Source organism: Brevibacillus sp. AG (assembly GCF_028369215.1).
GTDB lineage: Bacteria > Bacillota > Bacilli > Brevibacillales > Brevibacillaceae > Brevibacillus > Brevibacillus porteri.
Genome location: NZ_JAQMYO010000008.1, coordinates 1 through 396374, shown reverse-complemented (window position 1 = coordinate 396374; position 396374 = coordinate 1). Strand labels below are relative to the sequence as shown.

Here is a 396374-nt window from a genome sequence, read left to right as displayed (position 1 = left end):
CGGGGATAGCCGACGGAAACTGTCTTTTTGTGCTTGGTTGCTTACCGAACTCCAGTAGGAAGCTGAGGTGGGATGTAATTCAACTCTTCATCCGCAGTGATGTAATCGGTGTTGACCATGAGGAGCAAATAGCGTTTGCCGGTTTGCGGATCGCTGATAATGATGTGGTCGCGGCCAGCTGTTTCGAGGACACCACGGAAAATTTTGGCGTTCCATTGGCTGTTGTTTTCAAACGTTTGGTACACCGTAATGACTTTGCCTCGATTCAGGCGAAGGATGTTTTCGATGTACGATTCTTCCATCACTTGCCCAGGAGTAATGGGCATTCCAGGAATCAAGGCTCCGCTTGGCTGCATCGGAACCAGTTGAGGTTGCTGCTGCTGAATCATCTGCTGCTGTTGCTGAGGCATACCGTATGGATACTGGGCGGATGGGTACATGTCGTAGCCGTATTGTTGTTGAGGGAAACCAGTGTAAGGCATTTGTTGACTCATGATGAACTCGCTCCTTTATCTATCTAATCCTTTTAATAGACGCGTGGACAATCTGCTGGCGTTGGAATGAAGAAGCAGTGTGCCTTATAGCGACCGGAGTTTTGTTGATCCCACCAGGTAGGAGGACAGTTTCCGGCAGGACGGTAGAACCACAATGCGTTGCTCGCGGGGCGGGTTTTCTCTCCATTGACTGCGCGCTGTGCCAGTCGTTTGTCTCTTTCCCTGGCACGTTGATAGAAATACGGCTTCTGGATCGCTTCGAATCCTCCCGGAGATTGATAGACCATGTCACGCATGCTGCGAATGTTTTTGAAGTCAAGGCAGTTACCTAAAATCCGATTTACCCCAACGTTGCCAACCATCAACATGCCCAACTCACCTTCACCCTCAGCCTCAGCCCGAATCAGTCTGGCAAGCATATCGACATCACTGGAGTTCGCTTTAATGACGGCCATTGCTTCACCTCCTTCCACAAAAATCACAATAACAATATATGGGCGAATAATAGATTGGTGATTGGCCCAATAAATTTTTCATCAAGTTGACGTTTACGTAAACGGCAGTTACAATCATTTTGTTCGGTAAATTTAGAATTTTATAAATGCAAGTGAGGGGCGCTGGACATGAGCAGAGAAGGAATACAGAAGGATGAATCGTGGACCATCTCTGATCTCGCTCAACAATTAGACGTAAGCACCCGAACGATTCGGTACTACGAAGAGCTCGGCTTGATTTTCCCCAGTCGGACAGAGAAGGGAAGCAGGTACTACAACCGAAAGGATCGTGCCAGGCTGCGACTCATTCTGCGAGGAAAGCGATTCGGATTTTCGTTGGATCAGATTCGCGAGATGATTGAGCTGTTCGACGAGGACCGTACAGGTCGTGCGCAGCTTTTGCGAACGATTGAGTACGGCAATCAAAAGCTGGCTGAGATCGACGAGAAAATCATGGAACTCCGACAACTGAGAGAAGACATTCTCGTCTACAAGCAAAACTTTGAACAAAAATTGCTTGAAGAAAACGAGGAGGAGAAACGATGAATGTATCAGCTCTGCTCGCAGCAAACGGAAGGAAATACCCTGACAAGTCCGCGCTGATTGCAGGAGATGTAGAGGTCAGCTTTTCCCAGTGGGACACACGTTCTACTCAGTGGGCTTGCCATTTGCAAGAGCTTGGCATCGAGCAAGGGGATCGGGTTGTCATGTTGATGCCCAATTGCCCGGAGTTTGCCATTTTTTACGTCGCCGTCATTCGCAGTGGTGCCCTCGTCGTACCGATCAATGCGCGCTCAACCCAAGAAGAAGTACGACATATATGTGAACATGCCGGAGCAAAGGCACTTCTTGTTCACGATGCCCTCGTGCCTATCGTGAATGAGTGGGTCCTGCAAACGTCACAGCTTGTGGCAATCAAAACAGGTGCGAGCCAAGGGAATTGGCATGGAATCGCTGACTGGGATGCCAGTGACGTGTCTTTCGAAAAAATGAATACGCTTTCTTCACAGTCGTATTTGGCGAACATGAACGAAGATAGCGAGGTTAGCATCCTGTATACATCTGGCACGACTGGACGCCCTAAAGGGGTGCTCTATACACATAGAAGCTTGTTGACTGTCGCGAAAATGATGTCGATTGAACTGACGATGACACATCGTTCGCGAATTTTGCATTTGATGCCGCTGAGTCATTCGGCTCCCCTCCATCTCTTTTTCATTGCAGGGCTCATGCTTGGCGCCCCCCAGGTAATGGCCCTGACCTTCTCGCCGCAGCTTCTCTTGGATTTGGTGCAGCAGCATCGAATTACGCATTTCTTCGGAGCGCCAGTGGCGTATTTGCTGACGATGAAGCACCCAGAGTTTACGGCGTACGATTTGTCTTCCATCGAATATTGGATGTATGGCGGTGCTCCGCTGTCCAAAGAGATGGCTTCGCTTATGGAAGAAGCATATGGACGCGATAAACTGGCGTGCGTCTACGGCTTGACGGAGGCAGGGCCGACCGGAATGTGCCTCTTGCACAGAGAGCATCCGGACAAAATCGGCAGTTTAGGCAATCGTGGTGTATTGTTCGTCGAAATGGAGGTTGTTGACGAGCGGGGAGAGCAATGCGCCAGTGGCGAAGCGGGCGAAATTCGCTTGCGCGGAGAAGGGACAATGAAAGGATACTACAACAATCCAGAGGCTACAGCAGAAACCATAAGGGATGGTTGGGTGTACACAGGCGATATTGCACGCGTGGATGAGGATGGATTTCTGTGGATGATTGATCGCAAAAAAGACGTGATGATTACGGGCGGGGTAAACGTCTACCCCAAGGAAATCGAGCAATTATTAGAGCGTCATCCGTCGATTGGTGAGGTAGCTGTTGTAGGTTTGCCGCATCCTGAGTGGGGTGAGACGGTTACGGCCTATGTGGTACTGAAACCAGGAGTCGATACCAATCGAGAGTGGCTAAAAGAAATCCAAGGCTCTTTGCGTGGTCATCTAGCCGATTACAAGCTCCCGCGACAGGTGAATATCGTTCCTTCATTGCCGCGGAACACGAGCGGAAAAGTCCTGAAGCATGTACTACGTGATGTCAGTTCCCAAAAGGAAGTGGAACTGCGATGAGTGATTTGCAAACGAGCATTGATCAGCGAACATACAGCGATAACATCCCGCACCCGCGTACGCCACAGGCACAAAACTTTTTCAAAGAAGATCCCAACCTCGATTACTTGCTGCAACGCTTTCTCCCTGCTTCCATGCATGAATGGGCCAGACAGCAGTTGAGCTGGCTAGGGGCGCAAGTGGCAGGCCCCATCGATGAGCGTGCCGCCTATACAGACAGAGAAGGCAAGCCGAGATTGCGCAAGTACAATCGGCTGGGTGAGGATATTTCTGAGATCATTACCAATGAAGGCTACAAGGAAACAGTAGCAGAAGTTTACGGAGCAGGCATCGTCAGCTACTTGTATCAAGACATTCCTGAGTTGGGGAGAAAAGCGCCGTACAGCTATTCCTTTTTCATGGGCTATCTCGTGAGTCAGTCTGAGCCGGGTTTCTATTGCCCTGTCACCTTGTCGATGTCAGCCGCTTATTTGATTGATCGTTACGGCAGCGAAGAACAGAAGGAGCAGTACCTGACAGGACTGACCTCTCGCGATCGTACTCGCTTGTATGAAGGAGCTACTTGGCTCACAGAGAGACAGGGCGGTTCGGATGTCGGTGCGAATTTGACTGTAGCAGAGCCAGTAGCAGATCGGCCGGGTGTGTACCGATTGACAGGAGAAAAGTTTTTTGCGAGCAATGCTGGCGCATTTGTTGCCACTGTTTTGGCGAGAATCGATGAGGAGAAGCCGGGGACAAAAGGGCTCGGACTGTTTTTGGTGCCTTGGATAAAGCCTGACAACGAACGCAATCACATTCAGGTCCGCCGCCTAAAAGATAAGCTGGGTGTTAACGCCGTACCATCTGCAGAGATACTGTTGAACGGGGCAGAGGGCTATTTGATCGGGGAGCCGGAGAACGGCTTCAAGTACATGGCAGAAGCCCTGAACCTCTCTCGCATTTGCAACGCGATTGCTTCGATTGGGATCATGCGTCGAGCTTTTTATGAAGCGAGGTATTATGCCGAGCAACGTCGTGCATTCGGGAAGCCAATCGATCAGTACCCGATGGTAAAAGAAATGCTGGTGAGCCTCTTATTGGATACGGAGGTGAGCACGGGTGCGGTGTTTGATATGATTGCTGTTTATGATCGCTTGCAGTCTAATTCCGCTAGCAAAGAGGATAACGCGCTTGCTCGCCTGCTGATTCCTTTGCTGAAATACCGCACAGGGGAAGAGGCTGTCGAATCCACCCATACCGCAATTGAAATTCATGGCGGTAACGGTTATATCGAGGAGTACGTGACGCCGCGTCTATTGCGTGATGCGCAAGTTTTGACCGTATGGGAAGGCACCTCGAATATACTCGCACTCGATATTTTGCGTGTGATGCAAAAAGAAAACAGCCACGAAGTGTTTTGCAGATTGCTTCGGGAGCGCATAGCTGGCTGGAAGCATGTCTTTTCGCAGCCGTACGCCGAGTTGATTCGGACAGAACTGGCCATCCTGGAGGAGAATATCGCCTATCTCATGCAACAGACCCACGATTATTTGACGTACAAATTAAAAACGCTCGCGGACCATATGGTAGATTTGTACACCTTCTCATGCATCGTCAGTGAAGCAGAGGATCAGGTGGCAGGGGAGGGAAATGCACGAAAATACATTTTGGCAAAGCTGTATGCCGAAAAGCATTTCCATTCACAAGAAAAACGGGGGATTCAAGCCGATTCTTTGCTGGATGTACAGTTCTTTACCCAACTGATGGAGTATCAGTCTGTCAGCGTAGAAGAGTGGACCCAACAGTCCGCCATTGTTCCGACCCGATAATCAAAAAGCGCCTTTAGACCACTTGTTGAGGTGGCGAAGGCGCTTTTGATTTTTACGCATACCGCTTGCGGCGCATACTCCAAATGAACCAGATCGCAGCAACCCCTGTTGCGACCGCCAGCAGAGTGATCTCAAAGTATTCATCGATCAGAACCTTGGCGTGTTTTCCATATAAATAAAACAAGGTGCCAATCAAATAAAACTTCAATCCCCGCCCGATGATCGCATAAAACATGAGCTTGGTCAGCGAGTAATTGAATACACCGGAGAGCACAGTGAAAACCTTGAAAGGAATGGGGGTAAAAGCTCCGATCAGTACGGCAGCATCCCCGTTTTTTGCGAATTTTTCCGTCGCTACGATCACCCATTTTTCAGGGAGAAGCTTGTGCAAAAGTGGTTTTCCTAGCCATCTCCCCAACAAAAATCCGATGGGAGCGCCGAGGACGGAAGCAGTAAAGGCTACTGTTGCAAACTGAATCGCTGAGCCTGGATCGAGCAGACTCATCGCAATTTGCATAAAAAACGGAGGAATCGGACTAATAAATGAGTCCAAAAATGCCATGGCAACAAGTCCCCACATCCCATATTGCATGAATAGCTGTGTGATATGTTCGAGCATGAGCATCTCCTTAGAAGGTTTTTTCTATTGTAGCTATCCTATGCCAGTTTGTCCAAAGAAAGACCACAACTGAAGGTGGATGTCGAGAGGGAAATTAAGGAAATGGGACAATTGGCCCATCAATGGGTTTCCAAAATATCCCGATGATAAGTTGGTATGGAGTGTCATTACGAAAGGGATATCTTTTACATGAAAATGCCATTATCTATCAAAGTTATTCAAGGGTTTATGCTGTTGCAAGTCATCGTATTGGGGGGACTTTATTTTGTGGTTTCACAGGTAGATCCGATGAACTTGAATCACTGGGCTAGTAAAATGGTTTTCAGCGTTGTGACTATGCCAGAAGATATGTTAGATCAAAGCTATGTGTTAGGAAGAATGCAAGGAAGATTAATGCTTCCGCTGATCATCACGACATTATTGTTCATCTTCATACAGATGAGGTTTCTCAAGTCGGCGATTGTCTGCATAAGTCTGGCGATTTTACTGGATATAAGCAACGGAGCTTTCTTGATTGCAATCGTGTATGTAACTCTTCTTTTGGTTGTGACCCACAACAAACAATCGAAGGCATATTTTAATCGGAATCATCATCAAGTTACCCAGACGGTTTCAAAATGAGTGGTCCAATGAGCTTATCCTAGGTCGAATATTGATATTGAAGTCCTTGTTTTTTCATTGACGCTAGGAAAGATTATCCACTAAAATGTAGGGAAACAGGACAAACATCATGGGAGGAACCAATGAAAACATTGGGTTCGGGAAAAGTCGTTTTCTATGCGCCAAACGGGACTAACTTGCAATTGTCAGGGGAAATTGACGTACGTGGTGATCGGGTATCCATAACAGAAATCATTTATTTTAATGGCCAACCAAACGGAGCGCGCGAAACGAATTTGCCACTCGCGCAAACGGTGATTTACTGGGAGCCAGAAGTATACGAACAGATCGGATATGAAGAACAATAAGAATAATGGCGATTCCAAGCCCTGTCTCTAGCAGGGTTTTTTCGCGTATGGCAGCGAATCTGCCAGTACCTCAGGCTATAGCCGATGTCCCGGTATTGTGATATGATGTGGGATGGAATTTACGTATGGTACAAGGAGTGATCCTTATGATCGATTCTATATTGGAACGTGCTCTCGCAGGTGAACGACTGGGTCTTGAAGATGGTCTGGCTTTGTTTGCGAGCAATGAAATCGAAAAGATCGGACATTACGCCAATCTGGTCATGCAAAAGCATCATCCAGAACCGATTGCGACTTTTGTTATTAGCCGCAACGTCAATTACACGAACGTATGTGACACCTATTGCCGTTTTTGTGCTTTTTATCGAGCGCCAGGCTCTTCGGAAGGATACGTTCTACCCAGAGAGACCATTTTCCAAAAAATTCAAGAGACCGTAGACGTAGGCGGTACGGAAATCTTGATGCAAGGCGGTACCAATCCGGATCTGAAGCTGGATTATTACACCGACCTGTTGCGCGCGATCAAGCTGCGCTTCCCGCAGATTACGATGCACTCTCTGTCTGTAGCGGAAGTGATGAAAATCGCGGAAGTTTCCAACATGTCTGTCGAGGAAGTGCTGAAAGAGCTGAAGGCAGCGGGTCTCGATTCCTTGCCGGGAGCGGGTGGCGAAATCCTCGACGATCGTACACGTCGAAAGATTTCCCGATTGAAAGGCTCTTGGACTGAATGGATTGACACCCAAAAAGCCGCACACCGTGCAGGGTTACCTGGTACTGCTACCATGGTAATCGGTTTTGGGGAAGAGATGGAGGAGCGCGTACTGTCCCTTTTGCGCATTCGTGATGCCCAAGATGAGACAGGCGGATTCAAAGCGTTCATCGTCTGGACATTCCAACCGGACAACACCAATATGAAGGCAGTCAACAACACGCCAGAGGAATACTTGAAAACACTGGCAATCAGCCGCCTCATGCTGGATAATATCGAAAACTTCCAATCTTCCTGGGTGACGATGGGCCCGCATTACGGCCAGCTTTCTCTCTCTTATGGAGCGAACGATTTCGGCCAAACGATGATGGAAGAAAACGTTGTTTCCGCAGCGGCATGTACGTACAAGGTCAACACGAACCAAATTTTGGAGCTCATTCGCGGCGCAGGCAAAATCCCTGCACAGCGCAACACACAGTATGACATTCTGCGCGTTTTCAAAGACGGCGAGATGTCAGAACGTGATTTTGTCATGCAAAACTAAATAACCTCCAAACGCTTCTCTGCCCCTCCCAACAAAGGGAAACCGGCAGGGGAGCGTTTTTTGGTTTTTTATTCAGGAATTTTTTACCTGCAACCTTCCCTGAGTTTCCAACCGTTTAAAAGTATATCGCTCCTGACGGGACATATACTGTAACTACAATGGCGGTTGGGGGGATGGTTATGCAGACGTTTCGCGTATTGCTGGAGAATGTCCCTGAGCATTGTGACACGTATCGGGCTATCGTAAATGAGATGACGGAGCGGGTCAACACTGCACCGGTGCGCATTACATACAGGGAGCAAGAAGAGAATGGATACCTCTTGTTCTACTTTCAAAGCTGGTGTGAGACTGAGTATGACGCGCAGACCATCGAGTGGGCGAGAGCCTTCGTTGCTCTTACATTAGCCGAATGGGTCATTCAGGTGAAGGAACCGAAAATTATGGAAGAAATGGCCGCTGACTTACTCGCTGCCGAACAGATGGAGACCGAGTGGGCAGAGATTTTTCCTTATATTCAACGCATGTGCCAAGAAGTCGAGCTTGATGGTAGGGAACTGTTAACAGCTACGACACGCAAGGCAAACGTATATCGCAAAGTTTTCACCTATCTGGAGTGGGAGAGAACGATCAACGTCTTGGGCTTCGTCCGGTTTCGACTGCAGGAGCATTGGAACGAGCTATTCGAGCTCGTGGAAACTGGCATTGATGAATATCTGGAAGACAAGCAATACCAAGAGTTTGTCGAGTTGTTGCGCTATTTCATCGCTGTACAGGAAACGAAGCAGGAAGTCGTTCATGTCGTTCCTAGTGTGGACAAACCTTTCCATCTTTATGACAAAAAAGGGGATCGTCTTTGGCTTGAACAGTTGGATACCGTTCTGAACATGGATGAACAAAAATGCAGGGACGAGGATTATTTGGTCAGTGCTTTGGTTACACTGGCTCCTGAGAGTGTCGTGCTCCATATGGCTTCGGAAAAGCCTGGGCTTGCACAGACGATCCGCAGTATTTTTGACAGTCGGCTCGTTACTTGCCACTCTTGTTCGCTTTGCCTATCCGAGCGACGTGTACTTGACGGGAATAATCCCTCTAAACTATAATAGCAACAACAACTTTACATCGCTTATAAATACGATGAGAAGGACACGGACAATAGTAAGGACGCTCTAGAGAGGCGGGCCACAGGCTGGAAGCTCGCTGCGAACTGTTATTGATCTACCACCTTCGAGTAGCTGCCGGGAACGAAGCGTAGGCTTTTACTATCGGTATGCCGGTTAAATACCGTTACATGGAATGAGGAGTCTGTTTTTGTGAACAGACTTGAAGTAGGGTGGTACCGCGAGAACACACTCGTCCCTTTTTGGGATGAGTGTTTTTTTATTTTCTCAACCAAACAAGATACAGGAAGGAAGAATCCGCAGTGGCACAAATTCATGTTACTTTCCCAGATGGAGCCGTACGTCAGTACGACGCTGGGATTACCATCGAAGACATCGCAGGCTCTATTAGCTCTAGCCTGAAGAAAAAAGCAGTAGCTGGTAAAAAAGACGGCAAAGTTGTCGATCTCTACACAGCTCTGGAAGATGACGCAGCGATTGAAATCGTTACCCTCGATTCTGCTGACGGGTTGGAAGTATACCGCCACAGTACAGCTCACTTGCTCGCTCAAGCGGTAAAACGCATTTACGGCGCTGAAGTGAAATTCGGAATCGGTCCTGTAATCGAAGATGGCTTTTACTACGACATGGATATTCCGGTTTCCCTTTCCCCAGAGGATTTGGGCAAAATCGAAGCGGAAATGGAAAAAATCGTGAAGGAAGACCTGCCGATTCGCCGCAAAGTCGTAAGCCGCGAAGAAGCAACTACGATTTTCCAAGAACTGAACGATCACCTGAAGCTGGAGCTGATTCGCGACCTGCCAGAGGATGCGACTATCACGCTGTATGAGCAAGGCGAATTTTTCGACCTCTGTCGTGGTCCGCACTTGCCGTCCACTGGCTTCATCAAAGCATTCAAGCTGATGAGCGTGGCAGGTGCATACTGGCGCGGTAAAGCAGAAAACCAAGTTCTGCAACGCGTATACGGTACAGCTTGGCCGAAAAAAGCAGACATGGATGAATATCTGCATTTCATCGAAGAAGCGAAAAAGCGCGATCACCGCAAATTGGGTAAAGAACTGGGACTGTTCATGTTCTCCGAGGAAGCGCCAGGCATGCCGTTCTACCTGCCAAAAGGCTTCACTGTTCGCAACGAGCTGGAGCAATTCTCCCGCCGTCTGCAACAATTGGCACAATACACAGAAGTTCGCTCTCCGTTCCTCATGAACGAGCGTCTCTGGAAAGAATCCGGTCACTGGGATCACTACAAAGAGAACATGTACTTCTCTGAAGTAGACAACGCGACTTACGCCTTGAAGCCAATGAACTGCCCAGGTCACATGCTGATCTATAAAAACGAGATGCATTCCTACCGCGACCTGCCGATCCGTTACTCCGAGTTCGGGCAAGTTCACCGCCATGAGTACTCCGGGGCATTGAACGGAATGCTGCGGGTGCGCACCTTCTGCCAGGATGACGCGCACGTATTTGTCCGTCCTGATCAGATCGCGAGCGAAATCAAAGGCATGATCACTTTGATTGACAGCATCTACAAGGTATTTGGCTTCGAATACAGTGTGGCTCTGTCCACTCGTCCGGAAGATTCCATGGGCTCTGATGAGCTGTGGGAAGCAGCAGAAAGCTCTCTGAAAACAGTGTTGGATGAGCTCGGTATGGCATATGAAATCAAAGACGGAGACGGTGCGTTCTACGGACCGAAGATCGATTTCCAAATTACTGACGCGCTGAAACGTCGTCACCAATGCGGAACGATCCAGTTGGACTTCCAAATGCCTGAGAAATTCGACCTGACTTATGTTGGTCAAGACAACGAGAAGCATCGTCCAGTTGTCTTGCACCGTGCGATGTACGGCTCCATGGAGCGCTTCATTGGTATCCTGATCGAGCACTACGCAGGTGCATTCCCGATTTGGCTGACTCCAATTCAAGCACGCATCATGAACATCAGCGAAGTGCACATGCCATACGCAGAACAAGTAAGAGAAAAGCTGCAACAAGCTGGCATTCGCGTAGAGCTGGATGGCCGCAATGAGAAAATCGGCTACAAAATCCGTGAAGCACAAGTTGAAAAAATCCCGTACATGCTGGTCATCGGTGAAAAAGAGGTGGCTGACGGTACATTGTCCGTCCGCAAACGCGGAGTGGGCGATGAAGGCGCGATGACAGTGGATGCATTTGTAGAGAAAATCCGCGCTGAAATCAATGAAATGAAGTAAAAGCGTATAGAAGTAGAGCCGCCCTGAATTTTGGGGCGGCTTTTTCCATTATACGTTTACTTGGAAAAAAGAACGGGAAAAGGATGTAGGGTAATTATAGATATGGACATCAAGAAGAACTGCGGGGGATACGTATGCGGATAAGCATCAAGCAAAGACTGATAGCAGCATTTCTTGCCATTATTTTAATCCCGATTGGAGTGATTAGCTCATTTGTCTATGTCAAAATGGAGGAGCGAATCCAGACTTATTTTATTGAATCCACGACAAAAGAAGTGGCACAAGTAGACAATGCGATTAACTTGCATTTCGACTCGATTCGTGAAAACGTAAACCTGATAGCAGGCAGTCCCTTATTAAAAAGTGCAGATAACACTATTACGACGTATATGGACAAACCAACCAAAACCAAGCATACGCCACTGCAAAATGGCGGAGTAGAGGCGGCCATTTTTCAAGATTTCCTGCGATTTGTCGATTCTCATCCGAATACTGCATTTATTTATTTAGCGACCAAATACGGAGGATACATACAGTGGCCGACAGATGATGTCATTCCGAATTACGATCCGCGTACAAGGGATTGGTACAAAAACCCAATGGGGAATCCCGGAAAAGTGATCACGACAGATCCGTATCTCTATTTGGGCGATAACAGTCTCGTGATCAGTAACGTGACGATGCTTGTGGATGACAAGGGTGAACCACTGGGCGTTGTTGGACTGGATGTGAATTTAAAAGGGCTAACCGACATTTTGAAAGACATTAAGATCGGCAAAACGGGTTATCTCATGCTGGTTGGCAAAGACGGAACGATTTTGGCTAATCCCAAGAACCCTGAGCTCAATTCGAAGAACCTGAAAGATACGCAAATTCCTGAATTGGCTGCTATCGCAGAGAATACCGCAAGCAGCTTTGCGGTCACGATGAACGATACCGAGTATTTGGCTAACGTCTTTACTTCAGACAAAACTGGCTGGAAATATATTTCGTTTATTGAAAAAGCTGAGCTCTCTGCTGAAGCCAATCAAATCGGTTTCATCATCGGGGCATTGAGCCTTTTGTTTGCCTTATTAGCGGTTATCGCTTCCGTTCTTTTCTCGCACAAATTCACCAAGCCATTGCTTGCTATCGTTGACCAGATTGCGCAGATCGGACGTGGTGACTTTACCGGTGAATTGCCCAAAAACCTTTTGGAAAGAAAAGACGAAATCGGCATGCTTGGTCAGAGCATTCAGGTGATGCAAGTATCCATCCAAGGACTCATTCGGGAAGTCCAAAAAGCGGTTAACACCCTCTCTACTTCGTCAGACAACATATCGGTTCGCTTGGCAGACAATGTAGACACTACGAACAAGATTTCTACCACGATACAGGAAGTAGCGAGCGGGGCGCAAAATCAGCTCAGAGGTGCGGAAGAATCCGCAAGAGCGATGGAAGAAATGTCGATCGGCATCCAACGTGTGGCGGAAACAACCTTCATCATCTCAGAATCATCTACATGTACGGCGGATGAAGCGCAGCTAGGAAACCAGTCCATCCAAAAAGCTATCCAGCAAATGGACTCCATCCGTGGCTCTGTGGAACATTCCGTATCCGTCGTCAAGCAATTGGGTGAGCGATCCAAAGAAATTGTGCAAATCATTGACGTGATTACAGGAATTGCTTCCCAAACGAATCTGCTTGCTCTCAATGCAGCCATCGAAGCTGCCCGTGCGGGAGAGCATGGACGAGGTTTTGCTGTCGTAGCAGATGAAGTGAGAAAACTCGCTGAACAATCTGATGAGTCTGCTCGGCAAATCGCCAACCTCATTCAGGAGATCCAAACAGATACGACCATGGCGGTCAACTCGATGGATTCTGTCAATCAAGATGTTCAGGATGGATTGTCTACTGTACTGGAGTCAGGGGAAGCCTTCCAACGCATCTTACAAGAAATTCGACAGATAACGGATCAAATTCAGGAGGTATCTGCTGTCTCTGAGCAAATGTCTGCCGGATCGGAACAAGTAGCAGCATCTGTGGACGAAACTGCCCAAATTGCAAGGATTTCAGCGCACAATGCTGAAAATCTGGCTGCTTCCTCCAATGGTCAATTGGCCACTATGGAAGAGTTTGCCGTTTCATTTGAATCCTTGAATCAGATGGCTCGTGAACTGGAAAGAATGATCAGTAAGTTTAAAATATAAGAATGCATAACGGAAAGAGTACGAATGTCGGGAGGTATTCGTACTCTTTTTTTGCAAAAGTAGCCCCATTTATGGCACAATGTGCTGTTTGCGTTTGAAAATTTGGCTATTTCGATTTATGATAATAGACTGGTACTAAGTCGAAATGCGATATGATAGTAATGATGAAGGGGAAAAGTCGTCCTATATAGATAAAAGGAGAGTGAACATCTATGCCAGAAAAAGTGCTTGATTTACGGAACCGTCCTCTCCGAGATTTACGAATATCTGTCACCGATAAATGTAATTTTCGTTGTCGCTATTGCATGCCTGCCGAAATTTTTGGACCGGATTTTGAGTTTTTGCCGCAAAGCAAGTTGCTGACCTTTGAGGAAATTACCCGTTTGACCCAGATCTTTACTTCACTTGGGGTTGGGAAAATCCGCATTACCGGCGGAGAGCCATTAATGCGCAGAAATCTGCCTGAGTTGATTCGAATGATACGTGAAGTAGAAGGCGTTCAAGATATTGCCATGACGACAAACGGTTCTCTCTTGTCCCGCCATGCGCAAGCACTAAAAGAAGCAGGTCTGGATCGGGTCACGGTCAGCCTGGACAGCTTGGATAATGAGCGCTTTGGGGTGTTGAACGGAAGAGGCTATCAGGTAGATGCCGTGCTGGAAGGGATTCGCGCAGCGGCAGATGCCGGGCTTTCGATCAAGATCAACATGGTGGTACAACGCGGAGTCAATGATCAAGATATTTTGCCGATGGCACGATACTTCCGTGAGCAAGGGCACACCCTTCGATTTATTGAATTCATGGATGTGGGAAACAGTAATGGCTGGCGGCTGGATCAAGTCGTTCCTTCCCGTGAAATTGTGCACATGATCCATACAGAGATGCCGTTGGTAGCGACTGAAGCGAACTACTATGGAGAGGTGGCTTCTCGCTATCGCTATGAGGGATCGGACCAGGAGATCGGGTTGATCTCATCGGTGACCCAAGCTTTTTGCTCCACTTGTACGCGAGCTCGCTTGTCGGCAGAAGGGAAATTGTACAACTGTCTCTTTGCTTCATCTGGAGATGATTTGCGCGAACCAGTCCGCGATGGACGCACGGATGAAGAGATTCGCGAGCTGATACGTGCAATCTGGGAGCGGCGTGACGTGCGCTACTCGGAGGAACGACTAAGTGAAACGCCTGGTCTCGCCCAGCGTGAAAAGGTCGAAATGTCCCATATCGGGGGATAATTAGGTATGAGCCTTGACAAAACCCAAGCTACCTTGTAATATAAAATGCGTGTATAAACACTTCATACTTCGAGAACAAGCAGAGGCGCACAGCTTCTCACCTGGGTCGACGTCGTATACGACTGTTGACAGGTAACTCTTACGCAAAGATCCTCGGATCTGATGAAATTGCTTAGGTGAGATATGTGCGGGCGCAGATTGCGTTCGCACATTTTTGTTCCTTCTCGAAATTGACGGGGGTGGCAAGTATTAGCAAGGATCAAATGTTAATTAACGAAGCGATCCGTGCCCGTGAAGTCCGATTAATCGGTGCTGACGGGAGCCAATTGGGAGTCGTACCCTTTAGGGAAGCGTTGCGCATTGCCCAAGAAGCCGAACTGGATCTGGTAAACGTTGCTCCTACAGCCAAGCCGCCTGTATGCCGTATCATGGACTATGGAAAGTTCAAGTACGAGCAGGCGAAAAAGGAAAAAGAAGCGCGTAAAAACCAGAAGATCATCGAGCTGAAAGAAGTGCGTTTTTCTTCTAACATCGAGGAACACGATTTTCAAACAAAGCTTCGCAACGTCCGCAAGTTCTTGGAGGATCAACACAAGGTGAAGTGTACGATCCGTTTCCGTGGACGTGAAATCACCCACTCCGAAATTGGACTAGGCGTTATGGAACGTGTTGCTGCACAGTGTGAAGATCTCGCTACGCCTGAGCGCAAGCCGAAGATCGAGGGCCGCAGCATGATCATGATTCTGGCTCCGAAAGCGGAAAAGTAAGATAGTAGTTTAGACAGGAGGATTTTTCAGATGCCTAAAATGAAAACCAACAAGGCTGCTGCGAAACGTTTCAAAAAGACTGGAAGCGGCCAATTGAAGCGCGACCGCGCATTTGGTAGCCACTTGTTCGCTAACAAAACGACAAAAGCAAAACGCCACCTGCGTAAAGCTGCACTCGTTTCCAAAGGCGATCAAAAACGCATTGAGCAAATGCTCACTTACATGTAAGTTATTTTTTATTACACACCATTACGCAGCATGAGCTCCCTAAGCGCCTAGCAGTAGGCCGCCATGCTGGAAAGACCAGGAGGAGTTTAGTATGCCAAGAGTAAAAGGTGGCATTGTTACACGCCGTCGTCATAAGAAAATCCTGAAGCTGGCGAAAGGATACTTCGGTTCCAAACATCGCCTGTTTAAATCCGCTAATGCGCAGGTAATGAAATCCCTGCTGTATGCATACCGTGACCGTCGTCAAAAGAAACGTGATTTCCGCAAACTGTGGATCACTCGTATCAACGCGCAAGCTCGCATGAACGGTCTGTCCTACAGCCGTTTGATGCACGGCCTGAAAGTTGCTGGCATCGAAGTTAACCGCAAAATGCTGGCTGACTTGGCTGTTAACGACAAAGCTGCGTTCAACGAACTGGCAACAGTTGCAAAAAGCAAACTGAACGCTTAATTTTTGAATAGAAGAGCCGATCTTTCCGATTGAGGGAAGGGCGGCTCTTTTGTTGTGGTCTAGATGGTAGAAATCAGAACGTAGATAGGGAAATTTGAGTCAAAGAAAAAACAACCGAAAACACATTCGGTTGTTTTTTTCTACTTTTATTCAACAAATGATTCGCTGTCGAATGGCGTCCGCCACACCTTGTGCGCGATTTTGCACACCGAGCTTTTTTAAGGCGGACTTGATGTAATCCTGCACGGTAAACTCACTAATTCCCATCCAGTCCGCCATCTCCTTAACGCTTTCGCCCCATGAAATCCGCTGCATGACTTCGACTTCTCGGCGTGAGAGCTTGACGGTTTTAGGGCGAAGGGAGTCGGTTGCCAATACTTTGCCCAGCATCAGGCAGTATGCGCTCAAAGATTGTACCAATTGTTGGTTGATGCCAGAACAGCCATCCTGATGCCAGGAAATACCGGCGTAGCCGAGTACGTTAGGCCCGTAGCTGATGGGGAGAATGAGCGCATAAGGGGCGCCGTACACTAAATTGGGCGGGAATTGACGGATCGCCTCAGAATCAAGCAGTACGGCTCTCTGTTCACGGATCGCATGCTGGATAAGAGGCATGTTGCGCATGTCCACCCGTATATCGCGGATGGAGCATAACTCTTGGTCAAGAATCGACCATAGTCCCTCACCCATTTGACTGAGCGTCGAGTAATTGCACAGAATGGCTCCCATGAAAGGAAAGAGATCCACGAAGCCACGTACAGCAAGCACCAGTTTCTCCTCGTAATATGCCGTTTCTTCGATTCGATCGATGTACATGTTCAGCTCTGGACTGACCATGGAGTGATTGCCACCTCCATTTGAGTGATGAACACCCCCTGATTTTTGGGGATATGAACGACCGTTCAGCCTGACCTATAATCAACCTATAGCGCCTTCATTTTATCAAACGGCTGATCTGAGCGTAAAGAATGGAATTGGTATAAATTAACAATTTTATGACTCCTTTCATTCATTCGAAATAGAAGGCGTATGAGAAAAAAGAAAGGTTGGATGGGGATGAGGAATGGTTTTGTTTCGACCAGCCAAAAAGGATTGAATCAGGAGCTGCTACCGTACCAATTGTATCAAAAAGCGAAGAGATACGGCATTTGGAACCCGCAGGACATTGATTTTACGCAAGACCGCGAAGATTACGCGAATATGAATCTGGAGCAGAAGGAAGAAACTTTGGGACGGATTGCTGGTTTTCTGGGTGGGGAAGAGGCAGTCACCCTTGATCTTTTGCCTTTGATCATGGTTATTGCCGAGGAAGGGCGATTGGAGGAAGAAATGTATTTGACGACCTTCCTCTTTGAAGAGGCCAAGCACACAGAGTTTTTCCGGTTGGTTCTCGACAACATCGGCGAGTCAGGAGACTTGCATCATTTTCACGATGATGTGTACAAGCGAATTTTCCATGAGATCTTGCCAAATGCCCTCAATCGTCTGTTGACAGATAAATCCCCGGAAGCCATCGCAGAGGCTTCTACTGTCTACAACATGTTTGTGGAAGGCGTGCTCGCAGAGACAGGCTACTATGCGTTTTACGAAGCACTCAGCAAAACGGGGCTCATGCCTGGTTTAATGCAAGGAATTGGGTATTTGAAGACAGACGAATCGCGGCACATTAGCTACGGAACATTTCTGCTGCAGCGATTGATCTGTGAGCATCCCCATATTTACGATGTCATTGCCAAAAAGATGGATGAGCTGGCTCCAATGGCAAGTCATCTGTACGACTGGATGGATGACCCACAAGGGGTGAGTGCATTCGGAGTGAAAGTCGCTGATTTGCAGCAGTTTGCGAAAAAGCAATTGAGTGTGCGCATGGAGGTACTTGCCCGAGCGAAAGGGCAGACGATGGAAGAACTGTATAAGCATACAAGAACAATGATCGATGTGTAAGAAAAAAGCGATCGAAAGTATTCGACCGTGAAAGCATCCACAACGGGTGCTTTTTTTCATGCCTATAGATCCACTTTGACTTGGATTGGGGCATCGATAAATGGTTGACCAACAACTTCGAAAGTGGTTGTCTGTATTGACGGCTGGTTCTGGGGCTGCTCGGACTCGGCTTATTCGTTTTGAGGCGAGTCGTTGCTTACAGAACTGGGCCCTGGTCCTAAAGCAGAATCCGCCCGAGGTCTGAGCAAAAAACAACCTCCCGTCCGTGTTATACAGCTTGGCTGATCCCTTAAAATAAGGCCATAAGAGGAAAACATTGGATAGGGAGAGAGATCAAAATGAGAAAACAAAAGTGGATGATGATGGGAATTACAGCAGTTGTTTGTTCAGCGATGTTCGTGCCAGGGGCGTTTGCCAAAGACAAAGATGACTCATATTCCGTGACGTCTTCTATCTTCGCGCCTGGTCCGTACTCGGCTCCAGTAGTCCAGAAAACAGATGCGGTGACAGGCACGCAAACAGCAGGAAGTGCGTTTACTTTCGCTCCAATTGTAAACGAAAAAGAAGAAAACTAATGGGCTTCAAGCATCCGTACAGGATGCTTTTTATTTGGAAAAAGTGGATGTAATCCTCAAGTCTGAGAAAAAAACAATCTTTCGTCCGTGTCGAGCAGACTCCCCAATGCCATACAATAAAAAGCGTTACAGGAAAACATTGGATAGGGAGAGAGACATAGATGAGAAAACAAAAATGGATGATGATGGGTGTAACAGCGGTAGTCTGTTCAGCGATGTTCGTGCCAGGAGCGTTTGCGAAAGACAAGGATGATTCTTACTCGGTGCAGCCTTCCTTCGTAAGCCCAGGTTCATATGCGATACCAACCGTTCAAACGGTTCAAGTAACCGATGCCAAAAAGACGCAACAAATCGGCCCTTCGTTTATTTTCGCCCCGGCTGTAAACGAAAAAGATGAAAAATAAAGCAGCAGAAAGCTGTCAGACCCTGTCTGGCGGCTTTTTTTCTGTGAAAAACGCCTCCACGTTTTTCATAAAAGTGGATGTGACCGTTTGGTTTGGGCGAGTTGGATATAGGTGGACGATGCGCCACTTCCAGTCACTAGGCATATGATGGTGGGTGAATCCTAGCAAGAGAGGAGCTTCGCTGATGAGCAATCGCCAGAAAATGGCGGATGAGGAAATACAGGAATGGGCAAGCCGACTGGAAGGTCAAGCGCCGCAGGACGTGCTTGTGAACGCCGTGGAAAACTATACAGCCAGTCTGATCCTAGCTGCCAGCTTTGGCGCTGAAGATGTCATATTAATCGACATGCTGCACAAATTAGCTCCCACTATTCCTGTATTTTACCTCGATACCAACATTCATTTTGCTGAAACGTATGATACGCGTGACAAGCTGCAAGCCAGATACGGCACGACATTCATTCAAGTGCAGCCACAGTTGACGTTAGCCGAGCAGGCAGAAAAACACGGAGACAAACTGTGGGAGAGGGAACCGAATCTTTGCTGCGAGATTCGGAAGGTAGAGCCGTTAAAGCGCGTCCTGTCCAACTATCAGGCGTGGATTACGGGCATTCGCCGCGAGCAATCACCTACCCGAGCAAATACCAAAAAAGTGGAGTGGGACGAAAAATTCAACCTGGTTAAATTCAATCCGCTAGCAGATTGGACGGAGGCCCAGGTGTGGGAATATATCCATGCGCATGATGTCCCTTACAATCCATTGCACGACCGGAACTATCCAAGCATTGGCTGCCGAGTATGCACGCGCGCTGTCATGCCTGGCCAAGACTCTCGGTCGGGACGGTGGGCTGGCTTCGAAAAGACCGAATGCGGTCTGCACAAATGAACAGTGCAGGAGGGAAAGATGTGAAGCAAACCATCTTGCTGCACGGGATCAAAAAAGCCATTATCGTGGACAAATGGACCCTGTCGGACATCGAATGTCTTGCTATCGGAGCATTTTCGCCGCTGGCTGGATTCATGGAAGAGGCGGATTACCACACGGTCGTGGAAACGATGCGTCTAGCCAATGGAACGGTTTGGCCGTTGCCAGTGACATTGGCTGTCGATGTAGATGAGCACGACGATCTTGTACCCGGCGACAGGATTCTGTTACGTGGGGAAGATGGAGTGGACTATGCGATTTTGCAGGTGAAAAGCTGCTTTGTGCCAGATAAAATGCGTGAGGCAGAGCTCGTTTTTCGCACGGTGGATCTCGCTCACCCTGGTGTGAAAAAGCTGTTCGAAAAGCCAAACCTATACGTGGGTGGGCCTGTAGAAATACTGCAAAAGCCTAAGCCTGAGCGCTTCTCTGATTTGTATTTGACGCCGGCAGAAACGAGAGAAAGATTTCGAGAAAATGGCTGGCAAACGGTGGTTGGTTTCCAAACGCGCAATCCCGTTCACCGGGCGCATGAATATATTCAAAAGGCGGCATTAGAGATTGTCGATGGCCTTTTTCTCAACCCATTGATGGGGGAAACGAAATCAGACGATGTTCCTGCACAAGTACGAATGAAAAGCTATCTCACCCTTCTCGAAAATTACTATCCGCACAACCGTGTACTGCTCGGCGCTTTTCCGGCTGCCATGCGATATGCAGGTCCGCGTGAGGCGGTCTTCCACGCATTGGTACGAAAAAATTACGGTTGTACACACTTTATCGTCGGCCGCGATCACGCAGGGGTAGGTGATTACTACGGCACGTATGATGCGCAACACATCTTTTCCGAGTTTGTCCCAGGTGAGCTCGGTATCCAGCTGCTCTTTTTTGAGCACAGCTTTTACTGCAAGGCATGCCAAGGGATGGCAACGACCAAAACCTGCCCGCATGACAAAGAATCTCATATGACCTTATCGGGAACAAAAGTGAGGGAAATGTTGAGAAACGGGATCACGCCACCTCTGGAATTTACACGTCCGGAAGTCGCAACGATTTTGATAGAGGGATTGAAATCCCCGCAATAAAACGGAACCGAAAAAACAGGAGAGGGACGGCAATGCCGTTCTTTTTCCGATGCAAAAACTGGACGAGTTTTCCTTTTCTTGTATCCGCTTTCACGCAAAAACCGCGCTGTAAAGCCATTTCCAACTGAGCATTCGTTCGGACGAAAGTCCAGTAAAATCTTTTTGTTTTCGTTGACACCCCCTAGGTGCCTAGCTATAATCAGACGTAACACTTTATTCTGACAACAACAATATTGAAAATATTGTTTTAATAGTAGGCCATGACGAGGATGGTGCGCGTTACCCCTTTTACAGAGAGCCCTGATGCTGAGAAACGGGTATAGGGTATGTCGCATTGCTCACCTCTGAGCCGTTTTGCTGAAACTTGCCTTGCAGGTAGTAGGCCAAACCGCTTAACACCCGTTAACGTGTTACAGTCCACATTTGCTGTGACTGGCTGAGATCGGCTGACCGTGAGGCGCCGATAAAGTTGGGTGGTACCGCGAACCCTTTCGCCCCAAAAGACATGGAAATAAAACCGTGTCGGGGCGAAAGGGTTTTTCTATGTGTCTATAGTTATTTTCAATACCTGTTGAGAATTGGGAGGAGGAGAGGTCAATGAGTGTTGAAATGGCCGAATTGCAGAAAAAGAACGGCATTCCACCGATTCAGTTCGGGGAAGAAGTGACAGGAGCAGAAACGCTGCTGCGCTGTTTGATCCTGGAGCAGGTCGAATACATTTTCGGCTATCCAGGCGGGGCGGTTCTCCCCATTTATGACTCCTTGTACGGGAGCTACTTCAAGCACATTTTGACTCGCCACGAGCAAGGTGCTATCCACGCTGCTGATGGATATGCCCGAGCGACAGGCAAACCGGGTGTATGTATCGCTACTTCCGGTCCGGGAGCAACGAACCTCGTAACGGGGATTGCAACCGCTCAGATGGACTCGGTTCCGCTGGTCTGCATCACAGGTAACGTGGCACAGTCGCTGATTGGTACCGACGCGTTCCAAGAAGCGAACATTACGGGAATTACCATCCCGATTACGAAGCACAGCTACTTTGTCCGCGACATTCGCGATCTTCCACGGATGGTGAAGGAAGCTTTCCACATCGCGACAACCGGTCGTCCGGGCCCAGTATTGATCGACATTCCCAAAGACGTCGCCAATGCGAAGGCACCATTTACCTACCCGGATCAAGTGGAGATTCGCGGCTACCGCGCTTCACTCGTACCAAGCGACGAAGAAGTACAAGAGTTTGTCAAAGCCGTTAGCGAAGCGAAGCGTCCAGTCATTTTGGCGGGCGGGGGAATCATTGCAGCTCAAGCAGAGAAAGAATTGCGCGACTTTGCAGAAAAAACACGCATCCCGGTGATCAACACCTTCATGGGATTGGGCGGTTTCCCTGGAACACACGAGTTGTCGCTGGCAATGCCAGGGATGCACGGAAATTACACAGCCAACCAAGCGCTCTTGAATGCGGATTGTGTGATTGGTCTGGGAGCACGCTTTGATGATCGGATCACGATGGGACGCACGAAGGAGTTCGCACCAAAAGCACGCATCGTACATGTCGACATCGATCCAGCAGAGCTGGGGAAAAACGTTGAGACAGCCGTCACAGTAGCGGGCGACGTGAAGAGCACGCTGGCAAAAGCAATTCCGCTCGCAAAAGCTTGTGATTCGGAAGCGTGGATCAGCCAGTTGAAAGAGTGGCGAGAACAATATCCGTACAAGTACAAAAAAGATGGCGACATATTGAAGCCACAAGCAGTCATTGAACTCTTGTACAACTCCACAGATGGGGAAGCGATCGTCACAACAGACGTTGGACAACACCAGATGTGGACAGCTCAATACTATAAGTTCAAGCACCCGCGCTCCTTTATTTCTTCCGGTGGTCTCGGCACGATGGGCTTTGGCTTTCCGGCAGCAATTGGCGCACAGATCGCTCACCCGGATCGCACGGTAATCTCCGTCGTTGGGGATGGCGGATTCCAGATGACCAACCAGGAGCTGGCAATCGTCTCCCAATACAACATTCCGGTCAAAGTAGCGATTGTAAACAACCAGTGCTTGGGAATGGTTCGTCAATGGCAGGAGCTCTTCTACGATAATCGCTACAGCCAAATCGATCTGACCTGCAGCCCAGATTTTGTCAAGCTGGCGGAAGCATATGGCGTAAAAGGCTTGCGAGCAAGCACGCCGGAAGAAGCCGAAGCAGTTTGGGCAGAAGCGCTTGCGCATGATGGACCAGTCGTGGTGGACTTCCGCGTTGCACAGGAAGAAAACGTATATCCGATGGTTGCATCAGGCAACACACTAGATCAGATGGAATTGGGGGACGATTAGGATGCAGCGACATACCATTTCCGTACTCGTCAACGACCAACCAGGCGTTTTGACCAGAGTGGCGACACTGTTCGGCCAGCGTGGCTTCAACATCGACAGCATTACGGTGGGAGGCACGGAAGAACAGGGGCTGTCCCGGATGATCATTACAACCGGGGGAGATGACCGCCAAATCAATCAGCTCATGAAGCAATTGCACAAGCTGATCGATGTCATCTCCGTCACGAATCTCAGTGAGAACCCTTTTGTATCACGGGAACTGGCGCTGATTAAAGTGACGGCATCGCCTAGCCAGCTGGCAGAGTTAAACGGAATTGTCGAGCCGTTCCGTGCCGCGATCGTTGATGTGGGTCCTAGCTCACTGATCGTGCAAGTAACGGGTGACACCGAAAAGATTGATGCGCTACTCGTACTATTACAAAGCTACGGCGTTATTGAACTGACAAGAACGGGTTCAGTAGCGATGGCGCGCAGTATTGTTCCAGCAACAGCCGCAGCAACGGTTTAAATTGCCAAATTTCAGAATAAAAATTCAAACTAAACATTTTTAGGGAGGCTATACAAATGGTAAAAATGTATTATGAAGCAGACGTAAAACAAGAGGTACTGCGTGGAAAAACAATTGCAATCATCGGCTACGGTAGCCAAGGTCATGCACAAGCACAAAACCTGCGCGACAGCGGTTATAAAGTAGTTGTTGGTCTTCGTCCAGGTAAATCTTGGGATGTAGCAGCAAAAGACGGTTTTGAAGTTTTGACTGTAGCAGAAGCAACCAAACGCGCTGACGTGGTTCAAATCCTGATGCCAGATGAGCGTCAAGCACAAGTATACCGCGACGAGATCGCGCCAAACCTGAAATCCGGCGCTGCCCTGTGCTTCTCTCACGGATTCAACATCCACTACGCGCAAATCGTGCCACCAGCTGATGTAGACGTAATCATGGCTGCTCCAAAAAGCCCGGGTCACCTCGTTCGCCGCGTATACCAAGAAGGCTTTGGTGTACCTGGTCTGATCGCGATCTACCAAGATGCGACTGGCAATGCGAAAGACCTTGCACTCGCCTATTCCAGCGGTATCGGTTGCACAAAAGCAGGCGTAATCGAAACATCTTTCCGTGAAGAGACAGAAACAGACCTGTTCGGTGAGCAAGCAGTATTGTGCGGTGGAGCAAGTGAGCTGGTAAAAGCAGGCTTCGATACATTGGTGGAAGCAGGTTATGCTCCTGAGATCGCCTACTTCGAGTGCTTGCATGAGCTGAAGCTGATCGTTGACCTGATGTACGAGGGTGGTTTGGCTCGTATGCGCTACTCCATCAGTGACACTGCTGAGTACGGTGACTACAGCACAGGTCGTCGCATCATCACAGATGAAACTCGCAAAGAAATGAAAAAAGTACTGGCTGAAATCCAAGACGGTACATTCGCTCGCAATTGGATCTTGGAAAACCAAGCAAACCGTCCTGGCTTCACTTCCCGTCGTCGTCTGGAATCCGAGCATGGCATCGAGGTAGTAGGAGAGCAGCTGCGTGGCATGATGTCTTGGATCAACAAAGATACGAAAAAAGAAGAAGCGAAAATCGGCCAATAATTGCCGTATACAAAATCTATATATAATGTAGGGAAAAATGTGGAGGTGAAAAGTTCATGCGGACCATTGAGATTTTTGATACGACACTGCGTGATGGGGAGCAGTCTCCGGGCGTCAATATTAGCACGAACGAAAAGGTGGAGATCGCCCTTCAACTCGAGAAGCTGGGCGTAAACAGAATTGAGGCGGGCTTCGCTGCTGCCTCCCCTGGTGACCAAAAGTCTGTGGCCGAAGTTGCAAAACGGGTGAAGAATGCAACCGTCGTCAGTCTGGCTCGCGCCGTAAAAGACGACATGGATAAGGCATACGAAGCGCTTCGCAACGCACAAAACGCTTCCCTCCACGTCTTTCTCGCAACATCTCCGATTCACCGTCAGTTCAAGCTGAACATGAGCAAGGAAGAAGTCCTTGCTCGGGCGGTGGAAGCAGTTACTTATGCGAAAAAGTACTTTACGGAAGTTCAGTTTTCCGCAGAGGATGCGGCGCGTACCGAGATCGACTTTTTGGCAGAGGTTGTAGAGGCGGTCATCAAGGCAGGGGCTACTACGGTAAATATTCCAGATACGGTTGGCTACATGACGCCGTATCAGTACGGAAACATTTTCCGTGAGCTGAAAAAACGCGTGCCTTCTACCGATCTGATTCGTCTGAGCTGCCATTGCCACGATGACCTCGGGATGGCAGTCGCCAACAGTCTCGCTGCAGTCGAGGGTGGAGCTACCCAAGTTGAGGGCACCATCAATGGAATAGGAGAGCGCGCTGGAAATGCTGCTCTGGAAGAAGTAGCGCTTGCATTGGAGACGCGCAAGGATTACTACCAGGCGACGACCAAGCTGAATTTGAAAGAAATCGCACGGACCAGCCAGCTAGTGAGCCGTTTGACAGGGATGATCGTGCCAGGGAATAAAGCAGTCGTGGGGGCAAATGCTTTTGCGCACGAGTCCGGTATTCACCAGGATGGTGTGTTAAAAGAAGTCACCACGTACGAAATTATCCGTCCGGAATCGGTCGGCTTCAAGTCAAACAAACTGGTTCTTGGCAAGCACTCTGGGCGCCATGCTTTCAAGGAAAAGCTGGTTGATCTGGGCTATCACTTGGAGCAAGAAGAGGTAAATGTAGCGTTTGCAGCGTTCAAAGTATTGTGCGACAAGAAGAAAGAAATCACGGATGACGACATTCTCGCTCTGGTAGACTCCAAGATGGTTCGCGGACCAGAAGCATTCCAGCTGGAATCCGTACAGCTCGCTTACGGCAACATTTCCGTTCCGACAGCGAGTGTGCGACTGGTTCGTGCCGACGGATCAGTATGCGAAGAAGCCGCATGTGGAAATGGATCGGTTGATTCCATCTACAAAGCGATTGACCGCGCTACTGGAGAAGAAGTCTCCCTCGTCGATTACAAAATCCTTTCCGTTACTCACGGACAAGATGCGCTGGGTGAAGTGTTCGTTCGTCTACAGCAGGGCGATCTGATCGTTACCGGCCGCGGCGTGAGCACAGATGTGCTAGAAGCGAGCGCGATCGCCTACGTAAGGGCAGTGAACAAGATCATGGAGCGTCGTGGCGAACCTACGCCTGTCAGTGCAACGATATAAAGATAGGTCAAATGTGGATAGGATCATAGGAACCAGCAGCGTTCGGAAACCATTACGTATAGAAAAGGGATAAACGATGAAGAAAAACTATCGCATCGCCGTTCTTTCTGGAGACGGTATTGGACCAGAAATCATGCAGGAAGCGGTCAAAGTCCTTACACTCGTAGGGGAACTTGAAGGAGTCACTTTTACATGTGAAGAAGGCCGGATCGGTGGTATCGCAATCGATACGGATGGAACACCGTTGCCAGAAGAAACGGTAACGCTGGCAAAGCAAGCGGATGCTGTGCTCTTAGGAGCTGTTGGCGGACCGAAGTGGGACCAGAATCCTGGGAATCTTCGCCCAGAAACAGGGCTGCTCGGCATTCGCAAAGCACTCGGGTTGTTTGCGAACATTCGCCCAGCTACCATGCACAGCTCCCTGGTCGATGCTTCCTCCCTCAAGCCAGAAGTCGTTTCTGGCGTTGACTTGATCGTTGTACGTGAACTGACCGGGGGGATCTATTTCGGTGAGAAAAAACGCTATGACGGTCCAAACGGTGAAGTCGCAGAAGATCAGTGCATCTATCATGAAGCAGAAGTCGAGCGAATCATTCGAGTCGGTTTCGATATTGCGCGCAAACGCCAAAAGCGTCTCGTATCTGTAGATAAGGCGAACGTCCTCGAAAGCTCCCGCCTCTGGCGCAAGGTAGCCGAGCGAGTAGCGGCGGACTATCCAGATGTAGAGCTGTCTCACCAGTTGGTAGACTCCTGCGCGATGCAACTCGTACGTGAACCAAAGCAGTTTGACGTCATCGTGACGGAAAACATGTTCGGAGACATCTTGAGCGATCAGGCAGCGATGCTGACGGGTTCGATTGGGATGCTGTCCTCGGCGAGTTTGGCAGCAGGCAGTTTTGGCCTGTATGAACCGGTTCATGGCTCTGCCCCTGACATTGCTGGAAAAGGCATTGCCAATCCGCTGGCAACCATTTTGTCCGTAGCGATGATGCTTCGTCTCTCGCTCGGTATGGATGAAGCGGCAGCAGCAGTGGAAAACGCAGTTTGGTCCGTACTGGAAGCAGGACATCGCACTGGCGATATCGCGGCAGATAGAAGCAAAGCGATTGGTACAATCGAGATGGGCCAACTGGTTCGCGACGAGCTGTCCAAACAGTGGCAAAAACAATAAATCATACAAAACGAAACCCTGCCAAAGTCCTTCGGGTGCTTTGGCAGGGTTTTCTCCATTTTTATACGGTTTATCCGATCGTGATCTTCCCTTTCGGATAGCGGAAGTATTCCTTTTGTTTGCGCTGTGCGAGGGCAAAGGCAATCGTGAGTGGTCCCACCCGACCAGCAAACATCGTCAATACGATCAGCGTTTTTCCGATCGGAGTCAGATGAGGGGTCAGCCCCATGGATAGTCCAGTCGTAGCAAACGCGGAAGTGACCTCGAACAGGATCATTTCGAATCGGGCGGTTGTCTCCGTAATCGAGAGCACCATCGTCATGACAAGTACAATGGACAGAGCGATCATGGTCAGCGTCAGTGATTTGTAGACCATGTGAGGCAGGATGCGTTGGCGGAAGAAAATGACATCTTCTTTTCCTTTAATTTGGGCGATAACAGCACCAATCAGTGTGGCAAAGGTCGTCGTCTTAATTCCGCCTCCCGTTGAGCCCGGAGATGCACCGATGAACATCAGGATAATAATGAGGAAAAGTGAAGACTGATACATATCCCCGATATTCAATGTGTTCGAACCTGCCGTACGAGGTGTAACCGACTGATAAAAGGAGCCAAGCACTTTGCCCATCATGGAAAGGGGCTGCAAGGTCTTCGGATTGTTGTACTCCAAAATGAAGATAAGCACGGTCCCAGCCGTAATCAAGAGACCGGTTGTTGCCAATACCACTTTCGTATGTAAAGACAGGCGACGGGTTTGACGATAATCGTATAACTCACTCACAACAATGAAACCAATACCACCAAGAATGATCATCAAACAGACGACTAGATTGACGAGCAGATCATCTACATAAGCTGTTAAGCTGGCGAAATCGCCCATCAGGTCAAATCCAGCGTTATTAAAATTAGAAATCGCATGGAAAAAGCCGAAGTAGATCGCCTTTGACAGAGGAAAGTCAAAGGCAAAACGAATAGAGAGAAGCACTCCACCTATAAACTCAGTGACGGCAGTAAAAATCAAAATCATTTTAGCTAAACGTACGACCCCTTCTATCGATATCTGATTCAGTGATTCTTGAAGGATGAGCCGTTCACGCAATGAGATTTTTTTACGCATAATCAGTGCGAAAAAGGTAGCGAATGTCATAAAGCCAAGTCCGCCAATTTGGATGAGCGACAAAATGACGAGCTGACCAAAGGTAGTAAAGGTCGTTCCAGTATCGACGACAACCAAGCCTGTTACACACGTAGCAGAGGTGGCCGTAAACAGAGCATCCAGCCAATGCAGGCCAAGTCCATCAACGGTAGAGACCGGGAGTGTCAAAAGCAGCGCACCCAGGAAAATAATCAAGGCAAACCCAAGTACAAGCGTTTTTGGTGGATCAAGGTGAAGCTTTTCTACGATTTTTTTAATCATAGCAGGTTATACCTCGGCTTTTTTCGAGTCTTGTGTATGAGAAGAAGGGAAATCCATCTCTTAGTATGGCATTTCCCTTGGAAAACTTACCGAAGAAGAGCAGCGCCCAATCGGTGAAGCCAATGTTTCAACTCTCGCTCTTCCAATGGAGCAAGCGGGAAACGGACAGCCGGGCAGCGCAGAATATCGTCAGGCTCATCCGCTACGCGAAAGGCATGGCCGCCTGTCAGCTCGAGACCTTCCTCCCGAAGAATAGCGACGACTCTCTCTTCCTGTTCGGTTGCTCTTGCGGTTGGCGTGCCCCATTTGATCCATGTATTTAAGCCGCCTGTGATGGGGAACATCCGCGCATGATCGGGGAGTGCTTGCCGTCTTTCTTGCCAGAGTCGCAGGAAGCGGGCTTGGAACAGGGCACGTCGATCTGCAAGGAACTCTTCATAAAACCAAGGATCATCAAGGAGTTGAACGGCTGCCTCTACGACGAGCAGAGAAGGTTCCGCTCCGGTCATGGAAACAAGCTGGCTGTAGCGCTCCAATTCATCATCCGATAAATCAGAGGGAAGCATCAACACGCCCAATTGCAGGTCGCGAGCCAGTGTTTTGGACAAAGAATGCAAATAGTAGACCTCAATAGAGTTTTTTGCCTGCGCAGCCATGTGGTACAGTGGAACGCTCGGCTCTTCAAACCAGAGGTCGCCATAATGGTCGTTTTCAATCAGACGTACGTTATGATTATGTGCCCATTCGAGCAGCTCTTCCTTTCGTTTCAATGAATAGCTGATGCCCGTTGGGAATTGGTAATGCGGGTTAATCAACAGCCAATTGGCGGGGTAATGCTCCTGCTCTTCATTGAGGGCTTGAATACAGACGCCTTCTTCATCCATGCGAATCGGGCGAACCGTAATACCACACTGGCTCAGTAAGCGCAGGAATACGGGATAGCTATACTCCTCCACATAGACGACATCGCGCGCATTCATGATGCGCTGTGCTAAAAAGGCGAAGCCGCTCGTGCTTCTGTTAAAAAGCAGAAGTCGTTCAGGTGAGGGTGGCAGTCCTCTGCGGCTGAGATGATCAGCGAAAACTTTGGCAGCCTGCGTTCGCATGATTTTCTTCTTCGCGGACGGTTCATCCAATACGGTCAGGCTCTCATAAAAAGCACCACGCAAACGCTTCACCAGCTCTTCGCTTGGACGAGGAGAGGAATCAGCCAGGGAAGCAATCGGAATATCTGTGAGCGGGAGGCGATTTTCCAAACGAGCTTCTTTGGCAAGCTGCGTCAAGTAATAGCCTTTACCGTGCACAGCTTCCAGCCAGCCTTCCAGCGCAAGATGATCGTACGCTTTTTTGACCGTCTCCAACGAGCAGCCGCTAATTGTCTTCATATCTCGCAGCGATATCAATTGTTGTCCATCTACAAGAAAGGCACCACGCAGAATTGCTGTTTTTAATTGTTCAGCGAGTTGTACATAGATTGGTGTGTGCGATTGTTTGTGGAAATGAAAAGAAAAATAAGGTCGCTCTGGCATTCGCGCACGCCTCCTTGTCTGTCGAAAAAATAGCAGTCATCAGCATTATATAGGAAAGCGAAGCATCTCGGGTATAGGGAGTGAAGAAATTGTTGCCGGAACGACGAGGGTATTGGAAACCCGAACATGGTATCATGAGAAAAAGATATATATTGAAGAAATGAGGAAATTACGGATGAGTACGCAGGAACACAAGGCGCTAGCGCCCAAGCAAGTCACATGCATGGTCATTACCGTTTCCGATACTCGGACAGAGGATACAGATAAAAGCGGTCAGTTAATGAAGCAGCTTCTGACTGAAGCCGGTCACAGCGTTGCTCTTTATCAAATTGTAAAGGACGAGCCTGAACAGGTCATTGCGGCGATTGAAGCGGGAATCGCACATGGCGACGTTCAAGTCATTCTTCTCAATGGCGGTACTGGCATTTCGCCAAGAGACAATACCTTTGAGGCTGTTTCTGGCTTGCTTGATAAGGAAATGCCGGGATTTGGCGAGCTGTTTCGGATGTTGAGCTTTACAGAAGACATCGGTTCCGCAGCGATGCTCAGTCGTGCGATTGCGGGGACACGGAAAGGGAAGATGATTTTTTCCACACCAGGCTCGACAGGTGCGGTGCGATTGGCGATGAATCGGTTGATCGTGCCAGAGCTGGGGCATGTGGTGCGCGAATTAAATCGGTAACCATTCGGGTTCAGCAACCTTGTAACCGGATGGATTTGCCGTTAGTAGTCTCGTATGGTACTGTTACGAAAGGATAAAGATCGGTCAGACCATGAACCATCGATTGCAGATGGTTTTTTGGTGCCGAATTTTGCAAGGAGAGTAGGCCCATCCATGAAGATTTTACTATCGACCTTAAACGCCAAGTTTATTCACTCCTCACTTGCTTTGCGCTATTTGCGAAGCTATGCCCAGGAAGCATTTCCTTCGATTGAGGTGGTGGAGTATACCATCAACGATGTAACGTTAAATATAGTAGCAGATATACACAAGCGCAAGCCGGATGTCGTTGCATTTTCCTGTTATATCTGGAACATTCGCGAGACCCTCAGTGTCATGCGCACGCTGAAAAAGATTTGCCCGGATGTTCCGATTATCCTCGGGGGACCAGAAGTGACCTACGATGCGGATGAATGGATGAAGAAGCATCCTGAAATCGATGTCATCTGCATTGGTGAAGGGGAGCAGACCTTCTTGGAGCTTTTGCAGGTGTATCAGGAATCCTTGCAAACCAAGCAGCCTCCACGCCTGCGTGATGTAGCCGGAATCGCTTATCGCGAAGAGGAGTACGTGCGTTTTTCCATGCCGCGTGCGCAAGTGGAAGAGATGGACAGCATTCCTTCCCCGTACGCGGACCATCTGGACGAGCTGAACAACCGCGTCGTCTATTTTGAGGCGTCCCGTGGGTGTCCGTTCAAATGCCAATACTGTCTGTCTTCGATTGAAGACGGCGTACGCTATTTCAGTCTGGAACGAGTGAAAGAAGATCTCATGCGTTTGATCAATCACGGGGTCAAAACGATCAAGTTTGTGGATCGCACGTTTAACATCAATAAAAAATATGCGTTGGAAATCTTTCAGTTTTTGATCGACAACCACAATGGCACCGTCTTTCAATTCGAGATCACGGCAGACATTTTGCGCGCGGACGTACTCGACTTCTTGACCGAGAATGCACCTCCAGGCATTTTCCGCTTCGAGATTGGGGTTCAGTCCACAAATGATGAAACGAACCGCCTTGTTCAGCGAATTCAGCGTTTCGATCGTCTTGCGCGGACAGTGACACAGATCAAGGATTCGAAAAAAATCGATCAGCATCTGGACTTGATCGCTGGTTTGCCTGAGGAAGATTATGCATCCTTCCGCAAAACCTTTAATGACGTGTTTGGTTTACGCCCGGAAGAGCTTCAGCTCGGCTTTTTGAAAATGCTGCGCGGGACAGGTGTTCGTGCGCGTGCGGCTAATCACGGCTATGTTTTTATGGATGAGGCTCCTTACGAAATTTTGGGGAACAATGTCCTTTCCTTTGATGACATGCAAAAAATCAAGCGTGTAGAAGACATTCTAGAAAAGTACTGGAATGCGCACCGGATGGACTATACAGTGGAGTGGCTGTTGGCGAATCAATTTGAAACAGCTTTTGACTTCTTCCAGACATTTGGCGACTATTGGGAAAATCAAGGCTGGAGCCGTATCGGTCATCAATTAGAGGATTTGTTCGTGCGTTTGCAGAAGTTTTTGCAAATCCAGCAAGTGGACGGTATGGGGCATGTGCTCAGCATGATGAAATTCGATTTCCTGCGAAATCAGAAGCATCGCCCGCGCAAGCTGTGGTGGGAGGATGTCATGGACAAGGAAGAGATGCAACAGACGTTCGCTGTCCTAACCGAGCAGCGTGAGCGACTCCGCGATGATTTTGCGGCACATGCTGCGTTGGAAAAAGATTACTTCAAGCACACGCTGACTGCCAAAGTGACCTTTGATATTGAAAGATGGATGGAGACCGGTGAGTTTGTCGAGGGAGATTTTACACTCGTCGTGTATTATCCGTACAAAGATGAAGAGCAAAATGCTTTTGCTGTCGTCAAGCAGGACGTCCAAGCAGCAGGCTAAACCACCGGATGATTAGAAGAGTGGAAGGGGGGAGACGCAGATGAACGCAAGCGAGTATACGGAGGCTGTCGAGGAACTGTTGTGTGCACATGGTGATTCGATTGTGGCTGGTCCAATGGAGCAGTACATGAAAAATCATTTTCCTTTTATGGGGATAAAATCACCACAGCGCAAAGAACTGACTAAACAAATCTTTCGAGATTATGGCGTACCCGAAAATTGGGAGCAGGTCGTTAGTTCCTTGTGGGCTTTGTCAGCGCGAGAGTACCAGTATGTAGCGCTTGACGTACTCGAGAAGTCCAAAAAGCGTCTCACCCCTGACCATCTCCCGTTCGTAGTCGAACTGATCACAACAAAATCGTGGTGGGATACCGTGGATTATTTGGCTTCCCATACAACGGGCAGATTGTTTGCCTTGCATCCCGAACTGATCGAACCGAATACGACAGCCTGGATGAATGGAACCAACATGTGGCTGCAACGAACGGCGATTTTATTTCAGTTGTCATACAAAGACAAGACAGATCAGCGGCTGCTCTTTTCCTTGGTGGAGAGATGCGCGGATTCCAAAGAGTTTTTTATTCAGAAGGCAATCGGCTGGGCATTGAGAGAGTATGCGAAAACAAATCCCGACGCCGTACGTGAATTTGTAGAAGCGACGCCACTCGCGAGTTTGTCGAGACGTGAAGCGCTCAAACATCTGTCATGATAGAGTCGTCTGGCGTATCTGTGCTTGATAAAATACGTAAATCTATTGCAAAATAAACAAGTACCTTTTTTGGGGTTCATACGTAATACATAGAGTCAGATATCGTGCGATGCCATAGCTGCTAGTATGTCAAGAAATGACCGCACTGTGGCAAGGATAGGGGATTTTGCCTCATGGAAGTCGACCTGCTGATGTCAATCATAGAGCAATACGGTTACGTAGCGATTTTTTTCCTGCTCTGGCTGGGGATTGTCGGTTTGCCGATTCCCGATGAGCTGGTTGTCGCTACAGGAGGATTTCTCGCCTCCATCGGCGTGCTAAACCCATGGTATTCTTTTTTGGCGGGATATTTAGGGGTTGCCTCCGGATTGACGATTGGCTTTTTACTTGGAAAGTATTTTGGGAAACCGATATTGCAATGGCTATGCAAAACCGAGAAAATGAGGAACGCCGTGAATCGATCAACGGGCTTGCTGGAGAAGTATGGTACTACTGCTCTTTGCATCAGCTACTTATTTCCGGTTGTCCGTCATGTTGTCCCTTATTTGGTCGGACTGGGCGGTATGACGTTCCGGCGTTATGCGATGCTGTCTTATCCGATTGGGTTGGTTTGGACCGTTGCTTTCTACTTTCTCGGCCATGTATTTGGTAATAATGTAGAAGCGATTATCGAAGTCATCCGTAAATACGGTTTTTATGCTTTGCTGGTGATCGTGGTTGTTTTGGGTGTGGTATTCTTCGTACGCAAGCAGTTTATGGGAAATCGGGCATATCGGGCAAAAGGAGAATAAGAAATGTACCATCAACAATTAGCTGCCCATCGCCGCAATTTCGTGCTGATGCTTGTCATAAGCTGGGTCCTCCTGTTGGCAGGATACTTCAATTCGAATGTCTGGGTGCTGGCTGCGGGAGCTTTACTGCTAAATGGTTATGCTTATTACCTGATGCAGACAGACAAGCGTCTGGCGAAAGAAAAAGGTTTTCGGGTTCCAGAACTGAGTCTTTTGTTAGTCGCATTTTTAGGAGGAGGGATCGGTGCGCTTGAGGGCATGCTTATTCAACGGCATAAGACCAAGCATATGTCTTTTCTCATCCTGCTCCCGCTCTTTTGCATCGCGCAAATCTTGCTAGTCATTTGGTTGACGCAGCTATACTTGGATAAAAGTCTCGTGTCGTAGGTGGCACGGGATTTTCTTTTTACGAACGGGATTCCACTGTTTGAAAATTCAGCCTATAATAGAGGGGAACGATAGAACAAGCTGAGGAGGTAGCTATGTCTCAATCAAGCCCCCTAACGAAAGCGGACGCACAGCAATTGGATGCACAGGACGAACTCGCGAGCTATCGCGAAGAGTTTTATCTGCTTCCGAGCCTGTATTTGGATGGCAACTCGCTTGGCCTCATGTCAAAAAGAGCGGAAAAGAGTGTCATGGATATGATGCAGTCTTGGAAGGAGCTGGGTGTGGAAGGCTGGACAACGGGTAACCATCCGTGGTTTTTCTTCTCGGAGAAATTGGGAGAGATGAGCGCAGCACTTGTAGGGGCAAGCCCCGAGGAAGTGATCGTAACGGGTTCTACGACGATTAACCTCCATCAGCTGGCAGCTACCTTCTATCATCCGGTTGGGAAAAGGACGAAGGTCGTTGCCACCGAGCTGGATTTCCCTACCGATATATACGCACTCCAGAGTCAAATGAAGCTTCATGGGCTGGACCCGGAAGAGCATTTGGTTCGGGTAGCGTCAAGAGATGGCCGCCTGATCGAGGAAGAGGACATTATCGATGCGATGACTGATGAAGTAGCACTGGTAGTCCTTCCGACGGTCCTGTATCGCAGCGGCCAGCTGCTCGATATCGAACGGTTGACAGCAGCTGCACATGAGAGAGGTATTCTGATTGGTTTTGACGGATGTCATTCTGTAGGCGCGATCCCGCATTCCTTCAGCAAATGGGGAGTGGACTTTGCATATTGGTGCAACTACAAATACGTAAATGCAGGGCCCGGAAGCGTGGGCAGCCTATATGTCAACCGCAAGCATTTTGGCAGGGCTCCGGGATTGGCCGGGTGGTTCAGTTCGAAAAAGGATAAGCAATTTGACATGGAACATACGCTAGATGCATGCGAAAATGCGGGTGCTTACCAGATTGGTACCCCCCATATGCTGAGCCTCGCCCCACTGTTTGGTTCCTTGGAAATGTTCCAGGAGGCGTCCGTGGAAAAGCTTCGTACCAAGTCGCTCGGCTTAACGCGGTTCATGATGGATTTGATCGAGGTGGAGCTGGCAGACATGGGTTTTACGATTGCGAACCCACAGCAGGATGATCGCCGAGGTGGGCATGTCAGCCTTGAACACGATGAGGCCATACGTATATGCAAGGCTTTGAAGGAAGCGGGCATTATTCCTGATTTCCGTGCACCGAACATCATTCGATTGGCCCCTGTTGCTTTCTATACGACTTATACAGAGGTTTGGGAAAGTGTCCAGATCTTAAAGACGATTATGCAAGAGAAGAGCTACGAGAAATTTGAGAACAAGCGCGAGGTAGTTGCTTAACAGGTCCGACTTAGGTTGGACCTGTTTTTCTTTTTGAATACGCCTTTTACGGGATTTCCTTTCCAGTATTGGGCACACTATCCTTACCTGTAGGCAGGATATATTCCATGGATAAGGGTGAGCAGCTTGAACCAGTTTTTTCAAGCATGGCAAAAAAGAAAAGAAGCCCTCCAGTCAAAAGGGTTGGATCAGCACTCCAACAAGAGCATGGAAAGCGTATTGGATGTTTCGCTCACGATAAATGTGGAAGAAAACATCCAATTGATTCAAGCGCAGTTTGGAAAGTGTGACGATCTCGTCGTTCGTCGTTTTCAAACAAAGTCGAAGGCTCAAGCCGCTATCGTTTTTATAGATGGCATGGTGGATCGCAATGTCATCAGTGATTTTATTATTCGCTATATGACGACTCCCGATATCACCTATCAAGATCCAGCGACAAATGAGCTGGATTTGACAGACAAACTGAGGCAGATCGTCCGAAATATTTTGTCTGGATGTGCGGTGCTGATCATTGATGGGTGTCAAAATGCTTACTTGAATAACACACGAGGTTGGGATAGGCGTTCAGTGGAAGAGCCCCAGACGGAGTCAGTCGTACGAGGGCCACGCGATGGTTTTTGTGAGACGTTGTGCGTGAATGCAGCGCTGATCCGCTTCCGCTTGAAGGACCCCAATCTCAGAGTACGTCATATGGTTGTCGGGGAACGAACACAGACTGACATTTACGTCATGTACATCGATGGGATTGCGTATCCTCCGATGGTGGAGGAAGTGATTGCGCGAATAGAGAGCGTTCATCTGGATTCTGTGCTGGAGAGTGGTTACATCGAACAAATGATTCAGGATCGGAGATGGTCCCCATTCCCGCAGATTCAAAATACGGAGCGCCCCGATAAAGTAGTGGCCAATCTATTAGAAGGGAAGATAGGCATTCTGGTGGACGGGACGCCATTCGGTTTGATTGCCCCGGCTGTATTTTCCCAGTTTTATCAGAGTCCCGAGGATTATTACGAGCGTTTTTACATCGCGACCTTGATCCGTTTTATTCGGATTATCAGTATCAGCATCGCCCTGTTGCTCCCATCTCTCTATATCGCTTTTAGCTCGTTCCATCCAGAGATGATCCCTTCACGACTGGTCATTGCGATGGCGGCAGGACGATCTACCGTTCCATTTCCTTCTTTAATCGAAGCCCTGTTTATGGAGTTGGCCATTGAGATATTGAGGGAAGCGAGCGTGAGGCTGCCGGGGCCAATAGGTCCTACGATTGGGATTGTTGGAGCACTCGTGGTCGGAGAAGCGGCGGTAACGGCCGGACTTGTCAGTCCTGTTATGGTGATCATTGTAGCTGTGACGACAATCGGCTCGTTCGCATCCCCGAGTTACAGTGCAGCGATTGCCATTCGCATGCTCCGTTTCCCGGTTATGATCTTGGCAGGGATGTTTGGTCTTTACGGTATTATGCTGTTTTTGATCGTTATCCTCATTCACTTGTCTTCACTGAAATCGTTTGGAGTACCCTATATGAGCCCGCTTAGTCCGCTCAACCTGAATGGAATGAAGGACTTGTTCTTACGGGCTCCCCATCATCTGATGAAAAGAAGACCGATGATGTTTCATGTTCAAGATAAAATCCGGATCAGAGAGGAGGATAACCCGAAATGAGCAGGAGGGAGGGGCACGGCTGGCACCAGACTCTATCGATGTGGCAGCAAATTTGTCTCATAACAAGTACCTTAATTGGTGTCGGTGTTTTGACCCTTCCTCGCACCACCAGTTCGAAATTATTTGAGGCAGGTTGGATCGCTCCTCTGATTGGCTCAGCAGGTGCGTATGTCTCCTTATGGTTAATTGTCAAATTGAGCAGGCGTTACCCGGGGGAAACCTTTATTGAATACAGTCACAAGGTATGGGGATCTGTCAGAAGGCCTTGGGTGGGCAAAGTATTCAGCCTCCCTTGGATTTGTATCTACTTGGTATACCTGTATTTTTCCACGGCAGTCGTATCGCGTGTATTTGGTGAAGTGGTTGTGACTTCCGTTCTTTTGCAGACTCCGTTGGAAGTTGTGCTTATCACGATGTTTTTGCTGGTACTATTTTTGTGCATGCATGAGGTGGAAGTAGTAGCGCGAGTGAACGAGCTGCTGTTTCCTTTTATTATCTTGCCCCTTCTTTTTATCGCGATTGCGTCGTTCCAAAAAGCGGAATTTGGGAATCTCTTTCCAATTAATCATGTGTCATTCCGTTCAATGCTAGAGGGGGTATACGAAGGAATTTATTCCTATTCCGGTTTTGAAATTATGTTTGTCTTTTTCGCCTATGCGCAACAAAACACAAACAGGGAATTGGCAGGGTTTTACAGTCTGTTAATTGCAGCATTGCTCTACCTGTTAATTGTGGTGGCTGGCATTTCGGTGTTTGGTTACGAAGAGCTGCAAAGGGTGACGTGGCCGACACTTGAATTGGTCAAGACGACGCAGGTGCCTGGATTGATCTTGGAACGATTGGAGTCCGCTTTTTTGGCCGTGTGGGTTTCGGCTGTTTTTACTACGGTAGCCAATGCGTATTACGTCGTTGTTTATTCACTGAGACAGTTGTTTCGCAAGGGAATCAGGTTTCAAAGAATCGTGGCTGCTGCCCTTCTCGTCCCATTATTCTTTTTTGCCCTTATTCCACAAAACATTACAGAAGTATTTAAGTGGGCATCGTTGCTAGGGTTGTCTAGCCTGGTTATTAATTTGCTGTTCCCCGTCGTTTACTGGGTAGCAATCCTCATCCGTGACATGGTAACCCGACGAGAGGGGCGGAATATCGATGGGTAAGTCATTTAGATACTTCGCTTTGTTGATCATCTGTACAATCTTGCTGACGGGGTGCTGGGATAGACGTGAATTAGAGGAACGCGCATCGATATTGGCCATTGCGATTGATCAGGATGAAAAGAATGAAAATCTGTACAAAATGACCGTCCAAATCCCGATTCCCATCAAAATTGCGGGGAGCAGTGGGAAAGGTGGAGGAAATAATGCGGATGCCGTGAAAATCATGAGTGTGACAGGAAGAACGGTGACAGATGCTTCCAACAACCTGCAAATGCGGCTGAACCAACGAGTGTTTCTTGGACACACGCGTATTCTTGCAGTAAGCGAGGAGGTCGCTAGAAAGGGAATCCAAGACATCATGGACAGCTTTCGTCGCGAGCCGCAAATACGGCGGCTCCTGTGGCCGATCGTCGTAAGGGGCAAAGCGTCTACCTTGCTGGAAATCAAGCCGAGGATCGAGCCAATTCCGGTCGTCTTTTTGATGGGGGTGATCGAAAATGGCATGAAATTAGGCAGAATTCCGGACCAAACGTTGGGCGATTATTTCAACCAGACCTCTAATCTAACCATGGAGCCGTTTTTGAATTATGTTGAGGCAAGTAAGAATGAGGTGAGCTGGAAAGGGGTTGCTGTTTTTCGTGGGCACAAGATGGTGGGGATACTTGATCACATGCAGACATGGGTATTGCTCCAACTGCGCAATGAAAAACCGGGTGGAGACATTCTGATTCCGTTGCCGAAGACCAAGAACGGATATGTTAGTTTTCGTCCTCATTTTGTAAAAAAAAAGGTGATCATTCACAAATCCTCTTCCGCTACCTATCATTGCGAGCTCCAAGGAGATATTGTCGAACTCACAGAAGACCTGAAAATTCCAGCAGAGCAATTCGTCACACAAATGCAGGCGCTGATAAAAAAAGAAATGGAAAAGCGCGCCAAGAAGCTATTGCAGCAAGTACAAAAGCAGTACAATAGTGACATTTTGAAGCTGGGCCTTACACTGCGTGCGAAGCATTACCAAGACTACTGGAAAACTCACAACTGGAAGGAAGATTTCAGGGATTTTCCGGTTCGCGTTACATACACAATCAAGCTGCGCCGTCTCGGTATGGAAATGCAATAGGAGAGCGATCACTGTGGAGAATCAGCAACGTAATTTTGGTACCTGGCAACTGACAAGCATTATGATCAGTTCGATGATCGGGGTGGGTATTCTCATCATCCCGAGAACGGCAACCGAACTCCTTCATCAAATGGGATGGTTGGGACCCATTGCAGGTGCTTTCGTAGCATCCGTGGCTGTGGCGGCAATCGTTTATTTAGGTAACCAGTTTCCTGGCCTTACCTTTGTTGAATTTATGCCGAGAATATTTGGGGTTGCCATCGGTACCCTGTGTGTGTTTCTTTTCATTCTCTATCAATTCCTCAATGCGGGAATCACAGCAAGATTGTTCGGGGAAGTCGTCGTGACCTCCGTATTACCGCAAACGCCACTGGAAGTAATTATCATCACGTTGCTATTGTTGGTCATGTTTCTGTGTTGTCATGAGATTGAAGTTGTGGCAAGGGTTAATGAGCTGTTGATTCCTTTCCTCCTGTTTCCGTCTCTTTTGATTCCGCTCGTCTCCTTCATGAACGCAGATTGGTACAATTTATTGCCATTCCAAGTAGAGTCATGGAAACAGGTCATGAAAACAGGTCTGAATACGTATACGCTCTACACCGGGTATGAGCTGTTAATGGTTTACTTTGCCTTCGCTATTCCCGGGGCAAGGCTAGGGGTGGCCAGCATGACAGGTATGAGCTTTGCTCTTGTCGTTTATTTGCTCACAGTTGTCGCAGGCATTACTGTATTTGGCTATGAAGAATTGCAGAGGCTGGTTTGGCCTACACTTGAACTGGTCAAGGTAACGCAGAGAACTGGTTGGTTTTTGGAGCGTTTTGAGTCCGCCTTTCTTGCCATTTGGGTTGCTTCTGTATTTACAACGATCGGGAATATGCTTTACGCGACGATTTTTTCATTGCGGCGCTGGTTTCGCAAAGGAATTCGTTTTCAGCGAATCACTGCGATTGTAATTATGGTGCCACTTTTTTTCCTCACATTAGTACCGCAAAATATAGTGGAGTTGTTTTCCTATACACAGCATTTGACTGCCGTGGGATTTTTGATCACCATCATCATTCCCGTTTTGCTGGCAATCACCCAATTCATGCGCAATCAGTTCAACAAAGGTCGGGAAGTGAACAATGAAAAGGGAGGGACATAAGAGCCCCTCCCTTTGTAGCATGCTTTTTTCAAAGAAGATGTGGTTAGATTGGTTTTTCGGCTTGCTCAGGCAAGTGTTCCGCGATCGTCGTAATCATGGATTGACGTGAGGAAGCATCGCTGTTTTGCCACAGCACTTCAAACAAAACGCCTAAACCCGGGAGCGTCTTCTCCTGACCGCTCGAGATAGCATCACTGATGGTTTCTTCGACTGCGCTTGGATCTGAGCCTTGCATTTTGTACATGATCGCTTGACGTAAGTTGAGTGAGGCAATATTCATGACCGTGCTTACACCTCTCTTGTGAGAATGAATTCAAGAAATAGTATTTGTAAACGCTGATTTGTGCATACCATGCTTTTCGAACAAAACGTTCATGACCGTTTTGTGGCGGATGTTTTGGATGTGCTATAATGCTTGATATTGGTAAGTTCCGTAAAGGAGAAGATTAACATGTCCAAGCAATTTGCCATTATCGGGATGGGACGTTTTGGTTCTAGCGTGGCGAGAACGCTGTACGAGATGGATTATGAAGTCATGGGAATAGATGAGAACGAGGAGCGTATTAACGAAAATATTCAGTACGTAACGCACGCGGTAGCGGCTGATTCTACGGATGAACGGGCCTTGAAGGAAATCGGCATCCGCAATTTTGACGTAGTCGTCGTGGCCATTGGGGTCGATATTCAGGCGAGCATCCTGACAGTATTGACACTGAAAGACTTGGGTGTCAAAAAGATCGTGGCAAAAGCACAGAATGAGCGTCATGGACAAGTATTGTACAAGGTAGGAGCTGACCGTGTCGTATTCCCTGAGCGCGACATGGGGGTGCGGGTTGCCCACAATCTGATCTCCTCTAACGTTCTTGACTTTATTGAGCTGGCAGAGGATTACAGCGTGGCGGAGGTAGTCGTGTCGTCCAAGCTGGTCGGTCAAAACTTGCGGCAACTGGATATTCGGAAAAAATACGAGGTCAACGTTATTGCCATCAAAAGCGGAGATAAATTCAACATCGCTCCTAGCCCGGATGAAGTCATCCAATACGGCGACGTGCTTGTGGTGATCGGGAACAACAAAGACTTACGCGAATTTGAGGAGCGGGCATAGGTTTATGACAAATGAAATCATTACTTCGGTACAAAACCCTCTGGTAAAGCGATTGCACCAGTTGCTGTCACGGAAAGGACGGGAAGAGCAGCAGCGTTTTCTCGTGGAAGGGGCGCATCTGGTAGAGGAGGCGTTAAAAAGCGGGGCGGAGGTAGTTACGGTTATTTATGATCAGCAGCGTGACATGGACCCTGCCTGCCAACGTGCTCTGGCTAATCATCCGGAAGCTGTTCAAGTCATTGCGGCATCAGAGACAGTGCTGGCGAAGCTGTCCGAAACCAAGTCACCACAAGGAATTGTGGCCGAAGTGAAAAAAACAGCAGCAGATTGGGCAAAATGGGTAGATCAGAAGAGAGAGGAACAAGACAGTTTGCTACTCCTCTTTTTGGACGAAATACAAGACCCGGGCAACCTCGGCACGATTTTGCGTACAGCAGAGGCGGCAGCAGTCGATGGTGTCGTACTTGGGAGTGGCAGTGTCGATATTTACAATGGAAAAGTGGTACGTGCCACAATGGGGGCACTGTTCCGCATCCCAGTCTTTACACAGTCGTTAGTCGAGACAGCAGATGAATGGAAGGCAAAGGGAGGGCGAGTTCTGATCTCTTCCTTGGAGCAAAACAGTGTTTCCTATGACGAGGCTGATTATGCTGGTTTGACGGCAATGGTCATCGGAAATGAAGGAAGAGGCGTCTCTAAAGAGATGTTTGCCAGGGCAGACCAATTCGTTCACATCCCGCTTTATGGCGGCGCAGAGTCATTGAATGCAGCTGTCGCGGCAGGAATTTTTGTATACGAGGCACAACGCAAAAGAAAAGATCGGCATGCTTAGCCGATCTTTTGCTCACTTTTTTTCTCTTTATACTCTTCGCGCGCGAGTTGCCATTGATCTTGCGCCATCCGGATAATGCCGCTCTCAATGGTGTGGTTGCGAAAAGCCAGTGCCTTGCCGAAATACTTGATGGCTAAGTCAAACTTTTCGAGTCTGCGGTAGAGCTCACCAATCAAGTACAGCAAGCGAACTTCGGTCATTTCTTTGTCGCCACGTGTATAGTCGGAATGAATATACGATTGTTCATATTCTTCCACGGCCATATCGATAAAGCGCATTTCTTCCGAGACATTTGTCTGGAATCGATAAAGCCATGCGAGACGCAAATACAGACCAGCTTTTACGGAATGGGGCTGATCCGTTAGTTCAGCTGCGTAAATGGCCAGCTTGTAGCTGACAATGGATTCTGGTATATGACGAACCTTGCCAAAATCTTTTGGCTTCCATTTCGAGGAGATTTGTTCATCCACAATCTGCTTTTGCCAGGGGGCGAGCTTGTCCCGGAATTGATCCGTAAAGGCGAAGCCGCATTCAGGGCAGACATTGACGGTATATATAATGGGATTTAAAGATTGCTCTTTAAAAGTGGTATAAAAATCGCTGTCGCGATTGACCATCGTCAACGTACCGCTTCTGATCCTTTTGGTCAAAAAGGTCGTTTGGCAATGGTGGCAGTTGATTGTCTTATCGTAAAGGGCGGAAACATTATCAATCATGTCAAAATCCCCTTTCGAATGATAACATACACATGAAAACACTCTCTTGATATGTAACATTTGTAGAATTGAAAGTTCTCTCTTGTTGCGCTATAATTTTCCTTACATCACAATTATAACGTAAAGCGATGACGGAGACTAGTACGCAGGACCTATCTGTTTTTTCAGGGAGAAGATGTCACAGACTGCGAGCATCTTTAACATGATAGCTGCCGAATTCACTCCAAAGCCGCACTCTGAACCGCTTTCCGCGCAGTAGGAGCAGCCGGGTCATACCCGTTACCAATGATCTGAAGTGAGACAAATGTCTCTTTCCACTAGTGATATTGTCATGGATTTGTCACAGGGTGGAAGCGAATTGTCTAACAAGGGTGGTACCGCGAGAAAAAAGTAACTCGTCCCTTTTCTGGGGCGGGTTTTTCTTTTTTTTTTACGTTAGCCTCGATAGAGGTTATTTTATCAAACGAAAAAGGAGCGATTCGAAGTGCAAACTCGGTTGCAAGAAATGAAAGAGTCCGCACTGGGCCAAATCAGCCAAGTGACAGAAGCCGCACAACTTCAGGATTTGCGCGTCAAATACCTGGGGAAAAAGGGCGAGTTGACAGAACTGCTGCGCGGAATGGGTGGCCTGTCCCCAGAAGAGCGTCCAGTTGTCGGTCAGCTGGTGAATGAGGTAAGGGAAGCGCTGGAAGCAGCGTTCTCCGGTAAACAAAAAGCTTTTGAAGAAGCGGCTCTGAATGCCAAGCTTTCTTCTCAAACGATCGATGTGACACTGCCGGGACGTCCAGTACCAGCAGGCACCATGCACCCGCTCTCTCGGATTATTGAAGAGATCGAAGACATTTTCATCGGCCTGGGCTTTGAGGTGGCAGAAGGTCCTGAGGTTGAAATGGACCACTTCAACTTCGAGATGCTGAACCTGCCGAAAGATCACCCGGCACGCGATATGCAAGATACGTTCTACGTCACAGAAGAGTTGTTGCTCCGTACGCAGACATCTCCTGTGCAAGCACGTACGATGCTGAAAAAAGAAGGCAAGACCCCACTCAAAATGATCTGCCCGGGTAAAGTGTACCGCCGCGATGATGACGATGCGACACACTCCCACCAATTCACGCAGATCGAGGGTCTCGTGATTGATAAAAAAATCGGGATGAGTGACTTGAAAGGTACCCTCTTGACGTTTGCCCGTCAAATGTTCGGGGAAAACCAACAAATTCGTCTGCGCCCGAGCTTCTTCCCGTTCACGGAGCCTTCCGTAGAAGTAGACCTGCAATGCTTCAACTGCGGCGGTCATGGCTGCCGTGTATGTAAGCAAACAGGTTGGATCGAGATTTTGGGTGCTGGTATGGTTCACCCGCGTGTACTGGAAATGGCCGGCTACAACCCTGAGGAAGTCAGCGGCTTTGCATTCGGTATGGGTGTAGAACGAATTGCGATGCTCAAATACGCGGTGGAGGACATCCGCCATTTTTATACCAACGACGTTCGCTTCCTGCGTCAATTCAATCGAGGTTAGAGAGGAGAGGCAAAGATGAAGGTATCGTACCAATGGTTATCTGAATATGTCGATCTGAGTGGAACGACGCCCCAGGAGCTGGCTGAAAAGCTGACTCGCAGCGGGATTGAAGTAGACGCAGTTGAATCGCGCAACGCAGGTGTATCCGGTGTTGTGATCGGTTATGTAAAAGAACGCAGCAAACACCCGGATGCAGACCGTCTCAACGTATGCGTCGTTGATGCAGGACAAGGGGAAGACCTGCAAATCGTTTGTGGAGCAGCAAACGTAGACAAGGGACAAAAAGTTCTTGTTGCCCTGATCGGTGCGAAGCTCCCAGATGGTTTGAATATCAAACGTTCCAAGCTGCGCGGTGTAGAATCCCAAGGGATGATTTGCTCGGCAAAAGAATTGGGCTTAAACGACAAGCTTCTGGCAAAAGATCAGCAAGAAGGCATTATGGTCTTGCCAGCGGATGCGGAAATCGGAATGGATGCTATTTCGTACCTCGGCTTGGATGACTATGTACTGGAATTGGGACTGACGCCGAACCGTTCGGATTGCTTGAGCATGCTGGGGGTTGCTTACGAGGTAGCCGCTATTTTGGGCAAAGAAGTGGTATTCCCACAAATCGAGCTGATCGAAAACGGTAGCGACAACCCGATCCAAGTCAAGATCGAAGCGACGAATGAAAGTTATCAATACCACGGTCGTCACTTCACCAACGCCAAAATCGCGACATCTCCGCAATGGATGAAAAATCGCCTGATGGCAGCGGGAATTCGTCCGATCAACAACGTGGTAGACGTGACCAACTACGTCCTGCTCGAGTACGGTCAGCCGCTACATGCTTTTGATGCGACACAGGTAGCTGATCGCTCTATTGTCGTTCGACTGGCAAACGAAGGCGAAAAGCTCGTGACATTGGACGATCAAGAGCGCACGCTGGATGAGCAAACCTTGCTGATTGCCGACCAGACCAAAGGCTTGGCGATCGCAGGTGTAATGGGCGGAGCTAACTCAGAAATCACAGGCGAGACGAGCGAAATCATTCTCGAAGCAGCTTGGTTCACGCCAAAAACAGTACGCCGTACAGCTCGAATGCTCGGCATGCGTACAGAAGGCTGCGTACGTTGGGAAAAAGGCGTTGACCAAGCACGTGTGCAGGAAGCGGGAGAGCGCGCTGCTGCTCTGATTCAGCAATTGTCAGGGGCAACGGTATCCAAAGGAATCAGCTCTGCTGTTGTAAGCGAAGCTACGCCTGCTGTTGTTTCTGTTACGCTTGCAAAAATCAATCAGCATCTCGGAACCGACATGGCGGCTTCTGAGGTATCGCCGATTTTCGAGCGTCTGCAATTCCCATATGAAGTAGCCGGCGAAAAATGGACAGTCACGGTTCCAACAAGACGTGGCGACATTACGCTGCCAGAGGATTTGGTGGAAGAGGTTGCACGTCTGTACGGCTACGACAACATTCCGACCAGCTTGCCTTCCGGTTCGACCACACAGGGACAATTGACAAAAGAACAACAATTGCGCCGTACCATCCGTCATCACCTGATCGGTACTGGCATGAATGAAGCGATTTCCTATGCATTGGTTCATCCAGATCGTGTCGAGGCAGTAGCGGGTCTGCATCAGGAGAAAGTAAACCCTGTTGCGCTCATGATGCCAATGAGTGAAGACCATAGCGTTCTGCGCACGAGCTTGATTCCTAGCCTCTTGGAAACAGTCGCTTACAATAAAAACCGCCAAAACCACGATGTCGCGATTTTTGAATTGGGCCGTGTGTTCTTGATGAAAGAAGAAACACTCACGCAGCTTCCAGAAGAGCGTCTGTATGTAGCGGGTGCATTGACTGGACAACTGCTCACACAAAACTGGATGGGCGCTAAGCAGCCTGTTGATTTCTTCCAAACCAAAGGGATTGTGGAATCACTCTTCGCTCGTTTGGGTATCCAAGCTGCTGAATACAAAGCTGTACAGGACATCGCGGGTATGCACCCAGGACGTACTGCTGAAGTATGGGTAGGAGAAAAACGACTGGGCTATTTGGGGCAAGTTCATCCGGGTACAGAAAAAGCGTATGATCTGTCCGAAACGTACGTATTCCAGCTGGATGTAGCTACTTTGATTGATGTAGCTGCAGAGGTAGGACATTACAATCAGTTGCCGAAGTCCCCAGCGGTAACGCGTGACTTGGCTCTCGTTGTGGATCGCAGTGTAGCTGCTGGTGCATTGGAAGCAACGATTCGTAAAGCGGCAGGCGAGCTGCTCGAGTCCGTAACCCTGTTCGATGTATACATGGGTGAGCGTATTGCCCAAGATAAGAAGAGCATGGCATTTGCCCTTGTATTCCGTCACGCAGAACGTACCTTGCAGGACGAAGAGATTCAACAAGTGACCACTGCTGTCGTCGAAGCCTTGAAAAACAACACAGGCGCTGAACTGCGCATGTAAGATTGCTTGACGAAATCTGACATTTTCAGTAACCTAAAAAAGGATAAAGTAGAGCAAAGGTCGCAGTAGGGAGGTACCTCTCGTGCAAGGTGATGGGAAAAATCGTTTGACGGTGGACATCTTTGGCCAACAATACCGGCTCAGTGGCAAGGCAAGTGTCAATCACATACGCATGGTGGCCGGTTTCGTTGATGACAAGATGAACGAAATCGCAAACGGCAACCATCGACTGGATACTGCCAAAATTGCCGTACTTTCTGCAGTCAATATCGCGGATGAATACTTCCGCTTACGTCAGGAGTACGAAGAACTGCTGAAAATCATTCAGGAAGAGGCAAAGGCTAAACCGATAGATTAAGGAAAAGAGGGGCGGAATGCCTCTCTTTTCACGTTGTGGGTAAAAGGAGAAGAGCCACCCCGTCTTTGATGGGATGGCTCTTTGTCGCATTTTTCCTATGTCTCCTGCTTGTTCCCGGCATCTCCATTGCGCATATCCATATGGGTTTTGATCGGGATAAACAAGTCGATGATCCCGATCACCAAGGAAGCGAGAAGCGCCCCAAGAATCGTGACGCGGAAGCCAGAGACGATGAACTGAGTGAGATAAATCACGACGGCACTGACCAAGAAGCCGATAATACCACGATTGTACGGCGAAATTCGATCTCCGAAAATGGCTTCTACGGCCCAGCCAATCAGTGCGATGACAACGGCCGCGAACAGAGCTGTCCAAAAACTGCTAACCGAAAAGCCGGGGACCAGAAAGCCGACAAACATCAGGACTACGGCAGCGACGATAAAGCGGACGATATGGCGCATGATCGTCAAGTGTACTCCTCCTTTAGGGTTGTTTCACCTTTCATTCTCTCACGCAAAGTGTAGAACTATGCCAAACGAAAACGTGTAAAATTATCCTTCGCCGCTGGTGCCTGTCCGAAGCTATCCGTAGCCCAAGTTTTCTAAGCTCCGCTGCCATGTTATAATGGGGAGATCGTAATGATTGCCGGTATAGACCGTCGCTCCCGCCCGCACGGTACAACGGTCGCCGCTGGATAAAGAAGGAGGAGCACAGTGGAACAACGGGTTTTAAGGACGTTAGAATACGATAAAATAGTCGCCCTGTTGATTGACAAGGCATCTTGCACATATGGAAAAGAAAAAGCATCAGAGCTGATTCCTTTTTTACGCTTGGATGAAGTCATAACCGCTCAGCAAGGGACAGAACAAGCAGCAACCGTGTTACGCCTAAAAGGCAGCGTGCCTCTCGGTGGCATTCGCGATATCCGCGGTCCCGTACAGCGTGCCAGATTGAACGCCATGCTCGCCCCGATGGAATTGCTGGATATCGCCAGCACCGTTATGGCCGGACGCAGGCTCAAAACGTTTTTACTCGATATGTGTGAGGATCACGAGCTGCCATTATTGCAACAGCAGGCAGAGCGGATTGAGGGCCTGCGCGAGTTGGAAACCGAAATTCGCCGCTGTGTTGATGAAAATGGCGATATTTTGGATAGCGCGAGTCTTGAATTGCGTCAGGTACGTCAAGAGATCAGACAACTCGAGTCGCGCATTCGCGAAAAGCTCGATCAAATGACACGCTCGTCTACTTACCAAAAAATGCTGATGGAAAACATCGTTACGATTCGTGGCGATCGTTTCGTCATTCCGGTGAAGCAGGAGTATCGTTCTGTATTTGGCGGAATTGTTCACGATCAGTCGGCATCTGGGGCGACGCTCTTTATCGAGCCGGAAGTGATCGTCGAGATGAACAACAAGCTTCGCGAGCTTCGCCTGCGCGAGGAACGTGAAGTGGAGCGCATTCTGTATGTGTTGACGGAGCAGGTGTCCTTTGCGGTAGAAGCTTTGATCGAGAACACAGAAGCGCTGACAGAGCTCGATTTCATGTTTGCCAAGGCTCAGCTTGCCTGGAGCATGAAGGCAATCTGTCCACGCATCAATGATCGCGGATACGTAAACATGCGAAAAGCGCGTCATCCACTCATTCCACGAGAAGTTGTCGTTCCTGTAGATGTGGAGCTAGGTGGAGAGTATCAGGCGATTGTTGTGACAGGCCCGAATACAGGCGGAAAAACCGTTTCCCTCAAAACAATCGGACTGCTGTCCTTGATGACCATGGCAGGCTTGCATATTCCGGCAGAGGAAGAGAGCGAGATGACCGTATTCTCCTCCGTTTTTGCCGATATCGGGGATGAGCAATCCATCGAGCAGAGCCTGTCTACATTCTCAAGCCATATGACCAATATTATTCAAATCTTGGCGAAAATGGATGACAAGAGCTTGGTACTGTTTGACGAGCTAGGGGCAGGAACAGACCCGACAGAGGGTGCTGCTCTGGCCATGTCCATTATCGACCATGTGATTGATTCCGGTGCGAGATTGGTCGCAACGACACACTACAGTGAATTGAAGGCGTATGCCTACGATAGACCCGAGGTCATCAACGCCAGCGTAGAATTTGACGTACAGACGCTACGTCCTACTTATCGCTTGCTCATCGGGGTGCCTGGTCGATCTAACGCGTTTGCCATCGCAAGACGTCTGGGATTGCCGGAACACATCATTGATGTAGCGCGCGGCTCGATCAGTGAGGAAGACAATCAGGTCGAGAGCATGATCGCTTCGTTGGAGCGTAATCGCAAGTCGGCGGAAGCAGACAGGTTGGCGGCAAAAGCGGCACGCGAGGAATCGGAAGAGCTGCGTAGACAGCTGGAAGAAGAGCGCGCCCAATTTGCTGAAGAGAAAAACAAACGAATGGAGCGAGCAGAAGACGAAGCGCGAATTGCGGTCCAACTCGCAAAAGAAGAAGCGGAAACAATCATTCGCGAGCTGCGCGAGATGATGGCAGAAGGCATGGAAATCAAGGAGCATCGTCTCATCGATGCGAAGAAGCGCTTGGGCAATGCCGTCCTTGAGCTGGAGAAGGAAAAGGTGAAGAAGCCTGCGAAAGCCGTTCGTGCCACACAGATCAAGGTGGGCGACGAGGTAATGGTGACGAGCTTCGGACAAAAAGGAACCGTGCTGGAAAAAGTAAACAATGAAGAATTCCTCGTGCAGATCGGGATCATGAAAATGAAGGTGAAGCGCGATGATATGCATGTACAAAACTCCATCCAGCAAAAACCGCAAGCGGCTCCGTACACCTCTGTGAAGCGTCGCAGTGACAATATCAAGATGGATCTTGACCTGCGTGGCTACAACGTTGAGGACAGCATTCGGGAAATCGATCAGTTCTTAGATGATGCGCTGTTGGCAGGCTTGCACTCGGTCTCCATTATTCACGGACACGGGACAGGGGTACTGCGCAAAGGCGTGCACGAGTATTTGAGAAGTCATCGTAATGTAAAATCCTTCCGCTTAGGTGGTCAAGGAGAAGGCGGCGTAGGTGCTACCATTGCCGAATTGAAATAAGAGGTCGGGAGGGACATATGGAAAGCCTTCTACACAATCCATATTTTGCAACTGCAGCTTATTTTACTGTGTCTGGACTGGCGATGGTGTTATTCTTAGCCATTTTTGAACTGGTAACGCGTTATCGTGTTTGGGAAGAATTGAAGCGCGGGAACATGGCAGTAGCAATGGCAACAGGCGGGAAAATTTTTGGGATCGCGAACATTTTCCGTTATTCCATTCAGGCGCATTTTTCTTTGGGAGAAGCGTTGATTTGGGCGACATTCGGATTTTTCCTGTTGTTGTCTGCGTACTTCATTTTTGAATTCATGACCCCTACCTTTAATGTCGATCAGGAAATTGCAAAAGATAACAGGGCTATTGGTTTTATGGCGATGGTCCTGTCCATCGGATTTTCGTATATCATAGGGGCATCCTTGCCTCGTTAGACGGGTTGAACGATATTTCAAACGAGAGTATAATTTGATTTGGCGAAAGAGTACCAAACTATTCTGCCCAATCAAAGTCCTTTTTACGAAAAAGAGGACAAGCCAAGATTGTATGGGGGAGGAACAGCCTTGGAAACGTTGTACAAGGTCCTCATCGGATTGTGTGTGCTTTTTATCGCTGCAGGTGTTTACTACCTGTCCTAAAAATATGCGCAAGTTGGCCGCCTGACTTCTTCTACAGTCATACGGACCTTACTTGGAGAATGTGAAAGAGGAGATACGCAATGACTCAACCTGTACGCGTAGCTGTTGTGGGATTGGGGTTTGTAGGCTTGCCGTTGGCGCTTACCTATGCCATGAAAGGAGCAAACGTCATCGGTATTGACGCCTTACCGCATGTCGTCGATGAGATCAATGCGGCACATTCCCATCACCTGGAGTCCTATCAGGGAAAAACGTTGCCAGAGATCCTCAAAGAGCAGATTGAAGCAAAACGTTTCCGTGCAACGACCTCCTACGAGGAAGCTGCTGCGGAAGTCCATAACTATATTGTAACAGTCGGATTGCCGGTTCATAACGGTGATCCTGATCTTGGACCGCTGAAAAGCTGTGCACAATCGCTCGGTCGCGTACTGAAAAAAGGCGATACCATCATGATCCGCAGCACCGTCGTACCAGGAACGACAGAAGACGTGATTCTGCCGATTTTGGAGGAAACAAGTGGTCTTGTTGCTGGTGTTGATTTCTTCCTGACATACTGCTCGGAGCGAATTGCAGAGGGTCGTGCTTTTGAAGAGTTCATCCATATGCCGCTCGTTCTGGGTGGCATCAATGAACAAAGCGCTGAAAAAGGAAAAGAGTTGCTGTCCTTCATCAGCGAGACGGACATCACGATCTCGGATATCCGCGTAGTCGAGACAGCAAAAGTCATCGAGAACATCCAGCGTGATGTGAACATTGCGATGGTACAGGAATTTGCTCGTTTCTCTGAGGCATTCGGCATCGATACATTCGAGCTGATCAAGGTTGCCAATACACACACGCGTGTAAACATGTTATCGCCAGGACCGGGTGTAGGCGGCTTCTGCTTGCCGAATGCGCTGTACTACTTGCAGCCTAAGGCACGTGAATTGGAAGTAAACCTCCCGATTCTGCAACTGGCCCGCAACACGAATGATGCAGTACCTGAAGTGTTGATTAGCATGCTCGAGCAAGCCCTGAAGAATAACGGCAAGACATTGGCAGGAAGTCGCGTAGCTGTATTGGGGATGGCGATGAAAGACTTTTCCAATGACGACCGCGTAAGCCCTGTCCACGACCTGATCAAGCAGCTCATAGTAAAAGGAGTAGACGTTCGTTCCTACGATCCAGCTGTTCCGACTGTGTATGATCACAAGGTTGACAGTTTTGAGAAAGCAGTGAATGGAGCAGATGCGTTGTTCCTGACTGCTGTGCAAAAGGAATTTGCTGAGGCGGATTGGGCCAGTGTGGCTGAAAAGATGGCTGACGCGCCGATCCTCTTCGATACGAAGAACCGCATCCCGCGTGACCTTGTCAGCAAGGCGACTGTGGTGCGCATTTAATTCTTGAACAAGTACCATTGATTCATATGAGAAAACCTCTCTAAACGCACGTAGAAGCGTTTGGAGAGGTTTTTTTTCATAAAGTAGTGAACCATATTGAACGAGAGAGCCAATACAAGGTGTATACAATTTCAGGGGGCCCTCCGATGAATGATCAAATGTTAGAACTGTGGCTGGACCGTTTGCTTGATGGAGATCAAGAAGCTTTTGAGGTGGTCTACAGCATGACACGGACAAAAGTTTACGGGACCGTATCAGCCATGGTCACGAATAAAGAAGATGTTCACGATATTGTGAGCGAAGTTTACTATCAGCTATGGAGATCACTGCCTGGCTATGATCGCAAGCGTCCGTTTCTTTTCTGGGTGAATGGGATTGTCGTTAGACAGGTGAAGAACTGGCGTAGACAGATTTGGAGAAGATTCCGTCTGTTAGAACGAAAACAGAACTTGGAAGAAAAGCAACATGTCGAAACGCCAGATGAGCCAATGCTTGCGATGGAGTCTGCCACAGAGATGCAGCAAGCAATCCAAAAGCTGCCTTTCAAGCTGCGGATCGTGGTTATTTATCGGTATTACTACGATTACACATACGATCAGATTGCCGAACTGATGCAAATACCAGTGGGGACAGCAAAATCGAGAAATCATCTGGCATTAAAGCGAATCCGAGAGTCGTTTGACGTCGAGTGGAATGAGGAGGAGCTCCAAACATGTCTATCGAGAAAATCATAAAACAGTCACTCACCAAACAAATTGACGAGACCATGATTCCTGGTGAAGTAGACCATCGAGTCAGGCAGTCCTTTCAACGCTATCACGAAAAAAAGGAGACTATAACGATGAAGAAAAGATTAGTTATGATGGGATTGGTTGCTGCTATTGTACTGCCGACTGGCGTATATGCGGCTTTAAATGGAACTTCATATTTTGCAGACAAACCAAAAAACTTGAACAGTTTGGTGGATGAAGGGGTTAAGCGAGCAGCGGCAGAAGGGCTGTCTATTCCGATCGATCAAAAAATAACCGATCAAGGAATTACCATTCATTTTACGGAAGTGTATGCGGAAGAATCCAAAGTTCTGCTGCACTATCGAATCGAACAACAAAACGGAGAATTGGTGCCTTGCGAGTTCGATACGACAGGATTAGATGTGGTAGGCGAACAAAATGGCAATCCCGTGTACCAGGATAAAGGCGTGGAAGGTACGAGTGTCCTAAACTTTATCGGGACCAGCAAAGAGGATCATTTGCCTTTCTACTTAACTGACGAGTCCGGTAAGGAAGTAGAGGTGGGAATAGCGGATCACGATAAGCCAGAGGGCGTTCTGGCCTTCCTCGCGAGTGGGTTCGAGCTACCACAGCCACTCACCTTGAATGTCGATGTGAACCGGATCGGCAAAACAAAGGGCAATTGGAAGGGACAAATTGTTGTTGACCAGAGCAAAGCAAAAGAAGCCACAAAGGCTGCGAAATAGGAGAAAAAAGCTAGATCACGTATAATAAGCCTCGTAAATGGCAATAGTAACCGAGGTAAGACAATATTTCAAATGTCATGTAAGGGTTACATGCTAGGAGGCAAAAAATGGAACGTGGAAGAGTAAAGTGGTTTAACAGTGAAAAAGGTTTCGGTTTTATCGAGCGTGATGGTGGAGATGACGTATTCGTTCATTTCTCTGCTATTCAGGGCGAAGGGTACAAATCCTTGGACGAAGGGCAAGAGGTTGAGTTTGACGTAGAAAACGGTCAACGCGGTCCTCAAGCGACGAACGTTCGGAGACTATAAAAGCTGAAACGACAAGCAGACTCAGGTGATGGGTCTGCTTTTTTATTTGGATTAGGAGTAGCTGCACTTCTTTCTCAGTGGCTTTGGCTTTGTAAAAACAAATAAAAAATGAAAAAAGATGCGAAAAAACAGAAATAGAGAACGGAAGAACTGATTTTTAGTCTTCCGTTCTCTCCTCACCTGTTTAGAAAAACTCTGCACCCGACGCCAGGTTCAGCATAGCCCGCATCGTTTTGTACATATCCTGCGGATTGGCTGCATTGTAATAAACCATGTTTGTAGCTGTTTCATAGCGTGTGCCCGGGACAATTGCGGCCATCTCGGCTTGTCCTGCATGGGAGAATTCCATCGCCAGCTCTACAGGTACAGCTGTACGGAATGGCTGGATGTTGTTCCGATTGCGCAAGGCATTGGCCGTCTTGCGCTTCAGTTCAGCGGTCGCTTCTTCACGCGAGAGACAGATAGCAGCTGTGCGGGATACAGCTTCCTTCACGATCGCTGTCTGAATACCTGGAATCAGTTCCTGGGCTTCGACGGCGATGAGATTATCACCAGACACCATGACAACAGGAACGTTGTGCATGCCTGCAATCGCGGCGTTAAAGCCGAACTCACCCACGACTTGTCCGTTGATATACATATTGTGAACCACACCGGACATCGTATGGCTGAGCACGCCAGGAATCCCTTGGCGGGTATGATAGCCGATAAACATCGCTGCATCAAAGCTCTCATCGAGTCCCTGCATCATGGATGAATCGCGTGGAGAACCTGCCAACAGTCTCGCTTTAGGATGGAGCTTTTCCCAGAGAATGTTGTTCATCGTGTTGTGACTGTCTGCTACAACAATTTCCGTTACGCCAGACTCAAGTGCAGCTTCAATAACCGCATTGGCATCGTCCGTCATAAACTGGCGGCCACGCTGATAGTTAACCCCCGAATCCGGGTTAATATAGCTCGTATCCACAATGCCTGAAATACCTTCCATGTCTACCGAAAGAAATAGTTTCATCTCATTTTCACCCTTTCTGTCTGGTACAGCTTGCTATACAAAATAGTTCCAATTCATATGTAACCAGATTGATCATGAGTAGGCAACCACAAAAACAGATTCTTCAAACAAATCATATGAAAAAAGCACGATGCCCGCTGTTCGCGTTTCACCGTGCTTTTCGTCATTTCAGTAACGTGCGATAAAGAGCAACAATTTGTTCGGTCATGAGTTGAATGGTAAAAGTGGATTCTACTTTATTCAGAGCGTGTTGCACCATGGTCTCACGCAACTGTGGTGAAGTCCATAACCGTTCCATTGCTTGCGCCAACAAAGCGGGATTTCCCGGTTCGACGATCAGCCCCGTCTCGCCATCGAAAACAAACTCTTTCACGCCGCCGACATTGCTTGCTACGACAGGAACCTCCGAAGCCATTGCCTCGATGATCGTATAGCCTAGCCCTTCGTACAGAGAAGAGTGGACAAAGCCATCTAAGGCATGCAAGCACGCAGGAATATCTTGCCGAAATCCTGCAAAGCGAACACGCGATTCTAGGCCCAATTCTTTCACCTTGGCTTCGAGCGCAGCACGTTCAGAGCCGTCTCCGATCAACACGAGATAAGGGACCTCATTCTTGTCCGCCACAAGCGTATGAAAAGCATCGAGCAGAATCGGGAGACCTTTTACGGGAACAAAGCGAGCTGCTGTCCCGAATAAAAAGGCGTCCTCTGGTATGTTCCATTCCGCACGCAGTCGATTGCGGTCATTCTCCCGTAAATGGTTTTGCCGATAAGGCTTCATGTCCATTCCGTTATAAATCACGCTAATGTCAGACGAGCGAACACCCTGCCCCCGCAAAATATCGGCAATCGCACCACTGATCGCGATATAATGACGGTTCCAATGTCTCGTGCTCATTTCCATCATGCTGACAATGGCATAGGCCAAGGAGCTTGTATAATCATAACGGAGTGAGCTGTGAACAGTGGTCAGTAAAGGCACCTTCATACCGCGAGCTGCCAGTCGGGAAAAGAAATTGGCTTTAATCCCATGCGTATGGATAATCGCTGGTTGGAATGTGGAAAAGGCATTCCGCAGAGCCTGCAGCAATCGTAAGTCAAAACGTCCGAATTGATTCAGTGTAATGACTTGGATGCCTGATTCCCGCAATTTACTCGCGAAGAGAGAATCATAGAAGCATACGACTGCGACATCTACTTCGTCGACTGGAAAAGTAGTGACCAAATTGAGAATATGTTGTTCAGCACCGCCAAATTCCCCCCCGCCAATCACGTGGAGGACTCGTAATTTGCTCATCTGAATTCACCCGAATCGTAATTAAAAAACAACCTCTACCGAGGTATGTACATGGAGGCACGACCCAATACAGGTGGTGTGCCGAAAATGAAGGATAATTTGTAAACAAAGCCATTCTCACTATAGCAGATGCCTGCTAGATTCGCAATAAGACAGCACTTATGGTATCGTTGATGATGGAAAATTGAAATGGAGAAGGACGGTTACGTAAATGAATACGCACAATGTGTTGATCATATGCTACATATTTCCTCCAATTGGTGGAGGCGGCGTGCCAAGACCGTTGAAAATGGCCAAATATTTAGGGGAGTTTGGCTGGAATGTCCATGTGCTGACAGTAGATCCTGCTTATCATGCGACGCTCGATCCATCCCTTTTGGCACAGCTGCCGAGTGATGTCACCATTCACCGTGCGAAGGAATGGCAGCTGCTGCCGAATCGAGGGGGACAAGCCGCATCAGCAAGTGCCAATACAACGTCCACACCATCACAGCCTTCGTTCAAAGCGAAGGTAAAAAAACAGATCGTCAATGTGCTGAAAAAAGTAAAGCCATACTTATTGATTCCAGATGACCAAATCCTGTGGATGCCGAATGCGCTCAAGCTGGGGCGGGAAATTATGCGCCGTGAAAAGATCGACGTGATTTTTTCTACATCGGGACCGGTTACGAACCATTTGATTGCGAAAAAGCTTTCCCGTGAGTTTGGCTGCAAATGGGTAGCGGATTTCCGTGATCCGTGGACGCAAAATATGCACACCTCTGGCATCGAATGGCGAGAGCGTATGGAAGAGCGAATGGAGGAGGCCGTGATGTCCCAAGCGGATGCGATCACGACCGTTACCGCGACCTTCGCCTATAATTTTCGCGAGAAGCACCAGGACCGCATCAAGCGGATGGAGCTGATCTACAATGGGTTTGATCAGGCTGATTTTCAAGGGTTGGCCCCTAGCCATGCTGCTCCGGACAAATTTCATGCGGTGTACGCAGGTATTTTGTATCAAAAGCGCAACCCACGCCTACTCCTGCAAGCCATCCGGGAACTCATCGATGAAAAAGCAGTAGACCGAAATGATCTCTTACTCAGCTTTGCAGGGGTGTTCGATTATCCAGGTTATTCCGAAAATCGCGACTGTGTAGAAGCATTGGGGCTGGGGGACATCGTTCGCGTGTTGGGGAACCTGCCGCATAAAGAAGCACTCGGACTGATGAAAGGTGCGAATGCCCTGTTGCTGATCGGGGATGTGTCTGCTGACGCTGGAGCGTATATTCCGGGTAAGCTCTACGAATATATGGGGATCGGCAACCCGATTCTTGCTCTGAATAAAAGAGGCGAAGCGACAGAGATTATTGAAGATTTCTGTCTCGGACAAGTAGCCGATCCAGAGCAAAAAGACGAGATCAAGCAAGCGTACCTGAAGCTGTATCAGGAGTGGCAAGCGCAAGGACAAACGGGTAGCGAGAAACGCGGAGCGGATTTTGCAGAACGTGTGAAACCGTACGAACGTCGTGAACAGGCGAAGCAACTGGCGAACGTGATGGATGAACTGGTAAAAAAATAGGACAGCATAGCCCCGGAGCCAATGAAGGCTGCGGGGTTTTCTTCATGACAGACATACTTCTTCTGCTTCAAAATAAAAGGACCTGACGATAATCGCCAGGCCCTGATTCGTACCGATTAGTCTGCTACCACGCAAATGTAGCAGGCTTTTTTAGTACAGCAAATATTTTTCTACTTCTTCCGGTTCTTTGATGTGAATGCCACCCGTATCGCCGTATTTAAACAGGTTGAACATCACTTGCTGGTCCATCGTTCCGGCTTCAGGCAGCGGCAGAATGATCCACGTCTCGTACTGGTGGATCAGACGGTCTTCCTTGCCGAACCAAATCGTTGTTTTGATCGTGGATTCCTTCAAGATGTGATCAAGATCAGGGCGTTCTCCCAATTGCTTTTTCAATGGTTCAAACAGTGGGCTTTGGCTATTTTTCAGCCATTCTGCTCCTGTCATTTTCAATTGGAACGGAACGCTGACGACGCCAATTACTTTTTCCTCAGGCAATTGGACGGCCTTGTCCATGAAAGGCAGCCAGTCCTCGAAGCCTTTCAATACATCAAACGCCAGCGGCTCATCCGGAGCGGTTACAAACTGCTCGTTTGCCTTGATGTAGCGTTTGTCGTGTATGCGATAGTACGAATAGGGTTGGGCTGCGATGCGTGCATCGACATTGTAGCCTTTCCCGTTAATGACGGCACCATTGAACATACTCGTCGTGGTACGTGACAAGATGGTGTTTTTCACATGGCCCTTGTACCAGTAGGTCTGTGCCTCTTTATCCGTCTTGCCTTTTTCCAGGGCTGTTTTCAGCCACTCCGCACCTGACTCGGTTTGGACCGTGGTTGTCTGATCCGGCTTTTGGTCAAAATTGGTAGTGGCAAAAGCTTTCGTTCCTGATTCATACGTGCAGCCACCGAGCAGGGAGGCTGTGCAGATGGCAGCGAGTAATGCCCATGCTTTCGTCGCTTTACGCATGGCGAAACCTCCTTACGACTCCGTATCCCAAGAGTCCCACGAATATCGCGATCGTGAGTCCGAATACCGGAATGTTGTGCTGCTTAAACACGAGAATGCGATGCGTATTGTACATGTTGGCTACGATTTCGTTTTGCTTGTCGCCATCGATGTCGCCGATTTGAACATTGATCAGTGGCAAGTAAATACGCCAGTTTTGTTTCAAACCTTCAGGTGTGTAGTCATAGCCAGACAAATAGCGGGAATCCGTTGTGCTTACCCAGCTCTTAGCCTTTGCTACGATCTCAGGCTTGTCGCTGTTACCGAGCGTAGCGAAGTTGGAGAAGCGGAAGCTCTTGTCGCGGTCACCGCTTGCCCACAATATTTCCCACGTACCATCTGGTTTTGGTTTCAAGATGTACGAAGGCTTGCCTGCTACGAGCAGCTCGTCGACCTTGTCGTTGTCGATATCGGCAGGAATGAACTCGCCAGTTGCCAATTCAGCTTCTTTGCGAGTCAAGGTATAGGCTTCCGTCAGTGTGCCATCAGAATCGACAGTCAGTACACTCAGATGTTCACCCATGACAATGAGTCCTTCTCGTCCATCTGGGAGCATCATGGTGGTCAACAGCTTGGTGGATTTGGTCATCCCGCCAAAAGGCTTGCCGTCGTAGTTTCCTGTCAGCATACCATCCTTGATGTGTAGATCCGTGTACTTGGAACCCAACGTTTGTCGCACGTCCATACTGCCTTCGTTTTCTGCCAGTTGATTTGCGATGTTTTCCATATCAAGCATCAACGCACGATATGGTGCCGTTCCGATTTGCATCATGCCTTCCGCATACGGTTGGCGTTGTACATTCGGTACCAATTGACCGTCTTTCATCGTGTAATACGGGAAGCCCGGGTAGTCGGTTGGCAATTTTTCCTTGATGATCTCCATGGTATCTGCCGGAATTTGATCATTCGGCATCCGCACCATTTGGCCGTCTTTCCAGGTCAGGACGTAAAGAGAAACAGGTTCAGCCTGCAAATGGCGCAGCTTCTCCGCCATTGCTTTTTTCTCTTCTTCCGTCTCTGGCTTTTCAATTTCTTCAGGCAGTGGAAGCTCCTCGGCATTGCCGTACGTGATGATCTCCATGCTGCCATCGCCATTGACGTCGTGCAGTGTGAGCGGGAAGTAATCCACCCAATCTCCGTTGTACAGACGGTCAGATTCGTATTTCACAGTAAAGTGACTGAGTGCAGTCAATGTATCTCGGTTGAACGTGACATTCGCCAAGAGGGCGATCAAAACTAATGAGCCGACTGCACGCCAATTGAGACGCCCGTACCATTTCACGAGAAGGGCAATCACGATGATGGCGATCGCTCCTCCGATCAACAGAGCAGCGGTCGTTTTCACATCGACACGTGTCAATGCCCGATCCAGGAGCAAGAAGCCGATGGTAAACACAAGCACTTGACGACGTTCCGACGGATGGACCACGAAGTAGCAAAATGCTAGCAGTGGCAGGAAAATGAGTACAGCAATCCACGTTAAATCAAGGAAAGCTGGTTTCACGAGCAAATGGTAAATCAGAAACAGGGCAATGGCGTACAGCGCCCAGCTTATCGTTTCGAGAATAGGATTCCGGCGCATGCCCTCACCACCTTTTATTTTGTGTCTGGTCGACGAATAATGCGCACAGGAAGCCGCCAAACAGCCAGAAATAGAGGGCCATGAACGGCACCTCGAAAATGTTTTCCACGAGGTTATGGGTAGCTACGGCTATTAATCCGCCCAATAGGCCGAGTATCGCAAAAAAGTGCGGCGAGCCTTGGAGGTTGCGGATAAGCCCAGCTCCGTATTTGAACATGGTGATCACGGTTCCGATTAACAGGATGATCCCGATCAAACCGTATTCCGCTAGACTTTTGAAGAAATAGCTGTCTGAATAAATCGTTCCGAAATGGCGAGTAGCAACCGCTCCGCCATGATGGCCGAGCCCAACACCGAACAATGGCTCGATACGCATTTTGTCATAGGCTTCGCCCCAGCGACCAATACGCCCGCCTTGGCTGCTAGATTCGAAGTATTCAGGTGTAAACAGCGTGAAAATGCGATCTTTTACTTTTCCGACAAGCGGAACAGAATCAGGAACGAAGAACAGGGCTACAATCCCGATAATCCCTGCGATCACCAAGTATCCTGCGACTCGTTTGTTCCATATGTAGAAGCAAACAAATGCAGCAAAGGCAAGGGCAAACCAAGAACCGCGGGAACTTGTTAACAGCATGGCGAGCAAAGTCGTCAGCGCAACGATGGCCCAAATCCATTTTTGCTTGCGATCCTTCGCTGTCATGAATAGACCAGCGGCAATCGGTGTAATCAACGCCATATAGCTGCCCAATACGTTCGGGCTCGTTACGAAGGAGAATGCACGCGTGGTAACTGCTTCCCCTTCCTGCACCCAAGATTCAGGTGTTTTGACGCCTACGATGACTTGCAAGACACCATACAGTGCCGCTATGAAACCAACCAACACAAGTCCCTTCATGAACTTGTCTAGGTCTTCCATCGACTTCAATAAATAGAAGCCCATGAAAAAGGCGAGGATGTACTGGTAGACGGAACGGAATCCTTCTACGCTCGCTTCCCAGTTCGCCATGTCTGTCACCATGATGGCAATTCCGAGGACGAAAAGGGCTCCAAGCCAATGTTTGATTCCAGGCATCGTTCTGTTTGATTGCAAAAAGGCTCCAAACGTAAACAGCATCAGAACGATGAGCAGTCCTTCATCCCACAGAGAAGATATGACTGGAATCGGTAAAATCTGTCGCAAGACGTAATCGATTACTGGATAGGCCAACAGCAAATACAACCACGTAGTTGATTGGCTTCCCCACTTCAACACGGTTTCTCTCATTTTTATTGTAGTCCTCCTACAGGTAGGGATTAACCTACCTATTATAATGAATCTGACAACCCAGTAGCAAGCCGGGGGAAAGAGGTTGGTAGGAAAGGTAGAAATAAGATATGATAACTAGGTAGTTTGAGCGTTAGAACCAAGCCTGGAACGTAGGGTTTCGAATAGGGATAGGAGAAAAGTGGACATGAGTTTGTTAAAAATCGCTTCCATGATTGTCGTGCTGACTCTCGTTGGAAGGCTTCTAGGCTTTTTTCGCAGTGTGTATGTATCGAGCTTGTACGGTACTGGGATGGAGGCAGATGCGTTTAATATCGCGGCAACGATCCCGCTGACGCTGTTCTTGGTCATACCGGGAGCGGTCAATGCTGTACTGATTCCGACGATGCGCGGCATGATGGAAAAAGGAGAGCGGACGACTGATTTGTATCAGAAGATGCTCACGATCATTTTGGGCGTATTCGTTGCTCTCTCTGTCTTAGGAGTTGTCTTTTCTTACGAGCTTGCTGGGATGTTTGGACTGACAGGTGAGAAGCTGGAACTCACGGCTACCATGCTGCAATGGATGTGGCCATCAGCTATTTTCATCGGGTTAACCGGATTGTGGTCGAGTATTTGCAATGCTCACCAGCATTTCTTTACACCGACGCTTGGCACGGTAGTCAATGGAGCTTTGGTGATTGTCAGCATGTATGTGCTCGTTCCGATGTATGGTCCCATTGGATTGGCGATGGCTACGACAATCGGTTATTTGGCGGCACTGTTGCCGATTCTCCCGACTTTGCGCGGATTCGGCTACCAGCACCGCTTCTCATTTTTTTGGCGTGAGGACGCTTCTCTCAAGGGCATGGGCGAGCGCGTCATTCCGATTTTGATTGGTGCGGTTGTAGCCCAGGCCACTACCTTTTTGGAGCGCGGCTTCGCAGAAGGACTCGGAACGGGTGTCGTTTCCGCTCTCGCCAATGCGAACCAGATCATGCAATTGCCTCTGGCTATTTTTGTCGGGGCGTTTACGTTGCCGTTATTCCCACTGTTGGCTAGTCATGTCAAGCGGGGGGAAATGACGGAGATGAAGCAAATCCTGCAAAAAGGACTTGCCTATCTCCTCATTTTGCTGCTGCCCGTGACGGTTGGACTTGCGCTATATGCAGAGCCTATCATCCGACTAGCTTTTGAGCGCGGAGCGTTCGATGAGCATTCTGTCGCTTTGACAGCGTGGGCACTGCCGTTTTATGGCGTAGGACTTTTCTTTTTAGCGTCGAGAGACTTGCTGACTCGCGCCTTTTATGCACTGGAAAACACGAAGACACCCGTTATGATCGGGGCGATCGGGATCGTTGTGTATGCCCTTGCCAACTGGTTGTTCATTCCACTGCTTGGTCATGGCGGAATTGCCCTAGCTAATGCAGTTTCGGCTATCAGTCAAGCACTCCTGCTGTTTGTTTTGCTATGGAGGGCGGTAGGCAGCCCTGTACGGGCGAATTTCCTTATGACTGCCGGGAAAACCATTTTGGGCTGCGCAGTCATGGCCGGTGCTATTTTACTCATCGATCCATGGTTATCCGTATGGCCTGTCTGGCTGTACTTGCCGTTAGGAATTATCGGTGCAGCGCTTTTATATCTCGTGGTGCTCATTTTGGTTCGCGAGCCACTCGTATCAGAGCTACTGCAAAAAGTACGCAAGCGGTCTACTCCAGCGGGAGGGCGCTCGTAAGCGGGAATTCCCGAATTGCATAACGAGACTTACCCGAGCTTGCGGGGGGAATGGTCTCCACGTAAGAAACTTGGATGCTTACTTGACCTAACGCCGAGCGAATTCCTGCCAAAAGCTTTGCTTCATCGGCAGGTAAAAAATGTTCAGGCTCCTTCACCAGTCTCAGGCTTAGTCGCTCTGGCTCATGCTGGACGATCTGGAAGGTGCGGAAGCTGTCCATATTGCGCACGATGTGATTAAAATAATGTCCGTGCACGTACCGTCCATTTAGCGCTAGGAACATGTCGTCTTCTCTGCCGTCGATCGAAGCAAGAAGTGGAAAAGGGAGATTGCATGAGCAGGCTGAATCAGAAAGCGCGACGACATCTCCTATTTGGTAGCGCAGGCGAGGCATGACGGTATTGTGCAGGTCTGTGACAAGCAGTGCTCCTGGGTGCCCTTTGTAGACGGGAATATGCGTAATTGGATCGACGACCTCCAAATAACAGTTCCCAGAAAAGGCATGCATGCTTCCAGACTTGCATTGGTAGGCGATGATTCCGCCGTCACGGGCGCCGTATTCATTCACAACAGGCGCATCAAAAGCCTGGGCAATCGTTTGTCGCTGGTGTTCGTGCAGGCTTTCTGCTGTAGAGACTACGGCTTTGAGCGGGATTCCTAGTGTCATGCCGCGTCGTAGCATCATCGTGGCGAGCGCATGAAGTGCGGAAGTGTACCCGTATAAATAGGCTGGTTGGAAATCCCGGATGAGGCGCAGGTTTGCTTCCAAATGTCTTTCGTCCAGTTCATAGGCAGAAATCATCATGCGGTTTTTCAACCAGCGCTCCTTCCAGCGGTAGCGGCGAGCTTGCTGGGCGTTTAATTCGAGAGGAGAGCCCCAGATCATTACACATGGGTCACCTATGCGAATGCCGTACCAGGATAACCCCAACCAGCGCGCAGCTTCATATCGCTCGACAGTTGGACGATCGAGATAAAAATGGGTAGGTTCACCTGTGGAGCCTCCCGTACGATTTGCAATGAGGCTTTTGGTTTGTAGTCCTTGGCTCATATATTGATCAGCGTTTTGCCGAAAGTGTGCTTTGGTCAGAACAGGAATACGCTGCAAAAAACGTTCAGGCATCTCGCGCATTTTGCTCCAGTCTGGGGCGAGGGCAGTGTAGGCTGGTACGTTTTGTATCGCATGATCGAGTAGCTTCACCAGCTTTTCTCGCTGCTGCACGTTAAGCGTTTCGGCAGATAGATGCTCGGCTGCTTGCAATTCTTTCATGTAAGGACGAATGCGATTTCCTTTCAAAGCCTCCATTAACGGCCACTGTACATGGCGGATCAAAAATCCGGTTGTGGGCATAATATCCCCTCCTACTCACAGATCACACAGGCAGACCGCAAGCGGTCACATTCTGTCTAATGAAAAACGTCGAGACGTTTTTCACAAAAATCAATGGAATCTGTTTTTTACCAGTATTGCTGCGAAATTCCATCGATATACCTGTTTGCTGGAAGAGGGAAATGATAGTAGGATAGAGAGTGGGTTCATGTCGATTGGTACTGCCCCACGGGTATCCAGTCAAAGAGACGAATAAAGGAGTTACCCATGTTGAAAAAAAGTCATTTTCTCGCGGGAGCATTGATCTTAGCCATAGCGGGGATTTTGTCAAAAGTTATCGGGATGTTTTATCGGATTCCGCTTCAGGAGATAGTGGGCGACAGAGGTCTCGGACTCTATCAGGAAGTATATCCTCTCTACCTGACCTTCCTCATATTGGCGACAGCAGGTGTGCCAGTAGCGTTGTCGAGGGTGATTGCAGAGGCATTGGCTGAAGGGAAACAAGGCTCTATTGGACAAATTTTGGCCCGTAGCATGGTCATGATGGGCGGGATCGGACTTGTCTTGTTTGCGCTCCTGTACGCCAGCTCTCCACTGATCGCAAAGCTCATGGGGAATCCGCATTTGATTGAGCCGATTCGGGCGATTTCCATGTCGCTGCTGTTCGTTCCCTTGATTGCGGTTATTCGCGGCTTTTTCTACGGCCATCAAAAAATGTTGTTTGTCGGGCTCTCGCAAATCGTAGAGCAGACGTTGCGTGTCGTATTTATTTTGGTAGCTTCCCTGTATCTCGTGTCACTCGGTGAAGATACGGACACCGTGATTACCGGAGTCAACTTCGGTACGATGATCAGTACATTTTTAAGTCTCGGGTTTCTAGCGTTGCTCATGTGGCTCCACAATCGGAAAAATTCCGTATTTAGCGGGGCAGAGTGGGGGCGTCTTACTTGGTGGTATGATCGTGCCTTCTTCGCCTCGATGTGGCGAATTGCCTGGCCGATTTGTATCAGCGCCTTGGTTATCCCGATTTTCAGCCTGACGGATTCCTTCCTGGCGATTAACATCTTCCGCTACATTTGGAACGTGGATGGATTGACGGCGGATACGTGGTTTGGCATTTACAGCAGGGGAGGACCACTTCTGCAAATGGCGAGCTTGTTCGGATCGTCGATTGCCCTCTCGATCGTGCCTGCCATTGCCGAAGCGATCAGACAAAAGGATCAGGAACGGATTACGACCTTGACCAAACTCTCGCTGCGCTTTGCTTGGTTAATCGGTCTACCTGCCGGTCTTGGACTGACAGCTGTAGCTGAAGGGGCGAATCTGGCGTTGTATGGTGATATGGAAGGCACGCGTGCAATGGCGATTTTAGGCATCACAGCGATTCCGCTTTCCTTGTTGCTTGCTACAAATGGTATTTTGCAAGGAATCGGTAAAGAAAAAATCCCTGCGCGTCATCTGCTGTATGGTGTCATTGTAAAAGTACTGGCGACACTCGTGTTTACCTCGATGTTCGGTATGGACGGCTTGTCCCTGTCATGGCTGGTTGCGACTGCATTTGTCTGCGTACTGAATATGCGCGTCATCAACCGTTATGTATCGATTCCGATTAACTGGCGCTTTGATACCGTTTATCCGTTACTGGTGGCTAACCTCATGCTGATTCTGGCTTGGGGAGCGACAGAGGCAGTTGATTTCCTGTTCAGGGGAAGAGAACCAGTGCGCATTTTGGGAGCGATAGAGACCGTCGCTGGAGTCGGTGTAGGACTCGTTGTTTACCTGGGACTGCTGATCCTCATTCCACTCATTGAGGATAAGGAGCTGGACTGGCTGCCCGGAGGAAACAAGCTGCGCGCCTTTATCCAATTTATTCGGAAGAAGCAGGCTTCCTCGTTAAAGTCCAATACAAATAACGACTAATAGAATCGAAAAACCCCTTTCTCCAAAAACGGAGGAAGGGGTTTTATGTGATCTTACTTATTTTGCTTTTTGATAAACACATACAACCATTTTTACGAAAAATTCACGGGTAGCAGATAATTTCGCCAAGGACTGCAACTGATTGCGCAACGGAATCTCTCGCTGGTAAACTGCAGGCTGCACCACGCCTTGTTGAATTTTTCGAAACCGTTTGATCGTCATGCGATTAATGTACGAGATCGTATCTCTGCCATCAGGAAGCTTGTCGAATCGAAAAGCAATCCGGTCAGAACCGTCTGGCAAGTCACGGACTAGCTTTTTATAGGCATCAATCAAGGCTTGCTCCGAGAAGAGAGCATGCACCCAAGGAATGCCGATCGCATCTGACAAATGGGCACCGAATGGATGATAATACGGCGGAAAATTGATGTAGAGATGCCCGCCAGGCTTCAATACCCGAAAGCATTCCTCCAGCGTCTTTTCCGGTTCGCCTACGTGCTCCATCGCGTCATTCATGATGATCGTATCGAACGTGTTGTCCGGGAAGTCCATTCTCGCGGCATCACCAGTCATGAAGGAGACAAGATGATCCAGCCCTTTTTTCTTCGCGAATTCATTTCCTTCCTCCGCATAGTGGGGGACGATATCGATGCCGATCATTTTTTTCGGGCCAAACGTGGCGTAATAGCAGGTTTTTCCCCCGCCGCCACAGCCGATGTCCAAAACGGTTTTGTCATGGAACATTTGCTCCTGTGAATGGAAGGGGAGGAAAAACTGAATGGTTTGATCCCCTTTTTGAAATTGCCATTCGGTATAGCTCATTTCCCCGTTGTTTGCCAGATTGAAAGGGTGAACGGGGAGAGGAAATAATCGATTTAAACCTAGTAACACTTGTGAAGAAAAGGACATGATGTCCTCCTTTCCAGGTCAGCCTTATTTTCGCAGCGCTTGCAGAACAAGTTCACTGCTTTTGGAAGCTTCGATTGCTAACAGATGGGAATGCTTCGTTACCACATCAATTTCGTGATCGAGGTTGTCCAGTTTTTCAGCGAGCAAGGTCAAAAGTGTAGTTTCATCGAGTTCAGTAATGTGACCAGCATTGGGCATTCCAGCGCGTTCGACGAATCGATCGATTTTCGGATCGTAGGAGATGCCGATAAAAGGGGTTCGCAGCATGCACGCAAGAATAAGGGAGTGAAGCCGCATTCCAACGACGTAGTTGCATTGCTTCAGTACCGACATAATGTCATGAAAAGTTACAGGCGCATCGAGAAGACGTGCTCCTGGTTGGCTCATCTGGTCCATGATTTCCTGGGACGGTGCCAAATCGCTAGGGACATGCATCGGCAGGAAGAGAACATTCCATCCGCGCATGATAAACCAATCGGCTGCTCGGGCTATCTTCTGTTTGAATGGTTGTTCCTGCTTCCAGTCCCGGACAGAGATGGCGACCAAAGGCTTGGAAGGATCATCAAACATACCATGGAGCAGCTCTTTTCCCCGTTGATCTGCAATATCGTCTGGGGATATCGTCAGAGCAGGGTCAGCTGTTATATAGATAGGGGCTTTTTTTACGCCGCAGGCTTTGAAGTCCTCTCCTGATTCGTAGTCGCGAACCGTGATAATGTTGACGTGATTGACCACGTGTTTAATCATCGTGCGACTGAGCGATTTGAGGATGGGGCCAAATCCTTGTGCGTAAAAGACCACGGGTTTACCTAAAAGCTTGGCAATGGTGACGATGCCCAAATAGTAGAGGACACTGCGCGGACTGGTTACATCCTGCATCAGTGTACCGCCGCCCATCACCAGCATGTCACTTCGCGAAAGCTCGCGGACGATGGTTCCAAAGCTCCAGCGGTTATAGGCTTCAATCCCGAACAGTTCCGCAGTCCGATCAGGCTGATTGGACAGAACGGCGAGAGAGATATTTGGTTGTTCCCGCTTAAGAGAGCTGATGATGCCGTACAGGACCACATCGTCTCCGGCATTATTAAAGCCGTAGTACCCGGAGATGAGAATTCGCGACATGGAGTGAACCTTCTTTCTATATCAAACGTACAGGAAAAATACATTCTCAAGTATAATCGAGTAAACAAGCGGAAGTAAAGCAACCACAGTAGAAAACTTCACGCCCCAATTGTTTCGACAGATACAGTGGGTGCAGCGCCGTTCGTAGGGTATAATGATGTTGTTCCGACTTACGAGAACATATAGAGGAAACCCATACCGAACATGCCGATGCCAAGAACGATGAGGGCAATCATGACGATGAACAGCCCCTTATTTTTGCGGCGACGGTAAAAAAATTCGTCAAACATGGTAAGCCTCCCTGCGGTTGTGATAGTCCATTCTACTATCATACCATGTTCTCTATCATCCTTGCCATCCACATATGAGTGAATAGATGTCCGCAAGAATAGGGGCGAATGACAGCAGAAGGGAAGGAGCATTTTTCATCATGGAAAGCATGTGGCTCAAATACACATTACTAGTGGAACCAGAGATTGAGGATTTGTTTGTGGCAGAGGTTTTGACCAGCTCCTACACGCTTGGCTGGATCGAACCGCAAATCGAAGTGCTGACAACGGAAAATGGATATGATTACGCAGAAAATACGGAAGGTCCACTTGTTGGCTATTTGTTTGAACCCCAGCATGATCGTGAAGAGGAGCATGTAGACCGCCTAAAGACCTACATTCAACGCTGGAATGGACAAGTCACGATAAAAGAAGTAGAACTCGTAGCAGAAGAAAATGAATCGTGGAAAGAGGAGTTCCGGGAAGTCAAGATAGGCGACTGGTGGGTGGCACCAACGTGGACGGACCCCGCAGCGTTGGAGTCGGCTCGGCATATCCTATGGATTGATCCAGGTGCAGCTTTCGGAACCGGCTATCATGGAACGACGCAGGACATTCTTTTGTTTTTGCAAGAAATGGATCTGGAGGGTAAGCAAGTCATTGATGTAGGAGCTGGCTCAGGAATTCTCTCTTTGTACTGTGCTTTGAATGGAGCGAAGCATCCTGTATGGGCTGTGGATATTAATCCGCAAAGCGAGTATCAGGTTCTCGTCAATGCGACGAATAACCACCTTCCTGACCACGCTGTACAAGTCGTGATTGGGGATGCGTGTGAGGACGCAGTTAAGTCCCAATTGCCTGACCAAGCTGATGTCATTCTGGTCAACATCGGAGGCGATGAAAATGTCGCGATGCTTCCGATGATTACGGAGCGAATGGCTCCTGAAGGAATTTTGATTCTCTCGGGAATTGTTGAATGGAATCGGGAAGCTGTCATTGCCACATTTGAACAGGCAGGCTTCCAAGTAGAGAAAGAAAGTCAACAAGACGAATGGGTCACCGTTGTATTGAAAAACATTGCTGGGAACCGCCCTGTAACTTCTGTGTGAGACAATAAAGAAAATAGGGTACTCAATGGAGGGGAAAATCAATGGAGCAGGTTGTCATTGCTGCTGCCGGACGTACGCCAATCGGTACGTTTGGTGGCGTCCTGAAAGATGTAAGCGCTCGCAAGCTGGGAGAAACCGTCATTCGTGGTGTCATGGCTAGATCTGGTCTGGAAGCTTCTCTGATCGATGAAGTCATTTTAGGGAATTGCATTCAGCGTACAGACGAACCAAACATAGCGCGGGTGGCAGCATTGGATGCGGGCTTGGGAAAAGAAGTGACGGGCTACACGATTCAACGTCAATGTGCATCCGGCATGCAAGCGATTGTGAGCGGCGCTTCCCAAATTCTTTTAGGCGACAGTGAAATCGTCTTGGCAGGGGGCGTAGAGAGCATGAGCAACGCCCCGTATGTCCTGAAAAATGCGCGCTGGGGCAAACGATTGACACATGGGGAAATGACCGACGCGATGTGGGATTTGTTAACAGACCCTCACCATCAAATCCTGATGGGCGAGACGGCAGAACGTCTGGTCGATCGTTATGGGATCACGCGCGAGGAGTCGGATGAGATTGCTTTGCGCAGTCAGCAAAATGCGATCCGAGCCATAGACAGCGGCTTGTTTGCCGAGGAAATCATCGGGGTCCCCATTAAAAAGCGCACCGAAGAAATCGTCGTAACGGAAGACGAATTCCCTCGCAGGGGAGTGACCTTGGAAAGTCTCGCGAAGCTAAGACCCAGTTTTCGTGACAATGGTACAGTGACGCCAGGCAATTCCTCCGGTCTCAACGATGGAGCGTCCGCAGCTGTTTTGATGAAAGAAGGCAAAGCGAGAGAGCTCGGGATCGAACCACTCGGCAGAATTGTCTCGTGGGCAGTAGCGGGGGTAGAGCCTGATTTGATGGGATATGGACCCGTTCCAGCAGTAAAGCGTGCATTGGCAAAAGCCGGTTTGACGCTCGCGGATATCGAACTGATCGAAGTAAATGAAGCCTTTGCCGCGCAATACCTCGCCGTGGAAAAACTTCTGGAGCTGCCACGGGAAATAACGAATGTGAACGGAAGCGGCATCGCGTTGGGTCACCCTGTCGGTTCTACTGGCTGCCGAATTGTCGTATCCTTGCTGCACGAAATGAAGCGACGACAGCTGAAACGAGGCATGGCTGCCCTTTGTGTTGGCGGAGGTATGGGTATGGCGATGGTTGTCGAACGCCCATAGGTTTAAACGAAGTCTCCCCTGTTAAAAATGGAAGCAAAGGGGGAAGCTTTGTCATGTTTATATGGTCTTTTTTCAAGCGACATGGAAAACAGATTGCGTTTCATACCTTATCCTGTTTGGCGATCGGGGCGTTGCTGCTGGTTGCCTACAGTGCCTATCAATATAAGCAAATGACAAATCAGTGGTATGCTCCGATTGATGGAGCCAAAGGGAGTGCAAAACAGGCAGCTGTTTCCCTTCCACCACGTGATCTTTTGACAGGAACAGAACCGTTGAAGCCTTTCGTCGCCCTGCTTCTTGGTGTGGATAGTCGAGACGGGGAAAGTGCACGTTCAGATACAATGATGCTTGCGGCGATTCATCCCGGGAAGCAATCCGTCTACCTTTTGGCGATTCCGCGTGACAGCTACATGGAGCTCCCGGGAAAAGGATACGACAAAGTGAACCATGCAATGGCTTTTGGTGGTCCAAAAATGGTGAAAGAGTCGCTGGAAAAATATTTACAAATAAAAATTGATCGGTATATCTCCGTAGATTTCGATGGCTTCCGTCAAATTGTAGACGAGCTGGGAGGCGTCACTGTCGATGTGAAGAAACGAATGAAGTACAGCGATCCGAGCGACGACACGTACATCGACATTCAACCAGGGCTACAGACTTTATCAGGTGAGCAGGCATTGGATTACGCCCGTTATCGAAAAAGTGATTTAGGCAAGGAAGACAGTGATTACATGCGGATTGACCGACAGCAGGAGATTCTCAAAGCATTAGCTTCAAAAGGCACCTCGCTTCAAGTGTATACGAAGGCATTTTCACTCATGGAAATACTGGGTCAGCATGTGAAAACGGACCTCACTGAGCAGGAAATCGCCTCTCTGTTATTGTCCTATGGCGATGGTACTCCGAACTCCATTCAAGCTGATACATTGGTCGGGCAGGATGAGCGCATTTGGCATAATGGAATCGTTGGCTGGTATCATCTCGTCCCTACATCTGAACGGGAAAGGGCACGACAGCAAATTGTCAAGGAAGTTACACCGTAAAACACGAAGAGCATAAGGGCAAAGGACACGGCTTTCGTCATGGGCTTTGTCCTTTTTTCGTCGAATAGTCTTGTCCCAAAAAAAGGAAAATATATGATTTTAGTTGGAAAATTGAATATGTTTCGAATACAATAGTCATTAGGAAGAGATTATGAATGTAGATCATAGGGAGAGGCAAGGCCATTTAAGGGATGGAGGGAATGACCATGTCAAATGCCAAGCCTTGGATTGCCAATTACCCGCCCGAAACTGCGCCGTCATTGGATTACCCCCGTGTTCCTTTGACGCATTTTCTGGAGCAGTCTGCAGCTATGTATCCAGACAGTAACGCGATCTATTTCATGGGAAAAAGCATTACGTATCGAGAGCTTTTGCAGTTGTCATACCAATTTGCCAATGCATTGATCAAGCGCGGTGTAAAGAAAGGTGACCGCGTGGCGATTATGCTGCCAAATACTCCTCAAGCCGTCATCAGCTACTACGGGGCGCTTTTTGCAGGCGCGATCGTGGTCATGACCAACCCGCTGTATACCGAGCGAGAATTGATTCACCAAATGAACGATTCAGGCGCCGAGACCATCATCACACTGGATTTGTTGTACAAACGTGTTACCCAAGTCCGTGCATCTACCTCACTTCAACGAATCATCATCACAAGCATTGGCGATTTCCTTCCCTTATTGAAAAAATGGCTATATCCGTTCGTGCAGAAGAAACAAGGACAAAATCCGCAGGTTACATACAGCGCAGATATTGAACCTTTTCTTTCCGTCTTAAAAGAAAGCGCTACCAAGCCTGTAGAAGTACCAGTCGATCCGACCCAGGATATCGCACTCCTCCAATATACAGGGGGGACAACAGGTGTTGCCAAAGGCGTCATGCTGACGCACGCCAATCTCATTGCGAATGCAGTCCAGTGCCAAGCGGTCCTTTACAAGCTGAAAATGGGAAAGGAACGGATTCTGTGTGTGCTCCCACTGTTCCACGTGTATGGGATGACTACCGTGATGAACAAAGGCATTTGTATCGCAGCAGAAATTATTCTCGTTCCCAAATTCGACGTGAAACAAATATTTGAAATGATCGACAAGCGAAAGCCTACTCTTTTCCCAGGGGCACCAACCATGTATATCGGTTTAATCAACCACCCGGACTTGAAGAAGCATGATCTTTCTTCCATCGACGCATGTGTCAGTGGATCAGCTCCGTTGCCGATCGAAGTCAAGCTCAAATTTGAAGAGTTGACGGGCGGCAAGCTGGTCGAGGGTTATGGGATGACGGAGGCTTCTCCCGTCACACATTCCAATCCCATTTGGGAAAAAGGCATTACCGGAAGCATCGGAATGCCGTGGCCAGATACGGATTGCCGAATTGTGGATACGGCAACGGGAGATGAGATGCCCCAAGGCGAGGTCGGGGAGTTGGCTGTTAAAGGGCCTCAAGTCATGCTCGGCTATTGGAATCGCCCAGAGGATACCGCTGCCGTATTGAAGGATGGCTGGTTTTTGACGGGAGATATGGGCTATATGGACGAAAACGGCTATTTTTATATCGTCGATCGTAAAAAAGACATGATTATAGCTGGTGGCTTCAATATTTATCCGCGCGAAGTAGAAGAAGTGCTGTTTGAGCATCCCGCCATCCAGGAAGCAGCAGTCATAGGTGTCCCAGATCCGTACCGGGGCGAAACAGTCAAAGCATTCGTCGTTTTCAAGGATGGACAGCTCGCGAATGAAGCGGATCTGGAAGCGCATTGCAGACAGAGACTCGCCGCCTATAAGATTCCGAGACAATACGAGATTCGTACAGATTTGCCCAAAACCATGGTCGGAAAAGTATTGCGTCGCCAATTACAAGAAGAAGACAAGAAGAAAAGAGAAGCCCAGGAAGAAATCAAAACGAGCTAGTAGCTGATGTTTTGAGGCTTGCGATCCCAGGCGGAAAGCGGCCTTTTTTGCTGACCTCTTGCGATTGACAGAGGAGTGGCCCTGTATTACACTAATTATGAATGAGTGATCATTCATTTCGTCATCAATGTTAGTAAACATGGAGGTAGTTATGGCAAAGAAAACGGGGGAAAAGTATCAAGCCATTATTGATGCTGCTGTTCGAGTAATCGCCAGACAGGGCTATTACAGTGCCCAGGTATCGAAAATTGCGAAAGAGGCGAAGGTAGCAGACGGCACCATATACCTCTATTTTGAAAACAAGGATGATATTTTGATTTCACTGTTTAACGAAAAGATGGGCCTGTTTGTGGAGACAAACCGCAAACGCATTTCGGAAGCGACGACCATTGAGCAAAAGCTGTATGTACTCATTCATGCACACTTGAGCCAGCTATCCAAGGACCATGATCTGGCAAAAGTGACTCAAATCGAGCTGCGCCAATCCAGTCCGATCATTAGTGAAGGAATCGGCAACGTGATGAAGCAGTATTTTAATCTCATTGACGAAGTGATCGTAGCGGGTATGGAACAGGGTGTATTCCGATCTGATCTCGAGGTGCGGATTACGCGCAAAATGATTTTTGGAACGCTGGACGAAGTGACGACATCTTGGGTGATGAAACAGTGCAAGTACGACCTTGTCTCTTATGTTGATTCCATTCATAACCTCTTCCTGCTTGGTATGAAGGGAAAAGAATGAAAAGAAAAGCTTTTTTTGCATGAAAACGTTTGTTACAATGGAAACAGTAAGACTGAGCGATCGCTCGGAATGAAATAGTAGCTGTTTTTATATATGGGGAGAGTTTGGGGGGAGAGGAATGGCGTCGCATTGGAATGTAGAAATCGTTGATCGCGTTGCTACGGTAACGATTAGCAACCCGCCTGCTAACGCACTCAGTCAAGCAGTGCTCGGTCAATTGAGTGAACTTTTGGACCAGTGGGAAAATAACGATGAGATCAAAGCAATCGTTTTGACTGGCGAAGGTCGGTTTTTCATTGCAGGAGCGGACATCAAAGAATTTACCCAACTGAATCGGGATAATGCGGAAGAACTGGCGAAGAAGGGTCAAGCATTGTTCAATCGCTTGGAAACGTTCCCGAAGCCAATCATTGCAGCAATTAACGGTGCTTGCCTTGGCGGAGGATTGGAGCTTGCTTTGGCATGCCATATCCGCTTCGCAGCACCTGAAGCCAAGCTTGGGCTGCCTGAGTTGAATCTCGGACTCATTCCTGGCTACGGTGGTACGCAACGTCTACCGCGTCTGGTTGGCCGTGGCAAAGCGACACAAATGATTCTTACATCAGAGATGATCGGTGGCGAGGAAGCTTTGCGCATCGGTCTTGTGGAAGCGGTTTATCCCGTAGAGCAGTTGCTTGCAGAAGCACAAAAGCTGGCAGCTGTTTTCGCAAGTAAGAGTGCGATTACCCTGAAGTTTGCGCTAGCGTCCATCCATAACACAACGGAGCTTTCGTTATCACAAGGCTTGGAGCAGGAAGCAAAGCTATTTGGCGATGCATTCGCGACGGAGGACGTAAAAGAAGGCGTGACTGCTTTTCTGGAAAAGCGCAAGCCGCAATTCGCAGATCGGTAGTTAAGCATATAGCTTCACAAGTATGAGGTACCACTAAGGAGGAGGCATCCTGATGAATATCGTGGTTGTGTTGAAACAGACGTTTGACACAGAAGAAAAAATCGTCATCCAAAACGGACAAATTTCCGAAGATGGCGTTGAATTCATCATTAATCCCTACGATGAGTACGCTGTAGAAGAGGCAATCAAGCTCAAGGAAGATCATGGCGGGGAAGTAACCGTAATCAGCGTCGGCCCAGACCGTGCTGAAAGTGCACTGCGCACGGCTTTGGCAATGGGCGCAGACAAGGCTGTTTTGGTGGATGACGAGTCTCTGTTCGGAGACGAATTCACGATCGCCAAAGTATTGGCTGCCGTAGCGAAAAAGGTTGGCTACGATATCATCATTGGTGGACAAATGGCTGTAGACTCCGGGGCTGGCCAAGGCGGTCCTCGTCTGGCAGAAGAACTGGGAATTAACCATGTATCGACTGCTGTGAAGCTAGAGGTAGACGGGACGAACGTACGCGTAGAGCGCGATGTAGAAGGTGACTTGGAAGTCGTGGAGACGAGCCTTCCTGTTTTGATTACGGCTCAGCAAGGACTCAACGAGCCGCGCTATCCTTCTCTCCCAGGTATCATGAAAGCGAAGAAAAAACCATTGGATAGACTCGGCGCAGACGATTTGGGCATTACTGCGGATGAGGTAAAAGCAAAGACAGAAATCGTCGATCAGACATTGCCTCCGAAAAAACAGGCGGGTCGCATTCTCTCTGGCGAATTGGCAGCTCAAACGTCGGAATTGGTGCAACTGTTGCGCAATGAAGCGAAAGTGATCTAAGCGAGAGGGAGAGGATATCCATGAAAAAAGTACTTGTATTGGCAGAAGTACGTGACGGACAACTTCGCAACGTGTCGCTGGAAGCATTGACTGCAGCACAAGCATTGGCTGAGGGCGGCGAAATTGTAGCAGGTGTATTCGGAGCAAATGCAGCAACGCATGCTGTGACATTGGGTCAGCATGGTGCGAGCACGGTGTATACGGCTGATCATACAGCGTTGGCACAGTACACGCCAGATGCGTATGTGCAGGCACTTACGCAGTTGATTGAGCTAGCTTCTCCAGATGCAGTTGTTTTGGGTCACACCGCGATCGGTCGTGACATCGCACCTCGCGTAGCAGCGCGACTCGGTTACGGTCTGGTTTCAGACGTAACAAGTGTAGAAGCGGGCCCTGTCTTCGTTCGCCCAATCTATGCAGGAAAAGCGACGCAAACACGCAAATTCGTTGATGGAACAACATTTATTACGATTCGTCCAAACAACATTGCCATCGGCGCTGCTGACCCTTCGAAAACGGCAGTGGTGGTACCAGTTGAATTGGATATCAAGGATTTGCGCACAATCGTAAAAGAAGTTGTAAGAAAAACAAGCGGCAAAGTAGACCTTTCCGAAGCAAAAGTAGTGATTTCCGGTGGACGCGGAGTAAAGAGTGCAGAAGGCTTCCAGCCGTTGAACGATCTGGCGGAAGTACTCGGTGCAGCTGTTGGTGCATCTCGTGGCGCTTGCGACGCAGACTATTGCGATTACTCCATGCAGATCGGACAGACAGGTAAGGTTGTTACACCAGATCTGTATATCGCATGCGGGATTTCGGGAGCGATTCAGCACTTGGCTGGTATGTCCAGCTCGAAAATCATTGTTGCCATCAACAAAGATCCGGAAGCGCCAATTTTCCAAGTGGCTGATTACGGTATCGTAGGTGACTTGTTTGAAGTGCTGCCATTGCTGACGGCTGAGTTTAAAAAAGTGTTGGTGTAACAGAAAGACAGTAACAAGGCGCTCCTTTTGGGGCGCTTTTTTTGTCCGCAAGGCTTACTTTATGCTTTCCTTGCTTGGTATAATAGGCAGTAAGGAGAGGTGATCGGGATGAGCGAACAGCTTTTGCAACAACTGATACACATGGTGGCGGAGAATAACCGATTGGTTAAAGAAACGCAGGAGGAGTTACGCGAGTTTAAGAAAGAAATGTATGATTTTCGGAATGAGATGTATGATTTTCGGAATGAGATGTATGCGTTTCGTGACGAGATGTATGCGTTTCGCGATGAAATGTACGAATTCCGTGATGATGCTACGCGCCGATTTGACAGACTGGAACGCCAAAACAAACACATCGATGCAGACCTCGATCTGTTGCATCGGAAAGTCAGTGACCACGAACGTGAGATTAACCGGATAAAACAAGTAGGGCAATAAGGTGCGGACAGACTGGACAGACTAATGCGAGAAGTGTAGGGCAAAGTGTGGAGCGGCGTAGTCAATTTGGTGTTTGAATGATATACTGATTACCGTTAGGAACCTTTATTTAGCAATTGAAATTCAAGGAGGTAACTTCTCATGGCAATTGTAAATGCTACTGACCAAAACTTTTCCCAGGAAGTAGAGCAAGGCGGTACAGTCCTGGTTGACTTCTGGGCTCCATGGTGCGGCCCTTGCAAAATGATCGCTCCTGTACTGGAGCAAATCGACGGTGAAGTGGGCTCCCAGCTCAAAATCGTCAAAGTAAACGTGGATGACAACCCAGATTCTGCTGGTCGTTTTGGTGTAATGTCCATCCCGACGTTGATCGTATTCAAAGACGGTCAACCAGTTGACAAAGTGATCGGCTTCCAACCAAAAGAAGCGCTCATGGCAACTGTAGGCAAACATCTGTAATCGCAAAGCAACGAGTGAAGCGGCATAGCAATATGCCGCTTTTTTATGTTTGGATACGGAATTCTGAACGATCGTTTGTCAAAAAATTAAGTTTACTTGAGCGAAAATAATTGCGTTTTTAGAATACTTTGATTAAACTTCATATATTCAATTTATTTCGATAATAGAGGGGGCTTTTCTAATGAAGGGATTTCATTTGATGCGCTCGCTGGCGGCGATCTCGCTAGGGGCGGTATTGATGGTCGGATGTTCGAGCGGAGGAAATACAAGTGCTCCTGCAGCAGGAGAAGGTGGCTCCGGGCAAGCCGCTAGCACTGACGGACAAGAGATTCAGGCAAAAATCGGTGTGGTAGGTTTCCTCTCTGGTTCTGGGGCAGCTTATGGAGAAGCGCAAAAAGCAGGATTGGAGCTGGCGTTGGGCGAGCTGAATGAAGCGAACAAAGGCAAGCTCAAGATCGAACTGAAGTTTGAAGACTCCGCCGGAGAAAAAGAAGGCGCGATTAATGCGGTAAATAAACTGATTAATCAGGATAATGTCGTAGCGATCATCGGACCGACACTTTCCGGTGAAATGTTTGCTGCAGGACCAGTTGCAAACGAGGCCGAAACTCCGATTTTTGGTATCTCCAACACATCAGAAGGAATCAATGATATCGGGGAGTATGTGTTCCGAAATTCTTTGCCTGAATCCATTGCGATCCCGACAGCTATGAAAGCAGCTGTGGAGAAAAATGGCTTGAAAAAAGTAGCACTTATCCACGCTTCTAACGATGACTTCTCGGTGAATGGTTACAAAGTCATGAAAGCAACCGCTGAAAAGCTGGGCTTAGAGATTACCAGTGAAGCGACTTTCGCAAATGGTGATGTGGACTTCTCGGCACAATTGACCAAGCTGAAACAAACAAACCCAGACGCTCTGCTTGTGTCCGCTTTGTACAAAGAAGGCTCTATGGTTGTGAAAAAAGCACGTGAGTTGGGCTTTACAGGGACAATTCTTGGTGGAAATGGTTTCAATAATCCGAAAGTTTTTGAAATTGCAGGTCCAGCTGCTGAGGGCTTGATCGTTGCGACTCCATTCAGCCCTGAAAAGAAAGATGATAAAGTACAAGCCTTCGTAAAAGCATTCGAAGCCAAATACAACAAAAAGCCTGACCAGTTCGCAGCCCAAGCATACGACTCGCTGTACATCATGTCGCAGTCACTGCTTGCCGCAGGAAAAGCAGATCGCGAAGAGTTGCGCGGACAATTGGCTCAGCTGAAAGACTTCACAGGTGTATCCGGCAAACTGTCTTTTGACGAGAAACGTAATCCGATTGGCGATGCAGTTGTCGTTGTCGCAAAAGAAGGCAAATTCGTCCCGTTTGAATAGGATTGTGCCCGGGGTCGCTCCGGGCTTCTTTTTCTATCCGTTATCTCGGTGGATCAGTAAGTACCAGATCATGTTCTTCGCTTGCTGATCCAGCGAGAATAACTCAATCATCGTTGGATAGTAACCACTTAACAGTGAGGTGAGGCATTTGTTTTGGCAGCAATTAGTCAACGGATTGACAGTTGGTAGCACTTATTCATTGATTGCATTGGGCTATACGCTCATTTTTGGTGTCTTAGGAATCATTAATATGGCACACGGCCAAATTTTTATTTTTGGATCACTGGTTGGCTTGGTATTGATGACCAGCCTGAATATGCCTTTAGGGGTCGCGCTGATTGTGGCCATCGTGATATCGGCCATTTTGGGTCTTGTGCTGGAGTATACAGCACTTCGCCCACTTCGTAAAAAAAATGTACCCCATCTGGCATCCTTGATCAGTACGATCGGATTTGCCATTTTGATGGAGGAAGCCATGCATAAGTTTTTCGGTGCTGACTCCCGTGCGTTCCCACAATCCTTTGGGGATACCACTTTTGACTTGGGGCTCATTCAAATTCGCAGCGTCGATCTCGTTATTTTGGGGATTTCTGTGTTGCTGATGTTCGTCCTGCATTTTTGGATTCAAAAAACGAAAATGGGAAAAGCCATTCGCGCGACGGCTGAAAATACGGATACAGCAAATATTTTGGGGATTAACACGAATATGGTCATTGTCGTGACCGTCATGCTTGCGTCGGCACTGGGAGGTGTCGCCGGCATATTGATCGGGATGGCGTACTCTGCTCTCATTCCGACGATGGGGATGACGCTTGGCTTCAAAGGTTTGGCTGTTTTGATTTTAGGCGGGGTAGGCAGCATTCCTGGAGCCATGGTGTGCGGCGTATTGCTCGGGATTATCGAGGTGTTTACCGTCGCGTACGGAGACTCGTCGTATCGAGATGCGGTTGCTTTTGGCTTGATCATTCTCATTTTGCTCTTGAAGCCGGAAGGACTATTTGGACGCAAAGCGTAAGGGAGGTGCAGACATTGGACATTCTCAATCCATATAACTTACAGGTACTGACTTTTATCTTGTTAAACAGTATTTTGGCGATCAGTATTTACATTACACTCTCGACGGGCCAGCTTTCTTTGGGACATGCGGGCTTTATGAGCATTGGTGCTTTTACGGCGAGTATTTTGACAAAGCAAGCGGACATGCCTCTGTTTATCGCCATCATAATCGGGGGACTGGCGGCAGGGCTAATTGCACTGTTGATCGGTGCTCCGACATTGAAGCTCCACGGCTTGTACCTGGCCATTGCTACGCTTGGCTTTGGTGAAGTGATCCGCGTTATTTTTCTCAATATGGAAATTACAAATGGCGCCCTCGGACTGACCGGACTTCAATCGATTGGCAATTACTTATACGATTTTGAAAAAGCAATGGGATTAAAAGCGCAAAGCTTTGGTATTTCGGTCATGCAAATGAAGTCATTATCGACCTTTGTGTTTATGCTGCTCCTGTTTGCCTTCGTTCTTTTCCTGACGCTGCGTCTGAACCGTTCTCGTCTCGGGCGAGCTTTTGAAGCGATCAAAGCAGACGAAACGGCGGCACGAGCGATGGGATTGCAAGTCAACTATTATAAGATGCTTGCTTTTGTGATCGGTTCCATTTTGGCTGGTGTATGTGGAGGATTGTTCGCCCACATTACGACGACCATTACGCCAGATGATTTTAACTATCATAAAGTCGTAGAGATTCTGTCTTATGCCGTGATCGGCGGCAGCGAAGTGGTATGGGGGCCGCTGTTTGGTGCCTTGGTTTTGACAGCACTGCCGGAGGTACTACGTGGTTTGGCCGAGTACAAAATGCTCATGTACGGTTTGATCATGGTCGGTGTAATGGCGTTCCGTCCGCATGGCTTGATTGGTGCCGATACGTTCCAAAAGCTGTTCAAGCGTCGTAGGGGCAAGTCATCGGACAAGGAAGCGAAGGGGGGAGTATAAGATGTTGCTGGAACTTGCGAACGTAGGAAAAAGCTTTGGCGGCATCACCGCTCTTCGTGACGTTTCTTTTACGGTCGGAGAGGGCGAAATTGTCGGCTTGATTGGTCCGAATGGTGCGGGCAAAACGACCATTTTCAATATGGCAACGGGCATATTCGAACCAACCACGGGCACCTTTTCTTTTGCTGGACAAAAGCTAAATGGGGTGGCGCCTAACAAAATTACCGAAATGGGAATTGCGAGGACGTTCCAAAATATTCGCCTCTTCGGTCACATGAGTGCGCTGGACAATGTGAAGGTAGGATGTCATTCGCGCATGAAGGCGGGCTTCTGGGCTTCCCTTTTGAAAACCCCCGGACAACGTGCGGAAGAAAAGGCTGTTACCAAAAAAGCAGAGGAGCTCCTCGAATTCGTAGGCTTGTCTGACATTGCTGATGTTCGCTCGGATACATTGGCTTACGGTCAACAACGGCGTCTGGAGATTGCGCGGGCACTGGCTACTGAGCCAAAGCTTTTGCTTTTGGACGAGCCTGCTGCGGGAATGATCGAGACCGAGACAAAAGCGCTCATGGAGCTGGTCAAAAAAATTCGCGATGACGGGACGACTGTCCTGTTGGTCGAACACGATATGGGATTGGTCATGAACCTGTGTGAAAAGGTCGTATGTATCAACTTTGGGGTCAAAATTGCTGACGGCACCCCGGCAGAGGTACAAAACAATCCAGATGTGATTGAAGCCTACCTCGGCAAGGAGGACGAATAAGATGCTGAATATACAAAACTTGACGACCTCCTACGGTCAAATCAAGGCAATTCGTGGGATAACGCTGGAAGTGCCTGAGGGAAAAATCGTCTCGCTGATCGGGGCGAACGGAGCGGGAAAAACCACAACCATGCGTACGATTGCAGGTCAACTGAAGCCTGAAGCAGGGACGATTACGTTTTGTGGTCAACGCATAGAGGGTTCGAGACCCCATCAGATCGTAAAAGCCGGATTGGCGTTGGTACCAGAAGGGCGTGCGATCCTTGGGAAGATGACCGTGCTGGAAAACCTGGAAATGGGCGCATTCCAGCGCAACGATGCACAAGGCATCAAGGACGACATGGAGAAGATGATGACCTGGTTCCCCATCCTGAAGGAGCGGCTTACCCAATTGGGAGGGACGATGTCTGGCGGTCAACAGCAAATGCTAGCCATTGCTCGCGCATTGATGTCTCGACCGAAGCTGCTGCTTTTGGACGAGCCGTCGATGGGCTTGGCTCCCATCGTGGTATCGGACATTTTCAAGGTGATCAAAGAAATCAATGCGGAAGGTACAACCGTCCTCATCGTGGAGCAAAATGTCAAACAAGCCCTCAAAATCGCTGATTACGGGTATGTACTGGAGGCAGGGCAAATCGTGTTGGACGGCACAGGAGAAGTGTTGTTAAACGACGAGCGTGTAAAAGAAGCATATTTGGGTGGTCGCAAGCACTAGTCTGCCTGTAAAAAACTGTCGCCATGGAATGAGGCGGCAGTTTTTTTCGTCATCATTCCATGGTACTATAAAGGATAGAACGTATATTCTCTTATGAAAAGGGAAGGAAGCCGGATACGATGCCAGCCAAATTGTCGAGAGAGCAAATGGAATATGTTGTTCATCAAGTACAACGCTATTTTAAAGAAGAACGGTCGGAGACACTCGGCAATTTGGAGACGGAAGAGTTGATTGCCTTTTTCTCAAAAGAGCTCGGCCCCTTCTATTACAATCAAGGGGTGCAAGACAGCCGCAAGCTGCTGATGGAACGGATGAGTTCCTTAGAAGATGAACTGTATGTATTGGAAAAACCAATTCACAAGAACAAATAGATGCATGGCAGATATAGAGCAAAGAGGAGGGAGCAGCCATGAACAGCTCCTTAAAAGATAAGCTGGCCGTCCTGCCAGATAAGCCAGGCTGCTACCTGATGAAAAATGCGAGCGGGGAAATCATTTACGTAGGAAAAGCCAAGGTACTGAAAAACCGCGTCCGCTCTTATTTTACAGGCAGTCATAACGGGAAGACGCAGCTGTTGGTCAGTGAAATCGTGGACTTTGAGTACATTGTGGTATCCTCCGCGATTGAGGCGCTCATCCTCGAGTGCAACCTGATCAAGGAGCACGACCCGCGTTACAATGTCATGCTCCGCGACGACAAGACGTATCCGTACATCAAAATTACGAATGAGGCGCAGCCACGTCTGGAGATTACCCGTAAGGTATTAAAAGATAAAGCCAAGTATTTCGGTCCGTATCCGAATGCCGGAGATGCCTCCGAGGTGAAGAAGCTGCTGGATCGCCTCTATCCGTTGCGCAAATGCCGCAATATGCCCAAGCAGGTTTGTCTTTACTACCATTTGGGACAATGTTTAGCGCCCTGTGTGTACGAGGTATCGGCAGAGGAAAATCAGCGTTTGGTGGATGAAATCAGCCGGTTCCTCGATGGTGGCCACGAGGAAATGAAGCAAACTCTCACGGAAAAAATGCTGCAAGCCGCAGAAAACATGGAGTTTGAACGAGCCAAGGAATATCGCGATCAGATCAAGAGCATCGAAGCGGTGATGGAGAAGCAGAAGATCACGTTCACGGATACGGTAGACCGCGACATTATCGGATTTGCTGTGGAAAAAGGCTGGATGTGCATTCAGGTGTTCTACATGCGAAAAGGGAAGATGATCGAGCGTCAGACGACTTCCTTTCCATACTATGGAAGCGAAACCGAGGACTTTATGTCTTATGTGAGCCAGTTCTATTACGATAAACAAAATGCGCTACCAAAAGAAATTTTGCTCCCGCAAGAGAGTGAACCGGAGCTTTTGGGTGAGTGGCTGGGCATCAAAGTCCATGCTCCGAAAAGAGGCAAAAAGCATGAACTAGTGAAGATGGCTTCCGAGAACGCCCGTATTGCTTTGCAGGAGAAGTTCGCGCTGATGTCCAAGGACGATGCTCGTACAGTCCAAGCGGTACACAATCTTGGTCACATTTTAGGGATTCCGGTTCCTCATCGAATTGAAGCGTTTGACAACTCCAACATTCAGGGAACAGAGCCTGTATCTGCGATGATTGTGTTTACAGATGGTCGCCCTGACAAAAAGGAATACCGTAAATTCAAGATCAAAACCGTCGAGGGGCCAGATGATTACGGCTCCATGCGCGAAGTAGTTCGCCGTCGCTACTCTCGCCTTCTGAAAGAAAACCAGCCGATGCCTGACCTGATTGTGATCGATGGTGGAAAAGGCCAAATCAGTGCGGCTATGGACGTGCTGGAAAACGAGCTGGGTCTCTATATTCCCGTCTGTGGACTTGCGAAGGACGAGAAGCACCGCACCGCTCAGCTCATGTACGGAGATCCGCCAGAGCCTGTGAATCTTAGACGTGATAGCTATGAGTTTTATTTGTTGCAGCGCATCCAAGATGAAGTCCACCGTTTTGTTATTACATTCCACAGACAATCCCGGACAAAAACGATGCTCTCCTCGCAGTTAGATGAGATCCCCGGTATCGGTGAGAAGCGACGCAAGCTGTTGTTCTCTCATTTTGGCTCGTTGAAAAAAATGCGAGAGGCGACCGTTGAAGACTTCCGCCAATTAGGGATCGGTGACAAGCTGGCAAAAGAAATCATCGGGCATCTACGCAAGCTGGACACATAGCACATGTAACTTTTTGAACAACCTCTAAAAAGGAATTGATCCATTTTTAGACTCATGATATAATCCGATTCAAACAGAATAGTTAGCCTCACTTCCATTATGGAGTGAGGTAGAGGCGCGAAAACCAAGAGTACCACCCTGAGATCGGGAATCTGTGAAGGGGACGGGAAAGGGGAATTCGCCGAAGTGTGGAGGGAAACCCGCTTTTCTCCATGCTGGGTCTGCGTTGAACAAATGCAGGACTGTCATCTGCACAATGACCAATTGTCAGATGGAGAGCTATCTCACGGTGTGTCAATGTGAGTTTTGATGGTGATGACTGTCAATCTTCGTTGTCCGCGTGTATTGGGAGGGAGGAACCGGTATGTCGAAACAGTAGGCAGCGGCAGGTCTTATTCCTTGTCGGTGCCTTTTTTGTAAAATAAAATGCAAGACTTTTCCTTATAGAGAGAATAGTGAAAAACCATACGATACGAGATAAATACAAACATTGGATATGAGAAAAAGGGAGAGAAGCCGCATGGGGTTGATCGTGCAGAAATACGGAGGCACCTCTGTAGGTACCATTGAGCGAATTTTACGAGTTGCGGATCGAATTGTCAGCTACAAAGAGGAAGGGCATGATGTGGTAGTCGTTGTTTCTGCAATGGGCAAATCTACTGACGTGTTGGTAGATATGGCCAAGCAGATTAGCGCATACCCATCCGAGCGTGAAATGGATATGCTGCTGACCACGGGGGAGCAGGTATCGATCGCGCTTTTGTCGATGGCCTTGCATACAAAAGGCTACGACGCCATTTCTCTTACGGGCTGGCAGGCTGGAATCACCACGGAGGCGATTCACGGAAGAGCACGGATCAAGCAGATTGATCCAGAGCGGATTCAATCCGAGCTCGGCCGTGGTCGTGTGGTGATCGTGGCAGGATTCCAAGGGATCAGTGACGAAGGTGAAATTACGACGCTCGGCCGCGGTGGATCGGATACATCTGCGGTTACACTCGCAGCGAGCTTGAACGCTGAGAAATGCGAAATCTTTACAGACGTGTCCGGGGTGTATACAGCTGATCCGCGAGTGGTTCCAGCTGCGAGCAAGCTGGATACGATCTCGTATGATGAGATGCTGGAGTTGGCGAACCTCGGTGCAGGGGTTCTTCATCCAAGGTCAGTAGAGGCTGCGAAAAAATACAAGGTAAGGCTGGTCGTCCGCTCCAGCTTTACTGCCGAAGATGGTACGTACGTTGAGGAGGTTGCCAACATGGAAACAGGAAGAGTAGTAAGTGGAGTTGCACACGATGAAGATGTAGCCAAAATCACGGTTGTCGGCATGCCTGCCAAGGTCGGGACGCTCTCCCGTCTGTTCAATACGCTGGCGGACAATCAGGTGAACGTTGATATCATTATCCAAAGCTCTTATGATGCGTCTGTTACGAATATTTCTTTTACAGTTGCAGCGGATGACCTGAAAAAAGCACTGGATACGCTGGACAGAAACAAAAACGAGCTTGGCTTTGAAAAAGTCGATTTCGAGGAAGGCTTGACCAAGGTATCGATTGTTGGCTCAGGCATGATCAATAATCCAGGGGTAGCTGCCGAAATGTTCCGTGTCCTGGCAGAAAAAGAAATTTCTATTAAAATGGTATCTACGTCTGATATCAAGGTTTCTTGCGTCATTCCAGCAGCCTTGACGGAGCTGGCTGTTCGCAGTCTTCATTCGGCATATGGTCTGGATGTCGAGGAAACCGCGGTCGTGCACGGAGTATAAAACATGGATGCTCCCTCTCCCTTTGTTATAGGTAGAGGGGGCATTTTCTTCATGACGCCACTTGTACAGATATACGTATGTCAGAGGAGCTTTCCATTTCGATTTTGCTGAACGCTTCTCTTTCTTTCCATTGCTCAATCATACCAGCAATGATCCCAGCCTCAAAAGAAAGACTGCATCCTAGTCTTTCGATAGACTGGTAGCTAAAAATGGAATGAGTAAGCGAATAGACGATAGTTTGCCCAGACTCCTCCACGACGTCGAGCTGGCCTAATCCGAGTCGAATAAAAGGCATAATCGGGCCTGTTGCAGATTGAATGGGGATTTGGCGGCCCATGTTTTTTCCAATCCAATAGAGAATATGGTTTTCACTATCGCCTAGCAGGGTGCTAGTCAGCGTTTCGCGTAGAAGATGATAGCCAAGATAGGGCATATTCATTCTTTCCGCATAGGGAATGGTCTCTGGCGGCAACAGTGCTGCAAGCTGATCCTTCTCTTTCATATGTGCTTCCCTCCTGTCTGTACTAGATTATGAGGAGGGACTCGCATTCATGACATCTTAATAGAAAAAATAGCTGGACTAAACAAAGTTATTCTATCAATGTATTTAGTACATTGATTGTCTTGACGCTATGTGTCGACAAGAGTACAATTGGATTTGGTCAAAGTTTTGCCCAACTTTTTCTCGAATTTTGACACATTCCGACAAATTCATGTGATCTAGCGAACGCAGTCTTTTTATGAACAGCGTCAAGACGCTCTTCATAAAATGATCGTGGCGGTTTTGCTATGTCTAATGGGTGAGGCAATGGGTTAGGATATTGGGGAAAGGTCTATCAAAACGGCCGAAAACCGTTTTGGACTGCTTGCGGTGACGCTTGACGTTTTTCACAGAATTGAGAGTTACATACATTGAAAGGGGGACCATTGTATGGCGAAAGGCCATAGCTTTCTCAGTCACAAGCTACACTCACTTCTTGGTTTGTTTCCGATCGGGCTCTTCCTCGTGTTCCACTTGACAGCCAACTATCAAGCGACTCGTGGGCCTGAAGCTTTCAACCAGGCCGTAGGCTTCATTGAAAGCCTTCCATTTCTGTTAGTACTTGAATTTGCCTTGATCTACCTCCCGATCCTGTTTCACGCTGTTTACGGTCTCTACATCGCGTTCCAAGCGAAGCATAACGTAGGGAACTTCGGTTACTTCCGAAACCAAATGTTCTTGTGGCAACGCGTTACAGGAGTCATTACCCTCATTTTTATTGTTTGGCACGTTTGGGAAACTCGTATCCAAAAAGCACTGGGTGCACACGTGGATTATGACATGATGGCAAACATTTTGAGCAGTCCTGCAATGATCGTATTCTACACAATCGGGATTATTAGCACGACTTTCCACTTCTCCAACGGACTGTGGTCGTTCCTGGTTCACTGGGGAATTACAGTTGGGCCGCGTTCCCAACGCATTGCAACATTCCTGACTTTGGGCGTATTCGTAATTGTAACCTTCATCGGCTTGCGTGCGATGTCGGCTTTCATTTTGTAGGGATAGGGGGACTAAACTCATGGCAAAAGGTAAACTGATCATTGTCGGTGGAGGTTTGGCCGGCTTGATGGCTACCATCAAAGCAGCAGAAAAAGGCGTTCCTGTTCAGCTGTTCTCCCTGGTTCCGGTAAAACGTTCCCACTCTGTCTGTGCGCAGGGCGGTATTAACGGTGCGGTAAATACCAAAGGGGAAGGCGACTCCACATGGGAGCACTTCGACGATACAGTATATGGCGGAGACTTCTTGGCAAACCAACCGCCAGTTAAAGCAATGTGCGATGCAGCACCTGGCATTATCTATATGTTGGACCGTATGGGCGTTATGTTTAACCGTACGCCAGAAGGTTTGTTGGACTTCCGTCGTTTCGGGGGAACCAAACATCACCGTACCGCTTTTGCGGGTGCGACAACTGGACAACAGCTCTTGTACGCATTGGACGAACAAGTACGCCGTTATGAAGCTGAAGGTCTGGTAACCAAGTACGAATATTGGGATTTCCTCGGAGCCGTTTTGGACGATACAGGAACCTGTCGCGGGATTACTGCGCAAAACATGCGTTCCGGTGAAATTCAATCCTTCCGTGCGGATGCCGTTATTTTGGCAACAGGCGGACCTGGTATCATCTTCGGTAAATCGACGAACTCGATTATCAATACAGGTACAGCAGCTTCTGCGGCGTATCAACAAGGGGTTATCTACTCCAATGGTGAGATGATCCAAATTCACCCAACTGCAATCCCTGGCGACGACAAGCTGCGTCTGATGTCCGAGTCTGCTCGTGGTGAGGGTGGCCGTGTATGGACGTACAGAGACGGTAAGCCTTGGTACTTCCTGGAAGATAAATACCCTGCATACGGAAACCTGGTTCCGCGTGACATCGCGACTCGCGAAATCTTCTCCGTTTGCGTAGATATGAAGCTGGGTATCAACGGCGAAAACATGGTATACCTCGACCTGTCCCACAAAGATCCAAAAGAACTGGATGTAAAATTGGGCGGTATTATCGAGATTTACGAAAAATTCGTTGGGGATGACCCACGTAAAGTTCCAATGAAGATTTTCCCTGCGGTTCACTACTCCATGGGCGGTATGTGGGTAGACTACAATCAAATGACCAATATCCCTGGTCTGTTTGCAGCAGGTGAGTGCGATTACTCTCAGCACGGTGCAAACCGTTTGGGTGCGAACTCCCTCCTGTCCGCTATCTATGGCGGTATGGTAGCAGGTCCAAAAGCAATCGAGTACATCAAAGGCTTGAACAAATCCTCTGATGATCTGTCTTCCACGCTCTTCGACGGTTTTGCTAGCCAAGAGCAAGCGAAATACGACAGCATCCTGAAAATGGACGGAACAGAAAATGCTTACCTAATCCACAAGGAACTGGGTGAGTGGATGACTGACAACGTAACGGTAGTACGTTACAACGACCGTCTGCAAAAAACGGATGATAAGATCGTTGAACTGATGGAACGCTACAAGAAAATCAACATCAACGATACGAATAAATGGAGCAACTCCGGTGCGGCGTTTACCCGTCATCTGTGGAACATGCTCGCACTGTCCCGTGCGATCACGATCGGTGCGCTCAAGCGCGACGAGAGCCGTGGTGCTCACTACAAGCCTGATTTCCCAGAGCGTGATGACGAGAACTTCATGAAGACGACAATGGCGAAGTACAATGCTGAAACGACTGCGCCTGAAATCTACTATGAAGACATCGACGTATCCCTGATCGCACCACGTAAGCGTGACTATACGTCTGACAAGAAATAAGAGAGGAGGAAACTGATCATGGCAGAAAAATTGATTCATTTGATTATCACTCGTCAAGATAGCCCTGACAGCACTCCGTACAAGGAAGAGTTCAAGATTCCTTACCGTCCTGGTATGAACGTGATCAGTGCTTTGATGGAGATTCAACGTAATCCACTCAACGCACAAGGTCAAAAAACGTCTCCAGTAAACTGGGAATCGAACTGCTTGGAAGAAGTATGCGGTGCGTGCTCGATGGTTATTAACGGAAGACCGCGCCAAGCTTGCTCGGCACTGGTAGATAAGCTGGAACAGCCGATTCGTCTTGAGCCAATGAGCACCTTCCCTGTACAACGTGACTTGTCGATTGACCGCAGCCGCATGTTCGATGCGCTGAAACGCGTAAAAGCGTGGGTTCCAATCGATGGTACGCATGATCTGGGACCAGGTCCTCGCATGCCAGAAGTTGAGCGTCAATGGGCGTACGAGCTTTCGAAGTGCATGACGTGCGGTGTTTGCTTGGAAGCTTGCCCGAACGTGAATGCGAAGGCTGAGTTCATCGGTCCGTTCGCGATTTCGCAGGTTCGTCTGTTCAACCAGCATCCAACGGGTATGATGAACAAGCATGAGCGTCTGGAAGCCCTGATGGAAGATGGCGGTATCGGTGATTGCGGTAACTCGCAAAACTGCGTACAAGCATGTCCAAAAGGTATTCCGCTCACAACTTCGATCGCTCACATGAACAAAGAAACAACCAAACATGCAGTGAAGAAGTTCTTCTTCTCCTAATTGTTTGCAATAAAAAAGGCGTGCACCGGTGATCCGGAATGCACGCCTTTTTTCAGTTTAGGAAAGTTTGTTTAAGTGCTTACTTTATATGTGGCTGTAGTGGAGAGAAGAATATTTCCAGGCTAGGCTCCAGGCTCCGTCCTGCTGGGGGGTGAGACTGTCCGCTCCGAAGGGATTCGCGGGGAAACGCAAAAGTGCTAGCCGCTTCGCAGAACGGGCACGTTGCGTTTCTTTTGCCCGCAAATCCCTTCTCCGCTCGGTAGGTCTCCACAAGTCGCTACGTCTGGAAATATTCTTCTCTGGCGTAACCGGTGACATTATTCATTCTTTTAAAGCTTTAAAAATTTGGGTAACACTGACAGTTCGTAGAGGAAACAGGAGAAAAAAGCGAAGATCTTTGGTACACCGACCGAGACTCCATACAAAAAGCGAAACACGTTCTTAAGCGTCCACCTCTGAGAAGCATCCTGAAAGGACTACTTTGGACGCGGTTTCGCTTTTTGCATGGAGTCGGGCAGTGAATCCCCCAGCGGGTGGGACAAGAAGCTGAGCGTTTTCTCCTGTTTTCTCCCCACCACAATAGCAACGTACAATGAGTTTATTCAATCCGTCTCGATAACCGCTGCCATCGCCAGCTTTTCAAAGATGCTGACGAACTGCTGGAGTTCATCTTCGCTGAGGTGAGAGAACATTTTATTTAGTTTTTCTCTTCGATTCTGCTTGGCTACTTGCAGAATTTTTTTGCCAGAGTCGCGCAAGCTGATGTAAACCACTCGGCGATCTTCCTCATCACGATCACGGGCGACGAAACCGTGTTTATCCAAACGGTCGACCATTGCTGTGATGGCGCTTGGTTTGACCCCCATTGATTCAGCCAATTCTCCAACGGTGCATTTTTCCTTCTGTTCCAACTGATGAAGAATGTAGAATTGCGGGCCAGTTAAACCAGAGACAGGTTCGGCTAATTGCGTTCCCATCGTGCGCATAATGGTACGAAACGCCTCCTGCAGGCGCTCAAGCGTATCTGTTAAGGGGGAGGGCATGCTCGTATCGTCTCCTTATTTGATCTATTTCTTCGTTATCGGGAATATTTGATATGTAATATTTAACGCACTTAAATATAGGCTGAAAATACTTCGTTTGTCAACCTTCGCGAAAAGAAGGGAATACCCAAGCGATTCCTAGTGAAAACTGAAAACATAATGGAATGACTTCCAGCAAGGGGGCAAACGATGAAGAAAAAGGTATGCAGCATTGGATTGATATTGGCTTTGCTTCCCGCAACGACTGTCAGCACAACAGCGTTTGAAGGAACAGCGACCATTCGTACGCAGATTTTGCAGGATCTCGCGGAAATGCACAAGCCATTACATACAGGCAACGAGGACAAGGAATATAAAACGAAGGCAGATGAATGGCAACGACAAGAACTGCTACTGCGAGGTGAGCAATTAAAATCTGCGCCTGTCGATTCGCTGGAAATGATTGAGGCAACGAAGGCTTGGGAGGAAGCGGGGGTAAAAGGGGAAGGGATGCTCGTTTCCGTGATCGATACGGGAGTCAATCCGCGCCATCCCGATTTCCCTGTCCCACATGATAAGCGTTCAGCCATGCAAAAGTCAGGCTCTTCCCAGAAGGTGATCCCTGGCTTTAACTGGGCTGACCGTACGCAAACAACGGAAGACGTATCGGAATCTCAGCATGGTATCCATGTCGCGGGAATTATTGGGGCGAACGGAAAAGTAAAAGGAGTTGCTCCTGAAGCCCAGCTCATTAGCCAAAAAGTATTTTCCAATTATCAAAGCGAGGTTCCCGGGCTAGGTGAATCGATTTTATTTGCGATTAATGATTCCATTACGAAAAAAGCAGATGTCATCAACCTGAGTCTCGGTTCCTCAGCGGGCTATGTGGATGAAACAAATGTGGAGCAAATGGCTGTGAAGCGAGCAGTCGATAATGGGATCGTAGTTGTGGCAGCCGCCGGCAATGATGCGTATTTCGGCAGTGATAAGGTACGAGCACAGAATCCAGATATCGCCATGATCGGTTCTCCAGGCTTGAGTCCTGATGCGTTTTCGGTTGCTTCTGTTAACGCTACAGCACTGGCTGGCTATAGCTTTACGGTGCAAGGGGTACCCGGTATGGAGAAAGTCGTGTATTTATCGGGCTATGTGGAAGGCGGGGGTGCGATAAACCCGGTCATGACACTGATGAAGCCGTATCCGCTTGTCTATATGGGGAAAGGGAAGAAGGAAGACTACAATGTTTCCGTAAAAGATAAGGTGGTATTGCTCGAGCGAGGCGACATTTCATTCGACGATAAGCTACGCCTCGCCAAAGAAGCAGGAGCAGTTGGTGCTGTTATCTACAACAATGAAATGGGACCACTCATTATCAGTGCGGAGCATGCCAAGCAAATCCCGGCTGTTTCTGTCTTGAAGCACATGGGCGAGCAAATGGCGCAAGCGATTAAAAAAGGCAAGAAAGTGACGATCTCATTTAACGGTGAATATGGCCAAAATCCAATGCCTTATCCAGATGGAGGAACGATCTCGGCTTTTTCATCATGGGGACCAACACCCGATTTGCAGTTCAAACCGGAGATTGCTGCTCCAGGTGGAGGCATCTTGTCACTCACGCGAGAGTCAGAATATGCCGTGAAAAGTGGTACGTCAATGGCAACGCCCCATGTGGCGGGCGGGATGGCTTTGCTGAAACAAGGTTATCTCAAGCAAGGGCGGAACCTGCAAGGCAAATCGCTTGTCGATACGTTGAAGGCCGCGGCGATGAATACAGCAGAACCGATTATCGATCCGCAAATCAGCATACCCGCAGCGGATAAAGAGAAAGCAAAAAAAGTTCCTTACAGCCCACGGGTTCAAGGGGCAGGCCTGATGCAAATCGCAAAAGCGATCAAGACGCCAGCCATTGTTGTGAATGCAAAAGGAAAAGCAGGTGTCTCGTTAGGAGAGATTGGGAACTCAACGACCTTTTCTCTATTTATTAATAACAAGTTTGGCAAAAAGCCAATTACGTATCAGCTACAAAATGAGTTTGGTGTCATGACTGACTTACGCAAAAACGGGATCAACATGCTGACAGATACCCTTTTGGAGGGGGCAGACCTGCAATTTTCCGCTCCTAAGATTACCGTTGCGCCGGGGAAGTTAGAGGAAGTGAAGGTAACGCTCACGATTCCGACAGGCTCCGCACGCAATCAATTTGCAGAAGGATTTATTTCCTTTCAACCAGATGATAAAGAGCTGCCTACTTTGCGCACACCGTTTTATGGCTTCTACGGGGACTGGGATGAACCAAAGATAATGGATCAGCCCGTATGGGAGGCAGAAAGTCAGGAAAAACGAACAGGTGTCAAGACGAGCTGGTATCACGATAAACGCAATGACAAATGGCGCTATCGGGATTATCTAGGTGTTACAGGTGTCAAAGCCGATGGCGGTGCGAAAATCGATCCCAATCATATTGCCTTTTCGCCAAACGGGGATGGGCATTACGATGTCGCTGCTCCTTCGATTACTTTTTTGCGCAATGCCCGTCATATTATCGTCGAAGTAACAGATCAGTCAGGCAAGCCGATTCGCACTCTTGTGCGTGATGAAAAGGTGAGCAAGTACGACCAATCCAAGCTGGGGACGCCATACTATTATACAGAAAAGGAAGCGTGGAGCTGGGACGGAAAGATCTTTTCACCACAAAAAGGCGCCTATATACAGGCACCTGATGGACAGTACCAATTCTCCATTAAGGCCAAAATAGACGACCGCAATGCCAATTGGCAAACGATGACACTCCCCATCCGCGTGGATACAAAAGCTCCTGTGATTACAGCTTCTGTGTCAGGAAACCGAGTTCAGTGGAGCAGCCGCGATAAAGATATCCAAGCCTATTTCCTTTATGTAAACGGTAAGAGGGTAGGAGGCCCCTATTCTCCAAAAGTGTCCAGCACGCTCATTAATCAGCCAGATAAAAAAATGAGTGTAGTCGCGTATGATTATGCAGGGAATATCAGCGTGGCGCATATTAACGGGAAAAGTGACAGTACTCCGCCATTTGTGGAGTTTCCGGATGATTTGTTTCCTTATCTGAAAATATCCAAGCAGCCGGATGTAGCCTTCAGGGGCAAAGTAACAGGCGAGGATATGATGGACAGAGTCCGCTTGTCGATTAACAAAACGCCTGTAAAGCTGGCGACGGATGGATCATTTGAAACCATCCTGCGATTAACGGAAGGTCTCAATTATGTGATGTACAGTGCAATGGATATGTATGGAAACAAGCGCCAATTCACGCAACGGGTCATCGTCGATACGAGTCCTCCGACACTGCAATTGATCAACGATGGCAGTGAAGACGTACAATTCGATGCAGCAACCAAGAACATGCTGGTTCCAGTCCGCTTCATGTACAGAGATCAAACCTATAAAGGTCAGGTAAGCATCAATGGGCAAATCGTGTCCTACTTTGAAGAAGAGCAATTGGAAATCCCTGCGCAAAAATACGTGACGCAAATTTTGAGTATGAAGCAGGGAGAGAATCGCATTTTGCTTGAAGGCAAAGACGGTGCAGGCAATCAAAGCATGTTGCTGGTGTATGCGTATGTCGATGCCAATGCAGGGTCGGTCGTCATAAGTAATGGGGAGCAGCGTATATCCTACAAGGCGCGAACAGTGCCAGCTCCGACGATCCAGCTGCCGAACAAACAGCTAGAAGGGCAGGAAGGTGAAGCGCTGCCCATCGAAGGGAAGGTGACAGGTGCTGGTGCTGTTAACCTCCAAATCAACTATGGATCAAAAAGCTTTCAGACCAACGCGAATGATCGTGGGCTATTTCGCCTGGTGCTTCATGAGGTAGAGGAAGGCAAGCAAAAACTGACGGTTGTTGCGACTGATGCACTGGGTAGGGAAGCCCGAGCGGAGATGAACGTCGTCGGAAAGAAAAAATAGGATAGCGGGCCCGTCAGTAGCAGATAGAAGGCTATTGCCGGGCCAAATTTTTGTGGGAGGATTCTATTCGATGTTTTACCACGGGATCATGTGGGAATATGTTACGAGAGAGTACCCTGTGCTATCACCGAGAAGGACCGCCAGAAGGAAGCGTGTGGCAGAGCAATTGTGGGATCGCATTCATCTGATCGAACAATTCGGTTTGGAGCCCGTTCATTTGCTTGAGGCCGACGAACATTACGATGCTGTCCGCTGTATACAAGAGTGCTTGGCATTTGGAGATACTGTTTTTGCCTTTGATCGCGTCCAGCTTCCGATGTGGCAATTGAGTAAGCATGAGATCGGTGTAGAAATATTAGACTTGCGAACGTGCACGGCCATCTATACCATTCGTCATGAGACAAAAGTAGAGGATTATTTTCCCAGCACACCCTGTTTTCGTGACCTTATGCCTATGAAGTTTTCGTAATCCTATTGCATCTGCCAAAAGTCGACATTATGATAGTCCTATACGAGTACGTCAAAAAGTCGTCTTTTCAGCACCTCTTTCGATGTCGAATAGGCTTCCAGTACTACTACGTGATCAAAAGACGACTTTTTGAACAACCTCTAAGAGTGAATTGCCCGGGAAAGGAAGAGAATGCAGATGATAGTCCAGTACCTTGATCCATTTCTTGAATCAGCTTCGTCCGTGATTCAACAAGTATGCAATGTCGACATTTCGCGTGGAGAGTTAGCTGAAAGAGAATGGAGCCATGTAGAAGGCCATACATGGATTCGAATCGGAATGACAGGTCAATTACAAGGTGAGGTCTTTTTCGGTCTGCAAGAGGAATTGGCTTTGCGCATTGTCTCGGCCATGATGGGCGGCTATCCCGTGCAAGAGATGGATGAGCTCGGAAAAAGCGCCATTTCCGAGTTGGGGAACATGATTTCCGGGAATGCGAGTACGCTTTTGTCCAATCGAGGTGTTCTTGTAGACATTACCCCGCCCTTATTTTTACACCAGCATGACTTGAAAGGCATGGCAGGGACAGCATTGACTGCACCGCTCGATCTCCATGACATGGGCAGACTGGATATTCAAATTATTGTGATAAGATAGAGGCGGCTAATGGTCGTCTTTTTTGTGAAGGATACGTAGCTACACATCATCATTCAAAGGAGGAATGGAAAGAGATGGATCATTACTTCTCGATTTGTTCAGCTGAGATGTATTATGAGAAATACATGGCCTTTTTATTGGAAAACTACGACCAGCTCCGCATGCCATATTCCTTTCCTGTGGCGCTCAGTTTTCTGGCGAGTCCCGTTTTAATGGAGGGGAAAGCATTTCTTTGCTTCAACGATGACGATGAAGTGATCGGTGCTTTTTCGTACATTTACGGGACAGGTGAAAATCAGTACGAAGACAAGCATATCGTTCAAATTCAAGTGGTCTATTTTTTAGAACAGTATCGCAGCAGTCGCCTTTTTTTGCACGCTCTTCAGTATGTAACCGAATATATCGCCTATATGGAGGAGGACGTGAAGGAGTTTCGATTCTGGACTTCCTCGGAAGACTCTTTACGCAAATTGTTTACCAAGATTGCAGAACGAGTAGCTTCTGTGGAAACGGCAAACGGTCCATTGGATGAATATCGCGCATCGTTTTTGGCTTGGCAATCCTATGCAGCCAGGTTTCAACATGAACCATTTTTCTAATCCAAGAAGGAGACGTTACGATGCTGTTCGTCATCAAAAAACTGTTTGGCTACATACGCCCCTATAAGCTCCTGAGTTTCCTATTTTTCCTCACGCTTGCACTTGATCTGCTTTTTTTATCCTTGGCACCTCTTAGTTTCCAGATGATCATTGACAAAGCGATTGTTCCCAAAAATATGCACATTTTCACAGTCATCATGATCGTATTGGCGATTAGCGGGTTTATCTGTGTCAGTGCTGGAATGATCAGTGATTATGTGCTGGCAAAGCTAAATGCACGTGTTCAAAATGATTTGCGGCAAAAACTGTTTGCGCATATGCAGCATTTGCCGGTCAGCTATTTCCACAAAACGCGTTCGGGTGAACTGGTCTCTTACTTTTCAGTGGATTTGCCTGTCATTGACAGATCATTGGCCATTCTCTTCACGACGGGTATTCAGTCATTGGTGGTCGTGACGATTAGTACGATGGTTTTGTTTTACTTAGAATGGGTGATGGCGCTGTGTATTTTGGTGGGAGCAATCTTGATCTTTACAGGTCCTTATTTGCTTGGCCGACGTGCCCATGCCGTCAATGGCGCATACAAAGAACGGCTCGCAGCTATGACGAATGATGTTCAGGAAAATACGAAAGCGCAAATGGTCATCAAGGGATTCAACCTGCAAGATGTCATGATCGATAAATTTAATGGAAGAATCAAATTGCTGTTGATCAGCAACTATCGCAAAAATCTGATGGCAGCGAAGCTGGAGCGAATTCCTGCGCTATGCTTACTACTCATCAACTTTACGATCATTGGCTTTGGTTCCTATCTGGCACTCACCGGGCGAATCTCTGTCGGTTCGCTTGTCGCCTTTTTCACCATGTATACGTCGATGGGGAATGCAGTGTTTAATCTGACCTTTATGCTCCCTCTGATTACAGATGCACAAGTCAGTATGGAACGAATCCACAAGGTACTGGATGAACCTAGTGAAAAAGTCGACCATTCTACAGCGGATCCGCTCGATTTGCGTATGACTGAAGTGTCCGTAAAAAATGTTACGTTTGGCTATCAGGAAAATCAGTTGTCTATCAATCAGGTCAGCATGCAGATTCCGGCTCGGACAAAAGTTGCCATTGTTGGCTCCAGCGGGTCTGGAAAAAGCACGATCGTTCAGCTGATAGTAGGCTTTTATGAACCTAGTTCTGGTCATATCGAGATAAACGGCACAAAACTCGATGAATATAATCGGGGAGCCTTCCGCAACCATGTAGGGGTCGTCTTTCAAGATAACTTTCTTTTTCACGGAACATTAGCCGAAAACATCCGGCTCGGCAAACTCGATGCGACCAACGATGAGCTGAGGATGGCTGCACAGCAAGCGGAGATCCATGACTATATCATGAGTCTACCAGACAAGTACGAAACACTTGTTTTGGATGGGGGAAGCAACCTGTCTGGGGGACAAAGGCAGCGACTTGCCATTGCTCGAGCGATTCTGCGTAATCCTTCTCTACTCATTCTAGATGAAGCAACTTCTGCTCTCGATCCCATTTCAGAGGCTTCTATTAACAAGACCTTTGCGAAGCTTTCCAGCGATCGGACTGTCATTACGGTGACACATCGTTTGTCAACGATAACGGACATGGATCAAATATTTGTGTTGGAGCACGGGGAACTAGTGGAGCAAGGGACACACTCTCAACTGTTGCAAAAGCGGGGTTATTACAAAAGGCTATGGGAGAAACAAAGTGTGGTGGCCAGCCCAGAAGGTGTTATGGATGTTCTAGGTGTCGACGTGTCTGATATTTTGCATCTTTTCCATACCGAGACGTTTACTGCTGGACAGACGATCATTCGGGAAGGAGAAGCAGCAGAAAAGTTTCATATCCTTGCACGCGGAAAGGTAGAAGTTTCCCAAACATCTGCTGAATTTGAGGAGCAGATTCGACTTGCGATTCTGGAGGACGGCGATCACTTTGGAGAAACAGACCTAGCGGGTGCTTTACAGACAACAACGGTGACGGCTCTCACTTCTTGTGTTGTTTTGACCTTACCTTTGAAGGTATACCAGTACATCACGTCCCAATACTCGACGATTGGCAAAAACGCCCAACAGCTAATACGCTAACGAACAGAAAAAGAAAGGCAGTGTGCAAAGGATGCATGTCCAATTTAGAAGTTGTACCAGTGACAATGATTTTGCCCAGTTCACACTATTCTTTATTCGCAATCGATTGGAATTTAGTCGTATGTTTTCCCTTAGTGACACGCTCATTCATATTTTGACGTTCCTCCCGGATTCTCATTTGATCCTGATAGAGGACGAGCGCGGTAAAGTGGTCGGATGGGGCCACTATCAATACATGACAGCAGAAAGGCAACCAGACCCAGAGGGCGAAATTTGCTATATCCATTCAGTCATCGTTGCAGAAAAATATCGAAGGAGCAGGGTATTTCTGAAAGGCTTTCGCCATCTGATCAGACAGGTCCAAGAAGAAAATGAACACGTGAAACAAGTGACCTTTCGTGCAGATGCTAGTCATGCCTATCTGAACCGGCTCTATTCGAAATTTGCACAGGTTGCAGGGGAGCAGGAGGGCTATTACGGACAAGAAAACATCTACATGGCCGAAATCAATCAACTCGCTTCCTATCTGGGAGCAGTAATTGACGCTAAATAAGGAAAAATGCTATTCTTAAGAAGATATTGTCAGAAAGGAGGTGTATCAGATGATTCCAATGGTGCCACGGTTGAAAGACGGAGTAAGAAAACCTTTCACTGCTTCGATTCAAAATCTTCTCACGAAAAATGAGCAGCTGCGTGTAGCTACTTCTTCTACGAAGTAGTCGATCAGCTATCATCTTTTTCGAATCAACTGTCCCAAGAATGGAGAAGTGGTTGACAGGCTATCCTGCTCAGCCACTTTTTTATTTCTTTTTGAATAGAATAAAAAAATAAAATATTTTCTATTGTCTGGATGATTTTTAATAGATAGTGTATTGTTGGAAATAGTAAGGGGGTATGAGAGCTTGACCTATGTAAAACAATTAATTGGGATGTTTTTCCTAGTTATCGTCGTTTGCGGTGGGCCGTTCATGCTATATACGCAAAAGGAAGAAATCGTGTTCGAACCGGGAAATATCGTAGTTCATACGGTATATCTGATTCAGCAGATTGCAGAGGGCTCCCTCGGAACCTATTATTCGGGGCAAACGGAAAGGAGCATCGCTGAGGATATCCTCCCATTTGCAATTAGCTCCTTTGAACTACTGTTCGCAAGTGTTGGTGTCGCAGTCCTTGCTAGTATTATTTTTGGATTGTTATTGCAGCGCTTTCGGATTGTACGTCAATTTCAAAAGGTTTTGAATCTGCTTGCCACGATTCCTGACTTTATCCTAATTGTTGTTTCGATTGTGGGTGCTGTCGGATTTTACAAGCTGACGAACATTCGAATTATCACCCTGTCACCTATAAGTGACTCTGAGAGTACATGGTTTCCGATCACGTTACTGTCAATTGGACCAACGATTTTCCTCATGAAGGTTGTCAGCCTGAAGTATGTACAAATCGGCGGCGAAGACTACATTAAAACAGCACTTGCCAAGGGGATGGGGATTTGGCATGTTCTCATTCACCACGTCTATAAAAATATCAAGCCGTTTCTCATTGCTGATTTAAAGAAGACGATTGCCATTACGGTAGCCAACTTGTTTATTGTCGAGTACTTATTAAACGTCGTAGGATTGACTCGCTTTATTTTTAGTAAAGATGGCGGTTACGAATTCAATGCTGCTGTCATGGGACTTTTAGGTATTATTTTGCTATCCATTTTGGTCTATGTATTGATTCGTCTCATTCTGTATGTGATTGAACGCGCGGTTGTGTATAAATAGCCCAGACTTCTTTTGGAATGAGTGAGGGTATGGTATGAGGAAACGGTTCAATTGGGCTTTATGGCTAGGTTGTATCTTGGTATTTTTTCTAATGATTATCGGTGTAGCCGGACCTTATTTGGCCCCCTATGACATCGATTACCAGGTGAAAGTTCGCAATGAGATGGTAAACGGGAAGCAAGTGATCATTTCGCCTCCTTTGGCACCTTCAGGCGAGCATTTGTTGGGTACGGATAAATGGGGCTATGATTTGCTTACAAAACTGCTCCACGGGGCACCTTACACCATTTTTATTACTCTCTTGATTGCGTTATTGCGATTATTGATTGGATCATGGATCGGTCTGTATATTGGGATATTGGACAAGCAGCAGCGTTGGTGGATTGCGATAGAGAACGCCTGGGGGTACATGCCCATATTTATACCTGTCTATTTTTTATTGAAAGGAATCAATATCAATCCCGAATTGCCAACGTTTACGCTCGTGTTGTTTTTCGTAGTGGTAGTGGCAGTGCTTGGGACGCCTTCGGTAGCTGCGTCCATCCGTCAAAAAACGGAGCAAATCAAGGAATCCCAGTACGTTTTGGCTGCGACTTCGCTGGGGGCTGGGCGGGATCAGATCATCTTTCGCCACATCCTGCCGCATTTGAAGGAGCATCTGGTCATTGTCCTGGTGACAGAGATGATCGCCACCATGACGTTGATGGGGCTTCTCGGGATTTTTGGTCTATTTGTAGGCGGCACGACTATGTACTATGACCCTGTTGAGTATCACTCGACCACACATGAATGGGCAGGACTGCTCGGGACTTACCGAAGCTTTGTCTACACGAATTACACGTGGATTTTCCTGATTCCACTTGCTGCTTATATGCTTGCAATCGGTTCCTTTAGTCTATTGGCCAAAGGATTGCGTGATAAATTCGAACAGACGTATAGTCGTACCCCATTTATTTAAGCAGCTGGTTACTTTTCAGCATGAGGGATAAGTGAGGTTTTTTGATGAAAAAACGATTCCATTTTTCTTTATGGCTAGGCAGTATTTTCGTGTTCCTTCTGATCGTGATCGCTGTGGCGGGGCCTTACTTGGCTCCCTATGATCTGGAATATCAAGCGAAGATGCGTCACGAGGTTGTGAACGGTAAACAAGTCATGGTCTCACCGCCCTTTCCGCCGTCAGAGGAACATTTACTCGGCACGGACAAATGGGGGTATGATTTACTGACCCTCTTGCTCCATGGAGCGCCATACACCGTTTTTATTACCCTTGCGATCGCATTTATTCGCGTGTTACTTGGTACATGGATTGGACTTTATATTGGCATCCAAGATAAAGAACAGCGTTGGTGGATGGCGATTGAAAATGCATGGAGCTATATGCCTGTGTTTATTCCCGTGTATTTTCTTTTGCGAGGAATCAATGTAAATTCCGAGCTGCCGACGTTCACGCTCGTGCTGATTTTCATTGGGCTTGTCTCTGTTCTTGGAACCCCTTCTGTAGCCTCTTCTGTGCGTCAAATGACCGAACAAATTAAAGAATCACAATACGTTTTGGCTGCCATTGCACTGGGAGCAGGCCGGAATCAAATCGTCTTTCGCCACATCTTGCCACATTTGAAGGAACAGCTCATTATCATCTTGGTGACAGAAATGATCGCCGTCATGACCTTGATGGGGCTTCTCGGTATATTTGACCTGTTTGTAGGTGGTACGAAAATGACCTTTGACCCGCTTCTGTATCATTCTATTACACACGAATGGGCAGGACTGCTTGGGTCTTATCGAGGCTTTATTTACAGTAACTATACGTGGATTTTTCTCGTACCATTGGGGGCATTCATGATCGCCATTGGATCGTTTAGCTTGTTGGCCAAAGGATTGCGTGATAAGTTCGAGCAAACGTATAATCGTACACCATTTATTTAAGTTGTGGTGCCCTTGATTTTTACGAATCAAGGGCATTTTTGGTTGATCCGATTAAAAATAATGGAATGGAAGTCGATTTGTAGGGAGCAGTATATGTGTCGGGTGAATAGACTGGACTGTCGGGGGCGGTGTTGGCCTTGGGTTCCGATGGCAATCTCATCAGGCGAGGCGAACTCGTCGCGATCTGAATGGGGGACAACTGGCGGCCATCGTCGTCTCGAACGGAAAAATTCACGGCGGATGTCGAAGAGGTTTCTCAGCGGTGTTCGGAACCCATTGCCCATTTTCTGAATAGGATGTAAGGCAAAAGCCTAAAATCCTTGAAATTCCGGCACCATCACCCACCCCCCATCATAGGATAAGGTGACTCTGTAATCCCTCAACCTTGTTCCTGTAGAGCCCACAAGGAGGGGTGGCACGATTGAAGGGTAGCGTATCAAGTGGATAAATCCTTATAAAATAAAGGGTTTATCCACTTTTTTATTGCCTTTATGTGAATTTGATGTTAATTTGATGTTATTGGAGATTTGATGTTAATAGGGGTGAATACATATGCCTGTCTATAAAAATGAGAATGCGAAAGGCGACAATAAATGGTGGTATCAGTTCTATACTGGCGAGATTAAGAATGGTTCCCGTGAAAGGATAACCAAGCGCGGGTTTCGGACGAAGAAGGAAGCAGAGAAAGCCATGGTCGAAGCCCAAGCAGCCTTACAAAAGGGCGAGTATATCGAACCAAGTAAGAAGATGTTTCAGGATTATCTAAATGAATGGATCAAGACCAAACGGAACTTGGGAGAACAAACGCTTGAGTTATATGAATCATATTTGCGGACTCATATCATCCCAATTCTTGGACAAATCCCTATTTTGAAGCTGACTGCCCATGATATTGAGATGTTCCTGAATTCCTTGCATGATAAAGGACTATCGGCTTCCACAGTGAAACGAATTTTTTCGGTTGTAAACGCCTCCCTAAACTCCGCCGAACTAAAGGGCATTGTTGCTAAAAACGTTGCAAATAGGGTTGAGAAGCCGCAGGCATCCAGCCGCAGGCAATTGGTTGTCTGGGAGCCGGAGTTTGTGAGCGACTTTCTCGAAAAGACAAGGTATGCAAGTCGGTACTGGATTGCAGTTTACTTGGCGGTAATGACTGGTATGAGGCAAGGTGAGATTTTAGGATTACGCTGGTCAGATATCGACTTCGAAAATCGAAACCTCACTATTCAACAAACCGTGAACAGACATAGAGAAATAAAGGACGGGGCAAAGACTAAAAAAAGCGTTAGGTCAGTTGCGTTATCTCCTGAAACAATTGAAGTTTTGAAGGAACATCGCAAATTGATTGTACAGGAGCGAGTAGAGCTTGGACCCGAGTATCAAAACAACGACCTTGTCGTCTGCACGCAATTCGGTGGTCCAACCACGCAAAGGGCAATACAGAAGGTATGGCCAAGCTTCTTGAAAAAGACGGGAGCTCCTAAGATTACGTTTCATGATCTTCGTCACACTCATGCTAGCCTATTGATCAAACAAGGTGTTCATATCAAAGTAATTTCAGAACGACTAGGACATTCATCCATTACCATAACAATGGACAAATACGGCCACTTAATGCCCAACATGCAGGCGGAAGCAGCGGACGGGCTTGATTCCCTATTAAAAACAAAGGCAGGTCAGAAATGATCAAAAATGCCTACGGATTAAATAAGAGATTTCAAAGGTAACACAAAGAACGAGACGTTTTTTCCGGAGTATAGTTATAGCATGGAAATCAAATCAAGAGCCGCCTTCGGGTGGCTTTTTTGTTGGGGGCGATGTGGTTGCTGGAGAAATGGCAATGCCATAAATGCGAGAAGGGATTTCTTCTGATTGATGAAGATGCCAAAGGCCGAAATGTACACTGTCCATTTTGTGGGCAAGCAGGCAACCACGTTGAGTCTGTAGCAGGACAAAACCCTGACTTCGATTATCGGGAGGAAATGGGCTGCCTCTGGCCAGGTTACAACGAATTGGACAAGGTTTGTTACCAAATGAGCAGAGGACAAATTTCGAAAGAGCAAGCAAATGAGTACATTCAGGCTATATTGCGTGGACAAAAAACAGATTTACCAGTATAGCCACTCAAAATGGGTGGCTTTTCTATTTGGAGGTCGATACGATGAGGCACTTTGCCAAGAAGAACGCCACAAACGTTGTACAGAAGCTACCGAAGGATCACAAGTGCTTTGGATGCCCGTGGTTGAACTACCATGACAACAGAATCGTATGCGTGCGGATTCCGTGTGTTAAGGAGAAGCCAGCGGAGTAGCTGCGCCTGGCGTGAAAGGGACAATATGGACGTAAGTCCAACAAACGAAATGTGGGATCGAGGCTCCGGCCACCCACCCCTTTCACGGCGGGCGTTGCCCGTCCATTCACAACCCTCCCTATACCGCCTCGGAAACTGGGCGGGATTTTCCTTGTGGACATTTTGGGTCACCTCCCTCAAAATGGAATATGAGGGGGGTGGTTAGGCGATGTCCACACAAAAAACAAAGGTAATAATGGACAGCGGGAAGGAATACACGATCGATAAGCATCCAGAAGATTTTTTGGAAAGAATAACTGACAAAGATGGTATTCTTCTTAACGGCTTTGTTCATTTTTTAGGAGTATCTATTAACCCAAGTCATATTTCCTCTATCGAAACGATAGAAGTAAAAGAAAAAAGAGTACAAGATAAGCCTCAATATCTATAAGCATCCATTGGGTGCTTTTTCTTTTGGTCAGTGCTGAGTAGCTGGGTAGTACTCAAGAGAAAAATGAATGAACCAGCATATCCTAAGCGAGCTTGCCGAGCCCCCATTCATTACCACGGTTTTGCTCAATGTCTGTTGTTACAATGGTAGTAGGTGATGATTATGTTCCTTGAACCTATGCTATTGGAGAAGGTAGACAAGCCGTTTGATGATAGTAGATTCATATATGAGCCAAAGATAGATGGGCATCGAATGGTGCTCAGTCAAATCGGAGGTAAGACGAAGTTATACACTCGGCATCACAACGAGTGTACGGCCCAGTATCCCGAACTGCTGGGACTGATGATCGATAAAGACATCATCTTGGATGGTGAGGTCTATTGTATTGATGAGCATGGTCAAGTCGATTTTGAGTTGGTAATGAGCCGGTTCCAAACCAAGGGTGCAAGTAAAATTGCAGCTGCAATGAAACGGTTGCCTGTCGGACTGATGGTGTTTGATATCCTCCATTATGACGGACAAGACCTGCGTGTATTACCGTTGATGGAGCGAAAGGAGATCCTCGACAGGGTGGTTCCTGACACGTCGACGATCCGAAAAATCCAGTTCATCGAGAAGGAAGGCACAGCGCTTTTCAACGCAATGGAGCAGAACGATATGGAAGGTATCGTCTGCAAAAGGAAAGATAGTACCTACGTCGGCAAGCGCTCGGCAGACTGGATAAAGGTGATCAACTACCAGTGCACTGACGTATTCATATCCGGCTACCGCAAGGGTGACTTTGGTTGGCTGACATCTGTTGTAGATACAAATGGCAAGATGCGACCAGCCGGCATCATTGAACTTGGTGTTCCTCCGGTCCATAAGCAGGCGTTTCGAGGGATATGCAAGCAGCTGGAGACAGGGGAAGACAAGTCGTTCGTTTATTTGGAGCCACGCTTACAGGCTACGGTTAAGTTCCGGAACTGGACCAAGAGTGGCATGTTGAGATCGCCAGTGTTTGTTGATTTCGTCTTGAATAAAGCAGTGTAGCTCACCAATCGGGTGGGCTATTTTTTATTTCGAATAGGGGAGGAAGGCAGTTTGGATGGATGAACGATATGTTGACCAGGCAACAGGGGAAGTGTTGCGGCAGGAAACAATCTTTCTAAGAAGCGACCAGACATTCAAGGTTTTTCGTAAAGGCGGTGGACGCCGAATCAAGTTTGTTAAATTCAGAACCAGCCATCGGGTAAAGCGGCTCATTGCCAGCATGCCCAACGATGAGCTGGTTTTCTTTTTCCGGATTGCATTGTATGCCACGGAAGGATACAACTTCTTGATGGGCGACAACGAGCGCGGGAGAAGAGGCGTACCATTGGCAGCCACAGACCTTGCCAAGATAGCCAAATGCTCGGTATCGACGGCTAGAAGACATCTCAAGAACCTCGCTGACAGGACCATGATCAAGCTGACAGAGACTCGAGACAATCAGAAGGTATGGGCAATCAATCCACTGTACGCGATCAATGGCAAGGAACCAGCACCAGAACTGCTGCAGTTATTCAGTCAGGAAATCAAAGAATCAGGCGAAAGGGTGGATGGAGAATGATCAGAAGTTTATTACTCAAGGTGACACAATGGATACCAGGAATCTATATGGTTTTAGCGGTTATTCAATTATTTCGTGGTGATTTAGAGGGCGTAAGGTGGATGCTCCTATTCGGGTTGCTCTTTATCATTGTTAACAAAGTAACAGATTAACTGTAATCCTTAGGAGGGGGTCGCCAGAACTCAAAGTGGCATGAGCCATTGAGCCTGTAAGATCGAAGCCCTCTTTTTAAGTGTTCATCCATGAGCACTTTTTAAGTAAAAAATGAGCACGCGTGAGTACATCAAAAACAGCACCTATCCCTAGAGCCACAACTAACACAGCAATCCGGCGTCTGGTGTTGTTCTTAATTCTATATACTAACGCCAGTGATGGGCAGAACCTTTCTATTGAAACAAAAAGAAGCCCCTCCTGCTGAAGGGGCTATAAGGAGAGCAGCTTGTCACTAGCCTAATAAGTCCTTAATAAAGCCCATGACAAACTCTACGATTGGGTTAGCGATTAGACCCACTACCCAGGGGTTACGTCGCAAGAATCGTTGAATTTTCTTTCTCATACTCTCACCTCCCTTTAGAGCTCTGGCACACGGCAGGATAGCAACGGGGCCTCTATCATACAGTGGCGGGACAGCTCTTTTCTTTCACCGTACTTGTCCGCTTTTTGGCTCTCTCGTAGTAACAATCGGTGCATCCCTAAATATTGTTGCGATTTGGTATACAACATTTTTAGGCTGAGATCACCCATCGCTTAGATGTCGACAGAAGCTGTACTTGTGATTACTTTCTCACCAGTAGTAATCGCGGGACGGTTTGGTTTTGTTGCGAAGGAAATTGAGATTTTGAAATAATCCTCCTGATGGATACAGTACTAGGGAGCACCCCAAATCTTTAGGGCTGCTCACTATTAATAGTCGTTGCATCCTTGAAGAAAGGTGTGGAGGAGGAGATAATCCGAACATCTTCTATAGGCGGTCAGCTCAGAAAGAAACAAAAGAGAGTCGCTAGAGGAAAGGATTAGAGGATGGAACGGAATGGTATGGAAACAAAACGAGGAATGGCGAATTGGATGATAGCGATGAATCCTGCATCTTGCCCCTGCGGACGGCACCTTTTGCACTCGATCGTTGCTTTGGGTTCCCTTCTACAGCTAAAGCTTCTAATAGTAACTAGAGAGGTATTGAGGGACAAAACGGCTGCATTATCGTGGCTGTATCGATGCATGGGGCTGCCAGAACCTGTTTCAAAAACGATATTTAATGAGACTAATACGTTGAGACAGAAAAAACAGCCATTTCCATACTGATTTCAGACTCAAAAATACGTTTCATTTCAAAGTTGCGTAATGGTAACGTTTATGATACTATTATGTCAAGAAATGGAATGTATGGAGGATGAATTAGATGAGGTTCGGTTATGCACGTGTTAGTACGGTCGACCAGAATTTGGATTCACAAATAGACGCACTTAAAGTGGCAGGGTGTGACGAAATCTATCAAGAGAAGATGAGCGGCAAACGTGATGACCGGCCAGAATTGAATCGTTTACTAGATAAATTACGTGAAGGTGATGTTCTGATTGTATACAAACTTGATCGCCTCGGTCGTTCGACATTCAAGTTGTTAGAATTAACTTCGGAGTTTGAAAAGAAGGGCATCGAATTTGTATCAATCACAGATGGCATTGATACTACTACCCCAGTCGGAAAGTTCTTCTTCCGTATGATGGCGAGCATAGCCGAACTCGAACGCGATATAATCGTTGAGAGGACGCAAGCAGGACTGAAAGCAGCAAGGGCGAGGGGCAGAGTAGGTGGTAGGCCAAAGACAGACAAAAGCAAGTTAGAAGCAGCTCTTTCGCTCTATAAAGCAGGGGATATGAGTGTTCCGGAAATTGTTGCGGCAACAGGTGTGAGTAAAGCGACATTGTATAGACATATCGAGCGCAAGCAAGGTGAAAAGGATGAATAAAGAAAAGTCATTGCGAGATGAGTTTGAAAGTATGAAAGCTGTGCTTCAAGATCAGTTGCCGAAAGAATGTCAAAATTGCGGATCTGTTGAATACTTGGATATTCATCACATAGTTCCTCTAGCAAATGGAGGAACTAACAGACTGACGAATCTGTGCACTCTATGTGCAGAATGTCACGGAAAAGTTCATCAATCAGATTTTGTCAGACGCAAGCACTTGCAAAAACTTGGAATACAGCGGGCTAAGGCGGAGGGTAAATTCCAGGGTAGACCAACTACTTTGACGAAGGATAGTGTAGCTGTGAAGTCCGCATTATACTTTGTTCAAAATAGGCATGCCAATGGGCTGAGTATGGAAACGATAGCTAAGTCGTGTGGCATGTCGAGGAAGACACTGTACAACAAACTCAAAGAGAATGGAATTAAACTATAAGACTCCAGCAGGGGTCTTTTTTTATTGCAAGGATGTCGTTTCAACCTACACCCTTTAAAAGGAGCGATAACGATGAGTCAACCCGAAGTAACTGTCAAACTCAAGAAAGTACATTCAGACGCCATCCTGCCTACATACGCTAACCCACTTGATGCTGGATTCGATTTACGTGCCATAGAGGATGTTGTCATCAGCCCAGGACAAACGGTAAAGGTTCCAACAGGCATTGCAATAGCCTTACCGCACGGGCGTGAGGTACAAGTCAGACCGCGATCAGGTGTTAGTGAAAAGACAAAGCTGCGTGTAAGTAATGCGCCTGGTACATGTGACGCTGGCTTCAGGGGAGAGATATGCGTCCTAGTCGACAATATCGCACAGCTCATGCCGAGCAGAGTCGTTGATGGTGAGATCAAGTTCGCAACAGGGCCACTCCTTGGGATCGACGGCAAGCCGACCGAGTATCGACCAGCAGGAAATGAAGATGAAACGTTTTACGAGCGCACATATGTGATTCGAAAAGGCGAACGTATCGCACAGGGTGTTCTGGCTATTGTGAAGCAAGCAGCGTTTGAAGAGGTGGATGAGTTGGATAAGACAGAGCGCGGCGAAGACGGATTCGGAAGTAGTGGTACACAATGATGCTATGGGCGATGGAATATCCATGGTTGACTGCGATCATAGTCTTGTATATCACAACAGCGGTTGGTGTAGTTGGAGGAGAATACGCTCATGCTTTATCCGTTAAGTACGGCGCTAAACAAAACGACAAATTATAACAGCGTTTTCAGCTTGTTTGCTTTCTCGTGAGTGTATTTGTACTAACCAACGCAGAAGTGAGCTAATTTCATGGTTTTAAACGCTCATATTCACATGCATGAGCCGGAGAAAGGAGCGAATGAGTATGTCAGCCAAAACAGAAGAAGGCAAAGCGAAACAGAAAGCTGCATTGATGGAGCATAGAATGGATGCCCCAAACCTCAAGCATGGCGTGCCTGCCTTCATGCAGTCGGGCTTACATCCGTGTGACAAGTGTTTTATGAAGAGTAAGAAATGTCCAAAGTACAAATCAGGCTCTGATTGTACCTATCTGGCTGATTATCAGCGTGATATTGAGGTTTTCATCATGGACCTTGACTACATCGAAGATCAGGATAGACCGATGGCACAGATGCTGGCGAAAGAGATGGCTACGGTCGCACTCTGTGAAATGTACTTTTCAGTCGAGGGTATGGTAATTCACGATCGTAGGAAGAAGACGCTAGGAGCTCAAGCGCTTGTTACCACATATAACGAAGCGAAGAAACAAGCGAAACAGAGCATGGCAGCCCTTGGCATCGGACCAGCAGCGCGGGCACGGTTGAAGATGGAGCAGGTAAACGTGGTCAAGCAGATCCAAGAAATGAACTTGGGCGATGACAAGACCGTCACGGAAGGAACGGAATTCCTCGATGATTAAGTTTGCCAAGGAGATCCGCACAAAGGTCGACGCACTCGCAAGAAAAGACCCAGACAAAGGGACAAAGGCATATCTTCTCCTGAGAGACTTCGAGCAGTTTTGCACAAAGTGTTTGAAGATCAAGACTAAAGAAGGGGCTATCCTTCCCTTTGTCCTCAACGACGCCCAAAAGAAGCTGGCCAAGATCGTATTCGATAGGATCGCAGAAGGCAAACCGGTTAGAATCATTATCCTAAAAGCTCGTCAGCTGGGCTTCTCAACAACAACAGAGGCGATCATTTACTATTTGTCCTCTTTGCAGGAAGCCAAGAATGCATTCATCGTTGCCCATGAGGGAACAGCCAGCGAAAACTTGTTCGAGATGTTCAAAACGTACTACGACAACATCCCAGAGTTGTACAAGCCGATGAAGAAGTACGATAACGGGAAGAAGTTCACATTTGAGAATCCAAGCGCATTAGAATCGGTAAAACGCAAGCATCCCGGGCTGAAATCGAAGATCACAGTAGCATCTGCTGAACAAAAGACACTTGCCCGTTCAGGTACGATCCATTACTTGCACATCTCTGAGCTGGCGTTCTGGCCCGATAATCGTAAGAGCAAGCACATGTTGGCGTTGTTACAATCCCTTTCTGATGCTGCTGGCACTGTATGTATCATCGAGTCAACCGCGAACGGTATCGGCGAGTACTATCAGCAAATGTGGGACAAGGCAGTCAAAGGGGAAAACGACTACATTCCTTTGTTCGTTGCGTGGCATGAATTTCCCGACTACAAAGAGAAATTCGAAACAGAATCTGAGCGCAATGCGTTTGCTGAAAGCCTGACAGAAGAAGAAAGCAAACTGCAAGAGCGGTACAACCTATCGTTGGAGCAATTGAAATGGCGTAGGTCAACCATCAAGAACAAATGTGATGGTGATGTTCAACAGTTCCAGCAGGAGTACCCTTCCTTTCCAGAAGAGGCGTTTCTAGTATCTGGACGTTCAAGTTTTGATCAGGAACAGCTAAAGGAAGACATACAGAACGCGAGGCAGCCGATTAGAACCGATTGCGATGGTGCTGTGTGGGTGTGGGAAGAGCCGCAGGAAGACGAGATATATGACATGGGCGCGGACGTGGCGGAAGGGTTGGATGAGAATGAAAACGACGCGTCTACCTTCTCCATTCGTAAGCGCAGCACAGGGGAGAAAGTAGCTGAGTGTCAATGTTGGGAGGAGCCCTACGCTTTTGCCAATATCCTGAACGAGTGGGGCCACTACTACAACACGGCTTTACTTGGGGTCGAGCGCAATAACCACGGGCACGCTGTACTGGCTGCGCTCATCCACGACCATGATTACCCGAATCTTTACTACCATGAGGACTATGACGCAAAGAAAAAAGAGAAGCAAAAGCGCCCAGGGTGGCCAACAACTCAGAAAACAAGGCCGATCTTGATTGAGAATTACCGACAGGACTACAGGAACGATGAAATTGATGTGCCATCGAAGCGTCAACTAGAAGAAATGCGTACGTTTGTGAAGAAAAACGGTAAGCATCAGCACCAAGTTGGTTGCCACGATGACATTATTATGAGTGATTTTATTTGCTGGGAGATGCGAAAGCATAAACATTCCACACAAAAGGCCAAGGTCGTGTTTGTCAGCGAAAGAATGGACATGAGCGACTTAGCCAACTGCATGTAGAAAGGAGATGAAACCATGGGTCTGCTTGAGAAAATCCAATCGATATGGCGGCGCGGATCACCTTCCCCAAATCTTCAATCTGAGGGGAAAGACCGACCAGACGCAACGCCCATGACGCATAGTACGTCAGCAACGAACGAAACAGATTATCTGTATAAAACGTTGCAGGTTGAGGGCAGTAGGCGGGCTGTTCTGCGGGATGTTGAGCAGATGCTGCATGATGACCCCCTGATCGACGAAACAAACGCCCGGATCGCTCGCAAAGCTGTTCGCGGCGGCATTCTTGTCACAGTGACTGGCAGCGGGAATCACAGTAAGAATAGGGCTGTAAAGACGGGAGACAAAGCGGGGCGGGGCGCGCATCTGGCAAACCGTGCTCAGGACGTCATTGATAGCTTCATAAAGCGAACCAAAATCGAAGCGACCGCCGTGGAATGGATTTCGCGGCTGATTGCCGATGGTGATTTGTTCCTCAACGTTGTGGTCAAACAAGGCCCGCAGCCGTTCGTTGAGGCGATACGGAGAGTACCGCCAGCCATCATGAAGCGTAACGAGGATCAGTTTGGCCAATTTGTTGATCTGAGCAGGGCATTTTCTGAGATTGACCCCAGTCATGGCCTATACTTCCTGACCACAGTTCCAGAAACGGCCGTACGTCACTTTCCATTGTGGGCAATTAACCATATTCGGTGGAAGTATCGCGGTGGTTTATACGGAACGAGTCAATACATGTCGATACGGAAGCTCTCCAATCAAAACCGGACGGCTGACGATGACATGGTGATTCGTAGGAAAACGCGTGCACCCTTGCGGAGGGTTCACAGCATCGGGACTAAGGACAATCCCGGGGATGAGACTACGATCAAACAGTATAAGGCAGAGCACCGCGACACTATCGAGAATGGCAGGTACAAGCCGACCACGGATTATTACCATAACGGCATCGGTGATGTGAAGAACCTGGAAGGTGACGGAAACCTAGACAAAATCGGTGACGTCGAGTACCTATTCAACAAAGAAAATGCTGGTACACTGATTCCCAAGGGCCTGATCGGTTTCTCAGAAAACATCAACCGGGACGTGTTGGACGACCAGAAAGATGAATATTACGACACGATCGAGGACATTCGGAGCCTGCTTGAGTACGGCGATGGAGGTCCTTTTTCTGGTTTGCGGTCCATCATTGATTTTGAGCTACTTCTGCACGGAATCGATGTAGAGGCAACTGGCCTGTCATATGACATCTCATTCAATCCGTTGCGGACTGAGAAGCCGCAAGAGGTCCTTAATCGTACAGTCAACGCCTACGAATCCAAACTGATTGATCTAAGAACAGCAGTAAACAATGTCGCCCACATTTTTCAAGTAGAGGACGCTGAGCAACTGCTTCTCTCAATCTTGGTTGAGAGGTCAGAACAGCAACAATCAGCGCCGCAGTCGAAGGGTACGAAAGAACCGGACGATCCAGATGGAGCAATTACTGACTCGGAAGAGGATGAGGACGACACCGCACACCTCTATGGGCTGGATGAGGTTGAAGAACAGGGCATTGATATATGGAGGGCTCGGTTCCAGCGGCTCGCTAAAAAGGCCAATGCCATCCAAATCGACTTTCAGGAGGTGATGACCGATGCTGAAGAAAAAAGTGAAATTATAACGGTAACACCTGATGGCATTACGAAGTTTCTCCGCGCTGTAGCGAGTATGCACCAAGTAGACGCGACCGAGAATCGTGTTGACCTTGGATATTTGCATACACGTTCTGGGGAAATTGGCGGCACGCTGGCCTCTGCCCGGATTGGCCTGAACTTTGAGCTCTTCAAAGAGGACATCCTAGATGATCTCCTGCACCAATCAGCAACGCGAGTCAAAAACATCGACAGCACAACTGAGAAAAGACTTCGCGAAGCTCTTGCAGAAGGATATCTAACGGGTGACAAGCGGGAAGTGAGGAAGAAGGTCGAGGAAGCGCTAGGGAAAGTCTACGGCGATGCATACGAGAACAGAGCTGAGATGATCGCCAGGACCGAAACCATGTGGGCCTACAATCAGTCCGCATTGAGAACATACGAAAGGCATGGCGTTGACACCAGTAAGGCGCCTGCTCTTCCAGCACACACTCGCTGTCGTTGTGCCTATGCCGTGGAAGATGGGAAAATCATCATCCTGGTAACCAGCGATGAGCGCACATGTCCGCGATGCCGCGGATTCATCGGTCAATCATATTAAGAGAGGTGAGAAAGTTTGTTTGAGGATATTGGAAATGGAAAAATGATGCTGTTCCTGGACAACCAAGGGTCGCCTGATATCGAATTCGTTGATGTCGCTGTCGGAGCTGCCGAAGTCATTGCGGACAATGCCGTTGGATTTGTTCCGGGAAAGAAGACATACCGAATGCTTGGAACAATCGTCGATGCCTTGAACGGAAACCTCCGCGTTTATCCGCGAAATGTGATGGTTAACGCTATCAACATGTGGAAACAATCCCGAAAAGGGGCCTTGGGAGAAGCTGGACACCCTGATTCCTACGTAGATAGCGAGGGCAAACTTTCCTGGCGTTCTAAAATCGAAAATCAGGTTATCAAAATACTGGACATTCACCTTCCGAATGAGAAAGGGAATGTCTTTTTTGATTTTCAAACGCTCGACACAGCGAAAGGAAAAGACCTGCAAGCCATTTTGGACGCTGGCGGGCAGATTGGATGCTCAATGCGAGCTGGTGGCAAAGGAAAGGCAGGAAATCTCAATGGGAAACAAGTCACAGTGGCAACTTTCATTGATCTTTTCGCGTTTGATACCCTTTTTGATCCCGCCGTGAAAAGTACGCTTGGGTCTGTAACCCCACTCACTGACAACCAGATTGAGAGTGTGATTTCGGGATCTACTGAAGCAGTAACTGATGCTGTTGATCCAATTTTATCAAGAGTGTCTGAAGCATTTTCGGTTGAAGACATGACAGCATTGAAAAAAGAAATTGATCAGATGTCTTTAACAGCTTTGGAGCGTAGAGCTATTGAGTCTGCCTATAACCAGAAATGGTGGGACCTCATGGATGAGTTGCGTGCCAAAGAGATGCAGACGGAAATACAACAAAACAAAATTGGATTTACAGACAATCAAAAAGGAGATGAAAATCTAATGTATACATTCGAACAACTTTCCAAAATGACTGACTCAGAACTCAAAAAAATCAAGCAAGAAACACCAGAAGTAGGTGCCATGTGTGATGCCATCCTTGGACATCGCCAAGCTGAACAGCAAGCTAAAGAGTTGCAAGCTTTCAAAGATGCGGAGGAAAAACGGCAGGCAACAGAAGCGGCTGAGGCGTTCATGGATAGTGATGAAGTAAAAGGAAAGTTGCAAAAACTGCCTGCACATATCCAGGAAACTGTTCGTGGTCGCGTTGATCTGACAAACCGTGATACTGCTCTGAAGACTTTTAATGATTCGTATGATTTCGCAATTTCAATGGTTGCTGAGGACAAACTGGCCGCGATGGGCTTCAAGCGGGATCAACAATTCACTGATAACCAAGCCTCCGTCAACGGCGTGCAGGTCGGCGAGACTCGCCAAGGATGGAGGGAGTTTACTGACAAACTGGCTGAAGCAACAGATGACCAGTATCGCATGTTCCAAGGCATTGAAGACGAGAATTTGAAAAAGTTGAACAAACCAATTCTTGATAGGCTGATGAGAGAGTTTGACAAGGCAAATGCTGCTGGACTGGCTACTTTTGCAGACGACTTCAGCACATCGACAAATACCTCAACCGTTCTTAATGGCGTAGCGTTTCAACGCCAAATCATTGAGCAAGCATTCCAACGTCTGGTAGCACTTCAATTCGTTCAGGTTCAGACTTTCTCTGGCGAGTTCATGGAGATCCCGCGTGAAACATACGAACGGGTAAACAATCTGCCATTGAACAACGGAGAGCAAAATAAAATGGCAAAAGCTACGCTGTCGCTCGATTACTTGCATGTAGCTGCAGTAGCTCGAAAATTAGCAGCCGAAATCACTCTAGAAGCCAAGAAACGTCTGCAATCCGGCCCACTCAACTACGAAATCCTGTCACGTCTTAACTACCATCTGAGTGAAGACTTGAAGCGCGACACATCGCTGCGCCTTCATAATGAAATGTTGAGTTCATCTGATGAGTACGGAGCGACTCGTATCACAGGTGAGGATTCCGAGATCAGCGGTGATCGCCGAACAGTAACATTCTTGCGAGGTGGGCAAAAAGGCTCTCTCACTGCAAAGGTGAAAGCTACGCCAATTGTTCGACCGCGCGTTACCCATTACTGGACTAGCGCTGGAAAGCAGAGTGTAACAGAGAACCAGATCGTTATCCGAGTCGGCGGAAATCCGGTTGACCTTTCTGGAGCAATCATCGATTACGAAAACGGCACAGTTACCTTTGCAACCCCTCTGGCAGCTGGCACGCTGTCCAACGATTACACAATGGCCACAAACGTAGCGCTCTTTGACCTGACCGTACCAAGCGGTATCGCCGCAGAGAAATATTTCAATAACCTGATCCATATTATTGGACAACAAAAAGCCATCATGGGTGGAGATCCGCGATTCTACTCTCCTAACTTCATGCTGATGAGCGAAGCGGTTTCCAACGAAGTTTCTCAGGCGGAATTGTTCTCTAATCTGTTCCAAAAGAACGGGAATGATTTGCAGCCTAACGGCTATGTTGGTCGCGTGAAGGCAATTGACGCTTTCGAACACAACGAGCCGTGGCAAGGTCTTGACTCGCGCATTCTCTTGGGTCAACGCCTAGCAACAAAATACGGAATTGGAACCAGCGTAAGCGTGCAAGGTCCGTTCCCAACCCGAGATGGAGATGGCGAGTTAACCGGCGGAGACGAATTGTACCTGTATATGGATGATGCCCTCAACACCCCAGTAAAACAGGTTTACCGCACGATCAAATTGTACAAATCTTAATGAAAGGTGATGAGCGGCATGGGTTTCAAGCTGAATGATTCAGACCAATCGATCTATGTTAAAGGTCGGCTGGTTCCCTCTGGTGTCTTTTACGAAACCAACGAGGAAACCGAATTCGTAACGACGGATGACGAGCAGGAGGCTCAGCATGTGGAGCTGCTAAGTGGTGACGATGACGAAAAGCAACCAATCACGATTCCTGATGAAAAGAATGTCACGATGGAAAAAATGAAGCAGCAGTTGTCGGAATGGGGCACTGATTACTCAGCACACGATACTAATAAATCCACGCTCTACGCCTTTTTCGTAGAGGAGGCTAAGAAGCGTGGAACTGAGTAAGTTCATAGTGGAAGTAAGGGGGCAGATCCGGGACACTGGTTCTGCTCCTGTGTTTCAATACGCCATTCCACCAACAGATACTGAACCAGGCAAGCCAGACGAGATTGAACAGTTTGTAAGGCAGGCTATTCAGGACTATTCGGGATGGAAACCTCTGCGCGGGAAGCGTGGGAGACTGAACCTGCTTCAGGGGCAGGATGAATACTCTCTGCCTGAGGACTTTATCCGGATGGAAGAGTTTTTACGACCACATCGGATATCAGGGAAGCTAGTTTATCTGCTTCAGATGCCACTTCTTTCTGATGAAGTCATCTTTTTCTATACCGCCATGCACCAGGCAGAGACAATCCCGGATTATGATGTACCTGCTGTTTGCTGGCTGGCTGCTTCTCTTGCATTGAAGGCAGTTATGAGCGACCCCAATCGCTTGGACAAATACGTATCCTACAACCTAGATGAGGTGTTCGAACTGAATACAGAAAACCTCACTGAGGCGACGATGTATCTCGCAAAAGCGGCTGATCAACTAGAAAAACAGTATTTGGCCAGAATGACCGCAACGAATAAGCCGATAATGACGTTCGGGTGATGCTCATGCTTAATAAAATCAAAGCTGATTTGCAGCAGATGTTTGATTTGCATGGAGTTAAAGTGGAAATGGTGTTGGAATCGAGTGTCGAAAAGAATCTCCTTGGTGAAACACTTCGCTCGACTCCTGAAAAGGTTCCGCAGACAATAATTATCCGTGACAATACCAAGCGTTTGAAGTCTGAATTGGTCGGTGATGTGGGGAGTGGAGAAGTCAACTTCAATGCACCGATAGATACTTTGCTGGCTGAAACGAAAATTTTCGTCCACTCAAACAAGAGATACCACATCAAAAAAATGAAACCTCGCTGGGTTTTTGGTGAGGTGGTTTGTTATATAGGACTTGGAGAAAGGGCTGATTGATTATGAATGATCTGGCAGACTTAGCAGCGCTCATGTATCGATCTGGCAACAGGTTTCACGATTCTCTTTGCGATGGAGTGGAGAAAACCGCCAAACGCGTAATGCTCAACGCAAAAAAACGTTTGGGACACTATCAAGATGGTTGGAAAACCCTGAAAGATGCCACGGTTCGGGCGAAGCTGAATAAGAATCAAGTGGCAAAGAAGAGGGCTATCAAAAAGGGCACCTTTAGAGCCACAGGGACTGATGCAGACGCGCCATTGGTGGATGAAGGTCATCTCCGAGCGGCAATCACCATCAATATGGATCGATACCACATAAAAGCTGAGATTGGCAGTCCTCTCGTTTACCATGCGACTCACGAAATGGGAGATGAAGATAGAAACATCCCTGAGCGACCACATCTCCGACCAGCACTTCAGGAGGAGGTAGCTCAACATTTGCTACAAGACTTGAAAGATGCTTTATCCAGGGGGTTCCGATGATCAGGAACGAATTGGAGATTGTTTATGCCACGCTGAAAGGCGTGGTTTCTTCTTTTCATCAATTAGAAAGTGAACCGCGTTTTGTTTTTGACTATGATCCAGAAGATGTGGAAGCTGGTCCCTTTCCCACTGTGGGAATGCGTCGGTTCTCTGATCTGAATCAAAAACTTATCGATAAAAGTGAAGAGTACGACCGGATAACGGTTGATGGAAAAACCTACGCATGGTATGAGGCGGGGCGATTTGATTTTGGAATAACAGTTGGGATGTTCATGTCTGGTAGTGAGGTACATCCAAATCCGATGCCGTTCTTGCGTCACTGGCAGAATCACATTACCAAACGCTTGCTTCAACAGGTCAGTTTCAAAACAGTTGGCGATGTTGTACCTAGTGAAAGTATTCGTCTAGCCTGCACATCTAGCCCATTCGAACAGCATGGCAAGCGTTTGTATTCAATAAAGCTCTCAATCAATGCTACAGGCAAATATTTGGATGCTGTCGAGCTAAAGGAGCTTTCTCATAACCACCAACCAAAGCCTTGGATTGTACATAGTGATCCGGGGATATTCGATCGATAAGGAGGCTTAATAGATGCCTATTTTGCGTGACGGCGTAACTGCTGACAGCTTTTACACACCTGATATCTACATCGAAGAACAGGTCCCAGACATTCCCGAGCAGCCTGCTGGTGTATCCAGCAAGGTCATGGGGATCATTGGTCAATTTCAGAAGGGATCTGTTAACGATGTAATCACTGTAGTTGGCGAAAAACAATTCAAAGAGAAAATGGGGGCCTTCTTGGATAACTTCCCAGGCTCCAAAGCTGCTTTTACCGCATTTAAACGCGGGGTACAGAAGCTGATCCTCGTCAATGTGAGGGGGGCGGGAGCTACTCAGGCGTCGCTTGTCTTAAAAGACCGCGCCAGCACGCCTGTTGACACAATGAAAATCAGCAAGAAGGACCATAATGCTTTTGGTAATGAATGCACAGTTGAAGTGGCAAACGGGACGAATGCGGGGAGTTTCAAAATTATTTTGGTCGCCCCGGGATTGCCAACAGAAGTTTATGATAACAACACGACTCCGCAGGAAGCGGTGGACGCCATCAATAAGCTCTCTAAAGAATTTATTGCCGAGAACTTGAACAGTGCAACTGCTGCGCCTGGTAACCTGCCAAAGATAATTGCAGCAACCAAACTTGTTGGGGGTTCAGACGGTTCTGCTCCTACGGCCACGCATTACAAAGGCAGTACGGATTCTTCCACTGGTAAAAAGACTGGTTTGGAGTTAATGAAAACATCGATTGAAGTAACGGATATCGTTACAGACACCTATGTTTCGGATGTTATGAATGATGCCCTACCAACTGCAGCCGAAACAATGAACTGGTTCACATACTTGCCGATGTCAAAAGGAACGAGTGTTTCAACAGCAATCACTACCCGAAGTAATTATGACACCGAATTTGCTCATCTTTCACTTGGATGGGCAAAGAGCAGAGACAAAGGCTGGTGGGTTCCGGTTGCTGTCTATGACTGCATTGCCCACGTTCTGAACCTTGTACAGGATGGAACAGCGGGCTTTACCTTCGCTGACATAGACGCATTGGATGTGGAACTTAATGCTGCGGATTACGAAACGTTGAGTGCAGCACAAGTTGTTTGCATGGGTCAAATGTTGGATGCCCAAAGGAATTTGGTGTATGGACTCAAGAGTGATTACACCTTGTCAAAAGATCCGAGGTACAAACAAACCTTCCGCAGACGAATAACTAGCCTGCTTGAAACTGACCTGTACATCCTCATGACACCATATCGATCAAAGCACATTTCTAAATCAATGCTAGATGAAGCTGAGATTGTAACACGAAAATACTTCGATGACCGCATTGCTGGTGAGATGATCCAAGGGTACACGATCGCGTTCACTCCGCCAGAAAAGGTCGGGAATGTGGATGAGTTGATTGAGGACCTGAAAGTCGATCTGTATAACATCGCAGATAAGATTCGCATTCGCTTGTTGAGTGCGACGAATGCATTGTAAGGAGGCGATAAACCATGGCAAAACAATCATTACTGGGCAAGGATCTAGTAATCACCTTCACCACAAACAGAGGTGGAGTTTTAAAGCTTGAGTTGGACAAGTTCGACCCAGAGCCGAAAACAACAACCATCGAGAAACAGCCCCTTGGAGAATCGAGCAAGACCAAACGAACAGTCTGGGAAGGCTGGGAAATCAGTCTTGGTGGGGAAGTAGTTGATCCCACTGTTGATCTAATTTTCCATGAACTCGAGAAAAGCTGGAACGGCGAAAGCTTTGACGATGGCCTTGTCATTTCTGATGTTCGTACAGCTGAAACCTATTCTGACGGAACTGTTCAGAAGTGGCGCTACCACTCTGAAAATAGTCCAGTTCAGATGTCGGACTTCAAGTTGTCTGGCGGAGACGGGAAAGACCCACGCAAATTTGAATTCAAAATCTTTGCCAAACGTAGAGCGGAGGTAAAATAACATGCAATATACGTTGAAAACCAGAAAAGTGGTAGAAACTCGCGAGCTGAACTCGTACATGCAATTTCTGATGACTGAATTCGTGACTGGAGCTATTGATGCAACAGAAGCGAATAACGGGAAGATTCCTGCTTCCATCGGCTTACAGATGAGCACTTTGACAACCCTGTTCTCCGTGAAATCGGTTGATGGCGAGGATGTAAAGGTCCCGACAAATCGCAAGGAATTGATCCAAGCGTTCAGTAATTTTAGCGGTGACGAACTGAACGATCTGGCCCAACAAATGGCAGAGGATCAGGAAAAAAACGCGGTAAAGGGACAAGTTTCTGGAGAAAGCAACAGTGGTTCTTAGAAAGTTTGGCCCTTGTAAAAGCAAGCGAGGGCGGGATTTCTTGGGAGACCGCCCTTCACATGCCTGACTCAATGCGTAAAGCGGCATTAGATCAATATCAGGAATGGAGCGAATCATCTTGATAGATTCGCTCCATTCCCCGAGCAAGTGACAGTTGGGGAGAAGGGAGGGTAATACAATGGGTGTAATTATGAACGCCAGCGTGATCGTTTCACTCATCGATCAAGCATCTTCACGACTACGACGCATTGGAAATTTGTCAGATGACCTGCAACGCCGAGTGTCCAGACTCCAAAACATGCGTCTCACTGGTTTAGTTGCAGCTGGAACAGGGGCTCTAGGTCTGGTCGCAGTTACTGCAGCAATTAAAGAAGCAACGGACGCGGCTATGGAATTCGAAGATGTCATGAATAATGTGAAGATCGCCGCATTCGGTAAGGATTTACTTGATAAATCGAAAGCGGCCGAAGTCCAAAAAACGGTCAATGATCTTACTACTGGTTTTGAAAAACTGGGTATGGCCACAAAGTTCAGTGACACATCCACAGCTCAAGCGGCGGTTGGGATGCTGCGCGGGGGACTTAACAAAGAATTTCTGTTGGGTTCCAAGGATAAGAATGGTCAGTACAACTATTCTGGTTTAACAGCTGCTATGTACAGTGCTCAGCTAGGAGAGACAGATCCATTTGCAGCAGGTGATTTCATCGCCAAACAAAAGGCAGCCTTTAATTTAAGTGCAGATAGAACCCTTCAAGCAGTTGATTATTACACGCGCGTTTCTGCTGCTTCCACAGTGGATTATCAGAATTTGATGAGCGGCATGATGACGGCATCGGGTGTAGGTGGGACGCTTGGTTTATCGCCAGAAGACACTTCACTACTTGTTGCAGCCACCGGAACATATACAAAGGACGGTGGATCGGCAGGTACGTTTACAAAGGACTTCCTGGATCGATTGATCCCTCACACAAAGAAGCAGAAAGAGGCAATGAAGCAGTTAGGGTGGCTTAATCCTGACGGCAAATCAAGCGTATTTTTCAACCAAGACGACGGAAAATCCAAAGGCGCTGACTTCATGTTCAAAACAATACAAGAGGCGTCAAAGAAATTTAAGCCAGACCAGTTCCAAAACTTGATGCATAAGATCTTCTTGGAACAAGGGAAAAATACAGCTCTTGCGTTGGCCAATCAATCCAAAGTGTATGAGGAAATAAAAAACAACGTTAACAATCAACTGGACATGTATCAACAGGTCGATATTCAAATGGGTGCCACCAAGAACGTAATGGATACGTTACGAGAGACAATGAACGTGGTCAAACGGGTTTTCGGTGATCCTTTCCTAGAACCACTAAAAAACGGCCTCACGTATATTCAAGACATCTTAGAAAAGCACGTGGTTACCTGGGCGAAGACCCATCCCGCGTTTATCAAGACCGCCGCGATGATTGCACTTGTTACATCTGCCATCTTGTTATTTGGCGGATTGGCATTAACAGCTGCAGCGAGCTTTGGAATTTTGAGGATAAGCTTATTAGCAGTTGGAACAACCTTGTCAGCGGTAGTCTTGAAATTCAGCTTGATTGCTGCTGGATTAGCTATGGCTGCATGGCTTATATACGCAAATTGGGATAGAATCGGCCCATTCTTAAAAGACGTATTCCAGGTTATTACACAAGCTGGGGAGCGTCTTTTTTCTACGTTCAAAAACGATGCGATCAAGAAATTCACTGATTTTCTAAAAAAGAACGAACCGACTTTCCAAAGGCTTGGAGTGCTCTTCGATGAAGCTATGAATCTTATCAAAAAGGGTATCGAGTTGGCTGCACCAATCATTGAAAAAACGCTCGTTGTGGTTTTAGGGGTGGCTGTGAGTACCATACTTGATGCTGCTCAATCCGCACTGGATTTTTACAATATCATCGCCGACAATTGGAGCTTGATTGGACCTATCGTGGCAGGTGTAGCAGGCGGATTTGCCACTTACAAACTAATTGTTATTGCCTGCACTTTCGCCACAAAAGCTTTTACAATCGCACAAGCTGCGCTCAACCTCGTCTTGCGTATGAATCCCTACGCTTTGGCTGCCAGCGGGATGATTGCGCTGATTGTTTATGCCCAGATGTTCGGTAGTAAGTACGGAAAGCTCACCAGTATCATTTTGGCGGTTGCCGCAGGATTCGCAACATATATGGTCATTGCTAGGGGTGTAGCGATCGCACAGGGAATCCTCAACATCGTTATGATGGCAAACCCAATTGGATTGATTGCACTGGCTATTGGCGCACTCGTTGCTATTGGCGTTATCTTATATCAAAACTGGGACTATCTCTGTTTGATGGCCAGAAGAGTCACTATTTTCTTTCAAGAACTCGGGCTGAAAGGACTTGTCTACTTAGGTAAGCTGTTTCGTGACTACCTGATGCCATTAATTGTGAATTTTCTAAAGGTGCTTGATCAAGTTTTCGGCACGAATCTGGCTGATAAGCTCACGAAAGAAGTAACGGACGCTATCAACGATGCTGAAAAGAAGCTGTCGGCTCTTACTCGCGAGAAATACCAGATACAAATTGAACAGACTGTAAGGGAAGTTCGGGAAGACAATAGCCTATCGTTACAAGAGAAAGCGCAGCTGGTTCGGGACATCCGTATCAACGGGTCACACTACAGCGGACTGTCCTATGTACCGTTTGATGGCTATCTGGCTCAGTTGCACAGAGGAGAGATGGTATTAAACAAGCCGCAAGCGGATGCTTTTCGTGGTAACACAAACGGCGGGGCCGTCACTTTGCCGGTGTCACAACCATCACAGCAACCAATACAAGTAGTTTATAATCCTGTATTCCAGGGAAGTGCACGAGATGATGAGGCACTACAGCAGATGGTTGCTGACTCGTTCGCGCAATTTAAACGAGAAATACCTGGGCTGGTTGAAAAAGCCCAGAAGCAGAAAGCACGAAACAATGCCCGGTATGTTCCTGGGATGGCAACCTAACCTCTCCAGAAATGGGGAGGTTTTCTTAGTCTGAAAGGGGTGGTTTACATTCTGAGAATCGGTGATGTTGAATTCAAAGATTTTGCTGCCCCTGAAAGCTGGGCGTTTGGCGGGGAGCAGGTCATTGCCAAAAGGAAACTACCAGGTGGAACTCAGGTCATACAGCCAAGAGGTGAGTTCACAGAGTTACTCAACTCATGGGAAGGGACCTTTTATGGTGAAGACGCATATCAAAAGGCTAGAAAAATGGATGAATATCGAACCAAGGCAGAAAGCCAAGTCGTTCAATTTTACACGTTCAAGGTTAAATACTTCATTGAGAAATTCGTTTGGCGCTGGGTGAAAAAAGACCAAATTGATTTCTCCATCAGTCTGGTCCGTGATCTGACGATAGATCAACAGTCTGGTGCAAAAAAAACTGATCCAGTATCAAACCAAATTGCCCAGAGCAAAAAAGCTACCACCACGAAGCCTCAACCAAAGCCAAAGACCTATACAGTTCAATCTGGTGACACCTTATCCAAGATTGCAACTGCAAACGGAACTACGATTGCAAAACTAGCATCAGATAATGGGATAAAGAACCCGAACCTGATTTATCCCGGCCAGAAGGTTGTGATCAAGACATGATTATAAAGAAACCCATTTTCATGGTAGAAAGGCCTAAGTTTGAAGTAATCCTCAACGGCATGCCTATAAAGCATGAAGAATGTTCAGTTGAGTTGAATGCATTCGATGAGACGGATAATTTTACGGTGAAAGCACTTTGGAATATTGGTGGTACTGACGTCCTTTCTTCAAACGCTACAACTGATACGGTTCTCATTAGCAAAAAGGATGTACCAGTTCAAATCAAGCTTAATGGTAAGCTTCTTATCGATGGAATCATGGACGTTCCAGAATGGTCGTTTGGTATGGATGGAGATTTGGTGACCATCACTGGACGCGGGAAGATCGGAAGGCTTATTGATAGAAAAATTCTCCGAAACATAAAGAATCGAACGGCATCTTCATTGATGTTGGAGATTTTCGCGTATCACAAATTGAAGCCTCTAGTCACGGCTACAACAAAAAAAGTGGGGACCTATTCAGAAGATAATCAAACAAGCTCAGTTGACATGGATGATTGGGAGTTGAGCAATTGGCTGGCTGAATGGGAAGGATTTGTTGTTCGTGTCAAAGGGACTGAGGGTTTCTTTGGTCCACTTGATCAAATCCCGGAGCTAAAGCTGCCGCCAATTCCCTTTACTCATGGGAGCAATTGCGAAGTGCAAAGCATTTCTCGCCACCAATTCGGCGCAAGAGAGGTCATCATTGAGGGGCGTAGCTATCATGGAAAAAGGACAATTGTTGAATATTACCCACGAAAGCCAAAGAAAAAAGACGAGACGGCTATCATCTTTCGCCGTACATTGACGAGCCTCTCACAAGAGCAACTGAGAACCCGTGTAAGGTCGATCTATCAAGAACTGACCAAATACAATATAAGTGGTAATCTAACGATTCCTTATTTTATTGAGATTGATACAGACCGGCGATTATCACTTTACGGCGTCGGGAAAGGTTTGTCGCAAGATTATTTTTGTACAAACGTGAAATACAGTGAGAACGCCGATTCGTTTAACACTGAGATAGGATTTTCCAGCAAGTTCAAGGAGGTGGAGGGCTAGATGAAGTACGAGACAAGTATGGCCACCATCACAGGTGTTGATGTAGAAAAGCAAAAAATCACTCCAACCCTCCAGCCATCTGAGTTTGAACTTGGGTGGTTGGAATCATTAGTAGAGGTTCACTCGAACCAGATGGGACGGGAATGTGTAGTGATACCATGTCAAAGTTCATATGGACAATCATTGGTTGTTCCTTTCCCGATCTTACTGCCGAGAATCGGCAAGTTGATAAGTGTTGCTCCCTTGAAGGTCAACAGTGACAACCGAGAGTACACAGATTTGATGGTCACTGTTCAATTGACAGAAGCTGATCAAGGGCAAAACGTCCTGATGATACCAGTCATTAATGATAAGAGGTATGTAATTGCGGGTGTTGAACGATGAGAGGGGTTTACTACAACGCCAAGATGAGAGATATTGCCTTCGTCAGAAGCGATCTAGCCACCGCGTCTGACTTAGAATGGATTGAGCAGCGTTTGTACCTGCGTATCCTGACTGAAAAGGGCGAACTGTTGGATTATCCTGACTTTGGAACGCTTTTGTGGCAAATGGTTTCCAAAGGGACACGCCCATCCAATTTACAAGCGATGGAGCGGGAACTTATCGAAACTCTGATGCAAGATCCGGATGTAACAGAAGTCCGCGATGTGACGGTTCGGATTGATAATGACACAGTAAGTATTTCTGCTGTGGCTGTCACGGTAATCGGAGATATTGATTTAAACGCAAGTGAGGTGTTGGTATGAGTGTACATTTCCCAACGGTGGAAGAGTTGCGCCAAAAGATGATCGACGAATTTTTGGGGCCAAATAGTAAAATCGATGACCTAGAAAATGACTATATTACAAAGCAACTCATCATAGGTAGTAGCAATGCTACGGCTGAACAAGTCTTGGCAAGCAAGCTTGCATATGAGGCATCTAGCCTTCTAACTGCTATCGATGATGATCTGGATGCCAAGTGCGTGGAACGATCAGCTACAGTTCGTCGCCATCGAGCAGTAAAAGCGATTATAAAGTTTGAATTGGGGAAAAATGTCCCAGCAACCGTAGATGTACCAATTGCCGCCAATAGCTTAATTACAACAGAATCTATTGGGGATGCGGCAGCGCTTGATTACTATGTTCAAAATGCTACCGTTTTGCCAGCTGGACAGAAATCCGTACTGATAGAAGCTGAAAGCTCCGTCTTTGGGCAGATCGGGAATATTAACGCCACTACAAAAGTGTATCCAGGAATGAACGGTATCGACTATGTAAAATTTGTTGAGGTTATAACTGCAGGAGTTGACCGAGAGAGTAACGATGGTCTTCGAGAAAGGCTATTAATTGAAGTTCAAAACATGGAGAAAGGCGGTACCGAGCTAGATTACGAAATCTGGTCGAAACGTGTTCCTGGTGTCGTAACTGCTAGGTCGTTATCACGAGCACGAGGAAATGGTACGATCGATGTCGTTATTACCGGAACAAACGGCTTGCCAACAGAGCAGTTGATTCAGGATGTACAAGCTTACTTGGAAACAAAAAAGCCGGCTGGTGGCGTAAGCGTCCTAGTCAAAGCACCAACACCGATTTATGTGAACGTGACTGCTCAAATCAAACTGGAACCCGATTATAAATTCGAGATTGTTCGCCCGTTGGTTGAATCAGCCCTGCGGGGAACAATTGTAGCTGAAAATAAGGTCCTTGTGGTCCGTGCTTCCAAACTACAGGATACTATTGGGGATACAAAGGGAGTGTTCAGTTACAAATTGACATCGCCAACAGGTGACATTCCTTTAAGCGGTACAGACTTGGCCATTCCTGGAACCATTACGATAACCGAGGTGACTTGAAATGGACATGCAGAGTAACCTTCGGGGATACTTCGCCAGACGATGGTTCCTTCATAATGGAGAGCAGTTCGATAGGCTGATTCGTTTAATATCTGTAGCATTGAGCGTTTCCGAGAGCGTTGCAGCTACACTGCTCCGTGAAGCCCACGTCTATACTGCAGTGGACACTTTGAGCGATGCTGAGAAGCAACTGGGTTTACCCTCTGGGGATCATTTACCAATCGATGAGCGTCGTAGGCGGATTATCGCAAGGAATTATGAGAGGGGCGGGCCCACAAGCACGAAAGATTTTGAAGCAGCTCTCAGCATGCTGGCAAACGCCAAAGCTACGGTCATACCATTGTACTCTGACTTTGCTGTTGTCTATAAACTTGAAGTAGGAACCGCCAAGCTTAATCTCCCAATCCTTGAGGAGTATATCAGGAAGAACAAACTCGCTCACCTAGAACATTCCTACAGCCTATCAGAGACACAAAGCAACCTTGAATTCAACAGTACACAATATCCGATTGTTCATATCAGCACCTATCAAGCATGCGGGACCTTTTCTTCAGGAGGTGAATACGAGCTATGATGACTCAATTCGCTTTAGAGGAACAGGCGAAGCATCTCCAAACGTTATACAACAACGCAGAGATCGAAATAAACGGAGCAATCAAAATAGTTAACCTCACCAGCAGCCGAGAAGGTAGCAAGGTGAGGTTTTTTATTGATGTGCCAGCCAATGTGGTCGGCAGGATCACCAAACGTTTAATCAAGAGCGCAAGCGGTCAGGTGGTCTGGTCTGATCCGCCCGGGAAAATCAACATCGATAAGCCGGATACGGACTTGCGGTTTGAGATACCGATTGAAGCCATTTGGAGGGAGGGAGCTGCCACATGATGGAGCGGTTTACTGACAGGCGGTACAACCTGGGAGACGAGCGGAAATATCAGATCACGAGACAAGACGGCACAACGGAGATCGTCGAGCTGGAGAAACAGGGTATCGTGGAGCCTGGCAGCCGAATCAATGCAGCGACGCTCAATCCGATTGTGGACCACGTTAACGACCCAAGCATCCACATCCCTTATTCAGAGTTCGCGGCTCTTAAAACCAGGGTGCAGACGTTAGAAGACGCCATCCTAAATGACTTTAACCACAACATCTTCAAGGTCTCGTTTTCTAATCCAGTCGGCGTAAAAATAACTCGCGGTTGGTTCGATCCGAGTAATGCGCGGCTGGTGATCAAGTGATGGCAGAAAAAGGAATGGGTCGCAATAACGGCCATTTTCGATAGGAAAGGGGGATAGATACGATGGCAAGAACTGTTCAATACAAGCAAGGTAACGGCACGCAAGGTGATTTGACGTCGTATTTTCCGGATTTAACAAATGCAATTGATATTGCTGTGTCGATAGATGCAAGTTTGAATAGTATCTCTAGTTTATATGTGATTAGAAATCTTGACGGAACAGTCAAATATAAACATGGAAGTGGATCGCAAGGTGATTTAACATCGTACTTTCCTGATCTATCGAACGCAAAAGATATTTCGGTAGATATCATGGATGGGTACACATTATCTTCATACAAAAACTATTACGCAGTATTAAATAACGATAGAACGGTTAAGTATAAATTAGGTGATGGGACACAAGGTGACATTACCTCTTATTTCCCTGATTTAACAAATGCTATTGGAATTAGTATCGCAATAGGTATCAATGGAATTGGAAATCAGCAAAATTATTATATTGCGAGGTATTCCGATGGAACGGTGAAGTATAAGCGAGGAGATGGGGTTCAGGGAGATTTGACTAATTATTATCCCACCCTAACGAATACGAAAGACTTTGCTACTTCGATAAATTTCCTAACAGACCTAGCTTCACCTAATAACTTTTATCTAGCAGCCTATCTTAATAGCCTCCCTGTTATAGCCTTATCCTCAACAGGTAATCAAGTGGTTTCAGGAACAGCCGGGAAAAGGACTATCACGATCTCTGGCACTATTTCGGATGCGGATAATAATACTGTTACCATCAGCGCGTCCATTAATGGAAAGACAAAAACGACATCCTTATCCAACACATCAACAGTAAAAGGATGGAGTCTTTCTTGGGATGTGGTATCTGATTCAATAGTTGAAGGGACGTACGGCAACATTGTAGTTACTGCTGACGATGGTAACGGTAGTACAAGCTCAGTCACGTATACCGGAACCATTACAGTTGATAAGACAAACCCTGTCATTACAATATCAGGTGTTGCAAATGGAGTGACCTATCAAAACTCTGTTGCTCCTACATTCTCAGCTACCGATGCAGGAGGATCGGCTTTATCTACAGTGTCTGCTACACTCAATGGAGCAACGTACACATCAGGAACAGCAATAACCACCAGTGGAGCTAAAACATTGATTGTGACTGCAACAGATAATGCAGGGAATCAATCTCAACAGACGGTCAATTTCAGCATTAACAAAACACCTACACTTACCCTAACCTCACCTACTGATAATCAAACATTATCGGAAGGCAATACGATGGCTGTGCAGGGGTCCGCATCAGACGTTGACAGTGGAAACGTAGTAACTACCAAATACAAAATAAATAACGGTCCTGTCAGGGCGTTGCAATCCGGTGTATCAAACGGTAGCACGCCTATTTCTTTTGCTAAGAGTTTGACCTATCGAGACAAACGTCTATGGGATGGAAATACAGACGTGATTGGTGCTGATCTGGCAGAGAATACTGACCACACTTTGACTGTCTGGGCAGAAGATGATCAACCGGGTGGCAAGAGTACGGAAGTCACACGCAAGTTTAGAGTGATCTGGAACCGTCCGCCAGTAATTGATGATGAAAACAGAGACCTCGGCACTATGGAAGTTCCGCCATCGGTGAACTACACGGTGACAGAGCCAGAGAGCAACCCTTTCACTGTCACAGAGAAGCTCAACGGGGTGGTGATTCGCACGTTTCCCGGTGCAGCTGGAAGGCAGGAGACAGTCACAATTCCGCAAGAAACGTGGTTACGACTTGAACCAGGTGTGCTGCATACGTTGACAATCGAAGCAACTGACAACCAGAATATGAGCTCAACGCGAGTATTCACGCTGACTCGCTTTGAAGATGAGATATCTTTTGAGATCGAGGTTCCATGGACAACAGATTCAGCAGCGAAGCGAGTTCTTCTGACGCTGGACATGAATATCCCAGCAGGAGCAATCCTGATCGCTGAAGCTTGCAACAATGCTTTTGATGTGGCCCCGACTTGGGAGGACATCTCATTTCATGCTCGGTATGGGCGCGGGTATGTATTCCTCAACACTCAGAAAACGGCAACAAAATGGGGAGTCTCCATTCGTGTGAAAATCGAAAAAGGGACAGCTTCGGAACCAATCGAGATCAAAGGATTTGGAGGTGCATTTGATTGATACCATTGCAGCAAGAAAAGCCAGTGAGCGAAGTGCAAGATGATAGAGAAGCCACTCAGCAAAAAGACGTGATCATTCAGATGCTAGGTCAAGAAGTAGCACTACTAAAACTCAAAATTATGAAATTGGAAGGAGGTGGTAACTGATGGCATTCTGGAGCATTGCTTATAAATGCAATTGGGTAACAATCGATCAACTACGTTTGGCAGTAAAAACTGAATCGAATCCTTATGGAGACATCACCCCTGAGGAATTCAAAAAAATCACCGGACAAGATTTCTAAGCTGGTGATTTTTTAATTGGGGAGCTGCTAACGCGGCTCCTTTTACTTTTGCCCCCGGGGGGTGATTGGAGCGGATAACAGATGGATTTTGTAGCCCGAAACGATGGATGGTTGACAATCGCATCAGGCGGGGTGATAGCGGTAATTACTTATCTCTTTGGCGGTCTCGATAAGCTTCTCGTAGCTTTTGGGATCTTCTTAATTCTTGACTATGGGACGGGATTAGGAGCTGCCATTTATCGGCGTGAGTTGAGCAGCCGAGTTGCATTGGCAGGGATAGGTCGTAAAGTAGCCATGCTTGTTTTCATCATTGTGGCCAATCAACTGGATTTGATCAGTGGGAATACGCAAGGGTTCATCCGGAATGCGATCCTATTGTTTCTGATCGGAACGGAAGGAATTTCGATCTTAGAAAACTGCAACAAGCTAGGTTTACCTGTACCGCCATTCTTGTCCAATACATTAGACCGATTGAAAAACCGTGAAAGTGAGAAAGGGGGAAAAATAGAATGATACCCATGATGAAAGAGTATCGAGTCACAAGTCCTTACGGTCCAAGAAAGAGTCCTATCACTGAGAGACAAGAATTCCACACAGGAATTGACCTTGTAAAGCCAGCATACGCGAATATCCAAGCTTTCATAGCCGGGACGGTTGTTTATGCCAATATGGGGAAAGCAGGTACTGGAGTTGGCGGTTTTGGAAACACAGTAATCATCAAAGACAAAGACAATTACCTACATATGTACGCGCACCTCACAGATTACTGTGTCTCAGTTGGACAGTTCGTAGATCGTGGTCAAGTGATCGGGCGGCAAGGTAACACCGGAAAATCCGCAGGCCAACACTTGCATTATGAGGTGCGGAAAAACGGTCCGAGTTTTGGCTTTGGAAACCATGTACACCCAGTGAAGTATGTCGACGATTTTTATGCGAAGGAATGTCCACAACCGGAGAAAAATCCTGTTGATAAACCTGTGGTTAAGGTTTCCGTCGAAATTAACGGTAAGGTACTGCCAGAGCATGGCTACCTCAACAATGGAGTCTCATCCCTGCCTGTACGTGCGGTATCAGAGGCTGTAGGAGTTACGCCAGGATGGTGCCCAGACAACAAGGCCGTGACAGTCAACGGCAAGCAGCTGACAGTTACTAACGAAGCAGGAACGTCTTATGCACCGGCTCGGGAGATCGCTTCCGCACTCGGACTACAGGTGGAGTGGGATGGAAGCACAAAAACAGTAAAGTTGAGAGGATGAGTGCTTTGGATAATGCAAACAAAAAGAAACAGGGAGTTTTGATGATTGTTGGTGGCGTTCTTGCAATTGCAGGAGCAGGTTACGGGTTACTCTCGAATGAACAAGTCCAGGCGATCCAACAGGCTCTTGAAATACTTCTAGCAGCGTTCTAAATGCGACAGCCCTCCTTCCGGTAAAACGGGGGAGGGCTTTTTTATGTTTTGCTATGTGGTATTATTATGAAAAAAAGGAAGAGGGATAACATTCGTGAAAAAACTTCTAATTGCATGTGTAGCGTCGTTGCTTCTGCTATCTGGTTGTGGTGGGGGTACACATGAAACCGAAAAGAAACTCGCAGTCGAGTACGTTAACGTCATACTTCAGGGAGATGACGAAGAAGCAAAGAAGACATTCATACAAAATAACGTACTTCCAGAGGCTCAACCGATTATGACTTTGGCAATGAACATGCAAAGTGATAAATCAAACGTCATCAGTAAACCGGAAGTGGTGGATGCTGTGGCGCAAGAGAAAGGTGTTATTGTTCTCTTAAGCGGTAAGAAGGCAGACGGAAGTGAGACAGAACAATTGGTCGTATTTACAGAGGGTAAGGTCATAATGGCTCCGAGCAGCGATCCGAATAATGAGATTTTCAAACAACTCAGAGAAAAATTCAATAAGTAAATATAGTGTTTATACAGCCTTCTTTTGGAGTGATCCGAGAAGGCTTTTCTATTTTCTGGAGGGATTGTATGATAGATTGAAAGAAAAGGAGAGTGAGAACATGGCATATCACATCCTGAGAGGCACAGAACCTAATTGGACAGAAATGAGATTTCATGACGGTGGCGGATGGGAATCAATACGGTTTGATGATGGCCCTGGTTGGGCAATGAAAACCTCAGATCCTGATTGGGAAAGCATGAAACTTGATAATGGACCACGACCACGTTGGGAAATGAAAACAACAGGTCCTGAATGGGAAGTCGTAAAGCTGGATAATGGTCCGAGCTGGGGAATGAAAGCGACTGGCCCTGATTGGGGACTAAGCTTGGACGGCGGTCCTGGTTGGCAACAGTATGGACCTCCAGAGTGGGGAGGTAGCCCTCTTGTAGTTGGACCACCAGACGGCTGGGGAAAAGCTGTTCAATTTGGACCAGGCGAAACTAGCACGGTGTTGCTCCACTAAAAAGTGGGGCTTTTCTTTTTTCGTCACCCGTCATAAAATAGGAACAAACGTTCTTATGTGATGGTGGGAGTGGTTTCAGTGGCCTCTAAATTAGAAAATCCTTTTTCCATGCGTTTTGTATTGCCAGAGCAACGTGAGTTATACCTGCAAATGAAAGAAGATGATAAACTCGTTCCCATGCCGATCCTTGAGCAAGATGAGATGGAATCGTTCCAGTACATCTTGAGAGATGCAGCTCGGGAAGATTATCCAGTCATAGTTTCTTGGTGGAAACCCGTAAAAGGAAACTTGGGAACCACATGTATGATGTGGGGAGTAGTCAAGTGGATTGACCAGAATGGCAGAAGAATTAAGCTTGTGACCGATGAAGATAGCCAGTGGATACCGATGGATAGTATTACAAAAATTCAAGTATAGAATCTTTTTTCTGTGTGGTATGATTATTGGCAACATCTTCATAAGGGCGGGGCAAGCCAGTGAATAAATTATTTGTTGCGATTATGGGTGTTAACGAAGCTTCCGAATTGTGGGAACTTAGTAATACAGTAATCAGAGAACTATGCAAAAGCGGCAAAATTGTAGCAACACCTATTGATGACACATGGGCTATACTACGAGAGCAACCACCAGAAACTCTAAAATTGATTGAAGATGCCTGCAAGAAAGAGAGCCTGTATCATATTGCTTTCTCTTCACCCGACGAACCAATTATCAATTTTATCAAGGATAACATGCTTTCTTTAGAACAGCCCATTGAGGCGATTTTTATGCATGTTCCTGGTCCACTTTCTACACGAGCTGCAAATTCACTTAGAAGAGTCGGTATTAGTACAGTGAAACGCCTGGTTGAATCCACGTTAAATCAACTTTGGCCTATTCGAAATTTAGGAAACCGTGCCCTGAGGCATACTTTCCATGCACTAAAACAAGTAACAGAAAACCCGTCCCTGTATTAATTAAGGAGACGGGTTTTTACTGTGAATGTGTATTGTATCCAGAATCAGTGGGTACACGAAACAGACACTTTATTTAACCACGATTTCAACCTTTGTTCCGTCTGGAAAATCCTCTAATTGATTAGAAATCCACGATCCGGCTCCTCGATTATCTGAAGGTGATATGTATTCGATATGTGCCCCCGTACCGCCCTCAGCGCACATGGCCATCGGCCATTCATCTCGATCATACCCCTTCTTTGTAGGAATACCTTTCAGGGACTCATCGCGGTTTTTATCTGCTCCATCCCTGTCAATTGTACAAACGGCTGACTTCCCAGAGGCAACCGCATCTTTGATATGTTTTGCTGTCTCTGGGTAACGCTCAGACGGAAAAACAATTGTATGGACTATGCTGTCGTTGACGACGGGTTTGGTCTCCATTGGCAGAAGGTTTAACAGAAAATAGCCAGTGACGATTAATAGTGCCGTTATCAACGACAGTATCTTTCTCTGATTCATTTTATTGTCCTCCCAAGCTGAAACCCCACTGCGTTACAACCTATATCAAATGTTGAAACCTATTCAATAGCATTGATAACCTTCTCAACCTTTTCTTTTATCTCTGGTTGCTGATCAGAATAGAGTTTGAAAGCTTCTTCCAACAATTCATTCTGATCCTTGCCGGTGACAAAAGCCCATGTTCGTAGTGTCGTTAGGAACTCTTCTGGAAATCGAAAAGACTGTGCCTTTTTTGCCATGATTATTTAAGACTCCTTCCGGTTGCGATTAGCTCGATATAGAGCAGCTATACTAATAATAAATGCTGCTGCAGCGATGATCAGGGTAAGGGTCTCCATGCGGCATCCTCCTTTGACAAGTATGAATGGCGAGGGTATGATTGGCGTATGATGATTGGGGAGGGGAGGAAGCCTGTCGGCTCCCAACCCTTTGGTTCAAGTGACCTCTTGCGTTGCCGCGCAAGGGGTTTTCACTTTTTTCTGGTATTTTGCCAGTTGATAATGGCTGTTACCAGATTCACGATTGCTGTTAGTAGCATGAGTATCGTCACCCAAATCACCTTGCCAACCTCCTTCCTTGTAGTTGGAAGGTATGGAAATCATACCCTCTGATATTATATTAACGTATTTTTGTATTACATGCAATACGTTTTTGGGGGTTGTATTATCTTTTTTTCAAACAAATAACCGCCCAGCATTATGCCGAATCGGTATGATTGTCTGTGCCCTTCTGTGAGCCTTTTTTAGAGCTTTGGAGCATAAGGGTTACCCGAGTTATCCCTTCACCCGAAACAGCGTTAATTTCCCCGTTATATTTCGCCACAAGTCGTTTTATATCGGTCTGTTCCGTGTTTTCTGTCATTGATCCGGAGTGTTCAACGAACAGATACTCCGTGTGGTCCCGACAGCCCCATTCAAACTTAATGTACCGCCCATCCCCATCAAAGCTTTGTGCCGATTCAAAAGCAGTGTCCAAGAGGTTAGAAATTAACAATCTGACGTCCTGAACATCCCAAGCCTCTAACTGTGGTCCATTTGGAGACACCTTCAATTGGAAGTCGATACCTTCTTTTAAGGATTGGGACATTTTTTCATACAAGAGAGCTGAGATTGTCTTGTTTTTGACGTGTTCAGTGATGTCAGTCAATCGCTTTGCTTCAGCCGCCAGGCTTTTTACATAGTCTTCAACTCTTTGGTAATCCTTCAACTTCAAATATCCCAATATCACTGTATAGTGACTCATTGCATTATGGCGGATCGATCGGACAGCAGAAGTCAGGTAGTTCAGTTGTTGGTTGTATTGAGTCTCCGGTTCCGGTTCCGGTTGTCTAACTGATTTCTGAACCAAAGCGACTGTTACATAAAACGAGTAACAAACCAAAAGCAGTAGTATTATCTCTGTGTTGTCCACATCATTTCTACCCCTTTCAATACCTTCGCATGATAGCCACTCCATATAAGTCTTTTGTTATCCATTACCCACTTTGTTGGAAACGAAAACACTAAGTAGTGTAGTTTTTTGAATACAAGCACAAAAAGGCCACCAGATATTTTCGGTGGCTTTTTACATCCAAAAATCTTCTTGTTTAACTCGTGGATCAACCTTTTTCAAAGTCTTTAATATCTTCTGGACGGTTCGCAAATTTGGTGTGTATTCATCGTCAGATGCAATCCTTGATATGGTCGCACGGTTCAACTCTGTTTCTCGACTTAACCATTGTTGAGTAATCCCTCGCTGATCCAACCACTTTCCCAATCGGGACCGATCTTTCCCCAATCCCCATCCTGCCATAATCAAATCACCTCATCCAAAAGCTTGGACAAGAATTTCAAAAAACAAACATACCTGCAACAAAAAAGTAGCATTTTGGACAGTCATTCACTCGTAGTCTTTACTACAACAGCGACCACACTAGCAACCGACATAATTACCTACATACCCCTACGGCATTATTAGATCCTTCAACTAGCAAGCAGATTGAAAACGACAACTTTGTTAAGAGCGGAGCGATGAGCAAAGTGAAGCGCAAAGCTCTTGCGAGGAAGGAGCGGAATTGTATGAACGTTTTGGAGAGTATAACGACTGTTTTGGATGACAGGCTACAAGACTTGTTCCGCGATGCGGTAATTGAATTGTTTGGCGGGGCTATGTTTGGAGGCTTACCCAGCGCAAGGCTGGCAGACGGTTTATACCTGTTGGCGAAAGGTATCACCACAGCGTGTATAATCACGTATTGCGCTTTGAAAGTGCCAGGGTGGGTGAATGATCGAGCCAAGGTGAAAGAGCGGCTGGTAAGGGCTTTTATCGAGGCTGATATCCATGTTGAAAAGCAGCGGCGAGACCTCGGGGATGGGAATATGAAGCCATTCCGGATCTTCCCGACTATTGAACGAGTGACGATCACAGATAGCTGTATAACAGTGAACTTGCAACTGCCGATCGGGATGGACCCGGCTGTTATCGAGCGGAATGCTTGGGTGTTCGCTAATACGTTTGGTCCGACAGCTCATCTACTGAACGACAAGGCTGGACGGTTCCGATTGGTAATACCCAAGGAGCTACCAACCAAGATTGAATATGACTTGGAGAATGCAAAGGAAGCTATGAAGAAAGCAGGTGGATTTGCACTCTACATTGGAGAGGCATACAACGGCAGCGTAGCTGTCGATCTAAAGCAGGCACCTCACGTTGGATTAGTCGGAGTAACGGGCTGGGGAAAGTCCACTGCATTACGTGTCATGCTCAACAGTTGGCTCGAGACATATTCCCCAGACCGTCTACGGCTGTTTCTTGGCGATTTAAAGATGACGGAGTTCGGGATGTATAGGAATGTTCCACACGTTGAAGGAAGCATAGCTGTACGGCGCGGTGAAGTGGTTGCATTGCTTGCAGAAGTCCACGAAATTCTTCTCTACAGACAGGAGTTGTTTCATGCAGCAGGCACTGTTGATCAAAGCGAGTACGAGGAACTGACTGGTGTGATATTGCCTTATGTTGTGGTCTGCATCGATGAAGTTGCCAGTTTAGAAGGAGAGTCAGCAGCTCATGACATCCTTGAAGAGATAGGACAGTTGGGGCGTAGCTTTGGAATCTTCCTGGTGATGTCCCAACAGAGAATAGATCGCGAAGTAATGGATGGGAAGCTCAAGAACAATCTGAATGTGCGGATCGCATACAGGATGAGCGACGACATGAATAGCCGAATGTTCTTGAACTCAACAGTTGCAGCTGAGCTCAAGATTAAAGGCCGGTGTTATGTGAAAGAGGCAACGGAGCTGAAAGAAGTACAGACACCTTGGCTTCCTCCGAAGGAAGCACGAGCGCAGTTGGCTGAGGTGAAGAAACGATATGTAGGCATCCAGAAGGAACCACTCATCCCACCAATCAACCCAAATATTCCGCAGTCTGTCGAAATGAACGAAAAGGAGAGTAACGAGCTGCGCGAACTCCTAAGCACTCTTATGGAACGGGAGGTGCCGCCTCATGCAAAAACGCGATAAGTCCATCCTGAAGGACTTGGAACGGTTTCGTTGTCTGTCGCGGGATGACATCATCAAACTACACTTTGGGGGTATTAAGGACGCTGTGAATGCGGCAAATCGTGTGCTACGCCGCCTACGTGATCGCGGGGAGGTTGACGTCATCACGAGCCATTCACCATACGTGTATGCCATCAAGCCATCGCCAATTAAACGAGACTCACAGAAGATTCCACACTACCTGGAGATAGCTGCTGTGTACCATCAAATGGCTGAGCTGCGCGCGCCAGATATCTTCGTGCCAGAGCCGAAGTTTGGAAAGGGTATGCCTGAACCAGATGCATTTGCTATGTGGGGGAAGCCAATGTTTATTGAGGTACAGAGGAGCCAATTCACTCCATCTGTATGGGCGGAAAAGTTCGCTCGTTACCGGACGCTTTATCATCGGGGTAGAATTGCAAAAGAACCTTGGCAAAATCCACAAGCTCCAGCTTTTCCATTGTTGATCATTCTCACTGAGCACAGGATTCCAATTCCGGAGGGCTTGCCGTTTAAGGCGTTTCAAATCAGGAGTATATCGCAGTTATTTAGGTGATTAGACAGCGGGGGAAGTAAGGGGATAAACACTTAAAAGACGCTACTTAGTGTATTTTTGAGCCGTGAGTAGACCTTTGTCTACTCTTTTTTTTGGCGCTTTCTCTGGCTTGGGGGTATGTATTCCCATTCATACAACTGTTCTATGGGGACTGACAATGCACTTGCAATAGTCATAGCTGTATTAAGAGACATTGTTGGCTTTTGACCATTGATATAGTCATTCAACTGAGATGGGGCCATGTTGATCTTCTTTGCAAAATCGATGTACTTGATACGACGTTCAGTGAGAATTACCCCCAGCCGGCAGCGCCCGGCTCGATATGGCATTATTTCCTCCAAGTAGATTGTTGAACGCTTTGATTCTACCATATTTTTTCGCAATAAATATTAAAAGTAGGTATAATATCCTAAAAAGCGATTTTATTTCGAATGTGAACAGGTTATGATGTAAATATCCGTTTCATTTCGGATAAAGGAGGAACCATCATGATACAAAGCTTGAAACTCTTAGTATTAGAAGATGCTGTTGAACACCAAGAACTGATCAGAAAATCATTAGAGATGATCGGTGTTAATCATATTAAGTTTGCACAAACGATCGGTGAGTTTTTCGATATTTTGGAACAGAGCGGGAAAGACTTCAATTCGTTTATCATCGATGTGCAATTAGGCGAAGGTCAAATGGATGGCGTTCAAGTACTTAAACTGGCCCGCTCGTTAGGGTTTGCATATCCAGCGGCGGTAGTGACAGTAGATACGTCGTTAGTTGATCCACTGAAGTGCTATGAACAGGGTGTGACTGCAATCTTTTCTAAAGAGAGACTGTACACGGAAAATGCCATGGAATTTTTAGCTAGAGGACTTGCAGAGCGAATAGTTTGTACGAGAATCAACGAAAACAAAGGTATGGTTGTGCCAGTTGTAAACGAAGAAATCACTTATTTGCCAGCATCAGACATCTTGTACATTCAGTTTGTTGACGGTACATACACGATACATACCTATTCGGAAAGTTATGTAACAACGTTACCCATCAAATTGTATGCACGGCTCTTAGAGCCATTTGACTTTTACACTGCCTCCAAAAGTGCATTGGTCAATCTAAATGCAGTAGAACAAATGGACATGCTAGAACATTTTGTGACGTTTTATCACGATACTAGTAATCGCACGATTCCAGTTCAAAAAACTTCTGTCAGTGCTATAAGTAAATACATCAAAAACAGAATAAAGTAATAAAATGATCGAAAATCAAGTTTCATTCAGAATGAGACTTGATTTTTGTTTTTTTATGGGTTTTAATTTGGATATAATCAAGAAAAAATATTCTGTCGAATAAATGATTATTGTTTGGGGGGATTAATGTGTTAGCAACAACCTATAGTTTACATACAGTTCTGTCCGAAGACATAAAAGAGGCAGGACGGACACAGGCATCAATTGCTGAGGAGCTTGGAGTATCAAAGCCGACTTTAAGCCAAGTATTAAAAGGTGATAAATCGATTTCATTGCAGCTATTGGATGGGATTACATCAGCATTACAGCGCCCCTGTGGTCATTATTACCATTTGTACATGGAAGAGTGTTTTTCCGGTGACGGAAAACGACCTAGAAAGCCTAAGAAACTTGAAAAATACATTCTGCATTGTCTGGAAAAGGGACTTGATCTTCAAGCCAGTGAAGCTATAAGTAAGATGCTTGAGGATGGGGGATATTTGGCAAATATCTTTGACATAGGGGAGGAGTTATACACTAAAGGATTGTTAGAAAAAGCTTTCGACTATTTCGGATTAGTTACAAAACATGAACGGGATCGTACAGCAATTCATTTGGCAATGGCCTACTATCGCCAGTTGAAAATTATCCGTAATCAAAATACAGAGCTTGCTTGTGAAATAGCAATTCGATTAAGTGATTATCTTGATTTTGTAAAAGAGGATGAGATGTTAGAGGCTTATTACAAAGTAATTTCAGTATTCCGTTTAAACTATAAGTGGGATCACATTCTAACTTACGGAAAAAAGATGCTGAGCCTATCATACAAAGAAAACCGATTAGAATATGCGGGTGACGCATTGATCAAATTAGCAATTGCAGCACGGGAAAAGGGAGATATCAACGGAGCGATTCAGTACCACGATGAATGTATGAAAATCCCAGTCGGAAACTACCGGATATGGGCAGAAGGTAATAAATACATTACGTTGATCAGAGCAGGCGATATTACCGGTGTCCGTAAACTCTTTGATTTTTGTTTGTTACATCGAGAAATAAGTTACGAAGGCTTAGAAGTGATACTTGATGCGGCAGTGTCCTATGATTTGCAAGAGATCATTCAGGAATTCTTTGTAGAATTTGCAGATCAGATAAAAGTTATTGAACAGGAACGGAATAAAGAGGCAGTACTTCAGCGTGGCTACATAAATTTGATTCTTGCGAAATCAATTTGGCAACTCAAAAACGGGCGTTTTCAAGGAGTAAAGGACGCAATGGAAGCAGTAGAACTTGCAATGAAGTTACGCTTAAAAAAACAAGCTATAAATGGATTGAAAATAGTACTTCAACACGCAAATAAATCATCAATGGAATTCCAAAAATGCTTGGAATTACTTGAGAAAATAGCATGATATAAAGTATCACTTGACACCTCATTCATTAAAAGATTATTATGTTTCAAACTTTTTGAAGGGGTGTTTTCCATGAAAAAGATCATAGCTTCTTTATTTGCGACAGTACTTGTTTTGTCCAGTGCAATTGGCGCTTCTGCTGACTTTGGCGAACGAAATGTCGTTTCCCCTAAGCAACCACCGGTTGTAACATACGATTTTGGTGAACGAAATTAAAAAATAGAAAAATTAGCCATTAGTGGATACATCTGCTAATGGCTAATTTTCTTTATACTAATGTTAAGGTAATCATCTTGTACAAATGACTAAGGTATGAGATACTTGTACCATAGTGGAAGAGAACGGGTGTTCCTAAAGTGGAGGGGGAAAATGTATGGAGCAAAAGAAGCTTGAGTTATTGTCTTACATTATCAACAATTGCACAGAAGAAGAGCTTGATAAGCTTTACGAGGAATTCAAATTGGCACAACAAAAAGAAGTGACCTCCACCCCAGCATAGGATTAAGGTCACTTCACCAACCAAGACCAAAGGTGCGCTAACACCTGCGGTCTTTTTTTATTTTACACTTATTTAGGCATTTTGTCTCGGAATGTCATTTCCAGGAAAGCAAAAAACTTCTCTTGTTCATCTTCATTCATGTTCCCTAGAATCTTAGATATTTTAATAGCGTTCTTGCTGGTATCAGGGGATACACCGAAAGGGTCGTTACTCCGCCCTAATAGATAATCTGTACTTACCCCAAAGAACTCCGCGAATCCAACTATCAACTCCAAGGTAGGTTGTCTTTTGCTCAGCTCGTAGCCTGAAATAGTAACCTTACCCAATCCGAACTTTGCGCCAAGCTCCTCTTGTGACAGATCCTTCCCTTCACGAAGTTCACGCAATCTCATACCGAAAGAAGTCATCTAAAATTCACCCGTTCCTTCTATAGCTAATATACCCTCATTGTAGTCAACAGTTTGCTAACTGTAAACAAAAAAGTGAGCGTAATGCTAATTTATTCATTGACTGTTAGCGAAATGCTTACTATTATTAAAAACAGATAGCAAAAACGTTACTGGATGTGATGACAGATGAGCAAACGAATCAAAGAGCGCAGAAAACACCTCGGTCTCAAATTGGATTTCGTAGCTGACCGTGCCGGCATATCCAAAGGGTACCTTTCTCAGATCGAAAACGGACACCGCGGCAATCGCCTTACATACGTTCTGGCACGGAAGCTAGCTAATGTTTTAGAAACAACACCAGATGAATTGTTAGAGGAGGAAGCGGAATGAAGGACTTGGTTTTTGTAGAACAAGGACGAGTCGTTACAGACAGTTTGATTGTTGCTAGCACGTTTGGTAAAAATCACGCTGATGTTCTTCGGGACATACGCAACCTGGGTTGCAGTAAAGAATTTCGACTCAGCAATTTTGCAGAGTCCTCATACACCAATCAACAAGGTAGGCAAATGCCAAAGATTGATATGACTCGGGACGGCTTCACATTTTTGGTTATGGGTTACACAGGGAAAGAGGCTGACCGTTTCAAGGAGGACTACATCAAAGCATTCAATCTGCTGGAACAGCAACTCAGGAGCAACTATCCTCAAATGTCACAACTCGAAATCGTCGCTCACCTGGCACTACAAGCGGTGCAAAAGGAGAAGGAGGACGCTAGACGGGATCAGGAAATCCAATCGCTCAAGAGTGGTATCATCACACTGACAGAAAATCTCACCGCTATCCCGGATGCCGCCAAAGTAGTTGACTTGGTGAATGAATACGCACGGTGGACACGTATAGGACACAACGAGATTTACAACAGAGTGTACGACATCATGAAAGATCAACATGGAATTGATGTTCCTCTGAAAGTGAAGAACGAAAGAGAAAAGGTCAACCAAGCCCAAATAGCTGCAAAAGGAAAACCATACGCTGAATCAACCTTGAAGAGCAAAGTGAATGGAATCGATGTCATGGTTCGGAATGGTTGGTTAGAAAAGTTCAGCGTGATTTTGGCAAGTCTCCTGGCACAAGAAAAAGCAAATGCACTGCCAGTGTTCGAGGGTTAAGGGTATGACAGCAGCCGAAGCAAACCGCCGACAAGCTGAGATTTGGGCCAGGGATGTCCAGAATGAGAACAACTTGATGAGGCCAGTATCTGGAGACGATGTATGCCAGGACTTCTATAAGCGTGTTTTAACCTTCTGCGAACAGCATGGAGTAGAAACTACTAATTCTACTCCAAATCAAGTAATTTCCCACCTATAAAAGGTGAGAGGGGGATGTGTGATGCAAGTAGTGTTGGACAAGTTGGAAGAGTTGGAAAAGCAACGCAGCTTGATCAAGATAAATCTCGATTCGGCTAAGAAGTGCTTGAAGAGCACACAGGAAGCTCGACGCCTGATCGATACAGCGGAAGAAGCAGCACAGCGCCAGGTTAACCACTGGCAGGACGAGCTTGACGAAACGGACAAGCAGATCAACAAACATATGGCGATCGCCAGAAACGAGGAGGCTGGGTACTGATGGATCGATTCTCAGGAGTAAGCATTTCAGACGTACAGGAAACAAAAGTGGTAGACCATTGCGACGAGTGCGGCGGTGAGATTTACGATGGTGTCTTAGCTTGGAAAGTGGGTAGCGACATCTTCTGCAGTAGTGATTGCATGCTATCAAATATCGGAGCTAAGCCCATCACGGCTGGGGAGGAGTAGTGATGATGATCCAAGTCTCTATCACATATTGGTCATGGTGGGTCGAGGATTTCTTGTTGCCACTATCCACAGTCAAAAGCAGCCAATTTGTTCGAACATATCAGCGAAGAAACAGGCTGCTAACCCCAGGAAGACGGGTGCGCGGGGACGTGGGATGAGGCTTCGGCCTCGTGTGAAGGCATCGAGAAAGAACCCGCACAGTTCTTCTATATCACTCGATGCTTTCACAAGTGGTCGAAACCACATGATCGAGGTACAGCAGGCGTGTTCACCGGAGACACATGGTTCCCGTAGAGGCAGGGACGGGAACACGTCGATCAAGAGAGGAGGAAATGCAATGTCAACTGTTGCGAAAGAAAAACGGGTCAATCCCGAAAGGCTCTCAACTTCCGATCTGGTTAAGATGATTCAAAAAAATCGTCAGGTTGAGGAGTGCAAACAGGAGTGGCTTTATAGATGGGGTCATGAGTACCCAATGCACAAAGTGGGCAACGAAGTGAAGTCATACATCTAATCAAAAGGAGTGATCCAAATGAATCCTATGCAAGCGCTGGAATTGGACGAGCTGCAAGAAATGGAGTTCCAGACTTCGCCTGAGGAAGTTCGGCAACGTTTCAAAATCACCGATCTTGATTCATTAAACTGGGCACTACGCAAAATCGCTGCTTTAGATGCTCAACTTGCGGAGAAAAACGAGCTTGCTGCAAAAGAAAAGGCGCGGATTGATAAGTGGTTGCACAAGGAAAGCAAGTCAATCCAGCAAAGCAAGGAGTTTCTGGAAGGGCTCATTACAATCTTTGCACATGAACAACGCAGTAAGGATCCAAAGTGGAAGTCGGAGTCAACGCCATACGGAAAAGTTTCCTTGCGTAAGATGCCAGCTAAATGGGATTACAACGAAGAATTGGCGCTCGAGACGGTTCAGTCTGCTGGAATGGACAAGTTCATCCGCATTAAGACAGAGCTGGATAAAGCGATCTTAAAGAAAAGCGTTGTCGTTCGAGACGATGGTCAAGTGGTTGATCCGGAAACAGGATTGGTTATCGCTGGAGTTACGGTATCTGACCAACCTGACATTTTGAAAGTAGAAATAACATCGACAGAGAGGTGAGTAACTTGAACAAAAGTGAATCGATTAAAGAATTGGCTTCAGCCCTTGCGAAATTCAACGGAGAGGTTTCTCGGATCGCAAAGGACGCAAATAATCCATTTTTTAAGAACAAGTACGCGACATTAGATCAAATCATCGATGAAGTTAGACCCAACCTAACCAGTCACGGTTTATCAATCATTCAAATCCCTTGTGGTGAAGGTGACCTCATTACTTTAAAAACAGTTCTTATGCATGAAAGTGGAGAGTGGATTGAGAGTGAGCCTCTTTCCATGAAGCCAGTAAAAAATGATCCACAGTCAATTGGTTCAGCAATCACATACGCACGACGCTACTCTTTATCTGCCTTTCTGTCACTGAATACTGGGGAAGACGACGACGGAAATGCTGCTACTCATGCGAAGCAACCTAATCGTTCTTCAAACCAAGGAGTTAACCACAGCAGCAATCAATCAAAATCACAAACAAGTAATGCCTCTGGAGGTTCTCAAAAAATATCAGATCAGCAACTCAAAGCATTACAGGCTTCAATATCAGAACTTGAAAAACTTGGGGCCCCAAGGGATCAGATTATTTCTCTACTCAAACAAAATCCTGATATCGGAGATTTTGAAAGCACAAAAGAGCTGACAATTGGAAAGGCATCAAAAGCAATTGAACAAGTTAAGGCGTGGATTAAAGCGAGAGGCGGGACATCCCAATGAACAAGATAATTCTAATCGGTAACCTCACCAAAGACCCAGAGTTACGCTTTACCCCTAACGGAGTAGCGGTTTGCACCTTCACTCTCGCGGTCAATCGCCCGAGACGAGGTGAACAGCAAGAAACGGACTACATTAACATCGTTGTTTGGCAGAAGCTTGGCGAACGAGCAGCTGAATACCTGGGAAAAGGACGGAAATGCGCGGTTGAGGGACGAATGCAAATCCGCAACTACGACAACAAGGAAGGCCAAAAGGTGTATGTCACCGAGGTAATCGCTGAGAGCATTGAATTCCTTGGTGGTCGTGGTGAGAAACGAGAGCAACAATCACAACAATCTGACCCGCCTGCCGATCCATTCGGAGACCCGTTCGCAACTGCTGGCAAGCCAATCAATATCTCAGATGACGACTTACCTTTCTAGCGAGGTGAAATAATGACTGACCAAGAACGAGAGCGTTTTATGGCTGGACGTGAACGATACGGAAAGGCACTTTCTCTAGCTTGGAAGCATCGGATTTATTTTTTTCGAGTCTATCGCGAATTACCGTGTGGTGGACGATCTAAAACGAGGTACTACCAAGCGCATAAGCTACTACCGGATGGAAGGTGGATCAAATTTATTACACCATCTGCATCTGAATCCATTGAGAGGGTAGCTGCTGAACTAGGTGTGGCGCTATGAATGGACAAGTCTACACCATCCAAGGGTTGCGCTGGGAGGTAATCAGCACTTTTCAGCGCAGGGGAGTTGAGTGGGCCAAGATGAAATGCCTGGACAAACGGCGGAAGCAACGGTCAGTAACTGTAGAGTTTTTGAAGCTGATCGCACCGTTTCGCCGGGTTTCATAAGGAGTTGAAATCATGAGCATCAAGTGGATTAAGATAACAACGGCCATGTTCGATGACGAGAAGATTAAACTGATTCGCAACCTTCCTGAAGCAGACAGTATTTTGCTGACGTGGATACAACTGTTGGTACAGGCAGGCAAGGCGAATGCAAGCGGCAGCATCATTCTGAATGAGCGAATCCCGTACACAGAAGAAATGCTAGCTACCATTTTCGATAGATCGATCAATGTCATTAGGCTGGCTCTAAGAACGTTTGAACAGTTTGGAATGATTCACATGGAAAACGGTGTAATCACAATATCCAATTGGGATAAACACCAGAATGTTGATGGCATGGATAAGATACGAGAACTGAACCGTCAAAGGGTAGCGCGGCATCGAGAAAAGCAAAAACAGCTACCGAACAATTGTAATGGTACAGGTAACGTTACAGTAACGCATGGTAACGCACTAGATATAGATATAGATAAAGAATTAGATATAGAGAAAGAAATAGATATAAATAATAACGTCACTAGCGTTCCTACATCCAAAATCCCTTACAAAGAAATTGTGGAATACCTGAATGTGAAAGCTGGAACCAGTTACAAATTCACTGGTAAGAAAACGCAGTCTCTAATCAGAGCGCGTTGGAATGAGGGCTTCACTTTGGAAGACTTCAAAAAAGTCATAGATAACAAAGTAGATGATGCCAACGACTCTACTAATCTATTTGACGCTCAGTACTTACGACCTGAAACATTGTTCTCAAATAAATTCGAAGGCTATCTCAATCAAAGGAGGAGACAAAATGCTGGCTCAACAGGACTTGATTCAAAGCGTGAGCAACAGTATCGCAAAGTTGGGCGTATCGAATAGAAATTGCTCTATATGTGGGCAGTTAGTCGAAGCCAAACTAGTTGACCTCCCTGGCATTGGTCAAAGAATGGTTGGAATTGCATGCATTTGCGAGACAAAGCAGTTAAAACAAGAAGAAAAAATGGCTGCCCGGAGAGAACGAAATGGCTACCTACATACTTTCAGTGATGATGATCAAATGGTTGCCAATGCAACGTTCGATAAATTTGAACTGGAACAAGGAACTACAAGTGGGTATCGGATAGCGAAGGATTTTGCTCAGAACTTAGTGGCATGGGGGCCAAGAGGATTTTACTTCTGTGGAGATAACGGCTGTGGAAAATCGCATCTTCTATCATCGATCACCGTTCATCTTCGCAAAAATGGATTTGCAGTCATCTATACGACCGGAAAGACGTTGATTCAACGGGCTAAACCAGCGATGTCTAAGGCGGAAGTGTTGGAGGCGTACAGAAATTGTGATGTTTTGATAATCGACGAGATTGGTGCGGATGTGCCAGCAGATTGGGAAATCGGCGACTTATTTACAGCTATGAACTCTAGACAGGGGAGAAAGCCAATTCTTTACGGTTCGAATCTGAGCATTGACGAGTTGGAAGCCAAAATGAACGCTAAACAAGCTGGATGGGGAACTAGATTGATGGAGCGAATCATTGCTGACACGGTTGGTCAAATCATGATGCAGGGCGAGAGTCGACGTTTTGATAAGCACGTCGAGAATCAGGCATGGCTACAGGGGAGGTTGAACCAAGGTGTTTGATAACCTCCCTTATAACCAACAAGCTGAACAGTCAGTTTTAGGTGCGGTGTTTTTAAAACGGGAAGTCATACAATCTTTGATTGAAACTCTATCACTTGGCGATTTCTACCTTTCGCAGCATAACAAAATCTTCGCAGCAATGGTCGACATGCAAGAGGCTGGTGAGCCGATCGACATTTTGACCCTAACTGAAACACTAATAAACCTCAAGCAGTTGGACGAAATTGGCGGAGCTCATTATTTGACACAGCTTGCGTCAGCAGTTCCAACAGCTGAAAACGCGGTTCATTATGCCAAGATCGTGAAAGAGAACTCACTACGCAGAAAACTCATTTTGCTTGGACATAAGTTGGCCACGCAGGGCGGTAATACAGAAGAAGATACATCAGTGTTAATGGCTGAAGTGATGAAACAGTTGATCGAGTTGGAGATGAGCAAAGTTGATCAAAGTGGATTTCAGAGCGCAAAAGCAGTTCTAGAAGAGACATATGATCGACTTGAGAGAGTTACGCAGAACAAGGGGGCCGTGACTGGTGTCCCATCTGGATACCCGGATCTGGATAAAATGACAGCTGGGTTTCAGCGTAGTGACCTAATTATCCTAGCGGCGCGACCATCAGTCGGAAAAACGGCTTTCGCCTTGAATGTAGCGCAGAACGTGGCTGTTCGAGCAAACGAAACGGTAGCCATCTTTTCTCTAGAAATGCCAGCAGCGCAGTTAATGACTCGGATGCTATGCGCTGAGGGAAATATCGATGCTTCGCGGATCAGAACGGGGCTTTTGGAAGAAGACGATTGGCAAAAAATCACCATGAGCATGGGGATTTTGGCAAAGGCACCAATATTTATCGACGATACACCTGGAATCACTGTGGCTGACATTCGAACAAAATGTCGGGTTTTAAAGAAGAAGCACGGCTTGGGCCTAATCCTAATCGATTACTTGCAGCTCATACAGGGCAAGGGGAAAAGCCGGGAGGAAGAAGTGTCGGCAATCTCTAGAACGCTCAAAAGTATAGCACGAGAATTGAATGTGCCTGTAATCGCTTTGTCGCAGCTGAGCCGAAAGGTTGAGGGGCGGCAAGACAAACGACCTGGGCTTTCGGATTTACGCGAATCAGGTTCGATTGAACAAGATGCTGACATTGTAGCTTTTCTGTACCGCGACGATTACTACAACCGGGAAACTGAGAACAAAAACATCGTCGAGTTGATCATCGGAAAGCAACGGAATGGCCCAACAGGTACAGTCGAGTTGGCTTTTATGAAGGAGTTCAATAAGTTCCTCTCACTTGATCATCGTTTCCGACAAACGACGATGGACGAGGTGGCAAATGAGCAAGCGGTTAGCTGATGAAATCGTCCGTGATGTAGCCACGAGAATACCAATTCCCGATAGGCTGTTGGAGATCAAGGACCCGAAACAGAGGCGTGATGCACTGGAAGCACACTGGCTCTCTTACGGATACAGCGACCGATTCGAGGTCGTGAGGATAGAAAACGGACATTTCATCATGATGAGAAAACCGCAGATGGATACATGATCATAGTTTAGGTGTTTGAACGTTTAAACTAATCAAATTAGCTCATCACAGGACAAGCCAGTGCAATTGTCTGTCGTGAAACCAAATGAGTTAAAAACACGCCGAAAATCGGTCGAGGAGGGGAGTTTGTGAGCTATCCAGTTTTGTGTAGAGAAAAAGAAATGAAGCCTGGTGTTGTTGGGGCAGAAAAAACTTTCAACATTGCGGACCTTTCGCCAGAAGAGCAAGCGGAATGGGCAAGGAAGCACAACCTTGATTTAGACAAGATCAACGGACGGATCGTTCAACCAACCAAGAGTGATGATACTTCTGGAAAAGTACAACCTACGCAGCCAAAAGAGTTAACGCGGGAATCTTACATCCAGTTGAAAGAGCAACGTTACAACGACTCACAGATTCGCAAGATGTTTGACATTAAGAGTCCAAACGATTTGACAACCTGGAAAGAAAAAAACGGACTCAAGGGGTACAAGGTTCGGTTTGATACTTCCACCAGTGCCGTGATTAACGAGAAAACGGACATCAGGTTTAAAAAACAATCACCTGGCGTGGAAGGACAGGCTTCCCAAAAGGGTGACCCAATCGTCGCTAGTTTAGAAGAAGAGCTAGCAAAGAAGGATGATGAGTTGCAGAGATACTCCTCTTTACTGGACGAAGCCAATAGAGCTCGCGTAAATGCGGAAGCAAAGGCAGAGTCGATGGAAATTGAGCTGCGGCAACACAAGAAGGATAAGACGCCGATCGATTTAAGAAATGCGGTGGCTTGCCTGATGGGTACTGGAGAAGCTGCAGTGGACACATTCGAAGAGTTTCAAGTGCTGGCTGAGGTCCTCGGCAAGATGAAAATGCCATGGATCGCTTCTCATGACACTGTTCGGTTCAACATTGAAACGGCACCATGAGAAAGCGCTATTGCCCACTGTTGCGGAAGATCGAAGAGCGCGGGGAGATTTTCTTCGGTGACCTAATCAAGGGAGTGTACTTCTCAGATTACAAGCAAGTATGGCAGCGACTGAAGTACTACCAGGAAAGCGGCATGATCGAGTACAAGGGCAAGCGGTTTAAAGAAGATACGGTCATCAGGGTGAGGAGGAAGAAACGTGGAAAACAAACAGCCTATAGTGTTCACGGTGTACGGTGAACCAGTCGCACAAGGACGACCAAAAGCGACAACAGTTGGAGGATTTGTAAGGATGTACGACCCGAAAAAATCGAAGGACTTCAAGGATTTCGTCAAGCTGGTAGCCAGTGAACATGCACCGGCAGCTTTACTGGAAGGGCAATTGAAGATGAAAGTTGATGTGTTTCGAACCATCCCCAAATCATTGAGTAAGAAGAAAGCAGCTCAAGCAGAAGCTGGGGAGATCAGGCCAACCTCTAAACCCGATGTAGATAACTACTTGAAGGGGATCAAGGACGCTTTAAAAAGTGTGATTTGGAAGGACGACTCCCAAGTAGTCGAGGTGCTGGTAAGTAAATGGTACAGCGAGCGCCCTCGTGTGGAAGTTCAGATTGCAGAAATTTAACCACATTACATTTCGAGGAGGAAGAAAATTATGAAATCAACGTTCCGTGCAGAAGTTAAAAAATTCAATACAAGCGGTAAAAAACGAGTAATTGAGCTTGAGGTGGTTGGGAAAATGAGTACTCAAGCGATTCTCAACACTGACGCGCTGACAGGTAGCATCGTGGAAGTAGTTCTGGACGACAATCAGATGACTATTGATGAGGTTGAAGATCAAACAGAGCAAATGACAATTGATGATACAAACGAAGAAGATCATGAAGGGGTGGAATACACAGTGGAGCCTGACGGAACAGTTGGGGTCGAACCATCAGATGCTGACAGGGTAGCTCAAGAGTTTGAGGCGGCGAAGCAAGCGGCAGAAAAATCTGAGGAGGAGACTGAGACGATTCCACAATCAGATGCAAATGAACAACTGGAGCCCTTTTAATGGGGCTCCACAATCAGAAAGGGTGACGACGTATGGAGATCAACATAAACGAGAATTTCCGCATCACAAATGACGGCGGTCACAACTTCATCATAGAAGAACGGAAGTTGATCAAGTCCACAAAAGCAGACATGGCAGATCGGTACGAATGGAAGGAAATCGGGTATTACGGACGTGCTGAAATAGCGTTGGATGCAATCGTTGATAAGGTGGAACTTCGCTCGGACCTTCAGGGAGAAGTGAAGGACTTGAAACTACAGCGCCAGCAACTCGCTGATGATGTAAGGAAAGCACTCAAAAAGATCGAGGAGAGCAAGAAAACATGGACGCCATTAGAGACGTCAACCCACACCTCGGACACAAAGATGATGTGATTCCTCAGTATCTTAGGATGGTACACCGCATCTGTAATCGACATAAGAAGCTTGCTGATACGTTAGGAGTCGAATATGAAGACATGTACAGTATCGGATGTATGGGGCTGGTCAAAGCGTTCGACAGGTACAATCCAACTGGCGAAAAGCCAGCCAAGTTTCTGAGCTATGCGATGGTTTATGTCGATGGATATATACGAAATCACATGCATGAAAGCGGGTTAATCAGGATTCCAAGAGACAAGTTCAAACTGGTCAATCGAATCAAAATGTATCACATGGAACATGAGAATCCGGAAACGATCGCTGAAATGTTAGGTTGCAGGGTAGCAACAGCTGTACGGGCCAAGCAAGCGTTGAGTAATGTCACCCTATCTCTAGAAACGCCATTGCGTACCAAGAGAGGAGAAAACCTCACCATAGCCGATGTGATTTCAGCCGAGGATGACCATTCATCAGTGGAAATGATCGAGTTCATGAACACACTAACGGCCCGAGAGAAAGAGATTGTTGGAAGGCTGCTCATGGGACAGAGCAAAGGGGCAATCTGCCAAGAAATAGGGAGAACGAGGCAAACACTGAGGATGTACACCCGACAGATCAGAGAAAAGTTTCTGGAACATATCGGGTGAAAAAACGAGGAGGGGTTCAGATGAAAACACACAAGAAGCCTCCAATCCGTAACAACGCAACTGTCATTCCGGTGAAGGTATCAGACTTTCAGAAAGCAGCTGAGGATGCAGTCGAACGTGCCATCTGGTTGATGGAAGAGGCGCTCAAGGAAGAATTTAAGTTTGGTAAAGCCCGTATAGAGCGATTACGAGCAAAAGTTGAGGAATTGGCAAGGCACAAGAACTTTGAAACATACGTGGATTACACAATCAAAGGAAAGCTACCTCCGTAAAGGTCACCGGGGATATGCACGGCCGTGGCTTCCAAACAACTCATGAACATGACGATACACCCTGACATGCATATCAGGAAAAACAAAAGCAACAGAGCCTTCATCAAGAGTCAATCTGTCAGATGGTTGCTCAATCACAAAAGGTATCTCGATAGCTTCTAGAGTTTCTTTCAAATAACTTACATCAGACCAAGGCACTGAATAGTAAAACGACTTTTCCATACGAAACACTCCTTTTTCTCATCATATCGCACTAGGGAGGGAATCGCATGAATTTCGTTGAGCCGATACGTGACCCAGGAAAGATTGAGGATATGAAACGACTACTTTTGCAGCAATCGGACCGGAACTACTTTTTGTTCGTGATGGGTATCAACACAGGACTGCGGATCTCGGATCTACTGCCTTTGAAAGTTCGAGACGTTAAAGGGAAAAGTCATCTACTTATCAACGAGAAGAAGACGAAAAAGCGTAAGAAGTTCAAGTTGAACGCGGATTTGCGGGAAGAAATAGCAAGGTACATCGTAGGGAAAGGACCAGATGAGTACCTATTCGCATCATCCAAACGCCCGCAGCCGATTACGCGAGTTAGGGCGTATCAAATTATCAATGGAACGGCTGCTAAGTTGGGACTAACTGAGATCGGTTGTCACAGTACGCGAAAAACTTTCGGATACTTCTTCTACAAACGTACAAGAGACATAGCAACCCTTCAGATGATCTTCAATCACAGCCATCCTCAGATCACTCTGCGCTATATCGGTATCAATCAAGATTTGATGGATGAAGCTGTAGACAACTTCAGCTTGTAGGAGACACAAGCTCAATTATGTTAAGCTTCGATGTTTATCTAGATTTTTGAAAAACGATAAGATTTCTTGACTTACTTCCTTATAGTGTTCAAACAACATAATATGCTTTGTCTCAGGTATGCTTACACATTTGCTTAGGGGGTGTGCATACTTCAATACTTCATGTATGAATTGGTTTTTTTCATCAAAGTTCCGGTGAATGGCTGCAGGGAGAAAAAGTATTGGACATGAGAGGTTTTTATATAAGCTCTCAAGTTTAAGATCGTACAAAGATCCCATGATTTGAATAAATGTTTGATTAGTGGTGTAGAGGGAAAAGTGCCCAGCTTTTTGTTCACGCATCGAGATTGCCCAACCATCGGTGACTGTCTTCTCAAGAACATGATTCCAGTGGGTTCTGCGTGCTTTCTCGTAATTAACGTAGTCTTCGATCGAAGAGAAAACTAAATCTGGTTCCCGGAGTTTCTCAAGAAAGGCTTCCTTTTTGTCAGCAAATTTACCGTTTGGCCCTGAATGATTTTGCATTGCTCCATCAGAATTAACGATGGATAAAACTCGGGAAGGAAATTTTGATGCTAAGTATGTACCAACGTAACAACCGAGGGAACTTCCTACAATATGGACGGCATCAAAATTAAGAGAATCTAGAACGCCTATTAAGTCAATCGCAAGGGTTGAAATTTCGTAATCAGTTTCAGGTTGATCAGATTCTCCGTGACCACGCAAATCGATGGCAATTGCAGTGTAATGATCCACAAAATAGGGTATTACCCCATTCCAAACAACAGCATTGCCACGAATAAAGTGGAGAAAGATTACTGGTGTACCTGAATCACTAAATTGGTGAACCATTATCTTAATGCCGTTGGTATGTACTCTAAATTTCTTCATGATTACCCCTCATGAAAAATTACGACATGATATTTATATTAACACAATGCTCAGAGAGATAAGAAAGGAGGCCGTCAGGTGCAACTGGATACGATCATTCAAGGGAATACGCTCGAAGTGATGCCAAAGCTGCCAGAGAAGTTCTTCCATTGCTGCGTGACCAGTCCACCCTATTGGGGGCTGCGGGATTACGGCTTGCCTCCGACAGAATGGCCAGAAGTTACTTACATGCCAATGCCCGGATTATCGCCAATAACAGTACCAGCTTGGACAGGGTGCCTGGGATTAGAGCCAACTCCTGATATGTTCGTCGCTCACATGGTTCTTGTCTTCAGGGAAGTGTGGCGGGTCTTGCGGGATGACGGAACACTCTGGATGAATTTCGGCGACTCGTATTTCGGTACTGGTGGAGATAGAAAGGACTCAACAAATGGGCCAAATAGTTGTGTTGGAGCTACAGCAGACGCTGCAATGCCTCGGGAAGGACGAGCTGCTCGACATAAATTGTTGGCCAAGAGCGGACTAAAACCAAAGGATCTCATTGGTATCCCTTGGAGAGTAGCATTTGCCCTTCAAGCAGATGGTTGGTATTTACGATCGGACATCATCTGGAGTAAGCCAAACCCGATGCCAGAGAGCGTAAGAGATCGCCCAACCAAGGCCCACGAATACATTTTTCTGCTCTCGAAGTCAGAGCGATACTACTACGACAAAGAGGCAATCAAGGAACCAGGCGTACAAGACGAGTGGGCAAACGGATTTCGAGGCGGTGCCTACACAGAAGGCAGCACGTTTGACAATCAGGCAGGAGGTAAGAGGAAAACTCGTGGAAACTTCAAGATTCCTGCAGGTTGGGATACAGAGCCGGGAGCTCACGGTACGATTCATAGACAGGGACGGGCGCGGGCAAACTCTTTTGCTCGAACTGTGAACGAATCACCGAAGCCAGGGGAAGTGCAGCAGCACCGTCCAGACCGAGAACCGATCGAATACAGCGGTATGCGGAACAAACGGAGTGTATGGACTGTGGCCACGCAGCCATTTCCAGAAGCGCATTTTGCTACTTTTCCTGAGAAAATTCCCTGGACGTCTATTATGGCAGGCAGCCCGCAGGGGGGAATCGTGTTTGATCCGTTCATGGGATCCGGAACATCGGGGCTGGTGGCACGCAAGCTTGGTCGGAAATATATCGGCATTGAACTAAATCCGGAATACATCAAGATCGCAGAGAGTCGTATCCAGAAAGAAACAGCTCAGATGAACATTTTCGAGTTTGGTACTTAACACGATGTGTAGGGAGGAAAGACGGTGGACAACCGAGTAGAAGAAGCGCTCTATGGCATGGTTGGAACTACGGATTGTCACAAAGTCGGAATCATGGGCGGGTGCGGCATTGACTGCTGGGTTTATCAAGACGGCAGATGCCCCGAACCAGATGAAATGGCACTGGAAACAGAAGAAGATAAGCAAAACCATGAACGGCTGTATTTATCAAAATAGTTATTCAGGAAAGGCGGTCCCGAATGGTAAAGTGCCACGCTTGCAATGGTAATGGTTCTTTTGATCAGCATGAAACGTGCTTATATTGCGAAGGCAGCGGAATACAAGAAATTGGGGAGGAAAGAACGATGGAAGATAAAGGTCTGATTGTGAAATACGATGTGCGTAAAGTGGACACTGGGGAGCTGGTAAACAACTGCTTTGTTCTCCGTCCAGATAAAGATGAGGCGGCATTCACTGCGTTGAAAGCTTACGCTGAAAAAACCACTAACGAAGAGCTGCGCAAAGACATAAATCAATGGCTCGATTCTATCCTGGCTGAGAAGACCAAAGAATTGAAAGCTTTTGCTATTGGACCAGATCGTTATGAGGTAGTGGTCGGATATGACCGGGAATCAGTGGTTGAGTGGTACAAGCAGCAAACCGGGATCAGCGAGGCTGATTTTGCCGAATATGATGTTGATGAGTATCCGATGGATAAGCCAGTTCAGATCGATGCCAGAAACGGTATGGGAAGGGAAATCATAACTTTGCGCGAGTACATTAGTGATGTGAAAGACTTTCCTTGCCTAGCCTGGTTTATGGACTGATTAACACAACGGTAATTGTAGAAAGTGGGGAACGGTTAATGGGGCGATTGCTCGAAAAGTGGGAATGCTTGAACGAAAAATGCGGACACTCGTTCTTGGTTGATAAGTCAGCGGCAAAACGCAAGAAACTATCTTGCCCGTACTGCAAGAACCCTGCCGAAGCTGTCGCCCACCAAAATCCGCACGCAGACTTAAAAACCCAACTGTATGGATGTCTAGGACCGAGTTAAATTGGGAGGGGATCGGATTGTTGGGCGGATTTGGTGGTAACTGGGACAAATGGACAACTTTCAAATTTGCGCTTGCGCTAATCTTTATAGCCCCATTTCAGGCGCTCTATGCGCTGGTAAAGAAACGGCTGTAGGACTTAACAAACCACACGATTTGTTAAACGGGGGTTGAGTATGAGAGATTATTTCAAATATCGATTCCAGTATGACTTGGAGTTAGTTGGAATGCTTTTGATTTTAGGAATGCCTTTATGGACGTTCCTGCTGGGGATTTGGGTTGGGGGCTTAATAAATGCTTAAACGGTTTTTATGCAAATGGTTTGGGCATAGGACATTCGACGGAAAAGGAACAATGCACGACTATTGTTTAAGGTGCAGAAAGTAACACAACAATCGATTTGATAAATAGGGGGTGCTGCAGGTGCGAAATACCATCATCCAGGGAGATTGTTTCGAGGTAATGCCAAGAATAGCAACTGGGTCCGTCGATCTAATCATCTGCGATCTCCCTTATGGAATCACCCAAAACGAATGGGATAAGCCTCTCGATCTTTCTAGGCTGTGGGCTGAATATGAACGGGTAATCAAGGAGAACGGGGCCGTTATCCTGACGGCAGCTCAGCCATTTACGAGCCAGCTGGTTATGAGCAATCCGAAAATGTTCCGGTACGAGATCATTTGGCAGAAGAATAAGTCAACGGGCTTCCTCAATGCCAAGAAGATGCCACTCCGAGCTCATGAAAGCATCCTAGTGTTTTACAAGAAGCTTCCGACATACAACCCACAGAAGACGACAGGGCATAAGCCAGTAAATAGCTTCAGAAAGCATTCCAGCGATGGAACAAACTACGGGCAAACAAAGACCGGAATAACTGGCGGTGGTCAGACTGATCGATATCCGACAACAGTGCTGCAGATACCCGTGGTGAACAACGACAGCCGGGAGAAGATTCACCCGACACAAAAGCCAGTAGAGCTGCTTGAGTATCTGATCAAAACGTTCTCTGATCCTGGAGACTTGGTTCTGGATAACTGCGCCGGCAGTGGTAGTACCGGAGAGGCTGCGAAGCGAACAGGCCGGGACTTTATCCTGATCGAGAAGGAAGCCGATTATGCGGAAGCCTGCAAGAGACGTATTGAAGCGGTTGACCTGCAGGGCGTGATTTAACAAAACATTACTTGTGAGAAGGGCAGGGAACGGAATGAATGCATATGGATTTGCGACAGCCACGAACATCGCGATATGTGCAGTAGTGATAGTATCGCTCTGGTTCACGGGGAGTTTATGGTCGTTCCTTCCCCTGATCCTTATTCAAATCAATAGGTCAAAGAATTCTTAGGGGAGGGGAACAGAATGAATCTTCAACCACTCTTTGAAAAGCAACAGCAGCTTGATCAATACATCATTAAGAAAAAAGGACTTGAAGGGCAAGACTTGTTGCCAAACAAGATTTTGGCATTGCAGGTGGAGCTCGGGGAGTTGGCAAACGAATGGCGCGGGTTTAAGCATTGGTCTGATAACCAGGAGCCAAAGCACGGATATGAGCCCCTTATTGACTGCGATAAGTGCGGAGGAAAAGGTTTCTGGTTCTCTGGTGAGCGCGTTCATTGTCAGAAGTGCAAACAGACCGGAAAGGTAACAAATCCTCTGCTTGAAGAGTACGTTGATTGCCTGCATTTCATCCTGTCGATTGGCAATGATTTAGGAATCGCTGAAGAGTGGGACACGAATATTGAATTTGATGGACCAGAGTTTACGGATATAACGAGTCAATTTGTCGTAGTGTTCAGTGGAATAGTTGCTGCTGGCTACGATATGCATGATTGGTTCGAGTTAACGGAAAGGTTCTTGGCATTAGGTGAATTACTTGGCTTCGCATGGGAACACATCGAACAAGCCTATAACGAAAAGTGGGATGAGAACAATCGGCGACAGGCTGCTGGATACTGAGGAGGGGAACGGGATGCAAGCAGGACGTGAGATAAAGTTTCGCGGTATGGACTTAGATGGGCAATGGCACTATGGCAATCTGGCTGTGTTGGTTGAAAACGTGAGGCATTTAAAGCAAGGGCACTATATTTCAAACAGCGTCGGTCTCCCATTCGCATACCAAGTTCGACCAGAAACAGTAGGGCAATTCATCGGACTCCCTGACAAGAACGTCAAGGAGATTTACGAGAGAGACATAGCAAAAAACAAACATGGTGCCATTGGTGTTATCAAATTCCACAAATCATGGGGAGGATTTTATTTTGACACTGTACTTGGTTTGAATGAGGAAAAAGAATTGGTAAGGATGAGCAGTGCGGTGGCAATGTGGAACGATTGGGGTACTTTGGAAGTCATCGGCAACATCTACGAGAATCCTGAACTGCTGGAGGTGGGCAAGTAATGGAGGCAGGACGTGAGTTGGACAAGCAAGTAGCAGTCGCGTATGTATAATCTTCGTGGTCTGGAAGAAGATCAAGATACATTTCTTGTTTCTTCGCTTCCTCTATCAACACACCCATGCCTTCCCATGTGGTGGAGAACTTGGGTATCTTCTCCCATACTTCGCCGTTAACATAGATGTCCATATGGTCGTCTACCTGCCACCCCAACATGTGAAGCTAAGTCGAGCTCGAATTATTTAGTCGATAGTGCAACAGAGAAAGAAGCTCCGTATACGGTTGCTCTGGCGTTTCTGAAAGCGAATGGGTTCATTTAACACAAGAGAAACTGTGGAAAGAAGGTGGAGGTATGTCCGAGTTGCAAGTAAAGATAGTTCAAGAGTTTCGCAAGTACTCTGCAATACAAGGAGTCAGCATTGATCACTTAACTGACGAACAGGTGCTGGGGATGGCAGAAAGATTCATCGGTAGGGTAAAGAACGCTTTTGAATCAATCAAAGCCCGCACATTCAAAATAGTTGAAGCCTTCAAGAAGTTCTCTACGATCGTACAGGCAGAGCGAAAACGAGAGCGACACCTATATTACCGCAAAAAGAAAAGTCAATCTAAGCGAAAAGTTTAACAAATTGTGATGAGGTGAGCGAAGTGGAAATATCGACTTATCCGGAAATGAACGATCGCATTAAAGACATCCTGACGCAATCTGGATTACCAGTAGACGCATATGCAGCTAAGAGAATTGAGGAACTTGAAACAGAAAGTAAACGGCTTCGTGAAGCTTTAGAGAAAGTCGACGTTCACATCCGTTCAACTAGCGATCCGGTTCCCCACATCATACAGACATTGAAAAATACGCTGCCTGAATACAAATGCTGGTGGAACATCGGGGAGTAATGAAATGGCTGAAGCGCTGGTTCCAGTGCCAGCATATGTGGTGGATAGATGCGGAAGAGAAGTTGTTTTGTGTGAAGTGCGGGAAATCGAGGAGGTAACCAGATGAAAACGTGCTACGTAAATGTAAAGGCTGATACAGTCAGAAACCTTGCACTACGGATCGAAGAAGACGAGAATGACTTGATCGTATTGCCGGTTGTTGCTCCAAAATCCGTTTCTGCACCAACTAAGAAAAAGCCAAATCATATGTTCGAGTTTGTAGCGATGGTACCGCCTGACATCCTCAAAGACGAGTATCAGAACCGAGCAATTACGGACTACGGTGCGTTCATTGTAATGCGGCTGCCAAAACACATGATCAAGCCAGAATATTTGCAAGGGCAGTGATTTAACACAATATTTCGGGAGTACAGAAAAGGAGGGCGGGTATGAACGGGACAAATCTATGTGAAGTGTGCAATGAACGGGAACATACTCGCCTCTGCGATTATGCGACGGGTACAGGGATTATCACGAGTGTAGATTTTAAAGAACTTACTGAAACGTGTGATAAGAAAATATGCAAAGCATGCGCTGTTCAGCTTTGGGCTGATTGCGACATATGCCCAGATCATGCTGAACAGGTAAAGAACAAACTGCTTCGGGAGTGAGGGTGGGAACAATGACACCTGCTGGAATCAAAGATGATGGACAACACAAAACATTTGAAACAGGAGCAAAACGAGATCGTGCGCCAGGAAAAGGCAGATATGATCTGCTCTCACCAATAGCGATCCGTCGAATCGCATTACGAAGTGAACTTGGTGAATTGAAATATGGCGATGGACGCAATTGGGAAAAAGGGATGCCGATCAGTGAGTTCATAGATAGCGCTTTGAGGCACATTTTTCAATACATGGCTGGCGATACTCAAGAAGATCATTTGGCGGCAGCAGCTTGGAACTTAAATTGTGCCATGCACCTTGAAGAAACAATGCCGCACATGCAGAACATCCCAGCCCGTATTACACAGCTTATTACTGAGCAACCGGAAGAAATTCCATCCGAGAAGATCCATTCATAAGAAAGAAGCCCTCTCGAATGGGAGCGAGCTCACATAAAGGAGGGAGAGCATGCAGCAAATGAGTTTCTTACCAGAGCTGGATAGAAAACTGACTCAGAAGGCCGTAGAGGATGCATTACGCAAATACAGGCTTTGCAAGTATCTGACCTTCAACGAACGGGAGGCATCGATTACAGCAAGTTACGAACTCCGAGAAGGCGGAAGAACAAATCAAACAAGTGACCAGACCGGATCAATCGCGGTCCATAACATAGATACTCAGAACGAGCGGCGGGCGTTTGTTGAACGGGTTGAACGAGTGGTCAGTAGACTGCCCCGTATGGAAAAACATCTTATAACCGAGCGGTACATGGGCAGCGATAGTGAGTACATCACTGATTATGCCATTTACAACAATCAATTCAATCCTCCAATCAGCGAGTTCACATACTACAAAATCAAGTGGAAAGCTTTTTATAAAATTGCTCTCGCGTTAGATATACAAGTGATCAAAATGACTGAAGGTGAATCAGGGAATAGGACAACTAAAGTGATGAATACAAATTTACCGAGGTGAAGAGAGGATGGGGAAAATGAGAAGAGAAGACTTGCCAGATGTTTTAGAAGCGGAGGACATTAAGAAATTCCTGAACATAGGTATTAACCAGACATATGATCTTTGCAACTCGGGTCAATTTCATGTGATTAGAATAGGACGACGAATCAGGGTATCGAAACAAGTATTTCTTAATTGGTTCGAAGGAAATCAAAGTGCAGAAGAAGCGATTTAAAAGGTGCTATTCTGCACCTTTTTTGTTTTGTTACGATTTGACAGCACAGCCCTAAGTTGGGCATATGAACTCAACATCTACAATGGACGCGACGTGCTGTGGATAGTGCTAATTTGATGTTAATTTTGATGTTAAAATGCCAGTTTACGTAGGTTTGGAACAGTTTGAAGCGGTGAATAAATAGACGAGACTACCTCGGAAAACCATTGATATCAACGGATGATAGTAGGATGTGGTTTGCGTAAGTGGTCAGCGGTTTTTTCGTATTTTTACTATTGAAGGGTAGCGACCAAACCAAGCCGTTGTTAACGAATCGCGAAAGAGAAGTGTTTGAACTCTTGGTCCAAGATAAGACAACCAAAGAGATTGCCGGACAACTCTTCATCAGCGAAAAGACTGTGCGCAATCACATTAGTAATGTCATGCAAAAATTAGGTGTCAAAGGTCGATCTCAGGCAGTAGTCGAACTCGTTCGACTTGGTGAACTAGAGATTTGAACCCAGTCCACCCAGCCTCCCTTTTCTTCCCTTGGTCGGAAGGGAGGGTTTTTTTATGTTCATTTGCGTTTAAATGCCCTTTTATTTACTTTTGTATAAATAGCAAACAAGTAAGAAGTAGAGAAGGCGATGGTCGAAGGGGATAGGATCTGAACGGAGCTTGAATCTCTTCGGCTGTTGGGATGTAATCGGTAATGACGGGCTGCCTCAAGTATATGGACTTTCTTAAAGAGCAATTTATCAAAAAGTGTATGAAGAGAATGGGGGAAAAGGTAGATGTAGCACTTAAAAGGGGCATTGTTAATCGCTATCGATTGTTATTAGAATGAGAGCGACATCTAGGCATTCTGCGAACGGACGATCATAAATTTCGTCATCGAAATATTCGATGAAAATGGTTTCTACATGTTTGGCCAACTCTTCAGGGGTGCTGTAGCTAGATTGAAGCAGTGTAATAATCTCATTTATTTCAAATCGGTAATGATCGTGTTCGGGATCTATACTAACTAACCCAATCGGGTCCCATCTATCAATAATGTTTTTTACTTTAGCATAAATCAATTGTTTCACCTCGAATTTGGTCAGTCCAAGTATATTACCATAAAAAAGCGGACGTTAACTGATTAGTTAGGGAGGGGAGGGTATGTTGGATTGCACAAAGATTAAGACGTTTACATCATATTCCTGCTGGTATGGGATCGACGGAACGAACACGATTTTCGAGGACTATCAGATCGTAGTAGAGACCATGCAGCAGTGGCAGCTCGATCAAATGCCTGAGTTCAATGGTTATTAACAAAACGGTAATTATGAAAATTAAAAAAACACTTCTCACCGAGAAGTGTAAGAAGAGACATTGATTCTTACTCTTTTACATCAATTTCCCAATCTTCTGAGCCTATAATATTTCCTTTTTCTACAGTAAATCGAAGGGTATATTTTCCTGATTCTTGGAAGAAAATTATCCCTTCATATCCATCCTCATAAGGTTGCATTACAATGCTCACATTTTGGTTATTGTCAAAGTAAGTTACTTTTACTAATGCATTCCGTAACGGCCTACCATTGTAAAACAAACCGCTCGCTACATCAATTGGAGTTTTGGATACAATTCCATTGGCAGAACCGGCTTGTAATTTCCAGTCAAATTCATTTCTTTGGGCTGGTAATGGGTCAAGAAAGAAACTTGCAGGAATTAAAAGTGCAAATAAGAGAGGCAGAACAACTAGTAAGTTTCCGGATTTAAAAAGTTTTTTGTTCAAAATGAATTACCTCCGATTCTAATACTGATCTTGCTTACATTTTAAGGACGAAGTTAATGGTAATTTGTTACAACTTATTTCAATTTTTTAAAAACCACACGATTTGTTAAATGGGGAGGTTCTGAATACTCTTGAACTTCCAAAGAGACCTTTCGCGAGTTTGTCCAGAAACAATGAAAACGGTGTGCCCTTTGAAAACTAAGACACACCGGATGCTGTTTGGCGAATAAAGATATACGGTTTCACTTATTACTGATTGGAATGATCTTATGTGTTTTGAAATCCCATTTGTATAAATCGGTATGAGGCAGAGGCGGCAGGGGGAGGGGAACAAAAAAGTCCTTCTATATTACTGAAGGACTCTGGTTTCATTTCTTATCGAACACTAAAATAGATTGTCTTTTCTACACCACCGTACTCAACAGTAAACCATCCAACATCCGATCCTGTAGAATGTGTCGCTTTAACCATGGCATATACAGTTCTAGGCTGTTTAATGTACTCGCATGCTGCTTCCTCAAGTATGTTAACTTCATTTGACACAACCTTAGATGTGCCGTCTGAAAAAAATGCAGTTACCCAAATCGGAGCATAGTCACCAGGATAGAAGTAACGAGGGATATCTTCTTCAATAACAAGCTTCGTGACAGTGACTGGAGCTGTAACATTTGATTGTACGGGATGAGGTGATACGGCACTCGCTGATGAAACAATGGCAAATAGCGAAAAAATTGATAAAGCTACAGATGCTAATCTTTTCATTTTCTATCATCTCCTAATATTTCGGTTTATTTAGAGGTTACCTTTATATGACAAAAAATACAATATTTTAAAACTCGAAATATTCTTTCCTTTCAAATGGAGAACAAGTATTAACCTATGAGAAATAGGAAAGTAGAAAGACGACCCTATTTTACAAAGGTCGTCTACTGAATTCCTTATATCTGGTGAATATGTATAAGCCCCGTTGGACTGGGGCCTTGAACCTAGCAATTGCAATTGCAAGGGAAAGGAAAGAGGTTTATAACGAAATTTAATGGAATGGTGATGATGGTGAAAGTCTCATTGCTACCAGTGTAGACCCGAACGCGGAAACCATTTGGTCCGACACTGAGCAGACAGCCTGTAAATGTATCAAATATTGTTCTTACTACAACAATTCTGTTGATTAATCGGACTGCTTTTCTACGATTCTTTCTTTGTACTTCTAAGGACACTTTTCTCGACGAAGTTGTAACACCTTTTTGTGGCGCCAATTCTGGCACCTCCTTTTAAACGATCGTTAATACTAAATTTGATGTTTTTGTGAGAGAGATTTGCGTATAATTCGCCTCCGTACGCCAGCCACTCTGATACGTTTGAATGGAATGACTACCACGCCAGTTCTCGACATATTAATCAGCTCGTTTCTCTCACATGGTATAGAGAATGCAAATGAGGGAAGCTTGGCAACTGATACGAACCTATGGTAAACGCAAATGTGCTAATTGATTCGCAAATTCATTTAATAAAGGCTTATCCAAATTAACGACAAAGTTTAAAGGGCAATTATGTAAAAAGGGCAGCTAATAAAGCCCCCCATAAACATTGAAAATTACTCGAAACTGCAAGCAACAATTACACTCATTAATGTCACTCCTTAATTGTGATTGCGGACAACCCCAAAATTAAGGTATGTCATATAACGAACTATATAATGGCTTAACTTAATTTCAAATTTTTGTAAAATATTGATCTATCAACCATTGGAATTCTTGCATATGGGAACTTAGCACACGATTTGATAAATGTAAGGGGGGATATGTCATGAAATACGGAATGAAAGTTGGCAAAATATGTGCTTATGAAGAAACAGAAGTATTTCATGAAGTGGAAAGACGCAAGAAACGTCAACACACCTCTTAACCAAATATAAGAGGTGTGTCTATTATCAAACTTTGTTAAAACGTAAATTTAGTTGTCTAGTAGGGAACCATCAGGAAATGCATTCTTTAGAGAGTCAGCAAGTACAATAATTTTACTCCAATCAAAATTGTACTTGTTAAAAACAGATGCGCTTGTGATGCCGCGCTTAACGACTCTTCCATTTTCTTCATCCAAAAGGTAGACAGTTGCACTATTTTGGAACTTTATCAGTTGAGCATTTTCACCAATGACTGGCCCATCTGGAATAATGCTTAGAGACGAATATTCCCGAATACCATCCCAATTATTAAATAATTTAAAATAAACCTCGGCACTAACAATGCCTCTTTTTTTACCATCCATGACCAAATATACAGTTGCACTGTTAGTTTCTTTCACCCGAAAACCATTCAATAGGTGTGGATCTATTGTCTTTGCTTGAATGGACTGATTTGATTTTGAAGAATGAGAGGTGGCAGTCGTCTTATTTGATTCAGCATACGATGGTGTAGCCAACATACTAGCTAAAAGTAATGTAGCAGATAGGCATGACAAAGTTCGCTTCATAAAAAACAACTCCTCAATTGTAATTTTTTTCCAATTCAATATGAATTTCTTGACTATCAATTGTTTTCCTTTTGATGTATGGAAGGATTTGTTACAAGAATGTGAATACTGAAATTTTGAGGAGTTTTTCAATACATGGCTGGCGGTAATCTCTAGTGACCCAGCCGCCATTTTCTTCCCTTGGCCGGAAGGGAGGGTTTTTTTATGTTCAATTGCGCTCAAAGACCCTTTTATTACCATTTATGTAAATGTATTAGCATATCGTGATATAAGTCGTAATAAGATGGATTTGTAACATAATCCATGAAGATCGAGAGGGATACTATGAAATTCAAGAAATGTGTTAGGAATGTACTAATGGTAGGTGCCCTGCTTGTCACTTCCGTATTGCCCATGGCGGCACAGGCGGCGCAAGCAGAGGAAAATCAAGCGGAGGCGACAGCGGTATCCAATTCCAAAATTATTGGCTACTATCCCTCATGGGGAGCTTATGGACGAAACTACAATGTAACGGATATCGATCCCAATAAAGTAACGCATATTAACTACGCATTTGCGGATATTTGCTGGAATGGCAGACACGGCAACCCAGATCCAACGGGGCCCAATCCACAAACATGGGCTTGCCAGGATGAAGTAGGCAATATTAACGCCCCGAATGGTACAGTTGTTCTCGGAGATCCATGGATTGATGTGCAAAAGTCCTTTCCAGGAGATACGTGGGATCAGCCGATCCGCGGAAATTTGAATCAATTGGCAAAATTAAAGCAAAAAAACCCTCAATTAAAGACATTAATATCGATCGGGGGCTGGACGTGGTCCAATCGCTTCTCTGATGTAGCAGCAGATCCGGCTGCACGCCAAGTATTTGCACAGTCCTCGGTAGATTTTATCCGGAAATATCAGATGGATGGGGTCGATCTCGATTGGGAGTACCCGGTTAGTGGAGGATTGCCTGGAAACAGCACACGTCCAGAAGATAAACAAAATTACACGCTATTGCTACAGGCTGTCAGAGACAAACTCGATGCGGCTGAGGTAACGGATGGCAAACAGTACTATTTGACGATTGCCTCTGGTGCCAGCCCTAGTTATGCCGCAAATACAGAGCTTGGAAACATTGCCCGGGTTGTGGATTGGATCAATATTATGACCTACGACTTCTATGGAGCCTTCCAAAAGCAGAGCGGACATAATGCGCCGTTGGCCTATGATCCGGCAGCAGGAGCAGCTGGTTTGCCAAATGCTCAAACCTATAATATCCAAACAGCTGTAGAGGGTCATCTCCGTGACGGTGTTCCTGCCAGCAAGCTCGTTCTCGGACTTCCGTTTTACGGAAGGGGCTGGTCGGGTTGCGCAACGGCTAACAATGGAGAATATCAAAATTGCACTGGGCCGTCAGTCGGAACATGGGAACCTGGCATGCTTGACTTCACGGATATCCAAAATAATTATGTGAACAAAAATGGCTTCACACGCCACTGGAATGACGCGGCAAAAGTGCCCTATCTCTTCAACCCAGCTTCGAAAACATATATTAGCTATGACGATGTGACTTCAATCGGACACAAAACTTCTTATATTACATCCAAAGGTTTGGCAGGCGCGATGTTCTGGGAATTTAGCGGAGACCGTAACAAAGCACTGCTAGATAAAGTGTATGGCGATCTTCTGGGCGGGCCAGCTCCAGTCGACACCGTACCGCCGACAGCACCAGCCACTCTCCAATCGACTGCAAAAACAGCTACAAGTGTTAGCCTGAGTTGGGGAGCTGCTACCGACAATGTAGGGGTTACTGGCTATGAGGTATACAATGGCATTCAGCTTGCAAAAACGGTAACCGGTACAACTACGACAATTAGCGGGCTTACTGCTGGAACCGCTTACCAATTCACTGTGAAGGCGAAAGATGCAGCAGGTAATTCCTCCGTAGCAAGCAATGAGGTAACGGTTACGACGGATACAATTCAGCCAGATAATCAACCTCCCAGCACACCAAGCAATCTGGTTATTACAGGGAAAACAGGAACGAGTATCAGTCTGAGCTGGGCTGCTTCTACGGACAATATCGCGGTGACGAATTACGAGGTTTACAACGGAACAGCATTAGCAGCGGATGTAACAAGTACGACTGCAACTGTCACAGGACTCACGCCTAACACTTCTTATACCTTCTCTGTGGTAGCGAAGGATGCAGCAGGTAATTCTTCACAGAAGAGCGTCGAGGTAGTAGGTGTAACAGATGCTGCAAATCCGGGAACCCCAGCTTGGGCACCAAATGTAAGCTACGTGCCTGGTGATCTGGTCAGCTATCAAGGCAAGGTATACAAATGTTTGCAACCACACACTTCACTCGTGGGATGGGAGCCACCAAATGTAGCAGCTCTCTGGCAAGTTCAACAACAAGCGGCAGTTGAAGGCGTCGAGGGTTATGTAGATGAGCCAATTGTGGAGGAAACAGACGGTACTGAAGGAACAGAAGGTACTGAACAAACAGAACAAACACCAGAAACAGAAGGAAATGTAGATACCCAATAAGTAGGGAAGGGGCTGTCCCTCCAGTCATGAAAATGACGGAAGAACAGCCCCTATTTGTTCGTTTGGAAATTAAGCAAAGGCTTTTAACAGTTGGAGGACTAATGGAATAAGATCTCCAATAAAAGTAAGAATCGCAATTGCAGTATTCATAGAAGCCCCTCCTTAAAATTCCAAATTCACTATTATTATATTAATGTTCATAATAGTAATCAAGAAATATTTTCCACTCATGTTGAATTAACTAAGTGGCTTATGTAAAAAAGCGATAGAATGCCTTGATAAAAATAGCGATTTGTAGTGCAACTAGACCAAAAATAATAACAGCCCAGTCTCTGTTCTTTTTCCATTCCAATACACCTTTCGAGGCACAGATAACGACAAGGCCTACCAATGATAATAGCTGAAAGAAAGCGACACTTGTCAGTAGTGCTAAAATTCCAATGACAATAACAACAGTTGCAGTCGCTTTAAACCAAAAGGGCTGCTCACTCATACTAACGCCCCATTTCCCTTTTTTGTAAATTTTAACATACATAAGAAATAAGCCAAGCCATAAGGCTCTCTTCTATTCAATGACTGGCGTGTCAGAAGCCAAAATAGACGCATTGACGGGTGATTTCTATAAGTACGGGTCCACAGAATAAGAACCTAAGCCAGAAGAACCTCCTTTGCCAGCAGGTTAAGGGAGGTTCTTTTTCAATCAGAAAAAGTTGATCGAAATATAAGAAAAAACGAAATTGACACAAAATACAAATTTCAGTATGATCACTTTATAAAGTCATTGGAAAAATAAAGGATGAACGAATACGATGCGCAGAACTGGAGATCTGAAACTAATCCAAGAGCTCAATCGCTTTATTATACTCGACACCATTCGCCAGTTTGGGCCCATCTCGCGAAGTGATATCGCCAAAAAGCAGGGCATCAGTCCAACTACAGTCACCTCGGCAGTCAATGAGCTGATCCGTGACGGAATGGTTGCAGAAGATGGAACAGGTGAGTCAAAGGGTGGCCGTAAGCCGATTATGGTTCGCTTCTGTCCAGACGGGAAGTTTTTGATTGGCGTCTCTATTACGAATACAGCGATTACGATTGCCGAAATGAATTTGGAAGCGGCTACAAAGCAAAAGAAAATCTATCCGGTAAAAGCTGGTCTAGTGAGTGACCTGATCATCCAGTATGTGCTGGATTCGATCGAGGACTTTCTCCAGTCGGTGGATGATGTCAGCCGTTGTCTTGGCATTTCCATCATCGCACCAGGGATTGTCGATGCAGCGAGTGGGGTCATCCGATTCAACTCCAAGCTGCGCTTGCATGATGTTACGTTAAAGGACATGGCAGAAGAGCGTTTTGGGCTAAAAACTTGGCTCGACAATGATGCCAATGCAATCGCCCTGGCAGAAAAAAACTTCGGTGGTGGACTGAATGCTAATAATCTCCTGTTTGTCACCGTAGGAGAAGGGGTTGGTTCGGGTCTCGTTGTAAACGGTTCCATCTTCCGTGGAAGTCGTGGTGGAGCAGGTGAATTCGGACATACGACAGTCGATCGAAGCGGGATGCGCTGTGACTGCGGCAACGTTGGCTGTTTGGAAAACTACGTGGCGTGGCCAGCCATTTACTCAGGTATACTGTCCGCCGTTACACGCGGAAAAGAAACGCTCGTCATGGATTTGGCAGACGGAGATATGACAAAAATCACATTTGATGTTTTTCGCCAAGCACTGCATCAGGGGGATCAAGTATGCCAAGACATCGTCGACGAAATCGCTTCGTACATGTCGATCGGTATTGTGAATCTGGTGAATTTGTTCAACCCGAGTCTGATCATACTGGGTGGAGAAATGATTCGGGACAATCAAGTGTTGTTTGAGCGCATCCAAAAACAAGTAATGGCTCAAGCAATGGGGACGATGGTCGAAGGGCTGGAATTCCGTCCAACGGTACTGGGGGCTGATTTCGAGGTCAAGGCTGCTGCTGCTGTTTTGTTACAAGATGTTTTTCACTTCAGCTTGTAACATCTTTTTTGCAAACTTTATTTGGTCATTGGAAAAAGAAAGTCAACCCATCAAAAATCGTTGAAAGGGGGCGAGTCGAAAAGGGAGCGTGTCGTGCTTGGCAATATTTTGGGGGTAAAAGAGGAGAACGTAAATCGAGGAGGGATTTCTGATGAAGAAGTTGGTTTCGATTGCAATGGCTGCTCTCTTGGTAGCAGTGGCAGGATGTTCGGGCGGCGGACAGAGCTCCGCACCAGCTGGAACGACTGGCAGTGCTGCTTCAGGTGAAAAGGTAACGCTCACATATGCGCTGTGGGACAAAAACCAATTGCCTGCGATGGAGGAAATGGCGAAAAAGTTTAACGAAAAGAACCCGAACGTGGACATCAAAATAGAGCTAACGCCTAACAAGCAATACTGGACAAAGATGGAGGCAGCCGCAACGGGTGGCACCTTGCCGGACATTTTTTGGATTAATGGTCCACGTATCATAAAATACGCAGCGAATGACATGCTCTTGCCGCTTACAGATCAAATGAAGGCAGATGGCATCGATCTGAACAATTATCCGAAAGCTCTCGTTGATCTTTACACCTACGATGGACAAAACTACGCGCTACCGAAAGATTTCGACACCATTGGCCTTTGGTACAACAAGAAGCTGTTTGACGACGCAAAAGTACCGTATCCAGACGAAACTTGGGATTGGAACAAGCTGAAGGAAGTAGCAAAGCAACTGACTGATGAGAAAAAAGGCGTTTGGGGAATTGCAGCACCTCCTTATGGACAGGACGGCTTCTATAACACGATCTATCAAAACGGTGGCTACATCATTTCGGAAGACAAGAAAACGTCCGGCTATGACAAACCGGAAACGATCGATGGCCTCAAGTTTTGGACAGACCTGATCAACGAAAAAGCATCGCCAACAGCAGCGCAATTGTCGGAAACAGAGGCAACACAGCTGTTTGAATCAGGCAAGATCGCGATGATGTACAACGGATCATGGATGGCATCCGCTTTTAATAAGAATGAGTATACAAAGGACAAAGTGGACGTGACGTATCTTCCAAAAGGGAAAGAGAACACAAGCGTCATTCACGGCCTGGGCAACGTGATTTCGGCTAATACCAAACATCCGAAGGAAGCATGGGAATTCGTGAAATTCTTGGGTTCGAAAGAAGGGGCAGAAATCCTGGCAAAATCGGGTGCTGCGATTCCGGCATTTAACGGAACACAGGATACATGGATACAATCCATGCCGAACTTTAATCTGAAAATTTTTATTGATCAGGCAGCTGTAGCGAAACCGTATCCGATCTCGAAGGACACGGCAAAATGGGCCAAGCTGGAAACAGAACTCATGACCAAGGCTTGGGCTGGACAAATGAGCGTAGAGGATGCATCCAAAGAGCTCGCGCAAAAAATGAACGAAATGCTTAGCCAAGAATAAAAGGTCCATGATGGATGGCTTCGTATCATGGACGAGGCCATCCTTTTTTGAAAAGCTTATGTAAGGAGGGAATGAATGCGATGAGCAGCCAGTTGCAGCCTGAAATGCACGCCGCCGTCCAGCAAAAAACGAAAAGATCGTTGAATCGCATGAAGAGAAGTGATTGGTTCTGGGCGTATCTCATGATTGCTCCGACATTGATCGGGTTGAGTGTCTTCTACTTATGGCCGATTGTACAAACCATTTATTTGAGCTTTACCAAATGGGGAGGATTCGGCAAGTACAAGTGGGCTGGCTTACATAATTACGAGTTGTTGTTCAAGGACCCTTACTTGTGGATCGCGCTGAAAAACACGCTGATTTATACAGTGATCGCAGTTCCTGTCGGTATCGCTATCTCCATTTTTATCGCTGTGCTGCTTAATCAGAAAATTAAGGGGATTACGATTTATCGCACCCTGTACTTCCTGCCCGTTGTGACGATGGCGGCAGCGGTGGCGATGGTGTGGAGATGGTTGTACAACGCTGATTACGGTCTCATCAATTATTTGCTGGGCTTGGTAGGCATTGAGGGGCCACGCTGGATATCTGATCCCGCTATTGCTTTGTATGCGGTGATTATCGTTGCCGTTTGGAGCTCCATCGGATACAACATGGTGATTTTTCTGGCCGGCCTGCAAGGCATCCCGAGAAGTTATTACGAAGCAGCAGAAATTGACGGCGCAGGACCGGTTCGCATGTTTTTCAAGATTACGTTGCCGCTGTTGACTCCTTCCATCTTTTTCGTCAGTATCACTTCCTTGATTGGGGCTTTTCAGGTATTTGACCTGATTTATCTGATGCTTGGAAGCAAAATGGGCAATCCAGCGACTGAGCAAACGCAAACGATGGCGTACTTGTTCTTTACCAATGGATTTGAATCAGGGAACGGTGGCTATGCGGCCGCGGTTGCCGTCGTGCTTCTGGTGATGATCCTGATAGTCACGGCTATTCAAATGAAATTGCAGAAAAAATGGGTTCACTATGATTAATCAAAGCTGAACAGACGGGAGGGATATGGAATGAGTGTTTATACGAGTCGGAACAAAATGGGCAAGAAGTTGTTCATTCATCTGCTGTTGATTGCAGGTGCTCTCGTGATGGTTGCGCCATTCATCTGGATGGTTCTCACTTCGCTCAAGTCACTGGGCGAATCAACACAGGTGCCTCCGGTCATTTTGCCGACCAAGTATCAATGGGAGAACTACACCCATATTTTTGAGATGCTGCCGTTCTTGGATTTTTATTGGAATACCGTGATCACAACCTTGGCGAAGGTAGTCGGGCAAGTATTCCTTTGCTCACTTGCAGCGTACGCATTTGCGCGAATTGAATTTCCAGGGCGAAACGCCTTGTTCATCCTGTTCTTGACCGTTTTGATGGTGCCAGGTCAGGTGTTTCTGCTCCCTCAATTTATGATTATGAAAGAGCTCGGCTGGCTGAATACGTTGACAGCATTGATTGTACCGGGCTTGTTCAGTGCATTCGGCACGTTTCTACTGCGTCAGTTTTTCATGTCGCTGCCAAAAGAACTGGAAGAAGCGGCGAAGCTCGATGGCTGCAACCATTTTCAGATTTACTGGAGAATTATGCTACCGCTGGCGAAGCCTGGCTTGATCGCACTCGCCATTTTCGTAGCGCTGTGGTCTTGGAACGACCTGATGTGGCCGCTGATCGTCAACAGCACGCCTGATAAAATGCCGCTCTCTGCTGGCTTGGCGTACTTGACAGGCGAGCACACCAATTTGACGAACTACCCGATATTGATGGCGGGCTCCGTTCTTGCCATTTGGCCGATGATTATCGTCTTTATTTTCTTGCAGAAGCATTTTGTCGAGGGAATTACCCTAACTGGGTCCAAATAGTCATTTTCGAAAAAAGGAGTGAAACCATTATGCATCATGTTCTGGTAATCGGAGCAGGCACCATGGGGACTGTTCACGCAAAATCGTATGCTGCCATGGAAAACGTCAAGCTGGTCGGGATCGTCGATATCCGCAGCGAGAGAGGAAAAGAGCTAGCAGCCGAGACAAAAACGGAATGGTTTGAGAGCTATGAAGAAGCTATGGAAAAACTGGCGCAGGTCGACATCATAGATGTGTGTTTGCCTACGTACCTGCATAAAACTTATGTAAAAAAGGCAGCGGATGCAGGCAAGCATGTCATTTGCGAAAAGCCGTTGGCTCGTGATAAGGAAGAAGCTCGTTTTATCGTTGATTATTGCCGGGAGAAGAACGTCAAGTTGTTCGTCGGACACGTCCTGCGCTTTTTCCCAGAGTACGAGAAGTCCCGTCAGCTGGTTAATGACGGCGCGATTGGCAACGTTGGTGTGGCACGTACGTTCCGCGGTGGTATCTTCCCGACAGCGTGGAACGACTGGTACGCGGACTACAAAAACAGTGGCAGCCTTGTTTTAGATATGATCATTCACGATTTTGACTTTTTGCGTTGGTGCTTCGGGGATGTGGAGCGTGTGTACGCGAAAGGCTTGCTTGGCCGAGGTTTTGCCAGGATGGATTACGCACTGGTTACACTTCGCTTCAAGAACGGCATGATTGCACATGTGGAAGGCTCGTGGGCACATGAAGGCTTCGCGATGAAAATGGAGCTGGCAGGCAAGGAAGGCATCATTTCCTACGACAGCTCGAAGGAAAAACCGTTAGTGGCGGTTAATCGCTCAAAGCAAGCAGGCATGAACGGAGTCGCAGTTCCGGAGAGTCCGTTGCGTGAAAACCCGTATTTCAGAGAACTGAAGCATTTCATCGAATGTATCGACCGTGATCTGGAGCCACTCGTGACGGCAGAAGACGCCGTGAAAGCGGTAGAAATCGCTCGTGCTGCGCTAGTGTCAATCGAAACGGGTAAACCCGTAACTTTGGTGTAGGAGGGGACTGGACATGAAACTCGGAATCATCAGTGTTGCACATATGCATGCATACAGCTACGCAAATGCGGTTGCGAAATTAGATGGGGTTCAATTGGTCGGGGTAGCAGACGAGGATGAAGTGCGCGGAAAGGCAGCGGCTGAAACGTTTGGCGTTCCGTTCTTCTCCGATTATCATGAGCTGCTCGCAACGGGTATCGATGCGGTCATCGTCACCTCGGAAAATGCCAAGCACCAAGAGCATACGTTAGCGGCAGCGAAGGCTGGCAAGCACATCTTGTGCGAAAAACCGCTGGCGACAACAGCAGAGGCTGCTCAAGAGATGATCGACTTTTGCCGCGAACAGGGCGTCATTTTGCAGACGGCATTCCCAGTGCGATTCCATCCGGCTGTCGTGCGAGCAAAGCAATTGGTGGAGCAAGGCAAGGTCGGACGTATCATGGCGATCCGCGGTACGAACCGTGGACAAAATCCTGGTGGCTGGTTCGTCGATCCGGAAAAATCCGGCGGAGGTGCAGTGATCGATCACACGGTTCATGTTGTTGATTTGATGCGCTGGTTCATGGACTCTGAAGTGCGTGAGGTTTATGCGGAGGTAGACAGCAAGTTTTCTGATACACCGATTGATGATTGCGGCATTTTGACCATGGAATTTGAGAACGGAGTTTTTGCCACACTCGATTGCAGCTGGTCTCGCAACAAGGCCTTCCCGACATGGGGAGACGTGACGATGGAAATTATCGGGACAGAAGGCACGATCTCGCTCGATGCTTTTTCTCAAAAGCTGGATGTCTATTCCAATGAAAAAGGCTTGAAGTGGGTCAACTGGGGCGATGACATGGACAGTCAATTGGTCAAAGATTTCGTCACCAGCGTGCGTGAAAAGAAAGCGCCGTCGATTACGGGTGAAGACGGCTTACGAGCGGTGGAAGTAGCACTTGCAGCTTATCAATCTGCTGAACAGAAGCAACCAGTCGTATTACGCTAGGACGGTGAATAACGCATGAGTGTACGTGTAGGCATGATCGGCGTAGGTGGAATCGGGCAGCATCATTTGAAAGGCTTGTTGACGGACGAAAGGGTAAAGGTCGTTGCAGTGTGCGACGTGAACCATGAGGCGGCTGCAGAGACTGCTGAGCGCATTGGTGCGCATGGCTACACCTCTTGGCGTGAGCTATTGGAGGTAGAAAAGCTGGATGCCTTGTTTGTGTGCGTCCCTCCCTTTGCACATGAAGAGATTGAGGAAACGGCGGCGGCGAAAGGCATTCATCTGTTTGTGGAAAAGCCAATTGGGCTGGACATACAGAAAGTGAACGAAAAGCAAGCGGCGATTGAAAAGGCAGGGATTATGACTGCAACTGGCTATTGCCTGCGCTATCTCGATATCGTGCAGGAAGCGAAAGCGTACTTGGAGGGCAAGTCGATTGCACTCGTCCGCGGCCATTATTTGACCAAGTTCGTCACGACGCCTTGGTGGAGGGAAATGGGCAAGTCAGGTGGACAGCTTGTCGAGCAGGCGACACATACGCTGGACATGATGCGGTATTTGGCGGGAGATATCGAGAAGGTCTATGCGCAGATGGCCTTACTCGTCTCGCGTGACATTCCAAACATCGATATTCCGGACGTGACTTCCATCAGTATGGTGTTTCAGTCAGGGGCGCTAGGACATCTGGATACGTGTTTCATCCAGCAGGATCACCGTACGAATGTAGAAATCTTGGGCAAAGATTTCCGCGTCATGATCGACGGAAAGAAAGTAGTGATCATGGATGAACAGGGAACACGTACGAAAGAGGGCGCAGTGGATATGTACGTGGAGCAAGATCGGGCGTTTATCACAGCGATTTTGACAGGGGATCGCAGCTTGATTCTGTCGCCGTATGAATCAGCTAGAAAGACGCTAGAAGTAACGTTGGCAGCGAATCAATCGGCACAAGAAGGGAAGCCTGTCACTATTTTGAGAAAAGGGGAGTGAGCAACATGGCTTTTCAAAAGGGGATCAATGCGTGGTGCTTCCCAAAGGAAACGAGCGTGCAAGAAATGTTTCGCCAGGCGAAAGCACATGGCTATCAAGGGGTAGAACTGAATTTGGACGAGGGGGATGCTCCCTTTCATCTAGAAATGACAGAGCAGGAATTAAAGGGCTTGGCGGACGAGGCTCGCGAACTAGGATTGGAGCTGCCAAGCGTCTCTACGGCCCTTTTATGGAAATATCCGTTGACACACAATGAGGAAGCGATCCGCGAGCAAGGCATTCGTGTTGTCGAGAAAATGATAGAGGCGGCAAGCATTTTTGGCTCACGGACCGTTCTCGTCGTCCCAGGTCTCGTAACGGCTGAGGTGTCGTATGATACGGCCTACGAGCGAGCGCGTGAAGCATTGCAGCGCTTGGCGAAAAAGGCAGAGCAGCATCAGGTATACATCGGGGTAGAAAACGTGTGGAACAAGTTTTTGCTCAGTCCACTGGAGATGGCCCGCTTGATCGATGAAGTAGACAGTCCATGGGTAGGTGCTTATTTTGATGTAGGCAACGTGCTGCAATTCGGTTTTCCTGAGCAATGGATTCGCATTTTGGGCAAGAGAATCCAAGCTATTCACGTCAAAGATTTCAAGACGTCGACTGGCAACATCACAGGTTTCGTGCCGCTGCTTGCTGGCGATATTCCATGGAACCGTGTGGTGGAAGCGTTGCGTGAGATCGGGTACGACGGCTACATCATCCCGGAAATCTCGCCTTATAGCCAGTTGCCTGAGCAATTGATCGCGCATACGTCCCAAGCGTTGGACGCCATTTTTCAATCGTGAATGGACAGCAAGGATGTGAAGCGTAAGATGAATCAAGACAAACCATATGCCATCGGGATTGATCTGGGTGGTACCAAGATCATAGTAGCGATTGTCGACCAGCATGGCAACATCCTCAGTCAGGCGAACGCAGCGACCCAAACAGAAGAGGCAGCGCAGACAGTCATCGGTCGTATCGGTGATTTGGTGCAGACTGTCTTAGACGATAGCGGCATCCTTCTCTCTCGCATTCGCGGGATCGGGATTGCAACTGCGGGAATTATTGATACACAGCGCCAAATGGTCATTTTTGCGAGCAATCTAAACTGGAGCGATGTGCCGATCGGTGCGATGCTTCAGGAGCGGTTTGGCGTAGCTGTGCAATTGATCAATGATGCCAATGCAGCAGCGGTAGCAGAATGGGCGTTTGGAAGTGCACGAGGCACGAAAGACTTGATCTATGTAACGGTCAGTACGGGTGTTGGTGCTGGCATTATTAGTGGAGGACGGCTGATTACAGGTGTTGGCGATAGTGCCGGGGAGTTCGGGCATATTTCGCTTGATCCCGAAGGACCGTTGTGCGTGTGCGGGAATAGAGGATGTCTGGAAAATTACACGTCTGGGCTGGCTTTGGCAAGTAGAGCTAGGGAACAGCTTCTACAGGGTGTTACCAGCTCGTTGCTCGTTGAAAATGGGAATGACCTGAGCAGGATAACGGCTAGAGAGGTCGGAGAGGCAGCGGTTCGGGGAGATTTGCTCAGCATGACTTTGATGAAGGAAGCTGGTTATTATCTCGGAGTCGGGCTGACCAATCTGATCCATCTGTTCAATCCGCAGGTGATTGTCATTGGTGGTGGTGTGATGAAGAACGGACAGCTACTGCTTGCGGAAGCGAAGAACGTCATTCGCGAGCGCTCTATCTCCCGGATGGCAAACCAAGCGAGCATCCAGTTGACGACGATCGGAGCGGAAGCAGGTGTGCTCGGTGCAGCAGGCATGTATTATCCGTCCGAGCGTGAAATGGTTGAGGTTTAATAGAATGAGAGTTGTGGGGGGCCGATGTTTGAATACATCGGCTTTTTCCTATGAAAGCGGACATAGAAGCCTAGACCTAGATTCTTTTCTTTTGGTAAAATATAGATTGGAAAAATTTTCGTATGAATAGAGAGAAATAGGCGGAGGGGTACCATGGCAGAAGCCAAAACAGCAAAAGCAGCGAAGAAGCCAGGATTTTTCAAAGAACTCATTACTTTTTTGTTTGTAGTTGCCTTAATCCTCGGAATTGCCAGCGGTGCTATTTTCTATTTATCTGGGAAAAATCTTGATGATTTACTAGGTGCGCGACCTGTAGCGAAAAAGGAAGTGAATCAGCCTGCAACTACTCCTGCACCCAAAAGTCCGGCGTCGACAGATCAAGAAGCGGGCACAAATCAGCATTCAAACGCTGTAGCTGTTTCCTCTGAGGGAACTGGTGCAACGGACGTGGCAATGCCAGCGGCCTATCCCGTCGAAACGCCAGGCCAACAAAGTAATGAGCGAGGACAGGTAGCACGAACCGAACTTCCTACTGAAAAGGGAGCACTCAAGGGCACGATTACGTGGCAATATAACGATTTTGTTGGGACGAAGCCGGATGTGAATGCAAGGATTTACCTCATTCCTACTGACTTTGATAAAAATACGATTACAGATCTGGAAGAGGGTATGTTTGCGTATGATACCATTGCTCCAAAAGGCTCGGGATTGTATGCTGCAAAAGCAAATGGGTATGGAAATTACGAGATCGGCAACGTGCCTGCTGGGGAGTATCATATCTTAGTAGTGTCAAAACAAACCATTCGGAATGTGCAGGAACCTGTAGATGACCTTACTGCCTATACGTTAAATCCGTACGTTAGGGATTGGGAAAATTTCGAAGCCGCTACGTTTTTGTTGTATAAACATGTACTTTCAAAAATTACGATTGAAGAAAACCAAACGCTCGATTTTAGCCACGATTTTGGTAATACCTATATTTAAGCTTGTTTTGGCCTTTAGACTCATAGGGTTTTGCCCTGCGATTCATGTATCATAAAACTATGGCACGTTTTGGCAGGAAAAACAGGTCAAACGTAATAGAAATTGTGGGTAAAGGGGTCGCAGCATGAAGGGAAAAAACAAAAGCATCATGATCGTCATGGCTCTGGTCATCGTCGCATTGCTGGGATACGCAGGCTATCGATTCTTTGGTCCTGTGACACTGGCGGAAGGGTATTTGTACGAAGACGATACACGCATGCTATACACGAGTGTCACGGTGAATAACGAGAAAGTAAGCGTTGAAATGACGGATTCCATCGTCGAAACAGAAGACAGCATCCCTGTTCTGAAAACTGAGTCGATCTTGCTGGAGGGAACGTTGGAGGGTGAGAAGCTGACTCTCAAAAATCCGGCAACTGGTCAGGATATCATCGGCACAGTGAAGGGTGATGAGCTCCAATTTGACGGTCTGCTTATGGAAGAGAATAAGAGATCGACAAGTCTGGTTGCCACAAACAAAAGCGCGTATGAAAGTAAATTGGCGACATTAACCAAGCGGACCAACGAGGAAGCGGAAGTAAAAAAGAAAGAAGTAGCAGAACAAAGAGTCAAAGAAGCAGCACGTGTCGACTTCGCCAAAAAAGTAGAACAGACAGGAAAGCTAGAAGCTGATCTGATTGAAACGGCAAAGTATTTGGACGAACTGCAATTTACGGATGAAGCGCAGTTTTCAAACGATCAAATAGCGGAGCTGCAAAGACTGTTGGAAGAGATTCGTACCTATTCGACACAGCCAGGCTTGAGCAAGATGGAATTCGAGGTCATGCAAGGAACACTGGGTAGTATGAAAGTGTTGGTCGATGGGATGAACACGATGGATGGTTCCATCCAGGATAAAAACAAAAACATGCAGGAAATGATCGCCATCATGGAGACCGACTTGAAGGATATCCAAACGATATGGGCGGAAATCAAAGCGAGCGTGCCGGATGCCGAGAAAAGGGAAAAAGCAATCCATGCGGCAGTCAAGACGGCGACCGATTCAATCGCGCAGGCGAAGCAGCGCCAAGGCTCGGTAGACAAAAGCGGACAAGCAAAAGTGAAAGAAACCGCGCACGGCCTGTATCAACAAGCGGTGAATGTACTGAATCAGACAAAAGCAAAGTATGGTTTTTAGACAGGAACAAGGCTCTCATTCGAGAGCTTTTTCCCATTTGGGCACCCTTGTCGTTTTCAGGTCGAAAAAATTGTATTATTCTTATAGTATTACTAAGAGATAATCATAAGGCAAATTTTCCAGGAGGAGTACGATGAGCGTCTACCAGAACATTACCGAATTGATTGGAAATACGCCGATTGTTCGACTGAGGCGCATGGTTCCTGAAGGAGCAGCAGAAGTTTTTGTGAAGTTGGAGAAATTCAATCCGTCCGGAAGTGTGAAGGACCGCGCTGCCTACAATCTGATTTTGACGGCTGAGCAAGCGGGACTGATCCAACCGGGGGATACGATCATAGAGCCGACGAGCGGAAATACCGGAATCGGCTTGGCGATGAATGCCGCAGCAAAAGGCTATCGTGCGATTTTGGTCATGCCTGACAATATGTCGAAGGAACGGATCAATATATTGAAAGCGTATGGGGCAGAGGTGGTATTGACACCGAGCGAGCTGAGAATGCCGGGGGCGATTGCCAAAGCGCAAGAGCTGCAAAACGAGATTCCGCGCAGCTTTATTCCTCAGCAATTCGAGAATCAGGCGAACCCGGACATTCATCGAACGACGACAGCTGAGGAAATTTTCACGCAAACGAATGGTCGACTGGATGCTTTTGTCGCCACTGCTGGGACAGGTGGAACGATTACCGGGACAGGCGAAGCGTTGCGGGAAAAGCTCCCAGAGCTGTATATCGCTGTTGTCGAACCAAAAGGCTCCCCGGTTCTGTCTGGCGGAAAGCCTGGTCCACATAAACTGGTCGGCACGAGCCCTGGTTTTGTTCCGCAAATCCTGAATACAAGCGTTTATAATGAAATCATTCAAATCGCAGACGAAGACGCCCTACAAAGCATGAGGCAGCTTGCAGCGTTGGAAGGGATTCTCGTCGGCCCGTCATCGGGTGCCTCGGTCTTTGCTGCCATCACGATTGCCAAAAGGCTGGGAGTGGGTAAGCGGGTCGTTTGCATTGCGCCTGACACGGGGGAGCGGTATTTGAGTATGAATCTTTTCTAATTAGGAGAAAAGGCGATGAGCAACGAAAAACACGCGCTGATCATCGGGGCAGGCTTGAGCGGGCTTGCATCGGCGCTTGCCTTGAAGCAAAAGGGTTGGCAAGTGACCCTTTATGAGCAGGCAAAGGAGCATAAAGGCATCGGTGCTGGAATCGTTTTGGCTGCCAATGCGATGAAGGCATTGGATAAGCTGGGAGTTGGACAGGAAGTACGCGAGCTTGGGGCAGCTGTCCGTTCAGCAAGGATTCGCGACTGGAAGGGAAATTTGTTAGTCGAGCTACCTGTCACGGAACAAGCAGAACGGTACGGGGCTGACAGCTACTTGATTCATCGAGCTGATCTACAGCAGGCTCTTTTGGCGAAAATCTCGACACATGAATTGGTTTTAGGCAAGCAGTTCGTTTCTTTTTCTCAAAAAGAAGCAAGGGTTCAAGCCGTTTTTGCAGATGGGTCAAGTACACAGGGGGCGATTCTGATCGGAGCGGACGGGATTCATTCTCATGTACGGAAGAGACTGTTCGGTGAAGAGTCGATGAGATACTCCGGGTACACGGCGATTCGCGGGATTGCTACTTACCAAGACCCTCGTTATCCACTGGAGTCAGGAGGCGGCTTTGAAGCATGGGGCAGGGGGATTCGTTTCGGGTTTTCCCATATCGGCAACAATCGAATTCATTGGTTTGCCGCCATCAATGCACCTGAGGGAGAAAAGGATGGACCGCTGGGCCGAAAGCGAGAGACTTTGCGCCGACTGGATGGCTGGTATGAGCCAGTACGTGCAGTGATTGAGGCGACAGAGGATGCAGCCATCTTGCGGCATGATATTTACGATCGTGCACCACTCAGGAGATGGAGTGAGGGCCGAGTTACTTTAGTAGGCGATGCGGCCCATCCGATGCTGCCGAATCTGGGGCAAGGAGCGGGGCAGGGAATGGAAGACGCACTTGTGCTGGCCAGATGCTTGGCAGAAGCCGATGCGGACTCGGACTCGGCTTATGCTTTGCGTATGTATGAAGAGAAACGGAAGAAGCGGGCGAATGCGATTGTGAAAGGTTCGCGCTTAATGGGGGCAGTCACCCAGTGGGAAAATCCGCTGGCCATCGCGACCCGTCATTTCCTGTTAAAAACGATTCCTGCCCGTATCCAGAGCAGAAGACTGGACTGGATTGTTGGACACGAAGTGTGAATACGGCGGCAGAAAAAAGGCAAGGTGCATGAGGCCCTTGCCTTTCAACTTTGTCCGCTTATTGATGACGTGCCTGATAGGCCAGCAACGCTGCAATGAATAACTGACCGGTTTGAATCATGGAGCGCTCATCAACATCGAATTTGGGATGATGATGCGGATACGTCGCCTGAATCTCCGGGTTGCGCCCACCGACCATGAAGAAGGTAGCGGGGCGTTCTTGGGCAAAGTAAGCAAAGTCCTCTCCGCCCATGCCAGGTGGGATTTTCAATACGCGCTCCTCACCAAAAATCCGCTTGGCTTCTGCTACAAAAAGTGGAGTCTCGGTCTCATCGTTCCAAGTAGCTGGGTAGCCGCGTTGGTACATGATTTCGCAAGTAGCGCCGACTGCCTGGCAACTGGCTTCCACGATACGTTTCAGAGATTGCTCAACCGCGACTCTCACTTCCTCGTCATACGTGCGGACGGTCCCCTTTAGCTTTACTTGATCAGGAATGACGTTGAACGCTTCGCCCCCGCCCACGAAGGAGCAAACTGACAGAACGACTTGTTTCAGCGGATCTACCTGACGGCTGGCAATCTGCTGCAAATTCATGACAACCTGACTGCCCAATACGATTGGATCAACGGAGGTATGAGGATAAGCACCGTGTCCGCCTTTTCCGTACAAGACGATCTCGAAGCTGTCTGCTGCTGCCGTAATGTAGCCATGACCGATCCCGACAGTGCCTACGGGAAGCTCGGAGGCGACGTGCGCGCCATACACGACATCGACTCCCTCGAGGCAACCCGCCTCCACCATGGCTTTGGCGCCACCAGGTGGCAGCTCTTCCGCGAACTGATGCAGAAATACCACATTTCCTGGGAGCTCATCGCGAAACTCGCTCAACACTTGTGCGACTCCCAAAAGTCCTGAGGTATGTATATCGTGACCGCAAGCATGCATAACGCCTGGAATGCGGGACTTATACGGTACTTCTTTTTCATCTTGAATGGGCAAGGCGTCGAAGTCAGCCCGCAACGCAACTGTTTTTCCTGGCTTTCCACCCCGCAAGAGACCGACAACACCCATGCCGCCGACACCGGTTTGTACTTCTATACCAAAAGAAGCCAGCTTGTCCGCAACTTTCTTCGCTGTGTTTTCCTCCTGAAAGGAAAGCTCGGGATACATATGCAAATCACGTCTGAATGAAACAAGCTCTGGATAAATCTCCTGCAGTCGGGCAAACCATTTTTCTTCCATCGAACCCACTCCTTTTTCCTAGGGAAAGAGATTGGTATTTCGTATTCGTCTTATTATAAAAATATTCCGAATCATAATTCAATGTATGATTTTGAGAACTATAATGAAGCGAAATTCATATTATGTAGACATTTCCAGTAGAAATCTCTAGAATATTAGAGAGACATGTTCAAAAGGTCGTGTTTTTAGTACAACTGCGTCATCCACAGACGACTTTTTGAACAGATAGATTGAGGGGATTATGACGAGTTCACATCCAAAAAATCCTAGAGTACTACTCATTATGCTCGTTTCTGGTATCCTTGTTTTGATCTTGACTTGTGTAAGCATCGCGATTTCCTATTTCAATACGATTCAATCCGTCCGACTCTCCATTGCGAATCAAAGCATGAAAGCTGCTTCGGTGGTAGCAGACAGTCTAGATGTTGACGCGTACCAGGAGTTTTTACGAAATCCGGTAAAAGAGACCCCCGCCTATAAACGAATCGAACAGCAATTGAATCAAGCACGTGAGCAGTTCGGTCTGCTGTATTTATACACGATTCAAGTCAATGAAGACAGGCAGAGTGGTCGCGCGATGATCGTTGCAAGACCTCCAAGTGCGCAGCAAAATTTTGATATCGGTATGCCTATTGTTCTATCTTCTGAGCACATTCAAATGATTTACGAAGGATCATCAGCGTACTACTCAGATATTATCAGAGATCCAGATTACGGGGTTTACATGTCTGCGGGTGCGCCGCTTAGAGATAGAGAAGGGAGAATCATTGGAATCATCGGAGTAGATACGGACGTAGCCATCGTCGAGGACATTGGAAATGATGTCGTTCGTAACAGCATTCCTGTTTTTGCGATTCAAGGTTTGTTTGTCGTCGTACTGATCTTCCTGGTTCTTTGCATGGAACGCTGGTACCAACGCGCCATCAAGGCAGCAGTTGGCGAGACGGAAGAAACCTATCAGGATGAATTACGCTCAGTCATTTGTTCGATGCGCTCCATACGCCATGATTTCGTCAATCACATGCAAGTGCTGTACGGATTGATCGAATGCGGATATTATCCAAAAGCACGAGATTACGTGCAGTCGCTGCTGAAAGAAACCAAGCTTCTGGACCTCACCGTGAGGTTTGCGAATCCTGCCTTAATGGTATTGCTTCACACGAAATGGGAGCAGGCTAAATCCAAACAAATCGTAATGCAATTTGAAGAATGTTCTGATCCAATGGATAGTATTCCTTCCATTGATCTGATCAAAATTTTATCGAATCTGATTGATAATGCGATTGAAGCGGCTGAATTAGCGGATGGGGAAAAGCGAATCAGCATTTGTTTTTGCTGTGATGAAGAACATATTATTTTCCAAGTGGAAAATACAGGACCGGAAATAACGCCAGAACAACGTGCACGTATTTTCGAGAAGGGCTATACAACGAAAACAGAGAAAAAATGTGGCTCGCGTGGAACGGGTCTGACGATTGTAGATTCAGTTGTTCACAAGTACAAGGGGAAAATTGAGGTTGGGTCGGAGCGGGGAATCACGAGATTTACCGTTTGGTTGCCAGTGAAATAGGCAAGTAACGAAAACAATTCTAGGATGATAAAGAAAAAGCCGTCAATGATTTGACGGCTTTTTGCTTTTGTGAGTCGCTATGCATTTTGTCCTGGCGCAGGCTGCGCTACTTGGCTTTCCTGTGCTTGAAATGGACGTGAGATCGAGTAAAAGGCAAACCCGAACGAAAGCAGGACGAACACTGCTCCAACCCAAGGTGTGTAGATGACAGATGACCGCTCGACGACGAGACCGCCAGCCAGAGAGCCAAGGGCGATACCTAAATGTTGGGCAGAAGTATTCAAGCTTAATTGAATGTCTGCGGTAGCAGGTGAGCAGGAGATCAAATAGTTTTGCTGTGCTGGCGAAATAGCCCAGCTAAGCGCACTCCAGATTACCATGATCGGCAAGAACAAATAAAGCGAGCCTGTAAAAAACGGCAAGACACACATGATCAAGCCAAACACTGGAATGATGAACAGAATGCTCTTGGTTGCTCCCCATTTGTCTGAGATCCAACCCCCAATACCACCGCCTGCAACGGCAGCAATCCCGAACAAGAGATAAATCCAGCTCAATGTCGTTCCGTCCACATTCATCGTCGTTTGCAGATAAGGAGTAAAGTATGCATACAGCGTCAAGTGACCTGTCAGCATTAACAAGACGATAAACAAGGCGCTGAATAGCTTGCTGCTACGGAGGGTAGTCATTTGATCACGTAGCGGAATCGGCGGTGCAGTTTGGACTTTTGGCAAAAACAAGAGGATAAAAATCATCGCGACGATACTCAGTGCCGCAATTAGCCAAAACGGGGCACGCCATCCGAAGGCATTCCCCAGAGCCAATCCGACAGGGACGCCGAGTACGAGCGAACCGCTAATCCCCATGAAAATAACGCCAATGGCACGGCCGCGATAAGCAGGTTCCACAAGGCTCGTCGCAATCGTAATCGACAGCACAATCAGGATGGAACTGCTTGCTGCGCTCAAGATGCGCGCCGTCATTAATACAGCGTAGCTCGGACTAAGTGCCGCGAGCACATTACTCAGGAAAAAGGCCGCTAATGCATACAAGTATAGCTTTTTGCGCTCAACACGCCTCGTAACATGCAGGAGCAGAGGAGCGGCAACAGCAAATGCAAGCGAGAATATGGTGATTAATTGTCCGGCAGCGCTAATCGATACCTGAAGATCGCGAGCAATCAGATCGAGCGTACCACCGATAATCAATTCCACCGTACCTACAACAAAGGTAGCAATCGCTAAGATGAAGACACGTGGATTCAAAACAATAGCTCCTCTCAAGAAAAAAGGTTACTACCATAATAGTAACCTTTTTGATCCTGTGCAACTAGTAATTTCTCCTTACAAATAGAAAAGACTCTGGCCAAAAGCCAAAGTCCAGGTATTGTCAGTATCGGAGGCGAATGATCATCTTGCGGATTTCTTCATCGTCAAAGAGTTGATCCACATATTTTTGGGTGATTTTTGTCAACGCGACATCATGGTAAAAAGAATCAGCAAAAAATTTGACGAAAGGTTGACCGCGTGTCTTGATCGCATGCCAGCCCGTGTCCTCCTCGCCTGCAAAAATCATTTCATCTTGGTCCGCTACGATTAGTTGATAGCGCTCCAAGCCTTGATGCTCTTGCACAGGGATAAAGGAATGAACACAGGAGAGCTTGGTGTTAATCTGCCCGATGACCAAGGCTTCGATCTCCACCCCTTCTTTTTCTTTCATCTCCAGTAGGGGTACATACTCCAAAAAATCATTGGACCAGGCAGAGATGCGAATAGACCGTGTTGCCCGTTGGATCAATTGTTTGCATTCCGCGCGGATCGATTCATCAACCTTCAGGCTCCAGACTCGGTCATCACGTACGGCTTTATGAGAAAGGGAGCTGGTCAATTTTTTGACGTCTGTTTGAAATTGGCGGGTCAGCTTTTCTACCAGGCTGTCCAAAGGAAGGGCTGTATACCGCTTTTTCTTTTCCGATACGGTGTCAAGAACCATCCCCTTTTCTACCAGACGATTCAACACCTCGTAAATTTTTGCTTTTGGCACTCCCGAATGCTTCACGACCATTGCTGCATCGAGAGGCTCGCCGCTAGACGCCAACGCTTCATAAACTTTACTCTCATACAGAGAAAAACCAAATGTTTGCAGCATCAAAATCCTCCATGGAAAACACGAGCATTTTTATTCGATCGTACCGATAATCGAGTTGTTTTGCAAGAAAGAGAGGGGGGCGAAAGAAATATATGATAGAAAAATATCGAGTTTTTTCGACAAAATTCAACAAATTTCTATAGGTCTTTAGGATGTAGACACAACGGTAATATATCGAACAGATACCCTGTGAATAAATGATTAGCCGAAAATTCGGCACTTGTCGTAACTAGTTCGATAGCCTTATTGAGCAATTTCTTTTGAACGGGAAGTATTTTTTGTCGAAGAAAAGAATTTGGCAAAAATTACGTATCACGCAATAATTATGAATAGTCGGAATTGGGGGTTTGATTTTTCCGATGCATCACAAATAGATAGAAAAAGAGGGTGAACCGTAGTGAAGAAAAGCAAGAAGCTCTTATCCGTTTTATTCTCCTCCTCACTCGTGCTCAGTACTTTCGTGGCTGCACCTACAGCAGGTTTGGCCAAATCAAAAGAGGACAAGCATGATCTGCATGTAGACTTGTCCACTGTTAACCTGGAGCGATTGATTAAAGGGTTAATGGAGCAAGGAATCATTGATGAAGACGCCGATCAGGATGAGATTGACGAGGCGTTGCTCGAGTACTTGGAAGACAAAAAAGTACCACACGGCGTTGACGAATCGACCTCTTTCGGTAAAGAAGCAAGCAGAGGTCAGCAGGCAGCATTGGCGAAGGCAGCCCAGAAAGTGGCTGAGATGGAGGATGGCGATGAATTGCGCTCTTCCAAACGACTACATACTGATAACATCGTTGTCGCTCTTGTCGAGTTCCCTGACCGAGAGCATAATCAGCTACCAAAAGTGAATGACTCGCTTTGGACGAAAGACTTCAACGAAAAGCACTACAAAGAGATGCTGTTTGATCAGAAGGGGTACGAAACTCCTGAAGGTATCGGCATGACAACGATGGCGAAATATTTCTATCTGCAATCGGGAAAAACGTGGACGGTTGATGGTGTAGTAACGCCATGGCAAATGGCTGAGAATAGCTACAAGTATTATGGCGAAAATTCCAAGGCTGGTGACGATTCCAATCCGCGCGATCTAGTAATCGAGACGCTTGAGGCAGTTGGGGATTCCATTGCCGGGAAAGAGGAGTTGTACGATCAGCGCGATCCGTATGACTTCGATGGCGATGGTGATCTGATGGAGCCAGATGGCAATCTGGACAACCTCATGCTCGTTCATGCTGGGATCGGCGAAGAAACTGGGGAAGACGCAGATGCGATTTGGTCCCACCGTTGGACTTTGAAGAGACCTGTAGAAATTCCAGGTACAAGCCTCAAAGCGTTTGATTACATGATTCAACCAGAGGATGGCGCACCAGGCGTATTCACTCACGAATACGGACACAATCTCGGTTTGCCAGACTTGTATGACACGACAAGAGGCGGAAAAGATTCGCCAGTAGGTGCTTGGTCCCTCATGTCGTCCGGTAGCCATACAGGTAAGGTTTTCCAAACAGAACCTACTGGCCTTGATCCTTGGTCCAAAATGGTGCTACAACAAATGTTCGGTGGAAACTGGATTAATCCGTACGTGCTGGACTACAAGGATGTAGAGAAGCGCAAGAGATCTCTTCGACTCATTGATGCGAGCAGCCTTGAGAAGGACGGCAAGGTCATCAAGCTGAACATGCCAAAGGTCGAAAAGAAACCGCCGGTTGAGCCAAAAGATGGTGGATACGCCTACTTCTCGGATGAAGGCAACAAGCTGAATACAAAAATGACGTCTGATGTGATCGATTTAACAGGGGTCAGCTCCGCAACGATGAAATTCGATTCGTGGAGAAGCATTGAGGAAGGCTATGACTACGTGAGCGTCAATGTAATCGACGCGGATACAGGCGAGAAAAAAGAAGTTCAAAAATACGATGACGTAACAAAAGGCTGGGACAAAGAAGAAATCAGCCTGAACGAGTTCACCGGTAAAAAGGTACAAGTCGAGTTTAACTATGTAACGGATGTCGCTTTCGTGATGGATGGCTTCTATTTGGATAACTTTGAAGTAGAGGCGGATGGACAAGTCATCTTCGCAGATGATGCAGAAGGTGAGAAGAAGTTCAAATTGGATGGTTTCTCTCACTTCGATGGAAAAGGAAAAATGTTCGATGCGTACTACCTAATTGAGCTGCGTTCTCATGAAGGAATTGACGCTGGTCTGAAGCATTTCCGACGCAACGACTCTTTCTTCACGTATGATCCAGGTATGGTGATCTGGTACTTTGATGGTCGCTATGAAAGAACCCGTGACAACAATACGAGCCTGCATCCAGGCTACGGCATGCTCGGTGTAGTAGATGCCCATCAGGAAGTACGTTACTGGAACAATGATGAAGGTAACAAAAAGGCAATTGCAGACTCCCGTTACCAAGTGAATGACGCTGCGTTTAGCCCGAACGACACTTCTGGAATAAAGCTGGATTACATTATGGGAACCATGGAATACGAGCCGTTGGATGGAGTAACTGAGTTTGAAGACAGTGATGATTACTCGATGCCGGAAGTGCCCGAAGTCGGTAAAATCCTGCCGCAAATCGGTTTGGAAATCAAACTGAAAAGAGTTGCCAAGAAGTTCACGGATGCTACGATTGAACTCTCCATTGATAAAGATTAATCCATAAGTCAAAAGACGCCACGCATCGCTAAGCTGATGTTTGGCGTCTTTTTACGTTTCCATGAAGGCCCCTGATATCTAAATTCAGAGGCCTGTTTTTACTGGTCTAAGCTCGGCTTCATCGCAATAGGCTATAACAATGAACGACAAGCTGCCCGATCTGATTGCGCGTAAGAAAGGCAACCTTTTGTACAGGCATAGGTATCGCGCCCGGCAGCAAGGGGGGATCAATCATGCTGCATATTGTTGCTTGCATTAAGCAGGTGCCGGACACCAAAATCATCAAGATGAATCCGAAGACGAATACGATGGATCGCGCCAGTGCGCCAGCCATTCTCAACCCGTATGATGCACATGCGGTGGAGGAAGCCGTTCGTTTGAAAAATCGATATGGGGGTGTGGTCTCCGTCGTCACCATGGGACCGCCACCAGCGGTGAAGGCTATTCGGAAATGTATCGAGATCGGAGCAGACGCAGGCTATCTGGTAACGGATCGTGCATTTGCCGGAGCAGACACATTGGCGACCAGCTATGCAATTACCAAAGCCATTGAGAAGATTGCAGAAAGCCAGCCAGTCGACCTCGTCATTTGCGGGAAGATGACCATCGACGGTGATACGGGACAAGTCGGACCGGGTGTCGCCAGAAGGTTGGATATTCCGCCGCTCACGTGTGTGAAAAAAGTAGTGGAAATAAACAAAGAACAAGGTTACGCCATCGTGCATCGAAAGCTGGAGGATGGTTATGAAGTCATTCAGTCGACCTTGCCTTGTTTGTTTTCCGTGGAGAAGGAGATTAACGAGGTACCTTATTCTCCGCTGCCTAACATGCTTCGAGCTGCTAAATATAATCCCGTTGTCTGGTCCGTCGATGACTTGGGGGATATCGATCGGACGCAGTTAGGTCTGAAGGGCTCTCCTACCATCGTTGCAAAAGTTTGGCCCCCAGAGAAGCCAAAAGGTGGCGAGATACTCGAAGGAAGTGCCAGCGAGCAAATCGCACGCTTGATGGAAATTTTGCACGATAAACAGCGACTGTTTCGGGTGAAGGAGGAGCAGATATGAATCTGGATGATTTTCGTGGCATCTGGGTGTTTTTAGAGGTGAGTGACGGCCGTATCGCGCCTGTATCACTCGAGCTGCTGGGGGCGGGAAGACAAATGGCTGACAAGCGAGACGTGCCGCTTGCTGGCTTGTTAATCGGAGATGGAATCAAGGAGTTGGCCCACACGGCGTTTCCATACGGTGCGGACCAAGTGTATGTATACGATCACAAGATTTTTCATGATTACCGAACAGAGTCGTACATGCGAGCTGTTATCGAATGTGTTCAAAAGCACAAGCCGGAAATCATCTTGTACGGTGCGACTTCAACCGGAAAAGATTTGGCGAGCGCTGTCGCGACGGACTTGGAGACAGGGCTGACCGCTGACACGACCATGCTCGATGTGAACGCGGAGACAGGCTTATTGGAGGCAAGCCGTCCAGCGTTTGGCGGTAACATCATGGCGACCATTTTGTGCAAAAAACATCGACCGCAAATGGCGACCGTCCGCCCAAAAGTCATGAAAGCGCTTGAGCCAGACGAGTCACGTACAGGAAAGATTATCGAAGAAAGCATGGAGCTACGTGAAGAAGACATTCGTACAAAAGTACTAAAAATCGTCAGGGAGACGAAGGAAAAGGTGCGGCTGGATGAGGCCGATGTGATCGTCGCTGGTGGCAAGGGACTCGGAAGCAAGGAAGGCTTTGCACTTATTCATCGCTTTGCAGAACGAATCGGGGCAACCGTTGGGGCCAGCAGAGATGCGGTGGAAGCAGGCTGGATCGGTCATGAATATCAGGTAGGGCAGACGGGAGTGACTGTTACGCCAAAAATTTACTTTGCCATCGGCATATCGGGAGCTATCCAGCATTTGGTCGGCATGCGCAACTCGGGATTGATCATTGCCATCAATAAAGATCCGAATGCACTCATCTTCCAGTCTTGTCACTACGGTATTGTCGGTGATGCTTTTGAAATTGTGCCATTGCTCATTGAAGCATTCCAAAAGGAGCCGGACAAGGAGGTAACGTATGGCTGAGAAATTTGATGTAATCATTGTCGGAGCAGGTCCGGCTGGCACAGCTTGTGCTTATACGCTTGCCAAAGCGGGTGTAAATGTTCTGTTGATGGAGCGCGGGGAATATCCGGGTTCCAAAAACGTCATGGGAGGTGTTTTGTATCGTAAAACGATGGAAGACATCATTCCCGAATTTTACAAAGAGGCGCCTGTTGAACGTCCGATCGTCGAACAGCGGTTCATGATGCTCGATAAGGAATCAGCCATCAATTTCAGTTATAAAGGCATGGAGTGGGCCCAGGAACCCTATAACAATTTCACGGTGCTGCGGGCGAAATTTGACCAATGGTTTGCAGATAAAGCCGTGCAGCAGGGAGCACTGTTACTTAATGAGACTGTTGCCTTGCAGTGCATTGTTGAAAATGGCAAGGTAGTCGGTGTCAAAACAGATCGACCGGATGGGGATCTATACGCAGATGTTGTCGTGCTAGCAGACGGCGTCAACTCCTTGCTGGCGAAATCGTTAGGCTTCCACAAAGAGTTTCGCCCAGATGAAGTAGCGCTCGCTGTCATGGAAGTACTGAAGCTGGATCGCAAAATAATCGAGGATCGCTTTAACTTAGAGGGCGATCACGGTTGTACGATTGAAATTTTCGGGGATTCGACCAAAGGGATTTTGGGGACGGCGTGGTTGTATACGAATAAGGACAGCTTGAACATTGGGGTAGGGACGATGCTGTCAGGTCTGATCAAAAACAAGATCAAACCTTATGAGTTGTTAGACTATGTAAAGAATCACCCGATGATTCGGCCGTATATCCAAGGTTGTGAGCAGCAGGAATACTTGGCGCACCTGATTCCCGAGGGCGGATATCGTTCCATTCCCAAAATTGTCGGCAATGGTGTACTTGTCGTAGGAGATGCTGCCCAGCTCGTCAATGCAATCCATCGAGAGGGATCGAATATGGCAATGGCATCTGGTGTCATGGCGGCGGAAACGATCCTGGCGGCAAAAGAGGCAGGGGACTATTCTGAAAAAATGCTCGACGGGTACCGAATCAATCTGTTGAATAGCTTTGTCGGTCAAGATTTGAAAAAGTACAAGGACGCAACGCATCACTTTGAAAAATTCCCGCAGTATTTCGAACAGTATATTCCGATGATGAACAAAGCGGCGAGTCAAATGTTCACGGTTGATGGCAGCTCGAAATGGAGCAAGCAGAAGAAAATCTGGAGCGACCTCGGCTCTGCGAAGGACAAATGGAAAATGGCGCGTGACTTGATGAATGCGTGGAGGGTGATGAAGTGATGCAGGATCTACCGAAGGGCCAGTCAATCGAGGAGAAACAGTACCTTGTGCGCTTCAAAGCGGACACGGAGTCACATCTGCATGTGCTCTCCGCAGATGTTTGTGCGACGCAATGCCCTGATAAGCTCTGTACGATCTTCTGTCCTGCGGAAGTATACAAATGGGAAGAAGTGCGGATGCACGTCGGTTACGAAGGGTGTCACGAGTGTGGGAGCTGCCGCATTGGTTGTCCGTACGAAAATATCAAATGGGTGTATCCGAAGGGTGGACACGGAATCATCTTCAGACTCGGGTAATAGGCGGCGATGAGCGGTGATACAAGTAGGCGATCTGGTCGTATACGTAAAGGATGGCGCAAAGGGAGTCGTCATTCATATTGAGGAGGACCGCTTCCAGGTAAAGTGGGAAGATGATTTTGTCAGCTGGGAGAAAAGGGAATGGCTGCTACCCAGTTCAATGGAACATGGCGATCTTCAAAAACAGAAAGAACAGCGGGAGTAAATTCCCACTGTTCTTTTGTTTTGAGTGATTTTGACCACTAGTTACGGACTGTATAAGGATACACCCGAGCAAAAGACCCCTCAATTCGAAAACAGCCGAGAACTGGTTGTGGAGAAGCGAGCGAAACGATGAGATACGCGACCTCCGGGTAATGACAGTAAGCAATATCTTCAGGTGACGGAATGGGAGGTGCAGTAGGGTGGGAGTGATAGATCCCGACCAAATGCTCCCCACGTAACGCCATTTTGTGGAAAACGTGTTGAATCTGCTTAGGGTCCATGGCGAAGGCGACCGGGCTTTTCAATGTATTTTCCATACGCCAAACCGTCTGTGCACTCCCATTTCTACCGGAAAGCAATCCGCACGTTTCATTTGGCTTCTTCTCCAGGGAATCTCGGATGATTTCATCCCAGACTGCACGGGTCATGGAAAAGGGGATCTCTAAAAGATTAGCCCTGCCAACGCCTGCCGCAGCAACCTCCGCTTGTTCTATTCTGGACGGACGGTTGCGGTTGGACTCTGTGAACCGGACCGGATTTTGGCAATGGTGATGGCGGCATTCTCGATGGACGCTGAGCAGGATGGACTTGATGTTGTTGACGTTGCTGATACAGTGCACGCATTTGTTCAGGTGTCATGGTTTTTCCTCCCTTTCTGTACTGTATTATGTTGTATTCAGGATAGATTCACATGGTAACGGCTCTCGCACATTTTCAACTTTTCAACGAAACGGGTTGAATTCGTTGCCGTTTCTTGGATAGGGCATCTGCATTTTTACTGGTGTGGAAGATAGTTGTTGAGTGGAGGGATCGGAGCTTGGCATGAATTGCGTGTTTGGTTGGAATTGGGTGTTTGGCTGGAATTGAGTACTTGGTTGAAATTGGGCATTATGCTGGAGTTGACTGAAGGCTTTATTGGTTCGAGATTCTTTTTGCGTGAATTCTTTGATGATTTGTTTGTATTTTTCTTCGTTGTTCTGGAGTTCTTTCACCATGTTTTTGAGTCCGGTGATCGTCTTTTTCAACACTTGCTCTTGGGATGTAAACTGCTCAATGGTTTTTTCTTTTTCTGTTAACAGAGAATCGTATTTTTGGGTAGTTTTCTCCAGTACTTCGTTCCATTTAGTTTTTTGAAGAGAGATATTTGCGAGCTTTTCGTCAGTTTCTTTGGTTTGTTGCTGAAAAGCTTTGATACGATCCTGTGCCTCCGTTAATTTCTGTTGTGTATTTGTTAACTCCGACTGGAGACTCTTAACGTTGTTTTGTGTTTGTTGGATTTCTTCGTCGCGTTTTTGGATGCTTTGCTGCAATTCTTGCTCATGTAGGGAATGTGATTCGGCAAGCTTTTTATAGTCAGCGACGAGTTGATTTTTCGTTAACCGAGCTGCTTCCAGCTCAAGGAGAGCTTCTGTTAATTGCTGAGAAGTCTCTTCGTGCTTTGCCGTCCAACTTTGTTCGAGATCTATTGCTTTTTGCAACATATCGTGGCGGGTGGCTTCTAGCTCTTGCTCTTTCGTACGTAAATCCTGTTTTTGCGCTTCAAGTTCCTGCTCTCGGGTGTATCTATCTTGATTCTGTACTTGTAGCTCCTGCTCTCGGGTTTGCAAATCTTGCCTCTGAACATGGATTTCCTGCTCCTGAGAGAGGAGGGCCAATTCCAGTGTATTTAGTTCTTGCTCCCGAGTAAGCAATTCCTGTTCACGATTGTGTAGGGTATGCCCTTGAGCCTGCAGCTCCTGCTCTTGGTTGTGTAGCTCTTGATCTCGCTCGTTCAGCTCTTGTTTTAGCGTGAGTAACTCTTGCTCGTGGGAGTGGATTTCCTGCTCATGTGAGAGAAGCTCCTGCCCGCGAAGCTGCAGCGCTTGCTCTCGGGATTGAAGCCCTTGTTCTTGAACCTGTAGTTCTTGGCTCTGAGCCAAAAGAGCCTGCTCCTGGGAGAGGTTGGCTTGTTCCCAATCCCGAAGCCCCTGTTCATGGGTCTTGAGCTCTTGTTCTTGAACCTGCAACGCCTGCGCATGAGCTTGTAGCTCTTTTCCTTGTACCTGCAGATCTTGTTCAAAACCGTTTAGTTCTTCTTCCCGTGCTTGAAGGTCTCGCGTCTGTGCGAGAAGTTCTTGATCTCGTGCCTGAAGCCCTTGCTCGAAAGTGAGCAGATCTTGTTCTTTCGTCTGGAGGTTTTGATTTTGAGAGAGAAGTTCTTGCCCGCGCGTTTGCAGCTCTTGCTCGAGAGTGTAAAGGTCTTGCTCTCGTGCTTGAAGGTATTGCGCCTGGGTGAGAAGGTCTTGCCCCCGCGCTTTGATACCTTGTTCGAGGATTGTTAGTTCTTGTTCTTTTGTTTGCAGATTATCTGCTTGTGTCTGCAGTTTTTGCCCTTGTACTTGGAGCTCTTGCTCAAAATGGAGAAGGTCCTGTTCTCGTGAGTTGAGGTCTTGCGTCTGGGAATGCAGCTCTTGCTCTTTGGATTGGAGCTGTTGTTCTTGCGTCTGCAAGTTTTGAGTCAGGGATTGAAGTTCTTGGTCTTTCGTCTGAAGTTTTTGATCAAGATCGAGAAGTTCCTGTTCTCGTGAGTTGAGGTCTTGCGTCTGGGAATGCAGCTCTTGCTCTTTGGATTGGAGCTTTTGTTCTTGCGTCTGCAGGTTTTGAGCTAGGGATTGAAGGTCTCGCCCTTGAGTCTGAAGTTCTTGGTCGAGAACGAGAAGTTCTTGTTCACGTGAGTTAAGGTCTTGCGTCTGGGAATGCAGTTCTTGCTCTTTGGAAGTGAGATGCTGCTCTTTCGTCTGCAGGTTTTGAGCTAGGGATTGAAGGTCTTGGCCTTGAGTCTGAAGTTCTTGTTCGAGATCGAGAAGTTCCTGTTCTCGTGCGTTGAGATCTTGCGTCTGGGAATGCAGTTCTTGCTCTTTGGAAGTGAGATGCTGCTCTTTCGTCTGCAGGTTTTGAGCCAGGGATTGAAGGTCTTGCCCTTGAGTCTGAAGCTCTTGCTCGAGATCGAGAAGGTTCTGCTCCCGTGCGTTGAGATCTTGCGTCTGGGAATGCAGTTCTTGCTCTTTGGAAGTGAGATGCTGCTCTTTCGTCTGCAGGTTATGTTTTAGGGATTGAAGGTCTTGCCCTTGAGTCTGAAGCTCTTGTTCGAGATCGAGAAGTTCCTGCTCCCGTGCGTTGAGATCTTGCGTCTGGGAATGCAGTTCTTGCTCTTTGGAAGTGAGATGCTGCTCTTTCGTCTGCAGGTTTTGAGCTAGGGATTGAAGGTCTCGCCCTTGAGTCTGCAGCTCTTGTTCGAGATCGAGAAGTTCCTGCTCTCGTGCGTTGAGATCTTGCGTCTGGGAATGCAGTTCTTGCTCTTTGGAAGTGAGATGCTGCTCTTTCGTCTGCAGGTTTTGAGCTAGGGATTGAAGTTCTTGGCCTTGAGTCTGAAGTTCTTGTTCGAGATCGAGAAGTTCCTGCTCTCGCGCGTTGAGATCTTGCGTCTGGGAATGCAGTTCTTGCTCTTTGGAAGTGAGATGCTGCTCTTTCGTCTGCAGGTTATGTTTTAGGGATTGAAGGTCTTGCCCTTGAGTCTGCAGCTCTTGCTCGAGATCGAGAAGTTCCTGCTCTCGTGCGTTGAGATCTTGCGTCTGGGAATGCAGTTCTTGCTCTTTGGAAGTGAGATGCTGCTCTTTCGTCTGCAGGTTTTGAGCTAGGGATTGAAGGTCTCGCCCTTGAGTCTGCAGCTGTTGTTCGAGATCGAGAAGTTCCTTCTCCCGTGCGTTAAGGTCTTGCGTCTGGGAATGCAGCTCTTGCTCTTTGGACTGGAGCTGTTGTTCTTTCGTCTCGAGGTTATGAGCTAGGGATTGAAGGTCTCGCCCTTGAGTCTGCAGCTCTTGTTCGAGCCCCAGAAGTTCTTGTTCCCGTGAGTTGAGGTCTTGCGTTTGAGAATGCAACACGAGCTCTTTGGACTGGAGCTGTTGTTCTTTCGTCTCGAGGTTATGAGCTAGGGATTGAAGGTCTTGCCCTTGAGTTTGAAGCACTTGTTCGAGAAGGTGAAGATCCTGTTCTCGTGCATGGAGGTCTTGTGCCTGAGAGTGCATTTCTAGTCTTTGCGCTTGTAACGCTTGTTCAAGCCCGACAAGTTCCTGATGCCGTGCTTGAAGTGCCTGTGTCTGAGTTTGCAGTTCCAGCTCCTTAGCCTCGAGCTTTTGGTCGGTAACAAGCAGCTCTTGCTCAAGACCGACAAGTTCCTGCTGCCGTGCTTGAAGTTCTTGTATCTGAGAATGCAGCTCCAGCTCCTTAGCCTCGAGCTTTTGATCTGTAACAAGCAGATCTTGTTCTTTCGTCTGCAGTTTATCCGCTAGGGATTGAAGTTCTTGGCTTTGCCCCTGAAGCTCTTGCTTAAGACTGAGTAGTTCCTGCTCCCGTGCTTGAAGTTCTTGTGTCTGAGAATCTAGTTCCAGCCCCTTCGTCTGGAGCTCTTGATGGAGAGTGAGTTGCTCTTGTTCTTTCGTCTGCAGGTGATCCGCTTGAGAATGCAGTTCTAACCATTGCGTCTGAAGCTCTTGTTCATGATCGAGAAGTTTCTGCTCCCGTTTTTGTAGGTGTTGCGCCTGAGAATGCAGCTCTTGCCCCTTCGATTGGAGGTCTTGTTCGAGAGAGAGTAGATCCTGCTCTTTCGTCTGAAGGCTACTCGCTAGGGAGTGCAGTTCCTGCCCTTGCCCCAGCAACTCTTGCTCAAGATCGTGAAGTTCCTGCTCCTGTGCCGTGAGACTCTGTTCAAATGCGTGGAGGTTTTGTTCTCGCACCTGTAGTTCCAGCTCCCGCTGTTCCCAATTTGCGCTTGTTTCTGTAAGCAGCTGTAGGTCAGAGAGTGTCTGCTCTTCCCGTGCCCGTGCGTCCTCCAACTGCTGATTCAATGATTCCAGTTTGGATAGTTGCTCGTGCTGTCTCATCTGCGCACTCTCAAACTCTTCATTTACATGATCCAAAGCTTGTTTCCATGTGAGCTGTTGCTGTTCCAGATGTTCTATCATGTCTAAATGCTGTTGGCGTTCGTGCAGGATCTCCTCGATTTGACTCAGCTGCTGCTGATCTTGCTCGTGTAACGTTTTTTGCCATTGTACCTCTTTTTGTTCGTAGCTTTGTAATCGCCGTTGGAGCAATTCTATGTGCTCGCGTAAGTGTGATTCCTGCGCTTGATGTTTGGACATGATTTCTTCAAGCCGTGGACCTTTTCGTTGCTCTCTGATCTCGGTTTGCAAGCTGTCGATCGAACTCTTTAGTTTTGCCTCTGTTTCCTGGTGGTCGGTTATGGCATTTTCCCGTTGTTTCAGGAGATGCTCGTAGTAGTCGAGCTTGCTTTTCATTTCTTGAAGCATGTCTTGTGAATCATTCAAGCGCTGCTTCCATTCTGCCCCTTTGCTGTCCAAATCGTGGAGGTTCTGGTTCAATTGTTCAAGCTGCTCTCTGTATGCTTCATTTTTTTGGGATGTTTCCTCTATCTGCTTCTGTAGGTACCACACTTCTTGCATGAGTTGGTTTGCTTTTTCTTCGTAGTAGTGTGCTTGTTTTTTTAGCAGGAGGAGCTTCTCATTTTCTCTCGACTTGTTCGCATTGGAGATTCTCCTTTTGTACACAGTGTTGTCCTCCTTTTTCCGTCTGGCTTTCCCATATAGACATATGTACGGGGTGGGAATTGGTGCCTGTATTGTAGTGACGGGTTTATATAGAAAAAACGGGAGAAGTGTTAGTCTTCTCCCGCCTGATTGGAAACGAATATTTTTTCTTACGGAGTGGTAATGACAATATCCCCGAACGTGATGCAATCGGCAACCAATAATTGTTCATCTGGAACGATTGTAATTGTAGCACTGAAGACGAGGATGCCAGAAGAGTCGGTGAGTGTCAGAATGATAACGTCTGGCAGGCCGAGTCCTGTTTCGGCGAGTGTCAGAGAGTAGGTCAGTGTTTCTTGTGCGCCTGTTGCTGTGAATGTCCGGACACCAGTACCTGTTACGATCAGACCTGTCACAATTGGCAGGATAGGCAGTACGGTAATGCATGTCGGAGAGCTGATCGTCGTTGGCGAGAAGCTGAAGCTTTGATCGCCAAGGACATCAGGCAGGAGAGCATCAAAGAAGTTAAAGGTAAACGAGCTGCTGGATGGATCGCAGCTTGGGCAGATATCCGCGATGAGCTGGATCGTGCCGACGGCAATGGCGAGTGGGATACCAATAGAAATGGAGACGTTTGGTACCAACGCGTTGACGGACGCCTGGCAATCGCAGTTGCGTACTGGGAAGATTGGTGGGCATTGTGGTGGGAATGTGATCGGCGGGCAACGGAAAGATGGCGTTGGCGATGGAATTGGAATGTTGTTTGGACGTGGAGAGCAGAACTTCGCCAATACTTCCAGTTTGACTTCTGCTTCTACCTGGATCTCTACGCAGACAATGACGTCGAGTTGAACCATGCCACCGAGGAGAACAGTACCGGTTGGTGAGCACTCGAAAGCACTGATTCGGCACAAGATATTGTCCTCATCAAGCGGTTCAGGCAGGCAGAGAACGACTTCCTGATCGAATTGCACTGTCGTTGTGAATTCGCAGAGAGGTGTTCCGTCTGCGAAGACGCGAACGAGCACAGTGGCTCCGAACACGAAGCGAACGACACCGACCCGAACAGTGGTTCCATTGACTATAATGTTCTCGCGGCGAATACTGACGACTTTGCAAGTAGGACCAGGAGAAACTGGCTCAACGCAGGAGATCGTGATATCTTGCCCTGCACGAATAGCAGCGTCTACCAGAGCTTGACAATCGTCGGGAAGGGCAATCTTGTTTCGGTAGCTGTTCGCTAATACTACCCAGTCATACACCTTATTGACGCGAATGCACTCTTCCTGCAGGTTGTTCGATATAGGAGGAGTTGCTGTAGGCGTCGGTGTAGGGAGCTGGCGACCCATAATGGGCTTCACGTGATGTTTCACCGTAAGAATCCTTCCTTTCCTAGGGAGTTTGCTTTGCAGTTACATACTATGTGGGCAACGGGAGTTTGGCATGTTGAGCATGCGCCTATTTTTTAGGTCACTATCTTGTCAGAATGGAATTTGAAATTTTTGAAAGAACCAATTGTCGTCGAATTTTCTTTGGGCAGTGTATCGAACACGCTGAGCGGCAGCCCCGCAAGTCAGCACATCATCCGCAATTTCACTCGCATTTGCGTAGAGCACAAGTTTTTTCGCTGCCTCAATCCGCTGCTCGTTAAAATGGCTGTACGCCATGCGAAGCATATTGTAATAAATGTGCTCATGTGCAATTGTGTAAGGGTGAACTTGCCTAAACAAATGCAAAATTTTTACGGATGGCTGGACCAGACACGTATATCCAAAGAGCCACATTTTGATGGAAAACTCGATATCTTCAAATCCCCATATGCGAAAACCACGGTCAAAACCCCCGACTTTCATAAAAGCTTCTCTGGTGACCAAGAAGCATCCCCCTGGCAATATCGCAACCGGTGACGGGCCTGTTGGCTTTGGATACCAGTTGATCTCAAGCTTTTGATTCAGATTTTGCCCATAACCAATTTTATGTGGCTCCGTCATGGAGGCAATTCCCGGAGCAACGCCATCTGCTTTTTTTGTAAGGATGAGCTCCATCATGCGATCGATCCAAAAGTTTTCAAAAGACAGATGGGCATCGCAAAAAATGAAGTAGTTGCCGCGTGCGTGATTTACGCCCAAGTTTCGTGCTGCAGCAGCACCAATGCCTTCTGTTGTGATTAATTTTATTTTTTCATTTTGCCCGTGGCCTTGTAGAAAGTGACAACCGTTATCAGTTGAGGCATCATCGACTACGATCACTTCATATGGATACGTGGTTCTTGTATTCAAAAGGGAAGTGATGGTAGAACGCACATTGTCCCCCTCATTTTTTACAGGGATGATAATGGAGATCAGGGGCATTTGTGAGGTGGGCATATGACCACTCCTTTCTGTAGCATCGTATGCGCAAAGCGCTTCTTCGGAACAGTCATCGCCAAAAATGTTCACTTTGGACACTAGGCATTCATACAATATCGCGGACTGAAGGAAAGTGCGTGAGGAGAGATGGGAATGGATGTTGAGGTATATTACAGTGGTCAACGTGGCGGGACCATGCCGTACGCGGCTCTGCCAGCGTTTCGTTTATTTTGCAAGAAAAATGGCTTTCAATTGAAGTGGGATTCGACGAATAACAGAGTTGACCTGGATTCGGGGTTGAAAGGAAAAGTTTGCGTTCTTTTTACAGGCATATCTTCTTCAGGAGGGACCGCCTACGAGTGGGAGGTATTAGGGAACGTTCAAAAATTTCTTTCTGATAGCGGGATGGAGGTTGTCTTAAGCCAAAACAATCCGTCTCTGGCGAAAAATACGGATGTCGCCATACGTTTCAGCTTGAAGGAAATGCGAGTCCTGGAAAAACCGAGACTGATTTTCTTTCAGTCGGAGGATGATAAGCGGCAAGATCTAGTCAAGTGTTTACGTACAGAAATGCAGCAGTCAGGAATCCCGTGTCACTATAAAGTAACCAAAAATCAAAAGCAACCATCGATCGTTCACATCCAGTTGCAGCTGCCGCTTTATACGGAAGTGAGCATGCGTAAGATCTATGCGGAAAAAATTGCGCTACACTTAGCGTCAGGGGTTTTGGAGTATTTCCAAAATGGATTACACATTCAACCAATGGCGTTCTTACCTCCCAATATTTTGAAGCTGTTTTATTCCACGATGCTCTTTACTTCTGATAAGGAAAGTCAGCAGGGAGCAGATGAAAAGCCATTGGCAGAGGAACCAATCACGATTCAGGAAAGTGACCAGCAGAGTGCTGAGGCCAGTGACTCAAATAGTGACTCAAATAGTGAAGTAAACAGCGAATCAAACAGCGAATCAAACAGCGAGTCAGACAGTGAACGGGAAGAGCTGTTGATCTTGGCAGAAGAAGAACTCCTGGAACAGGTAGTGACCATTCATCCGGTCGAAGAAGTGCCTGAACTGGTTGAATTGCGTACAACGGCAGAAGTGTATTTTGATTACACGTTGATTCACTCTGAATCAGTTGAGAAGCCGTACCTGTTGATTGGGACGCTTCAGGTGAAAAATACGGGAAACGTTGAACTTCAAAATCCAATCGTTTGCCTGCGTGTCTCGCCTGTCGATTCGATCAAAATGGGAGGGCAGGTATTGCCACCGAAGCTCGTGGAGACGATGGCCGTGCAAGGTACATCGGGCTTAAAAGGATGGAGATACTTGGAAGACGATTGGTTTGCTCAAGCGATGGAGAGAGGGGAATACTGGATAGCGCCGATCCAACCTGTAACCATTGCGCCGGAATCGACGGAAGCCTTCCAAAACTTTCAGATTTCATTTATGAAACAAGAAGCGGGGAAGGGAATCGTCGTCGAGGGTGTCGTACTGTGCAACGATCAGACGGTGCACTTTTCGGCAAATAACCGGATCGCCGTGTCTTTCTAATATGGAAGAAAAGCCACCATTTCAGTAGAAATGATGGCTTTTCCGTTCCGCGCCTCTATTTTTTCAAGAACATTTGCACGAATGTTTTCCCGTGCGGACCGCCATTCACGACAGCAATGGCTACGTAGTCGTATGTCGGACTCATGATATTGGCTTTGTGCCCGGAGGAATTCATGAACATTTGATGAGCGCTGCTTACAGAGTAGTTTTGCGCAATATTTTCAGCAGCAGCTATATAGCGAATACCAAAAGTGTCCATCATTTGAAACGGTGAGCCGTAAGTGGGAGAGGTGTGGCTAAAGTAGCCTTTGTTCACCATCTCTTGGGCTTTTACACGTGCAACGTTCACCAACTGCATGTCCACTTGATATGGTGCGAGACCACGGCTGGTGCGCTCTTGATTCACGAGTTGAACCATTTCTTTTTCCTCAGCCGTCAAACCAGCGGGAAGAGGAACTTGTGTGCCGGCACCAGGTTTTTGTGGTTGCTCAGGCTTGCTCGGTGTTACGGGAGTCGTTGGATTTGTTGGGACGGTCGGCTTCGTATCGGGTTTAGGCTGTACTGGATTGTTCTTGTATTGTGTTTTTATGGCTGTAAAGGTTTTGGCGTCAGCTTCACCGGTCAAAGTTTGCTTATTACGTGACTGGAATAGCATGACGGCAAAGCGCGTAGATTCATCGTAATAACCCGAAGCAGTTACTTTGTATCCGAGTCCAGCGAGCATTGTTTGCAATTCCTTCACGCTTTCCCCACTAGCACCCAATTTCAGGGTAACGTAATTATTGGATTCTGTGGGCTCAGTAGGCTTGGACGGTGTGCTCGGCGTAATCGGCTTCTCTTGATTGCGTGCTTGGTACACGCTCTTCAGTTTATCGTAAGTGGTTTTGTTTACAATCCCAGTTTGCGTCAGCTTGTATTTTTTCTGAAATGCTTTGACGTTAGAAGCCGTGTAGCTGTTGTATGTCTTGTCCACTACCAGCTTGTAGTCGTAATGAAGTGCATCGAGCATCTTTTCCACTTCAAGCACGCGCGAGTTTTTCATCCCTTTTTTCAAAGAGGTAAAGCTTGTTTTCGCAAATGCAGGTTGTCCGATCATAGTAACGAGGACCGACAGGGAAAGGATCGTTGCCATTTTCTTTATGTTGCGATTCATCTCATCACGCCTTTCTCTGATTTGTCGCACCACAATGGTACTAAATGTGGAACAAATGAGAAAAGCACAAAATATTGGAAAGAGGTGGAGGTGGAATGTTTGACCTCTCTTGGATCGACCTAATCATCCTCGTGCTGGCAAGCTTTCGTCTCACGCATTTGATTGTTTTTGATGAGATCACGTCTTTTCTGCGAACCCCATTTTATCAGGTGTTATATGTACCCGATGAGTCGGGGCAAATGGTTCGGGACTTTCAATTTAAAGGCGGGAGGGTGCGCCAATGGATAGGCAGATTGTTGAGCTGCCATTGGTGCGTGGGAATTTGGGTGGGCGCTTTGATCGTTGGGTTGTATATGTATGTGCCAGCCGCCTATCCGTTGTTGCTCCTGCTTGCCATAGCCGGAGCGGCGGCTGTCATTGAGACAAAACTATATTCGAGTTGAAAGGTTAGCTCCTCGAAAAAATTTTGTACACGATCACTTCGTCATACGAAAGAGGAATGATCTCTTCGGCCATGTATCCTCCTACGATTCTTTGCTGGACTTGAGGAGTGCTCGGTACACCGATACTGGAAGACGCGATGTCCACACGAACCGTCGTGGCATTCGGATCGAGTGGAATTTCGAGGGCAAAGGTGGGTTTATCAACGGTATAACTTTTTACATTTACGCCATTCACCAGCGCAGTCAAAACAATGGGCTTCGGCAATTTTACGGGGGAGCCAGGGACTTTGCCCTTTACTAACAACATTTGAGCCGGTGCAGAAGGATCTGATTCAACAATTGCGCGCAGGACAGGAGGTGCCCACAAGTCCATCCCCCGATTCATGCTTGTGATTCTGGTTGTATTGGATGGAAAGGACTTGTAGAGCCTCAACAGGTCGAGTACACCCATGCCTTTGTATTGTGGAACGTACGATATCCAATGGCTGGGTATGGACGAATAATTTTTTGCAAGAGATCGTAAGACTTCAGGTACGCCGACGGAATGCCATTGGGTAGCTGATTTGCACGCTGTGTGGATTCGAGCGTTTCCTAAATAGTGAGGTAGATAACCGATGGGATAAAATTTGGCGATGCGCATCCACAGGTCATAATCCATGCAAAATTGCAATTTTTCATCTACGCCCCCCATGTGCCTGAAGACGTGGGCTCTGATGAAAGCGGATGGCTGGCAAATCACACAGCTCTGATACAACTTCTTGGAATCAGCCTGTTCTGACGGATAGGTGGTGGATACTTGACCGTACTCGTTCATCACATGGCAATTGCCGTGAAGCATTCCCCAGGCGGGGTTACTCGCAAAAGCGTGAACAGCCTTCATAATGGCGCCAGGTACATAGGTGTCGTCTGAATTCAGCCAGCCGATGATTTCCCCTCTTGCCAATGCCAAGCCTTTGTTAAGCGCATGAGACTGTCCGCGATCCGGTTCGGAAATAAAACGGAAGCGCGGATCTTTTTGTGCATATTCTTGCAAGATGGAGAGGGTATCGTCAGTCGAGCCTCCATCTACCACGATATGCTCAAGGTTTACATAGTCCTGGGTCAATATGCTATTTATGGTCTCACGAATAAACCGGCCTTGGTTGTAAGAGGGGGTAATGATACTCACTAATGGTTGCTGTGAGTGGGACACGAGATTCACTCCCATCTTTCCATCATAAAAAATGCATGCACTACCATCAGACTATGAAAGAATGGAAAATCGGGTACACAAGCATCGTTTATCTTGTGCACCCGATTTCAATTTACCCGGAGATTACAGGTAGTCCGGAACGATCCCGGGATTGCGGAATATACGGAGCAATTCCGCGTGGCAGTTAGGGTCGATCTCTTTGCCAGAAATGGCTCTTGCCACGAGGCTGATGCGACCCGCATCGTAATTGTTGATTCTGCCGGAAGGGATGGTCCGAATCGATTCAGGAATGATTTCAAACAGTGTGCCTCGGAGCATCTCCTCGATGCAAAGGACGGACGGCAGCCACCAAGTGGTATCGTCCTTATAAATCCGGTTCATTTGTCCAGGAGCTCCGTTGTAGACCATGATCGATTGGGTTGTATCCAAAATACAGGCAGTTTCCAACAAGAGGTGCCCACCTGGTTTAATCACGCTCCGGCATTGTGACAATGTCCACATCGGATCGCGCAGATGATAGAGCAGACCAAGATGCTGGACGACATCAAATTGATTGTGCCGAATTTGATGTGGGAACGGCAGGGGTTCAATAAAATCGTCCATCAGCAATACTTGCAGCCCTTCCCATAATTTATATGGGCTGGTATTGTACAGCGGCAAAACTTTGCTTTGCAGGATGTTCTTGCAAAACTCAAAATTCAAATAGAGCGGCTGCATACAGTCCGTAGCCACGACAAGACTTGCCCCTCTTTGCTCCGCTTCAAACGCCCACATTCCGTCAAAACTAGCGAGATCAAGTACGCGTTTCCCCGAATATTGGATGTATTCTCTGGATTGTCTCGTCATATTCCATATACCTTCCAGAAGCGTAATCCCGGGTGTGACAATACCGGGTCGCAGCGCGATCTTATGGTACCATCGCCGTTTGCTGATCTCATCGAGAATTTCCTGATCTGTCCAAAATCTTCCCATCGACATGTCCCCCTTCATTGCAGAGTGCTTGCCCTATACGATATGTTCGGACCGTGCTGGGGGAAATGATATAAATGCATTAATTTCGTCCTATTCACGTCTAAAGTTGCTTGCCAACATGCATGTTTTCGGAAAAAAGGCATATGCCCGTTTCTCGTTGTCTGTCACGTACATAAAGTATGGGGAGAAAAAGGAGGCGGAAAAAGTATGGCCTTGCCTATCGTGATCATCCATCGCGGGGACGATGATTATCTCACATACAGCTTGCAGCAAGCAAAAAGAAGCAATCCCCATTCGCCCGTCTATCTGATAGGGAATGGGGGAAACAGAAGGTATGCTATGAACGGCATCATTCACGAGATGGTAGACGATTACATGCCTGCCGCTATCGAAATGACGAGAGTCTATAAACATATTCATTTCATGCCCTATGACTACAATCTATTTTGTTTTCAAAGATGGTTTATTTTGTTGGCGTTTATGAAAAAGCATCAGATTCCAAAATGCTGTTATATCGATACGGATGTTATGCTGTTTACCGACGTAAACCATCCGCGCTTTGACAACTTTATGATGGAATTCGTATGGACCAATTTCTTAGATAGGCAGAAGCTAGAACAATTTTGCGAGTTCATGACGTCTCAGTTTGCCAATCCGATTACATTCGCGAAAGTCGTTCATTACACGATGCAGAGAAAGGAACATGTCAGATTCAATCAGCCTTTAATTACAGACATGGTGCTGGCCTTACTATTTCTTTCGCAATTCAAGGATTACCAAATGACGAACGGCTTGTTTCATGATGGCTTTTTTGACGGCAATATTCAGCAGTCTGCTTCGGTGGAGAACTTGTATGGCTTTAAGAAAATTTACTCGATAAATGGTGTCCTGTGCTGCAAGGATAAGGCAACGAGTCAATTTGTGCCGTTGTTTTCTCTTCATTTTCAAGGATACACGAAGCACCATATGAAGTTTTTTACGGCTCCCTATCTCCCCCAAGCAGGTTCTTACATTTTCGATTATATTTCCAATCGATGGATTCAGTTTTTATAGGCTTCTATCATCCCTCGTGTTATTTGACCATTTTCATTGGATCATAGAGCATCGACTGCGACAAACGCATAAGATGGTGCATACAACACGATAAACGGATAGAGGTGGCCTGGGTGAAACTGATATTACTATCGGGTGGTTCAGGGAAAAGGCTGTGGCCGCTCTCCAATGATGTCAGGTCCAAACAGTTCTTGAAGTTGATAGGCAATGCACATGCCCAACCAGAGGCGATGGTTCAACGAGTGTGGAGGCAGCTAGCCTCCCGCAATTGGTCGGAGCCTGTTTATATTTCAACAGGCCGTTCGCATGTTGACTTGCTTCAAAGCCAACTTGGAGAAGGCGTTCCTTTGATCGTGGAGCCGGAAAAAAGGGATACCTTCCCTGCCATTGCTTTAGCGGTGACCTATTTGTACTCTGCTTTGACAATGGACCCGGATGAAGTCATTGCCATCATGCCTGTCGATCCATTCGTTGAGGAGCGCTTCATGGACAGGATCAAGGAGCTGGAGAACGTCATACTCAGATCAGGTGCGAATCTCGCATTAATCGGAGTGAAGCCTACGTACCCATCTACGAAATACGGTTACATTGTTCCAAAGCTGGAATCAGAGTCGGGTCAGGGTGAAAGGCCTCATGCCTATCAAAAAGTAAAAAGCTTCAAAGAAAAGCCGACACTTGAGCAAGCGCAGGATTTAGTAGAAAAGAAGGCCCTATGGAATTGTGGAATTTTTGCTTTTCGATTGGGTTATCTGATTCGCGAATTGGAGCAAAAAGGATTGCCTACTGAATACAACCGCATGCTTGAGCAATATAGCCAAATGCCTGCCATCAGCTTTGACTATGAGATTGTAGAAAAGGCAGAGAAAGTAGTCGTTCTCCCGTATGACGGAGACTGGAAGGACTTAGGGACGTGGAATACGCTCACAGAAGAAATGAGCGGGAATGCAATCGGTAAGGTTTTAATCGATGAGAGTTGCACGAATACACACGTTATCAACGAATTGGACATACCTATCGTGTCCATCGGTTTATCGGATATGATCGTGGCGGCCAGTCCTGATGGCATCCTCGTTTCTTCTAAGGAACAAAGCCATATGGTCAAAAATTTGGCTTTGAATTGGACAAAGCGCCCAATGTATGAAGAGCGGCGCTGGGGATGGTATCAGGTTATGCATTTTCAGAAGAATGAAGACGACGTGGAAGTATTAACGAAAAGAATCCATGTATACGCCGGGAAAAATTTGAGCTATCAGTACCATCACCACCGTAGCGAAGTATGGATCATCGTAGAGGGCTACGGCGAGTTCATTTTGGATGATCAGCTGAGCCAGGTTGGACCAGGTAACGTATTGCAAATCCCGGTAGGAGCCAAACATGCAATCAAAGCTACGTCTGAGCTGGAATTCATCGAAGTACAGATGGGAAGTCAGCTGGTGGAAGAAGATATCGTTCGACTCGGAATGACGTGGTCAGCGATCCTGGAGCAGTTAGGGAAGCACGGTGATCACGATGATTGATCCAGCGTTTTGGCGAGACAAAAAAGTGTTGATCACAGGTCATACGGGGTTCAAAGGGTCATGGCTTTGCTTATGGCTGCATCATTTAGGGGCGAAGGTAACAGGGTATGCGCTGTCGCCGCCGACGAATCCGAGTATTTTTCAGTGTGCCCAAATCAGCTCATTGGTTGATTCGATCATTGATGATGTCAGATCGAAGGAAAGTGTTCAAAAAGCGATCAACCAAGCAAACCCGGATATCATCATTCACATGGCCGCTCAGCCGCTGGTGCGTCTATCGTATCAATATCCGGCGGAAACCTACGAAATCAATGTCATGGGTACGGTGAATGTACTCGAAGCGGCGAGAGTGGCTGTGCAGAACGGTATGAAAATCAAAGCAATCATCAATGTTACGACGGATAAGGTTTATGAAAACCGGGAGTGGGTGTGGGGATACCGTGAGCAAGATGTATTGGGCGGCTATGACCCGTATTCCAACAGTAAAGCATGTTCCGAGCAGGTGACTGCCTCCTATCGCAATGCTTTCTTTCACCCCGATCGGTATCACCAGCATGGCGTAGCTATTGCTTCAGCGCGAGCAGGCAATGTAATCGGCGGCGGCGATTGGGCTCTTGATCGCTTGATACCGGATTGCCTGAGTGCCTTGATAAAGGGAGAAAAAATCACCATCCGAAATCCAAAAGCGATTCGGCCGTGGCAGCACGTCCTTGAGCCATTGAAGGGGTATTTAATGCTCGCAGAAAAAATGTGGGGAAATGGCAAGGATTACGCCCAGAGCTGGAATTTTGGTCCGAATGAGGAAGATGCCAAATCGGTAGAGTGGATCGTCCAGCAGTTGTGTGAGCGATGGGGAGCTGGTGCCTGCTTTGAAGCAGAGCGAACAGATCCACAGTGGCACGAAGCCCAATATTTAAAGCTGGACTGTTCCAAAGCCAAAAGCGTAATAGGCTGGAAGCCCAACTGGTCACTCGAGCAGACCTTGGACAGTATCATTTTTTGGCATAAGGCTTATCAGCAAAAGCAAGACGTAAGGGAAATCTGTTTGGCCCAAATCGCAGCGTATACAGATAGGACCCAATGAACAACAGAGGAAGGAGGGCAACCAATGAAAGTCGTCATCCTAGCAGGAGGGTATGGCACGCGCATTGGAGAAGAAACGCATCTTCGTCCGAAGCCGCTCATTGAGATCGGTGATTGGCCCATCATTTGTCATATCATGTCCATTTATTCCAAGTACGGTTTCCATGATTTCATCATCTGTCTCGGTTACAAAGGCTACATGATCAAGGAGTACTTCGCGCACTACTTCCTTCACCATTCTGATGTGACGTTTGATTTTCGTAATGACAATCAGGTCACTTTTCACAACCATAATGCTGCGCCGTGGCGAGTCACATTGATTGATACGGGGAAAGACACAGGGACAGGTGGAAGGGTGAAGCGGATACAGAAGTATGTGGGAGAAGAAACATTCATGCTGACGTATGGAGATGGCTTATCCGACATTGATATTGAACAGTTGGTAAAATTTCATCGCACGCATAAAAAACTCGCAACGATCACTACGACTCAACCGCCAGGCCGATTCGGAGCATTGGATATTGCCAATGGGAACACCGTAAGAGGATTCCAAGAGAAGCCAAAGGGGGACGGCGGCTGGATCAATGCTGGTTTTTTTGTCATGGAGCCGGGCGTACTTGACTATATTGCGGGTGATGAGACGGTATTGGAAAAAGAGCCGCTGGAGAGCTTGGCCAAGGCGAATCAACTGATGGCCTTCAAGCATACCGGTTTTTGGCATCCGATGGATACGCTCAGAGATAAAAACTACTTGGAAGAACTGTGGAAATCCGGAAAAGCAGCATGGGCAACCAGCCGAATATGAAGGAGGAAGCAGGAGTGGGCGGATTAAACGAGAACAGTGAAGAGGTTTTTTCTCCGATCGGATACGGGGACATAACGATCGATTGTGGGGCAAATCACGGGCTCATTTCTCAAAAAATGGCGGATAAAGGCGCCCTCGTCTTTGCGTTTGAACCGAATCCATACGTATTTGAGGAATTGAAAAAAAGGGTGGGATCCTATCCCAATGTCATATGTATAAACAAAGCGGTTTGGCATAAAAACGATAAGCTACGCTTGCATTTGCATGATCTCTACCATACGGATCCGGCAGGGTCTGCTTATGCCTCTTCTCTTCTGACTAATCATCCAGTTACGAATCCCGAAAAGTATGTAGAGGTAGAGGTGATCGATTTGACACAGTTTATCCAAATGCTCAATCGTCCGATCAAATTGATCAAAATGGATATCGAGGGGGCAGAATTTGAACTGTTGGAAAAAATCGTGGAGCAAAATTTACACCTGCAAATAGAAAAAATCGTCGTAGAAAATCATGAATGGCTGATCGAAGACTTGAAAGCGAAAGCCGATCACTTTCGGAGGGTCATGCAAGAAAAACGAATTCACAACATCGACTTGAACTGGATATAAGAAGAGTGCTAAGCAGGTGAAGGGGAGCGATCCCAAATGAAGATACTTGTGACCGGCGCGACAGGCTTTCTCGGAAGCCAGCTCGTAAAAGCGCTGCGATTGGACGGACATACCGTCATCATTTTGAAAAGGAGCACCTCCGATTGCTCGCGTATCCAGGACATATTACCTGATTTGATTACCTATGATACGGATTGCGGTCAATGGGAAGCTCCTTTTCTCGAGCAGGGGAGAATCGATGCGATCATCCATACGGCAACCTGTTATGGACGCAACAACGAGAGCAATGCCACGATGGTAGACGCCAATGTGACCTTTCCGCTGAAACTGCTGGATGCGGCTATGCGCTTTGACACCCCTGTTTTTCTGAATACAGATACGTTTTCCAGTGCGCCCGTCCGATTATCCAAGCATCTACAACCATACAATTTGACGAAGCGTCAGTTTCGAGAATGGGGAAAATGCCTAGCAGATACATCTTCCCTGCCATTCATAAACGTCAGGCTGGAGCATCTGTATGGTCCTTATGACAATACGAATAAATTTGTCTCGACTGTCATCAAAAGCTGTCTCGAAAATCAGCCTGAACTAAGGCTTACAGAAGGAAAGCAAGCAAGGGACTTTATTTATGTGGATGATGTTGTTTCTGCCTTTCGCGTGCTGTTGGCGCATGCTGCCCGTCTACCCGCAGGCTTTACGGAATACCAGGTAGGGACAGGTACTGCTACTTCGATCCGCGAGTTTGTAGAACTGGTTCATCAGATAACCAAATCAAGCACGGTTCTGAAGTTCGGATCGATTGCTTATACAGATATGGAAATCTTGCATTCACAAGCGGATAATCGACCGCTTCAAGCACTAGGATGGAATCATCAAGTGAAGCTGGAGGAAGGTTTGAAAAAGGTAATGGCCACTTTCAAATAGAAGCGAAACAAAAAACATGGCGAGCCTGCAGCCATGTTTTTTCGTGTGCCCTTAATCGAGGAAAGTCTTGTTTGTACAGAACAGATCAGCGTGGAAAGGTTTCATTTCATCTAGTAAGTGGTTGTAGTTCTTCACTTTTACCACCGTATTGTCCCGCTTAAACATATAAAGATGGGTAAACAATTTCTCCAGCAGTGTGTATAACACGAGTGGATGTCTGCCGAAGTTTTCCTTGATGCTCTCTGGGTTGAATTCAATGATCACATCCGGGTCCCACTGCTTAAGCGTTCGCATTGCACTTTCCAAGACGATGACCTCCGAGCCTTCCACGTCAATTTTAATGAGGTCGATGCGCGATATCATATTCTGCTCTACCCAGTCATCCAGCCGGACACATGATATGAATTGGGTGGATTTCTCCACGTCTTCTGGCTCATGCGGGATATAAGACCATCCGCCTCCACGCGGGTCGTCTTTAAAATGGATGTTCCCGTTCCGGTCTGCTATTCCGAGCTGGAGTGGTTCGACATTGGTGATGTGATTCTCGGACAGGTTTCGCAGGAGATAAGGATAATTGACATCGGAGGGTTCGAATGCGTACACCTTGCCTTGGGGCGCAAGATAGCTCAGAGCGAGTGAGATCGGACCGATGTTCGCACCGATGTCTAGGCAAACATGGTCAGGTTGTACGATTTTTTTCAGAGGAAGGATAACGTAGTCTTCATAGTATCCTTTGTAATAATCCATAAAGTACAGGACGCTTTGATCAGAGCCGTCCCCATAGACGGTAAAGGTTTGATTGTCAAACGGCAGGTGAAAGTCAACTTTCTTCATCGAATTCGTTGCTCCTTCAAGTGGATTGTAGATCATGATGATGTCATTTCCTACGACGAATAAGAGGTCGGGACGAATAGAATGAACGAATTCTCGTAGTTCTTGGATAGTGGGATAATCGTTCAACAATGGATTGGGACCAATAAAGCAACGAGCATCATCAATCAAAATGACGTGATTTTGAACAAAATGCTGCAGAATGGCAGCCAGCTCATGCAAGATTGGGGTGTCTAGGTCTCCTTTGGCTGCCTCAGTTGAGCGGGGGATGTAATGACCGTCCAGCCAAAACAGGCAAGGTGATGTAACAGAGTGCATCAGGTTGGTCAATACTGTTCCACTGTCACCGTGGAGGATATGGATGTGGCTGTCGCCTGAAAATCTCTCTTTTGCCGCTATAAACAAGGCTTCATCCAGCTCGATGGAAACGAGCAAGTCAAAATGGTTTTTCATCGCTTGCAACATGTCGCCCTTAAACGTACCTGTCTCGATCAATGTGCGTATGCCCATCGTTTTTGCTATATGTTTGATCTTCGACTTTTTCAAATCGGTTGTCGGTGCTTCCAATATCCAAAAATCCCACGTTTCTTGTTCTGTTAATGGAAACGGGATTCGGCGCTCCTTCCTCCACGTCTCCCGAATTTGCTGCATGCGTGACATACAAAGATGACCTCCTTTCAATTGACATTAGCGTGCGACGGAAGAAAAGACAGCCAGCGTTTCGCGCGCGCATTTCTCCCACGAAAAGTGCTTGGCTTGATGGATGCCTTTGGCAACCAGCTCTGCTCTTGCGTCAGGTGACAAATAAAGATGGGCGAGTTTCACCGCGATATCGTCGGAAATATTCGGATCGAAGGTGAGAGCAGCGTCACCTACCACCTCAGGAATGCTCCCTGCATTGGAGCAAACGATTGGAATGTTGGACTTCATGGCCTCTACCAGCGGTATGCCAAAGCCTTCGAAAAGGGAAGGGAAGCAAAGGAACTGGGCATTCCGATACAAGTAAGGCATCTCTTCCTGTGGTACGTAGTGGAGCCACTTGACTTGGTTCCACAGCTGGTTATTCGTGATGTAATTCATGACGTTCTGATGAGCCTCTTGAGCAAAACCAGTGAAAACCATGGGAATCCGTATATTGTGTTTATCTCGCAAAGTGACGAGTGCTTTGAATACATTCAGGTGATTTTTATGATGCCATGTATTCGCAGGGAAAAAGCCGTAGCCACTGGGCAGCGTATACTTTTGTATGACCTGTTGATTGAGTGCCTCGTTATGCGGCAAGGAAAATTCCCGCGAAGCATCCAGGTGGATCGCATGTACTTTGTGCGGAGGAAGCTCGAATTTTTGGAGGATCGTTTGTTTGGAAAACTCCGAGAGAGTCAGCACGGCACTGCAACGCTGTGCAGACGATTGGTAGTTGTCTTTTCGCCAGCGCAAGGAATGAGGATCGAAAAACTCCGGGTAATACTCATGCTGGATATCAGGAATGTTGATAACAGAAGGGATTGTGACATCGGTTGGATTCAAGACAAGCAACGGACAAAACCACAAATTCAACTGCAAGGAGTTAATCCAGAAATGAAGCATCGCGTGTGCATTCCCGTGGTCGGGGATCATGAATTTGCGCACATTTTTTTGCGCCTCAAAGGTATGGAAATTGTGTGACGATAAAAAAAGAAACCACTGATGGCCGTCCCCAGCATTCATCGAGTAGGCCAGCAAGTTCCTGACATACTGTTCCATCCCGCCGATTTTGCCAGGAATCACTGACATCAGATTGATTCCGACTCTCATGTAGGAATCCTCCCTTGTACGTGAGGATGTGCCATGTACCAAGCGATCGTTTTTTCCAAGCCAGCGAGTAAGGAAGTTTGTGCCACGAAGCCGAACCGTTCTTTTGCTTTGGTCACATCCAGCAGGCGGCGCGGTTGTCCGTCAGGCTTGGTTTTATCCCACTCGATCTCTCCTTGGAAGCCACTTAGCTGCCTGATGATTTCGGCTAAATTTTTTATGGAAATTTCGTGGCCGGAGCCGATATTGACCGGTTCCGATTGATCATAGCGCTGTGTAGCAGCAATAATCGCCTGTGCCGCATCTTCGACATAGATGAACTCTCTCGTCACGCTCCCTGATCCCCAGAGCACGATCTTCTTTTCACCATTTCGTATAGCGTCCACGCATTTTCGAATGACGGCAGGGATGACGTGAGAGGTTTCCAAATCGAAGTTGTCGCCTGGACCGTACAAATTGACAGGGAGCAAATAAATGGAATTGAACCCGTATTGCTCGCGATAAGCTTGCGATTGTACCAGCATCATTTTCTTGGCTAAGCCATACGGAGCATTGGTTTCTTCAGGGTAACCATTCCATATATTTTCTTCCTGGAACGGTACGGGAGCATGCTTCGGATAGGAGCAAATGGTTCCGATGGCTACGAATTTTTCGACACCGAATAACCGGGATTGCTCTATAAGCTGGGTCCCCATGATCAAATTATCGTAAAAGTATTTTCCGGGATTTTTTTGATTCGCGCCGATACCGCCGACGACGGCAGCCAAGTGAAGAATGATATCGGGACGGAAATCTTGCAACATCTTGTTCACATCATGTTCTTTGCGAAGATCGTATTCATGGCTTCTAGGGATGAAGATGTCCGTACAGTCCAATTTGCGCAATTGATGAACGACGTGGCTTCCTAGAAATCCTGATCCACCAGTAACCACAATCCGTTTTTTCGCCAGATTCAATTCGTGTCAACCTGCCTTTCTCGTCCGCATTCATGTTCGAGGCGATGGGACTCTGCGATTTACCCATTGTTCGATTTGGGCCTTGCCTTTGGTGAATTCCTGATAAAATTGGTACTCCTCATAAGAAAGAGGGAGGACTTCTTCTAGGTGGTAGCTGATAGATCGTTTGACTTTAGGATTGTTGGGGTGGCTCTGAAGGATCTGCTGGCTGCAAAAAATACTCACTTCACATCGCTGTCCCTCTGAGGTAATGGGAATCAAGACTTGAAAACGCTCGTGGGTAACTTGGAATTTGTGTACGAGTTTCCCATTCCTCATGACATGGAAATGCAGGAGAGGGGCGGTATTATGGTTGCTTCCTTTGATAAGCAAAGCGTGCATCGGTCCATGGCTGGCTTCGATGGTCATTCGCAGGTTTTGGGGAGCCCATGCGTCTGAGTAGCGGTTGGATGCGATGATTTGAGGAGAGGGACCGAACGCATGATACGCTTTTAGCTTGTGGAGAAACCAAAATGCTCCTTGATTGTAATGCTTCTGCGTATAGTGATAGAGCCATTCATTCGAGATGGTGCCATGATGCTTCACGCTTGTTTTCAAAATTTCGGAAAAGCCTGGCTCCAATTCATAAACGTACGTTTTACACGCGTTGTACAAGCGGGAATTGGCCAAAAACTCTGGTATCGAACCAATCGGATAATGCAGGGAGATTCGGTTCCACAGATCGTAATCCATGCACCAGTCGTGTTCTTCATTTACACCACCAACTGCTTCAAAGGCATGTTTGCGCAGGAAAGCAGCGGGTTGGCAGATGAGGTTGAAATTAAACAATTTTTTTCGGTCAAACTCTACCCAAATGTACGGATACTTTACTTTGTCATTCTCATCAATATGGAGCCCTTTCCCGTATACCACGCCCCAATCAGGATGCTGCTGCAAGGCTGCCACAGCCTTTCGAATGGCACCGGGAAAATACGTATCATCCGAATTGAGCCAACCGATAATCTCACCACGTGCCATTTGCAATCCTTTATTGATGGCATGGGATTGGCCGCGATCAGGTTCGGAAACGAAGCGGAAGCGGTCTTGCAGATGGCTATACTGCTGCAAGATGCCCACTGTACCGTCCGTTGAGGCGCCATCAACCACGATAAGCTCAATATGGGGATAGTCTTGCGTCAGTACGCTATCAATTGTTCGTTTGATGAATTTTGCTTGGTTGTATGAAGGGGTGATAACACTCACGAGAGGAAGGGATTGCATGGACATAGAGGTTCCTCCTGATTTTTTCTAAACATCCACTCGACGTTTTCAAGAGCTGTTATGTTGGCGTAGCACAGAGCGCCAGTAATTCAATAAATCTTCCATCGTTTGCTGGAAGGAGATTTCGGGCTCCCACCCAGTCTTTTTTCGAAACAGCGAAGAGTCACCCAATACGATATCTACATCGGAGGGCCTTAGTCGATCAGTGTCGACATGTATTTCCACCTGCACATCGGTCAGTGCCAGCAACGTCTTCAACATGTCCTCGATGGTATAGCGAGTACCAGCGGATATGTTGTATACATCTCCTGGTTCGCCTCGAGTAAGCGCCAACCAATACGCCTTGACAATATCCCGTACATCCGTGAAGTCTCGAATTGCCCCGAGATTGCCGACGTGCACTTTTGGCTCTTGTAGACCGAGTTCAATTTGGGCTATTTGTTTGGCAAAATTGGAGGTGACATAGCTTTCGCCTCTTCTAGGCCCTGTATGATGGAACGTACGGGTACGGATGATCGCCAGACCGTAACTGTGATGATATTGATACCCGAGATAATCCTGGGCAATTTTACTGACTGCGTATGGATTGAGGGGACGGAGGGGATTGGTCTCCTTAATAGGGATTTCCTCCGGATAGACCAAACCATATTCCTCACTGGAGCAAGCGATTTGAATCTTGCACGGAACAGCATGGTTGCGTACCGCCTCGAACAAATTTAACTGTGGGACAATATTGTTCACCATCGTATCTGCAGGAGACGACACCGAGGTGGGGACGAAGCTTTGGGCAGCTAGGTGAAAAAGGAGATCAGGCTTTATTCTCTGGATGAGTTCATTTACAGATTGGGGATCTTTTAATTCACAGTTTTCCATATGCACGCGGTCCATCAGGTGCCCCAGCTGCTCTTTTTTGGTAAGGGACCGGAATGTGCCGTAAACATCCACATCCCCCCGCGACAGTAGATATTCAGCCAAGTGACTGCCGGCAAATCCCGTTACTCCGGTAATCAATGCCTTCATGAGTCGAATCCCCCCTGTCCATGATGCTCATAGCGAAGGATGAACAGCTTAACATATTATGAATATGGAAAAACGTGAAAAATGGCACGGCGCACAGCTCGTTTCCAAAGGGAATTTTATTGGGATTAGGGCTCGGCTCGCACCCATTTGCAGGTCGGATAGTCGAAATACATGTAATCATCTGTATTCGGGATGTCTTGTGAGCGAAAATAGGGGATGTATCCTTTTGCATGTCCTTGAAAATGCAAGGAATGAGCTGGGAGGTAGTTATTCGTCTCTGTTATTTTGCAAAAGAGCATGCCGTCCTTTTGATAGATCTGTTTCTTCGTTTCCAAGCTGTTTGCTTGCGGACAGGATGGGGCAAACGGACAATTGAGATTATGATCGAAAAAGCCGTTTGCAACCAAGCCGTACGTAGCGCCACGGCGAAGTGCGTAATTGTGAAAAAGAGTAAACAATACCATATCTGAAATAGGAACATCACCGATTTCTTTTGCAAATTGAAGCAAGTTCTCATAGTGTAGAGGATCGCGGAAAAATTTGGTGGTGTATTCGCAGAATTGATCGAGTTTATCCAAGTCGCACACTGTTGTCCAGGTAAACTCGAATGTGAAATCGTGGAAATCCTTGTCGTTTTGCTTGCTGATGTCGGTGTAGAGCATCACGTCAGAGTCCAGGTAGCAGCAACGATCGATACCCTGACTCCTCATAAAATCGCGTAGAATAAACCAGCGTTGGAAGCAGAACAGATTGTATTCGTAGGGGGTGGGGGAGGAGTGCTTGTAAACAAAAGAGTAAGCTTGGGCGCTTTTGAAATACTTACTCAACAGGTAGTGCTCCGTATTTTCGGTACTAAGTTGCTTGGTTTCTGGCTTTCCAATAAGAATGACACGCGAGGAAGGATTGCTGTATTTCGCCTGTTGCACGCATAATCCTACATGCTCTTCAGCCGTTCTGTGAATAAACACAATAGGCAAACTCAAGATACACATCTCCTCTGTCTTACAAAATGTCTGATAGGCTCCTATTGGTAAACTTTCTCCTAATATATGTCCCGAGGAGGGCCTTGAAACGGCAGGCGCCTCTTGCGTGGAATATTTTGTATGAGAGGCGTGCAAATAGCCTGTTTTGCAGCCTGTTCATTGAATGACCAATCCTATCCGCAAAAAGATAAATAAGATACGTAAAGAGGGACGTTGTGAATGGAGGTATGGCAAGAATGGATGTGTTAAACCAATATGAAAAACGAGTGTATTCCCAAAATGGAGAAGACGGTATCATTGAAGAAATATTTTCGCGAATCGGAACTACGAATCGCTATTGTGTAGAATTCGGAGTTGGAGATGGCTCGGAATGCATGATAAAAAAACTCGTCACGCAGCATGGGTGGAGCGGATTGGCGATGGAAGGCGATCTGAACAGTTGCAATAAAATGTCTGCTGATTATGCTGCCTATCCCCAGGTCATCATCAAGAATGAGTTGATCACGAAAGAAAATATTTCTCGGTTATTCGAAGAAAATGGTGTTCCAAAGGAATTTGATCTGCTCTCCATCGACATTGACGGCAATGACTACTGGGTATGGCAAGCTCTTTCTATTTACACACCGCGGCTTGTTGTTATTGAGTACAATGCTGCTTTTCCACCCCCACAAAAAATGGTGATTGCCTATCAGCCTGATTTTAAATGGGGTGGCACTACCTACTATGGTGCCAGCTTGAGTTCCTTGGCCATTTTGGGAACCAGGTTGGGATATGCCTTGGTAGGGACAGATTCAAAGGGCGTCAACGCTTTTTTTGTAAGACGCGATTTGCTTCTCCAATCCGGTTTTCCTGAACGAACAGCAGAACAAGCTTATCATCCTCCTCGGTACGGAACAGTCGCGGGCGGACATCCTCCTCAATCCGGTCCGTACTTGGAAATCTAGTCGTTACTAGAATTCGAGCATCTGCAAGACAGCTTGTTTCAAGGTGAAAAGCCTTTCTTGACTATCCTGCTTACTCGTTCCTTTCACCCCTAAATAAATTTTGATCTTGGGCTCCGTGCCTGAGGGTCTGACACAAAACCACGAATGATCGTGGAAAAAGTATTTGATCGTATCCGAAGCAGGCAAGGTGAGCAGTGTGGATGTACGTGTTTGACAGTCTGTGCGGAGTCCGCTGGCATAATCTTCGATGGCTATGATGGGGTGGGAGGCGATTTGGGAAGGTGGCTGACTGCGCAGGGAAGACATCGTTGCCGATATTTTTTGCATACCATCTCCTCCTTTGCACGTGAAAGAAATCAGCTCTTCCGCATAATAACCGTAACGAATGAATAAGTCATTCAGTGTGTCATCGAGGCTTTTGTGCTTAGATTTGTAATACGCGCACATGTCAGCCAGCAACAAAGCAGTTTGTACGGCATCCTTATCCCGGACAAAATCGCCGATTAAGTATCCGTAGCTTTCTTCGTAACCAAATTGAAAGACGTACGCTCCACTTTTTTCGTAGGCTTCGATTTTTTCGCCAATATATTTGAAGCCTGTCAAAGTGTCTTCTGTCGATACACCGAAGTCTGTCGCAATGGCTCTGCCCATTTCAGAGGTGACGATTGTTTTCAATACAATGCCATTAGAGGGGAGCTCCCCCTTTTTTTGTTTGGTTTCCAGCAGGTAATGAAGAAGCAAGGCTCCCAACTGATTCCCTGTCAGGACGCTGTAGTCTCCTGCCTGATTTTTGACGAGTACACCGAGGCGATCTCCATCAGGGTCCGTCCCCATGATCACGTCGGCATCCACCTGATTGGCGTATGAAATCGCTAATCGAAAGGCTTCAGGCTCTTCGGGATTAGGCGAGGCTACAGTCGAAAAGTTAGGATCGGGGACAGCTTGCTCTTCAACGACACTCACTTGTTTATACCCGAACAATTTCAATCCACGTGTGATCGAGTCATGCGTCGTGCCGTGCAGGGGAGTAAAGACGATCTTCACTTGCTCCCGGATCGCAGGAGATAAGTCTGGGTGGACGCGCAATTGCTTTACTTTTTCCAAATACGCATGCAAGAGAGAATCGTCAATGTAGCGGAGAAGTCCATTTTTGTACAGCTCTTGTTCATCGGCTGGGGTGATTTCGAGTTCATTTCCGGCTACAACGATATGTTCCATCAGTCGTTCGGCTGTCGCGAGCGTAATTTGCCCCCCGTCTGCGCCATAAATTTTGTAGCCGTTATATTCGGGAGGATTGTGGCTTGCTGTAATGACAATGCCAGCACACGCGCAATAGTGTCGTACAGCAAAGGAAAGCAGAGGGGTAGGAGTCAGTTGATTGAATATACATGTAGTAATCCCATACTGACCGAGAACTTTGGCGGTTTCTGTGGCAAACAATTGTGAGTGTTTCCGTGAGTCATAGGCAATGACGACTTTTTTGACGGACAGATCCGGGTATGTTTCGAGCAAATAAAGAGCTAGCCCTGCGCTCGCTTTGCGAATCGTGTATAAGTTGATGCGGTTTATTCCGGGCTCCATGACCCCGCGCATGCCTCCGGTTCCAAATGCAATCGGGGCAGAGAAGCAATCCGCAAGCTGCTTTTCATCAGTGTGCATGGCGGTTAACTGCTGACGAAGCTCTGGATCGAGGGATTCACACTCGTTCCAGCGTGTATAGTGTGCGTGCCAGTTTGCATTCATGTAGAGTTCACTCCCGTGTGTAGAGTACGACATCATTTACTAGGGTATTAACGAAATGGTGAGGGAGTGAGTAGATGTGATTAAGACTGGAGGATGTGAGTCTAACATGAAGGTGGATTGGCTGATAGTCGGAGCTGGATTTACGGGTGCTACACTCGCAGAGCGGATTGCCAACGGGCTTGATCAAAAAGTGTTGGTGGTAGAGGGACGCAATCATATCGGAGGAAATGCCTATGATTGCTATGATGAGCAGGGGATACTGATTCACAAATACGGTTCGCACACCTTTCATACGAATTCCAAGCTGGTCTGGGACTATTTGTCGCGTTTTACGCAGTGGAGGCCGTACTTCCATGAGGTGCGTGCCTATGTCGATGGCATAAAAATACCATTGCCTTTCAATCTGAATGCATTGTCTGCTTTGTTTTCCCCGCAATATGCGCAGAAACTGGAGAGCTTACTGATCCGTCAATATGGATTCGGGGCGAAGATTCCGATTCTGAAGCTACGGGATAGTGCTCATGAAGAGCTAGGTTTTTTGGCTGATTACATTTATCAAAAAGTATTTCATCGGTATACGATTAAGCAATGGGATTTGAAGCCGGAGGAGCTGGATCAGTCTGTTTCCGCAAGGGTTCCTGTGTATGTCAGCAGGGACAATCGGTATTTTCAGGACACGTATCAAGGAATTCCGTTGCATGGCTTTACGACAATGTTTCAACGCATGCTCGACCATCCGAAAATAAAGGTGCTTCTCAATACGGACTATCAAGAAATTGCGGATGAAATCAGGTATAAACGTATGATTTACACAGGCCCGATCGATTCCTTTTTTGGCTATAAGCATGGACAGTTGCCTTATCGAAGCCTGCGCTTTCATTTTGAGACGCATCAAAAGGAATGGTACCAAGAAGTGGGGACTGTCAATTACCCCAATGAGTATGATTTCACCAGAATCCTCGAACAAAAGCACCTCACAGGTCAAGTCGTTCCTCACACAACCATATCCTTCGTCTATCCACAGCCGTATTCACCTGGCGAAAACGAGCCTTATTATCCAATTCCTCGCAAGGAAAACAGCCAACGGTACAGCCTCTATAAACAAGAGGCGGAGCAAATACGAGATCAGGTGCTTTTTGCCGGGAGACTCGCGGACTATCAATACTACAACATGGATCAAGCAGTGGCACGGGCATTGACCTTGTTTAAGCAGATTGTCACAGAATAGTTAGGAAGGCTTTTCTTTCGGAATGAGCTCGTTCACATAGATCCATCCCTCGGGTGTGTAAACAAAGGCAGGCTCGTACTCGTCGCCCCACAGTTTCAAGATTTTTGTAAGGATGTACTTTCTTGCTTTTGTCCATTGCGGCCAGTTTTTTGTGTGGGAATTGTTGCTCTCGTGAATCAAATAATGATAGAGGTTCGCATCGACCCAGTGAATATCACCTGTTCCAATCAACTTTAATAACATGTACTTGTCATGAGAAAACCTTCCCTGCATCGGATCATCACATTCAAATCCACCGACATCACGAACCGCCTGTGTCCGATAAAAACGAGGCCAAACCATCGGAGCTTCCAAGTAATCATACTTATCTTCATAGATCGGAGGCCGCATGATTTCGGACAGTTCTCGCGTGTCACCCACTTCCTTCCAAAAAACGGTGTTGGAGAACACGACGTTCGTGGTTTCGGGCTGGCGTTCCATTTCATCCAACAAAATTTCCAAGGTCTTTTCGTCGAACCAGTCATCCGAATCAAGTGAGACAAAGTAGGGCGTGTTAATTCGTTCAAGAGCAGCCGCCATTGTTTTGCCGATCCCTGAATTTTCAGGGAGTAGCACGTAGTGAATGCGGGGATCATCGAGGTACTTTTCTACGATTGTCTGTGTGTGGTCAGTAGAGGCATCGTCTACAATGAGGAGCTTCCATTCCTTGTGCGTTTGGTTCAACACACTTTCGATGGCTGTCGGAAGATACTTTTCCCGATTATAGGTTGGAATCACGACAGTAATGAGCGACATGGCGGTTAAACCCCCTCTTTTGATCATTTTAAAATATCTGTCACCTGCCTACCTCCTTATTGATCATTGACAACGGTTTGCTTTCATTAGTTTATTACGGACTTTTATTCTTGACCCTCACCCTGACAACTGAACGTATGAACATGGTCCGGCATAAGCTTAAGAGATGCTCAAGGGTACTTACCGGAATGATATTACAGTACAGCCTGAAGAAGGGGAGTAGTAGCGGATGAAAACAGCTTTCCTTACAGGAATCACAGGTCAGGACGGCGCTTACCTGGCAAAATTTTTGCTTGAGAAGGGGTACCATGTGGTAGGACTGGTACCACGCCGTAGCACGGTGGACAGGTGGCGGCTGGAGTATTTGAACATCGCAGATCACGTAGAGTACAAGGATGGCGATCTATTGGATGTGTCGTCGTTGACGCGTGCACTGAAGGCATGTAAACCAGCGGAAGTGTATCATTTAGGAGCGCAGAGCTTTGTCGGTTCGTCGTGGGAGCAGCCTATTTTGACCGCGCAAGTAACTGGAATGGGTGTCCTGCATGTACTGGAGGCGATTCGGGAAACGGACCCCGCAATCAAAATGTATCAGGCTTCATCAAGTGAGCTGTACGGATTAATCCAGGAGCCACAGCAATCGGAGCAAACGCCTTTTTACCCAAGAAGCCCATATGCAGTCTCCAAGCTGTTTGGCTACTGGATGACCAAAAACTATCGGGAAAGCTTTCAGATGTTTAGCACAAACGGGATTTTATTCAATCATGAATCACCTTTGCGGGGGCTGGAATTTGTAACGAGGAAAGTGACACATGCTGTCGCAAGAATTGCCGCGAACAAGCAAAAGGAACTGCGGATGGGGAATATTCAGGCGAAGCGGGATTGGGGCTTTGCGGGCGATTTCGTAGAAGCGATGTGGCTGATGCTCCAGCAGGATAAGCCGGATGACTATGTCATTGCGACAGGCAAAACTTCGACGGTGGAAGAGATGTGCAAAATCGCCTTCGATTATGTTGGGTTGAACTACCTAGATTACGTCGTGATCGACCCGGAATTGTATCGGCCAGCAGAAGTGGACATTTTGTTGGGCAATCCGGAAAAAGCGAAAAGAGAGCTCGGCTGGACACCGAAAACGCAGCTGGAAAAGCTTATTCATATGATGGTCGAAGCGGATATGCAGCGGGTGGTAAAAGCATAGCGGCATCAAAAGGTCTATGACCGAGTGACGAGGCGTCCTGCCTACGGGACGTCTTTTTCTATTCTTTTGCCTATGCCGTATCTACAGTCAACACATATATATAGGAGTGGGCAATTATGTGTGTATAACCATGCTTGGAAAGGAATGGTGGGCAATGCCAACACAGAACTTTGCTTTTACGGGCGCCATTCAAACCTTTATCGTCCCTCCAACGGTTACCTCGTTGACGATCCGGGCGCTAGGTGCCCGAGGCGGTGACGGACTCACAACTGGAGGGAGGGGGGCGTATATTCAGGGCGACTTTCCTGTGACACCCGGCGAGGTATTATCTATCCTCGTAGGCGGAGCAGGTGGTGGCGATGACTTAACTGCAGGTGGTGGAGGCGGCGGATCATTTGTTTGGCGCACGACGAGTCCCGTTACTGCCGCCAACATTCTTATTGCAGCAGGAGGTGGAGGTGGCGGTACTCAAGGCTCCACAGGCGGCGATGCGAATGCGTCGAGTATATCGGGTCAAGCTGGAAATGAGGCATTAGGTGGCGCAGGGGGAGTGAATGGCCTCGGAGGTGGAGGGGGCAGCGGGTTTGTTGGGGGAGGAGGTGCTGGAGGAGCAGGTATCATTGGAAACGGTGCCAACGGCTCCACGGGTGCCATTGGAGGAACCGCTATTAATGCTGGGGGTGCCGGGGGAGGTACTGGAGGTTTTGGTGGCGGCGGGGCAGGGAGCGCAGGGGGCGGAGGCGGTGGAGGATACAGCGGCGGTGGAGGTGGAGGCGGTACAAACCTTGTGGAATCATTCGGAGGCGGTGGAGGCGGTGGTTCCTTTAATGCCGGACTCAATCAGAAAAACGTTTCCGGTGTGGGAACAGGCGATGGTATCGTGGTCATCACGTTTGCGGCTGCTACACTCAATTTTACAGGCGAGCTTCAGACCTTTGTTGTCCCTCCTTGCGTTACTTCATTAACGATTCAGGCAGTAGGGGCGAGAGGCGGAGGGTTGTTTGATTTTGGCAGAGGAGCGTTCATTCAGGGGGATTTTTCCGTCACGCCCGGTGAAGTATTGACCGTCTTGGTTGGAGGACAGGGAGGTAGTCATAGCGGCGGTGGCGGTACATTTGTATGGCGGACTGCAAATCCGGTGACAGCAGCCAATCTGCTCGTAGCAGCGGGTGGAGGAGGCGGCGAAGCCAATTTACTGCCTGGAAGGGATGCAGTGCTCACCACAAGCGGAACGGCCGGAGCGCCTGGCGCAGCTGGAGGGATCAATGGGTTAGGCGGTGGTGCGGGAGCGCCAGACGATGGAGGCGGCGGTGGAGCAGGCATTGTTGGAAATGGTTTTTCCTCCCCAGGTGGAGGCGGCGGCGGAACCGCGATCAATGCCGGTGGCGCGGGTGGAGCACCCGACGGCGGCGGCGGAACTGGCGGTTTTGGAGGAGGAGGCGGCGGCGGAGATAGTGGCGGTGGAGGCGGTGGAGGCTTTAGTGGAGGCGGAGGCGGAAACGGATTAGATCCCTTGTTTCCTCTAGTCGCTGGGCTCGGTGGAGGAGGTGGCTCATTCAACGGGGGGAGCAATCAGCTTAACTTGACAAGGATTGGGCTTGGCAATGGTCAGGTCATCATCAGTTTTCCTTTCGTCGAACCCCCGACCATCACATGTCCCCCTGATATGAGCACCGGTACGGAACCAGGTGTGGATTTCGGCACAGTAACGTACATGGTAACAGCGACAAGTCCTAGTTGCGGCATCGTTTCGATTTCCTGCAGTCCGTCCGGCGTCGTTCACAATTTCCCTTCCTTACCTGTAGCTGAAGTGGTTGAGACCATGGCGTTTCCGCGGGGAATGACAGTGGTGACGTGCACGGCAACGGATGCGGCTGGAAATACGAGATCCTGCTCGTTTACCGTTACAGTTACGGACGTATTTCCAACCGCCACGCCTCCGATCCCGAACAATCTGGAGGCTAGATGCATCATGGTCCAAGAGGTATATGACTGGGTAGTCTCTACGAATCGAGAACGGAGCAAGGTATCCGTCCCTGACGAGTTCATTCCGTTGGTTGATGAAGCCATACAATCTGGTCAGGACATCTCTATTCAATGCATAGAGCCTGTCGTCCCTCCGCCATTTCCGCTCTTTCAACGCTCACACACGAAGTCTGTCTCCGATTTTTCCTGCAGCATTGTCAACGTTCGCAGAGTACAGATGACGGTCAATCAAACGACTTTTCTGGCAGGTATGGTACAGTTTGTTTTCCAAGCAACTGTCCTACTCCGCGTCTTCGCGAACGGTGATTTTTTATTCGAATTCCCGGTCGTGGTCATGTTCGACGATGAAGTTATCCTATGCTTGCCTGAGCCTTTGGACGAAAACAATATCACCTGCCGGATCACAGGTATCGAGTGTACACCGAATGAGCACTTTTTGCTTGGTGGAAGGGTGGAATTGGAAGTGATCATCTGCAAGGAGATTCAGGTACATGCGGAAGTCAAAATGGAGGTGCTGGGGAAATTTTGCTCGCCGCGTCCAAATAACATCCCTGCTCCTACTCCTACCCCCTCTTTCCGTTGTCCGTCTTTCGGTTTTCCTCGACAATGCCCCTCGATCTTCCCGAGTCAGGATTAGGTGCTGTCAAAGTAGGATCACAACAAGAGTCAAGGAGGGACGTTTCATAGGGAACGTCTCTCTTTTTTGTTGCACATATAAAACTTTCTGCTAAAACGCGGTGGCTCATAGGCTGATGGCAGTAATCTGATCGTACTCCGTTTTGAAATGAAAATGGAAATGTCACCCTGTTACTATTTAAGGCGAACCTATTTCCGGTAATGAGTTAGCCTGTTCTTGTTCCATTCTAGGGAAAGGGCTGATCCTTTTCTCTGGAAAATAGCCAAACTCCGCCTGTTACGTACTTTTTTCAGTTATTGGCACAATCTTTGCTTAGTTAGAAAAGTACAAACATTCAAACTTTAGTACTCAAAGGAGACTTGCTATGAACGTCGTTGCCAACGTATACCGGGGAGAACAGGTAGAGAGCTCACATCTCGGACATATCGCAGTCGTTGATTCGCAGGGGACATTGCTCTATTCGTACGGTGATCCCCATCGCCTTACATATGCACGCTCCAGTATGAAGCCGTTGCAGACGATTCCAGTAATCGAGACGGGGACGGCAGATCGGTATGGTTTTGAGCCGGCTGATCTTTCGCTCTGTTGCGCTTCTCATAGTGGAGAGCCACGCCATCGCGCACGTGCGCTCTCTATGCTTACCCGAGCAGGTCAGCCAGAAGCGACATTGCAATGCGGGACACATGTGCCACGTCATGAGGAGAGCTACAAACAGCTGATTCGAGAGGGCAAGCCGCTTACACCTGTATTCTCGAATTGCTCCGGTAAGCACTCCGGCATGATTGCCACCGCGACACATATGGGGGAGGACGTGACTACCTATCATTTGCCTACGCATCCAGTGCAGCAGCGGATTCTTGATGTAGTCGAAGACATAACAGGCTACCCCAAAGACAAAATCAACCTCGGGACAGATGGATGTGGGGTTCCCGTCCATCAATTGCCGCTCGTCCATTACGCGTGGGCATTCGCCAAGCTGGCAAGACCAGAGGTGATCGAGAATACCGAGCGACGAAAAGCCGTTCAGCGAATTACGGATGCTATGACCGCTCATCCCGAAATGGTCGGAGGCGAGAATCGATATTGCACAGACCTCATGACAGCCTTTGGCGGTCGTATCGTAGGGAAGGCAGGCGCCGAGTCCGTGTACTGCCTGGGCGATAGAGAAACAGGATGGGGCATTGCCATCAAAATTGAGGATGGAGGACCACGGGCGATCAATCCGGTCGTCAATGAAGTGCTTCGTCAACTGGGAATCGGCATGGACGGTCCTTTGGAAACGCTCGCGGAATATACAAACCCGCCCATTACAAACATGAGTGGTAACGTTGTTGGACGGATCGAGACATCCTTTAGTCTCGCCAAGACAGATTTTTCTTTACGTGTATAAATGGCATTCCCAGCAGTGCCGTTTATTCATAAAGCAACAAAGGCTAATTGTTGTTTAAAAAAGAAAAGGGGGTCACATGCAATGAACATGCGAAAAGGATGGAAGCTGCTTAGTACCGCTGCACTTGTCACTGTTCTTGCCATTACCGGTTGTAGTCAGTCGGCAACGCCGCCAGCAGGGGGAGGTACAGCAGGTCAAGCGTCCACAGATACAGGTGGACAAGCCAATGTCGCTGCAAAACTCAAGCTCAATCTGAAGACGGAACCACCTTCGCTCGATCCACCAAAAGGCTTTGACAGTACTTCAAACGAAGTGTTGAATGCCACAATGGAAGGCTTGGTTCGACTGGACAAGGATCACAAGCCGCAAGCAGCCATGGCCGAGAAATGGGCAGTGAGTGAGGATGGGAAAACGTATACCTTTACACTGCGCGATAGCAAATGGTCGAATGGTGAATCAGTGACAGCGCAGGATTTCGAGTTTGCGTTTAAACGCATTGTCGATCCGAACAATGCATTCCCGTCTGCTTTCCTCGCCTATTACATCGATGGAGCAGAAGCGTTCAACAAAGGAACAGGAAATGCAGACGGCGTACAGGTAAAAGCCGTAGACGAGAAGACGTTTGAGGTAAAGCTGAAGGCGCCAACAGGTTACTTTCTCCACATTCTGACGCAGCCGACCTTCTTCCCGGTGAATAAAAAAGTCGTGGAGAGCAATCCAAAATGGGCGGAAGGCGCTGCAAGCATCGTGACGAATGGACCGTTTAAAATGGAAGATTGGGTTCATGACCAATCAGTGAAGCTGGTGAAAAACGACGGCTACTGGGACCGTGATTCGATCAAATATGCGGGAATCGAGTTTGTCATGGTCAACGATGAAAATACGCAATTCCAAATGTACAAAACAGGTCAGCTCGACATGATCCAGACCGTTCCCAATGATATGAAGAAACAGTTGATCGATTCTGGGGAAGCAAAGGTAGAAACGGAAGCGTCCATCTACTACTACCGGATGAACACGACAATGCCTCCATTCACTAACGCCAACATTCGGAAAGCATTTGCGCTGGCCATCGATCGCAAGACCTTGATCGACAATGTCGTGCAAGGGAAACAGACACCTGCCATGGCTCACGTGCCATTAGGCTTCCCAGAGCCAGACGGAGCGGATTTCCGCACAAAGGGTGGGGATTTCTTCAAGGATAAAGATGTAGAGCAAGCAAAAGCACTGCTGAAAAAAGGGATGGAGGAAGAAGGGTGGACGACCCTCCCGCCTGTCACCATGACGTATAACACCAGTGATGCGCACAAGGCCATCGCGCAAGTTTTGCAGGAAATGTACAAGAAAAATCTCGGGGTAGATGTGAAGCTGGAAAACAAAGAGTGGAAAGTATTCCTGGCTGAACAGCGTGCCCGCAGTCTTCAATTCTCCCGCTCGACGATCCCTGCTGACTACGGAGACCCGGTCAATTACCTGGAGCTGTTTGTGACTGACCATCCTGGAAACCGTGTCAACTACAGCAACAAAGAGTATGACGCACTGGTAGAGAAGATTCGCAACACTGCCGACGAAACAGAGCGCTTCAAGCTCATGCATGACGCGGAGAAAATTTTCATGGATGATATGCCACTCGTACCTATCTATTTCGGGACAAAAGTATTTATGGAGCAGCCAAACATAAAAGGCATCGTTCGCCATCCAGTTGGTACGATTGACTACAAATGGGTAGAAATCGGCAATAAGTAATAAGTAAAATAAGTTGAAGACAAGAGTGAATATTCGAAACGTTCTTGTCTTCACTTTACATCTTGGAGCGGCTGATATGGACAAAAAATCGATCATATTTATTGCAAGAATGGATGAGTTTCTACAGTCCGTCGTTAGTCAGTATCATGAATTGGGGATCGGCGATGATATCCATGTCGAGGCGATGCGAGTCGACCAGCTTCCGTTACGCCCGATCACGCCTGGTGCCCTCGTCATTGTATCCACCAAAAGCATTGTCCCACTTGTACAAACGTATGTGCCAAAAGAATCCAGCATCATCATTGCCAAGCGAATGCTGCCATACCATAATTTGCGCGGCATGCTGGAAATTCCGAAAGGCGTGAAAGTGCTTCTCGTCAGTGACACCAAAGAGACTGCTGAAGAAAATGTGGAATTGCTGCGTGCCTCTGGGATGGATTTTGAACTGTATCCCTACTATCCAGGTGCTGACTATCCACCTGACATCGAGATTGCTGTAACGCCAGGAGAGGCAGAGCATGTCCCCCCGCATATTCGCAAAGTTGTCGATATCGGGTATCGGATCATCGATTTATCTACGTGGCTTGCCATCTACTCTCATTTTAAAAACGGCAATTTTCAAAAGGTGACCGCACGCGCCATGCAATCGTTGGTCGATATCACCAAAGAGCTAAACAACGAAATTCAGCATGCGCATCTGTTGAGTAAATATTTGGAGGCCATCGTCAATCGGATCGAGGACGCGGTGATTGCCATGGATGAAAAAGAAAACATCCGTTTTGTCAATCAGAAAGCAATCGATACGTTGCAGTTGGAAGGGAATGAAGTCGTCGGTGAGCGGGCGTCCAATTGCTTGCCTGCGAATTTTTATCAGTTGATCCGGCAGTGTGAAGAGAACAAAGATGTTTTGGTAGATTGGGCGAACAAAACCTACTTTTTCCGCAAAATGCACATCGTCATGGAAGGAAGCTTTCTCGGGAGTCTGCTTTTGTTTCGTCAGGCTGCAGAAATTGAAAAGCTGGAGCACGATTATCGCATGCGCCTTTACAGCAAAGGATTGGTAGCCAAGTACCAATTTGATGATTTCTATGGGGAGAGCGTGCCTGTACAAAAAGTGATTCAGATTGCCCGCAAAATCGCAAGAAGCAACTCCACCGTGCTGTTGTTGGGAGAGACAGGGACAGGGAAGGAATTGCTCGCCCAGGCTATCCACAACGCTTCGCCACGCAGAAGAGAGCCGTTTGTCGGGGTCAACTTCGCTGCCATATCGGAATCTCTTTTGGAAAGCGAGCTGTTCGGCTATGAAGAAGGGGCTTTTACCGGAGCGCGCAAAGGTGGACATATCGGCTGGTTTGAATTGGCCCACAAAGGGACCATTTTTCTTGATGAGATCGGAGATGCCAGCGCGGCTATTCAAAACAGACTGCTGCGTGTATTGCAAGAACGCCAGATTATGCGCGTAGGCGGCAGCAAGATCATCCCGACAGATATTCGCGTCATCGCAGCAACGAATCAAGATTTGCAGCGGATGATTGCGGAAGGAGCCTTCCGTGCTGATTTGTATTATCGTCTGAATATCTTGCCGATTCATTTGCCACCGCTGCGAAACAGACGGGAGGATATCCCGTGGTTGGCCCATCAATTTATGAAGAAATATTCCTATGATTTGCGCCGCCCACCGTTTACGTTGACCAATGAAGCCATGCGGGCGCTCCATGAGTACGATTGGCCTGGAAATATTCGCGAGCTCGAAAATGTGATTGAGTATTTAGCACACGTCGTCGAGGATGAAGCGTATCCGTATCATTTGCCGTTTCTGCGGGAAATACCGGAAGCGCCGTTGCCTGTAGATGGTCTAAACAAGGAATGTGAAATCATCGTCACTGAATATAAAAAACGAGGATTTCTGGATGAAATCACGGCTATTTTGCAGGAGCTGGGGCAAGGAAGCGGTGGACGCTATACGCTACTTGCGCAGTTACAAGAAAGAGGCCACTCGGTTACCTTGCAACAGCTGCGCTATCGCCTGAAGCTTTTGCAGCAGGATGAGCTGATTCAAGTGGGAAAAGGAAGACAAGGGAGTCAGATTTCCTCGAAAGGCGAATCGTTTCTTGCCTATCTACATCGGATGAAAGCAGGGGAACGCATATGAGCGATTACTGGCGGCAGCAAGCGCTTCTGCAAAGAGAGCAGTACCTGGATGATTTGAAATCCTTTCTTTCCATTAACAGCATCGAAGATATGATGACTGCAAAAGATGGAAAGCCATTTGGCGAAGGTGTTGCCGCAGCGCTTGAAACAATGCTCGTACGCGGTGAGCTGGATGGCTTCCAGATCAAAAACCTGGATGGTTACGCAGGGACAATCGAGTTCGGCGACGGGGAAGAAGAGATCGGTGTGCTCGTTCATATCGATGTGGTCACTGTGGGAGAAGGTTGGACGACCCCGCCTTTTGAACCGAGCATTCGAGATGGTCGCATCTATGCGCGTGGAGCGATTGATGACAAAGGCCCAGCGATGGCTGCGTACTACGCGTTGAAGATGGTCAAGGATTCAGGTTTGCCACTGACAAAACGTGTGCGAATGATCATCGGAACAGATGAAGAGAGCGGCTGGCTGTGCATGAAGCATTTTGCCGAGTATGATCGCATCCCGCCGATTGGCTTTTCACCTGATTCCTCCTTCCCGATGACAAATGCCGAGAAGGGACAGATCAACCCGACATTGACGATTCCAGTGATCGAACCAATCGAACGAAATGGAGCATGGCAATTAGCGTCATTTGTCTCCGGTGATCAAGGCAACAGTGTTCCTGAAAAAGCAGTCGCTCTTGTACGACTGGACTCTCGGGCACGGCAGGAGGTCGTCCTTTCTCGATTGGCGGAAGAATGGGAAATGTTTCTGAATGAAAACCACACAACTGGTCGTATGGAACTGGTAGGGCTGGGACAATTGCAATTCACGCTCGCAGGAAAGCCGGCTCATGGGATGGCGCCATTCCAGGGCGTGAATGCGGGAACCTTGTTGGCTACTTTTTTGCGCTCGTACCCGTTTGGTGGCTCCTGCTTGTCCTTTCTTACGATGTTGTCTGACGTCCTGCATGAAGATTATTTTGCTCACCATCTACATATGGCTTGCGAGGATGAAGTGTCAGGCAAGCTGACGGTCAACGCGGGAATTTTGCGTTACGATTCCAGCGAAGGGGGGACAGTTCGGCTCAATATCCGTTATCCAGCGACTGTTTCCTGTGAGGAATACGTTGAGAAATTGAAGCAAAGGACGGCAGAGCTGGATTGGACGATTGCCGATTTGCGAACATCCAAGTCGCATTATGTGCCAAAAGATCATCCTGTGATCCAAACCTTGTCGCGGGTGTACGAGGAGCACACGGGAGAGCCAGCGACCCTTCTTTCCTCAGGAGGAGCAACTTATGCCAAAATCATGCCGTATGGTGTTGCATTCGGCCCGCTCTTTCCAGGCAAGGAATCCATGGCCCATCTGACTGATGAATATGCCGAGATTGACGACCTGCTGCGTGCCATGGCGATTTACGCGCATGCCATTTACGAGCTGGCTAAGTAAACGAGGAGGACTTCCATGTCAAACTATCTCGTAAAACGTATTTTGATGATGTTCGTCACTCTGTGGATTATCGTGACGCTGACGTTTGCCTTGATGCATGCCATTCCGGGGAACCCGTTTGCCTCCGAGTCGGATCAGCTGCCAGAGCAAATTCTCAATAATTTACGTGCCAAATACAACTTGGACGAGCCGTTGCCTGTTCAATATGTTTTATATCTGAAAAATCTGTTAATGCTCGACCTGGGCCCATCCATCAAATCAGACTCTCGTGGAGTCAATGACATGATTTCCGATGGCTTTGGTGCATCTGCGTGGTTGGGTGCGCAAGCGATCGGGATTGCACTCCTTTTCGGAATTTCGTTGGGAATCATCGCAGCACTCAATCGCAACAAATGGCTGGACTACGTTGCCATGGCGCTTGCTGTGTTGGGGGTAGCGATCCCGAGCTTCATTATGGCACCGCTTCTGATCAATTTTTTCGCGATCAAGCTGCCGCTCTTTCCCGTTGCGACATGGGGGACCTGGCTGCATACAATACTGCCTTCACTGGCGCTCGCCTTTGGTCCAGTTGCGGTCATTACCCGCTACATGCGTGCCAGCATGATTGAAGTCATGAACCAGAACTACATTCGAACAGCAGAAGCAAAGGGTATTCCCATGTTTATCATCGTCGTCAGACATGGAATTCGCAATGCGATTCTGCCTGTTGTCACCTTTCTCGGACCTTTGATTGCCAGTTTGATAACGGGGACCTTTGTCGTGGAGAAAATCTTTGCGATTCCCGGCATTGGCAAGTATTTCGTAGACGGTATTTTCAACCGTGACTATCCGGTCATTTTGGGTACGACTATTTTTTACAGTGCGATTCTGATTTTTACCATTTTCCTGATTGATATCGCATACACCCTGATTGATCCCCGGATCAAGCTGACCAACAAGGAGAGATAAACTGTGGCGATGGAGCACAAAGTGGACCCGTTATTTCGCCCGTTGGCGAAAAATACGCAGGCGAATGTCATTGCACGACCCAGTCTCAGCAATGGGCAGCAGGTCATTCGGAAGCTGTTGAAAAACAAGCTGGCTATGCTTGGGCTGTTCATTATTCTCGCTTTGGTTGGCATGGCGATTATTGGACCGAATCTCGTGCCGTATAGTTATTCCGACCAGAGCTTGCTGACCAAAAATCAGGAAATCTCCGCGGAGCATTGGTTCGGTACGGATGAGCTAGGACGTGACATGTTTGCCCGTACGTGGTACGGGGCGAGGATTTCTTTGACGATTGGCATTGTCGCAGCATTGATCGACCTGGTCATCGGAGTGACAGTCGGGGGAATTGCAGGTTATATGGCAGGGCGAGGCAAACGAGGGGATCGCATCGATACGATCATCATGCGTATTATCGAGATTTTGTATGGGTTGCCGTATTTACTGGTCGTCATTTTGCTCATGGTCGTGATGGAACCGGGAATGCTGACGATTATTATTGCTCTTTCTGCTACTGGTTGGGTCGGCATGGCGCGGTTGGTGCGCGGACAAATCCTGCAATTGAAACATCAAGAGTTCATTCTGGCTGCCCAAGTACTGGGAGCGAAGTTTTCACGGATTTTGCTCAAGCATCTGATTCCCAACACATTTGGCGTCATAATCGTCAATTTGACCTTTACGATTCCATCGGCGATTTTTGCGGAATCTTTTCTCAGTTTTCTTGGACTCGGTGTACAAGCTCCCGTCGCCAGTTGGGGGACGATGACAAACGATGGTTTGGGCGTTATTTTGACGGGTGATTGGTGGCGACTTTTTTTCCCGGCATTGATGATCTCGCTGACGATGTTCGCCTTCAACGTATTCGGTGACGGTTTGCAGGATGCACTTGATCCACGTCTACGCGATTAGAGACGACAGGGGGAATGAGGATGAATCAGCATTTGCTGACAATCGATAACTTGCGGGTGAATTTCAAGACGTATGGTGGTGAGGTTCAAGCCGTGCGGGGAGTGTCCTTTTACGTGGACAAAGGGGAGACGGTTGCCATCGTAGGCGAGAGTGGATGTGGCAAGAGCGTTACGGCTCAAGCGATCATGGGATTAATTCCGAATCCACCTGGAAAAATCGTCGAGGGAAAGGTTGTATTTGAAGGAGCCCAAATCAGTCACCTGCCCAAAAAAGAGCTGCTGGGTATTCGCGGAACGCAGATCGGCATGGTGTTTCAAGACCCGATGACAGCGCTCAATCCGACGATGAAGGTAGGGACACAAATCGTAGAGGGGTTCGTTCGCAGCCACCAAGTATCGCGAGAGGAAGCGCGAAAGCGAGCGATAGAGATGCTTTCACTCGTAGGAATTCCCGATCCGGAAAAGCGAATCGATCAGTACCCGCACCAATTCAGCGGAGGGATGCGTCAGCGTGTGGTCATTGCGATTGCTCTTGCTTGCCAACCCAAGCTGGTGATTGCTGATGAGCCGACGACAGCACTGGATGTGACGATTCAGGCGCAAATTTTGGATTTGCTCAAGCGACTGCAAGAGGAACAGGAGTTGTCGGTTGTGATTATTACCCATGATTTGGGAGTCGTAGCCGAGATCGCTCATCGCATGGTTGTCATGTATGCAGGAATGGTGGTAGAGACTGGGACGGTTGAGGACGTTTTTGCAAATCCTCGTCACCCGTATACATGGGGACTGATGCGCTCCCTCCCTCGTCTGGATGAAGGTGAAAAGCAACGGCTGGTTCCCATCGAAGGCAGCCCTCCAGATTTGTTCAATCCGCCCGTCGGCTGTCCGTTTGCTGCCCGCTGTGATTTTGCGATGGAGATATGCGAACAGCAGATGCCCGTGACGAGCGAATTCGGGCGTGGACATCAGGCAGTTTGCTGGCTCCACGATCCGCGGGCACCGCGAATAGAGGAGCTGGTGGCAGCAGGGAGGCAGGGAATATGACAGAAGCTTTGCTTGATGTTCGCGATTTGAAGAAGTATTTTTCGCTTGGAACGGGATTTGATTTGAAAGCAGTCGATGGTGTTTCGTTTACGATCAACAAAGGGGAGACGTTCGGTCTGGTCGGCGAAAGTGGCTGCGGGAAGTCTACGTTAGGTCGGACCATTATTCGCCTATATGATCATACAGATGGGGAAGTGCTGTTCAAAGGGAAGAATGTTCATCAGCTTCGGGGAAAAGAAGCGGGGCAGTTCAATCGGGATGCCCAGATGATTTTTCAGGACCCGCAAGCCAGTCTGAACCCGCGTATGACCGTGGAGGATATCATTGCAGAGGGTTTGGACATCCATCATTTGAATCGCGGGATGAGACGAGAGCGTGTGGCGGAACTGCTCCATCTAGTGGGCTTGCATAAGGATCATGCGCAGCGCTTTCCGCATGAATTCAGTGGGGGACAGCGCCAACGGATCGGAATCGCGCGGGCGTTGGCAGTGGAACCGGAATTTATCATTGCTGATGAGCCGATCTCCGCACTCGACGTCTCGATTCAAGCGCAAGTCGTCAATTTATTAGAGGATTTGCAGCATGATCGCGGATTGACCTATTTGTTCATCGCACATGATCTGTCCATGGTCAAACATATTTCCAACAGGATTGGCGTCATGTATTTGGGAAAAATGGTCGAGCTTGCATCGAGCTATGAGCTGTACACTCGTCCGTTGCACCCCTATACGCAGGCGTTGCTTTCTTCTGTGCCAGTGCCTGACCCGACGGTGAAGCGGGAGCGTATCGTTTTGCAGGGAGATTTGCCGAGTCCAGCCAACAAGCCGAGTGGTTGTGGTTTTCGTACACGCTGCCCACTCGTACAACCTCGCTGTGCGGAAGAAGTGCCGAAGTGGCAGGAGGCGCAGCCCGGGCATTGGCTGGCTTGTCATTTGATAGAGTCGTAAGAGAGGAAGAAGGGCTGTTCCCGATCGGTGGGACAGCCCTTTCTCGTGAGATTATAAATAGTAGAAACAGGTAAGAATGATCGAGAAGACAATCAGTCCAGTGCCCGACGTGAGAAAAAGCGAGGTTCCGACTCGCACGAATGACTCTTTCTTTTCCTCGAAAGCAAAGTCGTTTGCCTGAACGATGTCACTGTCCATCATGCGCGGCTTGCGAAAGAACATCCCTTTCAGCTGTTTGAATCCCCGTAGAAATATAGTGAAAAATCCAGAGCGTGTAACGACGGCAATACTCCCAACGATCAATAGGAAAAGACCGATTAAAAAGCTCTGGTTAATCAATGGAACCAACGTACCTGCTTGAATGGTAATTCCTAAAATCACACTGCTGATCACCGAGAGAGCGAGTAGTAGAATGAGCCATTTTTTCAACGAAGAAGCACGTCCTTTTTATAGTGTGGGTGCAATGCGCTCTGCTTCCCGCAAAAAAGCTCGAACGGCAGGTGGGGCTTCACGAAGCGAGCGTACAGCCAAGCCGATTTGGCGAGAGAGAGGCGGTGTGATTTCTATGACAGCGACATCGGGTAGTTGCGCTGGTAGAGTCAGTGACGGAACGACTGTCACCCCAACACCGCTTTCTACCATTGCGAGTATCGTTGTATTATCCGCGATTTCATAGGAAACATTTGGCGTAAGCCCAGTCTTGGCAAACTCCGCGCCTATCAACAAGTGACAACCAGCCATGGGCATGAGAAACGATTCGCTGGCTAATTGCTCCAAGGTAAGAGAGGGCTCTTTTGCCAGAGGATGATGGGCTGGCACGACAGCATGCAGGGCGTCTGTCATCAGTAGAATTCCCTCTAGCTCGTCATCGGGCCACACATGAAAACCGACATCGACAACCCCAGAGCGAACCCATTCTTTTATTTCTTGATAGCTTCCTTCATATAGCTTTGTTTGCATATGCGGATAGCGACTCTGTATGGACTTCAGCAATTTTGGCAGGAGCTGAGCGGTTACGCTGGGAAAAGAAGCAATACGGAGCGTTGCCTCCAAATGCTCGCTTGATTCGGCAGCTACCTGTTTAATCAACGAGACGTTTTCCAATATGGTCCGAGCAGAGGCGACGATTTTTTCGCCAGCTGCGGTCAGCTTAACACCGCCACGATTTCGGATGAACAAGGAAATACCAAGCTCTTTCTCCAGTGCGCCGATGGTATGACTCACTCCTGACTGGCTCAATCCGATTTGTTCTCCAGCTCGCGTGAAATTACCAGCGTTCGTGACAGCCACAAGGACTTCCATTTGAAACAAAGTCATGGAGCTCCTCCTTTCATGAAGTTTTTATCATGGTTGGTATGCGAAAGCTTCATTTTACAGCGCGGTTGCATCACTTTAAGATGAAAAGCAAGAGAAGCATTCGTTTAACAAAAGGAGAGAAATAACCATGAATCATGTGAGCGTATACCATGTGGACGCCTTTACGAGAGAGCCATTTGCAGGCAATCCCGCAGGCGTCATCCCGGAAGCAGGTACTTTGACTTTACAACAAATGCAGAAAATTGCCAATGAGTTGAATCTTCCTGAGTCTGCATTTTTGATGCCGTCTGACCATCCAGAAGCAGATTTTCGTATTCGCTACTTTTCTCCTTCGGTTGAGATCAATTTCTGCGGCCATGCGACAGTGGGTTCTGCTTGGCTATTGGCAACAGAGCGCGGATGGTTGGAAAAGGGTAGCCGTATTGTGTTTGAGACCAACGTCGGGTTGATACCTGTTCAATTGGTGATGGAAGATGGTCAGTTACAGCGAGTGGAAATGACCCAAATCAAGCCTTCTGTGAAGGAGATTGATTTAGACAGAGAAGAGGTAGCGAGGCTGGTAGGTATAACACCTGCTGATCTGGACGATCGCTATCCGATGAAGCTCGCTTCCACTGGCAATATGCATCTACTCGTTCCAGTCCGCACCCGACAGGCGATTGATGCAGCGCAGCCACTGCTCTCAACGCTCGCAGAAATGAACAGGGAACACAGCATCACAACCACCCATTTGTTTACGTGGGATGCTCAAGAAGGCTATGACTTGTATACGAGGGATTTTGCGCCTGCGATCGGAATTGCGGAAGATCCCGTAACAGGTGCTGCAAACGGGGCACTGGCTGGCTATCTGGCATTGGAAGAAAGACTGCCTGCTGGAAAAGTGACACAGCTTGTCGTAGGGCAAGGACATGCGATTGGTCGACCAGGAAAGCTGTATGTAACGGTTGATCGATCTGGAGAGGAGCCTGTTATTCGTGTAGCAGGTGAGGCGCATTTGACGATTGCGGGGCAGATATGTGGGTTAACACAATCGAGACAGAAATAGAGATTATGATGTATGCAAAAAAGAGTTAAACCTCAAGCGAGTAGTAAAATACTTGTTTGGGGTTTCTTTTTCTCACCAAAATCTTTTCTACCAACAAACATATTTGAAACATAAAACAATGACAAAACTAGAATATTATGGTATTTTCTCTGTAAAAATATGTTACGCCTCTCGTATTATCTCGAGTCGCATGGAAGGGGATCGATAGATTTGCTCATAGCCTTAAACATGATCTTTCTACTTTTCTTTGCCTTTATATTGGCAAAACTTCTCACCCTATTAAAACAAACCCAGAGTCAGGTCCATCACTTCCACCCTTTCATCCCGGAAACAGGACCAGCAATCGGCACCAAACTACAATCACTACCTTTCCGCACGCTAAACGGCCAAGAGCAACAACTAAACCATTTGCCCCGCCCACTGATCGTAAACTTCACACATACAGGCTGCGGGCACTGTGCCAATCATGTGCACGAACTATTGTCAGAGGGAGGGGTACTCACAGATGCATCCGTTATCATCTCAACAGAATCCGAGCACATATCGACTGCCCAATGGCTGCGAGAAAACAACATATCCGGCATCCCTGTATTGATTGGCAACGAACCGATGCTTGAAACCTACCAGATCAATCATTTCCCAAGCGTTTTTGTGATCGACGAACAGGACGTCATTCGTGCCAAACCAATAACCGCCGTGGAAACCAAAAATAAGCTCCTGGCGCTAGCAGGTGAGGCAGTATGACGCGTTCCTATTTTACAAAAACGGTTCGATTGATTTGGGCACATGGCAAGCTATGGCTCATTTGTTCCATTGCCCTCAGAATCATCCTGGCATTTTCCCCGTTGGCTACGATCTGGATCATGAAAGAAATGGTGAACGAGGTTACAGCCATTGCGTTAGATCAGACGGATAATTACCAGCCATTGCTATGGCTGCTTGCGGGATTGTTTTCCGTGACGCTGGTGACCAATGCGTTGGAAACGGTCTTGCGCATTCTCGATGCCCATACGGAGCAACGACTGGAATATCATTTGGAGCATATGGTAGCAAAGAAGGCAGCATCTGTTCCGCTCTCTTATTTCGATGATCCGGAATTTTACAATCACCATCACCGCATCCGGGCAGAGGCAATGGGGGAACGCTTTCTGGACCCAGTGGAAAGGGTGTTGGATCTCGGGAAAAATCTGATTACTCTGATTTCCTATGCGGTGTTTTTGCTTAGCATTCACTGGGGATTGGCAGTGATGAGCTTGCTAGCCGTGATTCCGCTGCTCATTGTCCAAATCAAATTTGGTATGTCGGAATACTTTCTCGCAAGGCTCCAGACGCCAGAGATACGCGAAGCTTCTTATATCAGTTCAATCCTGAATGAGCGCGACAGCTCCAAAGAGGTCCGACTGTTTCAGCTAAAGGACTTTTTGCTAGGCAGATGGTCTCGCCTGTATTTGAAAAATATGAAAGAGGTACTTCGTCTGCTCCACCGCAGGGAAAAAGCACTGATTCTCTCAGGGATTTTTACCTCCTCGATGTATATTGGCTGCTTGGGATTGGTCGTATCGCTACTTCGTGCGAGCGCCCTGAAGGTAGGGGATTTTGTAGCCATTGCACAAGCGGTACAGAATACGCAGCAGCTACTTTCGCTCATGACCTTTAACCTCGCACATATCGTCAACAGATGCTTGTACATCGCTGATCTGTTTGACTTTCTGGAATATGAGGATAAAACGATTCCGCAGCTCACTGGAAAAGCTGAGTTTCCCACGAAGCTGCAATCTGGTATTACGTTTGATCGGGTTTCGTTTTGCTATCCCAAAATGGAGCGCAATGTGATCAATGAAGTTTCCTTTACGATCAAGCCGGGGGAGCGTATTGCGATTGTTGGCGATAATGGCTCAGGAAAAACGACGCTCGTCAAATGCTTAATGGGGCTTTATCCGATCCATTCGGGTAATATTCTGTTCGACAAACAGTCGATTCATGAGCTCGATATTTCCGACCTGCAACGAAATATTACGGTCATTTTCCAAGACTTCATTCGGTACAATTTCACTGCTGGAGAGAACATCACCATTGGGAGAGTGACGCAGGAAATCAATCCCGCGCAGATGAGGCAAGTAGCGGTTGAAACCGGTGCAGATACCTTTATTCGCAAGCTTCCCAGTGGATACGATACGATTTTGGGTCGGACGCTACAGGACGGCGAAGACCTGTCAGGCGGACAGTGGCAGAAGATCGCGTTGGCGCGGGCTTTATACAGAAGAGGAGAAATTTTTATTCTGGACGAGCCTACGGCTGCACTTGATCCGCAGGCAGAGCTGGAAGTATTTCAGCAGTTTGATTCTCTCACACAGAACAAGACGGCGATTTTTATTTCCCATCGGATGGCTGCAGCACGAATGGCGGATCGGATTTTTGTCATGAAGCAAGGTCAGCTGATCGAAGTAGGGCATCATGATGAGCTAATGGATGCAAACGGAGAATATTCGCGTATGTACCGCATGCAGGCGAAATGGTTTGCGTAACGTAGGAGGGGTGTTATGGAAGAGCTTGGTCTGCTGTTTCGGCTGATTCTCGCCTTTTTATTTCTCAGCACGTTTGTATCAAAAATAAGCGATATGGGCATGCATTTGTCCATTGTGCGCGCCTATCAGATCATACCTTATTCGTGGTCAAAAAGCTTTACGTATATGGATCTGGTGCTGCAAGCCGCTGTAGCGATTTCCTTGTTGATCGGTCTTTTTACAACGCTGGGACTGTCCTTGGCGGTTTTGTTGCTGGGGGCGTACACACTTGCGATAAGTATCAATCTAGCAAGAGGCAGAAAGAAGATTTCATGCGGATGCGGCGGAATGGCGGGAAACCATTTTTTATCGTGGAAGCTCGTTTTACGTAACCTTGTATTCATCAGTATGGCCGTCTATGTAGGTCAATGGAGCGGGGGCTGGGCGAGTGTTGACCATTATTTATTATCTGGCAATTTCGGAATTGCTAACTGGGTAATCGCTATCTTCTTTTCGAGTGTGTGCATCTCACTGCTCATGGCTATTAGCGGAGAAATCAGTACGTTCCAACATATTTTGCGAAAAAGGCAGGGATGAACATGTCTACAGGCTGGGTGATTGGGTTTGCGGTATTATGGGTGACGGTCATTGCGATTTTGGTTGTCCTGTTTCAAGTATTAAAGGTACTCGGGACATTCATTAACAAAATGGAAGCAGCAGAAGAGAATAGTAGAAGAAGCGACAAAAATATTACTTCTTGAAATTTCAGAAAACGCTTTCAATTTTCATATAAGTATTGTATTATATTCCTGTGGATACAGATTATGTAAAAAAGAGGTGATAAGCATGTTCAAGAAATTACTTCAAAAGCTCGGAGCAAGTGCGTTTGCAGGATGCCAAAAAGGGTGCGTAAGAAATGGCCCTTTGTGTGAATGCCCTTGGTAGTTTTTCAGGCAAATAAGTAGAGCAAGACTGTCTCGCAAGTAGAGAATTCTACTACAGGAGACAGTCTTGTTTTTTGAACAAACGAAAATTAACGTTGTAAATCCAAATGAAGCAAAGGAAACGGCCTTCCCGAACCATCCAGTTCAGATCGTCCTGTTTGCACAAACCCATACCGTTTGTAGAAAGCGTGAGCCCCTTCGTTTTGCTCGTTGACATCTACTTTCAGATTAGGGCCATACTTGCGTTCCGCATGTTCGAGTAATCTGCTGCCAATCCCTTTTCCGTGGTATTCTGGATCAACGAACAGCATTTCAATTTTCGTTCCATCGAGGCCAATAAAGCCTACAGGCTCTTTCTTTTCGTTTACTTCCATCCATACCTCAACGGCAGATAGTGCTTCATTTTTTACCATGTTTTTATAAAACTCAATATCTTCTTGCGTCAAAAAATGGTGAGTATGGCAAACAGCACGATACCAAATATCCACTAATTGATCCCGATAGATGTCTTCATAAATGACAATTTTTTTATCCATGATGAACCTCCCGATTCAAATTAATAAACAAATGCAAGAGCGCTCTTGAGAGCTTATTATATAGAGTCGCTAGGAACTTTCCTATGGTGTTCACAGCTTTTCTATCCTCCCGGAATAATCTGATAATTAACAGGAAGGAAGGGGGCGGGGGAACCCTACCTCGCCACAATCCCCCCAGGCACCTCCAAATACTCTCTCTTCTCCACGAACAGCGGCTCTACAACCCCAAACTCATGCTTTAACTGCTTCATTTTCTCCTGAGCCTCCGCTTCCGTCCGATAGTACCCCGCCTCGACAAAGTATCCACCTTGCTTGTCCTTCAAAACCCGCATATTGTCCGCGACCAGCAGAGATTCCTCCATAGCCCCGAGCGTCTCTCCATACGGCACGGAAGCAGTGCGCACCGCGTACACAGGCTGCTGCTTTTCTGGCGATACTTCTACTGGCGAAATCGTAATCACAACCTGTGCGGGTTCCTTATACTCTTTCACTTCATAAGCAATCGCTTCTTTAAAAGTCACATTAAACCGCACCAGAGAATCGTCCAATGAAATGATCTCGTAGGCGTCTTCGATATACGGGCTTTGCTTCAATGTCTCGAAATCTTTGACAGCCGAAAATCTTCTCGCACCGCCAACAGCAAACGTCATCGTATTCGGATATTCTGTAAAACTTACGTGGAAGGAGCTGGCGTTCTGCTGTACCTCATTATCCTGGGTAAAGTTCAAGATGATGCTTTCCTGGTCTCCTTGCTTCTGTACGGTAATGAAGCTAACATCTACGGCATCCTGAGGAGTACCGCCGCCTGCACTGCCTTTATTGAATTGTAATATTTTCACCAGCTTACCCAGACCAGGTACGTTTTCCAAAGCACTTGCAAATGCGGGCATCGTGTTCACGCTGACCGTGAAAAGAACAAAAACAGCGGCTGCGCTTACGCCAGCGTGCTTTACCCAACGCGTTCTTGCTTTCACGCGTTTTCGATGCAGCTTGCCACGTTCGATGGCTTGCTCGGTGACTGCCGCCAACTCTTCGGGAATTTCAATATCGTGATAGGCTTGTTTATAATCGTCCAGCTTTTTATCCAAGAGATTCACGCTCCCCAATATTCACTTTCAATTTCTCCAGTCCGCGGTAAATGATCGACTTTACGGAACTGAGGGGTATGTCTAGCACATCGGCAATGTCCTTGATGGGCATGTCTTCGAAATATCTCAGCATAATGACCGTTCGGGATTTTTCATCGAGTTGGCCCAAGGCATCATGCAAGTCAATGACATCTTCCCGCGGTTTCTGCTCGTAGCTGCCTTCATGTTCTTTATCCATATAAACGACTTTTTTTGCTTTGCGTATGTGATCCAAGGCGCAGTTGACGGCGATTTTGGTCAGCCAGGTTTGAAAGTATTGCGGTTGCCTCAATTTGTGTACGGAGATAAAGGCGCGGTAGACTGTCTCCTGCACAATTTCCAGCGCGTCTTCCTTGTTTCGCACATAAGTAAAAGCCATGCGATATATTTTTTCTCTATTCTTTTGGATCAGAAGAGTAAAGCTGTCTTCATCACCGGAAATGGCTCTTTGTGCCAGTTCAGTTTGATTCACGATGCTGCACACCCTCCTTACTGAATACGTTAGGTTCTTCCTTACTTCTCGAAAATAATCCCGCAGCGCGAGACACACTGCGGGAGCGTAGATCCTTTTTATCCTTGCTGCAATGGAAGTACCATTTTATTTTTCATTTCGCCGCTTTCTTGATCGATTTCAAACAGTTCGAGGGTGCTTGGCTTATTTTTAGATAGATTGCTCAGCGGAATGACAATCTCCTGAGAGAATTCACCCCATTCCGGGCCGCCTTTCGATGCTGTTCCAAAGCCTTTGGCAATTACTTGTTCGCCTTGCTTCACGGCATATTGATAGGTGCCTTCGAAAACACTAGCTTCGCCGGATACTTTGTACACGACAGATGTTGCCGCAAGCTTCAGGTTACGAAATACGTTATTGTTTTTTACTTTATCGGAGCTATCTAATGGAATGGAAAGCTTGTTGATGATCGCGCCGTTCTCTTGGTTGATTTCAAACATCTCGAGCATCAATGGCTCGTTTCCGATCAGTTCGCTTGTTGGAATCTTAATCGTTTGCGCAAAAGTTCCCCATTCCGGGCCACCTTTTGAAGCTGTGCCGAATCCTTTTGCCAAGATGTGCTTCCCTTGCTTGACTGCGTATTGATATGTTCCTTCAAAAACACTTGCTTCCCCTTGTAAGGTGTACAGTAGAGCAGGCTCCGCTAGTTTGATATTCCGGAACATAGTTTGCTTGGCAGCTTCGTTTGCTTTTGTTTCTTGCTGGGTGGTTACTGGGATAGCAGCTTGGTTAGCCCAAGTAGTGCCGAGAGCTCCAGCAAAAACAGAGCAAGTCAAAATAGAAGCAGCAAATACAGTGATGGTTTTTTTATTCATGGTATGTCTCTCCCTTATATGGCATATGGCCGTCATGGTTGATTGTTTTTAGTTGTAGCTTCATGAAGTTTACATGGGTTAGACGGGGGAGGGATGCAAAAAGACGCAACAGATTTTATGGAAAAAAACAGAAAAAAGGTTGCGAGTGGGGAGGTGGATCATATCATGCTACACACCTGTCCGACGGCTACCGCATTTGGTAGGTTACCTACTGGAATGGAAGTGATAATGGTGTTGGTTATGGTATTGATGACGGATACGTTATTACTAAGGTTATTAGGTACATATACTTTTCTTGCATCAGGAGTAAGATCTGCATCACTAGGTGAATTCCCGACTCCCTTCGTAATGGTAGTAATGACAGTATTGAATGTAGGAGAGTCCGGGTCTGCATCTATGACGGAGATCGTATTATCACCAGAATTTAGCACATAGACACTAGTCCCAACAGGTGTGCGTCCAATTCCCACGCCAGCAGGTCCAACGCCAACTTGTATGGTGATGACTGTATTGGTTGCTGTATCGATGACGGAAACGGTATTACCGAGGTTGTCGAGAGTACCTGAATTCGTCACATAAGCGTACACACGACAAGCATCGATGGAACTGATCGCACAAATCGGGATCATACGTGTGCCAAAATCCCCAGTAAGAATCACACTGCCTTTATCGACTCGGAAGACACTTCCTTGTATGGAGTCACAACAACCCGAGAGAGTCAGGGAAATAAACTGTCCTTGTAGTCGCTTCAGTTTCTTCCGTAAATCTTGAAAGTTAGTTTGTGCTACCTGATTCAGATGGCACGGTGAATTTTTCAACCTTCATTTCCACTTTCTCTGCTTCGATCTTGATTTCATCTGCATATAGCTTGTCTTTGACTGCACCTTTTTCTGGATCGTTCCGTTCATTCGCCATAGCATAGCTCCTCTTTTTTTGCATGATAATTCCAATCTATGAAGGAATCTATGGATCTGAAAGGGATAGATGACAAGCTGCATACGCACAATGTTAATAACTGAATATTAAAAATGTTATCGTCAATTGAAATCAGATTAGGCTATACTATTCTTGTGTAAAAATCTTCTAATTTAGTGGGGGCGGAAAGAATGAAAAAACTCGTTTCTCTGGCAGTCGTTGCAAGTATTGCGATCCCGTTACTGAGTCCGACTTTTGTCCAACATGCTGCTGCAAACCCTATTCATGACTATCGTAACGAAGTTCAGGTCAACCAGTTCCGCCCACATGGGGGAGATAAGCAGGAAGTAAATGATTTCATCGCGTCCTTGGTGAAGCAACGATCCAAACCTGCTGAGGTAGCAAAGCTGGTAGCAGGTGACTCCATGACGAATTTTGCGATGAAAACCTATGTGGAAGGATTGGCGAAATACAAAAACATTCAGGTGATCGAAGCAAAAGTGGACAAGCTGTACACCGTCACGAAAGAGGATGCCTACAATAACTACCGCGCGATTGTGAAATTTAAATACGTCGGGTATACCGCAGATAACAAGGCCATTGAAAAAACGGATTATCTTGGCTTGGCCAGACTCGGGACAGACCCGGTGAACTGGAAGGCGTGGGGCGTCATTTGGCAGGACTCTGGCATCGATGTGTCAGATGTGAAGCTGATTCAGTTGGAGAAGCCGCGCAAAGGCGAAGAAATATGCGTGATCACGACTGATGCCGGTGTGATCAAGCTGAGACTGTTCCCGAACAAAGCTCCAAAAGCGGTGGAAAACTTTAAGACTCTGGCGAAAAAAGGGCAATACAACAATATGATATTTCACCGTGTGATCAACGATTTCATGATTCAGGCAGGAGATTTGAAAGGGCCGGATGGGAAGGAGCTGCCGAGTATTTACGGAGAGTCTTTTGAGGACGAGTTTAGCCGAGATCTGTTCAACTTCAGAGGAGCGCTCAGTATGGGGAACGCGGGACCAAATACGAACAGCACACATTTCTATATTGTACAGAGCCCCAAGGTAGATCAGGAGTATCTCGATTTGTCGGCGCTGCCGTTGAATGCAGAAGCGAAGTATAAAGAAATTGGCGGACGAGCTTACCTCGACAATCGCCACACTGTTTTTGGTCATGTATTTTCCGGGATGGAAGTCGTAGACAAGATCGCTGCCCAGAAAACAGATGAGAACGCCAAGCCCATCCAAAATCCGGTCAAGGTGCAAAAGATCGAATTTGTTCCGTATAACGAATAAGTTTAGCCAGCAAAAACCCCCTCTCATTCCTGTCATTTGGGATGACGAGGGGGTTTGTCAATGAAGGGGAGATACAAGTTAATACGGCTCCCAGCGCAGTTTTCGTGCTTTCTCGAATCGCTCTTCCACATAGGGCCAGTTGACGATATTCCACCAGTTTTCTACATACTTGTCTCGCTGGTTTTGATACGCCAGGAAATAGGCATGCTCCCATACGTCCAGAGCCAGTAGCGGAATCACATCCCATTGTGACAGGTTCTGGTGCTTTTCTGCTGTTAGAATCTCTAGATGATGTGCTCGCGGGGACCAAACGAGGATTGCCCACCCAGGACCTTCTACCTTTTCTGCCGCCTGACTAAATTGTCTCTTAAAGGCGTCATACGAACCGAAATACCGATCGATTGCCGCTGCGAGATCACCGGAGGGAGTGCCACCCCCATTTGGACTCATGGATGGCCAAAAGATCGTATGCAAGTAATGACCGGCCCCATTAAAGGCTAGCTCGCGTGCCCAATGGCGTACGAGATCGAAGTTGCCACTTTCTCGCGCCTCTGCCAGCTTCCGCTCTGCTGTATTGAGATCGTCTACATACTTTTGGTGTAGCTTGTTGTGATGGATTTGCATGGTAGCTTCATCGATGTATGGCTCCAAAGCGTTGTAGGCATAAGGGAGCGGCGGGAGGGTATGTCGGCCGACAGCCACGGGGCGTGCCGCACGGACTGGCTCACGTGCACCGGGATAGGAAACGGGTTCTGGCTCTACAGGCACTTGTACTTCTTCCGCCACCGCTGGCTGTGCATTCATTGATTCCTGAACAGGTTCCCTCACCTCCCCTTCCAGATGCTCATCTTCACTCAACTGAGCCAGTCGTAAAAAGTGATGGAATTGCTCCTGCACCTGTTCTGCGCGAGTGATGAGGGCAGGGAGTTCGTCGCTTTCTATTGTCGAATCAAGCTTCGATGCTTGCCTTCCGATCACTGTAAATGTTTCTTCGAATTTGTGCAGATGCCGTTCGAGTTCTCGGTTGAGGGTCTTATGTCTTCGCAAATGCTCGATCCATTGTCGGCCCCATTGGCTCCAGTCCAACAAATTCTTGGCTTCTTCTACCAAAAGATTCTCCTCCTCGTGGGCACATCATCTCTCCCCACAATATGAAAGGCGCCTAGAGAAGGTGCGACATTTGCGAGTACAAGAAATTTCATCTCCGCATATGGTAGTAGCACAAATGTTTGAGTGGTATGCTGTACTATATTCATTTCAACAGGGGAGACACATTAGCATGAGTAGAGAACGAGCGATTGCCGTTATTGATTCAGGAGTGGGAGGATTAACTGTTGCGAAGGAAGTCATGCGTCAGCTACCCGAAGAACGGATTGTTTATGTAGGCGATAATGCCCGTTGTCCGTATGGCTCCAAATCGCCGGAAGAGATTCGTGCCTACAGCTTTCAAATGATCGAATATGTGATGCGTACACCGTTAAAAGCATTGGTGATCGCCTGTAATACTGCTACTGCCGTCGTGCTGGAGGAAGCGATGGAGGATTTGCCACTGCCCGTCATTGGGGTGATTGAGCCAGGGGCACGTGCGGCTGTACAAGTGACGAAAAACGGAAGGGTCGGTGTCATCGGGACAGAAACGACTATTCGTACCAAGGCGTATGAGCGTGCGCTTTTACGGATTCAACCGGATCTGTACGTCTCAGGCATGGCTTGTCCCGCATTTGTGCCACTGGTGGAGAGCCACATGGCGAACTCGGAGGAAGCAAGAAGAGTCGTAAAAGAAACGCTCGCCCCGTTCTTGCACGAAGATTTGGACACGTTAATTTTGGGTTGTACACACTATCCATTGCTCGCACCGGTCATTTCGGAAGTGATGGGAGATCGAGTACGCTTGATCAACTCCGCAGAAGAGACAGCGCGAGAATTGTCCATGCAAATTGCGACGGACGCCGAAAGCAAGCAAATAGAGCGTCCGGAACATCTGTTTGTGACGAGTGGGGACGCCCACAAATTCCGGACCATTGCAGAAGAATGGCTGGATTGCAAAGTGAACGTCCAGCACAACTCATTGGAAAAAACCGTCCATCCCTGATGGAAGACCTTGTCTAGCGAGACAAACTTTCAACGCATAAACCCAAGCCTAGCTCGTATACATGGTAGTACAAAGTGTCTGGAGGAGGCTGGGGTAATGAAGATAAGGCACATCGGGAAAATGACGGCCGTGCTGGGGGTTAGCGCAGTGCTTTTGTCGGGCTGCGGTCTCTTTGGCCCGGAAAAGGAAACGATTCGTATTGATGCACCACCACAGTCAGAGGTATCAGTTGATTTGCCAAACGGCACGCCGACCCCGGATGCTGCAAAAGAAGGTGCACAACCGGTCGTTCAGGAGACTGGAGAGAGAATGGTGTATTTGCAGGATGCTAACGGATACATCGTTCCTGTCTCGATGACTCTTCCGAAATCAGAAGGTCCTGCCAAACAAGTATTGAGCTACATGGTAAAAGGTGGTCCGGTAGAGAGCATGCTCCAGGGTGGCTTCTCCGCTGTCTTGCCGAAAGGGACAGAAGTAAAAGGACTTGTCATCAAAAATGGCGTAGCGACTGTCGATTTTTCCAAAGACTTCAAAACGTACGAGGAAAAAGACGAGAAGAAAATTGTCGATGCAGTCACTCGGGCGTTGACGGAATTTAGCAACGTCAAGACTGTGCAAATTTGGGTGAACGGAACACCGTTGACGGAAATGCCAGCAGCCAAAACACCGATAACGCTATTAGACCGGAATCAAGGAGTCAATCTCGAATTGGGCGATGGGGCGGTACCAGGAGATACCTCCAGCATAACGGTTTATTTCCAAGGACAGCTAGATGATACACGTACGTATTATGTCCCAGTCACTCGTCTGGTTCCTGAAACGGCTGACATCGCCAAGGCAACCGTTGAAGAGTTGATCAAAGGACCGAAACAAGGGTCTCAGCTCTTTAGTTCCTTGCTGCGTACGACACGTGTTCTGGATGTGAAGCAGGAAAAAGAGTTGGTGACAGTCAATTTGAGCAGTGACATCCTCAAGTATGACGATGGTAAGGAAGCGAGCCCAGAAGCTCTGCAATCGCTGGTCTTGTCATTGACAGAAACGACAGGAGCCAAGCAAGTGCAGCTGCTGGTGGAAGGAAAACCGCTAGCCAGTGGTGAGTTTACCAAGCCAGTGAGCCGTCCAGTTCAACTCAATCCCATACAGCTGTAAGGAACGAGCCACGCCCGTATTAACGAGCGTGGTTTTTGTTCGCCACTTGCTTGCTGCCACCAGAGCTTACAGTTCTCCAGCCGCCAATGAGCAACCGATGTCTGCTTGAAATTTTTATTCAAGAATATTTGCAATTAACGTAAATAAGGAAGAGGCGTTTGTGCAGTGGCAGATCGTTTCCCGCCTCTGGTATAATGAGCGGAGTGTAACAAAGTGATTTAGGAGGAACTTGGAATGAGAGTGGATGGCCGTGCCCATGATCAATTGCGTCCTGTAACCATTACGCGCAATTACATTAAACACGCAGAAGGATCGTGCCTAATTGAAGTCGGAGACACAAAGGTGATTTGTACGGCGACTTTGGAGGACCGGGTGCCGCCTTTTATGCGTGGTGGCGGGAAGGGCTGGATCACAGCCGAGTATTCCATGCTTCCCCGAGCAACAGCGACCCGCAACGCGCGTGAGTCGTCCAAAGGAAAAGTCGGTGGACGAACAATGGAGATTCAGCGTCTGATTGGACGTGCTCTGCGCTCCGTTGTGAACCTTGAAGCAATGGGTGAACGCACTATTTGGCTGGATTGCGATGTCATTCAGGCAGACGGAGGTACGCGGACAGCTTCGATTACCGGAGCCTTCGTGGCAATGGTAGACGCGATGCAAAAGCTGGTGGATAGTGGCACCTGGAAGCAGCTGCCGCTCAATGACTTCCTGGCAGCGACCTCAGTAGGGGTTGTCGGCGAGGAAGCAGTGCTCGATCTCAACTACAAAGAAGATTCTACAGCGATTGTCGACATGAATGTCGTCATGACGGGAAAAGGAAAGTTTGTCGAGCTGCAAGGAACAGGGGAGGATGCTCCGTTTTCGCCTGAACAGCTACAAGAAATGATTGCCCTTGCAAAAGTCGGCATTGACAACTTGATTAACAGTCAAAAAGAGGCGCTCGCTGATGTTTCGCTCTCTTTTGCACAATCAGTAGCGGAGGAAAGTCATGCCTAATCGAAAAAAAGTCGTTCTTGCAACACGTAACCAAGGAAAAGTGAAAGAATTCAACAGGCTGTTCGCAGATGCTGGCTGGGAAGGAATTAGCCTCGCTGAATTTGACGGTGTGCCCGAGGTAGTAGAAGACAAGGACACCTTCGAAGGAAACGCGCTGAAAAAAGCAATCGAAATCTCTACATACTTGAAAATGCCAGCCCTCGGTGACGATTCTGGTCTGGAAGTAGATGCGCTGGAAGGACGCCCAGGGGTTTACTCCGCACGCTTTGCCGGGGAAGAGGCAACAGACGAGCAGAATTGGCGTAAATTGTTGAAAGAGCTGGAAGAGGTGTCGACAGAGGAACGCACAGCTCGCTTTCGTTGTACGTTGGCGTTGGTGATTCCTGGCGAGGAGCCAATCATTGCCACTGGTGCTTGTGAGGGTGTGATCGCGCGTGAGCCAAAAGGGACAAACGGCTTCGGATACGATCCGGTATTCTACATTCCATCGATGGACAAAATGATGGCTGAACTCATGCCAGAAGAAAAGAACCAGATCAGCCACCGCGCTCGTGCCATGCAGCAACTGCTTGAAAACATCAAGTAGACAAGAGAGAAAACAGGAGAGTGAGGCGTGATGGGAATTCTCATCATGAGCGATAGCCACGGCTTGGTTCAGGAAGTCAGCCAGGTCGTCAACCGACATCATGTCGAAAAAATTTTGCATTGTGGCGATTTTTGTGTCGACCATAAGCGCGAGCCGTTTTCCAACATGACGCTTGTCCGAGGCAATTGCGATTCGACACAAGAGGTGCCGACTGAGCAAGAGACCGAATGGCGCGACCTTCACATCCTGCAAACGCACGGGCATCTTTTCGGAGTGAAAGGCTCTCTTCTGCGCCTTCATTACCGTGCAGAAGAGGTAGGAGCAAATGTAGTTGTATTCGGTCACTCTCATGTACCTGTCTGTGGCGTCGAGAGAGACATCTTGTTTCTGAATCCGGGCAGCTTGCAAATGCCGCGAGGTTTTCACGTACCGACATATGCTCTTTTAGAAGAGACAGGAACGAGTCCGACAGAAGTTTACATATCCGTGGCGTTTTATGATCATTTAGGCAACCCGGTTCCACAATTGGGAGGGAACTATTCTGTTCGTCGACCAACGAGGTCTTCTTGAAAACTAAAAGATTTGTGCTATACTAGAATGGTTATAATGGCTAGAATATTATCATCCGAGCCTGCGAAGATACCATGGCGCGGCTGGCGATGTTCTGTTGATTCGATTTAGGAGGGGAAGTTTACGTGGCAGCAAATTGGGAAAAGGTAGAGAATAACCAGGGAGTCCTGACGATTGAAGTAGATGCTACGCAAGTAGACGCAGCATTGGATCAAGCGTTTAAAAAAGTGGTTCAAAAAGTTCAAGTTCCAGGATTCCGTAAAGGAAAAGTACCACGCAAAATGTTCGAATCCCGTTTTGGTGTAGAATCTCTGTACCAAGACGCTCTTGACATTCTGCTTCCAACTGCATACGGACAAGCTGTTCGTGAAGCTGGTATCGAACCAGTAGATCGTCCAGAAGTAGACGTTACGCAAATGGAACAAGGGAAAAACCTGATCTTCAAAGCGACTGTAACTGTGAAGCCTGAAGTGAAGCTGGGCGACTACAAAGGTCTGTCCATCGAAGATAAAGACTTCTCTGTAACTGAAGAGAGCGTTGACGCTGAACTGAAGCGTATGCAAGAGCGTCATGCTGAACTCGTAGCAGTAGAAGAAGGCGCAGCACAAACAGGCGATATCGCTGTAATCGATTTCGAAGGCTTCCAAGACGGAGTAGCTTTTGAAGGCGGTAAAGCGGAAGATTACTCTCTGGAACTGGGTTCCGGTACTTTCATCGCAGGGTTCGAAGAGCAACTGGCTGGCTTGAACATCGGCGAAGAAAAAGAAATTACCGTAACTTTCCCTGAAGAGTACCACTCTCCTAACCTCGCTGGTAAAGAAGCGGTATTCCAAGTGAAGCTGAACAGCCTGAAGCGCAAAAACCTGCCTGCTTTGGATGATGAGTTTGCCAAAGACGTGAGCGAGTTCGACACGCTGGAAGAGCTGAAAGCAGACACCAAGAAAAAACTCGAAGAAAAAACAGCGCAAGAAAAAGATCAATATGTTCGTGAGCAACTCGTTCTGAAAGCAGCTGAAAACGCTGAGATCGATTTGCCAGCAGTAATGGTTGAGCATGAATTGGATCAAATGGTAAATGAATTTGGTCAACGTCTGCAATACCAAGGCATGACGCTGGAACTGTACTACCAGTTCTCTGGCATGGATGAGAGCCAACTGCGTGATCAATTGCGTGCAGACGCAACATCCCGCGTTCGCACTTCCTTGACTTTGGAAGCAATCGGCAAAGCAGAAAACATCGAAGCAACAGAAGAAGATGTAACTGCAGAACTCGAGAAACTGGCTGGCGTATACGGCCGCCCAGCAGACGAGTTGCGCAAAATCTTCTCCGCACAAGATGGCATGGCTGCTCTGTACCGCGATGTGCAAACTCGCAAAACAGTAGATTTGCTGGTTGCAGAAAGCAAAGTAACAGCATAAGCTTAGAAGAACGCATGATTGGTCAGTGGGCAGGCTAACCCTGAGCGCTGGCTGTCAAGACCACAAGGCACGAGTGTATCGTGCCTTGTTTTTCCACCATTGACTTTTTTCGGCAAAGGAGGAAAATACATAATGTTAATCCCTATGGTCATCGAGCAAACAAGCAGGGGCGAGCGCTCCTATGATATTTACTCGCGCCTCCTGAAAGACCGGATTATTCTCTTGGGCACCGAGATTGATGATGAAATCGCCAATCTTGTTGTTGCTCAGTTGCTTTTCTTGCAGGCAGAAGATCCGGACAAAGACATATCGCTATACATAAACTCTCCAGGTGGTTCTGTTACAGCAGGAATGGCCATCTATGACACCATGCAGTACATCAAACCGGATGTGTCCACGATTTGTGTGGGCATGGCTGCCAGCATGGGTGCTTTCCTGTTGGCTGCTGGTGCAAAAGGCAAGCGCTTCGCTCTGCCAAATGCCGAAGTAATGATTCACCAACCGCTCGGTGGTGTGCGTGGGCAAGCAGAAGACATCCGCATTCATGCGGAATGGATTATGAAAACAAAGCGCCAGCTAAATGAGATTTTGTCTGAGCGGACAGGTCAGCCTTATGAACGCGTAGAGCAAGATACAGATCGCGATAATTTCATGAGCGCAGAAGAAGCAAAGGCCTACGGATTGATTGACTCTATTATCGAACGCAAAAACTGACCCGTTGTGAGGTGAAGCGCATGTTTAAGTTTAACGACGACAAAGGCCAACTGAAGTGTTCCTTCTGCGGCAAGTCCCAGGAACAGGTGCGCAAGCTGGTAGCTGGTCCTGGTGTTTACATTTGTGACGAATGTATCGAACTGTGCAATGAAATTGTACAGGAAGAACTGGGCACTGAAGAAGAAATCGATATGAAAGAAATTCCAAAGCCAGTGGAAATTCGCAAAATCTTGGACGACTATGTCATCGGTCAAGATATGGCGAAAAAGTCCTTGTCTGTAGCGGTGTACAACCACTACAAACGGATTAATTCCGGGGCGAAGATCGAGGATGTGGAGCTGCAAAAATCCAACATCATGCTGATCGGTCCGACTGGTAGCGGAAAAACGTTGCTCGCGCAAACATTGGCGCGCATTCTGAATGTACCTTTCGCGATTGCGGACGCAACTTCTCTGACAGAGGCAGGCTATGTGGGTGAAGATGTTGAAAACATCTTGCTCAAGCTCATCCAGGCTGCTGACTATGATGTTGAGAAGGCTGAAAAAGGAATCATTTACATCGACGAGATTGATAAGGTAGCCCGCAAATCGGAAAACCCATCCATCACGCGTGATGTATCTGGTGAAGGCGTTCAGCAAGCGCTTTTGAAAATTTTGGAGGGGACCGTTGCGAGTGTGCCACCACAAGGCGGACGCAAGCATCCTCACCAAGAGTTCATCCAAATCGACACGTCGAACATTTTGTTCATCTGCGGCGGTGCATTTGATGGCGTCGAGCAGATTATCAAGCGTCGTTTGGGTAAAAAAGTCATCGGTTTCGGTGCAGACTTCGGCGATGGCGTAAAAGGCGATCTGAAAGCCGGAGAATACCTGAAATACATTTTGCCGGAAGACCTGCTGAAATTTGGTCTGATTCCGGAGTTCGTCGGTCGTTTGCCAGTGCTGGCTACCTTGGAGCCGCTGGATGAGGAGACGCTCGTGCGTATCCTGACAGAGCCGAAAAACTCTTTGGTGAAACAGTACCAAAAACTGCTGAGTCTCGACGGTGTTGAGCTGGAGTTCGATAACGGTGCGCTCATGCAAATCGCGAAAGAAGCGATTAAGCGCAACACTGGTGCGCGCGGCCTGCGTGCGATTATCGAACAAATCATGCTCGATATGATGTATGAGCTTCCTTCCAGAGAAGACGTCAACAAGTGCGTGATTACCGAAGAAACGGTACGCGACAAAGTGAAGCCACAGTTGTTGACCAAAGAAGGCCAGGAATTGCACGAAGAAACAGCATAAGTATTGTCTACACAAACCATCTCGTTATAAGCGAGGTGGTTTTTTTGTTGTTGGTTTACGTCTACGCTTGCGGGGCAATACTACTTGATATCGTTCAAGAGAAGCTTTACATATGCACAAAACGGTCAGGAACGTGTCCCCTCTCTTTGGGGGACAAAAGTTGACCGCAAGCGAAGACGCATGGGAGGGACTGCATATGGACTATACGACATTGGTCATTGCTGTCATTGAAGTGGTTGTTGGTATCGTGATCGGCACCTACTTTTGGAACTTGCTGCGAGCGCAGAGAAACACGAAAACCTCAACCGAAAAGGAATCGCGCAAGGATCTTGATTCCATTCGTAAAATGAGAATGGTTGCATTGACTGAGCCTCTGTCAGAGAGAACAAGACCAGCGACTTTGGAAGAAATTGTAGGACAAGAAGATGGGCTTCGTGCGTTGCGTGCTGCTTTGTGTGGTCCCAACCCACAGCATGTCATTATTTATGGACCGCCTGGTGTAGGCAAGACCGCAGCGGCTAGGGTCGTGCTGGAAGAAGCGAAGAAAAATCAGCTATCGCCGTTTTCTTCTGATGCCAAGTTTATTGAAATCGATGCGACGATTGCTCGTTTTGATGAGCGCGGGATTGCTGACCCGTTAATTGGCTCTGTACATGATCCTATTTATCAAGGGGCAGGCTCGCTTGGGCAGGCGGGAATTCCGCAGCCAAAGCCAGGCGCTGTGACGAAAGCGCACGGTGGCATGCTTTTTCTTGATGAAATAGGGGAACTTCATCCTGTGCAGATGAATAAGTTACTAAAGGTTCTTGAAGACCGTAAAGTCATGCTAGAGAGTGCTTACTACAGCGAGGAAAATAACCAAATTCCTTCGCATATTCATGACGTTTTCAAATATGGTTTGCCGGCAGACTTCCGCCTGGTTGGAGCGACGACAAGGCTACCAGAAGAACTGCCTGCTGCGCTTCGTTCCCGTTGCCTGGAAATCTTTTTCCGCCCATTGAAGGCTGGAGAAATTGGGAGTATCGTGCGTACGGCCGTGCCTAAAATGAATATGAATATGGAAGATGGTGCTGTTTCCGTGATCGAGCGCTACGCGACCAATGGACGTGAAGCGATCAATACACTGCAAATCGCTGCGGGAATTGCCTTGACGGAAGACCGCAATGACATCCAGGCTGCCGATGTGGAATGGGTGATGCACAGCAGTCAAAAATCGCCTCGCCCAGAAAAGCAGGTACATGATACACCGCAGGTCGGATTGGTCAACGGTCTTGCTGTGTACGGTCCGAACATGGGCAGTGTGATGGAGCTGGAAGTGACTGCTTCTCCCACCGCTGTTCCTGGTCAAGGTCGAATGGCGATGACAGGAATGGCTGAGGAAGAGGAGATGGGCAGCCGTAGCCGGACGATCCGCCGGAAGTCGATGGCAAAAGGATCGATCGAAAACGTTTTGACTGTCCTGAACAGAATGGGCGTCCGCCCGTATGATTACGATCTGCATATCAATTTTCCGGGAGGCATCCCTGTTGATGGGCCTTCTGCGGGCATTACCATTGCTACTGCGATCTACTCGGCGATTTTTAATCAGCCTGTCGATAATTTACTGGCCATGACTGGCGAAATCAGTATTCATGGGAAGGTAAAGCCAGTTGGAGGTGTAGTTGCGAAGGTAGAGGCCGCCAAACAAGCGGGAGCGACCAGAGTCCTCATTCCACAGGAAAACTGGCAAAGCATTTTTGCAGACATGAAAGGGATCGAGATCATACCAGTGTCAACTGTCACAGAGGTAATTGAGCTAGCTGTACCGCAAGCTACTATGCAAGAAGAAGAGGCGACGGGATTTACTTTGCAAATTCCGGCAGAGGATCTCGCTTCCTCTCCGCTATCCCTGTAACAGTCGGGTATGCTCGCAGATTAGACATCGGATTGTGTTTGCGCTACAATGGAAAAAAGCTTCTGCTTGCAAAGAGCCTGAGGCCTTGCCCGGCCTGAAACGAGCTCCACAAAAAATGATTGCGAGATCTTTTTTGTCTCGTTTTTTGGGGCCGGGCGGGCGTTTGAAAAACGGCTTTGAGGGCCGTTTTTGTCTGTTATAAGGCTCTTTGTAAGAGGGTAGATCAACAAGGAGAGGTGCATCCGCTTGGGCGAACGTTCCGGTAAACGAGAATTACCGCTTCTCCCGTTGCGAGGATTGCTTGTTTATCCGACAATGGTACTCCATTTGGACGTTGGACGGGAAAAGTCCATCCGCGCATTGGAGCAAGCCATGGTAGACGATAACAAGATTTTGCTTGCGACACAGGAAGAGGTCCATATAGAAGAGCCAGATGCTGAGCAAATTTACAGTATTGGTACCGTTGCGCGTGTGAAACAAATGCTGAAGCTGCCGAATGGGACAATCCGTGTATTGGTAGAAGGCTTGCAACGCGCGAAGATCGAGGAGTATCTTCAACAGGAAGATTATTTCGTCGTGTCGATTACATATTTGCAAGATGAAAAAACAGAGCAAAACGAAGTGGAAGCATTAATGCGTTCCTTGCTGGGCCACTTTGAGCAGTACATCAAGCTGTCCAAAAAGGTTTCTCCAGAGACGCTAACCTCTGTGCAGGACATTGAGGAACCGGGACGTTTGGCAGATGTGATTGCTTCGCATTTGCCACTTAAGATGAAGGACAAACAGGAAATTTTGGAGACGACCAACATCAAGGAACGTCTCGAAATTCTTTTAACCATTTTGAACAACGAGCGCGAAGTACTAGAGCTGGAGCGCAAGATCGGCAACCGCGTGAAGAAACAGATGGAGCGCACGCAAAAGGAATATTACCTGCGTGAGCAAATGAAAGCTATCCAAAAAGAGCTGGGCGACAAGGACGGACGTCAAGGTGAAGTAGATGAGCTGCGTGCTCAGCTCGAAAAATCGGATGCTCCTGAGCGGATCAAAGCGAAGATCGAGAAGGAGCTCGAGCGTCTGGAAAAGATGCCGGCGACTTCTGCGGAAGGCTCAGTCATCCGTACGTATATCGATACATTGTTTGCACTGCCGTGGGCGAAGACGACCGAAGACAATCTGGATATTCATCATGCACAGCAAGTTCTCGATGAAGATCATTACGGCTTGGATAAACCGAAGGAGCGCGTCTTGGAGTATTTGGCAGTACAAAAGCTGGTAAACTCCATGCGTGGACCAATCCTTTGTCTGGTAGGCCCTCCGGGTGTCGGGAAAACATCTCTGGCCCGTTCCGTAGCGCGTGCAATCGGGCGCAATTTCGTTCGCATTTCCTTGGGTGGAGTACGCGATGAAGCAGAAATTCGCGGACACCGCCGCACGTATGTAGGTGCTCTCCCAGGACGAATCATACAAGGAATGAAGCAAGCAGGTACGATTAATCCTGTCTTTTTGCTGGATGAGATCGACAAGCTCGCGTCCGATTTCCGTGGAGACCCTGCTTCTGCGCTGCTCGAAGTACTCGATCCAAACCAAAATGATAAATTCAGTGACCACTATATCGAAGAGACCTATGATTTGACGAACGTCATGTTTATTACGACAGCAAACAGTCTCGATACGATTCCGCGTCCGCTCTTGGACCGGATGGAGGTCATCTCGATTTCCAGCTATACCGAATTGGAAAAGCTGAACATTTTGCGTGATTACCTCTTGCCGAAGCAACTGCAGGATCACGGTCTGGGCAAAGATAAGCTGAAAATGAACGACGATGCGATGCTGAAGCTCGTTCGTTTGTACACGCGAGAAGCGGGTGTTCGCAACCTCAATCGCGAAGCAGCTAATGTATGCCGCAAAGCTGCCAAGCTGATCGTGAGCGGGGAGAAGAAGCGTGTCGTGGTTACGGTAAAGACATTGGAGGCACTGCTCGGCAAACCGCGCTACCGCTATGGACTGGCGGAGAAAAAAGATCAAGTCGGCTCTGTTACGGGTCTGGCTTGGACACAAGCAGGTGGAGATACGCTGAATGTAGAAGTCAGCATTTTGCCTGGAAAAGGTAAGCTCACCCTGACGGGGAAACTGGGTGACGTCATGAAGGAATCTGCGCAGGCTGCGTTTAGCTATATTCGCTCCCATGCAGATCAGTGGGGAATTGATCCGTCCTTCCACGAGAAGAACGATATCCACATCCATTTTCCAGAAGGGGCGATTCCAAAAGACGGTCCTTCTGCTGGGATTACCATGGCAACCGCACTCGTATCCGCCCTGACGAAAATCCCTGTGAAAAAAGAAGTGGGGATGACCGGGGAGATTACATTGCGAGGTCGGGTACTGCCAATTGGCGGGCTGAAAGAAAAATGCATGTCTGCTCACCGTGCAGGTTTAACCACAATCATTTTGCCAAAAGACAACGAGAAGGATATCGAGGATATCCCGGAGAGCGTACGCGGTGAACTGTCATTCTATCCAGTTGACCATTTAGATGAAGTGCTGCGTCACGCGCTAACTAAACAGCCAGTAGGTGACAAAGCATGAAAGTAACATCATCAGAGTTTATTATCAGCGCGGTTGGACCGAAGCAGTATCCTACGGATGGTCTCCATGAGATCGCGCTGGTAGGACGCTCTAACGTAGGAAAATCATCATTGCTCAATAAAATGATGAACCGCAAAGGGCTTGCCCGGATCAGTTCTCGTCCGGGTAAAACCCAGACATTGAACTATTTCCGTGTCAATCAAATGCTCTACTTCGTTGACTTCCCGGGTTATGGGTATGCAAAGGTAGCGAAGACGATCAAGGAACAATGGGGAAAAATGATCGAGGGCTATTTGAAAAACCGGAAAGAGCTTCGCTTCATTATTCAACTGGTCGATATTCGCCATGCTCCGAGTAAAGACGATATTGCGATGTACGATTGGTGCAAGCAAATCGGGATCCCTACCGTAGTCGTAGCGACGAAAGGTGATAAAATCGCTCGCGGGCGTTGGCTACAGCATACGAAGATCATCCGTCAAAGCCTGAATTTGCGCGGGGATGATACGATCATTGTATTTTCCTCGGAGACAGGTCAAGGCAAGGATGAACTGTGGGCAGAAATCATGCGTCGTATCCGTGCTGGCGAGGAAATGGCCAGGGAGACGGCTGCCAAGGCTGAGGAGACTGCTCCAGCCAATGAGTAATTCTTAGACCCAATTCGTCGTGGGGAAGGGAGCATCTGAGTGAGCGGGAGTGCTTGCTTTGCTGTACGTGGTGTGATCGAAGGCTTCTATGGAACACCTTGGACACATGAAGAGCGGCTGGATATGATCGACTTTTTGCACCGACATGATTACAACGCGTATTTCTACGCTCCAAAAGATGACGAGTATCTGCGGGAACGCTGGATGGAGCCGCTCCCTACAAAAGCCAATCAACAGTTAGAAGAGTTGATCCAGCGGGCAAAGACTCGCAACATGCAGTTTATTTATTGTCTGGGTCCTGGGCTCAGCATGGAATATACGAATCGTCAGCACTTGGAGCTATTAGGCAGGAAGTATCGGGATTTGTATGATCGTGGTGTGCGTTACTTTGCGCTATTGTTTGATGATATCCCCATGCATCTGTTGCATGAGAAGGATGTAGCCGAGTTCGCCCATTTGGCGGAGGCGCATGCCCAGACGACGCTTTATGTGTGGGATTTGATACGGAGCTGGGGCGAACCAGTCAAGTTGGTTGTCTGTCCTACACAATACAACGGGATTGGAAAAGAAGCGTACATCATGTACCTCGGCCAGCATCTGCCGTCAGAAATCGATTTGTTCTGGACGGGACGATTCGTCTGCTCGCCTTACCTGACGGATGGTGATGCCATTCGCTTTCATGAGTCTACGGGTCATCAGCCATTTTATTGGGACAACTACCCGGTGAATGATTTGGCCATGGCGAATGAACTACATATCGGTCCATTGCGTCACCGCGATCCTGACCTGTGGCAATACGCAGCAGGCTATGTGGCGAATGCGATGTCTAGACCAGAATGCTCGAAGATTCCTTTGATTACGACGGCAGCTTATTTGCGAGATCCGATCGGCTACGATCCTGATACGGTATGGAAACAAGCCGTAGAGGAAGTAGCGGGACAAAAGGATGCAGATGCTTTCTTTACCTTTGCCGATAATGTGCAAAGCTCGTTTTTATGCGAGGTGGAATCGCCGCGATTGCTAGAAGCGATCCTGACCTTCCGCTTTCATTTTTTGCAGGGAGATCGGCAAAAGGCCATTGCTGACTTGACGGCCCTTTTTCAGAAGATGGAGGCGTCGGCAGACAAGCTGTTGGCAGGGATGACGAATCAGAAGCTTGCAGAAGAAACGAGGCCGTGGGTGGAGAAGTTCCATCTGTGGACAAAGGTCGGTCTGTCGGCAGTCGCTCTCATTGATCAGGGGACAAGAGGGCGACTTCCACAAGCAGCGTATCACTTGCTCCGGCTCAAACAGTGGCTCAAAAGAACGGAACGTTACCCGCAAGAAGTGTGCGGACCGGTCATGCAGCTTTTTGTGGATGCCGTAATGCTAGAGGTCAAGAAGAGCTCATAAAAAAAGTTCCTTTCCCGCAGGGGAGAAGGAACTTTTTTGCTTTTTCGCATCAGGCGGATTCACGACTCTCATTTGGTTTTCTCTGACGGAAATTCCGCAACCATTCTTGAATCGGCAGTTCAGCGAGAATCATGCCGGTGAAAATCAGGAGACATCCGGTCAGCTGTCTTCCATTCAATACTTCATGAATAAACACGTAGGAGGTGATTGCAGCAAAAACGGGCTCCAAAGCGAAAATGAGAGCGACCCGCGTCGAGCTGGTTTGTTTTTGCAAGGCCGTCTGCGCGAGAAAGGCCAGTGCCGTAGCGAAAATAGAAGTGACGATCAAACCAAAGGCCACCTCTGGGATGAACAAGATCGTCGGATCAAAAGCACGACTCCAATCCTCAAAGAAAAAGGCGTACAGCCAGCTCATAACAGCTACCGTGCCTAATTGCGTAATGGCAAGGGGCAATGCTGCAAAACGAGGTGCGTATTTGCCGGTAGAGACGATTTGCATAGCGAAGCAGATTGCACCGAAGAATACCAGGGCATCACCGAGATTAAAGGAGAACGACTGGCTCTGTGTCAGCAAATACAAGCCGAACGCTGCTAGAATCACGCCGACGATAGCGAGAGGTTTGACACGCTCACGCAAGAGCAAAAATGAGAAGAGCGGTACCAATACGACGGCTAAACCTGTGATAAAGCCAGCTTTGGACGGCGATGTATACAAAAGTCCTACGGTCTGAAAGGCATATCCCAGACAGAGCCAAAAACCGAGGATGATGCCTGCACGAAGCAGTGGCCCTCTCCATTCAGAGTTCTGCCCACGATAACGATTGCGGATGAAATAGATGATCAGTAAAAATAACGCAGCAATGGTAAAGCGTACGGCGTTAAACGTATTGGGAGGCAGCGATGCGATTGCCTGCTGTACGATCAAAAACGTAGTTCCCCAGATAACTGCGACGAGGAGCAGCGTTATGTCTGCCATCCAAGGTTTTCTCAAAGCTTCTTTTCTCTCCTTTCTGACATTTTCGCAATTTTTCTTCTGTTTTCATGTATAGCCGACATCATAAGGGATTCCCGGACGGAACGCAAGCGGATTATAAAGGATATACCCAAAGTGCACTCCGTTAAAAAACTTTTCACAATTACTCCTATCCGATTCGGGACATAATGATATAATAATAGTGCATTTTACATATGCCGCTAACAGGTTTGTTATTCTGGGAGGACATTATGGATATTCTTTTGCTGGGTCTAAACTATAAAACAGCTCCTGTCGAAATTCGCGAAAAGTTTACATTCAGCGACGATGGGACAGCACGCGCTCTTCATCTTCTCTCCCAGACGAAGAGTATCGCAGAATGTATCATCCTGGGGACGTGCAACCGGACGGAAATCTACGTTGTTTGCGACCAGGCGAATATTGGCCGAGACTATTCCCGCCGTTTTTTGGCTGAATGGTTCGGCGTGGAGAAAGAACAATTTAAGGATCATCTCTATATAAAAGAGAACGAACAAGCAATCGAGCACTTGTTCCGAGTCTCTTCTGGTCTTGATTCGATGGTAATGGGAGAAACACAAATCCTCGGACAAGTCCGGGATGCGTTCTTGTTGGCGCAGGAGAGTCAAACGACAGGGACCGTCTTCAACACCTTGTTCAAGCAAGCGATTACGTTCGCCAAGCGTGCTCATACAGAGACAGCGATTGGGCAAAATGCGGTTTCTGTCAGCTACGCTGCTGTCGAACTGGGGAAAAAGATTTTCGGTTCCTTCGCAGGGAAGTCTGTCCTGATCGTAGGAGCGGGAAAAATGAGCGAGCTGACTGCCAAGCACCTGCACGCAAATGGATCGGAACACGTCATGGTAGCGAATCGTACATTGGAGCGAGCGCAGCTTTTGGCAGAAAAGTTCAAGGGTGACTCCTGTACGATGGAGCAGTTGCCAGAGGCACTGCTCACAGCAGACATCGTCATCAGCTCGACCGGAGCGACAGGTTATGTCCTCGGCAAAAAAGAACTGGCTCCGATCATGAAACAAAGGAAGCATCGTCCGTTGTTCATGGTGGATATCGCAGTTCCTCGCGACCTGAATCCTGACTTGCATGATCTGGATAACGTATTTTTATATGATATTGACGATCTCGAAGGCATCGTTGCGAGTAACGTTGCGGAACGTTCTCGTGAAGCGGAACGTCTGGATGTCATGATTCAAGAAGAGATCGTGGCATTCACGACCTGGTACCAAACGCTTGGCGTGGCGCCAATCATCGCTGCACTGCGTGACAAGGCAAACACGATCCAAAGCGAAGCGATGCGAAAAATCGAAAACAAGCTGCCGAATTTATCTGAGCGGGAGATGCACATCATCCGCAAGACAACCAAGGGTATTGTCAATCAACTGTTGCACGATCCGGTCGTGCGTTTAAAAGAAATGGCAGCTACCAAAGATGGGGAAGAAGTACTGGATATTTTCGAGAAAATGTTTGCGTTGGAGGAGATCCTGGAGCGAAAAGAACAGGAAGCAATCTGGGCTAACGATAAAAATAAACAGACATCTTCTTCTCGGGAGCAGGTATTGGCTTCCCGGTTCCCTGAATAAGCTGACCTGACAATCTATCTGCTACTGTTAGAAACCGATTGGGAAAGTGGGGGAGAGAGTGCATGGCCGAGGTGAGATGGATCTACGACTTGACGATCTTTCTCTACGCTGCAAGTGTTCTCTTCTATTTTAACGACTTCTTGCAAAGCAACCGGAAAGTCAATCGTCTGGCTTTCGGGTTGCTTGTTGTCGTTTGGGCCTTGCAAACCGCATTTTTTGTCTCGCAAGCAGTCATGAAGGGGTATTTTCCAGTCATTACGTTGTTTGAGACGCTCTTTTTTTATTCATGGGTGCTGGTAGGCTTGTCGCTTGCCATTCACTATTTTTTTCGGATTGATTTACTGGTTTTTTTTACTAATATTATTGGGTTCGTCGTGCTCGTCATGTCGATGTTTTTGCCGGAAACGCCGATTGAGGCTGTATCGAGCATCTTGACCTCTGAGCTATTGTTGACGCATGTGACACTGGCTATGTTCAGCTACGGGGCGTTCTCGCTCTCCATGATCTTCTCGGCCATGTACTTGCTTCAGCACAAAATGCTCAAAGAAAGACGCTGGTCGCCGTTGCTCAGGCGATTGCCTAGCCTCGATCAACTGGAAGGCTACGCGTACCGAATGAACATGCTGGGTGTACCGATGCTCTTGCTCTCGATTGTATTAGGGATCATTTGGGGTAAAATGGTTTTGCCGGAGAAATTTTTGTTTGACTCCAAAGTAGTGCTCTCCGTGCTGGTTCTTGCGATTTATTCGCTGTGGCTGTACCAACGCTATCGGGATACGGTGCAGATGCGCAGACTCGCGCAGTGGAACGTCCTGGCGTTTTTGTTACTGCTTATCAATTTTTTAGGCTTCACTACTTCTACATTTCACGACTGGTGGTAGGGGCTGTTCATCAAGGAGGCTGTCATGGGAAAATGGAAAGTGGGAACGCGTCGCAGCAAATTGGCGCTCACCCAAACGAAATGGGTCGTAGAAAAACTGAAGGGGTTCGCACCTGAAGCTGATTTTGAATTGCATGAAATCGTGACAAAAGGCGATCGAATCCTCGATGTGACCTTGTCCAAAGTAGGCGGAAAAGGGTTGTTTGTCAAAGAAATCGAGCAATCCTTGTTCGATAAGGAAACCGATTTTGCGGTACACAGCTTGAAGGATATGCCGGCTGAATTGCCAGAGGGCTTGGTAATCGGTGCGATCCCGAAGCGTGTTGATCCTCGGGATGTTCTGCTTTCCAAGGACGGTAAGACGTTGGATGAATTGCCGCAAGGAGCTTTGGTAGGAACCAGTAGCTTGCGCCGCTCTTCACAAATTCTCGCACATCGCCCTGACATTCAGATCGAATCTCTGCGTGGAAATATTGATACGCGCATGGGTAAGCTAGCGGAAGGTAATTTTGATGCGATCATCCTCGCTGCGGCTGGACTTGAGCGCGTGAATTTTGAAGGAAACATCTCGCAGTTCCTGCCTGTTGAAATCAGCTTGCCAGCAGTCGGTCAAGGAGCCCTTGCCATCGAATGCCGTGCAGACGATGAGGAGACACTCGCTCTCTTGAAGCAGTTTGATGACGCACCGACGCGTTTAGCGGTAACAGCAGAGCGCAGCTTCCTGCATAAACTGCAAGGCGGCTGTCAGGTGCCGATTGGCGCATATGCGACAGTTGGAGAGAACAATGAAATTACTATGACGGGAATGGTTGGCTCCCCAGATGGGAAGCAAATGTTCAAAAACACGGCGACTGGCCAAGATCCGTTAGCGCTGGGCATTCAAGTGGCGGAAGCCCTCCTGGCGCAGGGAGCGGGAGAAGTACTTGCGCAAGTATTGCGGGAGAATGAGCAATGATTGTCCACGGATCGCACAAGCCGCTGACTGGCAAGTGCATCATGGTCACGCGGGCAAGAAGTCAAGTTCGCGAGCTCGTTGAACATATCGAGCGGTTAGGGGGAGAAGCGTACGCATTTCCCCTGTTAAAAATGATGCCGCCGACGGACACTGCCAAGCTCGACGAAGCCATCACCCAGTTGCCAACATACGACTGGGTGGTCTTCACGAGTGTGAATGGCGTACGCTTCTTCTTGGAGCGAATGCGTGAGGTCGGGGTAGGACTCGAAGCGTTCACTGGCAAAATTGCTGCGGTCGGTCCGAAGACGGCCAAGGCGCTTGAACATCACGGGCTCGAAGTAGCTGTCATCCCGTCTGATTACGTGGCGGAAGGCTTGTTGTCGAGCTTGTATGATCAGCTGCTTCCTGGTCAGCGTGTTCTGTTGCCTCGTGCAGATATTGCCCGCAAGGCACTGCCAAAGGAGCTGGCTCGTTTGGGGCTTGCTGTGACAGAGGTAGACGTGTATCACACTGTCATTGATGCAGAGCAGGCTCCAGATGCAGCGGAAAAGCTACAACAAGGTCTTATCGATATCATCTTGTTTACCAGCTCTTCAACGGTGACGCATTTCATGGCAGCGATGGAGTCCTATGCATCGTTTGACTGGCTCAAGCACGTTCAGATAGCCTGTATCGGACCAATCACGGCAGATACAGCAAGACAAAACGGGCTTTCTGTTCATGCGGTAGCGAGTGAGTACACCGTGGAAGGCTTACTAGCAGCTATCATAGAGAATCTGGGAGGGAATGGACATGGTACAAACATTTGACCGTCATCGCCGTCTTCGCAAAAGTGCGGCTATGCGCAATTTGGTGCGGGAGAACCACGTACGGGTGGAAGACTTGATTTATCCGTTGTTCGTAGTGGAAGGAACCGGTATTAAGAATGAGATTCCGTCCATGCCAGGCGTGTATCAGCTCTCCTTGGACACTTTGGCCGAAGAGATGAAGGAAATCGTAGCTCTGGGAATTCAAGCTGTTTTGATGTTTGGGGTACCAACACATAAAGACGCATGCGGAACAGAGGCGTACAATGATGATGCGATTACCCAACAGGCGATGCGTCTGATTAAGGAAGCCCATCCGGAAATGATCGTGATTGCAGATACATGCCTGTGTGAATACACCGATCATGGACACTGTGGTGTCATTCACGAAGACGAAGTCGTGAATGACGAAACATTGAAGCTTTTGGGTCAGACCGCCGTTTCCCAAGCAAAAGCCGGAGCAGACATTATCGCTCCTTCCAATATGATGGACGGTTTCGTGATTGCAATCCGTGAAGCTTTGGACGAGGCTGGTTTTGAGCACATTCCGATCATGTCCTATGCGGTGAAATACGCTTCTGCTTTCTACGGGCCATTCCGCGATGCGGCAGGCTCGACTCCACAATTCGGCGATCGCAAAAGCTATCAAATGGACGCGGCCAATGCACGTGAAGGTCTGCGCGAAGCAGCTTCCGATGTAAAAGAGGGAGCGGACTTCTTGATCGTGAAGCCAGGTCTTGCCTTCATGGACATGGTTCTTCGTCTGCGTGAGAACTTCAACCTGCCGATCGTGGCTTACAATGTGAGTGCAGAGTATTCCATGGTAAAAGCGGCAGCTCTGAATGGTTGGATCGATGAAGAGCGTATCGTTATGGAAACATTGGTTGGCTTCAAACGTGCAGGTGCAGATTTGATCATTACGTACCATGCAAAAGATGTTGCAAAATGGCTGGCGAGGTGAGCATGAGATGAATAGAGAAAAATCTACTCAGTTATTTGCAGAAGCACAGCATTACATACCAGGCGGAGTAAACAGTCCGGTTCGTGCCTTTAAGAGCGTCGGAGGCAATCCAGTTTACATTGCAAAAGGAGAAGGCTCCCGCATTTTTGATGTGGATGGAAACAGCTATATTGACTACATCGGCTCGTGGGGTCCATTGATCTTGGGCCATGCACATCCGCGTGTCCTTGCAGCGATTACGGAAGTAGCTGCGCTTGGAACTAGCTTCGGCGCACCTACTGAGCGGGAAACAGAAATGGCAAAGCTCGTTTGTGAGATCGTGCCATCTGTAGAAGTCGTGCGCATGGTGAACTCCGGTACAGAGGCAACGATGAGCGCTCTACGCCTCGCGCGTGGTTATACCAGACGCAATAAAATCATGAAGTTCGAAGGCTGCTACCATGGTCATGCCGACAGCCTGTTGATCAAAGCTGGCTCTGGTGTGGCTACACTAGGACTCCCAGACAGCCCAGGTGTACCTGAAGGAACAGCACACAACACGATTACGGTTCCTTACAATGATCTGGAAAGCGTCAAACTGGCATTTGAAGCGTTTGGCGATGATCTGGCAGCTGTTATTGTGGAGCCAATCGGCGGCAACATGGGGGTTGTTCCTCCACAGCCAGGCTTCCTCGAAGGACTGCGTGAAATTACAGAGAAACATGGGACACTGCTGATTTTCGATGAAGTCATGACTGGCTTCCGTGTAGCATTGGGCGGTGCACAAGAGCTGTACGGCATTACTCCGGATTTGACCACGATGGGGAAAGTCATCGGGGGTGGCTTGCCAGTAGGTGCATACGGCGGCAAACGTGAGATCATGCAGCAAGTAGCTCCTGCAGGCCCGATCTATCAGGCAGGGACGCTGTCGGGTAATCCTTTGGCGATGGCAGCAGGCTTGACTACCTTGCAAGAGCTCAGCAAACCAGGCGCATACGAACGCTTGGAGAAGATGTCCGCTCGTTTGGCTGAAGGCTTGGCTGACAATGCCAAGAAGCTGGGCATTCCGCACACGCTCAATCGCGTAGGTTCCATGGTTTGCCTGTTCTTTACAGAGACGCCAGTTATCAACTACGAAACAGCGAAATCATCCGATCTGGAGCGTTTCTCGGCGTACTTTAGCTATCTGCTGGAGGAAGGCATCATGATCCCGCCGTCCCAGTTTGAGGGTATGTTCGTTTCCTTGGCTCATACCGATGAAGATATCGAACGTACGATTGAAGCAAGCTTCAAAGCGATGAAAAGAGCGTTTGAATAAAGAATGAAAAGAAGAAAGCACTTCCTTGCTGATGCAGGAGGTGCTTTTTTTGATTTTTTGCAGGATTTTTCCACCCCTTGTCAAAATACGAAGGAAAATGCAGATGAATGAGGTGGAGACATGGAAGGGACGATCATTCACGTACCGCAAAAGCATCTGGTTGGCCTTAGCTTCTCTGGTTCGTTTCCTATGCTAGTGGAATACATGCCGAAGCTGTGGGAGACTTTTTTGAAGCGCCAGGATGAGATTTCTCTCGTGATTTCACCAGATGTTCGTTACGACATCAGCAACGAGAATCGGACGTACCAAATGTATACCGAGTACATTGTGGTGGAAGTGGAGCGTTTCGAGCGTATCCCTGAGGGCATGCTCGGGTTCACGATTCCAGAGAGGACATACGCCCGCTTTACCCATACAGGGCCTATGGAACAGGTGCAAAATTCATACCACGGCCTGTTTGGCTGGCTCAACGAGAATGGCCATCAGGTGGACGAGCAAGCTCTGCGCATGGAGCGCTACGATCAACGGTACGTTCCCTCTGTGCATGAGTCTGCTCGGGTCGACAATGCGTATGAAATTTTTATTCCGCTTCGGTAAAAAAAAAAGAAAACAACACCGCTCATTGCAAGCAAGAGGTGTTGTTTTTGATGTCAATCTATTTGCTTGTCCAGGAAACGTGCTAGTTCACCCATGACAGACTGTAGCACTTGAAGGGAATCATCGACGTAGAGATCAACATCGAGGGAGTGCTTGGCGTTTGGCGGGAGATGTAGCTGCATGTTTGGTTTGGATGTGGCAAGTTGATCAACCACGCCCTGATTGTAGTAATGATCGGCGGTGCCTGAGACGAGAAATACCTGTTGGGTAAGAGTTAGCAATTCCGTATGGAACACTTCCTCAGTCAGCAATGGCGTCAATAAGATTGCAGATGAACGGGCAAAACGAGATTCCTTGAGCAATCCGCAGGTAATCGGCACTGTACCGAGTGACTTCCCGAGGAAGAAAACTCGTTCGTATTCGTACACATCCAGCACATGTGAGACAACCGTTTGCATCTCCTCGCTGATCCAAGCACTTCGTTTGGCGAATGAGCTATTCCAAAAATCCGCATTGTCTCGTCCATACTCTGCGTGTACATAGACGAGATCGAACTGTTTGCTCAAAAAAAGCATGGTAGAATAATACAGATAAGGCCTGTCGAACGAATAGCTGGCTCCGGGAAAGAAAAAACAGACGGAGCGAGATGGCGTCTGACTTGCCTGAATGTGCGTATACGCCATTTCTCTCCCGTCCCTGACGATCACGGAACCTGTTTTTGGGTATACCATCTACATGTGCACCTCTTTCATGTTCTTTTGAACAGGGTTATTTTCCAATCGTAAGGGTAAGTAGCACTTGTTGACAAGAAGTAACCAAACAATAAAGGAGTATGATTCGATGAAAAAGGAAGTCCAACTGAGTAACGGCATCAAAATAGCCTATGTAGAAGAAGGAACAGCAGAATCGCTTGTTTTGATCCACGGTTTTTGCGGGAGCTCATCTTACTGGCATAAGCTAGTGCCGCTCCTGTCTAAAACGCATCGTGTCATTGCGATCGATTTGCGTGGTCATGGAAATAGCTCGGCCCCTGATGAACCGTATTCGATGGAGCGCTTTGCAGACGATCTGGCTTTGTTTGTAGATGAGCTGGGTTTAGCGAAGATTCATCTGTTTGGACATTCGCTCGGTGGCTATGTGACCTTGTCTTTTGCAAATCAATACGCGGACAAGCTGGCGAGCTTTGGCTTGATCCATTCGACGCCATATCCGGATGACGACGCTGCCAAGGCTAACCGGGATAAAGGAGCCCAGAGTATTCGGGAGAATGGTATGGAGCCTTTTATCAAAGCACTCATCCCGAAGCTGTTCGCACCTTTGCATATCGAATCGATGAGAGAAGAAGTCCAGCTGGCAAAAGAGATTGGCTTTGCGACGAGCCCGATTGGAGCCATCCAAACACTTGGCGCCATGCGTGATCGAGTAGATCGCAATCATGTGCTGCAAGAAACGACTTTACCTGTGCTATTAGTCGCAGGAACAGAGGACCAGATCATTCCTGCAGAAAAAACTTTTACAGTGGATAGAAATAGCGTCGAGCAAGTGCTGCTGCCTGATGTTGGGCATATGGGCATGGTCGAAGCGCCAGAGAAAATGGCTGAAGCATTGGGGAGCTTTCTCAACAAAAAGTAACAAAATCACACCATAGTCCTAGCAAATTTTGCTATAATGAAAACGTTATCCTATTTATTTATACATAGACGAGAGGGGAAATTATCATGAAAAAGGCACGTCGGATTACGATGACGGCGTTTGCATCTATCGTTTTTGCATCGCTGATGTCTTCCTCAGCATTTGCAGCACCATTGCATCCCGTACAGCACGCTGACTGGATGGTGAAAAAGGCAATTGTATCAGCGGGTCAAAATGGCGATCTTGCTCTGGATCGTGCTGTGACTCTCGCGGAAGCTACTGTTGTTTTCTCCAAATTGAAAGAAGTAAAAGTGGGAGCTGCCGCTAAAGGTGCTCATTGGTCTGCTCCTTACTTCGACTGGGCAAAGAGCCAAGGTGCTCTCACACAAGACGACTATAAAAACCCTGCGCAAGTGGTAACATCTGCTAAGCTGACACAAATGGCTGACAAACTGGGCTACAAAATGAAGCTCGACAACAAAGCGACGGTAACGCGCGGTGAATTTTTCCAAGCATTGGGTGATGCGGCTACCACGCATGTAACGATTGCACACACCAACGATACACATGGTCATATTCAAGAAGACAAGAACCAAAAAGAATTCGGCTTTGCCAAAATCGCAACTTTACTCAAGGAATGGCGTGCAGAGAACGAAAACTTCTTGCTCTTGGACGCTGGTGATACCTTCCAAGGTACCGTTTTCGTGAACCAATTCAAAGGCGAGTCTGTTATTCCAATCCTCAACAGCCTCGACTACAACGTAATGGCTGCCGGTAACCACGAGTTTGACTTCGGTTATGAGCAATTGCTCAAGCTGCGTGACATGCTCGAGCATCCAGTCATCTCTGCTAACGTGTTCAAGGCAGATGGAAAAGAATTGCTGCCACCTATTTTCAAAGCAGAGATTGGCGGGAAGAAATTCGCCTTTGTTGGTTTCGTAGCGGAAGACACACCTGTATTGACTCACCCTGACAACGTAAAAGGGCTGACATTTAAAAATCCGGTAGAAGTGGCGAAAGTACTTGTACCTGAGCTGAAAAAAGAAGTAGATCACGTGATTGTTGTTTCCCATATCGGAGTGAACGTAGACCGTGAAATCGCGAAAAACGTTCCTGGCATTGACCTGATTGTTGGTGGTCACTCCCATACTCCGCTGAAAGCACCTGAACTCGTAAACGGCACGTACATCGTACAAGACTGGGAGTACGGCAAGTCTCTCGGACGCGCTGACCTCTACTACCTCGGCAAAGAATTGGTAGCATTCAGCGGCGGTTTGAAAGAGTACGATGAAGCAGTTGTGGCTGATCCAGAAGTAGATAAGATGGTAAAAGAAATCGTGGGCAAGATCGATACGGTAATGAATGTTGTCATTGCGAAATCCGAAGTGCCACTCGATGGTGACCGTGCACTGGTACGTACGAAAGAAACAAACGTAGGTAACCTGATCACAGATATCATGTTGGAGCGCACGAAGTCGATCAAAGGCTATGAAGCAGATGTAGCACTTGCTAACGGCGGTGGAATTCGTACACAGCTGCCAGCAGGCGATATCACGAAAAAAGGTCTGTACACGCTCCTGCCATTCGAGAATAATACACTGGCAGTCGTAGAAGTAACAGGCGAAGAGCTGAAGAAAGCCCTCGAAAACGGCGTAAGCCAGGTAGAAGAGGGAGCAGGACGCTTCCCGCAAGTGAGCGGCATGAGCTTCACGTACAACCCATCCAAGCCAGCTGGCGAGCGCGTAGTAGAAGTAAAAGTTGGCGACAAGCCGCTTGACCTGACCAAAACGTATAAATTGGCAACGATCGACTTCCTGGCAGCAGGTGGAGATGGTTACGAATCGTTGAAAAAGCCATTCTTCAACACAGGATTGTCCATGTACAGCATTGTGGAAGAAGGCTTGGTCAAGCGTAAAACTGTCAATCCAAAAGTAGAAGGCCGCATTGTTGAAGCAAAATAAGGTTTGACCGGACAGGGATGGAGAAAAACCTCCCTGTCCATTTTTTACGCAGTCGCAGCTCCTTGGCATGCTGCGAAAAAGAGGTTTTGTTATTATGAAGTACCTTGCAATATATAGTAGCAATTTGGTAAGCTTTGACATGGGTGATGTTGATGAACGTACAGTTTAAAAAAGGGGTTCTGGAGCTGTGTGTTCTCGTCTTGACAGCTAAGCAGGACAGATACGGCTACGAACTGGTTGCGAGCATCTCGGAAAAATTCCATATCTCTGAAGGAACGGTTTACCCCTTACTTCGCCGTTTGACCCAGGAAGGATTTTTTACGACCTATTTGGCGGAATCACAAGAGGGACCCCCACGGAAATATTACCAGCTGACAAATCGCGGTCGTCAATACATGAATGACCTCGTCTTGGAGTGGCGAATATTTAACCGCGGGGTAAATGAGATCATAGAGGAGGGACTCGGATATGACAAGGCGTGAGTTTATGGATGAGTTAAATGCTTTGCTTAGCGCTTTGCCTGATAAAGAGCGCTTAGACATCCTTGCCGATTATACAGAGCATTTTCTCTTAGGAATGAAACAAGGGAAGACGGAGGTTGAAATTGCAGAAGGATTGGGGAGTCCGAAGCTAGTGGCACGTGAACTTTTGGCTGGCTACCGAATTGATCAAGCACAGTCCAACGTATCCGTAGGGAATATGACGCGAGCGATTGTCGCGACGATCAGCTTGGGATTTTTCAATCTCGTCTTCGTTTTGGGGCCATTTTTAGGCCTGATTGGTATACTGATGGGGTTGTATGCAATGACTGCGGCGCTTTTGGTCGCCCCAGTCGGAATATTCTTGGATTACGGGATTCCTGCCCCTTCTCAAGAGCGACTTTTCTTGTTGTTCTCCAGCATGGTTTCCGTAGGATTGGGCGGAATGTTTGCCATCGGCTTGCTGCGATTGACGAAATGGCTGTATCGCCAGTTCTTGCGTTATCTCCAGTTCAACGTGAAGATGATCAGGGGGAAATGAGATGAGAAATTTGGGGAAAAGACTCTTTGGAATCAGTCTTCTTTTGTTCATCATCGGTGTATGTGGAATCATCTGGCTCTTTACGAAGCAAGAAAATTTCTCATTTTCGTTAAAACAAGTCAATGAAGAGCACATGATCGAACAAGAGGTAAAAGCGATTGAGTTGCTGACGGAAACGGCTGATGTGGAAATCATGGCAAGCAAGCAACCAAAAGCGAGTGTACGGATGGTCGGGGAAGTATCCGAACAACAGCAGGAGCGACTGGAGTTTCGGAGTGTAGTCTCACAAGATGGTACGCTACTCGTAGAACTGCGTGAACGTCCTCACGTCAATATGTTTTATCCTCGCAACGGGAAGGTAAAGCTGGAGCTCTTCCTACCCGAAAAAGTATATGAGCGCGTCCAGCTTGAAACGATGACAGGGGATATCAAGAGCGGAATGCTGCATGCAAAGAACACGAAAATATCCAGCAGCAATGGAGATGTGGACGTGTTGGGCTATGAAGGAGAAGCGCTTAACGTCCAGACAGCTACAGGAGATATCAATCTGGCAAATGTTCGCTCGGCCGTTACAATTGAAAGCTCTACAGGCGAGATTGATAAACTGACAATGCCAGAGTTAACCCATGACGTATCTATTCGAACGGATACGGGGGATATTCGAGTGACAGTAGCCAAGGAGCCTGCTGCAGCACAGCTGGAAGTAACGACAGATACAGGAGGCATCGAAACCACCTGGTCTAACCTTACTTATGAAAAGAACGAGGAATACAAAGTGAAGGCATCGATTGGATCAGGTGGACCCAAAATGACGGTGCGAAGTTCTACCGGGGACGTTCGCATTCAATAGGAGAAGTTTGGAAACACTGATGGATAGGATTGGAAACGGAAGAAACGAAAAGATTTTGACACAAAAGAGACATTACTTGTCGAATGACGAATGGTATCATATTGAAGGAAACATAATTGTGCAAAGCGAGGTTTATTCATGACCGCAAAAACTTTTAACGATACGTTTTTGAAAGCATGTCGCGGTGAAGCGACAGAGCATGTTCCAGTCTGGTACATGCGTCAGGCAGGGCGTTATCAGCCAGAATACCGCGCCATCCGCGCGAAGCATAGCTTTTTTGAAATGAACTACATACCGGAAGTTTGCGCGGAAGTGACACGTCTGCCCGTTGAGCAATTGGGCGTTGACGCTGCAATCTTGTTTGCAGACATCATGACGCCACTAAAACCGATTGGCGTGGATGTGAATATCGAATCTGGCATTGGTCCTGTAATCGCAAACCCAATCGAATCCTTGAAGGATGTTGAGCGTCTGCTTGAGCTCGATCCGGAAACACATGTGCCGTACATTCTTGAGTCCATTAAGATTTTGCGTCAGCAATTATCTGTTCCATTAATCGGTTTCGCGGGTGCACCGTTTACACTGGCTAGCTATTTGATCGAAGGTGGCCCTTCCAAGCACTATCATAAGACAAAAGCATTCATGTATACCGAGCCAGTTGCTTGGCAGGCGCTGATGGAAAAACTGGGCGATATGACGATCACCTACCTCAAAGCGCAAATTAAAGCAGGCGCGCAAGCTGTGCAAGTATTTGATTCGTGGGTCGGTGCATTGAATGACGAAGATTACCGCGAGTACATTACACCAGTTATGACGCGTATCTTCAACGCACTAAAAGATACTGGCGTGCCAACGATCTATTTTGGTATCGGCGCTGGTCATCTTTTGATGGATTGGAACCGCTTGCCTGTTGATGTGGTTGGTCTGGACTGGCGTACTTCGATTACGACTGCTCGTGAGATGGGTGTGACGAAGACGCTGCAAGGCAATTTGGACCCAACGCTGCTATTGGCTCCTTGGGAGAAGCTTGAAGCGAAGGCGAAGGAAATTTTGGATGAAGGCACAAAACAACCAGGCTTCATTTTTAACCTGGGACACGGCGTATTCCCTGACGCCAAAGTAGAAACGCTGCAACAACTGACGAAGTTCATCCATAGTTACAAAAGGGACGTCTAATCAGGAGGGGCGCTATCATGTCAAAGCAGAAGATCGGACTCTTGTTAATGGCGTATGGAACGCCACGCAGTCCTGAACAGATTGAACCATACTATACGCACATTCGTCGTGGTCGTAAGCCACCACAAGAACTGCTCGATGATTTGATGGCGCGTTACGAGGCTGTAGATGGATTGAATCGATTTGCAGACATTACGGATGAGCAGGTGCGCGCTCTCGAGCAGGAAATGAACAACCGCTACTCAGACAGTGAATTTGTAGGGTACCTTGGTTTGAAGCATATCGCTCCGTTTGTCGAAGACGCAGTAGAGCAAATGAAGCGTGATGGGATTACAGAAGCGATCAGTCTAGTTCTGGCACCTCATTATTCCAGCTATAGCGTCAAAGAATACAATGGACGAGCACAGGAGCATTCCGCAGCAATTGGCGGACCTATCATCCATAGCATTGAGAGCTGGTATCTGGAACCAGGCTTCATCGGATATTGGGCTGATGCTATTCAAGCGACGTTTGCTACGATGACGGATGAAGAGCGTGGACAAGCAGTCGTGATCTTCTCCGCTCACAGCCTGCCGGAAAAAATCCTGAAGTCAGGTGATCCGTACCCAATGCAACTGGAAGAGACAGCAAAGCTCATTGCCGAGCAAGCAGGGATCACTTCCTATGCAATCGGATGGCAAAGCGCCGGAAATACACCTGATCCGTGGCTGGGACCAGATGTACAGGATTTGACTAGAGAGCTGTACGAAGCAAAAGGCTACCAAGCATTTGTTTACTGTCCTGTCGGATTTATTGCGGAGCATTTGGAAGTTCTGTTTGATAATGATGTGGAATGCAAAGCGGTTACAGATGAGCTAGGGGTACATTACTATCGTCCAGCGATGCCTAACGCCAGACCTGCGTTCATTTCCTGTCTGGCTGATGCAGTCGGAAAGAAGCTGGCGAATTAGGGGATCGATCATATGAGCGATAATACCTATCATATTACGATTATAGGCGGCGGCATCACAGGGTTGGCCGCTGCTTTTTACTTACAAAAGGAAATTGAAGCAAAAGGCTTGCCCATCCGTTTTCAACTGATTGAAGAGCAGGGACGACTTGGTGGGAAAATCAAGACATGGCGTCACGAAGGGTTTGTTATTGAGCAAGGTCCCGATTCGTTTCTCGAGCGGAAAACGAGTGCGGCTGAGCTGGCAGTGGACTTGGGGCTTGCGGATGATCTCGTTCGCAACAGTACAGGCCAAGCTTATATTTGGCATCAGGATCGCCTGAAGGCTATACCAGAAGGAGCGATCATGGGTGTACCGACGAAGCTCATGCCTTTTGTCACGACCGATCTCATTTCTTGGCCGGGCAAGCTTCGGGCAGCTTTGGATCTCGTTCTTCCTGCATCAAAAGGAGACGGCGATATCTCCGTGGGGGACTTTTTTCGGCGTAGGCTAGGTAATGAAGTTATTGATAATCTTATAGCGCCTTTATTGTCCGGTGTCTACTCCGGGGATCTCGACAAACTCAGCTTGCTTGCGAGTTTTCCTCAATTCGCGAAAATGGAGGAGCAGCATCGCAGCTTGATCGTAGCGATGAAGCATTCTCGCCCGCAAGTAAAAACGCAAGAAAAGCCAAAAGGCATCTTCCTGACGCTGAAGAACGGCTTGCAGTCCTTAGTAGAGGCAATCGAAAAGAGCCTGCCAGAAGAAGTGATCTCGAAGAATACCGGTGTCAAAGAACTGGTGAAACGGCCAGACGGGAAGTACACCTTGGTAATGAAAAATGGGGAAACGATCGAGACAGATACGGTGCTGTTTACCTTACCACATGCTGTCGCAGAGCCGTTGTTCCGTCCTTATGTACAAGTTCCTACCTTGCCACAAGCGAAGCCGCATATGGTCGCAACCATCGCTATGGCGTTTCCAGAGTCAGCGATTGATTTAGGAATGGAAGGGACAGGATTTATTGTACCGCGGCATTCTGGAGCAAAAATTACCGCGTGTACGTGGGCGCATCGCAAATGGCCGCATACGACGCCGAAAAACAAAGCCTTGCTGCGTAGCTTCATAGGAAGAGCAGGAGAGCAATCCTTCATGGAGCAGACAGACGAGGAAATTTTGGAGGTTGTCCTCCGTGATCTGCGCAAGATCATGACGATTCGAGCAGAGCCGGATTTTTATAACGTATCACGCTTGCAAAATGCCATACCATATGTGGTCGGGCATCAGGCTTGGGTGCAGGATGTGAACAATCAATTAAAAGAAAAACTCCCTGGTGTTATCCTGGCAGGTGCGTCATACAGTGGCGTAGGTGTACCAGATTGTATTGATCAGGGGAAAAAAGCAATAGCAGAATGGATCGCTTCTGTAAAACCGGGGAGATAGATAACCCCGGTTTTTCCTTTTTTTTCGGTGCTAAACGGCTCGTCCTGTCCATATAGTATAGGGAAATGTCCTGCACTTGAAAGGAGGAGCACGAATGGCATTACAGGATGGGCAACTCTCTTTTGCCATCAAGGAGACCATTTTCCTCTCATCCGATAGAGCTGGAATAGGTGAATTGCAAGAGCTGGAATTGGTTCCAGATGTGGAAGTGTTGGAAAACGATTCCTACATCTCAATCACGGGTTGCTTGCAGTTAGTAGGGAAGTACGAGCCAATCAGGGAAGCCGCAGAAGCGACAGGCGGCGAAAGAGAATCGCTGGTTGAGGCCATGACTTTTACTCCCTTTCGCCAGGAAGCATCGGATCAAGCCTTTTACGGCTGGGAGGAACAGATTGGTCATCGCATTCCGTTGAACATCACCATTCCATTGGATCGGATTACCGAGATCGGAGACATCTACGCAATTGTGGACAGCTTTGACTACAAGCTAGAATCACCACATCAAATGCTAATCGATGCCGATCTGAAGATTTTGGGGATAGTCCTGGGGGATAGAGCTGAACAAGCAGAGCAGATCGAAACGCAAGCTGCCGGACCAGGCGAAGGAGCATGGGAATACACCTTCGCTGCTGGTGATGATGGGCAAGAATATACGGAGCAGACGTCCCTCGATGACATTGATCAAAAGCTGAGTGCGCTGGAGGAGGAATTGGAGCGTCAGGCATTGCCAGCATCCTATGAATCAACCGAATCTCCTTCCATGTTCGACACTCCGGCTATTGCTCAATCCAATGAGGATGAATACTACGAGCAATACGGTGATGTGCTAGAAGTGGCACAGTCCAATCCTCCAGAGTCCTGGGAGACTGCTTCTATTTCGTATGACTTAGATTCCCAACAATCTGCTTCGTCCGATTCTTCTGTCGCCTATTCCGAGCAGTCAGTATTGGCTGATGAGCAAGAGCAGATGAGAGAAATAGCCGAAAAAGAACAAGGACATGAGGAGCCTGTACTGGCTATACACGATCAGCAGGCAATCGCATACCAGCAAGTTTCCAATGAATCTACTGGGTCGTCAGTCGAAGCAGAGTCGCAGGAAGCAGTGCATGAAGCGGTGGAAGCCACTGTTGTTTCCGAGCAAGAACCTGAGCAAGAAGCAGAACCAGTCGTTGCACAACCAGAGGCTGCTGCGGAAGATGTAGAAGTGCGAGTGGCGATTTCAGGGAAACCCTCCTATGAAGAAAGAAGTCGAGTGAACATTACCTCCATCTTCTCACAAGCGAATCGTGCCAAACAGGAAGCGATGGCGTTGGAGGCGGAATCTTCATCTAGCTCTTCGCGACATGGATCTTCGGGGAATGTCAACGCTTCTACGATGGAGGCCATGCAAAATCTCACGTCGTTTGTCCGCAGAAAAGAAGAGCGATCGAGTCAGCTGAAAATGTGCATTATTCAGCGAGATGAGACGTTAGAGCATATTTCACAGCGATACTCCTTGCCTGTTTCCAAAATCGTGGAAGTAAACCGATTAGCTTCCGAGCAGCTAGTAGCAGGGCAGATTCTGTACATCCCACAATAGAGGAGTGGGGGACCGTGGATAAAATTGATCTCTCCGAGGTTTGCCAGCAATATCGGGCGCGCGTAATCCGAATTACGCCCCTAGAGGATTGCTATTTACTGGAGACAAACCGGGGCCCCAAAGAACTCCACGTTTGGCCGCGTGTAGATGTGATGCGCTGGTCGTTTGCCTGGCGCGAACGACTGGCTCGTCAGGGGTTTCGAGAAGTGGAGCGGTTTATTCGGACGAGAGACACCAAGCCATTTTTGATTTTGGGTAAACGCGGCGTTACCATGACCGACCATCACCGACAATTCGAAGACTATCAGCCTGGCCAGGACATTGCGAGGCAATGCGGACGCGTGATCGCGATGATGCATCAGTCTCAGCAGGAAAGTCCTTTACTGTCCGGAAGTGATTTACTCAAGCAGGAAAAACAGCAAGTAGAAGAAAAAGGAAGACGTGCCAAAGAGCTGGTCGAATCATTTCGAGCCAAATCTGGACGGGATTCTAAGGAAAATCGTTGGGTATCGGAACTCATGACCCCTATGCTGCAAAGAATGGACCGTTCCGCTGCGATGCTTGCCCATGAGCGAATTACTCCGGAGGCAGTTGCTGTATCCCATCGGGACCTTTTGCGTGACAACTGGGGAATGGTAAACGGGAAGCTGTACTTGAGAGGCTTTTTCAGGCCGGTAATTTCAGTCCAGCAACGCGATGTTGCCAGCTTTTTGCGCGATCATTTTTTAACCCATAAGGATCTTAAGCAGATTGACGCTTTTTTTGACGGCTATGAAGAAATCAAGCCACTCACCTATGGAAACTATTCGTTGATACTCGCCTTTATGGCTCGTCCTCGTGAAGTGTACAGAAGTATCGAATCGTATGTGAAGCGCGTATCGCTGGATCAAGAAGCGTCGATCGCTGGTATTGAGCACGCTTTGCAGAGCCAACAATCTGTTGACTTGCTGCTTCGGCATATTGCAGAGCGGGCCGAGCGTTCGAGGAGGGAGGGAGTCTATGAGTCGGTATGATGACATTGCTCCTTTGTTCAAAGAGTATGACATGTATGCCCAGAGCATTGACGTTTTAAAGGAGCCAAATGTATTTAAGGCGACGACTCCCTACGGCTCCTTCGTATGCAAACGAGCGCAAATACCTGCTCAACGTCTTGTTTTCGTCAGCGATATGCTGCGTCAATTGCAGCACCGCGGATGGGATGGGGCCGTTCCTTTTACGTACACGAAATACGATGATCCATTTGTCCAACAGGGTAGCGCCGCCTTTTACGTAACCCCTTGGCAGCCAGGAAGTGAGGAATGGGCCGAGCAGCCTTTGTCTTGGGCGACTCCTGCTTTGGAGCGTATGGCGGAGCTTCATCATTTGACACAAAATTATCGCTACGATGATCCGAGACAGGTAGAGCCACTTGTCGACTCTTTGCTTAACCGTTGGCAATATTGGCAAGACCAAATGAATAAGGCGGCAACCCTTGCGCAGGAGCGCAAATATCCTTCCCCTTTTGACCTGGTGTTTTTGGCAAACAAGGAGTTTCTTGAGGAAATGGCTCAAACAGCGACAGACTTATTGACCGATTGGCGAGAGCGGCATGAGACGCACGCGCATTTTCGCCTATCGTTGATCCATGGCAACCCAAATCCTGAGCATGTTGTGCCAGATCGATCGGGAAAAGGACGGCTGCTTAATTTTGATCGTGCCAGCTTTGATACACCAGTGCGCGATTTGACACTATTTTATCGTACTTATTTTCAAATGGCGGGGGATGAGGTTGGGGCTTCTCAACTATTCCATCGCTACGCCGAGATTTTTCCGCTGCGACCGGAAGAAATTGAACTGATGGCTTCGTTTCTGTCGTACCCGGAGAGGATCATGAGGGACTTGGATATTTATTATCATCATCCCCGAGAGTGGAGCGAGTTTTACGCTGTCCAACGTTTTGAAAAAGATATGGACCGCCTGATGCGCCTGCATCGTTGGGTCCAGCAAGCCTTTTAATGAGCAACGTCTCACCGCGTGGGGCGTTGTTTTTCTTTTTTTATAACCATTCAAGGGAGATGGCAACATAGAGCATGGCTAGCAAACCGAGAAGGACGACATCAAAAGAAGTAGGAAATACAACGGTTCGGATAAACTGAAAAACCAACAGCGGAAAGAGCACCTGTTTGCATCCGTATTTGATCCGTAAATACGTGGGGTTATACTTCCAACGGAAATTCATCACAATCACCTCATTCCAGCATATGCGCGGCTACTTTGGACAGTGTCTACAACCTTGAGCAAATGCCTAAAACATTTTCATTGAAAGTAGATAGTGGTTTGAATGGTGTCTGAAAAGGGAAGGTGTAGGGCAGGAAGGCTAGGACGAAACGAATAAAGGTGATCACAATGTTTTTGAAAATTGCCATAACCCTTTTCGCAATTCCCGAAAGAAAGAATTATGCTAAAGTGTGTATGGGAGTGGCTCGGGGATGAATCATCAATTGGTCAAACTAATGGAATTGAAACAGAATTACGAGTATCTGGTGATGACCAGCAATGAGCAAAGCAAGCGCCAAGTCAATTACGAGAGCCTCATGCCATTTATAGAAGAGTTGGTTGATACGTGGTTCGTGAAAATGGACAAGCCTTGCTTCTTGTCGATCACGTTTGAATCGGCTCTAGGTGCTGTCTATTTTCGGATCGAGCGTGGCAACAAAGAGAGCGCAAAAGTGCAGCGCGAAGTAGAGGAGCGCATTGTTGTCTCGGAACAGTGTGACACCGCTCAAACACCGCGCTATGTCCGCTTGTTCGCCCAGAGTAACGTCAATGACCGTGATCTAAAGGAACTGGAGAAATCTTTTTATGGGCTGCTCCTCGTGAACATTCGGGCGTTGATCCTCAGATGTCAACAGGACCAGTCATCAGGGCAGCGAGAAATCGAGATGGAGATGAAGCTGGCTAGACGTATGCAGTCGATGCTCATTCCCACAGAAGAGTTGCAGTTAACCAGTTTGCGAACAAGAACGGTTTATGTACCCGTCGATTATGTAGGCGGAGATTACATCGATTATAGACAAATCAATGATCGCTACACCTGTTTTATCATTGCGGATGTGTCTGGGCACGGTTTTTTGGCTAGTATTTGGGCAACGGGGATTAGGATTGCTGTACGGCAGGTTTTGCAGTCCAGCTATTCGCCGGATGAGATTTTGGAAAGACTCAATCAGTTGCTTTATGCCGATTTAGTAAAAACTCGTTCTTACATTACGATGCTGGTTGCTGTCTATGATGAGATGGAACACAAAATTCGATTTGGCAGGGCAGGACATCCACAGCCTTTTTATTTGTCCAAGTCGAATCAAACCATTTTAGCTAGCAAGGGTGGGGTCGGCCTAGGGCTTTTGCCCGATAGCACGTATCAAATGGAGGAGGTACCCTTAGAAGAAGAGGGCATGCTATTGCTCTACACAGATGGTTTGCTGGATACAGGGAGAAAAGAAGTATCTCGAGGCAGCAGGCATTGGCTAGAAGAACTATCCTCCTTATTAAATATGCCTTGTGAAAGTAAGCAGGAATCGATGAATCGAGTTGAGGCTTACTTAATGGGGATAACACAGCAGCGAAACCAAACGGATGATATTTCTGTGTTGATTCTTCAATTTGAGCCTGAAGAGAGTATAGCCCTCGTGTAGTTGCGCGTGAATAGGAGGATGAACTGTGATTTTGTGTGAGCGTTGTCCGGACAATCCCACTTGTGATAATTGCCTTGTCGCGCTACGTTCTGGCGGTGCAGCGAACAAAGTAGTTCCGCCCCGCACTGTAAAGGTGACGAACCTAGCGACGATGGAATCGTTCCAGGCGAAGCTGGTAGCAGTGAGCCGGACGACCATTGGGTTAAGCAGTTCTGATCATGATTTGCACGGACGCATAGAAATAGAGCTCGCCTATGATTTCCGAATTATCGGTAGCGGATTGCGCGGTATAGCAGGTGATCCGTACTACATTATCGATATCGAAAAAGTTTTGCGACGGGAAGATGTTCTGGAGCGATTGCTCCTGGAAGAATTTCATACATGGCACATGAGTGGCGAATTGGACCCGGCAGACGTCTTGTTACATTGGAAGGATCGAGACGACGAGCGGGGGCGGTTAATAAAGCAAGAGATTCAGAAGTTATCCATACTGCGTCAGATCGAGACCGTTTTCCTCTATCTTTACGATGAAGGGAAAGTGCGTCCGTTGGGTGACGTTCGTGCGAGTTTGGAAGTAGAGCGAGAAATGCAACGACTGGTCGAAGATGCGGCTGGATCGGGTGGTCCTGTAAGGGAGCAAATTGTTACCTCTGATGGCACAAAGGTCTTTGAATTATACACATCTGTATTGCCAGATCGGACCTGTGGAATGGCTTTGATCGATGTCACTGCCGTTATTGCAGAAGAACGAAAACGCAAAAGACGGGAATGGGAGATCTACAGAGATATTCTGGGTGTGGTCACAGAAGGTAAGCTATTGTTGCTTAGTGATGAAGAATTATTTTTTTTGCTTCGGGAAGGGCATAAGCTCTTGGCAATCGACATCCGCTTACCGGAGCAGCTGGCAGAACTGCGTAAATTGTTCAAGCAAGCTTTGGAACCACAAGGCATTTCTGATAAGCGCTTGCTACAGTTTCTCGTTGCGGTCAACGAAGCTGCTTCCAATACGTTGAAGCACGGAAATGGCGGTGTGGTCACGCTATACCTATCGAATGACAGGCAGATGTGTCGGGCTGTGATCCATGATGAAGGACAAGGAATTTTGCTCGAGGATATCCCGCGAGCTACCCTACAGCAAGGATTTTCTACGCGCCACTCGCTTGGGGCCGGTTTTCACGTGATCCTGCAATACTGTGATCGTGTTTATTTAAGTAGCTCCCTGGCAGGTACAAAGCTGATTTTAGAATGTATCCTTTCGCGTTAAGCCACGATTTCCCAAAAGCCAAATGTTTGCAAGTGAATGAAAATGGGTAATATAGTAAAAGGACGAGCAGATTGGGTGTACCGATACCTATTGAGAGGAGTTTGAGCATGGACTACCGCGCAACAGAGGCGAACGGACAGGCTACATTGTTTTTCGTCGGAGAGTTGGACATGGCTGTAGGAGATCGAGTAGGTGAATTGCTCCAGCAGTATGGAGGGCGAAATCAATCCGTTATCGTCGATTTTCAAGGTGTCTCCTTTGTAGATTCTTCCGGTATTGGAAGCCTGTTTTTTACCACGAAAGAACTGTTGGCCATGGGCAAACAGGTAGAAATCGTCAATGTCCGAGAAGAAATTCTCGATATTTTGGGCGTGCTCGGTTTTACCGAAGCACTGGGCATTGCAGTTGGAAAAGTGGGCGAAACCCGGGTTTGACGCCAAACAGCGTGATTGTATATAATAGTGAAAAGCTAATCATACGACAACTACATACGATATGAACGATGAGTGGGAAGAGTAAGTCAGGACACCTTAGCAGAGAGGAGAATCAGTTGCTGCGAGATTCTCTAAGGTTATGAATGGCTGAAGGTCGCCCAGGAGTTTTTTCGGTGAAAGCATGTGCCTAGCCGAGACCGGTTCGCAACCGTTATCTTGTCAGAGTGAACACGCCATAAGCATGACGTTTATCGTGTGTTAACAAAGGTGGTACCGCGAAAATAATCCTTTCGTCCTTTGCGATGAAGGGTTTTTTTATTTTTTGCAAAGCAAGTTATGCTAATAGGAGGAGTCGTACATGTCTACACAGCCAACAACCGACATCGACCAATTGCTGCCGAAAAACTATGATCCAAAAGCAGCAGAGAACAAATGGTATCCGTATTGGATCGAAAAACAATTTTTCAAAGCAGAACGCGACCCGAATAAACGTCCGTTTACGATTGTCATTCCACCGCCGAACGTAACTGGTAAATTGCACTTGGGCCATGCACTGGATACGACTTTGCAAGATATCATTACGCGTACCAAGCGTATGCAAGGCTACAGCACCTTGTTCTTGCCAGGTATGGATCACGCTGGTATCGCAACCCAAGCGCGCGTGGAAGCTACCTTACGTGAAGAAGGCATCTCTCGCCATGATCTGGGCCGCGAAAAATTCGTGGAAAAGGTATGGGAGTGGAAGCACATTTACGCTTCGCATATTCGTGAGCAGTGGGAAAAGCTCGGTCTTGCCCTGGATTACTCCCGTGAGCGTTTTACGATGGATGAAGGCTTGTCCCAAGCTGTACGCGAAGTATTTGTTCGCCTCTACGAAAAAGGCTTGATCTATCGCGGTAACCGTATCATTAACTGGGACCCTGCTGCCCGCACGGCTCTATCCGATATTGAAGTAATCTACAAGGAAGTAAAAGGTGCGCTGCATCACATGCGTTACCCATTGGCAGATGGCACCGGTTATATCGAAGTAGCTACAACCCGTCCGGAAACGATGCTCGGTGATACGGCTGTAGCGGTACACCCGGAAGATGAGCGTTACAAGGACATGATCGGCAAAACCGTGATTTTGCCAATCGTGGGACGTGAGATTCCAATCGTCGCAGATGACTATGTTGATCCTGAGTTTGGTTCTGGCGCTGTAAAAATTACGCCAGCACACGATCCGAATGACTTTGAATTGGGTCTTCGCCATCAGTTGCCACAAATCGTTGTCATGGATGAGTCGGGCACGATGAACGAGCTGGCTGGTATCTACAAAGGCTTGGATCGCTTTGTATGCCGCAAGCAAATCATCAAAGATTTGACTGAGCAAGGTGTAATGTTCAAGGTTGAGGAGCATATTCATCAGGTTGGACATAGTGAGCGCAGCGATGCAGTCGTAGAACCATACCTTTCTACCCAATGGTTTGTAAAAATGCAGCCTTTGGCTGACGAAGCACTGGCGAATGCAAATAGCCCTGAAAGTGTGAAATTCGTCCCAGAGCGCTTCAAGACAAATTACCTGCGTTGGATTGAAAACATCCGCGACTGGTGCATCTCCCGCCAGCTTTGGTGGGGCCACCGAATTCCTGCATGGTATTGCGGAGATTGTAACGAAACGATTGTATCTCGCACGAATGTGACTGAGTGCCCAAGCTGCCACAGCCACAAGCTGGAGCAGGACAACGACGTTCTCGATACATGGTTCTCCTCTGGTCTATGGCCGTTCTCGACACTGGGCTGGCCGGAAGAATCCGAGGACATGAAGTACTTCTATCCAACGAATGTCCTGGTAACAGGCTACGATATTATCTTCTTCTGGGTTGCTCGGATGATGTTCTCAGGTCTTGAATTTACCGGGAAAAGTCCGTTTGAATCCGTCTTGATTCACGGCATTATTCGTGACTCTGAGGGCCGAAAAATGTCCAAATCACTCGGCAACGGTGTCGATCCAATGGAAGTGATTGAGAAGTACGGAGCGGATGCGCTGCGATACACACTGGCGACAGGGAATTCCCCAGGGAATGACCAACGCTTCTATTGGGAAAAGGTGGAGGCAAACCGCAACTTCGCGAACAAGATTTGGAACGCGTCTCGTTTTGCCTTGATGAACCTGGCTGACTTCAAATACGAGGAAATTGATTTGAGCGGTGAGCTGTCTACACCAGACAAATGGATTCTCTCCCGCCTGCAAGCGACAATCGCAGATGTAACCCGTCTGTCTGACGCATTTGAATTCGGTGAAGCAGGTCGTGTGCTTTACAACTTCATTTGGGATGACCTGTGTGACTGGTATATCGAGATGGCGAAGCTGCCGCTGTACGGTACAGATGAAGCGGCGAAGAAAACAACCCAATCCGTTCTGGTGACGGTTCTGGATCAAACGCTCAAGCTGTTGCATCCGTTCATGCCGTTCATCACGGAAGAAATCTGGCAGGCATTGCCACACCAAGGCGAGAGCATCACAGTAGCACCTTGGCCAACTGTTAACGAGCAATGGATTTTTGCTGAAGCAGAAAGCGAAATGAACCAATTGATGGATATCATCCGCAGCGTACGCAACATCCGTGCAGAAGTAAACGTACCGATGTCCAAGAAAATTGAGCTCTTGATCAAGCCAAGCGATGCATTGTCCGCTGAGCGCCTGACACGCGGTGAACACTACCTTGCCCGTTTCTGCAACCCTGAGCGTCTGGAAATCAGCCTGAATCTGGCTACGCCTGATAAAGCGATGTCTGCTGTGATCACGGGAGCAGAATTGTTCCTTCCACTGGCAGGCTTGATCGATATCGAGCAAGAGCTGAAGCGCCTGGAAAAAGAAGTGGCGACACTCAACGACGAAGTGGAGCGCATTGAGAAAAAGCTCAACAATGCTGGATTTATGGCCAAGGCACCTGAAAAAGTAGTCGCAGAGGAAAAAGCGAAGATGGCAGACTACATGGATAAGCGGGATAAAGTGATTGCACGACTTGCCGAATTGAAGGGCGAATGATCCGCCATACCATCGCATATTTTTGAGAATGGAGCATTGTGGTATGCATGCAGAAGAAGGGTTTGTAGAATACACGCAAGCGCTCGACTGGCTGCATGGACTGCTCAGGTTCGGTCAACGGCCGGGGCTTGAGAGAATGCAGTGGGTTTTGGAGCAAGTAGGAAATCCTGAGCGGAGAATCCCATTTATTCATGTGGCTGGCACCAATGGAAAAGGTTCAACCTGCGCATTCCTGACGAAAATGCTGATGGAAGCCGGATATAGTGTAGGTACATTTACCTCCCCCTATTTGGTTGATTTCCGTGAGCGCATCCGTTTCAACGGCAGCATGATCGCGGAAGAAGATCTATTGCAGCTGGTAAATGAGGTTAAGGTATGGGTGCAACGATGCGAACAAGAAACAGAGTTCGGTTCCCCTACCGAATTTGAAGTGATTACGCTGATCGCCATTCTTTATTTTTCAAGAGTGGCGAGACCAGCGGTAGTCGTATGGGAAACAGGACTAGGCGGGCGATTGGATTCGACGAACGTCGTCCTTCCGCTTGTTTCGGTCATCACGAATATCGGCATGGACCATACGCAAGTGTTGGGAGATAGCTTGGAAGATATTGCCCGGGAAAAAGCGGGGATTATCAAGCCGGGTGTTCCTGTAGTCACAGGTGAGGTTAGGCCAGAACTTCTCGAGGTTTTTGAGGAGCGCGCGAGACAAACAAAGAGTACGCTATACCATATAGGTGAACATTTCCAGGCAGAGCAGGTAGAGGAGCAGTTGAATGACCAACAGTTTCGTTACAAAAGCATTCACCGTCGTGCAGAAGCATCCTACCGTCTCACCATGAATGGTATTCACCAAACAACCAATGCAGCCGTTGCTTTGATGACCATTGATATCCTGCGGAATTACTTCTCTTTCTTGCTGGAGGAAGAAGAAATATCTCGTGGTTTGCAACAAACGCGTTGGCCTGGTCGTCTAGAAGTCATCTCTCCAAGACCAATGGTTATCTTGGATGGGGCACACAATCAGGAAGGAATGGAGGCGCTTGTAAGCAGTCTGGATCGGTTGTTACCGGACGGAGTACAGTTGCATTTGCTCTTTTCTGGATTGGCAGATAAGCCGCTTGCCAAAATGGCAGAGTCGCTCGCACCAGTAAAGTCAAAAATCAAAAAGCTGCATGTGACGACCTTTGACTTCCCGCGTGCAGCCGAAGCCAATAGCTTACAAGAGTCGTTTTTAGCCGGTGGCTGGGAGCAAGAGTTTCTCGATGCAGTCCCAGACTGGCGGGCGTTTCTCCTTTCTTGGATGCGGGAGAAGCAATCAGCGAAGGCGGATGACTGGTTGGTCGTCTGCGGTTCGCTCTACTTCATCGCCCAAGTACGCGCATTCTTTCCCACTATAGTAGAAGAGGCAGGTGAATAGGGTGGATCAGGCCCAACACGTCCACTTTGTGGGCATCGGCGGTTATGGCATGAGTGCCATTGCCCGCGTCTTGATCGACCTTGGATACAAGGTAACCGGCTCCGATGTCGCCATGAATGATTTGGCGAAAAAGCTGGAAGCAAGAGGGGCGGTCATTCATATTGGCCATAATGCTGCCCACGTGGAGGGAGCAGACAGCATCGTATACTCCACCAGTATTTCCAAAGACAATCCTGAGGTGATCGCAGGTCAAACATTAGGGATTCCGGTCATGCACCGTTCCCAAATGCTTGCTCGCATATTGAATGAACGCACAGGAGTAGCAGTAGCTGGAGCACACGGCAAGACGACTACGACATCAATGATCTCTCACGTGCTGGAAGAGTGCGGTGTAGACCCGACTTTCATCATCGGCGGTGAATTGATGAGTGCTGGTACCAATGCAAAGGCAGGTACCAGTGACTATGTGATTGCCGAGGCAGACGAGAGCGACGGTTCCTTTTTGGAATACAGACCGATGTATGAAATTGTGACGAGCATTGAACCAGATCATCTGGAGCATTTCGATGGCGACTTCAACAATTTGAAACAGGCATATGTCCAGTTCTTGAGCCATCTCAAACCGGATGGAAAAGCGATCCTGTGCATCGATGATCCAATCGTGCGCGAAGTCATGCCATCTGTTGAAAAAACGGTCGTGACATATGCAGTCGATCCGAATTTTACAGCGCAAGCGGGGTTTTCTGCCGTTTCAATTGAATGTGGTGATCGTTGCAGCAAGTGCCAAATTTATCGTCAGAATGAGCTCTTGGGTGAATTATGCCTCTCGGTTCCAGGCAAGCATAATATTGCGAATGCACTGGCTGCGATCATTGTTTGCCTGGATGCTGGCCTTTCTTTTGATAAAATTGCCAAGGCACTGTCTACCTTTAGCGGTGCCAAGCGCAGATTTCAAATTATCGGGGATGCACGAGGCGTCCTAGTCGTAGACGACTACGCGCATCATCCGACGGAAATTATCGCTACACTAAGCGGGGCAAGGGCATCGGGCAGACGTGTAATCGCTGTGTTTCAGCCACAACGCTACACACGCACGTATTTCCTCATGGATGAATTCAGCCGTGCCTTTGCAGAAGCAGACGAAGTGATTATTACGGATATCTACTCTCCAGCCGGAGAAGAAAAAATCGAAGGAGTCACCTCCGAGGTTCTGGTGCAAAAAATCCGCACCAACAGCCACCCGCGTGCGCAGTACATTCCGACAAAGGAACAAATGCAGGAGCATGTCTTCAAAGGATTGCAAGAGGGCGATCTCGTGTTGACTATGGGTGCAGGAGATATCTGGAAATCTGCTTATTGGCTGGCTGAAAAGCTAGAAAAATAACGGATAGAGGCATATGAAGACTTGGAACCTACGGGTTTCAAGTCTTTTTATTTACTATCGGAAAGCTTTGGTGTAATGCTGCTAAGGATGATCTACCTATGTTTTAAAAGACATCGATAAAGCCCATTGTAGGTGAGAAGAAAAAGCACAGGGCTCGTAGACCTTGACAACGCCTACCCAGTCGGAACTACAAAAAGGGGACCACGCTTGTCGAACACTTCTCCCTTGAGAAACTTCCGCCCGTAGGGTGGCTTTGGCTCGACGGTCCCCTTTTTGTAGTGGAGACGGACAGCCAATCCCCCTGTTGGCGTGTCAGAGTCGAAGAGAACTGTGCTTTTTCTTCTCCTCCACTATGTTGACTCAAACCAAAATGTCCTTCTTAGATTTTTATTTATCAAAAATTAGTACCAGATACTAATATCTAGTGTTATAATCAGATCATAAAAACGGAAGGTGATGATCGGATGATGACAATGGCAACCCCCTTCAAGTCGCGAATTACCGCTATCGGTACGTATGTGCCGAGTCGCGTTCTTACCAATACAGATATGGAAAAACTAGTGGAGACATCGAATGAGTGGATTTTACAACGAACGGGTATTCATGAGCGGCGTATGGCAAGGGAAGATGAATTTACCAGTGATCTGGCCATCGCTGCTATCCAAGATTTGATCGAAAACTATAAGAAGGATGTCCGTGATGTCGATATGATTTTGGTGGCAACCAGTACGCCAGACTATCCATTTCCAAGTGTCGCAAGCCAAATCCAGGCGCATTTTCAAGTCGAGCAGGCGGGAGCCATGGATCTCTCCGCTACCTGTGCAGGATTTACGTATGCACTCCATACGGCAAATGCGCTTATCAGCTCGGGCTTGCATCGCAAAGTGTTGGTGGTAGGTGCAGAAACGTTAACGAAAGTAACGGATTATACGGATCGTACGACGTGCATCCTGTTCGGGGACGGAGCGGGTGCGGTACTGGTTGAGCAGGACTCTACAGCTCCCGGTTTTTTGTCCGCCTATTTAGGCTCAAAGGGGGACGGTGGGATTCATGTATACCGATCGGGCTTGTCAACACATATGGACGGACGAGAATTGAGCGGGAATGGATGCATGGTTCAAAACGGGAGAGAAGTGTACAAGTGGGCTGTAACAACTGTTCCAAAGGGGATGCAGGAGGTAGTGAGCCAGGCGGGCAAAACGCTAGAAGATGTCGACTGGTTCATCCCGCACAGTGCCAATTTGCGCATGATCGAATCCATTTGCGAGAAGAGTCAGTTCCCTCTCGAAAAGACATTGTACAGTCTGACACATTACGGCAACACATCAGCGGCTACCATTCCATTGTCGCTCGCCTTGGGGATCAAGGAAGGCAAAGTAAAGGCAGGGGATACGATCCTGTTGTATGGGTTTGGCGGTGGTCTCGTCCACGCTGGCCTTTTGTTCACTTGGAATCCGTAAAACATGTTCATAAATCGAGAGACTGTCTAGAACATTCTGGGCAGTTTTTTTTGTCCCAGGAATGAAAGGTATTCTTAAGGACAGTTTTAGACTGGGGGAAGAAGAAATGGCCAACGCTGTGATATTATTCGGGCTCTGCCTTTACCTCTCGTGGATAGATTTTCGTTATAAACGAATACCCAATCGTGCATTAGGTGCAGGGTTTGTACTGATTTCTATTATGGAGTATGTTCTCTCTTCGCCGAGGGAATGGTTGATGGCTGGACTCTTTGCGATTCTCAGTTTACTGGTATTTGGATGGATTAGCTGGCACAGGCCGCTTGCGCTTGGGATGGGGGATGTGAAGCTGTTCGCGCTAGTCTGCTATGGACTTGGGGTCCGCGATTTTGTTCTCGTTCTTACGATTGCGAGCTTGGCAGCTTTTCTCGTCTCTCTCGTTTTGTTGCTGATACGAAAAGTAAGTATCAAATGCGAAGTGCCGTTTGCGCCTTTTGTGACGATTGGCTTAGCTGTGATTTTGTATATGAGCAAAACCTCTTGAAATGGCATGGGGAATGGTAGTAGAAACAAATTTAATAGAATCACTAGATAGAAGTCATAACCCGTCCGAGCAAAACGTATGCTAGTACAAAGAGCCTGTGGCTAGGAGGGCAAGCGTATGAGCGGACAAAATAAAAATCGTGTGACGGTCAAAATGAACGGAAGGTTCTGGGATGAAAAGCGGGACGACATCCCAAAGGAAGCAAGTAGAAAGCGCACTCCAAAGGATGATACGCCACGCGTACGTTTCCAAGCACCTCCCTTGCTGTTTACTGACCCGTTGAAGGAGAAGGGCAACGAAGCATGGGAACGGATGATGCAGCTACGTGGATCTGCCACGAAAGAAACGAAGCCGAATGTTGAATTCGATCAGACGACAAACGACTCCTATGAATCCGATTATTCCTTCGAGGATACCGAAGAGAAGGGATACAGGAGTAGTCCGGTGAGTCGGCTTGCTGCGTTATGGCCAAAGGGGCCCTTTTGGCGCACGACTTTAACAACAGGCGGGGCTGTAGCAATTGGCCTCTTGTTCGGATTTCTTGTTTTGACAGTCTTTTCCCAAAAGGAGTTTTCTGAGTCATACGGAAATGTTCTGAGTGAAACGGTTCAGACACTGACCGCGCCGGGTGCAGGCACTGAACAAACGGCTGGGAAAAATGGCGTGACAGGTCCCGCTTCACCTAATGAAAGCCAGCCAACACAAGAGACGCCGACGAATGGCAATGCAGTGGGTCAAAAAGCGATAGCTTTACAACTGCCAGCCGTAAACATGTACGTTGCACAGGCAGGAGTATTCCAGCCGGATGCATCGCCGCAAACAGCTGTAGAACCACTGGAGAAAGCGGGGATTCCTCATTTGCTTTATAAGGACGCAAGCAAGCAGTACATGTTCGCCGCCGCTGCTCCTACAAGAGATGCTGTGCTAGGCTTTGCCGCCAGCCTGAAAAACAAAGGCATGGATATATACGTCAAAGAATTTTCCTTTCCCGCTTTTGAAGGGTCTGTCCCTGTCGGAAAAGCCGCTAACGCATCTGGTGACCCTAACGTGAAGGCCTTTTTCACCCACGGAGTCAAACTCGTCCAAACTCTTTCGGCACAATCAGGGCTGATTATTACGACGGGTCAACTATCGCCAACGGCAAAAGAAACGGCAGAATTAAAAGAAATTCACCGCCAATTTCTGGAGGAAAGCCGTAAAATGGAAGCCAAGGAAGCCTGGAAGCCATTGCTAGATGGGATGGTAAATGGGGTGAATCAAGCGCTGGCAGCCAGGGACAAAATGGCAGAAGCAAGCGCAGGCAAAAAGGTGGAAAGCGCCGAATCCTATGCGTGGCAAGTACAGGCGGGTGTTCTTGCCTTTTTCGAGAGCTACGCAAGTTGGATTCAAAATGCGCGTCCATCCACATAAATGCATGTTTATATGGTCTTCCGCAAGGTTTTCTTGCAGGAGGCCTTTTCTTTCTATACAGTAACTACCAAGAGCAATCAGGGATTGTTTCGCTTCTCCCCATTTGCTAAACTTATGTTTGGCAAAAAGAGAATCCCTTATAAAAAGGGAGTTGGGAAAATGGGGAAAGAAACGCTTACTCTCGTGTTTCTGTTGGTGAGTGGACTTTTGTTTGGCAGTATTATCGGGGAGATTTTAAGTCCCTGGCTACCTTTTTTGACCAAGAGCAAAGTGATTACTTGGTCGCCTGCGGCAGATTTAGAAATTTTGAAGTACGAACTGAACTTTCAGGTAAAACTAAATCTAGCCAGTATCGGAGGCTTAGCCCTCGCATTTTGGATACATCGACGAATAAAGTAGGTTGAAAAATGACGAAAAAAAATGTTCCTCTCATTCTGGCTTCATCTTCGCCGCGTCGAAGGGAGCTTCTGCAAGCTTTAGGTTTATCATTTACCGTTATCACCAGTGATGTAGATGAGACGACAGCAGAGCATTTATCTGCGAGCGAAGTAGTAGAAGAATTGTCTTTACGCAAGGCCAAGGAAGTGGCTTCTCGCTTGACGGAAGGCGTCGTTTTAGGATCTGATACGGTAGTCGTTCTTGATGGCCAAATATTGGGCAAGCCTGTTGATGAAATGGACGCATATCGTATGTTGTCCATGCTCCAGGGGCAAGAGCATACCGTTTATAGTGGAGTCGCCTTGATAGATGTGGAGACAGGCCGTGCGGAAGTCTCACATAGTCTAACACACGTAAGAATTCGAGCTTTAACAGAGCAAGAAATCAAGTCGTACATTGCGACAGGTGAGCCGATGGATAAAGCGGGCTCATACGCCATTCAGGGTATTGGAGCCACGATCGTGGAAGGAATAACCGGAGACTACTTCACAGTTGTTGGTCTTCCGTTAGGCCTGACGTCTACTCTTTTGACACGTTTTGGGATGCCGATTTTGTAAAGTTGTCATGCTTGAAGCAAGCGGCGACGGCCATACGCCTCATGAACCTCTCCATGTCAGCCGTTTTCGATAATGTGAATATGGCTGGAGGCGGATATAAAATGGCAACAAATACCTGTAACAAAATGCTGATGAAAAACGTCCCTTACTATGACCGTCCACGTGAACGACTGCTTCGCGAAGGAGCGGTCCATCTGTCTGATGCTGAACTTCTTGCCATTTTACTGCGGACAGGCAGGGAACAAGAGACGGCCCATCAGTTGGCTCAGCGCTTGTTAGCCAGGTTTGGAGACCTGCGTGGTTTAGCCCAAGCCTCTCATGCTGAGTTAACAGAGCTAAAAGGAATTGGTCCAGTCAAAGCGATTGAATTGCATGCTGCGTTTGAGCTTGGGCGTAGATTGATGGGAGTGCCTCGAGAGTATAGGGCTTCTATCCGTTTACCACGGGACGTAGCTGATTTGATGTCGCCAGAGCTTGCTCATTTGACACAGGAACATTTTGTCTGTCTCTTTCTGAATACCAAGAACCACGTGATTGGCAAGCAGACGATTTTCGTAGGCAGTCTGGACGCTTCCATCGTACACCCGAGAGAAGTCTTTAAAGAAGCGATCCGTCGTAGCAGCGCATCGGTGATATGCCTACATAACCATCCGAGCGGTGATCCGACACCTAGCAGGGAAGACATCGCGATTACGCATACATTGCGTGACGCTGGTGAACTGGTGGGGATTTCATTGTTGGATCATGTTATTATCGGGGAAGGCAAGTACATTAGTCTCAAAGAGCAAGGGTACTTGTAACATGTTTATACGCACAAGATTTTTCATCGAAACGTCTATGAATTCTTGAGCGCATGAAAACCTTCCACAAAAACGCGGTCGCTCTATCTTTTAGAGGCCTCGATAGAGGTTCTCTTATGCTTGTCATTTGGATTAATATTTGGAAGGAGTTTTTTTATGTTTGGTGGATTTACACGTGACTTGGGGATTGACCTCGGCACTGCCAATACACTTGTTTTTGTGAAGGGGAAAGGAATTGTGGTGCGTGAGCCTTCTGTTGTAGCGATTCGTACCAATAATAATTCCATTGAAGCAGTAGGGAATGCAGCGAAAAGTATGATCGGTCGTACGCCGGGTAATATCGTAGCGGTTCGTCCAATGAAAGATGGGGTTATCGCTGACTTTGATACAACTGCGACAATGATGCGCTATTTCATTAATCAAGCACAAAAAAATCAAGGGCTGTTTAGCCGTCGTCCAAATGTAATGGTCTGTGTACCTTCGGGAATTACTGCGGTGGAAAAGCGCGCAGTCGAAGATGCTACGAAGCAGGCTGGGGCGAAGGAAGCCCATACGATTGAAGAGCCGTTTGCGGCAGCGATCGGTGCAGACCTGCCAGTATGGGAACCGACTGGAAGTATGGTCGTAGACATTGGTGGTGGTACGACAGAAGTCGCTATCATTTCTCTTGGGGGGATTGTTACATCCCGCTCCATTCGTGTGGCCGGAGATGAGATGGACGAGGCGATTATTCAGTACATCAAGCGCCGTTACAACTTGATGATCGGGGAACGGACAGCAGAAACACTGAAGCTGGAGATCGGCTCTGCGATTGCTCCTGATGAGGTCGAAAACGTTGACATTCGCGGTCGTGACCTTGTAACCGGATTGCCAAAAACACTCTCCGTAAGCAGCACAGAGATTGCCGAAGCATTGGCGGAAACCATTTCTGCTATTGTGGAAGCGGTGAAGGTAACACTCGAAAAAAGCCCGCCTGAGCTCGCGGCGGACATCATGGATCGTGGAATTGTACTCACAGGCGGCGGTGCGCTCTTGCGTAACATGGATCGCCTGATAAGTAAGGAAACGGGTATGCCCGTGCATGTTGCGGAAAACGCACTGGATTGCGTAGCGATTGGAACAGGTCGTGCATTGGAGAACATTCACCTGTTCAAATCCAAGCAAGGCATCACCTCTTCCCGACTAAAACGGGGTAAATAAACGGAGGGTAGGGCATGTCGTTTTTCGGGAATAAGCGGCTTATCATTGTACTTGTAGGCTTGGTCCTGCTTATCTCCGTCGTGGGCTTCACTTCTCGTGAACGGGTTAGCCTGACCTGGCCAGAAATGTTCTTTAAAGATACCTTCAGCGTGGTGCAGGGCTTTTTCTATCGCCCTGCCCAGGCTGTTTCTGGCTTTTTTCAGGAAATTGAAGAAGCGTACGGCGTATATGAAGAAAACAAGGCACTTAAGGCAAGCTTGGATCAATACGCCCGTCTAAGTGCCGAATTGCACACACTCAAAGCAGATAATCAGCGCCTTCGAGAAATGGTAGGGGCAAAAGATTCACTTAAATCTTACAACCTTCACTTTGCGGAAGTCGTGGCGAGAAACCCTGATACATGGAACAACGTCGTTACCATCGATCAAGGATTAAAAAGTGGCATTAAAAAAGATATGGCTGTCATTACAGCCAAAGGAATGATCGGGCGCGTACAGAGTGTTGCCAACTTTTCAGCTACGGTTGAATTGTTGACGAGCTATGAGCGACGTGACCATATCTCAGCGGATATTTTGACGGAGCAGATAGTCGACGGCAAGCCTGTGTACCGTCAAATTAGTGGTGTCATTGAAGAATACGATCCGCAAGAAAGATTGCTCGTCATGCGCAAAATCCCTTGGGGACAAGCGATTAAAAAAGATCAGCAAGTGATCTCGTCAGGTTTGGGAGGAGTTGTCCCTCGCAATTTGCCGATTGGCTATATTGTTCGCGTAGAGCCAGATGATTATGGCTTGACTCAAACCGCCTACATCCAGCCAAGCGCTGATTTTTCACAATTGAATGAAGTCATGGTTGTGGAACGTGATTTTACAATCGCTCCCAATGGTGAATTGATCCCGCAACAGCCAGCCGGCCAGACACAAACACAGACAACTGTGCCTCCGGCTCCACCTGCTAGCGGGGGTGGTCAGTAATGGCTCGGTTTTTATTGACGTTGGGCGTAGTGGTCATGTTTGTTTTGGAAGGAACTGTGATGCAAGTATCTGCACCTAGTACATGGGGTCTGTCCTGGATGACGGTACCCCGGTTTGCGCTTGTGTGCTGCATTTTTATTTCGATGTATCTCGGTAGGCGCGAGGGCTTGTATTACGGGATCGCCTTCGGATTTTTACAGGATGTCCTGTTTGGGCAACTAATTGGAATCTATACCATGTCCATGATGGTGGCCAGCTACTTTGCAGGGATGATCGTTCTTTTGTTCCAGAGAGGATTCGGGATGGTTTTCATTACCAGCTTCCTGATTTTATTCGGACATGAGTGGCTTTTGTATTCCTTGTTCCGCTTGTTTTCCGCTGCCCCCTTCGATGTTCAATGGATTTTGACACATCAAATTTTGCCTAGTGTGCTGTTGAATCTCGCTTTTGGCTTACTGGTATACTTTCCGATCAAGAATGTATGCAACAAGATTCTGGCGAAAAAGGAAATGCACATGCAGTAAGGGCAAAGGAGAGGAGAGTTCGTGGAAGAAGTCAAAGAACCGAAATCAGACATACCTATTCGGCTCAATATGTTGTTTGTGATTGTATTTTTGTTCTTCGCCGCCATTATTTTACGGCTAGCCTTTGTGCAGCTGGTGGAAGGCGAACAGTACAAGCATGAATTGGAAAAGTTCAGTATTCGTGAACTGCCGATTTCCGCTCCTCGTGGCCGTATCTTGGATAAAAATGGCGAGGTACTCGTTTCGAATAAGCCTGTGTACACCGTTCAATACGTTGAAGAACAAGGGCAGGACATTGATGAAGAGAAAGTCGCGGATCGTCTGGCAAAAATCCTCATCCCCGATGGCGGTAAAATTGGTACGGATAAGGAACTGTTAAAGAAGACGATTGAACTGAGGTCAACCTTGCCTGTTGCTTTCAATGCACAAGAAACAAACGATCTCAAGGCAAAGGTTGCGGCGAAGCTAAAAGCCGTTCCAAAAGTAGAGACTGTCGATCAGATGTCGGACTTTGAGCTGGTAAAGACTGCTGTGTATCTCGGGATGCGTGTTCGTTCTCCTTTTGATGACAAGGAGAGAGCAGACCTTCTTAAGAAACTGAATGCTGCCAAGCCGGGTACACCTGCTATTACGGAAGCGAATACTACGGATTTCGAACTGTTAAAAATGGCGATAAACGCTAATATGACCCTCACTCTTAAATTGGACAAGGAAGATCGTAATGACCTTGCAAAAAAAGTGAAGGATCAGATCGGAGTTTTGCCAACCCCCGGAGGCTTAGCAGAAAAGTCTGACATGGATTTGCTGCGCTATGCCTCGTTGTTCGACATGGATATCAAACTGCCGTTGACAGAGCAGCAACGCCAATTTCAGTGGCACAAGCTCTCGTTGCTGCAAGAGATGCGTTCACCGCAGATGGCTAGTTATATTCCGAGGCGTGTCAAGGTCAACATCACGGAGCAGGAAATGTTCCAGATCGAAGAACGACGCACCGAGCTGCCGGGAATTAGTGTGGAGTTGGAGCCTGTTCGCCAAATTTTCGAAGATCCGGATGGTACGGCATTTGGTACTCACTTTCTCGGGTACATCAATGCGATTCGTCCTGAGAGCTTGAAAGAATATCAGGCACAAGGCTACAACGCGATCGACCGTGTAGGTGTAACCGGTCTGGAGAGCTCCTATGAACGTTATTTGCGTGGCAAAAACGGGATTATGGAAGTGCACGTGAACAAAAATTCGGAGACGGTGGAGAAGAAGATGCGCCAAGCCCCTGAGCCAGGAAACGATCTCGTTTTGGCTATGGATTGGCGTTATCAAAGCAAGGTAGAGGCCATCTTGAAAGAAGAGTTTGAAGCATTCAAGAAGCGCCCAACTACGCCAAAAGAATTTAAGGATGCACACGTATTGGTGATGAATCCGAATACGGGCGAAATATTGGCGATGGCGAGTTATCCAGATTACAATTTGAATCTGTATTACGACCGCAAGAAATTCAACGAGAATTACGCCTCGCTTATTTTGCCGAACGAATCAAACCGATTCATTTATACGCCGTATCCACCTGCTTCTACCTACAAGCCATTGTCTGTCATGATTGCGCTTCAGGAGGGTTTGACTACACCGAACGAAGTCATCTATGACCGAGGCGGCTTGAATGTCGGTAACACGTATAAACGCAACTGGAAGGCAAGTGGTCATGGACCTGTTAACGCTCGTCGTGCCTTGCAGGTGTCGAACAATACGTATATGTATGAAATGGCGATTCGATTAGCAAGAAAAGGGAAAGAAGGCTGGGAGAAGCAGTTCTCTGTCTATGATTACTACAACGCCCAGTTTGGTCTTGGTGTGAAAACAGGTGTGGATCTGCCGAATGAACATACCGGTTGGGAAAACCAGAACCTTTACTACGGGAACTTGGCGGACGTGATGATTGGTCAATACGATCTGTTCACGCCGATGCAGTTGGGTCAATACGTATCGACCATTGCTAATGGAGGATATCGGGTACGCCCACATCTTGTAAAAGAAATTCGCAAAGGAACTACCGATCCGAAGAAACCAGGACAAACGCTCTCGGTTATTGAACCACAAGTGCTCAACCGGGTTGATATCGATCCGAAGCATATACAGGTGGTAAAAGAAGGGATGCGGCTGGTTACTCAGCCAGGTGGTACCGTTCAACGATTCAATGGGTTGCCTTTCACGGTTGCAGCCAAGTCTGGTACGGCACAAACGTCGCAGCCAGCGGAAAATGCACTGGTTGTCGGCTTTGCGCCTTATGAAAATCCTCAACTGGTTTTCGTCGTCATTGCGCCGAACAGTTTGAGAGACGGTACATCTAGTTCTGATGCGACTGGTCCGATCTCGCGTCGATTGCTCGAAGCTTACAATGAACTGAATCCAGGTGTCCTTACTGGTGGAGTTCCAAAGCCAAATCCAACGTCCGCGAAGTAAACACAATGGTTGTCCAGGGCAATCAAGCCCCAGAGAATAATGGAGTCAAGCTCTTGCAAAATGCCACCATCTGACCCAATTCGGCAATTTTTTCACGCAGAGCAGGAAAAATCTTTCTGCATGGCGAATGGTATCGGTCGAGGTGAAACCGGTGACGACTGTGAAAAGCAAGGTCACGATCAAAGGAACGAAAGAGGGTCTCGTCTTCTTTATGGATGATACCTGTTCCTTCGACGAACTGCTGGCCGATATGCGTGAAAAAATAGAGCATAGCCACCAACAGATTTTGTCTGGGCCACTCATTCGGGTATCTATAAAATTGGGAAAACGATACTGCTCACCCGAGCAACAAGAGCAGTTGACTCAAATTATTCGAACGAAGGGCAACCTGGTGATCCATACAATCGAATCTGATTTGATCACGCGGGAAGAAGCTATGGCTGAACGCCTGAAAACCCATTTTTCCATACAGGTAAATACGGTACGCTCTGGGCAAGTACTGGAGTTTGACGGTGATTTGCTCTTATTGGGAGATGTCAATCCCGGGGGGACGGTTCGCAGTACAGGAAGCATCTACGTGCTCGGTCATCTCAGAGGGTACGCGCACGCAGGTATTTCCGGTGACTCACAGGTAATTATTGCGGCTGCAGTCATGAGTCCTACCCAGTTGCGGATTGCAGATGTGATCAGCAAGCCGGGTGAGGAATGGACGAATAATTCCGGAGGCACAGAATTTGCCTATCTGGAAAATGAGATCATGCTGGTAGCGAAAATGAACTACTTGTCGCGAATCCGCCCTGATTTGGGTGAGAAAAAGCGTGAGGGTTGAGGGAAAGAGGAGGAACGGACGTGGGGATTGGAATTGTCGTAACTTCCGGTAAAGGCGGCGTGGGTAAGACGACCACTTCCGCCAATTTGGGAACGGCGCTCGCATTGTTGGGACAGAAAGTATGCATGGTAGATACCGATATTGGCTTGCGTAATTTGGATGTAGTCATGGGACTTGAGAACCGAATTATTTATGATCTGGTAGACGTTGCAGAAGGTGCATGCCGACTGCCGCAGGCTCTGATCAAAGACAAGCGGTTTGACAATCTGGCATTGCTCCCGGCTGCTCAGACCAAAGACAAATCAGCAGTAACTCCTGAGCAGATGGAGGAAATCATTACGCAACTGAAGCGGGAATATGATTATGTCATCATCGATTGTCCTGCGGGTATTGAGCAAGGCTTCCGCAATGCAGTGGCAGGGGCTGATCAAGCAATCGTCGTGACTACCCCTGAAAAAGCCGCTGTTCGTGATGCTGATAGGATTATTGGCCTATTAGAACGAGAAAAAATCGGAATGCCGAAGCTTGTCATTAATCGCGTTCGCTCCCATATGGTGAAAAATGGTGATATGCTGGATGTAGAAGACATTTTGGATTTGTTAGCCATTGACTTAATTGGTGTCGTGCCGGATGATGATCATATCATTAAATCCGCGAACCAAGGTGAGCCGGCTGTAATAAATCACGAATCGCGTGCTTCCATTGCGTATCGGAACGTGGCTCGTCGCCTTTTAGGTGAAGCTGTTCCATTGCAACCATTGGAAGAAAAAGCGGGCGTGTTTCATAAAATGCGTAAATTCTTTGGATTAAAATAGGTAATACTTGGCTCCCTTCTTTCTATAGAGGGGAGTCACGTTTTCTAGGAGGAAACGGATGGACCTGGAAAAACGTCATTTAAAAACAATTGACTGGACCATCATTTTGATTTTGGCAGGGCTGGGTATTTTCAGCTATTTGGGGATTTCCGGTTCTGCGGCAGGTGTAGATAAGGCGCATCAGCAGGTCCTTTGGTATGTCATCGGCTTTATTGTGCTAGGGGTGACATTGTTATTTGACTATCGTCTATTCCACAACATGGCCTATGTCTTATATGTACTCGGTCTGATTCTCTTGATCGGGGTATTTCAAACGAGGCCCATTAACAATACGACGAGCTGGTATGACCTTGGTCCTGTCTTGTTTCAGCCTTCTGAACCGATGAAGCTGTTCACAATCATAACGGTGGCGCGCTTCTTGTCTAAGAGGGCAAATGATCCAGATCGGTTTTACTATTTCTATAAGCTGATTCCGGTATTGGCCTTGGTTGGTGTACCATTGCTTTTGATTTTGATTCAGCCCGATTTGGGTACGGCCATGGTTTACACGGGGATGCTTGCCACGATGCTAATCGTTGGTGGTATACGGATGAAGCATGTATTGTACATGGGAGGATTGGTCGGCAGTTTCTTTGCCGCCATGACGTTGCTGCATGAATACAAGCAGGATATCTTTTTCAAGATTATCAAACCGTATCAGTGGGATCGAATCCTCTTTTGGATGAACCCGGATCTTGAACCGATGGGACGAGGATTCCAGCTCAAGCAAGCGTTGATTGCTATCGGCTCTGGGCAATTGTTCGGAAAAGGGATTGATACGCCGACCCAAGCGAGCTTTGGATGGGTGCCGGTAGGAGAGAGTGATTTTATCTTTACCGTCATTGCAGAAAAGCTGGGTTTTGTCGGAGCAGGCTTGCTGATGATTTTGTTTTTCGTCTTGATTTACCGAATGATCCGCATCGCGATGGAGGCAAAAGATCCGTTCGGCTCATACGTTGTCGCAGGTGTCGTAGGGATGCTTACCTTCCAGATCTTTGAGAACATCGGAATGACGATTCAGTTGATGCCGATTACGGGTATTCCGCTTCCGTTCATTAGCTACGGAGGGAGCTCGCTTGTAACCAACTTCCTGATCATTGGTGTGGTGCTCAATATTGGGATGCGTAAGGACAAGTTACGTTTTGATTAAGGAGTTGTTCAAAAAGTCTTCTGGTTCTCGCCACTTTCCGGTGATGAATAGAAGACTTTTTGTACACTCATGAAATGCGTGACAAATGCAAAAATTTATGCTAAAATCATCCTAAGTTAACCATTTTTACAAGTTATAGTGTTTGATTGATTGGTATGGAGTCGTACGTATTGTGAGTGACGTCACCAATTGTCAATCGCAATTCGTATGACTTTTTTTCCTTGACGCAAAAGGCTTATCTGTAAAAAAGAGGTTAACGCTACACTCTTTCGCCTCGTGAGGCGTAATGTTCAGGGAGGTTTTGTTTCATGCAACAAGGTATCGTAAAATGGTTTAACGCAGAAAAAGGATACGGCTTCATCCAAGTTGAGGGTGGCGACGACGTATTCGTACACTACAGCGCAATCCAGTCAGAAGGTTTCAAATCTCTTGACGAAGGTCAAAAGGTTGAGTTCGAAATCGTTCAAGGTAGCCGTGGACCACAAGCTGCTAGCGTAACTAAACTGTAAAATTGACAGATTCAAAGGCAGTCTCTCAATGGGGAGACTGTCTTTTTTGCGTGTTTCCACTCGATACACTAGGTCGTTGGAGAGGGGCGATGGTCGTCATAAAGCAGGTAGACAAGTCATAGGATGATACTAAAGGCTTGGCCTGCGGAGGGATGGACATGTTTGAAAGAGTAGATCGAGTAAAAGAAAGACGGAGAGAGCGTTTGGAAAGAATCCGAACGCAGTCACGAGACAGCTATACTCCCTACGTCGATGATTGGAAAGATCCCATCGAAGAATCGCCAGACCCATTCAGTTACTCGCCACGTGAGAAAGATATGATGGAACAGCCACCGTCCCATGAAAAGTGGGGCGTGCAAATTTTAGCATCTGTTTTATTGATTGGTGCTGCTTATATTTTGTTTCAAACAACGCTGATCCCTGCTTCTTGGAAAAGCTCCGCGAGGGAAGTCATGACACGGGACTTTAATTTTTCAGGAGTAGCGGACTGGTATGAAGCGAGACTTGGTCCGATTCCGACGATGCTTCCTTCGATACCTACCAATCCCCCTGCTGTGCCAGCCACGAGTACAACAAAGGATGCAAATGCTGTGTGGAAGCTCTCCAGTAGCTGGAAAGTCGTAAAATCCTATGATCCAGAGAGTGCAAATGTGATCCTGCATACGGGAATGAACGATCAAATCACGATTGGAGAAGCTGGCTGGATCGCGTTTGTCGGAGAAAAGCCTGATTATGGGACGACAGTGATTGTTCGTCTAACCAAAGGACGGGAGATATGGCTGGGCAATCTCGATAGCATAGGGGTGACGAAGGACGAGGTCCTTAAACCTGGTCAAGTCATCGGAACCGCACGGGTAATGGACCAGACATCTCGTCATCTGTATGTAGGGGCGAGAGTGAATGAGCAATTTGTTAATCCCCTGGAAGTGATACCATTTGAATAGGGGAGGCTGGCTTGACATTCGGTTTCGCATTCACCTGCTATTTTGGGCGGTGATCGGCTTGTCCGTGGTGACAGGCCATTTTTTGGAGGTCATTACCTTGTTTGTCATCGTGCTGATCCATGAATTGGGGCATGTAGCGATGGCGCGCGAGCTCGGATGGACCGTAAAAGAAGTGCAGCTTCTTCCTTTTGGCGGAGTAGCAACGATGGAAGACTCCTACGCCACGGACCCAATGGATGAGATTGTCGTGGCACTCGCCGGACCCTTCTTAAATATGGTGATGATGGCTGCTTCGTACTTGTTTTGGTTTATGGGAATATGGACGGAAGAGTGGGCCCGCTTTTTCTTGGTAAGCAATTTGACGATTGCGCTGTTTAACCTGTTGCCAATTTGGCCGTTGGATGGCGGGAGAATCTTGTTGGCCGTTCTATGCTGGTTTATGTCGTATAGGCAGGCGACGATGATATCGATGACGGGGAGTACGCTGTTTGCGGGGATCATGGTGGGGATGTCCAGCTTGGAGTTGAAGTACAACTTAGCAGTAATCGGGATTTATTTATTGGTATTGAACATTCAGGCATTTTTGCGGTTTCCTTATCAATTTTTTCGCTTTCTTGTAGAAAAATACGATCGGCAGCAAGAAGAAGCTGCCGTTCAAGCGATACGCGTGCATCCTGAGGAGACGGTACTGGCGGTCTCACACAAGCTGCGGCGGGGATACTCCCATCTTTTCTACGTGCAAGGTGCAGGTCTCTTGGCAGAGGAACAGCTATTGTATGCCCTTTTGTTTGAGCAAAAGCACGACGCCGCAGTTGGCAAGCTCCTTTAGTCTCTAGTCATATCAGCAGGAGAGGTCCATTCCATCAGCCAGCAATCACGCATGCTTCCTTCGTGCCATTCGTGCAGAGGAAGCTTTTTTACTTTTCGAAAGCCACATTTTTCATAGCAACGGAGGGCTCGTTCATTCCAGGCTTGCGGGTCAATCGCTACTTTTTGTACTCGTTTTTCCTTGTGGAGATAGTGGAGGATGGCTGTAACGAGCTGAGTGCCAATACCGCTATTCCAGTAAGCAGGCTCTCCGATGAACTGGTCCATGCCGTAGACAACGACGTCTTTTACGTACCCATACAGTTGTTTTTCCAGAGTATCAAGTGGATAAAATTGCGCATAGCCAATCGGTTTGTCCGTGTACAAGATGAGGCAGCGAGTTTCACTGTCGTCTTCCGGAAAAAAGCTTTGCTGCACGAGGGACTCGTCATGTGGCCGATCGCGACCTTCATAATAGGCCAAAACGCGCTCGTCAGAAAGCCATTTGACTAAGTGAACGGCATCATCGGGGGATAAGGCTCTTATTTTTAAATCACCTGCATGAATCATGGATGATCTCCTTTACCTTGACTTAGCAGCTATGTTAGATTACTTCCTATGAGCCCGGTTATCCTTCTTTTGGGCAACGTTTGCACGGGGAATAAGGAGTGAAAACAGTGAAGCAAGTAGCGATTAGTGCACAAGGTAGCAGCATCCGCATCGCATTCATGGAAAACGGGAAATTGCAGGAATGGCGTACAAAGGATGTGGGAGCACACGCAAGCGTTGGTGACATTTACCAGGGACGGATCGCGGATGTGAAGCCTGGCATCCAATCTGCCTTTGTTGATATTGGTACAGGCCAAAATGCTTATTTGTATGTAGATGACACAGTCGGTGTGCAGTCAGGTGGAGCAGCGAAACCAAGTATTGCGGAACGCGTTCATGTAGGGCAAAAGGTATTGGTTCAAGTGAGTAAAGAGGCGTTGGAAATGAAGGCGCCAAAAATCACGATGCAGATCAGCTTGCAGGGGCGTTATCTGGTATACCTTCCGACTGAAGAAAGCATTTCGCTTTCTCGTAAAATAACCGATGATACCAAACGAAAACGACTGCAACAGGTGATCTCTTCGACAGTAGCGCAAGGAGAAGGCTGTATTCTGCGCACGGAAGCGGCGGAAGCAGAAGAGCAGACACTCATAAGCGAGCTGGTCTATTTGCGCAATCGCTGGCAGGAAATGCTGCGAACAGCGGAGGGACTCCGTTCGACCGGACGGATTTTTCAGGATGCAGAGTTGATTGAGATGGCGCTCCGAGATGGCTTGGCAACTGGCATGGATGAGCTGTTGGTAGAAGGTGCGACGACTCATCAGCAGGTAAAAGCGGCGTTGGCAGCTTTTGCTCCAGAAGTACAAGAGAAGCTTCGCTGGTATCAGGGCAAACAGCCGCTCTTTGACTACTTGGGTATCGAGGCGGAGCTGATTCGTGCTCGTGATCGACATGTGCCGCTCAAGAGTGGAGGGTCCTTGGTCATCGACAGGACTGAAGCGATGACGGTCATTGATGTAAATACCGGTTCATTCACAGGTGGAGGAGGGCAACAGCGGGAGCAGGCAGTGACGGTGACCAATCTCGAGGCTGTAACTGAAATTGCCAGGCATCTGCGGTTGCGAGACATCGGTGGCATCGTGATCATTGATTTCATCGACATGAAAGAGCAGAGTAATAAGGAGCGAGTGATCTCGCGATTGAAACAAGAGCTGGCGAAGGACCCTGTGCCTTCGACTGTTCTCGGGATGACGTCGCTTGGATTAGTCGAGATGACGCGAAAAAGAGTGCGTGCGAGCCTGACGGAGCGGCTGACGGAGCCGTGTGAGGCATGCAAGGGCCGAGGGAGAGTTTGGCGAGTAGACGAGCTGTTCCGGCGCATGTACGCCGAAGTCACCGCATTGGCAAAGAGCCAAGATGCGGAGGCTGTTCTCGTGGACATGCCGCCAAGATTGTTGGACATGATAGAGGAGTGGGAAAAAGCAGAAGCAATCACATGGCCTGTCCATGTCTATAAGCAGCTTGTTCCTGCGATGAGCCCGGATGAGTTTCGAATTGGATACGTCGGAAATCGGGCAGAGGCGGAGCGTTTACAATCGAAATAACTTGACTGGGCTATTGTAGCTATGATAACCTAATGGTTGTCATGCAGATATGCCTCGTGCATACTGTAACCGCACGAATCAGGTAAATAAGCCGTCGCTCGTCGACGCACCTGTAAAGGCGAGTCTGAGTATAGGAGGTGCACACAGTGTACGCAATTATCGAAACCGGTGGAAAGCAATACAAAGTTGAAGAGGGAGCAGTTCTCTTCATCGAGAAATTGGCTGGCAACGAAGGAGACGTTGTTACTTTTGACAAAGTTCTCTTCGTAAGCAAAGACGGCAAAGTTACTGCAGGAGCTCCTACAGTAGCTGGTGCAACGGTAACTGGTAAAGTAGAAAAACACGGTAAATCTGCAAAGATTATCGTGTACAAATACAAAGCCAAGAAAAACTACCGTCGCAAGCAAGGTCACCGTCAACCATTCACTAAAGTTGTGATCGAAAAGATCAACGCTTAATTGGTGACTTGTTATGATTGAAGTGATCGTGAGCCGTGCGTCGCACGGTATCCATGAAATTAGTATTTCCGGACATGCCAATGCGGGTGCCTATGGGGCAGACATCGTTTGTTCTGCTGTATCAGGCATCAGCTTTGGTATATTAAACGCCATCCAACCTTTGACGGGCATCACTCCTGATGTCGCTGTCGCACAAGAAGGCGGTGGGTTCTTGAAGTGGAGCCTTTCTTCTTCGGATGATGAGACTGCACGAGAGAAACAACAGCTTTTGGCAGAGAGCATGGTTATTGCTCTTTTGTCGGTTGAGGCGAATTACGGCAAATACGTAAAAGTAAATGATCATAAATGGCAGGGAGGTGTCTGATATGAACATGCTGTTTAACTTGGACCTTCAGTTTTTCGCATCGAAAAAAGGGGTAGGTTCCACAAAGAACGGTCGCGATTCCATTTCCAAACGTCTGGGCGTGAAACGTGGCGACGGGCAATTCGTTACTGCTGGTAACATTCTCGTTCGTCAACGCGGAACAAAGATTTACCCAGGTGCGAACGTAATGAAAGGCGGAGACGACACTCTGTTTGCAACTGCAGATGGTGTGGTTCGTTTCAAGCGTCTGGGCCGTGATCGCAAACAAGTTGTGATCGAGCCAGTTGCTTCTGAAGCGTAAATATTTGTTAAGAAAAACCCAGCGATATAGCTGGGTTTTCTTTTTGTCCGGCTCTTTTTTATGGTACAATAGATGGGAAAGATATTCTTATCGACTTGGGTGAATGTGATGGGGGACGAGCGGAGGCTGTTTACGCATCAGACAGACCAACTGCTGACCGTTCTGAACAGGCAGCGGCATGACTGGTTGAACCACGTTCAGGTTCTGCTCGGCTATTTGCATTTGAACCGTACTGAACAAGGAGAGGCCCATTTGAAACGCATTGCACAGATGGCGATGCAGGAATCGATGGTTGCCCGATTGAATAGCTCCTTGTTGTCCGTCTTCTTCTTGACATTTAATGCACTGAACAATGAATTGCTTTTAGAAGTAGACGTGTGCAATCATGTGGATCTCACGCGAGTAGTTTTGAACGAGCAAGACTTGTTCCAGTTGGTGTCAGAGATATTATGCACAGTGAACGATCATGTAGATCAGAGCGGGTACGAAGCAGCCAGCATGCAGGTAAGCTTGCAAATGGATGAGCGTGGCGTTCATTTTCGTTTTGACCTGGCCGGTGTACTACGTGCATCCGGAATGGAAGAATTGGAAAAGCTGATACGTAAAAGCGAACAGAGTACGGTGGAGGTCACCGAGTGGATACATACGGAAGAAGAATGGGTCCTGAATTTGGTGATCCCATTCGCGGAATGAAAGAGGTGACACCATGTTTGTCGATCAGGTAAAAGTATATGTAAAAGGCGGGGACGGTGGTAACGGAGCCGTCTCCTTTCGCCGGGAGAAGTACGTACCGCTGGGTGGTCCAGCGGGTGGAGATGGCGGTCAAGGTGGAGATGTCGTGTTTGTCGTGGACGAAGGTCTGCGTACACTGGTAGATTTCCGCTATCAACGACATTTCAAAGCACCTCGCGGAGAGCATGGCCGCAACAAATCTCAGCACGGAGCTGGCGCGGAAGATATGGTCGTGCGCGTGCCACCGGGAACAACTGTCATTGATGATGATACTAAAGAAGTGATTGTCGATCTCGTGGAGCAGGGTCAGCGTGCTGTGATCGCAAAAGGCGGACGTGGTGGACGAGGCAATATTCGTTTTGCCAACTCTTCGAATCCAGCCCCACACATCTCGGAGAACGGAGAACCAGGTCAAGAGCGTTACATTGTCATGGAGCTCAAGCTGATTGCAGATGTGGGCTTGGTTGGCTATCCGAGTGTAGGAAAATCCACCTTGCTGTCTAGTGTAACAGCGGCGAAGCCAAAAATTGCGGCGTACCACTTTACGACGCTGACACCGAATCTGGGTGTTGTGGACTTGGGCGAGCAGAGCTTCGTAATGGCTGACTTGCCAGGATTGATTGAAGGCGCGCATGAAGGTGTGGGTCTTGGTCACCAATTCCTGCGTCACGTAGAGCGTACGCGCTTGATCGTTCATGTGATTGACATGGCAGCGGTAGATGGACGCGATCCATACGAGGATTATTTGCAGATCAACCGAGAGCTGACTATGTATAACCTGAAGCTCGAAGATCGTCCGCAAATTGTAGTCGCGAACAAAATGGAACTGCCAGAAGCAGTGGAAAACCTGCGTATTTTCAAGGAAAAGGTTCCAGATGTGAAGGTGTACGAGATCTCTGCTGCAACCCGTCAAGGCGTACAAGAATTGATGTATGCGATCGGGGATGCCTTGGCGACGATTCCGGACAAGCCTGCTGTTGAGGAAGTTGCGGAAGTGGAAGAGCGCGTGGTGTTCCGAGCAGAAAAAGAACCAGAGGAATTCGAGATTACGCGTGATAACGAAGTATTTGTTGTCAGCGGTGAAAAGATCGAGAAGCTCGTACGCATGACCAATCTGACCAGCTATGATGCAGCTCAGCGTTTTGCAAGACAAATGCGCTTTATGGGTGTAGATGATGCTCTGCGCAAGCTGGGAGCAAAAGACGGGGATACCGTTCGGATCGGCAAATTAGAGTTTGACTTTGTGGAGTGACAAAAACCATGATTGATGTCCCATCACTGAACCCATTTTTGGGGGATAAACGACTCCAACGCGGTGCGATGCTACCGCTAATCATCTCCAAGCAGGTGAAGACACCTGTCCAAGTTATGGTTGAACATGCAAAGGGCAGTTATCTCGTAGTTTCCTACGAGATGAAGCCTGAAACGAAAGCAGAGCTTCTCGGATCAACTGTACGCATTCGTTGGGAAACGGATGCGGCAGTGAATACCATTGATTTGGAAGTAGTTTCAGAGCAAACGCTTTGGCCGATCAAGCTTTTAGGGATGATTCCGATTAGTATAGGGGTAGAAATTACACAAAAGCGCAAGCAGGATCCCATCTCCCCAGATCTCGGTATTTCTGTCCCTTACAAGGTGATGGGAGCTAGACCGATCGAAGAAAAAGGCGAGGCAGTGTTGCTGAAATTTTCTCCTACCCGTCTTGTTTTGGGAACGGACGGTTATGTGTCGAAGGGCGATTTTCTCCACTTGTCTTTCAAGATACCGAAGCAAGCGCAGGAGATCGTCATGATGGCGAAAATCGTGGAAAAAACGTTCCAAGACAAACAATCGATCATTGAATTAATCTTTACGGATATCAATGAAAAGCACCATGAACTCATCAAAGATTACTATAAAAAGCTCTCAACTACCGCTTCTTCCTAAGGAAGCGGTTTTTTTCCTTTGATGTTCCTGTGAAGAAGGTATATAGTAGAGTACATAGAGTTCTACATCGAGCCTGTTCACTTCATGATTTGTTGTGTACGCTTTCCTGAATAAATACTTGTGAAATCATTCACTTTTTATTATTCGAATCCGTTTTCTGCTTAACTTTGTGAAAAATGTTACAAGCAATTTTTTACCGGATTTTCAGGGAGAATAGCGGCCGTTACTCGTATGAACAGGCATCGAGAATAAAAGGCCTCTATTCCAAAGCAAAGGAGGACGTTTTTTTTATGTCTCAAACAACTACGCAACAAGCTCAAGCTGCTGCTGAAGTAGCAAGCACTGCAACTCTGGCACCAGCGCAGCAACAAGATGTACTCGATCAGTTGATGAAACCAGAAATCCAAGAGTCACTTAACGTATTGGTGGCGAACCTGCCTAAATTGGCAGAACTGACAACTCTTTTGACCAAAACATATGATTTGGTACAAACAGTAGCAAATGATCATGTGTTGATCGACGACATCAAAGGCGGAATGGAAGAGTTCGTAAAACCGATCTCTGATAAAGCGAAAGGTATTGCGCAAGCAGCCATTGAAGCCAATGACCGTGTTCATGTTGAAGAGTCTACTATCGGTTTGTTCGGTATTCTCAAAATGCTCAAGGATCCGCAAGTACAAAAAACTTTGCGTTTCGCACAAGCATTTCTGGAAGTATCAGCAGAACGTCAACAACAAAAACGCTAGTATTTTTTATTATGGAATGTAAGACAAGGACGGAGGATTTGGCATGGCGAAGCATATTCTGATTCTAGGCGGCGGTTATGGCGGTTTGCTCAGCGCATTGACTGCACGTAAATACATGACGGCTGAAGAAGCGTCGATCACGGTGGTAAACCGTTTTCCTACTCACCAAATCATTACGGAACTGCACCGCTTGGCAGTAGGAAACCTGTCTGAACAAAACGTGGCGCTCCCTCTGGAAAGATTGCTGCGTGGCAAAGAGATTAACCTCGTAGTAGACACGGTAGAAAATATTGGTCTCGACTCCCAACGCGTTACACTGGGGAGCGGCGATTCCATCAAATACGATGCTTTGGTGATTGCGCTGGGTAGTGAAACCGCATTCTTCGGAATCCCAGGTCTGCAAGAGTACAGCTTTACACTGAAGTCTGTAGAAGAAGCAAATCGTCTGCGAGCACACCTCGAAGAGCGCGTGATTGAATACAAGACGAGCAAAAATAAAGCAGATGCTACCTTCGTTGTAGGTGGTGGCGGTCTGACCGGTATCGAGCTGGTTGGGGAATTCGCTGATATGCTGCCAAATCTGTGCCACAAACACGGCGTAGACTTTGCAGACGTATCCATCTACTGCGTAGAAGCAGGTCCATCCATTTTGGCTGGTTTTGCTCCTGACCTGGTTGAGCGTGCGAAAACGAGTTTGGAAAAACGCGGTGTTCAGTTCCTGACAGGCGTACCTGTAACGGAAATGAAAGAAACCACAGTTTGTCTGAAAGATGGCGGTACCATTGAAACCAAAACAATGGTATGGACAGGTGGCGTACAAGGAAATCGCGTAGTGGCTGAGTGCGGCGTGGAAGTAAACCGCGGACGTGCAACTGTTACAGAATTCCTGCAATCCACTTCTCACCCTGATGTATTCCTTGCAGGTGACAGTGCGGTCGTAATGGGGCCAGAAGGTCGTCCATTCCCTCCGACTGCGCAACTGGCATGGCAAATGGGCGAAGTAGTAGGTCACAATCTCTTCGCACACTTCAACGGCACCAAAATGGATACCTTCAAACCGGTATTCTCCGGTACATTGGGTAGCCTGGGCCGTAAAGACGCGATCGGAACAATCGGTGCAAGCCAACTGAAGCTGAAAGGTCTGCCTGCAACCTTGATGAAAGAAGCGAGTAACGTTCGCTACTTGACTCATATCAACGGTCTGTCCTCTTTAGCATACTAATCGAATCAGGAAAACCCGGGATCATGGTATCCCGGGTTTTTTGTGTTTGTTTATCCGTTTCCGCTTGGATCCTCAATCACGTTTGGGGATTGTGCCATCTTTTTGCCCCGCATGTCATTGCCAAACTGTTCGAGACTGCTTGGCTTACCAGCTGGGTGATTGTTACGGCGCTCCGATTTATCTGACTTTCCACGTCCGGCCATTTGTCTTTCACCTCCTCCATACGATACGCATTATTGTGCGCGAAGAAGCTCCCCCTCATGTAATCAAAGTAAACCAAATGTGATCCGATGAAAAAAAGTGACGGATAAGGATTGTCACATTCCATGCTTTCCGTTATAATGTCCTCTATGAAGAAACAACTGTTTTTCTCAGGAGGACACAACGCATGAAAAAGGAAGAAAAATTCTACTTGATTCGATCTGACATCCTGCCAGAATCGATTGCCAAAACGATTGAAGCCAAGAAGATGCTGGAATCCGGCGAAGTGGATACTGTGAACGAAGCGGTTGAACGGGTGGGATTGAGCCGCAGTGCTTTTTATAAGTACAAAGATGGCATTTTTCCGTTCAATTCGATGATGAGCGAAAAAATTATGACGTTTACGTTCTCTTTGGATCACATGTCAGGTTACTTGTCCAAAGTGCTCACATATGTAGCAGATCAAGGTGGAAACGTATTGACCATCAATCAGACGATACCACTTCAAGGGATTGCTACTATATCCATGTCAGTCGATATGGCTAATCTTCGCGTATCTAGCACGGAGTTTTTGGATAGCTTGCAGCTGATCCCGGGCGTTCGCAAAGCGATGATCGTCGGTAGAGGCTAAGCAAAAAAACAATCAAAGAAAAGGCAGGGGAGAGAGACATGGAGAAGCAGAGCATTAAATTGGGATTAATGGGTTTTGGAACAGTAGGGACTGGTGTAGTACGTATCATTCAAGCGCATCAGGAGGATTTGCAAAAGCAAACCGGCCTCAGTATTGAGGTTTCCCGTATTCTTGTTCAGGATGCAGAAAAATCTCGCAATATTTCATCCATGGAGGGCGCGCTGACCACAGATCCTGCTAGTCTTTTGGATGATCCAGAAATTGAAGTCATCGTAGAAGTAATTGGTGGCATTCACCCTGCAAAAGAGTACATTTTGGGTGCACTCGAACGAGGCAAGCACGTAGTAACAGCCAACAAGGATCTGATGGCGTTGCACGGAGCCGAAATTTTAGAGAAGGCGCAAGAAAAGGGCTGTGACGTTTTCTACGAGGCAAGCGTGGCTGGTGGAATACCAATTTTGCGTGCGCTTGTAGAAGGGTTTTCCTCAGACCGTATCGCGAAAATGATGGGGATTGTCAACGGGACGACCAATTACATCATGACCAAAATGAGTCAAGAGGGCGCAGAATATAGTGAGGTATTGAAAGAAGCGCAAGCACTGGGCTACGCGGAGCAGGACCCAACCTCCGATGTGGAGGGCTTTGATGCAGCCCGCAAAATGGCGATTCTGGCAACGCTGGGCTTCCGTGTACCGATGAAGCTCGAAGATGTAGACGTAAAAGGGATCAGCTCCGTGAGCAAGGAAGATATCGCTTATGGCAAACAACTGGGCTACGAAATCAAGCTGCTCGGCCTGGCTCGTCGTGACGAAGAGGCGATTGAGGTAAGTGTGCAGCCGACTCTGGTTCCAAAATCCCATCCACTCGCTTCCGTAAATGGTGTCTTTAATGCCGTGTACGTACATGGGGAAGCGGTAGGAGAAACCATGTTTTACGGGCCGGGCGCAGGTGAAATGCCGACTGCTACCGCCGTTGTGTCTGACCTGGTCACTGTCGTCAAAAACAGAAAGCTAGGAGTGAATGGACGCGGAATGGTTGCTCCCTACAAAGAAAAAGTATTGAAAGAAGACAGCGAAAAATTCTCTAAATACTTCCTGCGCATCGTAGTTGCAGATAAACGCGGTGTTCTTGCTCAAATTACGCAGCTATTGGCAGACAAAAATATTTCCCTTGAGCAGGTCATCCAGCAACCGTTCAACAACGGACGTGAAGCGGAGATTATCATGATTACACACCTGTCCTCAAAAAGTGACATGGATGCGGTACTGGCTTACATGGAGCAGATGGATATCGTATCAACTGTGCAGAGCTGCTACCGTGTAGAAGGGGGAGACAAATAATGGCTTTTGATCGACAGTCTGGCATCTTGGCACGTTACCGGGAATTTCTCCCGATCACAGAAAAAACTCCGCTGGTCAGCTTGCATGAAGGAAACACACCCCTAATCCATGCTCCGAATCTTTCCAAACAATTGGGGGTGGAGCTGTACGTCAAGTACGAGGGGCTCAATCCGACTGGCTCTTTCAAAGATAGAGGCATGGTCATGGCTGTAGCCAAAGCGGTAGAAGAGGGAAGCAACACAATCATGTGCGCTTCGACGGGAAATACATCAGCAGCAGCTGCGGCGTATGCGGCACGCTCAGGATTGCGTTGCATCGTTCTGATCCCGAACGGCAATATCGCGTTAGGCAAGTTGGCTCAGGCTATCGCCTATGGTGCAGAAGTCATCGCGATTGACGGTAATTTTGATGAAGCGCTGGATATCGTTCGCGAAATCACAGCGAAAGAGCCGATTACACTGGTGAATTCCGTGAACCCTTACCGGATCGAGGGACAAAAGACCGCGGCGTTTGAAGTGTGCGATGCGCTGACGGATGCACCTGACATTTTGGCCATCCCAGTTGGCAACGCAGGAAACATTACAGCATATTGGAAAGGCTTCGAGGAATATTTCGCAGCCAAAAAATCGAGCCGCTTGCCTAAGATGTACGGATTTCAGGCAGCGGGAGCAGCGCCGTTGGTTCATGGCAAACCAGTAGCCAACCCTGAAACGATTGCGACAGCCATTCGCATTGGTAACCCGGCGAGCAAGGATGGCGCTTTGAATGCCATTTCGAAATCAAGCGGTCTTATCGATAGTGTAACGGACGAAGAAATTTTGCATGCCTATCATTTGCTGGCGAAGAGTGAAGGTGTGTTTTGTGAGCCAGCCTCGGCAGCATCGCTGGCTGGCATTATCAAGCTGCATGAGGCGGGAAGGCTTCAACCTGGCAGCCAGATCGTGTGTGTACTGACTGGAAACGGACTAAAAGATCCAAATATCGCTTTGAAGCTGGTAGGTGAAGAGCCGCGTTCTGTTCCGGCGACACATGAAGCTGTGATGGAGCTGGTTCGTCAAAGTGGGAGAGAATTTGTATCATGAATGGACAACGTGTAAAAGTAACCATACCAGCAACAACAGCGAATCTGGGACCGGGATTCGATGCGCTGGGAATGGCTTTCCAGTTGTATTCTTTCGTAGAAATGGAAATCAGTGATCATACGACAGTAGAGATGATGGGCAAGGAGCTGCAAGGAACACCGACGGACAAAAACAATCTCCTGTACAAGGTTGCGGCGGGATTGTTTCAAGAAGCAGGTCTCGCCATTCCTGAGCTGGCGATTCGTGCTTCCAGTGATGCTCCCCTGACGAGGGGATTGGGGAGTAGTGCGGCTGCGATTGTAGGTGCACTTGTAGCGGCCAACCATCTCGCTGGCGAACCATTTACTCGTGAGCAATTGTTTGAAAAGGCAACACGCCTAGAAGGGCATCCGGATAATGCGGGAGCTTCGATGTTTGGCGGTATCATTGTTGCGACGATGCCTGAAGTACCAGGAGACCCCATTCCATATGTGCGGTTTTCTGCTCCGGCGGGATTGCAAACACTCGTCGTGATCCCAGACTTCATGCTCTCGACAGAAAAAGCGCGGAACGTTTTGCCACAGGTGTACAGCAGAGAGGATGTTGTATATAATGTGGGTCATAGTAGTTTGCTAGTTGCTGCACTGGCACAAGGCAGACTCGACCTGATGGGACGGGCAATGTCGGATCGGTTGCATCAGCCGTATCGAGCAAAGCTTGTACCTGGCTTGAACGAAATCCTGGACAAAGCGACTGAACACGGGGCACTGGGGGCTGCTTTAAGCGGCGCGGGACCGACGATCCTCTGTTTTTTCTCTTCGGATGAAGAATTAGAGAAGCTGCGTGCATTTGTGGACAGAGTGATGAAAGGGCACGACATCTCGTACCGCGTGATGATCTTGCAACCGGACGAAAATGGCGTACAGGTAGAAATCCATCAGAGATAGACCATAGTGGATAGGAGTAGCCATGGAGAAGAAACTTGCTTTTCTAGGACCGCGTGGAACGTTTACCGAAGAAGCAGCGAGGATATTGTCGCTCGGACAAAAGTTATCTTTCGTTCCGTACCCAAGTATTATTGAAGTACTAGACGCTGTTTCCAAAAAGGAAGTGGCATACGGTGTCGTACCGATGGAAAACTCCATTGAAGGAACAGTCAATTCTACACTGGATTGGCTCATTCACGAAGTAGATTTGCCCATTCTGGCGGAGCTCGCACTACCGATTACGCAAAACTTGCTGGTGGCAAAAAGAGAGCACCCATTGCCTTTGTCAGCGATTACGAGAGTGTTGTCACATCCTCAAGCGATTGCACAAAGCCACAACTTTTTGCGTGAGAATTTGCCGGAAGCAGCGATCGAAACGGTAAACAGTACGGCATTGGCAGCCAAAATGGTGAGTGAGCATCCAGAAGAGCCGTGGGCTGCTGTTGGTACTCGATTGAATGTAGAGATTTATCCATTGGAGTTTGCGCGTGAACAAATTCAAGATTATTCGAATAACTACACGCGTTTTGTTCTCGTTGGTCTGGAAAGTCTTGATCTGCCGGTTTCCCGCAAGGAAAAGACGACGATTCTGGTCACGCTGCCGGAAGATTTCCCAGGAGCATTGTATCAAGTGCTGGCTGCTTTTGCTTGGAGAAAGGTCAACTTGTCTCGCATCGAATCACGTCCGACGAAGAGGGCACTCGGAAGCTATTATTTTGTCATCGACATTGAGCAGAAGATGGACGACGTCTTGTTGCCAGGAGCGTTTGCGGAGATTGAAGCCATTGGTTGCCAAGTTCGTCAGCTCGGGACGTATCCATTTTATATGCATCAGACCAATTCCTAGAGGGATTGGTTTTTTCTTTTTCTGGCTCCCTCCCAACAAAGGAGTGGCGTCAAGGAGCAAAACGCCCATGACTGCATACGATGTTAGGGAGTTTGGTGCAAGGGAGGAGAAAAACATTGAGAATACACATCGTCCAAAAAGGCGATACGATGTGGAAGATCGCCAAAAGATATGGCGTCGATTACAAAGAACTGTTACGCCTTAATAGTCAATTAAAAACTCCCGATACAATTTATCCTGGAGCGAGAATCAAGATTCCGGCGAAACAAGTTCCTGTCCGACCACAGCAAAGAACGACGCCCCCCCATCCAATGAGTGAGGCGGCCCCTTATGTGAAAGAAAGACCGATTACGGAAGAGGAAGAGATGGAGGTACCGCAACAAATCGAAAGGCGGCCAATTGAGCCAGAAGAATCAGGAGAGGTACAAATCGAATCAAGGGAGGAGATCAGACCTACTCCACTGCCAGCTCCCATTCCTACGAGGCCACCCAAGGAGATGCCAAGGCCACCCAAAGAAATGCCAAGACCACCAGTCCCTTCTGTTTCACCAGAGGTTGTCAGGCCAACAGCACCACCTACATTACCACCTCCACCACCAACACAGCCTATTCCAAAACCAACGGAGCCGATTGAAAAGCCAATCGAAAAACCAATCGAGAAGCCAACACCGTATAAACCACCGAACATTTCAGGCAAGCCAAATGTGCTTCCTCCGGTTCCTCCTGTTCCTATACGTCCACTCATACCGACTCCACCTCCAACCGGAGTGAGTCCGTATATTTATCCACCAGCGATTCCACCGAATCAAAATGTGCCTAGCATTCCATATAGACCACCAACTCAGGTCTTGCCATTACAGCCTACAAGACCGCCAGCATATGCATGCCCACCTTGCCCACAGCCAAATTATCCACCGCCACGGGTAAGTCCATTGCAACCGATGCAGCCAAACTATCCACCACCACGGGTAAGTCCGTTGCAACCGATGCAGCCAAATTATCCACCACCACGGGTAAGTCCGTTGCAACCGATGCAGCCAAACTACCCACCACGGGTAAGTCCGTTGCAACCGATGCAGCCAAATTATCCACCACCGCGGGTAAGTCCATTGCAACCGATGCAGCCAAACTATCCACCATCACGGGTGAGTCCGTTGCGGCCGATGAAGCCGCCTTCAAAGGTGAGCCCACAACAGCAGCTCAAGCCACCTTCAAAAGTGAGCCCGCAACAGAAGCTGAAGCCATCGACGAGGGTAAGTCCAGAGCAAGAGCGCAGGCCAATGCCACAGGTGCGTCCGTTCCCGCCATTCCCACCGCAGTTCATGCCACCATGCCCGCCATTTCCGCCTTGCCCACCGTTCGGGAACCCGTGGATTGGCCCTTTTTATCCAAATCGACGACCGATTGTGAGTCCAGAACAAATGCGACCAATCAATCCATTTCCAATTGTCCCACCACCGATCAGACCGATGCCGCCGTTTCCTTATCCATGCCCACCACCATTTCCACCCATGCCATTAAAGCGGCCACGAGCGAAAAGGCCTGTGTGCCCGGAACCAGTGGAGTCATCATCATGTGAGTGTTCTTCTGAAGTCCGGGAGTACAAAGGCCGAAAAGGCAAGTACAATCGTTCTCCACAGGAGATTCACAATAACATGATGTTCCCGCCTTCCCCGTGTATGGCTACCATGCCTGAACAAGGGGTTTGGCCGAACTGGGGAGATGGGCATGAAGATTCCTCTTCTTACTGAGAGGGTATGGGATGAACAAAGGAATCTTATCCACCATTGAAAAGGCTTTTCGCTGTCAAATCTACGGTGTGAAGCCGAAGCGAAACGTCAACCTGTTAAAAACAGACAGGGGCCACTGGATACTCAAAGGATATAAGCAGGTCGAAAAAGCTGTGTGGGTGACAGAGTTAGCGGATGCACTACATGAGAAGGGCTTTCATCATACTGTGCAGTATGTGGAGAATCATGAAGGGTCCAAAATTTTTGCATTTGAAGACCGTCATTACACCATCATGAAAATGATTGATGGGCATGAAGCAGATAACGCTTCTCTTTTCGATGTCAAAAAAACAGCAGAAACATTGGCCCGTTTTCATGTTGCAGCTCAGGGTTTTCCTATTGCTCATACGTATGCGTATGAAGGAAAACCGGCTCTTTTAGATAAATGGGAGAGCCGCTTGGAATACTTTGAGCGGTTGATGTGGTCGATTGAACAGAAAGGACCCCAGAGCAAACTGGAGCAACTCATTTCGCACCAGGCAGATCACGTTCTTCGAGATGGCAAGGAGCTGCTGCAATCTGCCTACAAGCTGCCTTTGACGCCAGAAATGTTTTTAGCCATGGAGAGGGGGACACTCGCGCACAGAGACGTGGCGAGTCATAACTTTCTGCTTACGGAGCGAGGCAATTGTTATTTGATTGACCTTGATACAGTAGGTCATGATCTTCAGCTTGTTGACCTTGTACAATTAATGTCGCGAATGCTGTTGATGCAAGACTACCGCATGGATTCCTTTGTGGAAGCGATGGAAGCCTATAGTAACATCAACTATTTATCTGATACCCAGATATGGGCTGTTCATCAATTGCTTCGCTATCCGGATAATTTCTTGCGGGAGGTAACGGGCTTGTATAGTCAGCGCCCAGGCTACCACATGAAGGGCGTCATGCAGCTGATCCAAATGGAAGGCAAAGTGATGGCGAATCGCCAACGTTTTTTAAACGATGGAGAACGAATTTTCCAGCACTCTCCATGGGGGCATTACCATTTTGTCGGATAGTCGGATAAAACAAAACATCCCTCTCGAAAGAGGGATGTTTGTGTTGGTGACAAGCTTACTTGGAAGCAGGCTTGGACAGATCAATAGAGAATTTCGCAAACCCAGTTTCCAATACGTTGATGAACTTGATATTGGACAATTTTTCAGCGAATGGTTTCGCGTCAGGAGAAGAAGTGAATGTAACGTTCAGCTTCGCATTTACTGGAGCAAAAGACCAGTTGTTGTCTGCTGCTGGGTCGATATTTTTTTGGTTCAGGATGTAGTCGATTACGATTTGACGGTTTTCATCTGGAGAATCGATTACGATGTTTTTGCCATCCAGACCTGGGAACGCACCGCCGCCGCTTGCACGGTAGTTGTTGGTTACGACGATGAATTTGTCTTCAGGTTTTACTGGTTTGCCATTAAAAGACAGGTTTTTGATGCGGTTTGCATCTTTGCTTGCTACTTTTCCATCTACAGCGTATTTGGATGGCTGTGTAACATCGATTTGATAAGTAACACCGTCGATTACATCAAAGTTGTACGTTGGGAAAGACTCGTTGATGAGTGGTTGCTCATCCGTTTTCTTCAGATCGATTTGGTTGAACTGTCCAGCGGAACGCTCCAACCATTCTTTCACCGTAGCTCCATCGACCAGAACCGCTTTCAATGTGTTCGGGTAGATGTACAGGTCAGATACGTTTTTGATGGCGATTGTACCAGCTGGGATATTGGAGTAGTAGCTTACCCCGTTACGGCCGCCTGCTTTAAATGGTGCACCAGCAGACAGAACTGGAATGCCTTCGTATTCTGTACCCTTCACGTTTTTCTCAACGAACCATTTTTGTGCATTGGTTACGATTTGGATAGATGGATCGTCTTGCACAAGTGCAAAGTAGCTGAAGATCGGGGAAGATGTTTTCCCTACAGCAGAACGAACCCATTCAACTGTTTTATCGTGATCTTCTTTTACTGCATCTACGATAGTTTTGTCTGCATCAGCCAAGGATGCTTTGTTCGCTTTGTCATAGATTGGAACTACTTTGGTAGCGGACTCAGCCACTTTCCATTTTCCATTTTCTTGTTTCAGCGTCAGGTCGATCACGCCGAGGTGGTTACCCCAGAAGCCAGGCATAACGGCTGGTTTACCATTGATCGTTCCTTTTTCTGCATCAATGCCTGGAATTTTATCGAATCCAGGACCAGGGAATACGGAGTGGGAGTGTCCGAACAGGATCGCGTCGATACCATCTACTTTGCTCAGTTGGTAGCTAGCATTCTCCAATTGAGGACCACCCTCGGTAGGGCCAATTCCGGAGTGAGGAACCGCGATGATGATGTCTGCACCTTTTTTCTTCATTTCAGGTACGAATTTGTTGGCAGTTTCCACGATGTCTTTCGCGATTACTTTTCCTTCCAGGTTAGCCTTGTCCCATTGCATAATTTGTGGTGGAACAAAACCGATTACGCCTACTTTGAGTTTTACATCTTTGCCGTTCTCATCTTTAAATGTGCGCTCCAGGATTTCGTAAGGAGTGTACATGTTTTTGTCATTGTCAGGGTTTTTGTCCTTGTCGTCTACATACACGTTGGAGTTTATGTAAGGGAATTTTGCACCCTTCAAGCTGGTATCCAAGAACTCCAAACCAAAGTTGAACTCGTGGTTACCGATATTGGCAACATCATAGTCCATCAGGTTCATTGCTTTGTAAGCAGGGTGAGTGTCTCCAGCTTTCAACGGGTCGATTTTTGCCACGTAGTCGCCCAATGGGTTTCCTTGCAACAAGTCACCGTTGTCGATCAGGATGCTGTTTTTCGCTTCTTCTCTTGCTTTTTTGACCAAAGTCGCTGTTTTTGCGAGGCCAAACTCGTCTGTGTTTTTGTCTTGATAGTAGTCATAGTTAACGATGTTGGTGTGGATATCTGTCGTTTCCAACAGGCGGAGCTTCAGGACAGAATCTGTTTGTGCGCTTACAGGAGTAAGAGGAAAAGAGAGAGCGCCAACAACCAAAGAAGTGCTGAGGAGGAAAGCAGTCAGCATTTTTTTGTTCGTTTTTTTCATGTTTGAAATGACCTCCATAAGTTTACAATAATGCCAAGCAAAAATAGTTTATCATTAGAATAGGACGCTGGATAGATAGCTAGATGAAATAGTATATTAATTTTTTGTATTGACAAAAATAAAAAAATATAACGTCAATCCGCCATAGGTCGCGTATGCCCCTCTTTCTTTGTGGTAATGATAGGAAGAAAAGCCTATATAAAAGAAGGGGTTCTATGTGACAGAGAAAAAACAGTGGGTGGTTTACGCGACATGGGGTGCAGCATTAGCCACTGGCGTCGTAATCGGTATCCTGTTAGTAGGAAAGGAAGGAAACGATTCGGGTCTTGCTCGTTTACTGAACCATTCAGGCAAAGCAGATGTAGTCGCGGGGACGTCGTACGAACTGGTTTTAGCTCGCCATTATTTGTGTGGGGTGCGAGACGAAGAACATGTGGCAGTTCGTACCAATCAACTGGCAGACGTCATGGGCAACTATAATGGATGGGAAATTGTACAAGCAGAACCTGTCAAGATGATCTTAATGAAACGCGAGCAGGATATAGCGCCAGCGTGCAAGGAGAATGGACATATCGGAATAGCGTCAGACGGCATGCTTGCCCTGTTTCATGGTCTGCCTACTGAACAAGATGTCGTACAGACCTTTTATCGAATCGATACGGCAAAAATGGAAGCGAGTCTGCCAAAAGAGGAATGGGAGAATCTGAAACGGGGGATTCGCATTCGGAATCTGGCAGAGTATAACAGTGTATTGTCCACCTATGGCGAATACCAATGGAGTGGCCAATGAAAATGGGTGGACCTAAAAGAAATCCCTTTCGAGCCTTTCGTGTAACAAGCACGTATTGGACTGGAAAGGGATTTTTGTTTCAATTGCTATGGATTCAGTTCAACCGCAATGATTCGCCAGCGTTCCCCCGGGACTTCGCGGCGCAAAAGAAACTTCCATGTTCGTCGAAAATTACCGCCTTCCCGGGCGATGTACGTGAGCCGAACAGGAACCTCTATCAAGAGGGGGCCACGTTCGTCTGACGGGATGACGATTTCTGACGTTCGCACAGATTCGATCGCGGACAGCCCTTCAGGAAGTGAGAATCCGTCCGTTGTCATTCGCATTGCATGGGTGTCGTGCTCATGCAACGCGGTGAGGAAAAAACCGACCAGCTCTTCTGGAGACGCCCCTTTTATTGTAGTCGCAAGTGCTCCGGAGGCTTTTAGAATCATCATGCTGTGACTAGGATCGGGCTCTGTGCGTCGGTGGGTGGAGCTGCCGAAAAAGTGGATGCAAAAATGCCCCGGGAATTCATTTCCTTTAATCGCGCCAGCGCCGTGAGGCATTCCGTGCATGGATGCTGCAAAATAAGTACCGTCTACCTCTACCAGAATGGCTCTGCGCTTCCACGACCATTTTCCCTGATAAATGTTCTTCATGATCTGTGTATCCTTGCGTGTCAACGGTTGGACATCGGCATGGCGACTGCCTGCTCTGCGCTGGACATCAAAACGTTGTCCTGTCTCTAAATCAATCACGGTACCGAATTCCATCCGTTTCAACGTTTTTTTTACCTGTTCCCAGGGTATGGCATGTGCAAAATGGACTGCCTCAACGGATTTGGCCATTTCTTCGATCCGCTGGCGAACATCGTTTGCCAAAACATAACGGCGGGGCATTTCTTTTTCATAAAGCTGTCCATCGTGATCATATACATACGTTCGTTTTTTTACGGTCAGTGTAGCTCGTATCCAGTGTGGGTTGTAGGAGGCGACTTCGGTAGTAGAGCCTAATAGCCGCTTCGTAAATTGCTTTTGATCACGGAAGGACATGGTCGTTTGGAAAGAGGACTCAGGTGAGACTGAAACGGTGACCGTGATGTCATTCTTGACCTTGGCAAATGCAGAGTGTGGCATTGACAGTGCGATTACGAAAAGGCATATACAAAAAATAAGGACTTTGCTTCGCAACAATCAACACCTCCACTGCTTATCGTTTCAATTAAATGTCTGGCTCATGTTGCGTAAATCTTGGTATCATAACGCCCTTGCGCTTACGCCATACTGATTTCATACGGTGATCGAAGGAGGAGTCTTTAGACCATGTCTACCATGCCTAGAGGTAGCTACAAAGACCAGTTCCATCAGCGTTTGTACGTTCAGTTGAACCAGGGGCACAACAAGCTCAATTACCAACAGATCAACAAGATCAAAGAGCACATGCAAAGTGACGTGGACGAATATGCCCACTTGCAGCATGATGTGTCGGATTCACTCGGAATGAACAAACACTAACAGACACCGTATAACCCGTTCCTTTTATAGGGAGCGGGTTTTTTATATCCGAGTTCAAAAAGTCGACTTTTTGAACTCGGATATAAAATGGAAATACACGTTCGCTTTCTGGATGCTTTGTGTTACAGTAGAGAGTAGAATCTTTGCTCACGGAGAGTGGACTATGCGCATTTTAGGAATTGACCCTGGTATTGCGATTGTTGGCTTCGGGGTTGTGGATAAAGAGGGCAGCCAATTGCGTCCCGTCCAATATGGAAGCATTCAGACAGAAGCAGGATTGTCAGTACCGCTTAGATTGAAACAGATTTTTGAGGCAATGCAGAGCCTTCTGGAAACATATCGTCCCGATGAAATGTCCGTCGAAAAACTTTTCTTTAATAAAAATGTGACGACGGCTTTTACAGTTGGTCAAGCGCGAGGGGTTATTTTGCTTGCGGCAGAGCTGGCTGGTGTGCCGGTCTATGAATATACCCCGATGCAGGTCAAGCAAGCCGTGACTGGCTACGGGGGAGCAGAGAAGAAACAAATTCAGGAAATGACGAAGCTCCTATTGCGGTTAAAAGAAGTACCAAAGCCTGACGACGTGGCGGACGCATTGGGTATTGCGATTACGCACGCACAGTTTCGCGCGTTCATTTCCATTTCGGAAGGGGTTAAGAAATGATTGATTTTGTAGAAGGTACACTTAGTTATCTCGATTCGGAATACATAGTTATCGAAACGGGCGGAATTGGTTATCGACTGTTTTGCCCAAACCCGTACCAATTCGTTCGGTATGAAGGCAACAAAACCAAATTGTTTACTCACCACCATGTACGGGAGGATGCCATTCTGCTGTACGGCTTCGCTACCCGTGACGAACGCGATTTGTTCCGCAAACTGCTTGATGTTAGCGGAATCGGGCCAAAGGGCGGATTGGCCATTCTGGCTGCAGCGACGCCTGAGCAGTTGGTGATGGCGGTTCAACAGGAGAATGTTACCTATTTGACGAAATTTCCGGGGATTGGGAAAAAGACTGCCCAGCGCATTATCCTCGATTTGAAGGATAAATTGGTAGGATACACACCATCTGCGATTTTGACTGTTGCAGCGGGTGATTTGACAGCAGGCGAGCAAGCTGTGTCTGCACTGAACGAAGCGCTCGATGCATTGACCGCACTGGGTTACTCTGATGGTGAACTGCAAAAAATCAGAAACACGCTGTCTGAGAAATCAAAAGAGGGCGATGGTGTAGAAAAGCTCATCAAACAAGGGCTTGCGTTGCTCATGAGGGGGTAGGATTTTGGATTCTCGGATCATCACGACGCATATGAATTGGGAAGAAGATGCGGCGGAGCTGAGCCTCCGTCCTCGCTATCTAAACGAATACATCGGTCAACAGCACGTAAAGGAAAACCTGAAAATTTTTATTGAAGCAGCGAAAATGCGAAAAGAGTCATTGGATCACGTACTGCTGTACGGTCCGCCTGGTCTAGGGAAGACCACCTTGTCGCAAATTATCGCAAATGAGCTGGGTGTGAACATCCGCACGACGTCAGGTCCGGCTATTGAGCGTCCGGGTGATTTGGCGGCGATTTTGACGAATTTGCAAGAAGGCGACGTCCTGTTTATCGACGAGATTCACAGGCTCAACCGAAGCGTCGAGGAAGTTTTGTATCCGGCTATGGAGGATTTTGCGCTGGACATCATTATCGGTAAGGGGCCAAGTGCTCGCAGTGTTCGTTTGGATTTGCCGCCATTTACACTGGTTGGGGCCACGACGCGAGCTGGAATGCTGTCCGCGCCGCTTCGAGATCGCTTTGGGGTTGTAAATCGCCTGGAGTTTTATACAGTTCCGGAACTGACCTTTATCGTTTCGAGGGCAGCCGACATCTTGCAGGTCGTCATTCGAGAAGGCGGGGCAGAGGAGATTGCCAGACGTTCGCGTGGAACACCCCGGGTGGCAAACCGTTTGCTGAAGCGGGTTCGCGATTTTGCCCAAGTAAAAGGTGAAGGCGTCATTACGACAGAGATTGCCAAAGAAGCGCTGGAAAGATTGCAAGTGGATGCCTGTGGTCTCGATCATATTGACCATAAACTGTTGCTAGCGATTATTGATCGCTTTGACGGTGGACCGGTTGGGTTGGATACGATTGCAGCAACAATTGGAGAAGAGTCACAAACGGTGGAAGATGTTTGCGAGCCATATCTCATGCAGATCGGCTTTATGCAGCGGACGCCGCGGGGGCGTGTACTCACCCCGAGTGCGTACCAACACTTTGGTCGGGAGATGAAATCGTGAATCCTGTAGCCAAGCTACTTATTATTGGTGGTGCTGCTTTAATCGTAATCGGTCTTTTGTGGCAGGTAGGAGGCAGATTTTTGCCACTGGGGCGTTTGCCGGGAGATATCGTGGTAGAAAAGGAAAACGTCAAGTTCTACTTTCCGATTGTGACTTGTATTGTGATTAGCATCGTCCTGTCTCTTGGCATGTATTTATTCCGGCTGTTTAAATAGGCAAGTGTGAAGGCCATCGGAGCTCATTGTTCCGGTGGTCTTTTTGCATGCGGGTGTTTGGTCCCATTTTACGAAAAAGGCAGGAGATCAGCCTGCGATTGTCGAAAAACATGGGAAGACATGCCAATTTTTGACGAAATCAAGCTTAGACAAAATCAGGTGGAGAAAGGACAATGGACGACATGAGAAAGAAATGGATGGGGAAAGTCCTTTCGGTGGGCCTGCTATCAGTAGTTCTCGTAGGAGGACAAGTACCAGCGCAGGCTGCCGGCGACAATATCAGAGTTGCGCTATTTGTGGATACAGGACAAGGCTATCGGGGAGTAGTTCCTTCCGTTACGCTAACTGCTGAAAATGGAATGGGAGTCGTGCTCAATGGACCCGAGGGCAAGACAGATTTACCCGAATTAAAGGGAGATGCAGCTCGTTACCGGGTTGATGAATATCATTTGATCGTTGCCGAAACAGGTGACTGGAATCGCGCACAGCAGATTGCACAGCAAATGAGCCAACGAAAATACGAGGGCTCAATCCAGGTGACAAAACGTAACAGTCAGACCGTCTATCAGGTCGTAAGCGGAACGTATGACACGTATCAGGCTGCCGCCAATCAGGCAAAAACGGTTGCCCAAGCAATCGGGCAGAATCCGCTGGTAAAAGGTCCGCATCGACTCGAAGCGGGTAAATTCAAAAGCTTAAAGGAAGCGCAAGAATGGCAAGCGTCATTTGAAGCAGCCGGTATTCCTGCTTATCCCGTGATGGTATCAGATGGGGATAAAGTCAAATATGCGGTTTGGATCGGAGACGAGGTTAGTCCTGATGCTGTGAAAGAATTGAAACGAAGAGCAAACGCCGCATTTCCGTCTTTCTCCTATCAGGAGCCTGCCAGCCAATCTTATGTTATATTGAAGCAGGATGTATACGGATCACCAGATGAAATGATTTGGAAATATGTATTCTCCCCTCAAGTAAAGCTGACAGTTGAAGCGAATAAAGCAGGCGATGAATCGGTGATTGGCGTTGTAGAACGAGAGCAGCGCACATATCGCGGCGAGATGGAGCTGTCGGAATACAATGGTCACTTGACGCTAGTAAATGAGCTTCCAATGGAAGAGTATCTGTATGGAGTCGTTGGCTCTGAGATGGCTCCAGGCTGGCCGGTGGAAGCTTTGAAAACACAGGCGGTCCTGTCGAGAACTCGTGCTGTGTGGCAAGGCAATAAGTATGGAGTTGCCAATGTGTCCGATACGGTTTTCGAACAGGCGTATTATGGCTATACAAAAGAGTCTGATGATGTACGTGAGGCCGTCGACGAGACAGAAGGCGAAATCATTTACTACCAAGGCAAACCAGCTGAGTCGCTCTTCTATTCCAATGCGGGCGGTATGACGGCGGACGGCACAGAAGTATGGGGCAATCCAGTTCCTTATTTGCGATCTGTCGAGAGTAAAGACACATATCCAATGGACAATGCAAGCGTATGGTATCGCGTGGCTTTAGCAGATGGATCGCTCGGCTATGTAAGAAATGATCTAGTCACCGAAACAGGCCAAAGTAATTCAGAGGGACAAAGAATGGCGGTCATTTCGACCGAGAATACCAATTTGCGCTCAGGTCCAAGCACAACAACTCATCGTGTGTTGTCTGTACTCCCTACTGGCGCAGAAGTAACAATCCTCTCAGAAGTAAAAGAAGAAAATGCGTATTCGTGGACGCGTGGACCGTTTACCTCTACAGAGGTTGCAGCCATGATCAATGCCGCGCATGACAAGAACAAAGCTCCACGCATTTCAGGGAACGTAACGAGCCTGAAAGTGACAGAACGCGGTCCATCTGGACGTGTGATCGCGATGGAAGCAAATGGGACGCCGATCGTCGTTTCTTCACCGGATGCTTTCCGTTCTGTTTTTCAACAAGGTGGCTCCTCTCTGCGCAGCACGAAGTTTGAAGTAGAAATGATCAATGGTTCGCAATTCATCTTCCGTGGTACTGGCTTTGGGCACGGACTTGGTGTTTCGCAATACGGAGCTCGTGCGATGGCAGAGGAAGGGTATGACTACAAAGATATCTTGCAACACTACTACCAGGATGTGACAATCGAAAAGTAAGTCGTTTGCCACAAGATCTACCGCAAAAAGGAGTAACGATTTCGTGGACGTGCAACAATTTGATTTTGATTTGCCGGAGCATTTGATTGCCCAGCACCCGTTAGAAGACCGAACATCATCGAGATTGCTCGTATTAGAGAAACAAACAGGTAATATCGTTCATCAGCAATTTACCAATTTAATCGATCACCTCCAGGCAGGGGATGTACTCGTCATGAATGACAGCCGCGTTTTACCTGCCAGATTGATTGGAGAAAAGGCGGAGACTGGTGCAAAAATAGAAATCCTTTTGTTGAAATCACTGGGGGATGATCGCTGGGAGACGCTGGTGAAGCCCGGGAAGCGGATGAAGCCGGGGACAGAAGTGGTTTTTGGTAACGGTCTATTGCGTTGTGTATGTGAAGACGTGACAGAGACGGGTGGACGAATCGTGCGCTTTTTGTACGAGGGTATCTTTTATGAGATTCTCGACCAATTAGGCTCGATGCCTTTGCCTCCGTATATTCACGCACAACTGGAGGACAGTGAGCGTTACCAGACAGTCTATGCGAAGGAGCGCGGCTCGGCAGCAGCTCCGACAGCCGGCCTCCATTTCACGAAGCCGTACTTGGAGCAAATCGCTGCCAAAGGCGTACAGCTGGCTTACGTGACCCTGCATGTGGGACTTGGGACTTTTCGCCCTGTATCAGCCGATTCCGTGGAAGAGCATGTCATGCACGCGGAGTACTATGAGATTCCCGAGGAAACAGTAAAGCTGGTGAATCAGGCTAAAGCAGAAGGTAGAAGAGTAATCGCTGTCGGGACGACATCATGCCGCACATTGGAGACAGTAGGGCGCGCGAATGGAGGAAAGCTGGTAGCAACCTCTGGTTGGACGGATATTTTCATTTATCCGGGCTACACGTTTTCCATTCTGGACGGGCTCCTGACGAATTTCCACTTGCCGAAGTCTACGCTGGTTATGTTAGTGAGTGCTTTGGCTGGAAAAGAGAATGTGATGCGTGTCTACAAAACGGCTGTGGAAGAGGAGTATCGCTTCTTCAGTTTTGGCGATGCGATGTTCATTTTATAAAAATGTGAACAACCCACCTGTATAAGTGTATACTTATTAGTCAGGTGGGTTTACTTCACCCAGAAGTTTTTCTATAATAGGTAAGACTTACATACATAGCTTGAGGAGTGCAAAGATTTGGCTGTACGCTACGAGTTAATCAAAACATGCAAGCAAACTGGTGCACGTCTCGGTAAGCTACATACCCCTCATGGGACGATTGACACCCCTGTCTTTATGCCTGTCGGTACACAAGCGACAGTAAAGACGATGAGCCCCGAGGAGTTAAAAGCACTTGGCGCGGGCATCATCCTCAGTAATACGTACCATTTGTTTCTTCGTCCAGGGCATGAAATTGTTCGCGAGGCGGGTGGATTGCACGGCTTCATGAATTGGGACCGTGCCATTCTGACTGATTCCGGCGGTTTTCAAGTATTTAGCCTTAGTAACCTCCGTAAGATCACGGAGGAAGGAGTATCCTTCCGTTCTCACCTAAACGGAGAAAAGCTGTTTATTGGTCCTGAAGAGGCTACACAGATTCAAAATGCGTTGGGTGCCGATATTTTCATGGCATTCGATGAGTGTGCTCCTTATCCTGCGGAGTACGATTACGTAAAAAAATCAATGGAGCGAACAACCCGCTGGGCAGAGCGTTGTCTGAAGGCGCATACTCGTCCAAACGAACAAGCTTTGTTTGGAATCGTTCAGGGTGGCATGTTCAACGATTTGCGCGCACAAAGTGCACGTGATCTCGTTTCCATGGATTTCCCAGGATACGCGATCGGCGGTTTGAGTGTGGGAGAACCATTTCCTTTGATGTATGAAGTGCTGGAGCACACCGTTCCACTGCTTCCGACAAGCAAAGCCCGCTATTTGATGGGGGTTGGTTCACCAGATGCGCTTATCGACGGAGCGATCCGTGGCATCGACATGTTTGATTGTGTGTTGCCGACAAGAATTGCCCGCAATGGGACATGCATGACAAGCCAGGGAAGACTGGTCATCCGCAATGCAAAATACGCGCGCGACTTTACCCCGCTTGATCCAAATTGCGATTGCTACACCTGCAAAAATTACACACGTGCTTACATCCGACACCTGGTCAAGTCGGAGGAAACTTTTGGCATCCGATTAACTACCTACCACAACTTGCATTTCTTGGTGAAGTTAATGGAACAGGTGCGTCAGGCGATTGCCGAAGACCGCTTGCAAGATTTCCGCGACCAGTTTTTCGCTCAATATGGATTGGGTGAAGATAGATCTTTTTAATCGAGGGGGATTTTTTTCATGGATGGCTTGACTCAGTTTTTACCGATTATCATCATGTTTGCGATTTTTTACTTCTTGCTGATTCGTCCGCAACAAAAGAAGGCAAAACAACGCAACGCTATGCTTGGTGCTCTGAAAAAAGGCGACAAGATCGTAACAATCGGTGGAGTGCATGGAACGATCCAAGACCTGTCTGATGATACTATCACTTTGCGTATTGCTCATAACGTAAACGTTACGTTCGATCGTGGTGCGATCAACAGCGTAGTTTCTTCCAGCAACGAACCTGCAAAGAGTGAACCAGCGAAGAGCGAAGAAGCAAAAGAAGAATCCAAATAATACATGCGAAAAGCAGGTGGGTGCTCCACCTGCTTTTTTCTGTCTTGTTTTAGCGGCGAGGCTTGATAACTTTAGGTTTACCGCTTTTATGCTTGTTGTTGGAATTGGCCGAATTCACGCCGAGAATCCCACCTAACGCAGCCACTCCGAAAGCGCCGAACAAGAACAGGAAGGTCCCCCATTGCATCGGGGCGTCAAAGCCGAGGAAACCGATCAAGAGGATGAAAAGGAAGTAAGTGAGTCCGGTAAGTCCGCCGTAGTACCAGCCCCTGCCGCCGCAACGACGTCCAGTAACGAATCCCCCGATCAAGAGGGCGATGGCATTGATCACGTACGTAAAATAGGGCAGCGTGCCTTCCCGTATCGAGGTGAAGCTAAGGAGCAAGGTCGCGAGCAACGCTCCAACTAAAACAAGACATGTCGTATACAATAGACCTGTCAGTACAGAGGTAGATGCACTTCGCACGGTATGTACCCCCTTTATTGGAAGTGTTTGTACATCTATATGAGAGGCTTGGCTCACGTATTCATCTTCGCGTTGAACATTGATAGGAATTTTCGTATGATGGATGGGGAACGAGACGGGGGTGAGGAAGATTGATCAAAACGTACTTTTATAACCACTCTGAACAGAAGATGTTTCACGACGTTGATCTGGCAACGAAAGATCAATGGCTGAAATCACCAGAGGATCTACTCTGGATCGATCTGTATGATGTGGGAAACAATGAACTGCCCTATATTGCCAAGATTTTCGACTTTCACCCGCTGGCAATTGAGGACTGCCTGCACGTCAGTCCACGTGCCAAGGTAGACAAGTACGATGACTACTATTTCTTCGTTTTTCACGCCCTGCGTTACAATGAAGAAAGTGATGACGAGATCACAACGGTAGAACTGAACGTTTTTCTCGGCCCTAACTACATCGTGACGATCCACAAGTCCCCGATGAATACCATCGGTCGGATCGCTGCCATGTGTCACCGTAACATTTCTTACTTGAACAGAGGTCCTGACTATTTGCTGTATGCCATTGTAGACGGGATTACCGATGAATATTTTCCCATTATTGATCGGATTAGTGTGCGGATTGACGAGCTGGAGGACGAGATTTATGAGCATCAGATGGAGGAAATTACCGAAGAGTTCTTGGCGTTGAAGCGAACGATTATTTTAATCAGGCGTGTGATCATGCCGCAAAAAAGAATTTTCGCGAACGTCAATGGCCGTTACTCCTTCGATATTTCCGAGGAAAACGTTCCGTTCTACACCGACCTAACAGACCACTTGGAGCGGATTTCCGATTCAACGGAAACCTTCCGTGATCTAGTAAACGGTGCGTTGGATACGTACTATACCATCATTAGCGCCAAAACAACGGAGACGATGCGGGTTCTTACGATCATCTCTACGATCATCCTTCCGTTGACATTTATCACCGGACTATTCGGGATGAATACTTTCGCATGGCTGGGTGAAGAAGCAGAACCGTATATGCTGATCGTGGCACTCGTGATTATGCTAGCCATGACGTTTGCCATGCTTCACATTTTCCGCAAGCGAAAGTGGCTGTAATTGGTGCTAATACTTTCCCTGCCCCCTGTTGAACACTAGTATCAAATGTTCTTGGGGGGCAGCGTAAGTGGATAATCTTACAATGGTGTTACTTCGCACCCTTTTCTCGTATTTTTTCCTCCTGATCTTAGTGCGGTTGATGGGAAAACGGGAATTGGGAAAGCTGTCCGTTTTTGATGTGGTCATTTCGATCATGCTTGCAGAAATGGCTGCATTGGCGATTGAGGATGTCGATAAGCCTGCCCTTCGGTTTTATTTGCCGATGCTGTTGATTGCCTTATTGGAAGTCGCCTTCGCTTATCTGTCATTAAAGAGCAAGAAATTCCGTGATTCAGTGGACGGCTCTGCCGATTTGATTATAGAAAATGGGCAAATCAGGGAGCAGGCGATGCGTCGCAATCGCTTGAACATGGATGATTTGATGGTACATCTGCGGCAAAAAGACGTAAAAAACATTGCCGATGTTGAATTTGCGTTGTTGGAGCCAACTGGACAGATGAGTGTGTTTTTAAAGGAGCAAAAAGAAAAGATTACGAGGGAAGATTTATCGTTGATGAAGAAGCCACAGGTCGGTCCTGTCTCGTACAAAGGTCTACCCATCCCACTGATTCTCGATGGCAAGGTGAGGACGGAGGCATTGAATAAGATCGGACAAAACGAGCTGTGGCTGAAACGAGAAATCCGGAAATATGGAATCAAAGACATTCGAGAGGTCTCTTTTTGCAGCATTGACGAACGTGGCATCATGTATTTGGACAAAAAAGACAAGCCGCTGCAATAAGCGCTAGCGGCGAGGGAAGAACACGGCGAGTTGTTCGCCGATCCACGGAATGCGACGCACGTCTTGTTTGCCCAAGACACGCATGGCGACGAGCAGGACAAAGTACAGCAAGGTGCTAATGAAGGTGCTTGCAGTCAATAGCTGCCCAATGGATACGTCCATAAACCAGTGCTTGGCAATATAGGAACCAGAATAACCCATGAGAAGCATGGCGACCGCGATTTTGCCGAATTCACGAAGGTCGATCGTAAACCCGATTTTTTTGATCAGGCTGGCAAAATGCAGTAATGTCCCAAGCGTAATGCCGATATTAAGAGCAACGACAGCGCCGTGAATGCCGAATGCTGGATGTGCCGTGAAAAAAAACATGGCGACAGTTTTGACGATGGCACTGATCAGTGTATTTCGAAAGACGACCTGAGCGTAATCGAGGCCTTGCAAGGCGGCTGCAAGCGGTGCTTGGAAAAACAGGAAGACGGAGAACGGTGCCAGCTCTTTTAGCAGTACGCCAACCTCCCGATACTCATTGCCGTAGAGCAGGACACATAAAGGTTCTGCAAAAATGGTGAGCAAGACGGTACAAGGTGCTCCGATGACGAGTGTAATCCGCATGGCTTGATAAATGCGGCGATGCACGAGTGGAGCATTTTTTTGATAGGCCGCTTCCGCCACGGCAGGAACGAGGGAAACGGACAAGGAATACGTTAAAAAAGTGGGAAAAAGCAACAAAGGAACGGCCATTCCGGCAAACTGTCCGTACAAACCAGTTGCAGTCGAGGTGGTAAAGCCTGCGATGACGAGCGCGTACGGTACGAGCATCGGCTCTAGTACGTAAGCGATGGAGCCGATGATACGGCTTAGCGTGACAGGGAGTGCGACATGGATGAGTTGCGACAAGCTCTTTTTGCTTGCTGAAACCGTCATGAGAAGGGGCTTATCCAGAAGCTGAGCTGCTGCTTTTTTGCTGCCTTTACGATACTGCCAGAGAATGTACAAGAGTCCGGCGGCTTCTCCAAAAATAATGCTGGCGACAGCCCCTGCTGTGGCGTACTCAATCCCTGCCGATAGAAACGACATCGTCATGACAACGACCAGTGCCATTCGGACGACTTGCTCCACAAGTTGAGAGACGGCAGTAGGGATCATGTTTTGCTTGCCTTGGAAGTATCCTCGCAGGACAAGAGAAATGCCGGAAATCGGGATCACCGGAATGGCTGCAAGCAGAACAATGTGTGCACGAGGGTCCGCGAATAGCATTCCGGATATCCATTGAGCGAACAAGAGGAGCAGGACACAGATGAAGAGGCTAATCCCGCCTGTGACCGACAAGGCTAGTAACAGAAATCGGCGAGTCAGCTGCGGATTATTAGCTGCTTCCGTCTCTGCCACTTGCTTTGCAATGGCAACTGGAAGTCCGAATGTCGTCACAGTAATCAGAAAGTATAAAAGGGGCACAACCATTTGATAAAGCCCCATCCCTTCCGCTCCGATAATGCGCGACAACACGATCCTGTGAGCAAAACCAAACACTTTGGTGATGCCACCAGCAATAATGAGGATGACCGTTCCGTAAAAGAAGGATTGTTTCATGGAAGGCTCCTTTGCAAGGATAAATTCACTCAGTAAAGAATATGGACGTGCCGCTGTCGGCATGACTACTTTGAGGGGGAAATTGGGATGGACCAAGCGCAAAAACAGGAATGGTATGGACAAGTCGCAAGTCTTTGTGTAAGCAAGGCAGAGGAATTTGCTCTTTTGGGGTACGACAACGTGGCACCTGAAGACGTTTGGGAATGCGTCACGAACAGCTATAAAGAAATGCCACCGATACACCAGCTTGTCAACGACATTTTGTCCTTGAAGCCTAACAAGTATATGAATTACCTCATGATTCAAATGTATAAAAATTCGTAGCGATTTTATAGAAACTTCCGGGCGGCCTCTTCGTATACGTACATGTCGCGAAAAACGCAAGGGGTTGGTTACCATGGTTCACTTTTCCAGCAATAATTGACACGTTTTTTTGTACTTCGTTATAATGGGCATATTGGTTTCTCGTCTAGGACGGGACCCTGTTAGGAAAGAGGGGTATTACTACTATGATTAAATGGGGAAGATTCCTCCTGTTTCTGGTCGTTGTAGGGCTTTTGGCTACGCTTATAACAACTACGACCAAGCAGGTGGCAGGAAACATCACACTCGGTCTGGACCTGCAGGGCGGGTTTGAGATTCTGTATGAGGTAGAGCCTCTCGAGGCTGGGCACAAAGTTGATATTGAGCTTTTGAAATCAACAGCACACATGATTGAAAAGCGGATTAACATCGGTGGCGTGGCTGAGCCAGTCACCACTACTGAATTGCCAAACCGGATTCGTGTTCAAATCGCATCACAAACAGCGGATCAGGACAAGCTTCGCGACTTGATCGGAAAGCCTGCACATCTGACGTTCCGAGATGAAAATGGCAAGATTATGTTGCAAGGAAGTGACTTGGCTCCAAACGGGGCAGCAGTTGGTTATGACGAGCTGAAACGCCCGCTCGTTACCCTGAAATTCTCTGAGCCGAAGAAGCTAGAAGATGTCACACGTGCAAACCTGCACAAGCCAATGGCGATCTATTTGGATGAGACGATGCAAACCAATCCGACCATTCAATCGGTCATTACTGGTGGTAGCGCGCAAATTACTGGAAATTACACACAGGAAACGGCACAGGAATTGGCTGATCTGCTGAATTCCGGTGCGATGCCAGCCAAACTGGTTGAGAAGCAAGTAACCTCTGTGGGTGCTTCCTTGGGAACTCTGGCTCTGGAGAAAACCTTGTATGCAGGGTATATCGGAGCTGCGCTGATCTTTATTTTCATGGTAGTTGTTTACCGTATGCCAGGTATGATTGCGAACATTACCTTGGCTGGATTTACCTATTTTTGTATGGTCGTACTCGACTGGATGAATGCGACGCTGACGCTGCCAGGTATTGCTGGATTTATTTTGGCCGTGGGGATTGCCGTGGATGCTAACATCATTACATATGAGCGCATCCAGGAAGAAATTCGTTCTGGTAAGACAGTCCTCTCTGCCTTCCGTGCAGGTGAACGCCGTTCTTTGGTTACGATTATCGATGCTCACGTGACGACACTGATTGCAACGGGCGTACTGTTCTTTTTCGGGACGAGCTCCGTACAAGGCTTCGCTGTTGTATTGGCGATGACGATTATCGTAAGTATTATTACCAACGTGTTTGGGTCTCGCTTCCTCCTTTGGCTGGTTGTCCGTTCCAACATGTTTAAAAAGCCGTTCTGGTTCGGGGTAAAGGAGAGTGAGATCCGTGAGCTATGATAAAGACCATACTGTAGTCAGATTTGACATCGTGAAAAATCGCAAGAAGTTTTTCATTGCTTCCTCTGTGATTATTATCATCGGCCTTCTGTTTACGCTATTTCAAGGGCTTCACCTTGGCGTTGACTTCAAGGCAGGAACTCGCTTGGATATGTTCATAGGAAAAGAATTCAATCCGACTGATTTAGAAGCAGTGATCAAGAAAGAGGTTCCTAATGTGAATTTCAGCAAGGTCACTCCGTATGGTAAAAATCAAGCCTATACACGTTTTGACCAAACCATTTCATCCGACACACTTATGAAAGTGGAAATGGCTCTCAAAGCAAAATATGGCGAGCAGGTCTCGAAGCAGGTTTCGTCGGTTGATCCGAGTATTGCGCAAGAGATGGTGAAAAAAGCAGGGATTGCGGTTGCGATTGCTGCTGTGGGAATTGCCATCTACATCGCGATCCGCTTCCAATGGCTGTTCGGTATTGCATGTGTCGTGGGGCTTGCGCATGACGTGTTTATTCCGATTGCGTTGTTCTCTATCCTCGGGTTGGAGGTAGACATTACCTTTATCGCCGCGCTTCTGACGATCTTGGGTTACTCGATTAACGATAAAATCGTTATTTTTGACCGGATTCGGGAGAACTTGAGAACGATGAAATCCAAGACAATTCCTGAACTGGAGCATCTGGTGAACGTGTCACTGTGGCAAACCATGCGCCGTTCTGTATACACGGTAGCGACTGTATTCTTCACAGCTCTTGCACTTGCTGTTTTGGGAAGCGAGAGCATTCAAAACTTCTCCTTGGCCCTGCTGTTCGGTCTGGTGAGTGGTACGTATTCCTCTATCTTTATTGCAGCCCAAGTATGGGTGAATTTGAAAGAACGGAATATGAAAAAGAAAAAAGAAGTAGTGTAAAGGTGGACGAAGCCGCAGGTGAACCCTGCGGTTTTTCTATTCTCTGTTTTTGTATTTGCCGCAGTTTGAAGCCGCATGAGAGTTTTGCAAAAAACGGTATGTTTTATGCAGTTGTCAGCTTCCTGCTCCATCCTCTATAATGAATGAGGATTGGAGGAAAGCCCATGCTGAAAGCGAAAACACGCTGGAAACTGGCCACCTATGATGAGCAGCTAGCTGCTACTATTGCCGCAGATTGCCAGCTTACTCCGCTCGTATCCAAGCTACTGGTGATACGTGGCATTGACACATCACAAAAGGCTCGTGACTTTTTGCAAGCCGGTCCAGAATTGTTTCATGACCCTTACTTGCTGGATGGAATGGAACAAAGCGTGCATCGCATTCAACAAGCCATTCAAAGGCAAGAACCGATTTGCATATACGGCGATTACGACGCCGATGGGGTTAGCTCCACATCGCTAATGGTACATCTACTGCGCCAACTCGGCGCTGTTTTTGACTACTACATTCCCAACCGTTTTACAGAAGGGTATGGGTTACATAAAGACGCATTGGCGCATCTGCATCATAGCGGCTATAAGCTGATCATCACTGTCGATACAGGGATCAGTGCAGTGGAGCAGGTAGCGTACGCGAACCAGTTGGGTCTTGACGTCATTGTAACCGACCATCACGAACCTCCGGCAATCATCCCGGAGGCATTTGCTGTGATTAACCCTAAGAAGCCCGGCTGTTCGTACCCGTTTGATATGTTGGCGGGAGTGGGGGTCGCCTTTAAAGTGGGGCATGCCTTGCTGAAAGAACCGCCACTGCATTTGGCTGATTTGGCTGCCTTGGGGACGATAGCGGATCTGGTGCCGTTGGTAGATGAAAATCGCATTCTTGCTCGAGCAGGATTAAAGCGCTTAAATCATACAAGGAACCTTGGTCTGCAAGCCTTAATCCGAGTTTGTGGGTTAGCGGATACCGAGCTGTCTGCGGGACATGTAGGCTTTGCGCTAGGACCGCGTCTGAATGCGAGTGGAAGGCTGGAGACGGCTGAATCCGCTGTGAAATTGCTGACGACTTCGGATATGGACGAAGCAGAGAAATGTGCCCAGGCGCTGGACGACTTAAACCGCGAACGTCAGGAAATCGTCGCAGCGATGACTGAGGAAGCTGTACAAATGGTGAATGAGCTGTATCCACCAGACCAGAACAATGTTCTCGTTCTGGCTAAAGAAGGCTGGAACGTGGGCGTGGTAGGGATCGTAGCTTCCCGATTGGTCGAGCTTTTTTACCGTCCAACGATTGTTCTTGGCATTGATCCGGAAAAAGGAACGGCAAAAGGTTCGGCAAGAAGCATTGCAGGTTTTGATATGTATGAAGGTCTGACTGCCTGCAAGGAATGGCTACCGCACTATGGCGGTCATACAATGGCAGCGGGGATGACCTTGCCTGTAGAAAATCTCGACTTATTACGCCAAAAATTAAACGAGCTCGCTGGAGAGTGGTTGTCCGCTGAAGACTTCACGCCGATGACCAAAGTGGACGTTGCGATGAGCATGGAAGAGATCAGCTTGACGGCAGCGGAGCAACTTGAACAGCTCGCCCCATATGGAATGGGGAATCCAACACCGCTTGTTTTATTAGAAGAAGTAGAAACACAAGGGATGCGCACCATTGGGCGAGATGACAATCATTTGAAGTGTACATTGAACAAAGCGGGAACCTCTTTGGATGCAATTGGCTTCAACTGGGCACATGTAACAAAGAGAGTAACGCCCAAGGCACGTTTTCACGTATTGGGAGAATTGTCTGTAAACGAATGGAACGGAAATCGAAAGCCTCAGCTGACGATCCGTGACTTGTCTGTTGGACACCAGCAAGTGTTTGACTGGCGAGGCAGTCGTGACAAGATAGAGAAATGGCAGCAAGTGATGGTGGAGTCAAATTCGGTGACCATTCTGTTTCGCGAGGATAGCTATGAGCCATTGGCAGCGAAAGCGACAAGCGATCAGGTGAATTCCTTGTTTGTGGTTGGTCGAGAGGGGACGAACATCACAGCCTCTTCCAACGTGATTTTGTATGATTTGCCGAAGCATCGTTCCGAATTGGAAGTGGTTCGTGTCTTGCTCAAACAAGCGGAGCGTATATACTGTTTGTTTGGTGATCCGGATTTGGGAATGGAGCGGCTTTCCTGTCCGGGCCGGGATCATTTTAAACAGTTGTACCAGTTTTTCGTCCAGGTGCCAACTGTTAAAAAAATCCATATGGATGCATTGGCCAAAAAGCTGCAATGGAAAAGAAATCTATTAGACGGCATGATCGCCATCTTTATGGAGCTGGAGTTTTTAGTAGAGGAGGCCGAGCAGTACACGTTGCAGACCAACACTGCGAAAAGGCCGCTCGAGAGCTCTATGCTCTATGTGAATTGGAAGGAAGAGGCACAGCTTGCTACGGATTTATTGCTTTCTTCTTCTGATGCAATGATTCAAGCGCTTCATCAATTGGTGGAACCAACCACCGTTTAGGAGGAATTTTTCATGGATTTTAAACAATACATTCGTGTTATCCCAGATTTTCCACAGCCAGGTATTCGTTTCAAGGACATCACTACTCTGTTGAAAGATGGCCCTACTTACAAAGCTGCGATTCAAGACTTGGCTGTCTTCGCTCGTGAAGTACAAGCAGACGTGATTGCGGGTCCAGAAGCACGTGGATTCGTAGTAGGTGCTCCATTGTCGTACGAAATGGGAATTGGCTTTGTGCCGATCCGCAAATCTGGTAAGCTGCCATATGAATCCATCAAGGCGGATTACGACCTGGAGTATGGAAAAGATGCACTGGCTGTACACGTAGATGCTATCCAACCAGGTCAGCGTGTTCTGATTGCAGACGATTTGCTGGCGACTGGTGGAACCATTGAGACAACAATCAATTTGATTGAGCAACTTGGAGGCAAAGTAGTAGGAGCTGCCTTCTTCATCGAACTGTCCTACTTGGATGGACGTAGCAAAATTGGTGAAATTCCTATCAAATCGCTCGTTCAATATTAATTGATACAACAAGGAAAAACGGGTGAAATGCCCGTTTTTTTCTTTTTTCTGCGGCTGTACATACTTTACAGGGGAATTCAGCTTTACAAGACGAACGACATACAAGATAATAGTATGAAATAGACAGACATGATACGTGCAAGTAAGCCTTCGCCTGCGCCAAAAGGCTTGGCAGAGCCCAAGTTTTTCTAGACGTATAGGAAAGTTCAAGTGCTTCACAGTGCATAATGCGTCCAGGCTTAAACTTTCCGGAGCGCATCACGAAGTGCCTCAGCGTCTGCTTCCGGCAATACTTCGGTGAAACTTTCCGCTATAATGCGGTCGCTCCTCCGTGAGAAGGCCTCGATTGAGGTTATTTTACTGAGAGGATAAGGGAAGGAAACTATGATTACCGGCATTGATGAGATAGTAAAAAAAGCAAGCACCTATTTATCACAATCGGATATGGACCTGATTACGCGTGCCTATCAGCTTGCCGAAAAAGCGCATGAAGGGCAAATACGCAAATCAGGTGTTCCTTACATTATGCACCCAATCGCCGTGGCGGGTATTCTCGCAAACCTGCACATGGATGCCGTTACGATTGCGGCTGGATTTTTGCATGATGTCGTGGAAGATACTGAGATTACGCTTGATCATCTCCGTGAGCAGTTCGGACCGGATGTAGCTCTCCTGGTAGACGGAGTGACCAAGCTGGAAAAAATTAAATACAAGTCCAAAGAAGAGCAGCTCGCCGAAAACCACCGCAAGATGCTGGTTGCCATGGCACAGGACATCCGTGTCATCATGATCAAGCTGGCAGACCGTCTGCACAACATGAGGACACTTCGGCATATGTCGGAGGAGAAGCAACGCGAGATTTCCGATGAAACGCTGGAAATCTTTGCGCCACTTGCCCATCGCTTGGGGATTGCTTCCGTCAAATGGGAACTGGAAGATACGGCGCTTCGGTATTTGAATCCGCAACAGTATTATCGGATTGTAAATTTGATGCAAAAGAAACGGGTGGAGCGCGAAGCCTATCTGAATGAAGCATCAGATACGATCAGAGAAAAGCTGGGCGAGTTAAATATCGAGGCAGAAATTTCGGGACGTCCGAAGCATATCTACAGCATCTTTAAAAAGATGACAAGGCAAAACAAGCAGTTCAATGAGATTTATGACCTGCTAGCATTGCGTATCATCGTGAATGACATTCGCGACTGTTATGCGGTTCTCGGTATCGTGCACACCTTGTGGAAGCCGATGCCAGGCAGATTTAAAGATTACATTGCCATGCCAAAGACGAACATGTACCAATCTCTTCATACGACAGTGATTGGACCAAAAGGTGAGCCATTGGAAGTGCAAATCCGTACATGGGATATGCACCAGACAGCTGAGATCGGGATCGCGGCTCACTGGGCGTACAAGGAAGGCAAAAGCATCGTGCAAGGCTCGTTTGCAGAGAAGCTGGGCAGTCTGCGGGAGATTATCGAAGGTGGATCGGAAGAAGCTCCGAATGCGCAAGAGTTCATGGAAAGTCTCAAGCAGGATCTTTTCTCCGATACGGTTTTCGTCTTCACACCAAAAGGCGATGTAGTCGAGCTGCCAAAAGGCTCTGTTCCGTTGGACTTCTCCTACCGGATTCACTCTGCCGTAGGAAACAGAACAATTGGCGCCAAAGTGAACGGCAAGATCGTACCGCTCGACTATGCGATGAAAACAGGCGATATCGTCGAAATCCTGACCTCCAAGCATTCGTATGGTCCTAGTCAGGACTGGCTAAAAATGGCCAAATCCGCGCATGCTCGAAATAAAATTAAACAGTGGTTTAAAAAAGAGAAGCGGGAAGAGAACGTCGCCAAAGGTCAGCAGATGGTGGAAGCGGAGATCAAGTCGCGCAGCTTTGATGTAAAAGAAGCGATGACGGAAACAAACCTGAAGGAAGCGGCAGCCCGGTTTAATTTCCAAGGGGCAGAAGACATGTTTGCCGCAGTCGGCTATGGCGGCATCACGGCTTCGCAAATTGCGACTCGTCTTCTAGACAAACTCCGTCGGGAGCGCGAAGAACAAAACCCGACCATTCCTGAGGTCAAACCCAATCCAGCAAATCGTTCTGCCAAGAGTGAGTCTGGCGTCAAAGTTCGTGGCTTGGATAATTTGCTCGTCCGTATTTCTCGTTGTTGTACACCTGTCCCAGGCGACCAGATTATCGGTTTCATTACAAGAGGTCGTGGGGTATCGGTGCATCGATTGGACTGTCCGAACGTACTGACAGACGAATGTACAGAGCGTCTGATTGATGTCGAATGGGATACCGATTTCAAACATAATTTCCATGTAGAGATCGAGATCACGGGCAATGATCGGAGCGGCCTGTTAAACGATGTATTGCAGGTTGTGGCAGAAACAAAGACGAACATTGCGGCTGTCAGTGGCAAGTCCGATAAAAATCGAGTAGCAACGATTCATATGACCATCTCGATTAGCAATGTGGATCATCTGTTGAAAGTAGTAGAGCGCATCAAGCGCATCAAAGATATTTACTCGGTTCGCCGGATACTGAGCACCTAATCCCTCGTGGATTGGGTGTTCTTGTTTACATAACAGAAAGGATGAGTCAGTGTGAGGATTGTCGTACAAAGAACAAGAGAAGCGAGTGTTACCGTAGCAGGTGAAGTCGTCGGACAAATTGATCACGGCTTAATGCTGCTCGTAGGAATTACGCATGAAGACACAGAAAAAGAAGTAGAATTTGTCGCAGACAAAATTGCGAACTTGCGCATTTTTGAAGACGAGGAAGGCAAAATGAACTTCTCTGTATTAGATAAGGGTGGTCAAATTTTGTCCGTATCCCAATTTACGCTGTATGGCGATTGCAGAAAGGGCAGACGACCGAACTTCATGGCTGCCGCACGACCAGAGCAAGCTGAACCGCTGTACGAGCTGTTTAATGCCAAGCTGCGTGAAAAAGGGCTCCAGGTGGAAACAGGACGTTTTGGCGCAATGATGGACGTGCGTCTGTTAAACGATGGTCCTGTTACACTGATTGTGGAATCGTAATTACAACCATCAGGGGGGGAAACATGGCGCAAGAAGCATTGGTAATAGGTGCGAGTGGCATGCTTACAGAGGTCTCCCGATGGCTGGCTCACCAAGATTATCAAGTAACCGTGCTTGGTCGTGATCCAGTCAAATTAAGAAGTGTCAGAGACGGTTCAACTCATCCAGAGTCGATTCATTTGCTATCGCAAGACTACCACCAGACAGACAGCTTGCGTCAGGCTATCGCCGATCTAGTAGAGAAGAGAGGGCCGATGGATGTGGTTGTCGCGTGGATTCATTCGACTGCGCCGCATGCACTGCCTGTGATCGTAGAAGAACTGTCGCGTCCTGAGAAACGCTGGCAATTGCTGCATGTGTGTGGGAGCGCTGCTTGGAAAAATCCAATGACAGAGCCTAGATCGGAATTCTGTATGTACCGACGGGTTATCCTCGGTTTTACATGTGCAGGTGAGCATGCACGCTGGCTGACAAATGATGAAATTGCAGCTGGGGTGATTGACGCTCTGCAAGCAAAAGAGCGGCAAATCATCGTCGGTCAGGTCGAGCCGTGGGAAAAACGCCCGGCTTATTCATCCATATAGCGAAGTCAACAACAAAAAACGATTGCCGAATGCAATCGTTTTTGTCGTTTCAGTACTGATTCGGGTCAGTGAATGAAATTGGTTGAAGGAAGAATCAGATTTTTGCCGATCAGGTTTGCGGAAATCGGCTTTTTCCCGATTTCTCGTGCCCAAATCGATAGCTGTCCGACATGGTGGATTTCATGAGCGATCATGTGTCGCATAATTTCACCCCATGTGTATGTATCGATGCTGCCGTCTGGCTTCGTATCCTGAAAGGCTCTTGTTTCCATACTTTCATCCCAATTGCGCAAAAATTGAAGCACATCCGGGCGAAAAGTCGCCTCCAGCTCACGAACCTTTTCCAACCGGTTGTGAAGATCGAAGCTTTCTTGAAAATCCGGCCTTCCCAGCATGACTTGAATCCAGCTCCACTCTACATCAATAACATGGAACAATGTGTGCAAAATACCCCCGACACCCCCGATGCGCGGACGAAGCAATTCTTCCATCGGAACATCCTCACACCATTTCAGCCATTCTTCGCGAACCATCCAATTGTACTCAAACATGGTTTTAATAGAAATCACTCCATCCTCAAAGGTTAACTTGTGATCACCTGCGTCCATACCGTGCGTTTGTTGATATTGTGATTGTTTTTCATCCGTCATCACTCCTTTCGATGCCTTATGATATTCGCAAATCCTTTTGGAATTCCTGCTTACCTTGCCTTGATGCGATCGGATGCGCCATAAAAGAAACCCCCATAGGAGAGAGCTTGAGCAGCTTCTTTCGCATGGGGGTTTTTGTCAGAGAGGGATCAGCCTCCCTGATTGCTTTGTGTATTAAAGTACTGGACAATCCCTTTGAATAGACCTTCTGCGGCAAGATCCTGTTGTTTCTCGGAACGTGCGCGAATCTCATCGTTGTAGTTGGATAAGAAGGAGATCTCGGCCAAAATGGACGGCACCGGGTTTTCGCGTAGAACGAAATAGTTTCCGTAACGATAATTCATATCCTTGTAGCTCGTCGCTTTCACCAGTTCCGTTTGAACTAGGGAGGCGAGCTTGCTAGAGTTACCTTGGCTGTAGTAGAAAATAATCGAGCCATTCGTTGCTGAGTTTGGATGCGTATTGTGATGAACGCTGACAAAAATATGAGCCTGATTTTGAATCGCAATGTCGACGCGCTGTTGCAGAGTCAGCTTGCGATCATCAGCCCGTGTCATGATGACTTTGGCGCCTGCTGCTTCCAACTTGTTGCGCAGGAGCAGAGATACTTGCAGATTGACTGTTTTCTCTAAAGTAGAGAAGCTGGAGCCAGTCGAGCCACCATCTGTACCACCATGACCAGCGTCGACGACGATGACTTTGCCGGCAAGATCATTACTGCGTACCACTGCTGGCGCACCATTAGCTGAAACAAGCCAGCCTGCAATGTAGCCTGTGGAGCCGTCAAGGAAGTTTACTTGGAACCACTCGCCTGATTTATTGGCAATTCCGTATTTCTCACCAGGCTGCACCTGTTTGATAATATCGTGATCAGTACTCGGACCAGAACGAACATTGGTATCTGGATTTATGATCGTCACGTATGGGCCACTCGGAGTAGGCATGCTTGGTTGGTTCACCGAAATGTGCCAGCCTGCCACCCAGCCAGTTTTTCCGGCTGCCGTGTTGACGCGGTACCAGTCTCCTTGTTTTTCCAAAACAGTCAGCTTGTCTCCGACTGGAAGTGTAGCTTGAATAGCACTCGTTGTGTTCGGTTCACTGCGCAGATTCAATCCGTCCGTTTTTACTGTGGCGGTTTGACTCGAAGAAGATGGTTGCCCAGTCTGAGGTTTCGTGCTTCCATTTCCATTTTCGGGCAGAGTCGGTTGACCTGTGTCCGGGTTGGTTTGATCGGTGGAGAGCCAAGCGTTGACTCCATCGTATGGGAATTGAATCCAACCATTTTGTCTGTTCAAGACCGTGATTTTCTCGCCCGCATGTAGTTGACCGATAGCAGGTGTACTGGCATCTGGTGTGGCGTATACGTACGGAGCGAAGTCCAAGGTGAGGCTGGCTCCTTGTACGGCGGGAGGCTTCGGTTGTGAGCCTGTCCCCGCAGGATTGGTTGTTGGGGGTGTGCTACCAGTAGAGGGAGGAGTAACTGCTTGTCCCGTACCTACTTCTTTTACAAGCCAGTTTGCGACCCAGCCTTTTGTTCCTGCGTTGAGTTGAATTTGGATCCATTCGCCACTCTTTTGCACGATGGGGTAGCGCGTACCTGGATTAATTGTTTGTACGACTGCATATGTCTGACCGGGTCCAGAACGAACATTGACATTCGTCGTGGTGCTCTCTACTTGCTTGGCAGATGCAGTTGCTGGTTTCTGTTGCTGCTGCTGTGTGCTGACGAGCCAGTTCGCTACCCAACCGTTTTGGCCGTTCGGAAGCTTTACCTGAATCCAGTCATTTTTGGTGGAGATGACAGGCAGCACAGTTTTGTTCGGCAGTGTAGTGACAATAGCCTCTTGGAGGCTAGGACCTGAACGGACATTGAGCTTGTCCACGGTGACCTGAACAGAACCGGCGGCCCAAGCTGCAGAAACGGGGAGGGAAATGGCACAGACGACAGTCAGGAGACTCCTCAGGATCTTTTGACGAACAAACACGATAGACATCCTTTCCGAAATAAGTAGCTTCTTGAATTCCTTGTGATTTTGCATGTTTTTACCAAAATAATCACTTCGCTATTTCTCCTGCTTTTTCCTGCAAAAAACGACAAAGTTCTGCATGGCTTCCCTGATTGCTTTTTGGCAGGCAAGGCAATACTAGATTTTACTAGACGCTAGCACACGCAGCTTTTCAGGAGGAATTCATCGTGAGACAGTCAAAGAAGGAAACATTCGCGCAAGGATTGAATCGGCAGTTTTTGTCTGTTGATTTTCAAGACGATTTGGAGAAAGAAATGTCACTACAAAATGTAGAAATGGCCCAAGATTTTCATCCAGGCTTGCGGGATATCCAACATCCACGACAAAAACGGCGATGACTTGCACATGATGCCACAACTTGTCTAGTTGACCCGAGTAATTCTCGTCGGCTATGATGAGGAGTGGCATTTTTGAAAAAAGCAGGTGAACTCCATGATACAGATCGTATGTGAGGGACACGCATTCGAGCGGGAACTCTCCTTAATTCTCGCGTTATTTTACGAAGATCCAGCGCTCACTTTTGTGCCGGAGTGGACAGGTGAGGCTGATTTGAAAATCAAGCTGGTATTGACCGTGCATGAAAATGGAGTCGTAGCTTCGGGAGAGTTATGCGATGGCAAACGAAGCATCTCTCATCAGGTGGAGCGAGACTACGTAGCACGTGATGAAAAAGCGATGAAAAAGACGGCCAAGCAAGCTCTTTGCTATGCGCTGTTATTGATGTTGGAAGAATACACGGGCAAGGAGCAAGGCTGGGGTATTTTGACCGGGATACGCCCGACGAAACTGCTGCACCAGTTGAACGCCGCTGGTGTAGACAGACAGGAAGCACATAAGCGATTGCAGCAGGATGTGATTTTGCGTTCATACAAGCTAAAGCTTTTGCAAGAAATCGTAGACAAGCAGCTCTACGTCGTGCCTGACTTGTATCAAATTGATCGCGAACTGTCTGTGTATATCGGCATCCCATTTTGTCCGACGAAGTGTGCGTACTGTACGTTTCCTGCTTACGCGATTCGCAGTCATACGGCTTCGGTTAATCCGTTTCTCGAAGGTCTCCATTACGAGATGGAGCGAATGGGAGAGTGGCTTCGCGCGAATGACCAACGGATCACATCCATTTATTTCGGTGGCGGAACCCCTACGAGTATTACCGCAGATGACATGAACCAGCTGTTTGAGACGATGCATCACTCTTTTCCACACATGGGAGAGGTGCGTGAGTTGACGGTTGAGGCGGGAAGACCCGACACGATTACACGTGAAAAGCTTGATGTGATGAAGCAGTGGGAAGTGGATCGGATCAGCATTAATCCACAGTCGTTCACGCAGGAGACGCTCCAGGCAATCGGACGTCATCACACCGTCGAAGAGACGATTGAGAAATACCATCTGGCTATGGAGATGGGCTTGACTAATATTAATATGGACCTGATCATCGGGCTGCCAAATGAAGGCGTAGCCGAGCTGGCGCACAGCCTCCAAGAGGTAGAAAAGCTAATGCCTGCCTCGCTGACGGTGCATACGCTGTCTTTCAAGAGAGCATCTGAGATGACGCAGAACAAAGACCGCTACAAGGTCGCCAGTCGCGAAGAAATTAGTAAGATGATGGAGATGGCTTCCGAGTGGACAGCGGCGAACGGCTATGACCCGTACTATTTGTATCGGCAAAAAAACATTTTGGGAAATTTGGAGAATGTCGGATATGCCAAGCCAGGGCAGGAGAGCATCTACAACATCATGATCATGGAAGAGGTACAAACCATCCTTGGTTTCGGCTGTGGTGCCGTATCCAAGCTGATGGCTCCAGGAAGCGGCAAGCTGACTCGCTTTCCGAATCCAAAGGACCCAAAAACGTACAATGACACATACAAGGTTCTGGTTGAAAACAAGCTTCGTGATTTGGATCAAATCTATTCGGGTGCGAAAACGGCTGGACAGGTATCTGGCAAGTAAGTGATGGATATACTGTTGATTAATAAAAAAAGTTTTATTCGAGCGCCTGTTGACGGCAGTTGGCGGGTTTGCTATGATTCACATTAAGCTTTTTTATTGAATAAGAAATGATCTGATGACGGGAACAAGTATCCAGGAACCGGATGCCCAGAGAGAAAGCGCCGTGGCTGAGAGTGCTTTCGTATAACGGCTTGGTGAATGACATCCCTGAAGACCGCAGTGAACGGCTGAAAGAAATCTCTTTCCCCAGTAACTGGCAGGCGTGTGCCGGCGTTAACGGCTAATAAGTGGGATAGCCTTTTGTGATTGTAAGGCTATTCAAACAGGGTGGCACCACGGGAGTATAACCAGTCTCTCGTCCCTGACATGCGGCGATTTGCTAAATGTCAGGAGACGAGGGACTTTTTTATTTGGTCAAAAATAAAGGTTCCTTGATCCTGAAGGTTTGGCGTTAGCCCGAGTTTTTGAAAAGACATGGAGGTTCGAGAGGAATGACAAGAATCCAGATCCCACGCGGTACGCAGGATATCATGCCTGGTACTGTAGAGCTGTGGCACTACGTGGAGGCCAAGGCCCGCGATCTGTGTCGCCGCTCCAATTACGCGGAAATTCGTACGCCGCTGTTTGAGAGCACAGAGTTGTTCCAACGGGGTGTAGGCGAGACCACGGATATCGTGGAAAAAGAAATGTACAGTGTAGCCAATCCGCGCAGTACGGACGCTCTCACGCTGCGTCCAGAAGGGACAGCGGGTGTTGTTCGCTCCTACGTGGAAAACAAGCTGTACGGTGTGCCTAATCAGCCTACCAAGCTGTACTACCTGGGGCCGATGTTCCGTCACGAGCGTCCGCAAGCAGGCCGCTATCGCCAATTCGTCCAATTCGGTGCAGAAGCGATCGGTTCAAGCGATCCAGCGATCGATGCAGAAGTCATTGGCCTTGCAATTCGTCTGTATCAGGAGCTCGGATTGACAGGACTTTCTGTGGAATTGAACAGCGTAGGTACGGTAGAAGACCGGGCGCGTCACCGGGAGCATTTGCTCGCACACTTGAACGGTGTTCGCTCTGAGCTGTGCGAGGATTGCCAATCTCGTATCGATCGCAACCCGCTCCGCGTGCTCGATTGCAAAAATGAAAAATGCAAAACACTGACGATGGATGCTCCGTCCATTTTGGACTACTTGAGCGAAGAATCCGCGACACATTTCGAAGCCGTACAAAACTACTTGACCGCACTGGATATTCCGTTTCATGTAAATCCGCGTCTGGTTCGCGGCTTGGACTACTACACACTGACCGCATTTGAAATCAAAATGGCAGAGATCGGTGCGGTAGAAACGCTTTGTGGCGGTGGGCGCTACAACGGACTGGTTGCAGAGCTGGGCGGCGACGATATGCCGGGCATCGGCTTCGCACTCAGTATCGAGCGTCTGCTGTTGGCTCTGGAAAAGCAAGGTGTTCAACTGCCGATCTCGGGTGGCATCGATTGCTTCGTAGTGGTGCAGACACCAGAAGCGAAAACAACAGCTTTTGTTCTCGTCGACCAATTGCGCCAAGCTGGGATTGCGGCTGAGCTGGATTATCTGGATCGGAAAATGAAAGCACAGTTGAAGCAAGCAGATCGTCTACAGGCTCGTTTTACGGCGATCATCGGCGAGTCTGAATTAACGAATGGCACGGTTGTTCTAAAGGAAATGGCAACAGGCGAGCAACAAGAAGTGAAACGCGAGGAACTCGTTTCGGTACTCGCTGCAAAAGCAAATCAATAAAACAAATCGTTGGGGGAAATGATCATGTCTTGGCAATATCGCACCGTACATGGTGGAGAAGTAACAACAGCACACGTTGGGCAAGAAGTCGTACTGAACGGATGGGTACAAAAGCGTCGCGACCTCGGGGGCGTAATCTTCATCGACTTCCGTGACCGCACAGGCATCGTCCAAATCGTATTCAACCCGGAGTACAACAAAGAAGCTTGGGAAGCGGCTGACAAAGTGCGTAGCGAATACGTACTGGTTGTAAAAGGGAAAGTTGTAAACCGTGCACCAGAAGCAATCAATCCGAAGCTGAAAACCGGCGAAGTAGAAGTGCACATCTCTGAAATCGAAATCTTGAACGATGCAAAAACGCCTCCGTTCTTGATTGAAGACGAGATCGATGTAGATGAACAAGTTCGTCTGAAATACCGCTACCTGGACTTGCGCCGTCCAGAAATGCAGCGCTCCCTGATTTTGCGCAGCAAAGCAGCGAAAGCGTTCCGTGACTACCTGGATGAAAACAACTTCCTGGAAATCGAAACACCAATTCTCCAGAAGAGCACGCCTGAGGGCGCACGTGACTACCTCGTGCCTTCCCGTGTACATCCAGGCGAGTTCTACGCGCTGCCACAATCACCACAGCTGTTCAAACAGCTTTTGATGGTATCCGGTTTGGAGCGCTACTACCAAATCGCTCGTTGCTTCCGTGACGAAGACCTGCGTGCTGACCGTCAGCCTGAATTTACCCAAATCGACATTGAGACCTCTTTCCTGTCTATGGAAGAGATCCTGCCGATGATGGAAAAGATGGTTGCTCACGTATTTAAGCAAACGGTTGGTGTAGACGTACCGACTCCATTCCCTCGTCTCACGTATGCGGATGCAATGGCGCGTTACGGTTCTGACAAACCAGACGTACGCTTCGGCATGGAGCTGACAGACGTATCTGATCTGGTTGCGACAAGCGACTTCAAGGTGTTTGCAGCAGCTGTAGCTGGCGGCGGACAAGTAAAAGCGATCAACGCAAAAGGTTGCGGACACTACTCCCGTAAAGAAGCAGACGACCTGGGCAAATTCGCTTCCCGTTATGGCGCGAAAGGCTTGGCTTGGATTGGCTTCAAAGACGGCGAGATCAAAGGGCCAATTGCGAAGTTCTTTAAAGAAGAAGAAATCAACGAGATGAAAGCACGCTTGGCGGTAGAAGAAGGCGACTTGCTCCTGTTCGTTGCTGACAAACCAAAAGTAGTAGCAGATGCACTGGGTGCCCTTCGTTCCAAGCTGGGTGCTGAACTTGGCCTAATTGACCAAAGTAAGTTCGCATTCCTCTGGGTAGTAGACTTCCCGCTGGTTGAGTGGGATGAGGATGCAAAACGCTACGTTGCCCTGCACCATCCGTTTACTCGTCCAAAAGACGAAGATCTGCACCTGTTCGACACCGATCCAGGTCAAATGCGCGCACAAGCGTACGACATGGTTCTCAACGGATACGAGCTCGGCGGAGGTTCCATGCGGATCTTCAAGCGCGAAGTGCAAGAAAAAATGTTTACCGCACTTGGCTTCTCACCAGAAGAGGCACGTAAACAATTCGGCTTCCTCATGGATGCATTCGAATACGGTACACCTCCACACGGTGGAATCGCTCTTGGCTTGGACCGTCTGATCATGCTCTTGGCTGGTCGCACTAACCTGCGCGAAGTCATCGCATTCCCGAAAACAGCAAGTGCGAGCGACCTGATGGTAAACGCTCCAGATGTAGTAGACGGAAAACAATTGAAAGAGCTGTCCATTGCAACAATTGTCACAGAAGAAGAAAAGGTAGAAGCGTAATCGACTTGCGCAACTGCATTGCTCTTTGATACATTGGTAATACTATGATGAAAGCCCTGCTATGCTCGTGACATCCGATAGTTTTGAGCCACAAAGTTTGTTTAGGGAGTTTTTCGTCCGTGATTGTAAAGGCATGCCTCCTTAGAGTGGACGTCTGTAACAGTTCGGCAAGACACCCACCTGCGATGAGCAGGTTCAAAACTAAGGAGCAACACGGCATAATGGGGCTCCTTTTTTCTACTTCAATCCTACTTTTCCGATTGACTATAAGTGCGTGTTGAACAACCCTAATAATCTCGCTTGCGAATGAAAGGTGACACGAAATATGCTTCATCAATTTTCTCGTTGTGAATTGGCCTTCGGTCCCGAAGGTTTGGAAAAAATGAAAAATAGCCGCGTTGCTGTATTAGGAATTGGCGGAGTCGGTTCCTTTACAGTAGAAGCACTCGCTCGTACAGGTGTAGGCAAGCTCGTTTTGGTAGATAAGGATGTAGTAGATATCACGAACATCAACCGCCAAATCCATGCGACGCTGAACACAGTCGGTCAAAAAAAGGCTGAGCTCATGAAGGAGCGTATTGCGACGATCAATCCTGAGTGCGAGGTCGTAACTCTCAATATGTTCTACAATGAAGAAACAGCGGATGCGCTGTTTGAGCATGAACTGGATTACATCGTGGATGCCATGGACACCATGTCCGCGAAGCTCCATGTGATTAAAGAAGCGAAGCGTCGCAATATCCCTATTATTTCTAGCATGGGTGCGGCCAACAAAATGGATCCGACCCGTTTTGAGGTTGCCGATATTTCCCAAACAAGTTATGATCCGATTGCAAAGGTCATTCGTCGTGAGCTGCGGAAAAGCGGTATCTACAAAGGGGTAAAAGTGGTATATTCCCGTGAGATTCCCGTAACCGTACGTGTAGATGTACGCGAACAGATCGTTTCCAACCCGAATTCACCGATTAGCAAAGTGCGGATGCCTCCAGCAAGCAATGCTTTCGTGCCTTCTGTGGCTGGTTTAATTTTGGCCAGTGTAGTGGCAAGAGATATTTTGGAGTGGCAGCCTGTAAAAGGATAGTGGAACATGGATGATTTATTCACGTTTGCCTACGACCAGCAGGGTGGCGGCAAACAGAAGCCATTGGCTGCACGGATGCGGCCGCAAACGATTCAAGATGTAATCGGGCAATCGCATATTTTGGCTCCTGGAAAGCTGCTCCGACGCGCGATTGAAGCAGATCAAGTGTCCTCTGTTATTTTTTACGGACCTCCTGGTACAGGGAAAACAACGCTCGCAAAAGTCATTGCCCGGACCACACGTACGCATTTCTCCGAGTTAAATGCCGTTACGGCCGGTGTTGCTGACATCCGCAAAGTGGTAGATGCGGCAAAGGAGCGGCTCGTCATGGACAGTCAGCGGACAACGTTGTTCGTAGACGAGATTCACCGTTTTAATAAGTCGCAACAGGACGCCCTTCTTCCTTATGTGGAGGAAGGCACGATCATTTTGATCGGCGCTACGACGGAGAATCCTTTTTTCGAGGTGAATCCGGCGCTTTTGTCGCGTTCACAAGTGTTTTCCCTTCAATCGCTTTCTCATGAGGAATTGAAGCAGGTCATGGATCGGGCGCTTACTGATGAAGAAAACGGATTGGCGGAGCTATTTGTCACCGTAGAACCGGAAGCGGCAGAGCATTTGGTTCAATACGCGGAAGGGGATGCCAGACGTTTGCTGAACGCATTGGAACTGGCAGTGACAACGACGCAACCAGGAGCGGATGGACGAATTACGGTGACGCTGGACGTCGCAGTAGAATCCATTCAACGCAGGGCTGTACGCTACGATAAGAGTGGGGACAACCATTACGACACGATCTCCGCTTTTATTAAATCCATTCGTGGTTCTGATCCGGACGCAGCTCTTTACTGGTTGGCGAGAATGATCGATGCCGGAGAAGATCCGCGGTTCATTTCTCGCCGTTTGGTCATTTCGGCTTCAGAGGACATCGGCAATGCAGACCCGCAAGCGATCACAGTTGCGATGTCCTGCTTTCAGGCGGTAGAATTGGTGGGGATGCCTGAAGGGCGTATCCCTTTAGCACAAGCGACGACGTACCTGGCAACTGCCCCCAAAAGCAATGCCGCTTACAACGGAATTAATTCTGCGTTGGATCGTATCCGAACGGATGGTCACAAGCAAGTACCGATTCATCTGCGAGATTCTGCTTATAAGGGAGCTGCGAAGCTGGGACACGGTCAGGGATATCTGTATCCGCATAACTATCCATATGGGTATGTACCTCAACAGTATCTGCCTGACGGTGTAAACTACTCGTTCTACCAGCCAAAGGATCACGGCTATGAGCGTCACATTCGCCGTTTCCAGGAAGAAAGACAGAAGATGGATGGACGTGGATTGCCAAGGAAAAACTCCCCCGAATAATAGGGGGAGCTAACATTTACGTGCGGACGTTTCCGCCTGGTTTATTGGGCAAGTCACCGTTTTCATTCGGTTGTTTGCTCTGCTCACTCGCTCCGTAACGGGCTTTGTGAGCAATCGTGCCTGCGGGTTGGTCGTACAAGGTTTCGGACGGGTGGTTGGGACCTCGTTCCGAGCGTTTGTTCGTTGTCATCTGCATATCACCCCCTAAGATGTTAGTGTGTCCCACGATACAGAAGACATGTAGGGGGCGGGCGCGTATTACCGATACAAAGAGGAGAGTTGTTAACGTGAAGATTTCGACGAAAGGACGTTACGGGCTGACGATCATGATGGAATTGGCCAACCGTTGCGGAGAAGGGCCGACTTCACTGAGGAGCATCGCCCAGAAACACGATTTGTCTGAGCATTATTTGGAGCAATTGATTGCACCTCTGCGTAACGCGGGTTTGGTAAAGAGCATTCGTGGCGCATATGGCGGTTACGTTCTGGCAAAGCAGCCAGATGAGATTTCTGCTGGTGATGTGATTCGCGTGCTGGAAGGACCGATCAGCCCTGTGGAATTTGCAGAGGAAGAAGACCCGGCTAAGCGTTTTTTGTGGCTGCGTATTCGGGATAGTATTTCTGCTGTTCTGGATTCGACTTCCCTTCAGGACTTGATCAGCTTTGAAGACGATGGTCCTGCCGATAATTATATGTTTTATATCTAGAATATAAGTTGGTAGAAGGTGACAGCAGTGTCAGATCTAATGTATTTTGACCACGCAGCGACTACGCCGGTACATCCGCGTGTAGTTGCTGCAATGACTCCCTATTTGACTCAAGTATTCGGGAATCCATCCAGTGTCCATGGTGCAGGTCGCGAAGCGCGAAAAGCGTTGGAGCATGCGAGAGACACGATTGCCGACTTTATGGATGCTGATCCACAATCGCTCATCTTTACGAGTGGCGGGACAGAAGCGGACAATATGGCAATCATCGGCGCAGCAATGGCACAGCGCGAACGTGGTCGTCACGTCATTACTTCGCAAATCGAGCACCATGCAGTCTTGCATGCTTGTGAATTTTTGGAGCAGGCTGGATTTGAAGTGACGTACTTGCCTGTTGACCAGATAGGCATGGTCCGCTTGGAAGACCTAAAACAAGCGGTTCGTCCGGATACGGTACTGGTGTCCATTATGTACGGGAACAACGAAGTAGGAACGATCCAGCCAATCGAGGAAATCGGTACCTTCTTGCGTGAAAAAGGGATTGTTTTTCATACGGATGCCGTACAGGCTTTTGGTGTACTGCCTATCCATGCACGGAAGCTCCCGGTTGATATGCTCTCGGTATCCGCTCATAAAATTAATGGTCCAAAAGGAGTCGGCGCTTTGTATGTAGCGCGTAAGGTCCCGTTTTCCCCGATTTTGCACGGCGGTTCACAAGAGCGCAAACGCCGAGCGGGAACGGAAAACCTGGCCGGGATTGTTGGGTTTGCCGAAGCGACAAAGGTCGCTGGCGAGGAAATGGCGGAGCGGGTTGAAAAGTATGAGCAGATGAAAGCAGCGATGATCGCAGTCTGGCAGGAAGCAGGAATTACGTTCTGCCTGAATGGACATAGCGAGCAGGTTTTGCCACATATTTTTAATGTGTCATTCCCTGGTGCACATACAGAAACCATGCTGATGAATCTGGATATCGCCAAAATTGCAGCAGCGAGCGGCTCAGCTTGTACATCCGGATCATTAGAGCTGTCACACGTGCTGAAAGCGATGCACGTGGACGAGAAGATTCTGCATTCAGCTATTCGTTTCAGCTTTGGAATGACGAATACGGTGGAAGAGGCGAAACAAGCTGCTACAGTGGTTGCTGGGATTGTAAAGCGCTTGGTACGCGAATAACGTAGAATGAAAGCCGTTTGGATAAGCCAAGCGGTTTTTTCATTTGAGTAAAAGCGGGTTTCTTATTGGAGTTTGTGGTGAATTGTGGAAGGGGATGGTAAAATGATGCTGTGGTACTAATCCTGAAGAACTATACAATTCGGATCATCCGATAAGGAGAGGACTTTCATGTTGCCCAGACGCTACTCTATTCGCTACAAACTGGTGTTTACGATACTAATCCTAACCATGCTTCCATTAATGGTCGTCGGCTATATCCAATTTGAAAATGCACGCAGCGCGCTATACAAGCTGGCTGTTTCTGACTTGCAATACATAACGGAAATGAAGGCACGTGAGCTGGCTGTATACGCTCAAGATGCAACGATTAATGAGGGGAACAGACAGAAAATTAATGAAATAACACGCGAGGTGGCCGAAAAATATTACAAGCCAAATGGCATGGTTGGCTACGCCTATATCTTGGATGCGAGTGGAATTGCCATCTTTCATCCAGACCCGAAAGTCGAGAATACTTCTTTGGCGAATGAAGAATTCACGCAAATCATGCTCGCTCAAAAAAACGGATGGATCGAATATGACTTCGGCGGCTCTACCAAAGTGGCGGCGTATAAGCAGCTGCCAAACGGGTGGATTCTAGCCATTGGCAGCTACGAGAATGATTTGCTGACGACGATTGAGAGCAGTCGCCCGATGATGTTTCTCCTCAACCTGATAAGTGCCACCTTAGCGCTGGTCACAGGCATTTTTATTGTCAACAAGCTGGTACGACCGCTAAAAGAGCTGGTATTGGCAATGAAGCGTGCAGAGACAGGGGATTTGACCACGCAAGTGACTGTCCGTTCCCGAGACGAGCTTGGGGAATTATCGTCGATGTACAATGAGATGATGGGGGTATTTCGCAGCATGGTCAACGAGGTGCAGCGAGTAGCCCAGCAGGTAGCGGCATCTTCGGAAGAATTAACAGCGAGTGCGACAGAAAGTGCACGTGCTTCCGAACAGATTTCCATGGCTTCTTCGGAAATTGCTACAGGTTCCGAACAACAAAAACAAACGGTGACGGATACAGTACGCTTTTTGTCTCGCATCGGTGGAGATATCCAACTCATTGCAGCCTCGACTTCTCAAGTAAATGCTGATGCGACAGACGCGAATCGATTGGCACAGGTTGGTGAAGGCAAGCTGCAAGAGCTCGTACAAGAAATGGATCAAATCACGGATCATGCCCGTAGTACGGAGCAGGTTATCCGCGAGCTTGGCTCTCAATCCGAGCAAATCATGGGAATCATCACGATCATTCGTCAAATATCCAACCAGACGAATCTATTAGCTTTGAATGCCGCCATCGAGGCTGCACGGGCGGGGGAACAGGGACGAGGCTTTGCGATTGTTGCCCAGGAGGTACGTAAGCTGGCTGAGCAATCGGGTGAGGCTGCCGAAGAGATCGCAGGCTTGATTCATACCATCCATACAGATATTCTCGCCGCTGTATCGGCAATGGGAACGACTGCAGTCGCTATACAGGATGGACGCGAAGGAGTGGCCCAGGCAGGAGACAGCTTCCAGCAAATCTTGGTGGCCGTTCAAGACGTCAGCCAGCAAGTACATCGTATGAACGATGCAGCCCAAGGGATTCATCGCGATACAGTCCAATTAGTGAGTCACTCCGAAAAAATAGCTGGACTTGCGGAAATAGCGGCCAGAGATACACAGGAAGTGGCAGCAGCGTCCGAAGAACAGTCTGCAACATCCGAGGAAATGACGGCAGCATCAGAAACACTTGCGAAAATGGCCGAGCAGTTGTCAGAACAAGTAAAACGATTTACAATTTAAGACGAGCATATGAGAAATCCACTTTCAAGAGAAGTGGATTTTTCCTTTCTGGAACGGTTTTTATGTCAGGAGGCGTTTAGATGGACGAGCAGCAGTCAATCTCGCTGTTTGCGGAAACCTACATTCGAGGATTTGTTTCTCAAGAAATTTTTTACAATGATGAAACCTGGTACGGAGTTATCCGTCTAAAGATAGAAGAGACTACCGAATCGATTAAAGAATCGGAGGTCATTATTGTCGGTAATTTTCCTCGGCCACATCCAGATGAGCTGTACACCTTTTACGGGGAATGGAAGACACACGCTCGTTTTGGCCAGCAGTACGTAGCAAAGCGCTATGAACGTGAAACACCGAAAACATTGGCAGGGGTTGAGCGATACTTAGCCAGTGGCTTGTTTCAAGGGATCGGAAAAAAGATGGCCAAACGAATTGTCGAGCAGCTTGGGGTAGATGCGCTGTCGATTATCGCGGACTTCCCGGAGCGATTGGCTGAGGTACCAGGCATTTCTGAACAACGTGCCAAAACGATCTATGAATCAGTAGTCGAGCATCGTTCCTTGGAAAGTGCCATGGTTTTCTTGTACGACTTCGGCATTGGTGTGAACATGGCGCTGCGTATTTATCAGACCTATAAGCTGGAAACGATGACGGTACTGAAGGAAGAGCCTTACCGGTTGATTGAAGATGTCGTTGGAATCGGCTTTAAGCGGGCAGATGACATTGCACGAGCAACTGGAATCGATGCTTCCTCAGAAGAACGTGTGAAGGCGGCAGCTCTCTTTATGTTGCAGGAGGCTTCGTATTCAGAGGGACATGTTTATTTGCCTGTGGAGGAGCTGTGTGAAAAAACACTGCGCCTTCTCGAAGAGTGCGGCGGGCACGTCTTTTCTGGAGACGATATTCGACTGGCAGTGGAAGCCCTGTTTGTGTCGAGTAAAATTGCCTGGGAAGATGAGCGGGTGTATTTGCCTTCACTGTTTTTTGCCGAACTCGGTCTTGCCAAAAGACTGCGTCACTTCGCTGCGCGGGATGAATTCGGTACGTTCCCGACATCGGAATTTTACCGTGCGTTAGGGGCGGTCGAGGATGAGCTGGGGATTACATATGCCCAGACGCAGCGTGATGCCATTGAACAGGCGATCAAAGCAGGTCTGATGCTTCTCACAGGTGGGCCTGGGACGGGGAAAACGACAGTCATTCGAGGGATTTGTCGTGTCTTTTCTCAGCTTCATGGATTGTCTCTGGACTTGAAAAAATACAACGAAGAAAATCCGTTCCCGATCATACTTGTAGCTCCTACTGGGCGTGCAGCAAAACGTATGACAGAGACTACGGGTTTACCTGCAATGACTATCCATCGCTTACTCGGTTACAAAGGGGAGAGCTTCGAGCATGATGCGGAGCACCCAATCCGTGGCCGGCTATTAATTGTGGATGAAATGTCCATGGTTGATATCTGGCTCGCCAATCAATTGTTTCGAGCGGTTCCAGATGACATGCAGATCATCATGGTAGGTGACCCTGATCAGTTACCTTCCGTAGGACCAGGCAACGTCCTATTGGATATGATTCGATCTGGATTGCTACCTTTGGTACAGCTAACAGAAATTTATCGGCAAGCAGAAGAATCCACCATTATTCGGTTGGCCCATGATGTACGCAAGGGGAATGTACCGGCAGATTTGCTTCACACCACCCCGGATCGGCGATTCTTCACAAGTTTGCCACAAGAAGTTCCGGAAGCAGTGAAACAAATTTGCTTCGGAGCCGTAAAAAAAGGGTATACGGCAAAAGATGTTCAGGTATTAGCCCCTATCTATAAAGGTAATGCCGGTGTGAACCGGTTGAATGAAGAATTGCAGGAGCTGTTTAATCCGAAAACGCCGCAAAAGCGTGAAGTTACTTTCGGTGAGACGACTTTCCGTACAGGAGACAAGGTTCTGCAATTGGTGAACAATGCTGAAGAACAGGTGTTTAACGGTGACATGGGTGAGATCGTCGCCATCTTTTTCCCGAATGAAAATGCGGAGAACCAGGAGATGCTGGTCGCTGCCTTTGATAACAGGGAAGTGGTGTACAAGCGTTCGGATTATCATCAGCTGACGCTTGCCTACTGCTGCTCGGTTCATAAGTCTCAAGGCAGCGAATTTCCGATTGTGATCATGCCGTTTGTCAAAAGCTACTACCGTATGCTCAGACGTAAGCTGGTCTATACCGGGATTACCCGGAGCAAATCATTCCTCATCATGTGTGGAGAGCCGGATGCGTTCCGCGCTGCTGTAGAGTCTGATGAGGAGGGAGTACGGTACAGTTACCTGGAGGAACGGCTAAAGCAAGAGTGAAGTTGGAACCATTTGCGCCGAATGGACGTGTCCTTTTCGCCTGATACTAACAAGGCGGAAGGGGGATGTCCCACATGCGCAAGGCAATGGATGCAGTCGGATTGCCAGTTGTTTGCCTTCAAACAGGGGAGACGATTGGAACCGTGCGCGACATTCTTTGCGACTCCACTTGGCATGTACGAGGAGTCTTGCTGAGCGAACAGGGCTGGTTCCAATCAGGTACCTATATTCCTACCGAACATATTCATGCGGTCGGGGAGTCCTGCCTTACCGTATCGGGAAAAGACGCGATCACGCCCTTACCTCATCTCGCCGGACTAGAGCCTGTCGGCATTGTGACGGGAAAGACGAAGTTAAAAGGAAAAGCGGTGATTACCGCATCCGGAGAGTGTTTGGGGAGGCTGGAAGACGTTTACTTTTCAGCCAACTGGGAGAAACTTGTAGGGTACGAACTATCGAATGGCTGGCTTGCAGATATTACGGAAGGACGAAAGCGCCTCCCTGCACCAGCATCCGTTATCGTCGGGGAAGAAAACCTGATCGTGCCGGACTAGTTCGTGGCCAGGCGTGAAAGGGAGGAAAAGCGTGATGCGTGTCATATGCCCGAATTGCAGTTCCAAAGACGTAGGAAAGATTGGAACCAATCAATACTATTGCTGGAACTGCTTTATAGAAATGAGCGTTTCCAATGAGCAGATCGCTTCTGTCTACCAGGTTGAGGAAGATGGATCTTTGCATTCGCTCAACGATCTGTTTATTGAGGATCAGACAGTAACCGCTCACTTGAATATGTAGTGGATTTGAGCGGCAAAACCAATGGAGGTGGCACGCTTGTTCATTCGAGGCCTGTTGCGGGTTCTGGCCACAAGCGGAATTGTGGCGATCATTGGCTATTGGATGGCTCCGCGACGTCGCAGTCGGTTTTCATTGAATTGGAATCAGTTGCCCTTCTCCATGCGTGATGTAACGCGTATGTGGAAATCAGGTCGCAAGCTGATGCGTGCCGTGACTCGTTAACAAAATGTGAATTGGAACGTAAATAAACACCCGAACATACACTGTGTTCGGGTGCTTTTTTTACATCGCCATACATGAAAAAGCTCCGTCGCGTAAAACGACGGAGTCTTGCTTTGCATTAAGATTGTTCTGCCAAACGTTTTTGCTGTTGGCTTTTCATGCGTCCGATCAACAGGACACCAACCACAACAGCTACGATGAATAACCATTTTACCCAAGGGTAAGCGGCAAAGAATGGTGTGAGGAACTTCTCGCTCGTTACCATGTTCGCAGCGGTATACGCCAATACGGCAGAACCGATATAAATAACGATCGGATATTTCTCGATCAGCTTCAAGATCAATGTGCTACCCCAAACCATGATCGGAACACTGATGATCAAACCGATAACTACCAGAAGGAAATCACCATGTGCTGCACCAGCAACCGCGATAACGTTATCCAAGCCCATTACCGTGTCGGCTACGATAATCGTCCAAATCGCTGCTCCAAGTGTTCCGCTTGCCTTCATATTCTCATGACCATTATCTTGAACCAGCAACTTGAGGGCGATCCAAATGAGAATCAAACCACCTACAAGCAGCAGACCAGGAATTTTCAGTAACCAAACGACAGCGAGTGTCGCTAATGCACGAATGACAATTGCACCAACCGTTCCCCAGATGATAGCTTGCTTTTGCTGATGAGCAGGCAGGTTACGAGCCGCCATCCCGATGACGAGGGCATTGTCCCCGGCCAGCACCAGATCGATGATAACGATAGAGAGTAATGCAGTCCAAAACTCAGGGCTTAACAATAAATCCATTTCTACTCCTCCTCCTAATCCATTTTAGAAGCGAATAATCCGCTGGCCGTTTTCTTGATACCTCCTGTAGTGTGTGTAAAGGGGCGAAAAAGAAAACGACCTTTCCCGGGACAGGAAAAGGTCGTTTAAATAACAAAAATAGACCTTTTACCTGGTCGGCAAAGGTCTTGCTTACAACATTTACGAAAATGTTGCCAACATAGCCGGGGAAAAATCCCGTAATGACGACTATGTTGCGAAAAAGCTACTCCCCTTTGGAGATATCCTCTTGTAATTACATAGTACTGAACACGAAATTGTGTGTCAATAGGTTACATGAAATTAATGTGAATGAGACAAGCTAAAAAAGATGTATGCAAATAGAGAGGAGTTGGGGAACGTGGATGAACTTCGGCGAAGTCGTCTATTTGCTGCTGCTGTTTGGCTCATCGCACTTTTGGTCATCGGCAATCTGCTTTGGCTGCTCCGACCAGTCCTTTCACAGTTGTTTTCGCTCATGAAGGAAGTGCTCGTTCCCGTCATATTGGGACTCGTTATCGCTTATTTGCTCCATCCGGTCGTGCAATTGCTAGAAAAAAGAAGGGTTCCGCGCTTAATGGCAGTGCTGCTCATATATGGATCATTTGTATTGGTGATTACCATTGCGATCATTAACGCCATCCCTGTTTTTACGAAACAATTGGTGGAGCTGTCAGACGATATTCCCCGCCTGATGGATTGGTACTATACATGGATGAGTGAGTGGGAGGCACGAAAGTATTTCTTGCCGGATAGCATATCGAAGGGTGTGGACCGGGTGATCATCCAGTCGAATGAGGGAATGTCTCATTCCGTATCGAAAATCGTGGATAATGCTCGTCATTCGATGGGAAAGCTGTTTGCTTTTGCTATCGTACCGTTTATCGCTTTTTACTTTTTGAAGGATATGAAGCAATTGCATGAGACGGGGATGTCGATTGTTCCAAAGGCTTATCGGAAGCAAGTACTGATCGTCCTTCGGGATATTAATGAATCCTTGGGCAAATACATACATGGACAAATGATTGTCGCCCTGATCGTAGGTGCTTTCGCATATCTGGGCTACTGGTGGATCGGCATGCCGTATCCTTTTGTACTGGCTGCATTCGTATGTCTCACCAACATCATTCCGTACATCGGACCATTGATTGGGGCGGCCCCGGCAGTTGTGATCGCCATTACGATTTCAACCAAGACACTATTACTCGTTCTCGTTGTCAATCTCATCATTCAAATCGTGGAAGGGAACATTTTGTCCCCGAACATCGTTGGTCGTTCTTTGCATTTGCACCCGCTTCTCATTATCTTGGCCCTGCTGGTAGGGGAGACTGTAGGGGGCATCATCGGGCTAATCGTTGCTGTCCCGATTCTTGCCGTTTGCAAAGTGATCGTCAGCCGAATCGCTGTCATGATGCATGAAAGTTGACAGTGATCAGGTAAAATATTTATAATATGGACAAAGTGATTTATGTGAAATCAATGAGGGAACGAGTATGTTGCAGACCTTTTACAGAGAGGGCGCTCCATGGTTGAGAGGGCGACCAAAAGAAGAGCAGCAGAAGGCTACTCCTAAGACCGGGCAAAACCCGGCGGCTTGGCACCGTTAGACGCCACTTAAGCGACAGGCCTTGGCTCAGATACGTGTAGCGAGCCTGTAAGCAGGGTGGTACCGCGAGAAAATCAGTTCTCGTCCCTGAGGGGATGGGGGCTTTTTTTATTTTTAGATGAGGAGAATGTAGATGAAGAAACTGACAGGCAATCAAATCCGCCAGATGTTCCTCGACTTTTTTGTAGAAAAAGGACATCGCATTGAGCCTAGCGCTCCATTGGTTCCAATCGACGATCCTTCCCTTCTGTGGATCAACAGCGGTGTAGCGACTCTCAAGAAATATTTTGACGGCCGAATCATCCCGGACAACCCGCGCATCACGAACTCACAAAAGTCTATTCGTACCAACGATATTGAAAATGTGGGACGTACTGCTCGCCACCATACCTTTTTTGAAATGCTGGGTAACTTCTCTATTGGTGAGTACTTCAAGGAAGAAGCGATTGAATGGGCATGGGAGTTTTTGACGAGCCCAAAATGGATGAGCTTTGATCCAGAATTGCTTTCCGTTACCATTCACCCAGAGGACGAAGAAGCATTTGAGCTGTGGAGCAAGAAAATCGGTGTTCCAGAAGAGCGAATCATCCGACTGGAGGGCAACTTCTGGGATATCGGAGAAGGCCCGAGCGGACCGAACACGGAGATTTTCTATGACCGTGGAGAAGCATTTGGAAACGACCCAAGCGACCCTGAGCTGTACCCAGGTGGGGAGAATGAGCGTTACCTGGAAGTATGGAACCTGGTATTCTCCCAGTTCAACCACAATCCAGACGGTACTTACACGCCGCTGCCTAAGAAGAACATTGATACGGGGATGGGTCTTGAGCGCATGGCGTCTGTCATCCAAGGCGTAGACAACAACTTTGAGACAGACTTGCTGTTCCCGCTGATCGAAAAGACCACGGAAATCTCCGGTGTGAAGTATAAAACAAGCCCTGAGATGGATGTAGCTTTGAAGGTAATCGCTGACCATGCACGTACAGTTGTGTTTGCAATCGGTGACGGGGCGCTTCCATCCAATGAAGGACGTGGCTACGTCATTCGCCGTCTGCTTCGCCGTGCCGTACGTATGGGGAAAAAGCTGGGCGTAGAGAAGCCATTCCTGTACAGCTTGACTGAGACAGTAGGCACGATGATGGGCGAATTCTACCCAGAGGTTGTCCAAAAGCGTACGTTTATCGAAAAAGTTATTCGTGCCGAGGAAGAGCGTTTCCACGAGACATTGAACGACGGTCTGGCGATCCTGTCTGACATGGTGAAGGCAGCAAAAGAAAGCGGAAAGACACAACTGTCTGGTCAAGATGTGTTCAAAATGTACGATACGTATGGATTCCCTGTTGATTTGACAGAAGACTTTGCAGACGAGCAAGGGCTGACTGTCGATCGTGATGGCTTTGATCAAGCGATGGAAGAACAGCGTGAGCGTGCACGTGCAGCACGTCAAGATGTAGACAGCATGCAAATCCAAGGTGGTCCATTGTCTGATTTGACGGTTACGAGCCAATTTGTTGGTTATACTGAATTGGTAGCAACAGGTAAAGTTGAAGCGATTATTTTGGACAACCAGCTGGTAGAAGAAGCAGAAGAAGGTCAAACCGTACAACTCGTTCTGAGCCAAACTCCTTTCTATGCAGAAAGCGGCGGTCAGATCAATGACGAAGGTTTCCTGATTTCTGATATCGTGAAAGCACGTGTGACAGATGTACAAAAAGGACCAATGGGTCAAAATGTACATTCCGTCATCGTCGAAGCTGGTACCCTGCGCAAAGGCGATGAGGTTCGCGCGGAAGTGAACCGTGAAGCACGTCTGGCTATCACACAAAACCATACAGCGACTCACTTGCTGCATCAAGCACTCAAGGATGTCTTGGGAACGCATGTCAATCAGGCAGGTTCCTTGGTAGCACCAGAGCGTCTCCGTTTTGACTTCACGCACATTAGCTCCATTACTCCAGAAGAGCTGGAGCGTATCGAAGCGATCGTGAATGAAAAAGTGTGGGCAAACCTGAGTGTCGAGATCTCCAACAAATCATTGGCTGAGGCAAAAGCGATGGGCGCGATGGCGTTGTTCGGTGAAAAATACGGCGACGTTGTACGCGTTGTAAAAGTGGGCGAATACAGCTTGGAGCTGTGCGGTGGATGCCATGTGAACAATACCGCAGAAATCGGTCTGTTCAAGCTGGTTAGCGAGAGCGGTATCGGCGCAGGTACACGCCGGATCGAAGCAGTAACAGGACGCGGCGCTTATCAGTTCTTGAACCAGCAGTTCACTACACTCAAAGAAGTGGCGCAAGCACTCAAAGCACCAGTACTGGCAGAAGCACCTGCACGTGTAGAAGGTCTGCAACAACAATTAAAAGAAGTACAGCGCGAAAACGAGTCCCTGCGTGCAAAACTGGGGAACATCGAGGCAGCGTCGTTGACGGATAAACTCCAACAAGTAGACGGCATGAATGTACTCACTGCACGTGTTTCCGCTGTCGATATGGACAACCTGCGCGGCATGGTAGATGAGCTGAAAAACAAACTCGGCTCCGCTGTCATTGTGTTGGGTGCAGTCGATGGCGACAAGGTGAACCTCGTTGCAGGTGTAACCAAAGATCTCATGGATCAAGGCATTCACGCTGGTAAGATCATCAAGGAAGTCGCAACTCGTTGCGGTGGCGGCGGTGGTGGACGTCCTGATATGGCACAAGCCGGCGGTAAGGACCCATCCAAGCTGCAAGAAGCACTGGATGCAGTGGTTGACTTCGTGAAGAGTCAAGCAGTAGGGAAATAGTGCGATTGCACGAGAAATTTGTATAATCGACAGGAGTAAACGAAATCCGAGTCGAATACAAAAAAGAGTATGAAACTAAAAGAGTCTCAAAGGAAATCGAGGTGTTGATTGTGAGTTCGTTGGATAATACCATGAAATTCACGGTGCCCAAGGAAGCGAATGCGGCGGATGTGCAAGAAACATTGACAGAGGTGTACAAAGCCCTGCAGGAAAAAGGATACAACCCGATCACCCAGATCGTCGGTTACTTGCTTTCTGGCGACCCGGCGTTTATCCCACGCCACAACAACGCGCGGAGCCTGATCGGCAAATTGGAACGGGACAAAATCATAGAAGAGTTGGTGACCGTTTACTTGTCAGAGCGCAAGTAGACCTTAACGATGACACGATTGATGGGGTTGGATGTAGGCGACAAGACGATTGGAGTGGCTGTCAGCGATGAGCTGGGATGGACTGCGCAAGGAGTAGAGACCATCAAGCGACAATCCAAGGAAAAGGATTTTGCTCGCCTGAGCGAATTAGTTTCGCAGTATCAAATTGGGGCTTTCGTTGTTGGTTTGCCCAAAAACATGAACGGAACCATTGGCCCGCGTGCTGAAATGTGTCAAGCATTTGGCAAGCTTTTGGAGGAACGCACGTCTCTTCCTGTCCACATGTGGGACGAACGCTTGACGACAATGGCGGCAGAGCGTATGCTGATCTCTGCTGATGTCAGCCGTCAAAAGCGAAAGACAGTGATAGATAAAATGGCGGCCACTTTAATCCTCCAAGGATATTTGGACGCGAAATCGAGGTGACCACAATGAGTGAAGAGATGATGGAAGAGTTCGAAGTGGGCGATGTGATCGCGCTGACGGAAGAAGGTACCGAGGAACCGCGAGATTTTCGTATCATGTACATTTTTGACATTGAAGACCGCAGCTATTTGGTGCTCGTACCAGTAGATCAGGAAGAGGAAGAAGAGTACGAGGTTCACTTCCTGCGTTATGATGGTACAGACATGCTCATGCCAATCGAAGATGATGAAGAGTGGGAGCAAGTAGAAGCTACCTTCGAAACGTTGATTGCCGATTTGGAGAAAGACGGAATTTAATAGATTCGTGAGAAAAGGGTCCGCAACTGGCGGGCTCTTTTTTTATGACTTTTTTCGCCAAAATCATCCATGAAGTGACAGTTGGATAAGCCTCTTGTATAATGGATGGGATGGAGATAAAGAGACCCTAAAGGGAGGATTTCTAGCTTGAAACCAATGTCAGCGAAGCCTGATTTTAACCCCGGCCGCCCTCTGGCGCATCGACGCAGACGCGGCGGACGAATTGTGATGTGGCTGGTTGCCTTGTTGTTGTTGATCATTTTGGCTGCGGGGGGAGCAGCGTGGTACGTGTACCAGCAATTACAGCCGGTTGCAGGTGAACAGACGGTGAAAAACGTGGCGATTCCGTCCGGGTCATCCGTACAAAAAATTGGTCGACTTCTGGAAGAACAAGGTCTGATCCGAAATGCCGATGTATTTAATTACTATGTGAAGTATAAAGGCGTGGCCCCTGATCTTAAGGCGGGAGAATACCAATTTACGACTGGTCAAGCCATTGATGAGATACTAACCGCTATGGTGGAAGGAAACACGGTGATCAATGCGAACCGATTTACGATCCCAGAAGGCTGGAATGTTGAACAGATCGCAGATCATCTCGATAAAGAAGGCATTGTAGAGAAGGCGGCATTCTTAAAAGAAGTAAATGAAGGTGCATTCCCCGACTATCCTTTTGTCGCAGCCATACCGAAGCATGCAGACCGAAAACACCGTCTGGAAGGATATCTGTTCCCGGAAACGTATGAGGTGGACAAAGATGCTACAGCCCATGATGTCGTCTCGCGTATGCTGGCTCAATTCCAAAAGGAATGGAAGCCAGAGTGGACAGAGCAGTTGAAGCAGCACGATTTAACACTGGATAAGGCGGTTAATCTCGCATCGATCGTTGAGCGTGAAGTAACAGTAGATAAGGAGCGTCCGCTTGTAGCAGGCGTGTACTATAATCGGATTCGCGATAAGTGGCCGTTGCAGGCTGATGCTACCGTCCAGTTTGTTCTCGGCAAACAACGAGACCGTTTGACCTTCGAGGACCTAAAAGTAAAAAGTCCGTACAACACATACACAAATCCTGGATTGCCACCGGGACCGATTGCCAACCCAGGCAGAGCTTCGCTTGCAGCTGTCGTCAATCCAGCTAAACACGATTACTTTTTCTACGTGACGAAAAAAGACGGAACGGCCGAGCATTACTTTTCCAAAACACTGCAAGAGCATGAAGCAAATGATAAGAAAAGCAGGGGAAACTAACCAAGTTTCCTCTTTTTTTTTTGCATGCGATCAACAGCGCTTGACGTAGCCAAGCTTTCTCAAGGTGTGCTATAATAATTCGGTTGTAACGAAAGAGGAGTGAAATCATGATTACCAATCCGGCAATTGACGACTACGTGTCAAGCCTGGTACCCGAGCGTTCTCCGCTGCTCAAGCGAATGGAGCAGGAGGCGGCAGAGGAAAACATTCCGATTGTGCAGCTCCCGTCCGCTCAAGTCATGCGGATGTTGTTATTGCTGCATCGTCCCAAAGCGATTCTGGAAGTGGGTACGGCAATTGGCTATTCCACCATTTGGCTTGCAGAAGCTGCGCCGGAAGCGCGAATTGTCACGATGGACATAGATGAAGATCGATTGGCGAGAGCACGGGAAAATATAAAAGAAGCAGGATGTGCAGATCGTGTGGAAATACTCTCACGTGACGCCACTTTAGGGCTGCCGGAGTCATATCAATTTGACTGCCTGTTTATCGATGCGGCTAAAGGTCAGTATCGAGTATTCCTCGATTTGTATCTACCGCTTCTCCGCGAAGGCGGTTTGGTAATCAGCGACAATGTCCTGTTCCGAGGACTGGTGGCGACCCCAGAAGAAGCGGGCAAGCGCCAGCGTCCGATGGTGGACAAGCTGCTTTCTTATAATTCGCATCTGATGGAGCGTCCTGATTTAGAAACGACATTTATTCCAGTCGGAGACGGGCTGGCCATCAGTATGAAAAAGAGTAAAAACATAGGGTCGTAAACGTGTAAAGCATCATGAGGAAGGGGACATGAAGCATGGGTAACCCCGTATTGATTGGGGTAGCGGGAGGCAGTGGTTCTGGAAAAACGACTGTAGCAAAGGAGCTGTACCGCCAGTTCCAAAATGATAGTGTAACGATGATTGAGCAGGACTCCTACTACAAGGATCAAAGCCATTTGAGCCCAGAAGAGCGGGCGTTGACTAACTACGACCATCCCTTCGCTTTTGACAACGATTTGTTGCTTGCGCATTTGCAAGAGCTGCTGCAAGGAAAGGCGATCCAAAAACCGATCTACGACTTCAAGGAGCATAACCGTAAGCCAGAGCAGATCCAGGTCGACCCGAAGGATGTCATCATTCTGGAAGGAATGCTGATTCTGGAGGATGAGCGGATTCGTGATTTGATGGATATCAAGGTATTCGTTGATACCGATGCGGACGTGCGTATTGTACGCCGAATCGTACGTGACATCGAAGAGCGCGGTCGTTCCCTCGATTCTGTCGTGACACAGTACCTAACCGTCGTTCGACCGATGCATTTGCAGTTTATTGAGCCGACCAAGCGATATGCAGATGTCATCATGCCAGAGGGCGGCTACAACCGAGTAGCATTGGATCTGTTATCCACGAAGATCAGCAATATTTTATTGGAGAAGCAACAGTTCGCCAATCAATCTTAAATACCTAAAAGTGCACCGTGACATACGGTGTGCTTTTTTCTTTGTTCGTTGTTTCTGTCGCGTACATTCCGGCAATACTGGTGAAAAAAGCCAGGGAGGGAATTCGATGCAGCTGGATCGACGAATCAAAAGACGTCACTTTCTTGTATTGTTGTCCATGTCGTTGTTATGGCTCGGTTTGGTCATGCGATTGTGGTGGATTCAACTCGGATCGCCCCATCGGTTTTCTCGGCATGGCGTTGATTTGGTAAAGGCAGCAGTAAAGCAAAGACAGCAAAGCATCGTGCTGCATAGCGGGCGTGGCGATATCGTGGATCGAAGTGGGTACGCCTTTACCGGAGAAGAGCATCTCGCCTTGATTTTGTTCCCATTGGCGCGTGGGAGCCTGCAAGGAACAGATGGCTTGCAGCGATTGGCTCAAATAACAGGAGAATCCAAGGAACGGCTGTCGGAGACCATGGAAAAGGCAAAAGTACCACTGCTCATGCGAGAGGAGTCAGGCAAGCTGGTGATGCTCACCGAGCGGCAGGCTGAGGAAATCAATGCACTTGCCATCCCAGGAGTTGTGGCATTGGCGGTGACAGAGCGATACCGCGCTGATGAAGTAGCCAAGCATCTGATTGGTTTTATCCATAAAAATCCCGACATGGTGCAGAAGCTGTATCCAGATGAATGGACAAGCGGCAAAATGAATGCCGAGAGCACGCTGGGGGCATCGGGTCTGGAGCGAAGCTTTGACCGGTTTTTACAGGGAGTAGAGCCGTCTGTCTTGTCCTATTATGTAGATGGGCACGGACAACCGCTCCGAGGGCTGGATATTCGCTATACGAAGCAGTCGAATCAATACTATCCGCTTTCATTAACGACTACCTTGGATGCAGCAATCCAGAGAAGTATGGAGGCAGCAGCCGATCAAGTAGGATTAAAAGAGGGCAGTATCGTCGTTTTGGACGTACAAACAGCCGATGTTCTTGCAGCTGTGAGCCGCCCTACCTATGATCAAACGAATGTTGCAGGAAACATCAGCGACTGGAAGAATCGCGCATTCAAACAACTCCCGCCTGGTTCTGTCTATAAAACAGTGGTAGCAGCAGCCGCTTTGGCGGAAGGAATGGTTTCACCAATTGACCGTTTCACATGTACGGGGGAGTACGGGAAGTACCATTTCTCCTGCTGGAAAAAAGAAGGTCACGGCAGTGTGACGCTGGAAGAAGCGTATGCCCAATCCTGCAATATTGCGATTGCCCATATCGCCAAGCTGGTGGGCGGAGAAAAGTTGGAGGAATATGCAAAAAAGCTAGGCTTGACCACTCAAGTAGGGCATGTTACCCCTCATCTGTATAAACTCAAAAACTTTAAGCAGCTGGATGGCGAAGAGCCGGGGAGAGTCTTTGCAGAGGGTATATCCCGCGACGATGAAGGCGTCCTGATTCAAAGCGCCATTGGTCAGCGGGATGTACGTATTACCCCCTTGCAAGCAGCCAATATGATGGTAACGATTTTGCGTGGCGGTCAAAGCTCTCAGGTACGGCTGGTAAAAGAGATCGCATACCGAAATGGTCAGTCGTTCCACACATTCCCCGAGCAGGAGCTCTCTTTGGACGGGATTGACTACGTCACAGCCAATAAATTGCGAAAAATGATGCGTAAAGTCGTCACAGAGGGAACGGGACAGATGCTCATGAATGCCGCTTGGCAGGTGGCGGGCAAAAGCGGGACTGCGCAAATCGGGGATGCGAATGGAAACAACCATCTGTGGTTTCTCGGGTACGCTCCGCTAGAAGAGCCGCGTTTCGCCATTTGTGTCGTGGCAGAAAATCAGCCGAGCTGGGGAAAAAACCAGGCTATGGAGCTTTTTCACCGAGCTGTCGCTGGGCTTGCCGATCATACAGCTCAATCTTCCCAACCTCGCGAAGAGTATTTCCGAGGATGAATCCTCTTGCGTTAATTTGATTGTTTTTACCTAGCCCGACGATCAGCATGAGGGGAGAGGAGGACATGTACATGGATTGCGACGCTTTTGCCCAAATGGTTCGCTTATCACCTTTGCTGGGAGATAGGCGTTTTACCGTATGGCTATGCCAATCACCAATGTATTTCCATTGTCGATGTTTGCTTAATTTGCGGACGAGCTTATTGAGATGCGTGTCATCGAAAAAAATAGAATGTGGCTGGTGAATCGCATTTGGGCCTGGTTCACTTGCATACGTAACGACCCATCTATCCTCACCAAGTGGGTATCCCATCATCACCCCTCCTGTTTCCAGCGAGGGTTTTTTTCGTACGGCCTGCTCAATCTGTTTCCACGCTTTTGGTGTGATGTACAGCGTCGTCATGAGACGTTCGTCCCTCCTTGATAAAACCACTGACATTTGCTTGATATCATATGTATGCGAATAGTGAAATGTACCGTTGTCCAGCAAAGTTATGAATGGTCGAAAAAAAGATTGTAACTCACCCTCTTCCTTTCTATAATTTGAGTAAAAGTGTGAGTTCAAAAAGTCGCCTTTTTGAACAACCTCTAAAAAGACGGAGACTGGAAAGGTTGATTGTATGCCTTTGGCACCTGTTGATCTCTCACTGATTGGACAAGTTTTAGCGGCTGATTTGTACACCGAACAAGGAATTTTGCTGCTGGGACAAAACACGACGATCACGCCGGCCCATGTGATCCTATTGCAAAAGCAACGAGTCCGTGAGGTTGACATTATACAGAGTCTTACGGAGGGAACCGGTGAGGAAGTAACTTCTCAACTATTCCAACTAGAGGCAGATTCTGAGACCGTTGCTGCTTATGTACAAGCCCTCGACAAAACGAGACTACTCTTCGATGAACTGACAGTTGGCGGGACACCGAGTCTCGATCATTTTTCCAACATCTTTTTTGATGTATCAGAAAAATCGACGAAGCATTTGGGTTTGTTCCGGAACTTGTACGTACTGGAAGGGGCAGATAGCTATACATACCGACATTCATTAAATGTAGGCATTCTCTGTTCGCTCATTGCTCGCTTGATGAAATGGGATGAAGAGCGAATATCATTCATGGGGACAGCCGGATTTTTGCATGACATTGGAAAAATGAGGGTACCAAAAGAAATATTGCTTAAGCCAGGCAAGCTAAGTGAAGAAGAATTTGCGATCATGAAGAAGCATACCATTTACGGCTATGAAATGATCCGTGATATGAGTGGTGGGTCTGAGCTGTTGGCATTGTGTGCCTTGCTGCATCACGAGCGACTCGATGGGTCTGGCTATCCGGAGCAAAGAAAAGGCGATAGCATTCCGATCGAATGTCAGGTGCTCGCCGTTGCGGACATGTTTGATGCGATCTGTTCCGATCGGGTGTACAAAGGGAGGACGTCCCCATTCGAGGCGGCACAGCTCCTGTGGAAGGAAGCCTGTAACGGGACGTTGAACGTTGAGATTGTTGCACAGTTTGTCCGCTACATTGCCTTGCTGTACGTAGGCGCGAAGGCGAGGTTGAGTAGCGGGGAAGAAGTCGAAGTGATTCTTATCCATCAGGATGAGCCAATGCGTCCGTTGGTAAGAAGAATGGGTGAATTCCTCGATTTGCGGCATGATCGTAAACTGACGATTGAAAAAATGATAGGATAGGAAAGTCGATGCAAAGAAGGTGAAACCGCTCTTGGGAAATGAGAGCGGTTTCATTGTTGCTGATCTGTGAACGATCATCGGGAAAGCTCGATCAGATTGGCAGATTGTGACACAATGAAAGTGTGCATGATAGACCAAGAAAAGAAAAGAAAAGAAAAGAAAAGAAAAGAGCCGTGTCGTGCGAATGCTCGAAACGCAAGGAGGAAACACATGATACGCAAAGCGGAACCCACAGATGCAGCTTTTGCTGCGCCATTAATTTATGATGCCATTGGAGATATCGCCCATACGTTGACAGGTGCAACGGAGGAAGCGGATGCGATTCGCATGATGGAGGAGTTTTTTGCGAAGGAAAATAACCGACTCAGCTACGAAAACGCGGTGATTGCCATGGATGGAGATGTACCGGTAGGACTGGCGCTCTTTTATCATGGAAGCCAAACAGAGGCACTCGATCGCCCATTCGTTGAGCATGTCCAACGTTTGACTGGCGAGACGATTACGCTTGTAAAAGAAGCAAAGGATGACGAATTCTATTTAGATTCTGTCGCGGTTGATTCCTCATGCAGAGGGAAGGGGATCGGATCTCTTCTGCTGGATGCCTTTGAAAAAGAAGCGATTCAGCGCGGGCATGACCGAATCGCTTTGCTCGTAGACGAGGAAAAACCACGTGCGCGCAAGCTGTATGAATCGCTCGGCTATCGTGAGGATGGGACAGTGATCGTAAGCGGGCATAAATTGAGCCATATGGTGAAGGACATAGCGGAAAAGGCGTAAGAAGAATACAACAGCGGCCACCTAAGACCTGAAAATAAAGTCTTAGACTGGTCGCTGTTTTTTATTGAACGATCTATCTGCGATCAAAAGCAAGACTCGCAGCAAGACCTGTCAAGACGCTTGCCATTAGCCAGCGTTGCACCCGTAGCCATGTTGGGCGTGTACCAAACCACTGAGCAACTCTGCTCGCTACAAGAACAATAAGCAGGTTAATGGTAAAGCTGACAGCTATTTGTGTTAGACCTAACGTAGCACTTTGCAGGAGCACCGATCCCCGCGCAGGATCTACAAACTGCGGTAAGAGTGAAACATACAAGATAGCAATTTTGGGGTTCAGTAGATTTGTGATCAATCCCATCAAAAATAACTTTTTCGGCGGTTCAATAGGAAGAGTATCAGGCTTGAGAATGGAAGCAGCACCTGGTTTGACCGCATTCCAAGCGAGCCAGAGCAGGTAGACAGCCCCGGCCCACTTGACTGATTCGTAAACGAACGGAACCGTTATGAAAAGAGCCGAGAGACCGAACATGGTTGCAATCATGTAAATTACGAATCCAAGTATAACACCAAGAAGTGAGATGACTCCGGCTGTGCGACCTTGCGAAATCGTACGAGAAATGAGGTAAATCATGTTAGGACCAGGAGAACAGACCATACCAAGCGAAACAAATACAAAGGTAATAAGAGTACCAAAACTCACCAATTTTCATTACTCCTCTCCGTGGTTCATCAAAGTTAGAAACCATTAATACCAATGAACGGAATTACCAAGATCGCAACGAAGCCAGCTTACTGGGGCAGCAAAGCGGTGTCTAGCCCCAGTTTCTTTCTATTAACCTGCCTTTACAGAGAGATTAATTGGGTGAGGGCAGATAAGGTGTGAGATCAAACTTCCAGTCAAATTCACGGATCGGACTGTACTTACCCGTCAGGAGCTTCAAAATATGAGCTTCGGTTGCTTTACTCGTATTTTTGGACGCTCCTGCTTCGTCGTAAAGATTGCCACATGCATACGCAAATAAATACTCTTCCCAGCTCGAATAAGCGAGTTGGATTCGCTTGGCTACGTCCAGCATGCTTTCTACGGCATCCGCCTTGGGAAGATAGGACTGCTGGGCGCCTGCTTTGCAAATAATGAGATACCAGGCGTAATCAAAGGCGGCAATGCCGGCATGTGGGAGTCTGTTCATATACGAGTACACGATCAACTGTCGGGCTGACTCCGTGTCGCCTTTTTTTAAGGATGCGATGTAGTTGGAACGATTGGCAGCGCTGAGTGCAGATAATACGTGGCGATGCTGATCAAATTCAGCTCTTCGCCCATGTTCCAAAAACCAAGTCAAGCGCTCTTGCGTTTTGGCGGCATCTCCCGTGTCCCATCTGTTATCAATTCGAAGCCGCAAAAACGTATCGCGCAGGCGGTTGTATTCGTGGATGGCCAAATAATACGCGAGTTGCTTCTGATTTAAGCAAACAGAGGAGAGAGCATGCAAGTAGCGGCTTAATTTTGGGTCGATCTCTTTTTCGTTTTCTGCTTCTTTTGTCATGGAATTCCTCTCTGCCTCCTTTAGTGGAATGTCAATGCTTTGCGAGTTTTGGGAATCTCACGAATGATGCGGATGTAATACAGCATGGAGATTATCGCGAGAATGCCCAGAAGCCATGATCCCGTCCATCCTTTTTCTTCTAAGTCAGGCTTGGCATTGATATACATATCGGTCACGAGAACTGCATTGTGAGGATGCTTGCGTTTGTCCAAAGCATTCACAATGACAGGTAACATCTCACCATCCGGTATCGCCTTGAGCGTTCCTCGCATCGTAATGGAATGTTTGTCATGAATTTCTTTGGCATGATCGTAGTCCGTAATGACAATGATCGCTTGTTGATCCAGATAACCCACATTTACATAACCGGTGTCAGAGTTTAACAGATCTCGCTCTTCGGCTTTGGCAGCAGGAATGAACTCGGCTTTTGGCTCGGGATGCTTCTCTTTGTCATAGACGCGGAGCATATTGATATAAGAAGCTTTGGTCAATGTAAATTGCACCTGGTAGCCAAGAGGAGTTTGTTTCAACTCGTCCATCGTCTCAATTGGGACAGGCTTATATTTATTGACCAAGGAGTCAAATATCTGCTCCGAAGTCATCTCCAGCTTCATGGATACAACAGCAAACATAGCGTAATGGAGCAGAAGGAGAAAAATAATCGTCCAAATGTTACGTCTCGTGTAGATGGCAAAAAATTGCTTGAACCTTGCTAGCTTGCTAGGAAGCCCGAGTACGCGTAAGGTTTTTCTCCTAGCTGCTTTGGCTTGCTTGTTCGCAGTTGGTTCGGTCATCTTGTTAAACGGAGATTGTATTTGCGTCAGACATATCTTCGCATCAATATCGGAGGGATTATGCGAAAGCATCTCCTGGAAAACCTCTTGAGCCTTCTCCCATTCGCCCAGTTGAAGATAACTGTTCCCCAGCAAGCTGCGAGCGTCCCACAGTTCTGGCATGCGAGTGAGGATTTCCTCGCAATCTTTGATCGCATCAGCAGCATCTCCCTTTTCGAGAAAAAGTCGGGCACGATACAAATACGCATCGATGTTATCTGGATCAAGACGTATCAGTTGATCAAAGGTATGAAAGGCACGATTCTTATTTCCGGTTCGTAAAAAATATTCGCCCTGTAAACGGATCAAATCGGGATCAAGAGGGTACAGGGCATGGGCTTTTGCCAAATAGCTCTGAGCCGTTTCCCAATCATTTTCCATGAGGGCAAATAACGCATCGCTGCGCCATTCTAGAAACGCTTCAATATTCAAGTCCTCGCGATTCTCAAAAGAGTGGTAACGCAGTGTGAAGGTCTGATTGAGCTGGCCGTTCAGGTAAGCGACAAAACGCCCTGAGAGCTGGCTTGCGAGCTTTTCCGATTTCTCCCGCCATTGAAAATGGGAATCGAGCAGATTCCACACCTCATGAGGCAAGTGATCGTGTTCTTCTAAAAAGTGGAGAAATTGCGTATCGATGAGTTGATGGCAACCGACATTCCACATGGCCTCGTCATTCAGCAACTCACGCCAGTTTTCAAGCTTGATTCGTTCGTGATAGTTATCGTACAACTCTTGCGTACGGCGGAAAAAACGCTCCACCATATCATTGGGGCTCATGGAGCGTTCGAAATGATCGTAGCTCTCTGTGAAATCGTACCGCTGGGGAATGGGGATTTCTTCTTGAGAGACCACTTCTTGCGTTGTTTCCTCTAAAAACCTGTCAAACAGGGGGAGTCGCTGCGGTGGATCGTAGTTAGGCTGCTCTTCTTCTTCCGATTCATGATTCTCCCCCTCATCGAGCTGTCTCGGCTGTCTTCTTTCCGGTAGGGGCGTTTCTTCGAACATTCGATTGCGCTTGGTATTGCGTGTGTACTTCAGGGCGAGGTCATACGCCTCTCGCAATCGCTGAAAGCCTTCAGGATCAACCTCCGGATTGTGCACCTTCAACATTTTGGCATACGCCTTTTTTATCTGGGCAGGATTGTCCGTCGGTTCAATCCCGAGAATCTCCCAAATCCCCATTAATACTCATTCCACCCTTCAAACATGTCCAGCTGCTGCTTCAATTCTTCTGCTGCTTTGGCGATGTCTCTTTCATTTTGGGTGGAGAGGACACTTTCGAAGCGGCGTAAGTAATTCGCAATGATCATACGGTCTTCGCCCAACGCTTCCTCATACATACGCTCGCCTTTTGCCAGAAGCAATCGATTTTCGGTTCGCTCTCTAGGGTGGATCTTAATGTTTTGAAGAGCTTGGAAACGCTCCTCAATTTCTTGTTTTGATAGGCTACCCGGATTTTTTTCGATGACGGCCTTGGTTTTGACACCTGAAGATACCACAGTCACTTCGACTTCCAGAATCCCGTTGATGTCATATGTATAACGAACATCGATAGATTCCTCGCCCTTTTTGGCAGGAGGAACTTTTACATTCAATTCGCCCAGCTTGAGGTTATGTTCGACGCGTCGGCTTTCCCCTTGATACACGTCAACGAGAATAGAGCGTTGATAATCGAGAACGGTGTATAGCCGTTCTACCCGACTGACCGGGATTGGCGTATTGCGCTCGATGATCGGAAAGAAGTAGCCATCCTCGTGTTTGCCGTTTGCCATGGTTTGTACAATACCCGTACCGAGTGTGTATGGGCAAACATCGGTCAAAACAAGCTCGTTTAACGCCTCGTTGCGTTCCTTGAGTGCTGCTTGAATCGCTGTTCCCAATGCAACAGCCTCATCGGGATTAATATGGGAATGGGGCAGGCGCCCAAATATCTTGCTAACGATGGATTTGATAAGCGGCATCCGTGTCGCACCGCCAATAAGCACGATTGCGTCCAGTTCCCGGGGTGAGATGGAAGCGTCTCGCAAAGCACGTTCGATCGGCTGACGCAGTCGTTGCAGCAGAGGAAACGCGAGTTCTTCCAGCTGATTCCGGCTGAGAGTTGTTTCAACCAGCTCTCCCTGGATATTGACACTCATTTTCCCTTCTTGGTCGGAAAACAAGGCGCGCTTGCACAGCTCAGCTTGTTTGTGGATGGACGAACGCGTTTTGCTGTCCAGCGTGTTGATATCGAGTCGATGGGCTTCTATAAAATAAGAGGCAATCAGATCGGTAAAGTCTTCGCCGCCCAAAAAGTTGTCTCCAGCGATTGATTTTACTTCCATCACACCTTCGAACATTTCCAAAATAGAAACGTCAAACGTTCCGCCACCTAAATCGAATACGAGGAATTGTGTCTCGGATTCCTCCTGATGGAGCCCATATGAGATCGCGGCGGCAGTCGGTTCGCTGATCAAACGCTCTACTTTCAGTCCAGCCAGCTCTGCTGCTCGTTTCGTTGCTTTGCGTTGTGTGTCATTGAAATAAGCAGGTACACTGATAACCGCTTCGTGAACGGAGTGCCCGAAATGAGCCTCAGCATCGGCCTTCAAAGATTTAATCACAAAGGAGGAAAGGTCTTCGGCAGAAAGAGAATATCTCCCCAGTTGGTATCTTTTTTCTGTCCCCATAAACCGTTTGAAGGTAGAAGCAGTACGATCTGGGTGTGTTAAGAGGCGCTCTCTGGCGATTTTTCCAATCAAGATCTCGCCGTTCTCATCGACGCTGACCACAGAAGGAGTCAGTGTTTCTCCGAGCGCGTTTGGAATGAGCACGGGTCCATTCTCAGTCCAGTAGGCCACCAGACTGTTCGTCGTGCCCAAATCAATTCCAATGGTGGTCATCAGTTAGGTCCTCATTTCCGTGTTTTTCTACTAATATCGGTAAAAGTAGAGACTTTGTAGATAATTTTACCATGAAAAAAATGGATGTAATTGGTGCTTTAGTAGGATATGAAATCGAATTTTAGATAAAGAAAATAGAAATAGAATTCGGAAGATAGAAAACGACAAACGAGAGAGGTCGTTATGCCAATGCAGCAGCGAATGGAAAAGTGGTTTAAAGCGTGGAAGTTACTTATGCATGATATGGAGCGACAAGGTGCCCAGGTTTGGCCGCTCACGGTAGAACCACCGGCGGCGCTGGAAGAAATCGAAAGAAGAGAGGAAAGTCTCGGGGTTAGCTTTCCCCCGACGATCCGTACCATTTTGCTTGCGGGCAGCAGTCAAGTTCAAATAAATTGGTCGTTGCCATCTCGAGCGTTAGATCCTTTTTCACTCAGTGGAGATTTGGGATGGTCATTGGATGCATTTGAGTGGCCGTACTTTGGCGGAGACGAAGAGAGTGAGGACGAGAAAAGGTATCTCTGTTTTCACGTCGGCGGTAATGGCGACATGCTCCTCATCGATTTGTCGACAGGCGCGGATGACCCACCTGTCTATTCTTGGGGGCATGAGACAGACGAGTTCCAATTACTCGGAAAAAGCTTCACAGAGTTCGTAGAGCGAGTCACGGAGCTGGGCTGTATTGGGGCAGAGTGCTGGAATTATGAAGCACTCGCTGGTGCAGATGGGCTCGATGTCGAGGGGCAAGTCGCACAAGAGTGGAAAGAATGGCTGCAAATCTATCGAACGCTCACCTTTGAAGAGGCGGCGCAAGATTTCGAGAAGCTGGTCTTGTTTGCAAAAATGCATGGTGCAGGAGATACACGTATCCAAAAGGCATTTGCTCAGTACGATTGGGAGCCGGTTTTGCATAAATGGGTAGCGCAAATCGAGCAGGAAACCTCATCAAGCAATCTGCTACTCTGGTGCCAGCTCATTGTCGAGACAGTAGGTAAAAAGGCAGAGGGGTGGGTACGCTCGCTCTGGGAGTCTGGGCCACATTATGAACGGATAGGCTCGAGTCTACGTGCATACGTGACGGCAGCTTGTTTGCCAGAAGAAGAGGGCTTGCAGCGAGTTTTGGCTGAGATGGACGAAGTTGTTGCCAGAAAAGAATGTCTGGTAGGCTATGCTGCCAACAGTCATTTGCATCACTTTCGCTCCCGTGAAGTCATTTTGTGGATGGAACCGCATGTGGCGTACCCGATTGAAGGCTGGGATGAGCTTTTCGCGATGTCACGTCCACAATGGGATGATCTGATTCGCTGGCTGGACGGAAATGAAGCACAGCGGCAGATTGCGTTAAGTGCTTGGGGGAAAATGCTGACGAGTGGCGAGTCGCCTTCTGGTGAAGCGAATTGGCAAGAAATCAATCGGTTGTTGGATGTAGCGTACGAGAAAGCCATTTTGCGCAAGGAAAAAGAGCGTGTAGATCGCATTCTCTCTTCCTTGGAAACAGCAAAGCATTAGACGAAGGGGCATTGACCCGTGTTTGTGCAAGAGGAATGGACCAAGGGGGAAAGACAATGAGAAATGTGGTAACGGTATGGGGAACAACCTTGCAGTCTTCTGATGAACTAGCGGATTTTCTGACTCCGGTTTACGATGAGGACGGGGATGTGATACCGTCTGGCTTTTTAACAGCGTCAGGCCTTGAATGGGTAGACGAAGATTTTTTTGAAGTGCATGAGGTGCAGGATGCAGAAGCCAGAGCTGACTTTTTCACGTATTTGGAAAACGAATATGCGATGAATGCAACGCTCGATAGAAAAGAATGGCCCAAACAGCTAACAGAGGAGATTGGCAAGTACCCACATATCATTTTGCTGTACGGCAATGAATCACGCTATGGTCCGATTAACGAAAAATTGTTTCATCTCACTGAGAGCGGGCAAGAAAAAAATTCACCAGTAGTCCTGCTCGCTAAACTTGTATTTGAGACAGAGGAGCGGTAAGGAGCAGGGAGGAATGCGTAAGAAAGGAGATACAGATATGGCTTACAATTTCGCAGATTTATATGATGCAGCTGAAGTGGGAGACCTTGAGCTCGTAAAAAAGATCGTCACGAAACAGACGGAATTGCTACATGAAAAGGATGAGTATGAGTTTTCCGTCCTGCATGGCGCTGTGATGACAGACGATGTTGACCTTATTGCGTATTTGGTCGCACAGGGAGCAGATGTCCATGCGAAAAACGATGAGGGTATTACCCCGTTGCATATCGCGCTCTATCCAGAGGTCGCAGAGGCGCTAATCGCGCACGGTGCAGACATACATGCCAGCGCTCATGATGGAAGTACTCCGCTGCATACACAGGTAGCGGATGGAGAGGAGCGTGTGGATGTGGTAGAGCTGCTGCTGGCTAAAGGTGCGAATCCTAACAAAAAGGACATGGAGGGGCAAACACCATACGATATAGCACGTGAGAGAGAAGACGAAGAGATGATGGCTTTATTTGAATAGGGGAAAAAGGTAAGCGTCTGTTATGATTTCGGACGCTTTATTTCTTGCTCGAGTGCTGCGACGCGTTTTTCCAGCTCGTCGATGGCTTTTTGCTTGGTTGCTGTGCGTTTTACGATGAACAAGCAGCAAGCAATGACTAGTGCTAAAGGCAGTAATAACATGACGAGTTGAAAGAGCACAGTACGCCATTCGATCGATACGGCGCCAAATTCTACCATGGGTGATCACTTCAATCATTCGTTTTGTTCAATTTACCAAAATATCTCAATTTTTCGAAACAATCCTTTACCATACAAGCAACAGTGAATTAATCGATAACAACTCCCTGCGTACAGGCACGCATAGGCAACCGCCCACATAAGGATAGAAGTAAGCTATTCCAGACGTGGAGGTGGCAGCCATGTCCAGCATTATCGCGGCGCTTTCCCTTGTTTTTAAAGAACTTCTTGTTTTCGTGGCTTATGTCAAGAACAATGCCTTCCCGCAACCGCTTCAGGACACCGAAGAAGAAAAGTACCTCCGACTCATGGCCAAAGGCGACCCTTACGCCCGTAACAAGCTGATTGAGCACAATTTGCGTTTGGTGGCGCATATTGTGAAGAAATTCGAGAACACAGGTGAGGACAGTGAAGATCTAATTTCCATCGGTACCATTGGATTGATCAAAGCAATCGAGAGTTATCAGGTGGATAAGGGCACCAAGCTGGCTACGTATGCTGCGCGTTGTATTGAGAATGA

At 47.6% G+C, this 396374-nt stretch carries 402 protein-coding genes, 1 other RNA gene, 1 pseudogene, 1 riboswitch and 3 other annotated features; of the genes and pseudogenes, 324 read left to right on the top strand and 80 right to left on the bottom strand.

What is annotated here, in order from left to right:
* Positions 1-41: 41 nt before the first annotated feature.
* Together gerQ and POF51_RS23050 are read right to left on the bottom strand one after the other, a co-directional pair.
* The gene (gene gerQ, locus POF51_RS23055; protein ID WP_069845602.1) at positions 42-494 is read right to left on the bottom strand and encodes a spore coat protein GerQ; all 453 of its coding nucleotides are present in this window, start codon (positions 492-494) and stop codon (positions 42-44) included.
* Positions 495-526: 32 nt separating this feature from the next.
* Positions 527-949 (bottom strand): cell wall hydrolase, encoded by a 423-nt coding sequence (locus POF51_RS23050; protein WP_069845599.1) that lies wholly within the window; start codon positions 947-949, stop codon positions 527-529.
* 168 nt (positions 950-1117) lie between these two features.
* Here POF51_RS23050 and POF51_RS23045 point away from each other — a divergent pair, with 168 nt between their 5' ends.
* From POF51_RS23045 to POF51_RS23035, 3 genes are read left to right on the top strand one after another with little or no spacing between them, the layout of a single operon-like run.
* On the top strand, positions 1118-1534 hold the full coding sequence (locus POF51_RS23045; protein WP_069845597.1) for a MerR family transcriptional regulator: 417 nt from the start codon (positions 1118-1120) through the stop codon (positions 1532-1534).
* The gene (locus POF51_RS23040) at positions 1531-3102 is read left to right on the top strand and encodes a class I adenylate-forming enzyme family protein (RefSeq protein WP_069845594.1); all 1572 of its coding nucleotides are present in this window, start codon (positions 1531-1533) and stop codon (positions 3100-3102) included. Before POF51_RS23045 ends, POF51_RS23040 begins: the two co-directional genes overlap by 4 nt.
* Positions 3099-4910 carry an acyl-CoA dehydrogenase family protein gene (locus POF51_RS23035; RefSeq protein WP_069845592.1) on the top strand — a complete coding sequence of 604 codons (1812 nt, stop codon included), beginning with the start codon at positions 3099-3101 and terminating at the stop codon, positions 4908-4910. The genes POF51_RS23040 and POF51_RS23035 overlap by 4 nt, the downstream gene beginning before the upstream one ends.
* Before the next feature lie 52 nt (positions 4911-4962).
* On the opposite strand, the gene POF51_RS23030 is transcribed toward POF51_RS23035, so the two are convergent.
* Positions 4963-5529, bottom strand: coding sequence for a YqaA family protein (locus tag POF51_RS23030; protein ID WP_017251023.1), 567 nt, complete (start codon positions 5527-5529; stop codon positions 4963-4965).
* A 189-nt stretch (positions 5530-5718) separates the two neighbouring features.
* On the opposite strand from POF51_RS23030, the gene POF51_RS23025 reads away from it, so the two are divergent.
* The 10 genes from POF51_RS23025 (at position 5719) to rplT (ending at position 15951) form a co-directional block, all read left to right on the top strand.
* A complete protein-coding gene (locus POF51_RS23025) occupies positions 5719-6150 on the top strand; it encodes a hypothetical protein (protein WP_069845589.1) in 432 nt (143 codons plus the stop codon).
* Between the two features lie 122 nt (positions 6151-6272).
* The gene (locus tag POF51_RS23020; RefSeq protein WP_007728577.1) at positions 6273-6497 is read left to right on the top strand and encodes a hypothetical protein; all 225 of its coding nucleotides are present in this window, start codon (positions 6273-6275) and stop codon (positions 6495-6497) included.
* Between the two features lie 146 nt (positions 6498-6643).
* Positions 6644-7750: a cyclic dehypoxanthinyl futalosine synthase gene (gene mqnC, locus POF51_RS23015; protein ID WP_069845587.1), complete on the top strand. Its 1107-nt coding sequence runs from the start codon at positions 6644-6646 to the stop codon at positions 7748-7750.
* Between the two features lie 179 nt (positions 7751-7929).
* Positions 7930-8850 carry a putative sporulation protein YtxC gene (gene ytxC, locus POF51_RS23010; protein WP_069845586.1) on the top strand — a complete coding sequence of 307 codons (921 nt, stop codon included), beginning with the start codon at positions 7930-7932 and terminating at the stop codon, positions 8848-8850.
* Between the two features lie 25 nt (positions 8851-8875).
* Positions 8876-9111 (top strand) — a binding site (T-box leader).
* 59 nt (positions 9112-9170) lie between these two features.
* Positions 9171-11084 (top strand): threonine--tRNA ligase, encoded by a 1914-nt coding sequence (gene thrS, locus POF51_RS23005; protein ID WP_069845585.1) that lies wholly within the window; start codon positions 9171-9173, stop codon positions 11082-11084.
* 134 nt (positions 11085-11218) lie between these two features.
* Complete coding sequence (locus POF51_RS23000; protein WP_271756177.1) at positions 11219-13273, top strand: methyl-accepting chemotaxis protein; 2055 nt, start codon at positions 11219-11221, stop codon at positions 13271-13273.
* Positions 13274-13485: 212 nt separating this feature from the next.
* On the top strand, positions 13486-14505 hold the full coding sequence (moaA, locus tag POF51_RS22995; RefSeq protein WP_069845583.1) for a GTP 3',8-cyclase MoaA: 1020 nt from the start codon (positions 13486-13488) through the stop codon (positions 14503-14505).
* Positions 14506-14768: 263 nt separating this feature from the next.
* Positions 14769-15272 (top strand): translation initiation factor IF-3, encoded by a 504-nt coding sequence (gene infC, locus POF51_RS22990; RefSeq protein ID WP_035291699.1) that lies wholly within the window; start codon positions 14769-14771, stop codon positions 15270-15272.
* 30 nt (positions 15273-15302) lie between these two features.
* A complete protein-coding gene (rpmI, locus tag POF51_RS22985; protein WP_069845582.1) occupies positions 15303-15500 on the top strand; it encodes a 50S ribosomal protein L35 in 198 nt (65 codons plus the stop codon).
* Positions 15501-15591: 91 nt separating this feature from the next.
* Positions 15592-15951, top strand: coding sequence for a 50S ribosomal protein L20 (rplT, locus tag POF51_RS22980; protein WP_007728568.1), 360 nt, complete (start codon positions 15592-15594; stop codon positions 15949-15951).
* Between the two features lie 150 nt (positions 15952-16101).
* Here the strand turns inward: rplT and POF51_RS22975 are convergent, their stop codons facing one another.
* Positions 16102-16788 (bottom strand): helix-turn-helix transcriptional regulator, encoded by a 687-nt coding sequence (locus POF51_RS22975; protein WP_069845581.1) that lies wholly within the window; start codon positions 16786-16788, stop codon positions 16102-16104.
* A 192-nt stretch (positions 16789-16980) separates the two neighbouring features.
* Between POF51_RS22975 and POF51_RS22970 the strand changes: the two genes are divergently transcribed.
* The 10 genes from POF51_RS22970 to leuB all read left to right on the top strand — a co-directional run bounded on the left by POF51_RS22970 (position 16981) and on the right by leuB (position 27568).
* Positions 16981-17895 carry a R2-like ligand-binding oxidase gene (locus tag POF51_RS22970; protein WP_256437593.1) on the top strand — a complete coding sequence of 305 codons (915 nt, stop codon included), beginning with the start codon at positions 16981-16983 and terminating at the stop codon, positions 17893-17895.
* 338 nt (positions 17896-18233) lie between these two features.
* Positions 18234-18470, top strand: a complete 237-nt coding sequence (locus POF51_RS22965; protein WP_069845580.1) for a hypothetical protein — start codon at positions 18234-18236, stop codon at positions 18468-18470.
* A gap of 161 nt (positions 18471-18631) precedes the next feature.
* Positions 18632-18874, top strand: coding sequence for a hypothetical protein (locus POF51_RS22960; RefSeq protein WP_069845579.1), 243 nt, complete (start codon positions 18632-18634; stop codon positions 18872-18874).
* A gap of 184 nt (positions 18875-19058) precedes the next feature.
* Entirely contained in the window at positions 19059-19760 is a 702-nt protein-coding gene (locus POF51_RS22955) for a phosphoadenylyl-sulfate reductase (RefSeq protein WP_069845578.1), read from the top strand.
* Positions 19742-20881, top strand: coding sequence for a sulfate adenylyltransferase (sat, locus tag POF51_RS22950; RefSeq protein WP_069845577.1), 1140 nt, complete (start codon positions 19742-19744; stop codon positions 20879-20881). The genes POF51_RS22955 and sat overlap by 19 nt, the downstream gene beginning before the upstream one ends.
* Positions 20882-21478: 597 nt before the next feature.
* On the top strand, positions 21479-23215 hold the full coding sequence (gene ilvB, locus POF51_RS22945) for a biosynthetic-type acetolactate synthase large subunit (protein ID WP_069845576.1): 1737 nt from the start codon (positions 21479-21481) through the stop codon (positions 23213-23215).
* Position 23216: 1 nt separating this feature from the next.
* Positions 23217-23723: an acetolactate synthase small subunit gene (ilvN, locus tag POF51_RS22940; RefSeq protein ID WP_017251040.1), complete on the top strand. Its 507-nt coding sequence runs from the start codon at positions 23217-23219 to the stop codon at positions 23721-23723.
* A gap of 56 nt (positions 23724-23779) precedes the next feature.
* Positions 23780-24802, top strand: coding sequence for a ketol-acid reductoisomerase (ilvC, locus tag POF51_RS22935; protein ID WP_007728552.1), 1023 nt, complete (start codon positions 23780-23782; stop codon positions 24800-24802).
* 56 nt (positions 24803-24858) lie between these two features.
* Entirely contained in the window at positions 24859-26397 is a 1539-nt protein-coding gene (locus tag POF51_RS22930; RefSeq protein ID WP_017251041.1) for a 2-isopropylmalate synthase, read from the top strand.
* Positions 26398-26473: 76 nt separating this feature from the next.
* On the top strand, positions 26474-27568 hold the full coding sequence (gene leuB, locus POF51_RS22925) for a 3-isopropylmalate dehydrogenase (RefSeq protein WP_271756176.1): 1095 nt from the start codon (positions 26474-26476) through the stop codon (positions 27566-27568).
* 70 nt (positions 27569-27638) lie between these two features.
* On the opposite strand, the gene POF51_RS22920 is transcribed toward leuB, so the two are convergent.
* Positions 27639-28985, bottom strand: a complete 1347-nt coding sequence (locus tag POF51_RS22920; RefSeq protein WP_069845574.1) for a TrkH family potassium uptake protein — start codon at positions 28983-28985, stop codon at positions 27639-27641.
* Positions 28986-29071: 86 nt separating this feature from the next.
* Positions 29072-30514: an aminotransferase-like domain-containing protein gene (locus tag POF51_RS22915; RefSeq protein ID WP_069845573.1), complete on the bottom strand. Its 1443-nt coding sequence runs from the start codon at positions 30512-30514 to the stop codon at positions 29072-29074.
* A 175-nt stretch (positions 30515-30689) separates the two neighbouring features.
* Here POF51_RS22915 and POF51_RS22910 point away from each other — a divergent pair, with 175 nt between their 5' ends.
* From POF51_RS22910 to POF51_RS22865, 10 genes are all read left to right on the top strand, one after another.
* The gene (locus POF51_RS22910; RefSeq protein ID WP_069845572.1) at positions 30690-31196 is read left to right on the top strand and encodes a MogA/MoaB family molybdenum cofactor biosynthesis protein; all 507 of its coding nucleotides are present in this window, start codon (positions 30690-30692) and stop codon (positions 31194-31196) included.
* A 153-nt stretch (positions 31197-31349) separates the two neighbouring features.
* Entirely contained in the window at positions 31350-33128 is a 1779-nt protein-coding gene (locus POF51_RS22905) for a B12-binding domain-containing radical SAM protein (protein ID WP_017251046.1), read from the top strand.
* 40 nt (positions 33129-33168) lie between these two features.
* Entirely contained in the window at positions 33169-33837 is a 669-nt protein-coding gene (locus POF51_RS22900; RefSeq protein WP_271756175.1) for a DNA alkylation repair protein, read from the top strand.
* A gap of 173 nt (positions 33838-34010) precedes the next feature.
* Positions 34011-34628, top strand: coding sequence for a DedA family protein (locus POF51_RS22895; protein WP_069845570.1), 618 nt, complete (start codon positions 34011-34013; stop codon positions 34626-34628).
* A gap of 3 nt (positions 34629-34631) precedes the next feature.
* Positions 34632-35015: a DUF1294 domain-containing protein gene (locus POF51_RS22890; RefSeq protein ID WP_069845569.1), complete on the top strand. Its 384-nt coding sequence runs from the start codon at positions 34632-34634 to the stop codon at positions 35013-35015.
* Between the two features lie 95 nt (positions 35016-35110).
* The gene (kynU, locus tag POF51_RS22885) at positions 35111-36391 is read left to right on the top strand and encodes a kynureninase (RefSeq protein WP_069845568.1); all 1281 of its coding nucleotides are present in this window, start codon (positions 35111-35113) and stop codon (positions 36389-36391) included.
* Between the two features lie 126 nt (positions 36392-36517).
* Positions 36518-38056, top strand: a complete 1539-nt coding sequence (locus POF51_RS22880; RefSeq protein ID WP_271756174.1) for a spore germination protein — start codon at positions 36518-36520, stop codon at positions 38054-38056.
* Positions 38053-39213, top strand: coding sequence for a GerAB/ArcD/ProY family transporter (locus POF51_RS22875; protein WP_271756173.1), 1161 nt, complete (start codon positions 38053-38055; stop codon positions 39211-39213). Before POF51_RS22880 ends, POF51_RS22875 begins: the two co-directional genes overlap by 4 nt.
* Positions 39206-40336 carry a Ger(x)C family spore germination protein gene (locus POF51_RS22870; RefSeq protein ID WP_271756172.1) on the top strand — a complete coding sequence of 377 codons (1131 nt, stop codon included), beginning with the start codon at positions 39206-39208 and terminating at the stop codon, positions 40334-40336. The genes POF51_RS22875 and POF51_RS22870 overlap by 8 nt, the downstream gene beginning before the upstream one ends.
* Before the next feature lie 13 nt (positions 40337-40349).
* Positions 40350-41480, top strand: a complete 1131-nt coding sequence (locus POF51_RS22865; RefSeq protein WP_069845564.1) for a GerAB/ArcD/ProY family transporter — start codon at positions 40350-40352, stop codon at positions 41478-41480.
* Between the two features lie 43 nt (positions 41481-41523).
* Here POF51_RS22865 and sspI read toward each other — a convergent pair whose 3' ends face one another.
* Positions 41524-41760 carry a small acid-soluble spore protein SspI gene (sspI, locus tag POF51_RS22860; protein WP_069845563.1) on the bottom strand — a complete coding sequence of 79 codons (237 nt, stop codon included), beginning with the start codon at positions 41758-41760 and terminating at the stop codon, positions 41524-41526.
* A 171-nt stretch (positions 41761-41931) separates the two neighbouring features.
* Here sspI and POF51_RS22855 point away from each other — a divergent pair, with 171 nt between their 5' ends.
* Both POF51_RS22855 and POF51_RS22850 read left to right on the top strand, forming a co-directional pair.
* Complete coding sequence (locus POF51_RS22855; protein WP_007728524.1) at positions 41932-42585, top strand: potassium channel family protein; 654 nt, start codon at positions 41932-41934, stop codon at positions 42583-42585.
* Positions 42586-42589: 4 nt separating this feature from the next.
* Positions 42590-43417, top strand: coding sequence for a TrmH family RNA methyltransferase (locus tag POF51_RS22850; RefSeq protein ID WP_069845562.1), 828 nt, complete (start codon positions 42590-42592; stop codon positions 43415-43417).
* On the opposite strand, the gene POF51_RS22845 is transcribed toward POF51_RS22850, so the two are convergent.
* Positions 43414-44133, bottom strand: a complete 720-nt coding sequence (locus POF51_RS22845) for a DUF2225 domain-containing protein (protein ID WP_069845561.1) — start codon at positions 44131-44133, stop codon at positions 43414-43416. The genes POF51_RS22850 and POF51_RS22845 overlap by 4 nt on opposite strands.
* A 484-nt stretch (positions 44134-44617) precedes the next feature.
* Here POF51_RS22845 and pheS point away from each other — a divergent pair, with 484 nt between their 5' ends.
* The 3 genes from pheS (at position 44618) to zapA (ending at position 48449) form a co-directional block, all read left to right on the top strand.
* A complete protein-coding gene (gene pheS / locus POF51_RS22840; protein ID WP_017251057.1) occupies positions 44618-45652 on the top strand; it encodes a phenylalanine--tRNA ligase subunit alpha in 1035 nt (344 codons plus the stop codon).
* A gap of 15 nt (positions 45653-45667) precedes the next feature.
* On the top strand, positions 45668-48091 hold the full coding sequence (gene pheT, locus POF51_RS22835; RefSeq protein WP_271756171.1) for a phenylalanine--tRNA ligase subunit beta: 2424 nt from the start codon (positions 45668-45670) through the stop codon (positions 48089-48091).
* 82 nt (positions 48092-48173) lie between these two features.
* Entirely contained in the window at positions 48174-48449 is a 276-nt protein-coding gene (gene zapA, locus POF51_RS22830; protein ID WP_007728510.1) for a cell division protein ZapA, read from the top strand.
* Between the two features lie 95 nt (positions 48450-48544).
* On the opposite strand, the gene POF51_RS22825 is transcribed toward zapA, so the two are convergent.
* Entirely contained in the window at positions 48545-48919 is a 375-nt protein-coding gene (locus tag POF51_RS22825) for a phage holin family protein (RefSeq protein ID WP_017251059.1), read from the bottom strand.
* A gap of 243 nt (positions 48920-49162) precedes the next feature.
* Between POF51_RS22825 and POF51_RS22820 the strand changes: the two genes are divergently transcribed.
* The 6 genes from POF51_RS22820 to POF51_RS22795 all read left to right on the top strand — a co-directional run bounded on the left by POF51_RS22820 (position 49163) and on the right by POF51_RS22795 (position 55316).
* Positions 49163-51520 (top strand): endonuclease MutS2, encoded by a 2358-nt coding sequence (locus POF51_RS22820; protein ID WP_017251060.1) that lies wholly within the window; start codon positions 49163-49165, stop codon positions 51518-51520.
* A gap of 17 nt (positions 51521-51537) precedes the next feature.
* On the top strand, positions 51538-51948 hold the full coding sequence (locus POF51_RS22815) for a DUF350 domain-containing protein (RefSeq protein WP_271756170.1): 411 nt from the start codon (positions 51538-51540) through the stop codon (positions 51946-51948).
* A 284-nt stretch (positions 51949-52232) separates the two neighbouring features.
* A complete protein-coding gene (locus POF51_RS22810) occupies positions 52233-53531 on the top strand; it encodes a nucleotide sugar dehydrogenase (RefSeq protein ID WP_069845559.1) in 1299 nt (432 codons plus the stop codon).
* 146 nt (positions 53532-53677) lie between these two features.
* Positions 53678-54265, top strand: a complete 588-nt coding sequence (locus tag POF51_RS22805) for a sigma-70 family RNA polymerase sigma factor (RefSeq protein ID WP_271756169.1) — start codon at positions 53678-53680, stop codon at positions 54263-54265.
* Positions 54244-55008 carry a DUF4179 domain-containing protein gene (locus POF51_RS22800; RefSeq protein WP_271756168.1) on the top strand — a complete coding sequence of 255 codons (765 nt, stop codon included), beginning with the start codon at positions 54244-54246 and terminating at the stop codon, positions 55006-55008. Before POF51_RS22805 ends, POF51_RS22800 begins: the two co-directional genes overlap by 22 nt.
* A 107-nt stretch (positions 55009-55115) precedes the next feature.
* Complete coding sequence (locus tag POF51_RS22795; protein WP_007728493.1) at positions 55116-55316, top strand: cold-shock protein; 201 nt, start codon at positions 55116-55118, stop codon at positions 55314-55316.
* A gap of 184 nt (positions 55317-55500) precedes the next feature.
* Here POF51_RS22795 and POF51_RS22790 read toward each other — a convergent pair whose 3' ends face one another.
* The gene (locus POF51_RS22790; protein ID WP_069845556.1) at positions 55501-56328 is read right to left on the bottom strand and encodes a M55 family metallopeptidase; all 828 of its coding nucleotides are present in this window, start codon (positions 56326-56328) and stop codon (positions 55501-55503) included.
* Between the two features lie 163 nt (positions 56329-56491).
* Positions 56492-57625, bottom strand: a complete 1134-nt coding sequence (locus POF51_RS22785) for a glycosyltransferase (protein WP_069845555.1) — start codon at positions 57623-57625, stop codon at positions 56492-56494.
* Positions 57626-57836: 211 nt separating this feature from the next.
* Here POF51_RS22785 and POF51_RS22780 point away from each other — a divergent pair, with 211 nt between their 5' ends.
* On the top strand, positions 57837-59186 hold the full coding sequence (locus POF51_RS22780; protein WP_069845554.1) for a glycosyltransferase family 4 protein: 1350 nt from the start codon (positions 57837-57839) through the stop codon (positions 59184-59186).
* A 150-nt stretch (positions 59187-59336) separates the two neighbouring features.
* Here the strand turns inward: POF51_RS22780 and POF51_RS22775 are convergent, their stop codons facing one another.
* Genes POF51_RS22775 through POF51_RS22765 form a run of 3 tightly spaced genes read right to left on the bottom strand, consistent with a single transcriptional unit; the run spans position 59337 to position 63043 of the window.
* Complete coding sequence (locus tag POF51_RS22775) at positions 59337-60155, bottom strand: hypothetical protein (protein WP_069845553.1); 819 nt, start codon at positions 60153-60155, stop codon at positions 59337-59339.
* Complete coding sequence (locus POF51_RS22770; RefSeq protein ID WP_069845552.1) at positions 60148-61776, bottom strand: hypothetical protein; 1629 nt, start codon at positions 61774-61776, stop codon at positions 60148-60150. Before POF51_RS22770 ends, POF51_RS22775 begins: the two co-directional genes overlap by 8 nt.
* A gap of 4 nt (positions 61777-61780) precedes the next feature.
* Complete coding sequence (locus POF51_RS22765; RefSeq protein WP_069845551.1) at positions 61781-63043, bottom strand: O-antigen ligase family protein; 1263 nt, start codon at positions 63041-63043, stop codon at positions 61781-61783.
* Between the two features lie 187 nt (positions 63044-63230).
* Between POF51_RS22765 and murJ the strand changes: the two genes are divergently transcribed.
* Positions 63231-64757 carry a murein biosynthesis integral membrane protein MurJ gene (gene murJ, locus POF51_RS22760; protein ID WP_271756167.1) on the top strand — a complete coding sequence of 509 codons (1527 nt, stop codon included), beginning with the start codon at positions 63231-63233 and terminating at the stop codon, positions 64755-64757.
* Here murJ and POF51_RS22755 read toward each other — a convergent pair.
* Positions 64732-66108 (bottom strand): phenylacetate--CoA ligase family protein, encoded by a 1377-nt coding sequence (locus tag POF51_RS22755; RefSeq protein ID WP_271756166.1) that lies wholly within the window; start codon positions 66106-66108, stop codon positions 64732-64734. The genes murJ and POF51_RS22755 overlap by 26 nt on opposite strands.
* A 246-nt stretch (positions 66109-66354) precedes the next feature.
* Here POF51_RS22755 and POF51_RS22750 point away from each other — a divergent pair, with 246 nt between their 5' ends.
* A complete protein-coding gene (locus POF51_RS22750) occupies positions 66355-68007 on the top strand; it encodes a putative polysaccharide biosynthesis protein (RefSeq protein WP_017251074.1) in 1653 nt (550 codons plus the stop codon).
* 57 nt (positions 68008-68064) lie between these two features.
* Here POF51_RS22750 and POF51_RS22745 read toward each other — a convergent pair whose 3' ends face one another.
* The gene (locus POF51_RS22745) at positions 68065-68916 is read right to left on the bottom strand and encodes a class I SAM-dependent methyltransferase (protein ID WP_069845548.1); all 852 of its coding nucleotides are present in this window, start codon (positions 68914-68916) and stop codon (positions 68065-68067) included.
* 24 nt (positions 68917-68940) lie between these two features.
* Entirely contained in the window at positions 68941-70038 is a 1098-nt protein-coding gene (gene csaB / locus POF51_RS22740) for a polysaccharide pyruvyl transferase CsaB (protein WP_069845547.1), read from the bottom strand.
* Between the two features lie 430 nt (positions 70039-70468).
* Between csaB and POF51_RS22735 the strand changes: the two genes are divergently transcribed.
* The 18 genes from POF51_RS22735 to POF51_RS22650 all read left to right on the top strand — a co-directional run bounded on the left by POF51_RS22735 (position 70469) and on the right by POF51_RS22650 (position 88706).
* Positions 70469-71416: a 50S ribosomal protein L11 methyltransferase gene (locus POF51_RS22735; RefSeq protein ID WP_069845546.1), complete on the top strand. Its 948-nt coding sequence runs from the start codon at positions 70469-70471 to the stop codon at positions 71414-71416.
* A gap of 41 nt (positions 71417-71457) precedes the next feature.
* A complete protein-coding gene (locus POF51_RS22730; protein WP_069845545.1) occupies positions 71458-72633 on the top strand; it encodes an acetyl-CoA C-acetyltransferase in 1176 nt (391 codons plus the stop codon).
* Between the two features lie 53 nt (positions 72634-72686).
* Complete coding sequence (locus POF51_RS22725; RefSeq protein ID WP_069845544.1) at positions 72687-73676, top strand: LCP family protein; 990 nt, start codon at positions 72687-72689, stop codon at positions 73674-73676.
* Positions 73677-73882: 206 nt separating this feature from the next.
* Positions 73883-75583: an AMP-binding protein gene (locus POF51_RS22720; protein ID WP_069845543.1), complete on the top strand. Its 1701-nt coding sequence runs from the start codon at positions 73883-73885 to the stop codon at positions 75581-75583.
* A gap of 151 nt (positions 75584-75734) precedes the next feature.
* On the top strand, positions 75735-76325 hold the full coding sequence (locus POF51_RS22715) for a TetR/AcrR family transcriptional regulator (RefSeq protein ID WP_017251081.1): 591 nt from the start codon (positions 75735-75737) through the stop codon (positions 76323-76325).
* A 118-nt stretch (positions 76326-76443) separates the two neighbouring features.
* On the top strand, positions 76444-77217 hold the full coding sequence (locus POF51_RS22710) for an enoyl-CoA hydratase (RefSeq protein ID WP_017251082.1): 774 nt from the start codon (positions 76444-76446) through the stop codon (positions 77215-77217).
* 52 nt (positions 77218-77269) lie between these two features.
* A complete protein-coding gene (locus tag POF51_RS22705; protein WP_017251083.1) occupies positions 77270-78037 on the top strand; it encodes an electron transfer flavoprotein subunit beta/FixA family protein in 768 nt (255 codons plus the stop codon).
* 20 nt (positions 78038-78057) lie between these two features.
* On the top strand, positions 78058-79017 hold the full coding sequence (locus POF51_RS22700; RefSeq protein ID WP_069845542.1) for an electron transfer flavoprotein subunit alpha/FixB family protein: 960 nt from the start codon (positions 78058-78060) through the stop codon (positions 79015-79017).
* 108 nt (positions 79018-79125) lie between these two features.
* The gene (locus POF51_RS22695) at positions 79126-79455 is read left to right on the top strand and encodes a hypothetical protein (RefSeq protein WP_069845541.1); all 330 of its coding nucleotides are present in this window, start codon (positions 79126-79128) and stop codon (positions 79453-79455) included.
* Between the two features lie 141 nt (positions 79456-79596).
* The gene (gene trxA, locus POF51_RS22690; RefSeq protein WP_007722428.1) at positions 79597-79914 is read left to right on the top strand and encodes a thioredoxin; all 318 of its coding nucleotides are present in this window, start codon (positions 79597-79599) and stop codon (positions 79912-79914) included.
* Between the two features lie 181 nt (positions 79915-80095).
* Complete coding sequence (locus POF51_RS22685) at positions 80096-81283, top strand: ABC transporter substrate-binding protein (protein ID WP_069845540.1); 1188 nt, start codon at positions 80096-80098, stop codon at positions 81281-81283.
* A 148-nt stretch (positions 81284-81431) separates the two neighbouring features.
* Complete coding sequence (locus tag POF51_RS22680) at positions 81432-82298, top strand: branched-chain amino acid ABC transporter permease (protein WP_017251087.1); 867 nt, start codon at positions 81432-81434, stop codon at positions 82296-82298.
* Positions 82299-82303: 5 nt separating this feature from the next.
* Positions 82304-83275, top strand: coding sequence for a branched-chain amino acid ABC transporter permease (locus POF51_RS22675; protein ID WP_106833036.1), 972 nt, complete (start codon positions 82304-82306; stop codon positions 83273-83275).
* Position 83276: 1 nt separating this feature from the next.
* Positions 83277-84038, top strand: coding sequence for an ABC transporter ATP-binding protein (locus POF51_RS22670; RefSeq protein ID WP_017251089.1), 762 nt, complete (start codon positions 83277-83279; stop codon positions 84036-84038).
* A gap of 1 nt (position 84039) precedes the next feature.
* Positions 84040-84753, top strand: a complete 714-nt coding sequence (locus tag POF51_RS22665) for an ABC transporter ATP-binding protein (protein WP_271756165.1) — start codon at positions 84040-84042, stop codon at positions 84751-84753.
* A 119-nt stretch (positions 84754-84872) separates the two neighbouring features.
* Entirely contained in the window at positions 84873-85124 is a 252-nt protein-coding gene (locus tag POF51_RS22660; RefSeq protein WP_069845537.1) for a DUF2164 domain-containing protein, read from the top strand.
* 38 nt (positions 85125-85162) lie between these two features.
* Positions 85163-86944 (top strand): excinuclease ABC subunit UvrC, encoded by a 1782-nt coding sequence (gene uvrC / locus POF51_RS22655; protein WP_069845536.1) that lies wholly within the window; start codon positions 85163-85165, stop codon positions 86942-86944.
* Between the two features lie 102 nt (positions 86945-87046).
* Positions 87047-87234, top strand: a riboswitch (Lysine riboswitch).
* Between the two features lie 230 nt (positions 87235-87464).
* Positions 87465-88706, top strand: coding sequence for an aspartate kinase (locus POF51_RS22650; protein WP_069845535.1), 1242 nt, complete (start codon positions 87465-87467; stop codon positions 88704-88706).
* A gap of 49 nt (positions 88707-88755) precedes the next feature.
* On the opposite strand, the gene POF51_RS22645 is transcribed toward POF51_RS22650, so the two are convergent.
* Complete coding sequence (locus POF51_RS22645; RefSeq protein ID WP_017251094.1) at positions 88756-89208, bottom strand: YslB family protein; 453 nt, start codon at positions 89206-89208, stop codon at positions 88756-88758.
* A 429-nt stretch (positions 89209-89637) separates the two neighbouring features.
* On the opposite strand from POF51_RS22645, the gene POF51_RS22640 reads away from it, so the two are divergent.
* Genes POF51_RS22640 through sdhB form a run of 3 tightly spaced genes read left to right on the top strand, consistent with a single transcriptional unit; the run spans position 89638 to position 92791 of the window.
* The gene (locus POF51_RS22640) at positions 89638-90249 is read left to right on the top strand and encodes a succinate dehydrogenase cytochrome b558 subunit (RefSeq protein WP_007722458.1); all 612 of its coding nucleotides are present in this window, start codon (positions 89638-89640) and stop codon (positions 90247-90249) included.
* Between the two features lie 19 nt (positions 90250-90268).
* Positions 90269-92023: a succinate dehydrogenase flavoprotein subunit gene (gene sdhA / locus POF51_RS22635; protein ID WP_007722462.1), complete on the top strand. Its 1755-nt coding sequence runs from the start codon at positions 90269-90271 to the stop codon at positions 92021-92023.
* Between the two features lie 18 nt (positions 92024-92041).
* Positions 92042-92791, top strand: a complete 750-nt coding sequence (sdhB, locus tag POF51_RS22630; RefSeq protein ID WP_007722466.1) for a succinate dehydrogenase iron-sulfur subunit — start codon at positions 92042-92044, stop codon at positions 92789-92791.
* A gap of 602 nt (positions 92792-93393) precedes the next feature.
* Here the strand turns inward: sdhB and POF51_RS22625 are convergent.
* Positions 93394-93834 (bottom strand): MarR family winged helix-turn-helix transcriptional regulator, encoded by a 441-nt coding sequence (locus POF51_RS22625; protein ID WP_069845534.1) that lies wholly within the window; start codon positions 93832-93834, stop codon positions 93394-93396.
* Between the two features lie 189 nt (positions 93835-94023).
* On the opposite strand from POF51_RS22625, the gene POF51_RS22620 reads away from it, so the two are divergent.
* The 48 genes from POF51_RS22620 (at position 94024) to POF51_RS22385 (ending at position 138312) form a co-directional block, all read left to right on the top strand.
* A complete protein-coding gene (locus tag POF51_RS22620; protein ID WP_106833039.1) occupies positions 94024-97755 on the top strand; it encodes a S8 family serine peptidase in 3732 nt (1243 codons plus the stop codon).
* Between the two features lie 70 nt (positions 97756-97825).
* Positions 97826-98224, top strand: a complete 399-nt coding sequence (locus tag POF51_RS22615; RefSeq protein ID WP_069845532.1) for a hypothetical protein — start codon at positions 97826-97828, stop codon at positions 98222-98224.
* A gap of 177 nt (positions 98225-98401) precedes the next feature.
* Positions 98402-98860 (top strand): chemotaxis protein CheX, encoded by a 459-nt coding sequence (locus POF51_RS22610; RefSeq protein WP_017251098.1) that lies wholly within the window; start codon positions 98402-98404, stop codon positions 98858-98860.
* A 74-nt stretch (positions 98861-98934) separates the two neighbouring features.
* Positions 98935-99459 carry a hypothetical protein gene (locus POF51_RS22605; RefSeq protein WP_174226539.1) on the top strand — a complete coding sequence of 175 codons (525 nt, stop codon included), beginning with the start codon at positions 98935-98937 and terminating at the stop codon, positions 99457-99459.
* Positions 99460-99479: 20 nt separating this feature from the next.
* The gene (locus POF51_RS22600) at positions 99480-101573 is read left to right on the top strand and encodes an ABC transporter transmembrane domain-containing protein (RefSeq protein WP_271756164.1); all 2094 of its coding nucleotides are present in this window, start codon (positions 99480-99482) and stop codon (positions 101571-101573) included.
* 31 nt (positions 101574-101604) lie between these two features.
* Complete coding sequence (locus POF51_RS22595; RefSeq protein WP_069845529.1) at positions 101605-102126, top strand: GNAT family N-acetyltransferase; 522 nt, start codon at positions 101605-101607, stop codon at positions 102124-102126.
* Between the two features lie 349 nt (positions 102127-102475).
* Complete coding sequence (locus tag POF51_RS22590) at positions 102476-103339, top strand: ABC transporter permease subunit (RefSeq protein WP_017251103.1); 864 nt, start codon at positions 102476-102478, stop codon at positions 103337-103339.
* 34 nt (positions 103340-103373) lie between these two features.
* The gene (locus POF51_RS22585) at positions 103374-104297 is read left to right on the top strand and encodes an ABC transporter permease subunit (protein ID WP_069845528.1); all 924 of its coding nucleotides are present in this window, start codon (positions 103374-103376) and stop codon (positions 104295-104297) included.
* 44 nt (positions 104298-104341) lie between these two features.
* Positions 104342-105265 carry an ABC transporter permease gene (locus POF51_RS22580; protein WP_069845527.1) on the top strand — a complete coding sequence of 308 codons (924 nt, stop codon included), beginning with the start codon at positions 104342-104344 and terminating at the stop codon, positions 105263-105265.
* 552 nt (positions 105266-105817) lie between these two features.
* Positions 105818-106951 (top strand): site-specific integrase, encoded by a 1134-nt coding sequence (locus tag POF51_RS22575; RefSeq protein WP_271756163.1) that lies wholly within the window; start codon positions 105818-105820, stop codon positions 106949-106951.
* Positions 106952-107073: 122 nt separating this feature from the next.
* Positions 107074-107385: a hypothetical protein gene (locus POF51_RS22570; protein WP_271756162.1), complete on the top strand. Its 312-nt coding sequence runs from the start codon at positions 107074-107076 to the stop codon at positions 107383-107385.
* Between the two features lie 399 nt (positions 107386-107784).
* Positions 107785-108006: a hypothetical protein gene (locus POF51_RS22565; protein ID WP_271756161.1), complete on the top strand. Its 222-nt coding sequence runs from the start codon at positions 107785-107787 to the stop codon at positions 108004-108006.
* Between the two features lie 162 nt (positions 108007-108168).
* Positions 108169-109038, top strand: coding sequence for an ATP-dependent DNA ligase (locus POF51_RS22560; RefSeq protein ID WP_271756160.1), 870 nt, complete (start codon positions 108169-108171; stop codon positions 109036-109038).
* Between the two features lie 55 nt (positions 109039-109093).
* A complete protein-coding gene (locus tag POF51_RS22555) occupies positions 109094-109597 on the top strand; it encodes a hypothetical protein (protein WP_271756159.1) in 504 nt (167 codons plus the stop codon).
* A 1399-nt stretch (positions 109598-110996) separates the two neighbouring features.
* Positions 110997-111563: a recombinase family protein gene (locus POF51_RS22550; RefSeq protein ID WP_271756158.1), complete on the top strand. Its 567-nt coding sequence runs from the start codon at positions 110997-110999 to the stop codon at positions 111561-111563.
* Positions 111556-111996: an HNH endonuclease gene (locus POF51_RS22545; protein WP_334312675.1), complete on the top strand. Its 441-nt coding sequence runs from the start codon at positions 111556-111558 to the stop codon at positions 111994-111996. Before POF51_RS22550 ends, POF51_RS22545 begins: the two co-directional genes overlap by 8 nt.
* A 72-nt stretch (positions 111997-112068) precedes the next feature.
* The gene (locus POF51_RS22540) at positions 112069-112635 is read left to right on the top strand and encodes a dUTP diphosphatase (protein ID WP_271756157.1); all 567 of its coding nucleotides are present in this window, start codon (positions 112069-112071) and stop codon (positions 112633-112635) included.
* Positions 112636-112897: 262 nt separating this feature from the next.
* A complete protein-coding gene (locus POF51_RS22535; protein WP_271756156.1) occupies positions 112898-113452 on the top strand; it encodes a P27 family phage terminase small subunit in 555 nt (184 codons plus the stop codon).
* The gene (locus POF51_RS22530) at positions 113445-115139 is read left to right on the top strand and encodes a DNA packaging protein (protein ID WP_271756155.1); all 1695 of its coding nucleotides are present in this window, start codon (positions 113445-113447) and stop codon (positions 115137-115139) included. The genes POF51_RS22535 and POF51_RS22530 overlap by 8 nt, the downstream gene beginning before the upstream one ends.
* A 15-nt stretch (positions 115140-115154) precedes the next feature.
* The gene (locus POF51_RS22525; RefSeq protein WP_271756154.1) at positions 115155-117368 is read left to right on the top strand and encodes a portal protein; all 2214 of its coding nucleotides are present in this window, start codon (positions 115155-115157) and stop codon (positions 117366-117368) included.
* 15 nt (positions 117369-117383) lie between these two features.
* Entirely contained in the window at positions 117384-120092 is a 2709-nt protein-coding gene (locus POF51_RS22520) for a hypothetical protein (RefSeq protein ID WP_271756153.1), read from the top strand.
* An 18-nt stretch (positions 120093-120110) separates the two neighbouring features.
* Positions 120111-120431, top strand: a complete 321-nt coding sequence (locus tag POF51_RS22515) for a hypothetical protein (RefSeq protein WP_271756152.1) — start codon at positions 120111-120113, stop codon at positions 120429-120431.
* Entirely contained in the window at positions 120418-121020 is a 603-nt protein-coding gene (locus POF51_RS22510) for a hypothetical protein (protein ID WP_271756151.1), read from the top strand. Before POF51_RS22515 ends, POF51_RS22510 begins: the two co-directional genes overlap by 14 nt.
* A gap of 5 nt (positions 121021-121025) precedes the next feature.
* Complete coding sequence (locus tag POF51_RS22505; RefSeq protein WP_271756150.1) at positions 121026-121382, top strand: hypothetical protein; 357 nt, start codon at positions 121026-121028, stop codon at positions 121380-121382.
* Entirely contained in the window at positions 121379-121867 is a 489-nt protein-coding gene (locus POF51_RS22500) for a hypothetical protein (protein WP_271756149.1), read from the top strand. Before POF51_RS22505 ends, POF51_RS22500 begins: the two co-directional genes overlap by 4 nt.
* On the top strand, positions 121864-122445 hold the full coding sequence (locus POF51_RS22495; protein ID WP_271756148.1) for a hypothetical protein: 582 nt from the start codon (positions 121864-121866) through the stop codon (positions 122443-122445). The genes POF51_RS22500 and POF51_RS22495 overlap by 4 nt, the downstream gene beginning before the upstream one ends.
* 13 nt (positions 122446-122458) lie before the next feature.
* The gene (locus tag POF51_RS22490) at positions 122459-123910 is read left to right on the top strand and encodes a hypothetical protein (protein ID WP_271756147.1); all 1452 of its coding nucleotides are present in this window, start codon (positions 122459-122461) and stop codon (positions 123908-123910) included.
* Between the two features lie 14 nt (positions 123911-123924).
* The gene (locus POF51_RS22485) at positions 123925-124377 is read left to right on the top strand and encodes a hypothetical protein (protein WP_271756146.1); all 453 of its coding nucleotides are present in this window, start codon (positions 123925-123927) and stop codon (positions 124375-124377) included.
* A gap of 1 nt (position 124378) precedes the next feature.
* On the top strand, positions 124379-124729 hold the full coding sequence (locus POF51_RS22480) for a hypothetical protein (RefSeq protein WP_271756145.1): 351 nt from the start codon (positions 124379-124381) through the stop codon (positions 124727-124729).
* A gap of 178 nt (positions 124730-124907) precedes the next feature.
* Positions 124908-127724 (top strand): phage tail tape measure protein, encoded by a 2817-nt coding sequence (locus POF51_RS22475; protein ID WP_271756144.1) that lies wholly within the window; start codon positions 124908-124910, stop codon positions 127722-127724.
* 39 nt (positions 127725-127763) lie between these two features.
* A complete protein-coding gene (locus POF51_RS22470; protein WP_271756143.1) occupies positions 127764-128354 on the top strand; it encodes a LysM peptidoglycan-binding domain-containing protein in 591 nt (196 codons plus the stop codon).
* Positions 128351-129394: a hypothetical protein gene (locus POF51_RS22465; RefSeq protein WP_271756142.1), complete on the top strand. Its 1044-nt coding sequence runs from the start codon at positions 128351-128353 to the stop codon at positions 129392-129394. The genes POF51_RS22470 and POF51_RS22465 overlap by 4 nt, the downstream gene beginning before the upstream one ends.
* Positions 129395-129778 (top strand): hypothetical protein, encoded by a 384-nt coding sequence (locus POF51_RS22460; protein ID WP_271756141.1) that lies wholly within the window; start codon positions 129395-129397, stop codon positions 129776-129778.
* A complete protein-coding gene (locus POF51_RS22455; protein WP_271756140.1) occupies positions 129775-130140 on the top strand; it encodes a DUF2634 domain-containing protein in 366 nt (121 codons plus the stop codon). The genes POF51_RS22460 and POF51_RS22455 overlap by 4 nt, the downstream gene beginning before the upstream one ends.
* A complete protein-coding gene (locus POF51_RS22450; protein WP_271756139.1) occupies positions 130137-131228 on the top strand; it encodes a baseplate J/gp47 family protein in 1092 nt (363 codons plus the stop codon). The genes POF51_RS22455 and POF51_RS22450 overlap by 4 nt, the downstream gene beginning before the upstream one ends.
* A gap of 1 nt (position 131229) precedes the next feature.
* On the top strand, positions 131230-131802 hold the full coding sequence (locus tag POF51_RS22445; RefSeq protein WP_271756138.1) for a putative phage tail protein: 573 nt from the start codon (positions 131230-131232) through the stop codon (positions 131800-131802).
* Positions 131799-132110: a hypothetical protein gene (locus POF51_RS22440; protein WP_271756137.1), complete on the top strand. Its 312-nt coding sequence runs from the start codon at positions 131799-131801 to the stop codon at positions 132108-132110. Before POF51_RS22445 ends, POF51_RS22440 begins: the two co-directional genes overlap by 4 nt.
* Entirely contained in the window at positions 132107-132463 is a 357-nt protein-coding gene (locus POF51_RS22435) for a hypothetical protein (RefSeq protein ID WP_271756136.1), read from the top strand. Before POF51_RS22440 ends, POF51_RS22435 begins: the two co-directional genes overlap by 4 nt.
* Before the next feature lie 62 nt (positions 132464-132525).
* A complete protein-coding gene (locus POF51_RS22430; RefSeq protein ID WP_271756135.1) occupies positions 132526-134649 on the top strand; it encodes an Ig-like domain-containing protein in 2124 nt (707 codons plus the stop codon).
* On the top strand, positions 134646-134795 hold the full coding sequence (locus tag POF51_RS22425; RefSeq protein ID WP_271756134.1) for a hypothetical protein: 150 nt from the start codon (positions 134646-134648) through the stop codon (positions 134793-134795). Before POF51_RS22430 ends, POF51_RS22425 begins: the two co-directional genes overlap by 4 nt.
* A complete protein-coding gene (locus POF51_RS22420) occupies positions 134795-134932 on the top strand; it encodes an XkdX family protein (RefSeq protein WP_271756133.1) in 138 nt (45 codons plus the stop codon). Before POF51_RS22425 ends, POF51_RS22420 begins: the two co-directional genes overlap by 1 nt.
* 81 nt (positions 134933-135013) lie before the next feature.
* Positions 135014-135445, top strand: coding sequence for a phage holin family protein (locus tag POF51_RS22415; protein ID WP_271756132.1), 432 nt, complete (start codon positions 135014-135016; stop codon positions 135443-135445).
* Positions 135442-136188, top strand: a complete 747-nt coding sequence (locus POF51_RS22410) for a peptidoglycan DD-metalloendopeptidase family protein (protein ID WP_271756131.1) — start codon at positions 135442-135444, stop codon at positions 136186-136188. Before POF51_RS22415 ends, POF51_RS22410 begins: the two co-directional genes overlap by 4 nt.
* A 5-nt stretch (positions 136189-136193) precedes the next feature.
* Positions 136194-136340: a hypothetical protein gene (locus POF51_RS22405; RefSeq protein WP_271756130.1), complete on the top strand. Its 147-nt coding sequence runs from the start codon at positions 136194-136196 to the stop codon at positions 136338-136340.
* Between the two features lie 94 nt (positions 136341-136434).
* The gene (locus POF51_RS22400; protein WP_271756129.1) at positions 136435-136851 is read left to right on the top strand and encodes a hypothetical protein; all 417 of its coding nucleotides are present in this window, start codon (positions 136435-136437) and stop codon (positions 136849-136851) included.
* A 100-nt stretch (positions 136852-136951) separates the two neighbouring features.
* Positions 136952-137356 carry a hypothetical protein gene (locus tag POF51_RS22395; RefSeq protein WP_271756128.1) on the top strand — a complete coding sequence of 135 codons (405 nt, stop codon included), beginning with the start codon at positions 136952-136954 and terminating at the stop codon, positions 137354-137356.
* A 78-nt stretch (positions 137357-137434) separates the two neighbouring features.
* On the top strand, positions 137435-137773 hold the full coding sequence (locus tag POF51_RS22390; protein ID WP_271756127.1) for a YolD-like family protein: 339 nt from the start codon (positions 137435-137437) through the stop codon (positions 137771-137773).
* A gap of 59 nt (positions 137774-137832) precedes the next feature.
* A complete protein-coding gene (locus POF51_RS22385) occupies positions 137833-138312 on the top strand; it encodes a DNA-directed RNA polymerase subunit alpha C-terminal domain-containing protein (RefSeq protein ID WP_271756126.1) in 480 nt (159 codons plus the stop codon).
* A gap of 69 nt (positions 138313-138381) precedes the next feature.
* Here POF51_RS22385 and POF51_RS22380 read toward each other — a convergent pair whose 3' ends face one another.
* The 4 genes from POF51_RS22380 to POF51_RS22365 form a co-directional block, all read right to left on the bottom strand.
* Positions 138382-138813 carry a NucA/NucB deoxyribonuclease domain-containing protein gene (locus POF51_RS22380; protein ID WP_271756125.1) on the bottom strand — a complete coding sequence of 144 codons (432 nt, stop codon included), beginning with the start codon at positions 138811-138813 and terminating at the stop codon, positions 138382-138384.
* 59 nt (positions 138814-138872) lie between these two features.
* On the bottom strand, positions 138873-139052 hold the full coding sequence (locus POF51_RS22375) for a hypothetical protein (protein WP_271756124.1): 180 nt from the start codon (positions 139050-139052) through the stop codon (positions 138873-138875).
* 457 nt (positions 139053-139509) lie between these two features.
* Positions 139510-140223, bottom strand: a complete 714-nt coding sequence (locus POF51_RS22370; RefSeq protein WP_271756123.1) for a sensor histidine kinase — start codon at positions 140221-140223, stop codon at positions 139510-139512.
* Positions 140224-140376: 153 nt separating this feature from the next.
* A complete protein-coding gene (locus POF51_RS22365) occupies positions 140377-140604 on the bottom strand; it encodes a helix-turn-helix domain-containing protein (RefSeq protein WP_271756122.1) in 228 nt (75 codons plus the stop codon).
* Positions 140605-140870: 266 nt separating this feature from the next.
* Here POF51_RS22365 and POF51_RS22360 point away from each other — a divergent pair, with 266 nt between their 5' ends.
* Complete coding sequence (locus POF51_RS22360; protein WP_271756121.1) at positions 140871-142313, top strand: FtsK/SpoIIIE domain-containing protein; 1443 nt, start codon at positions 140871-140873, stop codon at positions 142311-142313.
* Positions 142297-142887 carry a replication-relaxation family protein gene (locus POF51_RS22355; protein WP_271756120.1) on the top strand — a complete coding sequence of 197 codons (591 nt, stop codon included), beginning with the start codon at positions 142297-142299 and terminating at the stop codon, positions 142885-142887. The genes POF51_RS22360 and POF51_RS22355 overlap by 17 nt, the downstream gene beginning before the upstream one ends.
* Positions 142888-142967: 80 nt before the next feature.
* On the opposite strand, the gene POF51_RS32205 is transcribed toward POF51_RS22355, so the two are convergent.
* Positions 142968-143216 carry a helix-turn-helix domain-containing protein gene (locus POF51_RS32205; protein ID WP_442869609.1) on the bottom strand — a complete coding sequence of 83 codons (249 nt, stop codon included), beginning with the start codon at positions 143214-143216 and terminating at the stop codon, positions 142968-142970.
* A 159-nt stretch (positions 143217-143375) separates the two neighbouring features.
* On the opposite strand from POF51_RS32205, the gene POF51_RS22350 reads away from it, so the two are divergent.
* From POF51_RS22350 to POF51_RS22335, 4 genes are all read left to right on the top strand, one after another.
* Positions 143376-144125 carry a LytTR family DNA-binding domain-containing protein gene (locus POF51_RS22350; RefSeq protein ID WP_271756119.1) on the top strand — a complete coding sequence of 250 codons (750 nt, stop codon included), beginning with the start codon at positions 143376-143378 and terminating at the stop codon, positions 144123-144125.
* Between the two features lie 128 nt (positions 144126-144253).
* Positions 144254-145516, top strand: coding sequence for a helix-turn-helix domain-containing protein (locus POF51_RS22345; RefSeq protein ID WP_271756118.1), 1263 nt, complete (start codon positions 144254-144256; stop codon positions 145514-145516).
* A 72-nt stretch (positions 145517-145588) separates the two neighbouring features.
* Positions 145589-145732 (top strand): hypothetical protein, encoded by a 144-nt coding sequence (locus tag POF51_RS22340; RefSeq protein WP_271756117.1) that lies wholly within the window; start codon positions 145589-145591, stop codon positions 145730-145732.
* A 157-nt stretch (positions 145733-145889) separates the two neighbouring features.
* Positions 145890-146015, top strand: coding sequence for a hypothetical protein (locus POF51_RS22335; protein ID WP_271756116.1), 126 nt, complete (start codon positions 145890-145892; stop codon positions 146013-146015).
* Positions 146016-146083: 68 nt separating this feature from the next.
* Here POF51_RS22335 and POF51_RS22330 read toward each other — a convergent pair whose 3' ends face one another.
* Entirely contained in the window at positions 146084-146422 is a 339-nt protein-coding gene (locus POF51_RS22330; protein ID WP_271756115.1) for a helix-turn-helix domain-containing protein, read from the bottom strand.
* 168 nt (positions 146423-146590) lie between these two features.
* Between POF51_RS22330 and POF51_RS22325 the strand changes: the two genes are divergently transcribed.
* From POF51_RS22325 to POF51_RS22225, 21 genes are all read left to right on the top strand, one after another.
* Entirely contained in the window at positions 146591-146794 is a 204-nt protein-coding gene (locus tag POF51_RS22325; protein ID WP_271756114.1) for a helix-turn-helix domain-containing protein, read from the top strand.
* Positions 146791-147573: a Rha family transcriptional regulator gene (locus POF51_RS22320; protein WP_271756113.1), complete on the top strand. Its 783-nt coding sequence runs from the start codon at positions 146791-146793 to the stop codon at positions 147571-147573. Before POF51_RS22325 ends, POF51_RS22320 begins: the two co-directional genes overlap by 4 nt.
* A 220-nt stretch (positions 147574-147793) precedes the next feature.
* Positions 147794-148030, top strand: coding sequence for a hypothetical protein (locus POF51_RS22315; RefSeq protein ID WP_271756112.1), 237 nt, complete (start codon positions 147794-147796; stop codon positions 148028-148030).
* On the top strand, positions 148030-148218 hold the full coding sequence (locus POF51_RS22310) for a hypothetical protein (protein ID WP_271756111.1): 189 nt from the start codon (positions 148030-148032) through the stop codon (positions 148216-148218). Before POF51_RS22315 ends, POF51_RS22310 begins: the two co-directional genes overlap by 1 nt.
* 337 nt (positions 148219-148555) lie before the next feature.
* Positions 148556-148732 (top strand): hypothetical protein, encoded by a 177-nt coding sequence (locus POF51_RS22305; protein ID WP_271756110.1) that lies wholly within the window; start codon positions 148556-148558, stop codon positions 148730-148732.
* Positions 148733-148750: 18 nt separating this feature from the next.
* The gene (locus POF51_RS22300; RefSeq protein ID WP_271756109.1) at positions 148751-149329 is read left to right on the top strand and encodes a host-nuclease inhibitor Gam family protein; all 579 of its coding nucleotides are present in this window, start codon (positions 148751-148753) and stop codon (positions 149327-149329) included.
* Between the two features lie 5 nt (positions 149330-149334).
* Positions 149335-150033 (top strand): ERF family protein, encoded by a 699-nt coding sequence (locus POF51_RS22295; protein ID WP_271756108.1) that lies wholly within the window; start codon positions 149335-149337, stop codon positions 150031-150033.
* Positions 150030-150455: a single-stranded DNA-binding protein gene (locus tag POF51_RS22290; protein WP_271756107.1), complete on the top strand. Its 426-nt coding sequence runs from the start codon at positions 150030-150032 to the stop codon at positions 150453-150455. Before POF51_RS22295 ends, POF51_RS22290 begins: the two co-directional genes overlap by 4 nt.
* 12 nt (positions 150456-150467) lie before the next feature.
* A complete protein-coding gene (locus tag POF51_RS22285) occupies positions 150468-150716 on the top strand; it encodes a hypothetical protein (RefSeq protein ID WP_271756106.1) in 249 nt (82 codons plus the stop codon).
* Positions 150713-150883: a hypothetical protein gene (locus POF51_RS22280; RefSeq protein WP_271756105.1), complete on the top strand. Its 171-nt coding sequence runs from the start codon at positions 150713-150715 to the stop codon at positions 150881-150883. The genes POF51_RS22285 and POF51_RS22280 overlap by 4 nt, the downstream gene beginning before the upstream one ends.
* A gap of 12 nt (positions 150884-150895) precedes the next feature.
* Complete coding sequence (locus POF51_RS22275) at positions 150896-151741, top strand: phage replisome organizer N-terminal domain-containing protein (RefSeq protein ID WP_271756104.1); 846 nt, start codon at positions 150896-150898, stop codon at positions 151739-151741.
* The gene (locus tag POF51_RS22270; protein ID WP_271756103.1) at positions 151674-152501 is read left to right on the top strand and encodes an ATP-binding protein; all 828 of its coding nucleotides are present in this window, start codon (positions 151674-151676) and stop codon (positions 152499-152501) included. Before POF51_RS22275 ends, POF51_RS22270 begins: the two co-directional genes overlap by 68 nt.
* Complete coding sequence (dnaB, locus tag POF51_RS22265) at positions 152494-153855, top strand: replicative DNA helicase (protein WP_271756102.1); 1362 nt, start codon at positions 152494-152496, stop codon at positions 153853-153855. Before POF51_RS22270 ends, dnaB begins: the two co-directional genes overlap by 8 nt.
* Positions 153836-154045, top strand: a complete 210-nt coding sequence (locus POF51_RS22260; protein WP_271756101.1) for a hypothetical protein — start codon at positions 153836-153838, stop codon at positions 154043-154045. The genes dnaB and POF51_RS22260 overlap by 20 nt, the downstream gene beginning before the upstream one ends.
* 128 nt (positions 154046-154173) lie before the next feature.
* Positions 154174-154947 carry a hypothetical protein gene (locus POF51_RS22255; protein ID WP_271756100.1) on the top strand — a complete coding sequence of 258 codons (774 nt, stop codon included), beginning with the start codon at positions 154174-154176 and terminating at the stop codon, positions 154945-154947.
* Positions 154944-155186, top strand: a complete 243-nt coding sequence (locus tag POF51_RS22250; protein WP_271756099.1) for a hypothetical protein — start codon at positions 154944-154946, stop codon at positions 155184-155186. The genes POF51_RS22255 and POF51_RS22250 overlap by 4 nt, the downstream gene beginning before the upstream one ends.
* Positions 155146-155571: a RusA family crossover junction endodeoxyribonuclease gene (locus POF51_RS22245; protein WP_271756098.1), complete on the top strand. Its 426-nt coding sequence runs from the start codon at positions 155146-155148 to the stop codon at positions 155569-155571. Before POF51_RS22250 ends, POF51_RS22245 begins: the two co-directional genes overlap by 41 nt.
* Positions 155572-155601: 30 nt before the next feature.
* Positions 155602-156000, top strand: coding sequence for a hypothetical protein (locus POF51_RS22240; RefSeq protein ID WP_271756097.1), 399 nt, complete (start codon positions 155602-155604; stop codon positions 155998-156000).
* A 32-nt stretch (positions 156001-156032) separates the two neighbouring features.
* Positions 156033-156374 carry a hypothetical protein gene (locus tag POF51_RS22235; protein ID WP_271756096.1) on the top strand — a complete coding sequence of 114 codons (342 nt, stop codon included), beginning with the start codon at positions 156033-156035 and terminating at the stop codon, positions 156372-156374.
* Positions 156323-157006, top strand: a complete 684-nt coding sequence (locus POF51_RS22230; protein ID WP_271756095.1) for a sigma-70 family RNA polymerase sigma factor — start codon at positions 156323-156325, stop codon at positions 157004-157006. Before POF51_RS22235 ends, POF51_RS22230 begins: the two co-directional genes overlap by 52 nt.
* Positions 157007-157026: 20 nt before the next feature.
* Positions 157027-157278, top strand: coding sequence for a hypothetical protein (locus POF51_RS22225; RefSeq protein ID WP_271756094.1), 252 nt, complete (start codon positions 157027-157029; stop codon positions 157276-157278).
* Between the two features lie 3 nt (positions 157279-157281).
* On the opposite strand, the gene POF51_RS22220 is transcribed toward POF51_RS22225, so the two are convergent.
* Positions 157282-157500, bottom strand: coding sequence for a hypothetical protein (locus POF51_RS22220; RefSeq protein WP_271756093.1), 219 nt, complete (start codon positions 157498-157500; stop codon positions 157282-157284).
* A gap of 47 nt (positions 157501-157547) precedes the next feature.
* On the opposite strand from POF51_RS22220, the gene POF51_RS22215 reads away from it, so the two are divergent.
* A complete protein-coding gene (locus POF51_RS22215) occupies positions 157548-158090 on the top strand; it encodes a tyrosine-type recombinase/integrase (protein ID WP_271756092.1) in 543 nt (180 codons plus the stop codon).
* A gap of 15 nt (positions 158091-158105) precedes the next feature.
* Here POF51_RS22215 and POF51_RS22210 read toward each other — a convergent pair whose 3' ends face one another.
* The gene (locus POF51_RS22210; protein ID WP_271756091.1) at positions 158106-158981 is read right to left on the bottom strand and encodes an alpha/beta fold hydrolase; all 876 of its coding nucleotides are present in this window, start codon (positions 158979-158981) and stop codon (positions 158106-158108) included.
* Positions 158982-159059: 78 nt separating this feature from the next.
* Here POF51_RS22210 and POF51_RS22205 point away from each other — a divergent pair, with 78 nt between their 5' ends.
* The 14 genes from POF51_RS22205 to POF51_RS22140 all read left to right on the top strand — a co-directional run bounded on the left by POF51_RS22205 (position 159060) and on the right by POF51_RS22140 (position 166916).
* Positions 159060-160265: a site-specific DNA-methyltransferase gene (locus POF51_RS22205; RefSeq protein ID WP_271756090.1), complete on the top strand. Its 1206-nt coding sequence runs from the start codon at positions 159060-159062 to the stop codon at positions 160263-160265.
* Positions 160266-160289: 24 nt separating this feature from the next.
* Positions 160290-160481 (top strand): hypothetical protein, encoded by a 192-nt coding sequence (locus POF51_RS22200; RefSeq protein WP_271756089.1) that lies wholly within the window; start codon positions 160290-160292, stop codon positions 160479-160481.
* Positions 160482-160609: 128 nt separating this feature from the next.
* Complete coding sequence (locus POF51_RS22195; protein WP_271756088.1) at positions 160610-161071, top strand: hypothetical protein; 462 nt, start codon at positions 160610-160612, stop codon at positions 161069-161071.
* 651 nt (positions 161072-161722) lie between these two features.
* Positions 161723-162469: a DNA-methyltransferase gene (locus POF51_RS22190; protein ID WP_271756087.1), complete on the top strand. Its 747-nt coding sequence runs from the start codon at positions 161723-161725 to the stop codon at positions 162467-162469.
* A 186-nt stretch (positions 162470-162655) separates the two neighbouring features.
* Positions 162656-163252, top strand: a complete 597-nt coding sequence (locus POF51_RS22185; protein ID WP_271756086.1) for a dUTP diphosphatase — start codon at positions 162656-162658, stop codon at positions 163250-163252.
* 13 nt (positions 163253-163265) lie between these two features.
* Positions 163266-163694, top strand: a complete 429-nt coding sequence (locus tag POF51_RS22180) for a YopX family protein (protein ID WP_271756085.1) — start codon at positions 163266-163268, stop codon at positions 163692-163694.
* Between the two features lie 347 nt (positions 163695-164041).
* Entirely contained in the window at positions 164042-164314 is a 273-nt protein-coding gene (locus tag POF51_RS22175; RefSeq protein ID WP_271756084.1) for a hypothetical protein, read from the top strand.
* A 23-nt stretch (positions 164315-164337) separates the two neighbouring features.
* Positions 164338-164586, top strand: a complete 249-nt coding sequence (locus POF51_RS22170) for a hypothetical protein (RefSeq protein ID WP_271756083.1) — start codon at positions 164338-164340, stop codon at positions 164584-164586.
* A 102-nt stretch (positions 164587-164688) separates the two neighbouring features.
* The gene (locus tag POF51_RS22165) at positions 164689-164973 is read left to right on the top strand and encodes a hypothetical protein (protein ID WP_271756082.1); all 285 of its coding nucleotides are present in this window, start codon (positions 164689-164691) and stop codon (positions 164971-164973) included.
* Between the two features lie 41 nt (positions 164974-165014).
* Positions 165015-165236 carry a hypothetical protein gene (locus tag POF51_RS22160; RefSeq protein WP_271756081.1) on the top strand — a complete coding sequence of 74 codons (222 nt, stop codon included), beginning with the start codon at positions 165015-165017 and terminating at the stop codon, positions 165234-165236.
* An 11-nt stretch (positions 165237-165247) separates the two neighbouring features.
* Positions 165248-165649, top strand: a complete 402-nt coding sequence (locus POF51_RS22155; RefSeq protein ID WP_271756080.1) for a dATP/dGTP diphosphohydrolase domain-containing protein — start codon at positions 165248-165250, stop codon at positions 165647-165649.
* A 49-nt stretch (positions 165650-165698) separates the two neighbouring features.
* The gene (locus POF51_RS22150; protein ID WP_271756079.1) at positions 165699-166205 is read left to right on the top strand and encodes an ArpU family phage packaging/lysis transcriptional regulator; all 507 of its coding nucleotides are present in this window, start codon (positions 165699-165701) and stop codon (positions 166203-166205) included.
* Between the two features lie 7 nt (positions 166206-166212).
* Positions 166213-166419 (top strand): helix-turn-helix domain-containing protein, encoded by a 207-nt coding sequence (locus tag POF51_RS22145; RefSeq protein WP_271756078.1) that lies wholly within the window; start codon positions 166213-166215, stop codon positions 166417-166419.
* A gap of 275 nt (positions 166420-166694) precedes the next feature.
* Complete coding sequence (locus tag POF51_RS22140; RefSeq protein WP_003387736.1) at positions 166695-166916, top strand: helix-turn-helix domain-containing protein; 222 nt, start codon at positions 166695-166697, stop codon at positions 166914-166916.
* A gap of 300 nt (positions 166917-167216) precedes the next feature.
* On the opposite strand, the gene POF51_RS32200 is transcribed toward POF51_RS22140, so the two are convergent.
* On the bottom strand, positions 167217-167486 hold the full coding sequence (locus POF51_RS32200; RefSeq protein WP_442869608.1) for a DUF1871 family protein: 270 nt from the start codon (positions 167484-167486) through the stop codon (positions 167217-167219).
* 73 nt (positions 167487-167559) lie between these two features.
* Between POF51_RS32200 and POF51_RS22135 the strand changes: the two genes are divergently transcribed.
* Positions 167560-167712, top strand: a complete 153-nt coding sequence (locus POF51_RS22135; protein WP_170831573.1) for a hypothetical protein — start codon at positions 167560-167562, stop codon at positions 167710-167712.
* Positions 167713-167779: 67 nt separating this feature from the next.
* On the opposite strand, the gene POF51_RS22130 is transcribed toward POF51_RS22135, so the two are convergent.
* From POF51_RS22130 to POF51_RS22120, 3 genes are all read right to left on the bottom strand, one after another.
* Positions 167780-168178, bottom strand: a complete 399-nt coding sequence (locus POF51_RS22130) for a hypothetical protein (protein WP_069845525.1) — start codon at positions 168176-168178, stop codon at positions 167780-167782.
* 375 nt (positions 168179-168553) lie between these two features.
* The gene (locus POF51_RS22125) at positions 168554-168940 is read right to left on the bottom strand and encodes a hypothetical protein (protein ID WP_106833048.1); all 387 of its coding nucleotides are present in this window, start codon (positions 168938-168940) and stop codon (positions 168554-168556) included.
* Between the two features lie 1191 nt (positions 168941-170131).
* Positions 170132-170872 (bottom strand): hypothetical protein, encoded by a 741-nt coding sequence (locus tag POF51_RS22120; RefSeq protein WP_271756077.1) that lies wholly within the window; start codon positions 170870-170872, stop codon positions 170132-170134.
* 81 nt (positions 170873-170953) lie between these two features.
* Here POF51_RS22120 and POF51_RS22115 point away from each other — a divergent pair, with 81 nt between their 5' ends.
* Entirely contained in the window at positions 170954-173188 is a 2235-nt protein-coding gene (locus POF51_RS22115; RefSeq protein WP_271756076.1) for a glycosyl hydrolase family 18 protein, read from the top strand.
* A 250-nt stretch (positions 173189-173438) separates the two neighbouring features.
* Here POF51_RS22115 and POF51_RS22110 read toward each other — a convergent pair whose 3' ends face one another.
* Positions 173439-173681: a hypothetical protein gene (locus POF51_RS22110; protein WP_069846559.1), complete on the bottom strand. Its 243-nt coding sequence runs from the start codon at positions 173679-173681 to the stop codon at positions 173439-173441.
* A gap of 316 nt (positions 173682-173997) precedes the next feature.
* Here POF51_RS22110 and POF51_RS22105 point away from each other — a divergent pair, with 316 nt between their 5' ends.
* From POF51_RS22105 to POF51_RS22045, 13 genes are all read left to right on the top strand, one after another.
* Positions 173998-175203, top strand: coding sequence for an ROK family transcriptional regulator (locus tag POF51_RS22105; protein ID WP_069845521.1), 1206 nt, complete (start codon positions 173998-174000; stop codon positions 175201-175203).
* Positions 175204-175354: 151 nt separating this feature from the next.
* Complete coding sequence (locus POF51_RS22100) at positions 175355-176635, top strand: ABC transporter substrate-binding protein (RefSeq protein ID WP_017251121.1); 1281 nt, start codon at positions 175355-175357, stop codon at positions 176633-176635.
* A 71-nt stretch (positions 176636-176706) separates the two neighbouring features.
* Positions 176707-177666: a carbohydrate ABC transporter permease gene (locus POF51_RS22095; RefSeq protein WP_083261585.1), complete on the top strand. Its 960-nt coding sequence runs from the start codon at positions 176707-176709 to the stop codon at positions 177664-177666.
* Between the two features lie 30 nt (positions 177667-177696).
* A complete protein-coding gene (locus tag POF51_RS22090; RefSeq protein WP_069845520.1) occupies positions 177697-178539 on the top strand; it encodes a carbohydrate ABC transporter permease in 843 nt (280 codons plus the stop codon).
* Positions 178540-178568: 29 nt separating this feature from the next.
* The gene (locus POF51_RS22085) at positions 178569-179558 is read left to right on the top strand and encodes a Gfo/Idh/MocA family protein (RefSeq protein WP_069845519.1); all 990 of its coding nucleotides are present in this window, start codon (positions 178569-178571) and stop codon (positions 179556-179558) included.
* A 13-nt stretch (positions 179559-179571) separates the two neighbouring features.
* Positions 179572-180546: a Gfo/Idh/MocA family protein gene (locus POF51_RS22080; RefSeq protein ID WP_017251125.1), complete on the top strand. Its 975-nt coding sequence runs from the start codon at positions 179572-179574 to the stop codon at positions 180544-180546.
* A gap of 15 nt (positions 180547-180561) precedes the next feature.
* Positions 180562-181536, top strand: a complete 975-nt coding sequence (locus tag POF51_RS22075; protein ID WP_069845518.1) for a Gfo/Idh/MocA family protein — start codon at positions 180562-180564, stop codon at positions 181534-181536.
* Positions 181537-181541: 5 nt separating this feature from the next.
* Positions 181542-182366, top strand: a complete 825-nt coding sequence (locus POF51_RS22070) for a sugar phosphate isomerase/epimerase family protein (protein WP_017251127.1) — start codon at positions 181542-181544, stop codon at positions 182364-182366.
* Positions 182367-182393: 27 nt separating this feature from the next.
* Positions 182394-183380, top strand: a complete 987-nt coding sequence (locus tag POF51_RS22065) for an ROK family protein (protein WP_069845517.1) — start codon at positions 182394-182396, stop codon at positions 183378-183380.
* Positions 183381-183533: 153 nt separating this feature from the next.
* Entirely contained in the window at positions 183534-184364 is an 831-nt protein-coding gene (locus POF51_RS22060) for a hypothetical protein (RefSeq protein WP_069845516.1), read from the top strand.
* Positions 184365-184488: 124 nt separating this feature from the next.
* Positions 184489-185541, top strand: coding sequence for a hypothetical protein (locus POF51_RS22055; protein WP_069845515.1), 1053 nt, complete (start codon positions 184489-184491; stop codon positions 185539-185541).
* 133 nt (positions 185542-185674) lie between these two features.
* Positions 185675-186589, top strand: coding sequence for a cysteine synthase A (gene cysK, locus POF51_RS22050; protein WP_069845514.1), 915 nt, complete (start codon positions 185675-185677; stop codon positions 186587-186589).
* A 15-nt stretch (positions 186590-186604) separates the two neighbouring features.
* Complete coding sequence (locus tag POF51_RS22045; RefSeq protein WP_069845513.1) at positions 186605-187774, top strand: FAD-dependent monooxygenase; 1170 nt, start codon at positions 186605-186607, stop codon at positions 187772-187774.
* Between the two features lie 58 nt (positions 187775-187832).
* Here POF51_RS22045 and POF51_RS22040 read toward each other — a convergent pair whose 3' ends face one another.
* Positions 187833-189017 carry an amidohydrolase gene (locus POF51_RS22040; protein ID WP_069845512.1) on the bottom strand — a complete coding sequence of 395 codons (1185 nt, stop codon included), beginning with the start codon at positions 189015-189017 and terminating at the stop codon, positions 187833-187835.
* A gap of 283 nt (positions 189018-189300) precedes the next feature.
* On the opposite strand from POF51_RS22040, the gene POF51_RS22035 reads away from it, so the two are divergent.
* Positions 189301-190587 (top strand): ATP-binding protein, encoded by a 1287-nt coding sequence (locus POF51_RS22035; protein ID WP_244521699.1) that lies wholly within the window; start codon positions 189301-189303, stop codon positions 190585-190587.
* 77 nt (positions 190588-190664) lie between these two features.
* Here POF51_RS22035 and POF51_RS22030 read toward each other — a convergent pair whose 3' ends face one another.
* Positions 190665-191852, bottom strand: a complete 1188-nt coding sequence (locus tag POF51_RS22030) for an MFS transporter (protein WP_106836862.1) — start codon at positions 191850-191852, stop codon at positions 190665-190667.
* A 124-nt stretch (positions 191853-191976) separates the two neighbouring features.
* Entirely contained in the window at positions 191977-192735 is a 759-nt protein-coding gene (locus POF51_RS22025; RefSeq protein ID WP_069845509.1) for a TrmB family transcriptional regulator, read from the bottom strand.
* 397 nt (positions 192736-193132) lie between these two features.
* On the opposite strand from POF51_RS22025, the gene POF51_RS22020 reads away from it, so the two are divergent.
* The 6 genes from POF51_RS22020 to POF51_RS21995 all read left to right on the top strand — a co-directional run bounded on the left by POF51_RS22020 (position 193133) and on the right by POF51_RS21995 (position 199266).
* Positions 193133-195394 carry an immune inhibitor A domain-containing protein gene (locus POF51_RS22020; protein WP_069845508.1) on the top strand — a complete coding sequence of 754 codons (2262 nt, stop codon included), beginning with the start codon at positions 193133-193135 and terminating at the stop codon, positions 195392-195394.
* A 233-nt stretch (positions 195395-195627) separates the two neighbouring features.
* Positions 195628-196458, top strand: a complete 831-nt coding sequence (locus POF51_RS22015; protein ID WP_069845507.1) for an electron transfer flavoprotein subunit beta/FixA family protein — start codon at positions 195628-195630, stop codon at positions 196456-196458.
* On the top strand, positions 196455-197477 hold the full coding sequence (locus tag POF51_RS22010; protein ID WP_017251138.1) for an electron transfer flavoprotein subunit alpha/FixB family protein: 1023 nt from the start codon (positions 196455-196457) through the stop codon (positions 197475-197477). The genes POF51_RS22015 and POF51_RS22010 overlap by 4 nt, the downstream gene beginning before the upstream one ends.
* A complete protein-coding gene (locus tag POF51_RS22005; protein WP_016739331.1) occupies positions 197470-198765 on the top strand; it encodes an FAD-dependent oxidoreductase in 1296 nt (431 codons plus the stop codon). Before POF51_RS22010 ends, POF51_RS22005 begins: the two co-directional genes overlap by 8 nt.
* A complete protein-coding gene (locus tag POF51_RS22000) occupies positions 198765-199061 on the top strand; it encodes a ferredoxin family protein (protein ID WP_007726971.1) in 297 nt (98 codons plus the stop codon). Before POF51_RS22005 ends, POF51_RS22000 begins: the two co-directional genes overlap by 1 nt.
* 16 nt (positions 199062-199077) lie before the next feature.
* Positions 199078-199266, top strand: coding sequence for a hypothetical protein (locus POF51_RS21995; RefSeq protein WP_017251140.1), 189 nt, complete (start codon positions 199078-199080; stop codon positions 199264-199266).
* A 37-nt stretch (positions 199267-199303) separates the two neighbouring features.
* Here the strand turns inward: POF51_RS21995 and POF51_RS21990 are convergent, their stop codons facing one another.
* The 5 genes from POF51_RS21990 to POF51_RS21970 all read right to left on the bottom strand — a co-directional run bounded on the left by POF51_RS21990 (position 199304) and on the right by POF51_RS21970 (position 207213).
* Positions 199304-199693: a M67 family metallopeptidase gene (locus POF51_RS21990; RefSeq protein ID WP_069846554.1), complete on the bottom strand. Its 390-nt coding sequence runs from the start codon at positions 199691-199693 to the stop codon at positions 199304-199306.
* A 22-nt stretch (positions 199694-199715) separates the two neighbouring features.
* Positions 199716-199904, bottom strand: a complete 189-nt coding sequence (locus tag POF51_RS21985) for a hypothetical protein (protein WP_145958313.1) — start codon at positions 199902-199904, stop codon at positions 199716-199718.
* Positions 199905-199987: 83 nt separating this feature from the next.
* Entirely contained in the window at positions 199988-204868 is a 4881-nt protein-coding gene (locus tag POF51_RS21980; RefSeq protein WP_271756071.1) for a hypothetical protein, read from the bottom strand.
* Between the two features lie 149 nt (positions 204869-205017).
* Positions 205018-206220 (bottom strand): hypothetical protein, encoded by a 1203-nt coding sequence (locus POF51_RS21975; protein ID WP_069850722.1) that lies wholly within the window; start codon positions 206218-206220, stop codon positions 205018-205020.
* A 108-nt stretch (positions 206221-206328) separates the two neighbouring features.
* Positions 206329-207213, bottom strand: coding sequence for a glycosyltransferase family 2 protein (locus POF51_RS21970; protein WP_069850720.1), 885 nt, complete (start codon positions 207211-207213; stop codon positions 206329-206331).
* A 135-nt stretch (positions 207214-207348) separates the two neighbouring features.
* Between POF51_RS21970 and POF51_RS21965 the strand changes: the two genes are divergently transcribed.
* Positions 207349-208746 carry a hypothetical protein gene (locus POF51_RS21965; RefSeq protein ID WP_271756069.1) on the top strand — a complete coding sequence of 466 codons (1398 nt, stop codon included), beginning with the start codon at positions 207349-207351 and terminating at the stop codon, positions 208744-208746.
* Positions 208747-208801: 55 nt separating this feature from the next.
* Here POF51_RS21965 and POF51_RS21960 read toward each other — a convergent pair whose 3' ends face one another.
* A complete protein-coding gene (locus tag POF51_RS21960; RefSeq protein WP_069850715.1) occupies positions 208802-209899 on the bottom strand; it encodes a peptidoglycan-binding protein in 1098 nt (365 codons plus the stop codon).
* A 95-nt stretch (positions 209900-209994) separates the two neighbouring features.
* Here POF51_RS21960 and POF51_RS21955 point away from each other — a divergent pair, with 95 nt between their 5' ends.
* Positions 209995-210342 carry a DUF1360 domain-containing protein gene (locus tag POF51_RS21955; protein ID WP_017247447.1) on the top strand — a complete coding sequence of 116 codons (348 nt, stop codon included), beginning with the start codon at positions 209995-209997 and terminating at the stop codon, positions 210340-210342.
* 4 nt (positions 210343-210346) lie between these two features.
* Here POF51_RS21955 and POF51_RS21950 read toward each other — a convergent pair whose 3' ends face one another.
* Both POF51_RS21950 and POF51_RS21945 read right to left on the bottom strand, forming a co-directional pair.
* Positions 210347-211534, bottom strand: a complete 1188-nt coding sequence (locus tag POF51_RS21950) for a glycosyltransferase family 2 protein (RefSeq protein WP_069850713.1) — start codon at positions 211532-211534, stop codon at positions 210347-210349.
* 123 nt (positions 211535-211657) lie between these two features.
* The gene (locus POF51_RS21945; protein ID WP_069850710.1) at positions 211658-212506 is read right to left on the bottom strand and encodes a DUF1698 domain-containing protein; all 849 of its coding nucleotides are present in this window, start codon (positions 212504-212506) and stop codon (positions 211658-211660) included.
* A gap of 207 nt (positions 212507-212713) precedes the next feature.
* Between POF51_RS21945 and POF51_RS21940 the strand changes: the two genes are divergently transcribed.
* The 6 genes from POF51_RS21940 (at position 212714) to POF51_RS21915 (ending at position 218496) form a co-directional block, all read left to right on the top strand.
* The gene (locus POF51_RS21940) at positions 212714-213559 is read left to right on the top strand and encodes a hypothetical protein (protein ID WP_069850708.1); all 846 of its coding nucleotides are present in this window, start codon (positions 212714-212716) and stop codon (positions 213557-213559) included.
* Positions 213560-213672: 113 nt separating this feature from the next.
* The gene (locus tag POF51_RS21935; RefSeq protein WP_271756066.1) at positions 213673-215076 is read left to right on the top strand and encodes a sugar phosphate nucleotidyltransferase; all 1404 of its coding nucleotides are present in this window, start codon (positions 213673-213675) and stop codon (positions 215074-215076) included.
* Positions 215069-216160 carry a CDP-glucose 4,6-dehydratase gene (gene rfbG / locus POF51_RS21930; RefSeq protein WP_017247452.1) on the top strand — a complete coding sequence of 364 codons (1092 nt, stop codon included), beginning with the start codon at positions 215069-215071 and terminating at the stop codon, positions 216158-216160. Before POF51_RS21935 ends, rfbG begins: the two co-directional genes overlap by 8 nt.
* Before the next feature lie 24 nt (positions 216161-216184).
* Complete coding sequence (rfbF, locus tag POF51_RS21925; protein ID WP_069850704.1) at positions 216185-216964, top strand: glucose-1-phosphate cytidylyltransferase; 780 nt, start codon at positions 216185-216187, stop codon at positions 216962-216964.
* 14 nt (positions 216965-216978) lie between these two features.
* Positions 216979-217572, top strand: a complete 594-nt coding sequence (locus tag POF51_RS21920; protein ID WP_069850702.1) for an FkbM family methyltransferase — start codon at positions 216979-216981, stop codon at positions 217570-217572.
* A 36-nt stretch (positions 217573-217608) separates the two neighbouring features.
* Entirely contained in the window at positions 217609-218496 is an 888-nt protein-coding gene (locus POF51_RS21915; RefSeq protein WP_069850699.1) for an NAD-dependent epimerase/dehydratase family protein, read from the top strand.
* A 51-nt stretch (positions 218497-218547) separates the two neighbouring features.
* On the opposite strand, the gene POF51_RS21910 is transcribed toward POF51_RS21915, so the two are convergent.
* The 6 genes from POF51_RS21910 to POF51_RS21885 form a co-directional block, all read right to left on the bottom strand.
* Complete coding sequence (locus POF51_RS21910) at positions 218548-219987, bottom strand: FkbM family methyltransferase (protein ID WP_069850697.1); 1440 nt, start codon at positions 219985-219987, stop codon at positions 218548-218550.
* 27 nt (positions 219988-220014) lie between these two features.
* On the bottom strand, positions 220015-221121 hold the full coding sequence (locus POF51_RS21905) for a glycosyltransferase family 4 protein (protein ID WP_069850695.1): 1107 nt from the start codon (positions 221119-221121) through the stop codon (positions 220015-220017).
* Positions 221118-222074 carry a GDP-L-fucose synthase family protein gene (locus POF51_RS21900; protein WP_106836743.1) on the bottom strand — a complete coding sequence of 319 codons (957 nt, stop codon included), beginning with the start codon at positions 222072-222074 and terminating at the stop codon, positions 221118-221120. The genes POF51_RS21905 and POF51_RS21900 overlap by 4 nt, the downstream gene beginning before the upstream one ends.
* Positions 222075-222104: 30 nt before the next feature.
* Positions 222105-223340 (bottom strand): glycosyltransferase family 2 protein, encoded by a 1236-nt coding sequence (locus tag POF51_RS21895; RefSeq protein ID WP_271756062.1) that lies wholly within the window; start codon positions 223338-223340, stop codon positions 222105-222107.
* Between the two features lie 42 nt (positions 223341-223382).
* Positions 223383-224354: a GDP-mannose 4,6-dehydratase gene (locus POF51_RS21890; protein WP_069850689.1), complete on the bottom strand. Its 972-nt coding sequence runs from the start codon at positions 224352-224354 to the stop codon at positions 223383-223385.
* Positions 224355-224479: 125 nt separating this feature from the next.
* A complete protein-coding gene (locus POF51_RS21885) occupies positions 224480-225346 on the bottom strand; it encodes a hypothetical protein (RefSeq protein ID WP_244521805.1) in 867 nt (288 codons plus the stop codon).
* A gap of 227 nt (positions 225347-225573) precedes the next feature.
* Between POF51_RS21885 and POF51_RS21880 the strand changes: the two genes are divergently transcribed.
* Entirely contained in the window at positions 225574-226281 is a 708-nt protein-coding gene (locus POF51_RS21880; RefSeq protein WP_069850683.1) for an FkbM family methyltransferase, read from the top strand.
* 6 nt (positions 226282-226287) lie between these two features.
* On the opposite strand, the gene POF51_RS21875 is transcribed toward POF51_RS21880, so the two are convergent.
* Positions 226288-228024, bottom strand: a complete 1737-nt coding sequence (locus tag POF51_RS21875) for a phospho-sugar mutase (RefSeq protein ID WP_271756059.1) — start codon at positions 228022-228024, stop codon at positions 226288-226290.
* Positions 228025-228100: 76 nt separating this feature from the next.
* Between POF51_RS21875 and glf the strand changes: the two genes are divergently transcribed.
* Positions 228101-229252 carry a UDP-galactopyranose mutase gene (glf, locus tag POF51_RS21870; RefSeq protein ID WP_318533233.1) on the top strand — a complete coding sequence of 384 codons (1152 nt, stop codon included), beginning with the start codon at positions 228101-228103 and terminating at the stop codon, positions 229250-229252.
* Here the strand turns inward: glf and POF51_RS21865 are convergent, their stop codons facing one another.
* Positions 229253-230047 (bottom strand): glycosyltransferase family 2 protein, encoded by a 795-nt coding sequence (locus POF51_RS21865; RefSeq protein WP_069850675.1) that lies wholly within the window; start codon positions 230045-230047, stop codon positions 229253-229255.
* A gap of 229 nt (positions 230048-230276) precedes the next feature.
* On the opposite strand from POF51_RS21865, the gene gmd reads away from it, so the two are divergent.
* The 10 genes from gmd (at position 230277) to POF51_RS21815 (ending at position 244469) form a co-directional block, all read left to right on the top strand.
* A complete protein-coding gene (gene gmd / locus POF51_RS21860; RefSeq protein ID WP_271756058.1) occupies positions 230277-231245 on the top strand; it encodes a GDP-mannose 4,6-dehydratase in 969 nt (322 codons plus the stop codon).
* A 154-nt stretch (positions 231246-231399) separates the two neighbouring features.
* Positions 231400-233868 carry an HYR domain-containing protein gene (locus POF51_RS21855; RefSeq protein WP_271756057.1) on the top strand — a complete coding sequence of 823 codons (2469 nt, stop codon included), beginning with the start codon at positions 231400-231402 and terminating at the stop codon, positions 233866-233868.
* Between the two features lie 364 nt (positions 233869-234232).
* A complete protein-coding gene (locus POF51_RS21850) occupies positions 234233-235258 on the top strand; it encodes an asparaginase (RefSeq protein WP_271756055.1) in 1026 nt (341 codons plus the stop codon).
* An 81-nt stretch (positions 235259-235339) separates the two neighbouring features.
* Positions 235340-237004 carry a peptide ABC transporter substrate-binding protein gene (locus POF51_RS21845; protein ID WP_069850665.1) on the top strand — a complete coding sequence of 555 codons (1665 nt, stop codon included), beginning with the start codon at positions 235340-235342 and terminating at the stop codon, positions 237002-237004.
* 76 nt (positions 237005-237080) lie between these two features.
* Complete coding sequence (locus POF51_RS21840; protein ID WP_069850663.1) at positions 237081-239156, top strand: sigma-54 interaction domain-containing protein; 2076 nt, start codon at positions 237081-237083, stop codon at positions 239154-239156.
* Positions 239153-240586, top strand: coding sequence for a dipeptidase PepV (pepV, locus tag POF51_RS21835; protein WP_069850661.1), 1434 nt, complete (start codon positions 239153-239155; stop codon positions 240584-240586). Before POF51_RS21840 ends, pepV begins: the two co-directional genes overlap by 4 nt.
* Positions 240587-240601: 15 nt before the next feature.
* Positions 240602-241534 carry an ABC transporter permease gene (locus tag POF51_RS21830; protein WP_069850659.1) on the top strand — a complete coding sequence of 311 codons (933 nt, stop codon included), beginning with the start codon at positions 240602-240604 and terminating at the stop codon, positions 241532-241534.
* A 9-nt stretch (positions 241535-241543) separates the two neighbouring features.
* Complete coding sequence (locus POF51_RS21825; protein WP_170831626.1) at positions 241544-242479, top strand: ABC transporter permease; 936 nt, start codon at positions 241544-241546, stop codon at positions 242477-242479.
* Between the two features lie 20 nt (positions 242480-242499).
* A complete protein-coding gene (locus POF51_RS21820) occupies positions 242500-243522 on the top strand; it encodes an ABC transporter ATP-binding protein (RefSeq protein ID WP_069850654.1) in 1023 nt (340 codons plus the stop codon).
* Positions 243519-244469, top strand: a complete 951-nt coding sequence (locus POF51_RS21815) for an ABC transporter ATP-binding protein (protein ID WP_069850652.1) — start codon at positions 243519-243521, stop codon at positions 244467-244469. The genes POF51_RS21820 and POF51_RS21815 overlap by 4 nt, the downstream gene beginning before the upstream one ends.
* A gap of 51 nt (positions 244470-244520) precedes the next feature.
* Here POF51_RS21815 and POF51_RS21810 read toward each other — a convergent pair whose 3' ends face one another.
* On the bottom strand, positions 244521-244898 hold the full coding sequence (locus POF51_RS21810; RefSeq protein WP_069850649.1) for a DUF3899 domain-containing protein: 378 nt from the start codon (positions 244896-244898) through the stop codon (positions 244521-244523).
* An 18-nt stretch (positions 244899-244916) separates the two neighbouring features.
* A complete protein-coding gene (locus POF51_RS21805; protein ID WP_069850647.1) occupies positions 244917-245786 on the bottom strand; it encodes a LysR family transcriptional regulator in 870 nt (289 codons plus the stop codon).
* 127 nt (positions 245787-245913) lie between these two features.
* On the opposite strand from POF51_RS21805, the gene POF51_RS21800 reads away from it, so the two are divergent.
* The 5 genes from POF51_RS21800 (at position 245914) to POF51_RS21780 (ending at position 250096) form a co-directional block, all read left to right on the top strand.
* The gene (locus POF51_RS21800; RefSeq protein ID WP_069850645.1) at positions 245914-246831 is read left to right on the top strand and encodes a PhzF family phenazine biosynthesis protein; all 918 of its coding nucleotides are present in this window, start codon (positions 245914-245916) and stop codon (positions 246829-246831) included.
* A gap of 210 nt (positions 246832-247041) precedes the next feature.
* Positions 247042-247575, top strand: coding sequence for a TlpA family protein disulfide reductase (locus tag POF51_RS21795; protein ID WP_271756050.1), 534 nt, complete (start codon positions 247042-247044; stop codon positions 247573-247575).
* A complete protein-coding gene (locus POF51_RS21790) occupies positions 247572-249356 on the top strand; it encodes an ABC transporter ATP-binding protein (RefSeq protein WP_069850640.1) in 1785 nt (594 codons plus the stop codon). Before POF51_RS21795 ends, POF51_RS21790 begins: the two co-directional genes overlap by 4 nt.
* Positions 249357-249371: 15 nt before the next feature.
* Entirely contained in the window at positions 249372-249932 is a 561-nt protein-coding gene (locus POF51_RS21785) for a MauE/DoxX family redox-associated membrane protein (protein ID WP_271756047.1), read from the top strand.
* A 2-nt stretch (positions 249933-249934) separates the two neighbouring features.
* On the top strand, positions 249935-250096 hold the full coding sequence (locus POF51_RS21780) for a hypothetical protein (RefSeq protein ID WP_167403182.1): 162 nt from the start codon (positions 249935-249937) through the stop codon (positions 250094-250096).
* Between the two features lie 272 nt (positions 250097-250368).
* On the opposite strand, the gene POF51_RS21775 is transcribed toward POF51_RS21780, so the two are convergent.
* From POF51_RS21775 to POF51_RS21750, 6 genes are all read right to left on the bottom strand, one after another.
* Positions 250369-250815: an acetyltransferase gene (locus POF51_RS21775; RefSeq protein ID WP_069850635.1), complete on the bottom strand. Its 447-nt coding sequence runs from the start codon at positions 250813-250815 to the stop codon at positions 250369-250371.
* Positions 250816-250970: 155 nt separating this feature from the next.
* Positions 250971-251912: a DUF4179 domain-containing protein gene (locus tag POF51_RS21770; protein WP_244521804.1), complete on the bottom strand. Its 942-nt coding sequence runs from the start codon at positions 251910-251912 to the stop codon at positions 250971-250973.
* Positions 251896-252414 (bottom strand): sigma-70 family RNA polymerase sigma factor, encoded by a 519-nt coding sequence (locus POF51_RS21765; protein ID WP_069850631.1) that lies wholly within the window; start codon positions 252412-252414, stop codon positions 251896-251898. Before POF51_RS21765 ends, POF51_RS21770 begins: the two co-directional genes overlap by 17 nt.
* 98 nt (positions 252415-252512) lie before the next feature.
* A complete protein-coding gene (locus POF51_RS21760; RefSeq protein WP_069850628.1) occupies positions 252513-253268 on the bottom strand; it encodes a Gmad2 immunoglobulin-like domain-containing protein in 756 nt (251 codons plus the stop codon).
* A 158-nt stretch (positions 253269-253426) separates the two neighbouring features.
* Positions 253427-254086, bottom strand: coding sequence for a YncE family protein (locus tag POF51_RS21755; RefSeq protein ID WP_271756045.1), 660 nt, complete (start codon positions 254084-254086; stop codon positions 253427-253429).
* Positions 254043-254183, bottom strand: a complete 141-nt coding sequence (locus POF51_RS21750; protein ID WP_271756044.1) for a hypothetical protein — start codon at positions 254181-254183, stop codon at positions 254043-254045. The genes POF51_RS21755 and POF51_RS21750 overlap by 44 nt, the downstream gene beginning before the upstream one ends.
* A gap of 191 nt (positions 254184-254374) precedes the next feature.
* On the opposite strand from POF51_RS21750, the gene POF51_RS21745 reads away from it, so the two are divergent.
* A complete protein-coding gene (locus POF51_RS21745; protein ID WP_083261702.1) occupies positions 254375-255481 on the top strand; it encodes a peptidylprolyl isomerase in 1107 nt (368 codons plus the stop codon).
* Positions 255482-255559: 78 nt separating this feature from the next.
* On the opposite strand, the gene POF51_RS21740 is transcribed toward POF51_RS21745, so the two are convergent.
* Positions 255560-256591, bottom strand: coding sequence for a superoxide dismutase (locus POF51_RS21740; RefSeq protein ID WP_069850622.1), 1032 nt, complete (start codon positions 256589-256591; stop codon positions 255560-255562).
* 169 nt (positions 256592-256760) lie between these two features.
* On the opposite strand from POF51_RS21740, the gene racE reads away from it, so the two are divergent.
* From racE to POF51_RS21680, 12 genes are all read left to right on the top strand, one after another.
* A complete protein-coding gene (gene racE / locus POF51_RS21735; RefSeq protein WP_069850620.1) occupies positions 256761-257573 on the top strand; it encodes a glutamate racemase in 813 nt (270 codons plus the stop codon).
* A 96-nt stretch (positions 257574-257669) separates the two neighbouring features.
* Positions 257670-258722 (top strand): GerMN domain-containing protein, encoded by a 1053-nt coding sequence (locus POF51_RS21730; protein ID WP_069850618.1) that lies wholly within the window; start codon positions 257670-257672, stop codon positions 258720-258722.
* Positions 258723-258956: 234 nt separating this feature from the next.
* Complete coding sequence (gene rph / locus POF51_RS21725) at positions 258957-259718, top strand: ribonuclease PH (protein WP_017247492.1); 762 nt, start codon at positions 258957-258959, stop codon at positions 259716-259718.
* Positions 259711-260304 (top strand): XTP/dITP diphosphatase, encoded by a 594-nt coding sequence (locus tag POF51_RS21720; RefSeq protein WP_069850616.1) that lies wholly within the window; start codon positions 259711-259713, stop codon positions 260302-260304. Before rph ends, POF51_RS21720 begins: the two co-directional genes overlap by 8 nt.
* 30 nt (positions 260305-260334) lie before the next feature.
* Positions 260335-260874, top strand: a complete 540-nt coding sequence (locus POF51_RS21715; protein ID WP_069850613.1) for a metallophosphoesterase family protein — start codon at positions 260335-260337, stop codon at positions 260872-260874.
* Between the two features lie 125 nt (positions 260875-260999).
* Complete coding sequence (gene tig / locus POF51_RS21710; protein WP_069850611.1) at positions 261000-262292, top strand: trigger factor; 1293 nt, start codon at positions 261000-261002, stop codon at positions 262290-262292.
* Between the two features lie 132 nt (positions 262293-262424).
* A complete protein-coding gene (clpP, locus tag POF51_RS21705; protein WP_007722241.1) occupies positions 262425-263006 on the top strand; it encodes an ATP-dependent Clp endopeptidase proteolytic subunit ClpP in 582 nt (193 codons plus the stop codon).
* 20 nt (positions 263007-263026) lie between these two features.
* On the top strand, positions 263027-264292 hold the full coding sequence (gene clpX / locus POF51_RS21700) for an ATP-dependent protease ATP-binding subunit ClpX (protein ID WP_007722243.1): 1266 nt from the start codon (positions 263027-263029) through the stop codon (positions 264290-264292).
* Positions 264293-264488: 196 nt separating this feature from the next.
* The gene (gene lonB, locus POF51_RS21695) at positions 264489-266186 is read left to right on the top strand and encodes an ATP-dependent protease LonB (protein WP_069850608.1); all 1698 of its coding nucleotides are present in this window, start codon (positions 264489-264491) and stop codon (positions 266184-266186) included.
* 246 nt (positions 266187-266432) lie between these two features.
* The gene (gene lon, locus POF51_RS21690; protein WP_271756039.1) at positions 266433-268772 is read left to right on the top strand and encodes an endopeptidase La; all 2340 of its coding nucleotides are present in this window, start codon (positions 266433-266435) and stop codon (positions 268770-268772) included.
* A complete protein-coding gene (gene yihA / locus POF51_RS21685; protein ID WP_017247498.1) occupies positions 268769-269416 on the top strand; it encodes a ribosome biogenesis GTP-binding protein YihA/YsxC in 648 nt (215 codons plus the stop codon). Before lon ends, yihA begins: the two co-directional genes overlap by 4 nt.
* A gap of 39 nt (positions 269417-269455) precedes the next feature.
* Complete coding sequence (locus tag POF51_RS21680; protein WP_069850603.1) at positions 269456-270808, top strand: protein O-GlcNAcase; 1353 nt, start codon at positions 269456-269458, stop codon at positions 270806-270808.
* Between the two features lie 49 nt (positions 270809-270857).
* Here POF51_RS21680 and POF51_RS21675 read toward each other — a convergent pair whose 3' ends face one another.
* Entirely contained in the window at positions 270858-271799 is a 942-nt protein-coding gene (locus POF51_RS21675; RefSeq protein ID WP_318533232.1) for a DMT family transporter, read from the bottom strand.
* Positions 271800-272032: 233 nt separating this feature from the next.
* On the opposite strand from POF51_RS21675, the gene hemA reads away from it, so the two are divergent.
* The 7 genes from hemA to POF51_RS21640 all read left to right on the top strand — a co-directional run bounded on the left by hemA (position 272033) and on the right by POF51_RS21640 (position 278893).
* On the top strand, positions 272033-273397 hold the full coding sequence (gene hemA / locus POF51_RS21670) for a glutamyl-tRNA reductase (protein WP_069850598.1): 1365 nt from the start codon (positions 272033-272035) through the stop codon (positions 273395-273397).
* A 62-nt stretch (positions 273398-273459) separates the two neighbouring features.
* Positions 273460-274278: a cytochrome C assembly family protein gene (locus tag POF51_RS21665; RefSeq protein ID WP_017247503.1), complete on the top strand. Its 819-nt coding sequence runs from the start codon at positions 273460-273462 to the stop codon at positions 274276-274278.
* Between the two features lie 24 nt (positions 274279-274302).
* Positions 274303-275232 carry a hydroxymethylbilane synthase gene (gene hemC, locus POF51_RS21660; protein ID WP_069850596.1) on the top strand — a complete coding sequence of 310 codons (930 nt, stop codon included), beginning with the start codon at positions 274303-274305 and terminating at the stop codon, positions 275230-275232.
* On the top strand, positions 275229-276041 hold the full coding sequence (locus POF51_RS21655) for a uroporphyrinogen-III synthase (RefSeq protein ID WP_069850594.1): 813 nt from the start codon (positions 275229-275231) through the stop codon (positions 276039-276041). The genes hemC and POF51_RS21655 overlap by 4 nt, the downstream gene beginning before the upstream one ends.
* The gene (gene hemB, locus POF51_RS21650) at positions 276025-276999 is read left to right on the top strand and encodes a porphobilinogen synthase (protein ID WP_069850592.1); all 975 of its coding nucleotides are present in this window, start codon (positions 276025-276027) and stop codon (positions 276997-276999) included. The genes POF51_RS21655 and hemB overlap by 17 nt, the downstream gene beginning before the upstream one ends.
* A 7-nt stretch (positions 277000-277006) precedes the next feature.
* The gene (gene hemL, locus POF51_RS21645) at positions 277007-278296 is read left to right on the top strand and encodes a glutamate-1-semialdehyde 2,1-aminomutase (protein ID WP_017247507.1); all 1290 of its coding nucleotides are present in this window, start codon (positions 277007-277009) and stop codon (positions 278294-278296) included.
* A gap of 120 nt (positions 278297-278416) precedes the next feature.
* Entirely contained in the window at positions 278417-278893 is a 477-nt protein-coding gene (locus POF51_RS21640) for a GyrI-like domain-containing protein (protein ID WP_069850590.1), read from the top strand.
* Positions 278894-278946: 53 nt separating this feature from the next.
* Here POF51_RS21640 and POF51_RS21635 read toward each other — a convergent pair whose 3' ends face one another.
* A complete protein-coding gene (locus POF51_RS21635) occupies positions 278947-279624 on the bottom strand; it encodes a hypothetical protein (protein WP_069850588.1) in 678 nt (225 codons plus the stop codon).
* 109 nt (positions 279625-279733) lie between these two features.
* Between POF51_RS21635 and POF51_RS21630 the strand changes: the two genes are divergently transcribed.
* From POF51_RS21630 to POF51_RS21580, 11 genes are all read left to right on the top strand, one after another.
* On the top strand, positions 279734-280525 hold the full coding sequence (locus tag POF51_RS21630; protein ID WP_069850586.1) for an alpha/beta fold hydrolase: 792 nt from the start codon (positions 279734-279736) through the stop codon (positions 280523-280525).
* Positions 280526-280611: 86 nt separating this feature from the next.
* Positions 280612-282486, top strand: coding sequence for a bifunctional metallophosphatase/5'-nucleotidase (locus POF51_RS21625; RefSeq protein ID WP_271756035.1), 1875 nt, complete (start codon positions 280612-280614; stop codon positions 282484-282486).
* A 152-nt stretch (positions 282487-282638) separates the two neighbouring features.
* On the top strand, positions 282639-282968 hold the full coding sequence (locus POF51_RS21620; protein WP_017247513.1) for a PadR family transcriptional regulator: 330 nt from the start codon (positions 282639-282641) through the stop codon (positions 282966-282968).
* Positions 282955-283506 (top strand): HAAS signaling domain-containing protein, encoded by a 552-nt coding sequence (locus POF51_RS21615; RefSeq protein WP_069850581.1) that lies wholly within the window; start codon positions 282955-282957, stop codon positions 283504-283506. The genes POF51_RS21620 and POF51_RS21615 overlap by 14 nt, the downstream gene beginning before the upstream one ends.
* A 1-nt stretch (position 283507) precedes the next feature.
* Positions 283508-284356: a DUF4097 family beta strand repeat-containing protein gene (locus tag POF51_RS21610; RefSeq protein ID WP_069850579.1), complete on the top strand. Its 849-nt coding sequence runs from the start codon at positions 283508-283510 to the stop codon at positions 284354-284356.
* 138 nt (positions 284357-284494) lie between these two features.
* Complete coding sequence (hemE, locus tag POF51_RS21605) at positions 284495-285532, top strand: uroporphyrinogen decarboxylase (protein ID WP_069850577.1); 1038 nt, start codon at positions 284495-284497, stop codon at positions 285530-285532.
* Between the two features lie 17 nt (positions 285533-285549).
* Positions 285550-286482: a ferrochelatase gene (gene hemH, locus POF51_RS21600; protein ID WP_069850575.1), complete on the top strand. Its 933-nt coding sequence runs from the start codon at positions 285550-285552 to the stop codon at positions 286480-286482.
* A 12-nt stretch (positions 286483-286494) separates the two neighbouring features.
* Complete coding sequence (gene hemY / locus POF51_RS21595) at positions 286495-287904, top strand: protoporphyrinogen oxidase (protein ID WP_271756032.1); 1410 nt, start codon at positions 286495-286497, stop codon at positions 287902-287904.
* A gap of 94 nt (positions 287905-287998) precedes the next feature.
* On the top strand, positions 287999-289483 hold the full coding sequence (locus POF51_RS21590) for a LysM peptidoglycan-binding domain-containing protein (RefSeq protein WP_069850569.1): 1485 nt from the start codon (positions 287999-288001) through the stop codon (positions 289481-289483).
* Positions 289484-289497: 14 nt separating this feature from the next.
* Positions 289498-290496: a phosphotransferase gene (locus tag POF51_RS21585; RefSeq protein ID WP_017247521.1), complete on the top strand. Its 999-nt coding sequence runs from the start codon at positions 289498-289500 to the stop codon at positions 290494-290496.
* A complete protein-coding gene (locus tag POF51_RS21580; protein ID WP_069850567.1) occupies positions 290483-291478 on the top strand; it encodes a hypothetical protein in 996 nt (331 codons plus the stop codon). The genes POF51_RS21585 and POF51_RS21580 overlap by 14 nt, the downstream gene beginning before the upstream one ends.
* Before the next feature lie 40 nt (positions 291479-291518).
* Here the strand turns inward: POF51_RS21580 and POF51_RS21575 are convergent, their stop codons facing one another.
* Positions 291519-291701, bottom strand: coding sequence for a hypothetical protein (locus POF51_RS21575; protein WP_007726679.1), 183 nt, complete (start codon positions 291699-291701; stop codon positions 291519-291521).
* 250 nt (positions 291702-291951) lie between these two features.
* On the opposite strand from POF51_RS21575, the gene POF51_RS21570 reads away from it, so the two are divergent.
* The 22 genes from POF51_RS21570 to POF51_RS21465 all read left to right on the top strand — a co-directional run bounded on the left by POF51_RS21570 (position 291952) and on the right by POF51_RS21465 (position 316157).
* On the top strand, positions 291952-293154 hold the full coding sequence (locus POF51_RS21570; RefSeq protein ID WP_069850565.1) for a PP2C family protein-serine/threonine phosphatase: 1203 nt from the start codon (positions 291952-291954) through the stop codon (positions 293152-293154).
* A 25-nt stretch (positions 293155-293179) separates the two neighbouring features.
* The gene (locus POF51_RS21565; RefSeq protein ID WP_069850563.1) at positions 293180-294418 is read left to right on the top strand and encodes an ATP-binding protein; all 1239 of its coding nucleotides are present in this window, start codon (positions 293180-293182) and stop codon (positions 294416-294418) included.
* 107 nt (positions 294419-294525) lie between these two features.
* On the top strand, positions 294526-294852 hold the full coding sequence (locus POF51_RS21560) for an STAS domain-containing protein (protein ID WP_271756028.1): 327 nt from the start codon (positions 294526-294528) through the stop codon (positions 294850-294852).
* Positions 294853-294911: 59 nt separating this feature from the next.
* Positions 294912-295153, top strand: a binding site (T-box leader).
* 57 nt (positions 295154-295210) lie between these two features.
* Complete coding sequence (locus tag POF51_RS21555; protein WP_069850560.1) at positions 295211-297883, top strand: valine--tRNA ligase; 2673 nt, start codon at positions 295211-295213, stop codon at positions 297881-297883.
* Between the two features lie 43 nt (positions 297884-297926).
* Positions 297927-299300: a bifunctional folylpolyglutamate synthase/dihydrofolate synthase gene (locus POF51_RS21550; RefSeq protein WP_069850557.1), complete on the top strand. Its 1374-nt coding sequence runs from the start codon at positions 297927-297929 to the stop codon at positions 299298-299300.
* A 1-nt stretch (position 299301) separates the two neighbouring features.
* Positions 299302-300684, top strand: coding sequence for a UDP-N-acetylmuramate--L-alanine ligase (murC, locus tag POF51_RS21545; RefSeq protein WP_017247528.1), 1383 nt, complete (start codon positions 299302-299304; stop codon positions 300682-300684).
* Positions 300685-301148: 464 nt separating this feature from the next.
* Positions 301149-302144, top strand: coding sequence for a ketoacyl-ACP synthase III (locus POF51_RS21540; RefSeq protein ID WP_069850554.1), 996 nt, complete (start codon positions 301149-301151; stop codon positions 302142-302144).
* Between the two features lie 106 nt (positions 302145-302250).
* Positions 302251-302685 carry a prepilin peptidase gene (locus POF51_RS21535; protein ID WP_069850552.1) on the top strand — a complete coding sequence of 145 codons (435 nt, stop codon included), beginning with the start codon at positions 302251-302253 and terminating at the stop codon, positions 302683-302685.
* Between the two features lie 117 nt (positions 302686-302802).
* Positions 302803-304095 (top strand): hypothetical protein, encoded by a 1293-nt coding sequence (locus POF51_RS21530; RefSeq protein ID WP_069850550.1) that lies wholly within the window; start codon positions 302803-302805, stop codon positions 304093-304095.
* A gap of 159 nt (positions 304096-304254) precedes the next feature.
* Positions 304255-304494, top strand: a complete 240-nt coding sequence (locus POF51_RS21525) for a DUF4321 domain-containing protein (RefSeq protein WP_069850743.1) — start codon at positions 304255-304257, stop codon at positions 304492-304494.
* Between the two features lie 8 nt (positions 304495-304502).
* The gene (locus tag POF51_RS21520) at positions 304503-305090 is read left to right on the top strand and encodes a Maf family protein (protein ID WP_017247533.1); all 588 of its coding nucleotides are present in this window, start codon (positions 304503-304505) and stop codon (positions 305088-305090) included.
* Positions 305091-305191: 101 nt separating this feature from the next.
* Positions 305192-305890 carry a RadC family protein gene (radC, locus tag POF51_RS21515; protein ID WP_069850548.1) on the top strand — a complete coding sequence of 233 codons (699 nt, stop codon included), beginning with the start codon at positions 305192-305194 and terminating at the stop codon, positions 305888-305890.
* A 156-nt stretch (positions 305891-306046) separates the two neighbouring features.
* Positions 306047-307090: a rod shape-determining protein gene (locus POF51_RS21510; RefSeq protein WP_017247535.1), complete on the top strand. Its 1044-nt coding sequence runs from the start codon at positions 306047-306049 to the stop codon at positions 307088-307090.
* A gap of 14 nt (positions 307091-307104) precedes the next feature.
* The gene (gene mreC, locus POF51_RS21505) at positions 307105-308064 is read left to right on the top strand and encodes a rod shape-determining protein MreC (RefSeq protein WP_017247536.1); all 960 of its coding nucleotides are present in this window, start codon (positions 307105-307107) and stop codon (positions 308062-308064) included.
* Positions 308064-308588, top strand: a complete 525-nt coding sequence (gene mreD / locus POF51_RS21500; protein WP_017247537.1) for a rod shape-determining protein MreD — start codon at positions 308064-308066, stop codon at positions 308586-308588. The genes mreC and mreD overlap by 1 nt, the downstream gene beginning before the upstream one ends.
* Before the next feature lie 21 nt (positions 308589-308609).
* Complete coding sequence (locus tag POF51_RS21495; protein ID WP_069850546.1) at positions 308610-311042, top strand: peptidoglycan D,D-transpeptidase FtsI family protein; 2433 nt, start codon at positions 308610-308612, stop codon at positions 311040-311042.
* Between the two features lie 151 nt (positions 311043-311193).
* Positions 311194-311871, top strand: a complete 678-nt coding sequence (minC, locus tag POF51_RS21490) for a septum site-determining protein MinC (protein WP_026042972.1) — start codon at positions 311194-311196, stop codon at positions 311869-311871.
* Between the two features lie 20 nt (positions 311872-311891).
* Positions 311892-312686 (top strand): septum site-determining protein MinD, encoded by a 795-nt coding sequence (minD, locus tag POF51_RS21485; protein ID WP_017247540.1) that lies wholly within the window; start codon positions 311892-311894, stop codon positions 312684-312686.
* A gap of 58 nt (positions 312687-312744) precedes the next feature.
* Positions 312745-313875 (top strand): rod shape-determining protein RodA, encoded by a 1131-nt coding sequence (gene rodA / locus POF51_RS21480; RefSeq protein WP_017247541.1) that lies wholly within the window; start codon positions 312745-312747, stop codon positions 313873-313875.
* Positions 313876-314183: 308 nt separating this feature from the next.
* Positions 314184-314384 carry a cold-shock protein gene (locus POF51_RS21475; RefSeq protein WP_005832370.1) on the top strand — a complete coding sequence of 67 codons (201 nt, stop codon included), beginning with the start codon at positions 314184-314186 and terminating at the stop codon, positions 314382-314384.
* Between the two features lie 158 nt (positions 314385-314542).
* Positions 314543-315328: a M23 family metallopeptidase gene (locus POF51_RS21470; protein ID WP_069850544.1), complete on the top strand. Its 786-nt coding sequence runs from the start codon at positions 314543-314545 to the stop codon at positions 315326-315328.
* Positions 315321-316157 carry a M50 family metallopeptidase gene (locus tag POF51_RS21465; protein WP_069850542.1) on the top strand — a complete coding sequence of 279 codons (837 nt, stop codon included), beginning with the start codon at positions 315321-315323 and terminating at the stop codon, positions 316155-316157. The genes POF51_RS21470 and POF51_RS21465 overlap by 8 nt, the downstream gene beginning before the upstream one ends.
* Here POF51_RS21465 and aac(6')-35 read toward each other — a convergent pair.
* A complete protein-coding gene (gene aac(6')-35 / locus POF51_RS21460) occupies positions 316154-316705 on the bottom strand; it encodes an aminoglycoside 6'-N-acetyltransferase AAC(6')-35 (RefSeq protein WP_069850539.1) in 552 nt (183 codons plus the stop codon). The genes POF51_RS21465 and aac(6')-35 overlap by 4 nt on opposite strands.
* Positions 316706-316812: 107 nt before the next feature.
* Here aac(6')-35 and POF51_RS21455 point away from each other — a divergent pair, with 107 nt between their 5' ends.
* The 9 genes from POF51_RS21455 (at position 316813) to POF51_RS21415 (ending at position 324037) form a co-directional block, all read left to right on the top strand.
* On the top strand, positions 316813-318288 hold the full coding sequence (locus POF51_RS21455; protein WP_271756027.1) for an Rne/Rng family ribonuclease: 1476 nt from the start codon (positions 316813-316815) through the stop codon (positions 318286-318288).
* A 57-nt stretch (positions 318289-318345) separates the two neighbouring features.
* Positions 318346-318424: a sequence feature (ribosomal protein L21 leader region), on the top strand.
* A 10-nt stretch (positions 318425-318434) separates the two neighbouring features.
* Entirely contained in the window at positions 318435-318746 is a 312-nt protein-coding gene (gene rplU, locus POF51_RS21450) for a 50S ribosomal protein L21 (RefSeq protein ID WP_016739197.1), read from the top strand.
* Between the two features lie 13 nt (positions 318747-318759).
* Entirely contained in the window at positions 318760-319110 is a 351-nt protein-coding gene (locus tag POF51_RS21445; RefSeq protein ID WP_069850533.1) for a ribosomal-processing cysteine protease Prp, read from the top strand.
* A 7-nt stretch (positions 319111-319117) separates the two neighbouring features.
* Positions 319118-319411 (top strand): 50S ribosomal protein L27, encoded by a 294-nt coding sequence (rpmA, locus tag POF51_RS21440; RefSeq protein ID WP_005832382.1) that lies wholly within the window; start codon positions 319118-319120, stop codon positions 319409-319411.
* Positions 319412-319519: 108 nt separating this feature from the next.
* Entirely contained in the window at positions 319520-320104 is a 585-nt protein-coding gene (locus tag POF51_RS21435) for a Spo0B C-terminal domain-containing protein (protein ID WP_017247547.1), read from the top strand.
* Positions 320105-320117: 13 nt separating this feature from the next.
* On the top strand, positions 320118-321395 hold the full coding sequence (gene obgE / locus POF51_RS21430; RefSeq protein WP_069850531.1) for a GTPase ObgE: 1278 nt from the start codon (positions 320118-320120) through the stop codon (positions 321393-321395).
* 8 nt (positions 321396-321403) lie between these two features.
* The gene (locus POF51_RS21425) at positions 321404-322069 is read left to right on the top strand and encodes a hypothetical protein (protein ID WP_069850529.1); all 666 of its coding nucleotides are present in this window, start codon (positions 321404-321406) and stop codon (positions 322067-322069) included.
* 290 nt (positions 322070-322359) lie between these two features.
* Entirely contained in the window at positions 322360-322815 is a 456-nt protein-coding gene (locus POF51_RS21420) for a DUF1641 domain-containing protein (RefSeq protein ID WP_007728644.1), read from the top strand.
* A gap of 43 nt (positions 322816-322858) precedes the next feature.
* Positions 322859-324037, top strand: coding sequence for an NAD(P)/FAD-dependent oxidoreductase (locus POF51_RS21415; RefSeq protein WP_069850527.1), 1179 nt, complete (start codon positions 322859-322861; stop codon positions 324035-324037).
* Between the two features lie 50 nt (positions 324038-324087).
* Here POF51_RS21415 and POF51_RS21410 read toward each other — a convergent pair whose 3' ends face one another.
* Complete coding sequence (locus tag POF51_RS21410; protein ID WP_007728640.1) at positions 324088-324240, bottom strand: hypothetical protein; 153 nt, start codon at positions 324238-324240, stop codon at positions 324088-324090.
* Between the two features lie 185 nt (positions 324241-324425).
* On the opposite strand from POF51_RS21410, the gene POF51_RS21405 reads away from it, so the two are divergent.
* The 6 genes and pseudogenes from POF51_RS21405 to POF51_RS32120 form a co-directional block, all read left to right on the top strand.
* Positions 324426-324869, top strand: coding sequence for an ACT domain-containing protein (locus POF51_RS21405; RefSeq protein WP_017247551.1), 444 nt, complete (start codon positions 324426-324428; stop codon positions 324867-324869).
* Between the two features lie 38 nt (positions 324870-324907).
* Positions 324908-326209: a homoserine dehydrogenase gene (locus POF51_RS21400; protein ID WP_017247552.1), complete on the top strand. Its 1302-nt coding sequence runs from the start codon at positions 324908-324910 to the stop codon at positions 326207-326209.
* Positions 326209-327291, top strand: coding sequence for a threonine synthase (gene thrC / locus POF51_RS21395; protein WP_106833367.1), 1083 nt, complete (start codon positions 326209-326211; stop codon positions 327289-327291). Before POF51_RS21400 ends, thrC begins: the two co-directional genes overlap by 1 nt.
* Positions 327288-328217, top strand: coding sequence for a homoserine kinase (gene thrB, locus POF51_RS21390; RefSeq protein ID WP_069850522.1), 930 nt, complete (start codon positions 327288-327290; stop codon positions 328215-328217). Before thrC ends, thrB begins: the two co-directional genes overlap by 4 nt.
* Positions 328218-328239: 22 nt before the next feature.
* On the top strand, positions 328240-329103 hold the full coding sequence (pheA, locus tag POF51_RS21385; protein ID WP_017247555.1) for a prephenate dehydratase: 864 nt from the start codon (positions 328240-328242) through the stop codon (positions 329101-329103).
* 80 nt (positions 329104-329183) lie between these two features.
* Positions 329184-329306: pseudogene (locus tag POF51_RS32120) on the top strand (LysM peptidoglycan-binding domain-containing protein); the annotation flags it as partial.
* 125 nt (positions 329307-329431) lie between these two features.
* Here the strand turns inward: POF51_RS32120 and POF51_RS21375 are convergent.
* Entirely contained in the window at positions 329432-329848 is a 417-nt protein-coding gene (locus tag POF51_RS21375) for a hypothetical protein (protein WP_271756026.1), read from the bottom strand.
* A gap of 147 nt (positions 329849-329995) precedes the next feature.
* Here POF51_RS21375 and POF51_RS21370 point away from each other — a divergent pair, with 147 nt between their 5' ends.
* Both POF51_RS21370 and POF51_RS21365 read left to right on the top strand, forming a co-directional pair.
* Positions 329996-330682, top strand: coding sequence for a hypothetical protein (locus POF51_RS21370; RefSeq protein WP_271756025.1), 687 nt, complete (start codon positions 329996-329998; stop codon positions 330680-330682).
* A gap of 183 nt (positions 330683-330865) precedes the next feature.
* Positions 330866-331894 (top strand): phosphotransferase, encoded by a 1029-nt coding sequence (locus POF51_RS21365; protein ID WP_069850516.1) that lies wholly within the window; start codon positions 330866-330868, stop codon positions 331892-331894.
* Between the two features lie 55 nt (positions 331895-331949).
* Here the strand turns inward: POF51_RS21365 and POF51_RS21360 are convergent, their stop codons facing one another.
* The gene (locus POF51_RS21360; protein ID WP_069850514.1) at positions 331950-333938 is read right to left on the bottom strand and encodes a bifunctional 2',3'-cyclic-nucleotide 2'-phosphodiesterase/3'-nucleotidase; all 1989 of its coding nucleotides are present in this window, start codon (positions 333936-333938) and stop codon (positions 331950-331952) included.
* A 217-nt stretch (positions 333939-334155) separates the two neighbouring features.
* On the opposite strand from POF51_RS21360, the gene POF51_RS21355 reads away from it, so the two are divergent.
* Positions 334156-334728, top strand: a complete 573-nt coding sequence (locus POF51_RS21355; protein ID WP_069850512.1) for a BofC C-terminal domain-containing protein — start codon at positions 334156-334158, stop codon at positions 334726-334728.
* An 86-nt stretch (positions 334729-334814) separates the two neighbouring features.
* Here the strand turns inward: POF51_RS21355 and POF51_RS21350 are convergent, their stop codons facing one another.
* On the bottom strand, positions 334815-335903 hold the full coding sequence (locus POF51_RS21350) for a hypothetical protein (protein WP_069850510.1): 1089 nt from the start codon (positions 335901-335903) through the stop codon (positions 334815-334817).
* Between the two features lie 129 nt (positions 335904-336032).
* On the opposite strand from POF51_RS21350, the gene POF51_RS21345 reads away from it, so the two are divergent.
* The 9 genes from POF51_RS21345 (at position 336033) to yajC (ending at position 343487) form a co-directional block, all read left to right on the top strand.
* A complete protein-coding gene (locus POF51_RS21345; RefSeq protein WP_069850508.1) occupies positions 336033-336224 on the top strand; it encodes a hypothetical protein in 192 nt (63 codons plus the stop codon).
* A gap of 163 nt (positions 336225-336387) precedes the next feature.
* Entirely contained in the window at positions 336388-336888 is a 501-nt protein-coding gene (gene ruvC / locus POF51_RS21340) for a crossover junction endodeoxyribonuclease RuvC (RefSeq protein ID WP_017247564.1), read from the top strand.
* Positions 336885-337502, top strand: coding sequence for a Holliday junction branch migration protein RuvA (gene ruvA / locus POF51_RS21335; protein WP_012685581.1), 618 nt, complete (start codon positions 336885-336887; stop codon positions 337500-337502). Before ruvC ends, ruvA begins: the two co-directional genes overlap by 4 nt.
* Positions 337503-337506: 4 nt before the next feature.
* Entirely contained in the window at positions 337507-338505 is a 999-nt protein-coding gene (gene ruvB / locus POF51_RS21330) for a Holliday junction branch migration DNA helicase RuvB (RefSeq protein ID WP_012685582.1), read from the top strand.
* Positions 338502-338720: a DUF2905 domain-containing protein gene (locus POF51_RS21325; protein ID WP_012685583.1), complete on the top strand. Its 219-nt coding sequence runs from the start codon at positions 338502-338504 to the stop codon at positions 338718-338720. Before ruvB ends, POF51_RS21325 begins: the two co-directional genes overlap by 4 nt.
* A gap of 173 nt (positions 338721-338893) precedes the next feature.
* Positions 338894-340828 carry a SpoIID/LytB domain-containing protein gene (locus tag POF51_RS21320; RefSeq protein ID WP_271756024.1) on the top strand — a complete coding sequence of 645 codons (1935 nt, stop codon included), beginning with the start codon at positions 338894-338896 and terminating at the stop codon, positions 340826-340828.
* A gap of 43 nt (positions 340829-340871) precedes the next feature.
* Positions 340872-341900, top strand: coding sequence for a tRNA preQ1(34) S-adenosylmethionine ribosyltransferase-isomerase QueA (gene queA / locus POF51_RS21315; protein ID WP_271756023.1), 1029 nt, complete (start codon positions 340872-340874; stop codon positions 341898-341900).
* 117 nt (positions 341901-342017) lie between these two features.
* On the top strand, positions 342018-343148 hold the full coding sequence (gene tgt / locus POF51_RS21310) for a tRNA guanosine(34) transglycosylase Tgt (RefSeq protein ID WP_007717557.1): 1131 nt from the start codon (positions 342018-342020) through the stop codon (positions 343146-343148).
* Positions 343149-343166: 18 nt separating this feature from the next.
* On the top strand, positions 343167-343487 hold the full coding sequence (yajC, locus tag POF51_RS21305; protein ID WP_017247568.1) for a preprotein translocase subunit YajC: 321 nt from the start codon (positions 343167-343169) through the stop codon (positions 343485-343487).
* A gap of 49 nt (positions 343488-343536) precedes the next feature.
* Here yajC and POF51_RS21300 read toward each other — a convergent pair whose 3' ends face one another.
* The gene (locus POF51_RS21300) at positions 343537-343953 is read right to left on the bottom strand and encodes a TIGR04086 family membrane protein (RefSeq protein ID WP_069850500.1); all 417 of its coding nucleotides are present in this window, start codon (positions 343951-343953) and stop codon (positions 343537-343539) included.
* A 131-nt stretch (positions 343954-344084) separates the two neighbouring features.
* On the opposite strand from POF51_RS21300, the gene corA reads away from it, so the two are divergent.
* Both corA and POF51_RS21290 read left to right on the top strand, forming a co-directional pair.
* Positions 344085-345062: a magnesium/cobalt transporter CorA gene (gene corA, locus POF51_RS21295; protein ID WP_007717563.1), complete on the top strand. Its 978-nt coding sequence runs from the start codon at positions 344085-344087 to the stop codon at positions 345060-345062.
* A 67-nt stretch (positions 345063-345129) separates the two neighbouring features.
* Complete coding sequence (locus POF51_RS21290) at positions 345130-345843, top strand: DUF421 domain-containing protein (protein WP_069850498.1); 714 nt, start codon at positions 345130-345132, stop codon at positions 345841-345843.
* A 3-nt stretch (positions 345844-345846) separates the two neighbouring features.
* Here POF51_RS21290 and spoVB read toward each other — a convergent pair whose 3' ends face one another.
* Entirely contained in the window at positions 345847-347433 is a 1587-nt protein-coding gene (gene spoVB / locus POF51_RS21285) for a stage V sporulation protein B (protein ID WP_271756022.1), read from the bottom strand.
* Between the two features lie 87 nt (positions 347434-347520).
* On the opposite strand from spoVB, the gene POF51_RS21280 reads away from it, so the two are divergent.
* The 8 genes from POF51_RS21280 (at position 347521) to POF51_RS21245 (ending at position 356755) form a co-directional block, all read left to right on the top strand.
* Positions 347521-347757 (top strand): post-transcriptional regulator, encoded by a 237-nt coding sequence (locus tag POF51_RS21280; protein ID WP_017247573.1) that lies wholly within the window; start codon positions 347521-347523, stop codon positions 347755-347757.
* A gap of 185 nt (positions 347758-347942) precedes the next feature.
* On the top strand, positions 347943-349181 hold the full coding sequence (gene secD, locus POF51_RS21275) for a protein translocase subunit SecD (RefSeq protein ID WP_083261700.1): 1239 nt from the start codon (positions 347943-347945) through the stop codon (positions 349179-349181).
* Complete coding sequence (secF, locus tag POF51_RS21270; protein WP_083261699.1) at positions 349171-350088, top strand: protein translocase subunit SecF; 918 nt, start codon at positions 349171-349173, stop codon at positions 350086-350088. Before secD ends, secF begins: the two co-directional genes overlap by 11 nt.
* A 164-nt stretch (positions 350089-350252) precedes the next feature.
* Positions 350253-352601 (top strand): single-stranded-DNA-specific exonuclease RecJ, encoded by a 2349-nt coding sequence (gene recJ / locus POF51_RS21265; RefSeq protein WP_069850496.1) that lies wholly within the window; start codon positions 350253-350255, stop codon positions 352599-352601.
* A 12-nt stretch (positions 352602-352613) separates the two neighbouring features.
* On the top strand, positions 352614-353126 hold the full coding sequence (locus tag POF51_RS21260; protein WP_069850494.1) for an adenine phosphoribosyltransferase: 513 nt from the start codon (positions 352614-352616) through the stop codon (positions 353124-353126).
* 384 nt (positions 353127-353510) lie between these two features.
* Positions 353511-355682: a RelA/SpoT family protein gene (locus POF51_RS21255; RefSeq protein ID WP_017247578.1), complete on the top strand. Its 2172-nt coding sequence runs from the start codon at positions 353511-353513 to the stop codon at positions 355680-355682.
* 51 nt (positions 355683-355733) lie between these two features.
* Positions 355734-356171 carry a D-aminoacyl-tRNA deacylase gene (dtd, locus tag POF51_RS21250; RefSeq protein ID WP_017247579.1) on the top strand — a complete coding sequence of 146 codons (438 nt, stop codon included), beginning with the start codon at positions 355734-355736 and terminating at the stop codon, positions 356169-356171.
* 23 nt (positions 356172-356194) lie between these two features.
* Complete coding sequence (locus tag POF51_RS21245; RefSeq protein WP_271756021.1) at positions 356195-356755, top strand: short-chain dehydrogenase; 561 nt, start codon at positions 356195-356197, stop codon at positions 356753-356755.
* A gap of 65 nt (positions 356756-356820) precedes the next feature.
* On the opposite strand, the gene POF51_RS21240 is transcribed toward POF51_RS21245, so the two are convergent.
* Together POF51_RS21240 and POF51_RS21235 are read right to left on the bottom strand one after the other, a co-directional pair.
* Positions 356821-357315 carry a DinB family protein gene (locus POF51_RS21240; protein ID WP_271756178.1) on the bottom strand — a complete coding sequence of 165 codons (495 nt, stop codon included), beginning with the start codon at positions 357313-357315 and terminating at the stop codon, positions 356821-356823.
* 239 nt (positions 357316-357554) lie between these two features.
* On the bottom strand, positions 357555-359444 hold the full coding sequence (locus POF51_RS21235; RefSeq protein WP_271756020.1) for an SH3 domain-containing protein: 1890 nt from the start codon (positions 359442-359444) through the stop codon (positions 357555-357557).
* A gap of 155 nt (positions 359445-359599) precedes the next feature.
* Between POF51_RS21235 and POF51_RS21230 the strand changes: the two genes are divergently transcribed.
* From POF51_RS21230 to POF51_RS21200, 7 genes are all read left to right on the top strand, one after another.
* Entirely contained in the window at positions 359600-359770 is a 171-nt protein-coding gene (locus tag POF51_RS21230) for a hypothetical protein (RefSeq protein ID WP_017247583.1), read from the top strand.
* A gap of 94 nt (positions 359771-359864) precedes the next feature.
* Entirely contained in the window at positions 359865-361388 is a 1524-nt protein-coding gene (locus POF51_RS21225) for a coproporphyrinogen III oxidase (RefSeq protein WP_271756019.1), read from the top strand.
* 491 nt (positions 361389-361879) lie between these two features.
* Positions 361880-363154 carry a histidine--tRNA ligase gene (gene hisS / locus POF51_RS21220; protein ID WP_017247585.1) on the top strand — a complete coding sequence of 425 codons (1275 nt, stop codon included), beginning with the start codon at positions 361880-361882 and terminating at the stop codon, positions 363152-363154.
* A 24-nt stretch (positions 363155-363178) separates the two neighbouring features.
* On the top strand, positions 363179-364969 hold the full coding sequence (gene aspS / locus POF51_RS21215; RefSeq protein ID WP_017247586.1) for an aspartate--tRNA ligase: 1791 nt from the start codon (positions 363179-363181) through the stop codon (positions 364967-364969).
* Between the two features lie 50 nt (positions 364970-365019).
* A non-coding RNA gene (ssrS, locus tag POF51_RS21210) (6S RNA) lies at positions 365020-365201 on the top strand.
* A 93-nt stretch (positions 365202-365294) separates the two neighbouring features.
* Complete coding sequence (locus tag POF51_RS21205; RefSeq protein ID WP_017247587.1) at positions 365295-366050, top strand: tRNA threonylcarbamoyladenosine dehydratase; 756 nt, start codon at positions 365295-365297, stop codon at positions 366048-366050.
* A 6-nt stretch (positions 366051-366056) separates the two neighbouring features.
* Positions 366057-367415, top strand: coding sequence for an AAA family ATPase (locus POF51_RS21200; protein WP_069850483.1), 1359 nt, complete (start codon positions 366057-366059; stop codon positions 367413-367415).
* Between the two features lie 16 nt (positions 367416-367431).
* Here the strand turns inward: POF51_RS21200 and POF51_RS21195 are convergent, their stop codons facing one another.
* A complete protein-coding gene (locus POF51_RS21195) occupies positions 367432-367605 on the bottom strand; it encodes a hypothetical protein (RefSeq protein ID WP_016739245.1) in 174 nt (57 codons plus the stop codon).
* 97 nt (positions 367606-367702) lie between these two features.
* Here POF51_RS21195 and cymR point away from each other — a divergent pair, with 97 nt between their 5' ends.
* The 7 genes from cymR to POF51_RS21160 all read left to right on the top strand — a co-directional run bounded on the left by cymR (position 367703) and on the right by POF51_RS21160 (position 374487).
* Entirely contained in the window at positions 367703-368122 is a 420-nt protein-coding gene (cymR, locus tag POF51_RS21190) for a cysteine metabolism transcriptional regulator CymR (protein WP_017247589.1), read from the top strand.
* A gap of 27 nt (positions 368123-368149) precedes the next feature.
* Positions 368150-369295, top strand: a complete 1146-nt coding sequence (locus tag POF51_RS21185; RefSeq protein WP_069850481.1) for a cysteine desulfurase family protein — start codon at positions 368150-368152, stop codon at positions 369293-369295.
* 168 nt (positions 369296-369463) lie between these two features.
* The gene (locus tag POF51_RS21180) at positions 369464-371128 is read left to right on the top strand and encodes a methyl-accepting chemotaxis protein (RefSeq protein WP_069850478.1); all 1665 of its coding nucleotides are present in this window, start codon (positions 369464-369466) and stop codon (positions 371126-371128) included.
* 80 nt (positions 371129-371208) lie between these two features.
* A complete protein-coding gene (gene recD2, locus POF51_RS21175) occupies positions 371209-373470 on the top strand; it encodes an SF1B family DNA helicase RecD2 (protein ID WP_069850476.1) in 2262 nt (753 codons plus the stop codon).
* Positions 373471-373544: 74 nt separating this feature from the next.
* A complete protein-coding gene (locus POF51_RS21170) occupies positions 373545-374024 on the top strand; it encodes a PRC-barrel domain-containing protein (RefSeq protein WP_017247593.1) in 480 nt (159 codons plus the stop codon).
* A gap of 34 nt (positions 374025-374058) precedes the next feature.
* Positions 374059-374265, top strand: a complete 207-nt coding sequence (locus tag POF51_RS21165; protein WP_007717618.1) for a hypothetical protein — start codon at positions 374059-374061, stop codon at positions 374263-374265.
* A 27-nt stretch (positions 374266-374292) separates the two neighbouring features.
* Positions 374293-374487 carry a hypothetical protein gene (locus tag POF51_RS21160; protein ID WP_228088569.1) on the top strand — a complete coding sequence of 65 codons (195 nt, stop codon included), beginning with the start codon at positions 374293-374295 and terminating at the stop codon, positions 374485-374487.
* A 118-nt stretch (positions 374488-374605) separates the two neighbouring features.
* Here POF51_RS21160 and POF51_RS21155 read toward each other — a convergent pair whose 3' ends face one another.
* Entirely contained in the window at positions 374606-375292 is a 687-nt protein-coding gene (locus tag POF51_RS21155) for a TerC family protein (RefSeq protein ID WP_017247595.1), read from the bottom strand.
* A gap of 379 nt (positions 375293-375671) precedes the next feature.
* Between POF51_RS21155 and POF51_RS21150 the strand changes: the two genes are divergently transcribed.
* The 9 genes from POF51_RS21150 to POF51_RS21110 all read left to right on the top strand — a co-directional run bounded on the left by POF51_RS21150 (position 375672) and on the right by POF51_RS21110 (position 385410).
* On the top strand, positions 375672-376736 hold the full coding sequence (locus tag POF51_RS21150) for an AI-2E family transporter (RefSeq protein ID WP_069850471.1): 1065 nt from the start codon (positions 375672-375674) through the stop codon (positions 376734-376736).
* A 313-nt stretch (positions 376737-377049) separates the two neighbouring features.
* A complete protein-coding gene (gene alaS, locus POF51_RS21145; RefSeq protein ID WP_069850468.1) occupies positions 377050-379698 on the top strand; it encodes an alanine--tRNA ligase in 2649 nt (882 codons plus the stop codon).
* Between the two features lie 110 nt (positions 379699-379808).
* The gene (locus POF51_RS21140; protein WP_007727936.1) at positions 379809-380069 is read left to right on the top strand and encodes an IreB family regulatory phosphoprotein; all 261 of its coding nucleotides are present in this window, start codon (positions 379809-379811) and stop codon (positions 380067-380069) included.
* A 9-nt stretch (positions 380070-380078) separates the two neighbouring features.
* Positions 380079-380495 carry a Holliday junction resolvase RuvX gene (ruvX, locus tag POF51_RS21135; protein WP_012685619.1) on the top strand — a complete coding sequence of 139 codons (417 nt, stop codon included), beginning with the start codon at positions 380079-380081 and terminating at the stop codon, positions 380493-380495.
* A gap of 5 nt (positions 380496-380500) precedes the next feature.
* Positions 380501-380791: a DUF1292 domain-containing protein gene (locus tag POF51_RS21130; protein ID WP_007727932.1), complete on the top strand. Its 291-nt coding sequence runs from the start codon at positions 380501-380503 to the stop codon at positions 380789-380791.
* Positions 380792-380938: 147 nt separating this feature from the next.
* Complete coding sequence (gene mltG, locus POF51_RS21125; RefSeq protein WP_017247600.1) at positions 380939-382039, top strand: endolytic transglycosylase MltG; 1101 nt, start codon at positions 380939-380941, stop codon at positions 382037-382039.
* Between the two features lie 107 nt (positions 382040-382146).
* On the top strand, positions 382147-382797 hold the full coding sequence (locus tag POF51_RS21120) for an O-methyltransferase (RefSeq protein ID WP_069850466.1): 651 nt from the start codon (positions 382147-382149) through the stop codon (positions 382795-382797).
* A gap of 35 nt (positions 382798-382832) precedes the next feature.
* Positions 382833-383477 (top strand): uridine kinase, encoded by a 645-nt coding sequence (gene udk, locus POF51_RS21115; RefSeq protein WP_069850464.1) that lies wholly within the window; start codon positions 382833-382835, stop codon positions 383475-383477.
* A gap of 106 nt (positions 383478-383583) precedes the next feature.
* On the top strand, positions 383584-385410 hold the full coding sequence (locus tag POF51_RS21110; protein ID WP_069850461.1) for a peptidoglycan D,D-transpeptidase FtsI family protein: 1827 nt from the start codon (positions 383584-383586) through the stop codon (positions 385408-385410).
* Here the strand turns inward: POF51_RS21110 and POF51_RS21105 are convergent.
* Positions 385322-385813, bottom strand: coding sequence for a Mov34/MPN/PAD-1 family protein (locus POF51_RS21105; protein WP_069850459.1), 492 nt, complete (start codon positions 385811-385813; stop codon positions 385322-385324). The genes POF51_RS21110 and POF51_RS21105 overlap by 89 nt on opposite strands.
* Positions 385814-386030: 217 nt before the next feature.
* Between POF51_RS21105 and POF51_RS21100 the strand changes: the two genes are divergently transcribed.
* Together POF51_RS21100 and POF51_RS21095 are read left to right on the top strand one after the other, a co-directional pair.
* The gene (locus POF51_RS21100) at positions 386031-387095 is read left to right on the top strand and encodes an HD-GYP domain-containing protein (protein ID WP_069850457.1); all 1065 of its coding nucleotides are present in this window, start codon (positions 386031-386033) and stop codon (positions 387093-387095) included.
* 210 nt (positions 387096-387305) lie between these two features.
* A complete protein-coding gene (locus POF51_RS21095; RefSeq protein ID WP_017247605.1) occupies positions 387306-387872 on the top strand; it encodes a GNAT family N-acetyltransferase in 567 nt (188 codons plus the stop codon).
* A 73-nt stretch (positions 387873-387945) separates the two neighbouring features.
* On the opposite strand, the gene POF51_RS21090 is transcribed toward POF51_RS21095, so the two are convergent.
* The 4 genes from POF51_RS21090 to POF51_RS21075 form a co-directional block, all read right to left on the bottom strand.
* Positions 387946-388575, bottom strand: coding sequence for a LysE family translocator (locus POF51_RS21090; RefSeq protein WP_069850454.1), 630 nt, complete (start codon positions 388573-388575; stop codon positions 387946-387948).
* Between the two features lie 151 nt (positions 388576-388726).
* A complete protein-coding gene (locus tag POF51_RS21085; RefSeq protein WP_069850453.1) occupies positions 388727-389419 on the bottom strand; it encodes a DUF1266 domain-containing protein in 693 nt (230 codons plus the stop codon).
* 20 nt (positions 389420-389439) lie between these two features.
* Positions 389440-391434, bottom strand: coding sequence for a J domain-containing protein (locus tag POF51_RS21080; protein ID WP_069850451.1), 1995 nt, complete (start codon positions 391432-391434; stop codon positions 389440-389442).
* Positions 391434-393134 (bottom strand): molecular chaperone HscC, encoded by a 1701-nt coding sequence (locus POF51_RS21075; RefSeq protein WP_069850449.1) that lies wholly within the window; start codon positions 393132-393134, stop codon positions 391434-391436. The genes POF51_RS21080 and POF51_RS21075 overlap by 1 nt, the downstream gene beginning before the upstream one ends.
* 183 nt (positions 393135-393317) lie before the next feature.
* Here POF51_RS21075 and POF51_RS21070 point away from each other — a divergent pair, with 183 nt between their 5' ends.
* The 3 genes from POF51_RS21070 to POF51_RS21060 are packed head-to-tail and all read left to right on the top strand — an operon-like array spanning position 393318 to position 395636.
* Positions 393318-394643: an SMI1/KNR4 family protein gene (locus POF51_RS21070; RefSeq protein ID WP_069850447.1), complete on the top strand. Its 1326-nt coding sequence runs from the start codon at positions 393318-393320 to the stop codon at positions 394641-394643.
* A 56-nt stretch (positions 394644-394699) separates the two neighbouring features.
* Entirely contained in the window at positions 394700-395128 is a 429-nt protein-coding gene (locus POF51_RS21065; RefSeq protein WP_069850445.1) for an immunity 22 family protein, read from the top strand.
* A 13-nt stretch (positions 395129-395141) separates the two neighbouring features.
* Positions 395142-395636: an ankyrin repeat domain-containing protein gene (locus POF51_RS21060; protein WP_244195646.1), complete on the top strand. Its 495-nt coding sequence runs from the start codon at positions 395142-395144 to the stop codon at positions 395634-395636.
* Between the two features lie 20 nt (positions 395637-395656).
* Here POF51_RS21060 and POF51_RS21055 read toward each other — a convergent pair whose 3' ends face one another.
* The gene (locus tag POF51_RS21055; RefSeq protein ID WP_069850443.1) at positions 395657-395854 is read right to left on the bottom strand and encodes a hypothetical protein; all 198 of its coding nucleotides are present in this window, start codon (positions 395852-395854) and stop codon (positions 395657-395659) included.
* Positions 395855-396036: 182 nt separating this feature from the next.
* On the opposite strand from POF51_RS21055, the gene POF51_RS21050 reads away from it, so the two are divergent.
* Positions 396037-396374 (top strand): sigma-70 family RNA polymerase sigma factor (locus tag POF51_RS21050; protein WP_232774089.1); only part of this gene is annotated, 338 nt, incomplete at its 3' end.

What these genes read in the sequence shown, in the direction of transcription:
- gerQ (WP_069845602.1), bottom strand. Translation starts at nt 494, where the DNA reads ATGAGTCAACAAATGCCTTACACTGGTTTCCCTCAACAACAATACGGC.
- POF51_RS23050 (WP_069845599.1), bottom strand. Translation starts at nt 949, where the DNA reads ATGGCCGTCATTAAAGCGAACTCCAGTGATGTCGATATGCTTGCCAGA.
- POF51_RS23045 (WP_069845597.1), top strand. Translation starts at nt 1,118, where the DNA reads ATGAGCAGAGAAGGAATACAGAAGGATGAATCGTGGACCATCTCTGAT.
- POF51_RS23040 (WP_069845594.1), top strand. Translation starts at nt 1,531, where the DNA reads ATGAATGTATCAGCTCTGCTCGCAGCAAACGGAAGGAAATACCCTGAC.
- POF51_RS23035 (WP_069845592.1), top strand. Translation starts at nt 3,099, where the DNA reads ATGAGTGATTTGCAAACGAGCATTGATCAGCGAACATACAGCGATAAC.
- POF51_RS23030 (WP_017251023.1), bottom strand. Translation starts at nt 5,529, where the DNA reads ATGCTCGAACATATCACACAGCTATTCATGCAATATGGGATGTGGGGA.
- POF51_RS23025 (WP_069845589.1), top strand. Translation starts at nt 5,719, where the DNA reads ATGAAAATGCCATTATCTATCAAAGTTATTCAAGGGTTTATGCTGTTG.
- POF51_RS23020 (WP_007728577.1), top strand. Translation starts at nt 6,273, where the DNA reads ATGAAAACATTGGGTTCGGGAAAAGTCGTTTTCTATGCGCCAAACGGG.
- mqnC (WP_069845587.1), top strand. Translation starts at nt 6,644, where the DNA reads ATGATCGATTCTATATTGGAACGTGCTCTCGCAGGTGAACGACTGGGT.
- ytxC (WP_069845586.1), top strand. Translation starts at nt 7,930, where the DNA reads ATGCAGACGTTTCGCGTATTGCTGGAGAATGTCCCTGAGCATTGTGAC.
- POF51_RS23000 (WP_271756177.1), top strand. Translation starts at nt 11,219, where the DNA reads ATGCGGATAAGCATCAAGCAAAGACTGATAGCAGCATTTCTTGCCATT.
- moaA (WP_069845583.1), top strand. Translation starts at nt 13,486, where the DNA reads ATGCCAGAAAAAGTGCTTGATTTACGGAACCGTCCTCTCCGAGATTTA.
- infC (WP_035291699.1), top strand. Translation starts at nt 14,769, where the DNA reads ATGTTAATTAACGAAGCGATCCGTGCCCGTGAAGTCCGATTAATCGGT.
- rpmI (WP_069845582.1), top strand. Translation starts at nt 15,303, where the DNA reads ATGCCTAAAATGAAAACCAACAAGGCTGCTGCGAAACGTTTCAAAAAG.
- rplT (WP_007728568.1), top strand. Translation starts at nt 15,592, where the DNA reads ATGCCAAGAGTAAAAGGTGGCATTGTTACACGCCGTCGTCATAAGAAA.
- POF51_RS22975 (WP_069845581.1), bottom strand. Translation starts at nt 16,788, where the DNA reads ATGGTCAGTCCAGAGCTGAACATGTACATCGATCGAATCGAAGAAACG.
- POF51_RS22970 (WP_256437593.1), top strand. Translation starts at nt 16,981, where the DNA reads ATGAGAAAAAAGAAAGGTTGGATGGGGATGAGGAATGGTTTTGTTTCG.
- POF51_RS22965 (WP_069845580.1), top strand. Translation starts at nt 18,234, where the DNA reads ATGAGAAAACAAAAGTGGATGATGATGGGAATTACAGCAGTTGTTTGT.
- POF51_RS22960 (WP_069845579.1), top strand. Translation starts at nt 18,632, where the DNA reads ATGAGAAAACAAAAATGGATGATGATGGGTGTAACAGCGGTAGTCTGT.
- POF51_RS22955 (WP_069845578.1), top strand. Translation starts at nt 19,059, where the DNA reads ATGAGCAATCGCCAGAAAATGGCGGATGAGGAAATACAGGAATGGGCA.
- sat (WP_069845577.1), top strand. Translation starts at nt 19,742, where the DNA reads ATGCGGTCTGCACAAATGAACAGTGCAGGAGGGAAAGATGTGAAGCAA.
- ilvB (WP_069845576.1), top strand. Translation starts at nt 21,479, where the DNA reads ATGAGTGTTGAAATGGCCGAATTGCAGAAAAAGAACGGCATTCCACCG.
- ilvN (WP_017251040.1), top strand. Translation starts at nt 23,217, where the DNA reads ATGCAGCGACATACCATTTCCGTACTCGTCAACGACCAACCAGGCGTT.
- ilvC (WP_007728552.1), top strand. Translation starts at nt 23,780, where the DNA reads ATGGTAAAAATGTATTATGAAGCAGACGTAAAACAAGAGGTACTGCGT.
- POF51_RS22930 (WP_017251041.1), top strand. Translation starts at nt 24,859, where the DNA reads ATGCGGACCATTGAGATTTTTGATACGACACTGCGTGATGGGGAGCAG.
- leuB (WP_271756176.1), top strand. Translation starts at nt 26,474, where the DNA reads ATGAAGAAAAACTATCGCATCGCCGTTCTTTCTGGAGACGGTATTGGA.
- POF51_RS22920 (WP_069845574.1), bottom strand. Translation starts at nt 28,985, where the DNA reads ATGATTAAAAAAATCGTAGAAAAGCTTCACCTTGATCCACCAAAAACG.
- POF51_RS22915 (WP_069845573.1), bottom strand. Translation starts at nt 30,514, where the DNA reads ATGCCAGAGCGACCTTATTTTTCTTTTCATTTCCACAAACAATCGCAC.
- POF51_RS22910 (WP_069845572.1), top strand. Translation starts at nt 30,690, where the DNA reads ATGAGTACGCAGGAACACAAGGCGCTAGCGCCCAAGCAAGTCACATGC.
- POF51_RS22905 (WP_017251046.1), top strand. Translation starts at nt 31,350, where the DNA reads ATGAAGATTTTACTATCGACCTTAAACGCCAAGTTTATTCACTCCTCA.
- POF51_RS22900 (WP_271756175.1), top strand. Translation starts at nt 33,169, where the DNA reads ATGAACGCAAGCGAGTATACGGAGGCTGTCGAGGAACTGTTGTGTGCA.
- POF51_RS22895 (WP_069845570.1), top strand. Translation starts at nt 34,011, where the DNA reads ATGGAAGTCGACCTGCTGATGTCAATCATAGAGCAATACGGTTACGTA.
- POF51_RS22890 (WP_069845569.1), top strand. Translation starts at nt 34,632, where the DNA reads ATGTACCATCAACAATTAGCTGCCCATCGCCGCAATTTCGTGCTGATG.
- kynU (WP_069845568.1), top strand. Translation starts at nt 35,111, where the DNA reads ATGTCTCAATCAAGCCCCCTAACGAAAGCGGACGCACAGCAATTGGAT.
- POF51_RS22875 (WP_271756173.1), top strand. Translation starts at nt 38,053, where the DNA reads ATGAGCAGGAGGGAGGGGCACGGCTGGCACCAGACTCTATCGATGTGG.
- POF51_RS22870 (WP_271756172.1), top strand. Translation starts at nt 39,206, where the DNA reads ATGGGTAAGTCATTTAGATACTTCGCTTTGTTGATCATCTGTACAATC.
- sspI (WP_069845563.1), bottom strand. Translation starts at nt 41,760, where the DNA reads ATGAATATTGCCTCACTCAACTTACGTCAAGCGATCATGTACAAAATG.
- POF51_RS22855 (WP_007728524.1), top strand. Translation starts at nt 41,932, where the DNA reads ATGTCCAAGCAATTTGCCATTATCGGGATGGGACGTTTTGGTTCTAGC.
- POF51_RS22850 (WP_069845562.1), top strand. Translation starts at nt 42,590, where the DNA reads ATGACAAATGAAATCATTACTTCGGTACAAAACCCTCTGGTAAAGCGA.
- POF51_RS22845 (WP_069845561.1), bottom strand. Translation starts at nt 44,133, where the DNA reads ATGATTGATAATGTTTCCGCCCTTTACGATAAGACAATCAACTGCCAC.
- pheT (WP_271756171.1), top strand. Translation starts at nt 45,668, where the DNA reads ATGAAGGTATCGTACCAATGGTTATCTGAATATGTCGATCTGAGTGGA.
- POF51_RS22815 (WP_271756170.1), top strand. Translation starts at nt 51,538, where the DNA reads ATGGAAAGCCTTCTACACAATCCATATTTTGCAACTGCAGCTTATTTT.
- POF51_RS22810 (WP_069845559.1), top strand. Translation starts at nt 52,233, where the DNA reads ATGACTCAACCTGTACGCGTAGCTGTTGTGGGATTGGGGTTTGTAGGC.
- POF51_RS22805 (WP_271756169.1), top strand. Translation starts at nt 53,678, where the DNA reads ATGAATGATCAAATGTTAGAACTGTGGCTGGACCGTTTGCTTGATGGA.
- POF51_RS22800 (WP_271756168.1), top strand. Translation starts at nt 54,244, where the DNA reads ATGTCTATCGAGAAAATCATAAAACAGTCACTCACCAAACAAATTGAC.
- POF51_RS22795 (WP_007728493.1), top strand. Translation starts at nt 55,116, where the DNA reads ATGGAACGTGGAAGAGTAAAGTGGTTTAACAGTGAAAAAGGTTTCGGT.
- POF51_RS22790 (WP_069845556.1), bottom strand. Translation starts at nt 56,328, where the DNA reads ATGAAACTATTTCTTTCGGTAGACATGGAAGGTATTTCAGGCATTGTG.
- POF51_RS22785 (WP_069845555.1), bottom strand. Translation starts at nt 57,625, where the DNA reads ATGAGCAAATTACGAGTCCTCCACGTGATTGGCGGGGGGGAATTTGGC.
- POF51_RS22780 (WP_069845554.1), top strand. Translation starts at nt 57,837, where the DNA reads ATGAATACGCACAATGTGTTGATCATATGCTACATATTTCCTCCAATT.
- POF51_RS22775 (WP_069845553.1), bottom strand. Translation starts at nt 60,155, where the DNA reads ATGCGTAAAGCGACGAAAGCATGGGCATTACTCGCTGCCATCTGCACA.
- POF51_RS22770 (WP_069845552.1), bottom strand. Translation starts at nt 61,776, where the DNA reads ATGCGCCGGAATCCTATTCTCGAAACGATAAGCTGGGCGCTGTACGCC.
- POF51_RS22765 (WP_069845551.1), bottom strand. Translation starts at nt 63,043, where the DNA reads ATGAGAGAAACCGTGTTGAAGTGGGGAAGCCAATCAACTACGTGGTTG.
- murJ (WP_271756167.1), top strand. Translation starts at nt 63,231, where the DNA reads ATGAGTTTGTTAAAAATCGCTTCCATGATTGTCGTGCTGACTCTCGTT.
- POF51_RS22755 (WP_271756166.1), bottom strand. Translation starts at nt 66,108, where the DNA reads ATGCCCACAACCGGATTTTTGATCCGCCATGTACAGTGGCCGTTAATG.
- POF51_RS22750 (WP_017251074.1), top strand. Translation starts at nt 66,355, where the DNA reads ATGTTGAAAAAAAGTCATTTTCTCGCGGGAGCATTGATCTTAGCCATA.
- POF51_RS22745 (WP_069845548.1), bottom strand. Translation starts at nt 68,916, where the DNA reads ATGTCCTTTTCTTCACAAGTGTTACTAGGTTTAAATCGATTATTTCCT.
- csaB (WP_069845547.1), bottom strand. Translation starts at nt 70,038, where the DNA reads ATGTCGCGAATTCTCATCTCCGGGTACTACGGCTTTAATAATGCCGGA.
- POF51_RS22735 (WP_069845546.1), top strand. Translation starts at nt 70,469, where the DNA reads ATGGAAAGCATGTGGCTCAAATACACATTACTAGTGGAACCAGAGATT.
- POF51_RS22730 (WP_069845545.1), top strand. Translation starts at nt 71,458, where the DNA reads ATGGAGCAGGTTGTCATTGCTGCTGCCGGACGTACGCCAATCGGTACG.
- POF51_RS22725 (WP_069845544.1), top strand. Translation starts at nt 72,687, where the DNA reads ATGTTTATATGGTCTTTTTTCAAGCGACATGGAAAACAGATTGCGTTT.
- POF51_RS22720 (WP_069845543.1), top strand. Translation starts at nt 73,883, where the DNA reads ATGTCAAATGCCAAGCCTTGGATTGCCAATTACCCGCCCGAAACTGCG.
- POF51_RS22715 (WP_017251081.1), top strand. Translation starts at nt 75,735, where the DNA reads ATGGCAAAGAAAACGGGGGAAAAGTATCAAGCCATTATTGATGCTGCT.
- POF51_RS22710 (WP_017251082.1), top strand. Translation starts at nt 76,444, where the DNA reads ATGGCGTCGCATTGGAATGTAGAAATCGTTGATCGCGTTGCTACGGTA.
- POF51_RS22705 (WP_017251083.1), top strand. Translation starts at nt 77,270, where the DNA reads ATGAATATCGTGGTTGTGTTGAAACAGACGTTTGACACAGAAGAAAAA.
- POF51_RS22700 (WP_069845542.1), top strand. Translation starts at nt 78,058, where the DNA reads ATGAAAAAAGTACTTGTATTGGCAGAAGTACGTGACGGACAACTTCGC.
- POF51_RS22695 (WP_069845541.1), top strand. Translation starts at nt 79,126, where the DNA reads ATGAGCGAACAGCTTTTGCAACAACTGATACACATGGTGGCGGAGAAT.
- trxA (WP_007722428.1), top strand. Translation starts at nt 79,597, where the DNA reads ATGGCAATTGTAAATGCTACTGACCAAAACTTTTCCCAGGAAGTAGAG.
- POF51_RS22685 (WP_069845540.1), top strand. Translation starts at nt 80,096, where the DNA reads ATGAAGGGATTTCATTTGATGCGCTCGCTGGCGGCGATCTCGCTAGGG.
- POF51_RS22670 (WP_017251089.1), top strand. Translation starts at nt 83,277, where the DNA reads ATGTTGCTGGAACTTGCGAACGTAGGAAAAAGCTTTGGCGGCATCACC.
- POF51_RS22665 (WP_271756165.1), top strand. Translation starts at nt 84,040, where the DNA reads ATGCTGAATATACAAAACTTGACGACCTCCTACGGTCAAATCAAGGCA.
- POF51_RS22660 (WP_069845537.1), top strand. Translation starts at nt 84,873, where the DNA reads ATGCCAGCCAAATTGTCGAGAGAGCAAATGGAATATGTTGTTCATCAA.
- uvrC (WP_069845536.1), top strand. Translation starts at nt 85,163, where the DNA reads ATGAACAGCTCCTTAAAAGATAAGCTGGCCGTCCTGCCAGATAAGCCA.
- POF51_RS22650 (WP_069845535.1), top strand. Translation starts at nt 87,465, where the DNA reads ATGGGGTTGATCGTGCAGAAATACGGAGGCACCTCTGTAGGTACCATT.
- POF51_RS22645 (WP_017251094.1), bottom strand. Translation starts at nt 89,208, where the DNA reads ATGAAAGAGAAGGATCAGCTTGCAGCACTGTTGCCGCCAGAGACCATT.
- POF51_RS22640 (WP_007722458.1), top strand. Translation starts at nt 89,638, where the DNA reads ATGGCGAAAGGCCATAGCTTTCTCAGTCACAAGCTACACTCACTTCTT.
- sdhA (WP_007722462.1), top strand. Translation starts at nt 90,269, where the DNA reads ATGGCAAAAGGTAAACTGATCATTGTCGGTGGAGGTTTGGCCGGCTTG.
- sdhB (WP_007722466.1), top strand. Translation starts at nt 92,042, where the DNA reads ATGGCAGAAAAATTGATTCATTTGATTATCACTCGTCAAGATAGCCCT.
- POF51_RS22625 (WP_069845534.1), bottom strand. Translation starts at nt 93,834, where the DNA reads ATGCCCTCCCCCTTAACAGATACGCTTGAGCGCCTGCAGGAGGCGTTT.
- POF51_RS22620 (WP_106833039.1), top strand. Translation starts at nt 94,024, where the DNA reads ATGAAGAAAAAGGTATGCAGCATTGGATTGATATTGGCTTTGCTTCCC.
- POF51_RS22615 (WP_069845532.1), top strand. Translation starts at nt 97,826, where the DNA reads ATGTTTTACCACGGGATCATGTGGGAATATGTTACGAGAGAGTACCCT.
- POF51_RS22610 (WP_017251098.1), top strand. Translation starts at nt 98,402, where the DNA reads ATGATAGTCCAGTACCTTGATCCATTTCTTGAATCAGCTTCGTCCGTG.
- POF51_RS22605 (WP_174226539.1), top strand. Translation starts at nt 98,935, where the DNA reads ATGGATCATTACTTCTCGATTTGTTCAGCTGAGATGTATTATGAGAAA.
- POF51_RS22600 (WP_271756164.1), top strand. Translation starts at nt 99,480, where the DNA reads ATGCTGTTCGTCATCAAAAAACTGTTTGGCTACATACGCCCCTATAAG.
- POF51_RS22595 (WP_069845529.1), top strand. Translation starts at nt 101,605, where the DNA reads ATGCATGTCCAATTTAGAAGTTGTACCAGTGACAATGATTTTGCCCAG.
- POF51_RS22585 (WP_069845528.1), top strand. Translation starts at nt 103,374, where the DNA reads ATGAGGAAACGGTTCAATTGGGCTTTATGGCTAGGTTGTATCTTGGTA.
- POF51_RS22580 (WP_069845527.1), top strand. Translation starts at nt 104,342, where the DNA reads ATGAAAAAACGATTCCATTTTTCTTTATGGCTAGGCAGTATTTTCGTG.
- POF51_RS22575 (WP_271756163.1), top strand. Translation starts at nt 105,818, where the DNA reads ATGCCTGTCTATAAAAATGAGAATGCGAAAGGCGACAATAAATGGTGG.
- POF51_RS22565 (WP_271756161.1), top strand. Translation starts at nt 107,785, where the DNA reads ATGTCCACACAAAAAACAAAGGTAATAATGGACAGCGGGAAGGAATAC.
- POF51_RS22560 (WP_271756160.1), top strand. Translation starts at nt 108,169, where the DNA reads ATGTTCCTTGAACCTATGCTATTGGAGAAGGTAGACAAGCCGTTTGAT.
- POF51_RS22555 (WP_271756159.1), top strand. Translation starts at nt 109,094, where the DNA reads ATGGATGAACGATATGTTGACCAGGCAACAGGGGAAGTGTTGCGGCAG.
- POF51_RS22550 (WP_271756158.1), top strand. Translation starts at nt 110,997, where the DNA reads ATGAGGTTCGGTTATGCACGTGTTAGTACGGTCGACCAGAATTTGGAT.
- POF51_RS22545 (WP_334312675.1), top strand. Translation starts at nt 111,556, where the DNA reads ATGAATAAAGAAAAGTCATTGCGAGATGAGTTTGAAAGTATGAAAGCT.
- POF51_RS22540 (WP_271756157.1), top strand. Translation starts at nt 112,069, where the DNA reads ATGAGTCAACCCGAAGTAACTGTCAAACTCAAGAAAGTACATTCAGAC.
- POF51_RS22535 (WP_271756156.1), top strand. Translation starts at nt 112,898, where the DNA reads ATGTCAGCCAAAACAGAAGAAGGCAAAGCGAAACAGAAAGCTGCATTG.
- POF51_RS22530 (WP_271756155.1), top strand. Translation starts at nt 113,445, where the DNA reads ATGATTAAGTTTGCCAAGGAGATCCGCACAAAGGTCGACGCACTCGCA.
- POF51_RS22525 (WP_271756154.1), top strand. Translation starts at nt 115,155, where the DNA reads ATGGGTCTGCTTGAGAAAATCCAATCGATATGGCGGCGCGGATCACCT.
- POF51_RS22515 (WP_271756152.1), top strand. Translation starts at nt 120,111, where the DNA reads ATGGGTTTCAAGCTGAATGATTCAGACCAATCGATCTATGTTAAAGGT.
- POF51_RS22505 (WP_271756150.1), top strand. Translation starts at nt 121,026, where the DNA reads ATGCTTAATAAAATCAAAGCTGATTTGCAGCAGATGTTTGATTTGCAT.
- POF51_RS22495 (WP_271756148.1), top strand. Translation starts at nt 121,864, where the DNA reads ATGATCAGGAACGAATTGGAGATTGTTTATGCCACGCTGAAAGGCGTG.
- POF51_RS22490 (WP_271756147.1), top strand. Translation starts at nt 122,459, where the DNA reads ATGCCTATTTTGCGTGACGGCGTAACTGCTGACAGCTTTTACACACCT.
- POF51_RS22485 (WP_271756146.1), top strand. Translation starts at nt 123,925, where the DNA reads ATGGCAAAACAATCATTACTGGGCAAGGATCTAGTAATCACCTTCACC.
- POF51_RS22480 (WP_271756145.1), top strand. Translation starts at nt 124,379, where the DNA reads ATGCAATATACGTTGAAAACCAGAAAAGTGGTAGAAACTCGCGAGCTG.
- POF51_RS22475 (WP_271756144.1), top strand. Translation starts at nt 124,908, where the DNA reads ATGGGTGTAATTATGAACGCCAGCGTGATCGTTTCACTCATCGATCAA.
- POF51_RS22465 (WP_271756142.1), top strand. Translation starts at nt 128,351, where the DNA reads ATGATTATAAAGAAACCCATTTTCATGGTAGAAAGGCCTAAGTTTGAA.
- POF51_RS22460 (WP_271756141.1), top strand. Translation starts at nt 129,395, where the DNA reads ATGAAGTACGAGACAAGTATGGCCACCATCACAGGTGTTGATGTAGAA.
- POF51_RS22455 (WP_271756140.1), top strand. Translation starts at nt 129,775, where the DNA reads ATGAGAGGGGTTTACTACAACGCCAAGATGAGAGATATTGCCTTCGTC.
- POF51_RS22450 (WP_271756139.1), top strand. Translation starts at nt 130,137, where the DNA reads ATGAGTGTACATTTCCCAACGGTGGAAGAGTTGCGCCAAAAGATGATC.
- POF51_RS22445 (WP_271756138.1), top strand. Translation starts at nt 131,230, where the DNA reads ATGGACATGCAGAGTAACCTTCGGGGATACTTCGCCAGACGATGGTTC.
- POF51_RS22440 (WP_271756137.1), top strand. Translation starts at nt 131,799, where the DNA reads ATGATGACTCAATTCGCTTTAGAGGAACAGGCGAAGCATCTCCAAACG.
- POF51_RS22435 (WP_271756136.1), top strand. Translation starts at nt 132,107, where the DNA reads ATGATGGAGCGGTTTACTGACAGGCGGTACAACCTGGGAGACGAGCGG.
- POF51_RS22430 (WP_271756135.1), top strand. Translation starts at nt 132,526, where the DNA reads ATGGCAAGAACTGTTCAATACAAGCAAGGTAACGGCACGCAAGGTGAT.
- POF51_RS22420 (WP_271756133.1), top strand. Translation starts at nt 134,795, where the DNA reads ATGGCATTCTGGAGCATTGCTTATAAATGCAATTGGGTAACAATCGAT.
- POF51_RS22415 (WP_271756132.1), top strand. Translation starts at nt 135,014, where the DNA reads ATGGATTTTGTAGCCCGAAACGATGGATGGTTGACAATCGCATCAGGC.
- POF51_RS22410 (WP_271756131.1), top strand. Translation starts at nt 135,442, where the DNA reads ATGATACCCATGATGAAAGAGTATCGAGTCACAAGTCCTTACGGTCCA.
- POF51_RS22395 (WP_271756128.1), top strand. Translation starts at nt 136,952, where the DNA reads ATGGCATATCACATCCTGAGAGGCACAGAACCTAATTGGACAGAAATG.
- POF51_RS22380 (WP_271756125.1), bottom strand. Translation starts at nt 138,813, where the DNA reads ATGAATCAGAGAAAGATACTGTCGTTGATAACGGCACTATTAATCGTC.
- POF51_RS22375 (WP_271756124.1), bottom strand. Translation starts at nt 139,052, where the DNA reads ATGGCAAAAAAGGCACAGTCTTTTCGATTTCCAGAAGAGTTCCTAACG.
- POF51_RS22365 (WP_271756122.1), bottom strand. Translation starts at nt 140,604, where the DNA reads ATGGCAGGATGGGGATTGGGGAAAGATCGGTCCCGATTGGGAAAGTGG.
- POF51_RS22360 (WP_271756121.1), top strand. Translation starts at nt 140,871, where the DNA reads ATGAACGTTTTGGAGAGTATAACGACTGTTTTGGATGACAGGCTACAA.
- POF51_RS22355 (WP_271756120.1), top strand. Translation starts at nt 142,297, where the DNA reads ATGCAAAAACGCGATAAGTCCATCCTGAAGGACTTGGAACGGTTTCGT.
- POF51_RS32205 (WP_442869609.1), bottom strand. Translation starts at nt 143,216, where the DNA reads ATGCCATATCGAGCCGGGCGCTGCCGGCTGGGGGTAATTCTCACTGAA.
- POF51_RS22350 (WP_271756119.1), top strand. Translation starts at nt 143,376, where the DNA reads ATGATACAAAGCTTGAAACTCTTAGTATTAGAAGATGCTGTTGAACAC.
- POF51_RS22340 (WP_271756117.1), top strand. Translation starts at nt 145,589, where the DNA reads ATGAAAAAGATCATAGCTTCTTTATTTGCGACAGTACTTGTTTTGTCC.
- POF51_RS22335 (WP_271756116.1), top strand. Translation starts at nt 145,890, where the DNA reads ATGGAGCAAAAGAAGCTTGAGTTATTGTCTTACATTATCAACAATTGC.
- POF51_RS22330 (WP_271756115.1), bottom strand. Translation starts at nt 146,422, where the DNA reads ATGACTTCTTTCGGTATGAGATTGCGTGAACTTCGTGAAGGGAAGGAT.
- POF51_RS22325 (WP_271756114.1), top strand. Translation starts at nt 146,591, where the DNA reads ATGAGCAAACGAATCAAAGAGCGCAGAAAACACCTCGGTCTCAAATTG.
- POF51_RS22320 (WP_271756113.1), top strand. Translation starts at nt 146,791, where the DNA reads ATGAAGGACTTGGTTTTTGTAGAACAAGGACGAGTCGTTACAGACAGT.
- POF51_RS22315 (WP_271756112.1), top strand. Translation starts at nt 147,794, where the DNA reads ATGCAAGTAGTGTTGGACAAGTTGGAAGAGTTGGAAAAGCAACGCAGC.
- POF51_RS22310 (WP_271756111.1), top strand. Translation starts at nt 148,030, where the DNA reads ATGGATCGATTCTCAGGAGTAAGCATTTCAGACGTACAGGAAACAAAA.
- POF51_RS22305 (WP_271756110.1), top strand. Translation starts at nt 148,556, where the DNA reads ATGTCAACTGTTGCGAAAGAAAAACGGGTCAATCCCGAAAGGCTCTCA.
- POF51_RS22300 (WP_271756109.1), top strand. Translation starts at nt 148,751, where the DNA reads ATGAATCCTATGCAAGCGCTGGAATTGGACGAGCTGCAAGAAATGGAG.
- POF51_RS22290 (WP_271756107.1), top strand. Translation starts at nt 150,030, where the DNA reads ATGAACAAGATAATTCTAATCGGTAACCTCACCAAAGACCCAGAGTTA.
- POF51_RS22285 (WP_271756106.1), top strand. Translation starts at nt 150,468, where the DNA reads ATGACTGACCAAGAACGAGAGCGTTTTATGGCTGGACGTGAACGATAC.
- POF51_RS22280 (WP_271756105.1), top strand. Translation starts at nt 150,713, where the DNA reads ATGAATGGACAAGTCTACACCATCCAAGGGTTGCGCTGGGAGGTAATC.
- POF51_RS22275 (WP_271756104.1), top strand. Translation starts at nt 150,896, where the DNA reads ATGAGCATCAAGTGGATTAAGATAACAACGGCCATGTTCGATGACGAG.
- POF51_RS22270 (WP_271756103.1), top strand. Translation starts at nt 151,674, where the DNA reads ATGCTGGCTCAACAGGACTTGATTCAAAGCGTGAGCAACAGTATCGCA.
- POF51_RS22260 (WP_271756101.1), top strand. Translation starts at nt 153,836, where the DNA reads ATGAGCAAGCGGTTAGCTGATGAAATCGTCCGTGATGTAGCCACGAGA.
- POF51_RS22250 (WP_271756099.1), top strand. Translation starts at nt 154,944, where the DNA reads ATGAGAAAGCGCTATTGCCCACTGTTGCGGAAGATCGAAGAGCGCGGG.
- POF51_RS22240 (WP_271756097.1), top strand. Translation starts at nt 155,602, where the DNA reads ATGAAATCAACGTTCCGTGCAGAAGTTAAAAAATTCAATACAAGCGGT.
- POF51_RS22235 (WP_271756096.1), top strand. Translation starts at nt 156,033, where the DNA reads ATGGAGATCAACATAAACGAGAATTTCCGCATCACAAATGACGGCGGT.
- POF51_RS22230 (WP_271756095.1), top strand. Translation starts at nt 156,323, where the DNA reads ATGGACGCCATTAGAGACGTCAACCCACACCTCGGACACAAAGATGAT.
- POF51_RS22225 (WP_271756094.1), top strand. Translation starts at nt 157,027, where the DNA reads ATGAAAACACACAAGAAGCCTCCAATCCGTAACAACGCAACTGTCATT.
- POF51_RS22220 (WP_271756093.1), bottom strand. Translation starts at nt 157,500, where the DNA reads ATGGAAAAGTCGTTTTACTATTCAGTGCCTTGGTCTGATGTAAGTTAT.
- POF51_RS22215 (WP_271756092.1), top strand. Translation starts at nt 157,548, where the DNA reads ATGAATTTCGTTGAGCCGATACGTGACCCAGGAAAGATTGAGGATATG.
- POF51_RS22210 (WP_271756091.1), bottom strand. Translation starts at nt 158,981, where the DNA reads ATGAAGAAATTTAGAGTACATACCAACGGCATTAAGATAATGGTTCAC.
- POF51_RS22195 (WP_271756088.1), top strand. Translation starts at nt 160,610, where the DNA reads ATGGAAGATAAAGGTCTGATTGTGAAATACGATGTGCGTAAAGTGGAC.
- POF51_RS22185 (WP_271756086.1), top strand. Translation starts at nt 162,656, where the DNA reads ATGAATCTTCAACCACTCTTTGAAAAGCAACAGCAGCTTGATCAATAC.
- POF51_RS22180 (WP_271756085.1), top strand. Translation starts at nt 163,266, where the DNA reads ATGCAAGCAGGACGTGAGATAAAGTTTCGCGGTATGGACTTAGATGGG.
- POF51_RS22175 (WP_271756084.1), top strand. Translation starts at nt 164,042, where the DNA reads ATGTCCGAGTTGCAAGTAAAGATAGTTCAAGAGTTTCGCAAGTACTCT.
- POF51_RS22165 (WP_271756082.1), top strand. Translation starts at nt 164,689, where the DNA reads ATGAAAACGTGCTACGTAAATGTAAAGGCTGATACAGTCAGAAACCTT.
- POF51_RS22160 (WP_271756081.1), top strand. Translation starts at nt 165,015, where the DNA reads ATGAACGGGACAAATCTATGTGAAGTGTGCAATGAACGGGAACATACT.
- POF51_RS22155 (WP_271756080.1), top strand. Translation starts at nt 165,248, where the DNA reads ATGACACCTGCTGGAATCAAAGATGATGGACAACACAAAACATTTGAA.
- POF51_RS22150 (WP_271756079.1), top strand. Translation starts at nt 165,699, where the DNA reads ATGCAGCAAATGAGTTTCTTACCAGAGCTGGATAGAAAACTGACTCAG.
- POF51_RS22145 (WP_271756078.1), top strand. Translation starts at nt 166,213, where the DNA reads ATGGGGAAAATGAGAAGAGAAGACTTGCCAGATGTTTTAGAAGCGGAG.
- POF51_RS22135 (WP_170831573.1), top strand. Translation starts at nt 167,560, where the DNA reads ATGTTGGATTGCACAAAGATTAAGACGTTTACATCATATTCCTGCTGG.
- POF51_RS22125 (WP_106833048.1), bottom strand. Translation starts at nt 168,940, where the DNA reads ATGAAAAGATTAGCATCTGTAGCTTTATCAATTTTTTCGCTATTTGCC.
- POF51_RS22115 (WP_271756076.1), top strand. Translation starts at nt 170,954, where the DNA reads ATGAAGATCGAGAGGGATACTATGAAATTCAAGAAATGTGTTAGGAAT.
- POF51_RS22110 (WP_069846559.1), bottom strand. Translation starts at nt 173,681, where the DNA reads ATGAGTGAGCAGCCCTTTTGGTTTAAAGCGACTGCAACTGTTGTTATT.
- POF51_RS22105 (WP_069845521.1), top strand. Translation starts at nt 173,998, where the DNA reads ATGCGCAGAACTGGAGATCTGAAACTAATCCAAGAGCTCAATCGCTTT.
- POF51_RS22100 (WP_017251121.1), top strand. Translation starts at nt 175,355, where the DNA reads ATGAAGAAGTTGGTTTCGATTGCAATGGCTGCTCTCTTGGTAGCAGTG.
- POF51_RS22095 (WP_083261585.1), top strand. Translation starts at nt 176,707, where the DNA reads ATGAATGCGATGAGCAGCCAGTTGCAGCCTGAAATGCACGCCGCCGTC.
- POF51_RS22090 (WP_069845520.1), top strand. Translation starts at nt 177,697, where the DNA reads ATGAGTGTTTATACGAGTCGGAACAAAATGGGCAAGAAGTTGTTCATT.
- POF51_RS22085 (WP_069845519.1), top strand. Translation starts at nt 178,569, where the DNA reads ATGCATCATGTTCTGGTAATCGGAGCAGGCACCATGGGGACTGTTCAC.
- POF51_RS22080 (WP_017251125.1), top strand. Translation starts at nt 179,572, where the DNA reads ATGAAACTCGGAATCATCAGTGTTGCACATATGCATGCATACAGCTAC.
- POF51_RS22075 (WP_069845518.1), top strand. Translation starts at nt 180,562, where the DNA reads ATGAGTGTACGTGTAGGCATGATCGGCGTAGGTGGAATCGGGCAGCAT.
- POF51_RS22070 (WP_017251127.1), top strand. Translation starts at nt 181,542, where the DNA reads ATGGCTTTTCAAAAGGGGATCAATGCGTGGTGCTTCCCAAAGGAAACG.
- POF51_RS22065 (WP_069845517.1), top strand. Translation starts at nt 182,394, where the DNA reads ATGAATCAAGACAAACCATATGCCATCGGGATTGATCTGGGTGGTACC.
- POF51_RS22060 (WP_069845516.1), top strand. Translation starts at nt 183,534, where the DNA reads ATGGCAGAAGCCAAAACAGCAAAAGCAGCGAAGAAGCCAGGATTTTTC.
- POF51_RS22055 (WP_069845515.1), top strand. Translation starts at nt 184,489, where the DNA reads ATGAAGGGAAAAAACAAAAGCATCATGATCGTCATGGCTCTGGTCATC.
- cysK (WP_069845514.1), top strand. Translation starts at nt 185,675, where the DNA reads ATGAGCGTCTACCAGAACATTACCGAATTGATTGGAAATACGCCGATT.
- POF51_RS22045 (WP_069845513.1), top strand. Translation starts at nt 186,605, where the DNA reads ATGAGCAACGAAAAACACGCGCTGATCATCGGGGCAGGCTTGAGCGGG.
- POF51_RS22040 (WP_069845512.1), bottom strand. Translation starts at nt 189,017, where the DNA reads ATGGAAGAAAAATGGTTTGCCCGACTGCAGGAGATTTATCCAGAGCTT.
- POF51_RS22035 (WP_244521699.1), top strand. Translation starts at nt 189,301, where the DNA reads ATGCTCGTTTCTGGTATCCTTGTTTTGATCTTGACTTGTGTAAGCATC.
- POF51_RS22025 (WP_069845509.1), bottom strand. Translation starts at nt 192,735, where the DNA reads ATGCTGCAAACATTTGGTTTTTCTCTGTATGAGAGTAAAGTTTATGAA.
- POF51_RS22015 (WP_069845507.1), top strand. Translation starts at nt 195,628, where the DNA reads ATGCTGCATATTGTTGCTTGCATTAAGCAGGTGCCGGACACCAAAATC.
- POF51_RS22010 (WP_017251138.1), top strand. Translation starts at nt 196,455, where the DNA reads ATGAATCTGGATGATTTTCGTGGCATCTGGGTGTTTTTAGAGGTGAGT.
- POF51_RS22005 (WP_016739331.1), top strand. Translation starts at nt 197,470, where the DNA reads ATGGCTGAGAAATTTGATGTAATCATTGTCGGAGCAGGTCCGGCTGGC.
- POF51_RS22000 (WP_007726971.1), top strand. Translation starts at nt 198,765, where the DNA reads ATGCAGGATCTACCGAAGGGCCAGTCAATCGAGGAGAAACAGTACCTT.
- POF51_RS21990 (WP_069846554.1), bottom strand. Translation starts at nt 199,693, where the DNA reads ATGACCCGTGCAGTCTGGGATGAAATCATCCGAGATTCCCTGGAGAAG.
- POF51_RS21985 (WP_145958313.1), bottom strand. Translation starts at nt 199,904, where the DNA reads ATGACACCTGAACAAATGCGTGCACTGTATCAGCAACGTCAACAACAT.
- POF51_RS21970 (WP_069850720.1), bottom strand. Translation starts at nt 207,213, where the DNA reads ATGCCCACCTCACAAATGCCCCTGATCTCCATTATCATCCCTGTAAAA.
- POF51_RS21965 (WP_271756069.1), top strand. Translation starts at nt 207,349, where the DNA reads ATGGATGTTGAGGTATATTACAGTGGTCAACGTGGCGGGACCATGCCG.
- POF51_RS21960 (WP_069850715.1), bottom strand. Translation starts at nt 209,899, where the DNA reads ATGAATCGCAACATAAAGAAAATGGCAACGATCCTTTCCCTGTCGGTC.
- POF51_RS21955 (WP_017247447.1), top strand. Translation starts at nt 209,995, where the DNA reads ATGTTTGACCTCTCTTGGATCGACCTAATCATCCTCGTGCTGGCAAGC.
- POF51_RS21945 (WP_069850710.1), bottom strand. Translation starts at nt 212,506, where the DNA reads ATGGGAAGATTTTGGACAGATCAGGAAATTCTCGATGAGATCAGCAAA.
- POF51_RS21940 (WP_069850708.1), top strand. Translation starts at nt 212,714, where the DNA reads ATGGCCTTGCCTATCGTGATCATCCATCGCGGGGACGATGATTATCTC.
- rfbG (WP_017247452.1), top strand. Translation starts at nt 215,069, where the DNA reads ATGATTGATCCAGCGTTTTGGCGAGACAAAAAAGTGTTGATCACAGGT.
- rfbF (WP_069850704.1), top strand. Translation starts at nt 216,185, where the DNA reads ATGAAAGTCGTCATCCTAGCAGGAGGGTATGGCACGCGCATTGGAGAA.
- POF51_RS21915 (WP_069850699.1), top strand. Translation starts at nt 217,609, where the DNA reads ATGAAGATACTTGTGACCGGCGCGACAGGCTTTCTCGGAAGCCAGCTC.
- POF51_RS21910 (WP_069850697.1), bottom strand. Translation starts at nt 219,987, where the DNA reads ATGTCACGCATGCAGCAAATTCGGGAGACGTGGAGGAAGGAGCGCCGA.
- POF51_RS21905 (WP_069850695.1), bottom strand. Translation starts at nt 221,121, where the DNA reads ATGAGAGTCGGAATCAATCTGATGTCAGTGATTCCTGGCAAAATCGGC.
- POF51_RS21895 (WP_271756062.1), bottom strand. Translation starts at nt 223,340, where the DNA reads ATGTCCATGCAATCCCTTCCTCTCGTGAGTGTTATCACCCCTTCATAC.
- POF51_RS21890 (WP_069850689.1), bottom strand. Translation starts at nt 224,354, where the DNA reads ATGAAGGCATTGATTACCGGAGTAACGGGATTTGCCGGCAGTCACTTG.
- POF51_RS21885 (WP_244521805.1), bottom strand. Translation starts at nt 225,346, where the DNA reads ATGTGTATCTTGAGTTTGCCTATTGTGTTTATTCACAGAACGGCTGAA.
- POF51_RS21880 (WP_069850683.1), top strand. Translation starts at nt 225,574, where the DNA reads ATGGATGTGTTAAACCAATATGAAAAACGAGTGTATTCCCAAAATGGA.
- POF51_RS21875 (WP_271756059.1), bottom strand. Translation starts at nt 228,024, where the DNA reads ATGAATGCAAACTGGCACGCACACTATACACGCTGGAACGAGTGTGAA.
- POF51_RS21865 (WP_069850675.1), bottom strand. Translation starts at nt 230,047, where the DNA reads ATGTCGCTCATTACTGTCGTGATTCCAACCTATAATCGGGAAAAGTAT.
- gmd (WP_271756058.1), top strand. Translation starts at nt 230,277, where the DNA reads ATGAAAACAGCTTTCCTTACAGGAATCACAGGTCAGGACGGCGCTTAC.
- POF51_RS21855 (WP_271756057.1), top strand. Translation starts at nt 231,400, where the DNA reads ATGCCAACACAGAACTTTGCTTTTACGGGCGCCATTCAAACCTTTATC.
- POF51_RS21850 (WP_271756055.1), top strand. Translation starts at nt 234,233, where the DNA reads ATGAACGTCGTTGCCAACGTATACCGGGGAGAACAGGTAGAGAGCTCA.
- POF51_RS21845 (WP_069850665.1), top strand. Translation starts at nt 235,340, where the DNA reads ATGAACATGCGAAAAGGATGGAAGCTGCTTAGTACCGCTGCACTTGTC.
- POF51_RS21840 (WP_069850663.1), top strand. Translation starts at nt 237,081, where the DNA reads ATGGACAAAAAATCGATCATATTTATTGCAAGAATGGATGAGTTTCTA.
- pepV (WP_069850661.1), top strand. Translation starts at nt 239,153, where the DNA reads ATGAGCGATTACTGGCGGCAGCAAGCGCTTCTGCAAAGAGAGCAGTAC.
- POF51_RS21830 (WP_069850659.1), top strand. Translation starts at nt 240,602, where the DNA reads ATGTCAAACTATCTCGTAAAACGTATTTTGATGATGTTCGTCACTCTG.
- POF51_RS21825 (WP_170831626.1), top strand. Translation starts at nt 241,544, where the DNA reads ATGGAGCACAAAGTGGACCCGTTATTTCGCCCGTTGGCGAAAAATACG.
- POF51_RS21820 (WP_069850654.1), top strand. Translation starts at nt 242,500, where the DNA reads ATGAATCAGCATTTGCTGACAATCGATAACTTGCGGGTGAATTTCAAG.
- POF51_RS21815 (WP_069850652.1), top strand. Translation starts at nt 243,519, where the DNA reads ATGACAGAAGCTTTGCTTGATGTTCGCGATTTGAAGAAGTATTTTTCG.
- POF51_RS21805 (WP_069850647.1), bottom strand. Translation starts at nt 245,786, where the DNA reads ATGACTTTGTTTCAAATGGAAGTCCTTGTGGCTGTCACGAACGCTGGT.
- POF51_RS21800 (WP_069850645.1), top strand. Translation starts at nt 245,914, where the DNA reads ATGAATCATGTGAGCGTATACCATGTGGACGCCTTTACGAGAGAGCCA.
- POF51_RS21790 (WP_069850640.1), top strand. Translation starts at nt 247,572, where the DNA reads ATGACGCGTTCCTATTTTACAAAAACGGTTCGATTGATTTGGGCACAT.
- POF51_RS21785 (WP_271756047.1), top strand. Translation starts at nt 249,372, where the DNA reads ATGGAAGAGCTTGGTCTGCTGTTTCGGCTGATTCTCGCCTTTTTATTT.
- POF51_RS21780 (WP_167403182.1), top strand. Translation starts at nt 249,935, where the DNA reads ATGTCTACAGGCTGGGTGATTGGGTTTGCGGTATTATGGGTGACGGTC.
- POF51_RS21775 (WP_069850635.1), bottom strand. Translation starts at nt 250,815, where the DNA reads ATGGATAAAAAAATTGTCATTTATGAAGACATCTATCGGGATCAATTA.
- POF51_RS21760 (WP_069850628.1), bottom strand. Translation starts at nt 253,268, where the DNA reads ATGAATAAAAAAACCATCACTGTATTTGCTGCTTCTATTTTGACTTGC.
- POF51_RS21750 (WP_271756044.1), bottom strand. Translation starts at nt 254,183, where the DNA reads ATGGCGAATGAACGGAACGATCCAGAAAAAGGTGCAGTCAAAGACAAG.
- POF51_RS21745 (WP_083261702.1), top strand. Translation starts at nt 254,375, where the DNA reads ATGAAAAAACTCGTTTCTCTGGCAGTCGTTGCAAGTATTGCGATCCCG.
- racE (WP_069850620.1), top strand. Translation starts at nt 256,761, where the DNA reads ATGAGTAGAGAACGAGCGATTGCCGTTATTGATTCAGGAGTGGGAGGA.
- POF51_RS21730 (WP_069850618.1), top strand. Translation starts at nt 257,670, where the DNA reads ATGAAGATAAGGCACATCGGGAAAATGACGGCCGTGCTGGGGGTTAGC.
- rph (WP_017247492.1), top strand. Translation starts at nt 258,957, where the DNA reads ATGAGAGTGGATGGCCGTGCCCATGATCAATTGCGTCCTGTAACCATT.
- POF51_RS21720 (WP_069850616.1), top strand. Translation starts at nt 259,711, where the DNA reads ATGCCTAATCGAAAAAAAGTCGTTCTTGCAACACGTAACCAAGGAAAA.
- POF51_RS21715 (WP_069850613.1), top strand. Translation starts at nt 260,335, where the DNA reads ATGGGAATTCTCATCATGAGCGATAGCCACGGCTTGGTTCAGGAAGTC.
- clpP (WP_007722241.1), top strand. Translation starts at nt 262,425, where the DNA reads ATGTTAATCCCTATGGTCATCGAGCAAACAAGCAGGGGCGAGCGCTCC.
- clpX (WP_007722243.1), top strand. Translation starts at nt 263,027, where the DNA reads ATGTTTAAGTTTAACGACGACAAAGGCCAACTGAAGTGTTCCTTCTGC.
- lonB (WP_069850608.1), top strand. Translation starts at nt 264,489, where the DNA reads ATGGACTATACGACATTGGTCATTGCTGTCATTGAAGTGGTTGTTGGT.
- yihA (WP_017247498.1), top strand. Translation starts at nt 268,769, where the DNA reads ATGAAAGTAACATCATCAGAGTTTATTATCAGCGCGGTTGGACCGAAG.
- hemA (WP_069850598.1), top strand. Translation starts at nt 272,033, where the DNA reads ATGGATATTCTTTTGCTGGGTCTAAACTATAAAACAGCTCCTGTCGAA.
- POF51_RS21665 (WP_017247503.1), top strand. Translation starts at nt 273,460, where the DNA reads ATGGCCGAGGTGAGATGGATCTACGACTTGACGATCTTTCTCTACGCT.
- hemC (WP_069850596.1), top strand. Translation starts at nt 274,303, where the DNA reads ATGGGAAAATGGAAAGTGGGAACGCGTCGCAGCAAATTGGCGCTCACC.
- POF51_RS21655 (WP_069850594.1), top strand. Translation starts at nt 275,229, where the DNA reads ATGATTGTCCACGGATCGCACAAGCCGCTGACTGGCAAGTGCATCATG.
- hemB (WP_069850592.1), top strand. Translation starts at nt 276,025, where the DNA reads ATGGTACAAACATTTGACCGTCATCGCCGTCTTCGCAAAAGTGCGGCT.
- hemL (WP_017247507.1), top strand. Translation starts at nt 277,007, where the DNA reads ATGAATAGAGAAAAATCTACTCAGTTATTTGCAGAAGCACAGCATTAC.
- POF51_RS21640 (WP_069850590.1), top strand. Translation starts at nt 278,417, where the DNA reads ATGGAAGGGACGATCATTCACGTACCGCAAAAGCATCTGGTTGGCCTT.
- POF51_RS21635 (WP_069850588.1), bottom strand. Translation starts at nt 279,624, where the DNA reads ATGGTATACCCAAAAACAGGTTCCGTGATCGTCAGGGACGGGAGAGAA.
- POF51_RS21630 (WP_069850586.1), top strand. Translation starts at nt 279,734, where the DNA reads ATGAAAAAGGAAGTCCAACTGAGTAACGGCATCAAAATAGCCTATGTA.
- POF51_RS21625 (WP_271756035.1), top strand. Translation starts at nt 280,612, where the DNA reads ATGAAAAAGGCACGTCGGATTACGATGACGGCGTTTGCATCTATCGTT.
- POF51_RS21620 (WP_017247513.1), top strand. Translation starts at nt 282,639, where the DNA reads ATGAACGTACAGTTTAAAAAAGGGGTTCTGGAGCTGTGTGTTCTCGTC.
- POF51_RS21615 (WP_069850581.1), top strand. Translation starts at nt 282,955, where the DNA reads ATGACAAGGCGTGAGTTTATGGATGAGTTAAATGCTTTGCTTAGCGCT.
- POF51_RS21610 (WP_069850579.1), top strand. Translation starts at nt 283,508, where the DNA reads ATGAGAAATTTGGGGAAAAGACTCTTTGGAATCAGTCTTCTTTTGTTC.
- hemE (WP_069850577.1), top strand. Translation starts at nt 284,495, where the DNA reads ATGACCGCAAAAACTTTTAACGATACGTTTTTGAAAGCATGTCGCGGT.
- hemH (WP_069850575.1), top strand. Translation starts at nt 285,550, where the DNA reads ATGTCAAAGCAGAAGATCGGACTCTTGTTAATGGCGTATGGAACGCCA.
- hemY (WP_271756032.1), top strand. Translation starts at nt 286,495, where the DNA reads ATGAGCGATAATACCTATCATATTACGATTATAGGCGGCGGCATCACA.
- POF51_RS21590 (WP_069850569.1), top strand. Translation starts at nt 287,999, where the DNA reads ATGGCATTACAGGATGGGCAACTCTCTTTTGCCATCAAGGAGACCATT.
- POF51_RS21580 (WP_069850567.1), top strand. Translation starts at nt 290,483, where the DNA reads ATGAGTCGGTATGATGACATTGCTCCTTTGTTCAAAGAGTATGACATG.
- POF51_RS21575 (WP_007726679.1), bottom strand. Translation starts at nt 291,701, where the DNA reads ATGAATTTCCGTTGGAAGTATAACCCCACGTATTTACGGATCAAATAC.
- POF51_RS21570 (WP_069850565.1), top strand. Translation starts at nt 291,952, where the DNA reads ATGAATCATCAATTGGTCAAACTAATGGAATTGAAACAGAATTACGAG.
- POF51_RS21560 (WP_271756028.1), top strand. Translation starts at nt 294,526, where the DNA reads ATGGACTACCGCGCAACAGAGGCGAACGGACAGGCTACATTGTTTTTC.
- POF51_RS21555 (WP_069850560.1), top strand. Translation starts at nt 295,211, where the DNA reads ATGTCTACACAGCCAACAACCGACATCGACCAATTGCTGCCGAAAAAC.
- POF51_RS21550 (WP_069850557.1), top strand. Translation starts at nt 297,927, where the DNA reads ATGCATGCAGAAGAAGGGTTTGTAGAATACACGCAAGCGCTCGACTGG.
- POF51_RS21540 (WP_069850554.1), top strand. Translation starts at nt 301,149, where the DNA reads ATGATGACAATGGCAACCCCCTTCAAGTCGCGAATTACCGCTATCGGT.
- POF51_RS21535 (WP_069850552.1), top strand. Translation starts at nt 302,251, where the DNA reads ATGGCCAACGCTGTGATATTATTCGGGCTCTGCCTTTACCTCTCGTGG.
- POF51_RS21530 (WP_069850550.1), top strand. Translation starts at nt 302,803, where the DNA reads ATGAGCGGACAAAATAAAAATCGTGTGACGGTCAAAATGAACGGAAGG.
- POF51_RS21525 (WP_069850743.1), top strand. Translation starts at nt 304,255, where the DNA reads ATGGGGAAAGAAACGCTTACTCTCGTGTTTCTGTTGGTGAGTGGACTT.
- POF51_RS21520 (WP_017247533.1), top strand. Translation starts at nt 304,503, where the DNA reads ATGACGAAAAAAAATGTTCCTCTCATTCTGGCTTCATCTTCGCCGCGT.
- radC (WP_069850548.1), top strand. Translation starts at nt 305,192, where the DNA reads ATGGCAACAAATACCTGTAACAAAATGCTGATGAAAAACGTCCCTTAC.
- POF51_RS21510 (WP_017247535.1), top strand. Translation starts at nt 306,047, where the DNA reads ATGTTTGGTGGATTTACACGTGACTTGGGGATTGACCTCGGCACTGCC.
- mreC (WP_017247536.1), top strand. Translation starts at nt 307,105, where the DNA reads ATGTCGTTTTTCGGGAATAAGCGGCTTATCATTGTACTTGTAGGCTTG.
- mreD (WP_017247537.1), top strand. Translation starts at nt 308,064, where the DNA reads ATGGCTCGGTTTTTATTGACGTTGGGCGTAGTGGTCATGTTTGTTTTG.
- rodA (WP_017247541.1), top strand. Translation starts at nt 312,745, where the DNA reads ATGGACCTGGAAAAACGTCATTTAAAAACAATTGACTGGACCATCATT.
- POF51_RS21475 (WP_005832370.1), top strand. Translation starts at nt 314,184, where the DNA reads ATGCAACAAGGTATCGTAAAATGGTTTAACGCAGAAAAAGGATACGGC.
- POF51_RS21470 (WP_069850544.1), top strand. Translation starts at nt 314,543, where the DNA reads ATGTTTGAAAGAGTAGATCGAGTAAAAGAAAGACGGAGAGAGCGTTTG.
- POF51_RS21445 (WP_069850533.1), top strand. Translation starts at nt 318,760, where the DNA reads ATGATTGAAGTGATCGTGAGCCGTGCGTCGCACGGTATCCATGAAATT.
- rpmA (WP_005832382.1), top strand. Translation starts at nt 319,118, where the DNA reads ATGCTGTTTAACTTGGACCTTCAGTTTTTCGCATCGAAAAAAGGGGTA.
- POF51_RS21435 (WP_017247547.1), top strand. Translation starts at nt 319,520, where the DNA reads ATGGGGGACGAGCGGAGGCTGTTTACGCATCAGACAGACCAACTGCTG.
- obgE (WP_069850531.1), top strand. Translation starts at nt 320,118, where the DNA reads ATGTTTGTCGATCAGGTAAAAGTATATGTAAAAGGCGGGGACGGTGGT.
- POF51_RS21425 (WP_069850529.1), top strand. Translation starts at nt 321,404, where the DNA reads ATGATTGATGTCCCATCACTGAACCCATTTTTGGGGGATAAACGACTC.
- POF51_RS21420 (WP_007728644.1), top strand. Translation starts at nt 322,360, where the DNA reads ATGTCTCAAACAACTACGCAACAAGCTCAAGCTGCTGCTGAAGTAGCA.
- POF51_RS21415 (WP_069850527.1), top strand. Translation starts at nt 322,859, where the DNA reads ATGGCGAAGCATATTCTGATTCTAGGCGGCGGTTATGGCGGTTTGCTC.
- POF51_RS21410 (WP_007728640.1), bottom strand. Translation starts at nt 324,240, where the DNA reads ATGGCCGGACGTGGAAAGTCAGATAAATCGGAGCGCCGTAACAATCAC.
- POF51_RS21405 (WP_017247551.1), top strand. Translation starts at nt 324,426, where the DNA reads ATGAAAAAGGAAGAAAAATTCTACTTGATTCGATCTGACATCCTGCCA.
- POF51_RS21400 (WP_017247552.1), top strand. Translation starts at nt 324,908, where the DNA reads ATGGAGAAGCAGAGCATTAAATTGGGATTAATGGGTTTTGGAACAGTA.
- thrC (WP_106833367.1), top strand. Translation starts at nt 326,209, where the DNA reads ATGGCTTTTGATCGACAGTCTGGCATCTTGGCACGTTACCGGGAATTT.
- thrB (WP_069850522.1), top strand. Translation starts at nt 327,288, where the DNA reads ATGAATGGACAACGTGTAAAAGTAACCATACCAGCAACAACAGCGAAT.
- pheA (WP_017247555.1), top strand. Translation starts at nt 328,240, where the DNA reads ATGGAGAAGAAACTTGCTTTTCTAGGACCGCGTGGAACGTTTACCGAA.
- POF51_RS21375 (WP_271756026.1), bottom strand. Translation starts at nt 329,848, where the DNA reads ATGAGTGGACGTATAGGAACAGGAGGAACCGGAGGAAGCACATTTGGC.
- POF51_RS21365 (WP_069850516.1), top strand. Translation starts at nt 330,866, where the DNA reads ATGAACAAAGGAATCTTATCCACCATTGAAAAGGCTTTTCGCTGTCAA.
- POF51_RS21360 (WP_069850514.1), bottom strand. Translation starts at nt 333,938, where the DNA reads ATGAAAAAAACGAACAAAAAAATGCTGACTGCTTTCCTCCTCAGCACT.
- POF51_RS21345 (WP_069850508.1), top strand. Translation starts at nt 336,033, where the DNA reads ATGTCTACCATGCCTAGAGGTAGCTACAAAGACCAGTTCCATCAGCGT.
- ruvC (WP_017247564.1), top strand. Translation starts at nt 336,388, where the DNA reads ATGCGCATTTTAGGAATTGACCCTGGTATTGCGATTGTTGGCTTCGGG.
- ruvA (WP_012685581.1), top strand. Translation starts at nt 336,885, where the DNA reads ATGATTGATTTTGTAGAAGGTACACTTAGTTATCTCGATTCGGAATAC.
- POF51_RS21320 (WP_271756024.1), top strand. Translation starts at nt 338,894, where the DNA reads ATGGACGACATGAGAAAGAAATGGATGGGGAAAGTCCTTTCGGTGGGC.
- yajC (WP_017247568.1), top strand. Translation starts at nt 343,167, where the DNA reads ATGGATGGCTTGACTCAGTTTTTACCGATTATCATCATGTTTGCGATT.
- spoVB (WP_271756022.1), bottom strand. Translation starts at nt 347,433, where the DNA reads ATGAAACAATCCTTCTTTTACGGAACGGTCATCCTCATTATTGCTGGT.
- POF51_RS21280 (WP_017247573.1), top strand. Translation starts at nt 347,521, where the DNA reads ATGGACCAAGCGCAAAAACAGGAATGGTATGGACAAGTCGCAAGTCTT.
- secD (WP_083261700.1), top strand. Translation starts at nt 347,943, where the DNA reads ATGATTAAATGGGGAAGATTCCTCCTGTTTCTGGTCGTTGTAGGGCTT.
- recJ (WP_069850496.1), top strand. Translation starts at nt 350,253, where the DNA reads ATGCTGAAAGCGAAAACACGCTGGAAACTGGCCACCTATGATGAGCAG.
- POF51_RS21260 (WP_069850494.1), top strand. Translation starts at nt 352,614, where the DNA reads ATGGATTTTAAACAATACATTCGTGTTATCCCAGATTTTCCACAGCCA.
- POF51_RS21255 (WP_017247578.1), top strand. Translation starts at nt 353,511, where the DNA reads ATGATTACCGGCATTGATGAGATAGTAAAAAAAGCAAGCACCTATTTA.
- POF51_RS21245 (WP_271756021.1), top strand. Translation starts at nt 356,195, where the DNA reads ATGGCGCAAGAAGCATTGGTAATAGGTGCGAGTGGCATGCTTACAGAG.
- POF51_RS21235 (WP_271756020.1), bottom strand. Translation starts at nt 359,444, where the DNA reads ATGCAAAATCACAAGGAATTCAAGAAGCTACTTATTTCGGAAAGGATG.
- POF51_RS21225 (WP_271756019.1), top strand. Translation starts at nt 359,865, where the DNA reads ATGATACAGATCGTATGTGAGGGACACGCATTCGAGCGGGAACTCTCC.
- hisS (WP_017247585.1), top strand. Translation starts at nt 361,880, where the DNA reads ATGACAAGAATCCAGATCCCACGCGGTACGCAGGATATCATGCCTGGT.
- aspS (WP_017247586.1), top strand. Translation starts at nt 363,179, where the DNA reads ATGTCTTGGCAATATCGCACCGTACATGGTGGAGAAGTAACAACAGCA.
- POF51_RS21205 (WP_017247587.1), top strand. Translation starts at nt 365,295, where the DNA reads ATGCTTCATCAATTTTCTCGTTGTGAATTGGCCTTCGGTCCCGAAGGT.
- POF51_RS21200 (WP_069850483.1), top strand. Translation starts at nt 366,057, where the DNA reads ATGGATGATTTATTCACGTTTGCCTACGACCAGCAGGGTGGCGGCAAA.
- POF51_RS21195 (WP_016739245.1), bottom strand. Translation starts at nt 367,605, where the DNA reads ATGACAACGAACAAACGCTCGGAACGAGGTCCCAACCACCCGTCCGAA.
- POF51_RS21180 (WP_069850478.1), top strand. Translation starts at nt 369,464, where the DNA reads ATGTTGCCCAGACGCTACTCTATTCGCTACAAACTGGTGTTTACGATA.
- recD2 (WP_069850476.1), top strand. Translation starts at nt 371,209, where the DNA reads ATGGACGAGCAGCAGTCAATCTCGCTGTTTGCGGAAACCTACATTCGA.
- POF51_RS21170 (WP_017247593.1), top strand. Translation starts at nt 373,545, where the DNA reads ATGCGCAAGGCAATGGATGCAGTCGGATTGCCAGTTGTTTGCCTTCAA.
- POF51_RS21165 (WP_007717618.1), top strand. Translation starts at nt 374,059, where the DNA reads ATGCGTGTCATATGCCCGAATTGCAGTTCCAAAGACGTAGGAAAGATT.
- POF51_RS21155 (WP_017247595.1), bottom strand. Translation starts at nt 375,292, where the DNA reads ATGGATTTATTGTTAAGCCCTGAGTTTTGGACTGCATTACTCTCTATC.
- alaS (WP_069850468.1), top strand. Translation starts at nt 377,050, where the DNA reads ATGAAGAAACTGACAGGCAATCAAATCCGCCAGATGTTCCTCGACTTT.
- ruvX (WP_012685619.1), top strand. Translation starts at nt 380,079, where the DNA reads ATGACACGATTGATGGGGTTGGATGTAGGCGACAAGACGATTGGAGTG.
- POF51_RS21130 (WP_007727932.1), top strand. Translation starts at nt 380,501, where the DNA reads ATGAGTGAAGAGATGATGGAAGAGTTCGAAGTGGGCGATGTGATCGCG.
- POF51_RS21120 (WP_069850466.1), top strand. Translation starts at nt 382,147, where the DNA reads ATGATTACCAATCCGGCAATTGACGACTACGTGTCAAGCCTGGTACCC.
- udk (WP_069850464.1), top strand. Translation starts at nt 382,833, where the DNA reads ATGGGTAACCCCGTATTGATTGGGGTAGCGGGAGGCAGTGGTTCTGGA.
- POF51_RS21110 (WP_069850461.1), top strand. Translation starts at nt 383,584, where the DNA reads ATGCAGCTGGATCGACGAATCAAAAGACGTCACTTTCTTGTATTGTTG.
- POF51_RS21105 (WP_069850459.1), bottom strand. Translation starts at nt 385,813, where the DNA reads ATGACGACGCTGTACATCACACCAAAAGCGTGGAAACAGATTGAGCAG.
- POF51_RS21100 (WP_069850457.1), top strand. Translation starts at nt 386,031, where the DNA reads ATGCCTTTGGCACCTGTTGATCTCTCACTGATTGGACAAGTTTTAGCG.
- POF51_RS21095 (WP_017247605.1), top strand. Translation starts at nt 387,306, where the DNA reads ATGATACGCAAAGCGGAACCCACAGATGCAGCTTTTGCTGCGCCATTA.
- POF51_RS21085 (WP_069850453.1), bottom strand. Translation starts at nt 389,419, where the DNA reads ATGACAAAAGAAGCAGAAAACGAAAAAGAGATCGACCCAAAATTAAGC.
- POF51_RS21080 (WP_069850451.1), bottom strand. Translation starts at nt 391,434, where the DNA reads ATGGGGATTTGGGAGATTCTCGGGATTGAACCGACGGACAATCCTGCC.
- POF51_RS21075 (WP_069850449.1), bottom strand. Translation starts at nt 393,134, where the DNA reads ATGACCACCATTGGAATTGATTTGGGCACGACGAACAGTCTGGTGGCC.
- POF51_RS21070 (WP_069850447.1), top strand. Translation starts at nt 393,318, where the DNA reads ATGCCAATGCAGCAGCGAATGGAAAAGTGGTTTAAAGCGTGGAAGTTA.
- POF51_RS21065 (WP_069850445.1), top strand. Translation starts at nt 394,700, where the DNA reads ATGAGAAATGTGGTAACGGTATGGGGAACAACCTTGCAGTCTTCTGAT.
- POF51_RS21060 (WP_244195646.1), top strand. Translation starts at nt 395,142, where the DNA reads ATGCGTAAGAAAGGAGATACAGATATGGCTTACAATTTCGCAGATTTA.
- POF51_RS21055 (WP_069850443.1), bottom strand. Translation starts at nt 395,854, where the DNA reads ATGGTAGAATTTGGCGCCGTATCGATCGAATGGCGTACTGTGCTCTTT.